Genomic DNA, 461,373 nt, shown 5'->3' on the forward strand with positions numbered 1-461,373 from the left:
TCGTCCATGACGGTTGGTCGCAACGGCGGATCGAACAAACGCAAGATTGCAATTGATGCGCTTGCGGTTTCTGCCGGGTGGACGCCTTCTGTCCATCTCTTCTCACAATCGCGCGGAAAACTGAAATTCGATGTTGAGAACCAGCGGTTCCTGCCAGATATCCACGCTCCACAATCCGTTTCGATTGGTGCCTGTGCCGGGACCGACGAACTGGACGAGTTGATTGCCGAAGCCTCTGCCGCAGGCGGCAGCGCTGCGGAATTTTCCGGCCAGAATGCACGAAGCTGGGCGGGCGGCATGATCGGTGCTGCGGAGGGCGCTGGTGAAGATACGGGCGTCAAGGCATTCATCGATTTCCAACATGACGTTTGCGCCAAGGATATCCGTCTTGCGGTGCGCGAAGGCATGCACTCCATCGAGCACATCAAGCGGTTCACCACAAACGGCATGGCGTCCGATCAGGGCAAGCTTTCCAACATGCACGGCCTTGCCATCGCCTCCGAAGCGCTGGGCAAAGACTTGCCAAAGGTGGGCCTCACCACGTTTCGTCAGCCATACACGCCGGTAACCTTTGGTACTCTCATCAATCATTCACGTGGCGCGCTGTTCGATCCGACCCGCAAGACACCGATGCATGATGAGGAGGCTGCGGCTGGTGCCGTCTTTGAGGACGTTGGCAACTGGAAGCGTGCATGGTTTTTCCCGCGTGCGGGCGAAGACCTCCATGAGGCAATCAATCGCGAGTGCAGGACAGTGCGCGAGACTGTTGGCGTCTTCGATGCTTCAACATTGGGCAAGATCGAGGTGGTTGGGCCTGATGCGGCGAAGTTTCTCAATCTCATCTATACCAACGCCTGGGACACGCTGAAGCCAGGCCGGTGCCGTTATGGCATCATGACCCGTGAGGATGGCTTCGTTTATGATGACGGTGTTGTCGGGCGTCTGGCCGAAGACCGCTTCCATGTGACAACGACAACAGGTGGTGCACCACGTGTGTTGCAACACATGGAAGACTATCTGCAGACGGAATTCCCGGAACTGAATGTGTGGCTGACGTCTGCGACCGAACAGTGGGCGGTGATTGCCGTGCAGGGCCCGAAAGCCCGCGATGTTATTGCGCCCTTCGTTGAGGGGATCGATCTATCGCCGGAGGCCTTCCCACATATGGCGGTGGCAGAAGGCAAATTCTGTGGCGTACCAACGCGGCTTTTCAGGGTTTCCTTCACTGGCGAACTCGGGTTCGAAATCAACGTGCCTGCCGATTATGGTGCGGCAGTGTGGCAAACGATCCGGGAACGTGCGGAAGCGGTGGGTGGTTGCCTCTACGGTACTGAAACCATGCATATCCTGCGTGCCGAGAAGGGCTACATCATTGTCGGTCAGGATACGGATGGCACGGTTACACCTGACGATGCCGGTCTCGGTTGGGCGGTTTCCAAGAAGAAGACTGATTTCGTTGGTATACGCGGCCTGAAACGCCCCGACCTTATGCGTTCCGGACGCAAGCAACTGGTTGGCCTTCTGACAAAGGATCCGCAGATTGTGCCGGAGGAAGGCGGACAGATCGTTGCTGACCCGAACCAGCCCAAGCCGATGACTATGCTCGGACATGTGACCTCCGCCTACTGGTCGGAAAACCTCGGCCGCTCAATTGCCTTTGCGCTTGTGGCAGACGGACGGGCGCGTGTAGGCGAGACCCTCTACATTCCGTTGGTCGATAAAACGATTGCCGCAGAAGTCACCGATATGGTGTTCTTCGACAAGGAAGGAGCCCGCTTCAATGGCTGAGACGCATCACGCAAAACGCAAGCTCGTGCTTGAGGATTTTCACGGTGGTTCGCCTGTCGTTTCGCTGAAGCCGGCTGCTCCCGCGTCCCGCATATCGCTTCGGGCGAAGAGTGAAACGGTTGCGGCTCTGTCGGAGGCGTTGGGACTTGCGTTACCGGAAACGTCCAAGACGTCGTCCACTTCGGGCCTGCGCTCGGCACTCTGGCTTGGGCCAGATGAGTGGCTGGTGATCGATCAGGCTGAAAGTGATCTGACAGCGGTGTTGTCTGGGGTTTCCGGCCTGTTTTCGACGACGGACATTTCTCACCGCAATGTTGCGATTATCGTGTCTGGTCCAGGCGCCGAGGCGGCCCTCAACGCCGGTTGCCCGCAGGATCTTTCGTTGAACGTCTTCCCAGTCGGCGCCTGTTCACGCACCATTTTTGGCAAGGCTGAAATCGTATTGCTGCGTGTTGCGGACGATACGTTCCGGCTTGAGTGCTGGCGTTCCTTCGCAGAATATGTTGGCGGTTTGCTGCAGGAAGCGGCAGGGGACCTGGTGGTTTAAAGCCGCCACGTCAGGCACCCCAACCACGCCAATCGATCCATCGCCCATGAAAATCGGCGCGACCGATTTCACGCTTTTCGCCCGAAGGCCAGAGTTGCAGTGTCAAGGAGGCGCCGCCGCGTCTGGTGTCGGCCTCCATCTGCAAACGGGCCAGCGGAGCATCATCTGTTGCGCGTTCGCCGGCTGCTGCAAACATTGCTTCGCCGATCTGCTTTCGCTTTTCCGGCAGATATTGCCAGGCGATTGAATGAAAAACCACGTGAGCTGCGTCATGAAACGATTTGGAAAGCCGTTGCTCGAGCCAATCCAAAGCGTCGGCTTTTTCGATACCTCCACTGGTTTTAACGGCGATCCGCAAGGCACTTGCGGTGCGTTCAAGCCGATCGGGCTGGTCGGCCCAGATATAGGACATCAGTTGCAACCGATCTTCATCGGAAGAGGGATCAAGCGGACTGATGTCACAGCCCGCACGTTCGAGAATAGTGATCGGGGCAATGCGTGGCGATGAACCTCGCCATTCCGGAGTAAGAACAACCTCCGAGTTTTCACCCCATTCAAGCCCGCCGAGACGGTAACGGTAGCGGTCGAACTGCAGGTTCAGTCCCGCACTGGCACCGACCTCGGAAAGTACCAACGATTTGGCAGTCAATCGCGCAATCTCGAAAAAGCCCGGAAGCAACGCAGCTGACCTGCGCACTTCGTTCGTTTGTGGTGGAGATTTCAGGCGATCGAGAATAAAGGGGGCGTGAAACCGTAGAGCGCTTTCACATGTATCCCAAAGGGCATCCTCGTCATCCATCGCGATAGCGGTGAGAGGTTCGATCTTCTCGAGCAGGACAAGTGCATGCAAAGCACCAGCAAGGCGCAACGGAAGCGAATCCCCTGCTGAGTCAGGGTCGCTCACCCATGACAGAACCGTGGCTCCGACCTCCGTTTGACGATCCAACCGCGCAGCGATCAGATTGCACAGCCTTGCCGTGAAAGGGGAGCCAAGACTGTCGCAGGCCTTGGCCTGGCGAAGGAAAGCTCGTCTCACCGCCTCATCATGCATGCATCCGTCTCCTTTGAGTACACGGGCATCTTCTCTCAAGCGTTGCCGCTGACGATCAGGTCGACCTGCTCGTCTTCGAAACCGAACCTCCGCATCATCCTGCGATGTTCAGGTGATCCGAGATAGTCGGTGAGCGCTGCATCTATCGTGTTGCGAAGCATGGTGTCGGATAACCGGAAACCGAATGCTCCCCGTGCCGCGGTTTTCTCGGCCGACGGAATTGAGATCGTTTCCAATTCGGACCTGAGTTGCGGATGCTGTTCGAGGAAACCGGTATGCGCCATTGCAACACTGGCATAAGCGTCCGCACGGCCATCACGTACGGCCTGCATCGCCTCGTCGTAGGTTTCGCAAACGATGGTTCTATTCGCAGGGACGCACGCTTCGATGGTTGCCCGATGCTGGAGCTGATCACGGATAACGACCATTTTGCGGGACGCGTCCTGCGCGACAGATCTGTAGCCCGTCAGCTTCGCAGGATTGCCCTTTTTGATGAGGAGCCCATCCGGCAAGGCCCATATGGGGCGACTGAAAGTAGCGATCTTTCGCCGTTCTGCCGTGTCGAAGAGGCCAGTTGTGATGTCCCAGCGATGCGCCGCCAACCCTGGCAGGAGTTGAGAAAATTCGGTTTCGATGAACTCGATAGTGTCTATCCCTAGCGTGTTCAGAACTGTGCGGATCAGTTCCACATCACAGCCGGTAACGTCCCCATTTTCAGACAGGTAGTTGAACGGAGGCTCTATCAGATAGGCAAATCGCATTGCGACCTCCGTTGGTTCCTTGTCCCATCTCGCCTGCGTCAGGCGTCCTCCGGCCGGTCTTTTGGATCAAATTGAGTGATCGTCGTCCATCGCGCAGTCAGCGCCGGTTTCTTCTCGTTTTCGATTTCCACAGTAACGTCATAAGTGGTCATCAGCATGGCAGCGCCGCGAAAGCGGGCTTCAGCAAGGGTGAAACGGCCGCGGATGCGTGCCCCGCTTTTGACTGGCGAGACGAAACTGATCTTGTCGAACCCGTAGTTGATGCCCATTGTCTGCTCGCGGATGCGCGGCAATGCATCGTAGTTCATCGCTGAAAGCAGCGAGAGTGTGAGAAAACCGTGCGCAATCGTGCCACCGAAGGGGCTCTCTGCTTTTGCCCGTTCCGGGTCCGTATGGATGAACTGCTCATCGAGTGTCGCTTTTCCGAAGGCATCGATCATCCTCTGATCGACCGTGATCCAGTCGGAAACACCAATTTCGGTGCCGACAAAATTCTTCATCTCCGCAAGCGCTATGTCCTTGGCCATGTTTCCTCTTTTACGCCGGTTCGTTGTCACGGTTATAGAGGTTGGCGGGGTTGCCGATCAACTGCGCAGATAAAACACAACCGAACGAGCGGGCAGGAAGGCAGGACTGCCAAAATCCGTGCCGATGGCGCGCCAACCATCACCTTGCAACGTGAACGGCACGATCTCCCGGCTGCGATTGATCAGCACGGCGAGTTCGCACTCCGCGTCTGTTTCGCGATCGATCGAGGAGAGCACCATGGCAAAGGCCGGGCCCTGCGGATTTTCCCAATCCGCAACGGACATGATCTCCCCAGTTGCGGCCAACCACGAAACATCGCCATAGCCGCTAAAGAAATCCGTGTCGGCGAATACGGAAAACCGTTTGCGAAGAGCTGAAATAAACGCGGTGTGATCGATCAGCTCAGGGTCAAGCGACGCCCAATCGACCCAGGTGACATTGTTGTCCTGACAATAGGCGTTGTTGTTGCCGTGCTGACTGCGTCCACCCTCATCACCGGCGGTGAGCATGATTGCGCCACGGCTGACAAAGAGTGTGGAGAGGAGAGCCTTTACATCTCGGATGCGCGCATCACGAACCTGCGGATCGTTGCTTAGTCCTTCGAAACCATTGTTCCAGGAATAGTTTTCGTTATGGCCATCGCGATTGCCTTCGCCGTTGGCCTCATTGTGCTTGTTTTCGTGGCTGACGAGATCGAACAGCGTGAAACCATCGTGGGCTGCAAGGAAATTGACGCTGCGGGTTTTTGTCCGGTTATGGCGGGAAAAAATGTGGGAAGAGCCAGACAGTGCATCGGCTACTGCGCCGGTCGTGGAAAGATCGCCGCGCCAATAACGGCGCATATCGTCACGCGCCCTGTCGTTCCATTCCAGAAAACTCTCCGGAAAGTTGCCAAGCTGATAGCCACCGGGCCCGATGTCCCAAGGTTCGGCAATCAGCAGCCGGTCGTGAAGCGCCGCGTCCGAATGCATGGCTGCGAGCGTTGCGCTTGCCATATCAAAGCCCTCGGCCGTTCTCCCAAGAACTGGCGCCAGGTCAAACCGGAAACCATCTATGCCGGCATTCAGGACGAAATGCCTCAACGTGTCCACGATGAGTTGACGGATGGAGGGATCGTCGCAGGCGACCGTGTTACCTGTGCCGGTATCGTTCACCAGTGTACCAGGGTCGTCAGGCAGGTGGCGAAAGGCCGTGAGATTGTCTAGGCCGCGCAACGAGAGTGTCGCGCCAAGCCGGTCACTCTCGCCCGTATGATTGAAGACGAGATCGAGGATAACGCCGATCCCTTCGCCATGCAGTGCAGTGACCGTATCGCGCAGCTCCTGCACACCGCCGGGGCAGAGACGAGGGTCGATTGCCATGAACCCGATAGGGTTATAACCCCAGGCGTTTGCAAGGCCGAGTGGGGGCAAATGCCGTTCGTCTATCCAGGCGGTGATCGGCATCAGCTCGATGGCGTCGACACCAATCCTCTTCAAATGGGCAATGATGGCGGGGTGGGCGAGGGCCGCAATCGTGCCGCGTTTTGCCTCGGGCACATCTGGATGGAGCGCTGTAAAGGCTTTGACGGACAGTTCATAGATCACTCCGCCCGGTGAAAAATGCACCTCTTTGCGTTTTACCGGTTCATGGCGGGCAAGAATTGCCTTGGGCATCACCGGCGCCGTGTCTTGTCCAAACGCATAAAGGGCGGGGTCATGACGGAAAGGGCGATCAATCTCCGTGGCGGACGGATCGAGCAGCAGTTTCGACGGATCGAACCACAAACCGTGGTCGGGTGCGTAAACGCCGTGAGCGCGGTAGCCGTAACGCAACCCGGGTTGGACATCGGCCACAAAAAGCTGGTGTAGATCGTTTTCGCCCCGCCTCATCGGCAGCCGGCCCGTCTCCGTGTTGCCGGTCTTATCGAACAGACAAAGCTCGATCTGTGAGGCATGCCGGGAATAGACCGTGAATTCCGCTCCGTCTTCCGTCAGATGAGTGCCTTGATGGAAAACGGCCGATTTCTGCATGGTCATATTCTCCGGGCGATGGATGTCTCCTCCCCCCGAAAGGAGGGAGGAAATTGAGGACGCTCAGGTCGTTTTCAGGTAATCACGCTCGGGGCGTCGCGACCGGTATGCGCCTTGATGCCAGCAATCGTATCGGCGACAGCAATCAGGTCAGCCAATGCCGCCTGCGTTTCGATGCCATGGCGCGCCGCGTCCGGTTCGTAACGTTCGACATAGAGACGCAAGGTTGCACCCGCCGTGCCCGTGCCGGAGAGGCGCAACACGATGCGAGAGCCGCCTTCGAACAGGATGCGGATGCCCTGGTTCTTGCTGACAGACTGATCGACTGGATCATGATAGGCGAAGTCGTCGGCCGCCTTGACCTTCAGATTTCCGTAGCTGGTGCCCGGAAGCGTTGCGAGTTTTTCGCGCAGCGTCGCAACCAGCGTGTTGGCCGCGTCGGAATCGACTTCTTCATAGTCGTGACGGGAATAGTAGTTCCGGCCGTATTCTGCCCAATGCTTCGTGACGATGTCCTTCACGCTTTCTTTGCGCGCGGCAACGATGTTCAGCCAGAAAAGCACAGCCCAGAGACCATCCTTTTCGCGAACATGGTTGGAGCCGGTTCCGAAGCTTTCTTCACCGCAAACCGTCACTTTACCCGCATCGAGAAGGTTGCCGAAGAACTTCCAGCCGGTCGGGGTCTCGTACATGCCCAATCCAAGCTTCTCGGCAACCCGGTCGGCTGCAGCGCTGGTCGGCATTGAACGCGCGATGCCGGAAATGCCCGCTGCATAACCGGGCGCAAGTTTGGCATTGGCCGCGATGATGGCAAGCGAGTCTGATGGCGTGACGAACATGCCTTTGCCGACGACCATGTTGCGGTCGCCGTCACCATCGGAAGCCGCGCCGAAATCAGGGCCTTGCGGGCTCATGACGTCGTCGTAAAGCTCCTTGGCATGCACGAGGTTGGGATCTGGATGATGGCCACCGAAATCCGGCAGCGGGATTTCATTACGCACGGACCCTTTCGGTGCACCGAGGCGCTTCTCGATGATCTCGACGGCATAAGGACCGGTGACCGCGCTCATGGAATCGACGACCACTTTGAAACCGCCCGCTATAAGCTGGCGGATGGCGGCGAAGTCGAACAGCTCTTCCATCAGGAGCGCGTAGTCGGCGACGGAATCCATCACCTCAACGGTCATGCCCTCGACCTTGAAGCTCCCGATCTTGTCGAGGTCGACATCCGCAGCATCTGAAATCTTGTAGCTGTCGATGACTTTCGAACGGGCAAAGATCGCATCGGTGATCTTTTCTGGCGCCGGGCCACCGTTGCCTATGTTGTACTTGATGCCGAAATCTTCGTTTGGTCCGCCCGGATTGTGGCTGGCGGAAAGCACGATACCACCGAAGGCCTTGTATTTACGAATGATGTTGGAGGCCGCAGGCGTCGAGAGAATGCCGCCCTGACCAACCAGAACCTTGCCGAAGCCGGCGGCGGCGGCCATCTTGATCGCCTTCTGGATCACTTCGCGGTTGTAGTAGCGACCGTCGCCGCCGATCACCAGCGACTGGCCTTCAAAGCCTTCGAGTGAATCGAAAATCGACTGGATAAAGTTTTCCGCGTAATTTTCCTGAGCGAAGACCGGCACCTTCTTGCGCAGGCCGGATGTCCCCGGCTTCTGGTCCTGATAAGGTGTCGTCTGGACGGTTTTTAGCATGTTTCAATGGCCTTTCGAGATAAGCTGGTTGTAAAGCGCGGCATAAAGGCCGGCGCTTTTTTCCCAGGAAACATCGGATTTCATTCCCTGCTTCTGCATCTGCATCCACAGTTTCGGATCTTGGTAATAACGGACGGTTCGGCGGATCGCCTGCCGCAGACCGTCCATAGTGATCGGAGAAAATTGCACGCCCGTCGCCGCCTTCTGGGCAATAGCCGCATGGTTGGCATCGATGACGGTGTCGGCGAGTCCACCGGTTCGTGCCACGACCGGAATGCAGCCGTAACGGAGGGCGTAAAGCTGGGTCAGTCCGCATGGCTCGAAGCGTGAGGGAATGATGATCGCATCGCAGCCGGCCTGCATCAGATGGGACAAGGGCTCGTTATAGCCGATCGCAACTCCAACGCGGCCACGATGGCGCGATGCCGCAGCAAGGAGCGCGCCTTCGAGGGCGACATCGCCGGCACCAAGCACGACGAGGCGCCCGCCAAGCGACACGATGTCGTCAACAGCTTCCGCCATCAGGTCCAGACCCTTTTGCCAGGTCAGGCGCGAGATGATGCAGAAGAGAGGGCTGTCATCGTGATCGATCCGGAAATGTTCAGCCACCGCCTGCTTGTTGAGCTGACGGTTTTTAAGGTTGGCGGCAGAGTAATTATCGTGGATCAGATGGTCCGTTGCCGGATTCCATACGTCTGCATCGATGCCGTTGACGATGCCGTGCAGCGCGTGGGAGCGACTGGCGATAACGCCTTCCAGCCCCATTCCGAATTGTGGCGTCAGTATTTCTTCCGCATAGGACGGGCTTACGGTGCTGAGGGCGGTGGCGGCCTGCAAGCCGCCTTTCAGGAAGCTGACGTCGTTATAATATTCGATGCCGTCGACGCCGAAGGCATGCACAGGCAGACCGAGCTGGCTGAAGATGTTGGCGCCGAACTGACCTTGAAATGCGATGTTGTGGATGGTCAGCAGGCTCGGAATTTCAGGCGTTTCGGCGTAGCGCATATAGACCGGCGCCATCGCGGCCTGCCAGTCGTGAGCATGCAGAAGGTCAGGACGCCAGCCGGGAAGCTCTCCGGCGGCGATCCGGGCAGCCGCGAGCGACAATGCAGCAAAGCGCTTCCAGTTGTCCGGGTAGTCCTTGCCGGTCTGATCGAGATAGGGGCCGCCGGAGCGTTCATAATAGGCCGGGGCATCGAGGATCAGCAGGTCGAGGCCTTCGTGATGAACTTCCAGCACACCGGCCCTTTCACCCAGAAGATCGGTGAATTCATAACATTTGACCGGATCTTTAACCGTGCTTTTGACGGCAGGATATCCGGGTATCAGCGTTCGGGTTTTAATGCCGAAGGCGTCGAGAGCAATGGGAAGCGCGCCGGCAACATCGGCGAGCCCCCCGGTTTTGATCAGGGGATAAATTTCGGATGAAACCGAAAGAATATTCATGGGTGCTACAAATCCAGCTTGTCGATCATCGATTGGGTAATAAGGCAAATGCCGTTTTCGGTGCGGCGGAAACGTTTCGCATCGAGTTCGGGGTCTTCTCCAACAATCAATCCTTCCGGAATGACCACGCCATGGTCGATGACAACATTCTTAAGCTGGGCGTGACGCCCGATTTTCACACTCGGCAGTACTACGGCATTCTCAAGGCGGGAGTATGAATTGGCGCGAACACCTGTGAATAACAGGCTGCGCTGAAGCGCTGCGCCAGAGATGATGCAGTCGCCCGATACGACGGAAGATACCGCCGAGCCACGACGATCTTCATCGTCATGCACGAACTTGGCTGGCGGCGTAATTTCCGCATAGGTCCAGATCGGCCAGGATTTATCGTAGATATCGAGATCCGGCACCACGTCTGTCAGGTCGACATTGGCCTGCCAATAGGCATCGATGGTACCGACGTCGCGCCAGTAGGGGCCATGCTCGAAATCGGAGCGAACGCAGGAGGAGGCGAAACGGTGCGCGACGGCTTTGCCGTGGGCAACGATGTAGGGAATGATATCCTTGCCAAAATCGCGGCTCGATGTGGGATCGGCAGCATCGCGGCGAAGCGCGTCCATCAGAAACTTCGTGTGGAAGACATAGATGCCCATCGAGGCCAGCGCGAAGTTTTCATTGCCTGGAATGCCCGGCGGATCAGCAGGTTTTTCGATGAAATTGATGATCTCGTCTTTTTCGTTCACGTGCATGACGCCGAAGCCTGAGGCTTCCTTGCGTGGCACCTCGAGGCAGCCGATCGTCACGTCCGCACCCGAATCGACATGCTGCTGCAGCATGTATTCGTAGTCCATCTTGTATATGTGGTCGCCGGCCAGGATGACCATATATTCGGGGCCATAGGGCTCGATGATATCGATGTTCTGATAGACCGCATCGGCCGTGCCTTCATACCATTGCGTTTCGGAAACGCGTTGGGAGGCGGGCAGAATATCAAAGCTTTCGTTTCGTTCGGGACGGAAGAAGTCCCAGCCGCGCTGCAAATGGCGGATCAGCGAATGTGCCTTGTATTGCGTGGCAACGCCGATACGACGGATACCGGAGTTGAGCGCGTTCGACAGCGCGAAGTCGATGATGCGGGCCTTGCCACCGAAGTAGACCGCGGGTTTTGCTCGCCGGTCCGTCAGTTCTTTCAGGCGGCTTCCTCTTCCGCCTGCGAGGACATAGGCCATTGCATCACGCGCCAAGGGCTGAACTCTCTTTTCTGACATGTCTTGTCCTCCCGTTTGTTGTTCCCGTCAGTTTTCCGGCTCGAGCATGATGGTTGCCAGCGGTGGCAGGACGATCATCGCTCCGATTTGCCCGCCGGCATCCACAGCTTGGACGCGTCCGCCATTTCCTTTGCCGCTGCCGCCGTAGATTTCGGCATCGGTGTTGAGAATTTCCCGCCAACGTCCGGCAGAAGGTAGCGGCACATAATAGCTTTCCCGATAAACCGGCGTCAGGTTGCTGATCACAGCCACGGGCTTCTCGCCTGGTGCCTTGCGCAACCATGCGAAGACGGAGTTGTCGTGGTCCTCGACGACCAGCCACTGGAACCCGTCCGGTTCGCAGTCGCGCGCATGCAACGCCGGTTTGGAGCGATAGCTGAAATTCAGGTCTCGCACGAGGCGGCGCATGCCCTCGTGCATCGGGTATTGGCGCAGGTTCCAGTCAAGCGAACCCTTCTCGCTCCACTCGCTCCACTGTGCAAATTCCTGTCCCATGAACAGCAGCTTCTTGCCGGGGTAACCCCACATGAACGCATAATACGATCTGAGGTTCGCAAATTTTTGCCAGTCGTCGCCGGACATCTTGGCAATCAGCGAGCCCTTGCCATGCACGACCTCGTCATGGCTGAGCGGTAGCACGAAATTTTCACTGAAGGCGTAAAGCAGTCCGAAGGTCAGTTCCTGATGGTGGAATTTGCGGTGCACCGGTTCACGCGAGAAATAGCTCAGCGTGTCGTGCATGAAGCCCATGTTCCACTTGAAGCCGAAGCCCAGGCCACCTTCATGAACGGGTTGCGAGACTTTGGGCCAGGACGTGGATTCTTCCGCAATCGTCATGACACCGGGATGGGTGCCGTACACCAGCGAGTTCATTTTCTGCAGGAAGCGGACGGACTCCAGATTTTCACGGCCGCCATATTCGTTCGGTATCCACTCGCCTTCCTTGCGGGAATAATCGAGGTAGAGCATCGATGCCACGGCATCGACGCGCAGTCCGTCGAGATGGAATTTCTCAGCCCAGAAAAGCGCGTTGTTTATAAGGTAAGACATGACCTCAACGCGGCCGAAATTGTAAATCGCGGTGTTCCAATCCGGATGGAAGCCCTGACGTGGATCGGCGTGTTCATAAAGCGCGGTTCCGTCGAACCAGCGCAGGCCATGCTCATCTGTGGGGAAATGCGCCGGTACCCAGTCGAGAATGACACCAATGCCAACCTTGTGAGCACCGTTTACGAACCTTGCAAACCCTTCCGGATCCCCAAATCGGGCAGAAGGCGCGTAAAGGCCTGTTGTCTGGTAGCCCCACGAGGGATCGAATGGATGTTCGGAAATCGGCAGAAATTCGATGTGGGTAAAGCCCATATCGGTGCAGTAGGGGATCAGTCTTGCTGCAAGTTCGTCCCAGCTCAGGAAGGTACCGTCATCGCGTCGTTGCCATGAACCGGCATGCACCTCGTAAATACTGATCGGCTGGCGTCGCTGGTCGACTGTTGCCCAATGTTCGCGGTGCGCGTGGTCTTCCCATTGCTGAGTAAGTTCCAGGGCTGTCACCGAGGCGTTTTTGGGACGAAGCTCTGCTTTTCTGGCAAAGGGGTCAGCCTTCAGCGGCAACAGCTCGCCATTGGCGCCGACGATCTCGAATTTGTAGGCGCAGCCTGCATAGACATCAGGTGCAAAAATTTCCCAGATGCCGGTGTCCTTGCGAAAACGCATGACGTGCCGGCGGCCATCCCAATTGTTGAAATCGCCGACAACGGAAACGCGCCGGGCATTGGGCGCCCAGACCGCAAAGTGAAAACCTTCAACTCCTTCGAGTTTCAGCGGGTGTGCACCCATCTTGTCGAAGAGGCGCAGATGCGACCCTTCGCGAACGAAATAGTCGTCCATCGGACCAAGAACGGGGCCGAAGCTGTACGGATCGGTTACAGCCCATTCCGCATCATCGCGACAGGCACGGTAACGGATCGGCTGGCGCGACGGCAGGTCGACCAAGCCCTCAAAAAATCCATCGGTATCGATGCGCTTCAGCTCTCCGGCGATATGACCGTCCAGCCGCATCACCGTCACTTCTTCGGCGCCTGGAATAAAACAGCGCGCAACGAAATTTCCCGGCGTTCCGTGAACGCCGAGAATTGCAAAGGGATTGGAGTGCAAACCGCTCTTGATTGCCTCTATTTCAGCCTGTGTTACCTCACCAGTTTTTTTCTCGTCGGCCGAATTGAGCGGTTTTTTCATCAGGCTCTCCAGATTTCTGACGCATATTGCCGGATTGTCCGGTCGGATGAGAACCAGCCCATGCGTGCGGTATTGCGGATGGTTTTGGAATACCAGGCTGTGGGGTCGCCCCAGATCGTGTCGACCTCGCGTTGTGCCCGCGCATAGTCGTCGAAGTCGGCGGTGACCATGAACCAGTCGCTGTTGTAGAGTCCGTCCATCAGTCCGGAGAAACGTGAGCGGTCATCGGGCGAGAAAACACCGGAAGCGATCGATGAAAGCGCCTGAGACAGTTCCGCCGAGCCCTCGATGATGGCGCGTGGATTGTGACCGTCAGCACGTGTTTTCGCGACTTCTTCGGCGGTCATGCCGAAAATGACGATATTATCGGCACCAACGTGATCGCGCATCTCCACGTTCGCCCCGTCAAGCGTGCCGATGGTGAGGGCGCCATTCAGAGCGAATTTCATGTTGCCGGTGCCGGATGCTTCCATGCCGGCAGTGGAAATCTGTTCCGAGAGGTCGGCGGCGGGAACCATGATTTCCGCCAGCGAGACGTTGTAGTTCGGAATGAACACGACTTTCAGCAGCCCGCGCACGGCCGGATCATTGTTGATGACCCGAGCGATATCATTGGCGAGTTTGATGATGAGCTTGGCGTTGTGGTAACTTGGTGCGGCCTTGCCGGCGAAGAACTTCACGCGCGGCACCCAGTCAAGCTCCGGATGAGAGCGGATCTGGTCGTAAAGCGCCACCGTTTCCACGAGATTGAGAAGCTGCCGCTTGTATTCGTGAATACGCTTGATCTGGATGTCGAAGATTGCGGATGGATCGACACGGATGCCCATGCGCTGTGCAACCGTGTTTGCCAGTCGAACCTTGTTCAAACGCTTTACTTCGGCAAACTTGTCGCGGAAGCTCGAATCTTCCGCGAATCTGTCCAGCGCCGTCAGCTTCTCCGCATCGTCGAGGAACTCGTCGCCGATTGCCTCGCGGATGAGCCCAGTCAGGCCGGGATTACATTGCATCAACCAGCGGCGGGGCGTGATGCCGTTCGTCTTGTTGTTGATGCGGTCGGGATAAAGGTTATGGAGGTCTGCGAAGACCGTTTCCTTCATCAGATCGGTGTGCAGTGCCGAAACGCCGTTGATCGAGTGGGAACCGATGAAGGCGAGGTTGCCCATGCGGACCCGTCGCTCGCCAGTCTCATCGATAAGGGAGATGGCGCGGATCTGTTGATCGACCATCTTCTTTTCCTTGCGGGCAAACACCAGTGTATTGGCGTTGATCGCATAAATGATCTGCATGTGGCGTGGCAAAAGACGCTCGAGCAGCGGGACCGGCCAGCTTTCCAGCGCTTCGGGAAGCAGCGTGTGGTTGGTGTAAGAGAAGGTGCCCTGCGTGATTTTCCAGGCCTCCTCGAACTCCAGGCCATGGACGTCGCAGAGCAAACGCATCATTTCGGCGATGGAGATGGCCGGATGAGTGTCGTTGAGCTGAATGGACACCTTGTCAGGCAGCGATGTGAAGTCCGGATACTGCTGTAAATGGCGACGCAGAATGTCCTGCAGGGATGCGGACGAAAAGAAGAACTCTTGTCTCAGACGCAGTTCCTGTCCGGCTGGCGTGGCGTCTGCGGGATAGAGAACGCGCGTCAGGCTCTCGGCCTTGTTGCTTTCGCGCAGTGCGCCGATGTGATCGCCTGCGTTGAATGCAGCGAGCAGGATCGGGTCAATAGGCTGGGCAGACCAGAGACGCAGCGTGTTGACGCGGGTGCCGCGCCAACCGACAACAGGTGTGTCCACTGCCATGGCGATGACGCGCTCTGCAGGCTTCCACACGAAGCGCTGCGGTTCTTCGTATCCGCCAATGGTTTCGACAGAGCCACCGAAGCCGATTTCGTAAGAGCTTTCGCGGCGCTCGAATTCCCAGGGGTTACCGTGAGCAAGCCAGGTTTCCGGCAGCTCAACCTGCCAGCCATCGGCCATCTGCTGACGGAAAAGCCCGTGCACATAGCGGATGCCATAACCATAGGCGGGAATGTCGACCGTTGCCATGGATTCCATGAAACAGGCGGCCAAACGTCCGAGGCCACCATTGCCGAGGGCAGCGTCCGGCTCCAAACCCGCGATGACATCAAGATCAACGCCGAGGGACGACAAGGCATCCTTGATTTCATGCATCAGGCCGAGATTGGAGATTGCGTCGCGCATCAGACGACCGATCAGAAACTCCAGCGACAGGTAATAAACGCGCTTGGAATTGTCCTGGTAGGCCTTGCGGGTGGATTCCATCCACTTGTCGATGATGCGGTCGCGAACGACGAGGATTGTGGCCGTCAGCCAGTCGTGAGGCTTGGCAACCTTGACGTCCTTGCCGATACGATAGGTCAGTCGCTCGATGATTTCGTTGGCCATGATCTCCGGGTTGGAGCTGCGCGGCGCGGGACGAGGGAGGTCGTTGGTGGCGAGTTTGTTGATCATTGGTCGGTCAGCACCTTGGTGGGAGGAGAGGGTCTGATTGTGTCGATCCGGCTTACCTGTAACGGTGCCAGTTTATGCATCGATATGGAGGTGTGGCAACAGCGTTTTTTTTGGAAAGATGAAGAGCTTAATATTGGAAAAGAAAGCTTTTTCTCATAGGCTCGCGAGATTATGCCCTGCCGGTGCGTTGGACGATTTCAGTTCCGCCACCTTGGCGCATCTGTCCGGAAAATCATTGGTGAAGTAAAAAAACGGCTTACGTAACGCTTTGCGGATGCCTGTTGTGCCGGAACTTTATCGTCCCCAGAGCTGTCCGGCATCCCATCATGCCGGTTCGAAGTTTTCGGCAGTCATTCCGCAGGCGCTGATCCTGACGACGGTATTGGGTGGTACGACACACCAGGGTGCGGCATCGAAAGAAAAAGGCTCGGAACTGATGGCGATACCGTCTTCAAGCGCGCGCCAATAGAGCGATGGCGGCGTCGCGTCGCTCGACCAACGGAATGCGTGCAGGCAGTCCCCATCCATGAGCACCGCGCTGAAGCGCAATGCGGAGGTAACGCCGCCGGCAATCATCTTTTCCCGACAGAGTTTAAGGGCTCTGGCGATTGCCGATACCGGATCTTCTTGAAGGTTGTGGCCGGCCGCAATCAGGAAGATTGCTTCGCTGTCGCCGGTGCCGCGTCTGGCAGAATAGATGTGATCGGGAATGAGAGAATCGACATCCCGCCTTATCCGCTCATAACCGCCGATCTGGCCGTTATGCATGAAAAGATGGCGGCCAAGGGAGAAGGGATGGCAATTGGCACGGGACACTTCGCCTGACGTCGCTGAACGGACGTGCGCCATGAACATTCCGGAGCGGATCTGATGGCAGAGGGCTGCAAGATTGGCGTCAGACCAGGCAGGCCGCGTATCACGAAAGACGCCGGGCGCGCCGCGTTCTCCATACCAGCCAATGCCGCAGCCGTCGCCGTTGACGACGGTCTTGGCTTCTCGCGCCGCCATTGATTGGCTGACAAGCGAGGCCTCTGGCTCGATCAGAAGGCTGTCGAGCCAGACAGGTTTGCCCGAATAGGCGAAAAGGCGGCACATTTACGCGGCTTTGTGAAGTGTGCCGCCTTCCAGTGCGAACCTGACGGCCGCCTTTGCGTGAATTTCCGTCGAGTCGTAGCCCGGCAACGGCAATGAGTTCGGATCGATCAGAAGTGAAATTTCAGTGCAGCCCAGGATGATCGAGTCGACACCCAATCCACGCGCCTTCTCAATGATGTCGAGATATGTCTGACGTGACGTTGCTTTGACCTCGCCACGGCATAGTTCGCTGAAGATGATGTCATGGACAGCAACCCTGTCTTCCATCTCCGGCACGAAGACCTCGATGCCATTTTGGCGCATGCGGTCGGTGTAGAAACCATGCTCCATCGTGTAGCGTGTTGCGAGAAGCAGCGGCTTGCTGCGGCCGTCAGCTTTCAGAGCTGCAGCGGTCTCGTCGATGATGTCGATCAGCGTGACGCCTGACATCTTTGCCACGGTGTCTGCGACAAGATGCATGGTGTTGGTGCAGATCAGTACACAGTCCGCACCTGCATCGGCCAGGCGGGCGCCGGCCGCACCGAGGAGCGCGCCAGCCTCATCCCAACGATCTGCCTTTTGCAGCGCAACCACCTGGGAGAAATCAAGCGAATGCATGACGAGATCAGCCGATACCAGGCCGCCGCATCTTTCGCGCACTGCCTCATTGATGAGCCGGTAGTAGGTTGCCGTCGATTCCCAGCTCATGCCGCCGATCAGTCCGATCCGTTTCATCATGTCTTCCCTCGGTATGATTTCGATTGGCCCCATGATGCCATTCATCTTGGGAGATTTTGATGCGTTGTTTACGGCGTAATGTCTGGTCCATGCATTCCATTTGCTCATTAAATTTAAAATGTGCAATTCATTTGCGCCATGAAGAAATTCGACGCATCATCGAAACATGATTGATGACCGTGACCGTCGCATTCTTGCGATTCTCCAGCAAAATGCCGAAACGCCGCTCGCCGATATCGCCGAGCAGGTTTCCCTCTCGCCATCTGCCTGTTCGCGACGACTGACCCGGCTGCGGAGTGAGGGTTACATCACCGGCACAATGGCGCTGCTGGACAGAAAAAAGGCCAATCTGCCGACGACGGTTTTCCTGCTTGTGAGAACAGGACTGCACGGCGAAGAGTGGCTCGAACGCTTTCATTCGGCGGTCAGCACAATTCCCGAAATCGTCGAGGTCCACCGGCTTACCGGCAATTTCGATTATATTCTCAAGCTGGTTCTGCCGAACGTCGAATATTACGACACGGTCTACAAGCAAATCATCCGGCGTGTCGAACTCTACGACATGTCGGCCTACATCTCGATGGAAACGGTCAAGCTGTCGACAGCTTTACCGACGACGCACATTTGAAAGCAACGCTTTTTCAGGGTCGTGGAACGCCTCTAGTGAGGCCTCCTTGAACTCCTATTGTGGAAATTGCCGTTTCGCGCCGCTGAAGAATTCCATCAGGGCGGCCTGATCTTCTCCACCCAGTCCGGCCGCCGTCAACATGCGGTGGACTTCCGCGCAGACGGCGGTCAGCGGCATGGCCGTGTTGGTTCGGCGCGCCAGATCCTGCGCGCCGTTCAGGTCTTTGACCATGTTGTCGATGCGACCGGTGCGGCGGTAATCCTTCTCGACGAAGCGCGGCATGTATTCCTGCAGGATGGCGCTGTCAGCGCGACCACCTTTCAGCGCCTGCGGGATTTTTGCGGCGTCGACGCCGGCGTCGAGGGCGAGTTGTGTAGCTTCAGCTACCGCAAGGAAGTTCAGTCCGCACAAAACCTGGTTGATAAGCTTTGTGGTCTGCCCGGCGCCGCTAGGACCCATATGGGTAAAATTGCTCGCCACGTGGCGCAGAACACGGTGGGCATCAGAGACATCGGTCTCGCTGCCGCCAGCCATCAAGGTAAGCTGGCCGATAAGTGCTTTTGGAGCGCCGCCGGAGAGCGGGCTGTCAACCCAGCGAAGGCCCTTTGCGGCAGAGTCGGCCGCGAGCTCCTTGGTCGCCTCTGGATCGATGGACGACATATCGATGATGAGTGTTCCGGGCTTTGCTCCAGCCGCAACCCCGTTTTCGCCGAAGACAGCGATGCGGACGATTTTGGGGGAGTTGAGGCTGAGAATGACGACATCGGAAGCCGACGCCGCATCGGCCGCTGTTGATGCTGCATGGGCGCCGCGTCCCGTCAGCGCCGCGACCTTTTCTTTGTCGAGATCGAAGACCGTCAGATGATTTCCCGTTTCTAGCAGCCGGGTACCGATGGCGCCTCCCATGGCGCCCGCGCCGATCAAGGCTACTCTGCTGGTTTCGGTCGTCATTGTCATGGGCCTCCTCCCAAAAGCATCATGATGGAAACGTCTCCGCCGAAATGCTGGATCAGCTGGCGCGGCGGAGGCGAGGGGTTTTAGAGCGAAACGCTGATGCCGCCGTCCACGTAGAGAATATGTCCGTTGACAAATGTGGATGCGTCCGACGAGAGGAAAATGCAGGCGCCGACAAGTTCGTCTACCTTGCCCCACCGTCCGGCGGGCGTGCGCTTTTCGAGCCAGCCGGTAAATGCCGGGTCTGCCACCAGTGCAGCGTTAAGTGGCGTGTCGAAATAACCCGGCGCGATGGCATTGCACTGCAGGCCATACTTCGCCCAGTCCGTTGCCATGCCCTTCGTCAGGTTTCCAACGGCGCCTTTCGTGGCGGTGTATGGGGCGATGCCCGGGCGAGCAAGGGCAGTCTGGACGCTGGCGATGTTGATGATCTTGCCGCGTCCACGGCCAATCATGTGGCGGGCAGCCGCCTGTCCTGCGTGAAAAACCGAGGCGATGTTGGTCTGCAGAAGGCGCTCGAAGGCGTCGGCTGGAAAGTCTTCAAGCGGTGTGCGGTGTTGCATCCCGGCATTGTTGACGAGAATATCGATTGCGCCGACTTCGGCCTCGAAGCGATCGATCGCTTCACGAACCGCCGCGTGGTCAGTGGCGTCGAATGCAAGAGTTTTAGCGCCCTTGATGCTTTCAGCCGCAGCTTTGAGTTTTGTTTCGTCTCTGCCGTTCAGGACAACTTCGGCGCCTGCTTCCGCCAGACCCTTCGCCAGCGCAAGGCCAATGCCCTGTGAAGAGCCCGTAATCAGGGCACGACGGCCGGAAAGGTCAAACAACTTAAGGCTCACAATTTCCTCCACGGATTTCTAGTGTGTTATCGGTAACATTCGCTTGTCCGTTACAACTTTGTCAAGGTCAGAACCCTGAAATTCAGTCATGCCGTTCGCGCAAATCCCGCCTTAAAGGCATTTCCTGAATAAGCCCAATACATCTGGCGTGCAAAGTCGTTGAGGGGAAAAAATCTTCTATTGGCATCGTGTCGGCATGGGAAGGCCAGATGATATCGGTATCATGCGAATTCTGGCGGGCTCGTATCGAGATTATCGGCAAGGCCCTGTCACTCAAAGCCTTCAGCGGCCTGCCGTTTGTCTGTGTGACGCTTTTTGACGCAGTTCAAAAAGGAGATTTGATGCCATTTGTTTTTTGTTATATCGAAGTTTCAGAAATTACTGAAAATTAGGAAACAAAGCGTGTCCGCAAATCTCTCGCCTCTCGTCCAGTCATTTGTGCTGCATTTCGGCGAAATGGGCAGCCGATGGGGAATCAATCGCACCGTCGGGCAGGTCTATGCTCTTCTTTACCTATCGCCGGAGCCGCTCTGCGCAGACGATCTCGTCGAGGCGTTGGCGATCTCTCGTTCGAATGTGTCGATGAGCCTGAAAGAGCTTCAGGCCTGGAATCTTGCAATCCTCAAGCATCTGCCCGGAGATAGGCGCGACTTTTTCACGACTCCGGAAGATGTCTGGCACATCCTTCGTATACTTGCGGAAGAGCGCAAGAAACGCGAAATTGATCCGACGCTTAGCGTATTGCGCGAAATTCTCATGACGACGCCTGAAAGCGAGAGCGAGCGCCACGCCCAAAAGCGCATCGAGGACATGAAGGTGCTGATCGAGCAACTGACTGGCTGGTACGACGACGTCAAAAAGCTCGAAACCGAGAGACTGGCATCGCTTTTGGCATTGGGCGCGAAGGTCACCAAGCTACTGGATACCAAGGATAAAATTGTTTCGCTTGCCAAACCACGCGGCAAAAAGAGGTAACGGGATCAATGACCGCTTCCACATCCGCATCGCCTTTCTCTGCTGTCGCTGATCCCGGTCAATTTGCTCGAGAAGCGACGAACAATGCTCATGACACGGCGGGACGACGGGTTTCGGAAGCCGGGATCACGAACGTTGGGCAGGAAAAGAAACGTGCCCCATCGCAAGGCAGGTCCGTCGCGCTTTTGCATGCCGTCGCCGCCCTTATCTGGTTGCCGCAGGCAGCATTGCTGGCTCTTTCCGTCGGTATGATCGCTGATGTGGCACCGATGATATCGATCGTGCCCGCCGCCTCTGCGGTTCTCGTCCTCGGGGTTCTCAAAGCATGGCTGGAGAAAGCGGCATCACGCCGATCGTTTCAGGCTGCCCGTCGCGTACTTTCTCAAGAGAGAGCGGAAGCGCTTGCTATTGTGGCCAGAGCGTCACCCCTCGATTCATCCCGTACGACGTCCGGGGAGGCGGCAAGTGTCATTGCAGAGAGTGCGGAGGCACTCGTCCCCTACTTGTCCCGGTTTCTACCGGCGAGAATGAAGGCGACAGTCGTTCCCATTGTTTTCTTCGTCGCTATCTTCCCATTCTCCTGGGTTGCCGCACTGGTGCTGCTTTTCGCCATGCCGACGATACCGCTGTTCATGGCGCTGATCGGCTGGCAGGCCAAAGTGGCAAGCGAAAAGCAACTGGCCGAGACCGGCAACATGAACGCCTTCTTGCTGGATCGCTTGCGCGGACTGCAAACGATCCGGTCCCTGGAGGCCGTCGATCTAACTGCCCGTAGACTTAGGGGGGATGCCGAAAACCTCAAGAAGCGGACGATGGCAGTTTTGCGGATTGCTTTCCTGTCATCCGCGGTCCTTGAGCTGTTCGCGGCTCTTGGGGTTGCAATGACCGCCGTTTATGTCGGCTTCCATCTGCTCGGTTTTCTGGAATTCGGGGCCTGGGGGCAGCGGTTGACGCTGGCAGAAGGCCTTTTCATTTTGCTTTTGGCACCCGCCTTTTTTGAACCGATGCGCGAACTGTCTGCCGTGTGGCACGATCGCGCTGCGGGCGAGGCGGCAATGGATGCACTGCGCAAGTTCAGGAACAATGCGGTCTCAGTTGTTGGAAACGGTCAGGACGCTACGGAACGTTCTATTGCGAGCGCACCGACCCTGGAGATCAAAGGGCTGTCTTTCGCTTATCCGGGCGGGCCTTACGTCATTTGCGATTTTGACCTGTCCGTTCGGGAAGGTGAATCCGTTGCGCTCCTTGGCCCTTCTGGCTGCGGAAAATCCACCATTCTCTCTTTGATCGCTGGCTTTGCTGCCGCCGATACGGGCTTAATCGAGATCGGTGGCACGCCACTGAATGCCGATACGGCTGACCCATTGCGCCAGACGGTTGGATGGATCAGCCAGAAGCCGTTCTTTACGGCCAGCTCGCTGAAAGCCAATGTTCGCTTTGGTCGTCCTGATATCACCGACACGAGCGTTGACCGTGCGTTGCAGGAAACCGGGCTCGACGCATTGGTATCTGAGCGCCAACACTGTCCCGTCGGTGATGGCGGTCACGGAATCTCCGGCGGTGAGGCTGTGCGGCTGGCCATAGCGCGGGCGGTTGCCGACCCTGCAACAAAGCTGCTGCTGGTCGATGAGCCGACGGCGCATCTCGATCGCGAAACTGCGGAACGGATTGCAGACAGCCTCTGTCGGCTTGCCAAAGACAGGACCCTGATCGTGGCGACGCATGACCCGGTTCTTGCGGGGCGTATGGACAGGGTTGTAGATCTGGCTGCCCTCAGCCAAGGGGAGAAGCGTTCATGATATCGCGTCTTGCCGTATTGAAGCCCATAGCCCAGCTTTTCTGGTCGTCGCGTCGGACAATGTTGTGCGTAGGTGCTGCGCTCGCCGCGACAACGGTCATGGCTGGTATTGGACTTCTGGGCGTCTCAGGCTGGTTCATCACGGCCACGGCAATTGCCGGTCTTGCGCCGGCGACAGCCTATGCATTCGATGTTTTTGCGCCATCAGCGGCAATCCGGCTGCTTGCGCTGTCTCGGACCGCCGCACGATATGGCGAGCGTCTGACAACGCATGAAGCAACGCTTTCTGTTCTCGCAGCACTCCGGGAAAAGCTGTTTCGGGGCTGGGCCTCGCCCATGGCTGCAAAGGCGCTCGAGGCGAGGCCGGTTCGCCTGCTGAACCGTTTGACGGCCGATATCGATGCGCTGGATTCGCTTTATTTGCGTGTTCTCGTGCCGGGAGCCGTTGCAATTCTGGTAGCGATTGCGACGGGGCTAGGGCTTAGCATTCTGCATCCGCTCGCCGGGCTCGGTGCAGCTATCTTCCTGCTGGTCGCGGGCCTTGGAATCCCTGTCAAAACTTCCTTGAAGGCAGAAAAATTCGCTCGCCGCCGTGCGAGTGGTCTTGAGTCTTTGCGGGCGCGCACCGCTGACATGGTTAGCGGTCAGGCGGAGTTCTTGACGACGGGTCGCCTGTCCGCACAGGTGGCGGCTGCTTGTGAAGCGGACGATTATCTGAAAAGATGCGACGATCAATTAAATCGGATTGAAGTTGCAACGGGCTTTTCGTTTGGGATCAGCTCAGCCGTTCTGCTGGCGACTACACTGCTGGGAATGGCCTGGCTGGCCGAACATGGTGTGATCGATGCGCCCGCGGCAGCCTTGGGATTGCTTGTCTGTTTTGCCGCCTTGGAGCCTTTTGCTGCTTTGCGAAGGGGAGCAATGGAACTTGGAAGAACATTGTTCTCCGCCCGACGGATTGCCCCCCGCCTTTCTGCCGCTGATACGGTGTTTTCTCCCTCCGTGCCTGCAACGGGCATGGCCGTCGAATTTGCAGGTGTGAAACTGACGCGTGCTGGCAATTCCCGCCCGGTGCTTGATGACATCGATTTAAACATCAAGGCCGGTGAAACGGTCGCAATCATAGGGGCGAGCGGTGCTGGAAAGACAAGCCTGCTCAATCTGATTGCCGGCGAACTGATGCCGGATACAGGATACGTCAACGCTTTCTCTTCGTCGTTTCTCACACAACGAAACGAACTGTTTCGCGACAGCCTTGGAGACAATCTCCGGCTTGCCAAACCCGATGCGACCGATCGCGAACTCTGGGACGTCCTCGATGCTGCGGGTCTTGGTACCCTGGTCAGGCGCTTACCTGAGGGGCTTGAAACTCGTCTGGGCGAGGGCGGGCAGGGTCTGTCCGGTGGGCAATCCCGCAGATTGGCGCTTGCGCGGTTTCTGTTGAGAGACAGGCCCCTCTGGCTTCTGGATGAGGTGACTGAAGGCCTCGACGGCAAAACAGCGCGCGACGTGCTCGCAAGGCTGTTTCAACACGCGACGGGAAAAACTGTCGTGATGGTGACGCACAATCGGCGTGAGGCTGAATTCGCCGATCGCATTGTGGTTCTGAAAGAGGGGCATCCGTTTGATGAATGTCAAAGCGGTACCTCAGGCTACGGCGTAGTGTTGCAAACATTGCGTCCGGACTGATCGATTTTTTCAGGGTCGGTGCTGTTTTTGAAACAGGAGACTGACCTTTTTTGAAGAAAAAGGTGGGGTAAACACATGGAACTCGACATCGTGGCGCTATCGCGCCTCCAATTCGCAGTTACTGCCTTATATCATTTTTTGTTCGTCCCTCTGACACTTGGTCTGTCGGTGGTGATCGCCATCATGGAAACGGTCTATGTCATGACCGGCCGGACGATCTGGCGGCAGATGACGAAATTCTGGGGAACACTGTTCGGCATCAACTTCGTGCTCGGTGTATCCACCGGCATCGTCATGGAATTCCAGTTCGGTATGAACTGGAGTTATTACAGCCACTATGTTGGTGACATCTTCGGGGCGCCGCTCGCCATCGAAGGCATGATGGCGTTCTTTCTGGAAGCCACCTTCGTTGGTCTCTTCTTTTTCGGCTGGGATAAACTGTCGAAGGTTGGTCACCTGATCTCGACCTGGTGCGTTGCGCTCGGTTCGAATTTCTCTGCACTTTGGATCTTGATTGCCAATGGCTGGATGCAAAATCCTGTCGGTTCGGCTTTCAATCCTCAGACCATGCGCATGGAAGTGACGGATTTTTTCGAAGTTCTGTTCAACCCGGTCGCTCAGGCGAAATTCGTCCATACAGTTTCGGCTGGCTATGTAACGGCCGCAATCTTTGTCCTTGGTGTTTCAGCCTGGTATGTGCTGAAGGGACGCCATGTCGATCTTGCCAAACGCTCGATGACGGTTGCGGCCTCGTTCGGACTTGCTTCGGCTCTCTCCGTCGTCGTGCTGGGCGATGAGAGCGGTTATCTCTCAACTGAACATCAGAAGATGAAACTCGCCTCTATCGAAGCGATGTGGGAAACAGAACCGGCACCTGCTCCCTTCACCGCGATTGGTTTTCCCGATCAGGAAGCACGCGAAACCCATTTCGCCGTTCATATTCCCTGGGTCATGGGCCTGATCGGCACACGCTCGCTCGACACCGAAATTCCTGGTATCAACGATCTCGTCAAGCAGGCTGAAAACCGTATCCGTGACGGCATCAAGGCCTATGATGCACTGATGCAGATTCGTGCCGCCGGCAAGGGTACGCAGTTGCCTGAAGAAGTACGCGGCACCTTTGCGGAACTCGGGCACGAACTTGGATATGCATTGCTGCTCAAGCGCTACGTCGACGATCCGAGACAGGCGACAGACGAGCAGATCGCCAAGGCCGCGACAGATACCATTCCGCACGTCCCGACCTTGTTCTGGTCGTTCCGCATCATGGTCGGGCTCGGCATCTTCTTCATCCTGTTGACGGCAACATTCTTCTACCTGTCAGCCCGCCGCCGGTTGGATCACTATCCTATCCTGCTGAAGGTGGCCGTGTTTGCCATTCCGCTGCCGTGGATCGCTGCGGAAATGGGCTGGATCGTCGCAGAGTTCGGCCGTCAGCCGTGGATCATCGAAGGTGTGCTGCCGACCGCCGCTGCGGTCTCCAGCCTCAGTGCTTCGACGGTTCTGATTACGCTCCTGTGTTTCATCGCCATCTACACGGTTCTTTTCATCATCGAGATGGGGTTGATGCTCAAGGCGATCCGCAAGGGGCCTGATCCGGACAAGGAACCGGAGGCGCCGCTCGTTCCCGAAAAACTCGTCGCTGCGGAGTAAACAACATGATCCTGCACGAACTTATCGACTACGAAATTCTCCGCCTTATCTGGTGGTTGCTGCTCGGCGTCCTGCTGATAGGATTTGCGGTCACCGGTGGTTTTGATCTCGGTGCTGGTGCGTTGCTGCCTTTTGTCGCTAAAACCGACATCGAGCGGCGTGTCGTCATCAATTCCATCGGCCCAACCTGGGAAGGCAACCAGGTGTGGCTGATCCTTGGCGGTGGTGCCATCTTTGCGGCCTGGCCACCCCTTTACGCGGTGTCCTTCTCGGGTTTCTATCTGGCGATGTTCGCCACCCTGTTTGCGCTCATCTTGCGGCCGGTGGGGTTCAAATATCGCTCCAAGCGCGAGAGTGTAGTGTGGCGCACAAGCTGGGACTGGGCCTTGTTCGTCGGGGGCTTTGTACCTGCCCTGATCTTTGGCGTTGCGGTTGGCAACGTACTTCAAGGTGTGCCGTTCCACTTCGATGACGACCTTAGGATCTTCTATGACGGCACGACACTGTTCGAACTTTTGAACCCCTATGCCATTCTCTGCGGTCTTGTGTCCGTTGCCATGCTGCTGATGCATGGTGCGGCATGGCTGATGCTGAAGACGGACGGTGTCATCGCCGAACGTGCCAGAGCATTCGGGACAGTTGCGGCTCTTGCCACGACCGTTGTCTTTGCGCTTGGCGGCATTTTCCTGTGGCTCGGCGTTGATGGTTACCGCTTCACGTCCGAGATTGCCACCGGCGGTCCGTCCAATCCGCTTGGCAAAACGGTTGAAGTGGCAAGTGGTGTCTGGTTCCAGAACTACACGACATATCCGTGGATGATGGTTGCGCCTGCACTTGGCCTTGGTCTGCCGCTGATCGCTTTTGTTTTCATTCGTATGCGCAAGGCAGTGATGGCACTTCTCGCCAGTTCTCTGGCAATCTTCGGCATCATCTCGACTGTCGGGCTTTCGATGTTTCCCTTCATCCTCCCGTCCTCGGTCGATCCGAAGTCGAGCCTGACTGTCTGGGATGCTTCATCGAGCCATCTGACGCTGTTCATCATGCTGGTTGTTGCGGTGATCTTCGTGCCGATGATCGTTGCTTACACGACCTGGGTCTATCGCGTGCTGTGGGGCAAAGTGGATGAGAAGGCGATCCGTGATGAAAGCGGACACGCGTACTGAGATCAAAGAAGGAGATCGAACATGTGGTATTTCGCCTGGCTGCTCGGCCTGCCTCTCGCCGCCATCTTCGCCGTCATGAACGCCATGTGGTATGAATTGATGGAAGAAAATGCCAGGAAGGCAGAGGTTCAATATAACGAGTAAATCTGTTCTCTCGAGACAGTATAAAAGGCGACTTCCGATGTGGAGCCGCCTTTTTTCGTTAGTGCATCGCGTCGACGGTTTCGTCGAATGCATCCCGGATGGCGTCAGCATCGGCGCCACTTGCCAGAAGAGCGGCCAGGAGAATACGTGCCTGGCCCGGCCGCAATGTACGTGAATGGATGGCTCCTGCTTTTGCCAGGTCGTGCCCACCGCCCCCGCCACCATAACTGGGCGAAAGTGCGCCGTCGGGCACACGACTGGAAATGATGACCGGCAGACCCTTGGACGTGCATTCTTGAGCCGCCTCGACAATCACCCGATTGGCGTTGCCCGATCCAAGGGCCTGCAGCACGATGCCGTGTGCACCTGCCTCTACACTTGCCTTGATCTGTGTGGCGTCGCAGCCGGGATAGATGGCGATCATGTCCACCCGGACCGGATCAACCCGACCAGATAGTTCGAGTTTTGCTTTCGTCGTTTCGCCACGGGCATTTCGAAATGCGTCGGCCTTGTCGCTGCTGAATTTGTATGCGCCCCATGCCGATACAGTTCTGCCACCAAAGGCGATCTGAACACCACGCGCAGCATTGACGGCGTCTGACGCGAGCGAAATTGCATGGTGAAGATTAGTTGGACCATCAGAACAGGGATGGTCGGCAGCAAATTGTGCGCCGGTGAAAATCACGGGCTTTTCGATGGCGTTTTGCAAGTGAACGAGAAGCGCGCTCTCTTCCATCGTGTCGGTGCCATGCATCACCACGACACCACGCACCTCTCCGTCAGTGATTTGCTGTTTCACGGCATCGCTGATCGATTGCATGTCGGCGAAGGTAAGGCTGGAGGAATCTTTCGACATCAGATTGACCGTGCGAAGACGCGCATCGACCTCGGGAAGAACGGAAAGAAGGTCATCACCTGTCAACGCGGGCTTAAATGCTCCGTCCTCGCCACGTTTGCTTGCAATTGTTCCGCCGGTTGCGATCACCGTGACGAGTGGTGTTGATTGCGCCTCTTTCACTAAAAACCTCATCCTGTTGAACTGTGGCGCTTATAGCATGTTCACAAGATGGCTCCACTCTTTGTGGTTGAGCACGTTTCAGTGGATGGAGATGCTGCGCTTGTCAGCTTCCTCTTTAATGATGTCTTCGACGACCGCACGTTTCAGATGCGGATTTCCCAGAAGATAATCTTCTGCAATCTCGAAGATTGATTTCGGATTCTCGGTCTTGTGAAGGGTGTCGAGGTCTCTGCCGATCTGTTCGCGCAGGCTGTCGTAGTCGTCCATTTCTTTTCTCCTTGCGGGACATGGCCGGGCCGACTGGTTCGTTGAAAAGGCCAGGGGTGTTACCCCTGGCCTCCGGCATGTCAATCAAGCAACTCGGCTGGCAGCTTGCCGCCATTTTCCGAAAGTTTTTTAATGACCGCTTTGTGAAGCCACATATTCATCGCGGCGGAATCTGATGTGTCGCCGGGATAATGCAGTTCGGCGGCCAGTTCTTTGCGGGCGCTGAGGCTGCTGTCGAGGTCGAGCGCCTTGAGAAGGTCGACGATGGAATGTTTCCAGTCGAGTTTCTGACCGTTTTTCTTGACGGCAGCGTCCAGGATGGCGGCAACATCGACTGCTCCGGCTGGGGCGGGTGCAGCACCTGTTGCGGTTGGCTGCGCAGGTGCCGGTGCCGCAGGCGCAGGGCTGCCCGATGGTGCAGGCGAAGGCGCTGCCGTTTCAGTGGCGGCCTCGGCCTTTCCGAAGATGGCGTTTTTGATTTTGTCAAAGAAGCTCATTTCATTCTCCCTTTAGCGGCGAATCGCTCGCCCTACGGCGATCAGTATGCACGCGCCTATGAAACCTGCGATAAGGTATCCGAGCCATCCCCCAAGGGAAACGCCCACAAGTCCAAGCAGAAAATTCGCGACAATCGCACCGATGATGCCGAGAATAATATTCATGAAAACACCCATGTTGCTTTTCATGAACTGTTCGGCAAGCCACCCTGCAATGCCGCCGATGATAATGGCCGCAATCCAGCCAACCTGTGCATCTTCCATAACACGCCTTTCCTCTCTGATAGCGATCCGCTGATAAAGACAGGTTTTTGCACGCATTCGTCCCCCGCCTAGAAGCACGGACCTCATGGCAAGGCGATAACGGATATGTGAGACGTTTGTTCCGGTATCCGCTCTCAACAGTTGTGGGAAAAATCTAGGCCGATATCGAGCACCGGCGCGCTGTGCGTCAGCCATCCAACGGAAATCAGGTCAACACCGGTTTTCGCGATGGTGGCAGCCGTTTGCGGATTGATACGGCCCGAGGCTTCTGTGATGGCTTTGCCAGCGACGATATCAACGGCTTCACGCAACATCTCAGGGCTCATGTTGTCGAGCAAAACAGCGTCGACGCCTTCTTGCATCGCTTGCCTCAGTTGGTCGAGCGTATCGACTTCCACTTCAATTTTGACGAGGTGGCCGACACTAGCCTTTGCGCGGCGAATTGCTTCGGCCGTGCTGCCTGCAACAGCGATATGATTGTCCTTGATGAGGACTGCATCGTGAAGAGCAAAGCGATGGTTCATGCCGCCACCTGCACGGACGGCATATTTTTCCAGGGCGCGAAGGCCGGGTGTTGTCTTGCGGGTGCACGCCACTGAGGCTCTTGTTCCAGCAATGGCTGCTACGATACCGGCCGTAACCGAGGCTATGCCTGAGAGGTGGCCAAGAAAGTTGAGTGCGGTGCGCTCGCCGGTCAAAAGGCCGCGCGATGGGCCTTCTATTGTCGCGATGATGTCGCCGGGATCGACCGCTGAGCCGTCATTCACCTGCCTTTTCATCGTAATGGCTGGGTCGACAAGCTGGAATGCAAGTTCTGCGGCATCCAGGCCCGCGATGACACCCCTGTCGCGCGCAGCCATGACAACTGTTGAACGATGGTCTGCAGGGATCACGGAATCAGAGGTTATATCGCCTGCAAGCCCCAGATCTTCCATCAGGGCAATGCGAACCGGTGCTTCAATCACAAGACGTGGCAAGGGGGAGAGGGGCATGTCAGGCACTCCGAGCGATGGTGTTGGAAGAAATATCTCGGGCAAACGACAGGATCTCGTCGAGGCAAAGACTGCGTCTTTCCGCAATTCCCTTCAGTGGAAAATCATCGCGAAAATGCGCACCGCGCGATTCCTGGCGCAAGGCGGCAAACACGGCAATCGACAGGCCGACGATTGCCGGGTCGGAGGCTGGGCCGTTCTGCTCGGTCAGTTGCAGAAGGCCGGCGATCGCCGTTTTCAGGCCGGCTGCATTTCTGGTGATGCCGAGATGCCGGGAGACAAGCGGGCGAACAATACGTGGATCGGCTTCCGCAAGGGAACCGATTGCGCTTACACCGGCAGGCAGAGGCGCTGAAAAAGAGCATGCATCTTGTGCGGCGCGCATGCCCATGACGGCTGCCTCGAGCAGCGAGTTACTCGCAAGCCGGTTTGCACCATGCAATCCCGTGCAGGCTGCTTCGCCCGCCACCCAGAGGCCGGGCAGGGAACTGCGGCCATTCCGATCCGTCGCGACGCCGCCCATGTGGTAGTGCACCGCAGGCCGCACCGGGATCAGGTCGCGGGATGGATCAACGCCGGCCTCTTTGCAAAGCCGGTCAATCGAGGGGAACCGTGTTGAAAACCGCGATCCAAGCGCCTTGCGTGCATCGAGGAAAACCCGACCGCCACGGACAATCTCCCGTTCGATGGCGCGTGCGACGATGTCGCGTGCAGCCAGCTCCTGACCGGGAATATTTGCCATGAAACGTTCGTTTTTTTCATTCAGGAGCGTGGCGCCTTCACCGCGTACGGCTTCGCTGACGAGAGCCAGGGGGCGCCGCGCCGAGGCTAGCGCGGTGGGATGAAATTGGACAAATTCCATATCGGCGAGCATGGCACCGGCCCGTGCCGCGAGCATGATGCCCTGCCCGAAATTTGCCGTTGGATTGGTCGTTGCATCGTAAAGCCCGCCAATCCCTCCGGTTGCCAGGATGACCTTGCCGGTCAAAAGGGTGAAAGTGCCTTTTTCACCTGCGCAATGGAGGCCGGCCACGATGCCATCGTCTGCAATTAGCCGGCGCACATCCACGCCAGTTATGACTTCGATGGAGGGCGTCTGCAGCACGGCTGCGGTGAGTGCTCGAATAATGGCTGCGCCTGAGCCATCTCCCTCGGCATGGATAATGCGCCTGCGGCAATGGGCGGCCTCCAGTCCGAACAGCAATTCGCCTTCGGCGTCGCGATCAAAATGCACGCCATTTTTTTCCAGCGCCGCAACGATCGATGGGGCGGCTGCGAGAATATCCGCAGCCATTTCTGGAGCAGACAGGCCATCGCCTGCCGCCAACGTGTCGGCCAGATGAAACGCAACGTCGTCGTCCGGAGCCAGACTGGCAGCGATCCCACCCTGTGCCCAGGCGCTAGATGTTTCACGACCCAGTGCGCTTCGTGTCAGAAGGGCAACGGGTTCAGGCGAGACTGTCAGCGCGGCCATCAGTCCGGCAATACCGCTACCAACGATAACGGTTTTTCCGGTGTGCTGCCTTAGACGTTCCGGCGTCATACTGCCAACATCCTCTCAACCGAGCGGCGGGCAGCGACAGCAACCTCGGCATCCACCGTCACTTCATGCCTGTTTTGCTCGAGTGCGCTTCGGATGTTGGCAAGCGTGATGCGCTTCATGTGTGGGCAAAGATTGCAGGGGCGGATGAATTCTACGTCTGGATGATGGACGGCCACGTTGTCGCTCATCGAGCACTCGGTCAACAACACGACGCGGGCAGGTCGCGCCTGGCCGACATAGTCCGACATGACGGCGGTCGAGCCAGAAAAATCGGCAGCGTCGACGACATCTGGCGGACATTCCGGATGCGCCAGCACCGTGACGCCCGGATAGCTCTCGCGCAGCTCGCGTATATCGTCGGCGGTGAACAGTTCGTGGACTTCGCAGTGGCCGCGCCAGGCAATGAGCTCCACCTTGGTCTCGCGAGCGACATTCTGTGCGAGATATTCGTCCGGCAACATCAGTACGCGTGGGACGCCAAGCGATTCAACCACCTGGCGCGCGTTACCGGATGTGCAGCAAATGTCTGAGGCGGCCTTAACCGCTGCTGATGTGTTGACGTAAGTCACGACAGGAACGCCGGGATAGGCCTTGCGTAAAAGAGCAATGTCTTCGGGCGTGATGGAATCCGCCAGGGAGCAGCCTGCGGCCATATCGGGGATAAGCACTGTTTTGCTGGGGTTCAGCAGTTTGGCCGTTTCGGCCATGAAATGAACGCCGGCCAGAACGATGACATCCGCCTCCACTTCCATTGCCTTGCGCGCAAGCGCGAGACTGTCTCCGACGATGTCGGCAACGCCGTGAAAGATCTCCGGCGTCTGATAATTGTGGGCGAGAATGACGGCGTTGCGCTTGCGCTTCAGCTCCAGAATCGCCTCGACGTCATCTTGAAATCCCATCCATTCGGCTTTGGGGATCACGCGGCTGACGCGGTCATAAAGGGCTGCGGAGGAAATTCGTTCGTTCATAGCGCTCTCCCAATTATACTCATATTGAGTATATATCGGTCAAAGAGATATTCTCAATTAGAGCATATGTCAATTGCGTGAGAGAGGCAGCTTTGTTCCGGAGAGCGCGCGTTCATCAAGGATGGTCTGTCGGAAGCGGAAAAGCTTCGCGGGACGTCCACCCGTTTCGCTGGTCACCTCGCCGGTTTCCTCGACCAATTGCTGTTGTTCGATCAGGCGACGGAAATTTTGCTTGTGCAAAGTCAGTCCGGCGAGCGCCTCGATGGTCCGTTGCAGTTGCAGGAGTGTAAAAGCATCGGGCATCAGTTCGAAAACAACCGGGCGGTATTTGATCTTGGCACGCAGGCGTGCGATCCCGGTTGCAAGAATGCGGCGATGATCGGCAAACATCGGCTTGCCGAAATTGATATGTGGCTCCGTCTGTGCTTCGGTTACGAGCCCGGCCTCGTAGAGAAGTTCATAGCGCTGCAGCGTGAGATCCTCGTTCCAGCCGCCGCCGTCCATTCCGAAGGTGAAATCGGCACGCAAATGGCGCTGGCTTTGGCGTTGAGGGTCGGAATCTGCCCAGGCGCGTAGCTTTTCAACGAGTTGATCCAGCACCGCCGGGCGGCCACGGCGGTGATCTTCCCAAGGGAAATAATCGTACCACCCCCACCACGACGGTCGTTTGCTGTCGCTTGTTTCCTGTTCTCGAACCAGTCCGAGATAACCGATGGAGATTGTTCTTCCGCCGAGAATGTCATTGTTCCGGTCTCGGTCGGCAAAGGTGTAGAGCTGTTCCAGGTAACCAACCGGATAATGGGTCTGTTCATGAATCCATTCGCGAAGCCCGCTTTGCAATGTCCTGTGGCCGAACTCGAACGGCCCGGAAGGCAGAGCCTCTCCCGTCCTGACGGTCATCACTCGCGGTTCTTCTGCAGTAACAGCGGTGACGACGGCAATGAGTTCGGCGTGGGCGAGCCCGATTGTCACGGTTATTCCTTATCGCATCTGATTGATTTACTCACCTTTTGGCACAGGAACGTTGCCGCGCCAACTGCGGCTGCTTGTTGCGCGAAGGCAAAAGTACGGCAACTTTTGTATGCGGCCTTTTAATGTAATCATTGCAATTGCTGTTATGCTTTGTCCGTTAACCTGTTGTCCTTGATCATCACGGAGAGATTGTGCGGCAATTTGCAGTTCTGCTTTTCCAGATTGCGATCGTTATCGGCTTGGGAATTGCAGGCATTCGCACCGCATCGTACTTGAATGGCGAGGTTTCCGAGCCGGCGGCACGTCTTGCCACTCATACGGAGATGGTATGGACGACGGCACCAGTGCGCGTGAATGTCGAGACACAGAATTTCGAGCGTATTTCCACCCCGCCGGATCCCTTTCCCTTGAAAATGCATGCCGACCAAAGTTTTCGCGTCACCTCCAACAACGGGTTCGTCTTCAAGGAACAGGAGTATCGGCTTGATGGCGTCGAGACCGTGGAGCGCAACAAAGTCTGTCTCGATCTTGAAGGACGACGTTTTGCCTGCGGGCTGAACGCGTTTAAGAAGCTGGAAAATCGTATCCGGGGAAAATATCTGGAATGTCGCGTGGTCGGGCAGGTCGAGCAGGTGTCGCTGGTTGAATGCCAGATCAATGGCCAGGACGTGCGGGCAATCCTCTGACGTACAACGCTCCAAAAAAAAGCCCACCAAATGGCGGGCTTCTTCGTTGATATCGGGATGTCGGGATCAGACGCCGCTCTGGCCGTCGGAGCCGATATAGGCAATGCGCACCATGTTGGTTGCGCCTGGCGTGCCGAGCGGAACGCCTGCCGAAATGATGATGCGGTCGCCGGGCTTGCCGAAACCTTCGGAAACAACAATGCGACATGCGCGGTTGACCATGTCATCCAGATCATTCGCATCGCCGGTGACGACGCAATGCAGACCCCATACGACCGATAGGCGGCGCGCGGTCTGAATGATCGGCGACAGCGCAATGATCGGAACCTGAGGACGTTCACGCGAAGCGCGAAGACCCGTCGTGCCCGACGATGTGTAGGTCACGATCGCAGCAAGCTTCAGCGTTTCGGCGATCTGGCGTGCGGCCAGCGAAATCGCGTCCGCACCCGTGGCTTCCGGCTGGGCGCGCTGTGCGTAGATGATGTTCGAATAATGCGGGTCCTGTTCCACGGTGCTGGCAATGGATGCCATGGTGGAAACGGCCTCGACCGGATAATCGCCAGATGCGGATTCGGCAGAAAGCATGATCGCATCTGCGCCTTCGAAAACGGCGGTTGCAACGTCGGAGACTTCGGCGCGGGTCGGAACCGGTGCGGAGATCATCGATTCCAGCATCTGCGTTGCAACGACCACCGGCTTGCCGGCGCGGCGGCAGGCGCGGGTTAGCTGCTTCTGGATGCCCGGAACGGCTTCAAGCGGCATTTCCACACCGAGGTCACCGCGGGCGACCATCAAGGCGTCTGAAAGTTCGATGATTTCCTCGATGCGTTCGATAGCCTGCGGCTTTTCGATCTTGGACATCAGGCCGACGCGACCGCGAGCGATCTTGCGAACTTCTGCCAGATCTTCCGGACGCTGAACGAAGGAAAGTGCGACCCAGTCGACTTCGTTGGTGGCGAGAACAGCGTCAAGGTCAACGCGGTCCTTATCAGTCAGAACGCCGACGCCGAGCAGCGTATCAGGAAGACTGATGCCTTTACGATCGGAAATCTTTGTGCCGGAAACAACTGTGGTCACGATGCTCTTGCCATCGCTCTTTTCGGCGCGCAGGTGCAGCTTGCCGTCATCGATCAGCAGGCGATGGCCAGGCTTGACGGCCTCGAGAATTTCCGGATGTGGCAGGAAAACGCGGGTGTTGTCGCCGGGCGTGTCGTTGTTGTCGAGCGTGAAGGTCTGGCCTGGAACGAGATCGACCTTGCCTTCAGCGAATTTTCCGACGCGCAGCTTGGGACCCTGCAGGTCGGCAAGAATGCCGATAGGACGGCCGTTGCGGCTCTCGACCGAGCGGATGCGCTGAATGAGCGTCCGCATCACGTCGTGGCTGGCATGGCTCATGTTGATGCGAAAAAGATCGGCGCCGGCAAGATGCAGCTTCTCGATCATCGCCTCTTCGGAGGAGGCGGGACCAAGGGTAGCAAGAATTTTGACTTTGCGATTACGCTTCATCAGTTTTGACTTTCCTGTGTGCCTGGCGTGTCGGAAAGCTGGACCATCCAGCTACCCTGTCTGCCCGTGTCGTATTCCTTGAAACCCATTCTCTGGAAGCTGCGCGCGTAGCAATCGTCTACACCGCTGATCTTGAACTCGTTTTCCGCCACGCACATGTTGACGTCACCGGTCCATCGGCCGCCACGGGCGGCATCTTCGGCATAGAGATAATAATAGCGGGACTGCAATTCGCCCTCTATCAGCGTCGCGCAGGTGGAGGCAGGAACCTGCCACCAGCCTTCGCTGACCCAACCCTCCTGCGCCCGGTAGCCGATAGCGACGCCGACGAGGTTTTGCGTGCTGTTGCAGACGCGAAAATCCGCAAGAGCAGGCTGCGCAATGAAGAGCGGGGTTGCAAACAATGCGGCTGCGGAAAAAAGACGAGCAAGATTCCGATACTTGCGGGGAAGAGCGAAGAATGACTGAGTCACGGCTTCCATCCGGATTCCATGGTTATAATGAACACACTTCTTGGCGCGGTCGCCCAAGAAAGTCAACGCGAGTTTAATCGATTATATTGGTTGTCGGATCGTGAGTGCGGTAGGGTAGATAGCGGTTCTTCCGCCTAAACTTGCGCGCGGCCTCAAGCCATGCCATCAAGTTTCTCTCCTCAATCCTGTCCCAGAAAACATCGATGAACGACTTCATACCCTATGAAATCATAGAAGGCGAATATGACAAAGGCATGGTTCTTCTGGCAGACCATGCAATGAACCTTCTTCCGCCACAGTACGGTAAACTTGGCCTACCGCAAGCCGCTTTTGAGCGACATATCGCATTTGACATCGGGATAGAAGGGTTGACGCGATCACTTGCCGCCCGGCTCGGCGTTCCTGCGGTCATGGGCCGGTTTTCGCGACTGCTGATCGATCCGAATCGCGGAGAGGATGATCCGACGCTCATCATGAAGATTTCCGATGGTGCCATCGTGCCCGGCAATCATCCGATCTCAGATGAAGAGTGGCAGCAGCGGATAGAGACCTATCATCGCCCCTATCACAATGCCGTGGGTCAGGTGCTTGGCAAAGTCGAAACCGTCACCGGGAAGGCGCCGCTGGTGCTGTCGCTGCATTCCTATACACCGTTCTGGAAGGAAACGCCGCGTCCCTGGCATGCGGCGGTTTTGTGGGATAGCGACCATCGCGCTGTTCGCCCGCTTCTAGCTGGTCTGCGCGCCGCCAATGATATCCTTGTCGGTGATAACGAGCCCTATGACGGTGCGCTGAAGGGCGACACCATGTACCGCCACTGCATGATCAAGGGCATTCCCCACGCGCTTCTCGAAGTTCGGCAGGATCTGATCGGCAACGAGGCGGGCATAACCACTTGGGCGGAGCGGCTTGCTCCCATTTTTGCGGTAATGAACGACGATCCCGCTCTGCACGAATATCAGGTGTTTGCGTCGCGGACCGGGCCATATTGACGGATTTCGGAGTTTTGCCATGACCAAAGATAAAGACTTGCAACAAATGGAATTCGAGGCGGCGGCTTTCCGTCGCCTTGTGCAGCATCTTCGCGATCGTCACGATGTTCAAAACATCGATCTGATGAACCTCGCAGGCTTCTGCCGCAATTGCCTGTCCAACTGGTACCGGGAGGCTGCCGAGGATGCGGGTGTTGAGATGAGCAAGGATCAATCCCGCGAGATCGTCTACGGCATGCCCTACGACGATTGGAAGAACCGCTATCAAGGTGAGGCAAGTGCTGCTCAAAAGGCTGCATTTGAGGAAAACAAGCCAAAGGAATAATGCTGTATCGCAGGAAACGACTTGACGTAACGCCTGTCAGTGGGCAGTTCACAGGCCGGAATTCCTGCCGCACGATTGATGGCAACAGGCGAAGGTTTCGCCGACTGAACGAACAAGGCTCATGAAAGAGCCGCCACTACAAAGGAAAGAATGATGGACGAAACAGCGACCACCGAAACCGTAGCCGCCGCCGAACTGCGCCAGTTCATCGAGCGCGTCGAGCGTCTCGAAGAAGAAAAGGCCGCTATCCAGGGTGACATCAAGGATGTGATGGGCGAAGCCAAGGGACGCGGTTACGATACCAAGGCGATCCGCACCATCATTCGCCTGCGCAAGAAAGACGCCAACGAGCGTATCGAGGAAGAGACCATCCTCCAGACCTACATGGCTGCGCTCGGAATGGAATGATCTCCGCTTTTGCAGATCCATAAAAAGAAATCGCCGCTTATGCGGCGATTTTTGTTTTTAGCTGCGTGTTCCCGCCAGCTTCTCCGAGAGATCGCTGGCTTCCTTTCGGGCTTCCTTGTCTGCCGGATAGACCGCGAGATATTGCTCCCACGCCTTAAGGGCCAGTTCATCGCGGCCGGACGCTTCGAGAATGTTCGCGAGGCTTGCCAGCGCAGGAAAGTGCCTTGGTTCTTTTTCCAGCGTCAGATTGATGTCGGCCATGGCCTTGCGGGTATCGCCATCAGCAAAGTGTACCATGGCGCGGCGGTAAGGCGCCTGCGCAAAGTCGGGGTCGAGCAGGATGATCTGGTCGAGGAAGTCGTATGCGGCGGCATTTCGCTTTTCGTCCGACGCTTCCGAAGCCCAATGCATCAGCAGATTGATCGTGGCGCTGCCGGAATCATTCCATTCGGCGACAATCTGGTTGGCGAGATTACGTGCCTTCACCGCGTCGCGTTCTTTTTTGAGCGACTCAAACAGCGTATCGACGGTCTGGACAGGGGCCGGGGCGATCTCTTCTATCGCCAGGGGCGTGGGCTGAGACGCCTGTTGCGCTGCTGCGTGGCCGATCGACAGCGCGCCGATCAGCATAAGGCTCTGGGCAAAAACAACAGACGTACAAAAACGATTTGGGCGCATTCGGATAGATTAATCCGCGCGCGCCCAATATCAAATGCAAACTTTGTATCTATCAACAATGTGATCCGCGTAGAAAACGCAAACCGCAGAGCAATCAATCAGCCCTGACGAGCCTTGAAGCGCGGGTTCTGCTTGTTGATGATGTACACGCGGCCCTTACGGCGAACCAGGCGGTTATCGCGATGACGGGCCTTAAGCGCTTTAAGCGAATTCTTGATCTTCATTTTACTGGTCCGCAGTTTTGCACGGCTTCCACCGCGCTTAATCAAAACAATCAAAAGCGCGCAACGGGGCGCGCTCTTTTCGGTTGGCAGGCAGATACCAGTGCGGCCCCTGCCTGTCAACTCGTCACAGTGGTTTTCCCTGAAAAGACTCAGGATTTCCCGCATTCTTGAGTTGCGTGACATGGCCCATCTTGCGGCCGGGCCGTGCCTCTGTCTTGCCGTAAAGGTGCACAAGGCAGTCCTTTTCAGAAAGCCAGCGGGGGACGTCGTTGACGTCGTCCCCAATCAGATTGGTCATCACGCAGTCGGAGTGACGGCCAGTGCTGCCAGGCGCGAGGCCCGCGACGGCACGAATATGCTGTTCGAACTGGGAGATGACGCAGGCTGCTTCCGTCCAGTGACCGGTATTGTGGACACGTGGAGCCATTTCATTTGCCACCAGCGAGCCATCCGGCAGGACAAAGAACTCGATGCCGATGACGCCAACATAGTCCAGAGCGGCAAGAAGCTTTTCAGCTGACTGCACAGCGGTCATCTTTGCCGCGTCGGAAAGATTGGCCGGGATTGTGGACGTGTGTAGGATTCCGTTCAGGTGAACGTTTTCTGCAGGGTCGTAACAGGTCACGGTTCCATCCTTGAACCGCGCCGCGATGATCGAGACCTCCCGCTCGAAAGCGACGAAGCTTTCGAGAATCAGCGGTACGCCTCCCAGTGCATCGAAGGCGCCGGTTAGATCTTCGCCGCCCTTGAACAGGCGCTGGCCCTTTCCGTCGTAACCCATGCGTCGGGTCTTAAGAACGCCTTTGCCGCCAAATTCGGCCAAAGCGGATTCGAGTTCGGTCTGGCTGTCGACAGAGCGAAAACCCGCTGTCGGAATACCGCAATCGTTGAGAAAGCGTTTTTCGGTCAGGCGGTCCTGGGATGCGCTGAGAGCCTTTGCCGGCGGATAAACCGGTACGGAGGCGGCGAGCCTCTCGGCGGCGGAGACCGGCACGTTCTCAAACTCGTAGGTTACGACGTCGCAAAGGCTGCCAAGTTTGGCGAGTGCCTTTTCGTCATCGTAAGCCGCCACGATCTGATCGTTGCAGACCTGTGCGGCGGGACAATCCGCCTGCGGCTCGAGAACGATGGTCCGGAAATTGAGGCGTGCTGCCGCCATCGCCAGCATTCGGCCGAGCTGGCCTCCGCCGATGATGCCGATGGTAAGGTTGTTCATGTTTCCGGTCACTGCGGATTGTCCATGGGGTATTCAGCAACGGCGGCTGACTGGCGCGCACGCCAGGCATCGAGCCGGTCAGCGAGATCCTCGTCGCCAAGGGCCAGAACAGCTGCTGCGAGCAGAGCAGCATTTATGGCGCCTGCCTTGCCGATGGCGAGTGTTCCGACCGGGATACCGGCTGGCATCTGCACGATCGAATAAAGGCTGTCCTGTCCCGACATGGTCTTGGACTGGACCGGGACACCAAACACTGGAAGTGGTGTCATGGCTGCGGTCATGCCGGGAAGATGGGCAGCTCCGCCTGCACCTGCGATGATGACCTTGAAGCCTTCATCCTTTGCGCCGGTTGCGAAGTCGTAAAGACGATCTGGCGTTCGGTGTGCCGAAATGATGCGCGCTTCGTATTCCACGTCGAGGGCATCCAGCGTATCGGCGGCGTTCTTCATGGTTTCCCAGTCGGACTGGCTTCCCATGATGATGGCGACGGGCGGTGTTTCTGCTGTCACTTGGCTTGCTCCGGCTCAGGCAATGATATCGGGTATGACCTGGTCTTCGAGTTGGGACATCTTGTCCTTGACGGCCAGTTTTTTCTTCTTCATGCGCTGTATCCGCAATGCATCGCAGCTGGTCTGGATCATTGCGTTGATCGCTGCATCATAGTCCTCATGCTCCTGGCGCAACCGCGCCAGCGCGAGCCTGATGTCCGCCTGGTCCTGATCGGGCATCCTGTCATCCCCATTTATGCCAGCCGGATCGCCTCCGGCGCTTATGTGATCTGTTCTGGAGCCTCTATCACCAAATCGCGATAACGGGAAGTTTCCCATGCGACCAAATTGCCCAGATATTGTCATGATTTCGCCTTCGACAAGATTGTTAATCCATGTCACAGTGCTGTCGTAAACCTGAAACTCCAGTGATGGAGAGCTGGAGGTAGGTTCAAAAAGGAAGGACGTGCCGCATGACCATTCAGGCTCATATTGCATCGCTCGAAAAGAAACACGGCGCTCTGGAGGAAGAGCTCGAAAGTATTCTTGCTTCCCCGTCTTCGGATGACACGGAGATCGCCGATATCAAACGTCGAAAACTGCGCCTGAAGGACGAATTGCAGAGGCTCAAGGCCTCAACAAGGCATTGATTGACAGACTGCCGCCGCCTTCAATTATGTAAGGACGGGTGGTTAGACAATTCAGGCTCTGGCTGCATCAAGGTGCGGTCGGAGCTTTTTAATTTTCTCCATATCAATTTTTTGCCGTGTCAGATCGGCAATCCATCCCAGAGCAGCTTCAAGGCCGCGAGCAGCGCCATCGTGTACATCAGCGGGTAAAAAACCGCAGGTTTCAGATATTTGACGATTTTTGCCCCTGCTATCGTGGCGAGCATTGCGACCGGAAGCAGCAGAGCTGACGTTTTCATGTTGCTCGAGTCGAGCGCCCCCAGAGCGAAATACGGGATGAGTTTAATCGCGTTCATGATCGCGAAAAAGCGAACGCTCATGCCCGTGTAGGTTTTTGGGTCCAGCTTCAGCGGCAACACATAGATCTGGAAGGGAGGTCCTCCCGCATGGGCAACAAAACTGGCGTAGCCCGACAGGGTCGACCACAGCGTTGCCGGTCCGCGTCGCTGCGGTTTTGCAGGAATTTCCTGGCCTTTTCTGCTGAGGAAACTCTCATAGAAATAACGCAGCACGAAGAGGATTGTCACGGTTGCAACGATGAGACGCATGGCGTCAGCCGAAATCATACTGGAGGTTGCCCAGCCGATTGCAATACCGGCAATGGCTCCCGGCAGCATGATGAGCAATGTTTCGCGATGATTATGATGGCGCCAGGCCCAGAGAGCCACGATATCCATCACGATCAGAATCGGCAGAAAGATTGCCGCCGCCTGCACGGGCGGCACAGCAAGTGCCATAATGGGAACGCCCATAAGGGCAAGTGCACCGCCCAGTCCGCCCTTTGAAAGGCCTACAAGGATGACGGCGGGAATGGCGGCCATAAAAAAATGAAAATCTGTCAGCATGGATGGACGGTTGATCCTTTCGCCGGTCCGGTTTATCGGATTTGTCATATCAAAACGAGTGCAGATTGCGCCGAAAGCGTCTTCTGCCTGAAATGGACGAACCCATGACCACAACCGTAGACCGTTGCCGCCTTGTCCTCATCGTTCCGCAAGCGGACGACATGCAGAATCAGGCCAAGGCCGTTGAAGAGGCGCTGCGTGGCGGCGATGTGGCCTCGGTCATCATTCCGCAATATGGCCTGGATGACGCTGCCTTTCAGAAAGTGGCTGAGTTGATCGTGCCGCTGGTGCAAAAGTCCGGTGCGGCAGCACTGATTGCCGGTGACAGCCGCGTGGCGGGTCGCGCCAAGGCTGATGGTTTGCATGTTACCACCGGGGGCGAGGCGCTGGCCGAGGCGGTCGAGAAATTTACCCCCAAGCTTATTGTTGGCGGTGGCAATGCCGATGACCGCCACAAGGCGCTGGAACAGGGCGAAGCCAATCCGGACTACATCTTCTTTGGCAAGCTGGAAGGTGACATCAAACCAGAGGCGCACCCAAAAAACCTGGCGCTCGGGGAATGGTGGGCATCGATGATCGAAATTCCGGCCATCGTGATGGGCGGTTCGGATATCGCATCCGTTGTGCCTGTTGCCGAGACCGGCGTCGAATTTGTTGCCCTGCGCAGTGCCGTGTTTGACCATGCTGCAGGACCTGCCCAGGCGGTTTCTGAAATCAACGCGCTGCTTGACGAAAAAGCGCCACGGTTTGACGGTTGATACGAGCGATGTTTACACGCGCTGCTCATTTTTGCCTTTCCGTTTCGCTTCTGGCGCTTTCCTTGAGCGCAGCGGCTTTCCCGGCTTTTGCGCAGTCCGGTCCGGCGACGGAGAAAAATCCTCTCGCTCGTCAGTTGGAAGACGAGGCGCAGCCGACCCGCCAGGGGCGTGTGTTGTCGGAAGAGCAGAAAGATTTGCAGCCGTCGCAGGGTGTCAACGTCTATCAGCGCATGGGTGCGGAACTTCCTGCCCTGCCGCCGGAGAAGGAATTTACCGGCAAGGTCGATGAGGCTTACGGGCATTACCAACGTGGTGAATATGTTCAGGCCCTGGACAAGGCGCTCACCCGCGCCCAGAACGGAGATGCGACCGCACAGACGCTGGTTGCGGAAATGATGTCGCGTGGTCTGGGGATTGCGCGCGACGAAAAGACCGCCGCGTTCTGGTATCAACAGGCAGCCGAGGGCAGTGATCCCGTTGCCATGTTCAAGTTCGCCCTCATTCTGATGGAGGGTAAATTCGTCACGCGCGACAAGGCCAAGGCAGACGATTTCATGCGCCGTGCTGCCGAGGCGGGGAATGCATCTGCCCAGTTCAACTGGGGCCAGATACTCGTTTCGGAAAACCCTGGCGCCAAGGGGTTGATGCTGGCATTGCCCTTTTACGAAAAATCCGCCGAACAAGGCATTGCCGATGCGCAGTATGCCGTCTCGCAGATCTATTGGTCGGTCAAGGATGTTCCTGCTGAGAAGAAGGCGAAGGCGCGCGACTGGCTGATGCGTGCTGCTAAGGCAGGTTACGACACAGCGCAGGTCGATCTGGGAATCTGGCTGGTGAATGGTTCTGGTGGTGAGCGGAACCTGGATGAAGGTTTTCGCTGGCTCTACGGTGCGGCGCAACGTGGCAACGTCGTTGCACAGAACAAGGTGGCGCATCTCTACATTCAGGCGCTCGGCACTCGACCTGACCCTGTTGAAGCTGCCAAGTGGTACGTGCTGTCGCGGCGGGCAGGCCTGAAAGACCCTTCGCTGGAGGATTTTTATCTCGGGATCACTGACGAACAGCAGAAAAAGGCAATCGAGGCGGCAAACCGCTTTCGGCCAATGTAACGGCAAGGAGAAGCGCCCTGTCGGCGCGCCTGAGGCTTTTAGCCTTGAATTTCGGCGCGTTTTGTGGTCTTGAACCGCAAACTCTCAATTCAAGAATAATAATAGCCTTTCCTGCCCGGCCAGTTTTCGGGTGGTCCGGCAGCTTTCCAGGAAACGAACTCGATGGCCCGTTCAGCCCTTCTCAATGTCATGGTTCAGGCCGCCCTCAAGGCGGGAAAGTCTTTGGCGCGTGACTTCGGTGAAGTGCAGAACCTGCAGGTCTCGGTCAAAGGTCCAAGCGATTTCGTGTCGCAGGCCGACCTCAAGGCGGAAAAGATTGTCCGCGACGAGCTGATGAAGGCTCGTCCGACCTATGACTTCCTTGGTGAAGAAGGCGGCGAGGAAAAGGGCACCGACGGCGCACATCGCTGGATCGTCGATCCGCTTGATGGCACCACCAACTTTCTGCACGGCATTCCGCACTTTGCTGTATCCATCGCTCTCGAGCGTAACGGTGAAATTGTCGCTGGCGTTATCTTCAATCCGGCCACCGATGAGCTTTACACCGCTGAGCGTGGCGGCGGCGCGTTCCTGAACGACCGTCGTATCCGTGTTGCCGCACGTAAAGTTCTGACCGACTGCGTTATCGGTTGTGGCGTTCCGCATCTTGGCCGTGGCAATCACGGCAAGTTTCTTGTCGAACTTCGTCACGTCATGGGCGAAGCCGCGGGCATTCGCCGCATGGGCGCTGCATCGCTTGATCTTGCTTATGTCGCGGCTGGCCGCCTCGACGGTTTCTGGGAAGCTGAACTGTCGCCGTGGGATATGGCCGCCGGTCTCGTCCTGATTCGCGAAGCTGGTGGCTTTGCGAGCGATGCAAAGGGCGGCTCGGCGATCTTCGACACCGGCAGCGTGGCAGCCGGCAACGAATATATCCACAAGGCACTGGTCGAAGTTGCCAACCGTCCGATTCCTGGTCGGTAATAACGTTTTCCTGAAAATCCTGAGGTTTTCGGAAGGATTTGCAGCGCTCGGCGATCATTCGCCGGGCGCTTTTCTTTTGTCTGGCGGCGTTTCAATCCAAGGACGTGAAACGCCTGTGATTTTACACCGGGTTTTCACTTCAATTCGTCGCAATTTTCAAATAGCTTCCGCTGAACAAGTGACCAAAGGGAACGCAAACGTCATGGCGGATTCGGAGTTGCTCGATCTTGGTGTCGAGAAACCGGTGACCACTCGGCAGTACAGCCACAAGCTGTCCAGCCCCACACCATTCCTCTGGACGATGGTCCTTTTTCTGGTCCTCGTTGGTTTCCTGGCCTCTATCCTCTATCGGCAGGCCCATACCGCTTTCATGACGAACCCGGGGCTGAACGGCTTCATTCTTGGTGTTCTGGTCATTGGCATCATTCTGGTCTTCACGCAGACCATGAGCCTGCGTTCGGAAGTGCGCTGGTTCAACGCCTTCCGGGCCGCAGGCAGTGTCGAGAAAGCTGGTCGTGCTCCGAAGCTTCTGGCACCGATGAGCACGTTGATTGGCAAGCGCGGTGATGTGCGTCTCTCGACTGTCACACAACGCACAATCCTTGATTCGATTGCTACCCGCCTTGATGAATCCCGCGATACGTCGCGTTATCTTGTCGGGCTTCTGGTTTTCCTCGGTCTTCTCGGGACGTTCTGGGGCCTGATCGGCACCATCGGTGCAATCAGCGACGTCATTCAGTCGCTTGACCCGAGTGCTGGCGACAGCACCGATATCCTCGGCTCGCTGAAGGCCGGGTTGACGGCACCACTTTCCGGTATGGGCACGGCGTTCTCGTCGTCGCTGCTTGGTCTTTCTGGTTCGCTCATTCTCGGTTTCCTTGATCTGCAGGCAGGCAGAGCCCAGAACCGCTTCTATACCCAGCTGGAAAACTGGCTGTCTTCCGTTACCGATACGGGAGCTGATATTGTCAGGGATGTGAAGGCCGAGCCGGGTACAGCCGTCAGCACCGAACGTTCACTCGCCGCCATGACCAGCCTTGCAGAAGGCATCCAGGGCCTTGTGAAGAACATGCGCAGTGAACAGCAGATGTTGCGTGACTGGATTGAAGCGCAACAGGAAGAATCGAAGTCGCTTCGCCGTACGCTCGATCGGCTGTCGGCGCGTGTCGATGAGGATGCAAAGTCTTCTTCCGGGCGTATACGCCACGATAACGGGAGCGAGTAGCCATGGCGCTCGCGCGCAATCGCCGTCGCGACAGAGGGGTCGATTATTGGCCGGGCTTCGTCGATGCGCTGTCGACGTTGTTGATGGCCATCATGTTCCTGCTGACGGTTTTCGTGCTGGCACAGTTTGTTCTGTCGCGGGAAATCACCGGCAAGGACGAAGTCCTGACCCGCCTTAACAGTCAGATTGCCGAGTTGACCGAACTCTTGGCGATGGAGAAAGGCAGCAAGCAGGATATCGAGGATACCCTGGCGAACCTGCAATCGACGTTGGCCGCATCCGAGAACGAGCGGTCTAGGCTGCAGTCGCTTCTTGACGCCGGCAGCGGAAACAACGCCGCAGCAAATTCACGTATCGGCAGCCTTACAGGTGAGCTGGATGATCAGAAGCAGGCAAATACCCGCGCTTCTGCACAGATTGAGCTGCTGAACCAGCAGATTGCGGCGCTTCGTGCGCAGATCGCTTCGGTCGAATCGGCTTTGCAGGCATCCGAGGCAAAGGATGCGTCTTCTCAGGTCAGGATCGCCGATCTTGGGCGAAGGCTGAATGTGGCGCTGGCGCAGCGCGTGCAGGAGTTGAACCGCTACCGTTCGGACTTCTTCGGCCGGTTGCGCGAAATTCTCTCTGACCGCGAAAATATCCGTATCGTGGGTGACCGTTTCGTATTCCAATCTGAAGTTCTGTTCCCATCTGGCGGCAATGAACTGAACCCGGAAGGGCAGGTGGAAATGGAAAAGCTGGCTGTAGCCCTTCTTGATCTCGCCAAGGAAATACCTGCTGAGATTAACTGGGTCCTGCGTGTCGACGGGCACACGGACAATGTTCAGCTCTCCGGTTCCGGTCGTTATCGTGACAACTGGGAGCTATCATCGGCGCGTGCGACCTCCGTCGTCAAGTTCCTGATCTCGAAGGGTGTCCCGGCAAATCGTCTGGTCGCCGCAGGTTTTGGTGAGTATCAGCCGATTGCCGAGGGTGAGAGCCAGGAGGCGCGCCAGCAGAACCGACGTATCGAACTCAAGCTGACCGAACGGTAAGTGACACACACCGTGTGATTGTCTTTGCGCTGATATAAATTTACGTTCTCGTAAAAGTAAATCCGTCACATCTGGGAGGAGACTGATGGAGCGGTTCGACGTGATCGTCATCGGGGCGGGGCTGGCCGGACTGGTGGCTGCGACAGAAGCCTCTGAACGTGGGCTTAGCGTATGTGTTTTGGATCAGGAGGGGGAGCAGAACCTTGGTGGGCAGGCATTCTGGTCACTTGGAGGCCTGTTCTTCGTCAATAGCCCCGAGCAGCGTCTCATGCGGGTGCACGACAGCATCGATCTGGCGCGACAGGACTGGTTCGGTTCTGCCGGTTTCGACCGTGCCGAAGATCATTGGCCGCAGCGATGGGCCGAAGCCTATCTCGATTTTGCTGGCGGAGAGAAACGTGCCTGGCTGCATGGCCTGGGTATGCGGTGGTTTCCGGTCGTTGGTTGGGCGGAGCGGGGAGGCGCTTTCGCGCATGGTCACGGAAATTCCGTTCCACGCTTTCACGTTACCTGGGGAACAGGCCCGGGCGTGCTGGCCCCGTTCATTAAGAAGGCGCAGGCGCTCGTCGAAAGTGGCAGGCTTACGTTTCGCTTTCGCCATCAGGTCGACGTGCTGGAAAAGAGCGGAGGCACCGTCACCGGCGTCTCCGGGACCGTGCTTGTGCAAGATCCTGTCCTGCGCGGTCAGACAAGCAGCAGAGAGCCGACAGGCAGCTTCACGATGGCCGCCTCGGCTTTAATCGTTACCGCTGGCGGGATTGGTGGCAACCACGACCTGGTGCGGCGCAATTGGCCGACTGATCGTCTCGGACAACCACCGGCGCAAATGGTCTGTGGTGTACCAGCGCATGTGGATGGCAGAATGATTGCCATCACCGAGGCGGCTGGCGGTGATGTCATCAACCGAGACAGAATGTGGCATTATACCGAAGGGGTGAAAAACCATGACCCGATCTGGCCCAATCACGGCATCCGCATTTTGCCAGGGCCATCGTCCTTCTGGTGTGATGCAGATGGCAATCGGCTGCCCGCACCCGCCATGCCGGGTTTCGATACGCTCGGGACGCTACAGATCCTGAGGCAAAGAAACAGCGACTATAGCTGGTTCATTTTGACCAAGGCGATCATCAAGAAGGAATTTGCTCTTTCGGGATCGGAGCAGAACCCGGATTTAACGGATAAAAACATCCAGCTTCTCCTCAAGAGGCTTGGTAAGGAGCCACCGGCGCCGGTCAAGGCATTCATGGATCACGGAGAGGATTTTGCCGTCTCTGACACACTGGAAGATCTCGTGGCGGCGATGAACAGGATCAGCGGCGAAAACAGGCTTGATCCGGCTTATGTCCGCCAGCAAATCGAGGCCCGTGACAGGGAGATCGAAAACAGCTTCGGCAAGGATATCCAGATAACGGCGATCAACGGAGCAAGGCGCTACCTCGGCGACAAACTCATGCGAACCGCCCGACCGCACCGTTTGCTTGATCCCGGGAAGGGGCCGCTGATTGCCGTGCGTCTGCATATCCTGACCCGTAAGACACTGGGCGGCCTGCATACCGATCTGCAAGCGCGCATTTTGGATCGGGCAGGCAAGCCGGTTGCGGGGCTTTATGCCGCCGGCGAAGTCTCCGGTTTCGGTGGTGGCGGCATGCACGGTTACAACGCGCTGGAGGGCACATTTCTCGGCGGTTGCCTGTTTTCCGGCCGTGTTGCCGGACGCAACGTTTTGTCGTGACACTTACGCGTGGGCGCGCAATTCATCCGGCCCGGTCTGGAATTGCAACTGTGCAAGACGCGCATAAAGGCCGTTTTGGCGGATCAGGCTCTGGTGTGTGCCCTCCTCGACAATGCGGCCTTCATCCATGACAAGGATGCGATCGGCCTTGAGCACGGTAGCGAGGCGGTGTGCGATGACGATGGTGGTGCGGGTTTTCATCAGCTCATCAAGCGCCTTCTGCACCAGCATTTCGCTTTCGGCGTCAAGCGCGGAGGTGGCCTCGTCGAGCAAAAGGATTGGCGCATTGCGAAGAATGGCGCGGGCAATGGCTATCCGCTGTCGCTGGCCACCGGAAAGCGTCACGCCACGCTCGCCAACCTGCGTATCATATCCGCTTTCCAGCCTCTCGATGAAGCCATCCGCCTGTGCCGCTGTGGCCGCAGCGCGAACTTCATCACGCTTCGCTTCCGGATGACCAAACGCGATGTTGTCATGGATCGAGGATGCAAAAATTGCCACGTCCTGCGGCACGCTGGACATACGCGAGCGCACATCGGCAATGCGGGCGCTTTTGATGTCGGTACCGTCAATGGTGATGCGACCTTGCTGTGGATCATAAAATCGCATCAGAAGAGAAAAGACCGTGCTTTTACCCGCGCCGGATGGCCCGACGATCGCCACCGTTTCACCGGCACCAACCTTGAACGACAGGCCGGAGATGATCGGCCTTTCGGTTGCCAGCGGATAAACAAAGCCGACGTCGTGAAATTCGGCCTCCCCGCGTGGTGGTAGCGGCATCGAAACAGGTGCTGCGGGTTCGGCGACGGCGGAGCGCTCGTTCAAGATTTCAGACAGTCTTTCGGCCGCGCCACCTGCTTGCGCCAGTTCACCCCAGACTTCCGAAAGTTGGCCCAGGCCGCTGGCGGCAATAACCGAATAAAGAACGAACTGGCCGAGCGTACCTGCGGACATGCTGCCGCTCAGAACGTTCTGGGCGCCGTACCAGAGAATGCCGACGACGCTTCCAAAGACGAGGGCGATGGCGACGGCTGTCAGGATTGCGCGCGCACCGATGGCTGCCCGGGCGCCTTGATAGGCCGCTTCGACGGATTGACCATAACGGGCGTTCGCAAGAGGTTCGGCATTGAACGATTGCACCGTTCGGGTGGCTCCGATGGTCTCGGAGGCGTAGGCTGCGGAGTGGGCCAGTGTATCCTGTGTTGTTCGCGAGCGAGCGCGCACCGATCGCCCAAATGCAATCAGGGGGAAAACGATGAAGGGGATGGCCAGCAGCGCCAGGCCTGAAAGTCCGGGACTGGTATAGATCATCATGACGACGGCACCGAAACACATGATGATGTTACGCAGCGCCACGGAGGCGGAGGAGCCAAAGGCGGAGCGAATCTGCACCGTGTCGGCAGTAAGGCGCGAGGTCAGTTCACCGGATCGGTTGGCATCGAAAAATTGCTGGGACAGCGATGTCAGGTGCGCGAAGACGTCATGGCGAAGGTCGGCAACAACCCGTTCACCGATGCTCATGACATAATAATAGCGCATGGCACTGGCGAGGGCCAAAACAACGGCAATCGCAAGAAGCATGGCGAAGTAGCTGTTGATCATGCCGCTGTCAGAAACCTGAAAGCCATGATCGATGATGCGGCGGACGGCGAGCGGCAAAGCAAGGGTGGTGGCCGATGAGAGAACAAGCGCGAAAAGGGCAATTGCCATCAGGCCGCGGTAGCGCTTGAGATAAGGGAAGAGACCGAGAAGCGGCTTCAGGCTTTTACGGTTTGCCGCTTTCTGCTCCTGTATGTCTGCCACTTCTTGTCTTCTCCTTTGTCAGCGCTTGCCAATCGGCCTTTGGCAGGGAATTCGGATTATGCGATCCGTTCTTGCCAAATGAGGCTATCTCCGTTCACAAGGAAACAGCAGGCTCTTGTTATCTCGGCGACCTTCATGTATAGGCTCCGCATCAAATTGGGAAGCCATAGCCCATCTGGACTATGGCTTCATTTATTGAATTGGCTCAGTTGACGCAATTGCGGCAAATGGACCGCACGTCACTTAACCAGGAAGATTGTCATGAAGGCTGATATCCATCCCGATTATCACACGATCAAGGTGGTCATGACCGATGGCACCGAATACGAAACCCGCTCGACCTGGGGTTCGGAAGGCGCAGTCATGAACCTCGAAATCGACCCCAAGTCCCATCCAGCATGGACGGGCGGCAACCAGCAGCTTATGGACCGCGGTGGTCGCGTTTCCAAGTTCAACAAGCGTTTCGGTGGCCTCGGCCTCTGATCCCTTGTGGACGGATTATTTAAAAAAGCCCGGCTCTGCCGGGCTTTTTTATTTGCCTGTTTGTGTTCACAGGCGTGTTGCGCAACAAAAAAAGCAGGCTTGAAAGCCTGCTTTTTAAATCGTCTAATTTTTTGTTTTTTCTTAGTTGATTGTGAATGCCGTGCGCAGAAGGTTGAGCTGAGCCTGGACGCTGTTTTCGTTGTCCGGCACCTTGGCAGCTTCTGCGGGGCGATAGATTTCGCGGTCGAGCAGGGCAACGCGATTCTGAAGTCGAAGCGAGCGTTCGATCAGATCACGGAAGGATTCCGGCAGGTCGTTCCAGCCGGGAGCATTGCGATCAACATTAAAGCTGTCGAGGCGAACCTTGTTCTTTTCGCTGATAACCTGATCCTTGGTCATCTCGCCGTTGTTGACGGCGCGCTGCAGAAGCAACCAGGAGGCCATCTGCATCAGGCGGGTGGTGAGGCGCATCGATTCTGCTGCATAAAGCACCGACGCCATACGCGGGAGAACCTTCGAGGCAACGCGGCCAGCACCATCAAGATAGCTTGCCGTTTCCTCAACCAGTGTCATCCCTTCGTTATAGAGGGTCTTGAACTGGTTGGAAGCAGCAGCGCGCCCTGCAAAGCTAATGGTATTCAACACCTGTTCGGACATGTTCTTTAATCCCTGCTCACGCACCACACTGTCAGGCAACGACGATCCGGATATTTTGTTCCGGTCTTTAGTGTTTTCAGGATGATATCATTACCTGAAATGCGCAAGGCAATTATTAAAGAAGGGTTAATACCCACAGTTTTGCGAAAATGCCATCGACCAAAAAAAGAGCCGCAAAAGCGGCTCTCAAGGTAAAACAGGGAGAAAAATCAGACCAAATCGCCAACTGGAGAAGATGCCTGAAGTCCAGAAGAACTGGACATGTATAGTAATCTCTCAGAAAGCTTAATTTTGTGTTAATGGTAAACGAAAGACTGCCTCAGAATTTTAATTCCTTCCGGCGCGACAGCGCTAGCGACGAAGTCTTTCCTTCATTCTGCTTCTAAGCTTCCACGGTTGCCAGACGTCAGGCAGGCTTAAGTCCGGAAGAGATTCTCTGCCGCTTGCCTGCCTGCGGATTTCCTTTTCCGCTCCTCGTCGAGTCGGTTGATCTCTGCTTGAAGCAACCCGATCCGAGTCGTCAGTTCGTCGACCGAGAGAAGGCTGAGGTCGCTGCCGATCTCGTGCGCCTGTGGTTTTTTCGGCCTGTCATCGTCAAAGAGGCTCATATGCCCGCTCCTTTTTCAACATAGTCGCCGTCCTCAGGATATTGCGGCGCGCGCGGGTCGAGCGCAATACTTTCCGGCGTGACAAGCGGCGCTGGAGTGGTCGGGATACTCGTGAAGTTATCCTTCTCCTCTGTCGACAGGGCGGCACGACGGTAGCTTCTCATGATCGCGTAGGCCGTTATGAGTGTGTGGGCGAGGGCGGTTACCAGGAACAGAGCGTAGGGGCCGTAATGGGTCATGACGGCGCCACCCAATGTTGGGCCGATGATCGTGCCAATGCCGTAAAGCAACAGCAGGCCGCCTGATACCTTGACGAAATCCTGGGAGGCCGCGAAGTCGTTGGCATGTGCTACGGCAATCGGATAGAGCGCGTTCGCGGCGGCGCCATAGACCGCAATCATTGGAATGAGCAGATAAACGTTATGGGGCTGGACTGCTGCGACAGCAAGACCGGCCAACGCTCCGAGACCGGCAAGCCCAGCCAGCACGTAACGACGGTCGATGCGGTCTGAGAGACGACCGGCCGGGAACTGCGCCATGGCGCCGACGAAAATCGTGACAGAGACCATGATGGCAATCATGGTTGGATCTAGCCCCGCCCGTGCTCCGAACACCGCACCCAGCGTACCATAGGCGCCGTTGGCTATGCCGATCATCAGGATGCCGACAAATGAGACGGGCGAGTTGCGATACAATGCCGGTAAATCCAGCCTCACCTTTTGTAGAGGCTGGGGGGTCGCTGCTTTCGACAGCGTGGCCGGCAGAATGGCAACGCAGTAGATGATGCCGCAGATCATGAAGAGCGACGTGTCGCTGATATTGCCCATTGGGACGATCATCTGGCCCGCCACGACACCGAGCAGCGTGATCGCGATGTAGAGCGAGAAGATCATGCCACGTGTCTCATTGGTGGCACGCTCGTTCAGCCAGCTCTCGATAATCATCGATGTCCCGGCCGTGCAGAAGCCCGTCAGAGCACGCAGCCCAATCCACCATTCGTCGTCAACGACAAGGCCAGTCATCAGTACAGTGAGGCAAACAACGGCGACGAAGGAGCCGAAAGCTCGTACATGCCCCGCCCGGCGCACGATGGCGGGTGCGACAAAGCAGCCAATGACGAAGCCCGCCGCCCAGGACGTTCCGAGAAAGCCAAGGACTTCGTTCGAGTATCCTTCCGCAGAGCCACGTACGGGTAGGACCAGACCTTGCAGGCCGTTGCCCAGAAAAAGAAACAGAGTGCTGGATAAAAGAGCGAATACGGGTAGAAGGTTTCTGCTCATAGAGACACTCTCATGCGTTCGGTCGTACAGGTCGGGCGTTCACACGGATGCTACCCCAATGGGTTGCACTCTTCTGGTGAACGGTAAAAATGTCCAGCCTGTGACGATCCGGAAATAAAGAAAAGGCTGAACAAATGGCAAAGGCGATCGGCCTTTTTCTACTCTTGGCGATGATCGTGCAGATTATCAGGCCAATTGGCCTGCCAGGACTGCGAAAACGCGGCGATTTCTGGAAGATTGCCATCGTGGCCTTTGTGATCTGGACAGCAACGCTTCTTTTGCGTCCTTGATCAGAATGGTGTGTGCGAACAAAAAAAGCCGCCCCGAAGGGCGGCCTTGATCTTTTCCTGGGATCAGAATGTCTCAGGCGGCTTTTTCGAGTTCCTGTTTCCAGGTGCCCTTGGCTGCCAGTGTGTTCATCATCGCACGGTGCGTGAAGGCGCGTTGGCCTGCTGCAACGTTTTCCTGCTTGCCGCCCCAGACCTTGAGTGCGGTGTCCTGAAGCGCACGACCGTAGGAATAGGTCAGTCCCCACGGCAGGTCGTAACCGGAGTTCATGGCGGACAGGTGGGCTGTCGCTTCTTCGGAGGACTGGCCACCCGAGAGGAACGCGATACCGGGAACGGCCGAAGGCACGGTTGCCTTGAGAACCTTGACCGTCTTCTCAGCCACTTCTTCGACAGATGCCTTGCGAGCGTTTTTGCCGTCGATGATCATGTTCGGCTTTAGGATCATGCCTTCTAGGTTGACACGGGCGTCAAACAGATCGGCGAATACCGTCTGCAGAACCCACTGGGTAACTTCCGCGCAGCGATCGATGTCGTGGGTTCCCGGCTCGCCGTCCATGAGAACTTCAGGTTCGACGATAGGAACGATATCAGCCTGCTGGCAGAGTGCGGCATAGCGAGCGAGAGACTGGGAATTGGCCTTGATGGAGCCCCAGCTCGGACGCTGCTCGCCGATGGTGATAACACCGCGCCACTTGGCGAAACGGGCACCTGCTTCATGGTACTTGCGCAGGCGCTCGTAGAGGCCGTCCAGGCCCTCGGTGATGAATTCATGCGGGTGGAAAGCCATCGGCTTCGCGCCAATATCCACCTTGATGCCAGGAAGGCTGCCTGCAGCCTTGATGATGTCGACGAAAGGCGTACCGTCTGCAGCTTTCTGGTAGAGGGTTTCCTCATAGAGGATGACGCCGGAAATACACTTCTTCATGGCGTCGTCGGAGCGGAACAGCATCTCGCGATAGTCGCGGCGGCTGCTCTCGGTGGATTCCAGATTGATGCTGTCGAAACGCTTTTTGATCGTTCCTGTGGACTCGTCTGCAGCGAGGAGACCCTTGCCGTCAGCGACCATTTTGAGTGCGATGTCTTCGAGACGTTCGGTCATTTGCTATACTCCCAAGGCACAATACAATTCCGGATAACAGAAGTTCCAATGCAGGGAAATGGCGTGCTAACTCATTGAAACGATTGAAATCATTTCAATCGTTTGAAACTTTTCCTCCCATTTTTACCTGCCAAAAAACAAGCCGGACAAGCAGTGCTTGTCCGGCTCTTTCGTCAGGCAAGTTGTAGAAGTTTACTTGTCGCCAGAAAGGATGGCAACGCCCGGCAATTCCTTGCCTTCCATCCATTCGAGGAAGGCGCCACCGGCCGTCGAGACATAGGTAAAATCGTCGGCAACGCCGGCATGGTTGAGGGCTGCGACAGTGTCGCCACCGCCTGCGACCGACACGAGTTTTCCAGCCTTGGTGCATTCGGCGGCGTGCTTGGCCGCAGCGACCGTTGCCGCGTCGAACGGCTCGATTTCGAACGCACCGAGGGGGCCGTTCCACACCAGCGTCTCGGCACGGGAAATCCATGCCTTGATGCTTTCGACGGATTTTGCGCCGACATCCAGCACCATGGCATCGGCAGGGATGGCATTGATTTCGACGGTTTCGTTAGCAGCGCCAGCCTTGAACTCGCGGGCAATCACGCCGTCTTCCGGCAGAACAATTGCACAGCCCGAGGTGGCGGCCTCGATCATGATCTGCTTGGCAGTGTCAGCCAGATCGTGCTCGCAAAGCGACTTGCCAACATTCGTGCCACGCGCAGCAAGGAAGGTGTTGGCCATGCCGCCGCCGATGACGAGTGCATCGACTTTCTTGACGAGGTTCATCAGGAGATCGATCTTGGACGAAACCTTCGCGCCACCGACGATTGCCACGACCGGGCGGGCAGGTGCGCCCAGACCCTTTTCAAGAGCTTCCAGCTCCGCCTGCATGGTACGACCGGCATAAGCGGGAAGGTGGCGTGCCAGGCCTTCCGTAGAGGCGTGCGCGCGATGGGCGGCGGAGAAAGCGTCGTTCACGTAGATATCGCCATTGGCTGCCAGTGCCTCGACGAAGGCCGGGTCGTTCTTTTCTTCCCCCTTGTGAAAACGGGTGTTTTCAAGAAGCAGGATGTCGCCATCGTTCAGCTTGGCGACGGCTTCAGCAGCAGGCTCGCCGATGCAGTCGGACGCGAAGGATACCGCGTGATCGAGGACTTCTTCGACGGCCGGAACGATCAGCGACAGCGACATGTCCGCGACAGGCTCTCCCTTCGGGCGGCCAAAATGCGCCAGCAGGATGACCTTTGCGCCTTTTTCAGAAAGCTCGAGGATGGTCGGAGCAACACGCTCGATACGGGTCTTATCCGTGACTTTCCCATCCGCGACCGGTACGTTGAGATCAACGCGCACGAGAACGCGTTTTCCGGCAATGTCTTTAAGATCGTTGAGGGTTTTGAAGGCGGGCATATATCGATCCTGATTTTGTTAAGACGGGTAAGGTTGGCAGGAACATACAATGCCTGAAAGCCGACGCAAGCCGCTTATGATTCATTTTCTCGCACATCGGTTGAAGCTGTGGAGGAGGGCAGAGCACTTTTCTGGGCCTGCGGATTGCGAGCGTTCCGACGGTGCTCGACGTGGGCGCGGACACGGCGGACGATTTCACCGAAGCTGATGAAGATCGGCAGGCTGGTCGCCGGTTCAACAGGTTCGAGCGAGACGCCGACGCCCGCTATCGCCTCATGTTCGTCCAGCGCGCGAACGATCAGGACGATGGAGCCAAGGCGTACACGATCGGCATAGTCGGCCTTTCCACTGAGACGGGATTCGATCAGTTCGGCGATGGTCATCGACTGTTCGGCGGCGGATAGAAGGCTCGGACCATAGGCGATTTCCAGTTCCTTGGCAGGGCGAGATGGCTGGATCGAGAAAGTGCCGAAAAACTCCGCATCGTCTGCCGCAACTGGCAGCGCGCTGGCAAACAGTCGGTCGATCAGACGCGAATATCCGGGTGCAATAAAGAGATAAACGAGATCGTCTTCGCGCAGGCGCCCGGCATATTGGTATCGCATGGATTTGCCGTCCCGCACGACCAGAGAGGGCATCGCCCAGCGCGGAATGCGCTCGCCCTGTAAAATCGCGCTACCGCTGGCGACGCGGTAGGAAATCAGTTCGTGATTGGCCGTGCCGGGAAGATCGACCTCCAGCTTGTCGACGTCGCCCATGCGAGGCGGCACGATCAGCCCGAGCCGAGTAGCCACCGGCTTGATCGTCCATCCCTGTAACAGAAGCGATACCAGGACGATGATGAAAGCCGCGTTGAAATAGATTTGCGCGTCATCAAGCCCCCCGAGAATGGGCATGATGGCAAGCAGGATAGAGACTGCGCCGCGCAAGCCAACCCAGGCAACGAACGACGTCTCCTGCTGCGTGTAGTTGAAGGGCATGAGGCTGAGCCAGACGGCAAGGGGGCGTGCCACAAAGATCAGAAAGAGTGCCAGCAACACGGCCGGAACGGCGATCGCCGGAAACTGCGAGGGTGTCGCCAGTAGACCAAGCATCAGGAACATGATGATCTGCGAGAGCCAGGTCAGACCCTCATGGAAACGGCGAATGGTTTCCTTGGCAAAGATTTTCCGGTTGCCGGCGACGATGCCTGCCACATAGACGGCGAGAAAGCCGCTGCCGCCGATGGTGCCGGTAAAGGAAAAGACGAGGAGTGCCAGTGCCAGCACAAAGATCGGTGCCAGGCCTCGGTCGGCAGCAAAACGGTTGACTACGGAAACGATCATCAACCCGCCCAACAGGCCGAAGATCAGCCCAAGGCCCATCTGTTCGAGGAAAAGAATAACGAAGCTTCGGTCGAACCCGGCAAGCCCCTGGCCTTTGCTGATCACCTCGACAAGGGCGATGGTCAAGAAGATCGCCATGGGATCGTTGGTGCCGGACTCGACTTCGAGCGTCGAACGCACCTGATCGCGGATATGTATGCCGCCGATGCGGAGCAGGAAGAAGACGGCTGCCGCATCCGTCGAGGCAACGATCGCGCCAAGCAGCAGGCCCTCAAGCCAGGATAGTCCAAGCAGAAGGGCGGCCGCACCGGCAAAAAACACGGAGGTAAGGATCACGCCGACGGTGGCAAGCGTGATGGCGGGGGCCGCTGATATCCGGAAGGATTGTATCGATGTGCCGAACCCGGAATCGAACAGAATGACTGCCAGAACCAGTGAACCTAGCATGTATGCGAGCGGGTTGTTGGTAAACTCGATACCAAGGCCGTCAACGCCGGCGGCAAGGCCGATCATCAGGAACAGCAATAGCAATGGCGCGCCGAAGCGGAATGCAATCAGGCTGGAAAACGCCGCAACCAGAACCAGGATCGTTGCCACCAGGAGCAAAAAGTAAAATGATTCCACGTCCATCGCCTCGCTTGAAACGGCTCCGGAGCTGGCAATGCATACGCTGCACGTTTGCAGTCAATGCGCCACGGTTGCAGACCTTCAGCGCTTTTGCGGGGTGGCGTTGAATGGCAAGGCAAGGCGGGGTGTATCGAACGATACGGCAGGAGGCAGTGCATTGCGCACGACCGAATCTCTGCTTCAATTTTTCAGGGTCAAAGTGGACCGCAACAAGGCAGGAAATAGGAAAGTTGGCGGCATTCGATTAAAAAAGAACCCGACCAGATTGCTCTGGTCGGGTTCCCTGATGACAAGATCCGTTGCGGGATCAGATGGTCTTGGCGAAAGCCACAGCCGTGTCGGACATACGGTTGGAGAAGCCCCACTCGTTGTCGTACCAGGACAAGACGCGAACAAACGTGCCTTCCATGACCTTGGTCTGGTCGTTTGCGAAAATCGAAGAATGGCTGTCGTGGTTGAAGTCGCGGGAAACCAACGGCTCGTCGGTGTAGCCGAGAATACCCTTCAGCTTGCCATCGGCAGCGGACTTGATCGCAGCGTTGATTTCCTCGACCGACGTGTTGCGCTTGGCAAGGAACTTGAAGTCAACAACCGAAACGTTCGGGGTCGGAACACGGATGGAGGTGCCATCCAGCTTGCCCTTCAGGTGCGGCAGAACGAGACCGACTGCCTTGGCGGCACCGGTCGAAGTCGGGATCATCGAGAGTGCTGCGGCACGCGCGCGATACAGATCCTTATGCATCGTGTCGAGCGTCGGCTGGTCACCGGTGTAGGAATGGATCGTGGTCATGAAGCCATGATCGATGCCAACCGCGTCGTCGAGAACCTTGACGACCGGCACGAGGCAGTTCGTCGTGCACGAAGCGTTGGAGATGACGAGGTGATCCTTCGTCAGCTGGTCGTGGTTGACGCCGAAAACGACCGTCAGGTCAGCTCCGTCTGCCGGTGCAGAAACGATGACGCGCTTGGCGCCAGCGGTGAGGTGAGCCGCAGCCTTGTCACGCGCGGTGAAGATGCCGGTGCACTCGAGCGCGATATCAACGCCGAGTTCCTTGTGCGGCAGGGTGGCGGGATCGCGCACCGCCGTCACCTTGATCGGCTTGCCGCCGCCAACGATGATGGTGTCGCCTTCGACCTTTACGTCTGCCGGGAACTTGCCGTGGATCGAGTCGTAGCGCAGCAGGTGTGCGTTGGTTTCAACCGGGCCGAGGTCGTTGATGGCAACAACTTCGATATCGGTGCGGCCAGATTCGACGATGGCACGAAGGACGTTGCGACCGATACGGCCAAAGCCGTTAATGGCAACTTTTACAGTCATTTACAGTCTCCCGATGAAGAATTGTACGTGTCTTGCAGTATTGTGAGGGCTTGGGGCCCTCACGAAAGCTTTTCTTCAACTGCTGCGACAACGGCTTCTGCCGTGATGCCGAAGTGCTTGAAGAGATCCTTCGCCGGGGCGGAGGCGCCGAAAGAGTGCATGCCGACGAAAGCGCCGTCAGAACCGATGAAGTAGTCCCAGCCCTGGCGGACAGCAGCTTCAACAGCGATATTGACCGATGCCTTGCCAATGATGGCGTTGCGGTAGGTTTCGGGCTGTTCCTTGAACAGTTCGAAGCACGGAACGGAAACCACACGGGCGGAAACGCCCTTGTCCTTCAGCGTTGCCGCTGCCTTGAGGGCAACTTCCACTTCAGAACCGGAAGCAAAGATCGAAACCTTTGCGTCGCTTGCCGAGACCAGTTCATAGGCGCCGTAAGCCGACAGGTTCTTCTCTTCATATTCCTTGCGCGACGGCGTCAGGTTCTGACGCGTCAGGGCAAGCGCAGACGGACGATGCTTCTGCTCGAGAGCAATCTGCCAGCACTCGGCCGTTTCGGTTTCGTCGGCCGGACGGAAGACCAGAAGGTTCGGGATGGCGCGCAGCGCGGCAATCTGCTCGACTGGCTGGTGGGTCGGACCGTCTTCGCCGACGCCGATGGAATCGTGTGTCAGGACGTGAACGACGCGAATTCCCATCAGGGCAGCAAGGCGGATCGACGGACGGCAATAGTCCGAGAAGATCAGGAAGCCGCCGGCGTAAGGGATGAGGCCGCCGTGCAGGGCGATGCCGTTCATCGCTGCCGCCATGCCATGCTCACGGATACCGTAGTGCAGGTAACGGCCGGAGAAATCCGTCGGAGTGATGGACTTCATCTGGCTGGTCTTGGTGTTGTTCGACGGTGTCAGGTCGGCAGAGCCACCGACTGTTTCCGGCAGGATGCCGTTGACGATTTCGAGGGTATCCTCGGACGCCTTACGGGTTGCAACCGTCGGGTTGTTCTCGATGATCTTCTTCTTGAAGGCATCGATGCTGCTGTCGAAGTTGCCTGGCAGGTCGCCAGCGAAACGGCGCTTGAACTCGGCCTTCTTGCCGGCTTCAGACGCTTCAAGGCGGGCTTCCCAGTCCTGACGTGTCTTGGTCGAGCGGAGACCGGCCAGACGCCATGCGTCAAGCACATCTTCCGGAACGACAAACGCTTCGGCTTCCCAGTTCAGGTGCTTGCGGGTGGCAGCGATTTCTTCTGCGCCCAGCGGGTTGCCGTGAACCTTATGGGTGCCCTGTTTGTTCGGAGCGCCGAAACCGATAACGGTCTTGCAGGCGATGAAGGTCGGGCGGTCCGACTTCTGGGCAGCTTCGATGGCTGCAGCAATCGCGTCCGGATCATGACCGTCAACTTCGATCGTATTCCAGTGTACGGCCTTGAAGCGCGCAATCTGGTCGGTCGAGTCAGACAGGCCAACTTCACCGTCGATGGTGATGTTGTTGTTGTCCCAGAAGAGAACGAGCTTGTTCAGCTTCAGGTGACCGGCAAGAGCGATCGCCTCGTGGCTGATACCTTCCATGAGGCAGCCGTCGCCGCACAGAACATAGGTAAAGTGGCTCTGAAGGTCAGAGCCGAACTCTTCTTCGAGCTTGCGTTCGGCAATCGCCATACCAACGGCGTTGGCAATGCCCTGGCCGAGCGGACCCGTGGTCGTCTCAATGCCAGTTGCGTGGCCGTACTCAGGATGGCCGGCGGTCTTCGAGCCGAACTGACGGAAGCGCTTGATCTCATCGATCGTCATGTCCTCGTAGCCGGTCAAATAGAGCAGCGAGTAGAGGAGCATCGAGCCGTGGCCCGCAGACAGTACGAAGCGGTCGCGGTCTGCCCAAAGTGGGCTCTTCGGATCGAACTTCAGGTAGCGGGTGAAGAGAACGGTGGCGACATCTGCTGCGCCCATCGGCAGACCGGGGTGGCCGGAATTGGCCTTCTCCACTGCGTCCATGGCAAGAAAGCGGATCGCATTGGCCATCCGGTTGTGTTTGTCGCGAGAAATCATGGCTTTTCCGTCTGTTTCCGGGTGAAAGGAGATAGTTAGATGCAACTATCCAAAAAGCGGGTTGATCCATAGCAGGTGAAGCAGGCAAGTCAATAAATCCACGGCCATTTGCAGTTCGGTGATCGATAAAAATCGTTTTGAAAAACAGCCTGGCTCGCATCTGTTCGATGCGCAGCACTGTTGCGCAGCTTTATTCATCCACAGAGCAAAGTGACCCAATGCACTGGTTTGATTGACGGGATGGTAAATCGGGTAATAACCTCGTGAGCATGAAACAAAGAGCCCAAGGCCGAATGATTCGGCCAGTTGCGTGCGAGTTGGAAAAAAACGATGTCGGCTGAGAAGACCGTACAATCTGCACTGACGGAGCTAAGTGCTGCCATCACAAATCTCGAAAACGCCATCGATATGCGTATCGAGCGGGAGCGGGAGGCAGGTGACATCGATAATGAGGTAAAGCGGGTTCACATCGACCGGGCGCGGCTTGCCAACGAACTGGACCAGGCCGAGTTTCGCGCCAATCGCCTTGAAGAAGTCAATCGCGAGGTTTCTCGCCGCCTGGTGACGGCAATGGAGACTATCCGCGCCGTGCTGGATCGATAGGGGAGCGACCAATGGCTCAGGTTACTGTGATGATCGATGGCAAAGCCTATCGTATGGCATGCGAGGCGGGACAGGAGCAGCACCTGACCGATCTTGCCACGCGTTTCGATCAGTATGTCGGACATCTTAAAAGCCAGTTTGGAGAGATTGGCGATCTTCGGTTGACCGTCATGTCGGGCATAATGGTGATGGATGAGCTTTCGGAGTTGAGCCGCAAGCTGGAGAAGCTCGAGAGCCAGGTCGCATCGCTGACCCAGAACCGTGATGGCATGGCGGAGCAAAAGGCGAAATCCGACGAGATGGTTGCCATTGCCATCAGTGATCTTGCCACGCGTCTCAACGGCGTGACCGAAAAGCTGCTGGCGCGGCCGAAACCTGCCGCTACCCACTGATTATCCTTTGGCCGCCTGTACAAGCGGCTGCATTAGCCGACAAGGCGTCGTTCCGATGCCGCGTTTCACAACGTAAAAATCCGCTGTTCACCCTCTGGCGGAACCTTTCGATCCGTCCTATATCTGGTGAGCGTTCTGCGCTTCCCGACAGGAACCACAATCCCTGGGGCCATACTCGATCCAAAGGGAGCTGTCCCTGACCAGTCCCGTGGGGCTGGACACACGGTGCCCACCTACTTTTGTAGGCACCCAGGATCGTAAATCTCCATCGGTCGCGTGGATCGCACTTCAGTTTTTCTGTGAAGTAGCCTCTTTATATCGTCGACAGTCTCTTTCATCGCTGCCTGACTGAGATTTTTAATCCGCAATCATTGCATTGGCGGAACAATTCCCTATTATCCGGATTGGTATGTCTGTTCTGCCTTTTAAAAAAGGCGCTGCGGTCAAAACCGCGACGTGCCGTTCAACAGCCCAAAGAGCTAAACTTGTTTACTGAAATCTTGATCGTGGTCCTGCTCACCGTCGTGAACGGTGTGCTTGCCATGTCTGAGCTTGCCGTGGTTTCTTCGAGACCGGCAAGGCTCAAAGTGCTCGCCGCACAAGGGAGCAAGGGCGCAATGCTCGCCCTTAATCTTTCTGAAAATCCGGGACGGTTTTTGTCCACCGTGCAGATCGGCATTACGCTGGTCGGCATTCTCTCGGGTGCATTTTCCGGTGCCACGCTCGGCACGCGTTTTACCGCGTGGCTCATCGAGCAGGGCGTACCAGACCGCGCCGCTGACGCGCTTGGTGTCGGCTCGGTTGTTGTTGCCATTACCTATCTTTCGCTGATCGTCGGCGAACTTGTCCCGAAGCAGATTGCGCTTCGCGATCCGGAGAAGGTTGCAGCTCGCGTTGCTCCGTCGATGATGTTGCTGTCCAAGATCGGTGCGCCGCTGGTGTGGCTGCTCGACAAGTCCGGCAAAACCGTTCTTGCGCTGCTTGGACACAGCGGCGAATCCAATGCGTCTGTTACGGATGATGAAATTCGAACCGTTCTTGCTGAAGCGCACAGTGCCGGCGTCATCGAAACCGAAGAATCGGCCATGATTACCGGCGTCATGCGTCTCGCTGACCGGAACGCCCGTGGTCTGATGACGCCGCGTCGCGACGTGGAAGTCGTCGATATTGAAGACAGCGCCGAGGAAATTCGCGAACAGCTTCGTGGCACGCAGCGTTCGCGTCTTCCTGTCCGTAACGGTGCGTCTGACGAAATCCTCGGTGTTCTTTTTGCCAAGGATGCATTTGATGCACTCGCCTCGGGTAACGAGCTGAACATCCGCGAGCTGTTGCGTGAAGTACCGGTCGTGTCGGACCTCACCAGCGCTGTGGATGTCATCCAGTCGCTGCGCCGTTCGACCGTTCATATGGTTCTCGTTTACGATGAATATGGCCATTTCGAAGGTATCATCAGCTCAGGCGATATTCTCGAAGCCATTACTGGCGCATTCCAGGAAGACAATGACGAGGAGCCGGCAATCGTCGAACGTGACGATGGCTCGTTCCTGGTTGCTGGCTGGATGCCGGCGGACGAGTTCGCAGATCGTATGGGCTTCCAGATCGACGAGGATGCAGAATTCGAAACCGTCGCTGGACTGGTGCTGGACGAATTCCGTCGCCTGCCGGAACTCGGCGAACACGTTACCCGCAACGGCTGGCGTTTTGAAGTGATCGACCTGGACGGGCATCGCATCGACAAGGTGCTCGTGAGTCGGGCTGCTTGATGCAGCCTGGTGTCGGGGAGAAGGCACGGCTGCGCGGCGAAAGGCTCGCCGCGCGGGATGCGCTCACAACAGACGAACGGCATGTAAAAAGCCTGGCCATGTGTGTCTGTGGGGCTGCCAGGATCAACTTTGAGCCAGGCACCGTTGTTTCCGGATTTATGCCGATCCGCTCGGAAGCCGATATTCGACCATTGTTGGAATCGCTGCGCCGCAAGGGTGCACGTCTGGCGCTGCCTGTTGTTCTCGACCGTGAGACGATTGTTTTCAGGGCTTTCGAAGAAGACATACCTCTGACAAATACAGGGTTCGGCACGACCGGACCCGGCCAAGATGCTCAGATCCTCGATCCAGACATTCTCCTGGTGCCTCTCTCAGCGTTCGATAGACAGGGGCATCGTATCGGTTACGGTGCCGGTCATTATGACCGTGCGATTGCCCGCCTGCACAAGCAGGGGCGCACGCCGACGCTTATCGGGGTGGCGTTTGATTGCCAGGAAGTGCCGTCCGTTCCGGCAGAGTCACATGATGTCCCGCTCAACGCTATCCTGACTGAGAGCGGTTTGCGGCGGATTTATGCAGCTCCAGACGAGCGATAATGGGCAAAAGACGCTTTAGCCCTTTTTAAACGACGAATTTCCCATTAGACGGAACGAAATTTGACAAACTGGCGCCAGCGGGGCAGGTGAATGAGGCTTCTTTTTCTCGGGGATATGGTCGGCAAGACCGGACGGACGGCGGTTTGGGAAAAACTGCCAGGGTTGATCTCCGACCTGAATCTGGATTTCGTTGTCGTCAACGGCGAGAATGCGGCCGGTGGCTTCGGGATTACGGAAGACATCTACCTTGAGACGATCAACGCAGGTGCCGATGTCGTGACGACTGGCAACCACGTCTGGGATCAGAAGGAAGCCGTATCGTTTTGCGAGCGACACGACCAGTTTTTGCGACCTGCCAACTATCCCAAGGGAACGCCAGGAAAGGGCTCCGGCCTGTTTTATGCGCGCAATGGCGCGCGTGTTCTCGTGGCTAACATCATGGGCCGTGTGTTCATGCACCCAGAACTAGATGATCCTTTCAGCTCCGCCGAAACCATCCTGGCCGCCTGCCCGCTCAAAGAGCAGGCTGATGCGATTATTTTCGACTTCCATGCGGAAGCGACCAGCGAAAAGCAATGTTTCGGCCATTTCGTTGATGGACGTGCTAGCTTCGTGGTTGGAACGCATACCCATGTGCCGACAGCCGATGCGCAGATTTTGAACGGTGGAACCGCATATATGTCGGATGCTGGCATGTGTGGCGATTACGACTCTTCGCTTGGTATGGACAAGGAAGAGCCGATCAACCGCTTCATCTCCAAGATGCCCAAGGGCCGGTTTGAAGCAGCAAGCGGGCCAGCGACGATCTGCGGTGTTGGCGTGGAGATCTCTGACAGAACCGGGCTCGCCGAGAAAATCGCGCCCTTGCGCATTGGACCACGGCTCTCTGAAAGCATTCCTGCTTTCTGGGCGTGAGGAACGTTGCGCCGTCAGTGACCCGTCGATAATGACGACATTGTGAGCGCGGCGTCGGTTCTGCGAACTGGACGCTTGGCCAAGCTTGTCGCATCCTCTGGCATCGCAAGTTTCAGGGGAGTGGCGTCATGCTGCGCATGCTATTGCTTGCAATGTCCGGACTGGTTGCATTTGCTGGAGCGGCGCTCTCGCAAACAGCCACCCGCCCACCTGTCAGTCAATGCCAGGCGATTGCTCAAAAAATTCCTGGCGTGACATTTGCCAGCTTCACCCCAGCCGATATTCAGCTTGCTCAGGCGACTGCCAAGGAAGAGGTGAAGATCAGTTTTATCGGGCACTCGACCTACCTGATCGAGAGCCCTGACGGTGTGACGATCGCTACCGATTATAACGGCGTCTATCGCCCCCCTGTAACGCCCAACGTCGTGACGATGAACAGGGCGCATTCGACTCACTTCACCCTTAATCCCGATCCCGCTATCCAGCACGTTCTGCACGGTTGGAGCGATACGCCGGGCGAAAAGGCCGATCACAAGGTTCTCGTTGGAGACGTCTATATCAGGAATGTTGCAACCGACATCCGCAACCGCTGGGGTGACTACGAGAGCTTTCAGGAAAATGGCAATTCCATTTTCATTTTCGAAGTCGCCGGACTTTGCATCGGCCATCTCGGCCATCTGCACCACGAGCTGACAGACACCCACTATGCGGAGATTGGCAGGCTGGATATCCTGATGGTTCCGGTCGATGGCGGATTGACGATGGGAGCCGACAGCATGAGCCGGGTTGTGAAGCGGCTTCGTTCTGCATTGATCTTGCCAATGCATCGCACTGGCCCGCCACTGGAGCAGTTTCTGACGATGTTTGGGGAAAGCTTCAAGGTGGCCTACGCGAATGAACCCATCATCCGTGTGTCGATGCGCAATCTTCCCCGCCAGCCGCAGATACTCGTGCCACAAGGCATGTAGCGTACAACTGGCGAGGAAGACGGGGGAGCTTGATCAATCAGGCGAAGGCAAGATGCTGGCGGACCCCAACATCAGGCACCTTATCGTCGGACATGTTGGCCTTGGCAATTTCCCAGCCGAATTTCAGCGTGCTGTCCGTCGACGCCCATATATCGGCGTCGTCAACATGCAGGGCAAGCATTGTCAGCTCAGGATCTGACTTGCCGTGTTCGTACCAGGCGGCTGTCACCGAGTTCCAGTATTCATCGACTTTTGTCTTGTCGTCGCGAATCTCGAGCACTCCAGAAAGGCAGGCGTGATAATCGTGATCCTTGCCGACGAGGCAGAAGTGCGCGCGAGAACCTGCTTTGATCGACTGAGCGAGGTCCGTATCCTTCTTCGAGAAAAACCAGATCGTATTGGTTTTAGGATCGGCGTGCGGTGCCATCGGCTGCATATGGCTATGCAGGCCTTCAAGCCCGAGCATGCCGGCATGGACCGAATTGATTTCGTCCCAAAGCTGACGGGCAGGGGCTTCGCGCGCTTCTGTCAGGCTGACCATGGTTATCTCCTTCCGGTTGGTTGTCTGTCGGAGAGGGGACAAGCTGTCCTCTCACCGCGCTCCTGACCAAAACGGCGTGCGGTTCAATCGGTTCCTTATCTTCTTCAGGTCTGAAAACGCATCCGGGCTTGAACGATGGGCGTATCGCACTTATAAGGCCCGCAATCCCAAATTACGACAATCAGGTTTTCCATGGCTGGTCATTCACAGTTCAAAAACATCATGCACCGCAAGGGTAAGCAGGATTCGATCCGTTCGAAGATGTTTTCCAAGCTTGCACGCGAAATCACCGTTGCAGCCAAGTCCGGCCTGCCTGACCCGACCATGAACGCTGCTTTGCGTCTGGCTGTTCAGAACGCCAAGGCGCAGTCGATGCCAAAAGACAACATCGACCGCGCCATCAAGAAGGCGTCGGGCGCCGATGCTGAGAACTACGATGCAGTTCGTTACGAAGGTTATGGCCCGGGCGGCACGGCGGTTATCGTCGAAGCGCTGACCGACAACCGCAATCGCACGGCATCCAACGTCCGCTCGATCTTCAGCAAGGCTGGCGGAGCGCTTGGTGAAACCGGTTCGGTTTCCTTCTCCTTCGATCGCGTTGGCGAAATTGCCTACAAGGCTGAAGTCGGCGACTCTGACAAGGTCATGGAAGCGGCGATCGAGGCCGGTGCTGATGATGTGGAATCCTCCGAGGACGGCCACACGATCATCTGCGGTTTTGAAGATCTGAACGAAGTTGCCAAGGCGCTCGAAGGCGTGCTCGGCGAAGCTGACAGCGTCAAGGCAATCTGGAAGCCACAGAACACGGTTCCGGTTGACGAGGAAAAGGCGCAGTCGCTGATGAAGCTGATCGACAACCTCGAAGACGATGACGACGTTCAGAACGTCTATTCGAACTTCGAAGTATCCGAAGAAATCCTGGCGAAGCTCTCGGCCTGATTTTTTCAAATGTCTGAATTACAAAGCCCCGGCAGCGTCAGCTCCGGGGCTTTTTTCTTGCGTATCCTATGCCGCCTTACGGATCGATGTTCGAACGTCCGCAAAGATCTCCACGGAACGAAGCCGCTTTTCAATGTCATGGATCGGCATGGAAACGATCAGTTCATCAGCCTGCGTCTCGGCAAGGAAGCCGTCGAGGTGGCGACCAATTGTGTCGGGTGATCCAACGGCGGCGAAGCGCAGAGTGTGTTCAACCGAAAACCGCTCCATCTCGTTCCAGTAGTCATCCATGCTCTCCACCGGTCTGGGGAACTGGGTGCGAACGTTGCGGCGCAGGTTCACGAACTGCTGCTGTGAAGACGTAAAGAGATGCTGCGCTTCCTCGTCGGTATCTGCACCCACCCCCATCACGCCGACCATGACGTACGGTTTGTCCAAGACCTCGGACGGTTGGAACCGCTCGCGATAGATATGCAGTGCTTCCATCAGCATGTCTGGTGCGAAGTGCGACGCGAAGGAATAAGGAAGGCCAAGAGCGGCCGCCAGATGCGCACTATAGGTACTTGAGCCCAACAGCCAGATCGGCACATTCGAATTCATGCCAGGAACCGCGAGGATCGTTTGATCTGGCTCCGGCGGACCGAAATAACGCTGGAGCTCCATGATGTCGTGAGGAAAGTTTTCTGCACCGGCATCGAGATTGCGACGAAGCGCGCGGGCTGTGCGCATGTCGGTGCCAGGCGCGCGTCCGAGGCCAAGGTCGACACGTCCGGGCAGCAGCGCTGCCAGGGTACCGAACTGCTCGGCAATCACCAGTGGCGAGTGGTTTGGCAGCATGATGCCACCGGACCCGACCCGGATATGTTTTGTTGCCGCCCCGACATGGGCGATGACAAGTGATGTGGCTGCACTAGCGATACCCGGCATGCCGTGATGCTCAGCAAGCCAGATGCGGTTGTAGCCGTGCTCTTCCGCCTTGATTGCCATGCGGCGGGAGTTTTCAAGCGCTTCACCGACGGTCTCGCCTTCGCCGATCGGGGAGAGGTCGAGAATGGAAAAAGGGATCATCCGTCGCTCCTAGAGAAAGTCCTGTTTCCGACCCGATGTAAGTCGCTGGTGCGCCTTTACCATAGGCGTCGCGTAGAATTGATGAAGCATTCAAAAAAATTGGGGCTCGCGGAGAGCCCCAATCGCAGATGTCAGCTTGCCCGGCGGTAGAGAACCTGTTCGGCCAAAGCAGAGTGGCCGCTGCCATCGGCGAGGAGGAACTGTCCGAGCCTGCCGTCCATTTCTGTGGCCTCCGAAGCGAGATTGTGGATCGCTGCCGTAGTTTCCTCCACCATAGCTGCATTCTGCTGTGTCATCGCGTCGAGACCGCTCACGGTGCTGTTGATCTCTGCCAGCGTGTGCGCCTCCTCTCGAGTCGATTCCATAATCTCCTCGATGCGAGTTCTGATCGCCTGGACGTGCTGGCCGATGCCATTCAGTGATGCGCCGGCCTTTTCGACAAGCGTGACGCCGGTAGACACCTCATCGGTGGAGCGTTTCAGCAGGCTGGTGATTTCTTTCGCTGCAGCCGCCGAGCGTTGTGCCAGTTCGCGCACTTCCTGAGCCACGACGGCGAACCCCTTGCCGGCTTCGCCCGCGCGCGCTGCCTCCACACCCGCATTGAGAGCTAGCAGATTGGTCTGGAACGCGATCTCGTCAATCACGCCGATGATCTGGTTGATCTGCCGCGAGGAGGTCTGAATGGCTTCCATCGCGGCGATTGTCTGTTCCATGACGTTGCCGGAGGCTGCGGCTTCCTTGCTGGCATCGCGGGCGATCCGGGTCGCCTGTTCAGCCCGCTCGATCTGATCGCGGACGGCTTCGGTGATAGCCTTGATGGCACTTGCCGTTTCCGTAATTGATGCAGCCTGGCGCTCTGTGCGTTCGGCGAGTTGGTCGGCACCGACGCGCATCTCTTCGGACCCGCTTCGAACGGCGGCGGAATTGCCTCCGATGGCCTGCATGGTTTCGCTGAGCCGCGCCATGGCGGTGTTGAAGTTGTGGCGCAGACCTTCAAGCTCATGAGGGAAGCGGTTCTCGATCCGGTAGGCGAGATTGCCGTGCGCAAGGCGATCGAGTCCCTCATCCAGGGAATGCACGACCATCTGGAGCGTGCTGGCTTCGGCCTCGCGTTCGGCAAGATGAGCGCGCCGCGCCGTTTCAGCTTCCTCGCGGGTGCGCGATGATGTTGCTTCAAGCTCTCGCTGCCTGATGAGTGTCTCACGGAAGCTGCCGAGTGCGCGTGCCATTTGACCGATCTCGTCTTTCCTGTCCTGATTACCGATCTCGGCATCAAGATTGCCGGCAGCAACATCACCGGTCAGACCTGCAAGCTTCTGAAGCGGTGCAAACAGTCGACGCGCAAAGAACGCGGTTGCCGCGCACATGGCGGCCAGCACACAGAGCCCGATTATGGCAAGCGTACCAGCAATCGAGACAGAGCCTGCGTTCAATTCACTTTGGAGCATGCTTTCGACAGCAAGATATTTTTCGCCGCCAAACGAGAATGGCCGGGCATAAGCGTTAGCGTCGCCGTCGGCGCGCGTTATCTTTGCTTCTGTCATTCCCGACGAAGTGAGAGCAGAGGTATAAAACCCGTAAGGACCGGCATCCAGAGCAGTCAGCGTGTTGCCGTCTACGCCGATGACCTTGCCATCCGCTGCGATGATCGCGGGTTGTTCGGAACTGTCTTTGGCGATGCCTTTGGCGAGGATCTGTGCAAACACCTCTTCCTTGACCTTGAAGAGAACGAGGCCCTTGAACGACTCGAACTTGACCACGGGTATGCCGAAATAGATGCCTGCTTCTTTTGTGGCTGCGTCGATCCGCAGTCCGGAGAAACTGGTCCGCGCTACGTCGTTCACAGCTTTTTTGGCGTTTTCAGCGCCACGCGAAAAGGCTGCCCCCAATCCGCTATCTGCCCATGCACCGCTGGTGACAGTTTCACCGAATGCCGGCCCCTTGAGATAGGAGTAATAGATCGTGCCATTAGGGTCGACAAAGAGAACATCGCTGAACGGCGTTCCCTGTAGGTATCCGGCGATATCTGTCTGGGTCTTCTCATGGGTGGAATAATAAAAGCCGCTTGGGTTTTCCGGCTTGATAAGCTTTTCACGCTGACCGAAGGGGTTTTCCTTGACGAAAACGCGTTGCAGTTCGGCTTTCGCATCGCCTGAGTTTTTCTGAACCGTACCCCAACCGCTCCGCATCGACACGACGGCCATTTGCAACGATTCAATTTTGGCGATGGAATCCGCCTGTGTTTCAAGCTGTTCCAGACGCTCCTGCAACATGTCTCCACGGAAGACGAGAATGCTCTCCATGGATTTCGAAGCTTGTTCCTGAAGAACGCTGCTGCTGCTCTGATAGCCGAGGAGGGTCAGTGCGGCAGTAGACGTTGCCATCAAAGCCAGGAAAATGATCAGAACTTTGGTCGATATGGAATGAAAACGGTTCAGCATGGCTGCTGTAGCCCCCAATGCCAGTTCGGCAGCCCCGCTATCCTTAATGGCGGCACCGGCTGATCGATTGACGAATTGTTTTGCTACGGCGCATCATGTCCGCAGCTCCCCTTTTGTCATTATTGCCGGAAACAATGCGGTACGGGATTTAAACAGAGGTAAATGCTGCACTGCAAATTTAACGGATGTTGTCGTTTTGTTCACTTATCGCTGGCAGGTTTGCTGCCGGAAAGATAGGGTGGCTTATGCAGAACACGATTCGAATCATCGGGATCGATCCCGGTTTACGGCGTACCGGCTGGGGCATCATTGAAAGCCTCGGCAATAGCCTGCGCTTTGTTGCCTCCGGTACGGTTACATCCGATGGCGACATGGACCTAGCATCGCGCCTTTGCCAGTTGCATGACGGACTGGCCGAGATCGTGCACAGCTATCAGCCTGATGAGGCGGCGGTGGAGCAGACCTTCGTGAACAAGGACGCTGTCGCCACGTTGAAGCTGGGCCAGGCGCGCGGTATTGCCATGCTGGTTCCGGCGCGGGCTGGATTGCAGGTTTCCGAATATGCGCCGAATGCGGTCAAGAAAGCAGTGATCGGGGTTGGTCACGGTGAAAAGCAGCAGATTCACATGATGCTGAAAATCCTGATGCCGAAAGCCGAGTTCAAGGGAAACGATGCCGCGGATGCGTTGGCGATTGCTATTTGCCACGCACACAATCGTGGTGGTGATAGAATGCGCCGCCTTCTGGCGGCGGGCTAAATTTTAGTGGTTTTATTTCGGCGGGCGGCGTCATGATTGGAAAACTCAAAGGTACTATCGATGAAATCGGCGCGGATTACGTCCTCGTGGATGTGCATGGCGTCTGTTACGTGGCGCATTGTTCGGCGAGAACGCTGTCGAAAATCGGATCGGCGGGTGAGGCCGTTGTACTCTTCATCGAGACCTATGTACGTGAAGATCAATTGAAGCTTTTCGGCTTTCTTTCTGCTCTGGAGCGCGAGTGGTTCAATCTTTTGCAGAGTGTTCAGGGCGTGGGTTCGAAAGTGGCGCTTGCTGTCCTGTCCACCCTGTCTCCTTCTGAACTGGCAAATGCCATTGCGCTTCAGGACAAGGTCGTTGTTTCGCGTGCGCCGGGCGTTGGTCCAAAGGTCGCCGTTCGCATTGTGACGGAGCTTCGCAACAAGGCACCTGCCTTTGCCGGAGAGGCGTCGGCGTCGATCGGTCTGAAGCAGGAACTTGGAGAAGGGGCCGCCCCCGCTCCAGTGGCAGATGCTGTTTCCGCTCTTACTAATCTAGGCTATTCCCGAGATCAGGCAGCAAATGCGGTTGCTGCCGCGCTCAAGAACGGAGGTGAGGGCGGCGATAGCGCCAAGCTTATCCGTCTCGGGTTGAAGGAGCTTTCGCGATAACGCGATGCCCGTGTTATAGGGAGTGGAACATGCCACTCCATGAATGTGCGATTTAGACGGAATACCCTTGATGAGCGATGCGGCAAGATTGATCTCGGCGGACAAACGTGGCGAGGACATCGACACAACCATGCGTCCGCAGTCGCTGGACGACTTTACCGGCCAGGCGGAAGCGCGCGCCAATCTCAAAATCTTTATCGAAGCCGCCAAGAACCGCGGCGAAGCGCTAGACCATGTCCTTTTCGTCGGCCCTCCAGGCCTGGGCAAAACGACCCTTGCGCAGATCATGGCCAAAGAACTCGGCGTTAATTTCAAGTCTACGTCCGGGCCAGTCATTGCCAAGGCGGGTGACCTTGCAGCACTTCTGACCAATCTCGAAGAACGCGATGTGCTGTTCATCGACGAAATCCACCGCCTCAACCCCGCCGTTGAGGAAATTCTCTATCCGGCAATGGAGGATTTCCAACTCGATCTCATCATCGGTGAGGGCCCGGCCGCACGCTCGGTCAAAATCGATCTGTCGAAGTTCACGCTTGTTGCGGCAACGACGCGTCTCGGACTGCTGACAACGCCGTTGCGCGACCGTTTCGGTATTCCGGTCCGCCTTTCATTTTACACCGTCGATGAACTGGAATCGATCGTTCGTCGTGGTGCGCGCATGATGGGCCTCAACATGACGGACGAGGGTGCGCGCGAAGTGGCCAGACGTGCACGCGGCACGCCGCGAATTGCAGGGCGGCTGTTGCGCCGCGTGCGCGACTTCGCTGAAGTGGCGCGGGCGGAAGCAGTTACGAAGGAAATTGCAGACGAGGCTCTGACGCGCCTTCTCGTCGACAATATGGGTCTAGACCAGCTCGACATGCGCTACCTGACGATGATCGCCGTCAATTTCGGCGGCGGGCCGGTGGGTATCGAGACCATCGCTGCGGGTCTTTCCGAACCGCGCGATGCAATCGAGGACATTATCGAGCCCTACATGATCCAGCAGGGGTTTATCCAGAGGACGCCGCGCGGCCGCATATTAACGGGAACCGCATGGAAGCATCTGGGCATGCAACCGCCAAAGGACCTTGAGGCAGCGCAATTCAGGCTGACGCTGGACGAGGATTAAACCTTCGACCTCCTGGTTTCATGCCGCGATTTGACGATTGGCTGGTCTCAAAACGAAGGGAGGGGAAGATGCCGGACTATGATGCGGCGCGTGTTTTTCGCAAGCTGGCGCGGAACAATCGCCTTGCCAATTTTCGGCTGCATAACGCCTGTTTATTGTTGCCGCAGGACGAATTCGTCGCGCCCCGAACGAGCTTCTTTCCAACCATTCGCGCGACATTGAACCATATCCACATCATTGATGTCTTTTATATCGATGCACTGAAAGGCGGCACCCTCGGTCCTGCAGCATGGGCAAATGAGGAGCCCTACCTGACGATGGAAGCGTTGCGACAGGCCCAGGCGAAACTCGATGACGACCTGATTGTTTTTGTCGAAGAGCTTGATGAAGGCAGTCTTGCCGCAACGGTCAACATTCACCGCGGCAAGCGCATTCAGCAGGATCGCTGCGACGACATTCTCAGTCATCTCTTCCAGCACCAGACGCACCACCGCGGACAGGTGCACGCGATGTTATCAGGCACGAGTGTGAAACCACCGCAACTCGATGAATTCATTGTTGGCGATGACGCAGTGGCAAGAGAAACCGAGATGGATGCGTTAGAATGGCGCGAAGATGATTTGATGTCTCCAGTCCACAGGCCGCTCAATGACGTATGACACCCGCATCCGCATAAAATTCAAACCGAAGCGTATTTTCCAGATGCGTATCGCGGGCCTCGCCTTTCGTGATGGACATGTGCTTGTTCACCGGGCGACGCACGAGAAATTCTGGACTTTTCCCGGTGGGCGCGCGGAAATGGGAGAACGCTCGGAGGAAACGCTCGAACGAGAGATGATGGAGGAACTCGGTACCGAAGCGAAAGTCGGGCGGCTTCTCTGGGTGGTGGAAAACTTCTTCCATTACGAAGACAAGGACTGGCACGAGCTTGGGTTTTACTACCTCATGGATCTGCCGAAGAGCTTTGCGTTCCATCCCTCGGCCATCATCCACCGCGTTCAGGATGGTGATAACGAACTGGAGTTTCGTTGGGTCAAGGCGACGCGCCAGGCATTGACGGAGCTCGATATTCCGCCCTATTTCATCGCCGACGAAATAGAGCATCTGCCGCAGACAACAAGACACCTCGTCTGGTACGACGGCGATCTGGACGATAAATGACTTCTGCCGAACGCCACATGATCCGGCTGGACCGCAAGCCGCAGCTTTTCAGCATGCGTGTGGCGGCGCTGATCTTCCATGACGGGCATATCCTCGTTCAGCGTGCTGTCGGCGACGTCTACTGGGCTTTGCCGGGCGGGCGTGCGGAGATCGGTGAAAGCTCCGAGGAAACCATCGTTCGGGAAATCCACGAGGAGCTGGGCCGGGATTGCTGCGTCGAACGACTGCTGTGGTCCGCCGAGAATTTTTTCTCTTACGAAGAATACGCTGCGCACGAGTTGGCGTTCTACTATCTGGTTTCCCTGCCGGAGCCTATGCCTTTCCACGAAAGCGATATCATCCATCGTGTGATGGATGGCATCGAGATCGAATTCCGTTGGTTGCCAGCCAATTCGTCCGCGCTCACGAAAAACGATCTCAAGCCTGCGTTCGTCGCGCAGCGTATTGAAGCCTTGCCTAGCCGGAGCGAGCACCTGATCGTTCGTGAAGGAAGTTCTGGCGCGACAGGAAGTCCCAAGGAGACCCCATGACCTTTACCGTCCCGCTTTCGGGCGAACTTATCGAGCACGGCCATCGACTGATGCAGCGCGTTTATTACGAGGACACGGATTTTTCCGGTCTCGTCTACCACGCCCGCTATCTGCATTTTTTGGAGCGTGGCCGTACCGACTATCTGCGGTGTCTCGGATGTGAGCAAAGCGCGCTGCTGACAGCGGATGAAGAAGGCCTTGTTTTTGTCGTTCATCGTATGGAAATCGACTTCAAGAGCCCGGCACGTATGGACGATGTGTTGACGATCACCACTGTCACCGAGAAGGCAGGTGGCGCAAAAATGGTGCTCAATCAGGAAATTCGTCGTGGTGAGACGTTGCTTGTCAGCGCCAAGGTCATCATCGCAGTCATCAATGCGAATGGCAGGCCAAGACGTCTTCCGGAAACGGTTGCGGAAAAATTCCTCAAGTAAGACAGGCGCCGTCGCAGTAAATCCCGCAATGGTGTCCGTATAGTAACACTCCCTTAACCATAATGGTGTCTTACTTTAGCATCTGGTATTTGTGCGGTGCACGCCTTCCTTTCACCAAATTTATTGGCAAGGAAGGCATATTGGCAAGTACCGGGGCATGGCTAAAGGGTTGGGCGGCGTTGACCGCATAACTTCGAGCGCCGATGCGCGTTTGAATCGCCCGGTCCCGTGCCGGGCGTTTGGATTCGGGGATTGGATATTTATGGAACAGGCAGGTTTGGCAGCGGCGACGCACGACGTAAGTCTCTGGGCTCTGTTTATGCAGGCGGGCTTTATCGTAAAGCTCGTCATGATCGGACTTCTGGCCGCCTCGGTCTGGACGTGGGCGATCGTCATCGACAAGTATGTGAGCTTCAACAAGGCACGGCGCCAGTTCGATCAGTTCGAACAGGTCTTCTGGTCTGGTCAGTCGCTTGAAGAACTCTACCGTACGCTGGCAGAGCGGCAGAATGGCGGCTTGGCTGCGATTTTTGTGTCGGCCATGCGGGAATGGAAAAAGTCCTTCGAGCGCGGCGCACGTTCTCCGATCGGTTTGCAGATGCGTATCGACCGGGCAATGGATGTGACCATGGCTCGTGAAGGCGAGCAATACGAAGCCCGTCTTGGTTCTTTGGCAACGATCGGTTCAGCCGGTCCGTTCATCGGCCTTTTCGGTACGGTCGTTGGTATCATGACCTCGTTCCAGGCTATCGCCGGTTCGAAGTCCACCAACCTCGCCGTTGTGGCGCCTGGTATTGCTGAAGCACTTCTGGCAACGGCTATCGGCCTGGTTGCCGCTATTCCCGCGGTTATCGCCTACAACAAGTTCACCGCCGATGCGCACAAGCTTTCCGCACGCATGGAAGGTTTCGCCGACGAATTCTCTGCGATCCTGTCTCGCCAGATCGATGAAAAGCTTCAGACGCGCCAGGCTGCGCAGTAAGCGAACCGCGCATTAATTTGCCGCAAGGCAAAATGGAGTAAACGTTATGGGTATGTCAGCAGGTGGCAACGGCGGCGGTTCCGGTGGACGCCGTGGACGCGGCGGCCGTCGCAGAGGCGGAGCGATAAGCGAAATCAACGTGACGCCGCTGGTCGACGTCATGCTGGTGCTGCTTATCATCTTCATGGTGGCTGCACCGATGATGACGGTGGGCGTTCCGATCGATCTGCCGCAGACCTCTGCGAATGCGCTGAATTCGGACACACAGCCGATCACGATTTCCGTCAACGCCAACGGCCAGATCCATCTTCAGGAAACTGAAATCCAGGCTGAAGAAGTGGCTGCCAAGCTGCAGGCCATTGCGACGACAGGTTATAACGAACGCATCTTCGTTCGCGCCGATTCCGTTGCCGCTTACGGCATGGTCGCGGACGTAATGGCTCGTATTCAGGCCGCAGGCTTCAAGAATATCGGCCTCGTGACCCAGCAGAAACAGGATAATTGACGTAAGAGCGATGAAGGGCAGCATCACCACATCCGCGATTGTGCATGCGTCGCTTCTGGCTTTCGCCCTTGTATCCTTGGGCTCGCCGGAGCCTCTTGACGTGTCGCAGGCCGAGGCCCTGCCAGTGGAACTGGTCCCCGTCGAGGAATTGAGCCAGATTCAGCAGGGTGACAAGAACGCACCCAAGGCGGAAAAATCCGCGCCTGTTCCGACAACCCGCCCGGATATCGTCGAGAACGCTCAGAACGCAGGCAACAACACCACAGATATTCAGGCGCCGCCGACCCCGACGGAAAAGCCGAACAACAATGAAAGCGCTGCCGCGCCACCAAAGTCCGAGAATCCTCTGCCTGTTGTCGATACCAAGCCGAACGAGGTGAAGGATATCGTCAAGGAGGAGACCTCCGCGCCGAAACCGCAGGAAATGGCTGCTTTGCCGCAGACCAAGCCGGAAGTTGCGCCGCAGCCAAAACCCACGCCGACACCGCCGCAGGAAACCAAGGCGGAAGAACCGCCGCCGCAAAACCAGGAGCCGGCCGAAATACCCGTGCCGCAGAACGTGCCGCGTCCGAATTCTCGTCCCGAGCCGCCGAAGCCGGAAGAGCCGAAACAGGCCGAGACGAAGCCTGCAGAACAGAAACCGGCCGAAAAGCCTGCCGAGAAAAAGCCGGATCAGGCCAAGTCGACGGAGAAGCCGTCTGACAAGAAGCCCGCCGATAAAAAGCAGGAGACAGCCAAGTCTGCCGCGTCTCAGGCAAGCGAGTTCAATGCCGACGAGATTTCAGCGCTCCTGAACAAACAGGCGCCGTCCGGCGGCGGTGCGAAACGCTCGACCGAAACAGCCTCCCTTGGTGGCAAGAAGACGCTTGGAACGGGTCTGAGTGCCAGCGAAATCGATAACGTCAAGGGCCAGATCCAGAACAATTGGTCTATGGTCTCCGGTCTCACCGGCGTTGCCGAGGTGCGTGTGGTGATCAGGATCGAGCTTGACCAATCCGGCAATATTGTTGGTCAACCCGAGGTCAGTGCTTCCGGTGGTCCGGAAGGTACGCGCCGGGCGGTTGAAAGCAGTGCGCGCCGCGCGATCCTTCGCTCCGCGCCTCTCAAGAACATGCCGATCGAGAAATATGAGGGCGAAAGGGGCTGGAACACGATGGTTCTGAACTTCGATCCGTCCGAATTTGCATTGTGAGCCGACAGGTTTTGGAACTGATGACGACAGAAATCCCAAAACTCCTGTCCAATTTTCGTAAGAAGCTGAAAGGCTTGTCTAAATGACCAAGTGTTCTGTCCTCCGCGCCCTCATGGTTGCCACGGGCATGTTGTTCTCGCTGGTTGCTGTCGCTCCGGCGAATGCCGAGGTTCAAATCAACATCAACAAGGGCAATGTTCAGCCGTTGCCAATTGCCATTACCGACTTCATGTCGGGTGACGGCATCGGTGCGCAGGTTTCTGCTGTCATCGCGGCTGACTTGCAGCGCTCCGGTCTTTTCGCACCGGTCAATAAAAGCGCGTTCATCGAAAAGATCAGCAATCCGGATCAGCAGCCGCGTTTCGAGGATTGGAAGGTCATCAACGCGCAGGCTCTGGTCACTGGTCGCGTGACCCGTGAAAGCGATGGCCGCCTGCGCGCCGAGTTCCGTTTGTGGGACACGTTTGCCGGTCAACAGATGACAGGCCAGCAGTTCTTCACCCAGCCGGAAAACTGGCGCCGTGTGGCTCATATCATCGCGGACGCGATCTACGAGCGTATCACCGGTGAAAAAGGCTACTTCGATACCCGCGTTGTTTTCGTTTCCGAAAGCGGCCCGAAGACAGCCCGTAAGCGTCAGCTTTCCATCATGGACCAGGACGGTTTCAACATCCGTAACCTGACCAACTCGAATGACATCGTTCTGACGCCGCGCTTTTCGCCGAACCGTCAGGAAGTCACCTACATGTCTTTCGAAGGCCAGCAGCCCCGTGTTTATCTCCTGCAGCTCGAGACCGGGCAGCGCGAAGTTGTCGGTAACTTCCCCGGCATGACGTTCTCGCCGCGCTTCTCTCCGGATGGGCAGAAGGTCATCATGAGCCTTCAGCAGGACGGCAACGCCAACATTTACACGATGGATCTGCGTTCGCGGACAACCACGCGTCTGACGAACACGTCTGCGATCGATACCGCACCGTCCTATTCGCCGGACGGACAACGTGTCGCCTTTGAAAGCGATCGCGGGGGCCGCCAACAGATTTACGTCATGAATGCGGACGGCTCCGGTCAGCAGCGCATCTCCTTTGGTGATGGCTCTTATTCGACACCGGTCTGGTCTCCTCGTGGCGATCTGATCGCCTTCACCAAGCAGTCGGGTGGCAAGTTCTCGATCGGCGTGATGAAGACCGACGGTTCCGGCGAGCGTATCCTGACCAGCGGTTTCCACAATGAGGGCCCGACATGGGCACCCAATGGCCGCGTTTTGATGTTCTTCCGTCAGAACGCCGGCGCAGGTGGACCGCAGCTCTATTCTATCGATCTGACCGGTTACAACGAGCAGCTTATCAAGACCCCGACCTTCGCTTCAGACCCGGCATGGTCGCCGCTTCTGGACTGATTTGATTGCCATGGCGGCGCTGGATGATCCATCGCCGCCATATTTTTACGCATGCCCTTCAGGGGGATGCCTCTTTCTTGCCGCAAAGTGTTGTGAGGGAGCAAGAAAGTGGGACATTTCCTTTCTGTTAACCATAAGTGTTTGCCGGCGATTAACCTCAATCGGTTAGCCTCTGGCAACGTTACTGAAATTCTAAGGAGAGACCGGCGATGAGCCGTACACACACTTCGGCACTCAGCCCCATGCAGAAACTGGCCCGTAACCCGGCTGTCATCGCCATGACGCTTGCGCTTGCTCTTGCGGGCTGCGCAAACAAGAAGAACATGCCGAACAGCGCCGGTGAACTCGGCCTCGGTGGCGCGGGCTCCGCAACGCCTGGCTCCCAGCAGGACTTCACCGTCAATGTCGGCGACCGAATCTTCTTCGACACCGACTCGACCTCGATCCGCGCCGATGCGCAGCAGACGCTGCAGCGTCAGGCTCAGTGGCTTGCTCGTTATCCGAACTACTCGATCACCATCGAAGGTCATGCCGACGAGCGCGGTACGCGTGAATACAACCTTGCACTCGGTGCGCGCCGTGCGGCTTCCACCAAGGAATTCCTTGCATCGCAGGGTGTTCCGGCAAACCGCATGAAGACCATCTCCTACGGTAAGGAACGTCCGGTCGCCGTCTGCGACGACATTTCTTGCTGGTCGCAGAACCGCCGTGCTGTGACGGTTCTCGGTGGCGCGGGCATGTAATTGCCTAACGCTTTCGTGATCTTGAATGGAAGGCGGTCTTAGGGCCGCCTTTCGTTTTTTTCATAGTTTGGCCGAAGTTAAGTTGCTTTTTCGGGTGATATGGAAAAAATCCGGCTTTGCGCCATTCCGGTGCAAATCAGTTAAGGCAGGACGAAAGAGATGAAGAAACTTGTCGTGGCGGGAATGCTGGGGCTTGCAGCCTGCACCGGCTTGAGCGGCGTTGCCGTTTCGGGTCCGCTGTTCGGTGCGGGGGGTAGCTTCGGCACGATCAACTCTCAACAGCCCCCGGTCGTCCGGGTTCAAGCGAATGAGGCCTATAAGGTTCAGCAGCTTGAAGAACAGATCAGGCAGCTCAACGGCCGTATCGAGGAAATGAGCTTCCAGCTTCTGCAGATGCAGGAAACCATCCGCAAGGCGCAGGAAGATAATGAATTCCGCTTCCAGGAACTGGAAAGCGGTAAGAGTGCCGCTCCCGCTGCGCCGAAGAAAAAGGCGGAAGCGGACCTTGCAAGTCCTCCGAACGATGACGTTGCAGCAATCATTGAAACGCCACCCGAGGGTGGCGCTTCTGTTTCACCGTCTCAGCCGAGCAATGCTCCAGGTGAGACCACGCTTGGCTCTATTCAGCTCGATTCCGGCGGCATGCCTGTTGGCGGAACGCTCAATCAGGGCGCCAACAATTCCTCCGGCAATTTGCCTGGTGTCACGACGGGCGGTGCTTCGCGCAAGACCGATCCTGTGAATACGGCGGCGCTGACGAGTGAGAACGATATCTATCAGGCCGCGTATAGCCACGTGCTTGGTGGTGATTACAAGCTGGCGGAACAGGGTTTCGAGCAGTATCTGAAAGGCTACCCAAAGGGTGCCAAGGCCGCCGATGCCAGCTTCTGGCTGGGTGAGGCTCAATATTCTCAAGGCAAGTTCAACGAGTCGGCCAAGACTTTTCTGAACGGCCACCAAACTTACGGCAAATCGCCGAAGGCGCCGGAAATGTTGATGAAGCTTGGCATGTCGCTCGCCGCGCTGGATAACACCGAGACTGCCTGTGCGACGCTGCGCGAAGTGCCGAAGCGTTACCCGAGCGCATCCAAGACCGTGCTGAACAAGGTCGCAAGCGAACAGAAGCGTCTTAGCTGCTGATTTCTCTCTACCGTTGAAGTAGCGGTATGCCCATGCCGGTTGTGCCCCGCATTTCAGACGAAACCACAGTAGACCCGCTTGAGGCGGCAAGGTTTTTTCTCAAAAACCTCCGCAAGCCCGCGCATATTCTCGTTGCAATTTCCGGGGGCAGCGATTCCACCGGCCTGTTACTTGCTTTGCACGCGGTTTTGTCGTGTGAGCAAAACCCCGGCACACGTCTGTCGGCGGTAACGATTGATCATGCGCTGCGGCCCGAATCTGCCGACGAAGCGAAAAAAGTCGCGGCTCTCTGTGCTGAACTTGGTGTTCCGCATTTTGTCCGCCGTTGGGACGATCCTAAACCTCCGACTGGTTTGTCTGAAGCGTCGCGTCTTGCTCGTTATCGTCTGATTGCTGATGTCGCCGATAGTATCGGTGCTGATGCAGTCGTCACAGGACATACACTGGGCGATCAGCGGGAAACGATTGCCATGCGTGTGGCCCGCAGTGATCGACATGACAATATCGGTCTTGCCGGTATGGCCGATGCAGTCCTTTTTGATCGGCGTCTGTGGATCTTGCGGCCATTTCTGGCCTGTGAGCGCCAGTCCATTCGCAACTTTATTCTCGCGCAAGGCAAAGACTGGGTGGATGACCCAAGCAATGAGAGCGTTAAATATGAGCGCGTGCGCGTGCGACAATCGCTCGGACCGACATCTCTGGCGGATTATAACAAAAGATCTGAGGCGAGAACGGCGCTTTCTCTAGCTGCCGCGGGGTTTCTGCGTGCCAACGTTCAGGTTTTTCATTCAGTTCTTGCGAAGATAAATATCTCCACGGGTTCAGAGGAATGCCCGGAATTCCGGCACGCGTTAGCGGCGCTGATAGCGACCTTGGGAGGGCGTGCCTATTTTCCTGCTGCCAGTGGCATGGATCGGGCGATCGAGCCTATCGTTGAGGGCAGGCCTGGCCGTCTGACTCTCGGTCGCGTGCTTATCGACAGGACGCGGGATGGGCTCTATCTCTATCGTGAACGGCGCAATCTCCCGGAAATCTGTTTGGAGGCCGGGAAAAGCGCGATCTGGGACGACCGCTTTTTTGTCGACAATCGATCGCCCAATGAGGTTCTTATAACGTCTTCTTTTCCGAATGCTGCCAGGCCGCCATTTTCTCTCAATATCCCGCCCGGGGTCGTTGGACAGGCGATATGGAGCATGCCGACGGCTGTCACCGCATCGAGTGACGAAGCGTTTGATGCCCGGGCCATCAAGTTCGTTCCGCGGGTTGCGCCGTTTGATCTTTTTCTGCCACGGTTCGACCTTGAGTTGGCAAATGCGATTGCTGTTTTGCTCGGTCGTTCAGCCTATCCACAGCCACCGGTTTAATTCAGGCCGCTTTTTCGTGAATTGCATTGGAATACTTTTTACACCAAAACGCATCTGATAATGCCCTTCGCCTTGGCAACGGCAAATGTCGACCTTATGTTAGGGGCACGTAAGAGCGGACAGCAGACATGTCCGTGTGAGTTCGGGGAGTTCGATGAACCCAAATTTCAGAAATTTCGCCTTGTGGGCAGTTATTGCCCTGTTGCTGATCGCATTGTTCAGCATGTTCCAGACGTCGCCAACGCAAACGGGTTCGCGTGAAATTCCGTACTCGCAGTTTCTTCGCGATGTGGATTCCGGGCGAGTTCGCGACGTTACTGTGACCGGCAACCGGGTTCTTGGAACCTACACCGAAAACGGTACGGCATTTCAAACCTATTCCCCCGTTATTGACGATTCCTTGATGGAGCGCTTGCAGAGCAAGAACGTCACCATCGTCGCACGGCCGGAAAGCGACGGTTCCTCCGGGTTCTTGAGCTACCTTGGCACATTGCTGCCAATGTTCCTCATCCTCGGAGTCTGGCTGTTCTTCATGCGGCAGATGCAGGGTGGTTCGCGCGGTGCGATGGGCTTCGGTAAATCCAAAGCCAAGCTTCTGACAGAAGCGCACGGTCGTATCACGTTTGACGATGTCGCCGGTGTCGATGAGGCCAAGCAGGATCTGGAAGAAATCGTTGAATTTCTGCGTGATCCGCAAAAATTCCAGCGTCTCGGTGGCAAGATCCCGCGCGGTGTGCTTTTGGTTGGCCCCCCGGGAACTGGTAAAACGCTTTTGGCACGCTCGGTTGCGGGTGAGGCAAATGTGCCGTTCTTCACCATTTCCGGTTCCGACTTCGTTGAAATGTTCGTCGGTGTCGGTGCGAGCCGCGTTCGTGACATGTTCGAGCAGGCCAAAAAGAACGCACCTTGCATCATCTTCATTGACGAAATCGATGCCGTAGGTCGCCACCGTGGCGCCGGTCTTGGCGGCGGCAACGATGAGCGCGAGCAGACGCTCAACCAGTTGCTCGTCGAGATGGATGGCTTTGAAGCAAATGAGGGTATCATCCTGATTGCTGCGACCAACCGCCCCGACGTTCTTGATCCGGCGCTCCTGCGTCCAGGCCGTTTCGACCGTCAGGTTGTCGTTCCGAACCCGGATATCGTAGGGCGCGAGCGTATTCTGAAGGTGCATGTCCGCAACGTGCCGCTCGCACCGAATGTCGACCTCAAGGTTCTGGCACGCGGTACGCCTGGTTTCTCGGGTGCTGACCTGATGAACCTCGTCAACGAAGCTGCTCTCATGGCCGCTCGTCGCAATAAACGCGTCGTGACCATGCAGGAATTTGAAGACGCCAAGGATAAGATCATGATGGGTGCGGAGCGCCGCACGACCGCCATGACCGAAGCCGAAAAGAAGCTCACCGCCTACCACGAAGCGGGTCACGCCATCACCGCACTCAACGTGCCTGTGGCAGATCCCCTGCATAAGGCAACGATCATTCCTCGTGGCCGTGCGCTCGGCATGGTCATGCAGCTTCCGGAAGGCGATCGCTATTCCATGAGCTACAAGTGGATGGTCTCTCGCCTCGTGATCATGATGGGTGGTCGCGTTGCGGAAGAACTGACCTTCGGCAAGGAAAATATCACCTCCGGCGCATCCTCGGATATCGAACAGGCTACCAAGCTTGCTCGTGCCATGGTGACGCAGTGGGGCTTTTCCGACGAGCTCGGACAGGTTGCTTATGGTGAAAACCAGCAGGAAGTCTTCCTCGGCCACTCCGTTTCGCAGTCCAAGAATGTCTCTGAAGCGACAGCTCAGAAGATCGACAACGAAGTTCGTCGTTTGATTGATGAGGCATACACCGAAGCGCGGCGTATCCTCACGGACAAACATGATGAGTTCGTTACTTTGGCTGAAGGTTTGCTCGAGTATGAAACGCTCTCTGGGGAAGAAATCAAAGCGCTGATCAAGGGTGAAAAGCCTGCCCGCGATCTCGGTGATGATTCTCCCGGCAGCCGCGGATCCGCAGTGCCTAAGGCTGGCGCCAAGAAGGACGGCCCGAACGAAGCCAAGGGCGATGGCGAGGCTGAAGGTGGTCTGGAACCCCAGCCGCACTAATGGCTTAAAATCAGACGTCTTTCTGAAAACGAGGCCACCCGAAACCGGGTGGCCTTTTCAGTTGGTAACAAGATATAAGCCATTTTTGTGCTAATTTACGTGCTGTTTGCCGTAGTTTGTGGCATCTACCCGAAAAACGCATCCGGCTTTTTTACATGCCGCCGGAATGCATGAAGGATTTGGAGTTCAAATGGCACGCCGTTATTTCGGAACCGATGGTATTCGCGGACAATCGAACGTTTTTCCCATGACGCCGGATCTGGCGATGCGGGTTGGTATTGCTGTCGGCACCATTTTTCGTCGTGGGCATCACCGTCATCGCGTCGTTATCGGCAAGGATACCCGTCTTTCCGGTTATATGCTGGAAAACGCACTGGTGGCAGGCTTCACAGCGGCGGGGCTTGATGTCTTCCTGCTCGGGCCGATCCCCACGCCTGCGGTTGCCATGCTGACGCGCTCGTTGCGTGCCGATATCGGTGTGATGATCTCGGCATCCCACAATCCGTTCGCTGATAACGGCATCAAGCTCTTCGGACCGGATGGCTACAAGCTGTCTGACGAACTTGAGCTTGAGATCGAGGATCTGCTCGACAAGGATATCTACGCACAGCTTGCCAAGCCGAGCGAGATCGGCCGCGCCAAGCGCGTTGATGGCGACATTTATCGCTACATCGAGTTTGTGAAGCGCACCTTGCCGCGCGACGTGACGCTGAATGGTTTGCGGATTGCTATCGATTGCGCCAATGGCGCTGCCTACAAAGTCGCTCCTGCGGCGCTGTGGGAGCTTGGTGCGGAAGTCGTGACGATCGGCAATGAGCCGAACGGCGTCAACATCAATCTGGAATGCGGCTCTACCCATCCTGAAGCTCTTCAGAAGAAGGTCCATGAAGTTCGGGCAGACATCGGCATCGCTCTCGATGGCGATGCGGACCGTGTCATCATCGTTGATGAGCGCGGCGAGATTGTCGATGGGGATCAGTTGATGGCAACGATCGCCGATAGCTGGGCCGCCGACAATCTGTTGCGCGGCGGTGGCATCGTGGCGACAGTCATGTCGAACCTGGGACTGGAGCGCTTCCTTGACGACAAGGGCCTGACGCTCGCCCGTACGAAGGTTGGCGACCGCTATGTCGTTGAGCACATGCGCAATCATGATTTCAACGTTGGCGGCGAGCAGTCTGGCCATATCGTACTGTCTGATTACGGTACGACGGGGGACGGCCTTGTCGCAGCACTTCAGGTGCTGGCGCGCGTCAAGCGTTCTGGCCGTACGGTCAGCGAGGTTTGCCGCAAGTTTGACCCCGTACCGCAATTGTTGAAGAACGTCCGTATCTCCGGTGGCAAACCACTGGAAAATCCGGTTGTTCAGCAGGCAATCGCAGATGCGGAAAATGCTCTTGCGAAGAATGGCCGCCTGGTCATTCGCCCATCTGGTACAGAACCGCTGATCCGCGTCATGGCGGAAGGCGATGATAGCGCCCAGGTCGAGCAGATCGTCAACGATCTCGTTGGCGTCATTTCGAGCGCACGCACAGCCGCCTGAGGCGCCCTGTTCAAACGGTCACGAAAGCCGGCGTTCTCGCCGGCTTTTTGTTTGCACATTTGCTAATAAACATGGTGAATGATCGTGGTTAATCGTGACTTAACCAATTTGCGTCACTGTTCATGACTGAAAAGTTCACTGGCATCTGCTGCCCATGCGCAAATGCCGTTTCTGGAGTGGAAGTCATGAAAAACGCCCTGGCTGGATTTCTGGCCGTCCTGATGACCGGCACGAGCGCCATCGCTGCCGATCTTTATCAAGCGGAGCCAGCCCCGGCTTACATCGAGGCTCCGGAAGTGCAGGTGTCGCAGGCGAGCGGCTGGTATCTGCGCGGCGATGTTGGCTATTCTTTCAACAAGCTCCGTGGTGCGCATTACTATCAGGGTGGACCGGGTGGCTACCTCCAGGATTTCGAGACGGCGAAGATCGATGACAGCTACGTCATTGGTGCCGGTGTGGGTTACCAGTTCAACAACTATTTCCGTAGCGATCTGACGTTCGATTACATGGGCAAGTCTGATTTCCGCGGCTCGACTCGTGGATTTTGTGGAAACGGCGCGCCCTGTGTTTCCGCCGACCTCAGCTCGCTTAAGGCCTATACTCTGATGGCGAACGCCTATGTTGATCTCGGCACCTACGGTCGTGTTACGCCGTATGTGGGCGGCGGTGTCGGCGCCTCGTATGTCAAGTGGGACAAGCTGCGCAACACTTCTTGCGCAACTGACGGCTCGGGGTATTGCGACGAAACGACCGAACATGGTGGTCGCGGCAAGTGGCGTTTTGCTTACGCTCTGATGGCGGGTGCTTCCATCGATATCACCTGCAATCTCAAGGCCGATGTGGGCTACCGGTTCCGCCACATCAACAAGGGCGACATGTTCGCTTATGAGAACAATGGCGGCCCAGGTCGCGACAAGGGCTTGTATTCACACGAAGTTCGGGTCGGCGGTCGTTATGTCTTCAATGGCTGCGATACGGCTCAGTACATTCCGCCGGCCGATATTCCCTTGCAGCCGGCCGTATACAAGTAATCGTCACGCTTGACTGTTAAAGATCGAAACCGTCCACATCCCTCAGGATGCGGGCGGTTTTTCTTTGGTCGTATGCTGCGTGTCATGTGGCGCATATGGGCCAAGATTCTTCTGTGCAGCGACATATTCCGCTTGACTGGAACAGGTGAGAAGCATAGCAACAGCGTCAGGACACTCTACCCTAACGTAGAGCGCCTATCTGGAAGGATAGTCAAATGACAGATATCGTGAAGCCGGACCTCCGTCCGGGCAATACGCATTTTTCCTCTGGTCCCTGCTCGAAGCGCCCCGGTTGGTCGCTTGAAGCTCTCGCTGATGCGCCGCTCGGTCGCTCGCATCGCGCCAAAGTTGGCAAAGCCAAGCTGAAGCAGGCCATCGATCTCACCCGCGAAGTTCTGAACGTTCCCGCTGATTACCGCATCGGTATCGTTCCCGCATCTGACACCGGCGCCGTTGAAATGGCTCTGTGGTCTCTGCTTGGCGAACGCGGCGTTGACATGCTTGCATGGGAAAGCTTCGGTGCTGGCTGGGTTACCGATGTCGTCAAGCAACTCAAGCTCAAAGACGTCCGCAAGTTCGAGGCTGATTACGGTCTGCTGCCGAACCTCGGCGAAGTTGATTTCGATCGCGATGTCGTCTTCACCTGGAATGGTACGACGTCTGGCGTTCGCGTTCCTAACGCTGATTTCATTCCGGCTGACCGTAAGGGTCTGACGATTTGCGATGCGACGTCTGCCGCATTCGCACAGGAGATGGATTTCTCCAAACTCGACGTTGTCACCTTCTCCTGGCAGAAAGTTCTGGGCGGTGAGGGCGGTCATGGCGTCATCATTCTGTCGCCACGCGCTGTTGAGCGTCTTCTGAGCTATGCACCTGCATGGCCGCTTCCGAAGATTTTCCGCATGGTCTCCGGCGGCAAGCTGATCGAAGGCATCTTCACCGGCGAAACCATCAATACCCCTTCGATGCTCTGCGTTGAAGATTATATCGATGCCTTGTTGTGGGCGAAGAACCTCGGTGGTCTCAAGGCGCTCGTTGGGCGTGCTGATGCCAATGCCAAGGTTATCTACGACTTCGTTGCTGCAAACGACTGGATTGCAAATCTGGCTGTTGTCGACGAAACCCGTTCCAACACGTCGGTATGCCTGAAGATCGTCGACAAGGATGTCGTTGCTCTTGATGCTGATGCGCAGGCTGCTTTTGCCAAGGGTGTTGTTGCCCTTCTCGAAAAAGAAAATGTAGCGCTGGATATCGGCGCTTACCGTGATGCGCCGTCCGGTCTTCGTATCTGGGCTGGTGCCACGATCGAAACCGCCGATATGGAAGCTGTCATGCCTTGGCTGGCATGGGCGTTTGCAACGCAGAAGGCAATGCTTTCCAAGGCTGCTGCCTGATTTGATACCGGCCCTGCTGATGCAGGGCCGCGCATTTCCCATTCGCACATCTCAATCGTTTCATCCAAGGAGCCCATGCCATGGCACCTCGCGTACTCGTATCCGATGAACTGTCGGAAACCGCCGTCCAGATTTTCCGTGATCGCGGCGTCGAAGTCGATTTCCAGCCGAAGCTCGGCAAGGACAAGGACAAGCTTGCCGAAATCATCGGTAACTACGATGGCCTGGCCATCCGTTCTGCCACAAAGGCAACCGAAAAGCTGATCGAAGCTGCGACCAACCTCAAGGTTATCGGCCGCGCTGGTATCGGCGTCGACAATGTTGACATTCCGGCGGCTTCGCGGCGCGGTATCATCGTCATGAACACCCCTTTCGGCAACTCCATCACCACGGCTGAACACGCCATTGCGTTGATGTTTGCTGTTGCCCGCCAGCTTCCGGCCGCGGATGCCTCCACGCAGGGTGGCAAGTGGGAAAAGTCGAAGTTCATGGGTGTCGAAATCACCGGCAAGACGCTCGGCGTCATCGGTGCCGGCAACATCGGCTCCATTGTTTGCTCGCGTGCACTTGGTCTGAAGATGCATGTTCTCGCCTATGATCCCTTCCTCTCGCCGGAGCGCGCGCAGGAAATGGGCGTTACCAAGGTTGAGCTGGACGAACTTCTGGCGCAGGCTGATTTCATTACGCTGCACGTGCCGATGACGGACAAGACGCGCGGCATTCTCGGCGCCGAAAACCTTGCAAAGACCAAGAAGGGCGTTCGTATCATCAACTGCGCACGCGGTGGTCTGGTTGATGAAGCAGCTCTGGCCGACGCCATCAAGTCTGGGCAGGTTGCTGGTGCTGGCTTCGACGTCTTCGAAGTTGAGCCTGCAACGGAAAGCCCTCTCTTCGGTTTGCCGAACGTGGTCTGCACCCCGCACCTTGGCGCTTCGACGACAGAAGCACAGGAAAATGTTGCCCTTCAGGTTGCTGAACAGATGTCGGACTACCTCGTCAAGGGTGCCGTTTCCAACGCCATCAACATGCCGTCCATCACGGCTGAAGAAGCACCTCGTCTGAAGCCGTTCATCCGGCTGGCTGATGTTCTCGGCTCTTTCGTTGGTCAGGTGCAGGAAAGCGCGACCAAGGAAATCGAAATCGTTTATGATGGTGCAACCGCCAACATGAACACCAAGGCTTTGACGAGCGCGCTTCTGGCGGGCCTCATCCGTAGCCAGGTTTCCGACGTGAACATGGTTTCCGCGCCGATCATGATCAAGGAAAAGGGCATCATCCTTTCCGAAGTCAAGCGCGACAAGACCGGCGTTTACGACGGCTACATCAAGCTGACGGTCAAGACCGAAAACCAGGTCCGCTCTGTTGCCGGCACGGTCTTCTCGGACGGCAAGCCGCGTTTCATCCAGATCAAGAACATCAACATGGATGCCGATGTTGGATCGCACATGATCTACATCACCAACACTGACGTTCCCGGCATGATCGGCTTCATCGGTACGACGCTTGGTGAGGCCGGTGTCAACATCGCCAACTTCCAGCTCGGTCGCGAGAAGGAAGCCGGTGACGCGATCGCCTTGCTCTACGTAGATGGTCTGGTCTCTGAAGAGGTCCTCGACAAGCTGCGTGCCAACCCGGCCATTCGTCAGGCAAAGCCGCTGAGCTTCAACGTCGACTGATCCCGTTATCGTTCCTCCCAAGGGGACAATAAGGCCCGGTGCAGGGGAAACCCTGTGCCGGGTTTTTCCGTTTTGACGGTGCGTCTGACTGGCTGATTATCCCTATGGTTGCATATCACGAAAAATTTTATCGGCTCCGACTAAAAATGATGATCCTGAGTTGCTATATCGCTTTTCATGACATGCCGCTCATGGGAGGGCGGCCAACAGGAGAAGACGATGTTTGCTGCCTTTCGGCGCTTTAAGGGTTTGTTTGCGGTCGCCGCGTTGGGGATTGCGGTTTCTTTCGTAGCGGTCGATATGGCCGAGGCGCGGCGCGCCAGCGGTGGTCTCGGCAGCCGTGGAACACGCACTTATTCCGCGCCGCCATCCACAAGCACGGCTCCGGGACAGGCAGCGCCGATCAACCGCAGCATGACGCCAAACACGCAGTCCGGTCAGCCGGGTGCGACGGCGCCTAACCGCAATGCGACGGCACAGGCGCCGCAGCAGAGCCGCGGTATGTTCGGCGGCATGATGGGTGGCCTCATGGGCGGTCTGTTGATGGGTGGCCTGTTCGGTATGCTGATGGGCGGTGGCTTCGGTGGTATGGCCGGTTTCTTCGGTATGCTGTTGCAGGTGCTGCTGATTGGTGGACTGGTCATGCTGGCCATGCGTTTCTTCGCATCGCGCCGTCAGGGTCAGCCAGCCTTTGGTGGTGCAGGCAATAACTCGGCACGTACTGACTATTCTGCCAATAATCATGCTCCGCAGGGCGGCTCTTCGTTCAAGATTCCGCAGATCGGCTCCAAGACAGGCTCTTTCGGTGGCGCCGCTGCGGCTGCCGCTCCGGCGGCCGCCAAGCCTGTCCCGCACGAAAATGCCATGTCGGAAGGTGATGAAATTGGCGTTACGCAGGGCGACCTCGAAACCTTCCAGAAAATGCTGGAAGACGTTCAGGCAGCCTACGCTGCTGAGGATTACGGCACGCTGCGCAAGCTGACGACGCCTGAAGCCATGTCTTATCTTGCCGAGGAACTGAGCGACAACGCCACCAGCGGCGTCAAGAATGATGTGAGAGACATCACGTTGCTACAGGGCGATGTTGCCGAGGCCTGGCATGAAGAAGGGCAGGATTTCGCCACCGTTGCCATGCGCTATTCCGCAATCGACGTGATGCGTGACCGCTCTACGGGTCAGGTCATCGAGGGCGATGAACAGAACCCTTCCGAATCGGTGGAGATGTGGACCTTCGTTCGCCGCGCCGGCAATGATAACTGGCAGGTTGCCGCTATCCAGGCTGCCGCCTGAGGAAATGGCAGCGTTTGGAATTGACGCCGACCGTCGCCGACCAGTGAAGTTGAAAAAGCCCGGACGCCGAAAGGTGTCCGGGCTTTTTTCTTTCTGCAATCTCTGTTCACAAAATTGTGCAGAAAAATGTCATGGCTCCGATCTGTGTTGGAGGCGATGGACTGGCGCGACCCTTTCGCCTGCTATGCAGGGGATTGCGCCGATATGCGCCTGGGCAGATGGCGCGGAGGCCTTCCTCCTTCTCACGGAAATGCCATCTTTCATTCATCCAGCATTCAGTCCCGGGGTCATAACCAGAGGGTGCACACGCCAACGTGAGCTGCTTCCCGCTTTAAACCGCTTTCAAGAGGGAACCACAGCCTGAAATCAGCGTTGACGATCCAGCCCCGGTTCTCGGGGAGAAGGAGTGGCCGGGCGCTGCACGGCCCGCGAGTATGGAGAGCTATCGACATGAAACGCTTTGACCTGATCGACGGGATGCGCGGTTATTTTCTCGTCTTCATGCTGATAAACCACCTTGTCTTTGCGGGTGGCTTTTGGCTTGTTGAAATCAATCACAGACAGTTTGCGTTTGTCGAGGACGCTCAGGGCTTCGTTTTCCTCTCTGGCCTGCTGATCGGTATGGTATACGCCAGAAAGATGATGAAGTACGGTTATGACGCCGGAAAGCAGGCGATCTGGAACCGGGCGATGGAACTCTATCGCTACGCGATGGGTCTCGTGATCGCCGTTCTGTTCTTTCGAATGGTTATCCCGCACGCACCTTACATCTGGTACAACTGGCTTGGCATGACCTCGTTCGACGATCCGCTGCGTCTTGCTGCGATTGCGAGCTTCCTGTTCCAGCCGACATTCATGGACATTCTGCCGCAATATATCGTCTATATGATTTTTGCGCCTGTCCTTGTGAAGCTTTGCCTGGATGGCAAGTGGGCCTACGTTATTGCCGGTTCGTTGCTGGTCTGGATGGCAGGACAGCTTGGCCTGCAGCAGATCGTTACCGCTCCGCTCAACGAGCTTGTGAAGGGTGCGGATGAGCAGGGCATTCGCGTCAGCTTCAATATGCTGGGCTGGCAGCTTGTGTTCTATTCGGCGCTGGTGCTTGGTGCGATGACTGCACAGGGCCGCATCCAGTGGAAGAAGATCTTCTCGCCCGAGAACTCCTGGATTCCGAAGGCGGCTCTGGTGATCTGCCTGTTCTTCATGCCGCTTCGTATCGCAACGGCGTGGAATCTGATGCCGGAATTCATGCTCGGAAAATTCTCCTCCATGGAAATCCGTGCGGACTTCGGCCCGGTCTATCTCATCAACTTCCTTGCTGTCGGCGTTGGCCTGACATGGTTGATTATTGCCGGCCCGCATCATCACCGTCCGCTGGTGCGGTCGATTGCCAATGGCGTCATCTGGGTGCTGTCGCTCAAGTTCCTGCAGCTTCTCGGCCGTCATTCGCTTCAGGTCTATGTCTGGCATGTCGCCATCGTCTACGGGATCTATTATGTCGATGGCCGTACAGCAGAACTGGGTCAGATCGAAAAGACGATGATCGCCCTTACGGGTATTGCGCTTCTGGCGGTGCCTGCGCTCTGGCGCGAGCGTGACAAGTGGATCGGTGACGGTCAGAAGACTGCTGGTGCCTGATAGCCCTTTATCGTGATCTTCCTTTAGCGCAGGGCGGCTTTGCCGCCCTGTACTTGCGTGTGAAAGCAATTCTTTCTATATGCAGCGCTGAAAATCCGGCGAAATGGGGATGGATGATATCCTCGAAAATCCATATCGTACCGGATGAAACGACAGGCGGCGGGGCCTTGACCCCCGGTATGACTGACGATTGGAAAAAACTTGAACACGCTCGATTTTGACAAGAAGCCGGAAGACACCCGGATTGTCGTCGCCATGTCTGGCGGCGTGGATTCATCCGTTGTTGCCGGTATCCTCAAGCGTGAGGGCTATGATGTCCTCGGGATCACGCTTCAGCTCTATGACCATGGTGCAGCCGTACATCGTGCTGGCTCCTGTTGTGCAGGGCAGGACATCGATGATGCGCGCCGCGTTTGCGAAACGCTGGGCATTCCCCACTATGTGCTGGATTACGAAGCGCGCTTCCGCGAAACGGTTATCAATCCCTTTGCTGAAGCCTATGCGATGGGCGAAACGCCGATCCCCTGCGTCGCCTGCAATCAGACTGTAAAGTTTGCAGATTTGCTGGCCACCGCCAAGGAGCTTGGCGCCGATGCACTGGCAACCGGCCATTACATCCGTTCGCGCCGTAACCCTGTTCCGGGTCATCCAGATCGTCGCGCGCTTTACCGCCCAATCGATAGCGATCGCGACCAGAGCTGGTTCCTGTTTGCGACCACGCAGGAGCAGATCGATTATCTGCGCTTCCCGCTCGGTGGTCTTTCCAAGGCTGAAACACGCGAGCTTGCCGAAGATATGGGGCTGGTGGTCGCCAAGAAGGCCGATAGCCAGGACATCTGTTTTGTGCCGCAAGGCAAATATACTGATATCATCAACAAGCTGAAACCGAATGCGGCGCTGGTAGGCGATATCGTTCATCTCGACGGTCGCGTTCTCGGCCGCCACGACGGCATCGTGCATTATACGATCGGTCAGCGCCGCGGTATCGGCGTCGCAACCGGTGAGCCGCTCTATGTCGTTCATCTCGATGCACGCGGGCGACGGGTGATTGTAGGGCCACGTGAGGCGCTGGAAACGCACCGGGTTTATCTGCGTGATGTCAACTGGCTGGGTGATGGCGCGCTGGAAAGCGACGCGCAGTCTGGCTTCTCCTGCTTCGCCAAGGTCCGCTCGACACGGCCTCCGACAGAAGCCGTGCTGCATGCGGATGAGAAGGGTGTCTACGTCGATCTGATGACCGGCGAAGCCGGTGTCGCGCCTGGACAGGCTTGCGTGCTTTATTCTGCGCCAGGACCGGACGCACGCGTCTTTGGTGGCGGTTTCATTGAGCGCTCTGAACGGTCAGCCGATGCGGAGGCTTCTCTTAAGGCGCTCCTCGAAAATCAGGTTGCAGCCTGAAACCGTTCGCTTTTTTGCTCCTGTGCAGAAAGCGAACTTTTTGCGCATCTTGCGCTTGACACTTTGGGGAGCGGCACCTTATAAGCCGCTCATCCTGACGGAACGGCAGTCACAAGACAGTCATTTCCCTCTGTGGCGGGGTAGCTCAGGTGGTTAGAGCAGCGGAATCATAATCCGCGTGTCGGGGGTTCAAGTCCCTCTCCCGCTACCATACGTCCCCCCAACATTTCTGCCGGGCTCCCAACGAGAGCGGCAATGTGCCCGACGATCTCGGCTTCAACTCCCCCGTCTTCCCTGTCGATAACCGTGACGTGATCCACGAGATCGCGAAACGCAATGTGAACTTCCGAATCGGTGATGCGATCAAGCGATGTCAGGCGCTCTGCCAGAGCGTCGATCGAGTTTTTGTATCGAGTGATCGTGGCCGGGTGTAATTCGACGATCGGAGCGGCCGGGATGGTAGCCAGCTTTTTCTCCAAGGCATCTTTCTCAGCTTTCAGCGGGCCGTATTGAGCCTCCACGGCTTCGATAGGCAGGACGCCTCTTGTCATCGCCTGCATCAGCCGATCAAGCTGCCCGCCTATGTCTGCTACGCGTCGCTCGATCGACGCGCGCTCTCGCATGGCTGTATCTGCATCGAGCCGTCTTTCCTCCCGGTATGCCCTTACGTATTCAACGAGTATCTCAGGCGCGCTCAATTGCTCTTTCAGGCCGTTGATGACTGCCCGCTCGATTTTATCGAGGCGATAACGTTTGTCATTTGCGCATGCGCCGCTCTGCGTAGAGCGCGAGCATCTGATCCGGACCGAATTGCCACTGTGATCATGGATGGACATACCGCCACCGCAGTGGCCGCAACGAAGGATGCCGGAGAGCAGACGCTTTGGGCTCCTCGTGTTTGAGCCGCCTTGTCCACGTCGTGACTTACCTTCCAGCAAGGCAAGCGCTCGGTCGTAGGTTTCCCTGTCGACGATAGCCAGATGTGGCGCCGACGCACGCTTGTATTCACTCTCGGGGTTCGGCCTGCTGATGCGTTTGCCTGTCTCGGGATCCCTGACCATATGAACCCGGTTCCATACGATCTCGCCGGCATAGAGTGGATTTCGCACTATGCCGTAGCCGCGCTGTGCTGAACCGTTGATCGTGCTGGCGTTCCACTGCGCGCCTCGAGGCGGCAAGATTTTGTCGCGGTTCAAGCCAGCCGCAATTTCCCTGGAGGTTTTACCTTCAATCGTCTCCCGATAAATGCGGCGCACCACATCAGCCTCGGGTTCAAAGATCTGCATGACACCAGGTTGCCCGGGTGTTGGCTGATAGCCGTAAGCTTTGCCGCCGGCGTGCCGGCCCTCCCGCACTACGCCCGTCATTCCGCGACGAATCTTGTTTTTCAGATCGGCGAGGAACAACGTCGACACGAGGCCTCGGATGCCGACCTGAATGGCGTCGGTCTTGCCGTCATGGATAGCAAGGATTTCGACACCAGCGAAGGCCAGCCGCTTGTGCAATCCTGCCAAATCTTCCTGGTCGCGTGAAAGGCGGTCGAGCGCTTCAACTATGACGGTTTTGAATTTGCCAGATCTGGCATCTTCCATGAGGCCGAGTAGTCCGTCTCGTCCGAAGATCGACGCGCCCGAGCGCGCCTTGTCGTGGTATTCTCCAGCGATGATGAGACCGTTTCGGGCGGCGAACTCTCGGCAAACAGCGATTTGATCGTCAACGGACCGCTCGTTTTGCAGATCAGTTGAGAACCTCGCATAAATGGCTGCTCTGTTTTCTTGCATGCTTCCTCACTATTTGCCGCCGCCAGCGCTCGATCGCGGCGTGCGTCAGCTTTCGCCAAAGCCCGGACAAAAGCAAGTAACCTCGGATCGGCCGTTGTCATCGCTTTGTCCTCTCAATGTTGTGGTCCTCTGGCTTAGTCATCGAGAGATCCGAAAAGCTGAAGTTGTGTTGAGTTTACCGAAGCCGCCTTTGGCTCCTGTGGCTTAATCCATTTTGGCTCAGGATCTATCGCCGCTGCGGCGGCCGGTTTCCATTCAAAGAAACCGAGGGAACCTACGGCGGGAATGAAGTCAACGGGGCGGGTGTCCTTCAACAGCAGCCCCTTCGGGCCAAAAAACCAATCGCTGTCCAGGTCGGTGACAATATCGGCGATCGTGGTAACGCCGATGATGCCGCCGCGCTGGAGGTCTGCAGGGGCGGGGCAGGCAACACCGAGCGTGGCCATAAAGTCCGCGGCTTCCTCATATTCGGCCCGCGTCATACCTTTGGAGGCATGAACGCAGCATTCGCCACGAAATTTCAGCCCTGGGTTCCTCTTCCTCCAGCTTCGATTTTCGACGGGCTTGCCAGCGTAAATAACGGCCCATGCCCACGGCTGACGGATAGATAAGGCCAGTTTGGGGAGAGTAAATGACATCACATACCACCGCCTTTCTTGACGAAAACGCGGATTGTTGGAGCGGTTCCGTCCGCCAAGCGCGCGAATGCTTCGGCTTTAAACTCGGAGAGATCAAAGCCCTCTTTTACGAAATAGCGGACGGCCCCAATGGGCTGATCTTCTTTTCCGGTTTCGCAGACCACTATACCGGCTGCAACTAGCTCATCTAGCGCTGATTGCATTTCCGGCGACGGGACATTCTCAATCATCCGGTATTGCAGTTTAGATTTGGACATCCCGAGCACCGAACCAAGGACTGTCCTAGCGGATAGAGAAAGGCTGCTCATTACGTCATTCCTTTGAGTAATTTGCTTCTTCGGCCATGATGCCGCGCGCGGTGCGCAACTCTTCGATCTGCTGGATCATCGCTTCAGCGCGCTCAACAACGTCGTGGCGATTGTTGATTTTCCCCCAAGCGATCTTTAGACGGCTGGTATGAACCACCGGTCCGAATTTGTCGGTGAGTATCGCGCCAGCAGCGATCGCGAGCGCTTTTTTTGAAAGCGCGATGTCGAAGTGGACCCAGGAGGCATCTCGATGCTTTCCGAATGACAAGGTCTTGTGACCCTGTATCCATTTCCGCTGGACGCCAATCTTGTCCACCATAGCTAAGAGCTCGTCGTCGGTGTCCGCCCAAAGATGGCACATCACCATGTTGCCGAACCGGTGACGCACGTCATCAACGTATACTGCCATGGGTCACCTTTTAGCTTTTGTGAGATCATCATGATGCTGTTCGCATGGCGCATGTTTGCCGCCGCCGAAGACGTAGTCGCGCCACGGTGTCCAGCACCATTGACCATCCCGGTTTCGCAGGAAGCCCCACGCGCGTCCGGACCGGCCCCGCCACACAAGTGTGATTATGCGGCCTTGGTCGAAGCGCGGGTTGCGCTCCTTGCCACCGTAAAGGGCTATTGGCGTGGAGTATCGACCAAGGACGCGATGACAATGCGTTGCGGGCCGGTAGTGCAGGCGAAACGCGCGAACGACTTGGCGGCGGGGATGGTATTGCGTCGGAAGCGGACCACTCATCCATATCGGTTCCGCTACTTCCTCCACATAGCTGGTTAGCGGAAACGTCCAGAAGTCCCATGGGTGATCATGATGATCCGGATCGTTGTCTCCGCGGTAGAATATGTGAAGGCGCAATCGGCCGATCCAATATCGCCGCATGTAAGGAGTGCGGCTCTTGCCAGCATCATCAAAAATTGTATGCGCACCGATGAAGCGATCAGTCATTCGCCGCCCTCCTGCTTTGCGGGTGCTGCGGCGGCAATGGCGTTGTCGATAGCCTCATCAAGAGTTTTGCCGAACCCGAGAACATCGCCTGTTTCATGCTTCACGCTCGGGAAGTGATTGCCATATGGCTTGAGGTCAATGCGCCCGGATTTTCCGACAAGACGGACAAGGTACTTCGCAGGGCAATTTGGATTGTGCTGCACGGCGTAGGTTACATCGCGCAACCTTTCCAAGCCCGCCACGTCCTGCACCTGTGCAGAGAGAACGGCAATAACGTCTTCATACGCGCGAACGCGGTGCTCTATCTGATCTGCCCCGATGGTTGGGCCGCCCCATTGCCTGCGCTCAAATAGATCGTCTTTCGACTTCTTGATCATCGACGTGACGATCTCTGCGGCTTTCGATGTCACCGGTGACGCGGGCGTCGGTGGGTTGAAATCCTTCAGCGCAAACGAGCGCTCGACGTTCTTTTCCACATCGATGGCAATCAGCAGCCATTGCGGTTCTGGATGCCACTCCGTCGCGCTGAATTCCAAGCGGATAGGTAGAATTTTGCGCGTGGAAATCTCGCCGCGCCAATTTTTGTATGGCAATGCCAAGGGTTCAACAGGCTTAGGCGAAGGGCTTTTCGATCTGGTTCCGCGGAAAAGATAGACAACCTCCGTCGGGCCTTTACTGCCCGCAGCTGCGATTTTTTCGATGTTCTCAACATCGCGGCTCAGATACTCGCAGCCGAGATAATCCACGGTTATGGCGGCGTATGGCTCACCGTCACTGAAAATGATATCAGTCGGCTCGGGTAGAACGGCGATCGTGCCTGGCTGAAGAGAGGCCGCGCGTAAAGCTCCCGTATCAAAATCTTCAACGGGCTCGATCCGGACACTTGTCATCGCGATCACGCCGGCTGCAAGCGCATCAGCCCACCGCTTCTGAACGCCTGCCGGGAGATCGTCCCACTTTTTCCCGTATTCGCCGGTCATGAAGTTTTCGTAGAGCGCCCGGGCTGGGTTTGGATTGATAGGTTTTTCAGCCGTGAGCATTGGCGCGTCCCCTCACTTCCATGAGATCGGAAAAGGTGCAGAGGAAGCTCGCGGCGAACCGCTGGCTTAGCTCATTCTTCTCGTCTCGGCCCATGTGATGATTGGCAATCTCGAGCGCTGATACCGCGCCGAGTGCCACCAGTTTATTTTCGACGGAAAGACCCTCGAGGATCTGCTGGATGACGTTCGTCGCTTGTAGTGTGGTTTGATCCATGTTCATCGCATCACACGCGCATCGGCATGAGAACGATGAGATTTTCCTTATGGTCGCCGTCTGCACGAAAGATCGTGGGGCTAGTGCTCTCCCCAAGGGCGATACGAACGGTGCCTTCTGGCAGGTGCTCAAGCGCCTCGAGGACGTATTTCGCGTTGAAGCCCGTTTCCATTTCAGCCTGACCGTCATAGGCGACTTCGTCTTCCGCGCTGCCGGCATCAGGATTGGTCACGAGAAGCTTCAGCGTGCCTTCCGAGAAGTGGAACTTCATCGCCCGGCCGCGCTCCGTTGAGACCGACGACACGCGGTCGACGGCGGAGGCGATGGCTTTGGCATCCGCCGTCACGTCGGTGGCATTATTAGCGGGGATGACCCGGACATAGTCAGGGAAGGTGCCGTCAATGAGTTTCGACACGAGGCGTGTCCCGCCGACGGTGAAACAAATCCTTGCATCGCTGAGCTCGACGAAAACGTCGCCATCTTTAGGCAGGATCTTCGAGAGCGTCGCGACCGTCTTGCGCGGAATTATCACGCCAGGCGCATCCGCCGGAACCTGGTCGATCATAACGATCCGCTTTGCGAGGCGGTGCCCGTCGGTCGCAACGAACAGCATGCCGTCCGCCGATGGATGCATGTAGATCCCGTTGAGATAGTATCGAGTCTCTTCGGTTGAGATAGCAAAGCCTACCGCTGAAATGGCTGACTGCAAGGCTTTCGCCGGTATCGTGAACTTGTGAGGCAGGTTGCTGACATCCATCGACGATAGATCGCTAGGGGGCAGGGCCTGCAATGAAAACCGTGATCGGCCCGCTTTGAAGGTCACCGAATCGGGAGAGCCTTCCCGCTCTTTCGCCTCGGCCGATATATTCGCTCCGTCCGGAAGCTTGCGGACAATATCGCGAAGCAGGTGGGCTTGGACGCTGAACGGCTGAAAATCCACTGCGACAGTAGCCGAAAATTCGACCATTGCTTCCGTATCAAGATCCGTCGCCCGAGCCCGCAGGCCTCCGTCAGTCCGCTCGATCGCGACGTTCGCGAGGATCGGGATTGTGTTTCGTCGCTCGACGACATCACTGGAAAGTGCGAGGGCTGCGGCAAGGGCTGATTTGCTGGCTGTGAACATGCTTATTCCTCCGCGCTTTCGGCGTCGTTTGCTGGTTGCTGGATGAGCGATTTGCAGTCGTCGGAAATCCGGTAGTGGAATTTGGGCGACCAGTATGAGGTGTCGATAACGACGCTTTGCGGCTCCGCCTCTCGATGGCACTCGGCATAGATGCGGGCGAATTCATCGACGGTCTCAGCACAGATCTCGCTCTCATATTCCCAGAAGGAATTCGCCTCGTGCTTATCGGAGCTTTGATCCTGATGTTCTTGCGGCTGCGAAGTTTCGAACATTTCGATGGTATGGGCGCACCGCGGCGCATTTCCATGGGTGCCGTCGGGATTGACGCTGATCTCGATATTGCCTCGCTGTTCGACATATCTGAAAGAGAGCTCTTCCCCTGGAAGGAAGAGCGGCTTTTGACCTGCTGACGCGGTCGTAAGAAATGGCAGCCATGCCTCAGGCGATGGCCTGCCAGCCGGCAAGACCTCATCGATCATGAACGTCGGGTACCAGGTTTTCATTGAAGTCATGGCTGCTGCTCCTGTCAGGCCTGCATTTCCGGAGTGCCCTGGAAGCTTGGCAAAGCGGTATCGGCGGCGGCGCGCGTCAGGTCATCGCGCACCTGCTTGGTGACGTAGTGGTCGGGGCGGTAGAGGTGGAACGACCAGACGAGACCGGAAGGCGTCTTGCGGTACCGGAGGCGCACGGGAATGCGCGCCGTTTCCCCTTCGAAGAAAGGCGGAACCGAGAGAATGAACATGCCCGGCACGTCGATCCGGTTGCCTTCCTTGTCGTGGGTTTGATGGTCTTCCTCGAACACGATCTGCCCGGCGCCGTTCTGCAGCGATACAACATTCTTGACGCGTGTCTCAGCCGTGACAAGAAGACCGCGGGAAAGGGTAACAAGCTGGTTCGGGAACGCGACCTTGAACGAAAACTTGTTCTGGAATTCGAGTTCTTCAGCATCGTCGGGAGCGGCGAGATCGGCGATGTGATCTTCGATGAACTCAGCAAAGTCGGTTTGGGAAATTGCCTTGCCGTTCATTGCTGTCCAAGCCTTCCACTCCTCAGAGAGGGGAAACTCGTACTGGATGCGGTGTTTACCGTTGTCGGCCGCGCCGCCGTTTTCTTTCTTGTGATAGTCGATCACGGCAGTCAGCGACGGCCTTTGCCAATCCATGTTCGCGAAGATGACAGAGTGCTCAGTCTTGTGACGCTCAACCAGTTCGATGAAGCTCGACAGCGTTGTGACGTGCGCGGTCCCTAACTTCGTTTCGGGGCTGGTGCGCCAGCCGTCGAATAGATTTTTGGTGCCGATGACGCTTCCGTCCTTCGGATCGAAGATCACGGGGACTTTTTTGGGAACGCCAACGGCGTCGTTCGGCGCCTCAATGAAGCGGACATCGAGGCCGCTTTCCTTTGCAAGATTTGCAATCGCCGCGACGGCGGACGCATTGAGCATATCAGTAGCCACTGGGTGTTTCCTTTCCTGGCTGTCTTACTGGTTGAGGTTGGGACGGCTGCGGTCGATTTCGCGCGGGCCGGGGAACATGTCGTGCTGCTGCGGATGCTCGGTGGACAGGCGACCGCCTTCGATCACCCAGTAAACCGATGCCTTCCGGGGCAGCTTTGGCAGCGTCGGGGGCGGAATTTCCGCATTGATCTCGACCATGCCGTTCTTGACGGCGAGGTTGAGCTTGAGCGAAACGCCGCCCTTGTAGGTGACGTTCGGCCGGTCGTTCGAAAGCTCGAGCAGCTTTTCGAGGGTTTCCGTCAGCTTGATGGAAAGCTCAGCGTTCAGATCGCCGCTTTCCAGCATGCCGAGGAGGGATTGCGCATCTCTGATGATCTGCATGGTCTACTCCGGTTGAAAGAGAGGTGAGCCGTTTCTCAGAACGGAATGTCGTCATCCATGTCGTGGCTGAAGTCGCGGCGGTCGCTCGCGTTTGAGCCACTCGAGCCGGATTGCCGGCTAGATTGTCGCCCGTACTGGTCAGGATCGGACGCCGGCGGCGGGCGGTTGCCGCTGCCCTGACTGTCAAGCATGGTCAGCGTCGCATTGAAGCCGTTCAACACCACTTCGGTTGTGTAACGATCGCCACCGTCAGAATGCTGCCATTTGCGGGTTTGCAGTTTGCCTTCGATGTAAACCTTGGCGCCCTTCTTGAGGTACTGCTCGCAGATCTTCACGAGGCCTTCGGTGAAGACCACGACACTGTGCCATTCGGTTCGCTCTTTCCGTTCGCCGCTGTCCTTGTCCCGCCAGCTTTCGGATGTGGCGAGGCGAAGGCTGGCAATTCCGGCACCCGCCTGTGTATGTCGGATTTCCGGGTCGGCGCCGAGGTGTCCGACGAGAATGACTTTGTTGACCGAGCCGGCCATTAGATTGTCCTTTCGGTTTTGGGGAAAGCGTCGTGGAGCACGCCGTCAAGCATGCGGCCGGAGGCCTGTTTGGTGGCTCGCTTCATGACGTGAAATTGCTCACCATGGAAACCGATACCTCCTGCGAGGTTCAGCCATCTGATGTTTGAATGGCGGTCATGAAAACGCCCGCTGTAGTCAGCCCGCCAATCAGGATCATCCCTGTCCCTGTCGAGAACGCTGATCCAATTGCCCCATTGCTTGAAGAAGAACGGTACGCCTGCTTCGAGGCATTGATCTCGGACAGACCTGACCCAGGCAGGGTGCATTGGACGCGCCTGCGGGCCACTTTCACCACCAAGAACAACCCAATCGATGCCCGGCCCGCAGCGCTCATCATGATGATGGTGCGGCAACATCGGATTGGTCGCGTGGAGCCGACCGTGGATAACTTCGCCCTGCTGACCATGGTGCCGGTGAGTTCCGCCGCATCCTCTCTGGCCGCCCATCCACAAGGTTCCACCAGTGGACTTCAGGAGATCAATCCCACCAAGCATCGGTTCGATGCTTACCCATCTAACCGCAGCTGGTGTTTGAAGAAGAAGAGGTATCCGTTCGTCCGCCCGCGACTGATCCTCGGCTGATACTCCTGCCCAGACATTTGGTAAGATGACCGGTGGGCTAACGGTGTGCCGACCGAGTTCCTTGTGGATGATGTTTTCCCACCGCCGACGCGCGAGCGGTTGATTGCCCAGATAGACGCGCATCCTCTCAGGCCGCTTCGTAAGAACCTGAAAGGTGTGACGAGAAGCTACCGCCATCACTGCGAAAACTCTGTCGATCCATTCGTCTGGCACATTTTCGGCAAAAAGATCGCCATGTGCGCAGACGAAGATCATCCGTGGCCGCTTCCATTCTAGCGGCTGGCGAAGCCATCCTTCGTTGAATTTCACGGCTCCGTTCCAAACTGGTCCGGACTTCGACGGTGACGTTAAGCCGTTGCGGCTGGCAGTGTGTTTCAAGCGGGTGCCAGCAAGCTTCATCGCATAGCAGTTGGTGCATCCCGGCGACACGACAGAGCAGCCGGTAATCGGGTTCCATGTCGCATCGGTCCATTCGATATGTGTCCCGTCAGCCATGGTGATCCTCCGCACGTGCCGGCATTTCAAGGCGATAACCAAGGTGGCGACTGGTGATGATGGAAACGCCATGCGGAGCTACTGATCGGCGTAGGCGGTTCAGGAAGGCATAGGTGCACCCACGGGCATCCAGCGGGCCACCGTCCGGATCGTCGCTATAGACGCGATCGGCAAGTTGGTCGGCTGAAAGAAAGCTCCTCGCTTCAGCCAGAGCCAGAAAGATCTGTCGCTGGCGGCGGGGCAACATGATGCGGTCCGCGAGTTCGATAGCTTCCTGTTTCATCGGCCGCTCACGATCTTCCGATGCATAAGGTTGTTGTTGGCTGCGTTCATCCGCTGCTGGATGCCTATCAACCGATCGAAGCACTCCAGAAACGCGAGTTCGGCCTTCGCTGGTGCCCACGGCGTAATTGCGCCGATGGTTAGGGGAGCGGGAAACCTGGATAAGGGATACTTCTTGCGCGCGGCGGCGCCGAAAAGGCTTTCCGCCTCGGCGGCAGCCATGCGGACATCCATGCGCTCGACAGCGTGCGCCTGTTTCTTCGTCCACGCACTCGGCGCGGGCAAACCTGCCGCCGCATAGATGGCACTGTCCCATCCGGCCTTTGCTGAAGCGACAACGGACCGGTAAGCTTCAGCGGACTTAGGCGAAAAGTCGTCGAGCATTGCGGCGACAAGATCCTGTTTAGGGCGGCTATCGTCACCAAGCTTGTATTCGTGCGCATCATGCAGGAGGAACAGCGCCGCGGTGAGCTCGTCTTCCCCTTCACGCAAAAGCGCCTGAGCGCCCATAACGCAATGCTGGGCGTCGCTATATCCGACGCCAGGATATGTTCCGGTGAAGCGATTGATTTTGGCGAGGCCGAACGCAACTTCGTTGAAATCGATCTCACACGCTTCGGGATGCGCAAGGTCCATCAACGAACCGTCCGGCCGAAAGAAGTCGATGCGCTTGCTGCAGAGGCGGGGGGCGGAGATCGATGTCATCACACGATCCCTCCGATAGCGTCGCTGGCAAGCATCGAAACGCCACAGACGAGACCGGTGGCTGAAACCAGTGCGAAGAACACAGCGAGTGCAAAAAGCACGCGGCAAAGCAGGTCTACCCGGGGCGCGAGTTCGTTTTGAACCTGCTCTTTAGGTGAAGCGCACATCGGCAATATTTGGATCATGGGAACGTCTCCATCCGTTTCGGATGCCGCCTCGAATTTGAGGCGGTCACCGAAATCGGACGTGACGTCATGCAGCCCGTTTGCGAATTTGCCGCACAGCCTGATCGTAGGCGCGGGCTCTTGCCCGGGCGCCGTATCGTGCGATTTCAGCTTGTGTGAAATGACGGTTCAGTTCTTCGGAGGTGCAACCGTCGCCGTAGCGGCGCATGGCGTCCGCCATATCCTGAATAAGTTTTTCTTCCTTGCTCTGCATTTTGCTCTCCATCCTCTGAAAGGTTGGACCGGATGGCGGGGCAGGGGATTGGGCGCCATCCGGTCGTCTCCATGCCATGTGGTTCGGCTTGGATGAACAGCGTTATAGTGGGAAACATCCCACTTAGCAATAGGAAAAGTGGGATACGTCCTATCGGCGCATTTGCTTCCCATCCAATGAGAAAAATTCCCTTTTGAATTGAGTGGCTTGGGAAGTTGCGCGAAAAACGAATCAGTTTGGACTCGACTCTTTCAGCAAGTCATGTCTTTTTTGATGAGAACGAAATGAGAACAAACAGGAGAGGAAGATGGCAACGTCGCCGGTCAATCATCCAGACGCCATGCGATTGGTTATCGAGCTAGACTCGCTTTACGTGGCTTGTGATGATTGCGGGCACTCGCGCCTGCTTGGTTACAGAAACCTTCGGGAGGCGGCAGCCTTAGGCGTGCACAACTACATGCAGTTGTGTCGTAAAATACGTTGTTCTGAATGCCCAAAGGTCCCGCCAACGCACAGAAACCTCACTATAAGGCCGAAGTGGATCGAGGGTCTCGCCAGTCAAACAGTGGCGTGAAAAACGATCTTATGTATGGAGAAAACCTTAGATGACGGGAAAGTCACCTCGTTCGGCTCGTCATCCTCAGGATTGTGCTGCCATAGTCGCGTCACCTTGCTCGACTGCGAACGAAACTCCTTGATGTAGCTCTCCCGCTGATTTTCCTCTTCAGTCGCGACCTGGACAATGACGTCATCGCCCGCGCGTACGGGCTCGTTCGGGTTAATCCAGACAGTTTCGCCGGCTTTGAATCGGGGCTCCATAGAAGTCCCGTAAACCCTTACAGCATACGCGCCTTCAACGCCCTCCAGCATCGGGGGAACGAATAGCCGTCCGACTTCAGAACCATTTAGAATAAAGCGACCGTTTGGCCCACCAATCGATTGGCCGAGCAGGGGTATATATCCGTCACCGTCAAACTTCTGGAAGCGTGGGGGGAAGCTTGCGTTCGGTTTGGTAATGGTTTGGACCACCGGCTCTTCATCATCGGCCAGCCGCACAACCTCTCCTCTGATCAGTGCATCGGCGTCCAGTCGCAAAGCCTTAGCCAGATCAGGCATTTTCTTAAGCGTGACTGTGGATTTTTTACCGTCGACGAGATCGCGAAGGAAGGTCCGCTCGATCCCCGCTTTCACGGCGGCTTCTACCGGCCCAAGATCCAGTTCTTTCAGTCGCTCGATCGCAATTTTTTGAAGTGTGCTCATGCTGCGATAATAGGAAATTTCCCCCTCCAAATGCGAATGGGATGTTTCCTATTGCAAAGTGGGAAGCATCCCACTATAAGGGGTGCATGGAAACTCAACTTGCAAATCATCTGTTGGCTCTTTCGGAAGCGTTTTGCTCTGCCCGCGAACTGGGTGAGACGACTGTTGGGAGGCATTGCGCCGCTGATAGCCGTTTCTTTGCCCGCATTCGCTCGGGTAAGACGTTCACGGCGAAGAAGTATGACGAGGTCGTGGCTTGGTTCAGTTCGAACTGGCCCGATGGATCAGACTGGCCACGAGGTGTTCCGCGTCCACAGGAGGCGGCACGATGAAGCTGTTTCCAACCCTTTATGTCGGAGTAGGGAAGAGGTCATCCCGCGTGGCTCATAACCACGAGATCGCGAGTTCGAATCTCGCCTCCGCAACCAGATACCTGCTCCCTTTCCTCCCGGGAGTACGCTGGCGCATGACGGTTGGGGGCTCCCGGCTGTCATGCGCCATTTTCCGTCTGCTGTGCGATCGTCGCGCTCAATCCTCGACGATCCCGCTTGCTGAGACAGCCATACTCCTTCCGGAGCGTTTGCTTGTGCGGTTTCCGTGCCGGCTACCGCCGAGTGCGGCGGCCGACAAGTTGGAAGCGGAATTCGTCCACCGTCATTCGCCCGCCTTCGAGCATGTTGACGATGTACCTCTCCTCGTTGGGGGCAGCCTTCAAAAGCGCGGCCTCCTGTCGATCGAGTCGTGCATCCGTCTCGTTCAGAAAATTTTCGATATCGGGGTGCGTCTCCAGAAGTTGCCGGAGAATGATCTCCAGCGCGAAGATGCGCCCCGTGATCTGGCTGCCGTCGTCGGCGGGAATATCGGTCATGAGTTGCCCCAGGTTGGTAGCGGACTGTCGCATGCTGTTCTGCCCTCCGGCGATGAAAAAAGAAAGTCTCCGTCATGTGATCCCCCGTGATCTGCTGACGCACTGAACCTCACATTTTCAATTCATTCCCACCACGGGAAAACGCAGGGAAATTTCCCGGCGCGGGAAAGGCTTTGTCATGTTCCAAGACGCATGGTTTCACCGCATCAAGTCCGCACAGCGTGACCTGATCAAACTCGTCGGCGGCATCGAGCGTGCGGCCGAGATATCTTCCATCTCCAAAAGCCACATCGGGCGCATGAATAATGCGGCTGATCCAGAGTTGATGCCGCTTTCCGCTGTTCATGCGCTCGAGGACGACTGTGGCGTTCCGGTCGTGACTTCCGCGATGGCGGAGCTTTCGGGTCGCCGGCTATCGGATCCCGATCTTGATCGTCAGGCCGACATTTGCGTCCAGCAGGCAAAGGCAGCGCTGATCGCCAAGGTTGGGGAACTCATGTCGAGCAGCGCTGCTGCTTCTTCAGATGGTTTTTTCAGTGTCGCTGAAAGCCGGCAGATGGACCGAATTTCGAACGAGATCGAGCAGGCGACGGCGAAGTTCCGCCAGGCCTTGGCAGTCGTTGCCGCGCGCGGCGGTGAGATAGTCGGCCTCCGCGTCGTCAAGGGAGGAGAGCAATGAACTTTCTCCTGAAGCCCTGCGAAGACGATACGCTGGCATATGCGCAGAAATGCATGGAGCGCGGGCAGGCGGAAGGCGCCATCCCCGCGAACCGTGGACCTTTGACGGGCCATGAAACCGCACTGGTCGCGCGTCGCGCGACGCAAGACGGGTTCCTGCGCCTCGGCGTCTCTGTCTTTTACGAGCCTGAGCCGGGCCTGCTGTGGCTTGATATGCTTTTTGTTGAGCCCGAGTTCCGGCGCCAGAATGTCGGCTGGCAGTTGTTGTTGGAGACCCGCGCACATGCCGTGAGCCAGCAATTTCGCGAAATGAGTTTCGGCACGCTGCTGACGAATATGCCGATGCGCTCGCTCGTCCGTCGTGAGCCGGGATTTTTCATGTCATCCGAAGTGCACGACGGGCAAGCGCTCGTGTTCTCGGAACGCCTGGCGCGGAGGGCGACGCGATGACGCCCCCCCTCTGTAAATCGAAAGCCGATCGTGATCGTCTTCGCCAGCGTGTCGGTGAAAGCCGAAAGGCCCAGCTGAAAGAAATACGTCGACAGGTGAAGCGCTGGAGCGATGGTGCGTCGGCGGAAGATTGCTTGGCTGCCATCAAGGCTGCCATCGCTCATATAGGGGAGCGAGATTGATGCTCCGCGATTATAATCAATTCCTCGCATCGAAAGTCGCAATCGCCCAGGAAGGTGGTTTCGAAGTCTCGGCTGACGACATCAACCCGATTCTGCAGCCTCACCAGAAGCTGATCATCATCTGGGCATGCCGGGGAGGACGACGGGCAGTCTTCGCAGCATTCGGCCTCGGCAAGAGTGTTATCCAGATTGAAATCCTGCGCATCGTCATCGCTCGGTTTGGCGGGCGAGGGCTGCTGGTGTTGCCGCTCGGCGTGCGCCAAGAGTTCCGGCAGGACTGTGAATTGCTGGTCACCGGCATCCATCCCCGTATCACCGATGCGCAGCGTGCCGCGCTTCGGGCTTGGCAGGAAGGTCATCCGGAGCGCGTGCCATCGCTGACCTTTATCCGGTCGATCCTTGAGGCTGGTGAGGCGGGCCTCTACATGACAAATTACGAGACGGTGCGAGAGGGCAAGATTGATCCCCGATTGTTCACTGTCGCGTCTCTCGATGAGGCTGCCTGCCTTCGCGGGTTCGGAGGGACCAAGACGTTCCGCGAGTTCATGCGACTGTTTGATGGCATCCGGTTCAAGTTTCTTGCCACGGCGACGCCTTCCCCAAACCAGTACGTTGAACTGTTGGCCTATTCCGCTTTCCTCGAAGTGATGGATGTCGGGCAGGCGAAAACGCGGTTTTTCAAACGCAATTCGGAAAAGGCTGACACGCTCACCATCCATCCGCACAAGGAGCATGAGTTCTGGCTGTGGGTCGCAAGTTGGGGGCTGTTTGTCCAGAAGCCCTCCGATCTCGGATGCTCCGACGAAGGTTACGAACTACCGGAAATTGAGGTGCGCTGGCATGAGTTGCCTGCTGACCATGCATCGGCCGGTACCGAAAAGAGCGGGCAGGGCCGCCTTCTGCGCAATGCTGCAGCGTCTCTTTCCGACACGGCGAGGGAGAAGCGGGATAGCCTGGGTATTCGCATTGCCAGGATGATGGAACTGCGCGCCGAAGATCCCGACGCGCACCGCATCATTTGGCACGATCTTGAGGCTGAGCGGCTGGCGATCGAGGTTGCCATTCCCGATGTGGTCAGCGTCTATGGCGCACAGGACCTCGACGATCGTGAACAGTCGATCGTCGGTTTCTCGCATGGCCGCATTCGCGAAATCGCAGCCAAGCCCGTCATGCTCGGCTCGGGCTGCAATTTTCAGCGTCATTGCTGGTGGGCAATCTTCCTCGGCATTGGTCACAAGTTCAATGACTTCATCCAGGCGGTTCACCGTATCCAGCGCTTTCTCCAGACGCACAAAGTTCGGATCGACCTCATCTACACCGAGGCGGAACGGCCGGTGCGCGACAACCTCGAAGCCAAATGGCGTCGCCACGTGGAGCAGATGGCAATCATGACAGATATCATTCGCAAGTATGGCCTATCGTCTGCGGCGATGGCTGAAACCCTCACGCGCGCCATGGGTGTTGAGCGGATCGAAGTTTCCGGCCCGGGCTATCGGCTGGTCAACAATGATTGCGTGGTGGAGTGCCAGAAGATGGGCTCCAACAGCGTTGACCTGATCGTCACATCGATCCCGTTCTCCACCCAGTACGAGTATTCACCGAACTATGCCGACTTCGGCCATACAGAAGACAATGAGCATTTCTGGCAGCAGATGGATTTCCTTATCCCGGAATTGCTGCGGGTTCTGGCACCTGGACGCGTCGCGGCAATACACGTCAAGGATCGCATCGTTCCCGGTGGTATGACGGGTCTGGGTTTTCAAACCGTTTACCCGTTCTCTGACGATTGCATCGCCCGGTTCAAGCGGCACGGGTTCGCGTTCCTGTCTCGGAAGACGATAACCACGGACGTGGTCCGCGAGAACAATCAGACATATCGCCTGGGATGGTCGGAACAATGCAAGGACGGGACCCGAATGGGTAATGGTCTTCCGGAATACCTCCTGATCTTCCGGAAGCCGCCGTCGGACAATTCGAACGGATATGCCGACAACCCGGTAAAAAAACAGAAGCGGGAATGGAAACAGGGTCACTGGGACAATCCCGACGGATACAGCCGCGCGCGTTGGCAACTTGACGCCCACGGCTACATGCCGAGCTCCGGCAATCGTCTGCTCTCGATAGAAGAATTGGCCGGCTTGGAGCATCACCAGATATTCAAGCTGTGGAAGCGTTACTCTCTCGAGACAGTCTATGATTTTGAGCACCATGTGAAAATCGCCGAGCATCTGGAAGAGCGGGGCATGCTGCCCTCAACCTTCATGCTGCTGCCACCACATTCCACGTCTGACGACACCTGGACCGATATCACCCGTATGCTTTCGATGAACACGCTGCAGGCAGCGGCGGGCAAGGAAATGCACCTTTGCCCGCTTCAGTTCGACATCGTCGATCGGGCCCTTGCTCAATATTCAGAACCGGGTGAGACGGTGTTCGATCCGTTCGGCGGTTTGATGACCGTGCCTTACCGAGCGATCAAGCTGGAGCGGAAGGCCGTCGCGACTGAGCTTAACGCTGGCTACTTTCTCGATGGCTGCAAGTACGTGGAAGCGATGGCCCGTGAGAAAGACATGCCCAGCCTCTTCGACACCTTGGAGGCTGCGGAGTGAGCGACCCGGTCTCTCTCTACATCGTCACGGATCGGGCGGAGCAGGCGGCACAGCGGTTTTTTTACTGCCGCGTTGCATCTCTTCCTGACTGGGTGCAGGTCGCCACTTCCATCATCGAGATCGAGGAAATTCCAGACGGGAAGAGCGTCCTCACGCATTTTGCAGCTGGCGGCCGGTCCACGGCTGAACAGGTGTGGTTCGAGCGCCGTCTCCGCGGCGGGCTCTTTTACGACCACGAAGCTCTCAGGGACAAGATCGAGGTCTGGCTCGACAAGAGGCTCGAATACGAGCGGAAGCTGCTTGCCCAACATTCACAAGACCATGAACGACAGGGGAATTACGCATGACGATGGTGACGGTTTTCAGGGATTATGCTGTGCAGGGAAAACATCCGGCCGCACCAAGCGCGTTCGATGTGACCCCTGAAAAGTTCGATGGTTTGCCGCCTCATATGCGTTCGGATCTGTGCCGCATGCTGACCGATGCAGGATATTCTGCCCGCCGCATCCTCCAGCTCTGCGGCATCTCGGCTATGGCACTCGCGGAACATCTGGCGCAGCGCCACCGGTATTGCATGCCGGAACGGATGCAGGCTGCGCGCCATAGCGGCGAACGCATCACGCCTCGCCAGGTCGACGAGATTGTGGAAGGTCTCGACCTTTATGCTTGCCGCGTGCTCGCGAAGATGCCCAAGGTTGGGCGGACGCACTGGCGGCGCGGGCAGATCGAGGATGAAACAGGCCTCCGGCATAACCACGGCGTGCACGCCCTCAAAGACCTTCAGGCGAAGGGTCTCGTCCGTCCCATAGGCGTCGCGGAGCAAGGTTTCATCCAGCCTTATGAGTTGACGAAAATGGGCGCCGTGGTTGCCGAGGCGATTGATCCGCGCGATATCTCGACCGCTTCCAACGGGGATGGCTGATGTTGATCCGTCTTGCCACCCGGCGCCCCCGCATCGTGCTGGTGATAGCGCCCACCCTCTATGAGTGCCGCAAGACGCTTGACGCTTTCGGCATCCCTCTTTCGAACATCGATGAAATCCGCTCGGTCACCAAGGCGCATCACCTGCGCGGCTGGTCGCGCGGCACACCATTCATCGCACTGTCGGAGCGCGACAGCTGGTTTGCGACCCAAAGCGGCCGAGAACTGAGCACGGTCGTGGACGCATTCCTCCTCAGCGGACGCCTGCGGATCGCAAGTGACGCTGAACTTTCAGATCTTCGCCAACCGGAGTTTTCCAATGCTTGCCAAAACGCCGTCCAACGATCTTTTCACGTACCTCAATCATGATCTTCAACCGTTGGCGCTACATGCAGCCAACCATCCGAGCGATGTCGCGGATCTGACAAACATTGAGCGCTCTCCGATGGAGATAGTTTTTCAGTCTCCGCCATGCGTTCTTTTTGCTCGGACTGCATCTGAGCAGTTGGCCGAAAAAGGAGCGCTCAATGTACGCTGAAAGCTTACTTGATCACCTCGCACCGCCTCCGCAATTTTCGATTAAAAACCGTTGGAACCACGGCCTGCCGCTGATCGTCGATAGCTTTGCGGGGGGCGGAGGCGCCTCCACCGGAATCGAGATGGCGCTGGGTCGCTCACCTGACCTTGCCATCAATCATAATCCGCAGGCGCTTGCCCTACATGCAGCCAATCATCCTGACACGCTGCACATCTCGGAAAACATCTACAAGGTCGATCCGCTTGATTACGTGGCTGGGCAGCATATAGGCCTCGCCTGGTTCTCTCCTGATTGCAAGCATTTCAGCAAGGCCAAGGGCGGCAAGCCGGTCGAGCGCAATATCCGTGACCTCGCTCATATCATTCCGTTCTGGGTCGAACGTGTCCAGAAAAGCGGGGGCAAGATCGACGTTATCATCATGGAGAACGTCGAGGAATTTGCGACGTGGGGGCCGCTCGTCCAGACCGACAGGGGATTGATGCCGGATCCGGAGCGGAAAGGCGAAACCTTCCAGCAATGGTGCAAGAAGCTTCGCCGCCTCGGGGGAAAGCTGGAGAAGCGGGAATTGCGTGCCTGCGATTACGGCGCACCGACGATCCGCAAGCGCCTTTTCGTCATCATCCGTTTTGATGGTCAAAAGATCGTCTGGCCGGAACCGACGCACGGCGCTCCCGATGATGCTGACGTGATCGCCGGTCGCAAGCTACCGTGGCGCACCGCGGCGGAATGCATCGACTGGTCGATCCCATGCCCGTCGATCTTCGATAGCTCGGCCGATATCGCCGAGAAGCACGGTCTGAAGGCTATCAGGCCTCTGGCGGACAATACCATGGCTCGTGTTGCGCGCGGCATGAAACGTTATGTGCTCGATGCGGATCGGCCTTTCATCGTTAACCTGACGCACGGCGCGCGCTGCGAAGATATTGCGGAGCCCGTTAAAACGGTGACCGGTGCGAATCGTGGTGAGAAGGCCGTCGTTCTCCCGCACATGGTCAGCTATTACGGCCATGGTGACCTGAGGGCGGAACGGACGCGGGAACTGTCTGAGCCGATATCGACGATACCTTGCGAGAACCGGCATGCCGTGGTCGCGCCTTCGGTGATCCGGTTCAATACCGGTGCGACAGGCAGCGACATGCGCGAGCCCGCGCCGACCGTTACAGCGAACAGTTATATCAAGAAGCCAGGCGGCGCCGCGCCGATCGGTATGATCGCCCCGCACCTGATGACGATGCGCAACGCCGGCAAGCCCTTCAATGGTGCTGATGAGCCGACGCATACGATCACCGCTGGCGGCGCAGGCCTCTCCCTGGTCGCGCCTGTCCTGACTGCCGCGCAGCACGGCGGGTCCAATCGATCCGTCGAAGATCCTCACCATACGATCACGGCCAGCAAAAAGGATCAGAACAGCGTCATCGTCCCGACGCTCATACAGACCGGCTATGGCGAGCGGGACGGGCAGTCACCGCGATGCCTCGACATAGACAAGCCTTTGGGAACGGTTGTTGCTGGCGGCGTCAAACACGCTGCCGCCGTCGCGTTCGTCGCGCAGCATAATAATGACAGCCGCCGCGAGGGTGGCGTCAATCCGGGCAGACCTGCCGATGTCCCGATGTCCACCGCAACGCAAAGCGGATCGCAGCAAGGCGTTGTGTCCGCCTTCGTGGCGCGCCAGTTTGGCACGTCAACCGGGCACGAGATCGACCGTCCGTCTGCGACGGTGATGGCTAATGGTGCTGGCAAATCGCAACTGGTGACACCATTCCTTCAGGCCTATTACGGCACGGGCGATGGTGGCGAAGAAAACCAGCCAGCGCGCACCATCACCACGAAAGACCGGCACGGCCATGTCGAGGCGATGCTTGATGTGCCACCATTTACGGAAGAAAAGGCTGCCCGCGCCCGCGAAGTCGCGGATTTTATGCGATCGCACGGGTTCTGGGATGAGCGTGAGTTCGTAACCCTCGAAATCGACGGGCACACCTTCGTCATCGTCGATATCGGCATGCGGATGCTTACGCCGCGCGAACTGTTTAATGCGCAAGGTTTCCCCGGCGATTATCAGATCGATGGTGTCTGGGTGTCGGAAGACGGCAAGGAAACGTGGATAGCGTTTCCGAAATCCGTGCAGGTCTCCTGTGTCGGGAACAGTGTTAGCCCGCCTGTGGCCGAAGCGCTGATAGGCGCGAATTGCAATCATCTCGTTGCTGTGCAGGTGGCGGCATGATGCAGCCGACTTTGTTCGAAGGGTCTGAACGCCTCGTCTATGACGATGCGGTGGAGCTTACTCTTCAATCCATGCAGGCATATGGCCCTGATCATGACCACTGGGGCATAGCTTGGTCCGGAGGGAAAGATAGCAGTGCGACCCTGACGCTTATCCTCCATCTGTTGGACACTGGACAGCTGGCTCGGCCGAAGTCGCTTTCAGTTTTTTATGCCGACACGCGCCAAGAGTTGCCGCCGCTGGCGATTGCTGCTGAGCGGATCATGTTGCAGATGGCCGCAAGGGGTATCCGGTGCGAGGTTGTCCGGGCGCCGCTCGATAAGAGGTTCCTCGTTTACATCCTCGGTCGCGGGGTTCCTCCGCCAAATAACAACACCCTCCGCTGGTGTACCCGTCAGATAAAGATTGATCCTATGACGGAGGCTTTGGAGCGCCGGATTAACGAGATTGATGGAAATATCCTGATGATCACAGGTGTCCGGCAAGGTGAAAGTGCGATCCGTGACCAACGTATTGTCATGTCGTGTGGCAAGGATGGAGCAGAATGCGGGCAGGGCTGGTATCAGCAGGTATTGCCGCAGGCGAAAGGCATCCGCGGTCGCATAGCAACCCTTGCCCCTCTTCTGCATTGGCGCGTGTGCAACGTCTGGGATTGGCTAAGATTTTACGCGCCGTTGCCTGAATACGGCGGCTGGGCCACGACTGCAATTGCGGATGCATATGGTGGCGATGAGGCGGAGGAGAAGAACGCCAGAACCGGTTGCGCCGGCTGCCCTCTTGCGTCGAAAGATTTGGCATTGATGACGATCGTCTCTATGCCGGAGTGGTCTTATCTTTCTCCCCTGCTGGGCTTGAAGCCGCTGTATCGCGAGTTGCGTTTGCCTCATAACCGGCTCCGTAAACCTGGTGTGGAAAGGCTGAAAAACGGCGCTATCGCCGCTAATCCCCAGCGCATGGGACCGTTGACATTCGATGCCCGACTGATGGGGCTTGCCCGGGTTCTTAGTATTCAGGCTGAAATCAATGTCGAAGCGGAGCGTCTGGGGCGGCCAAAGATAGATATCCTCAATGAAGAGGAAGAGAGCCGCATTCGCGAACTCATATCGGCCGAGACCTGGCCGCAGGGTTGGGATGGTGACGAACCTGTCGCGGACACGCCAATGGCGTCTGTTTTCTCCGACGGCTCCGTGCAGCCACTTCTGGTGTGAGGCTGTCGCATGTCTGATCCCATCATCGAAGAGTTTGTTGAACGGGCTCGTAACGTATCAGTAAGCGAGGCTGCCGAGCGGCTTAACATCAAACTGGGCCAGAAGGAGCATATTGGCGCTTGCCCGCGCTGCGGCGGCAAAGACCGGTTTTCCATAAATGGTGTCAAGAACGTTTTTAATTGCCGCAACTGTGGCGGAGGGCGTGACGGCATCGCCCTTATGGCGCATTTCCACAATCTCGATCTACGTGACAGGGTGGGCTTCCTGGAAGCGTGCGCCGCCGCACTCAACGAGGATATCCCCGAAGGTGGCGAGCGTGAAACCGATGAACAGCGGGCAGAACGGCTTGAACGCATCGCCCAGCTGAAGGCTGACAACGAGCGGAAAAACCGCGAGAAGGAAGCGGGCGAAAACCGGTTCCGCGATATCGAGGTCAGCAAGGCGCGGGGCATTTATGGCAACGCGCGGGATCTTCATTCCTCAGGGTTTTCCTATGCCACGGAGCTATTTCAATATCTTCGGCTGCGTACAGGTTTTGAACCGCATCCGGGCGTTCTCGATCATATCCGCTTTGCGCCGGCGCATTCCTACTGGCATGGCAAGGATGAGATGGGGAGGGCAGCCAGTCCGCATATGGGGCCAGCCATGATCGCGCCTTTCGTCGCTGCAGACGGCAGTGTGACGGGATGCCATGAAACATGGATTGATTTGGGTAATGCCCCGAAATACCGGCCATTAATCCGGGATGAAAGCGGCACAGTCATCCTGGATAAGGACAAAAATCCTGTCACCACCAAGAAGATGCGCGGCACAAAAAAAGGGTCGATGATCCCAGTTTTTGGCGCGTCGCGAGCGGTGCGGTGGGTGCTTGGTGAAGGTATTGAGACGGTATGCGCCTATGCAGGCGCCGAAGGTTGGCGGGCTGACACATTCTATGCTGCGACGGGCGATCTCGGCAATCTTGCTGGCCCGGCCGACCCGCGATCTTCGTTTCCGCACCCGACAATAAAGGTCGGTAACGGGCAATTTCAAAAAATTCAGGGTCCAGTTCCAAAGCCAGACCAGGCCCCCACGGACGCCGTGCAGGTGCCAGATCATGTTGTCGAACTCATCATACTCGTTGACGGCGACAGCGAGCACGTTTTCACGGCGTCGGCCATAGCGCGGACAGTTTCGCGTCTGTCGGCGCCGCATCGCATCATCACACCATTCTGGCCACCAGAAGGCGAGGATTTCGCCAGCTTGTTTGCCAACATGCAGCAAGGGGATTGAAACATGAGAATACCCGAGAAGCGTCTGACGCGCCTGGAGCGTCGCAGATGAAGGAAAAAGAGAAGAAGACAAATGGCGGCGTCCCCGAGGATGTCGCACGCATGATGGCGATGGCTGCGCAACAACGGCGCATCTATTCCGCGAACCCGGACCCTTTGCCGGTGGCAGAGCCTGAGCCGACAGAAGATGTCCTTGTCCTTTCTGACGAGGAGATTCTCGAAGAATGCTCCGAGCAGCCGGAAACGGACATCGGCAATGCGAATCGGCTTCTTATTCGCTTCGGGGAACTGATCCGTCACGTCACCCACGTCGGTTGGCATGGCTACGATGGAAAGCGCTGGCTCGAGGATGCTTCCGGTTCCGTTGTTCGTCGGCTCGCACACCGCACGGCGGAATTCATTGATGACGAGGCTGTGCGGTTGGATTGCAGTGAGGAGGAACAGGCCAAGATCGCGGCCGGTAAGATCGCGCGAGAAGAACTGAAGAAATTAGGTAAAGCGGCAAAGGATTGGGATGCCGCAAAGCTGGCCGAATATGAGAGGCTGCAAAAGGATGTCGAGAAAATGGACAAGGTCGAAAAAGACCGGTCCGGCCGCATTTCATCACGACATGCTCATGCCAAGCAAGCTGCAGGGACTTCGAAGATCAACAATATGCTTCAGGAAGCCGCGCCCTATTGCTCTCTGGAGGTGCTGGACCTCAACAAGGATCTGCTCGCGCTCAACTGTGAAAATGGCACATTAAGGTTCTTCTGCTCGGAGGTTGGGGATACCGGGAAGTGGCAGATAAGGGTTGACGCTCACCGAGCGTCCGATCTTATCTCAAAGCTGTGCGAAGCGCGTTTTTCGCAGGACGCCGACGCGCCAATGTTCCAACAGTTCCTGCAGCGTGTCATGCCGAATGTTGATTATCGGGCATTTTTGCAGCGATATCTTGGATACTGCCTGCTCGGCCTTACAGGCGAACAATGCTTGCTGTTCTTTTATGGAGCCGGCAGAAATGGGAAATCGACCTTCGTAGACATCATGGTCGAGATCCTTGGCGACTATGCCGTATCAATGTCGATCGACAGTTTCGCTGGTGACAGTAAACGTGGCGGTGCGGAGGCGACGCCAGACCTCGCCCGCTTGCCCGGCGCTCGCCTCGTGGCGGCCAGCGAGCCAGAAATGGGCGTGCATCTGAAGGACGCGTTGATCAAGACGCTGACGGGCGGCGAACCTATCGCGGTCCGTCGGTTGCATCAGGATTTTTTTGAACTCATCCCGCAATTCAAGATCATTCTTTCTGGCAACCATAAGCCCATCATCAAGGATGACTCTGACGGGATATGGCGTCGCGTTCACCTGGTACCGTGGGAAATACAAATTCCGGAAGATGAGGTTGATAAGACGCTCAAGGAAAAGCTCTTGGCTACAGAGCGAGATGGCATCTTTGCATGGATGGTGAAAGGGGCACTCGAATACCTCCAATTTGGTTTGCGCGTCCCTGATGGTGTACGAGCGGCGACGGCCGAGTATCGAGAAGAGAGTGATCCTATCGGCGCATTCCTTCGCAATGCCTGCCATGTCACGGGCGCTGATGGTGACCGTGAAAGTCCGGAAAACCTTTACAATGGGTATGTGCGATACGCCAAACGCGAAGGCTTGGCGGACATCAGACAAGCAACATTTACACGGAGACTGCCAGACCAAACCCGGAAGAGTTGGAAAGGTCCCGACGGTTTCATGCATCAGTTTCAGCGAATACGGTCAAATGGCACCGCATATATCGGTATTCGCGTTCGGGACGAGTTTGCCGGAAAGCCGGACATAGGCAGTCCGCCTGAAGGTCGCTTTTCAGATGATGAACCTTTCCCCGAGAGCTTTTGATGCTTGACACCCGGACCCTTCGCCGTACACACAGGACATACAGCCATCTGTTTGCCTTGCCTGTCCATACGAAGGGTCCGGGGCGGACAGCTAGGACAGCAAGCAATGCTGCGCGGACAGTAAGCGCGGCGCGCTCAAAGCCAGAAAGAACATTTCTTTCAATAGCTTGCGCAGGTTGGACAGCTAGGACAGCAATTTTCAGGTTTTCCATGATGCGCATGCGCTCGCGCACGTCAAATTCCCATCGGGATATATGGCGAAAAAATAGAATGTCTCGCATCACATAAACCTCTGAACTATCTGTCCTTGCTGTCCAATCATTGAAATCATTGAGTAACTTTAACTCTACCTGTCCTCCTTGCTGTCCAAACTGAATATATTTCCTGTCCTACATGTCCAAAAACACCCAGAAAGGGTCAAAGGAATGAAAATCGGTATCGAAAAACTGTTGCAGTGGGCTTTTGTGCAGGAGCTTTGCGTGCGGGATATCGCTGAAGCTGGTGGCCCGAGCTCGTCTTCATCGAACTTTACGATGATCATGGAAATGCTGGAGTTGGGAGCCATCATCGACCGGTCGCGCAACGTCATGGCTGCATCATCTGCGGTAACTTTGGAGCCCCACCTTGATGCGTTGGTTGTGGCTGATGCTGTCCGCGATCTGGTCGATGGTCATTTCACTGTCGAAAATGATTGGTCGCCGTTCTCGGACTGGGATGATGATCACGGTCTGGTTTCTGTGGCCGTGCAGGCCGAGATCGAGGCCTTCCGTCTCCGCGGTGATCGTGCGAATGGTCGGCGTGCAGCCAATCTTGTAATTTGCTCGGCTATTCTCGGACGCGGCCCGGATTGGTTTGCGGAAAAGCCTGCGGAGCGTGTCGTGGAGCGCTGGGGAAAACCGGCATGGTTCATCATGAAGAGCGCGAAAGACTGCTTTGGTCGCGTTTATCAGTTCGAGGCCGATGGCTTCGACCGGAAAAAAAGGAGGCCGATGCGTGGCGCCTATCGCAAGATGGAGCTTGCTGAGCCAATTCGGAGCGCAATTATTGCCAGGATGGAGTGGAAACTTTGGCAGGATGCCTTGGTTTCGCTCAGCAAATCGTTGGCAAATCAGCTGAGTTTCTATGAAGTAGAACTCTACAGCCCGGACGATGCACCATGGTCGAGAAATCGGGAAAGTTCCAAAAATATCGTAATTGTTTGATTTTTATTGGGATTTATTTGATGTCTACGTGTTGAAATGCGACAGTTGCTTGACATATCTTGGAGACAGTAAAAAAGTTTGGAAAACCCGCTTCGGATCGCCCGGCGCGGGTTTTTTGTTGCCCAGGATGGAGGCGGCCATGCACCCCGTCGCTGTAATGGCGATGAACGATCGAAAGGCTCTGCTATGTCGCTAGTCATGCGGTGGCAGAACGTCGCTGGCATGCAGCGGATGGAGAATGCCCTTGGTCGCCTGGATGGACATCAGTTGCATCTCGGTTTGCAGCGAGCGCTCAATCATACCGGTGGCAAAGCTAAAACGCAGGTCGTGCGGGCGCTGGTAAAACAAACCGGTCTGACTTACGGGGTGATCAAGAACGCTGTGAGGACCGGGCGGGCATGGGGCGCTAGCGCCGACGCCAGCCGGTTTGTGGAGGGGCGGGGAGCGCTTCAGTATGTCCTGTCTTCGAAAGGCGGCGACATATCTCTGAAGTATTTCAAGGCGAGGGAAACGCGCGCTGGTGTTACCGCCGCGCCGTTTGGCGAGCGCAAGTTGTTCGCCGGAACGTTCATCAAGGGTGGCCAGTTCCCGGCAAGAAAAACGGCGTCCGGGCTAAACGGCCACGTTTACAAGCGCACCAGCAAGAAGCGTGGGCCTTTGGAGTTTCAGGATAGCGGCGTGGTCATCCCTGCAGAGATGCTGAAGGGTGCGGCTGCCGAGGCATTCACCTCAGTGGTGAATGAGGAGCTTCCAAATCGTGTCATGCACGAGATCAGCCGACTTGCCCCGGGCATCTTCGTCTGATCGCCGATGCCAAACCCGAAAGGGGCGGGTGCCCCTCGGACCTCCCCCCCCCCTGGGGTCAGGGACCGTACCCGAGGCGCACCCCCCACGGGCGGAGAACGGCCCGAAATCTCGCCAGTCTGAGGGTAAAACTGAAGCCTAAAGCTTCTAAAACTGGTTAAAGGATTAAAGGTCGAGCTTTAGATGGAAGTTTCGAAGAGCGAATTTGCCGCGCTGATCAATGTTTCTCCCGGCCGCGTTTCGCAATTCATTGCATCCGGTCAGATAAGCAGAGCCGCCATCATAGGGAGCGGCCAGCGCGCCAAGATTGATGTCGAACGCGCCAAAGCTGATTTGAGATTATCGCTCGACGTCTCGCAGCGGTTAGGCAACGGGATCGATACTCGTCTTGATGATGACGACGACGGTGGCAATACACCCGAACTCGGGAAACCCGGCCGAAAGGATCTCGATGATGATCCATTTCAGCGCCGCGGCGGCGTCGATTTTGAAATCAAACAGCAGAAGCTGGAGCAGATCCGACGCGTCAACCGCAATGCCGCGATTGAAGACGCCAAGAGTGCAGGGACCCTGATCGAGACCGATGCATCACGTTCGGCGATGGTGAAAGTCGCATCCAGCATGCTTCTCGTGTTCGAGGGCGGCCTCACGGATTTTGCGACTGCGATTGCAGAGGAATTCAAGGTCCCGCACCGTGATGTTCTTCATCTGCTGCGGCGCGAGTTTCGAAAGGTGCGCGCGAACGGCGCGAAACAGGTGAAAAGCGAGGCTGTAACGCTTCCGGAAACTATGGAAACGACCCTCGAGGTCGAAGAGATTGAGACGCTGAACTGACATGACATCCATGATCGTCAACACGGCCAACGCGGAGCGTCTGGCTCTCGACGTCATGGGAGAGGTCCTGGAGCCTCCGCCTGAGGTAGACTACCTCGCTTGGGCGGAGCAAAATATCAATTTCTCCGAACGCGAGAGCCAGTTTCCCGGCCCGTACAACAGAGACGGGTTTCCGTATTTCGACGAAATCTTGGGCGCTCTGTCGCCGGCAGATCCTTGCCGGACGGTGACAATTATGAAATCCGCCCAGTTGGGCGGTACCGTTCTCGCTAACATCTTCACGCTTGGAACCATCGCGATGGACCCGGGCGATATCCTTTACGTCCATCCGACGGAAAACAATGCGGCCCGCTGGAGCAAGATGAAACTTGCTCCAATGCTGCGCAATACATCCGCGCTGGCAAAGCTTTTCCCGATGAAGAATCGGGATGGGCTCGATAGCCTGCTCTACAAGGAGCGCGTGGACGGGCGTGGCGCCATTCAGATTTCTGGCGCCAACTCTGCCGCTTCGTTGTCGCAGGTTTCGATGCGCCGACAGGTTCAGGATGACCTGTCGAAATGGGAAAACAATTCCGGCGGCGATCCTGAAACTCAGGCGGACAGCCGGTCTCGCGCGTACGAATTCGCGAAGATTTTGAAGATCTCGACGCCTCTGGTAATGCCGGGGTGTCGCATCACCAAAAATTTCGAGGAGGGTTCGCAGGAGCATTTCTATGTTCCGTGCCCCCACTGCAGTCACACGCAGACGCTCGAATGGGAAAACTTGCTGGCCAACCTGGATGACGATCATCCGGAGAAGGCGCATTTCACCTGCATCGAATGCGGATGTGAAATCGAGGAGCATCATCGCGCCAAGATTGTCCGCAAGGGAAAGTGGAAAGCACACAATCCCAAAGCGAAGCGGCACCACCGTTCGTTCTATCTCTGGTCCGTAATTTCTGCTCTCCAGAGTTGGGAGCGCATCGCGCGAGAATGGCTCGGTGCTCGTGGCGACCCGGCCTCGGAGCAAACGTTCCTGAATGACACGGTCGGTCGGGCTTATGTCACGGCCGGTGAAGCGCCGCCATGGGAGACGCTTCGCGATCGTGCGGTGAATTCTACGTATTCTCGTGGACGGATACCGCCTGGTGGGCTTGTGCTAACGATCGGTATCGATTGCCAAGGCGATCGCGTCGAGTGTCAGGTCGTTGCGTTTGGCAGAGATTTTCGCCGCTTTGTCGTCGACTACTTTGTCATTCCGGGTCATATCTCGGATCAGTCCTGTCAGGATCGTCTGGATGCCCTGGTCTACCAGACGTGGCAAAATAGCGTTGGCCGCAGGATCACACCCGACAGGGTGGCGATCGACGGTAACGCCTATACCGAAGAAGTTTGGGAATGGGCGAAGCGGCATCCCGCCAGCAAGGTGGTCATGGTGCGTGGCGCTAACAGCGATCATGCTCCGTTGACGCAGCGGGTTAAAAAGGAACGCAACCACCGTACTGGCAAGTTCATCAAGTATTCTCGACGGTTCTACACCTTCAACGGCTCTGTGCTGAAGATGGCGCTTTACAGGAATGTCGCAAAGACAGACGTCCTTGAGCGAGGATTTGTCGGTTTTCCGACCGGCTTGGAAGATGAATATTTCCGGCAGCTGACAGCGGAGCGTCGCGTTCCAAAGAAAAAGAAAGACGGCTTTACGGAGTATAAATGGGAAAAGGACCCGGCGCAGGCCAACGAGGGTCTTGATACCATGAACCAGGCGGAGGTGGCTGCTATCCTTTACGGGATCCGCAGCTTGCCAGACGCAATCTGGGATCGCCTTGAAGCTGAAAGAGAGACGCCCATTCCTGAAGCTCAACTGGACTTCGAGGATGGTTTATTTGGCTTGTCGCAGGATCAGCAGCCTTCGCAACCCAATCGATCGATCCCGGAAACGAAGTCGGCGATCATTAAAAAATCTTCTGAAAACAGGTGGAAGAAACGCAGATGACGGAAAAGACGAGGGTGAGGGTAAAGGCCGGTAGTGTAGCTGTGCCGGCAGCCCGCCCCACTGGCGCTCCGTCCTCTCCGCGCATGAGGGCAGCGTATCTCCGCGATACCCAATCTGGTGTTATTGCATCGCGTCCGGCCTCGTTGCGCGAACACCGTGACGAAATCCGTCGCGTCTGGGTTCGTGCAGCCGGGCTCGCAATGGACATGCTGCAAAATAGCGGGAAGTTGCGCGGCGCCGCCGACCAGATCATAGCCGATACAGTTGGCGTCGAATTGGTGCTCAATCCGAAACCGGATCTCGTAAGGTTTGGATATTCCGACAAAGAAGCGATCGATTGGATCGCGACTGTCAAGGCGAAATGGAAGTTCTACGCCTGGAACCCTCGGGAATGCGACTTGCGTGCCAAGCTGACCAACCCGCAGCAGACGGATATAGGTCTGCGGAACTGGCTTGCCTTCGGTGAATCTACAGGCATTGTTGTATATCTGCCGAGGTCCCAACGTCTTCCGGGGACAAAGACCGGAACCAAATTTCTTTTGGTTTCACCGTCGAAGCTGGTGCAGGACACAAGCGAGGTCGTGGGGCTTTTTCAGGGTATCATCCATGATGCCTATGGGCGGCCTGTCATGTACCGTTTCGAGGAAAAACGGGATGGCCTGACGGTTAAAACGGATTATCCGGCATGGGACGCAGATGGCAGACCTCTCGTTATGCATGCTTTCGACCCGTTTTCCGCAGAAGATGTTCGGGGAATTTCGCCCCTCGCTCCGACATTCCGCAAATATCTCATGGCGGAAAACATCGACGATGCAACCGCGCAGCTTCGGTTCATGCAAACGATTTATTCGATCGTGCTCAAAAGTGAAAAGCCGAGTGCAGAAGCTTTTGAGGCGCTTGAGGCGATGCAGACAAGCGGTGCTGAAGGTATGGATGAAGTTGCTGGCGATTTCGCCAATTACTTCAAGGCAAAACTCGATGCTGCGGCAGAAGGGGAGATCAAACTGGGACCAGGAGCAGGTGTCTCTCATCTAGCCCCTGGCGAAGATCTTGAATTCAAAAGCATATCCGGCGTTGGCCCGGATCTGAAGGACTTCCGCGCTTCGCTTGATCGTGAAACGGCGAGGGCGCTGGGAACCTCCTATGGTGGTTATACCCTCGATCACACTGATGCGACATACGCCAGCACCAACATGGAGAATTCTTCTCTCTGGCCGTTGGCGCAGCGACGCACAGACCGTATCGCTTCGCCGCATCTTCTCATGCCTTATGGAAGCTGGCTCGATGAAATGATCGAGGAAGACGAAATTCCATTCAAAGGGGGGAAGGAAGCGTATCGCGCCAATCGCGATGCCATCCAGTACGCGATCTGCCACGGGCCATCCAAACCCACGGCCGATGACGAAAAGCGGGCGCGCGCAGCGAGTGAACGGCTCACGAATGGGACAAGCACCCTTGAAGCTGAGTGCGCTGAATTAGGGCAAGATCCCGAGGAAGTGTTTGAAAGCCGTGCACGCTGGCACAAGCGGTACAAGGATCAGGGCCTCCCCTCGCCTTTCGAGCGCGGGATGGGTAGCAGACCGGCTGCAGCAGAGCAGAACGAGAACCAGCGTCAGAAGCAAAAGGCCTGAGGTGGATTATGGCGAACATGCAAAAGATCGGCGGCGCCACCGTCGACGCCGATGATCCGTGCCAGGTTTTGGCCGCACTGCAACTTGTCCGGACCAAACTGGCTGCCGGAGAGAGTGTTGAAGAGTTCTCCATTCAGTCCCCGACGACGCGGGAAACGGTGCGCTTCAGTCCGGCCAAGCCTGCCTTCCTCGAGCAGGAAATCCAGCGCTATTCGCGATTGTGTTCGGAAAAACAAGGTCAGCGCAGATGCGGACGACGCTGGCGCTTCCGGTTCTAAAAGGAAAGACACCATGACCATTCTCGTGAACGGTGAACTCATTTTGTATGGGTTCGTCGGCGACAATTTCTGGGGTGAAGGTTTTACTGATCGTGAGGTTATCGACGCACTTGTCGAGCATGGTCGTGATGAGCCGATCACGGTTCGCCTCAATTCTGGTGGCGGTTACGTGGACGCTGGCATTGCCATCTTCAATGCTCTGAAGAGCCATGCCGGAAAGGTGACCGTCATTGTCGACGCCATGGCCGCTTCCAGCGCATCGGTCATAGCAATGGCCGGGGACGAACGTCTGATGCGGACCGGAGCCATGATGATGATCCACGATCCGTCCGGCGGGGTCTGGGGTACAGCTTCCGACATGGAGGCTTTTGCCAAGGTCATGGAAAAGCATGCGGAGAACCTCGCGTCAATTTACGCAGAGGTGACCGGCGGCGATAAGGATGACATCCGCGAGAGCATGAAATCCGAGCTTTGGATGAACGCGGATGAGGCCGTCGAGCAAGGTTTCGCGACAGGGCTCGACAAGCAAAAGGTCAAACAGACAGCCGCGCACGATTATTCGATTTACGCCAACGCGCCGAAACGTTTGGTCGCATTAGCCAAAAGCAAGGATTGGACCCGCGCCAAGGCGAAAATTTCTGCAGCGGCGTCCGCCCCTGCGCAACCCAGCATCGATAAGGAGAACCTTCAGATGCCCCCATTGTCACAGGCGGAACAGACAGCCGCCGATACCAATAAACTTGTTGCGGATGCGGTTGCGAAAGCACTCGCCGACAGCAAGACCCGGATCAAAGCAATCACCGCGTGTGAAGACGCCAAGGGACGCGAAGCCCTCGCCGAACATCTGGCACATGAGACGGACATGAGTGCCGAACATGCGATCGCCGTCTTGAAGGCTGCACCACTTGCGGCCGATACCACGGTCATTCTGCCCCAAGGGTCAACCCAGTATGAGCAGCAGCGAGTTCAAGCCGCAAACCTTGCGGCGCCGGCCGCTCCCTCCTCACAGGCCTCTCAGCCAAAGATCAACGCGAATGCGATCTATGCGTCGCGCCGCCAGCAGCAGGGGAAATAAGCCATGACTGGCATTGTTACCGAAACACCTCGGGATCTCGGCTTCGTGCTTTCCGAAGCAAACGGACTTCTTTCCCGTGAATCTATCACGGTGGCAGCCGGCGCCGGAAAGGTGCTGGCCGGCACGGTTCTCGGGAAAGTCGCCGCGACGGGCAAATACTTTCCGTCCCCCGTCGCCCAGGTGGCGGGAAAGGAAGGCGCTGAAACAGCCGTGGCAATCCTCGGTTACGAGGTAGATGCGACCAATGCTGATGTCGCGACAGTTGCCGTGACGAACGACGCTGAAGTCAAAAACCCGATGCTGGTCTTCGATCCCAGCGTCAATGATGCAACCAAGCGAGCGGCCAAACTGACCCAGTTGCGCGCCGTCACGATCAAGGCTCGATAAGGAGACCGCCGCGATGACCACTTCCAATGCCCATACTGGCGATCCCTTCAGCCTCGAAAGCCTGACGGCCGCTGTCAACTCGGTTCCGTATCGCCCGGGCCAGATTTCTGCATCCGGTCTTTTCGATGAAGACGGCGTCTCCACGACGATGATTTCCATCGAGCTGCGTGACGGAAAGCTTTCGCTGGTTGAGCCGAGCGCGCGCGGCGGTCCTGGCGAAACGACCGACGACGAAAATCGCCAGAAAGTCCCGTTCAACATCCCGCACTACCAGCGTGATGATGCCATCGCCGCAGATGAAGTGCAGAATGTTCGTGAGTTCGGCACGGAAAGCCAACTCGAAACGGTCGAGGGGCGTGTCAACCGGAAGGCGCAGCGGCACGCGGCTGACCTTACCATGACGCTCGAGCACCAGCGCGTCGGCGCCGTTAAAGGGATTATCACCTCAAAGTCTGGTGCTGTGCAGGTTGATCTCTACAGTGCGTTCGGTATCGCCGTGCCTGCGCCGATCTCGCTTGAGCTCGATGTCGACTCGACCTTGGTGAGCGCGCTTTTTCAGGATGTCGTCTACAGCATCGAAGACTCTCTGGATGAGCCTTATGACGGGTTGCACGTTTTCACCGGGCGTTCGTTTCATAAGGCGATGTGGCAGCACAAGTCGGTGCGGGAAACCTTCCTGTACGGAAGCGGCGCGGTCGTTCTTCGCCAGGACGTTCCGGATGTGTTCGAGTTCGGCGGAGCGACGTTCGAGCGTTATCGCACGGGTGCCCGTGCGACGGCCAACCTCGGCGCTCCCTACATCGCTCATGATCGCGCTCGCGTCGTTCCGAAAGGTGTGCCGGACTTGTTCATTACCAGGTTCGCGCCGGCGGATTACAACGAGACCGTCAATACCGTCGGTCTCCCGTTCTACAGTCGCGCCACACCCAAGAGAAACAACAAGGGTTACGACCTCGAAGTCCAGATGAATGCGGTTTCGATCTGCACCAAACCTCAGGTGCTGCGTGAACTGACGCTTACCTGACCGCCTTTCGTACACAGCTTTTGATGACTTGGAGCCGGGCCCGTCGCCCGGCTTTCTAATTCAGGTCGCTGGTGTTCCAGCAATGAGACAAACGGAAGGAACCGTCATGTCCAAAAAGAAAATCACTATTGCCTCTCCGCGAGGCATCATCATTCCCGCTGCGATCATCGGGCTGGAAAGTGATTACAGTGCAGGTCCTCACGAACCCGTTTCGGTACCGGAAGACTATGGAAACTCACTCATCGAAAACCGGTTCGCTGCGAAAGTCGACGACGCTGCGGTGAAGCCCAAGGTCGATGAAAAGCCGAAGACTGCCAGCAAGACCAGGGGCATCGGGAAGCAGGATGTCAACCTCACTCCTGCTACCGGTTCCGGTCAGCTGAGTTTGGGCGATGAAACACTGCTCGGCTCGAATGTTCAGCCATCTATCATCGAGATTTCGGACGGCAAGACGATCCAGCTCGGCGACGCGGTCTCCGCTGCTCACAAAAATTCCGGACTGTCCGTCGCTGATTGGAACTCCCAGCCGGAAGATATCCGGGAAGCGGCCATTCTGGCTGCGATCGAGCAGATCAAGGTCGATGCTTCCAACGATCAGTCTCAAGGCTGATCGTCATGGATCTGGACGGCATCCGCTCGCGTCTTCCGTCGATGACGAGAGAAGTTTTCGGCGATGCGACGACGGTTATTCCAATGGCCGAAGGAAAGATGAGCGCTGCCGTTGCGGACCTGACCCGAGATGTTCAAGTCAGGGTAAAGGGTCGGTTCGACTTTTCTCCTGATATCGAGCAGATGGGCGGAGGAAGGGAGCGACCGGAAGCCGCACACGTCATGTCGTCGCACGCATCGGTTAGTTTCGCTGTAGATGACCTGGTTTTCCTGCCCAAGCAGGGCGATCATATTGTGCGCGTCGATCCGCAAACCGCAACAACCGAACGCTATCGCGTTGACCGGGCATACCAGCCTGTGGCTGGCGTTCTACTCTGTTTTCTGTCGAGGTTATCGTGAGCGTTGTCCGGCAATTGATGCAGATCTGCATGGTTGAAGCTTTTCGGAGCCGCACCATTGCCGGTACGTATGTGTACGACAGCAAGATCGACACGCTTGATGGTTTTCTTAAAGGGCAAGTCCGCCCCATCATCATCGTGTCGATCGAGGAGGCGGAGCAGGATGAAGACGGGCCGGCCACAGGTGGGCTTTTGGGCCGTCCATCAAGGTTCACCGTGATGGTTCAAACCGCAGTCGCGTCTGGTCAGGAAATTCGCGACGACGATGGTTTTGTTGTTCGTGGTGCGATTGGTGAAAGTGATGCGTCGTTTGAGGCGACGCTGAACGTGCTCGATCGTCAATGGCGGCAGGTGTTGACGGCCTCTGATAATGAATGGGCGATTATCTTCCGAGACCTGGTGCATTCCATCGGGGTAATCAAGGACACCCGCGCGACCGATCCCGAAACCGGGACCAAACACGCGGCACGGTTCGTTCAGTTCAAGGCTGAAACTTTGCCAGATCCTTTGCCTGGTGACGAAATCCCGCCGCCGATCGCTGCTGGACTTGCTGCTATGGAAGCCGACGGTGATGACGGATACCGCAAGATTGCCGAAACATGGCGCGCATTGTTGGCGACGGGCGGTGATTGGCCGGACTGGAAAATTCTGCAAGCTGCTCTCTTTACGTCGAAGGCCGGAATTACAGCGCTGGGTCCTGGTCCTCTTTCGGAGACGGATGTCCCGTTCATATCAGCTAAGATAAAAATATCCGGCGTTGAAGGTTTGGTGGTGAGCGATGATCCGTGAGTTCATGGCACTGGCATCCGACGTGGAGGTTCTCAAAAGTGCCTTCGGTCGAATGGTGAAGGTCGGACCCGTCGAAATCATTGATGCCGAAAAAGGTTACCGGCTGAAGCTTGGCGAGAATGCCGATGGCTCGGCATACCTATCGCCATGGATGCCGCACCCGGAAACCGGCAAGAGCTCAGTTCCTCTCAAAAAGGGGCAGATTGTCGGAGTTATCAACCCTGGTGGAGATCTTCGGCAGGGCATCCTCGTGAGGGGTGGATATTCCGACGAAAACGCAAGCCCGAACGATGACATGTCGGCAAATGTTTTTGCTGACGCCGGAGTGCGCCTCTCCATCAAGGGCGGCGTGCTGCATGTCGAGGCAGAGACGCACGTCATCGTGTCCGCCCCCAAAGTTTCGCTTGGCGGCGAGGGCGGCAAGAAAGTCGCACGGATTGGCGACAAGGTTCATGTTGCCAGTGGATCATCAGCCGGCCTCTGGCCGATTGTTGAGGGTTCCGGGGTCGTTTCGGCCGTAGATTGATCAGGAGAAAATCGATGCGAAAAAGCAAACTGCCGAACGATATAGCGGCGGACAATGACGGGCGCAAACAATTTGCCGTCGCCGATGGGGTCTCTATCGTGAATGGCAAAAATGTCACGGGGGCCACGGTCAGGTTGACCGAGACCGAGGCGCTCTACGATCTGTCACTCGGACGGGTTAGCGCCATCGACAGCGGGGCTTCAAGCGATGGTGGGGCTTGATCGGCGCACGGGCGCGAGAATTTCCAACATCGAAAGCGCCTATCAGGCCGTTATTTTCATACTCGCGACCCGCATCGCCAGCGTCCTGCTTCTTCGGGAGTTTGGTGGAGGTGTTGTCGAACTCCTCGGCCGCGCTACTACCCCGCCGCTTTTTGCTGCGTGGCAGCAGTTGATTGCCACGGCGATTGATTTGTGGGAGCCGCGTTTCAAGGTTCGTCGAGTGACGTTGAACGGTACCGTTGATGAAATTCGCAGCGGCATCGCGGGTATATCGATCGAAGCTGATTTTCGACCCAAAGGTCATCTCGGCGATGAAACTGTGGAGCGGGTTGTTCGCTTCGGGTTGGCCTTTAACGGCGGAGTTACGCTCATATGACTTACGCACCGACGGCGATTGATTTTTCACGGCTGCCCGCGCCGGAAGCGATCGAGATTATATCCCTCGAGCAACTCGACGCGGCATATCGCGAACGATTTCTCGCGGAATGGGCAATTCAGCAAGCTTTGGACGCGTCACTCCCTGATTTCACAGAACAGGATCTTGCAACGCATCCGGCTATCGTGGTTGGGCGCGCGTGGAGATATCTTCGAAACCTTGATCGAAACCGGGTCAATGACGGGCTTAAAGCGCTGTTGGCTCCTTTGTCCAAGGGTTCCAACCTGGACAGTCTTGTTGCTGCTCGCAATGTGGCCCGCCTGACGATTACGCCAGCCACTGTGAACTCGGCAGCAGTGATGGAAGGTGACGAGGCTCTCCTGCGGCGTTTTTTACTGTCATTCGATGTGCCGTCGTCTGCGTCTGCAGGACGGTACCTTTTCGATGCATGGACAGCGTGGCCTCAGTCGAATGACAGGACGCTTGGTCTTTGGGATGCTCGCGTCAATGGACGGTCGGTGCACGGGCGCAGGGGTGACACAGATGTTGTCCTTATTGGCCCATATGGCCGTTTGCCCACTGCCGAGGAGCTTGCGGCGGTTCGAACCGTAGTCACCCATCCTGATCGAGCTCCGGAAGCTGTCGGGCTATCGGTTTTGGGCGGGGTCCGCACGGAGTATCAGGCATCATTTGTGATCGAGGTGCCAGCGTCTGGCCCATCGCCAGATCTTTTGAAGGCCGAAGCGATAAAGCGGATAAATGATGTTGCGACGGACCGAATAAAAATAGGGGGTGAGGTGCCGGCTGGGCTGTTGCTTGGTGCGGCCTATGGATCGGGGATCATAAAGGTTCGTGATTTATCGCCTGTCGCCATCGGTGGCGACCCCTACAAGGTCCCGGTAATGACCGCGTTAACAGTGGACATTGAGGTGCGGCTATGAGTGATGTGAGGCCTCTTCTTTCTTCGGAAGTTGGTTCCTTCGAAAAAGCCCTCGCTGCCGGCATGTCCGATGACATCGATGTGCCTTACGCCATCATTATGGATCCGTATCGGACGCCCGCTAGGTTCATCCCTTGGTTGGCTGCACATCATTCGGTCGATCTATGGTTTGATGACTGGGCCGAAGAGCGGAAACGGGAAATGATTGCGCAAAGCGCAGGGGTTTCGGTACTCTACCCCGCGTCTCCCTTGGCGGCGCTAAAAGGCACGCTTGCCGGGCTGAAACGCTACCTTGCCTTCGTTGATGCGGAAATCGTGGATCGCATCGCACATCCGAACCGCTTCACCTTCGGGCGGGCGGTGATCGGACGAACCCCGATAGCGCATCAGCCATTCGTTGCGCATTACCTTGTCCGCGTTTCGTTGACAGCGCCGAAAAACCGTTTCCAGATTGGCCGCAGCGCCTTCGGGCGGGCGGCGATGACGGCCATCGACCTTGAACCCATCCGCCGCGCCAAGCGCGCCATGACGACCGCCAAGACGCCGGAGACGCTCTATTCGGTGTCCTTCGCATGGCGGCGCGGCATCACCTTTAACGACAATATTTTCATCGACGGAAGCCATGCCTTCGGCGGTTACATGGATCGCAAGCGGCTGGATTGAGGGTAACGACACATGCAGCGCACTTCTTTTGCAGAAGCTGAAATCGCCGATCACGCTGATTTCGAAGCCATCGGCTTGCAGGCGCAGGCGGCGACGGACGGCCTCTGGCTGGACGCTATCGGCTATCCGGCCCATTGGGCCGCATTCACGGTTGCCCGCAAATCGGCGCAGGAAATCACGGTTTCGGCTGGCCGCTATGTCGCCGGGGAAATCGTCTTTGCGCAGGAAGCGCCGACCGATATGAACCTTCAGCTTCATATCCCGGCGGCAGCTTCCGACCAGCGTTGGGTTGCCGTGCTGTTGCGTGGCAAGGAAGTGACCGACACGGTAACGCGTCCGTTTGAAACGTCCGACGATCCCGAGACCAGCATCATTGTCAACCGCACCACGCCGAAGACAATCCGCCGGGTTGTCGAACTGATTGTGCAGCCGGGCGAAGCAAACCCGGTTCCGGTCAAGCCGGTGGTGGCATCGACGGATGCATGCATTGCCTTCGTGCTGTTGACCTCTTCCGGGGTCGATACCATCGAACCCGGCAACGGCGACCGCGTGAAAACCCTGTACGAAGTCGAAGGCCGCGTCACGGCGCTCGAAGTCGATCTGGATGGCCTCTTCATGAGGACCGAGACGATTGAAACGCAGATCGTCAATATTCAGGGCAAGCTTACCGAAATCCCGCGTCCGGTCATCATTCGCCAGATGCAACGCGACATCGGCGCGGCCCGGCTGAAAGTCGATCTGCCAGACGAGGCGCGTGCCTATGTGTTCGATGACGGTCTTATTCCCGACCGTTGGGACACGGCGCATGTGGACTGGCTCGCGCGGATTGAAGAGGGCATCCGGTTCGGCTTCGCTGCTGAAGGACAGGCCCGCCTTGAAGTGCAGGCGGAAGACGATCCGAAGATTGCATTTCGCGGTCGCCGCATGGTGCCAGCCTTTGACGAGGTGACGCGCATTGCAAACACGTCGCTGGACGGCACGCTGAATATTTCGCAGTTGGTACATACGGAAACCACGCTTGTCCGCAAGGAGGCGTCCCGCATCCGCATCACCTACGGGCCGACGATGCACGCTTGCGAGAACGCGGCGGGCTGGTCCGGCCTCGGCGGTGATTCCAGGGTGGGGCAGATGCTCAATGTCGGCGGCGAGACCTTTGAGGTGGTCTATCTCGGGGCGAACTATGGTCCCGGTCATCAGACCTACGGCGTCCGGCAGGTTCGATATGAAATCTATAGCGAACCCTATTGGCAGTATGTGACCGAAGAAGTGGGCATTAACGGCTCCATTTACGGCCAATCCTTCCTCGTGGCGCAGCCCATGCAGGTCACAAGTCTTGACCTGTCTTTTGCCCGTGTTGGTGCTGATGGTGACGTTCACGTTTTCATCGTGGAAACCACGACCGGTGGCATGCCCCGTTTCGATGCGGTGCTTGCGCAAGGGATATTGAACCACGCTGATCTTGTGGTTGGTTGGAACAAGATTGTTCTGCCGATTACTTTGCTGGAAAGCGGAAAGCGTTATGCTTTTGTGACCGTGACGACCGGCGCGCATGCGCTGCATATATCCGGGTCGAACAAGTATACGGGCGGCACACAGTTTTTGACGACGGACGGCGCTTTCGCCCAAGGATCGACGGAAACCGATATTTGCTTCCGGCTGAATGCCGCCCGCTACCGCAGCCCGCGCACGGTCATACCGATGCAGGCGCTCAACCTCGCGGACGGCATGACGCAAATCGACATGCTGTTTGCGGGTTGGGTTCCGGGCGGCTGTACGCTCGGCTGGGAAATTCGGCCATCCGGTTCCACCGTCTGGACGGAACTTGATGACGGCGACCCGGCGACAAACCCGCTTGTTGGGCTTCCGGCGTCTGTGGAATTGCGCATGGTCATGATGGGTACGGCTGATTTGCAGCCAATGATCCAGCTTGACCAGAAGGCAGTTTCACGCGTTGCCCGGAACCGCAACAGCATGCGGGCGGTCAGTGACAGCTTTGCGTTTGGGTTTGCGACCACAAGCATCCAGACCCAATACACGCTGGATTCGTTCGACGCTGACCGGCACACCTTCACGCCCGCCATTATGGTCGGCAACACGGTCATCAACCCGGACACCACCGAAATCACGGTTGACCCGCAGATGCCTGCGCGCCGGACCTATCTTTCCACCTATACGCTCGGCGCGTCGGCGACTGCCGCCCGCATGCGCCCGGCGGCCACTACCAACAATGTCGTGTCCGTGCCGTTCGTGCAGGACGCGTTCATTGCTGCACTTTAAGGGGTTCCCATGGCTTTCCAGATCGATCCGGAAAAATCCTACAAGGTGAAGCTGTCACGCCCGGTCAAGCGTGGGGCCTTCACCTTCAAGCCGCTGAACGAAATCGAGATGCGCGGTACGGTCGTCACGGCGATCATCGAGCAGGAAGGTGACGAGGTGCTTGACTATGCCAGAGAGGTCTGACGCCTATCAGGTTCCATCGTGGCCGAAGACGCTGATTGATCGGGCATTGTGGAATGCGACAATGGCCGATCTTCATGCTCGGCTTGTTGCCCGCGAGGAACTGGAAGCATCCTTCGAAAGCCTTGAGGCTCAGGGCATTCAGGCATCGCTTGATTATATTCAGGTCAACGTCGCGCCGCAGATTGCCAATCTGCAACAGTCCATTACGCTCGCGCAGGACCAGATTGACCAGATCATCATTGGCGGCAAGGCTCCTGACACCTTGAAGTTTGGCGGGCAACTGCCAGCGTACTATGCGACAGCGCAAGCGTTGTCGGGTGGGCTTGCTGCAAAAGTGCCGAATACCCGCAGGGTGAACAACAAAGAATTGTCCGCCGATATCACGCTTGGCAAAGGGGATATTGGTCTTGGAAACGTTGACAACACCGCTGATGCGGACAAGCCCGTCAGTACGGATCAAGCGGCGGCGCTCGCGAAACGCATCCGTGTTGATGCCCCTCAAAACTTCTCGGAGTTGGAGAAGGGGAAAGCTCGGGCAAACCTCGGTGGCGGTGTCCTTGCTGGTTTCCGCAACAAGATCATAAATGGCAATTTCGATGTGTGGCAGAGAGCGCCAAGTCAGACTTCTTCCGGCTACGGAAGCGACGACATGTGGTTTAACCAAAACATCGGAACCACCAAAACTCATTCCCGGCAAGCCTTCGCATTAGGCCAAACGGACGTGCCGGGTGATCCGGTTTATTTCTCTCGTACCGTCGTTGCCAGTGTCGCTGGCGCTGGCAATCTCTGCCGAAAAATCTATCGGTGCGAAAGCGTTCGAACGTTGGCGGGAAAACGTGCAACGTTGACTTTCTACGCGAAAGCGGACGCGGCAAAAAACATTGCCGTAGAACTGGCCCAAGACTTCGGGGCAGGTGGTTCTCCCTCCCCGTTTACAACGTTCAGCGTAACAACGGTTGCTCTCACTGCGCAGTTGGCGCGATATGATGTTGTGGTGGACATTCCGCCTACTGCCGGAAAAACACTCGGAACGAACAACCTTGACAACTTGGCTGTGAGTTTCTGGTTCGAAGCCGGATCATCATTCAATGCACGCACAAACAACCTCGGGCAACAATCGGGAACGTTCGATATTGCGCGTGTGTCGCTGGTTGAGGGGGACGCTTCTGCGGAAGCAGACCCGGCAGGATATAGGCATATCCAGCAGGAACTTGCCTTGTGTCAGCGATATTTCTGCGTGATCCACAATGGTTTGCAGTCCGGCGGTGTCGGCACGAATATGGCTTACTACCGGTTCCCTGTTCCTATGCGGGCCACGCCAACTTTAACGGTCGTGAACAATGGTACCGCCTCATCCGCCAATATCGTTAGCACTTTCGGAGCGCCTTCTTATTTAGGGGGGTTCTTCCAGATCAATGTAACGGTGGCATCTGGTTACATTGACGGGTGGATCGGTTACTTCGATGCGGGGATTTGACATGAACGTTATCGGATACACCGAAACCGGCATGATCCGCGCCGAGTTTGACGACACGGAGATACTTGTCCCGGACGATATGGGAAACCGTCATCGCCAGTTGATTGCGGAGTGGGAGTTTGACGAAGAGGGTGAGCGCGTCAACACGATCCCACCATATGTTGCTCCCCCTGCGCCGGTCCCGCCAATTCCTCGCCTTGGCTTCTGGCTGGCGGCGGCAGAAGTTGGCGTCACCAAAGCGCGCGTGAAGGCCCATATCGACGCCATGCCTGAAGGCGTCGAAAAACAGCAGGCGATTGTTTATTTCGAGGACGCGCAGCTTTACCGCCGCACCGACCCGCTGTTGAACCAGATGGCGGAACTCGAAAACATCACGCAATCGCAGCTTGACGACCTCTGGGTATGGGCGCTCGCAAACTACGCCTGATGCCATTTTGCACTCAGACCCAGCCCGCCAATACTGGCGGGTTTTTTATTGCCCGTTTTCAGCGCTTCGGGCAGGCGCCACCTTGTATATAGAGAGATCCCACCATGACCGCACCTGCCTTTGGCATGCAGTTTTTCCGCCCCACGACTGAGACAGTTCCTGCTCTTGGCGCGGACTTTTCCAAGATGCTCGTCATTGAAACATCTGCTGACGCTTCGAATGCGGAGTTTCCGATCGATACGCCTAAACGCATCTCCTCCTCCAATTCGGAGGCGGTCGCCGCTCTTGGCACTGGTCTGCTGGCGGATGCGGTTAAAGGTATTAATGATCAGCTGACGAGCCTCAACGCCGGCGCCGACGTCACGATCGTACGTGTCGCCGAGGGCGCCAATGCGGCTGCCACCGCAGCAGCAATCGCTGAGGTCATCAATTCCATCACGGATATTCCAAGCCAGGTTAACGCCACACCGAGGATCGTGGTGGCTGGTCGAACGGCTTGGCGGCCCGATCTGGACACTGCAAATCCGGTAATCGTTGCGCTTCAGGCAAACCTGGGAAAGATCCTCGCCATTGCGCCGGTCGACGTTGATGACACCTCATCGGCCAACGCGATTGATGCGCGTGAAACCATGTCTTCCGAGCGATTGATGCCTATCGGTGTAGCTGCCCGCGTATACGCTGGTGCTGACGTTGTCACGCGGCCGATGGCACCGCGCGTTGCTGGTTTGATTGCGCGGGTCGACAATGAAGGTGACGGCTTGCCATTCAACCCGTTCGCAAATCAGCCTCTCTATGGGCTTGCAGGCCTGTCGAGAAAGATTCCTTTTTCTCTTCTCGATGGTTCTACCGAAGGGCAGCAAATGCTGGCCGCTAACGTCGCTATCGTGACGGAGGGCGAGACCGGCGTCGACGGTGCAGTCGCCGATGGCGGTTTCGTGTTCATCGGCACGGACAATGCGCAGACAGGCGAGCTCTGGGAGCAGATGCACCAGGTGCGTGGCACGGATTACATCGTGACCCAGATCATGGGAATTACGAGGCAGTTTCTCGGCAAGAACAAGATCACTGCCAACATGGCCGAAGCGTGGATCAACTCGATCGCCTACGCGCTGAAGGATCACAAGGTTGCGGATCGCATCCTCGGTTACACGCCCCGAACGGAAATGTTCAAAGCCGATCTGAACAGCCCGGAAAATATTCGTCTTGGCACACTCGCACTCGAGATTGGCATCGAGCCGGCACCAGTCTTCAAGCGTGCTGATCACACGATCCGTCGGTATCGCCCTGCCGTCGAAGGCCTTGTTGCCGAAATCATTGCACGTCTGGCGCAGACCGCCTGACCCCTCCGATCTGAAAGGACAATATTATGGCACAGCCTTTTCTCACCCTGGTGGATATCGACGCTCGCAAGTCCCTCGAGTCCGGATCGACGCGCGCAACGATCATCGCCAAAATGGTGATCCCGCCGCTTCGGTTCAAAACAACCACGCGAACGGCGGGCGGCGGCGTTCTCGATGTCGATTACAGTCAGGATCGTCTCCAGCCGATTGAGCCGGCAGTATCCGTTCATGGCTTTGACAGCGATCTCATGCCTGGGGTGAAGGAGCGTTGGACGCTTGCCGCTGCACTGCGCAATCGCAAAACGAGCGCGATGGTACCGGTCCGCGTCGAAATCGAAGGCGTTATCGTTGAATGGTCCCCGGACGAGGCCGACCCCGGCCAGTTCAACGGATGCAATTCCATATTCAAGGAAGTCACACATTTCGAACTGTCGATCGATGGCAAGGAATGGTGGTACGTCGACGAAGATGAGCGTGTAATTCGTCGAATGGGTGTCGATATCACTGCCGCCCGCCGCGCCGCACTCGGAGCGTAAAATGGGTGACCTCGACTATTCTGAATTCGAGCCGGCGGTGACCGAGACATTGGAAGCGGGCGCCGCAGAAGAGTTTGTCGTCGAGCACGTTGAGCCTCTTGCGGGCTCTTACAGCTACCGCCTCTTGTCCCCGATGACGGTCAACGGTGCGCGGCTCAATGTCGTCACGATCAAGCAGCCGGAGCAGACTGATCTCGATGACTATGCGACGGGAAGCATTGTTTCCCGTCGTCTTTTGCTCGCGCGCCTGACGGGTGTCGACCCGAGGGTGATCAAGAGAATGATCTGGCCGGACAGCAAGGCTATTCACCAGATCCTCGCGGATCTGATCCCCGATTTCATGATGGAGTGATACCAGTATGGGCAAACTGACCGCCACGATGGTCGTCGATATCAGCGATCGCACAGGCAATAAAACACAGGCGATCATTGGTAACCTCGACCGCCTGAAGCGGGCAGAGCGTGACCGTATGCTTGCCGAACGGGGTATGTCTCTTAACCGCGTGCAGCGTCTTCAGGAACGGGAGATGATTGAGCGCGCACGCTCTGCCCAGGCGGAGCAGACGGCGCGGGAGGCCGCTCTTGCGGCGGCGACGCAAAAACGGAGTGCTGCAGTGGCTGCATTTGCAGTGCGGGGAGCGGCGGCTGTTGGGGTGGCCGCCTATGCCGCTGGTCGAGCATACTCCAATTACGCGGACATCGAGGATCGCGTCGCAGGCATCGCGATCAATGCGGACAAGGGTGTTGCTGCCATACAGCCGACGATGCAGAGCCTCAGAACTGTGGCCCAAGACACGAAGCAAAGCTTCGATACGGTGATGACTGGTCTCGACACGCTCGTCGCCTCCGGCCGATCGCTCGATGAATCTATGTCGTTCCTGCCATCAGTGGCCCTGACCGCTAAAGCGTCTCGCGCAGAGATTGCCGATATCGCACTCACGGCAGATGCTGTCGGAGGGTCTTTCAATATCGCTGGCGACAAGATGCAACAAGCGTTCGACATGCTCGTGACAGGCGGTAAACTCGGCAAGTTCGAGTTGAAGGATATGGCTCAATATCTGCCAAGCTTGGCGCCGTCGTTTGCGGCTCTGGGATATAAAGGTACCGAAGGTCTCGGCAAACTTGTGGCGATGTTGCAGACTGTACGGATGCAAGCGGGATCTTCGGCTGAGGCGGCGACGTATCTCAGTAACGTGCTCAATAAGATGTATTCTGAGGATGTTGCCAAGCGCTTCGACAAGTTTGGTGTGGATCTTCCCAAGGCGCTCGATAAGGCCCGCCGGGAAGGCAAGGATGTGCTCGAGGTTTTCCTCGATATGACACAGCTGGCGCTGAAGGGTGATCTGACCAAGATTACCACGCTTTTCGGCGATGCCGAAATGCAGAAGGGTGTCCGAGCTCTCGTTATGCTTAGGGATGCGCAGGCAAACTTCAATGCGGAAATCAATAAAGCGAAGGGTTCGGCGCTGGCGGACTTCAATGCTCAGGCTGATCTGTCGAAGAACAAAATTCAGCAGCTTTCAAACAATTGGGACACCTTTATGGCCCATGTCGGGAGCGGTGTCGCAACGGTCGTTAATCCCGCTCTAGATAAGGTCAATCAGGCGATTTCGGACGATGCCGCCGTTGAAAGTGTTATGAGCGGCATGGACGCTGAACAGAGAGGTTGGTTGCGTGATGACTTCTACGGGCGGTTCTCTAAGGCAAATCCGCAGGCGAGTTACGAGGAGATGGTGGCCGCTTTCAGGGCCGCGCTCATAAAGGTTGGGCGCGGTGGAGCGAAAACGATCTTCGACGATATCGATACCGCAGAAGGCCGCAGGCGAGGCGGGGAGACGATGTCGAAGTATCCGTCGAGAGGCTCTTACGACCCGGCTGCACATGCCGCCGGTATCGATAAACAGCCTCTTGGGCAAACGACTGGTGTAATCCCGGTACCAACCGGCCGCCCTGGAAGCGAACCAGCAGAGGTGCGTTTAGACCGAGTGCTTCAGAATGCAGAGGATGTGCAGCGGAGATATCCGTCACGAGGCGCCTATGATCCGGAACAGGTGCGTCGTGAGCGTCTAGCTGTTGCTGTCCAAGAGCAGAGGTCGTTCAATGTCTTCGGCGCATTTGAAGACAGGTTGGCGGGCAGGACTCCGCAAAATGCCACCGCCCCTACGTCAGGGCGTCAACCTGTTGTCATCGAGGGGACCCCTTCGGTGACCCTTTCCGGTACGCCTTCTGTCACCATCACAAACCCGCCGCCTCGGCCGAACATCACCGTCCATATGCCTGTGACCATCCATGAGGCTCCGAACGCTGAGGCGGTCGCAAGGCAATTGGGGCAGGCGATCAGATCGGAAATGGATGGGCTCCAAACGTCGACGAATGACAGCGGGCTTTAGTTAGCCCGCGTCTCGGCGATCCGCCGCAGGTGGCGTTCAATTTGCAGCAGCGTTGCAAGGAGACCGCAAATGACAGCGGCGGTCACCAGTCCAGCGATCAATCCAAGAACGGCGTAGATTGCACCGCTTCCATTCGGCTGACCGAATATCCACCCCATAGCGGTAGCAGCGACAACGATAAAGAGTGCCAGGATCTGATTGATGCTGTCGAGCAGGCTGATGAGCGTTGTGTTCATGAAGTCCCCCATTCCGTGAATGCGGAAAAGAAATCAAACTATCGGTTGAAAGTCCAGACATGATGTATTTTCTCGGCGCAGTGATGATCGATGCAAAACCGTTCTCTGCAGATGCGGTCCGACGGGATAGTTCCGGATCTCTGGTCGTGAAGCCGGTGATGGGCGGGCGACAGCGGAAGGAAAATGTTGGTGAGGGAGAGGACGATCTGACGCTTTCGGGCTCCCTGCTGCCGAACAGGATTGGCGGCCTTACCCAACTTGAGGTGCTTCACTCAATGCGTCGTAACGGCGCGCGTTTTCCCGTGATGCGCGGAGACGGAACGCGCCTTGGTTGGTATGGCATCAAAGCTATGACGGAAGAGCATCGCGACCTGATGTCCGACGGGGTGGGGTTTGAGCTTCTCTACACCATCGTTCTGGAACAAGCGGATGAAAGGCCGGGCGACGGTCAATCCGTGATTGGTGGGCTGCTTTCGCTATTCTCTCTGAACGGGGTGTTGTGATGCCAGACAAGTTCACGGTGCGAGGTGAGGGGCTAACCGTCGAGTTGGTTCTGCACCGTAAATACGGGGTGCGCGGCCGAGCCCTCGTGGAGGAGACGATGCGAATCAATCCCGGGCTGGCAGGTCTCGGGGCATTCCTGCCGTTGGGCACCACTTTCAGCATTCCCGAACTGCCGGCGCAAACGGGTCTCGTCCGCGCCCGAAAAAGTCTGTTCAAGGATTAGAGCGCATGAGCTGGGTCAACGGTGTTTATTACGATCTGACCGTCGCTCCGCAATGGTCTGTCGACTGGTCGGTGTGGATCGATGGAAAAGACAAAACGGGCGCGATGAGTCCCTATCTGATCGATGTCGCGATTACCGACAAAGAAGGCACAGCCTCGGATACCTGTAGTCTGACTTTCGATGATACGGACGGGGAAATCGAACTGGACATGGAGGGAGCGGCGATCGTCGTCTACCTCAATGGCGTCGCGACATTTGATGGCACGGTCGAAACTGCAAGAAGTACCGGCTCGCGCGGCGGTGGACGGTTGGTGCCAGTGACCGCAAAAGGTTTCGACACTCGCGGAAAAGCCAAAGAATTGCAGGCCTTTCATAAAGACGAGGCCACATTGCAGGAGTTTCTCTCGGAGGCCGCCTCCAGAGCGGGGTATTCCATACAGGTCGATCAATCTTTGGCGGACATGCAACGGGACTATTGGTCGGCGGACTATGAGAGCTTCCTCGATCTCGGCGAAAAAATAGCGAGAGAGGTAAACGGAACTTTCAAACTTCGCGGCAAGCGGGCCGTCTTGGTTCCGCGCGGCGCAGCCGATCTTTCCCCGATTTATGGCATCGTTGGGCCAGGGGGAAACGTTATCAGTTGGGACATCGCGCCGTTTACTGGAAGACCGTCATTCACCAAAGCAAAGTCGCGCTACTTCGACAGGAAATCGGCGAAATTCGTTGAAGAAGAAGTGGAGATAGATCTCGGCCGTGATCTTCCTGACGTGACGAACATGACGCGCATGCCAGTTGCCGATGAAGGGCAAGCCAAGCGCCGTGCTGAAGGTCGGAAAAGTGAAGCGAAGCGCGACGCAGGCGGCGGTACCGTCCTTCTTGATCTTGAGCCGATGGCTCAAGCCGAGGCAGTCTTTCATCTGTCAGGTGCCCGGAAGGCTATCGACGGTAGCTGGCGCGTTGCAAGTGTAGCTCACAAGGCAAACAGATCTGGTGGCGCTACCACGTCACTCGAAATCAAGGAGCCTGGCGCCCAATAGGGCAGGCTCACCAATCCTAAAATCAGGAGAACAAAATGGCGACTGTACGCGAGGTACAGCAGCGCTTGATTTCGCTCGGCTATGATGTCGGGCCGTCTGGCGCTGATGGCATTCCCGGTCGTAGCACGACGAAGGCCGTGACGCGGTTCCAGGAGGATAAGAAGCTCTCAATCCTCTATCCCGGCACGATCGGTCCGAAGACGCTCGTTGCGCTCGGGTTGAACGATAACAGGCCGATGGTGCCGCCTTGGGTGACGGAAGCGCGCCGCTTCCTCGGCCTGCATGAGGCGAAGAACGCCAAAGTGCTGGACAAGGCCCTGCGGCTCGATGCGAGCGAAATCGCGTGGTGCGGTGCTTTCGTCGGCATGGTCATTGCCACAGCCCTGCCGAAAGAGCCGATGCCAGCGAACCCGCTCGGCTCTCGCAACTGGTTGAAGTTCGGCAAGGCGCTGAACGAACCGCAGATCGGCGCCATCGCCGTCTTCTGGCGTGGCTCTAAGGATGGCTGGCAAGGTCATGTTGGCATCGTCGTCGGCCACGACAAGACGCACCTGCATGTTCTAGGCGGTAATCAGTCCGATTCCGTCACCATCGCCCGCATCGCAAAAACTCGTCTGCTCGGCTATCGCTGGCCGGTCACGTATCAGGATGCGCCCTATACCGCTCTGCCGATGACCACAATATCGGCCAGCGTCACGACCAACGAAGCTTAACCCCTCCATAAAAGGAAACACTCCATGACCAAGTCTCTGCTTTTCGCGGCAGTGGCGGCCTTTGCGCTGTCTTCATGCTCGGCCACAACCGGATCGATCGACAATGCGATCCAGAAAAATCTCCCGCAGATATGCACCACGGCGGCGACTGCCCATAGCGCGTTCGTGATTGTCGCTAGCACAGGCAACCTGAAACAGTCGACGGTCAGCAAAGAAGCTGCAGCCTGGTCTGCTTTGGACGTGATCTGCAAAGATCCCTCGTCCGTCACGGCGGCTACTGCATTGGTAAAAGCGGCCGAGGCATACGCGGTGATCACAACAGCCTTACGTGATGCAAAACGGGTGGAGGGTTGAGCCGATGCGAAGCATCTATATCTGTGCCCTTGCCGTCGCCGTTCTCTTCGTTGGTGCATTTATTTTTTGGCCAGCTTTGTCGCAGGAAGCCGGGCCTGTGATTGCGCCATCATCGATCTGGTATGATCTCTGGACGATCGTGCAGCCGATCGTTGTCCTTCTGATTTCTACCGTTGGCCCTGCCTTGGTGACCTGGTTGAGCGTTCGTCTCATAACTCTGCTCAAAATCTCCGATGAAAAGCAGCGCATCGAGATCGAGGCTCGATTGCGGAGTGCCCTCCATGAATCGGCGCTCAATGCCCTGAAGTATGCCGTCACGAAAACCGGCCTCCCCCTCAGGGGGGACAGTATCCCTGGTCCTGTCCTCGACGTAGCCATCGAATACGTGGCTGAGAAAAATCCTCAGGCGCTTTCAAATCTTGGAGTGGATGTGAAAGCCCTTCAGGACATCATCATGTCGAAGGTTCCGGAGGTGGCTAAGGCGGTCAACTGACCGCCTGTGGCGACCACAGATTATAAGGGGCGGGGAAATGGAACTGTCGAACGAGATTGGCGGCTGGTTTCTGCAGCACGGGCCTTTTGGCGGGTTCGCCCTGCTCATGGTGATGTTCTACATCTATGAGCGGATCGGCCGCGCCAAAGACCGCGAGGCGCATGATGCCCGCATAAAGGAGCTTCAGGACGATCATATCGAGACGCTGAAGACTCTCGCGCCGCTCGTCCAGAAATTCACCGACACCATGGATACGGTCCTGCCGGTCATGGTTTCGAACGGAAACAGGAGGGGCGAATGAGGCTGCTATCCTGGTGGCGCTTGCCGAAAGTCCAGACCTTGCCAGATCCGGAAATAGAAAAAGAGAAACGCGACCGAAAAGCCGATTTAGCCCAAGCGGTCGTGACATTCGAGCGCCGGCGCGACCGCGTCCAGCGCATCGCGGAGGAAGTAGTAGTCAGCATGCAGAAAGGCAGCCGGCGATGAGACGATTTAAAACGAGTGTGGCGGCCTGGTCTGCCCTGATTGCCGTAATGCTGTTCTGGATCGCTAACGCCTTCATTCCAGCCGACTATATGACCGAGGTCTCGTCTAGCCTCGTTCTGGGGGTTGCGTTTGCCGTTTTGGTCCGCTGGTTCCGCGACGCAACGCAGGCGATGCGCAATGGTCGCGCCGGCGCTGATTTCCTGATTGTCGCCGTCTTTTCGATCGTCGGCATTATCTTCTTCCAGCGGGTGTGGGTGATGTTGCTTCGATACCACGAGCGACCGGACTGGATGGTCAACTCTCCCATCAGCGCTTTCGTGGCATGGATGATGGCATGGTCCTGCACTCTGGCGCTGGTCGCTCCAGACATTGAAAACGGACACATTCCACCGCGGAGCCGTATTCTAATTGGTTTCGCTCTTTTTGTGGCTGGTATGGTCTCCGGCGGTAGCATCATGCTGGCGCTGAAGCCCTGACTTCAACGCTTCTCCCCCTGTCTATGGCCGGGGGAGATTTGCAAGGCGTTTGGTGGCTTCCCAATACTCCTCGCACTTTTGCATAGCCAGACGGCATGAGGCGGAATAGCCGAGGTTTGGCGTCGGCGGCGAACCCTTGTATTTCTTCGAATACCAACCGGCCCATTGCTATTTGCCCTTTATCGGCCCGTGTATTTCCTTCCGAACTCTACCGATCGCCTCGGCGCCATCGTACCCGGTCCAATCGAAATCCGTTGGGGGGTCGCGTGCATCGATCTGAGTTCTTTTCCAGAGATACTTAGGCTCATATTTTTCGGTCATCGCTGGCAACCTGACGCGAGAGCTTGTCGATAGCAAGCGGCCGAGTTATGCCGGCTCATGAAATATTTTTATGTACTTTTATTCTCATTGATGGTGACGACAGGCGCTCGCGCAGCAACCGAAAGCGAGTTCCGGTCCCGGTTCTGCGCCGGCATGCAGCAAGAGCGCGTATTGCCCAACGGCACGCGGGTTGACTGCATCACTGATCGTCTCGCGATTGAGGTCGATTGGACGCACAAATGGGCCGAGGCGATCGGGCAATCCCTCTTGTATGCGGCAGCTACCGAGAAGCTGCCGGCCATCATCCTAGTTTGCAAGGTCGGTCCGGTCGGATGTCTGAAACACGAATACCTTATCAACGAGGCAGTCGCTTATTGGAAACTGCCAATCACCGTCTGGATGTGTATGCCTTCCGATCTGGTTTTATCGGAATGCAGTAGACGGGATTATTAGTCGTTTCATAAGTCATTGAAATTATGCGTTATGATTGGTTGTGGCGTCTTTCTGAAAGAAATCTATGCTACGAAACGGCCCAAAATAATCTGGGGGGATTGCTCAAAACGCTCTCCCGCTACCATTTCTCATTTATTTCAAATCGACGATCAGCATTGCCTGGTGTCCCGCGTGCAGCCTACTGCCCAAAAAAAGGGAAACCCGCCTTCCGCAATGTTGCAGCCGACGGGTCTCAACCTCTGCCCCTCCCACAAGGGCGCGCGCACGTAAACACACTAAAGCAATTATGGCAAGATCATGGTGACCATGTTGTCGCCGATGATGGCTCCAAATTCCATGTCAGCGGCGGGTGGCAAAGCGTTACCAGCTCCGTGTGTCGTTCGTACGGGGCGCGGTAGGAGACGATATTGTTGCTGCAGAGGTCTCGCGCTGCGCGACATAAGACGAGCGGTAGTAGGTCTTCTGCGCGCGATCTTGGCCGTATTGGATCATGTCGGCGGCAGAAGACATTGTCGGTATTGATATGGCGAGGAATGCGGCTGCCAGAAATATGGATTTGCTGTTTGCGAACATTGCGACCCCCAGGGTGGTGAAACAACCACATTAAACGGCATTGGGCCATGTTTGTTCCAGCTATGCGAGGGTATAGGCGGTATTCTCTTGGGGAAGAGGTGGCTGGACCCGGTGCGGCCGCCCCGAACTCCAGGCCGGTACGTGTAAGACTTTAAGGTGCTACTGTAAGCTTTGCAGCGGTCAACGGAAGGCGAATGATATATTCCCAGTCGCCAAGGCGACCAAAGTTCTCAATGTCAACAACGATCTAGGAGAATTTGGAGCGGGCGAAGGGATTTGAACCCTCGACCCCAACCTTGGCAAGGTTGTGCTCTACCCCTGAGCTACACCCGCTCATAAGCCAACGGTTCGGGGTAGTAAGCTGAACCGTGGGTCACCAGTGTTGCGGCGACGGGCGCTATATCGCTCAATCGATTTTGGAATGCAACAGGGAAATGACAAAAATACGAACAAAACCCGCGAAAATTCGACAAGTAGCGGAAATAGCTGGATATTTTCATTGCGGTAGGATTTCTGCCCGTTGCCAACGGTAGCCAGCGTGCTTATTCAGAAGACAATGGTCCGAGAATCGAGAGCGACAGGTGCGGGATATGACGGAAATTTCTCCCAAGACGGCGGATGAACTCTTCGAGCTTCTGGACAAGCTTGGCATCTCACACAGCACGAAACAGCATGAGCCGGTCTTTACTGTCGCTGAATCCCAGTCGCTGCGTGATCTCATCCCCGGTGGTCATACCAAGAACCTGTTCGTAAAGGACAAGAAGGACAAGTATTTCGTCCTGACGGTGGAAGAAAACGCTTCCGTCGACCTCAAGAGCGTTCACAAAGTGATCGGTGCGGCAAGCCGCGTTTCCTTTGGCAGGCCGGAAAAGATGCTGGAGTATCTTGGCGTCGTTCCCGGATCGGTCACCGTCTTTGGCGCGATCAATGACGTCAACAACGACGTGACTTTTGTGCTCGACAGCGCTCTTATGGAGAACGACCTGATCAACGGTCACCCGCTGTCCAACGATGCGACGACGACGGTTGGCAAGCAGGACCTTATTCGCTTTCTGGAGGCGACCGGCCATGCGCCGCTTGTCTTGAAAGTGAGCGAGTGAGATACGATCTTTGCGTTAATAGAGACGAAAACGACAGGTACCATTGGAGACCGGCATGAGCGGCACGAACAACCCTTACGGCAGTTCCTACGGCGGGCAGATGTCTGCAACCGCACAATTCGGCGGGGAGCATAATGGCGCTGCCTCCGGCCACATCAAAGATACGACGACCGCCGCCTTCTCCAAAGATGTTCTTGAGGAATCGCGTAATCAGCCGGTGCTGGTCGATTTCTGGGCGCCGTGGTGCGGCCCATGCAAACAGCTGACGCCGGTTCTGGAAAAGGTCATCAACGAAGCCAATGGCCGCGTGAAGCTGGTAAAGCTGAATATCGACGATCATCCCTCAATTCCCGGCCAGCTTGGCATCCAGTCAATCCCGGCCATCGTGGCCTTCGCTGATGGTCGCCCGGTTGATGGTTTCATGGGCGCTGTTCCGGAAAGCCAGATCCGTCAGTTTATCGACAAGATTGCCGGTCCCGATGCAGGTGATCCGAAAGCCCAGATCGAAGCTGTGCTGGCCGAAGCAAAACAGCTTGTGGCGGATGGCGATCACGAAGGTGCTGCGCAGCTGTTCGGTGCAGTCATGCAGGCTGACCCGGACAATGCAGCCGCGATTGCAGGTATCGCCGAGTGCATGATTGCCGTTGGCGAATACGAACGGGCGGGCGAGCTTGTGTCTTCGCTGCCGCCGGAATTGTCTGAAGATGCGGGCATCCAGCTCGTTGCCAAGAAGATCGCTCAATATGAGGAAGCCCGTAAACTCGGCGATGCGACGGCCCTCGAGCGAGATCTCACAACAAATCCGGATCATCACGAATCCCGAATGAAACTTGCCAAGGTTCTGAACGTTCAAGGCAAGCGTGATGAAGCAGCCGACCATCTGCTCTACATCATGCGCAAGGATCGCGAGTTCGATGAAGACGGCGCGCGTCGGCAACTGCTGGAGTTTTTCGAGGCCTGGGGCTTCAAAGACCCTGCGACGGTGGCCGGACGCAGGAAGCTTTCGGCTATCCTGTTTTCGTAATGTGGAGATGACCGGTCGATACCATCGGGATCGACCGGTACTCCGGAAAATAGAGGGTTCATTCCCATGCATATCGGAAATGCGAGATATGTGAAGAGCGACGATCTGCCGGAAACAGTCCCGGTCTTCCCCCTGCCGGGAGCGCTTCTCCTGCCGGAAGGGCATCTTCCGCTGAATATCTTCGAACCTCGATATCTGGCGATGATCGACCGGGCACTGGCGAGTGATCGCCTCATTGGCATGGTTCAGCCCGCACTTCACGCAATCGATACAGGCACCGAGGGTGGAGCGCTGAGTTCCGTGGGTTGTCTTGGTCGTATCACTTCATTTTCCGAAACCGGCGACGGCCGTTATCTGATTTCGCTTACCGGTGTTTGCCGTTTCCGTCTGCTCAAGGAAGTGGATGCGGCGGGAAAGCCATACCGCAGCTTTGTGCATGCACCGTTCATCGCCGATCTTTCCGGCGACTACGACGAAGACGCTGTGGATCGTAACAACCTGTTGCGCGTTTTCCGAGCCTTTCTTGATGCCAATCAGCTTGAAGCAGACTGGGAAAGCGTGGAGCGCGCGGGCAATCGCGTGCTCGTCAACTCCCTTTCGATGATGTCACCTTTCGGCCCCGCGGAAAAACAGGCGCTTCTGGAAGCTCCTGATTTGAAGACACGGGCTGAAACACTCATTGCAATCACAGAGATTCTTCTCGCTCAAGGTGGCGGCGAGAACGGCAATGTTTTGCAATAGGGCAGGAGCGGGCCGATGGACGACAGGATGAGCAATGTCGACCCGAAGCTGTTGGAGCTTCTGGTTTGTCCTTTGACCAAGGGCGGCTTGTCCTATGACCGCTCCCGCAACGAACTTGTCTCGGAAAGTGCCAGACTGGCCTATCCCATTCGCGATGGTGTGCCGATCATGCTGATTTCGGAAGCCCGCAAAATAGAAGACTGATTTTCCGTTTACCCCGTTTGGCGCGGTCATGTCGCAAATTGGCGATGACGCGTTGACAACTGTGCGTGGATTTGGCCAGAGTCCGGCCAGCATCTGTACGGGGGAGAAAACTGATGTCGCTGCTTGCTATCGTTCGGGCTTCTGTCGTTGTTCTGGCAACGGTTTCCACCATTCTTCCGGGCTTGGCGGCAGAGCCATCGCGAAAGATCGTCACAACCAAGAATGGCGATTATTTCGGTTTCGATTTGCGAACCGAGCAGAATGTCTCGCTGGAGCAATGCGGTGAGATTTGCGTGGGCGATGCGGCCTGCAAGGCATTTACCTACAATCCGAAGGTGAAATGGTGCTTCCTGAAATCGGATTTCAATCAGCTTAACGCATTTCCGGGCGCTGTGGCGGGCAAGGTGGTAGAAACCGTTGCCGAACCGGATATTGGCGCACCGCAGCGTCTGTCGTTCATTTCAGAAAGCCTCCAGCAGGAAGCGCTCAAGCTGAAAGCGGGTCTGGAAGCAAGCGGCGATCAGGGGCTCGAAGGCCTTCTGGAAACGGCGAGGCAGCAGGTGGCCGCCGGCACTATTCCGGAGGCGGTCGAAACCTATAAATCGGCGCTTGCGCTCGCCCCCGATGATGGAGCGCTCTGGGCTGAGCTTGCCGGGGCTGCCGCGCAGGTGACAGATAATTATTCGATTGCCGGTCAGGCTGCCTCGGCCGCGCTCAATGCTTACCAATTGAGCCGCACCGTCAGCGCCCGAACGGAGGCGCTCAATCGTCTAGCGCAGGCTTTCGAGAGAACGCAAAGTTACAGGGCCGCCCTGAACGCCTACAAGGCAAGCCTTGCGCTCGTCGATATGGCTGAAACAGAAGCTGCTTATGCCGATCTGCGCAGCCGGCAGGGCTTCCGCATCATCGGCAACACGGTGGATACAGACAGTGTCAGCCCACGCGCCTGCGCGCAGTTTTCCGAACCGCTCGTCAAGAACGGTGTTGATTACTCGTCCTTTGTGACACTGGACGGCGCCGCCCCCAAGGCAATAGACGCGAAAAACAACGAGATTTGTGTCGAGGGTCTGACACATGGCCAACGCTATAAAATCGCGTTTCGCGCTGGTCTGCCGTCATCGGTCGATGAGCCGCTCGAAAAGCAGGTTGATCTGGATGTTTATGTCAGAGATCGCACTGCAAGCGTACGTTTTACCGGTGAGAATTTCGTGCTGCCCGGCTCGGCACGGCGCGGCATCCCGATCGTTTCCGTCAATGCAGACACGGCGGACTTGAAACTTTACCGCATTGGCGATCGCAACATCACGGCGCTTCTGGCGAACTCTCAGTTCCTGACGCAGATGGATGGCTATAATGCCGGTCGTATCGAAAACGAAATCGGTGAACTGGTCTGGCAAGGTGCAATCGAAATTCAGCCAGACCTCAACAAGGACGTCATTACCAGCTTTCCGGTGGATGAGGCGCTTCCCGAGCGCAAGGCCGGAATCTACGTGCTGACGGCGACGCCGCCCGGAACACAGCCAGAAGATTGGGATTCGCGCGCCACCCAATGGTTCCTGGTGTCCGACACCGGCATCACGACCTATGCCGGGACGGATGGTCTTAACGTTTTCGTCCGCTCACTCGGTACCGCAAAACCATTGGCAGATGTCGACCTGCAATTGCTGGCAAAGAACAACGAAGTTCTTGGAACTGCAAAAACCGATGGCGATGGTAGAGCTACCTTTTCTGCCGGTCTGATGCGCGGTTCGGCGGCTCAAGCGCCGGCAATTGTGACCGCGCGCAATGGCGATAAGGATTATGTCTTCCTGGATATGACACGGGCCGGCTTTGATCTTTCCGACAGAGGTGTCACCGGTCGGGCTGCTCCCGGTGCGATCGACGTGTTTTCCTGGACGGAACGCGGCATCTACCGGGCCGGAGAAACGGTGCATTCCGCTGCACTGGCGCGGGACGTAGATGGGAAGGCAATCGAGAACCTGCCGCTCACCTTCATCTTCTCTCGCCCTGACGGCGTGGAAGACCGGCGCTTCGTGAGCGATGGAAAGACACTTGGCGGTTATGCGTTGGATTTGCCTCTGCAGGAAAACGCCATGCGCGGCACCTGGACGCTGCGTATTCATACCGATCCGAAAACGGCTGCAATCAGTGAAAAGAGTTTCCTCGTCGACGACTTTGTGCCGGATCGTACGGAGTTCGATCTTTCAAGCAAGGTCAAGGAGATCGTTCCGGCACAAGATGCCGCAATCGATGTGGATGGCCGTTATCTTTACGGAGCGCCGGCGGCCGGCCTGACGCTTGAAGGCGAAGTCGGCATCAAACCAACACGGAGCAATTCCGCGTTCGAAGGGTATGCCTTTGGTCTTGCTGACGAAGAAACCGAAGAGGAAAACCGGACAACTCTCGCGGATCTGCCGGTTTTGGACGAGGAGGGCAAGGCAAGTTTCAACGTCAATCTGACGGACCTGCCGTCGACTACGCAAATGCTGTCCGCCAACATCACGGTGCGCATGCAGGAAGCAGGTGGGCGTGCTGTGGAACGCTCGTTGTCGCTGCCGATCAAGGCTGAGGGCGCGATGATCGGCATCAAGCCGCAGTTTTCCGGTGATCTGGCACAGAATTCCATTGGTCGCTTCCATGTCATTGGGGTCTCTGCAGACGGCGTAAAGCAGGCCATGAGTGGACTGAACTGGAAGCTCATCAAGGTTGAGCGGAACTACCAGTGGTATCGTCAGGGCAACTCCTGGCGTTATGAGCCGGTGGAGTTTACCAAACAGATGGAAACCGGAAACCTTTCCCTCTCGGCTGACGGGGGTGAAATTTCCGTGCCGGTGACCTGGGGCCGCTACAGGCTGGAAGTCGAGGGTAGTGGTGCCGCCGCGCCAGTCTCCAGCGTTGAATTTGATGCCGGTTTCTATGTTGAGGCAAGCTCTACGGAAACGCCGGACGCTCTTGAAATTGCGCTCGACAAGAAGAGCTATAAGATTGGCGACACCGCCAAGCTCAGGGTGTCTCCCCGTTTTGCGGGCGAGGTCATGGTAACGGCAGGTTCAGAGAAGCTGATCGCCGTACAGAATGTCGAGATCGGTGAAGGTGGCGGTGAGATCGAACTTCCGGTTACCGAGGCGTGGGGTGCAGGCGCCTATGTGACGGCGACGTTGTTCCGTCCAGGAGATGCGCAGGAAAGCCGTATGCCGATGCGTGCCATCGGTATCAAATGGCTTGGCGTTGATCCCGCCGAACGCAAGCTGAATGTGTCGCTTGGTGCTGCCAAACAAACGCTGCCGCGCCAGCCGCTTGAAATACCTGTAACGGTAACGGGGGCTGGTATCGGCGATCAGGCCTACATCACCGTAGCTGCAGTTGATGTCGGTATTTTGAATCTTACGCGTTACGAGCCACCAAAGCCGGATGACTGGTACTTTGGCCAGCGGCGTCTCGGTTTGGAAATACGCGATCTCTATGGGCGTCTGATCGACGGTTCACTCGGCGCAACAGGCCGGCTTCGCACAGGTGGTGACGGCGGGCAGGTGGCGTTGCAGGGTAGCCCACCCACTGAAAAGCTGGTCGCCTTTTTTTCAGGTCCCGTCGCACTCGATGCGGATGGCAAGGCAACTATCAGCTTCGATATACCCCAGTTCAACGGAACAGCTCGCATAATGGCGGTTGCCTGGACGAAGGACGGGGTGGGCCATGCGGTCTCCGATGCGGTGATCCGTGATCCTGTGGTGGTCACTGCCAGCGCGCCGAAGTTTCTTGCCCCGGGTGATCAGTCGCAATTAAGGCTCGATATCGCTAACACCGATGGCGAGGCTGGCGACTACCGGCTCGATGTTACCAGCAATACGGCGCTCACCGTTGATCAAGGCGAGGTTTCGCAGGTGCTGTCACTCGAGAAGGGCGGTAAGACCTCGTTGACCGTTCCGCTGACGGGTGAATTGCCGGGGAACGGCGCGATCACCATCAAGGTCTCGAACAACAGCGGTGTCGCATTGGAGCAGGCGTTGACCATTCCGGTGCGTCCAGCGGTTCTGCCTGTCACGACGCGCCGTGAAATACGGATTGCCCCCAATAGCAGCTTGACGATCAACGGTGACCTGTTGGCTGACAGCATGCTGCTTGGTGCGTCCGTTGCGGTCAATGTGACGCGTTCACCCGCTTTCGATATTCCGGCTCTGGTGATGATGCTGGACAAATATCCCTATGGCTGCGCCGAACAGACCACCAGCCGTGCCCTGCCGCTGCTTTATCTCTCCGAGTTGACGAAAGACAGTGGGATTGCCGAAGATCCGGAGATGCGCAAGCGCGTCCAGGAGGCGATCTACCGCGTTCTGTCGTTCCAGTCGAGTTCCGGCAGCTTCGGCCTTTGGTCACCCGGATACGGCGACCTGTGGCTTGACTCTTATGTCAGCGATTTCCTGACGCGTGCCCGCGAACAAGGCTATGACGTTCCGGAACAGGCCATGGTCCAGGCGCTCAGCAATCTGCAGAATGGCCTTTCCTATGACAGCAATGTCAAGGATCGCGGCAACGAGATTGCCTATTCGCTCTACGTGCTGGCACGTAACCGCAAGGCCGCTATCAACGATCTCAGATATTATGCCGATACGGCGCTTGCAGATTTCCCGACGCCGCTCTCAAAAGCCCAGATCGCGGCAGCGCTGTCGCTCTATGGCGATGCGGCCCGGTCCAAGAGCATCTTCGGAGCATCGCTGGATATGGCGAGCCGTGCCACCAATGTCAGCTTTGCCCGTGCTGACTATGGCTCACCGTTGCGTGACGGTGCCGCGTCGTTGGCGCTGGCTGCCGAAAGCCGCCCCGTTCCCGCTGTCGTGCCGCAACTTGCCGGTGCCGTATCGAAAGAATGGGAAAAGAAACCCTATACCAGCACGCAGGAACAGGCCTGGATGCTGCTTGCTGCTCGTGCCGTGAAGGGTGAGGACAAGGACATCCGCATCGATGTGAATGGGGATTTGCAGACGGGCGGTTTCGGTAAACGCATGAGCGGCGATGAGCTTCTCGGCACACCACTGAAAATCTCCAACGCTTCGCCTGATCCTGTAACAGCGGTCGTGACCACGGTAGCGCCGCCTGCTCAGCCTCTGGCTGCTGGGGGCGACGGTTTCACGATCAACCGCACCTATTATTCGATGGACGGCGAAGAGGTGAACCCGAGCGAGGTCGTGCAGAACGAACGTTATGTCGTGGTTTTGAATGTCGCGCCGCAAAACGACTGGCAGTCCCGTCTCCTTGTGACTGACCTGTTGCCATCAGGCTTCGAGATCGACAATCCGAGCCTCGTCAATTCGGCGGCGCTTTCGAATTTCGACTGGCTGCCTGAAACCGAGGCTGCCCATACGGAGTTCCGCTACGATCGCTTCGTGGCGGCCTTCGACCGAACCGCTGGCGACAGTTCGGAGATCACACTGGCCTATGTCGTGCGCGCCGTAACTCCGGGCACCTACGATCACCCTGCCGCGACGGTAGAGGACATGTATCGTCCGCAATTTGCCGCTCGCACGGCAACAGGTCGCATGGAGGTGCGTTCGGCGACACCATGAGGCGCGCGAGGGCTGTTATTGTCGGTATTTCCTCGGCCGCGCTGCTTCTCGGCGGCGCGGTCTTTGGCATAGATACGCTTGACAAGGCCTATCCGCCTCCGCTGGATGCTGCTGCGCAACGCTCCTTCGAAGTCCTGGACCGGGACGGGCGGTTGTTGCGAGCCTTTGCAACGACGGAAGGGCGATGGCGGCTCAAGACGACGGCGAGGGAGGTCGACCCGCAGTTTCTCCGAATGCTGGTGGCTTATGAGGATCAGCGCTTTTACGAGCATCATGGTATCGATCCCTGGGCGCTGCTGCGCGCGGCGTCCCAACTTGCTACCAATGGGCGTATCGTCTCCGGCGCGTCGACGCTGTCGATGCAGGTCGCGCGGCTAATTGAACCGCGCGCCGATCGATCGTTCTCGGCAAAGTTTCGACAGGTCCTGCGCGCGCTGCAGATCGAAAGACGCCTGAGCAAGGCGGACATTCTCGATCTCTATCTCAATATTGCGCCCTATGGCGGTAATCTGGAAGGTGTGCGTGCGGCAAGCCTTGCCTGGTTCGGAAAGGAGCCAAAGCGGCTGGATAGCGCCGAGGCGGCATTGTTGGTGGCGCTGCCGCAATTGCCGGAAAAACGCAGACCGGACCGCTTTCCGGCTGCTGCTAAGGAGGCGAGAGAGCGGGTCTTGCAGCGCGTTGCTGTTGCGAACGTCGTCGGCGAGGGAGAGGCGGACCGTGCCGCGCTGTCCTCGGTGCCGTCCAGAAGGCAGGAGTTGCCGGCCTATGCCCCCCACATGGCGGCTTATGCCAAGGCGAAGTTCGCCGGGAAGGGCGAGGCGCATTCCACGTTATCGCTTTCCATCCAGCGGGAATTTGAAACCATTGCGCGCCACGCCGCGGAAAAACTTGGGAGCCATGTGTCAGTCGCCATCGTCATGGCCGATAGCCTTAGTGGCGAGATCATTGCAGAGGTCGGTTCATCGGATTACCTCGACACCGCGCGACGCGGTTTTGTGGAGATGAGCCGCGCGGTGCGCTCTCCCGGTTCGACCCTCAAACCCTTCATCTATGGGCTTGCCTTCGAAAATGGGCTGGTTGCGCAGGAGACCATCATCGAGGATCGCCCCTCGGATTTCTCCGGCTACCGTCCGCGAAACTTCGATATGCAATATCAGGGCGATGTCAGCATTCGGCAGGCGCTGCAACTCTCGCTCAACGTTCCCGCTGTGAAGCTGCTGGATGCAACCAGCCCCTCGGCGCTGATGGTGCGGTTCCGTCGTGCCGACGTGAAGCTAGTTCTGCCGTCCAATGAGGCGCCGGGCCTCGCCATTGCTCTGGGCGGAGCGGGGATTTCGCTCGTCGATCTCACCCAGCTTTATGCTGCGCTTGCCAATCGTGGAAATCCGGTCCGGCTGGGTGACGCCATTCGTGGCATGCCAGAGATTATGGAAAGTGATCCGCTGTTCTCAAGCACGGCACTCTGGAACGTTTCGGATATTCTCTCGGGCGTTTTGCCCCCGCTTGGCATGAAACAGCGTGGCATCGCCTACAAGACTGGGACGAGTTACGGTTATCGGGATGCTTGGTCGGTTGGTTATGACGGTCGCCACGCCATCGGCGTTTGGATCGGGCGCGCAGATAACGGTGCCGTCCCCGGCATTGCCGGTTACGCCACGGCAGCACCGATCCTCTTTGACGCATTTGAAAAGTCGGGGTTGCCGGTGACACCCATGCCTGCGGCCCCGGCAGGTGTTGCGCGTATCGCACAAGGTGAACTTCCCGCCAATCAACGCCGCTTTGCGGTTACGGCAAGTGGCCTGCTATCGGCTTCTCGACGCGAAACGGCTCCTCGCATCGTCTATCCGCCAGAAGGCGCGCGGGTGGAACTCTCAGGTCAGTCGGGCATTTCACCGCTGGTTCTGAAACTACAGGGTGGACGAGCGCCGTTCCGCTGGCTTGCCAATGGCAGGCCTCTGCCGGATGCGTCCCATCGCCGTAGTAGTGAATGGCAGCCGGAAGGCCAGGGTTTTTCAACGCTGACGGTAATCGACGCCGATGGCCGCGCATCAAGCGTGCGTATCTTTGTCGAATAGCGGCTTTAATGCCTAGTAGTCGACGAGCAGCTGCGGCTGATCGTCAAGTCCGAAACTCGGCTTTACTCCCAGCAGGCCCGCCGTACGGGTTATGATTTCTTTCGTCATCGGCGCGGCCGTGGATGCCGCCGTTCGGCCACCATTTACACCAGTCTTGGGCGCATCGATAATCGTCAGCACGACATATTTCGGTTTCTCCATTGGAAACCCCGCTACGAAGGCGTTGAAGTTGATGTCCTTGGCATAACGCCCGTTGATAACCTTATCGGCCGTACCGGTTTTTCCGCCGACGTGGAATCCTTCTACCTGCGCTGCGCGGCCAGACCCTTTCACGCCATTCCAATTATAGAGGAAGCGCATATCGGCACTGGTTTTCTCCTTGATGACAGCGCGCGATATGAGTGCAGCATCGTCTCTGGAGCGTGGCAGGAATGTCGGGTTGATGAGATTGCCGCCGTTGATTAGGGCAGCCGCCGCGACTGCGGTTTGTAGCGGCGTTGTCGCAACACCATGGCCGAAGGAAATCGTAACTGAATTGATCTTTTTCCACGTACGCGGCTGGGTAGGGGTCGCCACACCCGGCATTTCGGTCTCCATTCTGGAGAGAAGTCCGAGGCGGGTTAAAAACTCCTGATGCCCTTCGATTCCGACTTTATCGGCGACGGCTGCGGTTCCGATGTTGGATGAATACTGAAAGACCTCTGGGATCGAGAGTGGCCTGTTCCTCCCCTTGAAATCCCGAATGGTGAAGCCGCCCATGCGGATGGGGCGCGAGGCGTCGACGACAGAGTTCAGGGTGATATGTCCGGCGTCGAGCCCCATGGCCAGCGTAAAGCTCTTGAAGGTAGAGCCCATCTCGAAGGTTGCGTTGCTCATCCGGTTGAACCAGCCCTTTTCGTACTCTTTGTCGACGCTTCCGTCGGCGAGCGTTCGTGAGGGCTCGTTCGGATCGTAGTCTGGTACCGATGCCATGGCGATGACCTCGCCCGTCTCGGCGTCAAGGATGACAGCGCCGGCCGCTTCCGCCTCATATTCCTTCATCGAACGGGCCACCACTTCACGCAGGATATGCTGGGCGCGGATGTCGATCGAAAGCTGGACGGGTTCCAGGCGGGTGTCATTCGTAAGGCCAGCGGCTCGAAGGTCAGCATAGCCTTGCTGGTCAATATATCGTTCCATCCCTGCAAGGCCGAGATTGTCGATATTGACGTGGCCAACAATATGCGATGCGGTTGTTCCGCCGGGATAGAAGCGGCGTTTCTCAGGACGAAAGCCGATGCCGGGAATGCCAAGGGAAAGAATATCGGACTGCTGTCGTGGTGTAAGTTGCCGCCGAAGCCACTGAAAACCGGTTCCGGATTGAAGTTTCCGGTGCGTATCGCGCCAATCCAGATTGGAAAGGACGGTTGCAAGTTTCTCGACAACTTCATCCGCGTCGACAATTCTGCGGGGCTCGGCATAGAGCGATACAGTGTTGATATCGGTTGCCAGGAGTTCGCCGTTTCGATCCAGAATATCCGGACGAGAGGCGACAGAGTTGGCGTTGAAATTGATGGAGCCCATGATCGCGGGCTCGGTCATACCGTATTGGACAAGCCGCGCACCAACAACGATGTACATGACGGCAAAGCCGGCGATCATGATCGCCAGTCTCTGCCTGGCGTTTCGTTTGCGGCGCTCTGCCGTTCCCACGAAGGTCCCGGTTCGCAGGTTACTTTTGCCCTGCATACGGAAATGAGCGCTGCTGCGAAGCTTTACGATAAAAGCAAGCATTCCGAACCAAGCCCACGCATTGCGAGTGAATCATATCCCAGACGCCATTCATGCCGCCGAAATGAAATCTGCAATTGTATGGGAATAAAGCCAACACGACGGACGACAGAAGACTGCAGGTCCTTCAATTGGCATTAATATACATTTAAAACTCTATGGACCGGCTTAACGTTTTGTTGGTCCAGACTGTCATCAGCCCGTCAAACGGGGAGAGGTGATGACACGTCGAAACAGCGCGGACATCGCCTCACTGATGCCCTCGGTCGGGCTGACTTCAAAAAACAGGCCTGGCGAAGCACAGTCCTGCATTCGTGTGCTGATTTCGCTCTGAAAAGGCTTGATCCAGGAATTGTACCAGGAGTTCGTCGGCAGGGGCAGATACGTGGTGTAAAGCACGGCAATCCGGAAGCCCTTTTCCTTCAGTTTGGTACAGAGTTTTATATCGATGGGCTCCTGACAGCGGCCTCCCGTGGTCTTCTTTGTGCAGGTCGATGGCTTGTAGCTGTCGCCGACGCCGTCAGAAACGAAGAACACAACCTTGTCAGGACTCGCTGAACTTGCGCCGTTTCCAGGTTTGCCAATCTTGTCGGAAATTTGGGTCAGAGCGCGGTCGAAGTCGGTCTGCTGGTCGTTATTGTATCCCTGGTATGGGATAGACATCAGATCAATCTCGCCTGCCTTCTTCTTTGCCGAGGTCAGGTCTGAGGTCAGCGGAACGACTTCGAGCAATTTCGTATCCTCTGCCTTTTCACCGAAGGTGTAGACGGACATGCGGTACTGGTTGCTGTTCTTCCGCGTTGACATCGCGGTATCCATCAGACTGGCGGTCGCTTTTGCCACGACATTGATGCGCGTTGTCACGCCAAGCGATTTTGCTTTGTAGTAATAGCTGTTTTGATCGGCCACGCCGTCTTTGACGATGTGGCAAGCGAATGCGCATTTGTCGCTGGTATTGGCAACGAGTTTTGATACATCGGCGGGTGTCGCCCCGACACCCATTGAAGGTGTGTTGTCGAGAAGAAGATAAAAGTCACTGAACGTCTCGGTCTCATATCTGGCCGAGGCATAGCCGCCGACTGTCAAAATGTCTTTGCCGAGAACTTTCGAGAGTGTCGTATTGATCGTCGCCTTGAAGCTCAGCGTCGATTCGACGACGTTCCCTTTTTTTGTCACGGAAATATCGACGGCATTTATCTTGTACGCCATCGACTGAGCGGCATTGGCATCGAAGAACGCGCGCGCTTCCGTCTCTCCCACACTGATTGCACCGTCGGACTGCATGGTTTTTGCCGCCTGGACGCTCGCCGATAGGTCGGCTACAGCCGCGAGCACCGCCGAATCGGCTGCTCGCTGGATTTCCTCCTTCACAGACATTGCGTCCGCAACGTCGAGAGCAACGCCGGCTGCACCAAAAAGCGGCACGATCAATAATGCAGAAAGAATTCCGAAGTTGCCGGATTTGTCGCGCCAGAAATTTCGCACACGTGCCCCCAAATCTTTACCCGGATCGGAAATTACGGGTGAAGATTTGATTTTTTGTTTTCTGGCATAATTAATTTTGGATAAAACCAGTCAGGCGCGACAGAACTCAAAAGTCGCCATCTTCTGGCTCATCCCGAAGCGGCTCGCCTAACGGCTGACTGGATAGCGATCGATTCGTTCCTGAAGCGCGACGACGACGGCGTCGAGAAACTCTCGGCGCCTTGGGCTGATCGTCGAGGCCAGCGTTTGTTTCAGTCGGTCGCGGATATTGTTCATGAAACCGACGTGGTCGAAACTGTCAGCGGCAACATTGACCGCGACCTCATCCATGTAATGCGACAGGTGTGAGTCCAATACGAGGTTGGCGTCCATCTGGTATCTGCCGGCCATCTGCTCTGCAAGCGTACCCATCTGTACGTAAGGGCCACACTGGTTGCTCATCTAATCTCCTTCATTCGCATTGGAATCGTAAAACAGGTCTGCAGGGAACAGTTACACGCAGGTGAATGTTGGGCTGCCTGGAGGATAATCCAATGCCAATATGCGTGTTTTCACGGGTTTGTGAATGGGGGCTTCCAACGGGTGAGATCAGGTAGGCTTGTTGGTAATTTCTTGGTTTTACATCGTATTTTGCAGGAAAATGGCGTCCACGAGAGGATTCGAACCTCCGACCCCAGGATTCATACCACTTCGACTTTCGCCGCCGCCCCGTCGTTCATAGACGGTTTCGTTCGTGGTCTGGACTGTCCCTTCACCATGGGCCGAGGCCTTTAGGTGCTGCCCATCCAGTCTCTACACCTTCAACGGATTTCTCCGAAGCTTGGCTCGGGATTGGCATGTTGCAAGTGCAACGAAGCGTTCCCCGACTTTGAGCAGATCGATTGCGTCGTTTCCAAACGCAACCCCCAATTTAACTTAGGAATCCTGTGCTCTATCCTGCTGAGCTACGTGGACACTTGAATGCTCTTTAACCCGGCTCCATCGGCGGATCAACCGCGTTCTTTGCCGCGGTTGATCTGTTCCTCGCCTTTCTTCAGGCGGCTTCATCCGCAAGACGTTGTTCGGCGAGCTTCACCCAGTAGGAAACCCCGTAGGCGATGGCTTCGTCGTTGAAGTCGTAGCTTGGATTGTGAAGGCCAGCCGAATCGCCGTTGCCGATGAAGATGAAAGCGCCCGGACGTTCTTTCAGCATGAAGGAAAAGTCCTCGCCTGCCATCGACGGGTCGACATCGGGATCGACGTTCTTTTCCCCGGCCACGTCGCGGGCGACACGGATCGCATGTTCGGTTTCGGCGGCGTGGTTGAACGTTACAGGGCAATATCGCTCGTAGACGACCTCTGCTTGCGCGCCATTGGCAAGTGCGATGCCTTCTGCCATCTGCTTGATCCGGTTCTGCGCCAGGTCACGCACGGTTTCATCCAGGCTTCGTACGGTGCCGGCGATCAGCGCTTCGTTCGGAATGATATTGTGGCTGGAGCCGGCCTGAAAACGGGTGACGGAGACAACGACCGAGCGGATCGGATCGGCATTGCGCGAGGCGATCATCTGCAGGTTGCCAACGATCTGCGCACCGATGGTGATCGGATCGATCGTGCGGTGCGGCTGGGCGGCATGGCCGCCTCGACCCTTCACCGTGATCGAGAATTTGTCGGGTGCGGCCATGATGCCGCCCTTGCGGATGGCAAAAGCGCCGAGCGGAATCCCCGGCATGTTGTGCATGCCGTAAACCTCGTTGATGCCGAAGCGCTCCATCAAGCCGTCTTCCACCATGGCAAGCGCACCGGCGCCACCTTCTTCGGCGGGTTGGAATATCACAGCGATAGAGCCTGAAAAATTACGCGTTTCGGCGAGATATTTCGAGGCGCCGAGCAACATGGCCGTGTGACCGTCGTGGCCACAGGCGTGCATGGCTCCATCGGTCTTGGAAGCCCATGGCTTGCCTGTTTCCTCGACGATTGGAAGCGCGTCCATATCCGCTCTGAAGCCGATGGTACGTTTGCCGGGTGTCTTGCCGTGAATGATGCCGACGACGCCAGTGCGGCCAAGGCCGGTCACGATTTCGTCAACGCCAAAGGCCTTCAGCTTTTCGGCAACGAAGCTCGCGGTGTTTTCGACGTCATAGAGGATTTCGGGATTTTCATGCAGATAGTGCCGCCATTGGCTAACTTCGGGTTGAAGTTCGGCGGCTCTGTTCAAAATCGGCATTCGCTCATTCCTGTTTTATCGGTACGGCTCGTCGCAAAACGTCTTCCTCCACGGTGGATAGTGCGCCGCATAATTGACGTAATCAATGTACTTGCAAGTTGCTTATTTTGCACACGTACAGGGCGGTCTCTAACACTTTGTTATCAAAGACAGTTTTCCATATAGGTGACCATGCGGAATATTCAACTTTTCTAAACTCTGTACTCGCCCTTTGAATCTGCTGGCAATAACTCTGGGTTGTAGGAACAACTTATAGGAGTTAAGCAAATGGGATTTCGGGTCTGGGGTGAGATCGACGGTGTGAACTTTGATCAGACTTTCGGTAGTGTCGCGGAATGGCGCGAAGAACGCAAGATGATCGGTCGTTCGTCGGTGATCACGGTAAAGGGAATGGCAAGCGTTGAGGTTGCAGCGTGAATATTCTGCTTACCCCTGAACTTCGTCAAAAACTGCTCCACAACAATGCGACTGCGCGCGACACTGACCTTGTGCCGGTCGTCAAATGGTTCGCACCATGGGGTGCTGCAACATGGCTACTCACAGAAATGGAGCAAGACGGAGATATCTGCTTTGGGCTTTGCGATCTCGGATTTGGAGAACCTGAACTCGGCTATGTCAGTCTGCGCGAGGTGATGTCCATCGAGGGGCCATACGGCTTGAAGATAGAACGTGACGCGCATTTCCACACGGATAAGCCGTTGAGCATTTGGTTCAAAGCAGCGAGCGCAGACCGGCGAATTGTGGAAGTCTGATATGGAAAGGCCCGGCTTCTTGACCGGGCTTTTCTGTGAGTTGATTTAAGCGGCCTTGGAGTTTGCTGCTTCTCGCTCGGCGCGTATCTCGGCCAAGATGCGATAAGGCTTTTCACAAGCGGCTTTGTAACGGGCTTCACCCTGCGCTTTCATCTCCGCGATATTATCCTCGCGTTGCTGCCGATACTTCTCCATCGTTTGCTTGTGCCGGAAATCAATGAACATGAAGCCCAATATAATGATGCCGACGAATGGCATTGCGAATGGGAAGAAGAAGCAGCCCATGAGGAAAAGTGCGAGGCCCGATATGTGGCCGACTTTGAGTTCGGATAGTTTCATGTTGTCCATTTGGTTCTCCCTTCGATTATCTTCGGCAAGCATGTTGCCGTTAGTCTCAAAGGGCAACCTATGGAAAACCCTGCTAGCGGGTTGCACTAGCAGGGCTCCCATCGGGAGGAGTTTTGCTATGTCACTGCCTTCTATTTATCGCCTGATGCTTCCTGCACTGCTCTTAACTCGGCTATCCATTGTTTCTTTGTGATGGTCGTGGTCTCTTTGGCCGTGGGTACGGCGAATTGACCGTAAATAGGACGCCGCTCAACAATAGTCAGATTGCCAATCGCCCACGGTTCATTCGTATCCGTGCGTAAAACGTACTTCGCATTCGGGGCGATGATGTTCTTTGGGGTTCCCCACCGGATGAAGTCATCAACGGTCATTTCCCAGTCTTCGTCATCGCGGATTGCGCGCCGTTTCAGTGCATAGAACTTCTGTTTTAAACGCTGTTCGTCTTGCATTCGTATCCCTTGAAAAATACCCCGAAGGCTTCACTTTGAGTGAAGGCCTTGGGGCTGAGCAGCAGACGCGCACTTGCAGCGTCCGTGGATATTTACGCCACGGGGCGCGATGTAGATCGTGAAATCAGCAGGATCAGAAAGCAGTCATAGAGGCTAATAGAGCGCCAGGACGATGCTGCGCGTATGGCTGCGTGGCTTGCTGCGAACGCAGCCAGTAATGCTCTTTGATGTGTTTGTGTGTGGTTTGGCGGCAGTCGCTTCACTTCGAGCGAGGGCAGATGTCGCGCCCATTTTTCTCGATTCCCCAACGGCTATGCCAATGATCTCAAGAACCCAAATTGGGAAGCGCGGAGCGTAGCGACCAAACCCAATGGCTATGCCGTCTATCCGATTGGGATTTCCCAAATCGGAAGGAGCGCAAGCGATTGCGCTAGCAGGAGTGAGCGGGTTTGAGTGCCAACGAAAAACGCGAAGCGATGTGCAACCGCGTGTTTAGTAAGTTGTATCAAGTGGAGTGCTTTGGTTGTCTATATAGAATATAGATAAGTTAAGTATTCTACTTCATATAATTTGCTAGTACACGATATACTATTATGAGTTAGGTATTCTACTTCAAGGCTGTTGATGTGAACGGCGATGCGGATAGCGCAATTCCGCTAAATACAAACGCAGGCGTTCCAGTCTGCGCTTTATGTCTGGCGACATCGACCTCGGATTACTCCAATGATCCGAGGTCTTTTTATGAGTAAAAATAATGACTTATGAGCCTCTAAGATAGTAGATTACATAAATAGATACAGCAGAACATAGAAATTGGAGTTTCCCTGCTGTAACGCCAAACATAAAGGTCAAAAATGAAAGCCAAAGAATTTCTGATACTCACACGAGTGCAATCCAAACTCGTTGATTTCCCCGAAACGCAGGTCGAAGACTTCGTAGAGAAGATGTTCAAATTCTACTCACGAAGCGCGAAATACCAATCAGAGCGCGGCGTCCAGTTCACGCTAACTTTCGATGAATACCTGTCGCTGTTCGATAGCAGCGTTCTCAACAGTATGGCGCGTTCGTTCCAGAAGGGAACCATCGAGAAGCGCCAGTCTTCCGATTATGCACTCGTTCTTAGTTGGAAGTCCCGGCAGGACAAATTGTCGGGTGTAATGAACGCGGACACGGCTCAGATCTGCCCTCGCGGTGTTTCCATACACAACTGCAAATACCTTCCCGGTGAAGAACGGGATGAGAAGGCACGCAAGAAAATGTCCGACAAGAAAAAGGGCAAGGCGCGTCCAGAGAGCGTGAAACAGAAAATCTCTGAAACCAAGACCGGCCAGAAATACGAGGACGCGCACTGCAAGGCTATTTCCAATGGCTTAAAGGGCAAAGCAAAAACTGCGGAATCCAATGCGAAGCGCGCTGCGACAGCAAGAGCAAATTGGGCAGCAAAGAAACTACAAAAGGAGAACTCAGCAAATGAGCAACAATTCTGAATTGATCAAAGCCATTAACGACGCAGAGAACGCCATTACGAAGGCGATAAATGCGTTGAAAGACATTGCTTCGGGAATGAGGCCGAAGAAATAACGGTGGCTATCCCCCACATAGGGATGCAAGCCAAAAATAATAAAAAGACTATCAGGAGTTATTACAATGACGATTTCACAAAACACATTTTCAGATATTTTCGCAGTCGTAGAGAAGGTAATTGAACAAGCGCCGGATTACCTTGCACTGGACCCAATTGCAGACCTCAAGGCAAAGCCAACGGTTCGCATTCGCTACACTCGTAAGCCGAAGTTGAACGCGACCAGCGCGTTCATGACCCTGCGTAAGACGGACAAGAACTGGATCGGACTACTGCTGGGCGACCTATGCCATTTCGTGACAGGCGCACAGGCGGATATCGCAGTCATGCATAGCAGCGCCAGTGCAAAGAGCACCGTCAAGAAGCGCGCTCAGACATGGGGCGAGTTCGTTGACGAACTGTACCGGGACAAGATCAGCGACCGCAATGACATCAGCGAAGCACAGGCAAAGCAGTTGGTGAAACTCGTCGAACTGCTGTCGTCCAAGGGCATGAAACTCAAGGGCTGCGGAACTCTCGAATTTGTCGATGAGGCAGGGCAGGTGCTGGCATGACAACCGCATCTGGAGAGGTAGCGGTCATCGTCATGCGTTGTCCTTGGGAACAGACTTGCGAATGTTGAAGGAAATTTCGGCAACCGTTCCAAGCGCAAATGAGAAAAGCAAGCCGTAGAAACCGCGATCAAAATGTTTCGCGCTGCTGATACCGGCTGCGGCCTGCTGTTGAAGATCGAGTTGTGCGTACTGAAAGCCCATCGCTATTTGTGCTGCCGAACCAACTAGGCCTAACACGGCGACGACAAACGCGCATCTTGTGAAGAACATTCGAACACTCCCGTAATCGATCTAATGTTGTCGCCGTAACATGCTTTACGGGAACTTCAAATGAGGCTCTGATCGATGACTTCTGGTTTAACCATTTGGGAAAACCGCCGTAGCCAGACGCAGGATCGATGATAGGCCGGGTACGACTTCGGGGCCTTTCCACGCGAGGAGAAGCATCGCAAGTGTCCCGAGCCACCAGCGCGTGGGAATTTCCAGTCTGTGCCCTCGATTTTTCACGTACAGCCACTTCATAACGGACCTCAAGCAAACGATCAGTCACAACAGTATCCGGGCCAACAGTTGTTGCGGGAACCGGATTGACAGACGTTAGCCGACATCAATTAATATTTTCGCAAGTTTTATGAAAATTCTCTTAAAGTAGACCTTGAAGCGTTAACCTTTGCTCCCCAAATCAATTTTAACGGGCTGAAATGCCCTCCGTAAAAGGCCACGACGTTTCCTCGCAAGGGTTCCATCAACGGCCTTTCTCTTGAGGAAACTCTTGCGAGCGTCGGCTTCACGAGCATGAGATGGTCAGCCTTGGAGGCTCTCATGCAGCAATACGAAGGAACATACGAGTGTACTCACTCTTTGCTCTGGAATATCGCAATGCCAAGGGCGAGACATACAAAATGGTCCACTCTTTCGGTATTACCGATATTCGGATCATTAGTTTGATCTCGCTACTGAATAGGATCTTCCCTTAGTGGATGATTATCAAGATCAAGCCTCTCGGAGTAATCCGGGGGGCTTTTTCTATCCGAGTACACCAAGCCAAATCAACGCATGTATCAGCACGAAGGCAAACGCTGCCATCGCGGCAAACGCTACGGCCCATCCACCGATGACACGCAGGGTCTCGTTACGGCTGGTATGATCGCCAAGCAATCCAATGCCTAGGACAACGCCTACAATCGCGAAGACCACGAACGCTTCCACCTTCTGCTGGCCTTCGCCAAGCAGCGTAGCAGCAGACCCTAAGAGCAGGGCAAACCCGATTATGCCGATGTGTCGTAGATAGCGCGTCATGTCGCTAAATTAGCCTCAACACGAATACCGTGTAAACACTGTGGCGATGCTACTGCACGGGTTTCCCCTATTTCTCAGGCGAAACTTCGAACTGGCATAAAATTAGCAGACGGAAGTTTGCTCATTTTGAGTCCTTTTGGAATGCCTCGGTCTTCACGCCGGGGCATTTCCATTTGAGCGTCCAAATGGGCGAAAGGCCGTAAATACGGATATGAATCCGCAGTTTCCAGATGGGTTCCAGAACAAGGCAGAACCCATCATGATCGAAACAATCATCACTTTCCTCAAGGCATTCGCAGCGTTTCTCACAAGCATCGGCGTCAATCCGGCACACCTGTTCGCAGGGCTTGCCGGTGCATTCGTCCGCATGTTCATTCAGGGAAAAAAACTCACGACAGAGGTCATCAGCGGCTCATTCGGTGGCGCGCTCTGTGCCGTGTACTTGGCTCCGCTTCTCGCGCAGTGGCTCAACATTACAGACGCAGCCGCTAACGGCGGTCTTGCGTTTGCAATCGGAATGATCGGGCTGTCACTGGCAGAGGGCTTTGTAAGGATCGCACAGCGATGGGCAAACAATCCGCGTATCGGAGATATCAAGAAGATCGCGGATATCGTCAACGACAGCCGGAATGATCGCAAAGACGAGCCGGATTGATCAAGACCCATAAATACCCGGAAGATTATTTCCAAGGTGTTCAATGAGCCAAACAATCAACAAACACATGAAGACCATCCGGGAGCAGCGCAGAATCCTACATGACTGGGCTGCGTATGAGGCGTTACTGGATCGCTATTGGGACACACCCGGACATGCGGTGATCTACGACTACGATACCATCGTCGCCGGCTACCATCACAACTTAGATATCGCGGAGCAGCGGTTGAAGATTGCGGCCAGCGAAGGGAACGCCGTCGATATCTCCGATGCACAGGTCGGACATAACCTGCGGCTGGTGATCGATCCTAGAAAGGTCGGCAAAGGCAATATCGGAAGCAAGCAGAATGCCCGCGCTGATATCCTTGCGATGGATTTCTACAGATGCTTTGACCGCATACCGCAAGCACAAGCACATGTGCTGACTATCCCGCATATCACAGCGCCAAAGCCAGATGCTCCGATTGCAGACCTCGCCCTGGCATTCTTAGTCGCACGTTATGAGCCGGTAGTGCTGGCTAGTTTCGAAGACCCAGCGGACGCGATGCTTTACAGACTCAGCGTATGATTTATCGGGATAACCTTGCGCAAGTGTAGCAAGCAAAATCAACTCGCCCTAAAGTGTCTCTGCAATGGAGATGAACATGGGCTTGCTTGCGGAAATTCAGAATGACGCTTTGAACGACTCAATTCCTGTTGCGACGATGTTGCGTAAAGTCCTCGTTCTGGCCTCTTATCTGGATAGCAACGTTTTGGAGGAATGGGTTACGCATGAATTGAACGGGTATCCCACGAAGGTGGATTTACCTTCATATCGACTGCTGAAAATGGATTTTAAAGTTTCGGGTAGCAACGGGTTCCAGTCCGTCGAAGGTGCCCCACTACCATCGCACGCGGTAGCAAGCGCGACAGGCAAATCGGACATAGACGTTCTTAAGTTTCGAGAGGCAATAGGCACCATTGACGCTGAAACTCTCAAAGCAAGCGATTATCTTTCCGTCAATATGATGAACTATGCGCATTTTCTTTTACGCAAGAAGGTGATTGAACCGAGTTACTCAGTGCACAATTTTTGGGGAACGCTGGCACCATACCAAGTTATAGGCGTCATCGAGGCTGTGCGTAATAGAGTTCTCGAGTTCATCCTGACACTCCGCAAGTCATATCCTCATGCCGATGAGATTGACGGGTTGACGACGCTAACTCCAGAGATGAGTAAAACGGTGACAACAATATACAACAACACAATACACGGTAACGTGGGCATTGCAGGCGAGGCTAATAATTCGACAGTAAACATAGTCGTGAATCAGGGAAGCATGACTGATTTACGGAAGCAACTGGTCGGGCACAGCGTTGATGACGCCGACATTCTAGAATTGGAAGCCGCACTCGCTGCAGAGCCAAAAATTGGATCTGACAAGCGTTTTGGCCCAAAAGTAGCGGCTTGGATTGGCAGCATGGTGGGAAAGGCGGCATCTGGCGCGTGGGACGTAAGTGTTAATGCTGGAGGTGCTTTGCTTTCTACCGCTCTCTTGAAATATTACGGAATGACCGACTAACGGGAAGTAGGAAATGAGGCTGGTCTTCACGTCAATTGTATTCCTCTGCGCGGGTGCCGCAATCGCTCAAGAACCGGCTACAAATTTCGCAGGAACCTACTATTGCAAGATTTCTGCGGCGGCGGGATTGAAGCAGAACCCAAGCACAAAAACCTGGGAGGGGACGAGATTTAACGTCCAAGATGAAGCCTACAAAGTGGTCGTGACGGACATCAATGAAACGCACCAGACGCAACATTATGGGAATTGGCGCGTATACAAAATCAAAATAAACGAGTTTGGCGCTGCGCCCAATAAATTAGGATGCGCAGGGCGCGTGCAGGTCGATCCGAACGACCGCGAGAAAATCGCGATTTCCGATTACGGCGCTACTGAGTGTTATTTCTTCGGTACTGTCTACAGCCTCGACTTTAAAACGAACCTCTTCCAAGTGATGTTTGAAGGCGGCTACATGGATCCAGACAAGCAAAACACGGACACCCCCTACATCGCTGTCGGAAAATGCGACAAGATTGGCTAATCGACAACCAGCCCGACAAGCCGACGAGATACAGCGCAGGTATCAATGAGCGTTTCGGGTTTGTTTAGAACCGCAACCAGTTCCTCTGCCGTCATCGGACGCAAGCGGTACTCATAAAGCGCCATTGCAGCCAAATCCGAGTAGTCGGGATCAAGCCGCTTTAACTCCTCACGTTGCTCCAGTGCCGCAGCCCGACACGCATCCTCCGAGACAGCAAAGAACAGAGTTTCATCCGATCCCGGCGTGATCTGGTAAGCCCAAACTGTGATTTCCATGTGCAGCCTCTTTTGTGAATCACCGCCCTACGTATAGTTGTGCGGATAGAGATCGCAATCTGGTGAATTCTACAAATCGGGCAACTGACAAAAGTGTCAGTGAGGGGCAAGCATGGCAGATAAGAAAACCAAAAAGAATAAGACGAACTGGATTGCTTGGGGCATCACGTTAGTTGTGATTTACGTAGTGGCATTCCTATTGGTGGTTGGGCCAAACGACATTGCGAACTTCTTCCGCAGCAAGACATCCGAACTCAACAACATTGGTGATTTTCTCGCTGGAGTGTTCGCGTTTCCAGCCTTCGTGCTGCTCGCTACAGCAGTGCTCACACAGCGACAGGAACTTAGCGAAACACGTGATCAATTCGATCAAAGCCAAGATGTGATTGACGCCCAACTGGCGCTGATTAAGACGCAAAACAAGTTTTCACACAGAGCAGCACAGGCGAACTACAAGTTGGCGATCCACGACAAGCGGCTCTCTGTCTATCTGAAACTCAAGGAATGCGCCAACAAGATGCTCAGTTCGGGTACGATTGAGGAGCCAACACATACTCTAATCTATGAGGCATTAGAGGGCGCAACTTTCGTCTTTGGTGATGATGTGACGAAGTATGTTGCTGGCCTACGGGACAAAAGCAACGAGTTCTATCGGGCCGATTTCAAACTGAAATTTTTAGGTACTAAGCAGAGGAACGCGACGATAACAGAAGCGCAGAAGAAGGAGGTCGATAAACTCATTGATGACATGACGGACATCGAAAGGTGGTTCCTCGAAAATATGACCTTCCAGATCCTTGAAGAGAAGTTCGCAAGTTCCCTCAGGTTGCCAGAAGATATTGCCCTTGAGGACTCTGGAACGACTAAGACCCCTTGACCCTTACGGGCTTCCACACGATGCGTTCGGCCACTCGCTCGAAATCAACGGGTTCAGAGGTAATGTCACAGGTGCCGGGGTCGCATTGTTTGCCGCGGAAGCGGATGGTCCGATAGTCGCGGTGCTTTCCGTATTGTGAGGCCAAATCCCAAGCATAAGCCTTGGCCTCGCGCCCGCATTGTTTACAGCGGGCCACGATCAGCATTCGACGTTCACTAGCGTATCCAAGAGTGCGGTTAGGCATTACCTGAGAGTAGAACGAAGCGGGAACGCCGACAAGACTTCACTCAAAGTGAAGATACAAAAAAGCCCCGGCGAACCGGGGCTTTTCTGTACTAAGGACCAAATGAGCAAACGGGGTACCATCCCATGTCGTCCTGGCCTGTCCTATCGGGCAAGCCTAGATGGGACTCAACCTGCCAAAGAAACAGATACTTGAGTGCCATCCTCTCATTCGGCAAACCATTCACTTCGAATTTGTCGCGCCATATGTAGTACCAAGGATACCGGCGGCTTAGTTCGTACTTGGTGAATAAACCAGTATACGCGCCGCGCTGATCCGGTGGTAGTTCGATAGGGCGACGGATAAAGCAGTGGTCGCGTTTGGTGAGGGCTGAAACATCATGTTCCAGATTGGTCGCCTCAATTAGAAGTTCGCTGTGCTTTTCTGATAATTGAGAATAGCGCAGGCGCTTTTCGCTGTCGTCCATTCGGAGGTTGGACTTAATTGCACGCCATTTCCCATGGACTTCGTTCAGTTCGCTTGCCGTCCTCTGTGAGGCTGACACAAAGGCTTGCAGTTGAGGATCGGCCAGTTCATGTGCTTTGCGCAGAGACTGCGACTTGTACTTGAAGTCGTCCCACATCCTTTCGATCATGATGAAATCAAAATCAGTGAATACCGATTTGAAGTCCTCTGGATAGATTAGATCAGGACCACCCCGCATAAGCCGGTCGCGAAGTCCAGTGAGCCGCTGCTTACGCAGTTGATCACGCACTCGATCATTAAACGCGCTCATGCAGCCCTCCAGACGAAAAAGGGGCGGAATGACCGCCCCTTTTGTTTTCTCCTCTATCGATATCAAACATCGGTGCTGACCTTCGATGCGGCCATTGCCTTGTTGTAGGCAGTGGACATTTCGATGGTCCGACGCTTCACGAGACCCAAAAGTTCATTGTGGGCCAACCCGGTGTCACCGAGAATTTCCAAACCGTTGGGACCTAAGCGAAAGATACCTGATCCGTAGTTGTCTTCACTCAAAGTGAAGGCGGCTTTCATCGCTTCCGTATAGGGGATAGTGACGATAGGCTTGAGAGCCGCCGCTTTAGTTTTCGCCTCAGTGGTCCAAACAGTGCGTTCGCGACCGTGAGGGTTTTGCTGCGCAGTGTCAGCCTTCACGATTTCGGAGACCGTTGGCTTGATGGTTTTTCCATCAAGAAGAACAAGTTCAGCCTCACCTAGCAACAGGTCTGCCACATGTTCATGGCTGTACCCGTTGTGAAGGAAAAAGCGGATCACACTCGCGTACTTTTCATACGAGCGGTTGGGATACCACTTCCTCTTGTTTTCACCGTCATCTAGGACGACAGGCTTTCCATTTTTTAGAACAAGTTCCCAATGGCCGTCGATCATCCGAACCAGCGGAAGGAAGATGTTTGGTGCCGGTTTGTTGGCATCTTCCTCACCGGTGAGTTTTACTGGCTCAAGTCCATGTCGCTTGCACATGATATCGAGCGCAGCAGTTGTTTTGGCATCACCAATATAAGCAGCCCCCATTTCGACAAGAGCAGCGACCATTTTGGCCATTGCTTTGCGTCCACGAGCCTCTGCTCCTTGCAGGTTTGCTACGGCATCCTTCACTTTCGAGACAATTTTCTTTGCTTCGAATAGGTGAGTAATGCCACCAGCGTCGACACCTTCAACTGCGGAATTGATAGAGGTTTCATTTACGTTGATAGTCATAGCGTGCTTCCTTTCAGTTACGCTGATTTTCCCGTGATCGGGTCAATAGTCTTGACCACGGGTTAGACCGCAACGTTGGACCCCACTGACTGCTCAGTGTGCCAGATCACCAACAACGCCGGAAAAACGCGCCCTTTCGACGGGCTGTGCTTGGTGACTAAAAGAAAGGCTTGCGAAGGCCACCACAAAGAGAATCCCTTTAATGGCTTCTTCCGAAAAGACTGGCTATCCGCACGCAAATGACAATTTCAAAGAACAGTCCGGTTGAGCAATCAACAGGACAGGGGCGTTCTATCATGGTTCATTTCGATTGCAAGTATAAAAATGAATTAACCATAGAATAGATGGAGTGTAGCGTTAATAAGCACTTCACTTGCTAGTGAAGATGCTGAATATACGGAGTATTTGTTAATTTAATTTCTAAAATTTGATCTAAATTGCTTCACTTTGAGTGAAGCATATTGGAATGTTCGTTCGCCCTAACGTCAAAACTAGGTTGTGGAGTTATCAAGTAGTTGGTTGCAGTTGGTATCGTTCCTCGCAACTATGCGTTCAATTGGTCCGGGGTGTGTCGCAATGGCTTTCAGAGAAAAAACGACCTTCGTAATAGGTGCGGGGGCGAGTGCCGAGTTTGGATTGCCTGTAGGGTCCGGTCTCGCAGCGGAGATTAAGAAAGCCGCCCTGTTGGACAGATATGATCCTGAGAATCCAACTCAGCGGATAATTCGCAGACTGTTGGAGGAAACGCCTACGGCGGCGGCTCGCTCTCGCGAAGTAAAAGCACTCCACGACATTCACGAGGGTATTCACACGGCAGTAAGCATCGATGCCTTCATCCATCGCCACCGCGAGGACGAAGATATCGCCTACTGGGGCAAGATATTAATTGCTCTGGAGATTTTGAACGCGGAACGTAAATCTTCGCTGTCGTCGGATCATTGGAACAACTTCGCCGCTGATCCTAATGTCGTTTTGTTTCCAGATGACAGGAAACTAAAAAACCCGGATTACACATGGATCGGTCACTTCTTCCGCATCCTGTCAGATGGTGTGCAGAACTACCAAGACCTCGGCAAAGACATAACGATAATCTGCTTCAACTATGATCGGTGCATTGAGGTGTACCTCACTGAAACGATCGCTGACGCTTATCGTATTCCGGTGGAGACGGCGCTGCGATTTGTCGAGTCGAATTTCAGAATTATTCACCCCTACGGATATCTAGGTCCGATGACTGTCGTTCCCGGTGGTAGTGGGAAAGACAGACTTTCCTACGGCTACATCGTGGACGATCTAGAGACGGTAAAGGGAGTAGCCCAAAATATTCAGACCTACACTGAGCAGGCACACGACGCGGGTAAGGTTTGGAGTATACATGAGGCAATCAGCGAATGTAAAAATCTGATATTTCTTGGATTCGGTTTCAATAACCAGAACCTCGATTTGCTGAGGGTGAAGACCAATTTTAACCGTAACGCTAAACCTAAAAACGTCTACGCGACCTGTTTTGGTCTTTACCCGCAGATCAAAGAGACACTCACGCGCCGTATCCTCGACCTTTTTTTGGATGAGCCGCAACACGGTGACTGGCTTAGCCGGGTCAATTTGGAATTTGACGTGGGCTGTGCAGAGTTGTTACGAATACACGACATGAATTTTAGTTCTTTCATTCAACGGTATATCCGTTTGGAACAGGAAATGCGCGGAATGGTGTCGAAGGTCGAGCGTTACTCCCCGTATAACAAGTAGTTAATTCCACACCAATTTTACGGGGCAGGGTTTGAGCGATAACGCCAATTCATTTGGGCCGAGCGTTGGTCGAAAAGCCACGATAATCGGAATAGTTATACTAGTTGCACTGGTTCTGATCGTGCTTAAGGTTGTCCAGTTAGACGCCGTGCAGGAAATCTGCGGCGAAGATAGTTCAGAAATCTTGTTGAAGCGGCTCACCGACTGCGCAGGTCTGAGCACATTCGGTGACTTCCTAGCAGGGGTTTTCGCCCCACTTGCATTTATTGGCTTGGCGGCAACTTACTTTCTCCAGCGCGAACAACTTCGATTAGCAATCGAAGACAGTAGGAGGAACCAAAAGGCCAGACTGAAAGAGGCGGCTCTGAATTATGCGAGTATACAGGCAAACCACAAAATGGCGCTCTATGATAAGCGCAAGTTTGTTTTTGACAGACTAGTCGCGGCTAGTGAGGGATATATGACCTCGGTCACGGACGACATGCTAGCAAACCTAAAGTTGGCCCTTTACGACGCCCAATTTGTATATCCTGACGAAGTTCACCAGTGGATTTTGTCAATGCTTGAAACGTCATTTCGTCTTCGGATGCAGACAGGGTTTATTGCTGAAAATGACCCGAAGAAAAACAGACAGTCGTGGTCGACACAGGACCAGGACGCTTTAGATGAAGCCTACGATAAGGAATCTGAATACAAACGGGTTTTGCACGACAACCTCCGCGAAACTCCGCTTTACGACCGCTTCAAGCCATATCTGAAACTACCAGACACAGTAACGGTTGACGCTGCGACTGATGCGAGAGGTACGTGAACAGCGACAAAACAGCAGTAATTGGAACTGTGCGGACCTATGTAATCGCTTTGCAGACCTATGTAATTCAACACACGATCCGCCATAACCTGCTGCAAAACTGCCAAAAACTTTTCAAACCGGCGAATTCTTAGCCTTTTGCATCAAAGGGCAACCTATCTTTGCGCTCGCATTCAATTCTTTTTGGCAACAGACATACGACGCACATCGAATGTCAGAGGTTGTCATGCAGTACGTTGCTTATTACCGAGTTTCCACGCAGAAGCAGGGTGCGAGTGGTTTGGGCTTGGAGGCTCAACGCGAGGCTTGCAAGCGTTTCAATCCGCTTGCCGAGTACATAGAAGTCGAGTCCGGTAAGGACAACGACCGCCAGCAACTGCGTGAGGCAATGGAGTTCGCAAAGGCCAACAAGGCAATGCTGATCGTTGCCAAGTTAGACCGGCTCTCACGTAAGGCCTCGTTCATCTTGAACCTGATGGATGATGGCTTTCGGTTCCGTTGTGCGGACATGGAGAACGCCGACGAGTTTCAACTGCACTTGTATGCGATCCTCGCACAGAAGGAACGCACGATGATCTCCGAGCGAACAAAGGCTGCGCTGGCCAAGGCTAAAGAGCGTGGCGTGTTGTTGGGTGGCTCACACAGTTCGAAACAAGAGCGTGCGGACACCTTCGCACAAAGCATTCACAAAGACGTACAGATGCTCTTGGACAGCGGCATCACAACGCCAGCAGCAATTGCTAAAGCCCTTAACGAACGCGCTATACGGACATCTAGAGGATCACTATGGGGTGCTGGACAGGTAATTCGTCTGCTTCGAAGGGTAGGGCAAGAATGAAGCGCATCCCCCCCTTTGAGCAAAATAATCTCTATATCTGCGTTCCAACCGTCTGAGTAAATTCTGCAAAAAGTTCCTTCAGGCAATGCAACTTTAAGGTTTACTCATGCATGACTTGAACTTGATAACGACGGGAGTTGTTCAGTGGGCCGTATGAAAGAGTGGATGATGGAACGGATGGAAGCGCAAGCAGAATTCGTTGAGTTCGTCCAAAAAATCCTAAGCAAACAACGATACGAGTTCAGACATGGGAATGATCCGTGGGAGTCTTACCCTGACGATCCCTATCCGTACGATTTCGGTGTTCGCGGTCCAGACGGAGTATTATCGCTTGTGGACGTCAACGTATATGGTTCAAGCCAAATTGACCCCGCACTGATTGCTAACGCATTATTGAAACTCTCTGCTGAAGCAAAGAAATTTCCGGAGACGGTACGCACGATTTTGGTCGTTAATGTGGAATTGCCGCGCCAGAGTTCCATGTTGGAAGGCAGATTAGACGGAGTAGACTATCAGGTTATAGATTTGCGGAAAATAAGAGGGTTCATTGGTGAAAATGAAGACGAAATGGACAGACTCTACGAATTACTGGATTTTCTTCGCGACGATCACCCAGATACTTTAGGGCCTGCACTAACTCCGCAAATATTCGATAGGCTGATACGAGCCGCCCAGCGCAATCAGAAAGCGTTTTCCCCGCTTGTGGAGGATATTAGGAACTGCCCTGAAGGAGATGGGCACGCGTTTGAAACAGTATGTTCCAAAGCAATAGAGGCCGTTTTCGCAAACGAGTTCAATCGATGGGTTAGACAAAATTATGTAGAGGGAGGATTTCATAAACTCGATCTTCTTGGTCACCTACATCCCAAAAACGACTTTTGGCTTGGGCTAAGGAGCGACTTTCGAACACGATACATTGTTTTTGAATTTAAAAATTACAAAGAGGCAATTTCTCAGAACGAAATCTACACCACGGAAAAGTATCTTTTTCCGGGGGCGCTACGAACCGTTGCAATAGTTGTTGCCCGTAACGGTGAAGACGCAGGCGCTTCTCGCGCGAGAAATGGAGCGTTACGTGAGTCTGGCAAATTGATACTCATGCTGACGCAGGCCGACCTGATAACCATCATCGAGAAGTTCGAGGCGGGAGAAGATCACCATGAACCACTGGTCGATGCCCTGCATAACATGTTGCGTTCCCTTGGACGCTGATATTGGTGAACAAGCATATAAAGATTGACTGAGTAGGTCTCAGCAGCGGAAGGGACACCCACGACATGAACACTAGAAAACCCTCTCCACCAAAGGGAATGAAAGATAGTTTTGGAGAGTTCTTCCAAGAACCAAGTCGTGAAAGCCTCAATCGCTATCTGCAAAGCCATGTTGGTGAAGGCCGGGACGTCGACTTTAAGAGAGAGTGGCTACCGAAGCATGAGGTCGCTCGCATGATACTCGGATTTGCGAACACATGCGATGCAACACTGATTTTCGGAGTGTCAGAAAATGACGACGGATCGTTCGAGGCGATCGGCTTAGAAAGCCTAAAAGACAAAGCAGACTTCTCAAAAGAACTGAAAGATCTTCTGCCTACTACGCTTCTGGAGAAGGTAGAATTATGGGACCTTTCTTACAAGAATTCGGGTTTTGAAAAACTCGAAGGGAAACTTTTTCAGGTCGTTAGAATAGAGTACAATCCAGAGCGTATTCCATTTCTACCCAAAAAAGGGACCACTGATCTTAAGCCGACCGCGATATACATACGTCGAGACGGAGAGACTGTTGAAGCGAATCACGACGAGTTAGAGTCTGTTATCAATCGCCGCATCGAAACGAAGAGTTCATCCAGCAAAGAACTCGATCTCAAAAATCATCTTGAGCAACTTAAAGTCCTCTACGGTGAACAGCCTAGGCGCTCGGCTTTGCTTCGAGCCTTAGATTTTTCAAAGATTTTGGGCTTGGAAGACGATGAAGAAGGTGAAACCTACACGGCTTTTGTGAAGCGAATGATCAGGCTGAAGCAGCGAACAATAGTTGGCGAACTCGCTATACCTCGGGAAATAATAGAGTCAGATAATAAGATTCAGCAGGTCCAAAAACAAATCGAGGGAATCGGGAAAGCCCGGGTAGTAAAGTCTTAGAATTCTACAGGTTGCAATCTAAGCATACATTGCGAACCCATAATATTGCTCGCACTGAGCAATCTTCGCTCGCCCTTTGAATCTACTGGAAACAGGAAGAAAGCACAGCAGCAATTGTGCTGCTGGTGCAAAGGTAGATCGAAGATGACGAACGCACTGGAACTTCTCAAGGCAAGCGCAACGACCGGAAACGTTGGTGGACGTAACCCGCTGGATATCATCTACGATAAGATCAAAACGCAGATCGAATACGCTGGTCAGGTGAAGGCAGGCAAAGACATTAGCACGCGCAGTCTGTGGTTCAGAAAAGACGGAGCCGGTTACATCGTGCGTATCGGTCGCAACGCTTTCGAAATCGCTGGCAGCAAACTGTTCCGTGCTGCTGATCTCGATAAGGTCGTTGAAATCCTCAACGCTGCAAAGATGGCAATCGAGCAGGACAAAAAACTGCAAGACACCATCGCATTGCATTCGCTGGAACGCAGCGAACGGCTCAAGAAGGGTCGTGCGAAGAAGAAATAATCAATATTCCGCTTGCGCAATCGGACTTCGCCCGCTGGGAACGGCGGGCTTTTCTGTACTTAAAAGGTTTGACCTGGCAGGTTTACAGCACCAAAATCGCAGTGCCGAATCTGGAGCCTTATTGATGGCGAAACTACCGAGCAATGCTGACATAAAGTTTCTGGTCAACAATGGTTTGCTTTACAAGCCATCAGACTGGTTGCCCTCCATGTATGGCAACCTCTTAAAATCACAAAAACTGATTGGTCCGTGTTCTCTGCGTATTGGCCTGTCAGGTACCGGGCATTCTCCGAATTATCGAATCGAGCCTCTAAGCGAACCACCAGCAGCCACTCAGGATGAGTTCGACAATGCAATGTTCCGTGGCGGTTCTCACCCGAGCGTTGATCATTTGCACGCCCGCACCACCGCATTCAGTGGACGAAGCCACAAGAAGGCTGAAAACCTCCACAGTCTACACAGTGAGAACTGGAGTTCGGCGGTCAGCACCGAAGACGATATAAAGGCGTTAATCAAGCAAGTTCGAACAGCGCCGGTCGCTATGTGAAAGAAGCACAGAGGCTCACACAGCGCGGCCACGCGCTAAAACGCATTGTGCCGCTGCGGAAGGTCATACCTCGCTGTATGAACGTCATTCAAACGCTTTGTCTTCCGGCTTTTTCGGCGTCACGTCGATAAGCGAGGGGTCAGTTTCGAAATCCTCCGTGATGGACATCAAGAACTTGCTGACGCTGCGCGTTGTTACGTTCACGTCAATATCGATCTCTTTCTTACTCGCTGCGGGTGCAACAAACGGCGTGATGAATGCCATGGCCGCTTTAACTCGTGCACCTTCATTTTGACCGTTCAGATAGATGTCGCGCAGGGTTTCAATCGCCTCGTCGTTGTACTGGTACATTTTCATCTTCGTCTCAACGGGATCAGGCGGACGGCCAGCAGCGTTGCCGCTTTCGCCTTCTTTCCATGCATTCTTCTGCATCGCTGCAATCCGAGCATCGCTCATTGGGACGACTTCGCCGTTCTTCAATTTGTAGGTCGGACGGTTTTCTTCGTCTGTGAAAGTCAGGCTGTTTTCGTTTTTCTTCTTCGCCATATCGTCCTCACAGATAGTTCCCGCCAAGGAGTTTTCGGAATTCCTCTGCGTCGTCTTTGTAGGTGAAATCGATATCGAAATAGTCCACGCAGACATTCTCGATCAGATATTCATGCGTTGCATTGTCCATGTTCTCGCTAATCCACGCTCCGTATTTCTCTTCAACGAAGTGCTTGGTTGCATCGAGTTCGTTGTATGAGGGGTTTGCTGCACGGATCGCCGGGATCTCGTATTTGCGGTATCGGCCCGCAATGTAGACACGTAGTTTCATACGTAGTCCTCCATAGTAGAGTTGGTTCTTCTCCTATTTACGGGAAACCCCTGATTTTCAGCGACATTTGGAGGTCTTGGACCTCATATCCAGTCGGTTTGGTGCGATCCAAATAAATATTCGATCCCAATAAAAAGGTATTGAATGGAAGTCGCACTAGAGGATGAGGAAGCCCTCAAAAAACTAATCGTAGCATGGCGTAAAGACCCTGTTCTGTTTGCGAAACAGGTCTTCAAAGCGGAACTCACCCCGAAGCAGATTGAGTTTATCCGGGCGTTTCAAAACAACAAACGCATTACGTTCCGTGGCGGAACCGGCCTCGGCAAAACCTTCTCAATGTCCATCCTTACGTGGTGGTCGCTCGTCACGCACAATCAGGTCCAAGTTACGATTTTCGGCCCAAATGAGGGCAACCTGAAATCGGTGTTCTGGAAGGAAGTGCAGTCCATGTACGGGCGCATGCCCGAGTGGATTCAGAGCGCGTACGATGTCACCGCGTCCGGCTCCTTCCGCAAGGATGCACCCAAAGACTGCTTTGCCGAATACAAACTGGTTTCGAAAGAAAACGTCGAAGGCGCACGCGGTATTCACAAGACCAACAACTTCGTTTTCGTGGACGAAGCCACGGGTGTAGACCGTGAGATTTTCACAGGCGCGCTGTTGAACATCCTCGTGGATCGCAACTCGAAACTGTGTCTGGTATCCAACCCGAACCGCATCAACTCGTTCTTCTACGACACGTTCTACAACAACACGATGAACCAGTGGACCAAAGTTCACGGAACAATGCGTGATGGCAGGGACTTCATTGATGATCCTGCAAAGCACGACGAGCAGGCAATCTCATACGGTGCTGTGACCTCTGCGAACTATCGAGCGATGGTGCTTGGGGAGTTTCCGCTATCGGATGCCGATACGCTCATCCCTCGCGAGTTCATCGACGTTGCTATCGAAAACGCGGATGTTCCGCCGTCCGAAGATATGCCGCGCATCTGGGGGCTTGATCCATCGGGGCAAGGCCGAGATAAATCCGTGCTCTGTATTCGCCACGATACCACCAGCCGTTTCCGATGGTGGGACAAAACCGACACTGTGCAGTTGTTCAATCTCATTATGGACGAATGGAACAAGACGCCAAAAGCACTTCGTCCAGCGAAGATTTGCGTTGACGCGAACGGCATCGGTCACGGCGTTGCATCAATGCTACGTGCAGCGGGTCTGCCAGTTCTAGCGGTCATGCCGCAGGCTCGACCCTCGCGCAAACCGGACCTGTATCTGAACATGCGTGCGATGATGTGGGTCGAACTCCGAGACTGGATTTGCAGCGATGAGTTTCAGGTCAGCATTCCGAATATCAACGAACTTATCGAGGATTTGACGGCTCCCAACTATTGGGAAGTTCCCAAATACAAGATCGAGGGGAAAGCGGAGATCAAGAAGCGCACAGGCCGTTCAACGGACTTCGCAGACGCGCTTGCCCTGACATTCGCACCGTCAAAAATGGCGCTCATGCAGGCTTCCAGCAACGGCGGCAAGATCGAATACGACGCGGGTTTCTACGGCCATTACGAATGAGCCTCCAAAAACGCATTGCCAAATAAATAGTCACAACAGCGGGTTTATCGAATGCCTTATTGAAGGAAATCAATGGACAAGAAGAATAATAAGAACGCCTTCGATAAAATGGGCGCAAAGATTTTCACAGCGAACGAACTGGAAGACGCAAAAGACCTAGCCCACAAAGTTTCCGGCTTGGTCAACAACAGCATCAGTTTTCAAACGTCCACGCTGCTGAACCAGTACGAGAAGAACCTCAAAGGCTATTATCGTCAGCCTCTACCAAACGATGACAAACTCCGGTTCAAGTCCAAGCACGTCACCAGCGATATTCAGGAACGCGTAGACATTGCGCGGGGTAAGATTGTCCGCACGTTCGATAGCCAGAAGGAAGTTGTGTCCTTCGCTCCGCTGACTGCGGACCCCATCAAGAAGGTAATCGCCAAGCAGCAGAACAGCGTCATCAAGCATGTGCTGCGCGAGAAGAACAGTCACGTTGCCATCTTGTCGCCATGGGTGATGAGCGGCTGTCTGTTCGGTCTAGGCGTGCTGCATGTTTCCTTCGATAGCATTCCCGAAGAAGGAAAGTTGCAGGTTCTCAAGGGCGTCAACGACGAGAAACTTGTCGAACTGACAACTCGAAAGAAGAACTGCGAAATCATCATCGAAGCCCATTCCGACGAATACAAAGCCAGTATACCAGATGAAATGCGCGACCAATTGCTAGCCGTTGCGGAGCAGCAGGGTTTCGCCCCGGAGCAGATCGAAGAGCAGATGGCGCTCATGTTGCCCGACGTTCGCGATATCTCCTACCGTGAAATCAAGCGTCGTCCGACATTCTGCTTCAAGTCAGTTGCAGTTGAGGATTTCGTTGTCTCGAAGGAAGCGACCTTCAATCCGCATACCGGCGGTGTCGATGCTCGTTTGCAGGGTCATCGCTCCTACGTCTCCAAAGCCGAGTTGATCGAGCAGGGTTATGACGCGGATATTTTGGATGAGATCGAGATTGCATCGGATCGAGGCGATGGCGTTGCAACAGTGCGCGGCCTCAAGATCAACGACACAACTGCGCTCTCCGATTTTGGCGATGAGATCGAGGTTTTCGAGATCTACACGAAGATCGCCATCGAGGACAAAAAGCGCCGTCACTACCGCATTACGCTAGCCGGCAATATTGCCAGCGCGCCAGTCGTCCTGGCCTATGAGGAAGTCAGTAAATTTTACCCTTACGCGGTCTTCGTCCCGTTCCAGACCGATGGCACGATTTTTGGTCAGGGCTTCGCAGATCGCGTTGCACCGGAACAGGTTCTAAGCACGAAGGTTACACGCGCCTACATCGACAATCTGCATTTCCAGAGCGACCCGATCAAAGCGGTCAATCCCGATGTTACGACGCTCGATGACGCGCTCAATATCTTTCCGGGCAAGAACATTCGCACGTCCGATCCGACAGGCGGCATTTCGTTCATCACGCCACCGTCGAACGGCGCTGTCATTCTCCCGTTCTTGGACATGAACAATAAGCGCATGAACGCTGTTTCGGGCGTCGGCGCTGACATGATCTCAACCGACATCGCAGACAAGCAAGACGTGACCGCGACCGCCGTGTTGGAGCAGAAGCAAGCGCAGGAATTGCTCATCGAGCAAGTCTGCCGTTCGTTCGCTGATACCGGCTATCGCTTCGCTGCCAAGGCCATCATCGATCTGTGCGTGCAGAACCCGGAAATGGCGGCAGAGTACCTTTCTCACCTCCAAGACCCCAACACGCCGCTGACGATCGATAAGTGGGACGCTGATATGGACGTGTCCACGAACATCACGTTTGGCATGATGGATCGAACCTACAAGAACCAAGTCCTCATGCAGTTCCTGCAAATCCAGCAGGGGGCAATGGAGACCGGCGCTGTTAGCCCGCAGAACATCTACAGCACGATTGTCGATATCGCCGAAAACTTCGGCATCATGGACGTGACCGCGAAAGTCACTGACCCATCGACGTTGCCGCCTCCACCTCCACCGGCTGATCCGAATGCGGGCCTCGTCGAAATCGAGAAGGTCAAAGCCGAACTCAAGAACCAGCAGGAAGCGCAGAAGCGTGAGTTCGAGGCATACAGACTGCGCGTTGAAAACGACCTTGAGCGTGATCGCATGATCCAAGACCTGCAAATCAAGATGGCCGAACTGTTCGGCAAATATAAGTCGGAAATCGACGTTGCGGCTCTTGAGGCCGAACAGAACAAGCAGCGCACAGACGTTGATTGGGCCATCGCACAGCAGGAGGCCGATGCGCAGCGCAAGCAGCAGGAAGTGCAGCAACAGCAACTCGCACAGCAGGCAATGCAGCAGATGGCCGCTCAACAGCAGCCGCCAGTGCCACCGCAGATTTAATCAGAGGGAATAATGGAAAATGAAATCAATCAGGCCGTTGTCGATCTCGGCCTAAAGGCAAAGCGTCTCAAAGAAAATCAGGATTTCAGAGACGTGCTAGATCACATGTATGCGGACCTGTTCAAGCAGTTTCGCAAGACCAATCTCAAGAGCGTTGAGGATCGCGAAGACATTCACGGACTGTCTTACGCCGTCGAGTTCCTAGAGCACAAAATCGGCAAGTACATCGAAGCCGGTGAGATCGAAATCAAGACCAAGACAGCCGTTGATGACGAGGACTGAGCGCATATCCGCGTTCATTTCGCAATATTCAAATAAATAAAAACAAAAGTCATAAGGGGAATTACATGGAATCCGAAACCAACAATCCGGGTAATGCTGGAACTGGTTATACAGCCGAAGAGGCAATGACTGCGCTTTCTTCTATTTTTATCGATGACGCATCTGATGATGCGATCACCGAAGACGTAGTGGAAACTGTCGAAAATGACGTTCAGGAAACCGAACAGGTTGATGAATCCGACGATGAACAATCCGAATGGAACTCGGAAGCGGACGACGAAACCGATGGCGATGGCTCTGAAAGTGTCGAACCATCCGAAGATGAAACAGCCGACGTTCCGGCGATTGCAGATGATGTAAATGTCACTCTCGCGAACGGCGAAACGGTCAACTTTAAGGAACTTAAAGACGGCTATCTCCGAATGCAGGATTACACTGTTGGAAAACAGCAGTTGGCTCGTGAGATCGAGGAAACGAAGGTTTCCCGATACGAACTAGGCCAGAGTAATCAAAAACTTGTTCGCGAACTCAAGGAAGTTGCAGCGTATGAGTTTCAGTTGATGAACCCGGCAAAACTCGAAGAACTCCGTCAGAGTGACCCTTACGAGTATGCCGAGCAGATGGACAAACACCAGAAGCGTGAAGAGTTCCTACGTCAGTTTCATGCGTGGGAAAGCAAAAATGCTGAGGAAATGATTGCCCGCGAACAGGAAGTGTTCAAGCAGAACCAACTCAAAGCGCGTGATGAGTTGATCGCAATCTATCCTGAGTTCGGCAAGCAGGAGACTGCAAAGCCGTTGCTCCAAGGCATGACCAATATGATGGTCAACGACTACGGTTTTTCACTCAAGGAACTTGAAGAGGTAGCGCAATCCAATGTGTTGCGATTGATCTACGATGTCTTCAAGGCAAAGCAGGTTCAGGCGGCCACCACGGAAGCCAAGAAGGTACTTGCTGAAACCCCTAAAGTAACCAGTCCAAAAGCGACGAATTCAACTGTCCGCAAATCAAAGGCTCAGCAGGCGCGTGAAGAACTGCGTCGTACTGGATCGGCGGAAGCGGCAAGCAAATTTTTCGAAAGTTATTTCTAACTACTCACTTCACTCAAAGTGAAGCCTAAAACAATAAGGAGAAGCCAAAAATGGCCACACTAAAGACTACAGACGTAAAGCACGTTCGCGAAGACCTCTCTGACGTAATCAGCGATATCTCGCCAGAAGATACCCCATTCCTGTCTATGATCGGCAAGACAACGGCAACTGGTCGTTACCACGAAGGTTTGTCGGACACGCTCGAAGCACCGAATGCAGACAATGCAGCAGCAGAAGGTGCCGACGCAGCCGCAGCCGTACAGAAAGGCCCAGAGCGTTTCGGTAACTACTGCCAGATTTTCACGAAAACAATCGACGTTGCCGGAACGCTTGATGCGTCGAACACAGCCGGTACAAAGTCGGAACTAGGCCGTCAGGCAACTAAGAAGACAAAAGAAATCAAGCGCGACCAAGAGGCTGCTTTCGTTTCCGAGAACGCTTCAGTTGCTACAGGAATTCGTAAACTTGCCGGTGCCTCTAACCTGATCTCCACAAACGCAATGCACGGTGCGGGTGGTTCTACTCCGGGCTTCAATCCAGCATCTTCCGTAACCGGCGCTGTCGTTGCTGGTACTCAGGAAGTGCTGACCGAAGCAGACTTCAAGGAAGCAATCTCAAAAGTTTGGCAGCACAGCGACGGCGCTCTTACAGCGTTCGCAAACGGCTCGCTCAAGCAGAAGATTTCGACATTCTCTGGCAACGCGCAGATGATGCAGGATGCTTCCAAGAACACAGTCGTTTCGAACGTCAAACTCTACGAATCCGACTTCGGTATCGTGAAGGTTCTCACTTCGCGTTACGTGTCTCCAACGACTGTTCTTCTCATCGATCCGACACTTTGGGCAGTGGCTAGTCTGCGCAAGTACGAGAAGAAGGAACTTGCTCGTACAGGCGACGCGACACGCTATCAGTTGCTTACAGAAGTAACTCTGGAGTGCAAGAACGAAGCCGGTAATGGCAAGTTGGCTGATCGCCTCGCTGCTTAATCCAGTGCTGTAAATATGTTGATGGGGCGCAAAGCCCCATCAATCAAAGCCATAAAAAATAATAAGAAAATCAGGCGTGAAGCATGGAAGATAACGACATCGTAATGATGCATTTGGGTGAATTGGTCGAACGCGGAAAAGTCGAATATTGGCCTTCCCCATATCACAAGGTCGTAATGGAGCGGGACGGCGAAAGCGTCCAAATCCACCATGAATTTTTCGATGAACCACTTTTCGAAGAAAACCAGAAACTAAAGAACGACTTCAACAAAACTGGTAGCCACGGTGACTTCGTGCACATGGCAACAATGTCCGAAGGCATGTTCTTCGCGCTGCAAAAGCAGGGCCGAATGGACTACGACGAAGACATTCGAAAAGTCCTCAACGATCCAACCTACGCCGGAATCAAGGTCAATGACTGGAAGGCGTAAACATGGATATCGAAACACGAGATGAACTGATCTCGGCGGTCAAAGATTACTCGCTCCGTAGCGATGCGCCGGTTGACCTTTTCATCAAACTTTTTGAAACAGACCTCAAAACCCTCGTCACTCATTACCTTTCTGAGACTGTCGTTGATCTAACCATTTCGAGCGGCAAGGTCACTCTACCCGCAGACTTTCTTAAAGCCCGCGATGTCAAGGTTGATGGCTGCGCGACCCGACAACTCGGTATTCGTGATACGCTCGTTTACGCTGATGAGGTCGGATATCGACAAGTCGGTAAGCAGTATGTGTTCGTTGGTCGCGCTGATATCAAAAAAGCGCAGATCGTCTACACGGCAAAGGTTCCTGCGCTCACAGAAACCAATCCGACGAACTGGCTTCTCACGAATTTCCCTAATGTCTATCTGCATGGTGTTCTCGCCAAACTGTATCGCTGGGCAAAAGATGATGTAGCCGAAGGACTTGAGAAACAGTCCCTCGGCGAAGCACTGGCAGTAGTTGCAGAGGATGACCGTCAAGGTCGCAATCCAGCAGCACCCAACTCGTTTGGAGGCGGTGCTGCATGGTAATTGATATCCCTCTGACTTCATGGAGACCCGATAATCCCGATCTCAGCAATCCCGGTCTAACGGTTGCTAAGAACGTGCTTCCTAGCCTTGGGGCAGTACAAGGCCAGGTCACGTATCAGCCGATCAATCGCGGTCAGGTATTCGCTAACTCGACAATGGAAAGCCGTCCTCGCGGTGTTGTCATCGGTTCGGATTCGATTGGTGTGAACAAGGTTTTTGCGGGATCAGCAGAAGCGCTCTACCGATTCAGTGAGGGCGAAAACAAGTGGGTTGATGCCACTCGTACATTTGGCGCGTACACGACCACAACGGACGAGCGTTGGAACTTTGTGCGCTTTGGGACTGCGATCATCGGAACCAATTTCAGCGATTATCCGCAGTTCATCAATCTGGATAGCGGCACGCATTTCGACAATCTGACAACGCTAGTTAAGGGCCGTCACATCGCACAGCATCGCGGTTTCGTAATGCTCGGCAATACATGGGACCCGCTTGATGGCTTTGTCCCGAACCGAGTTCGTTGGTCTGCGCTGGAAAATCCCACCGACTGGAATTTCAACCCGAACACAACACAGGCTGACTTTCAGGATGTGCAGGACGTTGGAGCGATCAACGGTATCGTGGTCGATGAGGACGTTTGGCTTCTATGCAAGAAGGCCATCGTACGAATGCACTACGTTGGTACGCCGTGGATCTACGAGTTCACAACGGCCATCAACGGCAAGGGCTGTGCGTTCTCCGAAAGCATCGTTGAAGTTGATGGTGCGTCCTACTTCTTGGATGATGCCGGTTTCTACAAGTTTACTCCGGGTCAGGGTCTTGAGCCAATCGGCGCTGGTAAGGTCGACAAGTTCTTCTACAGCATCTTCAATTCCGACTATGCGGAGCAGATGACGGCGGTTGCCGATCCAAAGAAGACACTCATCTATTGGACCTTCGCATCGAACGCCGCTTCGAATGGCCGTCCCGACACGCAGTTGATCTACAATTACGTTTCAGGGGATTGGTCTATTGCAGTGGCGACGGTCCCTTACCTGTATTCGGCTGCAACGCTGGCGTGGACGATTGATCGTCTCACTATCGTCTACGGCACAATCAGCAACATGCCTGCTCCTTTTGACTCCCCGCTGTGGGCTGGTGGTAACGCCATCCTTTGGGGCTTGGACGCGAATGGCACTGTCTACACGCTGACTGGTGAACCGCTCACTGCGACACTTGAAACAGCCGAACTCCAATTGGCTAAAACACAGAACGCCCGACAGGACAAAGCAACAGTCGTTGCAACACGCCCGATCTTTGAAAGTTACGGAAACGCCAGCATGTACGTGGGCTTCCGCAACCTCTCAAATAGCCCAGTGCAGTGGACGTCTCCGGTTCCCGTCAGCGGCGAAACTGGCTTTGCCTACCATCGCAATCAGGCCCGCTATCACCGCTTCCGAATTGAACTGTCTGGTCAGTGGGACAAGGTGTCGATGTTGCAGGTCGATTTCGTACCCGCAGGAGGTCGATGATGCGTATCAACTCGATCAGTAACATCGATGACAAATCGAACCTGCGCACAACGCTCAACCTCGTCATCCGCCAGGTCTCCGACACGACCGGCGAAGTCACGCTTGGAACCGGCACAACAACGGTCGTGACCAATCCGAAGGTGAGTTCTCAGAGTTTCGTACTCGTGCAGGGCAAGAATGCATCCGGCAACAACGCGGGTGCATACGTGAGTTCGACCGGGACCGGCACTTTCACAATTGCCCACACTGCCGGTGCTGCCGGTCGTGTTGTCGGCTTCGTAATCATGGGGGCCGTCTGATGATTAGCGTCTTTGATGATTTCGATGAGTGCTTGAAGGAATATGAACGCGTCCGTCCGTGGGTGTTGAACACTCTCTGGTACGAGAACAGCGGAATGACTGAACGCGAGGTTATGGCGGCAATCGGCTCTCGCAAGTTGATCCTCATCAGCAGCACCAATGCTTATGCGCTGGTCTCATTTTGTCACTCGGAGCAACACGCGGGGTTTGCCAGCATTTTCGACCTCGAAGACGACGGCAAGTTTGCACTCATGCATATGGTCGGCGGTCGAATGAATGGCTCACTCGAAGAGATCATCGATCTTATCCCAGAGGTGGAAAACTACGTTCGCACCCACGGTTACAGCAGGCTTGTTGCCATCGGTCGCAAGGGCTGGAAGCGTGTTCTGGAAGCGAACGGTTTTAAAACGGAACCCCACAATGAATTAGAAAATACCTATACCAAAGAGGTGCTTTGATGGCTTCAAGTCCAAAAACAACAACAACAGAAGCGAAGCCTTGGGCCGGTGCTGATCCATATCTCAGAGACGTTTATGCTCAATATAATGCGGCGTTGAAGGCAGGTCAGCCGCAAGCATATCAGGGCGACACAGTTGCAGGTCTGTCGCAGAACACATTGACGGCTCAGCAGATGGCTCTGCAGGCCGCGCAGACAGGGCAGGGTGCTCTCAACAACGCGCAGGCCGTGAACAACAACATTGCGACGACTGGTGGCGTTAACACTCAGGCGATGAACACGCTCGGCCAGTTGCAGGGCGGTGTGAACTTGGGCACCAACCCATCTACACAGGGCTTGCAGAACCTAATCGGCAACGTCGCATCTGGCAATGCTCCCGGTACAAGCACCTATAATAGTTTGATGTCGACAACTAGCCCCGGCGTCGGTGCTGCATCGAGCGTCTACAATACGGCTGCGAATTCCAGCAATCCGACAACTGCCAACCTCAATGCGATGGCTTCCGGGCAGATGATCGGAAACAACCCGTATTTGCAGCAGAATATTGCAAATGCGCAGGGCAACATTGCTGACCAGTTGAAACAGAATACAGCGGCCCTCAACAGCGGTGCTGCTGCTTTCGGTCGATCCGGTTCCGGTGCACAGGCTGTGCAGCAGAATAACTTGGACAGCACAGCGGCCACGGCAATGTCGAAGGTCGCGACCGACATGTATGCGAACCAGTACAACACTGACACGCAGAACATGCTTGCCGCGAACAACCAAGTTTCGAACAACTACAACAGCGACTTCAACAACCTGCTCAGTGGTGCGCAGCAGTTGGGTAATTCCTATGCGCAAAACGCAAACACACAGATGAGTGCAGCGGGTGCGGCAGATGGCAATTACCAGAACAACATTAGCAACCTATCTAGTCTGCTCGGCCAGTTAAACTCCAACTACAACAGCGGTGTTCAGAACCAGTTGGCGAATGCAGGTCTACAGCAGTCGGCAGCACAGGCCGCTAACTCTGCAAGCAACGCAAGCGCGAACACATCGTTGGCTGCTGCTGGTCAGGCCGGTAACGTCTACCAGAACACAGTTGCCCCGGCTGAAACCGTGGGTGCTGTTGGTGCTGCACAGGACACTCGTGCACAGCAGGAATTGGACGCGAAAATCCAGCAGTGGGATTATAACCAGCAGATGCCGTTGCAGCAGTTGGCTAACTTCGCGAACATTCTCAATGGCGGCAACTACCAGTCAACGACCTCGACAACGAGCGGCAATAGCGCCTTCACCAATATTCTTGGTGGCCTAACAGGTGCGCTTGGTCTGGGAACCAAACTGTTTGCCCTTTCTGACGCTCGTTTCAAAGAAAACGTTAAATACCTGTACACGCGAGAAGATGGCGTTGAGTGGTACTCCTACAACTACATTGGTGAGAACGACAATCACCAAGGCCCATTGGCGCAGCAGTTGCAGGAAGTGCACCCGGAACTTGTCACTCAGTACAATGACAAACTGTTCATCTCGACCAGCGTATTTGAACAGGAGGCAGCGTAATGGCTTTGACACCGGAAGAAATCAAACGTTTGAGAGAAATCGAAGAGCAGCGACGCAACCGCGTCGTTGCACTGCTTGGCGATACCGGAGAGGTGAAAGTCGATCCGAGTTCGCCGTTTAGTTCGGTGCTGTTGGGTTCGCCTGAGCCGGCTCCGGTTCCGACACCTCATCCAGAACCAGTTGCCCCACAACTCGATCCCGTCACGACGAGTTCAGTCAGTGCTCCGGCCCCTACACCAGAAGAAGCCAAGCGCGGCGGTATAGGCGGCTGGTGGGATGGACTTGGCCAGGACGGTCAAGGTCGTCTTGGTTCGGCCCTTATGGCAATGAGCGGCGGCATCTTGGGATCGAACAACGGTCAGGATGTTTGGTCAGCACTCGGCGGCGGTATGACCGCTGCTGCAAATTCGCTTGATGGCTCCGAAAAGGACGCAACGCAGATCGAACTCAACAAGCAGCATCTTCGCGCTAATCAGATGTCGTTCGATGCTTCCGCTAAGAAAGATCGCGTTCAGGCTGAGATTGCGAAGATCATCAATGAGGCCGGTCCAAACTGGATGGCAGATGCTTCCGTGAAAAACCGAGTTGCTGCTCTCTACAATGAGATCGGTGAATACGACGCCGCAACCAAGTTGGTAGGCGGGCAGGGCAATCTAGCCGACACAGCCGACATGAAGGAATATCGCTTCTACGTCGAACAGGAAAACGCAGGCGGTCGCACGCCTATGTCGTTCGGTGATTGGCAGGTCAAGAAGGCCGATGGATCAACTCGCACCACAGATGTCCAAGTCAATCTGGATCGCATCAATCGCGAACGTGAGGGCAAAGGTCTTCCGGTGTTGTCGATGGAAGATTACCAGAAGCAGCAGAACCAAGCCGCGAGCGACACCAAGTTTGCTGAAAAGGCCGGTGAGAAAACCGCCGACATGTTCAAGTCTCTTTCCGAAGACGGCTTCAATGCTCGTGGCGATATCGACAACATTGAAACGCTGGCTGGCGCTCTTGAACAAACGCCGGGTGGCTTCTCTAACCTCGTGATCGGCGCTGCTAATCAGTGGGGTATTGGCGATATGGTCAGCAACAACGCAAGCAGCGTTCAGTTGGCAGCAGCCATGATCAACAAACTGGTTCCGCAACAGCGTCCAGCCGGTTCCGGTGCTATGTCGGATGCTGACCTTGAACTGTTCAAGCAGTCGCTCCCGCAGTTGCAGGGTACGCCTGAAGGTAACGCGATGATTATCGACGCGATGCGCGGACTTGCCGGTTACAAGCGTGACATGGGTACGATTGCGCAACGCGCTATGGCCGGTGAAATCACTCAGTCCGAAGCAATGGAGCAGATGCGCAATCTGCCTGATCCGCTTGCAAGTTTCAAAGCCAAGCAGAAAGATCTAGTACAGCGCGACAACAATGCAAACACTTCACTCAAAGTGAAGGAAACCCCGGCAGCAGTGCCGCAGGGGGCTATTAGACTTCCAGATGGCCGTGTAGTGCGTCCGCGTCAGGGAGGTCGCTAATGTCCGGTCCTGCACTGAACAATAACGCTTGGTACGCATACAACTACTACCGCAAGAAGCACGGTTTCTCGGATGAGCAATCCGCTGGCATCGTCGGTAACTTGATGGCCGAATCCTCGTTCAACACAAACGCTCGTAACAAGGGCGATGGTCGCGACGGCTCGGATAGCATCGGTATCGGCCAGTGGAATGGTGATCGTGCGAAGGGTCTACACTCGTTCGCATCGCGTCGTGGAACCGATGTCAGCGACCTCGATACGCAACTTGACTACTACGTGCACGAGTTGAACGGACCAGAACAACGCGCCGGAAGCATGATCCGCAATGCGAAGGACGTGAACGCGGCAACGACAGGAGCGATTGCCTACGAGCGTCCAGCGGGCTTCTCATGGGACAATCCTACGAACGGTCATAACTACGCGTTGCGTCTTTCCTACGCGAACCAGTTGCTCGGTAATCCCGAAGCCGCCGCCGCAACAGCACCCACTCAGGTTGCAGCCGCGAACACCGAAGAGGTCAAATATCCGGGTTTGAAGAAGGCCGGGGAGCAGATCGGTGAGGCGATGGGCGGTCTTGGTTTTAGCGGGACCGGAAAAGAAGGCGACCCCCGCAAACTCTGGGGTATGGAACTTGATGGCGATGATGGTCTGCTTGCCGATATAGGCGGCTTCTCCAAAGCGTTCGCCCGAGCAGATCAAGCCCCACAAGTTGTTGCTGCACCTCGCGGCAACAGCAATCCGATTGAGGTCAGATTCGATGTCGCATCGAGCGCGAAGCCTACGACAATTGAAGAAGAGGAAATGAAAAAGCGCCGTGGCGGCCTTGCTGGCTTCGGTGGATTTACAAGGCGAGCATAATGGGTCCGAGTGCAAAAAATAAGAAAAACAAGAAGCCCGAAGAACTAGAAAACAAGGTTGAGCCGTCTAATCCCGAGTCGGGATTGTCAGAGGCAGATCGTCAATATCTCCGCGATCAGGGGCTAAACCCGGATGATTACGAGATTGCACCTGTTGAGGTTGGTCTTAGCGAGGCAGATCGACAGTATTTGATCGAGCAGGGTTTGAATCCCGACGATTACGAGATTGCTGGACCGGAAGCGCCATTCACCCGTCAGGAAGGCAATACGGTTTTCTACGACGACGAAACCCCCATCAACATTGAGAAGATCGAGCAGGAAGCACCCGCATCGCTCCGCGCTCGTGTTGCTGGTCTGCCTTCGCCCGAAGATCGTTTGCGTGCCATTCGGTCATTTGCTCCCGACGCGCAACCGTTGGAAAACGGCAATTACATCATGACCGACCCGGAAACAGGCAAGCCCATGCTGTTCAATCGTGAGGGCTGGTTGCCTTCATGGGGCGATGTTGCCGAGTTCATTCCAGAAGCAGTTGGCGGCGTTTCAGGTGCGCTGACTGGTGCAGCCGGTGGCGCTGTTGGTACTGCTGCTGGCCCTGTCGGAACGGGTGCCGGTGCGATTGCTGGCGGTGCTACCGGATATGCGGCGGGTAAACGCGCAACGCAGAAGGGACTTAACTGGTGGTTCGGTGACGAGGACACACGCGATCTAGGTGATCGTCTGTCCAGCGGTGCGACCGATCTGCTTGTCGGCGCAACTGGTGAAGTTGCAGGCCCACTCGCAACAAAGGCTGTCGGCAGTGCCGTTCGCGGCGTTGGTTCGCTTGCTGGCCGCGCTGTGCCGAATGTTACAGAAGGCAGGGCCGCTCGTGAACTCGGTGGCCTTGTCGATGATACCGCAGGTGCTGCGCAACGCTTGAAGACATTCAGCGATGCTGACATCAAGCCTACTCCTGGCATGATCGGTGGTGCGCGTGTTGCGCAGGCAGAAGCACAGGCCGCTCGAAATCTACCGGACGTGCGCGAAGGTCTTGATGCCGTCAACGATCAGTTCGCTAACCGCTGGGGTAAAATCCGCAATGACATGACCGGCGGCTCCGACCTGTCAGCAGCAGAGGCCGGTGCGGTCATTCGCGATAGCGTTGGCGATCTTAGCCAGAACGTCAAAACGAAGACCTCTCGCATGTTTGATGAAGTCGGTGAATTGACCGGCGATCTTCCGGCTGTTGGTAAATCGACAGGCGAATTCGTTGAAAGCGTCACTGCTGAATTCAACAAGGCCGGAGAGTCCGCGAAACTCAATTTGGGCAGCACCTACAAGGGTGTGCTTGAACAGGCCGATGCTTTGCGTGCGGATATCCGAAAGGGGACAGGCTTTGACGCACTGAAAGAAGCCCGCACCCGTATTGGTGAGATCGCGTTTGATCGCAATGCGCCTGCTGCAACTCGCAACATGTATGGTCGCCTCTATGGTGCGATCACAAAGGACATGGAAGCGACAGCAGCACAGGGCGGTGATGAAGCACTAGCAGCGTGGAAGCGTGCGACGAACTTCTCCAAGCGCACAAAACAAGACACAGGCGTTGTGTCCACACCAGCGATGCAGAAATTGCTCAAGAAGGACACCCCAGAAAGCCTCTATCGTCTGATTTCGTCCGGTGTGAAAAACAACGGCACGAAGGTCAACGACATCATGAAACAGGTCCGCTTGGGTGGTGGACAGGAAGCCGTGCAGGACGTGTTCTCAACGACCGTCAACAAACTCGGTGTCAACAGACAGGGTGAGTTTTCACCGACGCGTTGGCTCACTGACTACGATGCATGGGCTGACGAGGCCAAAGATGCGTTCTTCCGACACGTCAAAAACGGTTCTACGCTTCGCAAGGAAGCCGACAATTTCCGTGCCGCTGTGAAGGAACTCGCTGAGTATCAGAACAGCATTAAAGCCGGAAACAAGGATCGCACGCTGGCGAAAGCCGGGATGGAGTGGGCCAACAATATGCTTGGTGACAAGCAGGTTGGCGCGCTTGCTGGTGTTGCATCTGGTGGTTCGACACTGCCGGTGACTGCTGCTGTGATGGGCAAAAACTTCTTAGTGTCTCGTGCTTCGAACAAGATGTTCACGAACCCCGAAACACTCAAGTTCCTGACACGCTCAGTCAAAGGCGAACCCGATAAGCAGGTTGTCGGAGCGATGAAGAAGTTCATTCGAACTGCTCGTGACGAAGCGACTAAGGCAATCCTGAGACAGTATTTGCAGAGCATTGGCGAGGCCGATTGAGCCTCAAAAAGTGCTGCCTCAGATAAATATTCAAAGCCTCGATAACAAAAATAATAAGCAGGTGAACAGTTTATGTCCGATATTATGAATAGCATGTGGGAGCCGTTGGATGACGCAAACGTTCATCCATCTCCTGATGGCGTAGCGAAAGAAGACGCCCCGAACACCGTTCCAGAAGTCATCCGTGCAATCAAGGGTGGGGTGAAGCGTGACGTATTGCTTCGCAACCCCACGTATACAAGTTCGGGAGGCGGTAATGCCTACGTACTGACTTACCCGAAGGCACCCGAAACCTACTATCCGGGCCAGTATTGGTTCGTCGCGGACAAAACAAATACCGGCCCTGTAACCATCAACATCAACGGGCTTGGAAACCGAGATATTCTAAGTGCAGGTGGCGCTCCACTCGAAGCGGGTCAGATTGTTGCAGGACAGGCAGTGTGTCTCGCTTACTTGGGAACGGCATTCCGTATGCAGTTCGCACATTCGAACCCGACATTCACAGGCAATCTCACTGCGGCTACGTTCACAGGCAATGGCGCAGCACTTACAGCGTTGAACGCAACAGCACTGGCAACCGGCACAGTCAACAATGCGCGTCTGCCAGCGACGATGACCGGCAAGACATTCTCATCCACGGTGACAATTAGCGCGGGTGGCATCGATGTTACCGGTGACACTGCCATTGCTGGAACAACAGCAATCACAGGCAATGCCACTGTAAGCGGATCGCTCACACAGGGCGGCAATCGTGTTCTCACTGTTGCAGATGTCGGTGCAGGGAAATCGCTTGATGCCGACCTGTTAGACGGTCAGCACGGCACATATTACCTAGCGCGTGCCAACGGAACTGGAACACAGGCCATTTCCACTGTATCGGGTTTGCAGGCCGCAATCGATGCTATCCACAACGCCCTTGCGATCAACACGCCTGCCGGCTCTATAACCATTTGGGCGACGGAAACCGCACCTGCTGGATGGCTAATCTGCAATGGTGCTGCTGTTTCTCGTACAACGTATGCAGGGTTATTTGCGGTGTTGGGAGGATATTACGGGACTGGCGATGGAAGCACCACTTTCAACATTCCAGACCTTCGAGGCTTGTTTGTACGCGGTAAGGACAATGGACGCGGCCTTGATCCAAATCGTACTCTCGGCTCCTATCAGGACTCAGACAACAAGTGGCACGGTCACGGGGTTAACGATCCCGGCCATAGCCACGGCGGGGTACAGAACGGACAAGCCAGCACCGGACGTTCTACCGCCATCGACCAGCCACCAGCCGTTTACTCTTTCGGCTCTACGTGGGGCGCAACGACTGGTATTTCGATTCAAGGATCAGGCGGCAATGAATCTAGACCAAGAAACATCGCAATGAACTACATCATCAAAACGTAATCCACATCGTCTCGAATTGGTGTTTTAGGTGTTGATCGAAAACCACATCTCGTCGTGGGGGGCACGTCAAATTGAGAAGGGGGCTGGCCTTCGATCAACGACACTTTCTATCACTTGATTTATGTCAATTCGCTGTCGATTGCGACGCAATTGTCCCCTTTTTATTCATTTTGGCTGAGACATGGAGCGGATGATCTTCAAACGATCTTCTCTTAAATCGAAATCATTGGCTGAAATGTCAGTCGTGAAATGTTCAGGTTTCAAGGCCCCACCCGTTATCAGTCTGGTCGATCCATCCCCATCGTTATACATGACTGGCGTTATTGGCCTATTCAGCAATGGCGCGATGTCGTATCGATCAACAATTTCACCATCGTAGTTGAACTTGTAGGCGCGAAGTCCACCAGCGAGCGCGACCATCAAAATTTTATCATCGAAATTGATCGTCATCGTCGTCAGAAAGCGTTTGATCATCTTCGCCACTCTAGCGCGACTATCGAAGACTTCTTCGGCTGATCCAGTTGACCATCCCAACCGTTCTAGGTTCATACGCTCGGCAATCGACGCGATTTCTTTCCGCTTTGTATCGATGTTGGCGAGTTCTTCCTTTTGCTCCGACACCAACGCCTTGGTCTGTTCAATTTTCGTGCGCGCAACCTTCATTTCCGCCGTGATTTCTCGGCGCATCGCATCATCATCATCCACGAGCGCAAGAGAAGCCATGTAGTTTTTATATGCGCGTTCGTGCTTCAGTATCTCATCTTCGTTGGATTTGATGTTTTGCAGGAGCAGTTCGCGAGTTTGAGCGTCGGCTTTGCCACCGGCCTCTTGATCCGGGTCTAATTCGGAAATTTTTCTGAAAACAATATCTTCAAGCCGATCATAGCGATACAGGCCACCACCGCTCGCGCAATTCCCCGCCCGGTAGAGGTTATCGCAATACAGATACTTGTGAGGCGTTCCGGTTCGTAGCCGAAGTATGCTTCCGCAATGAGCGCACGTAATAAGGCCAGAGAACAGATTGGCGATGCGGTTGCCTTTATGCCGGCCCTTGGCAAATCCTACCTTTATGCCGCGTTGAACTCTCCAAAACAGTTCTTCGCTTACGACTGCTGGATAGTAGTCTTTTATGGGCTGGCCGAACGGCTGTCTCACCTCTTCGACAACATGCGTGGGCTGATAAGTCCCAACTACGGTTTCGTCCCGCATAATTCGTCCAACGTTCGCCGGAAACCAAAGGCCCTTTCCTCGAAAGGTAGGCACTCCCTCGTCGTTGAGCCGTTTGGTGATCGTAACTTGGCCTAATCCGCTATCCGCAAGAGCAAAAATTCGGCGAACGGCGTTTGCATGGTCGTTCAGTTTAAAAGTCCACCGGTCGTTTCCGACCCGCTCACTGTCTACCCAACCAACATGCATAGGGCTGAAACGGCCCACACCTTTAGCGGCATTTTCTAGGCGGTTCTTCGCTACAGCCCGCAAGCGTTTACTCTTCGTCTCGCTTTCCTCATGGGCGCGGGCCATGATCGTCAGAGAGATGATCAATTGCGTAAAGTTCGCGTCTACGGTCGCCTTCGAGTACACCTGATTGTCGGCAAGCGTGACGATAGTGATATCCGCGTTTATAAGTTCCATAAACGGGAGCAGGGCTGTTCGAACCTGTTGGCGGCTAAGTCGGTCGAGGCTTTCAACGAGCAGGTAACTTCCCGGCTTGATATGCCCTGCCTTTGCTGCCGCCAGAAATTGCCCAAACGCGCCTTCGGTGAGGTTCGCACCTGTCCATGCGCTCACGCCTTTGTCAGCGACCATTGAACTTTCATCGAGGTGAAGGTTATGGTCCTCTGCGTACTTTTTTGATAATTCAAGTTGGCGTCTAAGGCTGTCGCCCTTGATCTGGCGTTTCGAACTCATACGGATGTATGAATAGGCCATCGGGCGTTGGTCGAAATCGTGCATTCAATCACCTTAACACTTGCAGTTTTTGCTGCGCTGGGCCTTATGTTCCCAAAGGGATTGAGTGACGATTAAAGCCTAAGCGTTTAGGAATTGTGCAAAATAAGTAATGCGTTTTGCCATTGCTAGGACATATATGGTGAATATTGCCAGTTCCCGACCGACCATGGGAATTCGAGGACACGCCTTGCCACAGAACAGCAGAATGCCAAACGCCGCCTGGCGGCTTTCAAAGATCGTCGCCGTCCTGACGGCCGGACTTGTTGCCACGGCGCCAATGGCGAACGCCAATCCAAAGATCGTGGTTGACGTCAAGACCGGCAAGGTCATCTCCCATCAGGAGGCGTTTCGCAAATGGTATCCGGCATCGCTGACGAAGCTGATGACCGCATATATCGCGTTCTCGGCCATGAAGTCGGGTCGGATCAGTCCTCAGACGGAAGTTGTCTTCAGCAAGAAGGCAGCCGATCAGCCTGCGTCGAAAATGTATTTCAAGCCTGGCCAGAAGCTCACGCTCGACAGCGCGCTGAAGCTGCTGCTGATCAAATCTGCGAATGATGTCGCCGTTGCGATTGCTGAAACGATCGGTGGGACGAACGACAATTTCGTGGCGCAGATGAATGCGCAGGCGGCGCGCCTCGGCATGAGTTCGACCCATTATGTCAATGCCAACGGTCTGCCCGGCAAGGGGCAATATACGACGGCACGCGACCTTGCGCTTCTGGCGCTCATCATCAAGCGCGAATTCCCTGAATATGCCGGCTACTTCTCGCTTGAAGGCGTCACAACCGGCAAGAAGAACTATGCCAACTACAACATGCTTGTCGGCCGTTTCGAAGGTGCCGACGGCATGAAGACCGGCTTCATCTGTGCCTCCGGCTTCAATCAGGTTTCTTCGGCGACCCGCAATGGCCGTTCGGTGATTACCGTGGTGCTGGGTGCCGATAGTCTCGGTGGACGTACAGATCAATCCGCAGATCTGTTGCAGTTGGGATTGACCTCGCCATCCGGTCAGGGCGTTTCGCTGGCGTCGCTTTCTCCCTACGGCGATACCGATATCGTGAATGATGTGAGCGCCGAAATCTGCAATCCCAAGGCCGCCAAGATCCGCAGTGAAAGCCGCGATGAGGCGGGACGCATGAAGATCCATTCTCCGTATGTCAGGGAAATGACGCGTCCGCCGGAATATTCCTTCGCAGGCCTTATTCCTGGCAGCGAAACCGTTGCAGTCAACGCAACAAAGGGCGAGGTGGCCAATGTTCCAATCCCGATCCCGCGTCCGACATTCTGATTTTCTGCCGCTGTCGGTGAGCGTCAGGGCGTGACACGATCTGAGGATTTCCCGTTCGCATCGCGGCCGTGTTATGATATTACGATGTCGCTCGTTGCTTCCTGCGACGGGCGATATTTTGTTTCTCACGCGGTTCCAGCCATACGATGAGTTCTCGTTATTGGAACAGCCCCAAAATTGACAGGCACGACATGTCTCGCGATCGCATCCCGGTTTCCATCATCACTGGATTTCTCGGTGCTGGAAAATCGACGCTGCTCAACCGTCTGCTGAAAGATCCCGCAATGAGCGATGCGGCGATCATCATCAATGAGTTCGGCGACGTCAGCATCGACCACATGCTGGTAGAAAGCTCTGGCGATGGCATCATTGAGCTTGCCGAAGGTTGTCTTTGCTGCACAGTGCGTGGTGAGTTGGTGGACACGCTGGCGGAATTGATGGACGGCATGCAGACCGGCAGGTTGAAACGCGTCAACCGCGTGGTGATCGAAACCACCGGACTTGCCGATCCTGCGCCTGTCATGCAGTCTGTCATGGGCAATCCGGTCATTGCCCACGGCTTCTCGTTGAACGGCGTTGTTACCGTCGTGGACGCCGTCAACGGCTTGTCGACGCTCGACAATCATGTCGAAGCGGTAAAGCAGGTCGCGGTTGCCGATCGGCTTGTGCTGACGAAGCGGACGCTTGCCGATGATGCAAGCCTTTCCAGGCTGATGACACGCCTTCAATCTCTTAACCCGCGTGCTGTGATCGAGGACGGCGACCGAAACGAATGGAGCGCTGCGGAGCTGCTCGACAACGGTCTCTACAACACTGAAGGCAAAACAGCCGACGTTAGCCGCTGGCTGGGTGAGGAAGATGCCCACGCACATCATCATGACCATCATCACGGGCATGGCGATCACGACCATCACCATCACCATCACCATCACCATCACCATGACGTCAATCGTCACGATGATCGGATCCGTTCTTTCTCGATCGTGCACGACGCCCCCATCGACCCGATGGCGATCGACATGTTTGTCGATCTTCTGCGATCGGCGCATGGCGAAAAGCTGTTGCGTATGAAGGCGATCGTTAAGGTCTCTGACAATCCGCAGCGGCCTCTGGTGCTGCACGGCGTGCAGAACATTTTCCATGCGCCGGAACGCCTTGCCGCATGGCCTGATCCGAAAGATCAGCGCACGCGCATGGTTCTGATTACCAGAGATTTGCCAGAGGCATTTGTGCAGGATCTCTTCGCCGCTTTTACAGGGGCGCCACGCATTGATCGCCCAGACCGACAGGCGATAACCGACAATCCTCTGGCGATTTCCGGTCTACGGTTTTAACCGGCAGCAAGGCTACCGTCAGCCTTTAACGATCCTGAACCGATGCCCCGTGTCAGTCGCGACAGTTTCCAGCAATGTGTGACCATCTTCGTTACACATATGCGGAATATCGATGACTGCCAGAGGGTCGGTCGTCTCGACAGTGAGCGTATCTCCAGCTTGGAGGGCTGTGAGTTTTTTGCGGCTCCTCAAAACCGGAAGGGGGCATTTAAGCCCCCTCAAGTCGAATAGGATCTCGGTCGTCCGGGTCATTCCTTGGCCCAGAACTTCCAGAATGGCTTCTTTTCCGGCGCTTCAGGCTGAGGTGCCGCGGAATAGGCCAAGGGGTTCATGGCGGGAACGGGAACGCTCTGTGCTGCTCCGCCTGGAGCGCCAGACGATGGTGCTGCTGCAGACGCGACCATCGTCGGTGCAGCCGGTGCCGGGTTAGATTGCGGCGCTGCTGGTTGTGCTGCCGTCGGGCGGGGCCCACGCAATGAAGAGGCGGTCGCCGTCGTCGCTGGCGACGTCGTGGTCACTTGCTGCGCTTTCTTTTCCATAAGCGCTGCGTATTCGGTTTCCTTCATCAGCTTGCCAGCCTTGAGGGCAGAACCGGTCGGGGCGTAAGCCGGCTCGCGACCTTTGCGCTTTTCAGCGACGAGTGCTTTGCGTTCGGCTTCGCTCGGGTCGTACCAGGCCATGCCATCGAACTTCTTCATCGCCTTGTCATAGGCGAGGTCGTAGGTCTTTTCGTAGCTCGACAGTGCACTGGCCAATGCCGGTGGGGTGCTCATTGCAGGGCACTGCGCGGAGGCGTTTACAGCGCCGCCTTCCACCTGCTGGTTGAAGACATATTTCTTTTCGCAAACATTCACCTCAGGTGGACGTTTGGTGACTTCGAAATTATCGTAGCCGACCTTCAGCATTTTCCAGAACTCTATGTGCTCGCTCTGGCGATGGCGAGCCATGTTTTCCGCCGTCATACGGAAGGGGAAGGCCTGCAACTGTACGGTTTTCTGGCCGCCCTTGAAGGCGTCTCTGGCAAAACCGTAGATTTCAAGAATCTGCGCGTCCGTCATCGAATAGCAGCCGGAAGACGAGCAGGCGCCGTGAATCATCAGGTTCGTACCGTTGCGGCCATTCGCCTGATCGTAGCGGTTCGGGAACCCGGTATTGATGGCGAGGTAATATTTCGAGTTAGGATTGAGATGCGCAGGCGTAAGGTTGTAGAAACCCTCGGGCGCCTGGCGGTCGCCTTCCTTGACCTTGGGGCCAAGTTTTCCGGACCAGGCACAGATCTGATATTCGGCAATCTTGTCGAAACGATTGTCTCGCTTGGCCTTCCAGATTTCCAGAACGCCTTCTTCCTTGAAGATACGGATCGCAATCGGCGACGTCCGCTCCATGTTCTTCTTGTCCATCTCAGCCAGAATGGATGGCGCGAGTGGATAGTCGACCTTGTTCTTGACGTGAGATACGTCGCGCTCGACGGTTTCCAACGTGTCGTTGCAGCCGGTAAGAACGAGCGCCGTGCAGGCAAGCAGTGCAAAATGTGTCAAACGCATGAGTCGATCCGAAAGACGATGTCGCGGCGCAGTTCTACACCTGCGCGTCTGCAATTTAAATACGATATTAACCGTTTACATCTTCTTAACTGAATCGGAATCCGCCCCTGGCTACCGACCCATCACTTTGATGTGACGCGACTGTGGCCGAGTTGGGGCGGACTGTCTGGAAAATAAGGCGCAGAGATCTGGTGGGTGCGACTTAGAGGCTTCTGCCGATATCCAGGAATTTCTGGCGGCGTTCGGCGCGCAACTGCGTACCGGACTGCTGCGAGAGGTCTTCCAGCGCCTTGCCGATAACGTCACCGGTCGCCTTGATAACCTTTGATGGATCGCGATGGGCGCCGCCCATCGGCTCTGGAATGATGCCGTCGATAACGCCAAGAGACTTCAGATCGTCGGATGTGATCTTCATGTTGGTCGCGGCTTCCTTGGCACGGGTCGAATCGCGCCAGAGAATGGAGGCGGCACCTTCCGGGGAAATAACCGAGTAGATCGCGTGCTCGAGCATATAGACGCGATTGCCGGTCGCAATTGCGATTGCGCCACCCGAACCACCTTCACCGATGACGACAGAGACGATCGGAACCTTGACGTTCAGGCACATTTCTGTCGAGCGGGCGATGGCTTCCGCCTGGCCGCGCTCTTCTGCGCCAACGCCTGGGTATGCGCCAGCGGTGTCGATCAGGGTGACAACCGGTAGCGAGAAGCGGTCAGCCAGTTCCAGCACGCGGATAGCCTTGCGATATCCTTCCGGGCGCGGGCTGCCGAAGTTGTGCTTGAGACGCGACTTGGTGTCGTTACCCTTTTCCTGGCCGATAATGGCAACCGGTTGGCCGTTAAAGCGGGCAAGGCCAGCCTGGATGGCGGCGTCTTCAGAAAATTTACGGTCGCCGGCGAGCGGCGTGAAATCGGTGAACAGCGCATTGGCATAGTCGATGAAGTGCGGACGCTGCGGATGGCGCGCGACCTGCGTTTTCTGCCAGGCATTCAGTTTCGAATAGATGTCCTGCATCGCGTCGTTGACGCGCGTTTCAAGACGTCCGATCTCCTCCGAGGTGTCTATGCTCTCGTCTTCGGCGGCAAGCTTCTTCAGCTCGATGATCTTGCCCTCAAGGTCGGAGATAGGTTTTTCGAAGTCGAGGTAGTTGTGCATGAGATCCGTTTCCGATCGTTTTGCGCAAGGTTTGACCGGGTTATCCGGCGGTTCCGGTCGCTCTAATCAAGGTTTTTAGCCTGTTTGGCAAGAGGGTGATGCGTTTGTACCAGCTCTTGCAGGCGTTCTTCCAGCACATGTGTATAGATTTGTGTCGTTGAAATGTCTGAATGGCCGAGCAGTTCCTGCACGGCACGAAGGTCTGCGCCATTTTGCAGCAGATGACTGGCAAAGGCATGACGCATGACGTGCGGTGAGATTGCGGAAGGGCTCAGGCCGGCACGGATTGCGATATCTTTCAGGTCTCGGGCAAAAACCTGCCGCGTCAGGTGACCTTCCTTCCCGTTCGAGGGAAAAAGCCATGGACTGTCTTCGGCGGCCTTGGCTTTTTCGGGAGAAAGCGCCTTGCGCGCGTCGTCATATGCGGTCATTGCCGTGATGGCCGTGCGCGACAATAACACCATACGGTCCTTGTTGCCTTTGCCACGGATCATCAGGAAACGGCCTTCGTGGCGCAACACCTTGGAAGGTAGCGAAACAAGTTCGCTGACACGCATGCCGGTGGCGTAAAGCAATTCCAGCAACAAATGCATTCTGATCCGGCCAAGCTGACCGGGGCCTTGGCTTTGCGCTTCGTCCGCTGCCAACGCCAACAATCGCGTCACATCCGCTACGCTCATTGTCTTGGGCAGGGCGCGGCCCTTCTTGGGCGCGTCGAGAATGCCGGTTGGATCGTCCCCGCGTAATCCTTCAGCATAGAGAAAGCGGTAGAATTGGCGCATCGATGACAGGCGCCGTGCCTGCGAGGTCGATGCAAAACCCTGCGCGGAAAGATGTGCCAGATAGGCGGAAAGATCGTTGCTCTCCGCCTCTGTCAGAGATTGGCCCTGTCCGGCCAGAAATTCGCGAAGATCGGAGAGGTCGTGCTCGTACGAGGAGAGCGTGTTTGTGGCTGCGCCCCGCTCGGCGCTCATCATTTCCAGAAAACTCTCAAGCCGGGCGCCATCCCGGCCGCTCATCCCACGCACATTGGTCATGGTGCGCGCCTTGCGGGTTCAGTCGTGGATGGGTTTAGCCGCTCTGAAGGAATGCGCACGGTGACCTCACGTTCGCGCGGCTGTACGAACATTACGAGGAGCACCATGCTGCCATAGATCAGCCCTGCAATGGTCGCCAGTACGATCGTGAAGCGGAAGAGGGTCGGCATAGTGGCTCCATTCGGCGGTATTGTGCACGGCATGGCCGTGGGTATCCAAGTGATTCAACGCAATTCAGTCAGCAATTTGGCTTGACGCTTCGTAAACATTTGCAGATATCCATGCCAAACGGGCTTTCAAATTTATGAATGAAACGAATTTAACAGTCCCATCCACACTTGGGGAACAGGCGCGGGCGAAGCTCGGACGGCGCAATATTGTCTTTGTCGGGCTTATGGGAGCGGGAAAATCCGCCATCGGCCGTTTGGTGGCACAGCAACTCAAGCTTTCTTTCATCGATACGGATGTCGAAATCGAACGCGTGTCGCGGATGACGATTTCGGAGCTTTTTGCTACCTACGGAGAAGATGAGTTCCGGGCGCTCGAGACCCGCGTCATCAAACGGTTGATGCGCGGCGGGCCAAAGGTCATTTCGACAGGCGGCGGCGCTTTTATCAACGAGAATACCCGCCGTCATATCAAGCGGGGCAGTGTTTCGTTGTGGCTGAAGGCGGATATCGAAGTTTTGTGGGAGCGCGTGAACAAGCGTGACCATCGACCGCTTCTCAAAACCGAAAACCCGAAAGCGACACTCTCGGCTTTGATGGAGAAGCGCTATCCGATTTATGCGGAAGCCGACATGACCATCGAATCGCGGGACGTGCGCAAGGAAATCATTGTGAATGAAGTGCTGGCCGCGATTGCCGGCATTGAACAGAAAGATGAGATGCCATGACGCCCGCCGAAAACCAGAGTGAAGAACGTCTCGTCCATGTGCCGCTCGGTGAACGCGCCTACGACATTCTGATCGGGCCGGGGCTGATCGGCAGGGCAGGCGGGGAGATTTCTGCCCGTTTGAAGGGAAAGCGCGCCGCAATCATCACCGATGAGCATGTGGCACCGCTTTATCTCGAAAATCTGATGGATGGGCTTCAGACGGATGGTATCGAGGCCGTCTCTCTGACGTTGCCCGCCGGCGAGAAGACGAAGAGCTTCGAGCATCTCATGACGGTTTGCGACGCTGTTCTGGCAGCGCGTGTTGAACGCAACGATGCGGTGATCGCACTCGGCGGCGGCGTCATCGGTGATCTCGCCGGATTTGCTGCTGGCATCGTGCGCCGCGGTGTGCGGTTTGTTCAGATCCCGACCTCGCTTCTGGCGCAGGTCGATTCGTCGGTCGGCGGGAAGACGGGCATCAACACGCGGCATGGCAAGAACCTTGTTGGTGTCTTCCATCAGCCTGATCTGGTTCTGGCAGATACGGCCGTTCTCGATACGCTGAGCCCGCGCGAATTTCGCGCCGGTTATGCTGAGGTCGTGAAGTACGGCCTGATCGACAAGCCTGAATTTTTCTTCTGGCTGGAAAAAAACTGGGACGAGATCAAAAGCGGCGGTCCAGCCCGGATTCAGGCGATTGCGACGAGCTGCCAGGCAAAGGCCGATGTCGTTGTTGCCGACGAGAAGGAAAACGGTGTTCGTGCGCTGCTCAATCTCGGTCATACTTTCGGCCATGCGCTGGAGGCCGCGACAGATTACGACAGCAAGCGACTTGTGCATGGTGAAGGTGTTGCGATCGGCATGGTGCTGGCCCACCAGTTCTCGTCACGCCTCAACCTTGCAAGCCCGGATGATGCGGCGCGCGTGGAAGCGCATCTGAAGGCTGTCGGCCTGCCGACGACGATGAAGGATATTCCAGGCAAATTGCCGCCTGTTGAAACATTGATGGCGGCGATCGCTCAGGACAAGAAGGTAAAGGGTGGCAAGCTCACCTTCATCCTGACCCACGGCATCGGCCAATCTTTCGTGGCCGATGATGTTGCGGCGTCCGAGGTACAGTCTTTCCTGTCGGAAAAGCATCCCGGCTGAGCTTAGAAACGGGTGGGTTCGCCCGGCGCTGCGGCCTCTATCGCAAGCGCATGCAGGCCGGCATCGAGCTCCGGCTTCAAAAGTGCGTTGATCGCCCTGTGGCGGTCGACGCGTGACTTGCCGAGAAAGCCTTCCGCCACTATCTGTACACGCATATGCGTCTCGCCCGTGCCGGTAATATCCGGCTGGTGGCCGGCATGCATATGGCTTTCATCGATCACCCGAAGCCGCTCCGGCGAAAAGCTCTCTTTGAGCTTGGTTTCTATGCGTTCGCGCAGGGACATGCTGGCTGCTCCAATCCTGTTGGCTTTCTAAAAAGGGGCTACCTAGAAGCCAGCAACATTCCAATTTGTCAATTCTTGTTGTGCGTGCTTTCGCGCACCATAATCAGGACATCATGAAACTGGATTCGAAATATTTTGACCGCATCCGCACGCGTCGGAAAAGGGAAAAGGAGCCTGAGGTTCAGGCGCCAACCTGCCAGTGGGATGGATGCGACAAGCCGGGCGTTCACCGGGCACCTGTCGGCCGCAATGCCGAGGGGCAATTCTTCCTGTTCTGTTTCGAGCATGTGAAGGACTATAACAAGGGCTACAACTACTTCTCCGGCCTGTCCGATGGCGAGATTGCCCGATACCAGAAAGAAGCTGTGACCGGTCACCGCCCGACATGGACGGTTGGCGTCAACAAGACCGCGCGCGACAGTCCGCTGCATTCTACCCTACGGTCCGGCGCAGCAGGTGCCAACGCCCGTATCCGCGATCCTTTCGGCTTCACCAATGGTTTTGCGCAAGGGGGAAGGGCGGGTAGCCAACGTATTCAGCAAGCCCGCAAGCTCAAGACGCTGGAAGCCAAAGCCTTCGATACGCTCGATCTTTCTGCAGGTGCAACACAGGAAGAGATAAAAAGGCGCTACAAGGAGCTTGTCAAAAAGCACCATCCAGATGCTAATGGTGGCGATCGTGGTTCGGAAGAACGTTTTCGGGCTGTTGTTCAAGCATATCAATTGTTAAAGCAGTCAGGTTTCTGCTAAGCCTTTTTCGTGTTTACCGCCTGATTATGATGTGGCCGGGTGGCTGCCGCCCGCCTTGGAGACGTGATGAGCAAAATCGACCTTGATATTTCTAACCTGCCCGACACAACCGTGTCCGTGCGGGAGGTTTTCGGCATTGATACGGATCTGCGGGTTCCTGCCTATTCGCAGGGCGACGCCTATGTTCCCGACCTCGATCCAGACTATCTTTTCGACCGCGATACAACGCTTGCTATTCTTGCCGGTTTTGCTCACAACCGACGTGTCATGGTGTCCGGCTTCCACGGAACCGGTAAATCTACCCATATCGAACAGGTCGCAGCGCGCCTCAACTGGCCTTGCGTTCGCGTCAACCTCGACAGCCATGTCAGCCGTATCGATCTCGTCGGCAAGGACGCTATCGTCCTGAAAGACGGCAAGCAGGTCACCGAATTCAAGGATGGCATTCTGCCATGGGCGTACCAGCACAATGTCGCGCTGGTCTTCGACGAATACGATGCCGGCCGCCCGGACGTGATGTTCGTTATTCAGCGCGTACTGGAATCCTCCGGTCGTCTGACGCTGCTTGACCAGAGCCGAGTTATCCGTCCTCATCCAGCCTTCCGCCTGTTTGCGACCGCAAACACCGTCGGCCTCGGAGATACCACCGGCCTCTACCACGGCACGCAGCAGATCAACCAGGCGCAGATGGACCGTTGGTCCATCGTGACGACGCTCAACTACCTGCCGCATGAGCAGGAAGTGAACATCATCGCTGCCAAGGTGAAGAGCTTCAACAACCCGAAGGGGCGTGAAACCGTTTCCAAAATGGTGCGGGTGGCTGACCTGACCCGTTCGGCCTTCATCAACGGCGACCTTTCGACCGTCATGAGCCCTCGTACGGTCATCACCTGGGCAGAAAACGCGGAAATCTTCGGCGATATCGCCTTCGCTTTCCGCGTGACCTTCCTCAACAAGTGCGACGAACTCGAGCGCACGCTGGTTGCGGAACAGTATCAGCGCGCATTCGGCGTTGAACTGAAGGAAAGCGCTGCGAACATCGTTTTGAGCGCCTGATTTTTCCGGTTTTCCGGGAAACATCACCGATGACGTGAAGGCGCCGAAGGGCCGCGCATCTCCGATGGGCGGCTCTGGGGCGTCGAGAATCGACAGGAAAGACAATGGCAGGGCGCGGCGACAATTCCAGAGCGAAACCGGGTACGGCGATCGATACGGAGCCGCTACGCCAGGCGATTGCCGGCTGCGTAAGATCGGTTGCAGGAGATTCCGAGGTCGAGGTTGTATTTGCAAACGAGCGACCCGGTCTTGCTGGCGAGCGTATGCGTTTGCCGGAAATTTCCAAGAAGCCGACCGCGCAGGAAATCGCCATCACGCGTGGACTTGGCGATTCCATGGCGCTACGCCTTGCCTGCCATGACAGCGATGTGCATGCGACCATGTCTCCGCAGGGAACCGATGCCCGGCTGATCTTCGATGCAGTGGAGCAGGCGCGCGTTGAATCAATCGGTGCTTTGCGCATGCCCGGCATGGCTTCCAACATTCGCGCCATGAACACCGAGAAATATGCCAAGGCGAATTTTTCGGACATCAGCACACAGAACGATGCGCCAATTGCCGAGGCGGTGGCGATGCTCGTGCGCGAAAAGCTGACCGGCGAAAAGCCGCCTGCAAGCGCGGGCAAGGTTCTCGACCTTTGGCGGGACTTCATTGAGGACAAGGCCGCCGGCGATCTCGACGATCTGTCCAATGTCATCAGCGACCAGAAGGCGTTCTCGAAGCTGGTTCGCAAAATGCTGACGTCCATGCAGATGGCAGAGGATTTCGGCGACGACGACAACGAGCCGGAAAGCCAGGAGGCCGATTCAGACGAGGATCAGCCGCGGACCAACGAGACCGAAGAAGAACAGGTCGAGGAGGAAGCCGGTTCCGACGCGACGCCCGCTGATGAGAACGAAGCCTCGCAAGAGGAAATGGAAGAAGGCGAGATGGACGGTGCCGAGATGTCGGACGAGGAAATGTCCGACGATCTCGACGAGGATTCCGAGACACCAGGTGAAACACGCCGACCCAACAGCCCGTTTGACGATTTCAACGAGAAGGTCGACTACCGCATCTTCACGCAGGAGTTTGACGAGGAAATTCATGCCGAGGAACTTTGCGATGAGGCGGAACTCGACCGTCTGCGCGCCTTCCTCGACAAGCAGCTTGCCCATCTTCAGGGCGCTGTCGGACGTCTCGCGAACCGTCTCCAGCGCCGCCTGATGGCGCAGCAGAATCGCTCTTGGGATTTCGATCTGGAAGAGGGCTATCTCGATCCGGCGCGTCTCGTGCGTCTCATCATCGATCCGATGCAGCCGCTGTCCTTCAAGAAGGAACGCGACACCAAGTTCCGCGACACGGTCGTGTCGCTCGTCATCGACAATTCCGGTTCGATGCGTGGCCGTCCGATCACCGTTGCCGCGACGTGCGCCGATATTCTGGCGCGTACACTGGAGCGCTCGGGCGTCAAGGTGGAAATTCTCGGCTTCACCACCAAGGCATGGAAGGGTGGCCAATCGCGCGAGCAGTGGCTGGCCAACAGCAAGCCTGCTTCGCCGGGGCGCCTCAACGATTTGCGCCACATCATCTACAAGTCCGCAGATGCGCCATGGCGCCGCGCTCGTCGCAATCTTGGCCTGATGATGCGCGAGGGCCTGCTGAAAGAAAACATCGATGGTGAAGCGCTGATGTGGGCGCACAACCGCCTGATTGGCCGTCCTGAGCAGCGCAAGATCATGATGATGATTTCGGACGGTGCGCCAGTCGACGACTCCACGCTCTCGGTCAATCCGGGCAACTACCTTGAACGGCACCTGCGGGCTGTGATCGAGCAGATCGAAACACGGTCGCCTGTCGAACTGCTCGCTATTGGTATCGGCCATGACGTGACCCGTTATTATCGCCGCGCTGTTACCATCGTGGATGCGGATGAACTGGCCGGTGCGATGACCGAACAGCTTGCCGCGCTCTTTGAGGACACCAATTCGTCCGCCGCGCCGCGCCGGGTTCGCCGTGCAGGATAAGCGGGGCGGGGGTTTCTCGGCTCGCAATTGTCTGGCAGCGGTGGTTTTTTTTACTGCGACGTCATTGGTTCCAGCACCCATCGGTGCATCTACAATCGATGTGCCGGTCGCATCGCGCTTGCTTGCCAATTTCGAAGTCGGGACCAGTGCCAGCCGGTTTGGCAAGCTGGAGTTCGTCGGCGGACTGGTGATGAGCTCTCCCGAAAAGCTTTTCGGTGCTATATCAAGCATTCGTTTTCGCCCGGACGGTGAAAATTTCGTGGCAGTGCTGGATACCGGGCACTGGTTGACCGGCAAGATCACGCGCGGTGATAGTGGTGCGCTTTCCGGCGTTTCCGACGTTCGCATAGCACCAATGCTGGACATAAGCGGACGCGAACCTACCCGGAAAATGGATGTCGACGCGGAGGGCCTGGCGCTTCGTGGCGACAAGGTTTTCGTCAGCTATGAGCAGCGACATCGGATTGATATCTTCCCAGATCCAGGTTTTGAGAGCTCCAAACCCATAGGGCGGTTGCCGCATCTCATTCCCAACAACGAACTGCGCTCGAATGGTGGCATGGAAGCTCTGGCGGTTTCGCCGGTCGATTCTCTGCTGAAGGGCGCGATGGTGGTTGTTGCCGAGAAGAGTATAGACGCCGATGGAAACCTGCTTGCGGCCGTCCTGGAAGGCCCTCTGAAGGGTTCCTTTGCTGTCGCCCATCATCCGTCCTTCGACGTGACCGACGGCGCCTTCCTGCTCAATGGTGACCTTTTACTTCTGGAGCGGCGGTTCAATTTTGCCGAGGGCGTCGGTATGCGCATCCGCCGTATCCGAGCAGAGGATATCAAGCCAGGAGCTGTCGTCGATGGAGAGATCCTGCTCGAAGCTGGCATGGTTTACCAGATCGACAATATGGAAGGCATGGACGTGGTAAAAGGGCCTGATGGCTCGACACGTCTCATCATCGTCTCCGACGACAATCATTCCTTCCTCCAGCGCAATCTGATGCTGGAGTTCAAACTGGTTGAATGAAAAAAAAGCCCGCTTTCGCGGGCTTTTATCAAATCCACAATCAGAGTGCTTTTGCCGGTGGCATTGGCTTCAATGTGTTCATCAGCGCGCCATAGGGCAGCAGCATCACGAGACCAACAAGAACCTTCACAGAAAGATCGCCAAGCGCCCAGGAGATCCAGCGTGGTGCTTCCTGTGCGAAAATGCCGAGGATGGGAGCGCTCTCGATCGCGAAGGCATCGTTCGGGCCAACGAAGGAGAAACTCGCCGCAAAGGCGATGGAGAAGAACAATGCGGTGTCCAGCACCGAACCGAGCATCGAACCGGCCAGCGGTGCATGCCACCAGCGCTGACGGCGCAGGCGATTGAAGACAGAGATATCGAGCAGCTGGCCGATCAGATAGGCCGTGCCTGAGGCGACAGCGATACGCGGAATCGAGGTCCAGAAGGAAAGCGTCACACCGACGACGAAGCCGGCAAGTACCACGCGTCGTGCAATCGACGGGCCGAACTGCCTGTTCGTCAGATCGGTCACAAGAAAAGCGATTGGGTAGGTGAAGGCACCCCAGGTCAGCAGGTCTCCGAGGTTGACCCCAAAGAGCGATCCGGACAACGGGTACTGTACGAGAATATTGGATGCGACGACGACAAGCGTCATCAGAAGTACGTAAACAACCGTGTAGCGTAGGTAAGGCATTTTTTTATCCTGGGTGATGCCACCAGTTCGGGCTGCGGACTGAAAAAAGAAGAACGGTGTTCTGTTCGTCCGATGCCAAAACAAAAAGCGTGTTACTGAAACACACAAAAGGCCTGAGTGGCAAAAGCCATTCAAGCCTTCTGAATGTCGTTAAGAATGAAGCCGCTTATTAAGCAGCTTCAGCCGTCTTCTTTGCGATCTGGCGACGCAGCAGACGAGCGCGCATCGACAGTTCGTTTTCGTCGGACTTCAGAAGGAAGGCATCGAGGCCGCCACGGTGTTCGACCGAGCGGAGAGCCGCTGCGGAAACACGCAGGCGGAAACGCTGGCTAAGAACATCGGAGATCAACGTGACTTGGCAGAGGTTCGGAAGGAACCGGCGCTTGGTCTTGTTGTTGGCGTGGCTGACGTTGTTGCCCGTCTGGACGCCCTTGCCGGTCAATTCGCATACACGGGACATGGGTACACCTATTTCGTTTCGTCTGTTTCACCACTCGGTCGCCACCGGCAAAACCCGGGTGGCAATCCAACTGGCCATGATTGGAAAGTTGCGGTTCTATAGTCAGGCACGCTTTAACAGTCAAGTCGCTCGCGAGCAAATGAACGGAAATTACGGCGTTTTCAACCGGCATCCGCTTTTTTCTTGCCACAACTCGGCGTATATCATCGCCCGACAAGGCCTTTTAAGGGGCCGCTTTTAGGGTGATATCCGATGTTTGCCAGAGGACAAAGGTTTTTCTTGGCTGCCGCGATGGCTTTTGCGGGTGTAGGCCCGTCTTTCGCTGCTGAAGCACGCCATACGAGTGAATACAGCATCAATCTGGGTATCCTGCCCATAGCGCGAGCCAGTTTTTCGACTCGCATGGACGGCCCCAATTATTCGATTTCCGGCTCCTTCAGTGCTGCCGGGCTGGCAAGCGTCCTCAAGGACATTTCCGGCAAGACGACTGTCTCGGGTGCCAAACGTGGAAACCGGCTGCAGGCTAACGCCTATTCGCTGGTCTACAAGGATGGCAAGCGCGTCCGAACCTATGATGTTGTCTATCGCAACGGCAATGTGACCTCGACGACCGTCAAGCCGGAGCCAAAAGCCAGGCCAGACAACTGGGTCGAGGTGAAGGATCGCGACCTGCGATCTGTACTCGACCCTATCTCGGGTCTCATCATCCCCGCGGGTGGAAGAATTTGCCCGACTCGCCTGCCGATCTATGACGGTGAGTCGCGCCTGGATCTGGTCCTGAGTTCGAGTGGCACCAAGCCCTTCAAGACGCAGGGCTTCAGCGGCGACGCAGTCGTCTGCAAGGCGCGCTACGTGCCGCGTTCCGGATACCGGCAGGGGCGGAAGGACATCGAGTATCTGAAATCGATCTCGATGGAGATCTGGTTTGCCAAATCCGACGCAATGGATGTGTACGCACCGGTCTATGCGGTCATCCCGACTCGCGTTGGCCAGGTCTACATCACTGCGACGAAATACGGCGGCTGACGGGTCTAGAGCGCATCGCCCGGCGTCCAGCCGGGCTCTGCCATAACGAAACTCGAAAAAGCAAAGCCTGGCGATACGGTGCAGCCGACGAGAGTGAAAACTCCAAGGCTTTCGGCGGATTGCCAGCAATTCGCCGGAACTATCACCTGCGGTCGCTCTCCCGCCAATATTGCCGGGCCAAGTGTGAAGGTCTGTACTTCCCTGCCCTCTTGCGAGAGGTGCAGGGAAATCGGTGCACCGGCGTAATAGTGCCAGACTTCCGCAGCATCAGTCACGCGGTGCCAGTGCGACCGTTGCCCCTTCTCAAGAAGATAATAGATCGCTGTCGAATGGCCGCGCTCTCCACCCGCCTTGTCGCGGAAGGTCTGGTGGTAGAACCCTCCCTCGGGGTGTGGTTCCAGTCCAAGCTCGCGGATAATCGCTTCGGCCGAAAGCTCTGCCGTGCTCATTGGAAATTATCCTTGCGGGTACGAATTTCTGCGAAGACCTCTGCGTCCGTTGCATCCGCAAGGCCAAGATGCGCACGAATCTTTCCGTCTGCTACCCGCATGTAGGGGTTGGTCTGTTTTTCCAGGCCAATGGTGGTCGGGATGGTGAACTCGTTTTCCCTGCGCAGGACGTCAACATGCGCAGCACGCGTCTGCAATTCCACATTGTCCGGATCAATTGTCAGCGCGAACCGGGCATTCGACAGAGTGTATTCGTGGCCGAAATAAACCCTGGTGTCGTCAGGCAGGGCCATGAGCTTCTGGAAGGAGTGCCACATATCGGTAGCCGGACGTTCGAACAGGCGGCCGCAGCCCATGGCAAACAGCGTGTCTGCAGCAAACAGTAGCCCGTCGTCAGGCAGGTGATAACAGATATGACCCGCGGTATGACCGGGCGTGGCAATGACCTGAACGCGGCGGCCTGCAAATTCGAACTCGTCGCCATCCGCCTGCGAACGATCGAGGCCGGGAATCGCCACAGCTTCATCGTAGGGGCCGTGAATTTCGCAATGGTAGCGCTCCTTCAGCGCCAGATTGGCTTCGACATGGTCCTGGTGATGATGCGTGGTAAAGATGTGGGTCAGTTTCCAGCCGTGTCCTTCAAGCGCCCGGAGGATAGGGCCTTCTTCCGGGGCATCGATGGCGGCAGTTGCGCCGGTCTCGGGATCGTGCAGCAGAACCCCAAAATTGTCGCTGCGGCAAAGAAAGACGTCTATTTCCAAAGGTTTCATCGTGTCCTCTCCATTTGCCGGGGCCAACCCGGCGCAATCGTCCGCCTGACGTTCAATGTAAGGATAGCCGCCTTGAAGTCCAACCGTCTGATGCTACATTCTCGCGCATGAATACCGATATTGTCGATCTGCGCGAATTCTATCACTCTCCGCTTGGCCGGTCGGCGGAGCAGGCGATCACCATGGCGCTATCGACGCTCTGGCCACCCTTGCCGGATGAGCGACTGGTAGGGCTCGGCTACGCGGTGCCATTTCTCGACCGTTTTCGCCGTGACACGGAGCGTACCTTTGCCTTCATGCCCGCAGGGCAGGGGGCGGTGAATTGGCCGGCCGGAGAGCTTTCTTCAACGGCGCTGATTTTCGACGAGGAGCTTCCGCTGCCCGATTCGTCGATCGATCGCGTGTTGATGGTCCATTCGCTTGAGTTTGCCGAAAACCCGCGCGAAAGCCTCAAGGAGCTCTGGCGCGTGCTGGCGCCTGGTGGGCGTCTGGTTATCGTTGTGCCGAATCGGCGAGGTGTCTGGGCGCGGATGGAGCACACGCCTTTCGGGTCTGGCCGCCCTTATTCACGCAGCCAGTTGACCGCGCTCTTGCGTGAAACCAATTTTACGCCGGGTGCGACAGCGGAGGCGTTGTTCTTTCCGCCAACGACAAGCCGACCTGTTCTGAAATTCAGGCGTTATCTAGAGCACACGGGGCGCAGGCTCTGGCCGTTGTTTTCTGGTGTCATCATAGTCGAAGCCCAGAAGCGGCTTTATCAGGGGCTGCCTGTTACACAGCGGGCATCACGTCGGGTTTTTGTGCCCGTTCTCGCGCCGCAAGGGGTTCCGACCACGAGATCCGGTCTCGATACGCGAAACCGGCGCTGACCCTCGACAAAACGACCATTCCGGTCTAATGCCTGCGGCATTGTTTTTGCCGGATTTCCCGGCGTTATTCCGAAGGTCGATCAAATGAGTGCAGAGCTTAGCCAACCTGTTCCGCGTCCAGGTATCCTGGATATCGCCGCGTATGTTCCGGGCAAGGAGCATGTCGACGGCGTCGCAAAGGTTTACAAGCTCTCCTCCAACGAAACACCGCTTGGTCCAAGCCCGAAGGCCATAGAGGCATTCGGCACTGCCGCCAGCCATCTGGAAATTTATCCCGACGGCCAGGCCATTGCGCTGCGCCAGGCGATTGCCGACGTTCATGGCCTTAACATTGCGAACATCCTGTGCGGCAATGGTTCGGACGAGTTGCTTGGCCTGCTCTGCCATGTCTATCTCGGCGCGGGTGACGAGGCGATCATCACAGAGCACGGTTTTCTCGTCTACAAGATCCAGATCATGGGCGCTGGTGCGACACCCGTCACCGTGAAGGAGAAGGATTGCACCGTTGATGTGGATGCGATCCTCGCCGCTGTGACCGCGAAGACGAAGATGGTGTTCATTGCCAATCCCGGCAATCCGACGGGCACCTATGTTCCAGTTGCGGAAATCCGCCGTCTGCAGTCTTCGTTGCCGAAGAACGTTCTTCTGGTGCTGGATGCGGCCTATGCGGAATACGTGCGCAAGAACGATTACGAGGCTGGTCTTGAACTTGTGTCGGGTAACCGCAACGTCGTGATGACCCGGACCTTCTCCAAGGTCTATGGCCTTGCAGCACTGCGCGTCGGCTGGATGTATGGCCCGGCCGATATCATCGATGCGCTGAATCGCGTTCGTGGCCCCTTCAACATGAGCGCACCTGCCATAGCTGCCGGTGCCGCAGCGATCCGCGATCAGGCTTTCGTTGAAAAGGCTGTGTCCCACAACGCCGTCTGGCAGGAAAAGCTTACGACGACATTTGCCGGCCTCGGTCTGACGGTCACGCCATCGGTGACGAATTTCATCCTCATCCACTTCCCGGAACAGGATGGTAAACGTGCATCCGACGCCGACGAGTTCCTCAGCCGGCGCGGTTACATCCTGCGTGCGGTCCGGGGCTACGGCTTCCCGAATGCGCTGCGCATGACAATCGGCTCGGAAGAGGCCAACCTCGGCGTTATCGCCGCCCTGACCGAGTTCATGGGACGGTCGTGATGGGCGAGGTGTTGTTTGAACGCATTGCGCTGATCGGCATTGGCCTTATCGGCTCGTCTATCGCGCGCGACGTCAAGGAGCTTGGGCTCGCACGGCATGTGGTCATTTCGACCCGCAGCGAAGACACGTTAAAACGGGCGGAAGAACTCGAACTCGGTACCGAATACACCGTGTCGGCAGCGAAGGCCGTGGAAGACGCTGATCTCATCATCGTTTCCGTCCCGGTCGGTGCGTCGGAGAGCGTCGCAAAACAGATCGCTCCGCATCTCAAACCCGGCGCCATTGTGACTGATGTTGGTTCAACCAAGGCATCGGTCATCGCACAGATGGCGCCGCATATGCCCGACAATGTCCACTTCATTCCGGGTCACCCGCTGGCGGGTACGGAAAAGTCAGGCCCCGATGCAGGCTTCGCGGGTCTTTTCCGTGAGCGCTGGTGCATTTTCACGCCTCTGCCTGGTACAGACGAGCATGCACTGGAGAAGCTGAAGGGCTTCTGGCAGGCGCTGGGTTCTCGTGTGGACGAAATGGATGCGGAACACCACGACAAGGTGCTGGCGATAGTTTCGCACCTGCCGCACATCATCGCGTACAACATTGTCGGTACCGCAGATGATCTGGAGACGGTAACGGAATCGGAAGTCATCAAGTATTCCGCGTCAGGTTTTCGTGATTTCACCCGTCTGGCAGCTTCCGATCCGACCATGTGGCGCGACGTATGCCTGCACAACAAGGATGCCATCCTAGAAATGCTGGCGCGGTTTTCTGAAGATCTTGCCTATTTGCAGCGAGCGATCCGTTGGGGTGAGGGCGACAAGCTGTTCGAACTCTTCACGCGCACCCGCACCATCCGCCGCTCGATCATTCAGGCAGGTCAGGATGTAGATGCGCCGGACTTCGGCCGTCACGCGCTCGATCAGAAAAAATAAGATCGTGTTGTCACTTTAGAAAAATGGCCGGGTTGACCGGCCATTTTCATTTCCATCAGATTGGCGGAATTTTCCCGAGCGGAATGAAGCCGCTGATCGTGGCACGGCCGCGATCCACCACGACATCAACGGACGCCCTGTCTCCGCCACCTGCCAGCGCACCGAGCAGTTTGCGGGCGGTGTCGATGGTTGACTGCAGTTGCGGAAACGCCTGCTTGGCATTGTCCGACCATGCGCCAAGCTTTTCGATTTCCACCTTGAATTGGCCGGAGAGATAACCTTCATTGTCGAAGGAGAAGGGACCGCTGATGCGCATGGTTCGGCCTTCACCGATGTCTGCCAACACGCGACGCAATTCACCGCTCGCACCGTAGAGCCCTGTCTCGTCGCTACCGTCGATCATGCCCGCCTTGCCGGCAAGCGTTACATCGGCGATTGCTGACAGACGTGGCAGAATTTGGGGCCAATCCTTGATGACCGTCGCTGCGTCGGTGACGGTGATGGCGCCATCGAGATCGGCGCCATTCTGGCGCAGATGCATCTCGGTTTTTGCAGCATCGAAATCGATTGTCTGACCGGTCACTGAGGACACGGCATTGGCCTTGAGGCCTTCGATCACCAGCGATGTGCGGTCGATACCCTTCAGTTTGGTTGTCAGGCTCGACTGCAGGTTCTGCCATTCTGCGGAAACCGTCAGACCATGGCCGGTGCGAATCTCTGCGGGCGAATCGAGTTCCCAGACAATATGGCCAGGATCGTAGACCTGGGCCGCCGAGCGAAGCTGGCCAAACGATGCCGAAACGCCGTTCTCCTTGTCGTCCACGTTGACCTTGGAGCAGAAGAGCCCGATCCGGAAGGGATAACCGCGGAAAGCAATGTCGCCGCATTCGCCACTTACGCTGGCGGCTTCTGTGGGCGCGATCGCGTTCAGGACGGTCTCTTTCAGCTTGTTCGCGGCGTAAAACCACCCAGCCGTATAGAGCCCGATCGCCACTACGATCGCGAGACCAAGCCAAAGGATTTTTCTGGCTGTGCCGGATTGGCTTGACGCTGCCATATTGATCTCCGATGAATCGACTTCAGATAATTTCGATTTGGCGTGGGATATGGACGATTTTTGGGTCTTTGGCTACGGTTCGTTGATGTGGAACCCGGGCTTTGCCTTTGAGGAGAGGCAGCAGGCGCGTCTGCACGGTTACCGTCGCTCTTTGTGCATATGGTCGAGCGTCTATCGCGGTACGGAGGAAAAGCCCGGTCTCGTGCTTGGCCTGGAGCGGGGCGGCTCCTGTCTAGGAGTGGCTTTCCGCGTAAAAGGTGCCGAACACGAGCCTGTCATGGCGTACCTGCGTGAGCGGGAACTTGTCACAAATGTCTACAAGGAGCGGGTGGTCAATATTGCCATGGTCGACGGGCGGCGCAGCAGCGCCGTAACCTATGTGGCAGATCCTGCGCATGACCAATATGTCGGTGGGCTCGCCGCGCCCGATGCGGCAGCGATTGTCGCCACTGCCGCCGGCCGTTCAGGCCCCAATACCGATTATGTTTTCAACACCATCCAGCATTTGCAGGATATGGGTATTCGCGACACCACGCTGGAAAACATCGCTGCCCGGGTTAGCGGATTGGCTGTTCAACCGGCTTAGGCGTTTCTGTGCCCTGAAGCTCAGCGATGCGCTGGACTGCAGTGGGTGGCAATGGCAGGCTCGGGTTGTTTCGCGCCGTCTCCAGAAGCAGTTCGTCGCTTGCTCTCTCCGTGACCTCTATCAGGTGCTTGAAGAACACATCCGGATCAAGGCCAGGCTGGATGGGCGGCAGGATCTTTACCTTGAAATGGCCGGGGTAACGCATGGTCGAACGGCGCGGCCAGAAAAGGCCCGGATGCATGGCGACCGGGATGACTGGAACGTTGAGATCGCGATAGAGGCGGGCAATGCCGTAGCGATATTCAGGTGGTGCGCCCGGCGGTCGGCGGGTGCCTTCCGGGTAAATGATCAACTCACGTCCTGCGGCCATCTCTTCCTTGGCGCGCTCCATGACTTTCATCATGACCTTGCCGCGTGCAGCGCGGTTCACCGGGATCATGCGCTGCTTCATCGCGTACCAGCCAAATAGCGGTATCCAGAGCAGTTCACGCTTGAGGATATAGACCGGATCAGGAAGGTTGGGCAGAAGCGCGTAGGTGTCCCAAAAGGACTGATGTTTTGGCGCGAAGATACAGCCGGTTTCCGGAATGTGTTCCAGCCCTTCGATTTCGAAGGTCGTGCCCACGATGGTTTTCATCAGCCAGTGGTTGGAGCGTGCCCAGTTCTTGGGGATTTCAAAAGCAATCTTGCGCGGCAACAGAAAATAGATCGGCGTCAGCACGATCATGCGCACGATAAGATTGAGATAGAACAGCGTATTGAAAAGAAACGAGCGCAGCTTGAGCATCAACAGACTTCCCTGGGCGCAACCGCTCCAGGAAATGTCTGGCCTGGATACCGGGTGCCTATGTGCGAACGCCTACACGAAAAAGAGGCCTTGCAGCAAGGCGTTTGTCCGATCCGTCAGGGCGTGACGCTGCCTGTGTGGATAGGGGCATGATCGCCAGCGAGCTTGCGCAGCCCATCGCCCTTGCCGATGCCTGTCAGATCGCGACCTGCAGCGGCGACGAATTTCATATATTCATAGAGCATGGTTCTCACCACGTCTGGCTCCACGAACCAGTTGGTGCGGGCAAGATCAGAGCTGATGACCGGGTAGGAGATGAATTCCGTTTGCGGGCTTGCACTACGCAACTCATGCAGGCTGCGGTGCATATGGTAGTTGTTGGTGACGACAACGACCGAGGCGTAACCGTGGTCGCGTATCCAGCTTGACGCCTCGTTGGCGTTGCCGATTGTGTCGATCGCCTTGTAACCCATATCCACGCAGCAAGTGAAAAGATCGGGAGACCCTTGCGTCATCCTGCGGATTTGCGCACGTGTCGTCGCCGGATTGACCCCGGAGATCAGCAACCGCTTGCCAACGCCGTCACGCAGCAGGCCGACGGCCTGTTCGATACGCTGGTAGCCCCCGGTCAACACGATGATTGCATCCGCTTTGGCGGACGCTGGCGGGCGCATCGACGCCACGGAATCGGCAAACCAGAGAAAACCGCCGAAAAGCGCGCCAAAGGCAATCACGCACAGCAATATGATGACCCGGACAAAACGGCGCAAAGGTCCACGCCGCGACAGCAGGTTGTTTCCTGCCCGATGCATGGTCGATGGGTCCTGGTCTGTCCGACTCACAAACATTCCTCATGAATACTCGCCGATTAAGGCAAGGAACAGGCATTTCTAGCCTTGGACGTATAAACGGCTTTGGGCGATATTCGTTCGTCCGAAGCGCTCTTCAGGAGGTCAATCCGTCGCTTTTCGACGGGTCGGAACGGACCCGGTCGATATCGTCTATGGTGCGAATGACGGTGATGCGTGCGGTGAGAGTCGTCAGAAGCGCAATGACCATCATGGTGGCGGCAATACCGAGGTATCCCCCCATGCCAACCGAGAACGATCCGAAAAGGGCGCTCGCCTGGTCGCTCTGTGGCGTTGCGACCGTGCTGGACTGCCAAAAGCCTGCGGCCAGAAAGACGAGTGCTGCAAGTGCGCTGCCTGCTGCCGATCCCTTCAGGCTGATCTTGAGGAAGTGCTTCTGGAATTCTCGCGCCACGAAGCTGCTCTCGGCGCCAACGAAATGGAGCACCTCGACGATATGCCTGTTGCCGGAGAGCGCACCGCGCGTGGCGAACACCACGGTCAGAACCATGGCGGTGAACACCAGTATCAATACGCCAAGGCCAATGCCGACGGTCGTGCGCGCCATAGAGACCAGCCGGTCGACCCAGGTTCGGTGGTCGTCCAGAAAGGCCTGCGGAATTTCCGTTTTCAGCATGTCGCGCATGGCCTGGAAATCGGGCGGGTTGTTCTCATCGATTGTGATGACGACGAGACGTGGAACTGGAAGCTCCGACAGGTTCAGACCCGAACCAAGCCAGGGTTCCAGAAGGCGCGATGTTGCGGCGTCATCGAGGATTGTTCCTTCGCGTGTGCCAACGAAGGTCAGCGCCAGATTGCGAGCCTTGTTCAGCGCCGCATTCATATCCAGGCCGTCCTCCGGCTTGAGCTGAATCGTGATCTCACGGGAAATCTGGCTCTGCCACGTCGCAGCCGTGGCCCGCACCATGGACACTGCACCAAGCGTAAGACAGGCAAGAAAAGCCATGATGGCGATGACGACCATCAATGCGTTGCCCTGGATGTTGGAGGGCGGCAGAATCGGCGCCATGGGGCGAATCCGCATCGGCGGTCGCTTCGGTGCGCCGGCTTCGGGTTTCAGCGGGGTGGGGTTCATCTCATTCATAGATGTCGAGCCGCCCTTCTGTAAGAATCATCCGGCGTGCGTTGATCTGGTCCATCAGGCCGAAATCATGGGTGGCGATGACAACTGCTGTCCCCAGTCGGTTGAGTTCAAGGAACAGGTTGAGCAGGCGTTTGGCCATCGGTGGGTCGACGTTGCCCGTCGGTTCGTCCGCAAGCAGGATCTCCGGCTGGTCCATCAGGGCACGGGCGATCGCGGCACGCTGTTTCTCGCCGCCGGACAGGATGGCGGGCAGCACATTGATGCGCTCACCGAGACCCACCCATTTCAGAAGTTCGATAACGTCATTGCGATAGGCGCTTTCTTCCTTGCCACGCACCCGCAATGGCAATGCCACGTTCTCGTAGGTCGTCAGATGGTCGAGGAGACGGAAATCCTGAAAGACAATGCCGACGCGGCGGCGAAGCATTGGCAATTCGTTGCGGGGGATGCGTGAAACATCGCGATTGAACATGCGGATGTTGCCGCGTGTCGGCTGGAGCGAAAGAAGAAGCAGGCGCAGAAGCGTGGTTTTGCCAGCACCGGACGGACCGGTCAGAAACTGGAACGACCCCTTGGGAATGTCGAACGTCATGTCTCTCAGGATCTCGGGACCCATTCCATAGCGTAACCCGACATTTTCGAAATGGATCAACGGACTTCCAGTCTCTTTGTTTCGTGATCTTTCGCCAGCATTGAATCACCCCTCCGGCTGCAGCCGTTTAACCGTATCGGCGAGCCCGGGCGAAGCATTTTTGCGAAGCATTAACCATTTAAATTTAAAACTTGGCAGGATTCGTTTCAATGCCCGTTTTTCAGGGCGGAAAACCTGACCAGGGGATTCCATGGGTATGTTCCGTTCATCGCGCCGCCAAGCGGCATTCGACTTCGACCTCCTGATGCCTGAAACGCCGGCACGGTCTGCATCGCGCCAGACCAGAGCCAAGCCTGAGGTGGTAGATGCGGAATTTGTCACCATCAAGGACACACGCGGCCGTACGCATGGAAATGACAATCGTGGTACAAAGGCTCGTCAGGACGTGGCTGGGCAGGTAACGGCTGCCGCTGTCATATTTGCCTTTGTCGGCTGGATTGATCGGAAATTGTCGCGTCTGTCTGTAGATGCCTACTCGGCGCTCGTGGCAACCCTCGCGATCCTCGTCTTCATCGGTGCCGGTGGCCTTTCCATGATTGCGCCAGAGCAGTCCGCCGTTGCCGCACCCGTCAGCCCCCTAGCGATATCTCATGTCTCCGTGACACCGCAGGATGCCGGCGGTATGGAAATCCTACTGATCAACGGTATAGTTGAAAACAACGGCCGGAACCTCGAAGCTGTGCCAGCGATCCGCGCTGATCTCTTCTCCGCCAAGGGGCAGCTTGTCGCCAGCATGGTCATTTCGCCCCCTGTTGAGGCGATCCAGGCGGCCAATAGTCATGGTTTTTCAGCAAAATTGCGCCATCCCGGTGGAAAAACGCCGCAGATCAAGCTTTCCTTCGTCGGGGCGGGTGCGTCCGACCGCTGACTGTGCTAACGGGTCTTGTCTTTTGACTGAACGGTAAAAGAGCAAGACGCAGCACAGGAGAAAGAATGCCCGTCGTCCGTGGAAAAAATATCGAGCCGCTTTACACCGCCGAGCAGATTGCCGAGCGCAATCGGGATATGGCGCAACGCATCGCAAACGGCCCGACCAAGGACTTGCTGGTCATTGCTGTCCTGAAAGGCTCGTTCATCTTTGCAGCCGACCTTATCCGTTCTTTGCATGACAGCGGTCTTGCGCCGGAAGTCGAGTTCATCACGCTTTCGAGCTATGGCGCCGGTACGGTTTCCCAAGGCGTCAGGATCGTTAAGGATATCGACAGCGACGTGAAGGATCGTGATGTTCTGCTGATCGACGATATTCTCGAATCCGGCCGCACGCTGCGTTTCGCCAAGGAACTGCTTTACGAGCGTGGCGCACGCAATGTCACCATCGCTGTCCTGCTCGATAAGAAGGTCAAGCGCAAGGAAGACCTGGAGGCCGATTATGTCGGCTTCGAATGTCCTGATTACTTCGTTGTCGGTTACGGTATGGACGTGGCCTATGCCTTCCGGGAATTGCCGTTTGTCGGCGTCGTAACGGGCGATGCCTGACGGGCTCACGCCTGTCCTGTTGCGACACAGTTCGGAGACGCCTCGTTAACCATCCGCAGAGCGGAGGTCGAGGTGTTTACCTCTTGAAAAGATGAGCCTGCGATGTTGCTCCCGGCTGGAAATGACGCCCAGGAGCAATGGTTGATGGCAAAGATTCTGATTACCGAAGACGAGGATGCGCTGCGCTCGTTTGTTGCGCGCGCTCTACGTCTCGACGGTCACGAGACGTATGAAGCTGCCGATGGCGAGCAGGGGCTGGAAAAGCTCCAGGAGACGAATTTCGATCTTCTTCTTTCCGACATCCGCATGCCCGTCATGGATGGCATCGAACTGGCACACCGCGCCGCCGAACGCTTTCCAGGCATGCGTATCCTGCTGATGACGGGTTATGCCGAGCAGCGTGAACGCGCCGACGATCTGGCCGAGAAGATCGTTGACGTGGTTTCCAAACCTTTCGCCTTGCCGGATATCCGCAAGGCGGTTGCCAGAGCGCTGGCTGCCTGAACGGTCAGGTTCAAATATTCGCAAAGGGCGGCCGTCGGGCCGCCTTTTTTGTTGGGAGAGATTCCAAGACGGCGAACTCGGGCGTACGATGATGTTCGCGCCGTGGTGATACGACGGGGGTACTACGATACACACCCACAATCTGGCTGAGCCGGAAGGCTACATCCACTACTGGATATCCAGCAGTCGCTCCAGATAGCGGCGCTCGATTTCGCCGGGCGGGTTGTTGCCGAGCTTTTCGCGAATGGCTTCAAGAATTTCGCGGGCACGCTGAACGTCGATTTCATCAGGTACCTTTACCTGATCGCCAAAATCAGGGCCGTTGGTGGAGCGCGGGCGTCCAAGTGGATCGCGGCCATTCTGGCCACCTTGACCTGCCATGCCTTCCTGTCCCTGGCCGGGTTGCTGACCCTGCTGACGCATGGTCTGCATGATCTGGCCCATCATGTCCTGCGCGCCTTGGCGCAGGGCGTTGAGCGCGTTGCCCTGTCCTTCGACAGCCTGTTCACCCTGGCTTTGCCCCAGGGCTTCACCGGCGCCCTGCATCTCCTGCTCTGCCTTGCCGAAATTATCACCGGGCTCCATACCGAGGTCTCGCAATCCCTGCTGCAGTTCGCCAAGCTGTTTGCCAAGTGCATCCTGCTGCTGGCGAAGATTTTTCAATGCCTCGCGCAACTGTTCTGCTGTCATCTGGTCGCTTGGCTGCTGGCCACCCTGTTGCCCCTGCTGTCCTTGCTGGCCCTGTTGTGGCTGCTGCCCATTTTCGCCCATCTGCTGGTCGTCGCCTTCGCCGTTCTGCTGGGGGTCGCCCCGCTGCATGCGGTCGCGCAGCGCCTGGTCCAGCTTGAACGTCTCATCCATCAGCTTTTGCTGCTGCTGCATGATTTCTCCGAGCTTGTCGATCTGCTGGCGCATCTTGCTGGTTTGCTGCTGGCCCTGTTGGCCGGGGCGCTGTGGCCTGCCAGCCTGAAGGTTGTTCATCATGCGCTGCAACTGCGACAGCATTTCCTGCGCGGCATCGCGATTGCCTGAACGAGCGAGGTTTTCGATCTGGTTCATCATATTTTCCAGATCGCGCTGACGAATCGTGTTTTGCGCCTGCTGATTCATGTTGGACTGCGGTGCATTCTGCATGCGCTGAGCAAGCTCACTCATGAACTCTTGCATTGCCTCGCGCAGCTCCTGCATCAACTTGGCGATTTCCTCGTCCGGGGCGTTGCGCTGCAGCGCTTCGGAAAGTGCATTCTGCGCATCGCGTAGGCGTCTTTCAGCTTGCGAGAGGTCGCCGTCTTCGATGCCTAGAGCAATTTCCCAGAGATAATCGGCCGTGTCTTTCAGCATCTCCTCGTTATAGGCAAGCCGCATGCGGGTCTGCGCCGACTGCAGCAACAGATAGTGTGTCGTATTGGGGATCGTTTCTTCCGGACGAAGGCCAACGGCCTCGTTAAAGGCGATTGCTTTCGACATCTGGCGTGTGTCGAGCGAAAAGATCTGGCGTTGCTCAACAATGGATGCCGCCAAGGGTTCGGAGAAATTGCGCCCAGGCAGGATCATCTCATGCGCCGGGCTGCGGCCGGTTTGTCCCGCGCCATCGGTCGCAACGAGCGTGATGCGCACACGCTTGCCGGCCATCGGGTGTTCGGTCAGGTTACGGCTTGTGAGCCCTTTGAGGTCGCGATTATTCTGCCTCGGCAGGTCGAGCTTGAACTCTGGCGGTGGATAAAGTGGGGTTGCCCCTTCAGCCACGCCAATCGGTTCTATGAGGGCGTGAGCTTCTTTGAGGCCATAATCGTCCTTCGCCGTAAAACCCACTTCGAGCGCGCCATTAACGGCACGGCGCGGCATATTGTCGAAAGCAATGGTTGGCGGCTGGTCGGGGATAACGTTGAAGACCCATTGCTCGCCATTGGCCGTAATCATGCCGCTTTCAGCGATGTCCATCGTGAAGGTGCGGGGCGCTAATGGTTGACCGGGATTACGCACTGCCTGCGGCTGGGTCTCGGCGCCATTTGCCGCGCCCTGTGAGGTTTCGGGTACAATTTTTTGCAACGCGCCTGCCGTGTCCGGTTCGAACGTGACTTCCTCACCGCCGTCGCCGCCCGTCATGCGGATCGTCAGCCTGGAGGATTGCGGCACGGCAATGGACTCCCGATTGCCCGCATCGCGACCGGTCAGAAAGATTGGTGCACGGCTGGTATAAGATGGTGGCGTTACCCAGGCATCAAGGCGAATATCGGGGTCGATCGGCCCAGCGGCAGGCTGGCTGCGGAATGCGTCGGCGACGCTTCCCGCGCCATTTGAAAAGGAAAATCCGAAAGCAGCGGCAAGCAGCAATGCCGGAACCGCGCGCAAGGCCATGCGGTCATGGCGGGCAATATCTGGCTTGGGCAAACCAGCATCGAGCGCTGCGATGCGCTCCGCCATGCGAAGCTGGTGTTCCTTCCACAGCGCTCGCGCCAGTGGCGTATCGAAGGCAGGTTCGTCATCCTGCACACCAACTGGCTGGTGAGCCAGGCCATTGCGCTCTTCCAGAAGACGGGAGGCTTCGGTGTCTGTTGGCCATCGCAGCCGAATGATCGGCAAGAGCGTTGCCAGAAAGGCGAAGACAAGTACGAAGACGACGCCGAGACGCAGGATGTCTGGCATGTGCCGGAAAATGCCGAACCAGGCGAGCGCGAGAAAAGCAGCAGCAAGGGTAAGCGGCCAAAGGCTTCTGGGCGCTAAGCGCTCCGCGAACATCACCAGTTTGGCGAAAAACCGTTTTGTTGTGACCCGGCGCGCAAGATCGGGCCGGTTTTCGAAGGCGCCAGTGAGGCGCTTCCTGCCTTTGTTGTCTTGCCCGGCTGTGGTCATCAATCCGTTCTCCCGGTTCTGGCCACGTCACACGCCATTCCCGGAATGGCGAAATTGTTGCTACCCGAAAGCAAAGATAACATTCTTTATGGCGAAGACGAGGGCAAGCGGACGCTCGCCCCCATTTTTTAGGCAGTTTCGCTCAATTGTGATCGCAAGCTGAGATCAGTCCAGCCAATCGGGCACGGAGTCGAGTGCGATCAGCTCGTCATAGGTGCCGCGGGGGCGGATGACATGGAACTTGTCACCCTTCACCAGCACTTCCGGGATCAGCAGACGGGAATTGTAGGTTCCTGCCTGAACTGCGCCATAAGCGCCGGCCGAGCTGACAGCGATCAGATCGCCAGGCTGCGGTGCCGCCATCTCGCGGTCGAGCGCAAGATAGTCACCGGTTTCGCACACGGGCCCGACAATGTCAGCCTTGATCCGTGCTGTGTCGGCTGCCGGCTGCACCACAGGGCGGATGCCGTGATAAGCCTCGTAGAGTGTCGGGCGTATCAGATCGTTCATCGCGCCATCAACGATCACGAAGGTCTTTTCGCCACCGTCCTTCACATAGATCACTTCGGTTACCAGGATGCCGGCATTGCCGACGATCAGGCGTCCTGGCTCAGTCACGATCTTGCAGTTGAGGCTTTTCAGTTCGTTCTTGACGATGTTGGCATAAGCGTCCGGCAGCGGCGGAGGATTGTTGTCCTCACGATAGGGAATGCCGAGACCGCCACCGATATCGACATGGCTGATCGTGTGGCCATCGCTACGCAATGTCTCAACCAGTTCGCGCAGAAGCCGGAAAGCATCTTCAAAGGGCTGAAGTTCGGTGATCTGGCTGCCGATATGCATATCGATGCCGGTGACATCGATGCCGGGCAGAGTTGCGGCGTGAGCGTAGACGGCACGGGCCCGCTCGTAGGAAATGCCGAACTTGTTTTCCTTTTTGCCGGTAGAAATCTTGGCGTGGGTGCGTGCGTCGACGTCCGGATTGATGCGGAAGGAAACATGCGCTTTCTGACCGGCTTTGATGGCACGCAGGTTCAGCACTTCCAGTTCCGGTTCGGACTCGATGTTGAAGCAGTAAATGCCTGCGGAAAGCGCATAGTCCATTTCGGCGACCGTCTTGCCGACGCCCGAGAACATGATGCGGTTTGCCGGAACGCCAGCCGCCAGTGCGCGGCGTAGTTCACCGCCGGACACTACGTCAATGCCGGCTCCAAGCTTCGCCAGCGTCTTCAGAACGGCCTGGTTGGAGTTGGCCTTCATGGCATAACAGACCATGGCGTCGACATCGGCGAAAGCCCCGGAAAACACCTTGTAGTGGCGTTCGAGCGTCGCTGTCGAATAGACGTAGAATGGTGTGCCGACCGCCTTGGCGATTTCCGGCACGGGCACGTTTTCGGCGTGCAACACGCCGTCGATGTAACCAAAATGATTCACGGTTATCTGTCCGTCAGAGAAGCTTGTCGAGAATGAATGGCCGTTCGGTTGCTGCCGGTTTCGTCTCTGTTCCGTCAGCGGCGCGCTTGTTACGCATTTCCACCGGTGTGCTCGGCGGATCGATTTCGCCTTTTCGGCCGCAAGCGGAAAGGGCGAGGCTGACGGCCAGCGTCATGCCAATGGGAACGATGAGATTACGCGCGTTTTTTGAAAGCATGGCCCGGTCCAAAGAAATATGTGCGTCTCTGATAACGAAAAACAGGGCGCTTGTGCACCCTGTTTCTTTTGATGGCAGCGTAACGTGAATTTATCAGTTGCGGCCGCGCCAGAAGGTGATCTGTTTCTTCACTTCCGAAGGTGCCGTGCCGCCGAAGCTGGTGCGGCTTGCGACAGAGGCCTCAACGGAGAGAACGTCAAAGACGCCCTTGTTGATGGCCGGGTTGATAGCCTGCAGGTCTTCCAGCGACAGATCAGCCAGATCACAGCCCTTCTGTTCCGCCAGTGCGACGGCATGACCAGTGACATGATGGGCATCGCGGAAGGGCAAGCCCGCTTCACGAACCAGCCAGTCGGCGAGGTCAGTTGCCGTGGAGTAACCGGAACCGGCTGCGGCGCGCATGCGATCCTTGCGAACTTCCAGATCACGGATCATGCCGGTCATGGCCGCAATCGCCAGTTCCAGACTCTCTGCGGCGTCGAAAACCTGTTCCTTGTCTTCCTGCATGTCCTTGGAATAGGCCAGTGGCAGGCCTTTCATGACGGTCAGGAGCGCGATCAGCGACCCGTTGATACGACCAGTCTTGGCACGCACCAGTTCTGCCGCATCCGGATTTTTCTTCTGTGGCATGATGGATGAACCGGTGGAGAACGCGTCCGACAGGCGGATGAAACCGAACTGCGGTGTGGACCAGATGACAATCTCTTCGGCAAGACGCGACAGATGCGTGGCGCAGATCGAAGCGATCGACAGGAATTCGAGCGCGAAGTCACGATCGGATACGGTGTCGATGGAGTTGCGGGTTGGTTCCCGGAAGCCGAGCGCCTTCGCCGTCATGTGGCGATCGATCGGATAGCCGGTGCCAGCCAGAGCCGCAGCGCCGATCGGGCTCTCATCCAGATGTTCGATCGCATGGCGGACACGGGCGCGGTCGCGACCGAACATTTCCACGTAAGCCATGCAATGGTGGCCGAACGTGACGGGCTGCGCGGTCTGCAGGTGCGTGAAACCCGGCATCACCGTGTCGGCATGTTCTTCGGCACGATCGAGGAAAGCCGCGATAAGCGCAGTCAGCATGCCCTCGGTCTTCTGAAGCTCTTCCTTTACCCAAAGGCGGAAATCGAGTGCGACCTGGTCGTTACGCGAACGCGCCGTGTGCAGGCGTCCGGCGGCCGTACCGATCAGCGTCGCCAACCGCGCCTCAATGTTCATGTGGATGTCTTCGAGCTTGCGGGAGAACTCGAAGGTACCGGCTTCGATCTCTGACAGAATTGTGTTCAGTCCGTCGACGATCTTGTCTTTATCTTCACGCGAAATAATGCCTTTTTCCGCCAGCATGGTGGCGTGCGCTATAGAGCCGCGGATGTCCTGGGCGTAAAGCTTCTTGTCGAAGCCGATGGAGGCATTTATCTCTTCCATGATGGCTGATGGGCCGGAGGCGAAGCGTCCGCCCCACATCTGGTTGGAGGATTTCGTGTCGTTACCATCAGCCATATCGTGCGTGCCCTGGAGTATTTGATGACAGACAAAAAGCCGCTGAGGCTTCCTTCCGCCAGATTGGTTGCAATTGCTGCCGTTGCCGGTGTTTTGAGTGGCGCAGGCGTGGTCGCGTTCAGGCATATTGGGTCTGAGAGCGAGGTTCAAGTGGCAGCGGTGGCAGACGCCGGTTTATGTGAAGGTGCCTCAACCCGGATAGCCTCGTTGAAACCCTTCCTGAAAGGGCAGGTTGCGGCGATGTCGGCAACCGACAAGCCTCGCGTTATTCCCTTGTCGTTCAAGGGCCCCGAAGCCAAGGACATGACACTTGCCGATCTCGGCGGCAAAACAGTGCTCCTCAACCTCTGGGCGACGTGGTGCGTCCCATGCCGTGAGGAGATGCCGGCGCTCAATGCGCTTGAGAAAGAAAAGGGTGGCCCGGATTTCGAGGTCGTCGCCGTCAACATCGACACGGGCAGCGATGACAAGCCGAACGCTTTCATGAGCGAATACAACATCGATGCGCTCAAGCTTTATCGCGACAGCTCGATGGGTGTGTTCAATGTACTGAAGAAGGAAGGACTGGCTTTCGGTTTGCCAGCGACCCTTATACTCGACGGAAACGGCTGCCTGCTTGCTGCGATGAATGGCCCTGCCGCCTGGGACAGCGAGGATGCCAAGGCGCTGGTATCTGCCGCAAAATAATCGTCAACATCGACCCGAATACCAAGGCAGTGGGGTGGCGCCCCACTGTTGACATTGCCAGAACTGGTTAGCGGGTGGGAACCGGTGTTTCGCCGCGATAATCGTAGAAACCGCGGCCGGATTTGCGGCCGAGCCATCCAGCTTCGACATACTTCACCAGCAGTGGGCAGGGGCGGTATTTGCTATCGGCCAGACCGTCATGCAGCACCTGCATGATAGACAGACAGGTATCGAGACCGATGAAGTCAGCAAGCTGCAACGGACCCATCGGGTGGTTTGCACCAAGTTTCATGGCGGTATCAATGGCTTCAACGGAGCCGACACCTTCATAAAGCGTATAAATCGCTTCGTTGATCATCGGCAGCAGAATGCGGTTGACGATGAAGGCAGGGAAGTCTTCTGCAACGGTGATCGCCTTGTCGAGCGAGCGCACATAATCTTTTGCGACGTTGAAGGTTTTCTCGTCCGTCGCGATACCGCGTACCAGTTCGACAAGCTTCATGACCGGAACCGGGTTCATGAAGTGGATACCCATGAACTGTTCCGGACGATCTGTTGCGGATGCAAGACGTGTAATCGAAAGCGAAGATGTGTTGGTGGCAAGTAGGGCTTCCGGCTTGAGGACGGGGCAGACCTTCGCGTAGATCTTGCGCTTGATTTCCTCATTCTCGGTGGCAGCCTCGATCACCAGATCCATTGCCGCAAGGTCGTTGATGTCGTCCGATCCCGAGATCAGCGAAAGTGCGTCCTTGCGGGCATCATCACTGATCTTGTTGTGGGAGACCTGGCGCGCCAGATTGCCGTTGATTGTGGCAAGACCCGCCTCGATCCGGTCCTTGGCAAGGTCGTAGATATGAACCTTGTAGCCGGCGATGGCAGAAACATGAGCAATGCCGCAACCCATCTGACCGGCTCCGATGACACCGATATTCTTAAATGGGGCGGACATTGGCGTTTCTCCTCGCAAGAATTTGTCTGTTGTTATCGTGGCGATGTTACGCACATCGCCGGAAAAGCGAAAGCGGCGCGTTTCAAAAACGCGCCGCTTTGCGAATGGCAATTATCAGAGAGCTTTTTCGAGTTCCGGCAGGGCGTCGAACAGGTCTGCAACGAGGCCGTAGTCAGCAACCTGGAAAATCGGCGCTTCTTCATCCTTGTTGATGGCAACGATGACCTTGCTGTCCTTCATGCCGGCCAGATGCTGGATTGCACCGGAGATACCTGCGGCGATGTAAAGCTGCGGCGCAACCACCTTGCCGGTCTGGCCGACCTGCCAGTCGTTCGGCGCGTAGCCGGCATCGACTGCAGCGCGTGATGCGCCAACCGCCGCACCCAGCTTGTCAGCAACCGGAAGAATGACTTCCTTGAACTTTTCCGCCGAACCCAGTGCGCGACCGCCGGAGATGATGATCTTGGCAGAGGTCAGTTCCGGACGATCGGAAGAGGCAAGCGCATCCGATACAAACGACGAAACGCCAGGGTTGGCAGCCGTTGCAACGGTTTCGACGGCAGCCGAGCCGCCGTCTGCGGCAGCGGCGAATGCTGTCGGGCGGACCGTGATGACCTTCTTGGCGTCGGTTGCCTGAACGGTCTGGATGGCGTTGCCGGCATAGATCGGACGCTTGAAGGTGTCAGCCGACACGACTTCGATGATTTCAGAGACCTGTGCAACATCGAGAAGGGCTGCAACACGCGGCAGAACGTTCTTGGCGGATGCGGTGGCCGGAGCGACGATGACGTCATAGGCCGGAGCAATCGACAGGATCAGCGCGGCCAGCGGTTCTGCGAGCTGGTTGGCATAGGACGCGTCGTCAGCCAGCAAGACCTTGGAGACGCCGGAAAGCTTGGCTGCCGCATCGGCAACGGCCTTGGCACCGGAACCGGCAACCAGAACGGTGACATCGCCGCCTATCTGCGTTGCAGCCGTCAGCGTCTTTGCCGTCTGGTCGGAAAGGGTGGTGTTGTCGTGTTCTGCCAGAAGAAGAATGGCCATAATGTAATCTCCCTTTTCCGAAACCTTAGAGGATGCCGTCGGCCTTGAGCTTCGATACAAGCTCAGCAACCGAACCAACCTTGACGCCAGCCTTGCGGCCAGCCGGCTCTTCTGTCTTCAGAACCTTGAGGCGCGGCGAAACGTCGACGCCGAAATCAGCCGGAGCCTTCTTGTCGAGCGGCTTTTTCTTGGCCTTCATGATGTTCGGCAGCGATGCGTAACGCGGTTCATTGAGGCGAAGGTCCGTGGTGACAACAGCGGGAAGCGTCAGTTCGACCGTCTGCAGACCGCCATCGACTTCACGGGTCACGGCAACCTTGCCATCGGACGGCGCAACCTTTGAGGCGAAGGTGCCCTGGCCCCAGCCGAGCAGGGCTGCCAGCATCTGGCCGGTCTGGTTGCTGTCGTCGTCGATTGCCTGCTTGCCGAGGATCACCAGGCCTGGTGCTTCGGCTTCGGCAACGCCCTTCAAAAGCTTGGCAACGGCCAGAGGCTCGACCGTTTCGTCGGTTTCGATCAGGATGGCGCGGTCAGCACCCATGGCGAGCGCCGTGCGCAGCGTCTCTTCGGCCTTGGCAGGGCCGATCGAAACAACCACAACCTCTTCCGCCTTGCCGGCTTCCTTCAGGCGCAGAGCCTCCTCGACCGAGATTTCGTCGAACGGGTTCATCGACATCTTGACGTTCGCAAGCTCTACACCGGAACCGTCCGCCTTGACGCGGATCTTAACGTTGTAGTCGACTACGCGCTTAACAGGTACGAGGATTTTCATTGCGTCCTTCCTTAAACTCCTGTCCGCAAGACATCAGCCATGCAGGACCTCCAAAAACAGGTTGGCGTCATGGATAAGCATTTTTCCCGCAAATACAACGGAACAATGATCATTATCACATGCGTATCAGGCATATCTTACGTTGACGTTCACGTAAATACTTTATCCGTTCGGCTTGTTTTCAACGTGTTCCGTCATACTGGCCTTTTGACCATGGCGACTCTGTCGTTTGCGACGTATTTTTGAATTGCGCCGCCCTCGGTGGAACAATGGTACGATCAAAAAGTGGAACGCCACGTCTTCGTAGAAAAACCACCAGAATCGCGCCAGCAATTATGCCGCCGACATGGGCACCCCACGACACGTTTTCTTCCAGTCCAAGTACCAGCATCAGGAATTGCTGACCGATCCAGAGTGCCAGCGGAACGAACGCGGGCAGGGGCAGGGGAATGCGCATGAATACCAGCACCCAAACGCGTACTTTGGGGTGCAGAAGGAAATAGGCAGCGACAATGCCCGAGACCGCACCGGATGCGCCGATCAGCGGTCCCTGAGACATCGGTGATACCATGCCGTGAAACAGCGCGCCGGCGATGGCGCAGGCAAGGTAGAAAATCAGAAAACGAAGATGGCCGAGCGCATCTTCGACATTGTCGCCGAACACCCAGAGAAACAACATGTTGCCAGCCAGATGCCAGAAATCCAGATGGACGAATGCATAGGTAACTGCCGTCAGGTCATCAGGCACGATTTGCAGGGCAGGTTCCAGGTAAGCGTAGTCAAAGACAACGGCCGGGATGAAGCCAAGGCCGAGGGTTGCGGCATTTGCTTCCGTTTCGCTTGCCAATACGCCGGTGAACAGCCAGACGAGGACATTGACGATAATCAAGCCAATCGTCACGTATTGCAGGCGGATGTGCTTGAGCGCATTCGCATCGTGCAGCGGTATGAACATCGAAGGCCCTTCGTATTTGCACCCGTTCGATTTTATCTGTTCTGGCCGGGGACCCAGAGGATATCGGCTTTACCGGTATCGTTTGCATAGCGCGCGGCGACGAACAGGAAATCCGAGAGACGGTTGGCATATTTGATGGCTGCCGCGCTAACAGTTTCGTTTTCGCTAACGGACAGTTCAACCATCAGCCTTTCTGCTCTCCGGCAGATGGTGCGTGCCAGATGCAGATGTGCGGCTGCCGCACTGCCGCCCGGCAATACGAAGGAGGTCAACGGTTCAAGCTTGTCATTGAGCTGATCGATCTCGTTTTCCAGGCGTGTCACCTGGCTTTCGACGATGCGTAACGGTTCCCAGGCGGGTGGCTCATTCGTTTCCGGCGTTGCAAGATCGGCGCCAAGGTCGAAGAGGTCGTTCTGAATGCGAAACAGCATCGCATCGACATCCGCCATGTCCTTCGTATAGAGGCGCGCGACACCAATGGAGGAGTTCGTTTCGTCGACCGTACCGTAGGCTTCAACGCGCAAGTCATACTTGAGACGGCGCGGTCCCGATACCAGTGCTGTTGTGCCCTTGTCACCGGTACGGGTATAGATCTTGTTGAGTTTCACCATGTCAACGGCCACCGCCTGTCAGCCAAAGCGTCAGCATGATGAGGACGATGGCAACAGCCTGAAGCAGAAGACGAAGCTGCATCAGCTTGTTTGAGCGGTTGGCATCCTGACCTTTCAGCATGTTGAAGAGCCCCTTTATCAGCACGATGACAACGAGGCCCATGACAATCAGGGCGAGAACGGTGGTGAAACCGGACATACGGGGTGTTCCTCCTCAATCGAACCTGCGCAGCAGACGGTAGAACAATCCGGCAGGCAAAAGCCGTTTCAGCAGCAGACCCTGCTTGGCTGGAACGGTGACGGGATAATGGGGTTTGGGATTGGCGGCGGTCAAGGCGTGTTTCAACACATGGTAGACGGCGTCCGGGCCGAGCTTGTGGCGATTGACTGGTCCCGATCCGTCCATCCGCGCAAGCTGGCGTTTGTATTCCGTCGCGTGAGCGGAATTTTCGAGATCGATATTATCCTTGATGTGAGCAAGCGCCGTTGCCGTAAATTTCGAGGCAATTGGGCCCGGCTCGATCAGGCTGACATGAATGCCGCTGCCTTGAAGCTCCATACGCAACGTGACCCCGAGGCCTTCGATGGCGAATTTGGAGGCGGTATATGCTCCGCGATATCGGTAGGGAACCAATCCCAGGATGGACGAGCAATGCACGATGCGGCCCTGGCCTTGCTTGCGCATGAAGGGAAGAACCTGGCGGGTCAGGTCATGCCAGCCAAAGACGTTGGTTTCAAACTGCCGCCTTAACGCTTCAACCGGCAAATCCTCGACCGCGCCCGGCTGGCCGTAGGCGCCATTGTTGAAAAGCGCGTCAATGCGCCCTCCGGTTCTTTCGGCAACTGTCTTGACCAAAGCTGCGATCGTCTCCGGCTTGGTATAGTCCATGATGAGGGTTTCAATGCCCTGATTTTCCAGCGCGGCCATGTCGACGATGTGGCGGACTGTTGCGAAAACCCGCCAACCATCGCGGTGCAATGCGCCTGCACAAAAAGCACCGATACCTGAGGAGCATCCGGTAATGATGATGACGGGCTTTTCGGACATCGGATGCTCCGGATTTCGAATGAAACTTGCCCTCGATGTTCGGGCACGGCTATTTGCTTTGCGTGAAAGCCTGTGCATTTCGGGAACCGAATGGTGGGCTTGTGCGCTGTACAAAACGAAGCTGATTTCCCATATTCGGGAAAGAGTTACAATTGAATTGCGGATGAGTGGAGGTGACATGGTTGCCGCAGTACGCCTGGCAGGCAAGGTTGCCTTCGACGCCTATTCCCATTTTACCGAGGATGACGGCTGGGCTATGGCGAGCCATATGGCACTCTCCATTCTGCTGGCACTGTTCCCTTTCCTGATTTTCGGCACGGCGCTTGCCGGCTTTCTCGGTGCCGACCAGTTTTCGGAAACGGCAGTGCATCTGATCTTTGATATATGGCCGGAGACGATCGCTGCGCCGCTCGCTGCGCAGGTCCAGCAGGTCTTGACCATACCGCGTGGTGGCCTGCTGACTGTGTCTGTTCTGGCAGCGGCCTACTTTGCCTCGAACGGCGTCGAGGCTCTGCGAATTTCGTTGAACCGCGCCTACCGGGTTTCGGAGACGCGTTGGTGGTATGTGACGCGTCTGCTCAGTCTGTTTTACGTTCTGATTGCCGTCGTCGTGTTTGCCGGTATCAGCATTGTCCTGGTCGCGGTCCCGGTGGCTACATCACTTGCCGAACAGCGCTTTCCGTGGCTGACGGATATTCTCAACACTGTCTCGAGCCTCGGCTTATACGGCACGGTCTTCATGCTGATCGTAGGACTTATCGCGGCGCATCTGTGGCTCCCTGCGGGCAAACGCCGCATCTGGGATGTCTGGCCGGGCATTCTTCTGACGGTGCTGTTCTGGGCAATAGGCGCAGCGATCTTTGCCTATTATCTTTCCACCTTCGCCAATTACGCCGCCACTTATGCGGGCCTCGCCTCGGTTATGGTAGTTCTGGTGTTCCTCTATATGGTGGGGGTTATATTCATGCTGGGGGCAGAGGTGAATGCGGCACTCATGAAGTATAAGGTTCGTCAGATCATTCGCCGCAACATCAACGGATCAAGCCGCAATTCCCACACGGATGGCGATGACCGCTTGACGGCTGCGCCAGCGCGAGAGAGCCTCGCCGCTCAACAGGAAGAATGATCTCGGGTCATTTCCGCAGGCTCTTCCAGACGCGGTAGAAAACAATGACCACTGCTCCGACAGCAATGCCGAGCAAAGCTTGGAAGAGTGCCGAAACGAGCCAGTTTACTGCTCCATGACCTGCGGGAAGGGCATTTGCGGCGGCTTCTGCGGCATGTTCGATAAAGTGCTCCGGTTGGTGCAGTCCGAACGCTGCCAGGCCGTGAATGATAATGCTGCCGCCGACCCACAACATTGCAGCGGTTCCTATGGCAGCAAGCCAGGTCAGGAACACGGGGACCCCTTTCACGAGACCTCGACCGAACGACTTCATGAAGCCTGGGCCGTTTTCAGCCAAGTGTAGCCCAATATCGTCGGCTTTGACGATGAATGCGACGACGCCGTAAACTGCAACGGTTATCAATATGCCGACGGCTGCCAGAACGGCTGCCTGCGTATAAAGATCGGATGTGGAGACGCCTGCCAAGGTCAGAGCCATGATTTCGGCCGAGAGGATGAAGTCGGTGCGAATGGCACCGTTTACCTTTTGCGTTTCCAGTTCTGCGGCATCAATGGTTGCAGCTGCGACCTCGTCACCGGAGTGGTCGTGGCCGGCAAAATATTCATGCAGTTTTTCTGCGCCCTCAAAGCAAAGATAGGCGCCGCCAACCATCAGGAGCGGTGTGATGAGCGCAGGTGCAAAGTATCCCAGCAACAAGCAGATCGGCAGCAGAAATATGAGTTTGTTGCGAAGCGAGCCGAGCGTGATCCGCCAGATAATCGGCAGCTCCCTTTTGGGCGAAAGTCCGATGACATAGGCAGGTGTAACCGCTGTGTCGTCGATGACGACGCCCGCAGCCTTTGCACTTGCCTTTGCCGTTTGTGCGGCAACGTCATCAAGAGAAGCGGCGGCAAGCTTTGCAATAGCAGCTATGTCATCGAGCAGCGCAATCAAACCTGTAGCCAATTTTCTCTCCTTTGAGTCCCCTGAAACAGCGCGTGAACTTAGCGTGCTCGCCTTTGGTAATCCAACTGGTTTCTTCTGCCGTGCGTGAAGAAATACCGCTTACACTTCTGTCGTGATGCACCCGATTTCGGGAGTGTTCGCAATATAGTGAAAACGGATGAGGCTTCGGTGTCGCCATCAGAACAGCCTGCGGCGTTGATCCATGCCAGTCTGTTGTCCGGTGTGAGGTTTAAAGCAACGTGCGACATCGCAATGGCTGCTTGTTTCGGCAAATGCTTGTCGCGCAGCTTAGATTTTCATCAGGTTATTACATTGCGCAATTACGCGTCATTTCTTGGAAATTTCAGTTATCATAATGATAATCAATATGAAATTGTAGTTTCATACAAACTGGCATGAAATCTGCATCCTCTTTTTCGACTGGGCAGGGGCCCAGGGGCAAACAAAAAGAGGGAACAGCATGATGCAGATATCCGGGAAGACGCCTCCTATGCTCAAAGGTCTGCGGATGGCAGCGCTGGCGGGCGCCGCCATGGTCTCGCTGATGGCCGGACATGTGTCTGAAGCCCTGGCGGCCGGGACGCTTCGTATCGGCATGACCGCCTCCGACATACCGCTCACCACCGGCCAGACCGACCAGGGTGGCGAAGGCCAGCGCTTCATGGGATACACGCTTTATAACGCCTTGATCGAATGGGACCTTTCGAGCGCAGACAAGCCGTCTGCTCTGATCCCGGCGCTTGCGACCTCGTGGGACGTCGATCAGTCTGACAAGACCAAGTGGACGTTCAAACTGCGTGATGGCGTCAAATTCCATGACGGCAGCACATTCGATGCCGCAGCAGTGGTCTGGAACCTCGACAAGCTGTTGGTGACGGACGCGCCTCAGTTCGACAAGCGTCAGTCGGCACAGGGCAAGTCCCGCATTCCAGCGGTTGCCTCCTACAAGGTCATTGATCCGCTGACGGTTGAAATCGTCACCAAGACCCCGGATGCGACGCTTCCCTACCAGTTGAGCTGGGTTCTCATGTCCTCGCCTGCAAACTGGGAAGCTCAGGGCAAGAACTGGGATGCCGTTGCCCAGAAGCCTTCCGGGACAGGTCCATGGAAAATGGAAAGCGGCTTCACGCCGCGTGAGCGGGCTGAATTGACCCCCAACAAGGAATATTGGGACAAGGCGCGCGTTCCGAAGCTCGACAAGCTTGTCCTTGTACCCCTTCCCGAGCCAAACACCCGCGTGGCTGCTCTGCGCTCTGGTCAGGTGGACTGGATCGAGGCGCCTGCGCCGGATTCGGTCAAGTCGCTGAAAGATGCCGGTTTCAGCATCGTCACCAATTCCTACCCACATAACTGGACGTGGCATCTCTCGCGCGTTGAGGGATCGCCGTGGAACGATATCCGCGTTCGCAAGGCTGCCAACCTTGCCGTTGATCGCGAAGGCCTCAATGAACTGCTCGGCGGTCTTTCCGTCCCGGCCCAGGGGTATTTGCCACCTGGCCATCAGTGGTTCGGCAAGCCGACGTTCAAGCTCGAATACAATGTCGAGGAAGCCAAAAAACTGATGGCCGAAGCTGGCTACGGGCCGGACAAACCCATCACCACGAAGGTTGTTATCTCTTCCTCAGGTTCTGGCCAGATGCTGCCGCTCGCCATGAACGAATACATCCAGCAGACACTATCGGAAATCGGCATAAACGTCGAATATGAGGTTGCCGACTGGAATACTGTGATCAACATCTGGCGCGCCGGTGCCAAGGACCCGAGCGCAAAGGGCGCCACGGCCGTAAACTACAGCTACTTCATCCAGGACCCTTTCACGGCATTGATCCGTCAGTCGCAGTGCAATCTGGCGCCACCAAATGGCACCAACTGGGGTTATTACTGTGACCAGGACATGGACGCCCTGTTCAACCAGGTACGCACCACCTTCGATGCGGCTGAGCAGGACAAGGTGCTCCAGAAGATCCACGAGAAATATGTCGACGACGCGCTTTTCTTGATGGTGACACATGACGTCAACCCGCGCGCCATGTCCACCAAGGTCAAGGGCTTCGTTCAGGCACAGAACTGGTTCCAGGACTTTTCGACGATCTCTATCGATCCCTGATTTTTGCGCAGCGACAGGGCGGGTCATGGACCCGCCCTGTCATTTCCGATGCCCGATCTGACCCTCACGAGGACATCATGCTGCTCTACGCGCTAAAACGACTGTTGCATGTCATTCCCGTCACGATCGGCGTGAGCATTGTCTGCTTCATGCTGATCCATATTGCCCCCGGCGATCCGCTTGCCGCGATCTTGCCTTCGGATGCCTCAGCGGAAATGCAGGCACAGATGCGTGCGTTTTACGGTCTCGACCGCCCCTTGCCGGTGCAATATGCACTTTGGGTATGGCATGCGGTGCAGGGCGATCTCGGGACGTCGATTGCAACCGGCCGTCCTGTTCTCGCCGATATCATCGATGCGTCGATCAATTCGATCATTCTTGCCTTGTCCGCGGCAGTGATCGGCTTCGTTGGCGGGGCAACGCTCGGGTTTCTCGCCGGTGTCTTTCGCGGTGGATGGGTTGATCGCCTGTCGTCGGGCGTATCGATGCTTGGCGTCAGCGTGCCGCATTACTGGCTTGGCATGGTGCTGGTTATCACCTTTTCCGTTACGCTTGGCTGGTTGCCGGCAATGGGGGGCGGTCCGGGTGGGTCATCCGGTCGAAGCTTCAGTTGGGAATATCTCCAGTATCTCGTCCTGCCGGCAGTCACCATGTCGGTCATTCCGATGGGGATCATCGCCCGGACGATCCGTTCTCTGGTGGCAGATATTCTTGCCCAGGATTTCACCCAGGCGCTTGCGGCCAAGGGACTGATGCGAGGTCATATTCTGCGCCATGTGGTGCGCAACGCCGCGCCAACAGCGCTGTCCGTGATGGGGCTGCAACTGGGGTATCTTCTTGGTGGGTCAATCCTGATCGAGACGGTATTTTCCTGGCCCGGCACCGGTTTTCTTCTGAATGGTGCAATCTTCACCCGTGATTTGCCGATCCTGCAAGGCACCATCCTGGTGCTTGCGATGTTTTTCGTTGTCCTCAACCTTCTGGTCGACGTGTTGCAGAGCGCCATCGATCCCCGTATCCAGAGGAGCTGACCATGGTCGCCATCACCACAGCATCCGAAATTCCCGTCGAGAAAATTGCCAAGTCCCCCGGTTTCTGGAGCGGCGTTTTAAGACGTCTCTGTCGCGATCCGGTCGCGATGGCGGCGCTGGCACTTCTCGTTCTCCTGGTGCTGATCGCTATCTTCGCACCGTATCTTGCGCCGTACGACCCGGCGAAGGGCAGTGTGATCCGTCGTCTGAAACCGATTGGAACCGCGGGATACATTCTTGGAACCGACGAACTCGGGCGCGATATGCTGTCGCGTTTGATCCATGGTGCACGGCTGTCCCTGATCATGGGGGTGGTGCCGGTGCCGATCGCATTTGTGATCGGCTCGGCAATCGGCATCATTGCTGGCTACGCCGGTGGCCTGACCAACACACTCATCATGCGCACGGTCGATGTGTTCTATGCCTTTCCATCAGTGCTTCTTGCCGTTGCCCTGTCGGGAGCACTCGGGTCCGGCCTCACAAACGCGCTGGTCTCTTTGACCGTTGTGTTCATTCCGCAGATCGCGCGCGTCGCAGAAAGCGTGACAACGCAGGTACGCAAGCTGGATTACGTCGATGCGGCGCGTGCGTCGGGTGCTCCAGCCTTCACCATCATTCGCGTGCACATCCTTGGAAACGTCCTAGGCCCGATTTTTGTCTTCGCCACGAGCCTGATTTCGGTGTCGATGATCCTCGCGTCCGGCCTGTCATTTCTGGGGCTGGGTGTGCGCCCGCCTGATGCAGAATGGGGGCTTATGCTCAATACGTTGCGCACGGCGATTTATACCAATCCCTTCGTCGCGGCTCTTCCCGGCGTGATGATTTTCATCACTTCGATCTGCTTCAACCTTTTCTCAGACGGGCTGCGCACAGCCATGGACGTGAAGTCATGATCAGCATCGTAGGAAAACCGGCTTTCGAACTGCCTGTGGGTGAACGGGGCGGCCCTGCCCAGCCGTTGATCTCCGCTCGCGGGCTCCTCAAACACTTCCCGGTGAAGGGCAGTGGCTTTCTCAAACCAAAAAAAGTGGTGCGCGCGGTAGATGGGGTCGATTTCGATATCCTGAAAGGAGAGACACTCGGCGTCGTCGGTGAGAGCGGTTGCGGAAAGTCGACGACGGCACGCCTTCTCATGCAACTGATCGAGCCTGACGCAGGCGAAATTCTCTTCGACGGTGAAACGGTCGGGGGTGCCTTGCCGCTTTCTGCCTATCGCCGTCAGGTGCAGATGGTTTTTCAGGATAGTTACGCCTCCCTCAATCCAAGGCTGACGATCGAGGAATCCATTGCCTTTGCTCCACAGGTGCACGGAACGCCGGCTGCAAAGGCAATCGTGACGGCTCATGACCTGCTTCACCGGGTTGGTCTCGAGCCGTCACGGTTCGCAGGGCGCTATCCCCATGAGCTTTCCGGCGGTCAGCGCCAACGCGTCAATATCGCCCGCGCTCTTGCGCTGGAGCCCCGGCTTGTCATTCTGGATGAGGCGGTCTCTGCCCTCGACAAATCGGTGGAGGCGCAGGTGCTCAACTTGCTTCTCGATCTTAAACGCGACTTCGGTCTCACCTATCTGTTCATCTCGCACGACCTCAACGTCGTCCGCTTCATGTGCGATCGGGTCATGGTCATGTATCTCGGGAAGGTGGCGGAAGTCGGCAGTCGCGACGCGATTTACGGAAATACAACACATCCCTATTCGGCGGCACTTTTGGCCTCTATGCCGAAGATGGACCCGGCCGAGCGAACCGAAGCGCCGCCGTTGACGGGCGATCCGCCGAACCCGATCGATCCACCGTCCGGTTGCCGTTTCCACACCCGCTGCAGTCTTGCGGAGGATGTCTGCCAGCGGACTTTGCCACCGTTGACCGATATTTCCGGTGATCAGGCCGCAGCCTGTCTCATGGCGGTCCCTGGCTCCGGTCATAGCCGCGCGCCTGTAATGATGGAGGCATGACCCATGCAGAATGATGCGATGATCGATATCAACAACCTTTCGGTGACATTTCGGCGTGGCGGAAAGGCGGTGAAGGCCGTCAACGGTGTCAGCCTGTCCGTCAAACCAGGAGAAGTGGTCGCATTGCTCGGTGAATCCGGTTCGGGCAAGAGCGTGACGATGCGCTCGTTGTTGCGGCTTCATCCCAAGGGAACCTTGATTGAAGGCGGCATGACAGTCGATGGGCGTGATGTCTTGGGGCTCTCCAACCGTGCGCTTGCCGATTTGCGAGGGGCTGTGGTCTCGATGGTTTTTCAGGAGCCTCGTCTTGCACTTGATCCCGTCTACACGGTGGGTCGGCAGATAGAGGAGACCATCATGCGGCATGAAAAGGTGTCCCGCAGTGTGGCTGCAGAACGGGCGCTCGCGCTGTTCCAGAAGGTCCGTATCCCCTCGCCAGAGCGGCGTCTTGCCAATTATCCTCACGAAATGTCAGGAGGTATGCTTCAGCGTGCCATGATCGCGATGGCGCTTGCGTGCAATCCGAAAGTCCTGTTGGCCGACGAGCCGACGACAGCACTGGACGCGACAGTGCAGATCCAGATCCTGCTGCTTATTCGTGAACTCCAACGCGAATATGGCCTGTCCGTCATCTTCGTGACCCACGATATTGGCGTGGCGGCTGAAGTGGCAGATCGTATTGCTGTCATGTATGCGGGCCGTATAGTGGAGGAGGGGGTGGTTGGCGATATCATCCGTAACCCGCGCCATCCCTATACAAAAGGTCTGCTTGGCGCGCGTGTCGAACTCGCCGATGGACGTGATCGACTGATCACCATTCCTGGGGCACCACCCGATCTGGCCGCTATGCCGCCGGGGTGTGCTTTCGCACCGCGCTGTACGCAGGTCACGGATCTCTGCCGCACGCAGGTTCCGCCACTCGCGCCACTTTCCGGCGGGGCGGGTGTCGCATGTCTTTTCCCGAATTGATAAAAACCAGATAGGGCGGGTGGCCCCTCGTGGTCTCGCAGGAATGATGAAACGCATAGGACTGATCAACCCGAATACGTCACATGTCACCACAACAATGATGACCAACATCGCCCGTAGCTACCTGCCGGCGAGGCTTGAAATCGAGGGGGTGACGGCAGGGCGTGGCGTGCCGATGATCCTCAATGATGCGCAATTGGCTGCCGCCGCCGATGGCGTCGTGGAGATGGGGATTGAACTAGCAGCCCGTAGCGACGGCTTGATCGTCTGCGCGTTCGGCGATCCGGGGTTGGAGCGTCTCGCGGCCGTAACCGGTCTGCCGTCGGTCGGGATCTGCCAGGCCAGCATGATGGAGGCTTCAGCCGGTGGGCGACGGTTCGGGATCGCCACCGTGACGCCCGACCTTGTCGAGAGTTTTGCCGCCAAGGCGCAGACATTCGGCTTTGCGTCGCTCTTTACCGGCACCCGATTGACGAAGGGAGATCCGCAGCGGCTCGCATCAGATCCTCAGGCTTTACACGCGGCGCTTGAAATCGCGGCTCGGGAATGTTTCGAAAAGGACGGTGCCGATGTGGTTATCATCGGTGGCGGGCCGCTCGGCCAGGCGGCCGATGATCTGCAACGCGCTCTCTCTGCGCCCATTATCGCACCGATCCGTTCGGCGGTGGAACGGCTTGTTAAGGCGTTGGAAATGGAAAGCCACGCATCGACCTTGCAACTGTGACGGATATCCGGCGTTGTCGACCTTGCACCCCGCTGCTTTTTCTGTTGCAAGCCGTGTGATGGCGGCTGAAGCTTGCCGCGTTGAGAATTTGCCGGAGTATCCCGTGCCAAAGGAAAGATCGTTTCTGTTTCGCGTCAGGCAAGCTCTGCCAGAGCTTCATCCCGCCGAAAAGCGGATTGGAGAGTTCGTCTGCGATTTTCCTGGTGAACTCGCCAGCTACTCGGCGCAGGAGCTTGCGGCCCTTGCACATGTTTCCAAGGCAACGGTGACCCGTTTCATCAAGCGGCTTGGATATGAGAACTACGAAGAGGCAAGGCGCCACGCCCGAGCGGAAAAGCAGACGGGCTCCCGGCTCTTTCTGGCGAGCGCTGCCGATGTCGGGGCAGAGCAATCGATAAAGGCGCACGTCGCACAGGCTGTAGCCAATCTCGAAGCCACGTTTCTTGCTGTTACGGAAAGCCAGATCGACGCTGCCGTCAACGCAATGCTGCATGCACGCAAGGTGTGGGTCGTCGGTTTCCGGAGCAGCCACCCCTTTGCAGCCTATCTCCAATGGCAACTCACACAGGTTATCGAAAGCATTGCCGTTATTCCCGGCGCCGGACAAACCATGGGCGAGCATCTGGTCAGCATCGCTGAAAATGATGTCGTGGTTTTCTTCGGCCTGCGCCGCAGAACCACTCAGTCACATGCGATCATTGAACAGGTTCGGCGATCAAAAGCACAGCTTCTGTATATCACCGACGAAGGCGCTCCGTTCGAAACCAATGCTGCCTGGCATTTCCAGTGCCAGACACTGGCACCGGGACCTTTATTCAATCACACGGCGGTGATGGCGCTCTGCCATCTCCTCATCACGCGCTGCCTCGAAAGGGCGGGCACAGAGGGGCGGACCCGCCTTCGCAGCATAGAGGCACTGAACGAAACGCTGGACGAGTTGTAGAGCGAACATTGCACGCGATCTTCTTTCGCGTGCAGCGGTATCGATTTTTCTCTTTTGACTACGACGCTTGGAAACCGGCCTTGATCAGGCGGTGGCTCCATCAAGCCGCTCGCCGACAAGTGACAGCCAGTACCGGATGCCATGGGCGATTGCGTCGTCGTTGAAGTCGTAGGCAGGATTGTGCAGATCGGCGCTGTCGCCATTGCCAAGCCATATGAATGCGCCCGGCCGCTTTTCCAGCATGTAGGAAAAATCTTCAGAGCCCATGGTTGCCGGCCAGTTTGTATCGACTTTGTCGACGCCCGCGACGGCGCTTGCTGCCGCAGCGGCAATTTTCGTTTTTTCGGGATCGTTGACCGTTACCGGATAACCCGGCCGCCAGTCGATAACTGCTTCCGCACCAAAAGATTTTGCAGTGCTCACGACAACCTCGCGGAAACGCTCCTCCACCATTTTTCGGGTTTCCGAATTCATGGTCCTGATGGTGCCGCCGATTCTGATCGACGCGGGGATGACGTTGAGCGCTCCCGCATTGCCACCTTCCATGAAGGTGATCGAGACAACGACGGGATCGAAAGGATTGGTGAAGCGCGATGCGATTGCCTGCAGCGCAACGATCATCTGCGCGCCAGCCAAAACCGGATCATGTGACAGGTGCGGATAAGCCGCATGGCCACCCTTGCCAATGATCGTGATGACAAAACGATCGCCGCCGGCCATCATCGGGCCGCTTCGGATGGCAAATGAACCGACATCGAGACCCGGCTCATTATGCATGCCGTAGACTTCCTCGATGCCGAAGCGTTCCAGGATGCCTTCTTCGATCATGACCCTTGCTCCAGCGCCGCCTTCTTCAGCAGGCTGGAAGATCAGCACGGCCTTGCCGGCAAAGTCGCGGCTCTCGGCCAGTCGCTTGGCTGTGGCCAGCAGCATGGCCGTGTGGCCGTCATGGCCGCAGGCGTGCATTATGTTTTCGACTTTGGATGCGTATGGCAGGTTTGTCTGTTCCGACATGGGCAGGGCATCCATGTCCGAGCGCAGTGCGATCGTGCGGCCTGGCCCCCTGTTACCATTGATAACAGCTACCACGCCTGTTCTGGCGATGCCGCCCACCACCTCGTCGCAACCGAATTCCTTCAGCTTTTCAGTGACCAGTGCTGCTGTCTTCGGCAGATCGAAAAGCAGTTCCGGATGCTGGTGGATGGTCCGACGCCAGGTCTTGGCTTCATCGGCAAGTGCGGCGAGTGACAGGGCGTCGATGGTCATGCTTGCTCCAGGGTTTTATGCGGACACAGCTTTGCGGAAGGGAGAGCGATCCGGATCAGGGTCTGGCATCGCGTCGATCAGCAGGCGTGTATAGTCGTTCTTCGGTCTGTCGAAGATATCCTCAACCGGGCCGCTTTCAACCAGCTTTCCACGATAGATGACAGCAACGTCATCACAGATGTATCTGATGACGCCGAGATCGTGACTGATGAAGAAGTATGTGAGCCCGAGTTCGTCCTGCAACCTGTGCAGAAGGTTCAAAACATCAGCCTGGACCGAGACGTCGAGTGCCGAGGTCGGTTCGTCAAGAATCAGGAATTCCGGTTTGACGGCAAGTGCGCGGGCAATACCGATACGCTGGCGCTGGCCGCCCGAAAATTCATGCGGATATCGGAAAAGATGTTCCTCGCGCAGTCCCACCTGCAGCAACAGTTCCAGTACGCGTTCGGTTTGCTGGCGCGATGACATAGGGACGATGTCACGATGGATAACCAGCGGCTCGGCGACGATGTCATGGACCGTCATACGTGGGTTCAGCGAGGCGTAGGGGTCCTGGAAGACAATCTGTAGCCGGGCCCGCAGGCGCCGCATCTCGGTTGGATTGAGTTTGCTGATGTTTGCACCGTCATAGAGGATATTGCCGGATGTCAGCATTTCGAGCCGCAGGATGCAACGCGTCAAAGTCGTCTTGCCGGAGCCGGACTCGCCAACGAGCCCGAAGCTCTTGCCTTTCTCTACCCGCAGATTGATATCATCGAGGGCACAAAAACCTTCTGTGCGCCCGAACAGGCCCTTGCGCTGGCCGGGGAAAATTTTTGAGACGTTTTTGATCTCAAGCATTACTGAACCTCCGGCATGACGCCGCCAAGGCCGCGAAGTTCACCGCGTTTGGTCTGGGCTGTTGGGATCGCGTTGAGTAGGGCCTTTGTATAGGCATGGGCTGGTTTTTTCAAAACTTCCATCACGGTGCCGCGTTCGAGAATGCGACCGCGATACATCACGGCGACATGCGAACAGACTTGCGCCACCACACCGAGATTGTGGGTAATCATCAGCACGCCGATGTTCCGTTCGGCTACCAGGTCGTGGATAAGTTTCAGGATCTGGGCTTGTACCGACACGTCGAGCGCGGTGGTTGGCTCGTCGGCAATCAGTAGGTCCGGCTTTCCGATCATGGCCATGGCGATCAGGACGCGCTGACGCATGCCGCCGGAAAACTGATGGGGGTAATCATGGATGCGTTCGGCTGCCTTGGGAATGCCGACCTTGTCCAGCATTTCCACGGCCACACGTCTGGCGGCCTTCTTGCGATCGCCTGACGAGGCGCCGGGCTCGAGGCCGAGGACCGTCGGGTCGGCGTGGCCGGCATGAATGGCGACATCGACCAATTGCGTTCCGATGCGGAAGACGGGATTAAGGTTTGTCGTCGGATCCTGAAATATCATGCCGATTTTGCGCCCGCGCAACGAGCGCATTTCTTTCTCGTTGGCCTTGAGCATGTCGCGGCCTTCAAATTCGATCGATCCGGCGAGATAGCGGCCGGTCGCGGGCGGAATGAGACGCGAAACGGAAAGGCCCGTCAGCGATTTGCCGGAGCCGGTTTCCCCGACCATCCCCCATATTTCTCCGCGCTCGACCTTGAGATCGATGCCATGCAGGATTTGTGTTTCACCTTCGAAGCTGCGCATCGCCAGATTAAGGTTTTTGATATTGAGCAAAGTCATGTCGTCACCTTACCGTCGCGCCTTGGGGTCCATGACGTCGCGTAGACCGTCGCCAAGCAGGTTGAAGGCAAGCACCGCCAGGAAAATGGCGCAGCCAGGAAAAACGGCCGTCCACCAGTAGTCCGGCATGTCCGCGCGGGCGACGGAGAGGAGCGTGCCCCATTCCGGCGTCGGCGCTCTGACGCCGATGCCGACGAAACCGAGCGAGGCAACAGTCAGCACCGCGAAGCCCATGTCGAGTGAGGCTTTCACAATGATCGGTGACATGATGTTGGGCAGGATATGACGGCCGAGAATGCGCGGCCATCCGGCACCCAGTGCCTTTGCTGCTGTGATGAACTGCTCTTCCTTTTTGCCGATGACTTCGCCTCGGACGAGGCGCGCATAGGCCGGCCACCAGGTAATTGCGATGGCAATGATCATATTGGTCACCCCGGTGCCCAGCGCTGCAGCAACGGCCATGGCCAGGATGAGGCTCGGGATAGTCAGCAAGAGATCGGTGAAACGCATCAGGATTTCATCGATCCATCCACCGAAGTATCCGGCGACTGCACCGATGACGCCCCCCACGACGATAGCGATGACGACCACCGCAAGGCCGGAGAAGAGAGAGACCTGGGAGCCGACAAGGACGAGCGAGAACACATCCTGTCCGAGTGCGTTGGTGCCGAACCAGTGTTCTGCACCTGGCGCCATGAAACGTGCGGAGGTGTTTGTCCCACCCGCCACATGCTCAGGATGGGGAACGATGAAGGGTGCAAACAGCGCAATGAAAATCAGCGCCACGACGATGGCGAGGCCAATGACGGAAAGCCAGCTTTGCCGAAAGCGATAAAATGCTCTGGACCAGTTTTCCAGCCGTGCTGAGTGGTCGCGCTTGGGAAGGGTTGAGGACGTTATGGTCATGTGTAGCGGACCCTCGGATTGAATACGCCGTAGAGCAGGTCGACGATGAGCATTGAGACGAGATAGATCATGGCGATCACCAGAGTTACGCCGATTACCGGCATGAAGTCCTGAGACAGGATCGCCTGTGTTGCGTAGAGGCCAAGCCCTGGCCAGTCGAAGACTGTCTCGACAAGGACGGTGCCACCGAGCAGCCAGGAGACGTAAAGGCCAATCACCGTCAACGTCGACGTCATCGCGTTCTTCAGCACGTATTTGAACAGGATCTTGCGGTTGGAAATGCCTAGCGCCCGTTCTGTCATCACGAAATCCTGCTGCAGCACCTCGATCGTTGAGGCACGCATCATGCGCATGATGGTCGCAAGCGGGGAAAGCGACATCGCAAAGGCGGGTAGGGCGAGGTGATGAAGAGCAATCGACAGCGAGTACCAGTCGCCGGCCAGAATGGAATCGATGGTATAAAAACCGGTTGGTCCTTCAGGTGGAATTTCAATTAGCGGAAAGCGACCGGAAAGCGGCAGAATGTCCAGCCAGGAGACAAACATTAACTGCAGAAGAAGGCCGAGGAAGAAGCGCGGCATGGCAATGCCGCCCAGAGCGATCGTGCGGGTCAGGTAGTCGACGACGCCATTGCGATAGACGGCGGCTGCAAGACCAAGCGGAATGCCGAGTATGATGGCAATCAGCATGGCGCTTGCAACGAGTTCCAACGTCGCCGGCAGAAACGTCATGATATCTTCAAAGACCGGACGACGAGTGAAGATGGATACGCCCCAGTCACCGTGAACCAGGCCTGTCGCGTAGTCCCAGTATTGCAGGAGCAGAGACTTATCCAGCCCGAACTCCTGACGAACGCTTTCGATCACGTCAGGCGTGGCGTTCGGGCCAGCCGCAAGAGCAACAGGGTCGCCAGGTAACAGACGGGCGATAGCGAAAACGATCACAGTCAACCCGATCAGCATCGGGATCAGCAAAACGAGACGTCTCAGGGTATAAAGGATCATGGGCGCTTCCGGTGGTCAGAAGAGGGACGCCGCAACAGGCGCCCCTTTAAATCATCAGTCGAGCGACAGTGGCAGAAGCTCAATGGCGTTGGCGGCAACCGGCGTGAAGACGAAGTTTTTCACATTGGCGCCGAAGCCGAGCTTGCGCTTTTCCAGGACACCGAAGATGTCGGGGGCGTCTTCAACGACAAGCTGCTGGAACTGCCTGTAGAGATCGGCGCGCTTGGTCTCATCGGTCTCGACGCGGGCTGCTTCGATCAGCTTGTCGACCTGCTCGTTCTTGTAGACGGGGTTTTGCCATTGGCCGTTGCGCGAGGAGTGATAGGCGGCAAAGGCAACGTTATCAGGATCGGCATAGTTGGCTGTCTGGAACAGGCACATGAAGCTCGGCATGGTATCGGGCGACTGGGCGGCTGCAACCGTGTCCGGCCAGGTCGCCGGGCGGATGTCCAGTTCGATGTTCAGCGCCTTCAGTGCTTCCAGCAAAAGCAGTGACCAGCGGCGCTGGTTTTCGTAGCCGGTTGCATGCATAACGGAGAGCTTGAAACCACCGTCCTTATATTCCGATTTGGCGAGGTATTCCTTCGCCTTGTCCATGTCGTGACGATAGACCTCAAGATTTACGTCGTGGCCGAAAATGCCTGTCGGAAGTGGGCCGACCATCAGTTCGGCGGGGCCTGCGGCATCCAGCATGCTCTGGTAGTTGAAGGCGCAGGAGATTGCCTTGCGCAGGTTCTTGTCTGCGAGCGGCCCTTTGGCGGTGTTCATCTTGATAGAGAACGTGCGATATTCCGGCTCGATAACGCTGACTACGGCTGGGTTATCTTTCAGGGCTTCCATGTCTTCAGAGTAAAGCTCCAGCGCGATGTGGGCTTCCCTGCGCTGCAGCATCATGCGTTCGGTGGAGGCTTCGCGGACGATCTTCCAGATCGCGCCTTCGAGATTGCCACCACCCTTGTGCCAGTCGTCCTTGACGCGAACGAATTCGTAGAGATTACCGGGAGCAACACGGCCCATCTTGAACGGACCCGAGCCTGCGGTGTTCTGCATCAGGTAGGCCTGACCGTCATCGTTACCGATATTGGCATCGACGATTGCCGGATTGACGACGAACATCCACGGCAGAACCTGGAGGAAGGGGGCAAATGGGGCCTTCAGATCGAAGGCAACGGTGTTGACATCGACTGCCTTGACACTGTCCGCATCGACGATACCTGCGATCATCCATGACGGGCCGCGCTTCAGCTTGACGATACGCTTGAAGGAATAGACGACAGCTTCGGCGGTCACGGGCGTGCCATCCTGGAATCTGGCATCGGTATCGAGCTTGAATTCGTAGCGCTTCTGATCGTCCGAAACCGTCCAACTCGTGGCGAGGCCAGGCTCGATTTTCGGCGGGGTGCCGACGACGCGCACAAGGGCATCGTAGGTGTTGCGGAAAAGCATGGCCGGGGCATAGCCGGTGGCGACGTGCGGGTCGAAGTTCGGAATGTCAACACTGCTCGCCATGATCAGGATTTTGCGGCCGGCGGCGAAGCTTTCAAGCGGCATCGAGGCGAGTGCTGCAGCTGAGACGGCAGTGCTCAGGAAGTTGCGTCGGGTCATTTTCATGCGAATGATCTCCTGGATTTTTTTTGAGTGCCGGCCATCTCCCCTTAAGATGACCGGTTGGTTCGTTTTCAGGCTGCAGTGCCGGGTTTCTTGCGTTCTCCCTGACGAGCGGCGCGGCCGTAAATACGATCGGCCGTATCTGCACTGACATAGCCCTGCTTGACGTCGTCATCGAGCTTGTCGAGGTCGCGGTTCATCGGGTCGCCGTAACCGGAGCCTCCCGCAAGCGTCAGTTCGACCACGGTATTCGTATCGATCAGATCGACGATTGCACCGGTGCCGCAGTCCCGCAGCAATTCGCCGCTGGATTTCGCGAGAATCTTGCCGGTTGCAGTCTTGCCCGGCTTGCCGCCAAACAGCCCTTCGACCGGCAGGTCGACACCCTCGGGTGAAACGATTGCTTTGATCGGATGACCCTCGCTGTTGCGACGCGAGATGCGAACCCGCACACCAAGTCCGCCACGGTTCTCACCCGCGCCGCCGCTGTCCGTCATCAGGCTCTTTTCCCAGATGACGATGGGCGAACGTGTCTCGAACATTTCAAGCGATGAGGTCGCTGCGGATGTAGGCCACAGAAGCGAAGACTTGCCATCCTTTGTCTGTGATGCTCCCTGACCACCGCCAAGTAGCAATAGTTCGTAGAAGAGAGCGCCCGTTTCCACCGACTTGCCATAGAAGCTCATCAGGCTAGGCAGGCCAGAGAAGGATTGCGCCGTTTCAGGTGCGGCGTCAGACAGGGCCCGGAACACGTTCGGAGCGAGATACCAGCCCGTGCGTGTTCTCAGCGACACCGGGGCGGGCTTTTCGCAGTTCAGGATCGATCCCTTCGGCGCCTTTACCGTGAATGGACGATAGCAGCCGGCATTGCCACGGATGCCTGGCGTCAACATGCACTTTATCGGATAGGTCGCATGCGCGGTCGTGTAGGACAGGGTACAATTGATACCGCCCTTGACCGTCTGTGGCGGTGCTCCCTCGAAATCGAGTTCGATTTCGTCGCCCTTTACCGTAACCTTGATCGGGAAGGTCATCGTCGAGCCCATCGGATTGTTGGAAATCTCCGAATGGTAGACGCCGTCCTTCAATTTGCTGACCGCGTCGCGCATCGCCTTTTCCGAAAGTGACTGAACGACGTGCGACAGTGCCTTGAGGTCATGCATGCCGTATTCCTCCATGAAGGAACGCATGCGTGCTGAGCCGGTCTCATTGGCGGAGATGAAAGAGCGCACGTCGCCAAGAACCTGATCGCTGTCGCGAATATTGTCCGCCATCAAACGGAACAGGTCCTCGTTTTCAGCGCCCTCACGGACCAGTTTCATGGCCGGGATTTGGATGCCTTCTTCATAAAGCTCGGTCACGTTGAGGCCATCGCGGCTGCCTCCGATATCGCCTACGTGGCCAACAGTTCCCATCAAGGCTACAACGCGACCGCGATGGAAGACTGGCGTAACGATGGCGAGATCAAAGAGATGACCCGCGCAAAGCCATGGGTCGTTGGTGATGTAGACATCACCCGGTTTCATAGTGTCTACAGGATAACGTTCAATGATCGCCTTCACGGCCATCGGCAGGGTGAGATTGAAGACCGGCATGACGCGTGCCGAATGCGCTAGCGTTTCGCCATGTGGGTCGAGAATGGCGCAACCGAAATCCTGACTTTCGGAGATGATCAGCGAGAAAGCCGTGCGGCAAACCGTCGACCACATTTCTTCGGCGACGTTGACGAGACGGCTCCACATCACCTCCAGCGCGATTGGATCGGCCTGGATGCGCTTGCTCGCTTCTTCGAGTGACATCGTCTCGTCGACGATGGTTGCACCCTTGGCGGTTTCCGCGATCTGAATTCGCAGATTGCCGGTCTCGTCCACCGTCACCTTGTCGCCCGGAGGAATGATGGTGGTGGATTCACGCTCTTCGATGATGGCCGGACCCTCGACCAGAATGCCAGTGCGCATGGAGTAGCGATCATAGATGCCTGCGTCGACAAAACCGTTTCCAAAATAGGTCTTGCGTGTGCCCTTCCTGGCGTCGGTACTGCTACCGTCGATACCGGCCTGACGGACGGTCAGATGCGGCACCGCGCCACTTGCGCGAATGCGGAAGGAGAGGATTTCAAGCTTTGCCTCCGATGGCACACGCGTGTAGCGAGCGCTGTAGACGGCTTCAAAAGCCTTGCGGATTTCGGCATAGGCGCCGGCGTCCAGTGTGCCTGCCGGGAGCGGTACGTTGATTTCGTGCAACTGGCCGACGAGGCGCATGTCTGCAGAACGCTCAACCAGAATGTCTGTGTTCGCAACCCCGGCGCTGCGCAATTGCACGCGACCATCTTCCGAAATTTCATCGAGGATGTCGTTGAGCTTGTCCGCTTCGAGATTCTTCGACAACGCGATCGGATGCGAACGGACGATGTCGAAGGAAAGTGGTGCTGTGAGGAAGCCAAAGGCGGAAGCAGCACCACTTGCCGGTGGGATGATGACTTCGGAAACACCGAGAATGCGCGCCACCTTGGCCGCAAAGGCCGGTCCGGCGCCACCAAAGCCGATCATCGAATAGCCACGTGGGTCCTTGCCTTTTTCGACAAGGTGGATGCGGGCGGCGCTCGCCATGCTTTCGCTGACGACCTGGTGGATACCCCATGCAGCTTCAACGGCAGAGATGTTGAGAGGCTTGGCGATCGTCCCGAGTGCCTTTTCCGCGGCAGCAAGATCGAGCGTCATGCGACCACCGAGAAAGAAGGACGGATCGTAATATCCGAGCGCCACGGAAGCATCTGTTACAGTCGGTTTCAGGCCGCCGCGACCGTAGCAGGCCGGGCCGGGCTCGGAGCTTGCGGAATGAGGGCCAACCTGCAGCAATCCGACGCCATCGATCGATGCAATCGAGCCGCCGCCTGCGCCGATCTCGATCATGTCGACGACAGGCGATTTAATCGGCAGTCCGGAACCATTCTTAAAACGATGCTCGCGACCGGCTTCCAGATATGAGGCGATATCGATCTTGCCATCTTCGATCAGGCAGGCTTTTGCAGTCGTGCCACCCATGTCGAAGGCTATGACGTTGTCATGGCCGGCATTCTTGCCGAACCAGGCCGTTGCTAGCGCGCCGCCCGCCGGGCCGGATTCCAGTAGGCGGATCGGGAAGGCGCGGGCAGTTTCGAGTGAAACCAGGCCTCCCGCGGAATGCATCAGGCGGAAGTCGCCTGCAAAACCCATCGTTGCCAACTCGCCTTCAAAGCGACGAAGATAACGATCCATTAGCGGCTGCACATAGGCGTTGGCGCAGGTGGTGACGAAACGCTGATATTCGGAGATTTCTGCCACGACTTCGCAGGAGATCGAGATCGAAAGTTCCGGCAGCGCCTTGGCGATGATGTCACGGGCGCGGCGCTCATGGGCAGGATTACGATAGGAATGCATGAAGCAGATGGCGATTGCTTCAACGCCATCCTTTTTCAAGGTCTCGGCGGCGCGAAGGATGGCGACTTCGTCGAGATCAAGGATCACATTGCCATCGGCGTCGATACGTTCGGACACTTCCAGACGGCGTGAACGCTCGACCAGAGGTGTTGGGAAGGCCAGCGTCAGGTCGTAGATATCGTAACGCTGTTCGGTTCCGATCTCGAGAATATCGCGGAAACCTTCGGTCGTGATCAGGCCGACCGCGGCGCCCTTGCGTTCAATGACGGCATTGGTGACCAACGTTGTACCGTGGACGATCTCGGAAAGATCTGAGATGCCGATGCCGGCAGCCTTGACCAGTTCACCAAGGCCGCCGAGGGCGCCTTGGGAAGGATCGCGGGGGGTGGTGAGGCATTTGTGCAGACGGATCGCGGTCGCGCTCTCGTCGAAAAGGATGAAGTCGGTGAAGGTTCCGCCGATATCCACGCCCGCACGCAGGCGCTTACCGGTCGTCTGGCCAGTAGCTTGCATATGTCTATCCTAGATCACGCGAGTAAGCCGGCCCATTGAGGGCAAGCCTTTTGTTCCCGAGCTGAGACACTGGGCAAAATTCGCCTCTGCGAGCGCATGCCTCAAAATTCAGCTTCTCTTGTTGTTGGGGAATTTGTAGGCGGTGAATTTTAGGGAGTCTAGTGCTTGTTTCAAAATTGACACCGAATTCCAATAGTGAAACAAATAGGTGTCCTGATTCGACGAGAGGTAGGTCTATGGGTGTTCTTGACGATACGATTGCAATCTTTGAGTGCTTCTCTTTCGAGGAGCCAGCGATCGGCCAAGCCGATCTTGCACGTCGCCTCGATCGTCCAAAGGCGACTGTGCACCGCGCTCTAAAGAGCCTCGTGGCGTCGGGTTTGCTGGAATATGATCATTCGACGCGGCTCTACTCGCCCGGAATGCGCCTGTTCGAACTTGGCCAGATCTTCCGCTCTCGCCACCATTTTCTGGATATGATCTACAAGCGGGTGAAGCAGATTTGCGATATTGGCGGGCACACCGGCTATATTACCGTATTCGATGGTGCCGACCTCATGGTACTTCGCGTCGTGCGCGGCTCCAACCCTTTGGCGATTGCCTCTACACCCGGCTACAAGTCGTCTGCTTATGCGACTTCAAACGGACGCGCCATGTTGGCGCTTCTGGATGATGCAGGCCTGAAAAACCGGGTGCCGGAACCGCTCCCATTCGTCTCGCCGAATTCCCCGCGGGACCATGCTGAGCTGCTGGAGCGGATTGGTAAAATCCGAGCGACCGGCAGATCCTACGCATCCAACGAGATTGTCGAGGGCGTGTCATCGCAGGGGGTTGCGATGCGCGACCCGGATACGATGGAGATTTTCGGGGTAGCGATTTCTTACCCGGCAAGCCTTGGCAATCCGGAATTGAAGGAGAAGATCGCGGTTCTCCTGGACCAGATGCGGACGGATCTCAGCATCAGGTCGGATTGACTAGAGAGCATTCTGAACTGGCATCGGGTCTCTGATATCGTCGAGGGGGCCTTTGAGTGCGGTTCTTGGCGGAATCAGCTGAGGCTCGACAATGGTGACGACCGGATGTGCCGGTGCAGCTTCCAGTAACTCGAATCCTCTTTCGAGCATTTCGGAAATGTTTGGCTTAGCCATATAGACCGGGAAGGGTAGGAAGGAGGCGAAGGGATCGTAGTCGAAACAGCCGACGACGATATCGCTGAAGGTCTCGCCATCATGCCGGCCGAGGAAGCGAAGCAGTCCCTCGAAGTTGATCGACGAATTTATGAAGAGACAGCGGGGCAAGCGGCCCTCGCGCGCGAAGAACCGCTCGAACGCAAGTTCGGTCATGCGTGGCGAATAACCTGTGATCTCGATGTCGCCGCCGCTTTCCATTCCAAAGAAGGCAGTTTTTGCTTCATGGAAGCCAGCAATACGGTCTCGACTGGCATGGTCGTCGTGGCCGCCGAACAGCACGACATCGGCCGGATCGAGGGCGCCGTTCTTTGCCGCATGCTGCAGGATTGCCGACGTCAGTACTTCCGCTCCATTGCGGTTGTCGGAAATGACCGATGACGCAAATTTGCCGGGTAGATCGATGTTTACATGCGGAAGGCCGGCGCGGGCGCAGACCTGGTGGACGCCATCCGGATCTGTGACACCAGCGATGAACAGCGCATCAATCGAGTAAGCGATCAACGTCTCGACGGTTCGTCGCTCTTCTTCAGGGTCACGTCGGCCCGAAACGACCATCGGAGACAGACCGCGCAAGCGCGCCTGGGCCTCAAATGTTTGCGCCATCGAGGAGAAAAATCTGTTGTCATAGACGGGGACGAGCAGGCCAATCAGGCCGGACTTTGAACTTCTCAGTCCACGTGCCTGGAGGTTGGCAGTGTAGCGATGCGCCTTGGCGAGTGACAAGATCTTGTCCGCTGTTTCCTTGGAAATCCGACGTTTGCGCCATGAGCCATTCAAAACAGCGCTCACCGTGGATGCCGACGCGCCGGACAAAACTGACAGGTCGTAAATGGTGGCTTTCTTGGCGCTGTGGTCCGTCATCATGCTCTCCCGAATGATTCCGATTGTTAGAATATTCGTCCACTTGACGAAAGGTATCTTCGTGTTATGGTTATTGCACCATCGATTGTGCACAAAAGCAATATCGATTGTGCAGATGGTTGCTATGGGAGTGGCGAGGAGCGTCTCGAATGGGCGGGACGGGAAATTTGCGCGTGGCACCACCGAGTCGCTGCGGGCAGATCAAGCTTGCCGGAGTGTTTTTGGAGGAGGAACATCCATGAAGAAACTAATCGCGGCCACTGTGGGCCTGTCGCTTGCGCTGCTCGCATCCGCGGCATTCGCCGATGGACCGAAGGTCGGCGTTGTCGTCAAGATCGGCGGCATTCCCTGGTTCAACGCCATGGAGGCCGGCATTAAGGAGCAGAGCGCCAAGCTTGGTGTTGATGGTTTCATGGTCGGGCCGACGAGCGCCGACCCCGCGCTTCAGGTGCGCGCCATCGAAGACCTGATCGCTCAGAAAGTGGATTTCATTGGTGTCGTGCCGAACGATGCCAAGGTGCTGGAACCGGTATTGAAAAAGGCGCAGGATGCCGGCATCAGGGTTATAACGCATGAATCGCCGAAGCAGGTCGGCGCGACATGGGATTTCGAACTAGCCTCCGCCAAGGGTTTTGGTGAAGCGCACGGCAAGTTGCTGGCCGAAAAGATGGGCGGCAAGGGCTCCTATGCAGTGTTCGTCGGTTCGCTGACCGTGCCACTTCACAACGCCTGGGCCGATGGCGCGATCGCGTACATCAAGGCCAATTATCCGGACATGAAACTTATCGGCGACCGTTATGGCGTGGCCGAAGACGTCGACAAAAGCCGTTCGACTGCACTCGACCTGATGGCCGCAAATGCAGATCTCAAGGGCTTCCTTGCTTTCGGATCGCAAGGTCCGATCGGTGCGGGTCGTGCAGTTGAAGAGCGCCGCAAGGACGGCAAGGTCTTCGTCATTGGCCCGTTCTCGCCGGGACAGGGCGCAAAACTCATCAAATCAGGCGCGCTGACCGGCGGCTTCATGTGGAACCCGAAGCAGGCTGGCGAAGTATTCATCACGCTTGCGGACCGTATTGCCAAGGGCCAGGACCCCAAGGCGGGTGACGACATTCCCGGCCTCGGCAAGATCACACCAGACGGCAACACGATTGTGGTCGATCAACTGCTGAAGATCGACAAGGAAAGCATCGACAAGCTGGTTTCGATGGGCCTCTGATCCTCCCCAAGGCCTGGGGTCGCGCCGAGCAGGCTCGGTGCGACCCACCCTTAATCCATCATCCACAGCATCCGCCTCAGAGGCGGCTGAGCGAAGAGATTTGCCATGATGAGCGCTGAACCGCTCCTTTCCCTCAAAAACATCAAGATTACATTCGGCGGCGTCCGTGCGCTGAAAGGCGTGTCGTTCGAGGTCAATCCCGGGGAAGTGCATTGCCTTGCCGGCGAAAATGGTTGCGGCAAGAGCACCCTGATCAAGATCATCACCGGTGTCTATAAGCCTGAGGAAGGGGCAGAGTTTTTCTTTGACGGACAGCCCATCACGGCCATGACCCCGAGCCTGGCGCAATCGCTTGGAATCCAGGTGATCTGGCAGGATTTGGCGCTTTTCGGTGAAATGACCGTGGCCGAGAATATCGGGTTTCAATACGCCGTCAGCGGCAAGTACGGTCTCGTCGACAAGCGCGCCATGGAGGCGGCGGCCGAAAAGGCCCTTGCTCGTCTCGGTGTCTCGCTTGATCTTCATCTGCCACTCAAGGAGTTGCCAATTGCCCAGCGCCAGATCGTCGCCATTGCCCGCGCATTGGTGGGTGAAGCGCGGCTGGTCTTCATGGACGAACCCACCGCATCATTGACACAGTCGGAAACTGATTATCTGATCGAAATTGTCCTCAACCTCTCCGCTTCCGGTGTGGCTGTCGTTTTTGTCTCGCATCGTCTAGCTGAAGTGCTGGAAATCTCCGACCGCATGACGGTATTGCGCGATGGCGCTCTGGTCGGTGTGTTTCCGGTCGAAGGCATGACCCAGTCACGTGTGACAGAACTAATGACTGGCCGCAATTTCGACAGCGCCGTCATTGCAGCCGACCATGATGACCAACCGGTTGTGCTGTCTGTCCGCAATCTATCCCGTGCCAACGAGTTCGAAGACATCTCCTTTGATCTGCGCCGTGGGGAAACGCTCGGTGTGACAGGGCTTCTCGGTGCCGGCCGGACCGAATTGGCGCTCACCCTGTTCGGGATGCGCCAGCCGCATGCCGGTGAGATTGTGCTTGAGGGTGATAAGGTCCGTTTTGGCTCGAACCGGGACGCCATCCGCGCCGGTGTCGCCTATCTCTCGGAAGATCGCCTTTCGCTCGGACTCAACCAGCCGCAGTCGATTGCTGACAATCTTGTCATGGCCTCGCTCGATCGAATTCTGTCAGGTGGTCTCATCTCGCCGGCAAAAAAGGAAAATGTTGTCGATCACTGGATTTCAGCGCTCGGGGTGAAGATCGGGAAACCCGAAGATCCGATCCGCACGCTTTCCGGCGGCAACCAGCAGCGTGTCGCGATCGCCAAATGGCTGGCGATTGGACCGAAGATCCTCATTCTCGATGCTCCAACGGTCGGTGTCGATGTCGGAGCCCGGGCTGGCATTTTCGACATTGTGCGCAAGCTTGCCGCCGAAGGGCTGTCGATCATCCTGATCTCCGACGAACCGCCGGAAGTCTATTTCAACGCTGATCGCATCATCCACATGGCCGAAGGCCGGATCAAGGCGACCTATGACCCGCGACAGATGTCGTTGACCGATCTGGAAGGAGCTGTCTATGCGTAGGTTGATGCTTGGCCATACGACCGAGTTCACGCTTCTGGCGGTGATGATTGTCTTATGCACCGCGTTGTCATTTGCGACTGACCGGTTTTTCACCATCTCCAATGCCTTTGATGTTTTGAACGTCTCGGCCGTCAACATTATATTCGCGGTTGGCTTGCTTGTTGTGCTGATCTCCGGCGGGATCGACATATCCTTCGCCGTTGCAGCCTCGGTGGTGCAATATGTTACGGTGCTGGCGCTTGGTGCGCTTGGCGGCGGTAACTGGGCCGAAGGTTTCATTATTGCAGGTGCGGTTGGTATCGGCCTTGGCATGATCAACGCGGCGCTTGTGTACCGCTTTCAGATCATCTCGATCGTCGCGACCATTTCCACCTTCAACATATTCTTCGGGCTGTTGATGTTCTTCACCAAGGGGGTGTCGATCTACGATCTGCCGGAATGGCTGACCACGCGTGTCGTCTTCTACGAACGCGAGATGGCGGATGGTTCCTGGCTGGAACTGACCTTGCCGGTCGTCGTGATGATTGTCTGCTGCGTCGCGACCTGGTTCATGATTTCCCGTACGACAATCGGCCGCCAGCTTTATGCATTTGGCGACAATCCCGAAGGTGCGCGCCGGTTCGGCATCAATATCGGCGCCATGCACTTCATTTCTTTCGGATGGCTTGGTCTCATGGCCGGGATCGGTGGGCTTATGCAGGCTCATTACGCTGAAGAAGTTGTCCCCAACGCGCTTTATGGTCGTGAACTCGACGTTCTCGCCGCAACTGTGCTTGGTGGCGCGCGCCTTGGTGGTGGCAAAGGGTCGGTCATCGGCTGTGTCCTCGGCGTGTTGATGGTCTCTGTCACGCAAAATGGCCTCAACCTGATGGGTGTCTCGCCTTTCGCCTTCAAGATGATTGTCGGCGCAATCATTCTCATTGCCATCACGCTCTCCTCTGCGCGGATCGACAAGCTTCTGCCGTTCTTCGCAAAGGGGCATGCTCATAAGAGGAGCGCACGTTGATGACGTCGCTTATCCGCAGGCTCAACACTCTCTTCGGCGCGGACATGACCGGCCCGGTCATCGCTTTCTTCGCTGTAATGGTGATTTTCGGTTTCGGTGCCGATAACTTCCTGTCGCTTGGCACTTTTGGCTCCGTGGCATTCCAGCTTCCCGAACTCGGGCTGCTGACACTGGCGATGCTCCTGCCGCTTTTGACGGGGGGCATCAACCTGTCTGTGACCTTCACCGCCAATCTTTCGGGCCTTGCCGCCGCTGGCGTGCTGCAGGCCTATGGTGGCGTTGACGCACCGGCCAGTGCCTTCGCACTTGCCGTGGCGGCGGCGCTTTTGACTGGTGGCGCTGCTGGCCTGATGACCGGAGCAGCAATCGCCTATACCCGTGCCCATCCGATCCTTGTGACGTTGTCGATGATGATATTTCTGCGTGGTCTAGGAGAGTTCCTGACACGTGGTGGCGACGTCTCCGGTTTCCCGAGCTACATGGCGCCGATTGGGCACGAATCGATCTTTGGACTGCCGATCCCGCTTCTGATCTTCATTGCGTGCGTCGGGCTTTGGCAGGTGCTGCTGACCCGTACCAAGCTTGGCTTCGGTTTGCTCATGATCGGCTCTAACATCGAAGCTGGCCAGTATTCGGGGCTCAATACCCGCCGTATCATCATCCTGGTCTACACGCTGTCGGGCATCATGTGCGCGGTGGCCGGCATTATCATGCTCGCGCGCTTCAATTCCGTTCGCATCGGCCACGGTGAATCATATCTGCTCATTACCGTGCTCGCGGCATTTCTCGGCGGGATCAATCCGTTCGGTGGATTTGGACGCGTGCTGCCCGTTTTCGTCGCTCTCGTGGTCCTGCAACTTCTGTCTTCAGGTCTCAATTTGATGGGCGCCAACCAGCATCTCGCGACAGCGCTCTGGGGTGTTTTGATGATCGTCGTGATGGCGGCCCGCAGTGTGGCTTCCAGCTATTTCCTATCCCGTAGAAAGAAGGTCTGACGTGCAAGGTTTCGGTATTCACGCAATGATGTGGTCCACCGTGTGGGACCATGCCGGTGCCGAGCGCGCCATTGCCGGCGCTGCCCGTTACGGGCAGGACTACATTGAGATCCCGCTGATCGACATTCCAGCAGTCGATGCACCCCATAGTCGTGCGTTGCTCGAGAAACATTCCCTTCGTGCAGCCTGCTCCCTTGTCCTGCCTGAAACTGCCTGGGCTTCCGCTCGTCCCGATGCGGCGGTCGAACACCTCAAGGCCGCACTCGACAAAGCGGCCGAGATAGGTGCTGAGGCTCTGACAGGCGTGACCTACGGTGGCACCAATGAGCGAACGGGTTTTCCACCTACGCAGGGTGAATACGACAATCTCACGCGCGCACTCGGCGCTGCCGCAAGGCATGCGAAATCGCTTGGGCTTCAGTTTGGCGTCGAGGCGGTCAATCGTTACGAAAACCATCTCGTTAATTCCGCAGAACAGGCGGTGGCTTTGGTCGAGCGGATCGGGCTCGACAACGTCTTTGTCCATCTCGACACCTTTCACATGAATATGGAGGAGAAGGGCATTGCCAACGGCATTGTCGCCGCCCGCAATCACCTGAAATATATGCACATGTCCGAAAGCGACCGCGGCACACCGGGTTTGGGCAATATTGCGTGGGACGAAATCTTCGCAGCACTTGCGGCGATCGGTTTTAAGGGCCTGCTCACTCTGGAAAGTTTTGTCACCATGCAGGCCGAAATGGCCGGTGCGATCTCGACCTGGCGGCCTGTGGCGCGAGACGCAGATGAGGTTCTGGACAAGGGCGTGGCCTTCCTTCGCGACAAGGCGGACCAGTACCGCATTTTCTGAATGGGCTATTCGCCTTGGCAAGCTGCCTATTTTTTCTTTAACGACCGTGGCGAGGACCACTTTGAAGACAATAGACGACAATGCGCGTGAGATTGCCACGCACACCCTGGCACACGCCGCCGAGAAAAAAGGGCGGCGGGTTATGATTGCGATTGCGGGTGCGCCGGGATCGGGGAAATCCACAATTGCCGAGCATGTTGTAGAGCAGTTGAACCGTGAGGACGGTATCTCGGCAGCGCTATTTCCGATGGACGGATACCATTATGACGATGCGGTGCTTGAAGATATGGGCCGCCGTGCGTTCAAAGGTGCGATCGATACCTTCGATGCACACGGACTGCGCCATATGCTTGTGCGCCTCAAGGCCAACGAAGACGACGTGATCGCTGTGCCGGTCTTCGACCGTTCGATCGAGATTTCTCGTGCAGGCGGAAGATTGATACCGCAATCCGTCGATATCATTGTTTGCGAAGGCAACTACCTGCTTTCGCACCAGACGCCGTGGGATCGTCTGAAGCCAATTTTCGATCTGACGGTCTTCGTTGACGTCGATGAGAATGATCTGCGTCGACGCCTTCAAGATCGTTGGCGCGGCTTCGGACTGGATGATGCCGAAATCACCAGAAAGGTTGAGGAAAACGACCTTCCCAATGGCATGTCGATCATCTCAACGAGCGCCGAACCGGACTTGCGCGTGAAAAATCCGGGCAGCGGCCAGAACGAGTTCTGAGACCGATACGATTTCCCGCACCGATCAACGAGGTGCTGCGGTCGTGAAACTGACACCGATAGCTGAAAATTGAGAGAGGCTCTTATGAAACACGGAATCTATTACTCCTACTGGGAACATGAGTGGAGCGCCAAGTTCGGTCCGTATATCGAGAAGGTTGCCAAACTTGGCTTCGATGTTATCGAGGTCGCCGCCCATCATATCAACGAATATAGCGATGCAGAACTTGCCGAGATCAGGCAGAGCGCGAAGGATAACGGTATCATTCTGACTGCGGGCATCGGGCCGTCCAAGACGAAGAATCTATCCTCGCCGGATCTGGCGGTGCGCCAGGCCGGCAAGTTGTTCTTTGAACAGACACTGACGAATGTTGCCAAGCTCGATATCAAGACAATCGGTGGCGCTCTGCATTCCTATTGGCCGGTGGATTATTCGAAGCCGGTTGACAAGGACGGCGATCGTGCCCGTGGCGTTGAGGGTATCCATGATATCGCGGACTTTGCCGGCAATCTCGGTATCAATCTTTGCATCGAGGTTCTAAATCGCTTCGAAAACCACGTTCTCAACACTGCTGCGGAAGGTGTTGCTTTCGTGAAGGACGTCGGCAAATCGAACGTCAAGGTCATGCTCGACACGTTCCACATGAACATCGAAGAAGATAGCTTCGGTGAGGCCATCCGTACCGCCGGGCCACTGCTTGGGCATTTCCACACTGGAGAAAGCAATCGTCGCGTACCGGGCAAAGGCCGCATACCGTGGCATGAAATCGGCCTCGCACTTCGCGATATCAACTATACCGGTGCCGTCGTGATGGAACCCTTCGTCAAAACCGGTGGCACCATCGGCTCCGACATCAAGGTTTGGCGCGATCTGACCGACGGCGCCAATGAAGCAAAAATGGACGAAGATGCTCGCAATTCCCTGGCCTTCTCACGCTTCGTGCTGGGGGGCTGATACAAGGTGCAGACAATGGGACGGTTTGGCGGCGGTGTTCGCACCATCCTGATCCACTGTGCTTAGAATGGAAGAGGCCGCGAATGCGGCCCCTTTCTAAATGGAATTGTCGAAAGCGAATGATGGCACGCGTTCAAAGCGTGCCCATGCCACCGTCCATCATCAACTCCGCGCCGACTGTAAAGCTTGCTTCATCAGAGGCCAGAAACACCACGGCTTTGGCGACTTCTGATGGGGTGCCAAAACGGCCGGCAGGAACTTGCGCCAAAACGCCTGCGGCCATTGCCTTTGTGCCTTCTTCAGAAAGACCGAGCTTGCCGTAAAGCGGGGTGGTGATGGGGCCTGGGCTGACAGCATTGATGCGGATGCCGCGTCCGATCAGCTCCCCTGACAATGTCCGCGCCATGGACAGAAGTGCGGCTTTGCTGGCGCCATAGACGCTCGATGTTGGCATGCCGACATGCGCGTTGACCGAAGTGTTGAGCACAATCGAAGCCGGGTTGCTCAAAAGCGGCAAGAGCGCCTGGATAAGGAAGAACGGCCCCTTTACGTTGATGTCGAAGGTGCGTTCAAACCCGGCTTCGTCCCAGTTTTCGATAGGCCGGAGATCGGCGACACCGGCATTGACGAAGACAATGTCGAGCTTGCCGAATGCCTTCTCGATTTCGGTGGCGACGGTTTTTTGTGCAGAAACGTCGCTGGCATCGGCACGAATGATCAGCACGTCGTCACCAAGTTCGCTACGTGCAGCTTCCATGGTTTTCGGGTTCGTACCGGTAATGGCGACACGGGCGCCTTCGGCGATGAATTGTTTAGCGGTTTCGAGGCCGATGCCGCTGGTGCCGCCGGTGATCAGGGCAGTCTTGTTTGCGAGACGGTTCATGGTGGTGGTCCTTTTCAAATCAATGAGTTGGTCGGTTGAGCAAGACCGGTCGGCGCATCTGTTGTCTTCGTCAGGCCGTTTGCTTGAGGTGAATATGGCTTTTTTTCTTCGTTCGGATTAGTCTGCAAAAGACGGTTCTATTTTCCGGATTTTCCGAACGATGATGAAGCTTGAAGGCATTGCCGTTTTTGTTGCGATCAGCGAAGCGGGTTCGATCAGCGAGGCAGCGAGACGCCTGCGACAATCGAAATCCGTTGTCAGCGAACGGCTGGCAGAACTGGAGCGAGCCCTGGGTGCCAAACTCGTGCATCGGACGACGCGCCGGCTGACCTTAACGGAGGACGGTGCTGCCTTCCTCAACCGCGCCCGGCGAATTGTCGGAGATGTCGAAAGTGCCGCAGCAGATATGGCAGAGCGGCGCGGCGCCATGGTCGGACCGCTGCGTATTTCTGCGCCCGTGACCTTTGGGCGCATGCACCTCGGGCCAGCGCTTTATCCGTTTCTTAGAGCTCATCCGCAGATCGAGTTGACGCTGGATCTCGACGACCGCAGGGTGGACGCGAGCTCTGGCGGGTTCGATGCCGTTATCCGTCACGGCCCCATTCTCGATTCACGATTGATGGCGTGGAAACTCGCTCCAAGCAGACGCGTGCTTTGTGCCTCGCCCGAATATATCGCCGAACATGGAGCGCCGGGTTCGATTGATGAACTGTCAGGTCACAGAGGTATTTTCTACACCAATCGCGGCGTTGCCGACTGGCGCTTTCCACGCGGTTCTGCTGGAGGTGTCGATGCCGACGCGATCGTTGTGCATGGGCGATTGGGATTAGGACTGAACAACGGAGACATGATCCGAGATGCCGCAATAGCGGGGTTGGGTATCGCGTTGCTGCCGATGTTCATTGCCGGTCCGGCGATGAAGTCAGGCGCGCTTCTTCCCATCGATGTCGGTATGCGGCCCGAGGGCGAGTTTATCTATATGGCGCACCCTGAGGGACGCAACCCTTCGGCCAAACTGCGTGCTATGGCAGATCATCTGAGCGCGACGTTCGGAAGTCCACCTTATTGGGATCATCCGACGGTGTGAAGCTTGTAAATAAAAGCGAGATTTTCTTGCCATTGTTCCCGTTTTTCCAATGCGAAAATAAGCGAAATTTGTTTTCTCAAACCATCGGTTTTCCTCGTTCGGTCAGCGCAAAGGCTTCGGCCTTGTAAACGAGGGGATTGGGCTTGGAATGGCGGGTCCATTTCTCACCTTGACAGACCGGGTTTTCCACAGGCGATGGCCTCGATCGTTAAAAATTTAACAATTCATTTAATATTCCGCTCATTCACGGGTCTTTACCTTTCGCCCGGCTGGGGATGGTCCGAAAGGTTACAGATGTTTGCAAAGATCCGATCATCACTGACACTCAAACTGTTTTTCGCATCCTTCGTAAGTACCCACCTTCCGCTCGTAGCAGCACTTATCTATTACATTAAAAATCAACACCTTGAACCGATGACGACGATTGCTCTTCTGCTTGCGGCAACTGTCGCCGGAACCGCACTTTGCCTTGGTTCGCTTTGGTTGTCGCTGCATCCTCTGAGGCAGTTGCGAGCCGCAATCCTGCAGTTCCGCAAGTCACGGACCGCGTGCGACATGCGTTCGGAGCGCAGAGACGAGATCGGGCTGATCACGAATGCCTTTTCCAACCTCACCACGGATCTGGCGAGAACGCTCGAAACCCTCGAGCGCCAGGCAACGTTTGATGTTTTGACGGGGCTGCGCAACAGACGTTGGCTGATTGACAACGCTCCGGCCCCGATGTCGCGCGCCAAGCGGGAGGGCACCAACCTCGCCGTAATCGCGATGGATATCGACCATTTCAAATCGATCAATGACCACTATGGACATGATGTGGGCGACAGGGCGCTGACCGCTGTTGGTGCTGTAATTCTTGCCGGTGTACGTCCCTATGACCTGGCAGCTCGCATTGGTGGAGAGGAGTTCGCCATTCTTCTGCCAGGCTGTGACCAGGCTGCGGCAAGTGAAATTGCCAATCGCATGAGAATGCAGTTGGCCCGCACGTCCATCTTGCCGGATGGTGGCGCCGTCACCGCAAGCTTCGGTGTTTACCAGGCGTCGCCAGAAACAGAGACCCTGGCCACCATGCTAAAACAGGCTGATACAAACCTCTATACGGCCAAGCGTGCCGGACGAAACCGTGTGATCGGATCTCGCGCCAATGCTCTTGAGCACAGTTTCTCACCTCGAGACGAAAAACGCAGATCGACAAGAGACGCTTGAGCCTGGATCGATAAAGGTGGTTTACGTTCGACGGCGACAATGATGTGGCCGTCGAACTCTGTTTTCAGTCAAAGGAACTGCTTATCCGGGGGGCGACAGAGGTGGTTTGCGAACAGCTTTGGAAGCGTAAGGCCGTGTAAGAATTTGAGACCATTCGAAGCCGCGATCATCCCTCAATGCCATTATTGAAAAGGCGCATGCTGCAGCCGAGGCGGAGCTTCTTGTGGTCTACGAGGGGGCGACGCTTGCGCAAATCGTCCAGTTGGTGCTCGCCGAAAATGAATAGGGTTCGGCAAACGTCTCGTTTGAAAGCGGGCGAGAAGTGGAAGCGTCCCCTCTATCAATGAAAAAGGCCGCTAGCTTTCAGGGCGCCAGACCAGACCGCATAACCGGCAGCGTTCATGTGTACCAGATCGGGAAGGTAGTATCGAAACATCGGTAAACCATTCTCACCGATGAGCCCCGCACTCGGATCCAGCCATTTGGTTTTGCCTGCGCCATCGCACCAGTCGCGAACGAGGTGGTTGAACTGCTCGAATTCGTCGCGGTAGATCCAGCGTGCGGGGCTGTGTTTGATCAACAGAACATAGACTTCCGCCTCAGGCAATTTTTCTGAAATTCGCGCGCGCAAGTCCTGCAAGTGTTTGAAGGTCGTGCGGGCTGTCAGGCCATCGCTTGCGATATCGTTTTCACCGAAATAGAGCGCGATCCGGCGTGATTTGAGCGGTGTCAAAAGCTGATCGAGATAATGAATGCCGGAGAGGCAGGTGCCGCCACCGAAGCCAAGATTGACGACGTCAAATGACCCAAGATCTTCCGCAATGGAATTCCAGATCCGGAAGGAAGACGATCCATAGAACGCGATTGGGTCAGCCGGCAGGCCAATACGCTCCAGTCGCGCCAGCACGGTGATGATATCGTTTTCGTGACGGCTCGTGCCGATATTATTGGGAAAATCGTACATCTCGATCCTCAAGCTTGCTGGCAGTTGTTGAACAGGCGAACACATCGTTGTTTGGATGCCATGTTCGCCTGCCAGACTTACGATAGCGTTTCGTTCAGGATCGTGAGGGCGCCGCGGGTCAGTGCGTCGTCAGACCCCATGGATATGTTGAGACCAAACAGGTTCGCGGCGATCAGATAAAGATCGTTGAGACCATCATTGCCCACGATGACGGCAGGCTGCCCTTCGGAAAACCATCCTGCTTCGCGGGCCTGCAAGAATTCCTGCCCGATCACCAGCCCATGGACGTAGGAGCGCAACTGGTCTGCTGAAAGTTTTCCGGCGAGCCCGCCAGTTCTCGCGGAGAAGAGGAGCGATAGCATGCTGCCAGACTTTTTCGCTTCTTCAAGGCCCCAGCGATACGCTGCCGGATCATTGACAGGGGGCTGTGTCGCACCGCGTGCAATAAAGGAATGGTTCAGCAGCAAGGCAAAGATCTCACCAGTCACGAAAGTCTGGAAACCGTCGATCCTGCCAGCCTTGATGCGCGCCCATTTGCTGTGGGTTCCAGGCAGAATAACGGTTGCGTCTTCCGACAGGCCGTAGCCGACGACCTGGGTTTCCTCGCCGCGCATCACGTCCGGAAACGGCTGTCGAGCAGGGTCGGTCAAACCTGGCAGGAACACCAGTTCGGAACCATTCGGCAATGATCGTCTCACGGTGCCGGCAGCAAGCTCTGCCGGTCCAGCGGGGATGGGAACATAGGCGACTTCAACCCAGCCGTTGCGGCTCGTGATCATGCCCAGTGCTGCAACCGGTAGAGCGCCGTGTGCGGTAAACCAGCCATCAAGCGCCGTCATGAGTGCGGCTTCGTGTTCCCCCTTGGCGAGCGTCGAAATACCTTGCGCCGTTTCAAGGCTGTCCAACTCTTCTCCACTGCTGGCGACCAGTGCCGCCCTCAAGGATGTGGTCCCCCAGTCGACAATGATCGATGTCGCTTGCTGGTCCATTGCGTAAGCCTCCTCCGCTTCATGTGCTCTGGGGGCTTGTCATAAGGCTCCATCCTATGTAGTGTCAATTAGTGAATTCAAGGTATCAATATATGATACTATTTTGGGAGGTGAGGAAATGGTGGGAGGCCTGAAGGGCATTTTGCCTGTTTTGCCGACGCCCTTTTTGGCGAACGGCGAGGTTGATGAAGCGGGAATGCAGCGCCTGGTCCAGTTTGCGCTCAAGCAGAACGTGGACGGCGTGGTCTTTCCTGGCTTTGCCAGCGAGGTCGAAAGCCTGACTGCAGACGAGCGGGCAACGCTGCTGAAGATCGTTGTCGCAACCGCGGCGGGCCGAGTCCCTGTCGTAGCAGGGGCAAGTGCCGCTGATTGGCGCGAAGTTGTCCAGCATGGCCGGGTTGCTGCCAACCTCGGTGTTCGCCACCTGATGGTTCAGCCGCCGAAATCGGTCGGCACCGATGCGCCGGCATTGATCGAATTCCTTGGCAAGATCGTCGCGGAACTGCCTGAGGTCGAGATCATTCTTCAGAATGCTCCAGCACCTCGCGGGTCTGATCTGTCGCCGCAAGCCATTATCGAAATCGTCCGCGCACTTCCGCGCGTCGCTTATGTGAAAGAAGAAACTCTGCCGGCAGGTCCGGCAATCAGTCACATCATTGCGCATGCTCCCGCAACGCTGAAAGGCGTGATCGGTGGTGGTGGCGCGCGTTACATTCTCGACGAATATGCGCGTGGAGCAACGGCTGCCATGCCAGCGCTGGAAATCGTTGAGGAGCATGTTGCCATCGACCGGGCACTAAACGCCGGCAAACATGATGAAGCCCGCAAGATCTACGTTCGGACCTTGCCCCTTTTGGTGTTGCAGGCTGTCTATCGCATGCGCCTGACCAAGCATGTGCTGGCACGCCGCGGTGTGATCGATGGGGTTGGTGTTCGCGCCGCGACGCCCGAGCTTGATGCCGCTGCCATTGCCGATATTGATGCCAATCTTGTCGAGCTTGGTTTGTTGTCTGCGGAGGCCGCATGAACAGCCCCATTTCGACCGTTGAGGTTTTTACGCTGACCCAAGCGCGTAAGGTGCCCTATCTTGGTGCACTTAGGCCGGGTGAGGTCGTCAATCCGAATGGTTATGTCGTGCGCAAGGGAAACCGGACCGTCTATCCGACGTTTGATCGCAGCGTGCTTGTTCGCATGACCACAAAGTCAGGAACCGTGGGGTGGGGCGAAACATATGGCATTGTTGCACCCGGTGCTGTTGCAGCCCTGATCAATGATCTGCTCGCCGGTTTTGTGGTCGGGCGCAATGCCTCGGACCCCTCGGCGATCTATGATGATCTCTATGACATGATGCGGGTTCGCGGTTATACCGGCGGTTTTTATGTCGATGCGCTGGCAGCCCTCGATATCGCGCTGTGGGACATTGCCGGACAGGAAGCTGGCAAATCGGTGCGTGACATGCTCGGTGGCGGCGTGGACGTGTTTCCAGGCTATGTTTCGGGCCTGCCCGAAAAAACGCTCGAGGCGCGCGGAGACCTGGCGAAATACTGGCAGGACCGTGGTTTCAACGCCTTCAAGTTCGCAACGCCGGTCGCCGACGATGGTCCGGCGGCAGAGATGGAAAACCTGCGGAGGGTGCTTGGACCAGATGCAAGGATTGCCGCGGACATGCACTGGAACCAGACGCCGGAACGGGCGCTGGAACTGATCGCGGAGATGGCGCCCTTTGATCCCTGGTTTGCAGAGGCGCCTGTCTGGACAGAAGACATTGCCGGATTGGAAAAAGTCTCCAAGGGAACGGACATCCCGATTGCTGTGGGCGAAGAGTGGCGGACCCATTGGGATATGCGAGCCCGCGTCGAGCGGTGCCGCATTTCCATCGTGCAGCCGGAGATGGGCCACAAGGGTATCACCAACTTCATCCGTATCGGCGCTCTTGCGGCCGAACACGGTATTGACGTGATACCGCATGCCACCGTCGGTGCCGGCATATTCCTGGCAGCCAGCCTGCAGGCATCGTCAACATTGCCGACCCTGAAAGGGCATGAATTCCAGCATTCGATCTTCGAACCAAACCGTGCCCTCCTCGAAGGGGACATGGATTGCCGCGAAGGCCGTTACCATTTGCCGTCCGGGCCAGGGCTCGGCGTGAGACCGTCGTCGACAGCGATCGGTCTGCTTGAACGTATCTAAATTGGTTCTTTGGAGGAGGAAGCCATGAACAAGACAATGAGGAAGATGGTGCTCTGCGCCACAACGGCCGGCTTGATGACGGTGGGCGGCATCGCCCCGGCGATGGCCGATACCGTTTTGAAATTCATCTCCTGGCAGACGGATGATGCCGGCACCGGCGAGTGGTGGCATTCGGCGATCGCGGCCTTCGAAAAGCAGCATCCGGGCGTTAAGATCGAATTCACCAAGGCGGAACGCAGTTCGTATGCTGACACGATGACAACGCTGTTTGCGGCCAACCAACCGCCTCAGATCGTCCATCTTGCCTCGTTCGAATTCCAGATGTTCGCCGACAGCGGCTGGCTGGAGCCGCTCGACCCGTGGCTCAAGAAAGACGGTATCGACATGACCGGCTGGGCAGGGCAGCAGAAATGCGAATGGAATGGCCAGACCGTCTGCATCATGACGAACTATTTTGGCTTCGTCATGGCCTACAACAAGAAGCTTCTCGATGCCGCTGGCGTTGCGGTTCCCAAAACCTACGACGAGTTCCTCGCCGCGGCAAAGGCGACCACCAAGGATCTGAACGGCGATGGCATCATCGACCAGTTCGGCACTGGTCACGAAACCAAGGGCGGGCCGGGCCAGTATCTCACCGAGATGTTGAACTACATCATCGATGCGGGAGCCTATTGGACCGACAAGGATGGTAACATCACCATCGATACGCCACAGATGGTCGAGGGGCTGACACGCTGGAAAACCGTCATGAAAAGCGGTGTTAGCCCGGTCGATATGAGCGCAAGCGATGTGCGCAAACTGTTTGCCGATGGCAAGATGGCGATGCGTCTCGATGGTCCATGGCTTTATGGCACCACGGAAAAAGGTGCAGCCAAGAGTGACATTGTTTACGCGGCTCCACCGCTCAACCCGCCGCTTGGCGGTTCGTCTAACGTCCTGGCGATGCCAGCCGACATTCCTGACGACCAGAAAGAGCTCGTGTGGGATTTCATCAAGCTGACGATGACGCCGGAGTTCCAGCGCAGCTACGCGACGATGGGTGGCAACACGCCGCCCAGTCCCAAGGCTGATGTTTCCGGTGTCGAAAAAACCATTCCGCATTTCCCGGTTCTGATCGAGACGATGAAGAAAGCCTCCGAGGCCGGCATCGATCGGATTCCGACCGGGCTTGAGCTCTTCTACAACGAGTTCAGCAAGATGGTGATGGAAGAAAGCCAGCGGATGATCATTCAGGATCTTGATCCGGCCGACGTCGCCAAAACCATGCAGTCCAAGGCCGAGTCTATCAAAGGCTGACCCGAGCAAGGGCATGGCCCGCGTCAGCGGGCCATGGGCATCATAAGAATCCGGCAGGAGGACCATCCATGACCGACACCGTCCAGGCGGGGCGTCGCAAGTTTTTCGATCTTGCGCGCCCGAGCCGGCAACATCTACTCGGCTATATCCTGATCGCTCCGGCGGTTCTGATGGTTGCCGCCATCATCGTCTGGCCGCTGATCCTGGCGATCGACCTGTCGTTTCAGCAGGTCAAGATTCCCCGGTTGGGAGGGGCGAGCCGGCCGTTTTCTCTGGTTAACTACACCTGGCTTTTCACCTCTCAGGAGTTCTGGCTTGCCTGTTGGGTCACCCTCAAGCTGGTGGCCGTCGTGACCTTCGGCAGTGTTGCTGTCGGCTTGAGCACGGCACTCCTGGCCAACAATCGTTTCAAAGGTCGCGCCGCGGCGCGTCTCGGTATGGCGCTGCCTTGGGCGGTGCCTGAAATCATCGCTGTCGTTATCTTCGCCTGGATGTTCGATACGTCGTTCGGTCTGTTCGGCTGGCTGGCAATCCAGCTCGGTTTCACTGACCAGATGATTCCCTGGGTCAGCAGTTCGACGGCAGCTTTCTGGGCTGTTGCAATTACCATGGTTTGGAAGGGCTTCCCCTTCGTGTCGATCATGTGTCTTGCAGGTCTGCAGTCAATTCCGGCCGATTATTACGCGGCTGCCAAGGTCGATGGCGCCAGTGTCTGGCAGCGGTTTCGATGGATCACCATGCCGTTGCTGATGCCGGTGCTCGGCGTCACGCTTGTCCTCACCCTGCTTTGGGTTTTCCGGGACTTTTCCATCATCAAGGTGCTGACGGGCGGCGGGCCACTGCGTTCGACGCAGACACTGTCGATCATGACCTACGATCAGGCATTCCAGTATCACAACTTCGGCCGCGCAGCCGCAGTCGGCGTGCTGACGCTGGTGATCTGCATCATCGCCAGCCTGCTGATGCTCGGCCGGCGTTCCAAGTCCATTTATTGAGGAGGCTTTGATGAAGCGCACATTCGCACAGAGCCTCGCTCTTTATGTCACCGTGATCTTCACTTTGGTGATGATCCTGTTTCCCGTCTACTGGTTGCTGGTCACAGCGCTTTCCACCACGGATGAGCTTTACCGTCTGCCACCGACTTTCTGGCCGGACGACGCGCAGTGGGACATCTTTGCCCGCGTGTGGGCGGCAAAGCCAATTCTTCTCTGGCTGTGGAACTCCATGCTTGCCGCTGTTGGTTCGGTGGCACTTTCGATGCTGGTTTCGGTCAGTGCCGGCTACGCCTTGTCACGTTATTCCATGCGTGGCGGTGCCACGATGGGGCTTTTCGTTCTGACGGCAAAGATGCTGCCTGCGACACTTCTGGTCATCCCGCTGTTTTCGATCTTTTCCAGCTTCGGATTGATCGGCAGCCTGTGGACGCTGGTACTCGCCCATTCCACCATGATCATTCCTTTCGCCACTTGGATGCTGAAGGGATATTTTGATACGATCCCGAAGGAGCTTGAACAGGCGGCAATGGTGGACGGGTGCTCTCCGATCGGAGCCATGATCCGTGTTGTCCTGCCGATTGCAACGCCCGGGCTCGCCGCCACCGCACTCTACGCCTTCGTGTTAAGCTGGGCTGACTACGCCTATGCGCGAACCTTTCTGGTCAATTCGCCCGATAACTGGACGGCGAACCTCGGCATCACCACCATGCAGGGCGAATATGTTACCTACTGGAACGACATCTCCGCTGCATCGGTGTTCATCGCCCTTCCGATCATCGCAATCTACCTATTCCTTGAACGTTATTTGGTCGGCGGCCTGACCGCTGGCGCGGAGAAGTAAGCATGGCCAATATTTCCATTCGCAATGTCAGCAAATCCTATGGTGCGCTCAACGTGCTCCAGCCGTTTTCTCTGGAGATCGAGAACGGCGAGTTCGTTGTCCTTGTTGGTCCCTCCGGTTGCGGCAAATCGACGATGCTGAAAATCCTGGCAGGTCTGGAACCTGCCAGTGAAGGCCAGATTTTTATCGGTGATCGCGAGGTGACGGATCTCGCACCGGGAGACCGGGACATCGCCATGGTCTTCCAGAACTACGCGCTTTATCCGCACCTGACGGTCCGCCAGAACATCGGCTTCGGGCTGAAAATGCGCGGCACTGATCGGGGGGAGATCGATCGGCGGGTGGATGAAGCGGCGCGCATTCTCGAGGTCACACCTTATCTCGACCGCAAGCCGAAGGACCTGTCGGGCGGTCAGCGTCAGCGCGTGGCACTCGGACGTGCGATTGTTCGCCAGCCGCAAGCCTTTTTGATGGACGAGCCGCTATCGAACCTTGATGCCAAGCTGCGTGTCCACATGCGCGCCGAAATCGGTGCTCTGCACAAGCGCATCGGTGTGACCACCGTTTATGTCACGCATGATCAGGTTGAGGCCATGACAATGGCAGATCGCGTTGTCATCATGCAGGGCGGCGTTATCCAGCAGATTGCTGCACCCGACGAGCTGTTCAATAACCCCGCGAACCTGTTCGTTGCCGGTTTCATCGGTTCTCCCGGCATGAATTTTCTCAACGCGGATTTGCGCGATGGCAAGTTGACTGCATTCGGGCAGCAGATTTCCCTGTCACGCGCGGTGGATCGGCAGGGACCAGTTGTTGTGGGGTTACGTCCCGAACATCTCGTTCTCGGTGAGGCTCCGGTCACGTTTGGGGTGCGTCCGACATTGATTGAAAGCCTTGGTTCGGAAAAATACGTTTATTTCGATGCTGAAGGCGCCAGGATTGCGCAAGGTGAAGAGGACAAGTCGAAAGGGCTGATTGCACGCGTTTCGCACACCGGCAGCCTTCCGAAAGACGAAGAAATCCGGCTCGGTTTCGATCCAGCCCAACTTTATCTCTTCGATGCAACTACGGGTGAACGGCTATGATCCTTGTAACTGGATCGGCAGGGCGCGTTGGACGCGCTGTAGTGGCGGCATTGCGCGCTCAGGCTCGGTCGGTTCGTGGCTTTGATCTGCGACCCTCTGATACAGGCGGCGAAGAGGTCGTCGGTTCGCTGGAAGATGCCGGTGCGCTAACAAAGGCCTTGGCGGGCGTAACGGATGTCCTGCATCTCGGCGCCTTCATGTCCTGGGTACCAGCAGACCGCGACCGTATGTTTTCGGTCAATGTCGATGGTACACGCCGCCTGCTGGATGCTGCCTCAGCAGCCGGGGTCAAGCGGTTTGTGTTTGCATCCTCGGGTGAGGTCTACCCGGAAAACCGGCCGGAATATCTGCCCGTTACCGAGGAACATCCACTCAATCCAAGTTCGCCTTATGGACTGACCAAGCTGCTCGGCGAAGAACTCGTACGCTTTCACCAAAGAACCGGATCGATGGAAACGGTGATCTTGCGCTTCTCGCATACGCAGGATGCAGCGGAATTGCTGGATGAGAACAGTTTCTTCTCCGGTCCGCGCTTTTTCCTCGCTCCCCGAATTCGCCAGCAACAGACCTTTGGTAATCTTGCGGCTGTCGAGGCCATGCGAACGAAAGACATTGGTGCACCTGCCCATGTGCTTGCACGCAATGAAAACGGTCGGCCGTTCCAGATGCACATCACCGATACCCGTGACATGGTGGCGGGCATTCTTCTGGCACTCGATCACCCTGATGCGGCGGGCGGCATTTTCAATCTCGGGGCCGACAACCCTGTGGATTTTTCGGAATTGTTGCCCCGCATGGCGGCATTGACTGGCTTACCCATCGTGACAGTCGATTTTCCCGGCGCTGGCGTCTATTACCACACATCGAACGAGCGGATCAGAAACACCCTGGGGTTTGAAGCGGAATGGACGATGGACCGGATGCTGGACGAGGCGGCGGCCGCAAGGCAAAAACGCCTGGCGATGGAGCAGACGCGATGAAACCCGAGACACCCGGCGGCACTGCGGCGCTGGCCAAGGGGTTGACGCTTCTCGATATGGTGGCGGATGCTCCGGAGCCGCCCCGTTTTGCGGAGCTTCTGCGTGCCTCCGGTCTGCCGAAGCCGACCTTCGCCCGTATACTTCGAACATTGATTGCCTATGGTCTCGTGCGGCAGGACGAGGCGCGCGGCACGTATGTTCTTGGACAGCGATTCCTTGAGATGTCGCACAAGGTCTGGGAAAGTTTTGATCTGGTGTCTGCGGCAACGCCTGAGCTCGAGCGGCTGGCCGCAGAGCTCGGCGAAACCGTGGCTTTGTGTCGGCTTGACGGCGTCATGGCCCTTTATCTGGCGGAACGCTCGCCAAATGGACTGTCCGTGCGCGTCGAGGTTGGCCGTCGTGTTCCATTGCACTGCACGGCACCCGGCAAGGCGCTGCTCGCCTTTCAGGACCCCGCAGTCGGCCGTTCCCTGGTGGACCGCCTGACACTTGACCTGCAGACAGCCCAGACAATTACGACCATCGAAGCGTTGCAGGCCGATCTGACGCTGACCCGGGCGCGTGGCTATTCGATTTCTTATGAGGAGCATCTGCCCGGCGTGAATTCGGTCGCTGCACCCGTGATGGGACGCGACAACACGCCAATAGGTGTTCTCGTGGCGCTCGGGCCGTCCTCCCGTCTGGAGGCGTCCAATATTCACCCGGCCGGACGAGAATTGATCGCTGCCGCAAGGCGCATCACCGGTGCTGCGGGTGCTGTTGCCATCAGTTCTCGCCCGCGTCCGCGCTCTGCCGTCAGCCGCCCGACCGCCGATTTGAGCTGCATCTTGCCATGGGGCGCGCAATTGGGTGAAAGCCCGGTCTGGCATGAGGCGGAAAATGCCCTTTATTGGGTGGATATCCTGCATCCGGCCGTCCATCGTTTCGATCCATCGACCGGCCGCAACGAGACGTGCGAAACCGGTAAGCTGGTCAGCGCCGTGATTCCCGTGACGGGTGAACGTCTGCTTGTCGCGTCTCAGGATGGATTGGAGTGGCTCGATTTTGCCTCGGGCCGACTGTCACCGTTCGTCAGTCCGGAGGCTTCCATTGCCGATAACCGCCTGAATGACGCCAAATGTGGTCCGGATGGTGCGATCTGGGTTGGCTCCATGCGTATTGACGCATCCAAGCCGACCGGTGCGCTCTATCGCATCAATGCCGCAGGTGAATTCGAACGTAAGGAGGGGGGCATCGTCGTCTCCAACGGTCTCGGCTGGAGCCCGGATGGTCGCACCTTCTATTTTGTTGACACCGTTCCGGGGCTGATCCACGCCTATGATTGCGATCCACAGACCGGTGCGCTGTCTTCGCATCGTGAATTTGCCCGTATTTCCGTTGCCGATGGACGACCCGACGGTCTCGCCGTCGACGCCGAAGGTGGCGTATGGTGTGCAATCTGGGACGGCTGGTGCGTGCGTCGTTATCTGCCGAACGGCAAGCTGGATCAGGTCATAGAGTTGCCGGTGCCGCGACCGACCAGTGTCGCCTTTGGTGGTCCGGATCTCTCTACACTGTTCATCACCAGCGCCCGGACACGCCTGCCGGCATCAACGCTTGCGGATGCGCCACTTTCCGGTGGTCTGTTTTCCTGTCGTCCCGGTGTGTCCGGAGCACGTATTTCACTGTTTGAAGGATAAGCGATGCGCCTCGAAACTGTTTTCGGCCTCAAGGGCCGTACGGCGCTGGTTACCGGTTCCAGTCGCGGTATTGGTGCTGCAATCGCCGAGGGGCTGGCTGGGGCTGGCGCCCATGTCATCCTGCATGGCATGAAAACCGGCGGTGCGGCGACGGTCCGGCAGCGTATCATCGACAATGGCGGTACTGCGGACGAACTGGTGAGTGACCTGTCGGAGCCGGGAGCCGGCCGCAATCTGATTGAAAGTGCAGAGGCGATCGCGCCTGTCGATATTCTCGTCATCAACGCCAGCGCCCAGATCAATGCAGTGCTTGAGGATCTCACACCGGAAGATCTCTCATGCCAGCTTGCCGTCAATCTGGGTTCCACTGTGGACATGTTGCAATCTGCCCTGCCACGCATGGCGGCGCGAAAGTGGGGCAGGGTGGTGTCGATCGGCTCCATCAACCAGCTTCGGCCTAAGGGCATTGTCACCGCCTATGCTGCTACCAAGGCGGCCCAGCATAACATCATCCAGAGCCAGGCCCGTGACTACGCCAAGGACAATGTTCTCCTCAACACGCTTGCGCCCGGCCTGATCGATACTGACCGCAATGCCGGTCGGCGTGATGCCGATCCGGAAGCCTGGGCAGACTATGTGCGAACGCTCAATTGGATGGGACGTGCAGGCCAGCCGGAAGAGATGGTCGGAGCCGCCATCTTTCTCTCGTCGCAAGCCTGCAGTTTCATGACCGGTGAAAGCATCTTTCTGACCGGTGGATACTGAGCACGCCAGAGATAGCCTCTTCGAGGCATGAACCGCCCGTGCGGCCAGTCCGATCAGGTGTCGGTGCGTACCCAGACGCTCACGCTACCCCCCTTGACCGGGAAAGCTGCTTTGCCGTCGTCACCCACTGTTATCTCGTCATCGCAATGTCCCAGGAAATCACGGAAAGTCTTTCCGGCAAAGTCTGCTCCGAGGTCGGCCGATTTTTCACCTGCGGCACCATTCGAAAGAACAACGACGCAGCCCGGTTGCTCGGCCGTGCCGTGGCGGATGAAGCCAATGCAGGTTGGATCATCGAAGACATCGGTCTGGGCGCCATGTGCAAAGCGGCTGCGTGCCTCGATCAGTTTCGGCAAACTATCGATCACCGGCATTTCGATGTCGTGCTCGTTGCCGTCATCTCCGAAATCCCGATAGGATGCGCCGTAAAGGTCGGGGTAAAAGACACACGGCACACCCTGCTCGCGCAGCAAAATCAGTGCGTAGGCGAGAGGTTTGAACCAGGGCTCGACAGACGCCTCCAGTGATTGCAACGGTTGAGTATCATGATTGTCCACGAGTGTGACGGCATGGCCGGGCATTGAGTCAACGAGTGAACCATCAAAGATCGTGCGCATGTCAAAGTCTGCCCCCTGCTTTGAGGCGTCGTGGAAATTGTAGTGAAGGGCCACGTCGAAGAGCATCAACTGCTTGTCGACCAGTTCCAGATAGGAACCGAGTGCTGCCATATCGGGGTGCCAGTATTCGGCGACGACGAAGAGTTCAGGGTCGACGTTCTCCCGCATGTGTCCGACCCAGTCGCGAAAGAACCAGGCGGGGATGTGCTTCGCCGCATCGAGACGAAATCCGCCCACGGGAACCTGTTCACTCAGCCACCGGCCCCAATATTTGAGTTCCTCGTAAACGGCGTTGTTACGAAACTCGACATCGGCACCCATCAGATAGTCGAAGTTGCCGAGTTCTTCGTCCACTTCCTCGTTCCATTGCCCGTCGCCATACTCATTGACAAGCTTGAAAACGCCGCTCTCGTCAGGCTGTTCGATGACATCCACACCACTGAAACATTGCTTGTCCCAGATGAATTTCGAGTGTTGCCCCTTCCGTCCGGGAAACGTGAAACGCGTATAGGCAAGCGCCTTGAATTCTTCATCGTCGATCTCAGTCCGGTCTTCGGCATTGACGCGTCGAACCTTGACGCTTTCCTTTTCGTCAGCGCCCATCTTGTGATTGAAAACGACATCGTGGAGGACGCGAAGGCCGCTCGTCTGAAGCGAACGGCAGGCTTTTTCAAAGGATGACCGATCGCCGTATTTTGTTGCGACGGCGCCCTTTTGATCGAATTCACCGAGATCGAAGAGATCGTAGGTATCATAACCGACAGAGGAGACGCCGCTTGCACCCTTGTAGGCGGGCGGCAACCAGACATCGGTTATTCCAAGGTTCGCCAGATCATCCGCTCGCTCTGCAACCTCCTTCCAAAGTTTTCCGTCTGCTGGCGTGTACCAATGGAAGAATTGCAGAAGAGTGCGTGGCGACATCGGCTACCCCTGTTGATGATGGCGCCTATTAACGGTCGCACGCGCAATTGGTTTCGTGCCGGCGTCGTGTGCCCTCGAGATAGTTTGCGCAATACGGCGGCCATGTGTCTGTCCGGTTTCGCGGTGGCGTCGGAACGAACACGCAGACGTGTTCGTTTATCAACGCCAACAACAAGGGAACACGGTTATGGAAACACTCGCAGAATTATTCGAACACACCCTCAAGGACGTTTATTACGCCGAAAACGCTATCGTTAAAGCGCTACCCAAGGTTTCGAAAGCAGTTAAGAACGCGGAATTCAGGAAAGCGATTGACCACCATCTTGACGAGACCAAAGGCCAGATCAAGACACTCGACAAGGTCTTCAAGACAATTGGCGTGAAACCCGAAGCCGTCAAATGCGACGCCACCGACGGCTTGATAAAAGAAACCGAAGGTCTGATCGATGAGGGTAAAGGCGTTGCGCTTGACGCGGGTCTCCTGGCTGCCTGTCAGGCGGTCGAGCATTACGAGATCGCGCGCTATGGCTCACTTCGGGAGTGGGCAAAAGTCCTTGGTAATGAAGAGGCGCACGTCTTCTTGAGCGAAATTCTCGATCAGGAAAAGGCTGCCAACAGCAAGATGACCAATCTCGCCGTAACTGCGATTAACAAGTGAGTTGCAGATTGATCCTGGAGTCCGGGGTGCCACCGTATGCGCCCCGGCATCTCATTTCGCAATCGGTGGATCGAAGGTCCGTTTGCGTATTTTATGCGCAGCACGCGTTTACATCTGTGCAGGAATGACTAGGCTGGTGACATCATTTTGAGCAGATCGGTCGATCTTTCGCAGACAAGTGGCTGGAGAGAGTTATGAGTTCAGCTACGCCGAAACTGGATAGTTGCGTCGCCGAGCCCATCCACATACCCGGTGCGATCCAACAGCATGGTGCACTCCTGGTACTTTCTGCACGCAGTCTCAGCATTGTGCAGGCAAGCGATAATCTGACGGATTATGTGGACGTTCGAGCAATCGTCGGCAGCGTAGCCAAAGCTTCGGTTTTTCCCTTCCTCGATGCCTTATCCGATTGGTATTCGAGTGACGAGAGCAATTTTCGATATGTCTGGACCGAAAAAAACCTTGATGTTGCAGCCCATCGATCTGCCGGTTTTATCGTTGTTGAGTTTGAAAAAACGAGGCAGAGCGAACCGACTGAAACCTTGATGGCTGAGCTGACAAGGTTCGCTCAATATCTGAATGGCGTACCGGCGTTGAACGATGCATTGTCACGTACAGCCGAGCTGGTATCTGCAATAAGCGGATATGACCGCACTCTGATTTATGAGTTTGGAGGGGACTGGAGCGGTCACGTTGTGGCCGAAGCGGGAAATGGCGCTCTACCGTCTTATTTCGGGCTGCGTTTTCCGGCCGGCGATATCCCGCCACAAGCCAGGCAGCTTTACACGATCAATCGCCTTCGCATGATCCCGGATGTCGACTACGCGCCTGTCCCGATCAGCCCGGCCATCAATTCTGAAACAGGAACTGTCCTCGATATGAGCTTTGCGCAATTGCGCAGCGTATCGCCCATCCATCTGGAATATATGCGCAATATGGGCACGGCAGCATCGATGTCCGTTTCCATTATCATCAACGGTCGATTGTGGGGACTGATCGCCTGCCACAATGCAGCATCTCATTATGTCTCCCTGGCGGTTCGCGAAGCGTGCGATTTCGTGGCGCAGCTTCTGTCAATGCGGATCGCTATGGAGCGCAGTGCCAAGGAGGCCTCGCGGCGGGTAGAGCTTAGTATTGTTCAAGGCCGTCTTTTAAGTCGGATGGCGGCAGCACAAAGATGGGCGGATGGGCTCCTTCCAGATGATGGCAACAATGATGATCTGTTGAAACAGGTGGGAGCCGAGGGAGCGGCATTGATCGTTGGTGATGAGTGTCATCTTGTCGGCCAAACCCCTTTGAGACAGGATGTCGAGGCGCTTGCCGAATGGCTTGGGGCGCAGGACATTACCGATGTGTTTACGACGGAAAGCCTCGTCGGAGTTTATGCGAATGCTGAAGCCTATTCTTCTGTTGCGAGTGGAGCAATTGCCACCCGTCTCTCAGAACTACACGATAGTTGGCTGATCTGGTTTCGTCCGGAAGTCATCAAAACTGTTCAATGGGGGGGTAATCCCCATAAGACCGTGCAGGAGAGTGGCCGCATCCATCCCCGGAAATCCTTTGAAATCTGGAAGGAACAGGTTCGCAACACCGCCCTCCCGTGGTCTGAAGCCGAAATCGCAGCCGCGCGGGACCTCCGCAGCGCGATCATTGGGATCGTTTTGCGTAAAGCCGAAGAAATGGCTGATCTGACAAGGGAATTGCAGCGAACCAACAAAGAGCTCGAAGCTTTTTCCTATTCTGTTTCACACGATTTGCGGGCGCCTTTCCGGCACATCGTCGGCTTTGCGCAGTTGTTACGTGAGCGCAGCAACGCCTTGGACGAGAAGTCTCTGCATTATTTGCAGATGATTTCCGAGGCAGCCCTCAGTGCGGGGCGACTGGTGGATGACCTGCTGAACTTTTCGCAGCTTGGCCGCACTCAGATCAGTATGAAGCCGGTCGACATGCAGAAACTGGTAAGCGAAGTGCGCCGCACGATTGCGCCAAGCGTGGCCGACCGTGATATTGAGTGGCAGATCGGTGAATTGCCGGTCACGCTTGGCGATCCGACACTCCTACGGCAGGTCTGGTACAATCTCATCGAAAACGCCATCAAATATTCACGTCGCGAGCCAGTTTCGGTTGTCCGCATTTCGGCGGTTGAAACCGAAAGCACTGTGACCTATTCGGTGAAAGACAATGGCGTCGGCTTTGATATGGCCTATTCCGGAAAGCTCTTCGGTGTCTTTCAAAGGCTCCAGCGCGTTGAGGATTTTGAGGGCACGGGCATCGGGCTTGCGCTGGTGCGGCGGATCGTGGAACGTCATCGCGGCTCGGTCGACGCGGAGGGAACTCTCGGGGAAGGAGCGACGTTCTCCTTCACATTGCCGATTACGAAAATTGAAGAGGAAGACATTGCCTGAACTCAGACCTATTTTGCTTGTCGAGGATAATCCGCGCGATCTCGAACTGACGCTGACCGCGCTTGAAAAATGCCAATTGGCAAACGAGGTTGTGGTCGCCCGTGACGGGGCAGAAGCGCTTGATTATCTCAATCTCACAGGTGCCCATCACAATCGGCCTGCAGGTGACCCTGCTGTCGTGCTTCTCGATCTCAAATTACCGAAAGTGGACGGTCTTGAAGTTCTGCAGTCGGTCAAAGGGAGCGATCAGCTACGGCACATTCCTGTCGTGATGTTGACTTCTTCTCGCGAAGAGCAGGATCTCGTGAAAAGCTACGAGTTGGGCGTCAATGCGTTTGTCGTCAAACCGGTTGAGTTCAATCAATTCTTCAAGGCTATTCAGGATCTTGGTGTCTTCTGGGCTCTCTTGAACGAACCGCCGCCGGGTGCTCGCCGTCATGATGGATGAACGGATGTTGCCGAACGGCGTTTGTGAGCTTCTTATGCTTGAAGACAGTTCCGTCGATGCAGAACTGATTGAAGAGCAGCTTTCACGCATTTCTCCGCGGCCTGTGATTACCCGCGCCGTGGGAAAAGCGTCTTTCATCGAGGCGCTGGAAACAAGGCGCTTAGATATTATCCTGGCCGATTTTTCCTTGCCGGATTTCGATGGCATGGCAGCACTCGATCTTGCGTCGCAAATGATGCCTGACGTGCCGTTTATTTTCGTATCGGGCGTTTTGGGGGAAGATGCCGCGATCGAGGCGTTTCGCAGAGGTGCCACCGATTACGTGCTCAAACAGAGACTGGTCCGACTGTCATCTGCTGTCGAGCGTGCCCTGGCGGAAGCCCGCGAGCGGCAGGAGAGGAAACGGGCCGAGTTGCACAAGGAGCTGCTCGTTCGCGAGCTTAGCCACCGCGTCAAAAATACCATGGCGATGGTGATTTCCATTATCCGTAGGACTGCAAAGGGCAGCACCTCAGTTGAGGACTACCAAGCAAGGCTAGTCTCTAGGGTCAGTGCGCTTGCGGGAAGCCATGCGCTGCTGTTTCAAAGCAATTGGGGGGAGACGGATCTCGGCGACGTGGTGCGCCGGGCGATCGAACCTCATAATACCTTTGCCAGCAGGGTTCATCTGGATGGTCCCGGTGGGGTCTATGTCCCCCCAAAATCGGCTTTGTCACTCGGCATGATCCTGCATGAACTGGTAACAAACGCTCAGAAATACGGCTCGCTCTCCGGCGCCCAGGGAAAGGTCGATGTGACCTGGGAAAAAGTCGGCACGGCCGACGACGCACGCGTTGCGCTTCGGTGGTGCGAGAGCGGCGGACCGCCCGTCAGTGCGCCGCAAGATGCTGGTTTCGGGACCACGTTGATAACACAGGGCGCAGAATACGAGCTCCATGCGGAAAGTGAAATTCTCTATGAAAACACCGGTCTAAAGTACCGTGTGGTTTTTCCGTTGAACTGATGGGCGCATAAAGCGCCCGTTGTTCAGATGCGCATAGAGGTTTTGGGGTTAACTGGCCAAAGCAAACTCGCGTGCCAGAACACCGGAAAGATTTGTGAAGTCGCATGGCTTGGATACAATTGTCAGGCCACCCAGCTGGGAGCGTACGCCGGGAATTTCTGCGTAACCGCTGCAGACAACAAAGGGAATGTTTGCGGCTTTCAATTCGTCGATCACCGGAAAAGACATTTCACCTCGCAGATTGAGGTCAATGACGGCGCCGTCCAGATCCATTTTGTTGATTTGCTCGATCGCAGCCGCAATGTGCGAGACAGGACCGACGACGGTCACACCCAGATCCGAGAGAAAATCCTCCATGTCCATTGCCAGAAGGGCATCGTCCTCCAGAACAAGGATTTGTTTTCCTTGAAAGTCATACGTCATTAGTCACCACGTCGCGTATCAATCAAATCATTTTTAAGCTGGCAATGTATCCGCTTTACCAATTGTGCTGAACGCACGTTGGCCCAACTGGTTCCAACCTAAAGCAGAAAGAAATCATTCGCTTCGGCGCACGCCATACTCTAGTTTGCGCACTCATTAGCTGCCTACCGGGAATATTGTTACTGTGATTAGTTTTTCGCCGTTTGCTCAGCGAAGCCTGCTGATGCTGGCTGTGGGTGTCGCAATCTTGACTGGCATGGTGGCCATGTCCTTATGGCTGGTTCAGGTCAATAACCAGTATTCCCAGGACACTGCCGAGCTAAGGCGCGTGCGCGCGGCAATTCTCGACACTCTGACCGCGATGCAGGACATCGAAACCGGGCAGAGAGGATATTTGCTGACAAACAACGTCGATTATCTCGGACCTTATGAAGAAGCGTTGAGCCGTTTGCCTCAGCGCCAGTCGCGCTTGCTGGATCTTTTGAAAGATCGCACAGAGTATCAGCAGGATCTTTCGAACCTCGATGCTGCCATCAAGGACAAGCTTGGGGAAACACGCGAAACCATCGATCTGCAAAAAACCGGCCGTATGACGGAAGCCGTTGATGTCGTCCGTAACAATGACGGCAAGCGTTTCATGAACGAGATCAGAACGATACTGTCGGAGCTACAAACAAATACGGATGACCGACTGCGTGTCATCGTCGGCGATCAGCTCAGCGCAGCCAATACGCTTCGTTGGGTTACAGTGGGTGGGGCGCTTGCGATCCTGGCTGTTGTTGGCGGCTCGATCTTTCTTGTGCTGACTTACATCCGCGCGCTGAACAGGTCGCGCGAGGACGTTGATGAACTCAATCGTCATCTGGAGGAGCGGGTCGAGGAGAGGACACGCGATCTTCGGCGCGCAAACCAGGAAATCCAGCGTTTCGCCTATATCGTTACCCACGATTTGCGTGCTCCGCTCGTCAACATCATGGGGTTCCTCTCCGAGTTTGACACGTCGCTGAAACCGGTGAGCGCATATGTTCTTGCCGACGGTAAACCGCCGACGGCCGAGGTCATCCGTGAAGCCCGGCTCGCGATTGAAGAAGAACTGCCCGAAGCCATTGGCTTTATCCGGTCTTCAACCCGCAAGATGGATCAATTGATCAACGCTATCTTGAAGATCTCCCGCGATGGTCAGAGAAAATTGCAACCGGAAAAGGTCGACATAGAGACGTTGCTCACCTCCTTGTCGGAGACGGTACGTCACCAGATCACGGCCAATGGCGGTGAGATCAGTGTTGAGACGCCGAAGCTCACGGTCTTCACAGATCGGATTTCGCTCGATCAGATACTTGGCAACCTTCTGGACAATGCCGTTAAATATCAGGCGCCGGAACGCCCCCTCAGACTGGTCACGCGCGCCTATCCCGCCGGTCGTGGTGCGATCTGCATCGAGGTAAGTGACAACGGTCGTGGCATTGGCGAGCAGGATCTGGAACGGGTCTTCGAGCTTTTCCGGCGTGCCGGCAGCCAGGATCAGCCTGGGGAAGGGATCGGGCTTGCACATGTTCGCTCGCTAATCAGAAATTTAGGAGGTGACATTAGGGTGGCTTCTGAGCTCGGCAAGGGGAGTACGTTCACCCTGCTGCTGCCGAGCGACCTCAGAAGAGTCACGAAAGAAGGCGAACAATGAAGGCTACCGGTCAAGAAGTCACGATTGTGATGATCGAAGACGACGAAGGACATGCGCGTCTGATCGAAAAGAACGTGCGTCGCGCAGGCGTCAATAACGAGATCGTGCCGTTTACGCTGGGCGCAATGGCACTCGATTACATCCTGGGCGAAAATCGGGATGGCCTTGTCAGCAAGGACCGCTATCTGCTCGTGCTGCTCGACCTCAATCTCCCTGATATGTCCGGCATTCGCATTCTGGAGCAGATCAAGAGCAACGAACACACGCGGCGGCTGCCGGTCGTCGTGCTGACCACAACGGATGACGAAACCGAGATTCAGAAGTGTTATGACCTCGGTGCGAATGTATATATCACGAAGCCCGTTGATTATGAGGGCTTTGCCAGTGCAATTAAGAATCTTGGGCTGTTTTTCTCCGTGATTCAGATACCGTGAAGGCATGACAATTTTGCGCGTTTTGTATGTAGATGACGACCCAGCTCTTGTGCGGCTTTCGAGCCGTGTTCTGGGACGTCATGGGATGGACGTCATACATGCCGCTTCCGTGGCTTCGGGGCTCGAATTCTTTGAACGCGAGCCTTTCGATGTCGTCGTTCTCGATCACTATTTCCAGACGACGACAGGTATGGAGTTTCTCGCCGCAATCCGCTCGCACACGGCGCGCGCACCCGTTCTTTATGTCACGGGATCGAACGAGGCGCAGATTGCCATCGATGCCCTCAAGGCCGGGGCCGCCGACTATGTTATCAAAAATGTCGGTGACGATTTTTTCCCGCTTCTGGTTACAGCAATCAATCAGGCGCTGGAAAACCATCGTCTGCGACAGACGAAAGATGAAGCGGATCGCCTGCTCGTGAAGGCAAAAGAGCATGCGGAAATGATGGTCAAGGAGATGAACCATCGCGTCGCAAACAGCCTCTCGCTGGTATCGGCTATGATCCGCCTCCAGATCAACACGCTCAAGTCTCAGGAAGCTGAGACTGCGTTATTGGAAACGCAGAGCAGAATAGCGGCGATTGCCGGAGTGCACCGCAGCCTCTACAGCACCGCAAATATCGGCCTCGTTTCCCTGAATGCTTATCTGACGTCGATCATCAGCGATCTTTTCCAGGCAGTACCGGGCTCTTCCGCAGTGACGGTCGAAACGTCGCTCTGTGACGTCAGCCTCAAGGCGGACCATGCCGTCGCACTCGGCGTCATCATAACCGAGTTGCTGACGAATGCGCTGAAATACGCCTATCCCGACCAGGCGGGAATGGTTCGCGTGCAGCTTTCCGAGGAAAACCGGCAGTTCGTTCTTGTCGTTGAGGACGACGGAATCGGTTCAAAACCCGGCGCGTCTCCACGTGGCACGGGTCTTGGAACAAAGCTGATCATGGCCATGGCGCAAAATATCAATGCGCGGGTCGAGCAGACACATACGCACCCTGAACTCGGCAAGGGGACACGCTACACGATGACGTGGAGCGAAGAGCAGTCGTGAAAAGGTGAATTCGCGACGGCTTTAGTTTCTGTTTCAAGAAATTCGATCGCATATCGACGGACGCATTTCTTTTATCAGCAAAAAATCTCGGTAGTACGGTCGACCAACCTTGGTTGGGCGTTTTGAGTTTGCCCGGCCAGAGCGGCTGACCTTAAAGCATTGGCTAGTCATGTTAGAATGGGGGGAACTTTGGCGCTGATGGAGGAAGATTCACAGAATGAAACACGAAGTCATTGAAATACCTGTTATTTCCAAAGCGATCAGAAAGCTTGGTGCGCCGACGTCGGCTTTGACGAGAGTTGATAATCTGCTTTACACCTGCGGTATGCCGCCGATCGATCTGAAGACAGGTGAGATCGTCAAGGGTGACATAACGGCCCAGACGCGTGCATGTATGGAGGCATTGGCCTTTACTCTGAAACATGCCGGCTCGTCGTTCGATAACGTCTTCAAATCGTTGGTTTTCATCACAAATAATGACTTTGCCGCGGACATGAATGCTGTGTATCGCGAGTATTTCCCTGGAGTATTTCCGGCAAGAAGCTGCGTGACAATCAAGCCCTGGACGCATTTCGATATCGAAATCGAGTGCATCGCGACATTGGGATAACTCACAGGAAATCGTAGCCCTTGCCATAAGCCTGCGTAATGCTTGTCATTGGGTGGGGCTATTTGCTTAAAACCCGCTCCACCTGCCAGATATGCCCAGAATAAGTTCAACAATTGAGGGTGATATGAAACTGGGCATTTCGAGGTTTTCCCGTGGTTTGGCCGCGACGGTTCTAGCAGGCATGGTAGGCCTTTCGGCACATTCGGTTGCGCTGGCCGAGACAACGATCCGTCTTGGCCATGTGCTTGCCGATACACATAGCTGGCACAAAGCATCGACTGACTTTGCCAAGGAAGTTGCTGAAAAGACCGAAGGTCGCGTCAAGATCGACATCTTCCCATCTGGCCAGCTTGGCACGGAAAAGGAAGTCATCGAGGGTATGCAGATCGGCACGATTCAGGGTGGTCTGATTGGTAGCGGCTCTTTCCAGTTCGTCGAGCCGAAGTTTGGCATTATTGAAATGCCCTATGCTTGGACCAGCCGCGAACAGGCCTTTGCTGCTCTGGACGGCAAGCTCGGCAGCAAACTTTCCGATCTTCTCCGACCCAAGGGCATCGAGGTTCTGGCCTGGTGGGAAAATGGTTTCCGCAACATCACCAACAATAAACATCCAATCGTCAAGCCGGCCGATCTTGCCGGCCTTAAGATACGCGTGACCCCGGACAAGGTTCGTCTAGCAACCTTCGAAACACTCGGTGCGCAGCCCGCACCGTTGGCCTTTGGCGAGCTCTATTCTGCTTTGCAGCAGGGGGTATTCGATGCGCAGGAAAACCCGCTTTCCATCATCGACGCGTCCTCGTTTTTTGAAGTGCAGAAATATGTTTCAATGACGGGGCACATCTGGGGCGCTGCGTGCCTGACGGTTTCCAGCATGACCTGGGCACAAATTTCTCCGGAGGACCAGATCATCGTCAAGGAAGCGGCCGTCAAGTGGGGTAATGCCCAGCGGCAAATGGTTGCTGATAACGAAATTGCCCTGATCGAAAAGCTGAAGTCCAAGGGCATGGCTTTCAATGACGTCGACAAGGCCGCGTTTGTCGAAGCTCTGAAGCCCATCTGGGAGAGCGAAAAGGACGTTTTCGGTCCGGAATTGCTCGACATCATGGATAGCTATCGCAAGTGATGCTCGGCACCCTGTCCGCCGAATGGCGGGCAGGGTTCTTGACGTCTTGTTCGTTTCATCAATGCGAGAGATTTCCATGCAGGATTCGTCTTTGCCGCAATCACGTATTGCCAGCGCCATCGACCGGTTGGCGGGTATGGTGGGCGGCTTGGCCATTGCCACGTTTACCACCATTATCGTGTATGTCGTCGTGTGCCGTTACGCCTTCTCTTTCACCCCACGGTGGTCGGAGGAAATTCCGCGCCTACTATTGGTTTGGGTGACATTCATTGGCGCCATCTCCGCCTTCATTCGCAACACGCATCTTTGTGCCGGCCTGACGGATCTGCTTGTTTCGCCGGGGCGCGTTCGGTCGCTGCTTGCGTCCTTGGCTCGTGTCGCGTCTTTTCTGTTTTTGATCGTGGTGATCTGGTCTGGCTGGAAGATGACCGTGCTGACCTGGTCACATGAGACGACCGTGCTCAGTTTGCCCGCCGGCTTGGTCTATCTCGCGCTGCCGGTAACGGCAGTTCTTGCCTTGATTGCTGTCTTCGCCCAGGGGCTACGCAAATGAGCCTTGCTCTTCTCGTTCTTTTCGCTGCTTTTGTTCTTTTGCTGTTGATCGACGCGCCGATTGTTGTCGCGCTGTCGTTGTCTTCCGTTGCATACCTTCTCGTGGGTGATGCTCTGCCGGTGATGGTTGTGGCGCAGCGCATGGTCGCAGGCGTCGATTCATTCACATTGCTGGCAATCCCGCTCTTCCTCCTGGCGGGTCTGCTTATGGTGCATGGTGGTCTGGCACCAAGGATCGTCAATCTTTGTGCCGCAGTTGTAGGTCAGCGAACGGGCGGCCTTGCCATCGTCATGATCGCCGCCTGCATGATGTTCGGTTCGTTGTCGGGTTCTGGTGTTGCAGACGTTGTCGCTATCGGCTCCATGCTTCTGCCAGCCATGAAGGAACGTGGATATCATCCTGGATTTTCGGCTGCCGGTCTCGGTTGTGCCGGTTCACTTGGTACCGTGATCCCGCCCTCCATCGTTCTGATTGTGTATGGAACCGCTACAGGAACGTCCATCGGCCAATTGTTCATTCATTCGATCGGTCCCGGCATCTTGCTTGGCCTCGGGCTGATGGTTGTCGCCTGGTGGATTTCCCGCAAGAATGGCTGGAAGGGCGGAGAGCCATTTAGTTGGTCAAGGCTCGGTTCGGCGTTTCGCGAGTCGCTGTTGGCGCTTCTGGCTCCGGTCATTATTGTCGGAGGTATTCGTTTCGGCATCTTCACGCCAACGGAAGCAGCCGGTATCGGTGTAGCCTATGCGCTGATTGTCGGCACTATGATCTACCGCAATCTCTCGTTTTCCAAGGTGTTCGGGTTGCTGCGCGACACGACCGAAATGACAGGCTCGATACTCATTGTCATCGCTGCCGCATCCGTGTTCGGCTGGATTCTGACCGTCGAGCAGGTGCCGCAACTCGTGGTCAACGCGATTACCGGAGCTACCGAGAGCCCAACTGTCGCATTGATGCTGATGATGCTCGCCGTGCTGGTGCTCGGTACGTTCATGGAATCGATTGCCATCATTCTGATCCTCGCACCGGTGTTCCTGCCTGTTCTGCGCGTCTATGAAATCGACCCCGTCTATTTCGGTGTTCTGCTCACCATCAATCTGGCGATCGGTGCCAATACGCCACCTCTTGGGATCGACCTGATGGCCGCATGCCGGACAGGCGGCATACCAATGTCGGCATCGTTCCGCTATCTCCTGCCGTTTATCGGCGTCATGACGCTCATCATGTTCCTGCTTGTTCTGTTCCCAGACCTGATGACGGTGATGTCTTTCGGCATGTGAACCCTATCTCTAGAATTGCATTTGAAAGGTGAACCATGTCGTTCTCACCGAACATTCGTGCCGATATCGATCGTTTCTGGTCGACGATAGAAAGCTCTGCCGAGATTGGACAGGGTCGGCCTGGTGGCCTCGCCCGCCTGACTTTGACGGATGATGATCGCCGTATGCGGGACCTGTTTGTCAGTTGGTGCCGGGATGCCGGCTTGAGTGTCGAAATTGACGAACTCGGTAACATCTTCGGTCGCCGCGAGGGTACTGATCCCTCACTGGCGCCGGTGCTGATCGGAAGTCATCTGGATACGCAGATCAACGGCGGTCGCTTCGACGGTATTGCCGGTGTACTTGCCGGACTTGAGGTCGTACGGACATTGAATGATGCCGGCCATGTCACGCGCCGTCCAATCGTCATCGTCGATTGGACGAATGAAGAGGGCGCGCGTTTTTCGCCGCCGATGGTGGCGTCCGGCTGTTTCGTGGGTGCATATGATGTCGATTGGGTAAAAGCGCTGGTGTCGGACGATGGCGCTGGTTTCGGCGCAGAGCTTGAGCGTATTGGCTATAACGGCAACAAGCCTTGTCGAGCAGGTGATATCGACGCCTACTATGAACTGCACATTGAACAGGGACCAATTCTGGATCTCGAAAAACGCGATGTCGGCGTGGTCACGGGTGGCTATCCGAGCTACGGTATGCGTGTTCGCTTCGATGGCAAGACCGCCCATACCGGTCCGACGCCAATGGATCTGCGCCGAAACGCCCTGATTGCCGGGGCACGTTGGTTAACCGCGGTGGACGATATCGGTTGGGATTTCGCCATTGGTGACGGCAAGGCAACGGGCGCACGGCTTGCCGCCTGGCCAAACAAGCCCGGCATTCTCTCTGATACGGCTCAGGCGATTTGTGATGTCCGTCATCCCGATCCGGCAACCGCGCGTGTCATGGGAGAAAAAATGCGACGTGCCGTGTTCGAAAGTGCGGCACGCGCTGGCTGCGATGCCGTGATCGAAGACGAATGGTTCTGGGGCGGTGACATTTTTGATCGCGACATGGTCGATGGTGTTCGTGCTGAAGCGGTGCGCATGGAATATGATTGGCGCGATATCCAGTCACAGGCTGGCCATGATGCATACTTTCTTGCCCGTTATTGCCCTACAGCGATGATTTTCACGCCCTGTAAAGGCGGCATTACGCACAACAATGACGAAGATTGCGACCGTGATGACATTGAGCCTGGTCTCAATGTGCTCCTGCACGCGGTTGTTGCACGCGCTGATCGCTAACTCAAAAAAGGCGCTGCGACATCGTGGCGGCGTCCCTAACCTGCGGGATTATCAGTGCATATCGGGGAACAGCGTGCGCAGTTCCAGTATGATATCAATGAAATGTTGTTCGGCGCGTGAATAGGTGCATTCGGGGTGCGTGACCAGAAATACGTCGGCACCGAGTGGGTAGCCTTTTATTTCCAGGGGCCACAACAGGCCGTTGTTTACTTCATCATGCACGGCGGTCAATGGCAGTATGCCGATACCCAGACCCGCCACGATCATGCGCCGCACTTCTTCCAGGTTAGGGCTTTGCCCGCTGATCCGCTCACCGAGGCCAAGGCTTTCGCTGAGGACCGACATTGGTTCAAGCCCCGACCCTTCAGTCGCACAGGTGAACGAAACGAAAGATTCTTGCCGCAACTCCCGTCTCTCCACCTCTTTGCGCCCAAAGAAGGGATGCTCCGCGCCACAATAGACGCTGAATTCTTCTCGAAACAGAAGCTGGCAATTCAGGCTGAACACGGGGCGGGACAGCAAACACAGGCCGATACCACACTTTTCAGTCTGGACGCGCCTGATGGTATCCTGACTGTTCTGAACCTCGATAACCCAGGTTACAGACGGATATCGCTGATGATAAAGCCGCAAAGCTTCATTGACGAGTGGCGATTCCAGATTGGAGATGATCTGGAGGCGGACTTCACCAAATTCTTCAATGGTCTTTTCCTGCGTCAGCTGGCCGATCCGCTCAACTGATCTGAAAATCTCGTTACATTCCTCATAGATTCTCTGGCCGCGTGCGGTCAGCTCAAATCGACGGCTTCCCCGCAAAACAAGCTGACAGGACAACTGCTCTTCCAATCGCTGAAGGGCCTGGCTGACCGATGGTTGGCTCATATTGAGACGAGTTGCAGCTCGCGTAATACTTCGTTCTTCGGCAATCATGAAGAAGGACCGAAGGAGATTGAGATTCAGATCTGTCGACATTGATAAAGTTTAGCGGCGAACATTGCTGCCAGCAATCCAGAACTCGTGACGGCGGTGACTGTTTTCTGATCCGAAGACCCTCGCGAGAGGTAAGCCTTCGTTCACAAACTTAAGCGAACCATCCATCAGGAGTTGATTAAGCGGAATTCTGGACTAGTATTACGGGAGTTTTTTGAAGGCAATGCAGCATACGCAGTAGGTTCCACTCTCATTCGAGCGCAGGAATTTCATGAGTTATTTGCAAAGTATCTTTCAGCAATCCCCTGAAATCGCTTTATTTTTGGCTCTTGCCGGCGGTTACTGGATCGGGAAATTCCAATTCGGAAAATTCTCCCTTGGCGGTGTCGCCGGTTCTCTCCTCGTTGCAGTCGCAATCAGTCAGATCGGCATCACGATCGACAACGGCATCAAGGCTGTGCTGTTTGCACTCTTCATCTATGCCGTTGGTTTTGAAAGCGGTCCGCAGTTCTTCCGTTCGCTCGGACGGAAATCCATTCGCGAGATCATCATGGCGGCGGTCATGGCTGTCAGCGGGCTTGTCACGGTCGTCGTGCTGGCCAAGATGTTCTCTCTCGACAAAGGCTTGGCTGCGGGTATCGCGTCCGGCAGCCTCACCCAATCGGCCATCATCGGCACGGCAAGTTCGGCGATAGGAAAGCTGGGTTTGCCGGCTGATCAGACACAAGCCCTGCAAGCCAACGTTGCCGTCGGTTATGCCGTGACCTACATTTTCGGCTCTTTTGGCGCGATCCTGGTGTGTGTCAATATTCTTCCCTGGTTCATGCGCCGCGGCATCCGCGACGATGCCGTGAAGGCACAGGCCGAAATGCTGGCTGGTGCGCAAGTCTATGGCCCCGGAGAGAGCGCTGCTTTGCCCGAACTCGTCGGTCGTTTGTTCGAGGTGCAGGCGGCTGCCGGGCGTACGGTTGCGGATATTGAGGCGCAGGCTTCAGCAGGTCCTGTCGCCATCGAAAAAATCAAACGCAACGGCAAGATCCTCGGTTTCAATCCGGAGTTTGCCTTGGAGCAAGGCGACATCTTACTCGTTGTCGGACGCCGCTCCGGGATCATCGGTCTTGACGAGGCGATTGGTCCCGAACTGGAAACTTCCGACGGTATGGAAATGGTGGTCGCGACACGCGACGTCGTCGTCACCGCTTCTGAATTCGCTGGACAAACGGTTGCCCAGATTGTTGAGGCAACGCGCGACTTGCGGCACGGCGTCTTCGTCCTTTCGCTGAAGCGTGGCGGCAACGCTGTGACACTTGGCGCCGACACGCGCATTGAAGCTGGCGACGTCGTCACGGTCTACGGTTTGCAGGAAGACCTCCAGCGTATTGCCAAACGTGTCGGCCCGGTTCTTGTGCCAAGCGACAAGACCGATTTCGTTTTCCACGGTTTCGGCATTGTCGTGGGTTTGCTGGTCGGCCTTCTGGTTCTGCGCATTGGTTCCATTCCCTTGACGCTTGGCAGTGGCGGCGGTGCGCTTCTCGCAGGCCTTGCTTTTGGTTGGTATCGCAGCCGCAACATGACGCTTGGTAACATGCCAACAGGGGCATCGACGCTTTTGCGCGATCTCGGTCTGGCCGGTTTTGTTGCGGTGGTGGGATTGCAGTCTGGACAGCAGGCTGTCCACACCATCATGGACAGCGGTCTCTCAATCTTCCTTGTCGGTGTCGCCGTTACCATCATTCCTATGTTGATAACCATGGCAGTCGGCCGATACCTGTTGCACTACGACAATGTTGCAATCTTTGCCGGAGCGCTTTCCGGGTCGCGCAGCGCCAATCCGGCTTTCGGTGAGGTGCTTGATAAGGCCGGAAACTCTGTTCCAACGACGCCTTTTGCCATCACTTACGCTCTTGCCAACGTGTTCCTCACCCTGTTGGGGCCGCTTGTCGTCGCCCTCGTCTGACCCAAAGCCATAAGCTTTCGAAGGATACATCATGACTGATTATAGCCAGTACGCGAAGTTGAGCCCGTTTGAGCTAAAGGATGAACTGATCAAGCTGGCGTCCGGTCGAAAAAACGGAACAATGCTGAATGCCGGACGTGGTAACCCGAATTTTATGGCGACGCTGCCCCGTCGCGCCTTCTTTCGGCTTGGCCTGTTTGCCGCTGCAGAGTCGGAACTTTCCTTTTCCTACATGCAGGAGGGCATTGGCGGGTTGCCCCAGATCGAAGGGATCGAGGCGCACTTCGAGCGGTTCACCAGTGATCATCGTGATCAGGAGGGCGTCGCCTTTTTGCGCAGAGCGCTTTCCTATGTACGAGATCAGTTAGGTCTTTCCGCTTCCCAGTTTCTGCATGAAATGGTCGAAGGCATCCTCGGGTGCAACTATCCTGTTCCGCCACGGATGCTCAGGGTCAGCGAAGAGATCGTTCGGCAATATCTTGTCAAGGAGATGATCGGCGGCTTCATGCCTGCCGGTGATGTCGATGTCTTTGCCGTGGAAGGCGGCACAGCCGCCATGACCTATATCTTCAATACGATGAAACAGAATGGTCTGGTGGCACGTGGCGACAAGGTCGCCATCGGTCTGCCTGTCTTCACGCCTTACATCGAGATCCCCCAACTCGATGAGTACGGTTTGACGCAAGTGGCGATCAACGCGGACTCGGCATCCGGTTGGCAGTACCCGGACTCCGAGCTGGAGAAGTTGAAAGATCCTGCGATCAAGGTGTTCTTCTGCATCAATCCAAGCAATCCACCTTCCGTAAAACTGGATGATCGGAGCTTGAAGAAGATCGCCGATATCGTCACCAACGACCGCCCCGATCTCATAATCCTCACGGATGATGTTTACGGCACTTTTGCCGACGAGTTTCAGTCGCTGTTCGCCCGGTGCCCCAACAACACCATCCTTGTCTATTCCTTCTCGAAATACTTTGGAGCAACCGGCTGGCGTCTCGGTACGATTGCGACCCACCGGGATAACGTCCTGGATCGCAAGATTGCAGACCTGCCGGAAAAGGCAAAGGAGGCACTGGATCGTCGTTACAGCTCAATCGTGACAGATGTCAGCACGCTCAAATTTATCGATCGGCTTGTCGCCGACAGCCGCACTGTTGCGCTTAACCACACGGCCGGCTTGTCGACCCCGCAGCAGGTGCAGATGGTGCTGTTTTCCCTGTTCGCTTTGATGGACGAGCACGACATGTACAAGGCGTCGCTCAAGAAGATCATTCGCCGCCGCGAAGCTGCGCTTTATCGTGAGTTGGGCATCGAGCTCGTGAAGGACCCGAACGAGGTCGATTATTATACCCTGCTTGATCTGGAGGAGATTTCGCAAAAACTCTACGGCGCGGAATTTGCCGCCTGGGTTAAAAGCGCCTTCACCGCCAACGAGCTATTGTTCCGCATCGCTGACGAAACGGGTATCGTGCTGTTGCCCGGCCGCGGTTTTGGTGCACAGCACCCCTCAGGCCGTGCCTCTCTCGCCAACCTCAATGAATATGAATACGCCGCCATCGGTCGGGCGTTACGCGGTTTGGCTGACGAATATTATCGGCAGTTTAGCAACGGGAATTGACGATCGACAACGATTTTCCCGTTCAGGTCTGTCACTTTAGTCCAACGAAGCGGGTGTAGAAAATGATGTCGGCTGAGATCGGTCGGCATGTTCATTCCTATACATCGCTCAAGCTGCCAGGAGGTTGCATGGAAGCCAAGGACATCATGTCGACGGATATTGCGACAATTTCGGTCGACGGCAGTATCCGTCACGCGATCGATATCATGGCAACCAAGAAAATATCCGGCTTGCCGGTGGTCACCGGGGAGGGCGAGGTTGTCGGAATGCTAACAGAAGGCGATCTGATGCGGCGAGCCGAATTGGGCGGTGGTCGCGGAACCGACCCTTCTTTACCTGTCGATTTTCAGCTCTATGTTCAAGGAAATAGCTGGCGTGTTCGCGACCTGATGTCCGACAGCCTGATCACTGTAAATGAAGAGACCCCTCTGGCGAGGGTTGCCGAAATCATGGCGACGATGGGCGTAAAACGCCTGCCCGTGATGAACGAACGCCGTATGGTTGGAATTGTCAGCCGCTCCGACGTCCTAAAAGCAATGCTGCATGCACCGTTGGACAAGATTGCCCCTGGTGATGACGCGATCGCGATAGCGGCGGCGGCTCGTCTTTCGGCCGATCTTGGTATTCCCAGGCAGCAGGTTGCAGTTTCGGTGTCATCGGGAATCGTCACCGCAACCGGGACTGTGAAAAGCGACGTCGAGCGACGGGCGATCCGCGTCGTCGTCGAAAGCCTCGGTGGCGTGGAGGGATATCACGACCAGCTCTCTTTGGAAGGTGAAGCAAAATCGGCGTAGCCCGATTTCGGGTCGACGGAAAATAGTGTTGTAAGGAGTGATGGATGAACATGCAGGAGAAGACGATATCCGCTGCTTCCTCCATCAAATGGCATTCTATAACCCCGGCTGCCGCACTATCAAGCGTTGCGTCGACCGATGAGGGGCTGGCAAACGAGGACGTTGTCAAGCGGCGCAATGCCCTTGGTCGCAACGAATTGCGGTCGGCTCCCCCAACATCCGCCATCACACGCTTTCTAAGGCAGCTCAACAACACCCTGATCTACTTCCTGATTGCCGCAGCCATTGCTGCGGTCTTCCTAAGCCATGTTGTCGACGCGATCGTGATAATCGCCGTTGTTGTCGTGAATTCCATCGTCGGATTTTTTGGGCTGGTCATTCTGCAACTGGCGATGACGTATCTGCCCGCTCTGCAAGCTGGCCTTGGCACGGAGGCCCTTTCTTTCAGCAATCTCATTGTGGTGGTGCTGGTCGGCGTCTTCCTGATGACCGTTCTAGAGTTCGAGAAGGCAATCATGCGGAGGCTTGGGCTGCTGCGTCAGGAGATTTGATCGGATTTGTCCACGCCAAGGCATTGGCTGCCGTGTTTAAACTGGAGATGTATCGGAATGCTGGATCATAACGAACTGTCGCTCATCGACCGTTATTGGAGCGCTGCAAATTATCTTTCCGTCGGCCAGATCTATTTGATGGACAACCCGTTGCTGCGCGAACCGCTCAAACCGGAGCACATCAAGCCGCGCCTTCTCGGCCATTGGGGTACAACACCCGGTCTGAATTTCATCTATGTCCATCTCAATCGTATCATTCGTGAGAGAAATTCCGACGTCATCTATGTCTGCGGCCCCGGCCACGGTGGCCCAGGAATGGTTGCCAATACCTATCTCGAGGGCACCTATTCGGAGGTCTATCCTGATATAAGCGAGGATCAGGCGGGTCTCGCCAAGCTCTTCAAGCAGTTTTCCTTTCCGGGCGGAATTCCAAGCCACGTCGCACCAGAAACCCCGGGCTCCATTCACGAAGGTGGTGAACTTGGTTATGCGTTGGTGCACGCTTACGGTGCAGCACTTGATAATCCCGATCTCGTTGTCGCCTGCGTTGTGGGTGATGGCGAGGCCGAAACCGGCCCACTCGCGGCAAGCTGGTTGTCTAGCAAGTTCATCAACCCGGTCCGTGATGGCACCGTTCTGCCAATTCTCCATCTGAATGGATACAAGATTGCCAACCCGACCGTGCTTGGGCGTATGGATGATGGGGACGTGCGGTCGCTTTTCCTCGGTTACGGTTACGAGCCGATTTTCGTCGAAGGGTCTGACCCCGCTCTTATGCATCAGGCGATGGCGGCCGCATTTGACCGTTGCTTCGACATGATTGCCGAGATCAAACAGGCGGCAGCTGCCGGAACCTTGGTCGGCAGCCCGCGTTGGCCGATGATCATTCTGCGCAGCCCAAAAGGATGGACAGGGCCTGCGGAAGTCGACGGTAAAAAGGTTGAAGGTTTCTGGCGGGCACATCAGGTTCCGGTGTCGAATTGCCGGTCTGACGACGCTCACCGTGAAATTCTGCTCGACTGGCTGAAGCGCTATCGCCCTGATGATCTGTTCGACGAAAGCGGAAGGCTGAAGCCGGAACTGCGCGCCATCGCGCCCACTGGGCAGAAGCGTATGAGTGCCAACCCGCATGCAAACGGCGGTATTCTGCGGAAGGAACTCGTGCTTCCCGCCATCGCCGATCATGCTATTGCCGTTGATGTGGGCGAGCGGGGCGCCCTGATGGTGCAGACGACCGAGATTCTCGGCCGTTATCTTCGCGATGTCCTGGCCCTCAACGACAAGGATGCGAACTTCCGGATTTTTGGTCCGGATGAAACGGAATCGAACAGACTGGGTGCCGTATTCGATAACACCGATCGTGTATGGATGGAAAAGATCGAACCCTACGACGTTCATCTGGCTCGTGATGGCCGGGTTATGGAGGTTCTCAGCGAGCATCTATGCCAGGGTTGGCTGGAAGGTTACCTGCTCACCGGGCGTCATGGCTTCTTCTCCTGCTATGAGGCTTTCATCCACATCGTCGATTCCATGTTCAACCAGCATGCCAAATGGTTGAAGGTGACCCGCGAGCTGGAATGGCGAAAACCGATCTCGTCACTCAACTACCTGTTGACCTCCCACGTCTGGCGCCAGGATCACAATGGGTTCAGCCACCAGGACCCCGGGTTTGTCGACCTTGTCGCCAACAAGAAAGCGGATATCGTCCGTATTTATCTGCCCCCGGATGCCAACACGCTCCTTTGGGTGGGGCACCATATTCTCGGAACCTATGACCGGATCAATGTTGTCGTCGCCGGGAAACAGCCTGAACCACAATGGTTGACGATGAACGAGGCTGTCGCGCATTGCGAAGCAGGCATGGGGACGTGGGATTGGGCGGGCACCCATACGGACATGCAGCCAGACGTCGTTATGGCCTGCGCTGGAGACGTTCCAACCATGGAGACAATGGCGGCGGTTATGTTGCTTCGTGAGGCGATCCCTGATTTGCGTGTCCGCGTGGTCAATGTCGTCGATCTCATGTGCCTGCAATCCAAGGAGCATCATCCGCATGGATTTTCTGATGCGGATTTCGATGCATTGTTCACAACGGATCGGCCGGTAATCTTTGCTTATCACGGCTACCCATATCTCATTCACAGGCTCACCTATAAACGGACGAACCACCGCAACATCCATGTCCGTGGCTTCATCGAGGAGGGGACGACAACGACACCGTTCGACATGACTGTGCTGAACCAGCTCGACCGTTTCCATCTCGCTCTCGAGGCAATTGCAAGGGTGCCAGGCCTGAAGGATACGGCTGCCCCGACGGTCGCCGTACTGGAAGCCAAAATCGCCCAGCACCATGCCTATGTCAGGGAGTATGGCGAGGACATGCCGGAGATCGTCAGCTGGAAATGGCAGTCACAATAGACCGAAACATCAGGCGAGAAGAGTTGCGAGGTGCCGTCGTCCGGTCGGCAATCCCTCGTGTGGCTCTTCTCTCACTCGCCCCTGATCGGTTACCGCGGCAAGTGTCGAGTGGCGCATCATTGCCTGGCTGAAAGACGTAAAAAGGGGTTATCGGATGATCGATATTCTGCTCGTTTTGAACACCGGTTCCTCCAGCCTGAAATTCGAGGTTTTCGGCTATGAAAACCTCGACAAACTGGCAAAAGGCAAGGTTGCCGGCATCGGAACAGATGCGAGGCTGATAGCGACAATCGAAACGACGGGCACGCATATCGATCGTTCTCTTGATGCCCATGACCATGTTGCCGCGATGGGCGCTTTGATGGATCTGATCGACCGTTTCGACGATGGTTGGCATATGGTCGCAGCAGTGCACCGTATCGTGCATGGTGGTCCAGACCTTGTCGATCCGGTCATCGTGACACCGCAGGTCAGAAAGCAGCTGGAAGCGCTGGTGCCCTTGGCGCCTCTTCATCAGCCCTACAATTTGGCGGGCATCGATGCGTCCGACCGCCTGGCAGATGCACCAGATATTGCGTGTTTCGACACCGCGTTTCACACCGGCCAGAACGCACTCTTCCGAACATTTGCAGTGGAGGAGGATCTGCGGAGCAAAGGTATTCGCCGGTATGGTTTCCATGGCATTTCCTATGACTGGATCTCCCGGGTGCTGGCGAAGGAGCATCCGGACCTCGCAAGCGGAAAGGTCGTCGTTGGTCATCTCGGTAATGGAGCAAGTCTTTGCGCGCTCTCGAACGGTAGGAGCATCGACACGACGATGGGGATGACGGCTCTCGATGGTTTGCCGATGGGCAGCCGCCCCGGCGCCATTGATGCCGGAGCGGTGACTTATATGCTGCGCGCACTTGGAATGCCGGTCGAGAAGGTCGAGGAGGCACTTTACGAACGCTCCGGTTTGAAGGGATTGTCGGGCGTCAGCAGCGACGTGAAAACGCTGATGGAAAGCGATGATCCGCAAGCGCAGTTCACACTCGACTATCTCGCACTCAAGGTCGCGCAATACACGGCGATGATGGCCGTTTCGATGGGCGGCATCGATGCGCTGGTCTTTACAGGTGGGGTCGGGGAAAATGCCACTTCTGTTCGCGATGCGGTTCTGGCCCGGCTTGCTTTTCTGCAGCCTTTCAAAACGCTCATCATCCCCGCAAACGAGGAAAGAATGATGGCGATTTATGCCAAGGAGCTGTTGGAGAAACGCCAGTCTTAATCGCTAACCCCTGTATCCTCCCCCTAGGTCTCACAGGCGGATTTTAGGTCGCCTGACCAGACGTCTCAGCATGTTGCGCTTTTTGTGGGACCGAAGAAGATCGATATCGCTGACCAGTTTGGCGCCGCCCTCGCGGCGCTCAAGGGTGATCTTTCGGCTGTGAAAAGCCTCGAGTTCGGCTCTGTGGGCGACACTGAGGATGGTGGAATCGGGCAGCTCGTCGATCAGACGCTCCATGATCTTGTCCTGGCTCTTGTCATCGAGTGCCGAGGTTGCTTCGTCGAGTACGACGATATCGGGTCTGTGAAGCAGGAGACGTGCAAACGCCAGCCTCTGTTTCTCTCCGCCTGACAGCGTCTGGTCCCAGGGGGCATCTTCTTCGATCTTCTCCGCCAGGTGGCCAAGTCCGACCTTTTCGAGCGCTGTCTTGACCTCGTCGGGCGACCAGTCGTCCGATGCACCCGGGTAGGTGACGGCGCGCCCCAAAGTACCGAGCGGGATGTAGGGCCGTTGCGGCAACATGAAAAGGCGCTTGTCTGGATGCAGGTCGACACTACCGCCGCCCCACGGCCAGAGGCCTGCGATTGTCCGCACAAGCGTGCTCTTGCCTGATCCGGACTCCCCGGAAACCAGCACGCGCTCGCCTTGTTTAATTTCCACCTCCGTTTCCGTCAGCACAGCAGTGCCATCGTTTAGCGAGACCGAAAGATCGTTCAGGCTGAGGATTGCTTCGCCCTCAATCTTGCCGTGCTTGACGCGGCCGACCGCATCACTTTTCTCAGTCTGCTCAAGGCCGTCGAGTGAAACCATGAGAGATGCGACGCGTCGTGCGCAGGCATTCCAGTCGGCGAGCCGCGGGTAATTGTCGACCAGCCACCCAAATGCGCCCTGGACGATCGCGAAGGCAGATGCGGCCTGCATCACCTGGCCCAGCGACATGCTGCCATCCAGAAATTTCGGTGCACAAAGCAGGACGGGAACGACAGGGGCAAAGAGGCTCGATACCTGTGACACCAGCGTCGTGCGCATATATTGCCGCGCCAAACGAGCCCATTGGTGCAAAGCTGCTGAAAACGTCTTGTTGAGGTCGTTGCGTTCTTCTTCCTCTCCGCCGAGCAAGGCAATGCTCTCGCCGTTTTCACGTACACGCGTTAGCGTGTAGCGAAACTCCGCCTCAGCCTGGTTCTTGAGCTCCGAAATACGGACAAAATTTCGCCCGATGACAACCATCGATGTGGACGTGATCGTTGCGTACAGCAGGGCCGTGATAACAAGGAAACCGGGGACGGTGAAACTCGTTCCTGCAATGGTGAATGTCAGAGATCCGCCAATTGTCCAGAGAACGACGATGAATGTGGAGGCCGACAGAAAGGCGGAGGTAACACCGGCAACAAAGTCGACCGGTGCTTCCGTTGCGATGCGCAAATCCTCAGAGATGCGTGCCTCCGGATTTTTGTGGTCGCCACCGATCAGGTTCAATTGGTAATAGCGACCGTTGGCAAGCCAGCGGGCGATGATGTCCGTCGTCAGCCATTTGCGCCAGCGACGTTGTATGATCATGCGGAAAAACACCTGGATCACCACAAGCGACATGCTGCCGATCACCAATGGAATAAAGATCGCGCTGAGGAAATAAACCGTGCTGGCGTCGCGTTGTTCTATCGCGTCGAAAAGATTGCGGTTCCAGACGTTGATACCGTACTGGAAAACGACATTGGTGCAGAGGAGTGCAACCAAGCCAATTGAGCAGGGCCACGCGAGCTTTGGTCCACGGCGGCTCCAGAAGCCACGGGCACTACGCCAGAAGCGCGACAACAGGTATTTTCTACGCGCCCGCTCAGCTTCTTCGGGCGTCAACTCTCGTTCTGTAACTGCATCGTTCGGCGTCTGTGCGGCCTCGGTGTTCATTCTTTCGGTCAGCCTTTGGTATGAGCCTTGATGTCTGCCTGATCAGATCGTGACCTTTCGATTGTTCTCAACATCGGCCTTGCTCAGCCTCGCCCTGCAAAACGATGAAACTGGTCATGCGATGCCCTTGCCACCTGTTACACCGTAGACTTCGCCGTTGATGAAGCTGGCGTCCTGCGAAGCAAGCAGAACATAAATCGGTGCCAGTTCGACAGGCTGACCAGGACGGCCAAAGTCGCTGTTTTCACCGAAGTGTTGAACCTTCTCATCCGGCTGTCCGCCGCTGGGCTGAAGGACAGTCCAGAACGGACCTGGAGCGACGACGTTGGCACGCACGCCCTTTTCAATGAGCTGCTTCGACAGCGCCTTGGTGTAAGCGACAATGCCAGCTTTGGTCGTTGCATAATCCAACAGGATCGGGGAGGGCTCGTAGGCCTGGATGGAAGCAGTGGTAATCACGGAAGAGCCGGGCTTTAAGTAGGGCGTCGCCGCCTGCGCAATCCAGTGAAGCGCGTAAAGATTGGTCTTCATCGTCTGGTCGAAATCATCGGTCGACAGCGCACTGATATCGTCACGATACTGCTGCCTTGCTGCGTTGATAACGAGGATATCGAGGCCATCCAAATCGCTAACGGCCTTTTCGACCATCTCGCGACACCATGTTTCCTGCTTGATATCGCCTGGAAGAGCCACGCCAATTCGGCCTTCTGCCTCGATGAGTTCGATTACCCTTTCGGCGTCAGTCTCTTCTTCTTCAAGATAGGAGATGGCAACGTCCGCACCCTCGCGTGCAAAAGCAATGGCAACGGCACGGCCAATACCGGAATCGCCGCCGGTAATCAGTGCCTTTCGCCCTGTCAGTTTTCCCGACCCTTTGTAACTTGCTTCACCGTGATCAGGTAACGGCACCATGTTTTGTGCAAGTCCCGGCATCGTTTGAGGCTGGGACTGAAATGGCGGCGAGGGGTAAAGTTTGCGCGGGTCCTGGAGTGTCTGCCGGTCGGTCATCGTTGTTCTCCATAACAATTTGAATGGGAGCCGCGACCGAAACGTAGCTCACGGCGCGCAGGGGTGTTCGGTTTGAGATTCAACGTTCGCCTCGGCGCGTCGTTCCATGAACGGTTGTTTGCCGTGAATTTTAGCAGGGTGAAATCCTGACGGACCATACTGGCTATTTGGGACTGAGGGGCTTCCGCCAGTCCGCCAGACATTGGAAATCTGAATACGCCTCGTAACAAATTTGGCTGTCGCGCGTTTGTACCGTGACAGGGGCAACCTCAGCACGGGAGAGAGATGAATGACGGGCGCCGAATACCGGGAGAAATCTCGAGACGTGATATCTTCCGCCAACGGGAATTCTCTCAAGACGCTGATCTCGCCGCCCGCCACACCCTTCGCTTTATGGAGCACCGAGCGTGGACTGTCGCCAATTGTCGCGACAGCGATCCATGAAGGACACAATATCCGTGATGATATTCTCAGCTTCTACGCGATCGACCACGATGAGCGTCTTCGTGAAGAAGACCCGTACACGGAATATACGATCCGCGACGTGCCAAACCGTATCGTGTTCCATCGGTCCCGTTTCGAAGTGGATATCAATCGCAGCCGCGATGGTGCCGTCTATCTAACGCCGGAGCAGGCATGGGGTCTGAATGTCTGGACGGACGCCCTCTCACAGGATCAGATCGATACGTCCTTGCAAGTGCACGATGCCTATTATGAGATGTTGCTCAACTTTCTCCGTGGCGTCGAACACCAGTTCGGTCACTTTGTCGTACTTGATATCCATAGTTACAATCACCGTAGAGACGGTCCAGGCGCCGCGCCGACACTGCAGTCAAAGGCGCCCGATATAAACATCGGAACCTTTTCCATGGATAGGGCGCGCTGGGCGCCAGTCGTCGATGCTCTCATCGACCACTTCCGATCCTTCGAAATCAACGGCAGGCCTGTTGATGTGCAGGAAAACGTGGCGTTCCAGGGAAAAGGCGAACAGACGCGATTTGTCCACGAACATTTTCCCCTGACCGGCTGTGCGATCGCCGTTGAGTTCAAGAAGTTCTTCATGGACGAATGGACCGGTGAACCGGACACAAGCGTGCTCTCACAGCTTCGCAACATCGTTGCAACGGCTGTTCCCGTGCTCGAGAAATCACTGGCGGGGCCCTCATGAAGCAGGTTTCATTAGAGAAACAGCGCGATGATGAGTGGCTGGAGGATATTGTTTCATGTCTTTCCGCTGGCAAGTCTATTCGTCGGGATCTGCCTGGAGGTGGTCGTCTGCATATTGACCGCCCGCTACCATTCCTTTGCGTGCATATTGCCGAAGACGATGCAGAGCCAGTTGCCCGAGATATCGCCCGTGCCAACGCATCCTATCTGATTGCGCCGCATGCCGCGCCCGCAATGGTGGTTATCGAGGCAATCGCTGTCGTTCTTCGCAAACGTTTCGGCGCCTTCGTTCTCTTCGATATCGGAGAGCTGACGCAGGACAGATTCCTGACCGAGGATGCACCCTTTCTTCCGCCGTTTGAAATTGCCTTGTGGGCAAGTGCTGATATGGCGGACGCTGCGGAAATTTTCACCACTGTCGTCAGCGATAGCGAAGCGAAATTTCGGACGCCACGTGTGAAGAGAGCTGAGACCCCGCCCTTAAGAGAGGACAAGGTGTTGGGGCGTGATTTGCATTGTTCGACGCTGGCTGTCCGGTTTGCCCCAGTCTACCGACAGCCGGGCAGCAATGAAATTTATCCCGAACTGCGTGAACAGCTCGTCTCGCTGCTGTTTGATGCGGGCTTGAGGGCGATCTCACGTTTCATTGAAAGCCAGAAGGTTCTGACGCCCAAAACCCATAGGGCATTGGGGCGCAAGACATTCGTTGACACAGTGACGCGCGTTGATCGCAGCATAGATGAAGTGGCGTCGACGTTTGATTTTCTGTTGGCTGTGACGCCTATCAATGCCGAAGCGGCCTTTAACGCGTTCAAGTCCGATGGGCGGCATCCGAAATTCCTTTATCGCCCATTGGCGTTTCAGGTCGAAGCGACCAAACGGAAGCTCTTTTCAATTTCCTTCGATCACCTTGAAGACCCGGTTCTCTACCAGCTTTACAGAGAGAAACAGCACGAACTCGATATTCAGCTTTCGCTGTTATCTTCTCGCGAGAAGCCGCAATTTATCGAATTTGGGCGTGCGCTTTACGGTCCCGTCGAGCCATCGCTGCTGGAAGAGGCAAAGACAATTCTCGCGCATTCGAGTGATCCTGCGTCGAATAACGACGACGATGGCGGGTCGGAAGACAGGATTGCCGACTGTTTTCATGTCGAGCGGCGCGCCAGAACGATGATCGCCGTATACCATCGTCAATTGACAGAGTTCGAAGTCGCGGTTGAACTGCGAGACGACCTGCCATCCGGCCTGATGGTATCAGGTCACCGCCTGCTGATCGCGCGTTCGACATTGATGGATAAACGCCGTGTCGAGCCTTTGCTGGCACATGAGATCGGTGTCCATCTTCTCACCTACTTCAACGGATCGGTGCAGGGCCTGCGGCTGTTTCGCTCCGGGCTTGCTGGTTATGAAGGCATGCAGGAGGGGCTGGCGGTCTTTGCCGAGTACCTGGCCGGCGGCATGACGACGGCACGTCTCAGACTGATTGCGGGTCGGGTTGTCGGGTGTGCCGCGATGCTTGAAGGCGCAACATTTTCCGAGACATACTCCATTCTGGTTGACGACCATGATTTTACGCCGCGTGCGGCATTCAACCTGGTTCTTCGCCTTTATCGTGGCGGCGGCCTTGCCAAGGACGCGATATATCTCCGGGGGCTGCTTGCGTTGCTCCGGCACCTTCGGTCCGGAGGGGCGCTTGAACCATTCTGGATGGGCAAGATCGCGGCCTCGCATTTTGAGGTGATGCAAGAACTCGCGGATCGAGGGCTGCTGCGGATGCCAGCGGTCCGACCGCTTTACCTGGAAACGGACGAAGGGCGAGGCCGCTTGGCACATGCCAAACAAGGCTTGCGCCCGTTAGAAATGATTCAAAGGCAGGAGACGTGAATGCGGATTGCTTTTTTTGTGAACTCTATCGCGGACGAGACGGAATTTTACACGACCACGGCGCTTGCATTGGCTGCAATAGCGCGCGGCCACGACGTCTGTTATCTGACGCCGGGCGATTTCGTGCTGCGGCCTGACGATAGCCTTATGGTGCGTGCGACCGTTGCCAAGGGCGGAAAATCGAAAAAGGCTGATGCGTTCGTTTCGGCCCTGCAGCATAAGGAGGCCGAGATACAGACGATCCCGGTCGAAGATATCGATGTTCTGTTCCTGCGCAACGATCCATCGCTTGATGCTGACGAGCGGCCTTGGGCTGCGCAAGCCGGCATTATTTTCGGCCGTCTTGCGGCGGAGCGGGGTGTGCTGACGGTGAATGATCCGGATGGTCTGGCTAGCGCCCAGAACAAACTTTATTTTCAGGGCTTTCCGGAGGCCGTTCGTCCGACCACGCTCATCTCGAAAAGCATCGAAGAAATCCGCGCCTTTATCGACAAACAGAAGCAGGGCGCTATTTTGAAGCCACTCCAGGGGTCGGGCGGCAAGAATGTATTCAAGATCAATTCGAGCAAGGAAGCTAATCTCAACCAGATTTTTGAGGCCGTAAGCGGTGAAGGTTACCTGATCGCTCAGGGGTACCTTCCCGATGCGACGGCCGGTGATATCCGCCTTTTCCTGATGAATGGTCGCCCGCTTCAACGGGATGGTGCTTATGCTGCCTTCCGCCGGGTTCCCGCCAAGGGAGAGGTGCGTTCGAATATGCACGTAGCTGGCACAGCGGCCGCCGTGGAGATCACGCCCAAGATACTTGCAGTTGCCGAGATGGTGCGGCCAAAGCTCATTCAGGACGGCATGTTTCTGGTCGGCCTGGACATCGTTGGCGATAAAATTCTTGAGATCAATGTTTTTACTCCCGGTGGCTTGCCGAACATTGCGGAACTGCACGGTGTCGATCTGTCGGTCGATGTGATCACCGCTCTCGAGCAAAAGGTCGAGATGCGGAAAAACTATGGAGGACAGATCTCCAACCGGGCTTTGGCGACACTTTAGGCTGCAGAAACCTCCGGCAAGACGCGGAACTGAACGCGACTGGTGGAGTTACGTTAGTGTAGCCAACACGAGGAGAATTGAAAATGGATCATACCAATCATGTCCGTCTCACCGCACGCGAACTGACACCTTCTGTGTTACAGGGTGCCACCGTTTACGGTGCCGACGATCACAAGGTCGGTAAGGTTGACCACGTTCACGGTGCTGGCACTGCGAGTACCGCAATCATCGACGTGGGCGGTTTTTTAGGTATTGGTGCCAAGCCTGTAGCGGTCCCATTGGCGGATCTCGATTTCATGCGCGATGAGTCAGGAGATGTACACGCTCTGACAACGTGGACCAAGGATCAGCTCAAGCAGATGCCCGAGCATCGGCACTGATGGTTTCAAGAGCCCGACCTCAGGTCGGGCTCTTTTCTTAAGCGTGGTACGGAGGGGACATGTCCAGATCGCAACTGACGAAAGAGCGCGACCTGAGAGAATTTCGTCCCGTCTGGATGGATAGCCCACGCATCTCGGTTCGAACGAGAAACACGGCATCCCTTCAAAAATACGATGTCATCATAGTTGGAGCCGGCATCAGTGGGGCGTTGGTTGCGCACGCTGTTGCGCAATCGGGCAAGTCAGTGCTGATCATCGACAAGGGTGATCCTGTCCGAGGTAGCAGTATCGCTTCGACCGCAATGATACAGCACGAGATAGACGTGCCGCTCCATCAATTACAAAAGATGATCGGAAAAGCCGACGCCAGACGGGTATGGCAAAGATCGGCCCAGGCGGTTTTGCGCCTCGAGGAGATTGTCAAATCGCTGGATATTTCCTGCAGCATGCGCCGCAAGAAAGCGCTTTATCTGGCAGGTAATGATTATGGCTCGCGTGCCCTCAAGATGGAGGCAGAGGCCAGAGCAGAGGCGGGTATCGACGCGAAATATCTTGGCCCCCGAGAGTTGCGCGAATGCTTCGACATCGAGCGGACAGGTGCAATTCTCAGCAATATCTCTGCGTCCGCCAATCCGGGGCAACTCACTGCCGGTTTGCTGCGGCACCTTGCCAGACGCAAGGTAGAAATCGTCTCTGGCGTCGAAGTCACCGATATGAAGGACTTTTCAGACGGGGTTGTTCTGGCCACCGGCAGCGGCAAACTTCTCATCGCCAACCACGCCGTCTTTTGTACGGGTTACGAGTTTCTCAAAGTGCTTGAGAGCAAGCGGCACGAAATCATTTCAACATGGGCACTGGCAAGTGACGTTGGGGTTCGTATCCCCGACTGGCTACACGACCACATCGTATGGGAGGCGTCCGACCCATATCTCTATTTACGAACGGATCAACCCGGTCGGCTGATCGCCGGCGGTGAGGACGAGCATGATCCTCTGGCATTCCAGGATGGCAAACGGCTTCAGGCAAAGACATATTCTATTCGTATCAAACTCGCCGAGCTCCTTAATGTTGATATTGGGCAGCCGGCTTATCGTTGGGCAGCGGCCTTTGGATCGACGACAACGGGCCTTCCGCTGATCGGTAACGTGCCGGGGCACGCAAATGTTTATTCCGTCATGGGATTTGGCGGAAACGGGATCACCTTTAGCCAGATTGCTGCCGACATAGTTGCGGCAGCGATCAATGGGGTTAAGGACCCTGATAGCCACCTCTTCGATATCGCCTGAGAAGGTTTTCTCCCTCTATAGATTTGTCGAACCTCGATAAAACTAGTGGCTTTCCAGCCAGCGCATGACGCGAATTTCGTCGGTCTCCAGCCACCGGTTCAGTCGCTGGCTTCGGCTCGGCCGGATTTTCAGGAGAGATTGGAGATCGCCGTCGGGGAATGCGTCGATGATTTTCGGATGAATATAAGAATTTCGGCATACGGCGCGGGTGTTCACGAGGCGGCTCGCGACGTCATCAATAACGGCGTTGATGATGCGGGCGCATTCCGCATGACTTTGGCCGGGCTCGAGTTGTGCGAGTTGAACGGCCGCCATCTTGGAGGCGCCCCAGGTACGAAACTGTCGGGAACTGAAGTTGCCGCCGCATGCAGACCGGATGTAGTCGTTGACGTCCTGAGACCTGACCTGATGTCGTTGTCCATCTTCGTCGAGGTATTGGAAAAGCTGCTGGCCCGGAAGCTCCTGGAGCGCCCTGATCGCATGTGTAATGCGCCTGTCATGGTGGCTGAGGCGCCATTCCTTGCCCGATTTTCCCTTGAAGTTGAAATGGACTGTCGATCCTTCAATCTTCACATGACGATTTCTCAATGTAGTCAGACCGAACGACCCGTTTTCCTTCGCATATGTCGCGTTACCAACCCGGATGAAAAGCTTGTCGAGCAGCCAGACGACCGTGGCCAGAGCCTTGTCGAGACCGGGCTTGCGCAGTCGCAGATCGGTATCCACCTTCTCGCGAATGTCCGGTAATGACGCTGCAAATTCCACCAGTTGGGAGAACTTGGCATTGCCGCGTTCCTCCGACCAATCTGGATGATATCGATATTGTTTGCGTCCCCTCGCGTCGCGTCCGGTTGCCTGAAGATGGGATCTGGGATCTGACGATATAATCACGTCCACATAAGCAGGTGGGATAGCGAGGCTTGCAACTCTCTCAAGTATGGCCTTGTCCGTTATCCTGTGACCGTCTTCATCATAATAGAGAAAACCGTTCTTACCCTGTTTGCGTGTTATGCCGTTCTCAAGACTGGAAACATACACGAGACTGGCAAAGGCTCCGTCTTCGCTGGCGGCGCGGTCTCCCGGGGATTTGATCTTGTTGATATGGGTGACGATATGATCCATTTGCCGCAGAACTCAGGATCGTGATTTTTGTTCCAGAAGAGCCGGTAAGCCCGCCCGGAACGGCGGGCTTTTGATTGAAGATTTTTAGCCAGCAACCTCAATGAAAATGCTGGTTCCGGTACCAGTGATCAATATCTTTTTTGGCTTGATCCTTTGCGTAACCGTAACGTTCTTGGATTTTGCCTTCGAGCTGCTCGCGTTTGCCGTTGATGACGTCAAGGTCGTCATCGGTGAGCTTTCCCCACTGTTCCTTGACCTTGCCCTTCATCTGCTTCCAGTTTCCTTCAACCCGATTCCAGTCCATGGTGTGCTCCTCCAGATCTTATTGGTATGAGCGTTATTAACGAGGCAGGCGCCACGCGTGTTCCGCGAGGTATCAGAGTTGTGAAGGTGTTTGGGTCATTCGTCAGATCTGAGGTGCTCGTTTTTTTGTGACTTGAAGGTCGTCATAACCCGCAAAGTTGCGAAGGTGGCGATGGAGAGAATGATGGCCGTTTCGTAAGAACCAAGACCAACGGCAACGCCGATCGCGCCGGTGACCCATATGCTGGCTGCTGTAGCGGTGCCACGGGTTCCAAGTTTGCCAACGAGTATTGCCCCGCCTCCAATGAAACCCACGCCATTGATCAAGCCTTCTACGACACGTGCGGTCGCCTCTGCGTTGCCGGCAGTGACGCTTTCAGTCGCCTGTATGAAGCCGCATGAAGCGATTGCAACGAGGGGAAAGGTGCGCAGGCCGGCGCTGCGTTCGTGCTTCTCGCGGTCCCAGCCGATCGGAAGAGCGAGAACATAGGCAATCAGCATCGCGACAAAATGTGAAACGATATCGAACTCAAAACCCATTGACGCAAGCCAGTCGGTCACGTTTTCCTCCAAACGTTCACAATCAGAACCGAACGCTGGCAACCTGTTCAGAAAATCTCAGTCTCCCGTCAGATCGGGCTATCAGGTTTCCATGAGGCGTGGCGTACGGCTTGCGTCTCAACTCGACCTTAATCATTTGGTTCCGATGTTCCCGAAGCGTGTGACAATTCCTCGTCATCAAAGCACTGTTGCCGCCGCACTCTCCCTTTTTGTCAGCGCTGGTGCGGCCGACGCTGCCACCACGGTGAAATTCTGACACGGCTTCAACAAGTTCAGTTGTCAGGCGCTGGGCAAGATCATCGTCAATCTAGAGGCTGCCAATCCCGGCATCGATATTGAAGACGCTGTCTCCGATTGATTGGCGGCCAATCGAATGATTTCCGGAAACTGATCTGATCAGTGTTCGGATCATCTCATGCCAAATGGCGCGTGGCCAAAACGAATTGCTCCGCTTACGATACCTCCAGGTTCTGCACAAAGTCTGCGGCCTGATGGGCATGGACGCGCGTGGAACGGATCAGTTCGTCGAAATGGTACTGCATTTTGCGGATTGATTCAGCGTTGTTGAGGACGAGATACATGCCACCCACGAATATCGCGGCTCGTTGCGATCCGAAAACCGTGTAAGGCACGGAAAACCGTTCCTTTTCGTTGAACAGGAACAGTCGGAACGAGGGGTAGAGTTCACGGATCAGGGCAGCCATATACTGGAGTTGCTCGGCACGAATGTCGCGATTTAATCCGCGCCACATGCCTTGCCCCTTTGCGAAGGCTTCCAGCGTTTCACGCGGCATACAAACTTCCATGTCAGTGCCGGGTTGGCGGTTGTAATCCAGACGGAACGCCGTCTCGCTGGCCTGCGCCATGACACTCTGATGTGCGCCTTTCGCCTCAAAGGCGATGATCTTCGGTGTTCTGAGCAAATCCGGAAGACGGGCAGGAACATAGCGAATTTTAGATCCCGCCGCCTCGGCATGCCAGTTCATCAGCAATGTGTCAGTATAGTCGTCGCCGCCTTCCTCGATCTCGAAGCTTGGACGCAGTTCTCCCATCAAGCCCTGGTCGTGCGAGAGGCCGAGCAGCCAGTCCAGCGACACGGAATGGCGTTCGGCGATGTTCAAGAGTGTCTCGACGCGCGGCAAGCGTGCCGAATCCCCCGAGAGCAGCTGCGACAGGGCGGAGCGATCGATGCCGACCTTCGAAGCGAATGCGGAATGGCTCTCTCCGGCCCGATCAACCAGGCTCGCCAGACGCGTACGGAACAGGATGGCGAGTGCGCGCTTGTCCATATTTCACCTCATTGTTTATAATTATCACCATATTCTATAATTTGTGACCAATATCAACGATCGGTCACCATAAACTCGTTGTGCGGCGCATGCGCCGATGAAAGCCTGTGTTTGCAATGGCATAGGGGAATCACATGAGCGAAACGTCCATCCAGAAGTCAGCAGAGAATACGAACAGGCCCCGATCGCGTGCGCCGCGCATCGAGTGGCCGACGATTGGCCTGCTTGTCGTCTGTTACGGTCTGTGGGGCGCAGCAGGTTATGCGCTTTACCCGTTGTATCCGATGCTTTCGTTGGTGCTGATGGGGATCGCGGTCGCTCTGCATTCCTCTCTTCAGCATGAAGTCCTGCATGGTCATCCCACGCGTAACTCACGCCTCAATGAAGCATTGGTGTTTACGCCGTTGGGAATCTTTTATCCCTATCGCAGCTACAAGCGCACACATCTGCAGCACCATGCTGACGAGCGTCTGACGGACCCCTTCGACGATCCCGAGAGCTATTATCGGGCGATGGGCGACTGGGAAAAAATGCCGTCGCTTCTGAAAACTCTGCTTGCCTGGAACAACACGCTTATTGGCCGCATGGTGATCGGCCCTCCGCTGATGGTAATCGGTTTCACGCTGTCCGAATGGCGGAAAATCGGCAAGGGTGATCGCCGGGTCATCTACGCTTGGACCCTGCACCTGGCTGGGCTGATCCCAACACTCTTCGTCATTCAGGCGGTGTTCGGCATTCCGATCTGGCTTTATATCAGCGTTGCCGGCTATCTCGGCGTATCCATCATCGCCATTCGTTCCTATTGCGAACACCAATGGGCAGAACAGCCGGACGGACGAACGATTATCGTCGAGAACTCTATTTTGGCGCCACTTTTTCTCTACAACAATTTGCATTTCGTGCACCACAAGCTGCCAAGCGCGGCGTGGTACACGTTGCCATCCCTCTACAGGGCAAAGCGCGCCGAGTGGCAAAGGATGAACAACGGATATGTCTTCGCCAACTATTTCGACGTTTTCCGCGCTTTCGCTTTCAAGGTAAAAGAGCCTGTTGCTCATCCTGTGCTAAGACGCGGTGAGACAGCTTTCTCGCCGCAGACCGCCACGCATGTTTCCATTGACACCCCCGCCTATTCGGCGACCGACGTCCCATTGAGACAGGATACAGCAGTATGACGTGGATTGCGGCGCTGCCGATGTATGACTGGACGGAATTGCGCCCCGATACCGATGCCTTGTGGGCCAGCATACGCAAGAGATTTCTCGATCACGGCATCGACGCACCGGAAAATCTCGTTCGGCGCAACGGTGATATGCCACCTGTTCCCGGTGGCATTCGTGCTGAGGATGGATCTGTTATCGCGCCAGATCCTGCAACCCTGGATCCCGACGCCTTTGACCTGGCGGTGCTGTGGCGTCACCCGGACCTGCTGATTTCCGGCACTTGTTGGGGGCCGATGGAGCTTGGCTTGAAAGATCACGTGCAGGTCATCGGCCAGAGTGACTACGACGGCATAGCCGGCGGTGCAGGGGAATTTTATTCCAGTGCGATAATCGCCCGTGCCGGTGAGGTCGGAGAGGATGTTGGACCGTCAGAGGCAGGCGAGGCAAGATTGCCGCTTGAATTTTTCTCCACGAAAAGACTGGCCTTCAACGAACACCGCTCCATGTCGGGGTATCTCAGCCTCAAGCGCGATCTGGAGGCAGCGGGCGGCAGCCTTGCGATGTTTGCTGAACTCGTCGAAACCGGAGCTCATCGAGCCTCCGTAATCGCCGTTGCACGCGGTGGCGCCGACGTGGCCGCCATCGACTGTAAATCCTGGATGCTGGCGCAAAAGCACGAGCCTGCCGCGGCAGAACTGCATGTCATCGGCTGGACGGCGCGACGCAAGGGACTGCCCTTCATTCGCTCAAAGGCGATCGATATTCCGTTTCTCATGTAAGGGACCGGTAAGCGGCTGCGTGCTGGGCATTAATTGGGGAGCGCACTCCGGGCCAGGAGCGCGCGGACCGTTTCCATATCGGCCGAAAGCGGACGATCATCCGCGTAAGGCGCGACGTGCGTGCGCAGCAGGCTATGGAGCGCGTTTGTTCCCGCTGCTCGTTGGGCGCTGCCCCCGAGAAAATCATGAGCCTGTACGGCTGCCATCCATTCGATCGCAAGGATGTACTCGGCGTTGTCGAGAACCGCGAGCAACTTGTTGGCGGCTGCCGTTGGATGCGCGAGGAAATCTTCCTGCAGACCTGACGTGAGCCCGCCATCTGTAGAAGCGGGTGCCGCAAGCCGGCGGTTGTCGTTGGCGAGAGCGGCGGCTGTGTATTGTGCGATCATGAATCCGGAATGGCTTCCAGCATCGCGGGCGAGAAAGGGCGGCAACCCATTAACCAGCGGATTGACGAGCCTGTCGATCCGCCGTTCACTCATCGCCGCGATCTGCGCAATCGCAATCGCAAGTCCGTCTGCCGCCTGACCAAGCGCTGGGGCGACAGCGTGAGCCTCGGACCATACGAGAGGCTCCTCAGTTGTGCCGGAAATTGCGGGATTGTCTGTCGTCGAAGCCAGTTCGCGGTCAACGATGGCAGAGCAGTTCTCGAAAACGTCGCGTGCCGCACCATGCGCATGCGGAATGGCGCGCAGGCTCAACGCGTCCTGTGTCCGCTTGCCCCGTGCGGCTGCGATCAGGCCACTGCCGAAAAGACGTCTCCTCAGAGTAGCCCCGACGGTCGCGATGCCCGGCGATTTGTGCAAGGCCAAAACCGCCTCGTCGAAAGCTGCCATCTGGCCGCCAACCGCCTCCAGCGTCAACGCGGATATTGCGTCCGCCCATTCAAGCAGATGCTCGGCACGCGCCAGGGCAACGCTCGAAAGGCCCGTTGCACATGACGTTCCATTCACAAGGCTCAAGCCTTCCTTGGCGCCAAGAACCAGCGGCTGGAGGCCAATCTCTTTCAGAGCATCTCTTCCAGAGACTTGCTTGCCACCAATCCGCGCAGAGCTTTCCCCGATCAGCACCAGAGCGACATGCGCATTGTGCGTCAGGTATCCGGCCGATCCACGCGACGGGATATCTGGAATACAGTCGCGCGCCAGAAACGTCGCCAGATGGGTGACGATGTCCTTTCGTACACCGGAGTGGCCATGCGCGAAGTTGGCGATTTGAGCTGCGATGATCGCGCGGACTTCGCGGCGATCAAGGAGCGGGCCGATGCCGCAGGCGTGGCTAAGAACGATGCTGCGCGAAAGCCGGCCCTGCGCGGTTCGATCGACCACGGTATCCGACAGTGCGCCGACGCCAGTGTTGATGCCATAAGCTCGAATGCCGCTTTTGACGATGCTGTCGACGATACGATGAGCCGTCTCGATCCTTTGATAGGCAGCATCAGACAGGCTGAGATTATCTCCCTGGCTGACCTGTGCCACGCCCCGCCAGTCGAGGCCTTCATCCAGAAACACGGTCATGGGATCTTCCTGGCAGACGAGAGCGATACGGCGCAAGTTGACATCATATTTTCCGTTTAAAGGGACGCAGGCGGTAACCAGACCGGGCGGACATCAGGTGCTGTAAAGACGATAGCGGCTTCCAGGGTAGAGCAAACGTACCGAAGAGATGACGCCGTCCTGAGACCACGTCCGGCGTCGAACCAGCAGGCAAGGCTCGGTCTTTGAGATCGCAAGGAGCTTGCATTCCCAGGCCTGGGCGGTCACGGCCTCGATATGCTGTTCAGCCCTGACGATTGGTGCAACGGCGGTAAGATAGCCGTTTGGCGTGGTCGTACCGAAATCCTGGCTCAGGTAATCGGGTACGATCTGATGGTTGACGAAACGATCCTCAATCTGCATCGGCACACTGTCTTCGGCGTGGACGATGATCGAATGAGCAACCGTGCTTCCGATGTCCACGGCGAGCGCTTCCGACAGCTCCAGATTGCAGTCCTCTGTACGAAGCAGGATAACCTGGGCGGTGTGAACTCCGCCATTCTGGGTAATCTCGTCGGCAATGTTGGGGACGCTCTGAAACTGTGACGTCCGCTTCTTGCTGGCGACGAACGAACCTTTGCCCTGCACACGCACGACGAAGCCTTCATCGGCAAGCTCACGCAAGGCGCGGTTTGCCGTCATGCGGCTGACGCCCAGCATATCGACCAGCTCGTTCTCCGAGGGGACGCGCTGACCGACTGGCCACTCGCCGGTTTCGACGCGGCTGCGCACATAGTCCTTGAGCTTGACGTAGAGTGGCGGGGCGGGAGCCTTCTCGTCTTGGCTGATTTCGACCTTGTCTGGTGCCGTCTGCATCGGGTTCCAACGAGGGTTAGTGCGTCAGGCCGAAGGCCCGGCATCTGACGATGGTGAATTTGCGGATACCGCGGATGCCGTACCCGCAAATAACGGTCAGTTCAACTTGTGTTTGGTCAACCATTCCTCGGCCACGACATCGAAGCTGTCATGATTGGCCAGACGGCCGTTCATGACGATGAGGTCTGCAGTCGTCAACGCGGCGGAGACGGCATCGAGCGTCGCCGTCACGACGTCGCTAACCTTTGGGGTTGCGATAACCGGAACGATGTTCTGGGCAGGAAAGAGGTTCTTCGTATCCTCCAGCACGATGAGGTCGTTGGCGGCGATCGCGGGGTCGGTCGAGAACAGGTTTGCAACCTGAACCTGATCATTGACGAGCGCCGACAGCGTCAGTGGTCCGCCGACATCCAGCGACTTGAATGAGCTGAACTCCAGGCCGTAAAGGTCCTTGAGGCCAATGATACCCTCTTTTCTGGTCTTCCATTCTGGTGGGCCACCGAGAACCAGTTGCGAAGCGACCGGAGAAAGATCGGCAATTGTCTTCAGCTTGTATTTCTCGGCCGTTGCGCGTGTGACCGCAACGCTGTCGGAATCCTGCGCCGCAGAGGGTGTCAACATCGAAACGCCCTTCGGCAGAACGGCCTTGAGCGCTGCCGCCACATCTGCCGGAGAATGGGCGGTTGCATTCTTGTCGAGGTAACTCAGTGTTGCGCCTGCATATTCGGGCAGCAGGTCGATCGAACCATCGAGCAGAGCCGGTATGTAGACCTCGCGGCTGCCGATGCTCAGTTTTGTTTCAGCCTTGATGCCCTTTGCTGCAAGCGCCTTGGCGTAAATCGTCGCCAATAGCTGGCTTTCCGGGAAGTCGGCGGAGCCGACGATAATGGTTGTGTTGTCCGTCCTGGCGGCCGGAGCAGCCCCGAGCGGATCGGTCTGGCCAAGCGCCGTGGTAGCTGAAAGAGCCATGAGCGCAAATGCGCCGACGGCTTTGATGATGCTGAATGCCATGCAAGCTACTCCTCTGGATTATATAGTCGTCAGGGTGAAAATGAATTTTGTTTGATGCACGCCGCCCTTAATGGCGGCGCGTTAGTCCAGGTGACACCGTAAGCCTCGATATGATGCCGATTGCGAGGTCAACCGCCAGAGCGAGACCTCCGACGAGGACCGCACCTGCGGCCATCTGGTAATAATCGTTTTGGGCACGACCATCGATGATCAGGCGGCCGAGCCCCCCCAGAGACACGTAGGCGGCGATCGTTGCGGTTGATATGATCTGCAGTGTTGCACTGCGCAGTCCCGAAAAGATCAGCGGCAGTGCACAGGGCAGCTCGACATCGAAGAGAATGTCGAGTGGACGTTTGCCCATGCCTCGCGCTGCATCCACCGCCGCAGGATCGACGGCCGCAATCCCGGCATAGGTTCCGCTCATGATAGGCGGCACGGCCAGGAGCACGAGAACGATAATGCTCGGGACGATGAAGGCCATATCGGACGCAAAAACGGGACCGAAAAGGATGACCAGAAGAACGATGAGACCGAGGCTCGGAAGCGCCCGCAACGCATTGGCAAGGCCAGCGATGAAGACGATGCCCCGCCTTGTGTGGCCAACGTAGAGCCCGACAGGCATGCCGATCAGACATGCGAAGAAAAGTGCAATGGCGCTATAGGCCAGGTGTTGTACGATGAGCGCAAAGACACCGTCAGTGCCAGTCCAGTGTGCCGGGTTTGAGAACCAGTCGATCATCGCTCAGCGCCTCCCGCCTGCCAGGGTGTCAGGCGACGTGCAATGAACAGGACGATCCCGTCCAGCAGTGCTGCCAGCATGATACATAGTAGAATGCCCGCGATGATCGGTGTCAGGAAGCGCAACTGCAGCCCCTGTGTGAAAAGCAGGCCGAGTTGCGGCGTGCCGACGAGAGCGGCCACGGAAACAATGCTGACATTTGATACCACTGCGACGCGCAGTCCTGCTGCGATGACCGGGACGGCCAGGGGCAGTTCGACGACGAGCAGCCGGGTGAGGCGACGATAACCCATGGCATTCGCCGCCTGAACGACGTCCGGAGACACGGAATCGAGACCGTCACTGACCGTGCGAACCAGAAGCGCCAGTGCGTAAATTGTCAATGCGACGACGACGTTCAGCGGATCAAGGATTCGCGTGCCAAGGACAAGCGGCAGAAGCACGAACAGGGCCAGCGACGGAATGGTGTAGAGGAGGCCGGCTGCGCCAAGCATGGTGGAGCGGAAAAAGCCGGCACGTTGCGCGATCCAGCCCAGCGGCAGCGCGAGGACAAGCCCGATCAGGACAGGGACGACGGAAAGCCCCAGGTGCCAGACAAAGAGTTCGGCGATCCGTCCGGATTCGCGGTACAGCCAGTCGAACCTCATGGTTGCACCGCCAGGCGACCGGTACGTGAAGCCTCGATTGCGGCAACGACATTCGGCAACGTCACCGTGCCGACCAGTTCGCCCACCGGGCTGACAATCACGCCACGGCCGGACGGCGAGCTGAGCGCAGCGTCCAGTACATGCCGCAGACTGCTGCCTTCAGCGGCAAGCGTTCCGCTGAGGTTGATATCGCCTTCGCGCAATGGATTTTTGATGCTTTGGACATCTGCCCAGCCAATCGGTCTGTTTTCAGCATCGGCCACAAGAACCCACCGATCCGTGGCAATCTCGCGCAGGGCCTCCGGGCTGGTGCCGAGGACTGCCGTCGGTTCCTTTCCAAGGGCGACGCCGTTGTCGAACTCCGAAAAGCCGAGAATGCGGTAGCCACGGTCGCGCCCAATGAAGTCTGCGACGAAGTCGTCGGCTGGCCGTGCGAGCAGCTCCTGTGGCGTTGCAATCTGTGCAAGCGTGCCGCCGGTTCGGAGAACGGCGACCTGATCGCCGAGCTTGAGCGCTTCATCGATATCGTGCGTTACCATGATGATCGTTTTGCCGATCTCGCGCTGCAGGCGCAGGAACTCATCCTGCAACTGGTTACGCACGACCGGATCGACCGCGCTGAACGGCTCATCCATCAGCATGAATTTCGGATCGGATGCAAGTGCGCGGGCAACGCCTACACGCTGTTGCTGGCCGCCCGAAAGCTGCCACGGATAGCGATCCGCAAATGCCGCGGAAAGCCCGACGCGATCGAGCAGGTCATGGGCGGTGCGAAGAGCCTGTTGCTTGGGCGTCCCGTTCAGGCGGGCCGTTGTGGCAATGTTCTGAACGACCGTTCTGTGGGGAAAAAGACCGGCGTTCTGGATGACGTAGCCGATCCTGCGGCGCAGCAGGGCGACATCCATTGTGTCCGTGCGCTCACCATCAAGGAGAATAGACCCAGATGTGGGTGCTATCAGTCTGTTGATCATCCGCAGCGACGTCGTCTTGCCACAGCCCGAGGGACCGACGAACACAGTCAGTTTTCCGGTTGGGGCCGTGAGCGACAGTTTGTCGACTGCGATGGTATCGCCGCGGTAGTGCTTACTGACTTGGTCGAAGGTTATCATAAGCATAATCCTTTTTGGCCAGGTGCGGTCGTGTCGACATGCGATGCCGTCGCGCTTCTGGTTGTCTATACAAGCATGAAGATTGACGTTGCGCAAGCCGCCTTGCCTAAAGAATTTGCGCGAGGCAACTGTGATAAAAAATTATGCGAAAACGATCGCTTTTCGACATATATTTTGTTGAGAAATCGGATATTTAGGTTCGGAATTCTACGCCTCGTTTGACTGCAATCAGGAGGCATGCTGTCTGGGGCGAGTTGATCGTCCGACCGTTTCAAATTCCTCAAGGGTTCGCTTGTGAGGCGACGGCGGTTCCTCGATTCAGTCGCGCCTGATGAATGCTGTGGCTTTGGCAACTTGAGTTTGGGGAAAGTCTCGCGCCGCGTCGCTTTCCACGCTTTAAACTATGCAAAGACACCGCGCCGACGGGCAGCCAATTCTATTGATTCCTGACTTGCGCTCTTGAGCTCAGCACTGTCGTGCAGGCGCTTTAACGCGCAGGTGGAAACTCAAGCTTTTGGACATCATAACCGAGTTCGCTCGCCTTGCGGACCATCTGTTTCAGCTGTGCCTTGGTGGGAACCGTCCTGGAGTAAATCCACAGATCCGACATTGATGGGGTGGCGCTGATGAACCAAGCCTTGTCCGGCGACTTGTAGAGGACCCAGTAGTTGAAGGTAATCAGAAGCGGATAGCGAACACGCATTTTTGCGTTAGTCGTACCAAAGTCCTCAATCTTCCCGGTTCCACGGACTGTCTTTAACCTGCCTGTCGGCGTATCAACGTAGCAGCCGTCCTCCACAATGACCTCATCCGCTTTAGCACCTTTACGGTAGGTCGAATATCCGGCGACGCACCCATCTGTCAGGAACATCGGCGGTCGTCCAATCTCCAGCCAGGTTCCCCGATAATGATCAGGCCCGACCTTGACAACCTTGGGCGCCGCGCCGGCATCGGTCGTGAAGCTGGAAACAAGACCAAGTGCGATCAAGAGAAATGTTGGAACGCAAGAACGTGGTCCCATCGCGATTTCCTCCAACTGATAAATTCTTTTAACGACAAATTTCCGGATTGGGTTCAATGGAAAAGTAGCATTCGCGATGACGTGAACCGCGAGAGTCACCAAGTGCCAATCGAGGAACGTGCAGGAAAAGCCATTTACTTGACAGTATTAGACGGCGATTTGTGTCTGGGCACGCGGCATTTCTGGCTACGTGATGACTTGCAATTGACGATCCTTGCCGTGGCGTGACCGGATCGCAAAACGCCAGCTTCTCAACTCAGTTCTGATCGTTTGGTTCCGGTTTGCCCGCGTGTGTGACAATTCCTCGTCATCAAAGCTTCACAGACGCTTCAACAAACTGTCGCTTGCAATTGCTAATTCTCCGTCATTGCAATTTCGTTTGCAGAGGAGATGCAGATGTCACGGAAATTTAAAAGCACGGTTGCTGCCGCACTCGCCCTTCTTGTCAGCGTTGGTGCGGCCGACGCTGCCACCACGGTGAAATTCTGGCACAGCTTCAACAAGTCCAGCGGTCAGGCGCTGGACAAGATCATCGCCAATTTCGAGGCTGCCAATCCCGGCATCGACGTCCAAGCCGAGTTCGTCGGCAACTACAATGACATCATTGCCAAGCTACAGGCCGCCATTCCCGCCCGCCGCGCGCCGGATGCCGTCATTCTCGAAGTGACCCGCTATGGTCTGTTCGCCAACAACAATATCCTCACAGATCTGACGCCCTATTTTGACGCAGATCCGCTGAAGGCCGATCTCTACGACTACGCGCAGGAAGTTGGTGTCATCAACGGCAAGAACTACATCGTGCCGTTCAACTCATCCACGCCGGTCCTTTATTTCAATAAGGATATCTTCCAGCGGGCAGGTCTTTCTGCCGATACGCCTTTGAAGACTTTTGACGAAATCCTTTCAGCCGCGAAAACGATTAGCGACAAGCTTGGCGCGGACGGTGTGTCTGGTATTGCGGCTCCCGGGCAATTTGCTCGCTGGGGTCTGGTCATGGCGAACGACAGCGAACTGGTTGACCCTAAGACAGGTGAAATCCTGCTCGACAAACCAAACACCATCGAAGCCTATCAATGGATGGCCTCTCTGGTTCACGAGAACAAGGTCGCCTCGCCAGATGGCGTGACGGAAGAAGACAATGGTCGCGATGCCTTCCTGGCCAAAAAGGTCGGTATCATGTTCAACTCGACCGGCAATTACGGCGAAGCCAAGAAGGCGATTGGCGACAACCTTGTCGTGCGTCCGATGCCTTGCAACAAAACCTGCTCGGTTCCGATCGGTGGCGCCGGCATCGGCATCATGGCGACCTCTCTCAAAGAGGTTCAGGACGCCGCTTACAAGTTCGTCAGCTATGCGGCGTCTCCGGAAGCGAATGCAGTCTGGTTCGCGGCGACCGGATATCTGCCAATCAACAAGAAAAGCGCAGATTTGCCTATCGCCAAAGAAGCTCTGACCACCCAGCCCGGTATCGATGTGGCAATCGAGTCCCTGCCAAATGCCCATGGTCGTGCGCGCACGACTGTCGTCACCTGGATGCGTACCACCGAATACAAGATGTGGCAGGCGATGGCGCTCGGTCAGCGTAAGGTCGAGGAGACGATGAAGGATTTCGCCGAGCAGACGCGCGCAGAAGAAAAGCGCGTCGGTAACTGATCTCACGCAAGGCTACCGGCGGGCGGGTTGATCCCCGTGCCGCCGGTACGATTATGGTCATGCTTCGCAAACTCACTCCCTACTTGTTTGTGGCACCGTTGATGATTTCCATCGCGGTTTTCACCTATATCCCGATCCTGACGAGCCTCAATCTCAGTGTTCGCGAGTGGAACTTCCTGTCGCCGGATATGCCTTTTGTCGGTCTGCGCAACTATGAGCAATTGCTGTCCTCACGTGAGGTCTGGAATTCGCTCTGGGTCACGACGGTCTTTGCTGTCTTGTCCGTGCCGCTGCGGCTTGGCCTGGCGCTGCTCATTGCCGGCTATCTTGTCAGGGAAACTGTGCATTCGCGTCTTCTGCGAGGCGCGCTCTTCCTGCCGTCCGTCACATCGACAGTATCGATTGCTGTGGTGTTTTCCTGGGTCTTCTCCACCGATTACGGCATGGTGAATGCTATTCTCGGCACACTTGGTCTCGGCAAGGTGCAATGGCTGCAAGACCCCTATCTGGCGCTCTGGGTGCTGATCTTCGTCAACACCTGGAAACAGCTCGGCTATGACATCGTGATCTATATTGCCGGATTGCAGGCTATCCCGCGGGAGCTGTACGATGCCGCTGCTGTAGATGGCGGTCGCCGCATGCACGTTTTCCGGCGTGTGACACTGCCACTCGTCATGCCAACAACCTACTTTCTGCTCGTCATTTCGGTCATTGAAGCATTTCAGGTTTTCACCATCGTCAATGTGATGACGCGCGGTGGTCCGGCAGGTGCAACGGATATGTTGGTCAACCGGCTCTACGAGATCGGTTTCGTCCTTTTCGATATCGGACGCGGCTCAGCGCTGGCAGTTCTGTTGTTCATCCTGCTCGTCGCGCTTGCCATTCTCAAATCTCGTATCATCGGCAGGAAGGTACATTATGAAGCCTGAAAACCCGCTTCTAGTCGGTCTCGCGCTGGCTGCGGGTATCCTGTTCCTGTCGCCGGTCCTTTACTCCATCTGGATTTCGTTCCAGACGGCGGATGCCTATTATGCCGGTGATATCGGCTTTACACTGGATAATTACGCCCGGGCGGTCGGGCAGTACAATTTCGCGCGCTATCTGCTGAACAGCCTCATCGTCTCTGGTCTCGTCACGCTGCTCGGCATCACCTTTGCGACGATGGCCGCATATGCCTTTGCACGCTACACGTTCCGGGGTGGCAATCTCCTGTTCGGCGCAACAGTCGCAACGCTGATGATCCCGAGCCACATCAGTCTCATCCCGAACTATCTGTCGTTGGCGAAGGTTGGATTGCTAGATACTTATGCTGGTCTCATTCTGCCCGCCATTTCCAATGGTTTCGCGGCCTTCTTTCTGCGCCAGTACATTCGCGGAATTCCGAAGGCACTGGATGAAGCCGCCTATATGGATGGCGCAAAACCGCTGAAAGTGCTGTGGCGTATCATCGTGCCATTGTCGCGGCCCGCCATAGCGTCCATGGCGCTTTATATCTTCATGACCGAGTGGAACAGCTACATCTGGCCGCTGGTGGCCGTCGGCAATCAGGATCTCTACACGCTGCAGGTTGGTTTGGCGCGTCTCTATCGTATCAATCCCGGCGAAGGGTTGGTTGACTGGCCGCTTGTGATGGCCGCATCGACGATCACCATTCTGCCTGTTCTTCTCGGCTTTCTTCTGGTGGAGCGACATCTCGTGCGCGGCATCACCATGGGCGCTGTCAAATGAATCAAGGACATTTAAACATGACACGTATCGCATCCCATCGTGGTGGCACGCTTGAGTTTGGCGACAGTACGCCACACGGTTTTACGGCCACCTCGAAAATGGCTCTCGAGGAGGTCGAGTTCGACGTCCACCCGACAAAGGATGGCGCAATCGTCGTTCACCATGACGCCACTCTTGACGCCACGACAGATATGAGTGGCGTGATTGCGGAAATGGAACTTGCCGACATCAAGGCCGCAACCATCCGCTACGGCGCCAACAGTCATCCCATGACGCTGGAAGAACTTTGTGCGCTTTACCTCCATAGCCATGTTTCTTTTCGCTGTGAGATCAAGCCCGGCGCCGATGGCACTCCCTATGGCGAATTCGTGCCGCGCGTCGTGTCGGTTCTGCAGGAGCATGGCATGTTGGAGCGCACTGTTTTTTCGTCATTCCTCGTTCGTTCCATGGATGAGATTGCGGCCGCCACAGGTCGCCCGAGGCTATGGCTGGTCAGCCCGTCAGTTCTTCGGCAGCTTGGCCCGGAAACGGTGATCGAGGTGGCCAAAGCGCACAATATTCCCGAGATTGGCGTTCACATCGATACGGCCGATGCCGAACTGAAAGCGCTGTTTGCCTCCGCTGGCATTGAATTCGGTTGCTGGGCGGCACATACGCGGCAGCAGATTGGCCGCGCCCTGGACCTCGGCGTCAAAGTCTTCACTACGGACCGTCCAACATTGGCGATTGCGATCCGCGAAAGCCGTTGCGGGGGGATCGCCGCATGAGCGGAATTTCTCTGAAGAACATCCGTAAATCCTATCCGAACGGACCACAGGTGTTGCATGGCGTGTCGTTCGATATAGAGCCGGGTGAATTTGTGGTGATTGTTGGCCCGTCCGGGTGTGGCAAGTCCACGCTGTTGCGGCTGATTGCCGGACTTGATCGCTGCGAAGAGGGCAGGATTGAAATCGATGGGCGCCTGGCCAATGATCTCGCTCCACAGGATCGCGATATCGCCATGATTTTCCAGAACTACGCGCTCTACCCCCATATGACGGTTCGGGAAAATATTGCCTTCGGGCTTGAGTTGCGTGGCATGAAAAAGGCCGAGCGCAACGAGCAGGCAGAGAGCGTAGCGAAAATGCTGCAACTCACGACTTACCTCGACCGCAAACCGGCGGCTTTGTCCGGTGGTCAACGCCAGCGCGTCGCCATGGGCCGGGCCATGGCACGCAACGCCTCGATTTTCCTGATGGACGAGCCGCTTTCCAATCTCGACAATGCGTTGCGAATTACGATGCGCACGGAAATCAAGGAACTGCATCGGCAACTCGGTGCAACGATGATTTATGTTACCCATGACCAGACAGAAGCGATGTCGCTGGCGGACCGCGTCGCCGTCATGAAGGACGGATATCTCCAGCAGTTCGATCGCCCGGAGGTCATCTACGACAAGCCCTGCAATCGGTTCGTTGCAAGTTTTCTCGGCATGCCGCCGATCAATTTCCTCGATACGAATGCGCTCCCGGGTTGGCAGGGACCCAAAGGTTTGACGGCGGGCCTTCGTCCCGATGTGCTGACCGTTCACAGTGACAATCCGGGTGGTACGGCTTTGCCTGCACTGCTGGCAATGTCTGAAATGACGGGGTCGGAGATGCTGTTGCACTGCGAGACGCCGGCCGGCCGCGTGACTGTAGCAGTGCATCGACGTGATCTTCCAGCCAGCACCGATAGCTTCTGGATATCGTGCGATCTTGACCGCACACTGTTTTTCGATAACGAGAGCGGAAACCGTGTGGACATTGTCCATGATGGGCGAGCGATCGCCGCGCACTGAGATTGAGGACGATATGGACAGGCAAGATGCGCCGCTCGCGTTAAGCGATCTGATCAGCCGCAATTCGGCGCGGCTGACAGATGCGGATACACGTCTTCTGGATGTCCTGATCCAGGATCCAATCCGCGCGGCTATGGAAAACGGTAAGGACGTCTCGTTTCGCGCCGGGGTGCACCCGGCATCTGCTGTCAGGCTCGCAAGGCGGTTGGGCTTCAAGGGCTATCCCGAATTTCGGACCTTTTTGCAGTCCAGTCTGACGGAAGGTGGCAATGATTTTGAAAGTCCTGCCGCGCGTATGGCTGCACGACTTGTCAAAGCGGAAGACAACGGTCTTCTGGCCTCCGTGCTTGACAGCGAAATCGCTGCGCTCCAGCAGGCAAAGAACAGCGTTTCCGACGCCGACATCAGGGCTTTTTCAGAAAGCTTGCGCGACAGCAGGAAGATATTCATCTTCGGACGCGGCCATTTTTCTGCACTGTCTGCGCTGATTGCCCTGCGCCTCAACCGCTCTGGCTACGAGGCGGTGGATATTGCCAGCCAGATGCACCAGCTTCCCGAAGCGCTGTCGACGCTTGCGCCTGGTGATGTTGTCTGGCTCCTTTCCTTCCGCAAGGCGCCGCCATTGCTCCAGGAGGTCCGAGACATTGCAGCAAGTCGCGGCGTAAAGACCCTGGCTGTTACTGACGTGGGTGGCACGCGCATTGACCCGGCGCCCGATCATCAGATCCTTGTTTCGCGAGGCGAGCCTGGTGAGTCGCAGTCGCTCGTTGTTCCCATGACGATCGCCAACGCCGTAATTCTTGATCTCGCTGCCATCGACAATGGCCGATCCATCAAGGCGCTCTCAGAATTTCGCTCCTTCCGGGCATCCTCGCGTCTTTCGACCCGCGTCTAGAGACGCGGATCGGAGCCATCAACGTTGGGGCAGTTCGACCCAGCTTGACAGTGCCTGGCTCAGCACGGAGACATCTTCTCCATGAAGATCCGCTGCGGCGAACAGATTGTCGGTAAACATACCGGGGCCCAGGTCTGTTCGTCGGTCACTGACATGATCGAGGATCGTGCCGGTGTGCAGATCAATGCGCATGGTGTCTGAGATGACCCCATCAGACGAATTGCCATGGATGCGCAAGTCGATGGATTGCAACCCGGCTGGCGGGCGTCCGATGACGAGCCCCTGACGTGTCAGCTTCAGCCAGTCGGGCAATGGCTTTCCGTCTGCCATAGTAACGCCGAACGTTGCATTTTCGACGTTCCCGGCCGACGACGGCATGATGTAGAGATAGTCTTTGTAGACCATCGTATCGACCTGGAACCAGGTGCTCTCGGCGCCTTCTCCCGAAAGATGTATGTTGGAGCCACCCTTGAAGAAGCTGGTGGCAATTTTATCAATGATCCGGTCGCTTGTCTGCCAGTCGCCGATCTGGCGAGCGACATGGATCACGGCCCCTTCTTCCGGCAATGAACCGATACCATTGAGTGAGCGGATGGAATTGACCACGTTGACGATCGGACCTTGCGCAGTGATGTCTGCGATCCCGTTCAGATCTTTCATGATAGAGGCAGTTAGCGGCGAACCTGCCAGGATTGTTTCCGAGCCTTGCGATGATGGTTGCCACGGGTCGGTTGGTTCTGCAGAAATCGGCGCCGGCTGGTCGACCTCAAGCGGCGGCCTCGGTTCTTCCGGCTGTTCGACCGGAATGACGCTGATCGTCACGGTATAGGCGACAATATTTCTGCCGTCGCTGATTGTGAAGGTAAAGCTGTCGACGCCATTGTAACCGTCCGCGGGTCTGTAGCTGTAAGTACCGTCAGCATTGATGATGACTGTGCCGTATTGTGGTCCTGACCCAAGACCATAGACGATGGGCTGTCCTTCCGGATCGGTGGCTGGCGGCAGAGTGCCCGTAATCGTGCCCCCCTCGTTCACCGAGATGGAGGTGTCGGACGAAACGGGTGGTTCATTTGGCGTATTGACGAGGATAGTGACAGTGTATGTCGTTTCCAGAATGCCATCACTGACACTGTAGGTGAAACGGTCTGTGCCATTGAAATCCGCATTCGGCACGTAGATGTAGCTGCCGTCGGAATTGACCGTAACGACGCCATTGGACGCCTGGTTGCCGAGGCTGTAGAAGATCTCGTCGCCATCCGGATCGGTGGCCGCCGGCAATTGACCGTTATACGGTGTATTTTCGTCGATAGACACCAGGTCGTCACGCCCAACCGGGGCATCGTTCACCGGGCTTACCGTGACGGTTACAGTGTAGGTGTTGGTCGCATCACCGTCAGATACGATGTAGGTGAACGTATCTGTGCCGTTGAAATTCTCATTCGGCGTGTAGGTGTAGCTGCCATCCGCATTGATGATCACAGTACCATGCGAGGGGAGGCTTGTGCCGATCTCGTAGACAACGGTCTGGCCTTCGGGGTCGATTGCCCGAGGCAACATTCCGCTCGCAGGAACGTCTTCTGTAACCGCAATGCTTGTATTGGAGCCCACAGGAGCGTCATTGATTGCGGCAACATTCACCGTGATCGTATAGACAGACGATGCCGTGCCATCGCTGACACTATAGTTGAAGCTATCCGTGCCGCTGAAATTCGCATTCGGTGTATAGGTATATGTGCCATCTGGGTTGACGACGACCGAACCGTTGATGGCATTGCGGCCAAGCGAGTAGGTGATGTCCTGCCCTTCTTCGTCGGTTGCTTCAGGCAGCATTCCCGAAAGCGGCTCGTCTTCATTTGTCCCGACGGTCGCATCGGAGGCAACCGGCGGCTGGTTGGCGGGGCCTACGGTCACTGTGACTGTGACTGTGTAGATCGTTTCCGCCGAACCATCACTCACCGTGTAGGTGAAGGTATCTGTCCCGCTGAAACCTGACGGAGGCGTGTAACTGTAGCTGCCGTCGAGACCGATGATAACAGTGGCACCAGGCGTTACGGTGTCGACTTCGTAAAATACGGAGGATCCTTCCGGGTCGATCGCCGGAGGCAGGTTGCCACTGGCCGTTCCACCATTCTCTACCGAGATCTGAAGGTCGGAGCCCAGTGGCGCATCGTTTACCGCAGTGACTGTTATGGAAATCGTATAGGTGCTTGTCGCAACGCCGTCGCTGACTGCGTAGGTGAAGCTGTCGGCGCCGTTGTAATTCGCGGCCGGTTGATAGCTGTAGGTGCCATCCGGATTGATGGTCAGTGACCCATGTGACGGGGGGCTTCCGACCGTGTAGACGACAGCTACGCCTTCCGGATCAACTGCTCTTGGCAGTTGCCCGCTGAAGATCGTATCTTCCGCTACCGTAAGAGTTCCATCGGAGCCAACCGGGGGATCATTCACTGGCGAAACGTCGACTGTAATCGTGGCAGTCGTCGTTCCACCGTGCCCGTCACTGACCGTAACGACAAAGACGTCCGTGCCGTAGAAGTTCGTGCCGGGTGTATAGAGATACTGCCCGCTTGCATCGAGCGTGACACGGCCATTGGCCGGCTGGGCCGAAACAGTGTAGGTCAGCGCATCGCCGTCGACATCCGAGGCCATGATGGCGCCAGCGACAGGCGTATCTTCCGGCGTTGATATCCGCTGATCGGTCGCAACCGGTGCGTCATTGACCGGATCGATGATGAGTGTCGAGGAACTGATCGCCGTCAGCGCTCCACCTGCACCGCTGTTGCCGCCGTCATTTGTCGTCATGGTCAGCGTCACCAACGCGCTGCTGTTTTCAACAGGCCGATAGATTGGCGCCGTTGTTCCTGACAGCCATGCGTTGATGTTGCCGACAGTGCCGGTCAGCGTCAGAGAACTCGATCCATTGCCCGTAACGGTCACGCCGTTACCGGAAGCGGCGATCAGGGATCCAGCATTCACGTCGAGTGTGACCGTGATTGAGGCATCACCGGCATCAACATCTATTATCGCAATCCCTGTCAAAGGCAGATCGGTATCTTCAGATCCGTTAAAGCTACCGGGCAGGGTGTTGACTGGTGCATCGTTGATGGGTTGTACGGTTCCTGAGACGGTTGCGTTGCGGCTTACGATGCCGTCAGAGACGGTATAGGTGAATGAGAGTGGGCCGTTGAAGTCTGGCGCGCCAGTGAATGTGAGGGTCCCGTCGGCATTGAGTGTGATGGTGCCGCCGGTGACATTGATTGAACTTCCAGCGGCGATGGCCTGATCGTTGATGGCGGTTATGGTGAGTGTATCGCCATCCGGGTCTGTGTCGTTTGCCAGCACATCGAGGTTGATGGATCCGTCCTCGTCGATGACGAATGTGTCGTTTGTTGCGACGGGCGGATCGTTGATGGCGCCGATGATGATGGTGACGGTTGCGGTATCGAAGCCGCCGTTACCATCGGCGACCTGGTATGTGAAGCTGTCTGAACCGTTGAAGAAGGCATTTGGCTGATAGGTGAATGTGCCGTCGGCGTTGAGGGTGAGGGTGCCGTTTGCCGGGGCGTTGACCAGGGATACGGTGAGGGGATCGTCGTCGGCATCGACGCCGTTGCCATTGTTGGCGAGGACATTGCCGTTGAGGGTCTGCCCTTCATTGATTGCGAATGCATCGTTCTGTGCCTGTGGCACGGGGTTGGTGACGGTCCATGTGAAGCTGCGCTCGACCGATCCGCCATTGCCGTCGACTGCGGTCATGGTGACGGTGAAGGCGTTGGTGCCGGTTGGTCCGGATGCGGATGGATCGATTGTTCCGGTGATCTGGCCTGTTGCGGGATCGTAGGAGAGGCCTGTCGGCAGACCGGTGATGGTGTAGGAGAGGGTATCGCCATCGACATCGGTAAACAGGTTGCCGAGGTTGATGTTGATGGCTGCTCCATCGAGATTGGCGCGTGGCGGCAGGGTTGGTGCGACGGGTGCGTCGTTGAGGCCTGTGACTGTGACGGTCAGCGTTGCGGTTGCGGTTGCGCCATTGCCGTCGGAGATGGTGTAGGTGATCGCGGTTTTGCGGCTTTCTCCGAGCTGGAGGTCCTGGAAGGCCGATCCGGGATCGAAGCTGTAGGAGCCATCGGCACGGATGACGAAGCTGCCGCCATTGCTGCCTGCAAGTGTTGCGCCGACACCATTTGTGCCATTGCCGACGCGGATGACGGTGAGGGTATCGCCATCGACATCGCTGTCGCTGCCAATGATGACATTGCCTTCGATGGGTGTGTTCTCATCGGTCTGTGCGACATCATCGACGGCGACGGGCAGATCGTTGACGGGATTGATCTGGCCTGCGACCGTTGCGGTCGAGGTGGTTGTGCCATCAAAGACGGTGTAGGTGAAGGAGAGCGGCCCGTTGAAGTTTGCCGCGCCTGTGAAGGTGAGTGTGCCATTGGCATTGAGGGTGACGGAGCCGCCGGTGACCGCCACGGAGGTGCCAACGGAGATGGCCTGTCCGTCGATTGCGGTGATGGTCAGTGGGTCGCCATCGGCATCACTGTCATTGGCGAGCACATCGAGAACCGTATTGCCGTCCTCGTTGAGGGTGAAGCTGTCATTGCCAAGAGCCGGTGCATCGTTGACCGCGCCAACATTGACGATAACGGTATATTCCACCGTGGCTGTTCCGTCGCTCACCGTGTAGGTGAAACTGTCATCGCCTTCGAAGTCGGGATCGGGCGTGTAGGTGTAGGTGCCATCGGTGTTGACGACGACACGGCCATTGGACGGCTGGCTTGCAGCCGCATAAGTCAGCGGCTCGCCTTCCGCATCGGTGGCGGCAGGCAATATCCCGCTATAGGGCGTATCTTCGGTCACATTGATCGTGTCATCGCTGCCAACCGGGGCGTCATTGGTGCCCGTGACCGTGACGGTGAAGGTTGCCGTCGATGTGCCGCCCTGACCGTCCGTGATCGTATACGTGATGCTGGTCGCGCGGGTTTCCCCGGCGGCAAGATTGTCAAAGTCGGTCCCTGGATTGAACGTATAGCTTCCATCTTCGGCAATGATGAAGCTGCCACCAGCGGTTCCCGTTACGCTTGTTCCGACGCCGGTCGCGTTGCCGTTTACGGCAGCAACAGTGATGACATCGCCGTCCGGATCACTATCCGCGCCCGAGCCATTATCAACAAAGACAGAGCCGGTCGCAGGTGTGTTTTCTTCGGTTGTGATTGCGTCGTTCTGAGCAAGCGGGGCTGGGTTGAAAACGCTAATAGTGAAGCTACGTGTGATAGCGCCACCCGGCTGACCGTCATTGATGGTAACGGTGATCTGATAGATGCCGCCATTCACTTGTGAGGCATCATTTTCGAGCGTGCCAGAAATAATGCCGTCAGCACTCATTACCAGCCCGACGGGCAAACCAGTCTGGCTGAAAGTCAGCGTATCGTTGTCCGGGTCCGTGAAGAACTGCGAGATGTCGAGGGTTACATCGTCGGCATCGTCGAACGCCTGATTGGGGATCTCTCCCGTCGGCGGATCTTCGACATTGGCGACATTGACGGCGACAGTGAAGGTGGCGGTCGTACGACCATCATTCACGGTGTAGGTGAATGAGTCCGGACCCGAGAAATTGGCGGCTGGAACATAGGTATAGCTGCCATCTGCGCCAATTGTCACCGTGCCGTTTGTGGGCTGACCGAGTACGGCGTAGGTCAGTGCATCGCCATCGACATCGGTCACAGGCAGGAAGCCTGTCGATGTTTGATCCTCTGTGGCGTTCAGGGTGAAACTGCCACCGACCGGAGCATCGTTTTCGCCCGTTACGGTGATTGTCAGCGTTGCTGTCGCAGTTCCATTGTCGCCATCGGAAATCGTGTAAATAACGCTTGTCGTACGCGTTTCACCAACCTGAAGGTCGTCAAACTCGGTGCCGGGGTTGAAAGAGTAGGTGCCATCCGCGTTGATGACGAAGGTGCCGCCATCCGAGCCGGCAATGGCGTCGCCGGGGTTGCCTGATCCCACCGCAATAACGGTTAGCGTTGCGCCTTCAGCATCCGTGTCGTTCCCAAGGACGGTTGGGCCGTTGATAATCGGTGTGTTTTCGCCCGTGGTGGCCGTGTCATCAACGGCGATTGGAGGGTTGTTGACCGCCCCAACGCTGACCGTGACGACGGCCGCATTTGTGGCGTTTCCACTATCGATCACGGAAATGGTGAGTGTGCGATCACCCGCGGTCAGATTGTCGTTGCGGTTTTCATATTGCAGGGCGCGCAACAAAGCACTCGCTGCTTCGTTTGGCATGGGAACGGCGGCACCTGCGGCGTTCTCGAAATGCACCGATGTGGCGCCATCGTACTGGTAGACGAATGTCGTACCACCGAACGCAATGGTGCCACTCGATGCGGTGCCGAAAATGATGTCGGCAGTGCCGTTCAGATGAATGATTTCACTGGCGGAATTGATGAAGCCGGCAAGGCTTATATCGAGTGAGACGATGCTCCCTTCTACGTCGGAGACAAAGGCATCCGGGGTAACAATTCTGACTGGTCCGTCACCCTCGGTGAAGGTTACGGAATTATCGGTGCCGCTGGTGGTGCCGTTCAGATCGATCACAGGCACATCGTTGACGGCATTGATATTGAGCGTCACCGACGCGTCGGAAAATCCGCCGTTGCCGTCACTGATGCGGTAGGTAAAGGCGACTGTGCCGTTGAAATCCGCGGTCGGCGTGAAGGTAAGATTGCCCAGGGCATCGTTCAGCGTCACACTGCCGCCCGCGACGGCTATTGTTTCACCAACGCCAATAGGCTGGCCGTCGATCTGGGTGATCGACAGCGGGTCGCCATCCGGGTCTGTGTCGGCGCCAGCGTTACCGCTGACAGTGCCTGCTCCGGTTAGCGGATTGAAGCTGACGGGCGTGTCTTCCGCCAGGTCGACGACATCGTTTGCCGCATTGGGTGCAGGGTTGGTGACAGTAAGAGTAAAGCTGCTGGAGGCAGAGGCAATGCCGTCACTCGCCCTGACAATGATTGTGTACGGGCTGTCTTTCGACGCATCTGGATCGAGGGTACCGGAAATGATGCCGGTCGCCGGATCGAAAGTCAGTTCTGGCGGAAGCCCTTCGACTGCAATGGTCAGCGTCTGACCATCGACATCACTGAAATAGGGGCGGACATCAAGACTGAATGCGGAGCTATCCACTTGTGCGCTGTCTGGGATAGGTGACGCCACGGGTGCATCGTTGACCGGGTTGACTGTTACCGTCACCGTCGCCGTGTCGCTACCGCCATTCCTGTCACCGATCGTATAGGTGAAGGATTCCGTGCCGTTGAAGTTCGGGTTTGGGGTAAAGCGCAGAACTTCGCGTCCGTTCCCGTTGAGAACAAGTTGCACGGAGCCATTGCTGGTCATGACCGCAGGGCCGCCAACCGTAAGATTCACGCCTTCAACGAGAATGACCGTATCTGTGTCGCCATCGGGGTCCTCATCATTGGCAAGGATGTCTATGTCGACAGGCGTGTCCTCATTCGTGGTGGCCTGGTCATTTTCGGCATTCGGGGCCACATTCTTGATCGTATACGTGAAGTCCTGGAAGGTACTCCCACCATCGGGGTCGGTGGCTGTGATCCTGACTGCAAAATCGCGAAGACCCGTGGGGCCGGATGCGTCGGCGTCGATAACGCCGGATATAATGCCCGTGAGCGGGTCCAGCGTAAGTCCAGGCGGCAGTCCAGTTGCCGTATATGTCAGCGTTTCTCCCTCGGGATCGACAAAATTACCCGAAATGTCGAAACTGATCGTCTCCCCGTCATTGCGCGAAATATCCGCGATCGGGGACGAAATTGGTGGATCGTTTACTGCATCGACGGAAACGGTGATGATACCGGTGCTGTAGCCGCCTTGGCCGTCGGTTACGCGATAAACAATGGTGTCGGTGCCGTTGTAGTTGTCGTTCGGCGTGTAAGTGATGGTGCCGTCCGCACTGACGGTCACCGTACCGTTTCCTGCTACAGGCGGAAAATCGGGGTCAAGGAAAAGCGTGTCGCCATCGGGGTCGATATCGATGCCATTGTTGCCGCTGGTTGTGCCCTCACCGGTGATCGGGTTGAAGGTCACGGGTTGATCCTCGCCGGTCTCAACCGTGTCATTTACGGCAATTGGCGCTGGATTGGTCACGGTGAACGTGAAGGTCTCCGCTACCGTGCCGCCGCGGCCATCGTTGGCCGTCACTGTTACAACATAGACGCCATCGTTGTTTGGACCGCCCTGGCTGGCGTTGTTGGCGATGATGCCCGAAATCGTCCCGTCTGCCGCCATTTCAAGGCCTTGTGGCAATCCGGTCTGGCTGAAAGTCAGTGTGTCATTGGCATCGATGTCCTGGAAAAATGCGTCAAGATGCAACGGATGGTCGGTGAGCGATTGGCCGTCCGCGCGGGTGTAATTTGGGATCTCGTCTGCTGTCGGGTCATCGTTGACGCCGGTGACGGTGACGGTAATCGTTGCTGTGTCGACATTTGTACCGTCGGTGACACGATAGGTTATGGTTGTCGTGCGGGGCGTATCACCTGCGGACATGTCGTCAAAGTCTGTGCCAGGATCAAACGTGTAGGTGCCATTGGCATTGATGGTGAAGGTGCCGCCATTCGAGCCGGCAACCACCACGCCGACATTGGCTCCTGATCCCTCCACCTGATCGACGGTAAGTGGATCTCCATCCGGGTCCTGGTCATTGGTAAGCACATTGCCGCCACCCGCCGTGTTTTCATCGACGGTTAGTGTGTCGTGGAAGGCCTTCGGTGGAAGGTTGGTAACAATCCATGTGACAATCCGTGTCGTCGTTCCGCCGTTGCCATCGGAGGCCGTGACTTCAACCGTATATGGATCTGTATTGGATGCGTCTGCGGCCAATGTGCCGGTGATCCGGCCGGCTGCGTCGATGGAGAGGCCTGGCGGAAGGCCGGTTGCGGTGAATGTCAGCGTGTCTCCGTCGACATCGCTGAAATACGGGCTGACATTATAATCGACAGCTTGGCTGTCGCTATCATATTGGTCGGGGATAGGGGTGGAGGTCGGATTGTCGTTGACGGGTGTAATGGTCACGCGCACCGTTGCGGTGGAAACCCCTCCATTGTTGTCAGTGATGGTGTAGGAAATCGTGTCGACGCCATTGAAATTGAGGGCGGGCACATAGGTCAGAGTGCCATTGGCATTGATGGTTACACTCCCGTTGCCTGCGCTGGCGGATACGATCGTCAACGGGTCGCCGTCGGGGTCTGTGTCGTTGGCGAGTGGAGTGATGACAGTCGGAGTGTCCTCGGCAATGGTAATGATGTCGTTGTTTGCCGTTGGCGCGGGATTGGTGACGGTTAGTTCGAAAGTCTGCGACGGGGTGGACGAGGTACCATCGCTTGCAACAATCGAAATCACATAGACGCCATCACCATTCGGACCGCCCTGGCTGGCGCTCTTGTCGATATTGCCAAAGATAAGCCCGGTGGCGGCATCATATTGCAGTCCAGCGGGAAGGCCCGTGATGGTGAAGGTCAGATTGTCGCCATCGGAATCTGTAAAGAAGTCCGCCACATCATAGGTGAAAGACTGGCCGTCGGCGCGAACCCGGTCTGGGATCGGCTGGGTCGGCACGGGGTCATCGTTGACCGGCAATACGGTGACCGTCACCGTCGCCGTTGAAACGCCTCCGTTCCCGTCGGAGATGGAATAGCTGAAGCTTTCCTGTCCGTTATAATCCGCATTCGGCGTGAAGCGCAGGAACTGGGTTCCGTCCGGGTTTTCGATCAATCGGACCGATCCGTTGGTGGTTACGACTGGAGCGCCATTCGGCTGCAGAACGACGTTGTTGACGCGGATGACCTCGGCGGCATCGCCATCGGGATCGCTGTCATTTGCGAGAATGTCGATATCGACAGGCGTGTCTTCGTCTGTTGTGACGGCATCATCATTGGCGAGTGGTGGAATATTGAGGACGGTGTAGTTGAAATCGACAAAAGTCGTTCCACCGTTCGGGTCGGTTGCGATGACGCGAATACGATAGTTCTTCTCGCCCGTGGGACCTGAGGCATCCGGGGCGATCTGGCCGCTGATTGTCGACCCGGAAAGCACCAGCCCGGGCGGAAGGGGGAAGTCCGCATCGATTGTATAGGTGAGGGCGCCGCCTTCCGGATCAGAGAAAAAGGCAGAGAGATCAAGGCTGTCGGTATCGCCGTCGTTGCGGGTGCGATCGGCGATCGGACTACCCGCGGGATCATCGTTGACGGGGGTGATTGTCACGGTGACGGTTGCCGTTGCGGTGCCGCCATTCCCGTCGGAGATCGTGTAGGTGATCGTGTCGGTGCCATTGTAGTCGGCGGCCGGCAGATAGGATATCTCGCCGTCCGCGAGAATAGTCACCGTTCCATGGGCGGCCGTTGCCGAGACAACGGAGAGCGGATCGCCGTCTGGGTCACTGTCATTGGCAAGCACATTGATCGTGACTGCGGTATCTTCCGCCGTCGTTACAGTATCGTTGACGGCGACGGGCGCCGGATTCGACACGGTCAACGCGAATGTCTGCTGGGCCGTACCACCATTGCCATCCGATACTGTGACCGTCACCGTATAGACGCCGTTGGTTCCACCCTGGCTGGCATTTCGATCGATGGTGCCGGTGATGACGCCTGCGGCACTGAGGCTGAGACCGTTCGGAAGGCCTGTCTGCGTGTAGGTCAGCCTATCGCCATCGGCATCGGAGAAGAAGCTCGAGACGTCAAAATTGACGACGGCGCCGTCATTGGCGGAACGGTCAGGTATCGTTGAGCCGACTGGGTTATCATTGACGTCGCTGATAGTGACAGTGACCGTATACTCATTGCGGGCACCACCTGGATCAGTAACAACGAAGCTGAAGCTGTCTGTGCCGTCAAAATCGGAGTTTGGCGTGTAGGTGTAGGTGCCGTCCGCGTTGATGACAACGGTGCCGTTGGCGGGGGTCGTCATCCCTGCGGAGAATGTAATTGTGTCGCCATCGACATCTGTTGCAACGAGTGTGCCGGTAAATGGCGTATCTTCGGGCGTGGAGATGCTGATGTCGGACGACGTTGGAGCGTCGTTGACTGGTGTCACCGTACCGGTCACAGTTGCGTTTGCCGAGGCCGTTCCGTCCGACAGGGTGTAGGTGAAGCTGATTGGACCATTATAGTTGGCGTTCGGCGTGAAGCTCAGACGACCATCAGCATCAAGCCTTACAGCCCCCCCGGTGATGGTGATTGATTGGCCTGCCGTGATCGCCGTTCCATTGATGGCCGTTACCGTCAGTGCGTCACCATCAGCGTCGGTATCGTTACTGCGGACATCGAAGGTGATCGTGGTATCTTCAGGCGTCGTGAACGTATCGTTGACGGCGACCGGAACGTCGTTGACAGGGCTTACCGTGCCGTTCACCGTGGCGGTCGCTGTGCCGCCGTTGCCGTCAGAGACGGTGTAGGTAAAGCTTGGGCTGCCATTGTAATTGGCAGCGGGAGTGAAGGTCAGCGTTCCGTTGGCATTCAATGTCACGGTGCCGCCGGTGACGGAAACCGTTGCTCCTGTGACGATCCCGGTTCCGTTGATCTGGGTGATGGTCAGCGTATCGCCATCGACGTCACTGTCATTTCCCCGAACATCCAGCGTGATCGGCGTGTCTTCAAGAGTGGTGAAGCTGTCGTTTACGGCTACGGGGGCATCGTTGACTGCCGTCACAGTTCCATTGACGGTTGCCGTTGCGCTGCCGCCGCTGCCATCAGAGATCGTGTAGGTAAAGCTTGTGCTGCCGTTATAGTTGGCGGCCGGGCTGAACGTGAGCGTACCGTTGGCGTTCAGAGTGACTGTGCCGCCTGTAACGGAAACCGTCGCGCCGGTGACAATCGCGGTTCCGTCGATCTGGGTGATGGTCAGCGCTTCCCCATCCGGATCGCTGTCATTGGCGAGAACGGAAATCGTTGTTGCCGTGTCCTCCGCAGTAATGAAGGTGTCTCCAGTCGCGATCGGGGCGTCCTGTTCCGGCGTGACGGTGCCGCTGACGGTCGCCGTTGCAGTGCCGCCTTTACCGTCTGAGATCGTGTAGGTGAAGCTCGGGTTGCCATTGTAATTGGCACCGGGTGCAAAGGTGAGGGTGCCGTCGGCGTTAAGTGTCACCGTGCCGCCTGTGACCCCGACCGAGCCACCAGACGAAATCGCCAGGCCATTGATCTGGGTCACTGTCAGCGTGTCACCATCAACATCGAAGTCGTTGCCTCGAACGTCAAACGTAATCGCAGTGTCTTCTGGTGTGGTGAAGGTGTCGTCGATGGCGACGGGTGGGTCCTGAACTGCGTTGACCGTGCCGTTGACGGTAGCGGTTGTTGCTCCACCCTGGCCGTCGGCGACGGTATAGGTGAAGCTCAGGGCGCCGTTATAGTTTGCGTTCGGTGTAAAGGTCAGCGAGCCGTTCGCATTCAGCGAGACAAGGCCACCCGTTACGGCAACCGGATTGCCAATCGAGATTTCGGTGCCGTTTATGGCTGTAACGGTCAGCGTGCCGCCATCAACATCCGTGTCATTGGCGAGCACGTTAAAGGTGACGGCCGTGTCCTCATTCGTGGTGAAGCTGTCATTCACCGCGATCGGCGCATCGTTTTGGCCGGTGACGGTGACGGTCACGGTAGCCGTGGATGTTCCGCCCTGGCCGTCGGATATCGTGTAGGTCACTGCCGTCGTGCGCGTTTGACCTGCCGCCAGATTGTCGAAACTTGTACCGGGATTAAAGGCGTAGGTGCCATCGGCATTGATGGTGAACGTGCCACCGTTCGAACCGGCCACTGCAGAGCCGACCCCGGCACTGCTGCCGCCGACGGCGGAGACGGAAATCGGGTCACCGTCCGGATCGCTGTCATTGGTTAGCACAGAACCGTTGATCGCGGCGTTTTCCGTTGTCGTGAATTCGTCGTTGCTCGCGACCGGAGCCGGATTGGCGACCGCCCAGGTGAAGCTGCGACTTGCCTGCGCTCCTGCGAGGTCTGTGGCCGTCACTGTGACAGAATAGGGACCAGAGACACTGGCGCTGCGGTCGATTGTGCCTGTGATGATACCGGCTGCACTGATCGACAGACCAGGGGGGAGACCGGTTGCGGTGAAGGTCAGGCTGTCGCCCGCGTCCGGGTCGCTGAAGTTGCCAGCTACATTGAGCGAGACGTTTTGCGCGTCGCTTGAACTCTGGTTGGCGATCGGGGTCGAAATCGGGGCATCGTTGACGCCGGTTACGGTGATCGTGAAGGTAGCTGTTGCCGTGCCACCGTTACCATCAGCAACTTGATAGGTCACGGATGTCGTGCGTGTCTGACCAGCAGCGAGATCGGCGAACGCATTGCCGGGATTGAAGATGGCAGCGCCATTGGCGCCGATCGTGAATGCACCGCCGTTTGAGCCCGCGACGGCCACGCCGACATTGCCGGCGACGCCATTGACCTGTGAGACAGTCAGCGTATCGCCGTCGACGTCACTGTCATTGGTGATGACGTTCGTGGAGACATTGCTGTTGGCTGTGGTCTGGGCGCTGTCGTTTACGGCGATCGGTGCGTCGTTGACCGCGTTAACGGTCACCGTAACAGTGTATTCGACCGTCGCCGTTCCGTCGTTCACGCGGTATCTGAATGTATCCGTGCCATTGAAATTGGCTGTAGGTGTATAGGTGTATGTGCCATTGGCATTGATGGTAACGACGCCGTGGGACGGTCCCAGTGAGCCAGCCGAATAGGTGAGTGTGTCACCGTCTACATCGGTTGCGACAGGCAAGGTGCCGGAGAAGACGGTATCTTCGTTGATGGTGATTGCTGCATTGGAGCCAACCGGCGCGTCGTTGACCGGGGTGATCGAAATCGTCGCCGTATCTGTGTCCGAAAGAGCGCCGCCGCTGCCGGTGTTGCCGTTGTCGTTGGTGACCATGGTCAAGGTCACAGAGCCGTTTGCGTTGGCAAGCGGCGTGTAGATCGGACTTGCGGCTCCTGCAAGAAACGCATTGATATTGGCGACCGTACCGGTGAGCGTGATGGTGCCTGTGCCGGAACCGGTAACTGTAACGCTGCCGCCATTTGTTGCCGAAAGCGTGCCGGATCCGACCGTAAGCGTAAGGGTCATATTGCCGTTTCCGGCGTCGACGTCAGAAATTGCGAGGCCCGTCAGGGCCAGCGCGGTATCCTCGTTGGTGACAAAGCTACCCGGTAGAGTGTTGATGGGCGCGTCGTTGACCGCGGTTACGTTGAAGGTAATTGTGTTCGGGCTGAGGTCAGTATCAACGCCTCCGTTTGCAGTGCCGCCATTGTCACGGACCTGGAATGTGAAGGAGGCGAGTGCGGTCCCATTGGTGTTGGCTGAAGGCGTAAAGGTGAGGCTGCCAATATTGGCCGCATTGATAACCTGACCGGCCGTAACAGGAACGCCGCTGATCGAGAGGGTGCCGTTGGTCGGTAGCGTGTTGATGATGATCGCCGAAAGGGTATTGGCGGGAGAATCGTTTGGATCGGTGAAGCCGAAATCTGCGGCCGTAAATGTGTAGCTGCCGTCTTCCGTAAGAGTGATCGTCTTGTCAGCGCCCGCCGGTGCGTCGTTAACAGGGGTGATCGATATCGTTGCGGTGTCGACATCCGTCAACGCAGGCCCGCCAGTGTTGCCATTGTCATTGGTCGTCATAGTCAGCGTGACGTTGGCGACGGAATTCGCAGCCGGTGTGAAGGTGGGACGCGAAGTTCCCGACAGGTATGCATTGATGGCGGAAATCGTCCCGGAGAGAACAATCTGGCCGGAGCCGCTGTTGCTTACGGTCACGCCGCCGGAGGTCGATGCCGTTAGAACGCCGCTATCGACGGAAAGTGTGACCGAGACTGTGCCGGTACCAGCATCCGCATCTGCAATCGACAGTCCAGTCAGGCCAAGGCCTGTGTCCTCAAGCGTCGTATAGCTGGTCGGCAGGGTGTTGACTGGTGGTGTATTGATGGATGCAACCGCGACGGTGACGGTCGCCGTTTCAGTGACGCCGCCTGACGTGACCGTATAGGTGAAGGTTGTCACGCCGTTGTAATCGAGCGTCGGGGTGAAAACGAGTTGTCCACCGGCGGTCAACTGCACGGTGCCGTTATTGACGGCGACCGTGCCGCCAACGGCAATCGCGGTGCCGTTGATCGCAGTGATCGCACGGCCAGGATTGTCAAAAGTATCGTTGGCGAGAACCGGGATGGTGACTGCGATATCCTCGTCGGTCGAGACGGAATCGTTGGCAATGTCGGTAACCGCAGTGATCGTCACACCGATTGTGTCTGTGTCGGTAAGGGCTCCATCGGAGGTGGAAAGCGTGATCTGGGCCGGGCCATTGTAATCGCGGGTCGGCACATAGGTCGCTCCGGCCAATGCTGCATTGATCGCAGCTGTCGTTCCGGAGAATGTCATCGTGGCATCGGATGTGCCGTCACCTGCCGTAAACGTGAGGCCGGTTATACTGGACAACGAGAATGCGCCATTGGTCACCGTAACGGTTACCGTCAGTGTTCCATTGTCGATATCTGCCACCGTAATCGCATTACCTGCGGCCGCGGAGAAGGTGATAGTCCCGTCTTCAGAAATCGTTTGTGTGCCCGGAACGGTGTTCACGGGCGCGTCGTTGACTGCTGTCACATTGACCGTGACGGTCGCGGTTTCAGTCACGCCGCCTGATGTTACCGTGTAGGTGAAGTTCGTTTGCCCGTTGTAGTTTGCAGCGGGTGTAAAGGTGATTGTTCCGTCGGCATTCAGACGCGCGGTGCCATTCGCCACCGTGACCGTTCCATTGACGGCGACTGCGGTGCCGTTGATCGCGGTGATGGTGTGTGCCGAATTTTCGAATGTATCGTTGGCGTTGACGTTGATTGTAACGGCATTGTCTTCATTGGTTGTCACGGTGTCATTGGCGATGTCGGCAACCGCCGTGACCGTGATTGCAATGCCGTCTGTATCGGAGAGCGATCCATCGGACGTGACGAGCGTCAGTTGGGCCGAGCCATTGTAATCGGCAGTCGGCGTATAGGAGAGCCCGGCGAGTGCTGCGTTGATCTGCGCTGCAGTGCCAGCGATCGTTACTGTAGCCGTGCCATTATTGCTGATCGTTGCACCGCCGCCTGTGGTCACCGAAAGCGACCCATTCGTGACGCTTACGGTGGTCGTCAACGTGCCGCCATCGATGTCGGTGACGCTGACGCCACCAATAGAAAGCTGTGAATCTTCTGCGGTTGTTTGTGCACCCGGCACGGTATTGACCGGTGCATCGTTGACCGGGGTGACATTCACCGTGACGGTTGCCGTTTCAGTGACGCCGCCTGAGGTGACAGTGTAGGTGAACGTGGTCTGGCCATTGTAGTCGGCCGACGGCGTGAAAGTGAGTGTGCCGTTTGCATTGAGGCGCACCGTGCCATTTACCACGGCTACCACGCCATTGGCCACGATTGAACTGCCATTGATGGCGGTAATCTGATGGGCGGAATTCTCGAAGCTGTCGTTGGCGTTAACGTCTATCGTTGTCGCCGTGTCCTCGTTGGTGGTGGCCGTGTCGTTGGCAATGTCGGCGACTGCGCTGACGGTGATCGTGCGGCTATCGGTATCAGTCAGCGAACCGTCGCTGCTCGTCATGGTGAGCGTCACGGCGCCATTGAAGTCGGCGACCGGCGTATAAACCGGTTGTGTCGCACTCGCTGCAAGATAGGCATTGATGTTGGCGAGCGTGCCGCTCAGCGTGATCGTGCCCGTACCGGACCCCGAAATGGTGACGCCGCCAGCGCTGGTGGCCGCGATGCTACCGGAGTTGACACTGAGCGAGACAGTCATCGTCGCAGTGCCGGCATCTGGATCGGCGACGGAGAGGCCGCTCAAGGTGAGCGTTGTATCCTCTGCGGTCGTGTAGCTGGCTGGAAGCGTATTGACGGGCGCATCGTTGACGGAGGTCACTGAGACAGTTGTCACTGCCGTATTCGACACAGCCGAGCCATCGTTGACCGAAATGCTGATCGTACGGGCGGTTGAACCTGGATCGTCTGACGTTGATGTGTAGCGGATCTGCTGCAGCGCCGTCTGATAATCGGCCTTGGTGGCGGAACCGGACAGAGTGAGCGTGTAGGTGCCTGCGTTGTAACTAAAACTGATGCCGGTCGGCAGTGTACCAGCGACCGACAGTGTGTCACCCGCAACCGGGTTGGTGATGACGATCGTCGCCGAAGACATGTTGGCATTGTCGACGTCGGTGATCAGGACGTCCGTATCGACGATCGCGACACCGGTGCCATTCTCGGTATAGCTGGTTGTGAAACCTGTGCCTGCACCAGACGCGTCGAGATCGAGGATCGGGGCGTCGTTGACAGGGGTAACGGTGATCGTTGCCGTATCGACATCGGTCAACGTGCCTCCCGAACCCGTATTGCCGCCGTCACTCGTGGTCATGGTCAGCGTCACGCTGCCGTTGAAATCCGCGACCGGCGTGAATGTTGGGCGAGAAGCCCCGGCGAGGAACGTGTTGATATTGGCAAGGGTGCCGGTGATCGTGATCGTACCTGTTCCTGAACCCGATACCGTCACGCCGTTTGCGGCGCTCGCGGTCAGGGTCCCGGAGTTGACCCCCAGGGTTACCGTCATCGTACCAGTTGCCGCATCGACATCGCTGATCTGCATTCCGGTCAAACCAACCGATGTATCTTCGACCGTGGAGTAACCGGCCGGCAACGTGTTGACCGGTGCATCGTTCACGGCATTGATGGTGATCGGTCTGGTATCGACATCGGTCAGTGTCCCGCCGGAGCCAGTGTTGCCGCCATCGCTGGTGGTCATGGTCAGCGTCACACTGCCATTGGCATTGGCGACCGGAACATAAACCGGGGCTGAAGCGGATGCGAGGTAGGCGTTGATGTTGGCAAGCGTGCCGGTGAGGGTGATCGTGCTGCCCGAACCGGAAATCGTGACGCCTCCACCGGACGTTGCCGTCAGTGTACCTGCGGTGACGGAGAGTTGGACCGTCATGGTACCGGTTGCGGCATCGACGTCGGCAATCGACAAGCCGGTCAACGCGACGTTTGTGTCTTCATTGGTTGCCCAGCCGGAAGCCGGAAGGGTGTTAACCGGCGCGTCGTTGACGGCGGTAACGTTGACGGTGACGGTTGCGGTTTCAGTGACGCCGCCAGAGGTAACGGTGTACGTGAAACTTGTCTGGCCGTTGAAATTGGCGGTTGGGGTGTAGGTGATCGTGCCGTCGGCATTGAAGGTGACAACGCCTTGTCCGGACGGCGGTTGGGTAACGGAGGTCAGCGTACGGTTGGCGTTTTCGAAATTGTCAGCGGAAGCGCCATTGGTACCCGTGATGACATTGAAGCTGAGTGCCGTATCTTCATTCGTGATAACCGTGTCCGGGACGATATCGGCGACGGGCGTTATGGTGATCGCAACTGTGTCCGTATCGGAGAGCGATCCGTCCGAGGTCACCATCGTCAGGGTGTCAGAACCGTTATAGTCGGGGTTGCCCTGGTAGCGCACGGAGGCAAGTACGCTGTTTACCTGCGCCTGCGTGCCGGAGATTGTTACGGTGCCTGTACCCGAACCTGTTACCGTACCCGCTATCGTTGACGGCGATAGGGTGCCGTTTGCAACAGTCAGAGTGACCGTTACGTTCGTCGTGTCTACATCGGTGACGGAAAGGCCGGTAATTGCCGTCAGCACGTCTTCCTGTACGGTCACAGGACCGGGCACAGTGTTGACAGGTGCATCATTGACCGCAATCACATTGACGGTTGCAACTGCCGTGTTGGAATTCGCGGCACCGTCATTGGTAACGACATTGATCGTGCGGGCGATTGTCGAAGGGTTTTCCGACGTCGAGGAGTATCTGATCGCCTGCAGTGCGGTCTGATAGTCGGCCTTCGTCGCCGATCCGGTCAGCGTGAGGGTAAATGTAGCGGCATTGTAGCTAGCGGAGATGCCGGGAACGGTGGTGCTCAAGGCCAAGACGTCGCCCGCCTGGCCGTTAGAGATCACGACCGTCAGCGTACTCATATTGGCATCATCGACATCGGCAATGAGCGCGGCAGTCCCGGTGATCGCCACACCAGTTCCGTTTTCCGTATAGCTGGTCGAATACCCTGTGCCGGTGCTTCCGGTGTCGAGATCGAGAATTGGAGGATCATTGACGGCCGCGATGCTGATTGTGCGGGTATCGACATCAGTCAACGTGCCACCGGTGCCGGTATTGCCTCCGTCACTGGTGGTCATAGTCAAGGTGACCGACCCGTTTGCGTCTGCAACCGGTACATAGATTGGTGCGGAAGCTGACGCGAGGTAGGCATTGATGTTTGCGAGCGTGCCCGTCAGCGTCAGGGTTGCCGTTCCCGATCCTGTGACCGTGACGCTGCCGCCGGATGTCGCGGTGATCGTGCCTGAGGAGACGCCGAGCGTCACCGTCATGGTGCCGCCGGCGGCATCGAGATCGGCGACCGAAAGGCCTGTCAGGGAGACGCTTGTATCTTCGTTGGTCGCCCAGCCCGATGCCGGGAGCGTGTTAACAGGCGCGTCGTTGACCGCTGTAACCGCAACCGTCGTTACGGCAGTGTTGGAGGCAAGCGCGCCATCGTTGACGGTTACGCTGATCGTGCGACCCGTAACGGTGTTGCCAATTGTCGGATTGTCGGATGTCGAGGAATAAAGGATCTGCGCCAGTGCAGTCTGGTATGCGGCCTTGGTGGCTGAGCCGGTCAAGGTGAGCGTGTAGGTGGTCGAATTGTAGCTTGCGGTGATACCGGCTGGCAGTGTGCCTGTTGCGGCAAGAACGTCGCCCGCCTGGCCATTGGTGATTATGATCGTGGCGGACGCAATATTGGCGTTGTCGACATCAACGACGGAATTGTTGCTGGCTGCGATCGCGACGCCAGTGCCATTTTCCGTGTAACCGACGGAATAACCGGAACCGGCAGATGAGCCGTCGAGATCGAGCACCGGCGCATCGTTGACCGGATTGATGGTGATGTTGCGAGTATCGATATCGGTGAGCGCGCCACCCGTTCCCGTGTTGCCATTGTCGCTGGTGGTCATCGTCAGGACGACCGCGCCGTTGGCGTCAGCGACCGGGACGTAGATCGGGGCGGCCGCAGAAGCGAGGTAGGTATTGATATTGGCGATCGTGCCGGTCAGGGTAATCGTGCTCGTGCCGGAACCTGCAATGGTCACGTTGCCGCCGGATGTCGCTGTGATCGCGCCAGTTGCGACATTCAGCGTGACGGTCATGGTGCCGCTGCCGGCATCGATATCCGCAATCGACAGGCCCGCAAGGGCAACACTGGTGTCTTCGTTGGTCGCCCAGCCGCTCGCGGGCAGCGTATTGACCGGTGCGTCATTGACGGCCACGACGTTGATTGTCGAGGTCGCAACCGCGGATGTGAGGCCGCCATCGTTGACCGTGACATTGATGACACGCGGCGTCGTACCGGGACTGTCGCCACTGTTCGAGAAGGTTATGGCGCGGATTGCGGCTGCGTAGTTTGCCTTCGTCGCAGATCCACTGAGCGTAACGGTGATCTGGCCAGAAACAGAAGTGTCGACCGTTCCGGTAATTCCGGTCGGGAGGGTGCCAAGATTAAGGACATCTCCGGCCTGTGCATTGGTCAGCACGATAGTTGCGGAGCGCATATTCGTGCTGTCACGGTCGCGGACGTCCGCGAGGCTACCCGCTGTTGTCGATGCTATCGAAACCCCGGCGCCATTTTCGGTATAGGTCGTTGTGTAGTTAACGCCGGCAACGCTATCGACATTCCTGAGTGCGCTGACATTGTCGATGAATATGTCGTCCGTACTGGGCGTCAGCAAGCCGCCCGCCGCCGAGTAGGTGAAGACAAGATCGCCGGTTGCAGCCACGGTAGCAGGCAGATTGAGCGTAACGGCAGTCCGGATCCATGCCGTGGTGCCTGCCGTTGAGGCGGCTACCGTGGTTGGAGAGCCGCTTGCGCCATTGAAATAGGTGATGGTCGCCGTGTTCGGCGTTCCGTTCAACGTGCCGGTAGTGATACGTGCGTAGAGAACGCCGCCTATGGTGATGTCGAGCGTCGCCGGTGTGTTGTTGTCATTGGAGACACCGAGCAGAAGGTTATTGCTCCAGCCCAAATCGAAGGTCAATTGCGCTGCACCGGAAGGCGCAAGTCCATCGTTCCAGCCGGTTACGTTTGCCTGCGTCAGGGTGCCGCTACCGCCATTGACGGTCCATGCGAAGCCGTCATTGGCAATCGCTCCGCCACTGCCGCCAACCGTCCAGCCTGTCGAACCGGGTGTCCCGCCATTGGTGATGATCTGTGTCGGGGTCGTGCCGGAGTTCAGGTCGACCACGGGCGCGATGGCGTTGTAGCCGAAATCCGCGGCAAGACTGCTTGCGCCGATCAGGGTCAATGTCGCGGACTGTGTAGTCGCCGTTGTTGCGGTTGCACCGCCAAGAACGCCATTCGTATCGGTGACGCGAACAACATACTGGCCTGGCAAGACACCGGTGAACAGGTATTTTCCGTCAGCGCCGGTCGTGTCTGTCGCAAGAACACGTTCACCCGTATCGGCGACACCGTTGCCGTTCACGTCATCGATCAGTTGCACAGTGACATTGGCGATCCCGACGTCACCGCTATCGAAGGTTCCATTGGTATTGTTGTCGTCGTAAATCTGGTCACCAATCGATCCTATCGGAGGTACCCAGCGGGCACCATCGGAAACGGTTCCGATTGCCGTCGTACCGTTGGTGGTGATCGCGATCGCCGAGCCGATCGCAGCGCCGGTCGTGACGTTGATCTGCTGGATCGACGAACCTACGAGGTAGGTATTTCCATTGATGTCGCCACCACCCTGCACCAGCGTCGTGCCGGTGGGGTTGGTGAATGAGCTGACGATTGCACCGGTCGAGAGGTTGTAGCGCGTGATGGTGGAGGCGGCGCCATTGAGGCTGAGCAGATAGTTGTTCGTCGTATCGATTGCGAAGTCGCCCCAGTCATTCGTACCGGTGACTGCTGCTCCAAACGTCGAGGCTGAGGCGATGGTGCGGCCGTTACCGCTGAAGGTGATGCGCCATATTTGGTCATCGCCGCTGGCGTTGATGTTTTCAATGCCGAGATATAGCGAGCCGTTGTAAAAGGTCGCGGCACCGCTGCCGACACCTCTGTCACCCACCGTGATGCTAAGACCCGTGCCGTTATTGGTCAGATCGCTGTCGATCAGAATGTGGGTGTTGTTGATGAAGTCATACGCAAAAAGCGCGCGGTTGGCATTCGCGGCATTGCTGTCGGTGTAATAGATAAGCCCGTTTGCCTGGTCGACGGCGAGCGAGTTCAGCGTATCGCTCAAGCTGACCCCACCTATGGTGGCGGGGGCCGTCGTGATGGCGGTTGCCTTGCCGGTGACGACATCGACGCTGTAAAGTGTTCGTCCTGAGACAACGAGAAGGGCACCGTTGCCGACGCTGGCCTGAACGTTCAGCAATTCGGCATATTCGCGCTGGGCATCCATGGTGGGAAGGACGCTGGCAGTGATCTCGCCGGTGCGATATTCAAGATCCCAATCGCCGCCGAGATCGGCGCTGCCCGTGGCGTCGGTCGAAGCCGCAATATCTGCACCGGTCATGTACCCCATCATGCGGGCCGCATTCTGACCGAGCTCACCACGAGCGAAGTCGCAGCCGTAGATCAGGATATCGGCGTCATCGCTCAGATAGGATTTGAGGCTTTGCAGCTCGTCGGCATAGTCGCCGGCCATCGATTCAATCGTCAGTTCGGCAGAGCCGAGATAAAGTCGGCCTTCATCCCCATGCGAGATGATGTGGACTGTCTCCACATCCTTCATGTTCGAAAGCGCTTCGGCCAGTTGCTCGACACCGTCGCGCCCCTGTTCCAGTACCACCACCTCAAAGTCGCCCTCAATTCCCTGGAGCAGCGTTTCGTAGTCCGGGACGGAACTGTCGACAATCACCACCTGCTTTGACGATATCTCATCAGATGGAACGTCGTCAGGGGGCGAATCCGTTGCCGCCGTCAATGCTGCGGCGAGAGCGTGTTGGTCCCCATCACCGGTATCGTCCGTTTGATGATGGTCACCACCCTCGCCGCCCTGTGATGCATGTTCGTCCTGAGTCTGGTCGACGGTCGCAGCGCCAGCGGCATCGAATGCGATGCGCTGCTCGAGCTCCATCAGCATCGAACTCAGTCTGTCCTGTTTGCCTTTTTTCGACTCAGTCTTTTTTTTCTTACCTGCCGCGGACGACTGATGCCGACGAGGAAAATGCTCGTTCATTCACATGTCTCCCGCTTCCAGACCCCAGACAGACCGCGCGGATGGGTGCCCGAGAAGACTCAGGCAACGGCTGTCGGATTAACGAGTTCCAAACTTGACGGTGCGTTCGTTAACAAAAAACTAATTTCGGCCGGCAAGCTTTAGCAAGTGAGAATGTATACATAAAACCCTGTGGGGTCGATGTCTTCCTGACTTTTGTCAAGAAAATCTGCATCCTCAACGGGAGGGCAATTTTTGCCTGCAAGTATGAAGACCGACGATTTAAGGTCCTGTTAACCATATCCGTCAATCATTTAACGGCCCTTAGGTTTCCGACACAACGTTTCTTCTGGTTGAAACGTTGGAGCCGTGCGTTCCCTGGTATTGCTTCTCGCAAGGGTTTCGTAGTGATGACATACGAGGTGACGCGGTGAAGTTTCCATTTATCTGGACTGTGCCTGTTGTCCTGCTTGCTGCCGGCTGTACGGTGCGGACAGAACCCCTTACGCCAGAGGCAAACGCTGTTTTCGGGCATGAGAAGCTTGTTAGGGCAACGGCAAATCAGGAACCCATTACCGGTTCGATCGATCTTTATGATGCGATGGCGAGGGCGTTGAAATACAACCTCGACACCAAGGTGGAGATCATGCAGGCCGCGCTGAAAACGCGCGAGGCTGATCTTGTCAGCTACAGTGCGCTGCCTAAAGTGGTGGCGGGTGCAGGTTATGCAGGACGTGACCAAGCGGATCCGTCGACACCCTCGACGCGTGACGACAGTATCAGAACAGCAGATCTGACATTCTCATGGAATATCCTTGATTTCGGATTGTCTTATGTTCGAGCCAAGCAGGCCGCTGATCAGGCTCTCATACAGGAGGAGATGAAACGACGTATCGTCAACAAGGTCATCGAAGATGTGCGTACCGCCTACTGGCGGGCGGTAAGCTATCAACGTCTGGTTGGTCGAATGCGGGCGCTTGAAGGCCGCGTGGCGCGGGCGTTGCGCGACACCCGTGGTCTGTCATCAAGTGGCGAGAGTTCACCGCTGGTGGCGCTGACCTACGAGCGCGAGCTGATCGAAGTGAAACGCGAAGTCGAGATGCTGGAGGGCGAATTGAAGGTTGCCAAGAGCCAGCTTGCAGCGCTGATGAACGTGACGCCCGGAACGGAATTCACACTTACGGTGCCAAAACGCGCTTCGACCCGTCTGACGGTGCCGGACAATATGCCGGAAATGTTCCGTATCGCGGTGGAGAACCGACCGGAGATGCGTGAAGTTGCGTACCGCACGAGGATCAACGAGAAGGAAGTCAATGCTGCCCTTCTGGAAATCCTGCCAGGCTTCAACGTCTATGCTGGAGCAAACTACGATTCCAACGAATTCATTGCCACGAATGACTGGCTGTCATGGGGCGCCAAGGTCAGCTTCAATGCGATGAAGCTTGCCAGCATGCCGGCGGTCAACAAGAAGATCGAGGCGGAGAAAGAGGTTCTGGACGCGCGCGCATTGTCGGTTGCTATGGCGATCATGACGCAGGTTCACATCAGCCGCACGCGCTATGCCCACCTCAACAAATCTTATGGCACGGCGGTAGCGCTCTCCAACGTCTCTCACCGCATCCTCAAGCAGGTACGCGATGAAACCAACGCCCAGAAGACCAGCGAGCAGATCCTCATCCGTGAGGAAATGAACGCACTTCTTGCCGATGCCAAGCTCGATATGGCCTATGCCGATCTGCAGAATGCCTACGCCAACATCTATGCCTCCCTTGGCGTAGACCCGTTCCCGGCCGGGCTGTCTACAAGTTCGAGCATAAACCAGATGGCATTGCAACTCAGGACAATGTGGACCGATACCGGTGGTCCCGCAAAGATAGAGGTGGCCACCGCCAAATAGCGGGCACCGCTGACGGCGTGAGGGAGGTACGACGTGCAGACATGGAATGTATTGGGTCTTGTTCTTGCAATCGCGACTGTAACGCCAGGTGGTCATCCTGCTTATGCGCAGGATGACGGCACGGCGTCGCGAGGTATCGTCAAAGCCGTCAATCAGGCAATGATTGGCACGGACCTCAGCCTTCCGATCGTTTCTCTGCCGTTTCGCGAGGGCCAGGATTTCTCCAAAGGTGATGTTCTGGCCGCCTTCGATTGCCGCGACCTCGAAGCGCAGGTGAAATCGGCGGAAGCCGTGCTTCGGGCCGAAACAATCACGCATGAAAACAATATGCGTCTCGCACGTTCAAAGGCCGTCGGCTCCTACGAGGTCGATTTGTCCAAGGCAAAGACAGACCAGGCGGCGGCGGAACTGGAAGCCTTTCGAAGCAAGATGGCACGCTGTGTCATCAGGGCCCCCTACGATGGTCGCGTGGCTTTCATGCGCGCAAATGAGCACGAAATACCGGAGCAAAATCAACCGCTTATGCAGGTCGTCAGCACTGGAGATCTCGAGATTGAAACGCTTCTGCCCTCTCCCTGGCTACGATGGCTGAAACCTGGAGCGCCGTTCACCATCGCGATCGATGAGACCGGCGAACAGAAAAAGGCGGAAGTTGCCCGGATCGCTGCAACCGTTGACCCTGTCAGTCAGACGGTCAAGGTAACGGGGCGGTTTTCCGGCGATACAAAAGGAATTTTGCCGGGAATGAGCGGGGCGACAAAATTCAACCCCGTGCCCGGGGAGTAACGGATGGAACGAGAGATCAAGGCGACGGCTGCTTCATCCCAACGCATCACGACAGATGCGGGACAGGCCGCGTCCAGGGCATACGAACTGCTTTTGCGTATTGAAGCGGAAGCACGGCATGTGGAAACCGTTGGCGAGTTGGCGTTTCTGATTGCCAACGAAACAATCCACATTGCCAAGTGCCGCCAGGTTTTTGTTCTGGCCGGATCTGAAAAGAACCTTGCGGTCAAGGCAGCGACGTCAGTGAGCGGCATTGATCGCAACTCGCCTCGTATCCGCTGGATTGAGGCCATCGTGAGCAATCTTCGCAACGACAGAGGTCTCAAGGACGTTTGTGATTTTGCGCTTCCGGCGTTCTGCCCGTTGAATGATGAGGAGCATAAAACCTATCCCAGCCGTTTCATGGCCTGGTTGCCGTTTCAGCTTCGCGACGGCACGGTGTTCGGCGGCATGCTGATCGCCCGCGAAGTCCCCTGGAACGAGCCGGAGCTGACCATTCCACGACGGCTGGCTGCAACCTATTCGCACGCCTGGGCAGCGCTTTCCGGCAAACGTCGCCTGAAACGTCGGGTCAGGATGAAACCGTTACTCGGTGCGGCGCTGATTGCTGCTATCGCTCTCGGTTTCTACCCCGTTCCGCTCACCGTTTTAGCGCCGGTTGAAGTGGCGCCTATTTCCCCTCGCATCATTGCGGCGCCAATGGATGGTGTGATTGAGAGCATCATCGTCAATCCCAATCAGATGGTTCGGCAAGGCGAACCGCTTCTGAAAATGTCTGACGTCATGCTGCGCAACGAACTCGCTGTGGCAGAGCAGGACGTGCGTGTCGCCGAGGCGAAGCTGATGCAGGTCACACAAGGCGCGGTTTCCGATCCGAAACTGCGGGCAGATCTTGCTATTACCCGAAGCGAGCTAACGGTTGCCGCCGCAAAACGAAACTATGCCGGCGATATGCTGGAGCGTTCGGACGTGCGGGCGCCATCGGATGGGATTGCAATCTACACCGACCGGCGCGACTGGATCGGGCGTCCGGTCACAACGGGCGAACGCATCATGGAAGTGGCAGACCCGACGCGCATGCAGCTACGGATTGATGTGCCGGTTGCAGACGCGATTGCGGTTTCGAAAGGAGCGAAGGTCCGTGCCTTTCTCGATTCAGATCCGTTGAAACCGGCCAAGGCTACAGTTGAGGCCGTCTCTTTTGAGGCTCGCATGGTGGAAGGTGACGTGCTGGCCTATCGCATCTATGCCGCCCTGGATGGTGACAAGCCCGGTATGCGGCTTGGTATTCGTGGAACCGCGCAGATCAGTGGCGATAAGGTGGCGCTGGCCTACTACCTGTTCCGGAAACCAATCTCCGTTATTCGCCAACGGTTCGGCTTATGATTACCGCTCAGCCCACCGATGCGCCGCTGCCGATCCTGCGTGAGGATCTACAGATCGTCAGGGTGGGGGCAAGTTATTCCGGGGCACCCGCCTGGGTGATCTTCGATCCAATCCGGAACCGCTTTTTCCGGATCACGTATGAGATGTTCGAGGTGCTGCGGTTCTGGAATATGAGCCGTACAGTCGGAACTCTGCTCAAGACCGTGAATGCCCGCTTTATCGAGCGGATGTCGGAAGACGATATCGGGACGATCGTGCGTATGCTGGAGCACAATCTGCTGCTGGTTCAGCCGACCCGGGGCGGGTGGAGGGCTTTGCACCAGAAGGCGCAGCCACGACATTCGATATTCATGCGCCTCATTCACAACTATCTGTTTTTCAAGATACCGCTCGTCAGGCCTGAGCGGTTTATCCGCGCGACATGGCCGTATATCGGGTTCCTCTTCAGTCGTGCATTCTGGTGTGTGTCTGCTTTCGCGGGATTGATTGGTCTTTATCTCGTATCTCGCCAATGGGATGCTTTCGTCGGCACGTTCCCCTTCGTGTTTTCGCTTGAAGGTGCCGTAATCTCCATCCTTTCGGTGATCTTCATCAAATGCCTGCATGAACTGGGGCATGCCTATGTGGCACATCGTTTCGGTTGCCGCATTCCGACCATGGGCGTTGCATTCATGGTGATGGTGCCACTGCTTTACACGGATGTCAGCGATGCGTGGAAACTGAAGTCACGGTGGCAGAGGTTGAGAATCGATTCCGCCGGTATGCTGGTAGAATTGACGGTGGCGGCCTACGCACTGCTTGGATGGGTGTTCGTACCGGATGGGCCTTTGCGCAGCGCACTTTTCGTGTTGGCAGCGACGGGTGTCGTTTTGAGCCTGCTGGTCAATCTCAACCCGTTCATGCGCTTCGATGGCTATTACATTCTGGCGGATTTGCTTGGCGTGGAAAACCTGCAGCCGCGGAGCTTCCGGCATATGCGGTGGCGCCTGCGGGACTTCCTGTTCAAGCCTGGCCACCCGGCACCTGAAGTCTTTCCGCCCGCGCTTGATGTCACGCTGACCCTTTATGCGATCGCGACGGCGATCTACCGGCTGGCCCTTTATCTCGGCATTGCGGTTCTGGTCTATCACTTCACCATCAAGCTTGTCGGCATTTTGCTTTTCGTCGTCGAGATCGGTTTCTTCATCATTCGCCCCGTTTTCATGGAAATGAAGGAGTGGTGGGCCATGCGCAGTGACATTTTTCGTAGCCGTCGAACTTACGTGACGGTTACAATCCTCGGATTATTGGTGGCGCTGGCCTTTTTACCGCTTTCCACCCGTGTCACCGCACCTTCCGTCATCTATCCGCAGGAGTTCCTGCGGCTCTATCCTCAGGAACCGGGACGGATTGAAAGGCTTGATGTTTCTATTGGACAGGCGGTGAAAGCAGGAGATGTCCTGTTTGTCATCGATGCGCCGCAGATCAGTGAAGAATTGAAGATTGCCGAGGTCGAAATTGAGCTTGCGCGTTCCCGTTTGGCGCGAGTTGCCGCCAACGCTGACGATCTTGCGCAGCGCAGCGTTATTGAGAGCGAACTTGGCAGCTCGCTGGCCCGAAAGCGCGGACTTGAAGAACGCCGAACGGCTCTCGTCGTCAGGGCACCGTTCGACGGGATGATTACAGACGTCAATCCGGAAATTTTGCCCGAACAATGGGTTGGCCGTGCGGAGCAGATCGCCTTTCTTTCCTCCGGCCAAGGCTCAGTGGCTCGCGGATATGTCGCCGGAAACGACAGTGCGCGACTGTCGCCCAATGCGGCTGGCTGGTTTGTGCCGGATGACGTATCTCAGCCGAAACTGCCCGTAACACTGGCGACCATTGCTGAAGCCGGGGCAAGGGAAATCGAGGTTCCGCAACTCTCTTCACAGCACCACGGCGCTATCGCTGTCCATGTTGCGTCAGAAGGAAAGAGACAACGCCTGGTGCCAGTCTCAGCGCAATATGCCGTTGTTGCCACAATTGATGGTGACATCTTCGTACCGCCACGCTCGGTTCAGGGCGTCATGCTGCTTCATGGCGAAGGTGTCAGTTTTGCAGAGCGCATGTGGCGGCGTGTCTTGATGGTTCTTTTCCGTGAAGCAGGCTTCTGATAGTCTTTCTATCCTGACAGGTGTTTCATCACGCCAACGCGTCTTTCGGGAAATTTGCGGCCAAAGCATCGATGAATTTGCGCACAGCGGGTGGAAGGCCACGTCGGGTCGTAAAGACGAGGTGAACAAGTCCCGTCATCCCGCGCCATGCGGGCAGCACCCGAACGAGCTTGCCCTCGTCGAGGGCCTGTCGGCATGTGTGATCAGGTAGCAGAGCTACACCCAGCCCCGCTATCGCCGCTGCCCTGACCGCATTGAAGTCCGTACAGCCGATACGTGGTTCATGGCGAAGTGTATCTGTGCGGCCATCGTCAGTCTCCAGAAACCAGTTAACTTCGGCCTGATCATCGGTCGTTGAGAGTGTCGCCTGACCTGCAAGCTGCTTTATATCGCCAATGCGGCTCGCCATCTGCGGACTTGCGACAAGAATGCGGATCGAGTTTCCGAGCGATCGCATCGTCAGGGATGCGTCGCTGTCGAGCGAGGTACGGACACGCAGTGCCACATCGATCCGTTCTTCGATCAAATCGACAGGGCGGTCGATGGCGACCAGTTGTAGGCGTACTTTTGGGTACTGCACCAGAAACTGGTTCACAAGATCGGAAATAGGCTCGACCAAGCCGGTCGGACAACTCATGCGAATCAGGCCATGCGGCTCTGATTTCGCTTCTGCAGCCAATATTTCCGCACGTTCTGCCTCCGCCAGCATCGCTTTGCATCGCGCATAAACGGACTGCCCGACGTCGGTTACGCGAAAACGACGACTGGATCGTTCAATCAGACGGACCCCGAGACGCGCTTCCAACCCCGCGACCCGCCGGCTCAACTTCGACTTTGGTTCGTTGAGGGCTCTGCCTGCAGCCGCGAAGCCGCCATGGTTCACCACTTCGGCGAAATAAACGAGGTCGTTCAGATCAGTCCGCATTATCGTTCTACATATGGAACGCTGAGTCGTAAAAATGCCGTCTATTTGAGCCAGCGTTCTGCTGCCATGTTCTCTCCAACGGCAACGGGGCCGTCAAGAAGGAACAAGACAATGAGCAAGAAATTTGAAAACAAGGTCGTGGTCGTGACAGGCGGCACGAGCGGTATCGGTCTCTCAACCGCAAAAGCCTTCGTAGAGGAAGGGGCGTCAGTTTTTATCACGGGTCGTCGCAAGGATGCGCTTGATGCCGCTGTAAAGGCAATTGGCGGTCGCGTGATCGGTGTGCAGGCTGACATGAGCAAGTTGGCAGATATCGATCGGCTTTATGATGCAATCCAGCAGAAGCACTCGCACATCGATGTTGTGTTCGCCAACGCCGGCGGTGGCGAGATGGCAGCGCTTGGTGCAATCACCGAAGAGCATTACCAGAAGACATTCGATACCAACGTCAAGGGGACGTTGTTCACGGTTCAAAAGGCGCTACCGCTGTTGCGGGATGGTGCCTCGATCATTCTGACGTCTTCCACGACGAGCATCTCCGGCACACCGGCCTTCAGCGTCTATTCTGCAACAAAGGCTGCCGTCCGTAATTTCGCCCGCAACTGGATACTCGATCTGAAAGATCGCCACATTCGCGTCAACGCCGTCAGCCCGGGAGTAACGGACACGGCTGGTCTCAACGAATTGTTCGGTAACGGTGAAAGCGCCGAGAACACAAAGAATTACCTCGCAAGCCTCATTCCTGCAGGTCGGGTCGGCCAACCGGACGAAATCGCCAAGGCAGTCCTCTTCCTGGCATCGGATGATGCGTCCTTCGTCAACGGTGTGGAGCTGTTTGTCGACGGTGGCCAAGTCCAGATTTGACGCTCTGTCTCCAAGGAGAACCACAATGGCAGACATCGCTGCACTGCTGGAACGGAATCTTCAGGAGCTTTTTGGGGAGGGCGATGACGCCCTCCGCCAGAAAGTTGCCGACGAGATCCTTCACGAGGATGCGGTCTTTATCGAGCCGCATGGGATTTATCACGGTCGCAATGAGATCGTACGAATCGCCGGTGTCATTCGCGCCGCGCATCCGACATTCCGATATCAGACACTATCCGCCGCAGAGGTTCTGCATGAACAGGCGGGTCGGGTGAGATGGGTTGCGGGAGAACCGGGTGAAAAGCCCTCTTATGCCGGCACGGATTTCATCGTCGCTCGTAACGGAAGAATCGCCGCGATTTATCTCTTCTTCGACGGCCCTCCTGATCCAACCGGCGCACCAATCCCGGGCTGATCCCGTCAGACAGCAGGAATGACGTCGGCGTGTTGGCGTGATAGAGGTCTCCTACGATGCGACAGGAAATGCTAGGCGTGCCAACACAGTTCGATATGTTTTCAGATGACCAGATACCGGTGCGGGGAAAGCCTGCCGCCGAGGGCAGGGTAAAAAAAACAACCGCCGCCGCAGTCATGGACGAGGGTGATATGGTTGCGCACCTGGCCGCAACCGGCCGGTACCGCATCCTGAAGAAACTCGAACCCCGGCAGACTGCTGCCAATGCCCGTTCCGAGTTTCCTCTGAAGGGCGTGATCCTGGACACGGAGACGACCGGCCTCAGCCACCGTAAAAACGAGATTATCGAGATCGGGCTGATCGCTTTCACTTTCGACGAACACGGTGCAGTCGGCGATGTCACGGGTATCTACGGCGGATTGCAGCAGCCGAGCATCTCCATTCCCGCCGAAATCACGAAGTTGACTGGTATCACCGATGAAATGGTTGCGGGCGAAGTTATAGACTTGCAGGCGGTGCAGTCATTGATTGATCCCGCAGATTTGATCATTGCTCACAACGCCGGTTTCGACCGTCCGTTCTGCGAGGCGTTCTCGCCGATCTTCGCCAACAAGGCCTGGGCTTGCTCGAATGCAGAGATCGATTGGTCGGCAAGGGGTTTCGAAGGCACCAAGCTTGGCTATCTGATTGGGCAGGCTGGTTTCTTCCACGATGGTCACCGCGCCGTGGATGACTGCTTTGCTTTGCTCGAAGTGTTGGATCGGAAAGTCGATGCGGTGAGTTCGACACCTTTTGGCGAGCTTTATCGGGCGAGCCAGCGCTCCCGAGTTCGGATTTTTGCGGAAAACAGTCCCTTCGAGATGAAGGACCATCTGAAGGCGCGTGGTTATCGCTGGTCCGATGGCAGCGAAGGCCGCCCCAAATCCTGGTGGATCGAAGTCGACGAGACGGATCTGGAACCTGAGCTTCATTACCTGCGGACCGAAATATACCGATATTCGGAAGCTGACCCGTTAACGAAGCGGTTGACTGCCTTCGACCGTTTCAGGGCGTGATTGCCTTAAATCATGCACGGTTTTCTGGAGCTTTGCATTTTACGCATGGCTGCGCTGCGGTCTGACCCCTAACGCGATTTCCGGGATGCTGTATATATCAACTCAACGAAGCGATGTACCTCCTCCCACAGAGCTTCGGGTTTCAGGCGACCCACTCCTCCTCCCAGGGAAGCCTGAGGGAACAGCGACACTCCTCCTCCCAGTCGCTGTTCGGTTTTTTTCGAAAGCCTGCCGCACCTCCTCCCGCGGCAGGCTTTTTCGTTTCTGGCTACAGATTGAAATCAAATTGCGGTTGATACTGGGTATCGTGCTGGTCTGTTTCCGTTGAGAGTGATGACAGTGTTACCCCGAGCAAGCGTATAGAGCGTCTGAACGGATGGACGCTGGTCAACAGCGCAGACGCAGCCTCGAATACACCCACGGTATTTGCGAAGGGAAGGGTGCCGGTCCGGCTGCGAGTGGCTTGGGTAAAGTCAGAATATTTGATCTTCACCGTCACGGTTTTTCCGCTGATCTCTCTCTCCACGCAGTAATTCCATACCTTGTCGACAAGCGGCCGCAACTCAGCAATTGCGAGTTCGAGATCGTCGATGTCTTTTACGAACGTATCTTCGGCGCCAACGGATTTGCGAACTCGATCTGGTTGAACCTGGCGGTCATCGATGCCACGGGCAATGCCGTAAAAATACGCGCCTGACTTTCCGAAGTGCTCAGTCAGAAACACCAGCGACTTTGCCTTGAGATCGGAGCCGGTCTCAATGCCAAGCCGGTGCATTTTTTCGGCTGTCGCCGGTCCTACGCCGTGAAATTTCTTCACCGCAAGATGCTCGACGAATGCGGGCCCATATTTTGGCGTGATCACCGCCTGTCCATTCGGCTTGTTGAGATCAGATGCCATCTTGGCGAGGAACTTGTTGTAGGAAATGCCTGCCGATGCATTGAGTCCGGTAACGGATTTGATCTTTGCGCGGATTTCCAATGCGATCTCACTTGCGATCGGCATTGCCTTCAAGTTCTCGGTCACGTCAAGGTAGGCTTCATCGAGAGACAAGGGCTCAATCAGAGGCGTGTATTCTGCAAAAATCGCGCGAATTTGCTGTGAGACAGCGCGATATACCTCAAATCGCGGTTTCACGAATATGAGTTCAGGGCATTTGCGCGCGGCGGTGACAGAGGGCATGGCGGAGCGCACGCCAAATTCCCGGGCTTCATAACTTGCTGCTGCAACAACGCCGCGTGCGGCAGCACCTCCGACCGCGACCGGTTTGCCCCGCAATTCAGGATTATCCCGTTGTTCCACGGAGGCGTAAAACGCATCCATGTCGACATGGATGATCTTTCGGATCTCGGTAACGTCATTCATTGCGGTCTTGGCAGCTTAGCCGTCTCAGGCGGTATGATATGGAAACAAAGAGGGAACATACTCTCGGTTACCGGAGATCGCAACGCTTAACCGCGAAATCGAATGCCCAATATGTCAGGGCAGGTTTATTGAGTGGATTTAAAAAGCTGAAGCAGATGCGGAATATGTTTCCGCATCTGCAGGTGCAACACCAGTGTCGCGAGATCAGGATGTCTTGACGAATTCGCCGCCCTTGATGATGAACGGCATGTGGCGGCCCTGACCGGTCAGCAGAGAGAGATCTTCCAGCGGGTTGCCATCGACCACGATCAAATCGGCGAACGCGCCAGCGGCAACGGTCCCGAGCTTGCCCTCATAACCAAGCGCCTTTGCCGCATCGAGCGTGGCTGAGCGGATGACGTCCGCAGCCGGCAGATGTTCGCCTCTGAGGACAAATTCTTCGGACTGATGTTCGTGCATCTCGCCCAACAGGTCGGTGCCGTAGATCATCGTCACGCCCGCTTCATGCAGAACCTTGAGTGCGTTGAAACCGGCACTGCGAACATCTTCAATCTTGGCAACCGACACAGGTGGCAGACCGAGTGAAGCGCCATCCTGGGCCAGGCGATCATAGACAATGTTGGTGGGAACCACGAACGCACCACGTTCTTTTGCCAGTTTCGCTGTCTCAGGCGTGATCAGGTTGCCGTGCTCGATCGATTTTACGCCGCATTCGACAGCGCGGCGGATGGCCGCGTCCGTATAAAGATGCGCGGCAACATAGGTTTGAGCGTTTTCGGCCTCCTCGACGGCAGCGAGCAATTCTTCGCGAGAAAAGCCGAGGTTGGCGATCGGGTCAGTTGGCGATGATACGCCGCCATTTGCCATCAACTTGATGAACTGTGCGCCAGCCTTGATTTCTTCGCGGGAGGCGCGACGAACTTCGTCAACACCGTCGCAGATGCGGCCCAGCGCACCGAGTTGATCGGGGTAATGCTCAACGGATCTACGGTTGAAGCGGCCGCGATAATCGGTGTGACCACCCGTCTGAGACAGCGCCTTGCCACAGATAATCAATCGCGGGCCAATAATCGTTCCTTCCTCCAGGGCCTCAACGAGACCGTGGTCAGCACCACCGAGATCGCGGACCGTGGTAAAACCGCGCATCAACATCGCTCTCATGATGTTGGCGGAACGCAGTGCCACCAGTGAATTTGGCAGATCCGCATTGGCGCCTAGATCGAGCTTGGTGGCAATGACGTGCACATGTCCGTCGATCAGGCCGGGCATAACGATCTTGCCAGCGAGATCGATGATCGTATCGGCCTGTTCGCTCACGCCGCTGCGGACCTCGACGATCAGCTCATCATGGATCAGGATGTCGACCAAATCCGTTGGCTTATCCTGCGATCCGTCGACCACGCGTGCATTTTTCAAGAGAACAGTTGTCATTGGTATAAGCTTTCGATCGAATGTGTGGGAATGCGGGATAGGCGCCAGCGGCTAGGATTGGCGCGCGGCCTGAAGAAAATAGGGGGCAAGCCAGGGGGCGAGAGCCTCGACGCGGGCGACGTGGGTTTCGTCATAACTTCCGGCGCGGTGCGTCAGGTTGATAGTACCGATGCACGTCCCATCAAAGATGACCGGAACGTTGATCTGCGTACCGCCGCCAAGGCTGGCGATCAGTTCGTGATCGAAAAACGCCCATTTCAGGCCTTCCATGTCCTTGGCCAGAAAGTTTTTCTGTTCACCGATCACATGTCGGCCCCAAGGCGTGTCCGTCATCGGTTTGCGACCGGAAACGGGATAATGCACGGTGTCGGAGGAGTAGATGCGCACAACCTCGCCGCCATCAACAGCAAGCAGGGTGAACAGGATATGGCCGACCTCTTGCTGCAGCAACGAATCGAGAGCCTGGAAGAAGGGCTCCGGCTGATTTGTCTTTTTCATCGCCTCGTAGAGGTGCATGTCAGTTTGCATCACAGATATCCTTTTGTAATCGTGGGAGCGGCCAACGCCGCCCCCGTAATCGAGATCAGGAACGTCCTGCTCAGTTCGAACTCGCGGCAAACTCTTCCGCTTCGATTTCTTCCAGTGAACGGTTCTTCGTCGGAATGCCGAGCACGAGAACCGACAATGCGCCAATAAAGAGGATCACCGTGGTCATGCCGAACACGCCGGCGAATCCGCCGATCGGGTAGACCGCGCCGACGAGGATCGGGGCGGCGATGCCACCGATGCGGCCGATTGCAGATGCGGTGCCGACGCCGGTTGCACGGATGCGGGTTGGGAACACTTCCGGCGTATAGGCATATTCGCCAGCGGCCACGCCGTTGATGAAGAACGAGAGCGTCATGGCAAGCGCGATGACCTGCGTGTCGCCGGTGGCAAACGCCAAGGAAAGAGCCGAGATCGCGGCGAGCGCCATGTAAAGGACGATCGTGTATGGGCGACCGATCTTTTCGCAGAGCCATGCGGCGGTAAAGTAGCCGGGGATCTGCGCGGCATAGATCAGGATCGAGAACGAGAAGCTTTTGGTCATCGTCATGCCACGCTCAACGAGCAGGCTCGGAATCCATGTCATGAATGCATAGATGCTGAACGTAACCGATACCCAGAGCAGCCAGGTCATGATGGTAATGCGCAGGAAACGCGGCGATAGCAACGCCTTGAAGTTTGCCATCAATGATGTGTTGGGGGTGGAGGCGACCTGCGGAGTGGAGGTGACCGGCGGTAGGGACACGCCACGTGCAGTATAATCCTTTTCGATCGCCGTGACGATTTTATGTGCTTCTTCGTGACGGCCCTGGCTTTCCAGCCAACGCGGCGATTCTGTCAGACCACGGCGCCACCACAAAACGATCACGACCGGCATGGCCGTAACGATAAGGGCATAACGCCATCCGTCATCCGAGGCCGGTACCAGGAGATAACCCAGCACTGCGGAGATCACGAAACCGAACGAGAAGAATGCTGCAAGTGATGCGGTAAACCGGCCGCGATACTTGGCGCCAACGAATTCCGAGAGGAACGGCGCAATGATTGCAGCTTCGGCGCCCATTCCGATGCCACCGATGACACGGAGCGCAAAGAACTGGTGCCAATCGTTGACCGCAGCGCCTGCAAGGCTTGCAAGGCAAAAGAGGACTAGCGCCCAGAGCATGACGTTCTTGCGGCCGTAACGATCACCGATCGCCCCGGCAATCAGCGCGCCAATCAGAAAGCCGACGTAAGTACTGCTTGCCAGATAGCCGACCTGAAGGCTGGTCAACTGCCACTGCGCACGCAGGGCCGGAAGCAGGAAGGCAATAATGCCCGCGTCCCAGGCTTCAAACATGTAGCCCAGGCCGCCCATCATCAGCAGCTTATATTGGAAGCGTCCGACTGGCAGCCTCTCAAGTCTTGCAGCAGTATTATACATTTTCGGTCCCCGATATATGGTATGACCGCGTCCCGCACATGTGGCGGATCGCAGGCGCGCTGTTTTGTCGCGCAACATTTTTTGCACGGGATGATTTGATAATGCAATACGCAAAAAACGCTGCAGACACTTTTGCAGAGTCCCTGGAGGACTGGTTGCGCAACCTTGACGAGAGATATTCTCTTACTCCGGCAGCCCATGAAGTGGTGCAAGCCGTCATCAATGATCCTCGTCATGCCTCGTTTGCATCTGCTGCTGACCTTGCGCAGAAAGCCGAAGTCAATGTCGCCACCATCACTCGAACAGCGCAAAGCCTTGGTTTTTCGGGGTGGCCGGACTTGCGTCAGGAAATCCGAACCCGTTTCATGAGCAAGCTGTCGGCACCCGAAGTCAGCGTTGTTCATCAACAGGAAAGCGGAGCCGACCGGCCATTCGACGCGGCACTCAACCGACAGATTGAACAGTTGACCGCGTTGCGCAGACGCACGGACAGGCAATCTGTCCGGGACGTTGCAAAAGTTATTGCAGGCGGAAAGCGTCGCATCGTGCTTGGCTCAGGCAGTTTTGCATCAATCGCCAATATTCTCGCGCACCACGCGACTCTGTGCGGTTATCGTATGGAACTTGCGACAGACGGCGTGATGATCGCAAATGCGTTGGGCGACGTCAAAGAGGGCGACGTCGTCATCATTGTGACCTTCTGGAGGCTCTACAATTCTGCCATCCGGGCGGCTCGCCAGGCGAAGGCGAGGGGAGCAACCACCTGCATCATCACCGATGCAGCCGTCGATGCGCTGACTGAAAACGGCGACTATGTTCTCCTGGCACCGGCGGAAAGTACATCCTTCTACACAACGATCATTCCCGGCATCAGCCTGGTTGAAGCAATCTCGGCGGAACTGGGAGCGCTCGATCCTGAGATGAGCGCGCGCTCCATCGCAAGTTTCGAAGAGCAATGGCAGGATCAGGATCTGCTGTTCACGAAAACGGCTCCGATGGCAGGAAAGCCGTTTGATACGCTTTGAGAGCTGTCAGGATTTCAGGTCGCCTCATTCCGCATCAGGAGATTGCCTTGCGTCACCACGCCGGTTGCATTGAGGTGTTCGTCAAAAAGGCTGAGGTTTGCCGAATATCCTGAGGCAATACGGCCGAACCTCTCCTCGACGCCAAGCGCTCGCGCCGGATTGACCGTCGCCATCTGCAAGGCCGTCACCGCATCAACACCTGTGAGCTTTATCAAGGTCTGGAGCGATGTATCCATGGCAATATGGGCACCCGCCAGGGTGCCGTCTGCGCTTGTAAGACGACCATCAGCGAGGGAGATATATCGACCGTCCAGATCAAAACCGGACGATGTGCCTGCCAAAGTCATCATCGCATCCGTCACAAGGCAAAGCCGGTCAGCGGCGGAACGCACGGACATTGTCAGGGCTTGCTCGCCGACGTGGAAGCCGTCCGCTATGATGCCGGCGAACAGCCGATTGCCACCCAGGACCTCTGATACTATGCCGGACACGCGACTGGCTGGCGCAGGCATTGCATTCCAGAGATGAGTAGCGCCGCGGATTTTTGTCAGATCGGCCTGCGTTGCTTCCGAATGCCCCGCAAAAAGGATAATGCCGCTCGCAGCGAGACGCTCGAGATGACTTGCGTTTTGGCACTCCGGCGCAAGTGTCAAAAGAATAACACCCGGAAAATCTCGGGCCTGCTGTTCCAGGGTGAGGACATCCTCTTCCTCGAGCGGCCGTATCGCCGAGGGGTCGTGAATGCCCGGTCTTGCTGGCGAAAGAAAAGGCCCTTCAAGATGGATGCCGATCAGGCCCGGAACGTCTGAGGAAATCGCCTTCCTCACAGCGTCGATCGCATCAAGGTAGGATTGGCCATGCGCGGTGATGAATGTGGGAAGAATGGAAGCGGTTCCGCCCTGACGAGCGCCCCAGGCAATTGTTGCCAATGCTTCCGGCGATGGCGAGAAATTGAACTGTGTATCCGCTGCGCCGTTTATCTGGATGTCGATCATGCCGGGGCTTGCAACAGCGACCCTGACGGCGTTGCCTGTCAAGCGGTCGTCGTCTGAGGTTGCTTTGACCGATTTGATTTGGCCATCACGAACAACAATCGTCTGGTTACCAAGAAATGACGGCGAAACACCGTCATAAAGGCGGTCGCAGAGGATGAGCATGTCAGTCAAAGCGTGTTGCCTCCCCGTTGGGATGCACGTGATGATAATAATCTGTCAGGCGCAGTTTTGAAGACGCCGCGACATCCAGAATGACTGTCGTGTGAGAATGAAGCTGAAGGGCCGATGCCGGGCAGATCGCCGAAAGTGGACCCTCGACCATATCCGCGACAGCTTGCGCCTTCTCAACGCCAGTGGCGAGCAAAAGGCATTTCTGGGCATCGAGAATGGTACCGATTCCCATCGTGATCGCGTAACGGGGCGTCTCTTCGTCCGCTGAAAAATACTGCCTGTTTGCGTTTCTGGTGTTTTCAGTCAGCGTTTTAACGCGCGTGCGCGAACCCAAAGACGACGTGGGTTCGTTGAAGCCGATATGCCCGTTCTGACCGATGCCCAGGAGTTGCAGGGTAATGCCACCGACTGCGCTGATGCGTTCCTCGTATTCCTTGGCTTCGGTGTTTACGCACTCCGGTTTACCGTGCGGCAGATGAGTGCGAGTTTCATCAATGTCGATATGGCTGAAAAGCGCCTCGCTCATATAGCTATGGTAGGAGCAGGGGTGTTCAGGGGCTATTCCAACATATTCATCGAGGTTGAATGTCGTGACCTCGGCAAAGGACAGGCGTCCGTCGCGATGGAGGTCAACGAGACGCTGGTAAAGCGGGAGCATGGTGCCACCGGTTGCAAGCCCGAGAACGGCTTCTGGGTGCGCGGCAACATGTGCCGAAATCACGTCGGCTGCGCGGTTTATCGCCGCATCGCGGTTCGGACAAATGAGAACTTTCACTCTTTTTCTCCTTTGGTCAAAAGGACGCCGAGAAGCGCGCTGTCATGGCCAAGTGCGGCTGGCACGACCGCGACGCGGAATAGCTCCGGCTCCGTTTCCAGATTTGACAGGACACGTTGCAAATATCCCGGAGCAAGCCCGACACTTCCGCCCAGTGCAACGCGATCGAGCCCGAAAATCGCGTTCAGGTCGGCACAAAGTCTTGCGATGGCTGCCGCGGAGCGATCAATGGCTGCACGCGCGAGAGGGGTGTCGGCTTCAAATGCGGTCTTCGCATCCGCCGTTTCGGCAGCACGCGCAATGGCCCGCCCTGACGCAGTCGATTCCACGGTTCCCGTACGGCCCGAGCCGCAAAGGTCTCTTCCAAGCGGGCTCGAAACAAAGCCAAGATGTCCAGCCAATCCATTCGTGCTTTGAACCGGACGACCATTGAGAACGATACCGCCGCCGACGCCGGTGGATACGGTGATATAGGCAAAATGATCGACACCCTTGCCGGCCCCCAGGTTTGCCTCCGCCAAGGCCGCCGCCGCCGCATCATTCATGACGCTGACATTGTTTCCGAACCTGTGACGCAAGCTTTCAAGCAGGTTTTCGCCGCCAATTTGCGACAGGGTTAGAGCATTGACGGCCTGCCAGCGTCCCGCAGCATCGACACGTCCAGCGACTGCAACGCCAAGCTTGTCTCCAGTTTGGAAACCCAGTTTGCCTAGCAGTTCAGCCATCACATCGATCTGTTGGCTGATGGTTGCATCACCATTCGTCGGTGCCTGCAAACGTGCGTCGACCCGGCCGGCGGTGACACGTGCAACGGCGGTTTTGGTGCCGCCGAGGTCAATGGCGTATCCTTCGATCATGGCGTTACCCGCACAGCATCGGCGAACCAGCCGGTGACGACTTCAAGCCTTGTCAGAGCGCTTCCGACCGTCACTGCATCGGCACCGGCCTGCATTGCGAGAGCGGCAAGACCGGGAGAGTTGATGCGGCCCTCGGCCATGACGAAACCGGATCCAAGGGTCTTGAAGGCGCCAATCAGGTCGAGATCGGGGCCTTCGTTGAGGTTTTGAGTTTCAGCCGTGTAGCCTGACAGTGTGGTCCCGAGGATGGAAGCGCCTGCAGCAAGAGCTCTCTGTCCATCCTCGAGCGTAGCGCAATCTGCCATGGCGAGGCGTCCCGCTGAAAGGATCGTCGCGAGAACCTGTTCGCGGCTGTCGGTACGCTGTCGCGGCGTGGCGTCATAGGCAATGATATCGGCTCCCGCTTCGACAAGTGCGAGCGCGTCGGCTTTCGTCACGGTGATGCGTACAGGGCTGTCGGGCAGGTCAGTTTTGACAATGGCGATGATAGGTACATCGACAACCGGACGCACGGCACGGAGATTGTCGACACCCTCGATCCGCAATGCGACGGCACCTCCGGCAACTGCAGCCCTGGCCATGGCTGCGACGATTTCTGGCCGGTCCATTGGGCCGTCGTCCACGGGCTGGCAGGATGCGACCAGTCCACCGCGCATTCGTTCCAAGATGTTCATGTTCATTTCGAGGTACCTGTCGATCTCAAGTCAGCGGACGGGCGCGAACCATGTCGCGCCCGTATGGTCTTGCTGCTTATTTCAGCAGGCCGACGTCTTTCAGAATTGTGTTGATACGGGCAAGAACAGGCGCGTCGAGTGGCTTGATCGGCGCAGTCATCGTTGGTGTCGAAAGTAGCCCGATAGCCGCCATCGCTGCCTTGAAGGCGCCTACGCCTGCTGCGTCACCGGAGCGTCCTGTCGGGCAAAAGACAATTTCAAACAGCCGGTTGAGGTATTCCTGTTCGGCGATTGCAGCCTTGACGTCACCGGACTTGGCCGCGTTCCACAGGCGGACATAGGCGGCAGCGTCAACATTGGCGAGACCCGGAACAGCGCCGTCAGCCCCAACCAGTGCCATTGCATCAACGACGACCTCATGACCGGTGAAGAGTGCAAGCGGGTGTCCTGCGGCTTCGTTCATGGCAATCAGGCGACGGAAACCGACGTCGTCGCCGGAGGAATCCTTCACGCCGGCCAGAACGCCTTCGGTGCCGAGATCGACCAGAAGCTTCTGGGAAAGCTTGCGGTGGACGCGCACAGGAATGTCGTAGGCGAAAAGAGGGGCGTCGATGGCGGCACGGATGGCTCTGAAATGATCCGCGATCTCGCCCTCGTCACTGATGGCATAGATTGGCGCCGTCGCGACGATTGCATCCGCACCGGCATCCAGCAATTTGCGGGCGCTTTCGGCCACACGCGCGGCGGTCAGATCTATGGCGCCAGCGATCACTGGAACGCGACCGGCCGTCGTGCGGCAGACGGCTTCGACGATAGCGATGCGATCGGCATCCGTCAGATAGGCAACCTGACCGGTCGAACCGAGCGGGAAGAGGCCGTTTACGCCAGCGGCGATCAGGTGCTCGACCAATTTCTCCAGATCGGCATAGTTCACGCTGCCGTCGGTATTCAGAGGGGTGACAATCGGAGGAATGATTCCGTGGAAGGATGTATGGGTCATGGTGATCCAGATTTTGCGTGGTTAAAGAGGAGTGGGAGCACTGAGGGGCGCATGCAGCAGGCTGGGTGCGGCCTCCAGAAGCGTTTTCGTGTAGGCTTGGCTTGGGGTGTCCAGGACCTGATTGCTGGGACCGAATTCCACGATCTTGCCATTGCGCATCACGGCGATTTCATCCGATATGTGGCGCACTGTTTGAATGTCGTGCGATATGAAAACCATACCCAGTCCGAGCTCTCGCTTCAGATCCTGTAGAAGGTTCAGGATCTGCGCACGTACCGAGACGTCGAGAGCCGAGGTCGGTTCGTCGGCAACAATGATCTGCGGCTCAAGCGAAAGTGCCCTGGCGATGGCGACACGCTGGCGTTGCCCGCCCGAAAGCTGAGCGGGGATGGCATCCAGCACCGACTGGGGCAGGCCAACCAGCGACACAAGCTCGGATACTCGGGAGCGACGGCTCGCTGCATTGCCGATACCATGGACCTCAAGTGGGTCTGTCAGCGCGTCGCGCACCAGCATTCGTGCGTTGAGGGCGGTCGCTGGGTCCTGAAACACGACAGAAACAAGACGTCCCATACGTCGACGGGTGGCAGCATCGAAGCGACGGACCGGTTGGCCGTCAAATAGAACCTCACCCGAACTCGGCTGTTGAAGGCCGATCAGCACTTTGGACGCGGTCGATTTGCCAGAACCGGATTCGCCGACGATGCCGAGGGTCCGCCCCTTGTATACGGCGAATGACACATGATCGACCGCACGAACAAAAACGGGCTTGGAGAATGTTGTGGCCCGGACTCCGAAGTCGACACAGACATCGCGCAATTCGATGACCGGTTTTACCGCATCTTGTGAGAGGGACTGGATACTCATGCGACGTCCTCCTTCGGTGCGATCGGGTCATCATCTGGATGGGCGGCATAAAAGTGTCCGGTTTGGCCAACCTGTTTCATGACAGTGATCACACCGGCGTTGCGCAACGGATTTGACGAACGCGGAGCAAACCGGTTGCCGGGCGGAAATTCACTGGGAGAAGGGACAGTGCCGCGTATCTGGTGAAGTCTCTCAGCACCGGCTTCGATGCTCAACACAGCGCCCAGCAGACCACGGGTATATTCATGAACCGGCTGCGCGAGCACGTCGCGGCTTGGGCCTTGCTCAACCATCTGGCCGGCATACATTACGGCGATACGGTGGGAAATCTCCGCAACCAGAGCCAGATCGTGCGACACGAATACCATGGCAAAACCCAACTCTCGGCGTAGCTTGTCGAGAAGCTCGATAACCTGCTTTTGCACGGTTACGTCGAGTGCGGTCGTCGGCTCGTCGGCAATGACCAGTTTTGGATCTCGGGTCAGTGCCATGGCGATCAACACGCGCTGCCGTTGCCCGCCGGAAAGTTCGTGCGGGTAGGAGTTCAGCGTGCGTTCCGGATCGAGGCCGACGAGTTCGAGCAGGTCCTTGGCACTGCGGGTACCGCCTCGCGCTGTGAGCTGCTTCATCTGCGAGCGGATCAGCATCGCCGGATTGAGCGAAGACAGCGCATCCTGGTAGATCATTGCAATACCTTTGCCACGCAGGGCATTGCGTTCACGCTCCGTCATTGTCAGGAGATTGCGACCTTCAAAGAGGATTTCGCCTCGGATGCGTGCTTTGGGGTCGAGCAAGCCCATGATGGCGAGCGACGTGATGGACTTGCCACAGCCCGATTCACCGACGAGAGCGAGCGTTTCGCCAGGTCGAACGGAGAAGGAAACGTTGTCCACCACATCGACATTGCCATGCCGTGGGAAGGCGATGCTGAGATTTTTCACCTCGAGCAATGGCTGTTGTTCGCCTTCAAAATGCGGTCGATCGCTACGGGTACGTTCGACTGTGCGTAAAGCGTCAAGACGTTGCTGTAGAGAGGCAGGCTCGTTGAACGAGGATGAAGAAACGGTGCGGTCGGGTTGCTGTGCCTGAAAGTTGTCTGTCGCAGCAGCAACTGTTGCTGCATTCACTTTCGAGCGGGCGCGCGGTGCCGCCATTGCATCGGTCATGCCTTCTGCCAGAATATTGAGGGCCAGAACAGTCACGGTAATAAGTGCGCCGGCGAAGAAGGTCGGCCACCAGGCTCCCGACATCACCAGTTGGCGGCCTGCCGCCATAACGTTGCCCCAGGAGGGCTCCGGGTCTGGGACCCCGGCCTGGATGAAGGAGAGCGAAGCTTCGAACACGATTGCGTCGGCGACAAGTACGGTAGCAAAGACCAGGATGGGGGCCAGACAATTGCGGGCGACGTGCTTGATGAGAATACGTGGCGTTGATGCTCCCATGACCCGCACTGCGGCCACATAGTCCTCACCGTATTGGCCGATAATATTGGCGCGGATGACGCGCGTTAGCTGCGGGGTGTAGAGGAATGCGATCGTCAGGATCAGAACCGGAAGAGATTGCCCAAAGACGGTGACGAAAACGACGGCCAATGCAATTCCGGGGAACGACATGATCATGTCCAGGACGCGCATCAGCGCCTCCTTAACCCACCAGCTTGCGGTGGCCGCGATTGCGCCGAGAACAGATGCCACTAGCAGCGCGACCACTGTCGCTCCGATGCCGATGATCAGAGAATAGCTTGCGCCATAAAGCAGTCGGGAGAATACGTCTCGGCCCTGCCGGTCGGTGCCAAACCAGTAGGTTGCGTCCGGGGCGGAAGGGCCACGTGTCAGTCCGGTTGCCAGCGGATCGTGTGTGGCGACCAGGGGGGCCAGAGCCGCCATCAGAAAGATGAACAGCAGGATGGCCAAAGCGATTTTTGACGCAGCCGGGAGCTGGCGCAGGCCTGACAGGCGCGAGCCGGGTGTCGAAAGCCTTTCTGTGAGTTGAATTCTAAGCACTTCAAACCGTCCTGATACGCGGGTTGACCAACACATAAAGCAGGTCGACAGCGACATTGATCACCACAAAGGCGAGCGCTACGGTTAACGTTACGCCTTGCACGAGATTGGGTTCGTTATTGGTCACGCCATTCATGATGAGCATGCCCATGCCATTGATGTTGAATATGATTTCGATGACGACGGCACCTCCTAGAAGGTAGCCGATGCGCAGGCCAAGCACGGTAATCGGTGTGATCAGGGCGTTGCGTAGGACATTGCGTGCCACCACGACGCGCCGGGGTATCCCGGCGCCAAGAGCAGTGCGAACATAGTCACGGTCGAGTTCTTCGACCATCGATGTGCGCACGACACGCGAGAGTTGGCCGATGACCGGCATGGCCAAGGCAAAGGCTGGCAAAAACATGCGTAATAACCAGCCACCAAAATTGTCCGTCATAGCTGGTAGCTTTCCGGCGACCGGGAAGATCGAGAACAATCCAACCTTGTGGCCGAGCACCTGGATCAGGAGGATCGCCAGCCAGAAAGATGGGGTAGACAGCGACGCGATCGACAGCAGGCGAATGGCCTGATCGGGCCAGCGATCGCGATAGACCGCCGCAACGATGCCGAGCGTCAGTGCGAAGCCGACGGCGATGATGAGGCCAAGAAACGTCAATTGCAGCGTGACGGGGAAAGCACGGGCGATCTCGTCGATGACAGGCAGTTGGCGGGCCGAATATGTCCCCAGATCCAGTTTCGCCAGTCCGGTCAGAAACGTCACGTAGCGGGTGGGCAGGGGATCATCAAGACCATGGGCGGCACGATACTCAAGCCGCGCTTCCAGTGAGGCGCCTTCACCTAATGCGGTGATGGCTGGGTCCACCTTCGAAAACGACATGATGAAAAACACGAGAAATGTGATCCCGAGGATCATGATCGGCAATTGCACGAGACGGCGACCGATAAGGCTCAGCACTTTTGACATGCCAAACTAGCTCCTTCGCAAAAGACAATAGAGATCACGGCAGCAGCACTGCCGATGCCGGGCCAAGTGCCCGTCCTATGTCGAAGAGTTGGCAATTCAGGCGCCGGGTTTTCCAGCGCCTGAACGTGCCGGATTATTGCTTGACGCCAACGCCAAGGAAGGAAAGGCCGGTCGTCGGCACCGGTGCAAAGCCTTCCAATTGCTCGGCGTCCCATGCGGTTGGCAACTGGCGATGGAAGAGTGGGTAAAGCGGGACCTCTTCAGAAAGAAGGTCGAACGCCTTGTTCCATTTTTCTTGCTGATCGGTCCCGGTCAGCCGCTGTGCTTCATTCAGGACACCAGTCAGTTCGCCGTATTTGGCGCTTGCGGACCACTGGAAGCGCTTGGTCGGCCAGATATTGTCGCCATACCACCATTGCATCAGAATATCAGGATCGTTGCCAAAGACCGAGGGGTCACCAGGCGCGATCATGACCTGCATCTTGCCGGCATCGACTTTGGTGTATTGGCCACCGGACTGGCCGATATCGAGCGTGGTGTTGAACCCGACCGCGTCAAGCGACTCCTTGATGATCGGCGCCACGTCCTTGACCCAGCCATGGTCCGTGCTCATCAGCGTGATGTCTAGCTTCGGCGTGCCGGCTTCAGCCAGCAAAGACTTGGCCTTATCAGGATCATAGGTGTAGACGGTCGAAGCCTGGTGATAGTTCGGATGCGTTTTCGGCAGGAACGATGTTGCTGCGGTCGCATTGTCAAGCATACCCGTGCCGATGATCTTGTCCATGTTGAGCGCATAGAAGAATGCCTGGCGGACACGTACATCGTCGAAGGGTTTGGCGGCCGTGTTGAACATGGCAAACAGCAGTCCGAAAGACTGGGTCTTTTCGAGCGTTGCCGCTGCGGCCACGGCATCGGCGTCGACATAGGGCACATCTTCCATGGCCATAACGGTGCCGGAGGTCAGGGCGTTAACGCGTGCGGTCGGATCAGCGATCAGGTTCCAGACCATCTCCTTGGCAAGAGCCGGGCGAGGGCCGGTATAGGCATCATTGCGGGTGAACACGATCTGCGCTTCAGGGACGGCTGAGACCAGCTTGTAAGGGCCGGACCCAATGGGCAGCTTGCCAAACCCGTCCGCGTCCGCTTCCACAGCAGCCTTCGGTACGATCTTCACGGAACCCAGCCGCTCGCTGAACAGCGAGAACGGGAATTTGGTCGTGATCTTCACCGTATCCGCAGAGACGACTTCGACCTTGTCGATGAAGGATACGAAAGAGCGGAACAGCGATTTCGACGCGGGGTCCAGAACACGGGTGAACGAAAAAACCACGTCATCTGCCGTGACAGGGGCGCCGTTATGGAAAACAGCGTCTTTGCGCAGCTTGATGGTGTAGGTCAATCCATCCTGGCTGGTTGGCATTTCAGCAGCCAGAGCCGCGTAGGGTTTGCGTGTTACAGGATCAAGATCGACCAGACCTTCAAAGACATGCCAGTTTGCTGCCTGCGTGACGGCACCCGATGCATTCAAGGGATCGAACGTTCCAGACAAACCGTAAGCAATTGCAACCTGGATCGTTGCATCCGGATTTGTCGTGGCCGATTGCGCCAGCGCACCCGTGCTGCCAATCATGTAGGTTGAGGCAAGTGCTCCTGCCACAAGGCAAAGGGCGCGGCGTGAAATTGCAAACGTTGTCATTGGTTCCCCTTTTTTTGGTATTGAAGTCCGGATGTCATTTTCCAGTCGGCGGCGTCTTGTTGTGTCGGATGACGCGTTCGATACCGTCGTAGTGTTTATCGAGCTGCTCCTTGGCCGCCTTGATGTCGCCAGCCTCTATGGCGTCGACGATTGCCGCGTGCTCGCGCCAAGTTTGCATTGGGTCGGCGTTGCTCAGGTTCACGAAGTCGGATGCCTTGTAGAAAGCGAGCCAGAAGACTTCGAGCAGCCGCAACAGGATTTCATTTTCCTGGCAACGAAAAAGCAGTTGGTGGAAGAGCCTATCCTCATCGGGGAAGCTTTCGCCCTTTTCTGCCCGCTCACGCATCCTGTCGAGCGCATCGCGCAGTTCCTGGATGTCACGGGGTGTGATGCTGGCTAAAGTCTTCTCGATCAGTCCGACCTCAAGGGTTCTGCGAATGATGATGACTTCTTCAATCTGCTGCAGGGCGCTACCGAGGCCGTAGGCAAGATTGTCGAGCAATGGCTCGAATGAAAACGCCTTCACGAAGACGCCAATACCCCGGCGCGATTCAAGGACGCCAACAGATTCAAGCGCCTTGATGCCTTCTCGGACGGAGTTGCGGCTGACTCCCAGTTGTTGTGCAAGTTCGCCTTCAGGAGGCAGTGGAGAGCCGGCTTTCAGATTGTTGTCGTCGATATAGCTCCGAAGGCTCTCCTGCACCGATACGTGCAACAGAGGCGCTTTTTGCAGGGGCTTTATCGTTTTCAGGCTCATCGTCCGTCTCCAGGGTTGGTTGGCTTCGGCTGAAACCTACCCGTTGCTCGTTAATTATCCACTTGTAGGATATCTGTCAACAGGATATTGGGTCTCTATCGTCGATGGGGAGGAACCTCAAGCCTGAGGGACGCCATCGAGTGCGGTTGGGATCTGAGTGATTTCCACCTTGGCAAAGCGATATTTGAAGCAAGCAGCAGCAAGAGGACGCGATGAGAGCAGTGTTACCGGATACGAAATCCGCGCCGAAAGAAGCCCCACAACTGACCGCGTCGCACACTTCAGGGAAATGGCCGGATCTACCCGTGGCGATCAAAGGTGGAATTGGTGTTCAGTTTGACGACGTCGCCTATGTCGGTCTTGGTTCAGCAGGTCGGGATCTCTATTCACTTGATCTGAAAAATCCTGAAGCAGGTTGGAAAGGGCGAACCGCCTTTCCCGGTGCGCCGACAAACGGTGCGGCTGCCGCAGCAAGTGGCGGCAGGATTTTCGTATTCAGCGGTAATGGAAAGCAGAGGCCGGACGCCAAGTCCGCAATCATCTTCGACTGCGTTCATATCTACGACCCTGCAGACGATAGCTGGAGCAGAGTGGAAACGCGCACACCAGTCGGTCTATCTGGTGCAAAAGCGCTATCATTGTCTAACGGCCGCATTGCCATTGTCGGCGGATACAACAAGCAGCTTTTCGACCGATATCTCGCTGACCTCTCGGTTCTGGACAAGGACGCAAACCCGTTGGAATTTGACCGACTTGTACGCAGCTACATGAGCATGGCGCCGGACGAGTATCGCTGGAACGGTGACGTGCTTTCCTATGATCCCAAGACGAATTGCTGGGGTTTGCTTGGGCAAAATCCGTTTCCGCCGAACTGCGACAGCGCAGCGGTGACGATCGGGCAGGATGATTTTGTCCTCGTCAGCGGCGAGGTGAAACCGGGTTTGCGAACGGCAGCGGTCAAGAGCGTGTGTTTCAAAGAAAACCTGTGCGATTGGCGACAACTGACAGATCTGCCGAAGCCAGCCTCGGATGAGGTGCAGGAGGGATTGGGCGGCGCTTTCGCTGGTTACGTCGGAAAGCAGATTCTGGTTGCCGGTGGCGTCAACTTCAAGGGCGCTCGCGCAAACGCCGATGCCGGCAACTGGTATGCGCATGAAGGCCTCACCAAAATCTGGCGTGACGAAATCTACGCATTTGACGGCAAGGACTGGCGTGAGGTTGGAAAACTCCCGCGCGGCCTCGCTTACGGCATTTCGTTTTCCGTGCCCGACGGACTGCTGATCGTCGGCGGCGAGGATTGTACAGGCAATGCACGCGCAGAAGTCTTTGTTGTCAACGTCTGAAACGGTCGTGGCAGACGATAACAATCAACCTGAACGACATATCTCAACAGCAAATTGGATGGAACGATGAAGCTGGCCTTCTTTGGGGTAGGACATTGGCATGCAGCGATGCACGCGGAATCTGCGCGGGCATCCGGTGCGCAGATTTTAACGGCATGGGATGCGGACGTCGCGAAAGCGGAGAGATTTGCAGAGACCTACGGTGCTAAGGTCGTCAGCAGCATTGAAGAGGCGCTGCAACAGGAACCCGATCTGGCTGTCGTCATGGGCAAACCTTTCGAAATGGCAGATCTTGCCCGGCAACTGATTGCCATCAAAATGCCGATCCTGATTGAAAAACCTGTTGGCGTTTCGGGACAGGTTTTGAAACCGATTGTCGATCTGGCGGAGGAGACTGGCGCTTTTGTCGCTGTCGCGCTGGCGCACAGCTACAGCCCGCTTCTTGAAGAGTTCCGAAAGCTGAAGGGAGACGGGCGACTTGGACCGGTTTCCCATTCCCATTTCCGTCTGATCAATGGTCCTCCTCAGCGATATGTCGACGACGGTTGTGAATGGGTGCTGGACGGAGCGATCAGTGGCGGCGGGGCATTGCGGAATCTCGGTATCCACGGTGTCAATGCGTTCATCGATGTGGTGGGCGATCAGAAAATCGACGTCGTGAGTGCGTCTTTCGGACCCAAAATGCACGGGACGTCGGTCGAAGACTATGCCGTGGTGATCCTGCGTGCCGAAGATGGCAGCATCGGCATGGTCGAAGCCGGATACATCTTTGCGTCAATGATCAGGGGGATTTTCGAATGGCGTGTTTCAACACGCAATGCGAGCCTTTGTGATCGCGGTGATGTGCTGGAGATCGTCACGCTGGATGACGGTTGTGTCCGTGAAGTTCAAGCAACGCCGGTTGCCAGACGTTACGACGCCATGATGGCGAAAACGATCGATCGGTTACGCGATGGCGGCGAGCCGGCTGTAACGCTCGCGCGCCACTGGCGCGCGATGGACATTATCGACAGATGCTACGCGTATGCAGGCGGGGAAAAGTAAGATGCTGCAGGTTGGAATTATCGGTGCCGGTCACTTCGGCGCAGAACATGCGCGTGCCTTGAAACACCTGTCCGGTGTCCGGCTGGTCGCGTCTTGCCGTAATGATCCTGAGGGACTTGCTGCATTTACGGCAGAGTTTGGCGGCACGGCCTATCTCGACTGGCGCGATCTGCTGGCCGATCCGGATGTCGATGCGGTTGTCATTTCGTTGCCGCATCATCTTCATGCCGAGGTCGCGATTGCGGCAGCAGATGCGGGCAAGCATCTCATGGTGGAAAAGCCGTTGGCCCCGAATGTGGTCGATTGTGTCAGGATCATCGAGGCGGCCGACAGGGCCGGGGTTATATTGATGCCCGGTCACACGATGCGGTTCACCTTGCCGTTCTTGACTGCGAAACGCGCAATGGAAGAAAATGGCCTGGGTGCAATGCGATTTGGCCACAGCCGCATGATCAAGTTCTGGATGGAGGAAAACCGCCGGCAATGGCATCTTTCACCAGAAATGGGTGGTGGTATGCTGTTTACGGCGGGAATTCATGCGCTCGACAGATTGTTGGCTTTTGCGCCAACCCCTGCCACTCAAGTCAACGCGATCTCGACCACCGCCTTTCACAAGCAAGGGGCTGATGATGCGGCACTCCTACTGCTCAATTTCGGCGGAGCGGCTGCCGGACAGTTGACGAGCATCGGCTTCAGCAATGGTGCCTTCATTTCCGGGGACGAACTGATCTGTGAAAACGGCGTGATTGTCGTCGACTTCTTCAAGGGTGTTTCGGTTGGACAAGGCAATAAATGGCGCATGCTGGAAAACGCTCTGGAAGAAAATGGCGGCGCCAGAGCTCTGGTTCGTCAATGGGAAGATTTTTTGGGCGCTGTGAAAGATAGAAAGATGCTGTCAGTTACCGGACAGGATGGCCTGCATGTTGTTGCCTGCATAGAGGCCGCTTTCGTCGCGTCGAGAGAACGAAGGGAAGTCGTGATTTAGTTCAGGCTTTCTGTCGGTGCCGTGTCGATAAATGAGAAGGGTCGATCCCTTGCGAGGACCGGCCCTTCTCATTCTATCCGGCAGACGTGCTCTCAGACAGCGCCGCGGGTCTCGACGTAGAGTGCATAGACCGAGTGGCTGCTCGCCATGTAAAGACGGTTCTTCTTTGCACCGCCAAAGACGAGGTTCGGGCAACGTTCCGGCAGCTTGATGAAGCCGATCGCCTTACCTTCAGGGTTGAATACCTTGACGCCATCAAGGTCTTCCGGCTTTGCATCGGGCGCACCATTGGTTCCCCAGCCGCACCAGATGTTGCCATCGATATCGACCTTGATGCCATCAAGGCCGCCATTGTCATCAGCCGTAACCAGAGCCGTCTTGTTTGACAGTTCCACGCCATCCTTGCTCACGTCATAAGACCATATGATGCGATGCGGAGCTGCACGGCCTTCGACGATGTAGAGCTTCTTTTCGTCGGGCGAAAACGCCAGGCCGTTGGGGCCTTTCAACTGATCGGTGACGAGATCCAGTTTGCCTTCCGGCGAAATGCGATAAACGGAATGTGGCAGCTCCGGCGTCGCCTTTTCGCCTTCCCATTCGCCACCGATGCCAAAGGGTGGATCGGTGAACCAAAGCGAACCGTCCGATTTGCAAATGATGTCATTCGGTGAATTCAGCTTCTTGCCGTTGAAGTTGTCGGCCAGCACAGTGATGGAACCATCGTATTCCGTGCGCGTCACGCGACGTGTCAGATGCTCGCAGGACACGAGGCGACCCTGCTTGTCGCGGGTATGACCATTGGTGTAGTTGGCGTTATCGCGGAACACGCTCCAGGTCTCGTTGGCCTCATCATATTTCATGATGCGGTTGTTGGGGATGTCGCTGACGAGCAGATAGCGACCATCGCCGAACCAGACCGGTCCTTCCAGCCAGCGTGCGCCTGTTGCAACTTGCTCCAGGGTGCTGGAGCTGATGCGGTATTTTGCAAAGCTCGGATCAAGGATCTGGACCGCAGGGTCCGGGTAACGTGCGTTCGGTTGGAACGGCATCGCCTGTGCAGAGGCAAGCTTTGTTGTAACGCCTGTTGCCACGGCGGCAGCAGACAGCGCGAAAATATTGCGGCGTGTAAAATCCACGGAAAAGTGCCCTTCAAGATGATTTTGATGTCATATCAATCTGCCCGCATAGGGGGAGCCTAGAGCATGGCCCGGGCGGGAATTAACGGCAGTCCATTGTGCGCCGCAACATGACGTGGGCGTTGACCTCTAGCCATAGTTAAGCAGTTCGGAACGTTGCATTACAAGATTTTGTAAGAGGTTGATATTTTTCGAAAAGGCCATGTTGCATCGCAATAAAAGTAAGATTTTCTTATCACAATTCTCCTAGCGTTCGAGCCAGGACATATCGATCGATCCCGGTCCCTCGCGCGCATGATGTGCGCCGCCTGCTGCGGCGGTTCCTGCATTCCTTTCCCGCCTGACGTGTTGCAAAGCGTGCCGTCTCTTCAGCGCCGCTCTGAGGTTTTTCGATGCTGCAAAATTTAAAGATCAAGACCAAGTTTCTGATGACAATCGCCATTCTCGGCGTGATTTCGCTTGCTGGGCTGCTGTATGTTACGCACAGTTTCAGTGCTGCAAATCAGGCATATGGCAACTTCCTGCAAAATGAGAGCAATGCCGCGACCTTCGGTCCGCGTGGTGCCGCAGGCATGTGGACAGCGACGACGTGGCTTAGCCGTGCGTTGGCGCAGGACCCGGCATCACCCGCATTCAAGGATCTTTCCGCCCGTTTCACCAAGGAAATTGCCGGAGCCCGCGACCGGCTCGCGCAAATTCCCGGGATCGTTCCAAGCCGCAAGGCGGCAATCGATGAACTGATCGCCGGTGCCGATGGTCTGAAGGCCATTGGGGAAAGCCTTCTTGCAGCGCACACGGCAGGCGATGAAGTCAAGGTTGCGGATCTCTCAAGCAAGCTTGACCAGGCAATCGTCGATCTCTCCCCGAAATTTGGCGCCAACAACGGCGCCATGGCAGAAATCCTTAATAGCGGTGCAAAGCGGCTTTCTGACGAGGTGTCCACCACGATCCTCTATGCGATCGTTGGCATGCTCCTCGGCATTGGTCTTGCGGTCGTTCTGGCAATGGCGATTGCCCACAAGGGTATTACGGCGCCGATGGCGCGCCTGCGTGAACGCATGGTGTCTCTTGCCGCCGGCGAAACGGATGCTGAGGTAGTCGGCCTTGATCGCAAGGATGAAATCGGTCAGATGGCCGAAGCTGTCGCGATCTTCCGCACCAACGCCCTTGAGCGCAGCCGCCTCGAGCGCGAAGCCGAAGACAACCGCAGCCTTTCCGAGCGCGAGCGCATCGAGCGCGAACAGCAGCGCGCCCGTGAAGCATCGGAAGTGAAATTCGCTGTCGAAAGCCTTGCGGAAGGCCTGAGCAATCTGTCTGACGGCAATGTCGTCTACCGTATCGAGAAGCCGTTTACCGCCGTTCTCGATGGCGTCCGCAACGACTTCAACGCGTCGGCCAGCAAACTTCAGCGGGCGCTGGAGCAGGTTGCCGAAAATGCACGCAGCATCGAGGCCGGTTCGTCTGAAATCCGATCCGCTGCCGATGATCTTGCCAAACGGACCGAACAGCAGGCCGCGTCTGTCGAAGAGACTGCCGCTGCACTCGAAGAAATCACAACGACAGTCAAGGACGCGGCTCGCCGCGCCCATGAGGCAGGCGTGCTCGTCACGCGCACCCGCGCCGGTGCCGAGAAATCCGGCGAGGTCGTCCAGAATGCCGTCAAGGCAATGGAGCAGATCGAGAAGTCGTCGGGTGAGATCAGCAACATCATCGGTGTCATCGACGATATCGCCTTCCAGACCAACCTTCTTGCTCTCAATGCCGGCGTTGAAGCCGCTCGCGCCGGTGATGCTGGAAAGGGCTTTGCCGTGGTTGCTCAGGAGGTTCGTGAGCTTGCCCAGCGTTCCGCCAATGCTGCGAAGGAAATCAAGGCACTGATCAACAATTCGAACCAGCAGGTCCAGAGTGGGGTGGAACTGGTCGGAGCAACCGGTGTGGCGCTAGAAAGCATTGTTGCCGAGGTGCAGGAGATCAACCGTCACGTGAACGCAATCGTAGAATCGGCTCAGGAACAGTCGTCTGGCCTGCAGCAGATTAACACGGCCGTCAATGCGATGGATCAGGACACGCAGAAGAACGCTGCCATGGTGGAGGAATCCACGGCCGCAAGCCACGGCCTGGCACGCGATGCCGCTGCGCTGAACGCTCTGCTGTCGCAGTTCAAGCTCTCGACCCGTCCTCAATATGCGGTACGTCCGGCAGGTCAGCAGGATGCACCGGCAACCTCTCCAGCCCGTAGTCTCGCGCGCAAGGTTGCATCTGCCTTCTCGGGCAACGCCGCGCTCGACACGTCAAACGATTGGCAGGAATTCTAAGCGGACCAATCGGGCGAATAAGCTACTGCAGATCAAAAAATGCACGCCGCGACCAGCAGGTCGCGGCGTTTTTCGATTGCGGAACTGAAGCCTATGGATGCCGGCCGGGGTCAATCTGAGATGCGATGATGTCACGTATTTCCGGTAGCAAGGGATTGCGATTGTCTGGGCTCCAGATGGCGTGAAGCTCTGCCGTGCATTCCTCCCGCATGTCCATCGCGCGAAAGACAACATTGTCAAAGCAGGCGTTCTGAGTGCCTGCGGGCACCACCGCCAGGCCGATCCCGGCACTGACAAGTGAGAGAATGGCCTGTGAGTGGGTCATGCTTTGAACGATGCGGGGTGTGACAGCATTTTCCGTCATCACCTTGTTCAGCTTCTCATGCAGATATCGCGCGGCCGGCGAAAACATGATGAAAGCTTCTCCACTCAGGGATGTCAGTGAAGGCCGCCGTTTGCTTGCAAGCGGATGCGAGCGCGGGATGGCCAGCATCATGGGCTCTCGCTCGACACACAGGCTCTGGAGATGATGGTTGCCGCTGAGTGGGCGCGAAAGCCCAAGATCGACCTCACCAGAATTGATGGATTGAAGCTGCTCGGCCGTTTCCATTTGCACCAGTTCAAGATCGATATGGGGGGCTGCGGCACGGGCGTGAGCAATGAAGCGTGGGAGAAAGCTGTAAGTGGTAGCGCCCACAAAGGCGATTTTTACCGTACCGACGTTGCCGCGCGCGATCCTTCTTGTTGCCGTTATCGCCGAGTTGCCGAGCTCAAGAAGTTTCTGTGCCTCAATCAGAAATGCCATGCCGGCAGGCGTCAGGACCACGCGTCTGCTGCTTCTTTCAAAAAGAGTGACGTCAAGCTGCTGCTCAAGCAGCTTGATTTGCCGGCTGAGTGGCGGCTGTGTGATGTTCAAGCGTTTTGCCGCACGGCTGAAATTCAGTTCCGTTGCAACGACGACAAATGAGCGAACCTGTGTCAAATCCAGCATCTATTCAAATCCGGTATAGATATCAAACAATAAACAACTTGGACTTAAATTGATCGCGGCGCTATCAGTCAAGGCAAGAGATCCCCGAGTGGGTAGCGAAGCGAGGTGATGACATGGATACGCAGTCGGCAAAGACAAACCATCTGCAGCAAAGCGTCGGCAGCGACAGTATTGCCTGGATCAGGCTGTCATCGATCTTCCTGCCTTTGAAAACACCGATCAGTGATGCCAAGGTTCTGACCGGCAGGCAAAAACCTCTGACCGAGGTGGCTTTTCTCTTTGCGGAGATTGAAACGAAGCAGGGGCATAGCGGGATCGGTTTCAGCTATTCCAAACGTGCCGGCGGGCCCGGACAATATGAACATGCAAAGGAAATCGCCAACGTCCTGATTGGTGAAGATCCTAACGATATTGGCAAGCTCTGGAACAAGCTATGTTGGGCAGGCGCTTCGGTTGGGCGTAGCGGCCTGGCCGTGCAGGCGATTGCGGCATTCGACGTGGCACTGTGGGATTTGAAGGCGAAGCGTGCCGGTCTGCCATTGGCAAAATTGCTGGGCGCGCATCGCGACTCCGTCCGATGCTACAACACCTCCGGCGGTTTTCTATCGTCGCCGATCGAGGAAGTGCTGGAGAATGTCGAGCACTCCATTGCCGCCGGCATCGGCGGCATAAAGATCAAGGTTGGTCAGCCGGATATGAGCGTTGACCTGAAGCGCGTCGCGGCGGTTCATGAGCGCATTGGCGGGCGGGCAGCGATGATGGTCGATGCCAACCAGCAATGGGATCGTCCCAGCGCCATGCGTTTCGGACGGCTCATGGAGCCTTATAACCTCACATGGATCGAGGAGCCGCTCGATGCCTATGACGTCGAAGGTCATGCGGCACTTGCAGCGCAGCTCGATACGCCGATTGCCACCGGCGAAATGCTGGCGAGTGTGCTGGAGCACATCTCGCTGATCCAGAACAATGCCGTGGACTTCATTCAGCCGGACGCACCGCGCGTCGGCGGTATTACGCAGTTCCTCAAGATATGTGCATTGGCGGAGGCTAAAAAACTGCAGCTCGCCCCCCATTTTGCGATGGAAATTCATCTCCATCTGGCAGCGGCTTACGAGCTCGAGCCGTGGGTGGAGCACTTTGACTGGCTCGATCCGCTGTTCAATGAGCGGCTGGAGATCCAAGGGGGGCGAATGCTGGTCCCAAATCGTCCAGGTCTGGGCATTACTTTGTCGGAGCAGGCTGCACATTGGACACGGGCGACGGCCGAATTTGGCGTCCGGCCGTAAAGTCGTTCCTGTCAGGCCGTTCCGCGCGCAACGATGTGGAAGTCGATGTTGATCATCGCTTCCACGGTCTCGTCACCGTCAATCTTGCGCAGGATGGATCTCGCGGCTTTCGTGCCAATATCGCGGCGATCGATCCGTACAGTCGTGAGCGGTGGATGGGTGTAAGGCGCAAAGTCGAAATCGCCGAAACCGATGATAGCCAAGTCATCCGGCATTCGGCAGCCGCGTGCATGAGCTTCAGCCAGCGCACCATGGGCCACGACGTCGGACGAGCAGAACACGCCGAGTGAGCCTTCACCACGATCAAGAAGCTGCGCCATTGCGATGCGCCCGTCCCGGAACGTGGAGGGCGAGTTCATCTCCAGAGCCGGCAACTCGACATCTGCAATCCCCTTCAGACGATTAACAAAACCATCCCGACGTTGCACAGCGCGTGGATCGTTCGCGCCAACCTGCGCATAGCGATCGTAACCCCTGATCAAAAGATGTTCGGCGACCAGCGCCCCAACGGCGGAATGCGAGAAACCAACGGCTGTGTCGAGCGGTGAGGGTGTGGAATCCCATATCTCGACGATTGGCAGCCCCGCACCGGTCAACATGGCACGGGTTTCTTTCATGTGGGTGATGCCTGTCAGGATGATGCCGTCCGGGCGCCGCGCGAGAATTGCACGTGTCAGTTCCAGTTCGCGGCCTGGATCGTAACCGGAGAGCCCGAGCAAAAGCTGGTAACCGGCAGATACCAGCTCGGCATTGAGGCCTTCGATGGTCTCGGCAAATATGGTGCTTGCGACAGAAGGAACGACGGCCGCGATCAGGCGCGTTCTTCTGGAGGCGAGGCCGCCAGCCAGCAGATTGGGCACATAGCCTGTTTTGGCGATCACGCGTTCGATTGCTTCCAACGTGCGAGGTTTGACCAAGGCAGGGGTGTTGATGGCGCGAGATACTGTGACCGGAGAGACGCCCGCCAGCTTGGCGATATCGGCAAGCGTCACCGGGCCGGTTGCCGAGGCATATTTGTTCCTGTCGTGTTCGGACATTGTCATTACTCCTGTCATAAATGATTTACGCTTTCATTTTTGTATCAATCAAGAGGCGGTCGGAAAAAAATCGTCTATTACATCTCAAGATATTGAATCTTATGAATTTAAAAAATTGAGCGAATGCTTGCAGACCCGTTTTTTGACGATACAATGAAAGCGCTTCCATTTCTTCGTTAGGAGGGTTTCGGAGAATGGATCGTTATCACTGGCAGGAGGCCAGAAAAGTGGAGGAAATAACATGAACCTCAAGCGTTTCATGACGCTCGCTGCGGCGACGGCCGCACTATGTACCGTCGCTCTGCAGGCAAGCCATGCTGACGAATACCCGACCAAGACGGTAACGGTGATCGTTCCTTTCGCCGCAGGTGGCAACACAGACACGTTCGGTCGCCTCGTTGCGGAGGAGCTGGACAAGAGGCTGGGGCAGCGCTTCATCGTTGAAAACAAACCGGGCGCAGGTGGCAACATCGGTCTCGGTGACCTCGCGCGCTCCAAGCCGGATGGTTACACGATTGGTATGGGAACGGTCAGTTCCAACGCCATCAACCAGACGCTCTACAAGACGCTGCCTTACGACAAGGAAAAAGGCTTTGCGCCGATCTCCCTGATTGCCAGCCTGCCAAACGTTCTTGTGGTCAACCCGGACAAGATCAAAGCCAATTCGGTAGAAGAGCTGGTTGCATTCCTGAAGACGGAGCCAGGCAAACACACCTACGCGTCTTCAGGGGTCGGTACATCCATTCATCTTGCCGGCGAGCTTCTTGCGACCAAGGCCGACATCAAGATCACCCACGTGCCCTATAAGGGCAGTAGCCAGGCTATACTCGATGTTGTTGGCGGGCATGTCGATATGATGTTCGACAATATCCCGACAGCGGCGCAGCAGGTGAAGGCAGGAAAGGTCAAGGCGCTTGCCGTGACAAGCCTCGAAAAAGCAGACCTTCTGCCGGACGTGCCTACGATGGCAAGTGTCATCCCTGGCTTCGAGGCGACCTCGTGGCATGGACTGTTTGCACCTCCAGGCACGCCCCCTGAAATCGTCGAAAAGCTTAGCAAGGAAGTGCAGGCCATCATTGCCGATCCCGCGATGAAGTCGAAACTGGAAGCGATGGGTGTAACGCCGGTCGGCAATAGCTCCGCTGAGTTCCAGGCGTTCATCGACAAGGAAACGGCCAAGTGGGCCGAGGTCATCAAAGCCGCCAACGTGCCGCTGCAGTGAGACCATCTGCCGGCCGGATTTTCCGGCCGGCACATTTTTCACACGCGAGTATCATGCCATGCTTAAAATAAGGAACGGCCGCGACTTTCTCGGCGGCGTTACGATGATCTGTGTCGGCCTGCTGTTCATCTGGTTCGGCAGAGAACTGCAAGTCGGCAATTCCTTTCAGATGGGACCGGGTTATTTCCCGATCATGCTGAGCCTGCTTTTGATCGTGATCGGCAGCCTGATCGTCTGTCAGTCGATCATGGTCGATGCGGGAGACGATGAACCGGAAGCGTGGAACTGGAAAGCCTATTTCTGCGTGATCCTGGCACCTGTCGGATTTGGTCTGGTGCTCTCCGGGCTTGGTCTGGCGCCCACCATGTTTCTCCTGATTGCAGGCGTCGCCACCGCTAGCCGTTATGCAAAATGGCGTCACTCCATCCTGCTCGGTCTGTTCATGGCTGCTGCCTCGGTCATTCTGTTTACCAAGCTCCTGTCGCTCCCTGTCAGTGCATTCGGACCTTGGGTGCCCTTCGTCGGCGACTTCTTCTAACGCTCGCCTGCCAGCCGCGAAACCGGATTGGACAATTTATGGATATCTTCTCTAACCTCTGGCTCGGTGCATCGACTGCCTTCATGCCGATGAACCTGCTTTATGGCTTTATTGGCTGTCTGCTGGGTACTGCAATCGGCGTGTTGCCAGGACTTGGTCCGACAGCGACCATTGCCATGCTTCTGCCCATCACGTTCGGCCTTCCACCGGAATCCGCCCTCATCATGCTGGCCGGTATCTTTTATGGCGCGCAATATGGTGGATCGACGACGGCGATCCTGATCAATCTTCCAGGCGAAAGCTCGTCCGTCGTGACAGCAATCGACGGCTATCAAATGGCCCGCAACGGTCGTGCAGGCGCCGCACTCGCGACAGCAGCCCTTGGTTCCTTTTTTGCGGGCACGGTGGCGACCGTTCTCCTTGCTGTCGCGGCACCACCGCTCGCAGCCGTCGCGCTCAATTTCGGGCCTGCGGAATATTTCTCGCTCATGGTGCTCGGCCTAGTGGCTTCGGTCGCACTTGCGAGCGGTTCCCTGCTCAAAGCGTTCGCGATGATCGTCTTCGGTCTGGTCCTTGGCACAGTCGGAACTGACGTAGAAAGCGGTGCACCCCGCTACGTCTTCAATATTCCCGAACTCTATGACGGGTTGAATTTCGTTGCCGTCAGCATGGGCATCTTCGGGATCTGCGAAATCCTGCGCAATCTTGAGAACGAGCAGGAACGTTCGGTTGGCGTCAAGCGTGTGACGGGTTTGATGCTGACCAGGGAAGATTTCCGCCGCATCAAGGGGCCTGTCCTACGCGGTACTGCACTCGGCTCGTTCCTTGGCATATTGCCTGGCGGCGGTGCGATGCTGGCATCCTTCGCATCGTATGCAATGGAAAAGCGCCTGTCTCCCAATAGTTCCGAATTTGGCAAGGGTGCGATCGAAGGTGTCGCCGCACCTGAATCGGCAAATAATGCCGGTGCTCAGACGTCCTTCATTCCCATGCTGACGCTCGGCATTCCCGGCAACCCGGTTATGGCGCTGATGGTCGGTGCGATGATCATCCAGGGCATCACCCCTGGTCCGAATGTCATCTCGGACGAACCGGATCTGTTCTGGGGCATGATCGTGTCGATGTGGTCGGGTAATCTCATGCTCGTCATCCTGAACCTGCCATTGATCGGGCTTTGGGTGCGTATGCTGACCGTTCCCTATCACCTGCTTTTTCCGGCGATTATCGGCTTCTGCTGCATCGGCGCCTACAGCATCAACAACAGCGTTTTCGATGTGTTCGTCATGGCGGCTTTCAGCGTTATCGGATTTGCACTGAGCAAGTTGCGATTTGAGCCTGCACCGCTGCTCCTCGGTTTCATCCTCGGCCCGATGCTGGAGGAAAACCTGCGGCGCGCCATGCTGATCAGTCAGGGTGATCCGTCGATCTTCGTGCGCAGTCTGCTCAGCCTGTCGCTGTTGATCTTTGCCGTCATCGTACTGGTTCTCGTGCTTTCGCCGAGCATCAGCCGCAAACGCGAAGAAGCTTTCACGGAATAGTGGATCGTCGCGATCCAGAGAAGTGCCGGTCGGCACAGGAGTTTGGAATGGCAGTTAAAAAAAACTACGAGGAATTGCGCTCAGCGCGCTGGATGCTGCCGGATGATCAGCGTTCTTTCGGCCACAGGTCGCGAACCATGCAGATGGGCTATGCGCCGGAAGACTGGGAAGGACGGCCGATCATTGCCATCATCAATACCTGGTCGGATGCGCAGCCCTGCCACATGCATTTTCGCGAGCGGGTGGAATGGGTGAAACGAGGCGTGCTGCAGGCCGGTGGCTTTCCGATGGAGCTGCCTGCGCTCTCCTTGTCTGAGAATTTCGTCAAGCCAACGACCATGCTTTATCGCAATATGCTGGCGATGGAGACTGAGGAACTGCTGCGTTCGCATCCCGTCGACGGTGCCGTTCTGATGGGTGGTTGTGACAAGACGACGCCCGGGCTTGTCATGGGGGCAGTCTCCATGGGGTTGCCCTTTGTCTATCTGCCAGCCGGCCCCATGTTGCGCGGCAATTATGCAGGCAAGGCGCTCGGCTCGGGAACCGATGGCTTCAAATATTGGGACGAACGACGAGCTGGCACCATTTCCAAGGAGGAGTGGCAAGGCATCGAGGGGGGAATTGCCCGCAGTTACGGCCATTGCATGACAATGGGAACAGCCTCGACCATGACGGCGATTGCAGAGGCCATGGGACTGACGCTTCCGGGGGCCTCCTCCATTCCCGCCGCCGATGCCAACCACCAGCGCATGTCGGCGACTTGCGGGCGGCGGATTGTGGAGATGGTTTGGGAGGACCTGACACCGGAAAAAATCATCACCCCGGCGGCCGTCACCAATGCTGTGACGGTGGCGATGGCCACCGGTTGCTCGACCAACGCTATCATCCACCTTATCGCCATGGCGCGCAGGGCCGGTGTGCCGCTGGAACTTGACGATCTCGATCGTATCGGCCGCACCACCCCGGTTATTGCCAATATTCGTCCATCCGGTACGACCTATCTGATGGAGGATTTTTTCTATGCAGGCGGGTTGCGCGCTCTGATGAAGCAGCTCGGAGACAAGCTGGACCCGACCGCGATCAGTGTCACTGGCAAGCCGTTGGTTGAAGGCCTGGAGGACGTAAAAATCTGGAACGAGGACGTTATCCGTCCGCTCTCCAACCCCGTTTATCACGAGGGTTCGCTTGCCGTGCTGAAGGGCAATCTTTGCCCTGATGGCGCCGTCATAAAGCCTGCGGCCTGTGATGTGAAATTCCACCGGCACAAAGGCCCGGCTTTGGTGGCAAACAGTTACTCTGAACTGAAAACGATCATCGACGATCCGGATTATCCGCTGACGCCGGAGACCGTTCTCGTGTTGCGCAATGCTGGCCCTCAGGGCGGTCCCGGCATGCCGGAATGGGGGATGATCCCGATGCCAAAGGCGCTGCTGAAACTCGGTCTGCGCGACATGGTACGTATCTCTGATGCTCGGATGTCGGGGACGAGTTTCGGTGCCTGCGTGCTGCATGTTTCGCCCGAAGCTTTTGTTGGCGGTCCCCTGGCGCTCTTGAAAACCGGCGATTTGGTCGAACTGGATATTCCGGCGCGCAGCCTCAACATGCTCGTTTCTGCCGATGAGCTTGAAGCGCGGCGCGCCGCGTGGGTGGCGCCCGAGCCTCGTTATGAACGGGGCTATGGCTTCATGTTCACCAAGCATATCGAGCAAGCCGACAAAGGCTGTGATTTCGATTTTCTGAAGACTGAGTTTGGCGCCAAGGTGCCGGAGCCGGCGATCAACTGACAAAATCTATTGCCCTATCAAGGAGGAACGATGAAATCCGAAACCCGTGACAAGCTGATGGGTGTATCCGTCGCCACGCTCTGCTCGGCGCTCTACAAGCGCGGACTGAAAAATCAGACGATCCAGGACGTTCGGCCGGTGCGGCCGAAGGGCCGCAACATGGTCGGCCCCGCCTTTACCTTGCGCTATATGCCGGCGCGGGAGGATCGCAATCCGATGACGGTGTTTCGTGATCCGAAACACCCGCAACGCCATGCGATCGAAACCTGCCCGGAAGGCCATGTGCTGGTCATGGATAGCCGCAAGGATGCCCGTGCGGCTTCGGCCGGCGATATTCTCATTACCCGACTGATGGTGCGCGGCGGGGCAGGGGTGGTTACCGATGGTGGTTTTCGTGATGCCATGACGATCGGCGAACTGGATATACCCGCCTATCATCACCGGCCATCCAGCCCGACCAATCTGACGCTGCATGAAGCGATCGATATCAATGTGCCGATCGGCTGCGGTGATGTTGCGGTGTTTCCGGGCGATATCATGGTGGGCGACGACGACAGCGTGATCGTCATTCCGGCGGAAATCGCCGACGAGATTGCCGATGAAGCGGTCGAAATGACAGCCTATGAGGATTTCGTCGTAGAAAGGGTCAAGGAAGGGCACACCATCATCGGGCTCTATCCGGCGACGGAGGAGAACAATCTCGCGCTCTTTGCCAAGTGGCGTGAAGCAAACGGGCGGTGAGCAGTCCGCACAATGAAATTCTTGATGCGATGATGCCCGCTGGTTTGTCACCTGCGGGCATCTTTCGTCAAAGCTCCTCGAGCTTTTTAATGAACAGATTCCGAAGCAAGACCTAAGGGTAGGATCGCGACCCATCCGTATAGTAGAAGCGACGCCTGCTCGGTGGCACCTTTCACACCAGAGCAGTCGACGGGTTTGCTCGTAACGACGTTCACCAGAGCACTGAGAAGATGGATCGTTTGTCCTGGCTTTTCGGTGCGGAAATCAGATTGAAAGGAAAAGACCATGGAAGTTCTCACCGACAAGCTGCTGTCCAAGTCGGCTTATTCGCACGATATCGATGTTCCTCTCGATCAGATTGATATCGCCGACTGGCTGTTCAATCTTCCGGAGGCCGAATACCTGCGTTGCTGCGAGCCCGACCACATTGCGTGTGGCGCAACATTCACGGACGATGGACGCAAGATGTCCATCAATGTCGAGAAAATTGGCACGGGCCTGGTGATCCAGCACTATGTCGCTGACGAGGCAACGCCGTCCTATTGCCGCATGAACTCGATTTCCGATGTTTTCACGCCAACGGGTGAGCGTACACAGGTCAATGTTATCTGGGAACTCATTGCAGAAGCAATCGATGGAAATCGCACTCGTTATACCAATCAGGTAACCTGCCATCCGACCGATGCCTTCATGGCCTTCATCGAACAGCACGGTCAGTCCTTTGAACAGGCAGCAGCGGCCCGCCAGGCAGCCGGTGGCGACCACAACCATCGTGAAACGCCAAAGTTTGCCGAAAGCATTGCGCGCAAAGCGCGCGCAAGGGCTGCACTCAAAATCGCCGCAGAATAAGCGGTCTTCCGCGATCAGGTGCCAGGGCAGCAGTGTTCTGCCTTGGCACTCGCGGGTTGGCTTATCTGAGAAGTGCTGCTTTCGGCCGAACGAAAGTCTTCTTGCCGGCCTTCCAGCCAGCGAGTGCAGGTGCGGAACAGCGGATAACGTCGCAGGCATCTGTTGCGTCGAGGACGACGATGTCCGCTGAGGTGCCGACTGCCAGATCATGCGCCACACCAAGAATTTCCGCTGCCTGTGAGGTCACCATATCGAAAGCAAGCTTGATGTCGGCGTCACGGGAAAGCTGCATCACATTGGCATAGAGATTGGCCATACGCGCCAGCGAGGCGTCGCCGAACGGCGTGAATGGATTGAGAACATTGTTGGTCGCGATTGCTGTCTGGACACCAAGTGCGGACAAGGCATGCGCTGGCGCAATTCCTCGCGGGACATTGCGGGTAAATTGTCGGCCCATGAGGAAGAGATCGGTCGCGGGCAGGACCGTCACTGCAATACCGGCTGCCGCGATCCTTGTGCCGATCATTGCGAGCGTGTCGGTGTCGAGTGCCGAAAGATTGGTGACGTGGCCGATCGTCACTCTACCTGAATAGCCATTGGCCTCTGTCGCTTCGATCACCGAAGGCAGATGCGTTTTTTCCGGGTCGAGGCTGAAGTCGAGGTGGAAATCAACGTCCACGTCATGTTTTCGCGCGAGTGCAAAGATGCGCCTTACATGTTCTTCCGGATCGATATCGGTATAGGGGCAGCCACCGATCAGATCTGCGCCATCAGCCAAAGCGGCATCGAGCATTGCCTCGGTTTCGGGCTCCTGCGTCAGTCCTTCCTGTACGAAGGCGCAAATCTGAATGTCGATGGCGAAGGCGTATTCGTCGCGGACCCGCTTGATTGCTTCAAAAGACCGGATTCCGGCGCGAGGATCGATTTCAACGAAGGTTCGCATGCGATTTGTGCCGTGCGTGATTGCTTTGGCAACAAGTGCCGACGCTCTTTCGTAAACGTCTGCCTCAGAAAAATCGGCCTTGGCTTTAGCCGTCTCCCGCACTGCCTCCTCGAGCGTTCCCGCGCAGATGGTGCAGCGTCCAAGAATGCAGGCTTTGTCGAGATGGATATGGCTGTCGACAAAGCCGGGAAAAGCGAAGGCACCGTCAAAATCCTCTTCCTGCACCGCTTCGCAACGGATCGCGGTTCCAATCTCAACGATCTTGCCGTCTCTGATCGCGATGTCCGACAGTCCCGGCTGTCGCGCGGTTCTGATGTTGCGAAGGATGAGATCGACTTGCATCTGAGACCTTATACGCCGATAGCGCAGCCATCGCTGCGAGGATCATGTGCGCCGTCCATCCAACCATCATCGTTCAGCCTGATAACACCGGCTTGGCCAGAAAGTGGACTCAGGGCTGGAATGGCAATGACTTCATGGCCACGTTCAGAAAGCGTTGTCAGCACATCCTGCCCCGCCGCCTCTTCGATTTTGAGATTGTCGCGGGTGTCTGAGAATGTTCTGCCCAACAGAAAACGTGGAGCAGAAAGCGCCGCAAGTGGATCGAGGCCGTGGTCGATCAGCCTGCTGAGAAGTACGGCCAGGGTTTGTGGCTGGCCGTCGGCCCCCTGTGTCCCGTACAGAAGATGAGGAAGCCCATTCTTCAGGCCAAGCCCCGGATTGAGCGTGTAGAACGGTCGCTTGCCGGGTGCCAGGACATTGGGGCTTGCCGGGTCCGTGCTGAACGCGGCCCCGCGGTTTTGCCAGAGAATACCGCTATCTGGCAGGAGAACGCCACTTCCCCAGTCGAAATAGGTGCTTTGCAGCACGCTTGCCGAGCGGCCCTCGGAATCGACCGCTGCGAGATAGACGGTGTCGCCAGTCTTGAAACCATGTGGCCAGGGCATTGCCGACAAGGGATCAATCGCCGCAGCTTTGTTGGCCAGCTTGGGAGGGCTCAGCCAATCGGCGCATTGTTGGGCGACAAAGTTTGGATCGGCGATCATGCCCCGATCAAGAAAAGCCTGCTTCACCGCCTCGACGCATAGGTGAAAAAAGTCTGCAGACGTTGGATCTAGATCGCCCATGCGGAAATTGGACAGGATTCCCATGATCGCCAGGGTCGCTGTGCCCTGCGAAGGCGGTGGCGGTGCCAGCAGTTCAAGTCCCCGATATGTGATGGAAACCGGATCTTCGATCGTCGCGGCCGTTTTTTGCAAATCACTTCGTCGAATTGGGCTTCCTGCCGCCTCCAGTTCCTTGGCAATGCGATCCCCGAGCGCTCCGTCGTAGAACTCGCGGTGTCCGTGAATGGCAATCTGTTCGAGAACTGTCGCAAGCTCCGGCTGGCGCTGCAGCCCCTCAGTGACGAACGAAGTCGCGACACTAGTCCAGTTCTCGATCTCGCCGCTGCGATAGGTATGCCAATGCTGTTGAGAGCGGCTGACCGGGAAACCCGACGCTGCCAGTTCGATCGCGTCATCAAGAAGAGAGGTGAGGGTTTCGGTGCCTTGCCAATTCTCGCGAGAATAGCCGAGCGCAAGCCCCCAGCTATCGACGACGGCTGCCGTCGTTAGCGCCGAAAGCGGACCGCGTGTTGGAATGACGTCGAATTCGGGCAATTGGGCTGCGGCCTGACCGATGCCCATGATCGCCTTGCGCCGGCCTTCCGGGTCAGCCACGATCCAGATGGCGTCGCCGCCAAGTCCGCAGAAATGCGGATAGAGAACCGTCAGCGCCGCGCCTGCCGCAATCACGGCCTCAATTGCTGTGCCGCCACGGCGCAAAACCTTTGCGCCAGCTTCACTTGCAAGGTGGTGCGGGCTGGTAACAATGCCACGCCTGGAGCGAGCGCCCTTTTCCTTCGTTTGGTGCATGCTATTCGGTAGCCGTCATGTAGTGGCTGAGGATTTCTGCGATATCAGGGCCGTCGTCTTTGTCGTCAGACTTCGCGCGGTCTTCAACGGCGTGCAGGTGATGATCCATGATACGAATTGCCGTTTCGGCATCCTGATTTTTCAAGGCCTCAATCAGTTGTATATGTTCATCAATGCCGCATTCCGCCGAATGTGGGCGCCCAAAACGGGCGAGGATCAACGATGAACGCGAAACGACCTGGCTGATGAAGTCGATCAACAGTTTAGAGCCGGTCAGCTCGCCAAGCAGAATATGAAATTCGCCTGCAAGCCGAATGGAGCGTGGTGAGGACGCCTGCAAGGCACGTTCTTCCTCACGGACATGGCTGATCAGCGCATCAATGCCGTCTCTCGGCATGCGTTTGCACAGCCGTTCGATGACCTCGCGTTCGAGGCAACGGCGTAATGCGAAGACTTCTTCTGCCTCTTCCAGCGTTGGCATGGCGACGGCAGCACCCCGGTTTTGCTTGATCTCAACAAGACCATCAGATGCAAGTCGCAAAAGCGCGTTGCGTGCACTCGTTCGGCTGACACCGAATGTATCGCCGATCGAGTCTTCCGGAAGCTTTGTACCCGGTTTCAACGCCTGCTCAAGAATGGCACGTCGAAGTGACGCGTAGATCGCATCGCTTCTGCTCATGTTCGTGGACATCGCTGTCACTCTCTTTTGAATGCACTTTTGCAAGTCTATTGCACAAAAATTGTACGACATCCAATAAAATAAATTGCATGCAATTTCGTATTGATTTTGTATTCTTGTTGATCTAGCCTTTTGAACAATCCGCATAGAATGGCGCAAAAAGCCACCCGATGGGTTCATTTCGTTGGATGACCGTCCAATATTTTTGCCTTGTCACAAATATTGCATGCAATCGTAGGGGAACAAATAATGCAATTATCGAAAATTCTGGCGACAGGTGCGGCCCTGCTTGCTTTCACGGCGCCGGTGATGGCTGGGACGCTCAAATGGGGGGCGTCACGCGATATCAGCTCGCTTGATCCGTATTCTTACGGTGACAGTTTCGCCCTGGGCGTTCTGAATCATGCCTATGAGGGGCTGGTGCGCTACAATCGCGATCTCAAACTCGAGCCAGCGCTTGCAACGTCCTGGGAAATCGTTTCCCCGACGACATGGCGTTTCAAGCTCCGCGAAGGCGTCAAATTCCACAATGGTGCTGACTTTACCGCCGAAGACGTACAGGCGTCGCTTCTGCGGGCGTCCAACCCCAAGTCGCCACTGCGCGGCAATATTCCGGCCTACAAAGGTTCGCGCGTCATCGATGATCATACGATCGAGATTGACGTCTCTGCCAACTATCCGCTTCTGCCGAATGACCTGACGACGATCTACATCTTCGATGCAGGTTGGTTGAAGGATAACAACGCCGAAGCGCCAACGGATGTCGGTTCGGGAACGGAAGGTTACGCCACCTACAATGAAAACGGTACAGGGCCGTTCAAGGTCGAGAGCCGCCAGCCAGATGCCAAGACGGTTTTCGTCAAGTTTGATGGCTGGTGGGACAAGCCTCAGCACAATATCGACCGCATTGAGCTGACGCCGATTGCCTCACCTGCGACGCGGGTTGCTGCTCTTCTTGCTGGCGACATCGACTTTACCGATCAGGCGCCAGTTCAGGATTTGCCGAGGCTCGCAGCGTCTCCCGAAGTCAAGATCCTGGAAGGCACTGATCTGCGTACCGTGATGATTGGTTTCAGTCAGCGCGACCAACTGCTGTCGGGTGCGGCAAACCCGATGAAGGATCTCCGTGTCCGTCAGGCCATGCAGCTCGCTATCGACCTCGATCTTATCCAGAAACGGGTGATGCGTGGGAAGTCCCGAAATGCCGGCGCATTGGTCGCGCCGCAAATTCCCGGCTATGACGCAGCACTCGATACGCCTGTCAAGGCTGACCCCGAAAAGGCGAAGGCGCTGTTGAAGGAAGCCGGCGCGGAAGGTTTCGAATTCGAATTCAACTGTGCTGACAGCCTCGTCAATGAAGAACAGATCTGCCAGGCTGTCGCTTCCATGTGGTCGCGCGTTGGCCTGAAACCGAAGCTGGATCAGGGAACGCGTGCGGTCCAGACACCGAAGCGCTCTGCCGGCAAGGTCGATGTTTACACGTTGGGTTGGGCAACATTGCCGATGCTCGACACCTACAGCCTCACATCGCAGGTTCTGCATACGAAAGAAGGCTCTTTCGGCATCTTCAACTGGGGCGGATGGTCCGACAAGGAGTTCGACAAGGTGACGGAAGCCTCTGCCGTTGAAATGGATCAGACCAAGCGCCTGGCAATGGAGGCGGAGTCACTGAAGATCGCCAAGGATCATGCTCTCATGATCCCGTTGCATCAGCAGCCGCTTGCATGGGCGACAAGCGCGAAGGTCAAGGATTTCCCCTTGTTCTCCGACAATCTGCCACGTTTGTGGCTTGTGCAGATGTAAGTCGCTGCGTCGTCCCCATCGCCTGAACAAGTCAGGCGATGGGGCATTCCTCCTCATTTTTCATTCGGGGACGCTGCGCGCATGATCGCCTTTCTCGTCAAACGTATCGGCAACGCAATTCTCGTGATGCTGACCGTTGCATTCTTTGCCTTCCTCATCTTCCGTTTCCTTGGTGACCCCGTCGAGTTGATGGTCAACGAAAGTGCCACCCAGGTCGAACGCGACGAGTTGCGCGCGCGGCTCGGGTTGAACGAGAGTTTTCTCGTTCAATATGCCCGATTTGTCGGCAATGCAGCGCAAGGGGAGTTCGGACTTTCCTGGCGCAACCAGCAGAACGTTATCACGCTGATTGCGGAAAGGTTTCCGGCGACCTTCGAACTGGTCATCATCGCAACCATTCTGTCGCTGGTTATCGGTATACCGCTTGGCGTCTTCACGGCCATTGGGCGCGGACGCTGGTGGGCTGAAAGCCTGCAGTTCTCGTCTATTGTCGGTGTGTCGCTGCCAAGTTTCTTTGTTGGCATCATTCTCATCCTGGTTTTCTCCGTCAGCCTCGGTTGGTTGCCGGGTTATGGGCGAGGAGATGTGGTGAGGCTTGGCTGGTGGTCTACCGGGCTTTTGACGGCGTCCGGCCGTTCCGCCCTTGTGTTGCCCGCGCTGTCACTGTCGCTCTTCCAGATCACGCTCGTCATGCGACTTGTCCGTGCAGAAATGCTTGAGACACTGCGTGCCGACTTTATAAAATTTGCCCGTGCCCGGGGCGTCAGACGGCGGGCGTTGTGGTTCCGTCATGCACTGAAAAACTGTCTGATGCCGGTTGTGACGCTGACCGCTATGCAGATCGGCAACCTGATTGCCTTTGCGCTGGTGACGGAAACCGTCTTCCAGTGGCCGGGAATGGGAATGTTGTTCATGCAGGCCGTGACATTCGTCGATATCCCCGTCATGGCCGCGTATCTCTGCATCGTATCTTTCATTTTCGTGACGCTGAACACGGTCGTTGATATCGCCTATGCGGTGATCGATCCGCGTCTGCGCGCCGTGTGACCGGAGTTCCCATGAGCTTGACCGACACAGCCCCAAAAGTGGCAACCAGCCAAAGCAAACCGCTCTTCTCGCGTCTGCGCAATTCCGATCTGTGGTGGAGCTTTTGGCATCATCCATCGGCCGTTGTGGCTGCCATTCTCCTCATTCTTCTGATCTGTTCTGCCTTCTTTGCACCGTGGATCACTGTGCAGAACCCCTATGATCTTGCCTCGCTCGATCTGCTCAATGCGGAAATCCCGCCGATCTGGAGCGCAGATGGGCAATGGCCTTTCCTACTCGGTACGGACACGCAAGGTCGCGACCTTCTGTCTGCCATCCTTTACGGATCTCGTGCGTCGATCGTCATTGGTGCGGCATCGGTGGCGGTTTCTCTCATCGTCGGAGCGGCCTTCGGTCTGGTGGCCGGGTATTACGGCAAATGGGTCGATGGCCTTCTCATGCGCGCCGGCGACGTGCTGTTATCGATGCCAACAATGCTGATCGCCATTCTCGTCTCTGCTTTGGCAAGGCAGGCGTTGCCTGCGTCCTTGCGTGAGATCGGCGCTTCGGCGGTTATCGTTCTTGCCATATCACTGTCGGCGTGGGTGCAGTATGCCCGTACTGTGCGTGCTCTCACCATGGTTGAGCGCAACAAGGAATATGTGCAGGCCGCACGGCTGATACGTGTGTCCACCTGGCGTATTCTCCTCAAGCACATCCTGCCAAACACCACCACGCCGCTTCTGGTGACCGCGACTTTGAATTTCGGCCTCGGTATCCTGATCGAGGCGACGCTTTCCTTCCTCGGTGTCGGCATGCCGCCCGAGCAACCTTCGCTTGGCACGTTGATCCGCATTGGCAACCAGTATCTCTTTTCAGGCCAGTGGTGGATCGTGCTTTTCCCTGGTCTGCAGCTCTGCCTGCTGGTCGTTTCCATCAATGTCCTGGGCGACTGGCTTCGTGACGCCCTTAATCCCAAACTGCGCTGAGGCATATCCATGAGTGATCTTCTCATCCAAAACACCAGACCGATGGGCGGCGCTGCCGCCGACATCCTCATCAGGAACGGTCGCGTCGTTGCGATCGAATCCGGTTTGGTCGCAGATAACGTTACAGTCGAGGATGCCGGTGGCCGCGTCGCCATTCCCGGTCTCGTGGATGCTCACACCCATCTCGACAAGTCGCTGCTGGGATATCCCTGGTACAAAAACGAGGTCGGCCCGCGTCTGATCGACAAAATCGACAATGAACGCGCAGTGAAAAAGGAATATGGCCTTGATGCGCATGTCCAGTCCATGCGGCAATCGCTGCAATCGGTCGGCTATGGCACCACGCTCATTCGCACCCATGTCGATATCGACACCGATCAGGGGCTGGTTGCGCTGGAAGGTGTGATGGAAACACGCCGCCAACTGGCCGGCGTGGTTGAAATCGAAATCGTTGCCTTCCCGCAGTCAGGACTGATGCGTCGGCCCGGCACGGTAGAGCTTCTCGACAAGGCAATGGCCATGGGCGCCGATCTCGTCGGCGGACTTGACCCGTGTGGAATGGATCGTGATCCGAAGGCCCATCTCGATGTGATCTTCGGGCTTGCGGAAAAATACGGCAAGGGCATCGATATTCATCTGCACGAAGGCGGCGAACTTGGTGCGTTTTCGATGGAAATGACCTTCGAGCGTATCAGGGCACTTGGCATGCAGGGCAAGGTGGCCGTCAGCCATGCCTTCTGCCTTGGTCACTCTGACTGGAACATGACGCAGGGATTGATCGATACCTGCGCGGAGTTGGATGTTCCAATCCTCACGACGGCTCCGCCCTCGCGTGAAGTACCGTCACTGAAGCGTCTGCGTGCGGCGGGGGTTCGTTTCGGCGCCGGCGTTGACGGGTTCCGCGATACCTGGGGGCCCTATGGGAACGGCGACATGCTTGAACGCTCCATGTTGCTCGGAATGAAGAACAATCTGCGCCGCGATGACGAATTGGCGATGGCACTTGACGTCTGCACCACTGGCGGTGCGATGGCGATGGATCGCGCAGATCATTCACTTACGATCGGTGGCCGGGGCGATGTCGTAATTGTTGAAGGGGAAACGGTCGGTGAGGCGATTGTAACCCATCAGCCCCGTAAGCTCGTCGTGGCTGCTGGCAACGTGGTCGCACGGGACGGCAAAAGCCTGAAAGTGTGCCCATGAGCAATCTTCAAAGCTGGTCTAGGCTTCCACTTGGCGCACGACCTCCCGGTCGTTGGGCTCTCAAGGCGCGTTTTGTCATTGCGGATTTGCCGCAGGGCCGCCGCCTGATCGAAAACGGCGAGGTCGTTATCGAGGACGATCGGATCATCTGGGTCGGCAGTCAGTTCGATGGTGAACTCTCCGCCCGTTATGACATGGGCGATATGCTGGTCGGCCCCGGTTTCGTCGATCTCGATGCGTTGTCCGATCTCGATACGACCGTGCTGGGCATGGACAACCAGCCGAGCTGGAAGAAGGGCCGGGTTTGGCCAGCCGATTATGCCGCTCAGGCTTACGAAATGTACTCGGCGGAGGAACTCGCGTTTCAGAAGCGTTACGCCTTTGCGCAACTCCTTTTGAACGGCATTACCTCGGCTTTGCCAATTGCCTCCCTCTTTTATCGTGCCTGGGGCGAAACCGTTGCGGAGTTTGAGGCCGCCGCGATTGCGGCGGAAGAGCTGGGGCTGCGCGTCTGGCTCGGTCCTGCTTATCGAAGTGGTGGGGTGATCCTTGATAAAACAGGTGCGATGCAGCCCGTTTTCGACGAGGAGCGGGGGCTTGCCGAGCTCGCTGAGGCCGCATCATTCGCCGGGAGAATCCATGGTGCGGCCGGCGGGTTGATTTCCGGGATGTTTGCGCCGGACCGCGTTGAGACCTGCACGGAGGCGCTGCTGCGACAGACCTTCCTGCATGCCAATGACATGGATCTGCCGGTTCGCCTGCATATGGCGCAGGGCGAAATGGAACTGCAGACCGTGCGCCGCCTGCACGGCAAGACGGCTCCGGAATGGCTTGATGGGCTTGGCCTTCTTTCCCCAAGATTGATCGCGCCACACGCGACGGTCGCGACTGATGATGATCTCGCCCGCTATGCTTCCAACGGCGTGACGATAGCGCATTGTCCGCTGGTGTCGGCCCGACATGGCTCATCGCTGAAGTCCTTTTCCCGGGTGAAGGCTTTGGGTATCAATATCGGCATGGGGACCGATACAGCGCCGCCCGACATGGTGTTGAACATGGCAATCGGGCTGATGGCAAATCGCATCACTGAGAGCCGTGGAAACGCCGCGTCTGCTGCGGAATTCTACGATGCCGCGACAATTGCGGGTGCAAAAGCCCTGGGACGCAACGACCTTGGACGCCTTGCACCCGGAACCAAGGCCGACATCGCTGTTTTTGATATGGCAGACGGGATGGTCGCGCCGCGCATAGATCCGGTTCAGACGCTGGTTTATGGCGCAACAGGTCGCGTGACCCGTGCGACGATCGTCGATGGTCGTCTGTCGATGCGAGACGGACAGGTTGCGGGCATCGATCTCGCGGCCGCGCGTGGCCAGGCTCAGGTGCAATTTGACGCGCTTGTTGAACGTTACCCAGAAAGAACCTTTGAGCATCCGCCCGTCTCGGACATCTTCCCCCCGAGTTATCCGCTGCATGGTTCGAAGAGTGAGGTCACCAGATGACTATAACCGAGCATTCCGCCGCCTCCGATATTCTTGCGCTTGATGTCAGGGGGCTTTCGGTCGAATTCCCAACCCGAAGAGGCAATCTCCAAGCCTTGACAGATGTCTCACTCACCATCCGTCGCGGAGAAATTCTGGGTGTTGTCGGCGAATCCGGAGCCGGGAAATCCATGACGGGAATGGCTGTACTTGGCCTTCTGGAGCCGCCTGGACGGATCTGTGCAGGAGAGATCCGGATTGCCGGGCGACGCACCGACAATCTCAGCGATCTGGAGATGGAGGAAGTTCGCGGCCGCATGGTTGGTGCCGTGTTTCAGGACCCGCTTACCTCCCTCAACCCGTTGTTTTCTGTGGGGCAACAGCTGGTCGAGACGATCCGCCTGCATTCGGATCGTAACCGAAGTGAAGCCCGTAGCCACGCTGTCGATCTGCTCAAACAGGTGGGCATCCCCGGTGCGGAAGAGCGCATCGACCATTTTCCGCATCAGTTTTCCGGCGGCATGCGTCAGCGTGTGGTGATTGCACTGGCGCTTGCTAGCAACCCAAAGCTGATCATAGCCGATGAGCCGACCACTGCGCTTGATGTCTCCATTCAGGCGCAGATTACCTCGCTCTTGCGCCGGCTTTGCCGTGACCATGGCACCGGTGTGATGCTCGTAACGCACGACATGGGTGTCATCGCCGAAACGGCAGATCGCGTTGCGGTCATGTATGCCGGGCGGGTGATTGAGATCGGTCCGGTGGATGAAGTTCTGAGCCGTCCCAAGCATCCTTATACCCGTGGCCTGATGGGATCGATCCCGGCACTTGGAGCGCGCGTCGAACGCCTTGCCCAGATCGACGGGGCGATGCCTCGATTGAATGCCATTCCAACCGGCTGCGCTTTCAATCCACGCTGCCATGAGGCGGGATCGCGTTGTCGACAGGTGCGACCGGCAATGGTCACGGAAGGGCAGGGCGGTGTTGCCTGTCTGGTTCACGATGGAGGTGTGCAATGAGAAGCGCAAGCAATGCATTGGAAGTCGATCAGCTCACGCGTGTTTTCGACGTTTCCGCACCCTGGCTCAATCGCGTCCTCGACCGGAAGCCTAAACGTTACCTCAGGGCCGTACAGGACGTCACGTTCGTCGTAGAAAAGGGGAAATGTCTGGCGCTTGTCGGCGAGTCCGGCTGCGGAAAATCGACCGTTGCCCGGCTTGTGACCGGCCTTTATCCGCCAAGTGAAGGCGCGATCCTCTTTGCGCCAGCGGAGAAGGGCCGCAGCCGAGGCAGGCCGATGGAAGCCCAGATGATTTTTCAAGACCCACATGCGAGTCTTAATCCGCGCTGGCGTGTGGGAGACATTATCGCCGAGCCAATCCGTGAATTCGGCCTAAGGGAAGGCGTCGATGCTATCTCGGCGCGGGTTGCCGAACTTCTGCGCACGGTCGGTCTGTCTCCGGACGATGCAAACCGTTACCCGCACGAGTTCTCGGGTGGTCAGAGACAGCGCATTTCGATTGCCAGGGCGCTTGCCAGTGAACCGGAGTTCCTCGTCTGCGATGAACCAACCTCTGCACTCGACGTTTCCGTTCAGGCGCAGATCCTCAATCTGATGCGGCGCCTGCAGGATGAATTCGGTCTGACCTACCTGTTTATCAGCCACAATCTGGCGGTCGTGCGGCACATGGCAGACCGTATCGCGGTGATGTATCTTGGAAGGATTGTCGAGGAAGCAGAAACGGAAGCACTTTTCGCCAATCCGCAGCATCCCTACACGAAGCTGCTACTGCAGACCATTCCCGATGTCACCGCACCCAACCGCGACCGCGAACTGATGGGTGGGGAGCCGCCAAGCCCACTCAATCCGCCCAAGGGTTGTGCATTTCATCCACGCTGTCCAATGGCCACTGACCTGTGCAGCCAAACGGCGCCGGAGGTTCGAGCAAGGGACGGCGGCGGAAACGTGGCCTGTCACTTCGCCTCGGCAATCTGACCGCTGCTCGAATGATAAAAATCAGAGGAAACACTCGATCATGACAACAACGATTTTCACCAACGCAAGACTTGCGAACAGAGAACTGCACGATATCCATGTCGACAATGGCCGGATCGTTGCAGTTCAACCGGCGCAGCCACAATCGAACGGCCAAGCTGTCGTCGACATCGCTGGTGATCTCCTGGTTCCAGGTTTTGTTGAAGGGCACATTCACCTCGACACGAGCTTTTATGGTGGGAAATGGGTACCACATCGCCCCTGCACCAACGGGTTCGACGTACATGAGCGGGTCGCCTTTCAGGCCGAAAACATGGCAAAGGCTGAACCGATGGCAACACGGGCCATCAATCAGCTCGAATTGTGCATTTCCCACGGTACGCTTCAGATGCGCAGCCATGTGATGGTCGACGGTTCAGTCGGTCTGAAATCGCTTGAGACAATCCTTGCTGTCAAAGAGCAATACAGGGATCTGATCGATATCCAGTTGGTGGCCTTTCCCCAGAGCGGCATTCTGAAAAGCCCTGGAACGCCGGAGCTTCTCGACGAAGCAATCGGCATGGGTGCGGATCTGATTGGCGGTCTTGACCCTGCCAGTTTCGACAGAGATGTCACAGCTCACCTTGATGTTGTCTTCGCCATCGCTGAAAAGCGTGGCGTTGATGCCGACATTCACCTCCATGAAGGTGGAAGCATGGGCGCTTTTACGATCGAGGAGATTTGTGCTCGCACTGAAGCACTCGGTATGCAGGGGCATGTGGCAATCAGCCATGCCTACGGTCTGGGGGATCTGCCTCCCGATGCAGCGCGAAAGATTGCCGCGAAGATTGCCAGAAGTGGTATTTCCATCATGACAAATGCACCTGGCCACCACAGCTTCCCGCCGGTGGCGCTGCTGCGTAGCGAAGGTGTCAACGTCTTTAGCGGCAGTGACAATATTCGCGATTCCTGGTGGCCTTACGGCGACGGCGATATGCTGCGTCGGGCAGAAATCATCGGTTATCGCTCCGGTTTCTTTACGGATGCGGATTTGGAGGCCGCATTTGACATCGTCACGACTGCAGGGGCCAAGGCTTTGAGGCTCGAAGGCTATGGTATCGAAGCCGGCGCAAAGGCCGATTTCGTGGCGATCAAAGCAGAGCATGTGCCCGAAGCGGTCGTCGGTTTCCCCGGAAATCGTCGCGTGTTCAAAGAGGGACGTCTCGTCGCGGACGGTGGGAAGGTCCACAAACAGTAAGCTACTCAATCTTCCAGACTGCTCAACAGGGCAGTCTGGCAATGGTTCAGGCGCGGAATTTGCCCGTTACAGGCTTATTCGTCATGAATTCAGCCACTTGCGCCTTCGATCAAGGTCATTGGCCAGACCTTGTGCTGCGTGGACGGGTAAATCCCTTGATAGGCCGGCATAACGGACAAAAGATTTTCAGCAAGGCTAATTCCGAGATCATGCAGGGAAAGGCCGAATCCCGTCAGAGCGGGCGACAGGAACTGGGTATGCGGACTGTGACGTCCGACGATGGCGATATCCTTGCCTGGTCGCACTCCCGATTCTTCCAGACCTTTATATAGCCCCGTCACGAGGGTTTCATTGACCAGCGTGATGGCCGATGGCCGCTGAGCGCAGGCGGCAATTTCTTGCGCGACGGCATAGCCTCCAGCCTCGTTGGGTTTGGCTCGAAAGATGTGGTCATCACTCAGCCGCAAGCCATGACGTGCTAGGACAGCACGGCATCGCTCGACAAAAATGTATCCGAGGTTCAGGTCGCCGTGCGGCCAAACGATTCCTATGTCCGTATGCCCCGCGCGGATAAGGCGCTCCATCGCAGTTTCCGCCATTCCCTCGAAATCGAGATCGATCCAGGGTTGCCCGACATCGGTGAGGCTTCGTCCAAGGGCAATGAAAGGGATCTTGTGACGATCAAGCAGCTCAAAACGGGCATCGTTGCGACGCGTTGCAGACAGGATGATCGCGTCGGCAAAGCCACGCGCGACAGTGCGTTGCAAATAGGCGTCCGGATCTTCTGACGACGAGCAGAGCAGCGCGACAAGATCAAGATTATGGCGGGCAAGGACCGTCTGGACACCATCGAAGACGCTCATGAAGAACGTATCGCCCTGACCGGTGATCTCCGGCCCGGTCTGCATCATGAAACCAATCACTCCGGTCGAGCCTTTGCGAAGTGATCGGCCTGATTGATTTGCGACATATCCCAGCTTTTCCGCCGCTTCCAGCACACGCTGACGCGTCTGTGGATTGACATCCGCCTTGCCGTTCAAGGCGCGTGAAACCGTCCCTATCGATATGTCCAAATGTTCGGCCAGTTGGCGAATGCCCTTCATGCTCTCATCCATCGTCATCATCGTTTCTGGAAACAGTATTGACAAAATGTCGGACATGTCCATAGTTACCGTAAACGTTTACGGAGATCGCTGGAGGGCGAAGACCGGGCGTCACATGGGAGGATAATCTTGACATACAACGTCGTATTGTGTGGCTGCGGAGCCATGGCAAAAGGCTGGCTTCGTGCGGTTCAATCCACTCCGGATCTGAAGGCCACACTCAAGGTGGTCGGTCTCGTTGACCTCAATCCGGATACCGCCAAGGCACTCGCCAGCGAGTTTGACTTGGGACAGGCCGTGATCGGAACGGACCTGCGTGCTGTGCTGGAGGAGACGAAGGCCGACATCGTTTTTGATGTGGTCATACCCGTTGCGCGACACGCGGTCGTCAAGACAGCACTTGGCCATGGTTGCCATGTGCTGAGTGAAAAACCCATGTCCAACTCAATGGAGGAAGCTGCCGATCTGATCCGCGCTGCCCGTGAGGCTGGAAAGGTTCATTCCGTCGTCCAGAACCGCCGTTTCATTTCGGGCGTGCGCCGTATGCGCCGCTTCGTTGAAAGTGGTGCCATCGGGGATGTAACCGCTATTCACTGCGACTTCTTCATCGGCCCGCATTTCGGTGGCTTCCGTGAACAAATGGACAATGTTCTGCTTCTCGACATGGCCATCCATACCTTCGACGCCGCCCGTTATGTGTCTGGAAAGACGCCGCTTTCAGTCTATTGCCTGGAAACCAATCCGCGTGGCTCATGGTATGCGCACGGCGCATCGGCCAATGCCGTGTTCCGGCTTTCGGATGATGTCGTTTTTACTTATCGCGGCTCCTGGTGCGCCGAAGGTGAACGCACAAGTTGGGAGAGCGCGTGGCGCATTGTCGGTACCAAGGGAATGTTGACCTGGGACGGAGAAGACAGCTTCAAGGCTTCCGTCGCCGGTTCCGAGGGTGGCTTGTTGCGCGGGTTTACGTCGGTCGAGGTTCCGCCGCCGCTGCGTGAGGAAGAAACCCATGGCCACGCCAGTGTTATTTCGGATTTCCTGACGGCGATCCGCACTGGCCAAACGCCTGAGACAGCCGGGCAGGACAACATCAAGAGCCTCGCCATGGTGTTCGGCGCCATTGAAAGCGCCCGGTCGGGCCGGTCCGTCGATCTTGCAGCATAGGAAGACAGAGTGATGAGTGAAAAGAACAGCAATTCCATCCGCGTCGGTACCATGGTCAGTGCGACCAAGGGGCAGGCCGCACAGCGCATATCGCAAATTGCCGACATGGGTTTCGAGAGTTTCGAGCCGTTTTTCTGGCAGACCACAAACGGTCAGGACATTGCCGAACTAGGCAAGCGTTGCGTTGAGGCGATCGGCGACAGGGATATCACGATCTCGACGATAGGCATGTTCGGCAATCCGCTTGAACAGACTGACATCGATCTGCAGACCCTGCAGGGCTGGAAGGATTGTATCGACAATGCCCATCACTTCGGCGCGACCTGCGTTGCAGGTTTCACCGGCCGCATTCGTAACAGACCACTGCCGGAAAGCTTACCGCGCTACCGTGAAATCTGGAGCGAACTTGCCAAGCGTGCGGCCGATAAGGGGATCAAGATCGCCTTTGAAAATTGCGCCATGGATGGCAATTGGGCGACCGGTGACTGGAACATTGCTCATAATCCGGATGCCTGGGAACTGATTTTCAACGAGACGCCCGACGACAACATCGGTCTCGAGTGGGAACCCTGCCATCAGATGGTTTACCTGATCGATCCGCTGCCGCAGATCCGCAAATGGGCGCACAAGATTTTCCACGTTCACGGCAAAGACGCGACAATTCGCTGGGACGTCATTCGCGAGCACGGTGTTTTCGGAAAACATCCGTTTGTTTTCATGCGTACGCCGGGCTTTGGCGACAGCAACTGGACCGACATTATTTCCGAACTGCGCCTCGCCGGCTGGTCCGGTTCCATCGATATCGAAGGCTGGCATGACCCGGTTTACCGCGATGCACTGGAAATGACCGGTCAGGTTCATGCGCTCAATCATCTGAAGCAGGCGCGCGGCGGCAACTTCGTTGTCGACCCGACCTGATATCTGCAGACCATAGCAGCAATATGCCGATTGCCGGGGGGAGGCTGGCAATCGGCGAGGTGACGTGAAGATGACCCTGAAGGAGGAGAAACAATGGGTATCAGAAAGCATTCAATCGCCTTTGCACTGGCCATGACATGTGCCTCACTTGTCGGTTTCCAGGTGAAAGCGGAAGACGTGACGTTGACGTTGTGGTCGCTCGACCGAGACATCCAGCCGGCGCCGAACCTGATCAAGGAGTTCAACGCCCAGAACAACGGCATCAAGATCGAATATCGTCAGATCCAGTTCGATGATGTGGTCAGTGAGGCAATGCGTGCCTATTCGACCGGCAAGGCGCCGGATATCATCGCCATCGATAATCCCAACCATGCGATGTTCGCTTCGCGCGGCGCGTTCCTCGACTTGACTGACAAGATCAAGGGATCGTCTGTCATCAAGCCGGAGAACTATTTTCCTGGACCTTTGAAGTCAGCGACATGGGATGACAAATATTACGGCGTGCCGAAGGCAACCAATACGATTGCACTTTACTACAACAAGGACCTGTTCAAGGCTGCAGGGCTCGATCCTGAAAAAGCGCCGCAGACATGGGACGAGCTTGTCGACGCTGCACGGAAGCTGAATGATCCCTCGAAGAATGTCTACGGCATCACATTCTCTGCAAAGGCCAACGAGGAGGGAACGTTCCAGTTTCTGCCATGGGCGCAGATGGGTGGCGCGACTTACAAGGCAATCAACAGCGAAGGTGCTGTCCGCGCTTTGACGATCTGGAAGCAGATCCTCGATGAGAAGCTGACGTCACCCGATACACTGACGCGCAGTCAGTGGGATTCGACGGCAACCTTCAATGCCGGCAACGCCGCCATGGCCATTTCCGGTCCATGGGAAATCGACCGTATGCTGAGCGATGCGAAGTTCCAGTGGGGAACTGCCCTGCTTCCGGTTCCTCAGGAAGGCGCACAACGCTCGTCTGCGATGGGTGATTACAACTGGGCGATCTTCTCGAAGACCAAGCATCCTGACGAAGCCTTCAAGGCACTGGAGTTCTTCGCATCGAAGGATGCGACAATGTACAAGGACTTCGGCCAGCTTCCGGCACGTGCCGATCTCCCCGTGCCCCCGACAGGCAATGCCCTGAAAGATGCGGCCCTCGCGACCTTTATCGAGCAGCTCAAATACGCCCAGCCGCGCGGTCCGTCTCCGGAGTGGCCGAAGATTTCCAAGGCCATTCAGGATGCCATTCAGGCAGCGCTGACCGGTCAGATGGAGCCCAAGGCTGCACTTGATCAGGCCGCCGAGAAGATCAAGTCGATCGAAGGCTGATCTGGTTGATGGCACGCGCTTATCTGCGCGAGCCAGCAATATCGTTTCCTCCCGGCCGGAACTGCCCGGCACTAAGGTGCCGGGTGGTTTCGAACGATGAAAAGAGGTTTTGATGAGACGACTACTCTCCAGTATCAGCGACGGCCGCGGCTTCGACATGATGCTTGTCGGGGTGCCCTTCGCCTTCCTGTTCGCGCTGGCTGGACTGCCCTTGATCTATAATATCCTGATGAGCTTTCAGGAGGTTGATATGTTCAGCCTCGGCAGCTTCATCCGGCCATTTGTCGGTTTTGACAACTATATTGCGCTCTTCCAGCAACCTGAAACGCTGCCAATCCTCACCAATACGCTGATCTTCGTGGTTGGGTCGATTGCGGGGCAGTTCATTATCGGTTTCGGTCTCGCACTGTTCTTCTGGACGAGCTTTCCCGGCTCCAGCTGGCTGCGTGGACTGTTTCTCGTATCCTGGGTGATGCCTGGCCTCGTTGTCGGGGCTATCTGGAACTGGATATTGTCCGGTGACTTTGGCGTCCTGAATTTCTTCCTGCGTGAAAGCGGCTTGATCGACGGCAATATCTTCTGGCGTTCTGATCCCAACTTCTCGCTTTGGGCTGTCGTTATCGCCAACATCTGGCTTGGAACATCCTTCAATATGATCTTGCTGTCAGTCGGTCTTTCCGCCATTCCCGGCGACCTCTATGAGGCAGCCGAAATGGATGGCGCCAATGCATGGCAGAGATTCTGGACAATAACATTGCCCATGATGCGTTCGACCATTGGCGCGATCGTCTCGCTCGGCTTGATCTTCACCCTTCAGCAATTCGATCTGTTCGCCGCAATCACGGACGGTGGACCGAACAATTCTTCCAACGTTGCGCAATATTGGGCCTGGGATCTGTCTTTCCGCCAGTATGACTTCGGCAGGGGGGCGACGATTTCGGTCATCATGACAGTGTTCGTGATGTTTGCTGCTGCGGTCTATGTGCGCTCGACACGACATGAGGTGCGCGGATGAGTGAAACTTCCCGTAACCGTCTGATGCTGGCGATCGCCCTTGTCATGGCGGCGATCTACCTGTTCCCCCTCTACTGGATGTACATCACGGCCATCAAGAGCGGCTCCGAGATGTTTGCCAATCCTCCCAGCTTCTGGCCGTCTTCGGCACAGTGGGGAACGTTCGGCTATGTCTGGGAAAGTCGCAACATGGGGCGTTACCTGTGGAATTCCACCGTTATCGCCTTTGGCTCGGTCGCGCTGATCACCCTTCTTGGGACTGGCTGTGCCTATGTGCTGGCGCGTTATCGGAACGTCTGGATCGATGCCGGCCTTTTTCTGATCCTTATGTTGCAGGTTCTGCCAGCCTCTCTGATGGTGACACCAATCTTCGTTGGTTTTACGCAGGTTGGCCTGCTCGATTATCCGCGTCTTGCCGTCATCCTGGCGATTGCCGCGAAAAGCATGCCGTTCTTTGTGGTCCTTGTCAGGGCGACATTCATGGCCGTACCGATGGAGCTGGAGGAAGCGGCGCTGGTTGACGGCAACTCTCGCATCGGCGCGTTTTTCAATATCGTTTTGCCGCTTGCCCGCAACGGCATTCTGGTCAGTGCGATCCTCATCTTCATGCAGGCCTTTGGTGAGTTCGTCTATTCCAAGTCGATGATCCAGGACGTCAGCCTGCAGCCTGCCAGTGTCGGTCTCAACTCCTTCATGGGACCGAACACCAGCGAATGGAACAACATCATGGCCTACGCCACAATGTATGTGACGCCTATCCTTGCGATCTTCGTGCTCTTGCAGCGGCGCATCGTCTCCGGCCTTACATCGGGAGCTCTTAAATGACCCATCAAATTGAACTTAGCGGCGTCAACAAATATTACGGAGCCTATCACGCCCTCAGGGATATCGACCTTTCGATCAAGAAAGGCGCCTTCGTTGCGCTTGTCGGGCCATCGGGATGTGGAAAGTCAACGCTTTTGCGTTCTCTGGCCGGGCTTGAAACCATCTCAAGCGGCGATCTGGTCATCGCCGGCGAGCGTATGAACGGTGTCCCTCCGCGAAAACGCGACCTTGCGATGGTTTTTCAGTCTTACGCGCTCTACCCGCATATGACGGTGGAGCAGAACCTGACCTACAGCCTGAAGATCAAGGGTGTCAAAAAGGCGGAAGCCAAGAAGGCGGCGGAGGAGGTGGCTGCAATCACCGGCCTCACAAACCTTCTTCATCGCTATCCACGAGAACTTTCGGGCGGTCAGCGTCAGCGTGTAGCAATGAGCCGGGCGATCATTCGCCATCCCAAGGCTTTCCTTTTCGATGAGCCGCTTTCCAATCTGGATGCCGCCTTGCGTGTTCACATGCGAAAGGAAATCAGGGCTCTTCACGACAGACTCGGCGCGACATCCGTCTACGTTACGCATGATCAGGTTGAGGCGATGACGATGGCCGACCATGTGGTTGTCATGCGCAGTGGTATCATCGAACAGCAGGGCCGACCGCTTGATCTTTACGACCGGCCGGCCAATCGCTTCGTTGCGGGCTTTATTGGTTCTCCAGCCATGAATTTTATTCAGGGTCGCTCTTCGTCGGACGGAAAATCCCTGACCCTCGATCTAGCCGGCCCCCAGGTCATAGAAGTTGGTCAGCCCCTGCCGCCGGATCGGGAATTGCTTGTCGGCATCCGGCCGGAGCATCTTGTCGTGGTTGCGGCGGATAAACCTGGAATTGATGTTCCCGTTGCCGCAATCGAGTCCACGGGTGCGATGACATATGTGACGACGGCAACAACGCCAGAGATCGTCGTGGTCATGAATGGCAGATCATCACTCGGTTCCGACAAGACCGTTAGGCTCACCTTCGAGCAACAGAACATCCACCTCTTCGACGCAAAAACAGAACAGCGAATTGACGTCGGCTAAACGCACTGTGCGATTTCTCGTGAAATGCAAAATGGCCGACGCGGAGAATATACGTGTCGGCCATTGGTTATGAGCGTTCAAAGTTGTTCGCGAGGGGGGTGCGGTCACGCCCCGGTCTCGTGGGGCGCAAACGTTCGTGCCTGCGCTAGGCTCTCTGATTTGCAGTGACGTAACCGCGGCTGCCATCCATGAGGACCCGGGTGTATGGATGTGTGACCGTCCCCTCAAGCAACTGACGTTTGGTTGCGACCTCAACAAAGCCGCCATCCTGCATGACTGCGACCCGGTCGCAAAGATGGGCAACGACGGCAAGGTCGTGGCTGACGAGGATATAGGTCAGGGCTTCACGTTCGCGCAGATCCTTGAGCAGATTGAGGATTTCTGCCTGAATGGAGACGTCGAGTGCCGAGGTCGGCTCATCGAGGAGCAGGATTCGAGGCTCTAGGATCAAGGCACGGGCGATGGCCACGCGCTGGCGCTGACCACCGGAAAGCTGATGCGGGTATCGGTAACGGAAATTCAGAGGAAGGCCTACATCACGAAGCGCCTTTTCAATTCGCTGCTGCCGCTGATCTTTGCCATGAATTTCGAGTGGTTCGAGCAACGTCCGACCGATGGTATGGCGGGGATGGATCGATCCGAAGGGATCCTGAAACACCATCTGCTGTTTGGCGAGCTGGTCACGCGAGCGCTGTTGGCCGATCGCTTCGCCGTCGATTTCAATGCGTCCGGTCCATTGTTTGTTGCGGCCGGCAAGAGCACCAAGAATGGTTGACTTGCCGCAGCCGCTTTCGCCGACAAGCCCAAAGGCCTCCCCCTTGGCGACGGAAAACGACACGTCGTTGACTACGCGGACTTGTTGGTGGCCCTTGCCGTAGGATACGGCCAGATGTTCGATGTTGATCATGGACATCAGTTGTTCTCCAGCCACGCCGGATCACGACGCAGCACTTCCAGTCGGTCGTGGGGATGATCAAGGCTCGGCAATGCATTGAGCAGTCCGCGTGTATAGGGGTGCTGAGCGTTATGCAGATCTTTTGCCGCAATGGTTTCGACGATACGCCCAGCATACATGATGAGGACCCGATCACAGAAACTGCGAACGAGATTGAGATCATGAGAGATGAAGATCAGGCCGATATTTCGCTCGATGACCAGTTCGTCGAGGATCGACAGAACCTGCTGACGCACCGTGACGTCGAGCGCGGATGTGGGTTCGTCGGCAATAATCAGTGACGGGGAGGCGATCAACATCATCGAGATCATGATGCGTTGGCCCATGCCGCCGGAAACCTCGTGCGGATAGAGATTATAGACCCGCTGCGGATCTCGGATACGAACACGTTCCAGCATGGCCAGGGTGCGTTCGCGGGCTTCCTTGCGGGACTTGCGTTCGTGGAGGATGACGGTTTCGGCAATCTGGTCGCCAATGGTCATGACCGGATTGAGCGAATATTTCGGGTCCTGCAGGATCATAGAGATACGCTTGCCGCGAATGGCCAGCATCTCTTTTTCCGTCGTCTTCAGAAGATCGACATCCTCGAACATCATGTGATCTGCAAGCACTCGCGCCTTGGGAGGCTGAAGACCCATTATGGCGCGGCCGGTGGTGCTCTTGCCCGAGCCGGACTCGCCGATAATGCCGACTTTTTCCCGCCCGACGTCGAATGAGACGTTGCGGACGGCGGTCACCGAGCCGGACAGGGTTGGGAATTCCACCGACATATTCTTCACGGACAGGATAAGATCAGAAGCGTTAGCCATTTCGGGGATCCAGAATGTCGCGCAGGCCATCGCCCAACAGGTTGAAAGCAAGGCTGACGGTCAAGATTGCGAGGCCCGGGATCGTCGTCAGCCACCAGGCATCGAGAAGATACTGACGGCCGGATGCTGCCATCGCCCCCCATTCGGCCATGGGCGGCTGTGCGCCGAGCCCGAGGAAGCCCAGACCTGCCGCTGTCAGAATGATGCTCGACATGTTGAGCGTCAGGCGAACGATGATCGACGGAGCGCAGAGCGGAACGATATGGCGAAACAGAATGCGCCACATGCCCGCTCCCTGCAGTTCTGCCGCGACAACGAAGTCAGCATTGCGGAACGTCAAGGTTTCGGCGCGCGCGAGACGCGCAATCGGTGGCCAGACGGTCAGGGCGATAGCAATAACTGCGTTCTCAATTCCCGGACCAAGACTGGCGGAGAAGGCCAGCGCCAAGACGAGACTGGGGAAGGAAAGGAAAATGTCGGTCACTCGCATCAGGACGACATCGACCCAACCACCGAGATAGCCGGCCGTGGCGCCAATGATGAAACCGATCGGTGCAACGACGACGGTGACGAGGATACTGATGTAGAGCGTCGTGCGTGAGCCATAGACCAAGCGCGAGAACACATCGCGACCGAACTCATCCGTTCCGAACCAGTGCTGGGCGGATATCGGTTTCAACGCAATTGCCAGATCCTGTGCATAGGGATCGTGTGTGGCAATAAGCGGTGCGAAGGCGGCCACGATCACGAGGCCGAGTACGACAAGAAAACCGCAGAATGCCAAAGGGTTGGCCAGAAGGTTCAGCCAGGCGACATAGACGCCGTGCAGTCTGGCCTGACGTGTTGAGGTGAAATCCTCATTTATGAGCCAGTTATGGAGGGTGGCAAGGGAGCCAGATTTTGTCATGGCGTTCACCGTGTTCTCGGATCGATGAAGCGATAAACAATGTCCGAAAGGAGATTGATCGCGATGGAAATGATGCCGATCAGCAGCACACTGCCGAGTACGGCATTCATGTCGGCAAAGAACAGCGCGGAAGTCAGATATTGACCGAGACCCGGCCAGGCGAACACCGTTTCGATCAACACCGTGCCATCAAGTAGGCCGCAATAGGCAAGCGCTACAACTGTCAGCAGTTGGACACGAATATTCCGAAAGGCGTGACGCCAGACGACCGAACGCTGACTGAGACCCTTTGCGCGCGCCGTAAGGACATACTCCTGGCGCAGCTGCTCAAGCATGAAGCTACGGCTCATGCGGCTGAGATAGGCCATGGCCGCATAGCCAAGGATCAGGGCAGGGGCGATGACGTGATGAAGCGCGCTCCAGAACACCTGCCATTCACCGGCGAGAATGGAGTCCAGCAGGATCGATCCGGTCGGCCCCTCGACCAACCCTTCATTGTAGATGTCGATACGCCCACCTCCCGGGATGAGGCCGAATTTCGCATAAAATACAAGGATGACGATGGTTCCGAGCCAGAAAATTGGTGTCGAATAGCCGAGCAGACCGACGAAACGGCCAAGATGGTCGACCCACGTTCCCTTACGAACTGCGGAAATGACCCCGAGCGGGACACCGAAACCTGCGCCAATCAAGGTTGCCAGAGTCGCGAGCTCGATGGTCGCCGGAAAGACACGGGCTAGATCGCTTGCAACCGGGTTTTTGGTGATGTGAGACTGTCCGAATTCCAGATGTACGACGTCGTTCAGATAGGCGCCGAACTGGACGTAGAGTGGCCGGTCCAGGCCCATTTCCTTGTAGACACGTTCGTATGTGGCCTGATCGGCCTGATCGCCAATGGCAGCGATAACAGGGTCCGCTGGAACAAGGCGGCCAATCGCGAAGGTGATAACCAGAAGGCCGAGCAGGGTTGTCAGGATGACGGCGATGGAAGTCGCAATCTTTCGCAACCCGGACAGCAATTTGCTGCTGTCCGGGCTGCTAACGGTAGTCGCTTGGGAGGAGGTCAAGTTACTTGTCCTTGGCTTGCGGCGATCATTCGCCCTTGGTCACGGTGTCCCAACGGGTCAGCCAGGTGGAGTGACCGACATAACCTTTGACTTCTTTTCGAACGGCCTTGGCATCGGTTCGCTGGAACGAGGTGATCAGGGCGGGAGAAGCTGCGAGATATGCCTTGTTGATCAGCGTATAGAGATCGGCGCGCTTTGCCTTGTCTGTCTCGTGGGCTGCTGCCGTCACCATGTCCTGGATCTCTTTCGGAACATCCCATGCTGAACGCCAGGCAAGCAGACCGGTCAACTTGGCCTCATCAGCGTTGTTCTTGTTGGTCGCATAGGATGCGAGCACTGCATGCGGGTCAGGAAGACGTTCACCAGAGCGGGCCGAGAAGATTTCAAAAGCGCGATCCCGGAACTTGCCGATGTGGTCGCCACCTTGCAGATCAAGCTTGACGCCGGCCTTTGCCGCATTGGCCTGCAGCGACTGTGCGACCTCGAATTCAGGCGTCACCGGTGTTGCATAATAGACCTTTGAGAAACCGTCCGGATAACCGGCCTCGGCCAGCAACTGCTTGGCCTTGTCGATATCCAGCTTGTACGGATTTTCACTGAGTGCGCCAGGCAGACCTGCAGGAATGATGCTCTGCTGTTTGATGCCGTAGTACTTCATGACGGTGCTGCTCAGGCCGTCATAGTCGATCAGATAGCGGAAGGCTTCGCGAACCTTGGGATTGGAAAGAATTTCGTCCTTCTGGTTGAGCGCCAGATAATAGAAGCCGAAGCCGGGTGTTTTCTGGATTTCGACCTTTCCACCCGCTTCCAGTGCGGCAAGATCTGTGGAAGACAGTCGCGTCGCGATGTCCATATCTCCGGCGTCGACCTGCAGGCGCTGTGCCGAGGATTCCGGAAGATGGCGCAGGATCACACGGCGCATGGCCGGCGCTCCCTGCCAATAGTCGGCAAAGGCTTCGGCGATCAGCATTTCGTTGGAGCGCCATGTTCTCAGCGAATATGGGCCCGAACCCGCATCGGCAGTCTGCAGGTACTCGCGACCCATGTCGCCATTCTTTTCCTTGCCGGCGAGGAACGTGCTGTCGAGGATGGAGGTTGAAAAGCTTGCCAGCGACAGAAGGATAAGGTCGGAATTCCAGACTTCTGGCGTTTCGATCACCACGGTCTGGTCGTCAGTTGCGCGGATAAGCTGATCAACGTTGTCAGCCGAAAAGCCCCATTGGCGCAGATCGGTTGATGGGGCAAGGCCGAGCTTCACCAGACGACGTAGAGACCACTCGACATCCTTGGCCGTCAGCGCGTTGCCTGAATGAAACTTGACGCCCGAGCGGACTTTGAATGTGAACGTCTTACCGTCGTCGGAGACAGACCAGCTTTCGGCAAGTCCGGGTTGCGGCTCAGTAATCTTGTCCGCCGGCAGAACGATCAGCCGCTCATAGAGGTTGGCAACGACTTCTGCAGCCTCAAGCTGGTTTAACTCCTGCGGATCAAGGCCACGCATCGAGGACATGTTGGTCGCGATGACAAGCTGGTCGCGCGGTGTTGCCGCAGTGGCTGCGAATGGAGCACCGGCTGCGATAGCAGCACTGGCAAGCATGATGAAGTGACGTCTGAGCATTTTCATTCCTCCCTTGAGGCTCCTCAACCTCGAATGCCAATTTTCATATCGACATCGATCTGAAATCTGGTATATCAGATCTCACAAGTCGATTTGAACGTCAACAGGATTTTGCAGCAATGGCTCATCAACCAAGTCTGTCCGGTGGGGTGGGAACCATCGAAAGGCTCGATCCCCAGCTCCAGCTGACCATGCGCGACCATGTGCATCGCATCCTGCGTGGCGCGATCATTGCCGGTCGTTTTGCGCCTGATGAAAAAGTCAATGAACGCCAGCTCGCCGAGCAGTTCGGAGTGAGTACGACACCGATCAAGGAAGCCCTGCGTCAACTGGAGGCGGAGGGGCTTGTCGAGGCGTTGCCGCGTCGGGGGGTGATCATCCGCTTCAACATGAGCTGGGCCGAGGAGATGATCCTTGCGCGTGCGGCTCTCGAATCCATGATCGGTCATCTGGCGGCCAAGCGTATTTCGGCTGAGGCTGCGGACGCGTTGAGGGCCACTGTCATGCTGATGGATGCTGCCACATCGTCCGGTAACGCGGATGAATTGATCGTGCTCAACGAAACCTTTCATGATCAGATCCACAAGGCGTCGCGCTGTCAGTATCTCGCGCGCCTGATCGAGCGGCAGCAGTTTTATGATGCCAGCATCCGTCGCATCATCCATTCAGATCCCGCCGAACGCGAAAAGGCGTTGCGGGAACATGCCGCTATCGCTGCCGCCATCGTTGAGGGCGATGTCGATGGCGCGGAAAAGCAGATGCGTGACCACGTTGTCCGCTCCGGCGAAACATATCTTTCAATCGTTTTCGGAAACAAAGAGGGTAAATAAGTGAGTGAAAAGCTCGAGATCGTCAGAAAAGCACTCGGTGGCATTTCGGGTGTTCCCGTCACCCCGTATCGCGCTGACGGCGCGGTGGATGTCGAAAAGCTCGATGCGCTGATCAAGGGTCTTGCTGCAGCGCGAGTTCATAACCTCATGGCTGCGGGCAATACCGGGGAATTCTTCACCCTGACATTGGATGAAATCAGGCTTGTGCACGCGACGACCATCAAGGCTGCGGCGGGCAAGTCTCTTGTCAGTGCGGCGGTGGGGCGCTCGCTGGCTGATGCGAAGTCGCTTGCAAACGATGCGATTGCCGCTGGTGCCGACGCGATCATGGGCCACCATCCTATGGACCCATTTGCAGGGCCTTCCTATCAGGCGCGCTATTTCCTTGAGCTTGCCGATTTCTGCACGGTCCCGGTCATTGCCTACGTGCGTAGCGACGGTTTCTCGGTCGCCGATTTCCGTTCACTTGCACTTCACCCCAATATCGCCGGCATCAAGTTCGCATCGCCGAACCTCATGCTGCTTGCTGAGGTTATCCGCTCCACAAAGGACGCACCAGCAATCTGGGTTTGCGGTTTGGCCGAAGGCTGGGCGCCTGCCTTCTATGCCCTTGGAGCTCGGGGTTTCACCTCAGGCCTCGTCAACGTCTTCCCGGAGCGGTCGCACGCCATTCTCCGTGCGCTTGATAACGGCGATTATGCCGGCGCACGCAACCTGATCGATGGCATTGCAGAATTCGAATCTCTCCGAACGAAGTACAACAACGGAGCCAACGTCACCGTCGTCAAGGAAGCGCTTGGCATGCTCGGCAACAATGTCGGTCCGGTGCGTGTCCCTGGTGTCACGGCCTTGAACGAAGGTGAGCGCACGATCCTGCGTGGCGTTGTTGATCGCATCAGCGCCGAAACGCGTGCTGCGTGACGGAGTTCTGACCATGCGTATTACCGGTATCAAGACATACATGCAGCGCGTGGATGACCGTCCACGTCTCTTGCTCAAGATCGAAACCAGCGAAGGCATCAGTGGTTGGGGCGAATGCTACAATCACGGACCAGACTGGGCCCTGCCGCCGCTGCTCGACTATCTTTTCCACCAGATCGAGGGTGAAGATCCGCGCCGGGTCGAGTTTCTCGTTCTCAAGTTGAATCAGCAGTGCCGGTTCCCTCCGGGTGCGCTTGGCCTTGCGGCCATTTCCGCGATTGACCATGCTCTGTGGGATATCGCCGGTAAGGCCGCTGGTCTGCCGGTCTACATGCTCCTCGGTGGAAATGTCCGCGATCGTGTGCGTGTCTACTGCGGTGTCTACACAGCGCCTGACGCCGAACACGCCCGTGATCAGACGCTTCAGCTCCACGAAGAATATGGTTATACGGCCTTCAAGCTAAGCCCCTATCGACGCGACCTGCACGCCAGCCGGTGGGGCGAACTCGTCAAGGAAACCGGTGACTGGTTCGGGCGTATTCGCGAGTTGACGCCATCGAACTTTGAATTTGCGTTCGATGCGCATGCAAAGATCTTCGAACCCTATCAGGCCGTGCAGCTTGCTGCGGCGATCGCGTCCTACGACCCGTACTTCTACGAAGAGCCGATCCGGCCGGAACATATTCCGGCTTGGGCCGAACTGAAATCGAAGGTGACGGTGCCGCTTGCCACGGGAGAATCCCTCTACAATCGCTTCGAGTTCCTGTCGCTCCTGTCGGCACGGGGGGCGGATATTATCCAGCCGGACATCTGCGTGGTGGGCGGCGTCAGTGAGATGCGTCGCATCGCCGCGATTGCGGAAGCGCACTATGTGACCGTCGCACCTCACAACCCGATGGGGCCGCTAGCGACGGCAGTCAACGTGCATTTTTGTGCCGCGCAGCCGAATTTTAAGGTGCTCGAATTCAAGCCGCACGTTCACGCGCCTTGGGCGCTCGACCCATACATGCCGGTAGATGGCCACATGGAACTGCGGCCGGACCGGCCAGGCTGGGGTATCGAAATTGACGAGAAGGTTCTCGAAAAGGACGATTACATCCATTGGGAACGCAAGGTTACCCGCAAGCCGGATGGTGCTACAGCTTACCCCTGAGCCCCGATTGATGACACTACAAAACTCTAGCCGACACATGTCGGCTGTAGTTTCTCGTCGTGTCGCCCTTGTTCTGTCTGGATGGCCTCAGGAGGCCAATCGGCTTGGCGTTTGATCTTCCGTTGGATCGAGCACGGTTTTGATTGTGGTCGCCAAGGTTTGAGCCTGGGCTCGTAATTCTGTCAGAGAACTGGACTCCCAGGCCACACCCCGCAATGGATGTCCGATCGCGAAAAGATCTCCGTGTTTGATACCATCGAGGCCAATCACGAGACCATCTGGCGTGGCATCGATGCCGAAGCCGGTGTCGTGTCGGCGGACAAGGCCGTTTTGCTGAAGGTGTTTCACGAGAGGTATCGTTATACGAGCCCAGTCGTGTTCCTGATGTCCCCGTGCATCAACTATGCCATCGACCACGATCACTTCAGGCTGCGTTTTTCTGCGTGGTCGCAGAATCACTTGAAGCCGCCCGTCGAGAGGGTTGGCTGAGAGCAGTCGGGCGGCCCGGGCCGAAAATCTTCCAGAGCGTCTTGCCGCGTCGACCGCAGCGTAAGACGGCGGCGCGGCGCGATGCGCGGTGACATCCCACAATGCGCGCAGATGGCGCACGAAACGCAGCCGTTCCGTGGTCGTCGCTTTCAGCCACATGGGCAATATGAATGGCCGAAGACTGAAGGGAATAACCTGCCAGTCTCGACCCTCTGCCAGAAGCCTGCGTCTTGCTTTGATCGCCAGCGTCAGAAGCGCTCGCGTGGTTTGCGGCAGAGCGTTAGGATCGACGATATCAATTGTCTCACCCGCTGTGCGGACCGGTTCGATGAGGTGGCCACGCCGTGAAATGACATGGTATCGCCCGCGAAAACCACGGGCTTCAAGACTGGCGACCGTATCCACCATGCTGAGGCTTGCGCCGACGATCAGAATGTCCTGCGCTTTGCTCAGGCGATCAAGATTTTTTGACTGCCAGGGTGTGGTCAGTCGCCAGTCATTGGAGAGCGCACCAAGAACGGAATCGGGGCGAAGTGGAAAAACGCCGGTTGCCAGGACGGCGATATCTGCATCGAGTGTTCGACCGTCTGCAAATTGCGCCTTCAAACCGCCGGAGGCGAGGCGATCCAACTTGATGACGTCGGATTGCCAATGCTCGACCTCAATTCCCGAGGCAGCTTGCTCGATTGACTGTCGCAGTTCCTCTTCAACATAACGCCCGAACTCGCCGCGTGGAATGAACAACGTTTCCGCCTCACCATCGGCAAGTGCTGTGCCGTCATCGCGTGCGCTGTTTGCAACCCAGCGTGCCAGATGTCCGAGATCCTGCGGATGGATCGAGAAGTTCCCGGCAGGACCGTTCATCAGTTGGGCGGTTTCTTCGGTGCTATAGGCTTGACCCCGGCCGATTGATGATCGCGGTTCGGCTATCACCACTCGCAGCGGTCTTTGCCATTGTTCTAGCAAACGGATTGTCAGCGCCGCACCCGAGTACCCACCGCCGATGATCAAAATCACCGGTGGTTGGCTACTTGTGGTGTCGCCGCCGAACGATGGATAATTTGCCAGGGACCGATGGATTTCTGCGGTCATGCGGATTCACGCAGCAGGGGCAGGAGTTGATTGCCCTGTCTGGAAATTTCTCGAAGATACGGGGTATCCGACAACACAAAATGCGTGATGCCCAGATCGCGATAGCGCTTCAAAGACCGCGCAACGTCGGTCGGGGAACCAACCAGCCACGTTGTGCCGGCCCCACCACCACCGAATTTTCCTGGTGCTGTATAGAGATTTTCGTCGAGCACATCGCCCTTGCTCTGCAGGTCGAAAAGACGTTGCTGGCCAACTGCCTGGGGGCGACGATCATCCACCCAGTCATTCTTGCCGACCCTAGCCATCTCGGCGACCTTCGCTTCCGCTTCGGTCCAGGCCTGCTCCGTTGTATCGCGCACGAAGGTTGTAATCCGCAGTCCGAATTCAAGTGGTGGCAGATTGCGATCCTGCGTTTTGCTCAGCTCTTTCAGCCGGTCGATCCGGGCCGCAATACCTTCAAGTGGTTCACCCCAGAAAAGCTGGATATCCGCCTCGCTGGCCGACACGCGTTCTGCTGCAGCCGATGCGCCGCCGAAATAAAGTTTCGGGGTCAACCGTCCCGGTTTCTGGGTCACCCGAGGAGTGACGGTGGAGTTGTCGACCCAGTAGTGTTCCCCCTTGAACGAGACATTTTCCTCCGTCCAGAGCCGCCGGACGAGCCGCATGAATTCCTGCGTCCTGCCATAACGTTCAGCCTGATCACCCTCCTGGTCGCCATAGGCAGAGATGCTGTCTTGACCCGATACGATGTTGATCCGCACCCGACCATTGGTGAGGTGATCGAGCGTGGCGATGGATGAGGCGAGATTGGCCGGTCGCCAATAACCTGGACGAATGGCGATCAACGGCTCGAAGGTGCTCGTTCGTGCCGCCAGTGCGGCCGCCACGGTAAATGTGTCGGGTCTGCCCCAACCCGCGCCAAGCAAGGCGCCTTTCCAGCCGTGATCTTCAAGTGCCTTTGCATGGCTGGTCAGGGTTTCGAGACTGTTGTGGTCGTGTTTCACAGGCTCACCGCGATGCCCGGCAACGACCTGATTGGGAATATACCAGAGAAATTCCGACTGTTGTGTCATCTGCTAAATCAATCTGCTGAATGAAGGGAAATTGGCGGGCAAATTCCGCCCGCTCAAATGACGTGGGCTGCCTGAAGTGCTGTCAGAACGTCGCTTTTGAGTTCGGCCAGCCGGGCTGCGCGCCGGTCACGGGGGCGAGCGACGTCAACTGCCAGATCATGCTGGATGCCACCGTCACGCGCACCCATCATGTAGATCCGGTCGCCGAGATAGAGCGCCTCGTCGATGTCATGCGTCACCAGCAGGAAGGAAATACCCCGCTTTTCCACGAGCTTCAGCACGAGGTCCTGCAGTTTCATGCGGGTGAAGGCGTCGACGGCGCTGAAAGGTTCGTCGAGAAGCAGGATACGCGGTTCGGTATAGAGCGCCCGGGCGATTGCCACACGCTGCGCCATGCCGCCGGACAGTGCCTTTGGCAAGGTTTCACTATGGCCGGTCAAACCGACATCATCGATCAAGCGAGTGACACGGGCGCGATCGTAACGCGATCCGTCTGCATAACCAATGTTTTGTGCCACGGTGAGCCACGGCATCAGTCGCGGCTCCTGAAACACGAAGGCAACAGGTGGTCCTGAAGAGCTATCGCCAGCCTGACCAGTCCTGACTGAAACATGACCTGAAAAGCGTTTGTCGAGACCGGCAGCAATGCGCAGAAGGGTGCTTTTTCCGCAGCCACTCGGACCCAGCAGCACCGCAGCCTCGCCGTTGTCGAGGCTCAATTTAATGTCGTGCAGCACGACGGTCTTGCCGAATGCTTTTTCCCGGACATCGATATCGAGAAGGCTCATGCCGGGCGCCCTCCGATCGACGTCGAATAGCTGTCGCGCCAGGAAAGGCAGCGATCCTCGATCAGCTTGAAGAGGCTGTCAGAAATTTTGCCAAGCACGGCCAGACAGATGATGGCGATCAATACGAGATCCGGGCGCGAAAGCTCGCGCCCATCCGAGAGCATGTAACCGATGCCTTCGGAGGCGGCGAGCAGTTCCGCAGCCACGACACTCAGCCAGGCAAGGGACAGACCGTAACGCAGACCGGTGAAGAGATGTGGAAGCGATGCGGGAATGAGAATGCGCCAAACAAGAACCGGCAGAGGCTGCCGATACATTTCCCCGACCTCCACGAGCTTGCGGTCTACATTGCGGATGCCGGAGAACAGGCTGAGATAAACAGGAAAGAAAGCGCTTTTGGCGATCAGGACGATCTTCGAGGTTTCGCCAATACCGAACCAGATCATCAGCAGCGGCACCCAGGCGAGGCTGGGGACGGCGCGCAGAGCCTGGAAGCTGGGCTCGAGATACCGTTCCGCCGAATACCACAGTCCCACCACCGATCCCACGACGATTGCGAGAAGTGAGCCCACAGTAAAACCGATCAAAACACGCAAGGCGCTGGCGGCAATGTTGGTCCAAAGCGGCCCCTCCGCGAGATACAGGAAGGTCGTATAGAGATCTGACGGGGGCGGCAGCACATAGGGGCTTACCCAACCCATTCTTACAAAGAGCTCGAGCAGAACGAGCGCGCCAACAGGCACGATCGCTCCACGCAGGTCGAGAGACAGCAGCTTTTTGCCAAAGCGGGAAAGAGGACCCGACGATTGCGCTTTTGTCGCCTCGTTTCTTGCCTCGCCCCTGAATTCCTGGGTCGAGAATGTCATGCTCCGAGAACTTTCTTGGCCGGTGCCGGATCAAGAAGCTGTCCAAGGACGTCATCGACATTGGTGCCTGGGCGAAGAACCTCGGAACCGAGCAATGGTGTCGCTGTTTTGATAGAGGCCAGCAGCTCATCACCGGGGACCGGATCAGACCAGTCGCGGCGGTCTACCGTCAGTTTCGTGACCTGTGGATCACTGCCGGTCTGCTGCGTGACGAAGGAAATGAATTCCTCCTTGTTCTCGCGTATCCATTTCTGCGTCTCGACCCAAACGCCAAGTACGCGTTCGACAGCTTTCGGATATTTACCGAGGAATTCTTCCGAGACGCTGAAGACGCTGCCTTCACGCCAGCTTTTATCGCTGAAGATTGCGCGATCGCCTGCAATTTCAGCCTGCGCCGTCTGCGGATCAATACCAACCCAGGCATCGACCTGTCCCTGCTGGAGTGCCGCAAAGCCTTCAGGATGTTGCAGGTTGACGACCTTGAGATCGTTGATCGTCAGGTTGGATTTTGCCAATGCGCGCACCAGTGTGAAATAGGGTGCGGTTCCCTTTGTTACCGCGATTGTCTTGCCCTTGAGATCGGCAACCGACTGCAACGGGGAATCCGGCTTCACCTGGATGATCGAAGAGCCACCCCAGCTTGCGACATAAATGACCTTCAGCGGCACGCCGTTGGCGCGTGACAGAAAGGCGGAAAGGGCGGCGGACCCGGCAAAATCTGTCGAGCCGACTTTCAGGAACTCCAGCGAGTTATTGCTGCCACGCGATTGCACCCATGTAATCTTGGTGCCGACGTCCTTGAAAGCCTCTTCCAGCCAACCCTTGTTCTTGATGAGAAGCGTGTGGGACGAATAAAAACCCCAATCCAGCCGCAGTTCGGCGGGGAAGTCCTGAGACGATTGTGCCGAAGCAAAACTGACGCCGAAGGGTGATGCGAGAGCGGCACCAGCGCCGATTTTAAGGGCGGTGCGACGAGAGAGTTTGAGAGCCATGTACCCATCCAATATACTAAATCTATAGATTAATAGTTATCGCGCATGTGCGCTGAAGGTCGTGGCAAGCTTTGCTATAAACCAAGAGGTTTGAGGAAAATCCATCCTGTGAATCTGCTTTGCGCTTTACGCAAAAACCACCGGTGAAAATACCTCGTGTTGCCAATGGCGAGAAAGTCGACTAGGACGCGAAACATGACTTTAAAAGTCAATAAATGCTGTCCGGATCGTCAAGGCTGCCGCGTTGAATGACATCGACCAAAATTTGCAGCTCTTCCTCCAGCACCGGTCGGAGCTTGTCGACTATGCAGCCAAAATCGTAGGAGACCGGGCGCGCGGGGAGGATGTGGTGCAGGAGGCATTCATTCGCCTGCGTTCTGCTGCAAAAGAGCAAAAACTCGATGAGCCGATCGGCTTTCTTCGCCGCATCATCCGAAATCTTGCAATCGATATTGTTCGTCACTCATCGGTCGAGAAGGTGCGCTTCGTTGACGGCGCGGACTATGAAGCCGTTGCTGAAGACCGCCCCCGTCAAGACAAGATCGTCGAAGACCGAGACGACTTGCGCATCGTTATCGAAGCAATGGCGGAGCTTCCCGAACGGACGCGGAAGGCCCTGGAGATGCATCGGTTTGAGGGTATGAAGCTGAAGGAGATCGCATCTGAACTCGGGATTTCCGTCGCGCTCGCCCATGCGCTTGTCTACGAGGGGCTTGATCATTGCCGCAAACGTCTGTTTCGAAAGCATTGAGCGCTGACATGATATCTGAAAAAAACGCGGGCTCATTCGTCTTGTTAATAAGGGTATACAGGAGGGGCTGGTCGGCACCTCTCAGACAGAGGCGGTTCCACTAGGATGCAGCAGGAAAAAGACCGCGCCGCGGATGAGGCACTGCACTGGCTTATCGCCCTGCAAGAGGATGAAGATGACGCCGCATTGAAAGCGCGTTTTGAATCCTGGCTGTCCGCAAGCGCCGACAATCGCCACGCCTGGGATGAATGCCGGCATGTTTGGGACACCTTGGGTGCTGTCGGCCCAAACAGGGAAAAACCTTTAACGGCCTCGACAGTGCGGAAAAATCGCTCAACTGGCCGACATCTTCTGGCAGGGCTTGCCGGCGCCATGGCTATCTGTCTCGCTGTCGTGTTGCAGCCGGCTGTCAGTCTCTGGCTCGCAGCAGATTATGCTACCGGTGTAGCCCAGACACGCGAAATCCGGCTTGAGGATGGTAGCACGGTCTATCTCGGGGCAGACAGCGCCATATCGGTTTCGTTCGACGCGACATCCCGAAACATCGCACTCCTCACTGGAGAAGCTTATTTTGATGTGACGCCTAACCCTGCGAGACCGTTCAAGGTCGAGACCGGGAGTATCGAAACGAAAGTTCTCGGGACTGCCTTCAATGTCCGACGTTCGGGGACCGGCGTCAATGTTTCCGTCAATCATGGGCGCGTTGCCGTTTCGAACGAAGAGGTGGCAGAGAACCTGAACACACCTCTCGCCGCCGGTGACTGGGTCAACGTGACATGGGATGGCAAGGTCGAGAGGGGTAACGACGCTCCCGAATTGGCTGGCGGATGGCGGACGGGTATGCTTGTCGTCAAAGACCGCCCCGTCACCGAGGTCATTGACGAAATTCGGCGCCACTACAAAGGAACAATCCTGTCTACCGACCGGCAATTGGCCGCATTGAGGGTCACCGGCGTCTACAATCTCAGGCAGCCGGTCGAGGCGCTGAATGCGCTCGTTCAGGCGCATGGCGCACGCGTTCATGAAGTCACGCCCTGGGTTGCTGTCGTGTCGCGCTGGTAGGTGTTTCGACTTTTTTCAAAATATGAGTATTTTTCTCTGAAATTTGTCATGGCTGCTTCGTCCTTGGAATCGAGAGGGCAAAACTGGCTGATGGCCGAACCCTCAAAGTCTAATTCGAGAGGGTTCGGGGTAATGCAGAGAATGAAGGTCGCATCGGCAGGGGTCGCTGGTGCATTGATCGTTGGCACGGCACTCGGCACGCTTTTCATGGCGTCGGCTTCGATGGCACAGGAGGTGCCTGCAGGCACATCGGCAAGAACGGTCGAAAAGCAGTTCAACATCCCGCCGCAATCGCTGCAAAACGCGTTGACCCTTTTCGGTCAACAGGCCGGAATTCAGGTTTCCGTCAATGCGGCGACCATTCGTTCAATCTCTTCGTCAGGTGTGTCAGGGCGGTTGTCTCCGCAGGTGGCGATAGAAAGGCTACTGGCTGGTTCTGGTCTGCCTCACCGATTTACGAGTGCGACCACGGTCGTCGTTGGTTCGTCCGATCAAGGTGCGAATGCGGGTGGTGCGGATACCACGATGCTCGAAGCAATCACGGTCGTCGGTGCTGGAAACTCTGTTACGGAGGGGACGGGATCCTATACCACTGGTGCCATGAGTGCAGCTACGAAAATACCCCTCGCAGTTCACGAAACGCCACAAGCGGTTACGGTTATCACACGCCAGAAAATGAATGACCAGGCGATGACGACGGTGGAAGACGTCGTTCGCAATTCGACGGGTTTGAGTTTGCGCAAATGGGGCGGTGAGCGCCAACGATATTACGCTCGCGGCTTCATGATCGACAATTTCATGATGGATGGACTCCCGGTCAACTATGAGCCGGATACATTCACCGATGGTACTTTGTCGATGTACGACCATGTTGAGGTTGTGCGCGGAGCAACCGGATTGGTAACCGGCACAGGCGATCCATCGGGGACGCTCAATTTTGTTCGTAAACGTCCAACCGACACTGCCCAGACCTCCGTGACGACCAGCATCGGAAGTTGGGCAAACTATCGAGGCGAGCTGGACGTCGGCGGTCCGATCAACGAAGACGGCACCATTCGTGGTCGCTTTGTCACCGGTCTTCAGGACAAGAATAACTTCATTCGCGACTACGAAAGCAAGCGTCAGCTATATTACGGAACGGTTGAAGTTGATGTCGGCGACAGCACCACACTGAGTGTTGGCGGGTACTATAATCGTGAAGACAATCCTGGCGCGGATTGGAATGGGTTGGGCACCAATCCAGATGGCACGTTTCTGGACATATCTCGCTCAAACCGCCTTTCGCCCACCTGGAGTTACTGGGACAAAGAGAGCGTAAGCGGTTTCGTCGAACTGGACCACGAGTTCGACAACGGATGGTCAGCGAAGTTAGCCGCTCGTGCTTTGAATACAACGATGGACATGAGGGGCTCGTTCCTTCAAGAGCCAACATATGATGCAGACGGGAACACGACATACGCATTACGCGGTGGCGTTTATAATTATGAACGAAATCAACGCAGCATCGATGCCTACGCTTCGGGACCTGTCGAAATGTTCGGTCGCGAACATGAGTTCGTTTTCGGCGCGAGTCATCGAACGAGCGATTGGTATGATGTCGGTTCTGCCTACAACACCGCGACCGGCGGCTTTGATCTGACCACAATCAATCCCTATACGTGGGATCCCACTTCATTCGCCATCCCGGACATTCTGGGTTACTGGGGCCAGTGGTCCAGAGCTCAGGAAGTCAGGCAAACCTCGCTCTACGGTACCGGCCGCTTTTCGCTGACAGATGACCTGAAGCTCATCACCGGGGGGCGTTACGACTGGTATGACTTCAGTACGCAAACCGACGACGCGGGTTGGATAACCTCGCAAAACTACAAGGAAAATGCCCACTTTACTCCGTATGCTGGCCTGATTTATCAGCTAAACGACACCTATTCGGTGTACGCGAGTTACACGAGCATCTTCAAACCGCAATCGACTTACGTCAGCGCGTCCGGCGGTGGGCTGGATCCTGTCACTGGTACCAATTACGAAATTGGCGGCAAAGGAACCTATTTTGACGAGCGGCTGAATGTAGGCGTATCCCTGTTCTACACGCTGCAGGAGAATCTCCCCGAATCTCTTACAAGTTCATCGTGCTCCGTCGGATGGGAATGCTATCGCGCTGTCGGTGAGGTTGAAAGCAAGGGTATCGATGTGGAGGTATCTGGGGAGATCCTGCCGCGATTGAACCTCATGGCCGGTTATACTTATACCCACGCAGAAGTCACAAAGGATTCGAACACCGGCGTTGCCGGGGATCTTTACAATACATTCCTTCCGCAACATCAGTTCAAGCTCTCAACGATGTACCACCTGCCTGGTGAGTGGGAAAAATGGCGCGTCGGCGGAGCGGTGCGCTGGCAGAGCGAAATGACATCTGTCTCCTTGAAGGACACTTCGCCAATGCTGGGCGTAACGCCGGTGGTGCAAAAGCCATTTGCAGTTGTCGATTTTGTCATCGGTTACAAGGTCAGCGACAATTTTGACCTTCAGCTGAATGTCAACAACGTGTTCGACAACAAGTACTATGAATCCATCGGTGGGTTCGAAGGATCTAACTCGTTTGGTGCGCCACGCAACTTCCTGTTGACTGCCAAAGCAACGTTCTAACCCCAATGCGGGTGGAGCTACATTTGCTGCGCCCGCTCATAGCCAAACAACAAATGGGACGTTGAGAAATGACCTTATCTCTCCAGCCGCTTCGGGCACTTTGCCTCCTGATAATCTGCTGTGCATATCTGGCGGTAGCGCCGTTATCGTCCGAGGCCGCTGAACCTCAGACGTTTCCGGTAGTGGTTGATCACAGATTGGCCAAAACGCTAATTCCCGTTGAAGCGAAGCGTATTATAACCCTTGGGTGGAGTGGCGAGGATGTCGTTCTAGCGCTCGGCAAGACGCCGATTGCGATGACGAGATATGGCGCTTTCCCGAATGGCGTGTTCCCCTGGGTAGAGGAAAAGCTTACCGGAGAGGCACCCGCCCTGCTGAGCGGAGATTTCGACTACGAAAAGATCGCGGCTTTGAAGCCAGACCTGATTGTGGGCGTGTATTCGGGGATCGATGAGGTGGCGTACAAGCGTTTATCCTCAATAGCGCCCACGGTGGTCTATCGCAGTGGCCCCTGGAGTGCAGACTGGCGGGAGCAGACGACCATCATTGGTGAAGCGCTCGGTAAAAGCGAGGAGGCTGCATCGCTTATCGAGGGCACAAACGAACACCTGCGTGACCTTGGCAATGCGCATCCCGAACTCCGAGACAAGACCTTCACGTTCGGTACCTTCTTTCCCGGCGGCAATGGGATCGTGGTGTACCTACCAAGAGACCCACGCATCGCGGCCTTGATGGAACTCGGTATGCAAACATCCAAAGGCGTCACAGGACTTTCCAAGAGCAAACCTGAGGAAACGTCAGTCACAGTGCCGATAGAAGACATTGCTTCCATCGACGCAGACATTCTCATCATGTGGTATGGCCCTGGTGCACGTGCAGCGGCCGAGGCTCAACCGATGTTCAATACGCTCGATGCCGTCAAACGCGGCTCCTACGTGGCGCTCGAGGACCCTGTTGATGTCTGGTCGACATCGGCGCTCAGCGTTCTTTCCATCCCCTACGGTTTCCCCCGATTTGTGCCACGCCTTGCAGAGGCGGCGGCACGTGCAGACGGACAATGACATGACGATCAACGCAAAAGCACTTTCCGGCGCCGCCGACCACGACCATGACCACCACGATCCCTACGTCGAGGACTATTTTTTTGCCGAGACAGTATCGGTCGTCCGCCTGTCGCCATCAATGATGCGCGTTGTCGTCAGGGTCGCTGGCGGTGAGCGGCTGATCACCAGTGGTCACCCTGACGAATGGGTTCGCCTCGCTTTGCAGCCGAACTCCGAGACACCGGTCACGCTGCCGGTACTGATGGACAACGGCAAATGGGGACGGCCTGACGGTTCAAAGCATTGCCCGAACCGTCCTTATACGATCCGCCGCTGGGATGCGGGGCGTTGCGAGATGACGATTGACCTCGTGGTCCATGAGGGCGGTGTCGCAGCCACCTGGGCAATCAATGCCAAGGTTGGCGACGTGGTCGGCATCTGCAATCCCGAGGGGCGCTTCTGGATGCCGAAGGGCAGTGAATGGCTGTTGATGCTGACGGACATTACCGGGCTTCCCGCCGTCGGCCGCGTGCTGGAAGAGCTACCGGCCGGGTTGCGAACAATCGTGCATGTCGAAGTGCCATCCGAGGCCGATCGCCAGCAGATCGAAACGGCCGCAGAGGTTTCCTTCCATTGGCACGCCTGCCACGGACCGAAGCCGGAGCGAACCGGTTACACTGAGCTTTCCCGCATTGCTGGCGAGATCAGGGAACTGCCGGAAGGTCCGGGCTATATCTATATCGCCGGTGAGGCCAAGACCGTCTCCGATTGCCGCAAACATTTCCGCGATGCGCTCGGTTTCGACAAGAACCGCATCGATGCGATCGGCTACTGGATCGAAGGGCAGGCGCGGGTGTGAGGAATGCCGTCGCGGCCACGGATCAGGGGATGTCGAGGGCAGGCGGTCTTGCCACGGCAAGAGCAATCCGCTGGAGTACGCTGGTCATCGGTCTTGCCGTGCTGGCTGCGGTCTCTGTTGCCAGCCTGCTGGTCGGCGCACGCCCGATCCCGATTGCGACAGCGATCGATGTGCTGTGGTCCTATGATAGCGGTCTGGCAGAACACATTATCATTCATGATTATCGTCTGCCGCGCACGCTGCTTGGCCTGCTGTGCGGTGCCGCCTTCGGTGTCTCGGGTGCGCTGATCCAGGCCGCTACCCGCAACCCGCTCGCTGATCCCGGCATCCTCGGCGTCAATGCCGGTGCCGCCTTCTTCGTGACGATTGCGGTAGGGGTATTCGGATGGCAGTCGATCGACGCCTATATCTTTGCCGCCTTTGCCGGTGCAATTGTGGTGACGCTGCTGGTCTATGGGCTGGGGGCAACCGGCCGTGATGGTGCGACACCGGTGCGGCTGGTGCTGTCGGGTGTTGCCATTGCCGCCGTGCTCGGCGGTATCGGCTCATCGATCACCCTGTTGAACCCACAGGCCTTCGATGCATTGCGGATGTGGTCGATCGGCTCGGTCGCCGGGCGTGACATCAGCGTGGTCAACGCCGTCGCCCCGTTCATTCTGAGCGGACTTGCGATTGGACTTCTGGCCGCGCGGCCGCTCAATGCCGTGGCGCTTGGCGATGATCTGGCTCGCACGCTGGGTGCCGATATCGTCAGGGCCCGCATTCTGGTGGTGATCGCCGTCACACTGCTGGCCGGGGCAGCCACGGCTGCGGCAGGGCCGATTGCCTTTGTCGGACTGATGGTGCCGCATGTGGTGCGCTGGCTGAGCGGACCCGATCAGCGCTGGATCATTGGACTGACGATGATCGGTGCGCCCATCCTGCTCCTTTGCGCCGACATTGCCGGCCGTCTTGTGCTTTACCCCGGTGAACTGGAGGCAGGCATTGTCACCGCCTTTGTCGGGGCGCCGGTGCTGATTGCGCTCGCCCGCCGCAGCAAGGCAAGCGGTCTATGACAGGGTTTCCAGCAAATCCTGCCGATGGAAACCGCAGCCATGACCGTCAAGATCACGGTTATCGGCCGGTGATCCGTCTGCTCGGCGAACGCCTTTCGCTCCGCATCGATCCCCGCCTGGCGACCGTATCCATTGTTCTGGTGTTGCTCACCCTGACGATCGCTCTGATCTCGCTGGTCAGCGGAACCTATGAGATCGGCGTCTTCGATGCGCTGCAGGCAATGCTCGGCCATGGTGATCCAAACACCAACGTCACCGCCACCACCGATGCCGATCGGGAGATGATCCGGATGATCGTGGTCGAATGGCGGTTGCCACGGGTGGCGATGGCCATTCTGCTTGGGGCAGCACTCGGCATGAGCGGGGCGATCTTCCAGTCGCTGACCCGCAATCCGCTCGGCTCGCCCGACATCATCGGTTTTGCGGCCGGTTCCTATAGCGGTGCACTGGTGGTGATCCTGCTATTGGCAGGCGGTTATTATGCCATTGCCGCCGGTGCCCTGATCGGCGGCATTGTCACGGCATCGGCAGTCTATCTGCTCGCCTGGCGTCGTGGCGTTCAGGGCTTTCGGCTGATCATTGTCGGGATCGGTGTTGCCGCCATGCTCTCAGCCTTCAATGCCTGGATGATCCGTGAGGCGGATCTGCAGGTAGCGATGTCGGCTGCGGTCTGGGGGGCAGGGTCTCTCAACGGTCTTGGCATCGAGCAATTGCTTCCGGCCACCGTCGTCCTTGCCGTGATCATCCCGATGGTCAGCCTGCTCTCCCGCGCTCTCAGGCAGATGGAGATGGGTGATGACATGGCGCGTGCCTCGGGGATCAATGTCAACCGGACCCGGTTGTTGATGATGGTGCTGGGGGTGGCGTTGACGGCAACCGTCACGGCTGCGGCCGGACCGATCTCCTTCATCGCACTTGCCGCACCGCAGATCGCCCGCCGGCTGACACGCTCGGCCGGGACGGCACTTGCGCCATCGGCGCTGATGGGAGCACTGCTTCTGCTTTCGGCCGACTGGGCTGCCCAGCACGCCTTCGGGGTTCAGCTGCCGGTCGGCGTCATGACCGTCAGCATCGGCGGCATCTATTTCCTCTGGCTGCTCGTGCGCGAGGGACGCAGGTGAGGACCGACCGGTTGCAGAGCCTGCCATTCGGTAGAAAGAAATGATTCCGACACAACGCATTCAGGGTCAGAGAGAAAAGACCACATGCATTTGAAGCGTGAGACAGTGGTGGCGATTTTTATCCTGATCGCCTGTGCACGGTCGAATGGCGGTCGCGTTAAAACAGCTGAAGCAGCAGACGCTGCAAACACCTCGAAAGAGTTTGCCGCGCAAGTTGCTTTGAAACTCGTTACAGAGGGTTTTCTGGAAACGAAGCGTGGCCGCAACGGCGGACTGGACCTTTCCCGACCGGCGGGAAACATACTGCTCGGGGATATTTTATCACGTTTTCAGTTACAGACTGCAGCGTCGCGGCAACCCGATGAAGACAGCTTGCCTCAGGACGGCGTGCTGGATTTCCACAAGATCATCGCAGGCGCCGATCGCGCTGCTTGGACCTATCTCGACCGGTTCTCGATTGCCGATCTTGCGGAGCTTGACTGAATTTGAAGCTGCTGCCGCGATGCTTGAGGTCCGCGATGTCGGACTGATCAGTCCGGATCGCGTAGGCCCATCCGCACACGGTTGACGACTGTCCAGATCAACAGGACGCATGCCATAGGCTGCAGATGCCACGTCCAGTCGGGCAGGGTATCGAACATTGCAACGAGAGCACCAAGGGCGCCGAAAAGGGCGGCGCGGTCGCTTTTGCCCATCGGTCCTTCGTAGTTGCGGCCCTTGCCATGTGCAATGCCAAGGACGCCGGCAAATTCCGTCAGCGTCGCCAGGAAGATAATGATGGCAATCCATGGCAGTGAAAACGGGGCAACCAAGGCGAAGGGTATGTAGAGTGCAGCATCCGAGACCACATCGGTTATTTCGTTCAGATAACCGCCAAGTGCAGATTGCTGGCCATGCTCACGCGCGAGCATTCCATCGACGGCGTTGAACGCCATGCGCAAAAACATCCAGAGTGGTACAAGTGCAAATAGCCCCGGTTCGGGCTGGACGATCAGCAAGGCTCCAATCGCGATCGAAATGAATGCCGCAGCCAGCGTCACCTGATTGGCGGTCACTCCGATTGCGGCCAGTCGTCCAACCATCGGGCGCAAGAGGGCCTGGAAAGACGATTTCAGTTTGTAGATCGACATGTCAGTTCGAATCCGGTTGATTGCTTTCACAAATGCAGACGCAAGTTGAGGAAATCAACTGCAAAGGTGGGAACTCGTCTGTATAGAGTACAACGCAAGTCAATGGGAGTGACAATGGCATGATCGAATCCGTGTTTGCGAGCCATGACGGTGTGGAACTTTTCTACCGTACCTGGCCGGCCCGATCCGGCACAGCGAAGGGTGCGATCGTGCTTCTGCATCGTGGTCACGAGCACGGCGGCAGGGTCGCGCATATCGCGGAAGAACTCGGCCTCGATGATTTCGCCTTCTACGCCTGGGATGCACGCGGAAACGGTCGTTCTCCCGGCGAACGCGGCTACTCACCGTCATTTGCACATTCGGTGCGCGATCTCGATTGCTTCGTCCGCCATATTCGCGAGACCGGTGGTTTCGCCATGGACCAGGTTGCAGTGGTGGCTCAGAGTGTCGGTGCCGTGCTTGCCGCAACCTGGGTGCATGATTACGCTCCGGACATCCGCGCTTTGGTGCTGGCCTCTCCGGCTTTTGACGTCAAGCTTTATGTGCCCTTCGCCAAGGAGGGCATTGCCCTCTGGCAAAAGCTCAAGGGCACTTTTTTCGTCAATTCTTACGTCAAGGCGCGTTTCCTGACACATGATCCCGAGCGCATTGCGTCGTTCGAGAGTGATCCGCTCATCACCCGGCCCATTGCGTCCAACATCCTTCTGGAACTCTACGAGGCCGCCGACAGGGTTGTCGCGGATGCCCGGGCGATCACCGTGCCGACACAGTTGCTGATTTCCGGCAGCGATTTCGTCGTGCGACATCAGCCTCAACATCGTTTCTTCGAAAACCTCGGAAGTACGATCAAGGAACGCCACGTGCTGCCTGGTTTTTATCACGATACGCTGGGCGAGCGGGATCGGGCAAAGGCATTGGACAAAGTCCGTGCATTCATCGCAGCACGTTTCGACGAGTCTCCAGTTGTCGCCGATCTCAGGCAAGCGCATGTTGCCGGTTATAGCCGTGACGAAGCCGACCGCTTGGCAACGCCGTTGTCGATCACCTCGCCACGTGGGGTCTATTGGGCTCTGACGCGGGCCTCTATCCGGTTTGGCGGTCTCTTTTCCAACGGCATCCGGACGGGCGTGCGAACGGGCTTCGATTCCGGCTCGACACTTGATTATGTTTATGAAGACGACGCCCGCGGGCTTGGTCCTGGCGGTCGGCTGATCGACCGCCAGTTTCTCGATGCGATCGGCTGGCGCGGTATTCGGCAGCGAAAAATACATCTGGAGGACCTGATCGGCGTGGCATTTGGCCGTCTCCGCGCTGCAGGCAAGCCATTGCGTGTTCTCGACATTGCCGCCGGTCATGGGCGCTATATTCTTGATGCCGTAGCAAAATCGGATGTGAGGCCGGAGAACATCCGATTGCAGGATTATTCGCCGATCAATGTCGACAAAGGTAACGCACTGATCGCTGAGCGCGGCCTGAAGGATATCGCGACGTTTCAACGCGCCGATGCTTTCGATACAGCCGGATTGGCGTCGGTCGAGCCAAGGCCGACGCTCGCCGTCGTCTCTGGGCTCTATGAGCTTTTTCCCGATAACGCCATGATCGAGGCGTCCCTTCGCGGGCTTGCCCAAGGATTGGAGCCAGGCTCACTGCTAATCTACACCGGCCAGCCCTGGCATCCGCAACTCGAGATGATCGCCCGGGCGCTGACTTCTCACCGTGGCGGCGAAGCCTGGATCATGCGTCGGCGCACTCAGCAGGAAATGGACCAGCTTGTCGCCGCTGCGGGCTTCCGTAAGATCGAACAGCGCATCGACAAGTGGGGCATCTTCACCGTGTCGCTGGCGGAACGCATCTGAGGTAAACATGGGGGAGGGAATGACATCCGTTCCGGCGGGCACGCGAGGCGCTGTCGTTCGAGCGGCCGTGCTCTGGCTCCTGTTTCTCGCACCTTTCTTCTATCTCACCTATGGCGTGGCAAACTGGCTGGCATCGCTGAGAGAGCATGTTCCTAACCTTGCTTTCGCCTGGGAAAAGAACATTCCATTCTTTGCCTGGACGATCATTCCCTATTGGTCGATCAACGCCTTTTATGCGCTGTCTCTCTTTGTCAACGAGACGTCGGACGATGTGACCCGCCTGGTGCGCCGTTATCTGACGGCGCAGATCATCGCCATCGCTTGCTTCCTCGCATTTCCCCTGCAGGCCATTTCCGTTCGACCGGAAACTCATGGTCTTCCGGGTTTCATGTTCGATGTCCTTGGTGGTTTCGACAAGCCGTTCAACCAGGCGCCTTCGCTGCACATCGCCCTGCTGGTGATCATCTGGGATCATTGGCGCAGGCGGCTGACGGGCGTTTGGCGGGCGACCTGGCATGCGTGGAGCCTGCTGATCGGGATATCGGTGCTTACCACCTGGCAACATCACATTATCGACATTCCCACCGGTGCGCTGCTTGGACTGTTTGCGCTTTGGCTTTTCCCTGTCGCTAACGCGTCGCCGCTTTCGGGCTTTACCCTCACGACCGACCGAAAGGCACGGCGGCTGGCGTTCGCCTATGGTGTTGTCGCCGGGGCTTTCCTGCTGTTTGCTGTCATCTCGGTGACTAGCAACGGTGCAGGGCTTTTGTGGCTCTGGCCGAGCCTGGCTTTTCTGCTCGTTGCGATCGGTTACGCTGGCGCAGGGCCGCAGATATTCCAGAAGCAGCAGGACGGGACTGCGAGCCTTGCAAGCCTTTGGTTGCTCTGGCCCTATCGATTTGGTGCACGGGTAAACCGCTGGTGGTGGACACGGAGCCTTCCGGCCGCGATCGACATCGGTGGTGGCGTTTTTCTCGGACGTGTTCCGAACCGGGGTGAGCTCGCCCCCTATACCGCAGTGGTCGACATGACTGCGGAATTTCTGGCGCCTGGCGAAGAGCGCATTGATTGGCGCGCGATCCCGTCGCTGGACCTGATGCCACTTACTGGAGCAAGTATTCGCGAGGGAGCGCTCGCGATCGATGACGGTCGTGTGCGCGGGCGGGTTCTGATTTGCTGCGCACTCGGCTTTCAGCGGAGTGCCGCTGTCGCCGCTTGCTGGCTTGTGCGTTCCGGGCGTGCGGCCGACGCGGCTGCGGCGGCCGTACAGCTCAAGGCGCTTGGCCGACCGGTTCACCTGAAGTCGACGATCTTTGCGGCGATTGATGAGGCGGCGCGATGAAGGATTGGACAACAGAAGCGGCAGGAGTGGCCCGGAACCTGCGGCGAAACGGCATAGGCGGGGGGCTTCTGGCGCTTTTTCTTCTGGCTGTCGCCCCAGTAACAGCCGGCGCATACGGGTTTACGGCCGCACTGGGATGGTGGTTGCTGCTTGCGTTCTGCCTTGTTCCTCTCGCGCTCGCTGCTCACCTCCTGTTTGACGCATTGCTGTTTCGAATGGCTGCATCATACGACAGTGAAGAGGTTGGTCTGATGGCGATTGACGATGTGCTGGCACGCATGGGACTTCGACCAAAACCAACGGTTCCGGCGCCCCTGTCTCAACGTGTGTCCGGATGCCGTCGGCTTGTTCTCCTGCAATGGTCGGCCCTTTCCATTGGCATCCTGCTCTACGCAGTTCTTCTGCTTGATGCGATGGATGGAGGACGACCTTGATGGGCCACGCCTCTCTGCTTCAGATCGTTTCCGGTTCCGTACTCGCCGTCCTTGCTCGGGGGGTGACGGGTGTGCGGCCTATTTGGGCCGGATCGCCACCGAATGGACGCCAGCGGATCTACTACGCCAATCACGCAAGCCACGGCGATTTCATTCTTGTCTCGACGTGCCTGATCCCGGCTGAGCGCAGCCGGACGGCGGCCGTCGCCGGGGCGGATTATTGGGGATCTGGCCGTGTCCGCCAATTCATTTCCCGCAGGCTGCTGCAAACGGTTCTTGTCGAGCGCAATTGGGTAGAGCGTACGGCCGATCCGATGCAGGTCATGCTTGGCGCGCTCGATTCCGGTCAATCGCTGATCTTCTTTCCCGAAGGCACGCGCAACATGACGGAGGAACCGTTGCTCCGGTTTCGTTCCGGCCTCTATAACCTCGCCGCGGCCCGACCGGATGTCGAACTCGTTCCCTGCTGGATCGAGAATATGTCCCGCGTTTTACCCAAGGGCTCTCTATTGCCGATACCACTCCTGTGCCGGGTGGTTTTTGGTGCGCCTGTGACGCTTCAAGAGGGCGAGGACCGCAAGGATTTTCTTGATCGCGCCCGGCAGTCGCTTCTTGCGCTTGCACCCCGAAAGGATGGAAACAGCCGATGACCGAAGACACTACGCGCCTCTTTTTCGGGCTTGTCGGTATCTTGTTGACGGCGAGTGTCATTGCCGGTGTGCTGTCATGGCGAAGCCCCAAACCCTTGCCGTCGACACTGGTCAATCTCAATGCACGCATCAAGGCATGGTGGATCATGGTGGCGGGCATCAGCTTCGCCTTCCTGATGGGCACAGGCGGTGTTTTGCTACTTTTTGCCTTTGTTTCCTTCGCTGCCTTGCGGGAATATGTAACGCTGACCAATACCCGCCATGCCGACCGCTGGACACTGCTCGGCATGTTCCTGATCATCATTCCGGTTCAATATTATCTGATCTGGATCGACTGGTACGGGCTCTATTCGATCTTCATTCCGGTTTACTGTTTCCTTGCCATGCCTGCGCTCACGGCTATGCGCGGCGATACCTCCCGGTTTCTCGAGCGTGTCAGCGAGCAGCAATGGGGTATCGTGCTTGCGGTCTACTGCATCAGCCATGTGCCGGCCCTGGTGACCCTGCCCATTCCCGGCAATGAGGGACGCGGCCTGCTGTTGATCGCCTTCCTGATTGCGACAGTGCAGGGTAGCGACGTACTGCAATACATCTTCGGCAAACTTTTTGGCCGTCACAAAGTCGCTCCGGGTGTCTCACCGTCCAAGACCTGGGAAGGTCTGATCGGTGGTATCGCCAGTGCGTCGCTGATGGGTGCGGGCCTCTATTGGTTGACACCTTTTTCGCCCGTCGAAGCCGGCGTTTTGGCCGCGCTCTCTTGCGTCATGGGCTTTTTCGGAGGGCTCGTCGCCTCTGCCATCAAACGTGACCGGGGTGTCAAGGACTGGGGCCACATGATTGAAGGCCATGGCGGCATGCTGGACAGGGCGGACAGCCTGGTTTTTGCCGCGCCCGTATTTTTCCATATCGTCCGTTACGCGTGGACATAGTTGTCTGCAACGCTTGTCCGTGGACCATCAACATAAGTGAATTAAAGGACCGATTATGAAACGTCGATTGCTCGCTGTTGCCCTGGCTCTTTTCCCGTTTGCTGCCAAGGCCAACTGCCTGCCGCCGTGGCAGACATTGTTTGCCTGCGACATAGCGGGATCGAGTGCGCGTGCGGAGTTCTGCGAAATCGCCGATCCTGAAAGCCATAAGAGCCTCAAAAGCCATTATTATACTTACGTGGTCGGAACGAAGCCGGCCGAGCTCTATTTTGAAGCGGATGGCTACTATTTTTCGACGAAAGACACTGTATCAGGTCATCCGACCGACCTCGCAATGGGCGTCGGCTTGGCAAACAAGAACTACGTTTATTCGTTCTTCGTGACAGAAGATAAGAAGCTTGACGGAAAGATCCGTGAAGCCGAAATCCGCGTCTACAAGTCTCTGGATGCCTTCAGCAATGACACGAAGAATAACGAGCAGCTTCGCCTCCAATGCAAAACCAGCTCCATCGTTGCAAATCAGGACAACATTCGTCCCTGAGAATCGAAAGTCGAAGGCATTCATCTCTCGGACGGCTTGCGGCTGGTAATCAGCGTTTGTCTTCGAAACGGCGCGGGGTGGCGTGACCGGTTACCTGATCCCAGTGTTGGTCCGCTCTCCGTTCGAAAGTTGCGGCATCGCGTGCATCGCTTTGATAGAAGGCGCCGCGCGGCACGTCCGGGGCATAGTCCTGATCACTCCAGCCGCGCAGATCGTCGTGCGGGAAGGCATATCCGACATGGCCGAGTGCGGCAGCACCCTTATAGTGCGCGTCTCGCAGATGCATAGGCACTGCTGACGGTGCTTCATTGGCCACATGGGCGAGTGCCAGCGAAATACCCCGGCAAGCCGAATTCGATTTCGGTGCGCGCGCCACGTGGAGTGCGGCATGCGCCAACACGATCTGTGCTTCGGGATAGCCGATTTTCTCGACGGCATGGAGAGCTGCAACAGCGGTTTGAAGTGCCGTATTGTCGGCGAGGCCCACATCTTCCGAGGCATGGATCATGATACGGCGCGCGATGTAACGTGGGTCTTCTCCGCCATGAACCAGTCGTGCCAGCCAGTAAAGTGTCGCATCCGGATCGGAGCCACGCATGGACTTCACGAAGGCCGAGACGACATCGTAGTGCGCATCACCGGAACGGTCGTGGTTGACAGGCGCTGCCGCGTAAGCCTCGTCGACCATTGTTTCCGTGATGAGAACCGCTTTACCCGAAGGATGGCCAACGACAAGTCCTTCCAGGACGGTGAGAGCGCGTCGCGCATCACCTCCTGAGCGCCCGGCGATCCGCCGAAGGAGTGCTGGTGCGAGCTGCACCGTGATGCCCTGACCTTCGAGATGATCAAGGCCACGGCGCAAGACTTCCTCCATCTCCTCGATCGCCAAGGGCTCCAGCTTCAGGATGGTGGAACGGGAGATGAGAGCGGGCGTCAGCGTATGATAGGGGTTGCCGGTTGTCGCTCCGATGAAATCAGCGACCCCTTCCTCGCACAGTGCCAGGAGATGATCCTGCTGCGTTGCGCTGAAGCGATGCACCTCGTCGGCAAACAGCAATGTCGGGCGCATCCGAGCCTCGTCCGCTATTTTGCGGATGTCGGCAACGTTGTTGTGTGCCGCATGCAATGGCCTGAAATTCTTTCCGAGCATGTTGCCGATGGCGCGGGCAATGGAGGTCTTTCCGAGGCCGGGCGGCCCGTAGAGAATGATGCTGCCAAGCCGGCCTGCCGCAATGCGGCGACGAAGCATCGTCCCTTCACCGAGAACCTTTTCCTGACCTATGACATCGTCAAGCGTCGCGGGGCGCAATTCAGCGGCGAGCGGCATGGAACCGGGACGGGGTGCTGCATCGAAAAGATCGGTCATGCTGGCCTCGCATAAAGGTTTTCCGTCCGGCCGCTATATCGCTGCTGCCGGTGAACGGGATAATCCTCGTCTATCGGCTCGTAGAAGCAGGGTCAAACGACAGAACATGCCAGGTGGGCAAAACTCTGCCCAATGTCAGCCAGTGTTCAAATCGACCTCCTGTCGATGACCGTTATGGCCTCTATGAAAAAGGCCCCGGAAAAATCCGGGGCCTTCTCGAGGTTCTGTTAGTTCTTTTCAGGAAGTGCGTAACCAATCACGTAGTCGCCACGCTCCGGAGAGTTGCGACCTCCTCCGGCGGAAATGACGACATATTGCTTGCCATCACGCGCCACGTAGCTAATCGGCGTTCCCTGACTGCCGACAGGAAGGCGTGCCTTCCAGGCCTCCGCACCCGTCGCGCTGTCGATCGCGCGGAGGTAGAAATCCTGCGTCGCGGCAAAGAACACCAGACCACCCTTTGTCGCCAATGACCCACCGATCGTCGGCATGCCGATTGGTATCGGTGCATGCATCTTGATACCGAGGGGGCCAGTGTCCTGAACAGTACCCATTGGTATCTGCCAGGCAATCTTCTGGGTTTTCATGTCCACGGCAGTCATCGTTCCAAAAGGTGGCTTTTGGCAAGGAATACCGAGCGGCGACATGAAGCGGTTCTTGGCAGTGATTGCGTAAGGTGTGCCGACGAGTGGCTGGGCGCTCGACGCCGTGATTTGCGCGTTTTCATCGCCGTTGCTGGCCTTCGCATCTCCGTCATAGGGGACGAGCTGCACTTCGAGACCGAGGCGCATATCGTTGAAGAAGGCATAGTTGCTGGTCGGGTCGTAGGACACACCACCCCAGTTGAGGCCGCCGAGCGAGCCCGGCAAGTTCAACGATGCATCAGTGCCAGGTGGTGTGAACAGGCCCGTGTAGCGCATCGACTTGAACTTGACGCGGCATACGAGCTGATCGAAAGGCGTCGCACCCCACATGTCCGATTCGGTCAGAGTATCCGCGCCGATCTGCGGCATGCCGACGGAAATCGGCTGTGTCGGAGAATAGGTCTCGCCTGGCATATCACCGGCTGGCACCGCACGTTCCTCGACCTTTGTCAGAGGCTTGCCCGTGAGGCGATCCAGAACGAAGATTTGCCCTGCCTTTGTCCCAAACACCATCGCCGGACGGCCATCGAACTCGATGAGGGTCGGCTGCATCGGGACGTCGAAGTCCCAGAGGTCGTCGTGCACCGTCTGGTAACGCCACTTTTCCAGACCTGTTGTTGCATCTACCGCCAACATGGTCGCGCCATATTGGCGATCAAGTGGGCGACGCTTTACACCCCAGAGGTCGATGGCTGCGGAGCCAACCGGCATGTATACCGTGTTCGACACCGCATCCCACGACATTGGCGCCCAGACGTTCGGCGTCGATCGCGTCCAGATCTGTCCTTCAGGCAATTGCTTCATTCCCGGATCGCCCGGATCGAAGGCCCAGCGCAATGCGCCTGTCATCACGTCGAAGCCGCGCACGACGCCACCTGGCATATCAATCGAAACGTTGTCACCGACGCGGCCACCCACAACGATTGTCGTGCCGGCAAGTGTTGGTGCTGACGTTGGATAGTAATCGCCGGTCGCAGCGCCGGGACCCATGCCGACGTTCAGGTCAACAATGCCGTTGGCTCCAAAATCGGCGCAGGCAAGTCCGGTGTCTGCATCGATCGCGACAAGCTGCCCCTTGGTCGAGTTCATCAGCACCCGGCGTGTGCAAACCCCGTTTGCGGGCGCGGATGCCTGGATGATGGGACTGGACCCTGCTGCTGTTGGTTCGGCAACGGGCTTCGATGCGTCGAAGTAAGCGAGACCGCGGCAACGCTGCCAGTCATCGTTCGTTACGCCGGACTTGAATTCCCACTTCTTCTCGCCTGTTACGGGGTCGAGAGAAACGACATTGTTATGGGGTGTGCAGACGTAAAGAGAGTCATTAACCATCAGTGGCGTGGTTTGGTCTTCCGCGCCGCCGCCATCGCTGACAGGAAGATCGCCAGTTTTTGCCGTCCAAGCGACCGTCAGGTTGCCCACTGTCTCACGATTGATCTGGTCAGCCGGAGCAAAACGGTCGTGATTGTCATTTCCACCGTAGCTCGTCCAATCCGCCGGGCGGGAGACATCCGCCAGCTGAGGCAACGTTTCGTTTCGGATGACACCATGCGGCTGGAACATTCCCCAGACACCAACAGCGCAACCAAGAGCGATGACAACCGCCGTCGCGACGTAGCCGACACTCGAGGCGGCTTTCCCTCTCGCCTTGTTCAGCAGAGGCAGGCTCAGCAGCACCACGATCGCACCGATGGAAAGCGCGAAGTTGCGAGAAACAAGCGGCCAGAACTCTAGTCCAGCATCAAAAACGGACCAGGGAAGGGTGGCAAGCCAAACCAGGAGGAAGAGCGTGGCGCCGAATGGTCGCGCTATTATGATCGCAAGACCCGAAATAACCAGCGCCGCACCGGCGAGGACAAAATACCAGCTTCCACCAAGCAGTGCGAGCTTGCCGCCGAGTGTGACAAAAAATAGTCCTGCTGCACTGATCACCAGCCCCAGCAAAACCAGATAAAGTCGTCCGATCATGTTGATCGGCCGAGGGTTCGAGTTGTTCATGAATGAATCCTTATTTCAGTCGCGCTGGGTGGGAGGAAACCCTGCGCCGACTTGTCGCAGGACTTACGGCGCTCGTATCTATAAGACAAATCGAAATTTCGAAGATATCGATAAGGAAAACCAAACAATGAGTTTGCCGCCTATCCGGCATCTTGAAGCGTTCATGGCAGTCGCCCAAGCGCGCTCGTTCAGGGTCGCATCGGAACGGATGGGGTTGTCGCAACCTGCGCTCAGTCAGAATATTGCACTGCTGGAAAACTCGCTTGGAGTGACCTTGTTCACGCGCAGCACCCGAAGTGTTCGTCTGACTGCCGATGGTGCCGGATTGCAGGAACGTCTTGCGCCGCTTCTCCCGGCGTTGCGTGATGCCATAGAGGTCACACGCCGTCGCGCCGATTCAAACAAAACGCTCCAAGTCGGCATTCTTGCCTCTGCTGCGGTCAAATACCTTCCTGAAGCGCTCGTGCGATTTAGAGCGAACCATCCCGATGTGGTCGTCTCGGTGCGAGATGGAAGCGCTGACCAGTTGTTCGAAATGGTGCATCAAGGCAAACTCGATCTCGCCGTCGCAAGCTTTCTCCCGCACGACGACAAGGACGTCCATTTCAGCAAGATCATAGCAGACCCGTTCAGGGCAGTTTTTCGCCGTGACCATCCACTTGCGGGTAAGGGGGCTGTCTGCTGGTCAGAGCTTCTCGACTACGATTTCATCGGAGCCAACGCCGGCAGCGGCACCCGATATGCAGTCGATGAAGCGATGAAGAGCCGGAATATCGCGGTGCGGACGGTCATGGAGTTCGGTCACTACTCTGCGGTTGCCGGCATGGTTGAGGCTGAGATGGGTGTCAGTGCGCTTCCCCGCATGAACTGCCCGCCACCAGGTGATCCTCTTTTGTGCTCGGTCGAGCTGATAGACCCACCGGTTTTCCGCGACCTTGGAATTCTGACGAATAGCCGGGACGGAGGCATCACGCACTATGCGAGATTATTCCATGATGAGGTGGTTCATGCGGCGAGTGTACTGACAGCCGGTCTGGAAAAATCGTGATCAAGAGCCAAAGATCACCGTCGTCCAACGACGCCGAAGTGGCACTCTGCAGCCACTCGCGGCTTAAAGCCAGCCTGTCTTACGGAAACGATAATAGAGGGTTGCGCAAAGGGTGATGATGACCCCGATGACGGCTGGATACCCATATTCGCTCTTGAGTTCCGGCATATGCTCGAAGTTCATGCCGTAGATCCCGGCGATCGCCGTCGGCACGGCGAGGATTGCTGCCCAGGCCGCGAGCTGTCTCGTTATCGCTCCCTGGCGCTGCTGCTCCAGAAGGTTCGAAGCCTCGAAAACGGATGTCATGATGTCACGCAGGCCGCCAACGAGGTTTTCGACGCGACGAACATGGTCATAGACATCCTTGAAGAACGGTCTGGCATTGTCGTCGACACAGGGTAGTTCCAGATGTGACAGCTTGCCCACCACTTCGGCCATAGGGCCAAGGATGCGCTGGAACTTGATCACCTGTCTGCGCATGCGGAAAATTCGCCTGATCTGCTCAGGTTGCAGGAAGGAGACAAGGACGTGCCTTTCCATGTCGAGCACCTTGTCCTCCAGCGTCTCGACCATCGGAAGATAGCCGTCGACAATGAAGTCGAGGATGCCGTGCAGCACGTAGTCGGGTCCATGGACCAAGAGCTTCGGCGACTGCTCAAGCTGATGGCGCAGTTCCTTGTGGGATCGCGCCGAACCGTGTCTGACCGAGATCAGATGGTTCCTGCCGACAAACATGCAGGTCTCTCCATAAGCGATCTTGTCACCTTCCAGGTGGGCAGTCTTGGCGACAACGAACAGTTGCTCTCCATAGACATCCACTTTAGGCACCTGCTTGCCATTGATCGCATCTTCAACCGCCAGCGAATGCAGGCCGAACATCGTCTGCAGACAGGCCATTTCCTCACTGGTTGGATCGGTCAGTCCTATCCACACGAATTCTCCGTCTGTTGTGGCAAAGGGTTCGTTGGCAAGTGGGACTTCCTCGGCGCGTTTGCCGTTTCGGTAGAGGTAGGAGGCAACGATGGTCATAAAAATCCGATCCGATCAGGCACGACAAGAGCAGAGAGACTAAGACACGGCGTCCCTTGTTCCAAGCTTGTCTCTGAATGTACGATGGCAGTAGGGCTACGGTATAAATACCTTGAGCGCTTTCTCGATGATCGCAAACTGGACCGGGGTTTGCGTCTTGAGTTCGCCGTCCAGATTTACCGGGCGCGGTTTGCTTGTCTCTATCGTCAGAGCTTTGGTCGAAAAGGCGCGAACATCATCCCAATCTCCGTGCGTTCCGCGGCGGATTGCCGGTAACAATCCAAGCAGACGCCACCAATGATCGACTTCTAAACTGTAGAAATCGAGCATTCCGTCCGTTGCCGTGGCATCCGCATGAACGGCCATCCCGCCACCGTAGAAGCGACCATTTCCTACAGAAACCTGTAGGGTCCTGAGCTTCTCTGTATTCCCGTCGTGGTCGAGATGGGCAGTAAAAAGCCGTGAATTTGCAAGCAGTCGCGCTGCGACGAGGCCATATCCCAGTTTACCCCATCGCTTTTTCGCCTGTTGGGTCAGCGAGGCTGCGAGATCGGCGCTGAAACCGATGCTGGCGACGTTGAAGAACGCGTGCCCATTGGCGGTGCCAAGGTCGACCGCGGTCGTCTGACCTGCTGCAATAACGGCTGCGGCCATTCGAAGATCCTGCGGGATGCCCATGGTTCGAGCAAAATCGTTGGCCGTACCAAGTGGCAAGACGCCCAAGGGAAGCCCGGCCTCCAGCAATCCGGGAGCAGCATTGTTCAGGCTGCCATCACCACCGCCAACGATGACGAGGTCTACAGTGTCGCGATGGCGGACGATGAGGTCTGACGCTGATGACAAATCTTGCGAGGGCTCAACGATGCCGATACCCGCCTCTACAAGGTGATGTCGTGCCTGGGCAAGCCCCTCCCGTCCACGTCTGGAGTGGGGATTGACGAGTAGAAGCGCTTTTTTGGTCAGCCTTGCGTCGGCGATGGTCTCTGAGGTCATGCTGCTTCATATGTGCAGTGCAACACCAGAGTGCAATGAGGCTCTTTTGTCTCAAGCAGTCTTTATCAAAGCCAGGCTGGTCGCCTTCGAAGACACTAGATCGCCACCTGTTCGCCCAACTCAATAACGCGGTTTGGTGGAAGGTTGAAGTAGGCGGACGGATCAATCCCGATACCGGCCAGCGCAATATAGAGGTCTTCCTGCCACCACGGCAGACCCGTATTCGGTGTCGCGATGAGATTGCGGCGGCCGAGATAGAACGAGGTCTGCATGATCTCGAACTTGAAACCTTTTTTCTTGCAAAGCGGCAGCGCCTTGACGACGTTCGGATCGTCCATGAAGCCGAAATTCATGTCGAGGCGCATGAAATGCTTTGAAATTCGGGTGATTTCTACGCGTTCTGAGTTTGAGATGTAAGGCTTGTCATGCGTCCAGATCGTCAGGATCACATTCTGTTCATGAAGGACGTGGTTGTGCTTGAGGTTGTGGAGAAGAACACCCGGCGCTTTGTCCGGGACACTTGTCAGGAACACGGCAGTGCCGGGTACCAAGACAGGCGCATTGCGCGAACCACGATTGATGGAGCCTTCAAGCGACGTGATAAAGGTGTCGAGCGGGATGTCGTTTCGTGCAATCTTTTCTCTGAGATAACGAGACCCTTTTGTCCATGTCCACATGACAAGGATGATGACACCTGCCAGAGCCAGGGGCACCCAGCCGCCATCGTGAACCTTGAGGAGGTTTGCGGCAAGGAA

Annotated in this window: 423 protein-coding genes, 3 tRNA genes, 1 other RNA gene and 4 pseudogenes (2 of these 431 cut by a window edge); 261 read left to right on the forward strand and 170 right to left on the reverse strand. The window is 56.6% G+C overall.

The genetic code is table 11. The features are described from left to right. Together FY156_23000 and soxG are read left to right on the forward strand one after the other, a co-directional pair. Window positions 1-1,788, forward strand: partial view of a sarcosine oxidase subunit alpha gene (locus tag FY156_23000; protein UXS04343.1) — the 3' portion only. It extends 1,173 nt beyond the left edge of the window; 1,788 of the gene's 2,961 nt are visible here — the last part of the coding sequence; the start codon falls outside the window, past its left edge; the stop codon is at window positions 1,786-1,788. Beyond that, entirely contained in the window at window positions 1,781-2,335 is a 555-nt protein-coding gene (gene soxG, locus FY156_23005; protein ID UXS04344.1) for a sarcosine oxidase subunit gamma family protein, read from the forward strand. Before FY156_23000 ends, soxG begins: the two co-directional genes overlap by 8 nt. 10 nt (window positions 2,336-2,345) lie before the next feature. On the opposite strand, the gene FY156_23010 is transcribed toward soxG, so the two are convergent. The 11 genes from FY156_23010 to FY156_23060 form a co-directional block, all read right to left on the reverse strand. Next, window positions 2,346-3,386, reverse strand: coding sequence for a DUF2332 family protein (locus FY156_23010; GenBank protein ID UXS04345.1), 1,041 nt, complete (start codon window positions 3,384-3,386; stop codon window positions 2,346-2,348). Window positions 3,387-3,421: 35 nt separating this feature from the next. Continuing rightward, entirely contained in the window at window positions 3,422-4,147 is a 726-nt protein-coding gene (locus tag FY156_23015) for a transporter substrate-binding domain-containing protein (protein ID UXS04346.1), read from the reverse strand. A 38-nt stretch (window positions 4,148-4,185) separates the two neighbouring features. Continuing rightward, on the reverse strand, window positions 4,186-4,674 hold the full coding sequence (locus FY156_23020; protein UXS04347.1) for a MaoC family dehydratase: 489 nt from the start codon (window positions 4,672-4,674) through the stop codon (window positions 4,186-4,188). Window positions 4,675-4,731: 57 nt separating this feature from the next. Further along, a complete protein-coding gene (glgX, locus tag FY156_23025) occupies window positions 4,732-6,687 on the reverse strand; it encodes a glycogen debranching protein GlgX (protein UXS04348.1) in 1,956 nt (651 codons plus the stop codon). 74 nt (window positions 6,688-6,761) lie between these two features. Continuing rightward, entirely contained in the window at window positions 6,762-8,390 is a 1,629-nt protein-coding gene (locus FY156_23030; GenBank protein ID UXS04349.1) for an alpha-D-glucose phosphate-specific phosphoglucomutase, read from the reverse strand. A 3-nt stretch (window positions 8,391-8,393) separates the two neighbouring features. Beyond that, entirely contained in the window at window positions 8,394-9,836 is a 1,443-nt protein-coding gene (glgA, locus tag FY156_23035) for a glycogen synthase GlgA (GenBank protein UXS04350.1), read from the reverse strand. Window positions 9,837-9,841: 5 nt separating this feature from the next. Beyond that, window positions 9,842-11,104, reverse strand: coding sequence for a glucose-1-phosphate adenylyltransferase (glgC, locus tag FY156_23040; protein ID UXS04351.1), 1,263 nt, complete (start codon window positions 11,102-11,104; stop codon window positions 9,842-9,844). A gap of 27 nt (window positions 11,105-11,131) precedes the next feature. Next, complete coding sequence (glgB, locus tag FY156_23045) at window positions 11,132-13,339, reverse strand: 1,4-alpha-glucan branching protein GlgB (GenBank protein ID UXS04352.1); 2,208 nt, start codon at window positions 13,337-13,339, stop codon at window positions 11,132-11,134. Next, window positions 13,339-15,801, reverse strand: a complete 2,463-nt coding sequence (locus FY156_23050) for a glycogen/starch/alpha-glucan phosphorylase (GenBank protein UXS04353.1) — start codon at window positions 15,799-15,801, stop codon at window positions 13,339-13,341. The genes glgB and FY156_23050 overlap by 1 nt, the downstream gene beginning before the upstream one ends. Before the next feature lie 324 nt (window positions 15,802-16,125). Then, a complete protein-coding gene (locus FY156_23055; GenBank protein ID UXS04354.1) occupies window positions 16,126-16,896 on the reverse strand; it encodes a class II glutamine amidotransferase in 771 nt (256 codons plus the stop codon). Next, window positions 16,897-17,610 (reverse strand): aspartate/glutamate racemase family protein, encoded by a 714-nt coding sequence (locus tag FY156_23060; GenBank protein ID UXS04355.1) that lies wholly within the window; start codon window positions 17,608-17,610, stop codon window positions 16,897-16,899. A gap of 169 nt (window positions 17,611-17,779) precedes the next feature. On the opposite strand from FY156_23060, the gene FY156_23065 reads away from it, so the two are divergent. Beyond that, on the forward strand, window positions 17,780-18,241 hold the full coding sequence (locus FY156_23065; GenBank protein ID UXS04356.1) for an Lrp/AsnC family transcriptional regulator: 462 nt from the start codon (window positions 17,780-17,782) through the stop codon (window positions 18,239-18,241). Window positions 18,242-18,295: 54 nt separating this feature from the next. On the opposite strand, the gene FY156_23070 is transcribed toward FY156_23065, so the two are convergent. After that, on the reverse strand, window positions 18,296-19,198 hold the full coding sequence (locus tag FY156_23070; protein UXS04357.1) for an NAD(P)-dependent oxidoreductase: 903 nt from the start codon (window positions 19,196-19,198) through the stop codon (window positions 18,296-18,298). Between the two features lie 80 nt (window positions 19,199-19,278). After that, complete coding sequence (locus FY156_23075; protein UXS04358.1) at window positions 19,279-20,034, reverse strand: SDR family oxidoreductase; 756 nt, start codon at window positions 20,032-20,034, stop codon at window positions 19,279-19,281. A 209-nt stretch (window positions 20,035-20,243) separates the two neighbouring features. Between FY156_23075 and FY156_23080 the strand changes: the two genes are divergently transcribed. From FY156_23080 to cydX, 7 genes are all read left to right on the forward strand, one after another. Continuing rightward, window positions 20,244-20,426: a hypothetical protein gene (locus FY156_23080; protein ID UXS04359.1), complete on the forward strand. Its 183-nt coding sequence runs from the start codon at window positions 20,244-20,246 to the stop codon at window positions 20,424-20,426. A 10-nt stretch (window positions 20,427-20,436) separates the two neighbouring features. Then, window positions 20,437-21,009, forward strand: coding sequence for a GbsR/MarR family transcriptional regulator (locus FY156_23085; protein ID UXS04360.1), 573 nt, complete (start codon window positions 20,437-20,439; stop codon window positions 21,007-21,009). Window positions 21,010-21,017: 8 nt separating this feature from the next. After that, entirely contained in the window at window positions 21,018-22,808 is a 1,791-nt protein-coding gene (cydD, locus tag FY156_23090; protein UXS04361.1) for a thiol reductant ABC exporter subunit CydD, read from the forward strand. Then, complete coding sequence (gene cydC, locus FY156_23095) at window positions 22,805-24,496, forward strand: thiol reductant ABC exporter subunit CydC (GenBank protein ID UXS04362.1); 1,692 nt, start codon at window positions 22,805-22,807, stop codon at window positions 24,494-24,496. The genes cydD and cydC overlap by 4 nt, the downstream gene beginning before the upstream one ends. 75 nt (window positions 24,497-24,571) lie before the next feature. Then, window positions 24,572-26,149 (forward strand): cytochrome bd-I ubiquinol oxidase subunit CydA, encoded by a 1,578-nt coding sequence (locus FY156_23100; GenBank protein ID UXS04363.1) that lies wholly within the window; start codon window positions 24,572-24,574, stop codon window positions 26,147-26,149. 5 nt (window positions 26,150-26,154) lie between these two features. Next, window positions 26,155-27,312 carry a cytochrome d ubiquinol oxidase subunit II gene (gene cydB / locus FY156_23105; protein UXS04364.1) on the forward strand — a complete coding sequence of 386 codons (1,158 nt, stop codon included), beginning with the start codon at window positions 26,155-26,157 and terminating at the stop codon, window positions 27,310-27,312. A gap of 21 nt (window positions 27,313-27,333) precedes the next feature. Next, on the forward strand, window positions 27,334-27,456 hold the full coding sequence (gene cydX / locus FY156_23110) for a cytochrome bd-I oxidase subunit CydX (GenBank protein ID UXS04365.1): 123 nt from the start codon (window positions 27,334-27,336) through the stop codon (window positions 27,454-27,456). 58 nt (window positions 27,457-27,514) lie between these two features. On the opposite strand, the gene FY156_23115 is transcribed toward cydX, so the two are convergent. The 8 genes from FY156_23115 to FY156_23150 all read right to left on the reverse strand — a co-directional run bounded on the left by FY156_23115 (window position 27,515) and on the right by FY156_23150 (window position 33,977). After that, entirely contained in the window at window positions 27,515-28,486 is a 972-nt protein-coding gene (locus FY156_23115) for an asparaginase (protein ID UXS04366.1), read from the reverse strand. 66 nt (window positions 28,487-28,552) lie between these two features. Further along, window positions 28,553-28,741 carry a hypothetical protein gene (locus FY156_23120; protein UXS04367.1) on the reverse strand — a complete coding sequence of 63 codons (189 nt, stop codon included), beginning with the start codon at window positions 28,739-28,741 and terminating at the stop codon, window positions 28,553-28,555. Between the two features lie 80 nt (window positions 28,742-28,821). Continuing rightward, on the reverse strand, window positions 28,822-29,238 hold the full coding sequence (locus FY156_23125; protein UXS04368.1) for a DUF3597 domain-containing protein: 417 nt from the start codon (window positions 29,236-29,238) through the stop codon (window positions 28,822-28,824). 12 nt (window positions 29,239-29,250) lie between these two features. Continuing rightward, window positions 29,251-29,502 carry a GlsB/YeaQ/YmgE family stress response membrane protein gene (locus FY156_23130; protein ID UXS04369.1) on the reverse strand — a complete coding sequence of 84 codons (252 nt, stop codon included), beginning with the start codon at window positions 29,500-29,502 and terminating at the stop codon, window positions 29,251-29,253. Between the two features lie 134 nt (window positions 29,503-29,636). Then, window positions 29,637-30,494, reverse strand: a complete 858-nt coding sequence (locus FY156_23135; GenBank protein ID UXS04370.1) for a carboxylating nicotinate-nucleotide diphosphorylase — start codon at window positions 30,492-30,494, stop codon at window positions 29,637-29,639. Between the two features lies 1 nt (window position 30,495). Then, complete coding sequence (locus FY156_23140; GenBank protein ID UXS04371.1) at window positions 30,496-32,037, reverse strand: L-aspartate oxidase; 1,542 nt, start codon at window positions 32,035-32,037, stop codon at window positions 30,496-30,498. Then, window positions 32,034-33,005: a quinolinate synthase NadA gene (nadA, locus tag FY156_23145; GenBank protein UXS04372.1), complete on the reverse strand. Its 972-nt coding sequence runs from the start codon at window positions 33,003-33,005 to the stop codon at window positions 32,034-32,036. The genes FY156_23140 and nadA overlap by 4 nt, the downstream gene beginning before the upstream one ends. Before the next feature lie 69 nt (window positions 33,006-33,074). After that, entirely contained in the window at window positions 33,075-33,977 is a 903-nt protein-coding gene (locus FY156_23150) for a hypothetical protein (GenBank protein UXS04373.1), read from the reverse strand. Window positions 33,978-34,165: 188 nt separating this feature from the next. On the opposite strand from FY156_23150, the gene FY156_23155 reads away from it, so the two are divergent. After that, entirely contained in the window at window positions 34,166-34,663 is a 498-nt protein-coding gene (locus FY156_23155) for a thermonuclease family protein (protein ID UXS05220.1), read from the forward strand. Window positions 34,664-34,729: 66 nt separating this feature from the next. Here FY156_23155 and pyk read toward each other — a convergent pair whose 3' ends face one another. After that, window positions 34,730-36,169, reverse strand: coding sequence for a pyruvate kinase (gene pyk, locus FY156_23160; GenBank protein ID UXS04374.1), 1,440 nt, complete (start codon window positions 36,167-36,169; stop codon window positions 34,730-34,732). After that, window positions 36,169-36,651 carry a DUF1036 domain-containing protein gene (locus FY156_23165; protein ID UXS04375.1) on the reverse strand — a complete coding sequence of 161 codons (483 nt, stop codon included), beginning with the start codon at window positions 36,649-36,651 and terminating at the stop codon, window positions 36,169-36,171. The genes pyk and FY156_23165 overlap by 1 nt, the downstream gene beginning before the upstream one ends. Window positions 36,652-36,845: 194 nt before the next feature. On the opposite strand from FY156_23165, the gene FY156_23170 reads away from it, so the two are divergent. The 3 genes from FY156_23170 (at window position 36,846) to FY156_23180 (ending at window position 38,367) form a co-directional block, all read left to right on the forward strand. Next, a complete protein-coding gene (locus FY156_23170) occupies window positions 36,846-37,634 on the forward strand; it encodes an amidohydrolase (GenBank protein UXS04376.1) in 789 nt (262 codons plus the stop codon). 19 nt (window positions 37,635-37,653) lie between these two features. Continuing rightward, complete coding sequence (locus tag FY156_23175) at window positions 37,654-37,959, forward strand: DUF1244 domain-containing protein (protein ID UXS04377.1); 306 nt, start codon at window positions 37,654-37,656, stop codon at window positions 37,957-37,959. 153 nt (window positions 37,960-38,112) lie between these two features. Then, window positions 38,113-38,367, forward strand: a complete 255-nt coding sequence (locus tag FY156_23180; protein ID UXS04378.1) for a DUF2312 domain-containing protein — start codon at window positions 38,113-38,115, stop codon at window positions 38,365-38,367. A 57-nt stretch (window positions 38,368-38,424) separates the two neighbouring features. Here FY156_23180 and FY156_23185 read toward each other — a convergent pair whose 3' ends face one another. From FY156_23185 to FY156_23205, 5 genes are all read right to left on the reverse strand, one after another. Next, window positions 38,425-39,045 (reverse strand): hypothetical protein, encoded by a 621-nt coding sequence (locus FY156_23185; protein ID UXS04379.1) that lies wholly within the window; start codon window positions 39,043-39,045, stop codon window positions 38,425-38,427. Between the two features lie 98 nt (window positions 39,046-39,143). Beyond that, window positions 39,144-39,269 (reverse strand): 50S ribosomal protein L36, encoded by a 126-nt coding sequence (gene rpmJ / locus FY156_23190; GenBank protein UXS04380.1) that lies wholly within the window; start codon window positions 39,267-39,269, stop codon window positions 39,144-39,146. Between the two features lie 124 nt (window positions 39,270-39,393). Further along, the gene (locus tag FY156_23195; GenBank protein UXS04381.1) at window positions 39,394-40,485 is read right to left on the reverse strand and encodes a 5-(carboxyamino)imidazole ribonucleotide synthase; all 1,092 of its coding nucleotides are present in this window, start codon (window positions 40,483-40,485) and stop codon (window positions 39,394-39,396) included. Window positions 40,486-40,493: 8 nt separating this feature from the next. Further along, a complete protein-coding gene (gene purE, locus FY156_23200) occupies window positions 40,494-40,961 on the reverse strand; it encodes a 5-(carboxyamino)imidazole ribonucleotide mutase (GenBank protein ID UXS05221.1) in 468 nt (155 codons plus the stop codon). 48 nt (window positions 40,962-41,009) lie between these two features. After that, window positions 41,010-41,213: a DUF465 domain-containing protein gene (locus FY156_23205; protein ID UXS04382.1), complete on the reverse strand. Its 204-nt coding sequence runs from the start codon at window positions 41,211-41,213 to the stop codon at window positions 41,010-41,012. Between the two features lie 233 nt (window positions 41,214-41,446). Here FY156_23205 and FY156_23210 point away from each other — a divergent pair, with 233 nt between their 5' ends. Next, window positions 41,447-41,623, forward strand: a complete 177-nt coding sequence (locus FY156_23210) for a DUF465 domain-containing protein (protein UXS04383.1) — start codon at window positions 41,447-41,449, stop codon at window positions 41,621-41,623. Between the two features lie 119 nt (window positions 41,624-41,742). Here the strand turns inward: FY156_23210 and FY156_23215 are convergent, their stop codons facing one another. Further along, window positions 41,743-42,507 (reverse strand): sulfite exporter TauE/SafE family protein, encoded by a 765-nt coding sequence (locus tag FY156_23215; protein ID UXS04384.1) that lies wholly within the window; start codon window positions 42,505-42,507, stop codon window positions 41,743-41,745. Between the two features lie 104 nt (window positions 42,508-42,611). Between FY156_23215 and FY156_23220 the strand changes: the two genes are divergently transcribed. The 6 genes from FY156_23220 (at window position 42,612) to FY156_23245 (ending at window position 49,328) form a co-directional block, all read left to right on the forward strand. Continuing rightward, the gene (locus FY156_23220) at window positions 42,612-43,265 is read left to right on the forward strand and encodes a thiamine phosphate synthase (GenBank protein UXS04385.1); all 654 of its coding nucleotides are present in this window, start codon (window positions 42,612-42,614) and stop codon (window positions 43,263-43,265) included. A gap of 8 nt (window positions 43,266-43,273) precedes the next feature. After that, window positions 43,274-44,374, forward strand: coding sequence for a sel1 repeat family protein (locus tag FY156_23225; GenBank protein UXS04386.1), 1,101 nt, complete (start codon window positions 43,274-43,276; stop codon window positions 44,372-44,374). A 162-nt stretch (window positions 44,375-44,536) separates the two neighbouring features. Further along, window positions 44,537-45,337 (forward strand): inositol monophosphatase, encoded by an 801-nt coding sequence (locus FY156_23230; GenBank protein UXS04387.1) that lies wholly within the window; start codon window positions 44,537-44,539, stop codon window positions 45,335-45,337. A 202-nt stretch (window positions 45,338-45,539) separates the two neighbouring features. Then, window positions 45,540-46,562: a flagellar motor protein MotA gene (locus FY156_23235; protein UXS04388.1), complete on the forward strand. Its 1,023-nt coding sequence runs from the start codon at window positions 45,540-45,542 to the stop codon at window positions 46,560-46,562. A gap of 2 nt (window positions 46,563-46,564) precedes the next feature. Beyond that, a complete protein-coding gene (locus FY156_23240; protein ID UXS04389.1) occupies window positions 46,565-47,596 on the forward strand; it encodes a peptidoglycan -binding protein in 1,032 nt (343 codons plus the stop codon). Window positions 47,597-47,681: 85 nt separating this feature from the next. After that, window positions 47,682-49,328: an FAD-binding dehydrogenase gene (locus FY156_23245; GenBank protein ID UXS04390.1), complete on the forward strand. Its 1,647-nt coding sequence runs from the start codon at window positions 47,682-47,684 to the stop codon at window positions 49,326-49,328. A gap of 3 nt (window positions 49,329-49,331) precedes the next feature. On the opposite strand, the gene FY156_23250 is transcribed toward FY156_23245, so the two are convergent. Next, complete coding sequence (locus tag FY156_23250) at window positions 49,332-51,131, reverse strand: ATP-binding cassette domain-containing protein (protein UXS04391.1); 1,800 nt, start codon at window positions 51,129-51,131, stop codon at window positions 49,332-49,334. Window positions 51,132-51,392: 261 nt separating this feature from the next. Here FY156_23250 and rpmE point away from each other — a divergent pair, with 261 nt between their 5' ends. After that, window positions 51,393-51,614 carry a 50S ribosomal protein L31 gene (rpmE, locus tag FY156_23255; GenBank protein ID UXS04392.1) on the forward strand — a complete coding sequence of 74 codons (222 nt, stop codon included), beginning with the start codon at window positions 51,393-51,395 and terminating at the stop codon, window positions 51,612-51,614. Window positions 51,615-51,755: 141 nt separating this feature from the next. Here rpmE and FY156_23260 read toward each other — a convergent pair whose 3' ends face one another. From FY156_23260 to tkt, 8 genes are all read right to left on the reverse strand, one after another. Continuing rightward, window positions 51,756-52,271: a DUF1465 family protein gene (locus FY156_23260; protein ID UXS04393.1), complete on the reverse strand. Its 516-nt coding sequence runs from the start codon at window positions 52,269-52,271 to the stop codon at window positions 51,756-51,758. Window positions 52,272-52,687: 416 nt separating this feature from the next. Then, entirely contained in the window at window positions 52,688-52,879 is a 192-nt protein-coding gene (locus tag FY156_23265) for a DUF1192 family protein (GenBank protein UXS04394.1), read from the reverse strand. Next, window positions 52,876-54,159, reverse strand: coding sequence for an MFS transporter (locus FY156_23270; GenBank protein ID UXS04395.1), 1,284 nt, complete (start codon window positions 54,157-54,159; stop codon window positions 52,876-52,878). Before FY156_23270 ends, FY156_23265 begins: the two co-directional genes overlap by 4 nt. A gap of 363 nt (window positions 54,160-54,522) precedes the next feature. Further along, a complete protein-coding gene (locus FY156_23275) occupies window positions 54,523-55,548 on the reverse strand; it encodes a fructose-bisphosphate aldolase class I (protein ID UXS04396.1) in 1,026 nt (341 codons plus the stop codon). Between the two features lie 192 nt (window positions 55,549-55,740). Further along, window positions 55,741-56,943: a phosphoglycerate kinase gene (locus FY156_23280; protein UXS04397.1), complete on the reverse strand. Its 1,203-nt coding sequence runs from the start codon at window positions 56,941-56,943 to the stop codon at window positions 55,741-55,743. 74 nt (window positions 56,944-57,017) lie between these two features. Continuing rightward, the gene (locus FY156_23285) at window positions 57,018-58,892 is read right to left on the reverse strand and encodes a potassium/proton antiporter (GenBank protein ID UXS04398.1); all 1,875 of its coding nucleotides are present in this window, start codon (window positions 58,890-58,892) and stop codon (window positions 57,018-57,020) included. Window positions 58,893-59,202: 310 nt separating this feature from the next. Next, window positions 59,203-60,213, reverse strand: a complete 1,011-nt coding sequence (gene gap, locus FY156_23290; GenBank protein ID UXS04399.1) for a type I glyceraldehyde-3-phosphate dehydrogenase — start codon at window positions 60,211-60,213, stop codon at window positions 59,203-59,205. 59 nt (window positions 60,214-60,272) lie between these two features. Beyond that, window positions 60,273-62,255 (reverse strand): transketolase, encoded by a 1,983-nt coding sequence (tkt, locus tag FY156_23295; protein ID UXS04400.1) that lies wholly within the window; start codon window positions 62,253-62,255, stop codon window positions 60,273-60,275. Between the two features lie 330 nt (window positions 62,256-62,585). Between tkt and FY156_23300 the strand changes: the two genes are divergently transcribed. From FY156_23300 to FY156_23330, 7 genes are all read left to right on the forward strand, one after another. After that, window positions 62,586-62,858, forward strand: a complete 273-nt coding sequence (locus FY156_23300) for a DUF4164 domain-containing protein (GenBank protein UXS04401.1) — start codon at window positions 62,586-62,588, stop codon at window positions 62,856-62,858. A gap of 11 nt (window positions 62,859-62,869) precedes the next feature. Continuing rightward, window positions 62,870-63,250 (forward strand): cell division protein ZapA, encoded by a 381-nt coding sequence (gene zapA / locus FY156_23305; protein UXS04402.1) that lies wholly within the window; start codon window positions 62,870-62,872, stop codon window positions 63,248-63,250. A gap of 129 nt (window positions 63,251-63,379) precedes the next feature. Then, window positions 63,380-63,537, forward strand: a non-coding RNA gene (gene ssrS, locus FY156_23310) — 6S RNA. Between the two features lie 213 nt (window positions 63,538-63,750). Next, window positions 63,751-65,013 carry an HlyC/CorC family transporter gene (locus FY156_23315; GenBank protein ID UXS05222.1) on the forward strand — a complete coding sequence of 421 codons (1,263 nt, stop codon included), beginning with the start codon at window positions 63,751-63,753 and terminating at the stop codon, window positions 65,011-65,013. Next, window positions 65,013-65,609: a 5-formyltetrahydrofolate cyclo-ligase gene (locus tag FY156_23320; protein ID UXS04403.1), complete on the forward strand. Its 597-nt coding sequence runs from the start codon at window positions 65,013-65,015 to the stop codon at window positions 65,607-65,609. The genes FY156_23315 and FY156_23320 overlap by 1 nt, the downstream gene beginning before the upstream one ends. A gap of 90 nt (window positions 65,610-65,699) precedes the next feature. Then, window positions 65,700-66,524 carry a TIGR00282 family metallophosphoesterase gene (locus FY156_23325; protein ID UXS04404.1) on the forward strand — a complete coding sequence of 275 codons (825 nt, stop codon included), beginning with the start codon at window positions 65,700-65,702 and terminating at the stop codon, window positions 66,522-66,524. 128 nt (window positions 66,525-66,652) lie between these two features. Further along, entirely contained in the window at window positions 66,653-67,492 is an 840-nt protein-coding gene (locus tag FY156_23330) for an MBL fold metallo-hydrolase (protein UXS04405.1), read from the forward strand. Between the two features lie 37 nt (window positions 67,493-67,529). Here the strand turns inward: FY156_23330 and FY156_23335 are convergent, their stop codons facing one another. Next, entirely contained in the window at window positions 67,530-68,033 is a 504-nt protein-coding gene (locus FY156_23335; GenBank protein ID UXS04406.1) for a pyridoxamine 5'-phosphate oxidase family protein, read from the reverse strand. 192 nt (window positions 68,034-68,225) lie between these two features. Between FY156_23335 and FY156_23340 the strand changes: the two genes are divergently transcribed. Next, a complete protein-coding gene (locus tag FY156_23340; protein ID UXS04407.1) occupies window positions 68,226-68,972 on the forward strand; it encodes a YebC/PmpR family DNA-binding transcriptional regulator in 747 nt (248 codons plus the stop codon). Window positions 68,973-69,038: 66 nt separating this feature from the next. Here FY156_23340 and FY156_23345 read toward each other — a convergent pair whose 3' ends face one another. Further along, window positions 69,039-70,040, reverse strand: a complete 1,002-nt coding sequence (locus FY156_23345) for an LLM class flavin-dependent oxidoreductase (GenBank protein ID UXS04408.1) — start codon at window positions 70,038-70,040, stop codon at window positions 69,039-69,041. 131 nt (window positions 70,041-70,171) lie between these two features. Further along, window positions 70,172-72,481 carry a methyl-accepting chemotaxis protein gene (locus FY156_23350; protein UXS04409.1) on the reverse strand — a complete coding sequence of 770 codons (2,310 nt, stop codon included), beginning with the start codon at window positions 72,479-72,481 and terminating at the stop codon, window positions 70,172-70,174. 245 nt (window positions 72,482-72,726) lie between these two features. On the opposite strand from FY156_23350, the gene ruvC reads away from it, so the two are divergent. The 23 genes from ruvC (at window position 72,727) to FY156_23465 (ending at window position 96,729) form a co-directional block, all read left to right on the forward strand. After that, complete coding sequence (gene ruvC, locus FY156_23355) at window positions 72,727-73,239, forward strand: crossover junction endodeoxyribonuclease RuvC (protein ID UXS04410.1); 513 nt, start codon at window positions 72,727-72,729, stop codon at window positions 73,237-73,239. Between the two features lie 32 nt (window positions 73,240-73,271). Continuing rightward, window positions 73,272-73,889, forward strand: coding sequence for a Holliday junction branch migration protein RuvA (gene ruvA, locus FY156_23360; GenBank protein ID UXS04411.1), 618 nt, complete (start codon window positions 73,272-73,274; stop codon window positions 73,887-73,889). Between the two features lie 70 nt (window positions 73,890-73,959). After that, entirely contained in the window at window positions 73,960-75,000 is a 1,041-nt protein-coding gene (ruvB, locus tag FY156_23365; GenBank protein ID UXS04412.1) for a Holliday junction branch migration DNA helicase RuvB, read from the forward strand. A gap of 68 nt (window positions 75,001-75,068) precedes the next feature. Further along, window positions 75,069-75,659 carry a damage-inducible protein DinB gene (locus FY156_23370; GenBank protein ID UXS04413.1) on the forward strand — a complete coding sequence of 197 codons (591 nt, stop codon included), beginning with the start codon at window positions 75,069-75,071 and terminating at the stop codon, window positions 75,657-75,659. Further along, complete coding sequence (locus FY156_23375) at window positions 75,649-76,161, forward strand: NUDIX hydrolase (GenBank protein UXS04414.1); 513 nt, start codon at window positions 75,649-75,651, stop codon at window positions 76,159-76,161. Before FY156_23370 ends, FY156_23375 begins: the two co-directional genes overlap by 11 nt. Further along, entirely contained in the window at window positions 76,158-76,691 is a 534-nt protein-coding gene (locus FY156_23380; GenBank protein UXS04415.1) for an NUDIX hydrolase, read from the forward strand. Before FY156_23375 ends, FY156_23380 begins: the two co-directional genes overlap by 4 nt. Continuing rightward, entirely contained in the window at window positions 76,688-77,125 is a 438-nt protein-coding gene (ybgC, locus tag FY156_23385; protein UXS04416.1) for a tol-pal system-associated acyl-CoA thioesterase, read from the forward strand. Before FY156_23380 ends, ybgC begins: the two co-directional genes overlap by 4 nt. Window positions 77,126-77,387: 262 nt before the next feature. Beyond that, window positions 77,388-78,107 (forward strand): protein TolQ, encoded by a 720-nt coding sequence (gene tolQ / locus FY156_23390; GenBank protein ID UXS04417.1) that lies wholly within the window; start codon window positions 77,388-77,390, stop codon window positions 78,105-78,107. 46 nt (window positions 78,108-78,153) lie between these two features. Continuing rightward, entirely contained in the window at window positions 78,154-78,612 is a 459-nt protein-coding gene (gene tolR / locus FY156_23395) for a protein TolR (protein UXS04418.1), read from the forward strand. A 10-nt stretch (window positions 78,613-78,622) separates the two neighbouring features. Then, on the forward strand, window positions 78,623-79,804 hold the full coding sequence (locus tag FY156_23400) for a hypothetical protein (GenBank protein UXS04419.1): 1,182 nt from the start codon (window positions 78,623-78,625) through the stop codon (window positions 79,802-79,804). An 82-nt stretch (window positions 79,805-79,886) separates the two neighbouring features. Then, a complete protein-coding gene (tolB, locus tag FY156_23405; GenBank protein ID UXS04420.1) occupies window positions 79,887-81,200 on the forward strand; it encodes a Tol-Pal system protein TolB in 1,314 nt (437 codons plus the stop codon). 209 nt (window positions 81,201-81,409) lie between these two features. After that, a complete protein-coding gene (gene pal, locus FY156_23410; GenBank protein ID UXS04421.1) occupies window positions 81,410-81,943 on the forward strand; it encodes a peptidoglycan-associated lipoprotein Pal in 534 nt (177 codons plus the stop codon). A 159-nt stretch (window positions 81,944-82,102) separates the two neighbouring features. Then, on the forward strand, window positions 82,103-83,083 hold the full coding sequence (ybgF, locus tag FY156_23415; GenBank protein UXS04422.1) for a tol-pal system protein YbgF: 981 nt from the start codon (window positions 82,103-82,105) through the stop codon (window positions 83,081-83,083). A gap of 32 nt (window positions 83,084-83,115) precedes the next feature. Continuing rightward, window positions 83,116-84,447 (forward strand): tRNA lysidine(34) synthetase TilS, encoded by a 1,332-nt coding sequence (gene tilS, locus FY156_23420; GenBank protein ID UXS04423.1) that lies wholly within the window; start codon window positions 83,116-83,118, stop codon window positions 84,445-84,447. Window positions 84,448-84,601: 154 nt separating this feature from the next. Further along, a complete protein-coding gene (locus tag FY156_23425; GenBank protein ID UXS04424.1) occupies window positions 84,602-86,548 on the forward strand; it encodes an ATP-dependent metallopeptidase FtsH/Yme1/Tma family protein in 1,947 nt (648 codons plus the stop codon). A gap of 190 nt (window positions 86,549-86,738) precedes the next feature. Beyond that, a complete protein-coding gene (locus FY156_23430) occupies window positions 86,739-88,091 on the forward strand; it encodes a phosphoglucosamine mutase (GenBank protein UXS04425.1) in 1,353 nt (450 codons plus the stop codon). Between the two features lie 185 nt (window positions 88,092-88,276). Then, window positions 88,277-89,122: a porin family protein gene (locus FY156_23435; protein ID UXS04426.1), complete on the forward strand. Its 846-nt coding sequence runs from the start codon at window positions 88,277-88,279 to the stop codon at window positions 89,120-89,122. Between the two features lie 215 nt (window positions 89,123-89,337). Next, window positions 89,338-90,516: a phosphoserine transaminase gene (locus tag FY156_23440; GenBank protein UXS04427.1), complete on the forward strand. Its 1,179-nt coding sequence runs from the start codon at window positions 89,338-89,340 to the stop codon at window positions 90,514-90,516. An 80-nt stretch (window positions 90,517-90,596) separates the two neighbouring features. Continuing rightward, a complete protein-coding gene (locus FY156_23445) occupies window positions 90,597-92,192 on the forward strand; it encodes a phosphoglycerate dehydrogenase (GenBank protein UXS04428.1) in 1,596 nt (531 codons plus the stop codon). Between the two features lie 219 nt (window positions 92,193-92,411). After that, window positions 92,412-93,482: a Tim44 domain-containing protein gene (locus tag FY156_23450; protein UXS04429.1), complete on the forward strand. Its 1,071-nt coding sequence runs from the start codon at window positions 92,412-92,414 to the stop codon at window positions 93,480-93,482. A 450-nt stretch (window positions 93,483-93,932) separates the two neighbouring features. Beyond that, complete coding sequence (gene OpgC, locus FY156_23455) at window positions 93,933-95,120, forward strand: succinyl transferase OpgC (GenBank protein UXS04430.1); 1,188 nt, start codon at window positions 93,933-93,935, stop codon at window positions 95,118-95,120. Window positions 95,121-95,321: 201 nt separating this feature from the next. Next, on the forward strand, window positions 95,322-96,518 hold the full coding sequence (gene mnmA, locus FY156_23460; GenBank protein ID UXS04431.1) for a tRNA 2-thiouridine(34) synthase MnmA: 1,197 nt from the start codon (window positions 95,322-95,324) through the stop codon (window positions 96,516-96,518). A 134-nt stretch (window positions 96,519-96,652) separates the two neighbouring features. Beyond that, window positions 96,653-96,729 (forward strand) — tRNA-Met (locus FY156_23465). On the opposite strand, the gene FY156_23470 is transcribed toward FY156_23465, so the two are convergent. The 18 genes and pseudogenes from FY156_23470 to FY156_23555 all read right to left on the reverse strand — a co-directional run bounded on the left by FY156_23470 (window position 96,686) and on the right by FY156_23555 (window position 108,741). Further along, entirely contained in the window at window positions 96,686-98,299 is a 1,614-nt protein-coding gene (locus tag FY156_23470) for a recombinase family protein (GenBank protein ID UXS05223.1), read from the reverse strand. The genes FY156_23465 and FY156_23470 overlap by 44 nt on opposite strands. A gap of 248 nt (window positions 98,300-98,547) precedes the next feature. Next, window positions 98,548-98,937, reverse strand: a pseudogene (locus FY156_23475) (hypothetical protein). After that, window positions 98,937-99,245: a hypothetical protein gene (locus FY156_23480; GenBank protein UXS04432.1), complete on the reverse strand. Its 309-nt coding sequence runs from the start codon at window positions 99,243-99,245 to the stop codon at window positions 98,937-98,939. Before FY156_23480 ends, FY156_23475 begins: the two are co-directional and overlap by 1 nt. Window positions 99,246-99,249: 4 nt before the next feature. Then, window positions 99,250-99,654, reverse strand: coding sequence for a DUF4031 domain-containing protein (locus FY156_23485; protein ID UXS04433.1), 405 nt, complete (start codon window positions 99,652-99,654; stop codon window positions 99,250-99,252). Between the two features lie 3 nt (window positions 99,655-99,657). Continuing rightward, window positions 99,658-100,197: a hypothetical protein gene (locus tag FY156_23490; protein UXS04434.1), complete on the reverse strand. Its 540-nt coding sequence runs from the start codon at window positions 100,195-100,197 to the stop codon at window positions 99,658-99,660. A gap of 437 nt (window positions 100,198-100,634) precedes the next feature. Beyond that, window positions 100,635-100,796 (reverse strand): annotated as a pseudogene (locus FY156_23495) (WYL domain-containing protein). 427 nt (window positions 100,797-101,223) lie between these two features. Next, window positions 101,224-101,451 (reverse strand): hypothetical protein, encoded by a 228-nt coding sequence (locus FY156_23500; protein ID UXS04435.1) that lies wholly within the window; start codon window positions 101,449-101,451, stop codon window positions 101,224-101,226. A 10-nt stretch (window positions 101,452-101,461) separates the two neighbouring features. After that, on the reverse strand, window positions 101,462-102,574 hold the full coding sequence (gene dnaN / locus FY156_23505; GenBank protein ID UXS04436.1) for a DNA polymerase III subunit beta: 1,113 nt from the start codon (window positions 102,572-102,574) through the stop codon (window positions 101,462-101,464). Window positions 102,575-102,576: 2 nt separating this feature from the next. Next, window positions 102,577-103,086, reverse strand: a complete 510-nt coding sequence (locus FY156_23510) for a hypothetical protein (protein ID UXS04437.1) — start codon at window positions 103,084-103,086, stop codon at window positions 102,577-102,579. 14 nt (window positions 103,087-103,100) lie between these two features. After that, complete coding sequence (locus FY156_23515) at window positions 103,101-104,018, reverse strand: DUF2303 family protein (GenBank protein UXS05224.1); 918 nt, start codon at window positions 104,016-104,018, stop codon at window positions 103,101-103,103. A gap of 36 nt (window positions 104,019-104,054) precedes the next feature. Then, entirely contained in the window at window positions 104,055-104,411 is a 357-nt protein-coding gene (locus FY156_23520) for a hypothetical protein (GenBank protein UXS04438.1), read from the reverse strand. Window positions 104,412-104,446: 35 nt separating this feature from the next. Continuing rightward, window positions 104,447-104,938, reverse strand: a complete 492-nt coding sequence (gene ssb, locus FY156_23525) for a single-stranded DNA-binding protein (protein ID UXS04439.1) — start codon at window positions 104,936-104,938, stop codon at window positions 104,447-104,449. Further along, entirely contained in the window at window positions 104,938-106,056 is a 1,119-nt protein-coding gene (locus FY156_23530; protein ID UXS04440.1) for a phage Gp37/Gp68 family protein, read from the reverse strand. The genes ssb and FY156_23530 overlap by 1 nt, the downstream gene beginning before the upstream one ends. Further along, a complete protein-coding gene (locus FY156_23535; protein ID UXS04441.1) occupies window positions 106,049-106,339 on the reverse strand; it encodes a helix-turn-helix domain-containing protein in 291 nt (96 codons plus the stop codon). Before FY156_23535 ends, FY156_23530 begins: the two co-directional genes overlap by 8 nt. A 62-nt stretch (window positions 106,340-106,401) precedes the next feature. Next, window positions 106,402-107,043: pseudogene (locus tag FY156_23540) on the reverse strand (hypothetical protein). Continuing rightward, complete coding sequence (locus FY156_23545) at window positions 107,043-107,228, reverse strand: hypothetical protein (GenBank protein UXS04442.1); 186 nt, start codon at window positions 107,226-107,228, stop codon at window positions 107,043-107,045. The pseudogene FY156_23540 and the gene FY156_23545 overlap by 1 nt, the downstream one beginning before the upstream one ends. Before the next feature lie 67 nt (window positions 107,229-107,295). Further along, window positions 107,296-107,481 carry a hypothetical protein gene (locus FY156_23550; GenBank protein UXS04443.1) on the reverse strand — a complete coding sequence of 62 codons (186 nt, stop codon included), beginning with the start codon at window positions 107,479-107,481 and terminating at the stop codon, window positions 107,296-107,298. Window positions 107,482-108,039: 558 nt separating this feature from the next. Continuing rightward, on the reverse strand, window positions 108,040-108,741 hold the full coding sequence (locus tag FY156_23555) for a helix-turn-helix transcriptional regulator (GenBank protein UXS04444.1): 702 nt from the start codon (window positions 108,739-108,741) through the stop codon (window positions 108,040-108,042). A gap of 351 nt (window positions 108,742-109,092) precedes the next feature. Here FY156_23555 and FY156_23560 point away from each other — a divergent pair. Next, window positions 109,093-109,169 (forward strand) — tRNA-Met (locus tag FY156_23560). 176 nt (window positions 109,170-109,345) lie between these two features. Here FY156_23560 and FY156_23565 read toward each other — a convergent pair. Continuing rightward, the gene (locus FY156_23565) at window positions 109,346-109,642 is read right to left on the reverse strand and encodes a hypothetical protein (GenBank protein UXS04445.1); all 297 of its coding nucleotides are present in this window, start codon (window positions 109,640-109,642) and stop codon (window positions 109,346-109,348) included. A gap of 145 nt (window positions 109,643-109,787) precedes the next feature. On the opposite strand from FY156_23565, the gene FY156_23570 reads away from it, so the two are divergent. From FY156_23570 to FY156_23740, 35 genes are all read left to right on the forward strand, one after another. Further along, window positions 109,788-110,288, forward strand: coding sequence for a hypothetical protein (locus FY156_23570; GenBank protein UXS04446.1), 501 nt, complete (start codon window positions 109,788-109,790; stop codon window positions 110,286-110,288). Further along, window positions 110,285-110,737 carry a GNAT family N-acetyltransferase gene (locus FY156_23575; GenBank protein ID UXS04447.1) on the forward strand — a complete coding sequence of 151 codons (453 nt, stop codon included), beginning with the start codon at window positions 110,285-110,287 and terminating at the stop codon, window positions 110,735-110,737. The genes FY156_23570 and FY156_23575 overlap by 4 nt, the downstream gene beginning before the upstream one ends. After that, the gene (locus tag FY156_23580; protein ID UXS04448.1) at window positions 110,734-110,919 is read left to right on the forward strand and encodes a hypothetical protein; all 186 of its coding nucleotides are present in this window, start codon (window positions 110,734-110,736) and stop codon (window positions 110,917-110,919) included. The genes FY156_23575 and FY156_23580 overlap by 4 nt, the downstream gene beginning before the upstream one ends. Further along, window positions 110,919-113,528 (forward strand): DNA methylase N-4, encoded by a 2,610-nt coding sequence (locus FY156_23585; GenBank protein ID UXS04449.1) that lies wholly within the window; start codon window positions 110,919-110,921, stop codon window positions 113,526-113,528. Before FY156_23580 ends, FY156_23585 begins: the two co-directional genes overlap by 1 nt. Beyond that, window positions 113,525-113,875 (forward strand): hypothetical protein, encoded by a 351-nt coding sequence (locus tag FY156_23590; GenBank protein ID UXS04450.1) that lies wholly within the window; start codon window positions 113,525-113,527, stop codon window positions 113,873-113,875. The genes FY156_23585 and FY156_23590 overlap by 4 nt, the downstream gene beginning before the upstream one ends. Next, window positions 113,872-114,450: a hypothetical protein gene (locus tag FY156_23595; GenBank protein UXS04451.1), complete on the forward strand. Its 579-nt coding sequence runs from the start codon at window positions 113,872-113,874 to the stop codon at window positions 114,448-114,450. Before FY156_23590 ends, FY156_23595 begins: the two co-directional genes overlap by 4 nt. Then, complete coding sequence (locus FY156_23600) at window positions 114,450-114,818, forward strand: hypothetical protein (GenBank protein UXS04452.1); 369 nt, start codon at window positions 114,450-114,452, stop codon at window positions 114,816-114,818. Before FY156_23595 ends, FY156_23600 begins: the two co-directional genes overlap by 1 nt. Before the next feature lie 158 nt (window positions 114,819-114,976). Then, the gene (locus FY156_23605) at window positions 114,977-117,214 is read left to right on the forward strand and encodes a C-5 cytosine-specific DNA methylase (protein UXS04453.1); all 2,238 of its coding nucleotides are present in this window, start codon (window positions 114,977-114,979) and stop codon (window positions 117,212-117,214) included. After that, the gene (locus FY156_23610; GenBank protein UXS04454.1) at window positions 117,211-118,422 is read left to right on the forward strand and encodes a phosphoadenosine phosphosulfate reductase family protein; all 1,212 of its coding nucleotides are present in this window, start codon (window positions 117,211-117,213) and stop codon (window positions 118,420-118,422) included. The genes FY156_23605 and FY156_23610 overlap by 4 nt, the downstream gene beginning before the upstream one ends. A 9-nt stretch (window positions 118,423-118,431) precedes the next feature. Then, window positions 118,432-119,694, forward strand: coding sequence for a hypothetical protein (locus FY156_23615; protein UXS04455.1), 1,263 nt, complete (start codon window positions 118,432-118,434; stop codon window positions 119,692-119,694). Between the two features lie 47 nt (window positions 119,695-119,741). Then, window positions 119,742-121,562, forward strand: a complete 1,821-nt coding sequence (locus FY156_23620; protein UXS04456.1) for a hypothetical protein — start codon at window positions 119,742-119,744, stop codon at window positions 121,560-121,562. Between the two features lie 424 nt (window positions 121,563-121,986). Next, the gene (locus FY156_23625; protein ID UXS04457.1) at window positions 121,987-122,763 is read left to right on the forward strand and encodes a hypothetical protein; all 777 of its coding nucleotides are present in this window, start codon (window positions 121,987-121,989) and stop codon (window positions 122,761-122,763) included. 198 nt (window positions 122,764-122,961) lie between these two features. Next, window positions 122,962-123,567 (forward strand): hypothetical protein, encoded by a 606-nt coding sequence (locus FY156_23630; GenBank protein UXS04458.1) that lies wholly within the window; start codon window positions 122,962-122,964, stop codon window positions 123,565-123,567. Window positions 123,568-123,750: 183 nt separating this feature from the next. Then, window positions 123,751-124,401: a hypothetical protein gene (locus FY156_23635; GenBank protein UXS04459.1), complete on the forward strand. Its 651-nt coding sequence runs from the start codon at window positions 123,751-123,753 to the stop codon at window positions 124,399-124,401. A gap of 1 nt (window position 124,402) precedes the next feature. Continuing rightward, window positions 124,403-126,373, forward strand: a complete 1,971-nt coding sequence (locus FY156_23640; GenBank protein UXS04460.1) for a terminase — start codon at window positions 124,403-124,405, stop codon at window positions 126,371-126,373. Further along, entirely contained in the window at window positions 126,370-128,004 is a 1,635-nt protein-coding gene (locus FY156_23645; protein ID UXS04461.1) for a phage portal protein, read from the forward strand. The genes FY156_23640 and FY156_23645 overlap by 4 nt, the downstream gene beginning before the upstream one ends. A 17-nt stretch (window positions 128,005-128,021) precedes the next feature. After that, window positions 128,022-128,282, forward strand: a complete 261-nt coding sequence (locus FY156_23650; protein ID UXS04462.1) for a hypothetical protein — start codon at window positions 128,022-128,024, stop codon at window positions 128,280-128,282. A gap of 13 nt (window positions 128,283-128,295) precedes the next feature. Next, window positions 128,296-129,357 (forward strand): Clp protease ClpP, encoded by a 1,062-nt coding sequence (locus FY156_23655; GenBank protein UXS04463.1) that lies wholly within the window; start codon window positions 128,296-128,298, stop codon window positions 129,355-129,357. A 3-nt stretch (window positions 129,358-129,360) separates the two neighbouring features. Continuing rightward, window positions 129,361-129,744, forward strand: coding sequence for a head decoration protein (locus FY156_23660; GenBank protein UXS04464.1), 384 nt, complete (start codon window positions 129,361-129,363; stop codon window positions 129,742-129,744). Between the two features lie 13 nt (window positions 129,745-129,757). Then, window positions 129,758-130,768: a major capsid protein gene (locus FY156_23665; protein UXS04465.1), complete on the forward strand. Its 1,011-nt coding sequence runs from the start codon at window positions 129,758-129,760 to the stop codon at window positions 130,766-130,768. Window positions 130,769-130,874: 106 nt separating this feature from the next. After that, window positions 130,875-131,378 (forward strand): hypothetical protein, encoded by a 504-nt coding sequence (locus tag FY156_23670; protein ID UXS04466.1) that lies wholly within the window; start codon window positions 130,875-130,877, stop codon window positions 131,376-131,378. Between the two features lie 5 nt (window positions 131,379-131,383). Continuing rightward, window positions 131,384-131,776: a hypothetical protein gene (locus FY156_23675; protein ID UXS04467.1), complete on the forward strand. Its 393-nt coding sequence runs from the start codon at window positions 131,384-131,386 to the stop codon at window positions 131,774-131,776. 29 nt (window positions 131,777-131,805) lie between these two features. After that, the gene (locus FY156_23680) at window positions 131,806-132,564 is read left to right on the forward strand and encodes a hypothetical protein (protein UXS04468.1); all 759 of its coding nucleotides are present in this window, start codon (window positions 131,806-131,808) and stop codon (window positions 132,562-132,564) included. Next, window positions 132,554-133,090, forward strand: coding sequence for a baseplate assembly protein (locus tag FY156_23685; protein ID UXS03189.1), 537 nt, complete (start codon window positions 132,554-132,556; stop codon window positions 133,088-133,090). The genes FY156_23680 and FY156_23685 overlap by 11 nt, the downstream gene beginning before the upstream one ends. Before the next feature lie 14 nt (window positions 133,091-133,104). Beyond that, on the forward strand, window positions 133,105-133,311 hold the full coding sequence (locus tag FY156_23690; protein ID UXS04469.1) for a hypothetical protein: 207 nt from the start codon (window positions 133,105-133,107) through the stop codon (window positions 133,309-133,311). Beyond that, entirely contained in the window at window positions 133,298-133,687 is a 390-nt protein-coding gene (locus FY156_23695; GenBank protein ID UXS04470.1) for a hypothetical protein, read from the forward strand. The genes FY156_23690 and FY156_23695 overlap by 14 nt, the downstream gene beginning before the upstream one ends. Beyond that, entirely contained in the window at window positions 133,684-134,628 is a 945-nt protein-coding gene (locus tag FY156_23700; GenBank protein ID UXS04471.1) for a baseplate assembly protein, read from the forward strand. Before FY156_23695 ends, FY156_23700 begins: the two co-directional genes overlap by 4 nt. Next, window positions 134,625-135,290, forward strand: a complete 666-nt coding sequence (locus FY156_23705; protein ID UXS04472.1) for a phage tail protein I — start codon at window positions 134,625-134,627, stop codon at window positions 135,288-135,290. Before FY156_23700 ends, FY156_23705 begins: the two co-directional genes overlap by 4 nt. Before the next feature lie 12 nt (window positions 135,291-135,302). Then, on the forward strand, window positions 135,303-137,567 hold the full coding sequence (locus FY156_23710; protein ID UXS04473.1) for a hypothetical protein: 2,265 nt from the start codon (window positions 135,303-135,305) through the stop codon (window positions 137,565-137,567). Between the two features lie 244 nt (window positions 137,568-137,811). After that, window positions 137,812-139,227 carry a hypothetical protein gene (locus FY156_23715; protein UXS03190.1) on the forward strand — a complete coding sequence of 472 codons (1,416 nt, stop codon included), beginning with the start codon at window positions 137,812-137,814 and terminating at the stop codon, window positions 139,225-139,227. 1 nt (window position 139,228) lies between these two features. After that, complete coding sequence (locus FY156_23720) at window positions 139,229-139,654, forward strand: hypothetical protein (GenBank protein ID UXS04474.1); 426 nt, start codon at window positions 139,229-139,231, stop codon at window positions 139,652-139,654. A gap of 104 nt (window positions 139,655-139,758) precedes the next feature. Further along, the gene (locus FY156_23725; protein ID UXS04475.1) at window positions 139,759-140,994 is read left to right on the forward strand and encodes a phage tail protein; all 1,236 of its coding nucleotides are present in this window, start codon (window positions 139,759-139,761) and stop codon (window positions 140,992-140,994) included. 26 nt (window positions 140,995-141,020) lie between these two features. Beyond that, complete coding sequence (locus FY156_23730; protein UXS04476.1) at window positions 141,021-141,530, forward strand: hypothetical protein; 510 nt, start codon at window positions 141,021-141,023, stop codon at window positions 141,528-141,530. A gap of 1 nt (window position 141,531) precedes the next feature. Continuing rightward, entirely contained in the window at window positions 141,532-141,882 is a 351-nt protein-coding gene (locus tag FY156_23735; protein UXS04477.1) for a phage tail assembly protein, read from the forward strand. Between the two features lie 7 nt (window positions 141,883-141,889). Continuing rightward, window positions 141,890-143,920: a phage tail tape measure protein gene (locus FY156_23740; GenBank protein UXS04478.1), complete on the forward strand. Its 2,031-nt coding sequence runs from the start codon at window positions 141,890-141,892 to the stop codon at window positions 143,918-143,920. Here the strand turns inward: FY156_23740 and FY156_23745 are convergent. After that, the gene (locus tag FY156_23745) at window positions 143,917-144,156 is read right to left on the reverse strand and encodes a hypothetical protein (GenBank protein ID UXS04479.1); all 240 of its coding nucleotides are present in this window, start codon (window positions 144,154-144,156) and stop codon (window positions 143,917-143,919) included. The two genes, FY156_23740 and FY156_23745, sit on opposite strands and share 4 nt — an antisense overlap. 59 nt (window positions 144,157-144,215) lie before the next feature. Here FY156_23745 and FY156_23750 point away from each other — a divergent pair, with 59 nt between their 5' ends. Genes FY156_23750 through FY156_23790 form a run of 9 tightly spaced genes read left to right on the forward strand, consistent with a single transcriptional unit; the run spans window position 144,216 to window position 148,442 of the window. Beyond that, on the forward strand, window positions 144,216-144,659 hold the full coding sequence (locus FY156_23750; GenBank protein UXS04480.1) for a phage tail protein: 444 nt from the start codon (window positions 144,216-144,218) through the stop codon (window positions 144,657-144,659). After that, window positions 144,659-144,883 (forward strand): phage tail protein, encoded by a 225-nt coding sequence (locus tag FY156_23755; protein ID UXS04481.1) that lies wholly within the window; start codon window positions 144,659-144,661, stop codon window positions 144,881-144,883. Before FY156_23750 ends, FY156_23755 begins: the two co-directional genes overlap by 1 nt. 5 nt (window positions 144,884-144,888) lie before the next feature. After that, a complete protein-coding gene (locus FY156_23760) occupies window positions 144,889-145,920 on the forward strand; it encodes a late control D family protein (GenBank protein UXS04482.1) in 1,032 nt (343 codons plus the stop codon). 35 nt (window positions 145,921-145,955) lie between these two features. Further along, a complete protein-coding gene (locus tag FY156_23765) occupies window positions 145,956-146,633 on the forward strand; it encodes a TIGR02594 family protein (GenBank protein UXS04483.1) in 678 nt (225 codons plus the stop codon). Between the two features lie 24 nt (window positions 146,634-146,657). Continuing rightward, entirely contained in the window at window positions 146,658-146,987 is a 330-nt protein-coding gene (locus FY156_23770; protein ID UXS04484.1) for a cell wall anchor protein, read from the forward strand. A gap of 4 nt (window positions 146,988-146,991) precedes the next feature. Further along, a complete protein-coding gene (locus FY156_23775; protein UXS04485.1) occupies window positions 146,992-147,480 on the forward strand; it encodes a hypothetical protein in 489 nt (162 codons plus the stop codon). A 37-nt stretch (window positions 147,481-147,517) separates the two neighbouring features. Next, window positions 147,518-147,781 (forward strand): hypothetical protein, encoded by a 264-nt coding sequence (locus FY156_23780; protein UXS04486.1) that lies wholly within the window; start codon window positions 147,518-147,520, stop codon window positions 147,779-147,781. Next, window positions 147,778-147,966 (forward strand): hypothetical protein, encoded by a 189-nt coding sequence (locus FY156_23785; GenBank protein UXS04487.1) that lies wholly within the window; start codon window positions 147,778-147,780, stop codon window positions 147,964-147,966. Before FY156_23780 ends, FY156_23785 begins: the two co-directional genes overlap by 4 nt. Further along, entirely contained in the window at window positions 147,963-148,442 is a 480-nt protein-coding gene (locus tag FY156_23790) for a hypothetical protein (protein ID UXS04488.1), read from the forward strand. The genes FY156_23785 and FY156_23790 overlap by 4 nt, the downstream gene beginning before the upstream one ends. Window positions 148,443-150,047: 1,605 nt before the next feature. Here FY156_23790 and FY156_23795 read toward each other — a convergent pair. Next, a tRNA-Gly gene (locus tag FY156_23795) sits at window positions 150,048-150,122 on the reverse strand. A gap of 257 nt (window positions 150,123-150,379) precedes the next feature. On the opposite strand from FY156_23795, the gene FY156_23800 reads away from it, so the two are divergent. The 6 genes from FY156_23800 to pbpC all read left to right on the forward strand — a co-directional run bounded on the left by FY156_23800 (window position 150,380) and on the right by pbpC (window position 160,494). Beyond that, on the forward strand, window positions 150,380-150,889 hold the full coding sequence (locus FY156_23800) for a prolyl-tRNA synthetase associated domain-containing protein (protein ID UXS04489.1): 510 nt from the start codon (window positions 150,380-150,382) through the stop codon (window positions 150,887-150,889). Between the two features lie 55 nt (window positions 150,890-150,944). Further along, window positions 150,945-151,913: a thioredoxin gene (gene trxA, locus FY156_23805; protein ID UXS04490.1), complete on the forward strand. Its 969-nt coding sequence runs from the start codon at window positions 150,945-150,947 to the stop codon at window positions 151,911-151,913. A 66-nt stretch (window positions 151,914-151,979) separates the two neighbouring features. Beyond that, window positions 151,980-152,654, forward strand: coding sequence for an LON peptidase substrate-binding domain-containing protein (locus FY156_23810; protein ID UXS04491.1), 675 nt, complete (start codon window positions 151,980-151,982; stop codon window positions 152,652-152,654). Window positions 152,655-152,669: 15 nt separating this feature from the next. Beyond that, window positions 152,670-152,858, forward strand: coding sequence for a Trm112 family protein (locus FY156_23815; protein UXS04492.1), 189 nt, complete (start codon window positions 152,670-152,672; stop codon window positions 152,856-152,858). A 113-nt stretch (window positions 152,859-152,971) separates the two neighbouring features. Next, window positions 152,972-158,419, forward strand: a complete 5,448-nt coding sequence (locus FY156_23820; GenBank protein UXS04493.1) for a hypothetical protein — start codon at window positions 152,972-152,974, stop codon at window positions 158,417-158,419. After that, window positions 158,416-160,494, forward strand: coding sequence for a penicillin-binding protein 1C (gene pbpC, locus FY156_23825; GenBank protein ID UXS04494.1), 2,079 nt, complete (start codon window positions 158,416-158,418; stop codon window positions 160,492-160,494). Before FY156_23820 ends, pbpC begins: the two co-directional genes overlap by 4 nt. 12 nt (window positions 160,495-160,506) lie before the next feature. Here the strand turns inward: pbpC and FY156_23830 are convergent, their stop codons facing one another. The 4 genes from FY156_23830 to FY156_23845 form a co-directional block, all read right to left on the reverse strand. Further along, on the reverse strand, window positions 160,507-162,267 hold the full coding sequence (locus FY156_23830; GenBank protein ID UXS04495.1) for a penicillin-binding protein 2: 1,761 nt from the start codon (window positions 162,265-162,267) through the stop codon (window positions 160,507-160,509). Between the two features lie 192 nt (window positions 162,268-162,459). Continuing rightward, window positions 162,460-163,749 (reverse strand): pilus assembly protein, encoded by a 1,290-nt coding sequence (locus FY156_23835; GenBank protein ID UXS04496.1) that lies wholly within the window; start codon window positions 163,747-163,749, stop codon window positions 162,460-162,462. A 147-nt stretch (window positions 163,750-163,896) separates the two neighbouring features. Next, complete coding sequence (locus tag FY156_23840; protein ID UXS04497.1) at window positions 163,897-164,190, reverse strand: hypothetical protein; 294 nt, start codon at window positions 164,188-164,190, stop codon at window positions 163,897-163,899. Between the two features lie 592 nt (window positions 164,191-164,782). Beyond that, on the reverse strand, window positions 164,783-165,955 hold the full coding sequence (locus FY156_23845) for an amidohydrolase (protein ID UXS04498.1): 1,173 nt from the start codon (window positions 165,953-165,955) through the stop codon (window positions 164,783-164,785). 419 nt (window positions 165,956-166,374) lie between these two features. Here FY156_23845 and FY156_23850 point away from each other — a divergent pair, with 419 nt between their 5' ends. After that, window positions 166,375-166,707 (forward strand): DUF2958 domain-containing protein, encoded by a 333-nt coding sequence (locus tag FY156_23850; GenBank protein UXS05225.1) that lies wholly within the window; start codon window positions 166,375-166,377, stop codon window positions 166,705-166,707. Window positions 166,708-166,752: 45 nt separating this feature from the next. On the opposite strand, the gene FY156_23855 is transcribed toward FY156_23850, so the two are convergent. Next, window positions 166,753-167,088, reverse strand: a complete 336-nt coding sequence (locus FY156_23855; protein ID UXS04499.1) for a hypothetical protein — start codon at window positions 167,086-167,088, stop codon at window positions 166,753-166,755. Window positions 167,089-167,186: 98 nt separating this feature from the next. Beyond that, window positions 167,187-167,504: a hypothetical protein gene (locus FY156_23860; protein ID UXS04500.1), complete on the reverse strand. Its 318-nt coding sequence runs from the start codon at window positions 167,502-167,504 to the stop codon at window positions 167,187-167,189. 854 nt (window positions 167,505-168,358) lie between these two features. On the opposite strand from FY156_23860, the gene FY156_23865 reads away from it, so the two are divergent. Continuing rightward, the gene (locus FY156_23865) at window positions 168,359-168,991 is read left to right on the forward strand and encodes a hypothetical protein (GenBank protein ID UXS04501.1); all 633 of its coding nucleotides are present in this window, start codon (window positions 168,359-168,361) and stop codon (window positions 168,989-168,991) included. Between the two features lie 160 nt (window positions 168,992-169,151). Further along, window positions 169,152-169,640: a hypothetical protein gene (locus FY156_23870; GenBank protein UXS04502.1), complete on the forward strand. Its 489-nt coding sequence runs from the start codon at window positions 169,152-169,154 to the stop codon at window positions 169,638-169,640. Window positions 169,641-169,670: 30 nt separating this feature from the next. On the opposite strand, the gene FY156_23875 is transcribed toward FY156_23870, so the two are convergent. Both FY156_23875 and FY156_23880 read right to left on the reverse strand, forming a co-directional pair. Then, window positions 169,671-169,910 (reverse strand): hypothetical protein, encoded by a 240-nt coding sequence (locus tag FY156_23875; GenBank protein ID UXS04503.1) that lies wholly within the window; start codon window positions 169,908-169,910, stop codon window positions 169,671-169,673. A 756-nt stretch (window positions 169,911-170,666) separates the two neighbouring features. Then, window positions 170,667-170,939: a hypothetical protein gene (locus FY156_23880; protein UXS04504.1), complete on the reverse strand. Its 273-nt coding sequence runs from the start codon at window positions 170,937-170,939 to the stop codon at window positions 170,667-170,669. Between the two features lie 259 nt (window positions 170,940-171,198). Here FY156_23880 and FY156_23885 point away from each other — a divergent pair, with 259 nt between their 5' ends. The 4 genes from FY156_23885 (at window position 171,199) to FY156_23900 (ending at window position 173,676) form a co-directional block, all read left to right on the forward strand. Further along, complete coding sequence (locus FY156_23885) at window positions 171,199-171,594, forward strand: hypothetical protein (protein ID UXS04505.1); 396 nt, start codon at window positions 171,199-171,201, stop codon at window positions 171,592-171,594. Window positions 171,595-171,637: 43 nt separating this feature from the next. After that, the gene (locus FY156_23890; protein UXS04506.1) at window positions 171,638-172,162 is read left to right on the forward strand and encodes a hypothetical protein; all 525 of its coding nucleotides are present in this window, start codon (window positions 171,638-171,640) and stop codon (window positions 172,160-172,162) included. A gap of 76 nt (window positions 172,163-172,238) precedes the next feature. Beyond that, entirely contained in the window at window positions 172,239-173,156 is a 918-nt protein-coding gene (locus tag FY156_23895; GenBank protein UXS04507.1) for a hypothetical protein, read from the forward strand. Window positions 173,157-173,169: 13 nt separating this feature from the next. Next, window positions 173,170-173,676 carry a hypothetical protein gene (locus FY156_23900; GenBank protein ID UXS04508.1) on the forward strand — a complete coding sequence of 169 codons (507 nt, stop codon included), beginning with the start codon at window positions 173,170-173,172 and terminating at the stop codon, window positions 173,674-173,676. Here the strand turns inward: FY156_23900 and FY156_23905 are convergent. Then, entirely contained in the window at window positions 173,673-173,951 is a 279-nt protein-coding gene (locus tag FY156_23905) for a hypothetical protein (GenBank protein ID UXS04509.1), read from the reverse strand. The two genes, FY156_23900 and FY156_23905, sit on opposite strands and share 4 nt — an antisense overlap. 112 nt (window positions 173,952-174,063) lie before the next feature. Between FY156_23905 and FY156_23910 the strand changes: the two genes are divergently transcribed. Next, window positions 174,064-174,828: a hypothetical protein gene (locus FY156_23910; protein UXS04510.1), complete on the forward strand. Its 765-nt coding sequence runs from the start codon at window positions 174,064-174,066 to the stop codon at window positions 174,826-174,828. A gap of 335 nt (window positions 174,829-175,163) precedes the next feature. Here FY156_23910 and FY156_23915 read toward each other — a convergent pair whose 3' ends face one another. Beyond that, window positions 175,164-175,847: a hypothetical protein gene (locus FY156_23915; protein UXS04511.1), complete on the reverse strand. Its 684-nt coding sequence runs from the start codon at window positions 175,845-175,847 to the stop codon at window positions 175,164-175,166. Between the two features lie 62 nt (window positions 175,848-175,909). Next, window positions 175,910-176,791, reverse strand: coding sequence for a hypothetical protein (locus tag FY156_23920; protein ID UXS04512.1), 882 nt, complete (start codon window positions 176,789-176,791; stop codon window positions 175,910-175,912). A gap of 681 nt (window positions 176,792-177,472) precedes the next feature. On the opposite strand from FY156_23920, the gene FY156_23925 reads away from it, so the two are divergent. The 7 genes from FY156_23925 to FY156_23955 all read left to right on the forward strand — a co-directional run bounded on the left by FY156_23925 (window position 177,473) and on the right by FY156_23955 (window position 183,396). Beyond that, window positions 177,473-178,540, forward strand: a complete 1,068-nt coding sequence (locus FY156_23925; protein ID UXS05226.1) for a hypothetical protein — start codon at window positions 177,473-177,475, stop codon at window positions 178,538-178,540. Window positions 178,541-178,571: 31 nt separating this feature from the next. After that, window positions 178,572-179,351, forward strand: coding sequence for a hypothetical protein (locus tag FY156_23930; GenBank protein UXS04513.1), 780 nt, complete (start codon window positions 178,572-178,574; stop codon window positions 179,349-179,351). Between the two features lie 226 nt (window positions 179,352-179,577). Beyond that, complete coding sequence (locus tag FY156_23935) at window positions 179,578-180,189, forward strand: recombinase family protein (protein UXS04514.1); 612 nt, start codon at window positions 179,578-179,580, stop codon at window positions 180,187-180,189. Window positions 180,190-180,333: 144 nt separating this feature from the next. Beyond that, complete coding sequence (locus tag FY156_23940; protein ID UXS04515.1) at window positions 180,334-181,401, forward strand: hypothetical protein; 1,068 nt, start codon at window positions 180,334-180,336, stop codon at window positions 181,399-181,401. Window positions 181,402-181,466: 65 nt separating this feature from the next. After that, window positions 181,467-182,327: an ATP-binding protein gene (locus tag FY156_23945; GenBank protein ID UXS04516.1), complete on the forward strand. Its 861-nt coding sequence runs from the start codon at window positions 181,467-181,469 to the stop codon at window positions 182,325-182,327. A gap of 144 nt (window positions 182,328-182,471) precedes the next feature. Further along, the gene (locus FY156_23950) at window positions 182,472-182,849 is read left to right on the forward strand and encodes a hypothetical protein (protein UXS04517.1); all 378 of its coding nucleotides are present in this window, start codon (window positions 182,472-182,474) and stop codon (window positions 182,847-182,849) included. Further along, on the forward strand, window positions 182,833-183,396 hold the full coding sequence (locus FY156_23955; protein UXS04518.1) for a hypothetical protein: 564 nt from the start codon (window positions 182,833-182,835) through the stop codon (window positions 183,394-183,396). Before FY156_23950 ends, FY156_23955 begins: the two co-directional genes overlap by 17 nt. Before the next feature lie 84 nt (window positions 183,397-183,480). Here the strand turns inward: FY156_23955 and FY156_23960 are convergent, their stop codons facing one another. Together FY156_23960 and FY156_23965 are read right to left on the reverse strand one after the other, a co-directional pair. Continuing rightward, window positions 183,481-183,942 carry a hypothetical protein gene (locus FY156_23960; protein UXS04519.1) on the reverse strand — a complete coding sequence of 154 codons (462 nt, stop codon included), beginning with the start codon at window positions 183,940-183,942 and terminating at the stop codon, window positions 183,481-183,483. A gap of 7 nt (window positions 183,943-183,949) precedes the next feature. Next, window positions 183,950-184,213, reverse strand: coding sequence for a hypothetical protein (locus tag FY156_23965; GenBank protein ID UXS04520.1), 264 nt, complete (start codon window positions 184,211-184,213; stop codon window positions 183,950-183,952). 144 nt (window positions 184,214-184,357) lie between these two features. Between FY156_23965 and FY156_23970 the strand changes: the two genes are divergently transcribed. The 15 genes from FY156_23970 to FY156_24040 all read left to right on the forward strand — a co-directional run bounded on the left by FY156_23970 (window position 184,358) and on the right by FY156_24040 (window position 201,389). After that, complete coding sequence (locus FY156_23970) at window positions 184,358-185,788, forward strand: hypothetical protein (GenBank protein UXS04521.1); 1,431 nt, start codon at window positions 184,358-184,360, stop codon at window positions 185,786-185,788. Between the two features lie 72 nt (window positions 185,789-185,860). Continuing rightward, window positions 185,861-188,158 carry a hypothetical protein gene (locus FY156_23975; protein UXS04522.1) on the forward strand — a complete coding sequence of 766 codons (2,298 nt, stop codon included), beginning with the start codon at window positions 185,861-185,863 and terminating at the stop codon, window positions 188,156-188,158. A 12-nt stretch (window positions 188,159-188,170) separates the two neighbouring features. Then, window positions 188,171-188,440: a hypothetical protein gene (locus FY156_23980; protein ID UXS04523.1), complete on the forward strand. Its 270-nt coding sequence runs from the start codon at window positions 188,171-188,173 to the stop codon at window positions 188,438-188,440. A gap of 65 nt (window positions 188,441-188,505) precedes the next feature. After that, window positions 188,506-189,531, forward strand: coding sequence for a hypothetical protein (locus FY156_23985; protein ID UXS04524.1), 1,026 nt, complete (start codon window positions 188,506-188,508; stop codon window positions 189,529-189,531). 50 nt (window positions 189,532-189,581) lie between these two features. Continuing rightward, the gene (locus tag FY156_23990; GenBank protein UXS04525.1) at window positions 189,582-190,517 is read left to right on the forward strand and encodes a DUF5309 domain-containing protein; all 936 of its coding nucleotides are present in this window, start codon (window positions 189,582-189,584) and stop codon (window positions 190,515-190,517) included. An 83-nt stretch (window positions 190,518-190,600) separates the two neighbouring features. Beyond that, window positions 190,601-190,948: a hypothetical protein gene (locus FY156_23995; GenBank protein ID UXS04526.1), complete on the forward strand. Its 348-nt coding sequence runs from the start codon at window positions 190,601-190,603 to the stop codon at window positions 190,946-190,948. Window positions 190,949-190,950: 2 nt separating this feature from the next. Next, entirely contained in the window at window positions 190,951-191,532 is a 582-nt protein-coding gene (locus tag FY156_24000; GenBank protein ID UXS04527.1) for a hypothetical protein, read from the forward strand. Further along, window positions 191,526-193,043 carry a hypothetical protein gene (locus FY156_24005; GenBank protein ID UXS04528.1) on the forward strand — a complete coding sequence of 506 codons (1,518 nt, stop codon included), beginning with the start codon at window positions 191,526-191,528 and terminating at the stop codon, window positions 193,041-193,043. Before FY156_24000 ends, FY156_24005 begins: the two co-directional genes overlap by 7 nt. Beyond that, entirely contained in the window at window positions 193,043-193,342 is a 300-nt protein-coding gene (locus FY156_24010) for a hypothetical protein (protein UXS04529.1), read from the forward strand. Before FY156_24005 ends, FY156_24010 begins: the two co-directional genes overlap by 1 nt. Beyond that, on the forward strand, window positions 193,342-193,800 hold the full coding sequence (locus FY156_24015; GenBank protein ID UXS04530.1) for a hypothetical protein: 459 nt from the start codon (window positions 193,342-193,344) through the stop codon (window positions 193,798-193,800). Before FY156_24010 ends, FY156_24015 begins: the two co-directional genes overlap by 1 nt. Further along, the gene (locus FY156_24020; protein ID UXS04531.1) at window positions 193,800-195,341 is read left to right on the forward strand and encodes a tail fiber domain-containing protein; all 1,542 of its coding nucleotides are present in this window, start codon (window positions 193,800-193,802) and stop codon (window positions 195,339-195,341) included. The genes FY156_24015 and FY156_24020 overlap by 1 nt, the downstream gene beginning before the upstream one ends. Beyond that, complete coding sequence (locus FY156_24025) at window positions 195,341-196,858, forward strand: hypothetical protein (protein ID UXS04532.1); 1,518 nt, start codon at window positions 195,341-195,343, stop codon at window positions 196,856-196,858. Before FY156_24020 ends, FY156_24025 begins: the two co-directional genes overlap by 1 nt. Further along, window positions 196,858-197,715: a hypothetical protein gene (locus FY156_24030; GenBank protein ID UXS04533.1), complete on the forward strand. Its 858-nt coding sequence runs from the start codon at window positions 196,858-196,860 to the stop codon at window positions 197,713-197,715. Before FY156_24025 ends, FY156_24030 begins: the two co-directional genes overlap by 1 nt. 83 nt (window positions 197,716-197,798) lie before the next feature. Next, window positions 197,799-199,991, forward strand: a complete 2,193-nt coding sequence (locus FY156_24035; protein ID UXS04534.1) for a hypothetical protein — start codon at window positions 197,799-197,801, stop codon at window positions 199,989-199,991. Window positions 199,992-200,603: 612 nt separating this feature from the next. Beyond that, window positions 200,604-201,389, forward strand: coding sequence for a tail fiber protein (locus tag FY156_24040; protein UXS05227.1), 786 nt, complete (start codon window positions 200,604-200,606; stop codon window positions 201,387-201,389). A gap of 165 nt (window positions 201,390-201,554) precedes the next feature. Here the strand turns inward: FY156_24040 and FY156_24045 are convergent, their stop codons facing one another. Beyond that, on the reverse strand, window positions 201,555-203,342 hold the full coding sequence (locus FY156_24045; protein ID UXS04535.1) for a recombinase family protein: 1,788 nt from the start codon (window positions 203,340-203,342) through the stop codon (window positions 201,555-201,557). A gap of 184 nt (window positions 203,343-203,526) precedes the next feature. On the opposite strand from FY156_24045, the gene FY156_24050 reads away from it, so the two are divergent. After that, window positions 203,527-204,630, forward strand: a complete 1,104-nt coding sequence (locus tag FY156_24050; GenBank protein UXS04536.1) for a D-alanyl-D-alanine carboxypeptidase — start codon at window positions 203,527-203,529, stop codon at window positions 204,628-204,630. Between the two features lie 191 nt (window positions 204,631-204,821). Continuing rightward, window positions 204,822-205,964: a GTP-binding protein gene (locus FY156_24055; protein ID UXS04537.1), complete on the forward strand. Its 1,143-nt coding sequence runs from the start codon at window positions 204,822-204,824 to the stop codon at window positions 205,962-205,964. An 18-nt stretch (window positions 205,965-205,982) separates the two neighbouring features. On the opposite strand, the gene FY156_24060 is transcribed toward FY156_24055, so the two are convergent. The 5 genes from FY156_24060 to FY156_24080 all read right to left on the reverse strand — a co-directional run bounded on the left by FY156_24060 (window position 205,983) and on the right by FY156_24080 (window position 209,871). Then, window positions 205,983-206,216: a sulfurtransferase TusA family protein gene (locus FY156_24060; GenBank protein ID UXS04538.1), complete on the reverse strand. Its 234-nt coding sequence runs from the start codon at window positions 206,214-206,216 to the stop codon at window positions 205,983-205,985. Next, window positions 206,213-207,508, reverse strand: coding sequence for a murein L,D-transpeptidase (locus FY156_24065; protein ID UXS04539.1), 1,296 nt, complete (start codon window positions 207,506-207,508; stop codon window positions 206,213-206,215). The genes FY156_24060 and FY156_24065 overlap by 4 nt, the downstream gene beginning before the upstream one ends. 202 nt (window positions 207,509-207,710) lie before the next feature. Then, window positions 207,711-208,664 (reverse strand): acetyl-CoA carboxylase carboxyltransferase subunit alpha, encoded by a 954-nt coding sequence (locus tag FY156_24070; protein UXS04540.1) that lies wholly within the window; start codon window positions 208,662-208,664, stop codon window positions 207,711-207,713. Window positions 208,665-208,726: 62 nt separating this feature from the next. Beyond that, a complete protein-coding gene (gene xerD, locus FY156_24075) occupies window positions 208,727-209,683 on the reverse strand; it encodes a site-specific tyrosine recombinase XerD (protein UXS05228.1) in 957 nt (318 codons plus the stop codon). 14 nt (window positions 209,684-209,697) lie between these two features. Beyond that, window positions 209,698-209,871 (reverse strand): histidine kinase, encoded by a 174-nt coding sequence (locus FY156_24080; protein UXS04541.1) that lies wholly within the window; start codon window positions 209,869-209,871, stop codon window positions 209,698-209,700. A gap of 134 nt (window positions 209,872-210,005) precedes the next feature. On the opposite strand from FY156_24080, the gene FY156_24085 reads away from it, so the two are divergent. Together FY156_24085 and FY156_24090 are read left to right on the forward strand one after the other, a co-directional pair. Further along, window positions 210,006-210,596, forward strand: coding sequence for a shikimate kinase (locus FY156_24085; GenBank protein ID UXS04542.1), 591 nt, complete (start codon window positions 210,006-210,008; stop codon window positions 210,594-210,596). Beyond that, window positions 210,593-211,726 carry a 3-dehydroquinate synthase gene (locus FY156_24090; GenBank protein UXS04543.1) on the forward strand — a complete coding sequence of 378 codons (1,134 nt, stop codon included), beginning with the start codon at window positions 210,593-210,595 and terminating at the stop codon, window positions 211,724-211,726. The genes FY156_24085 and FY156_24090 overlap by 4 nt, the downstream gene beginning before the upstream one ends. Before the next feature lie 2 nt (window positions 211,727-211,728). Here FY156_24090 and FY156_24095 read toward each other — a convergent pair whose 3' ends face one another. Beyond that, window positions 211,729-212,010, reverse strand: coding sequence for a BolA family transcriptional regulator (locus tag FY156_24095; protein UXS04544.1), 282 nt, complete (start codon window positions 212,008-212,010; stop codon window positions 211,729-211,731). 113 nt (window positions 212,011-212,123) lie between these two features. On the opposite strand from FY156_24095, the gene FY156_24100 reads away from it, so the two are divergent. From FY156_24100 to FY156_24115, 4 genes are all read left to right on the forward strand, one after another. Next, on the forward strand, window positions 212,124-212,759 hold the full coding sequence (locus FY156_24100; protein ID UXS04545.1) for a DnaJ domain-containing protein: 636 nt from the start codon (window positions 212,124-212,126) through the stop codon (window positions 212,757-212,759). A gap of 66 nt (window positions 212,760-212,825) precedes the next feature. Next, window positions 212,826-213,815: a cobaltochelatase subunit CobS gene (gene cobS, locus FY156_24105; GenBank protein ID UXS04546.1), complete on the forward strand. Its 990-nt coding sequence runs from the start codon at window positions 212,826-212,828 to the stop codon at window positions 213,813-213,815. A 104-nt stretch (window positions 213,816-213,919) separates the two neighbouring features. Beyond that, entirely contained in the window at window positions 213,920-215,821 is a 1,902-nt protein-coding gene (gene cobT, locus FY156_24110) for a cobaltochelatase subunit CobT (protein UXS04547.1), read from the forward strand. 31 nt (window positions 215,822-215,852) lie between these two features. Continuing rightward, entirely contained in the window at window positions 215,853-216,836 is a 984-nt protein-coding gene (locus FY156_24115; GenBank protein UXS05229.1) for a hypothetical protein, read from the forward strand. 40 nt (window positions 216,837-216,876) lie between these two features. Here FY156_24115 and FY156_24120 read toward each other — a convergent pair whose 3' ends face one another. Together FY156_24120 and rpmB are read right to left on the reverse strand one after the other, a co-directional pair. Then, entirely contained in the window at window positions 216,877-217,512 is a 636-nt protein-coding gene (locus FY156_24120) for a queuosine precursor transporter (protein ID UXS04548.1), read from the reverse strand. Between the two features lie 169 nt (window positions 217,513-217,681). Further along, window positions 217,682-217,972 carry a 50S ribosomal protein L28 gene (rpmB, locus tag FY156_24125; GenBank protein ID UXS04549.1) on the reverse strand — a complete coding sequence of 97 codons (291 nt, stop codon included), beginning with the start codon at window positions 217,970-217,972 and terminating at the stop codon, window positions 217,682-217,684. A gap of 252 nt (window positions 217,973-218,224) precedes the next feature. Here rpmB and FY156_24130 point away from each other — a divergent pair, with 252 nt between their 5' ends. Beyond that, window positions 218,225-218,998, forward strand: coding sequence for a DUF3108 domain-containing protein (locus FY156_24130; protein ID UXS04550.1), 774 nt, complete (start codon window positions 218,225-218,227; stop codon window positions 218,996-218,998). A 5-nt stretch (window positions 218,999-219,003) separates the two neighbouring features. Here the strand turns inward: FY156_24130 and FY156_24135 are convergent, their stop codons facing one another. Both FY156_24135 and gloB read right to left on the reverse strand, forming a co-directional pair. Continuing rightward, window positions 219,004-219,447: a cupin gene (locus tag FY156_24135; protein UXS04551.1), complete on the reverse strand. Its 444-nt coding sequence runs from the start codon at window positions 219,445-219,447 to the stop codon at window positions 219,004-219,006. Further along, window positions 219,444-220,217, reverse strand: a complete 774-nt coding sequence (gloB, locus tag FY156_24140) for a hydroxyacylglutathione hydrolase (GenBank protein ID UXS04552.1) — start codon at window positions 220,215-220,217, stop codon at window positions 219,444-219,446. The genes FY156_24135 and gloB overlap by 4 nt, the downstream gene beginning before the upstream one ends. 107 nt (window positions 220,218-220,324) lie before the next feature. On the opposite strand from gloB, the gene FY156_24145 reads away from it, so the two are divergent. From FY156_24145 to FY156_24155, 3 genes are all read left to right on the forward strand, one after another. After that, entirely contained in the window at window positions 220,325-221,086 is a 762-nt protein-coding gene (locus FY156_24145) for a methyltransferase domain-containing protein (GenBank protein UXS04553.1), read from the forward strand. 84 nt (window positions 221,087-221,170) lie between these two features. After that, window positions 221,171-222,277, forward strand: coding sequence for a histidinol-phosphate transaminase (locus FY156_24150; GenBank protein UXS04554.1), 1,107 nt, complete (start codon window positions 221,171-221,173; stop codon window positions 222,275-222,277). Further along, complete coding sequence (locus FY156_24155; GenBank protein ID UXS04555.1) at window positions 222,277-223,206, forward strand: prephenate/arogenate dehydrogenase family protein; 930 nt, start codon at window positions 222,277-222,279, stop codon at window positions 223,204-223,206. Before FY156_24150 ends, FY156_24155 begins: the two co-directional genes overlap by 1 nt. Before the next feature lie 55 nt (window positions 223,207-223,261). On the opposite strand, the gene FY156_24160 is transcribed toward FY156_24155, so the two are convergent. Then, on the reverse strand, window positions 223,262-224,263 hold the full coding sequence (locus tag FY156_24160; GenBank protein ID UXS04556.1) for a DUF2125 domain-containing protein: 1,002 nt from the start codon (window positions 224,261-224,263) through the stop codon (window positions 223,262-223,264). Between the two features lie 49 nt (window positions 224,264-224,312). Here FY156_24160 and FY156_24165 point away from each other — a divergent pair, with 49 nt between their 5' ends. After that, window positions 224,313-224,849 carry a gamma-glutamylcyclotransferase gene (locus FY156_24165; protein ID UXS04557.1) on the forward strand — a complete coding sequence of 179 codons (537 nt, stop codon included), beginning with the start codon at window positions 224,313-224,315 and terminating at the stop codon, window positions 224,847-224,849. On the opposite strand, the gene FY156_24170 is transcribed toward FY156_24165, so the two are convergent. The 5 genes from FY156_24170 to FY156_24190 all read right to left on the reverse strand — a co-directional run bounded on the left by FY156_24170 (window position 224,821) and on the right by FY156_24190 (window position 228,433). Continuing rightward, window positions 224,821-225,636 carry a 1-acyl-sn-glycerol-3-phosphate acyltransferase gene (locus tag FY156_24170; GenBank protein ID UXS04558.1) on the reverse strand — a complete coding sequence of 272 codons (816 nt, stop codon included), beginning with the start codon at window positions 225,634-225,636 and terminating at the stop codon, window positions 224,821-224,823. The two genes, FY156_24165 and FY156_24170, sit on opposite strands and share 29 nt — an antisense overlap. Before the next feature lie 116 nt (window positions 225,637-225,752). After that, complete coding sequence (locus FY156_24175) at window positions 225,753-226,484, reverse strand: YdcF family protein (protein ID UXS04559.1); 732 nt, start codon at window positions 226,482-226,484, stop codon at window positions 225,753-225,755. 97 nt (window positions 226,485-226,581) lie between these two features. Next, window positions 226,582-227,589: an ABC transporter permease gene (locus FY156_24180; GenBank protein UXS04560.1), complete on the reverse strand. Its 1,008-nt coding sequence runs from the start codon at window positions 227,587-227,589 to the stop codon at window positions 226,582-226,584. Beyond that, window positions 227,582-228,241: a cell division ATP-binding protein FtsE gene (gene ftsE / locus FY156_24185; protein UXS04561.1), complete on the reverse strand. Its 660-nt coding sequence runs from the start codon at window positions 228,239-228,241 to the stop codon at window positions 227,582-227,584. Before ftsE ends, FY156_24180 begins: the two co-directional genes overlap by 8 nt. Before the next feature lie 45 nt (window positions 228,242-228,286). Beyond that, window positions 228,287-228,433 (reverse strand): hypothetical protein, encoded by a 147-nt coding sequence (locus tag FY156_24190; GenBank protein ID UXS04562.1) that lies wholly within the window; start codon window positions 228,431-228,433, stop codon window positions 228,287-228,289. A 4-nt stretch (window positions 228,434-228,437) separates the two neighbouring features. Between FY156_24190 and FY156_24195 the strand changes: the two genes are divergently transcribed. From FY156_24195 to FY156_24205, 3 genes are all read left to right on the forward strand, one after another. Further along, window positions 228,438-229,109, forward strand: a complete 672-nt coding sequence (locus FY156_24195) for a DUF3426 domain-containing protein (GenBank protein ID UXS05230.1) — start codon at window positions 228,438-228,440, stop codon at window positions 229,107-229,109. A gap of 65 nt (window positions 229,110-229,174) precedes the next feature. Next, window positions 229,175-229,717, forward strand: a complete 543-nt coding sequence (gene hpt / locus FY156_24200; GenBank protein ID UXS04563.1) for a hypoxanthine phosphoribosyltransferase — start codon at window positions 229,175-229,177, stop codon at window positions 229,715-229,717. Window positions 229,718-229,861: 144 nt separating this feature from the next. After that, window positions 229,862-230,221 carry a response regulator gene (locus tag FY156_24205; protein ID UXS04564.1) on the forward strand — a complete coding sequence of 120 codons (360 nt, stop codon included), beginning with the start codon at window positions 229,862-229,864 and terminating at the stop codon, window positions 230,219-230,221. Between the two features lie 168 nt (window positions 230,222-230,389). Here FY156_24205 and FY156_24210 read toward each other — a convergent pair whose 3' ends face one another. From FY156_24210 to argH, 4 genes are all read right to left on the reverse strand, one after another. Then, a complete protein-coding gene (locus FY156_24210) occupies window positions 230,390-233,074 on the reverse strand; it encodes a TIGR02302 family protein (GenBank protein ID UXS04565.1) in 2,685 nt (894 codons plus the stop codon). A gap of 165 nt (window positions 233,075-233,239) precedes the next feature. Continuing rightward, window positions 233,240-234,508: a diaminopimelate decarboxylase gene (gene lysA / locus FY156_24215; protein ID UXS04566.1), complete on the reverse strand. Its 1,269-nt coding sequence runs from the start codon at window positions 234,506-234,508 to the stop codon at window positions 233,240-233,242. 13 nt (window positions 234,509-234,521) lie between these two features. Continuing rightward, window positions 234,522-234,725, reverse strand: coding sequence for a hypothetical protein (locus FY156_24220; protein ID UXS04567.1), 204 nt, complete (start codon window positions 234,723-234,725; stop codon window positions 234,522-234,524). Between the two features lie 93 nt (window positions 234,726-234,818). Further along, window positions 234,819-236,219, reverse strand: a complete 1,401-nt coding sequence (gene argH, locus FY156_24225) for an argininosuccinate lyase (GenBank protein ID UXS04568.1) — start codon at window positions 236,217-236,219, stop codon at window positions 234,819-234,821. Between the two features lie 24 nt (window positions 236,220-236,243). Between argH and FY156_24230 the strand changes: the two genes are divergently transcribed. Next, on the forward strand, window positions 236,244-236,906 hold the full coding sequence (locus tag FY156_24230; GenBank protein UXS04569.1) for a TlpA family protein disulfide reductase: 663 nt from the start codon (window positions 236,244-236,246) through the stop codon (window positions 236,904-236,906). Window positions 236,907-236,973: 67 nt separating this feature from the next. On the opposite strand, the gene FY156_24235 is transcribed toward FY156_24230, so the two are convergent. From FY156_24235 to FY156_24265, 7 genes are all read right to left on the reverse strand, one after another. Next, window positions 236,974-237,855 carry a 3-hydroxybutyryl-CoA dehydrogenase gene (locus FY156_24235; GenBank protein ID UXS04570.1) on the reverse strand — a complete coding sequence of 294 codons (882 nt, stop codon included), beginning with the start codon at window positions 237,853-237,855 and terminating at the stop codon, window positions 236,974-236,976. A 114-nt stretch (window positions 237,856-237,969) separates the two neighbouring features. Further along, window positions 237,970-238,899 carry an electron transfer flavoprotein subunit alpha/FixB family protein gene (locus FY156_24240; protein ID UXS04571.1) on the reverse strand — a complete coding sequence of 310 codons (930 nt, stop codon included), beginning with the start codon at window positions 238,897-238,899 and terminating at the stop codon, window positions 237,970-237,972. Window positions 238,900-238,924: 25 nt separating this feature from the next. Continuing rightward, complete coding sequence (locus FY156_24245; protein UXS04572.1) at window positions 238,925-239,671, reverse strand: electron transfer flavoprotein subunit beta/FixA family protein; 747 nt, start codon at window positions 239,669-239,671, stop codon at window positions 238,925-238,927. A gap of 181 nt (window positions 239,672-239,852) precedes the next feature. Further along, complete coding sequence (locus tag FY156_24250; protein ID UXS04573.1) at window positions 239,853-240,626, reverse strand: rhomboid family intramembrane serine protease; 774 nt, start codon at window positions 240,624-240,626, stop codon at window positions 239,853-239,855. 32 nt (window positions 240,627-240,658) lie between these two features. Continuing rightward, the gene (locus tag FY156_24255) at window positions 240,659-241,237 is read right to left on the reverse strand and encodes a cob(I)yrinic acid a,c-diamide adenosyltransferase (GenBank protein ID UXS04574.1); all 579 of its coding nucleotides are present in this window, start codon (window positions 241,235-241,237) and stop codon (window positions 240,659-240,661) included. Window position 241,238: 1 nt separating this feature from the next. Further along, entirely contained in the window at window positions 241,239-241,436 is a 198-nt protein-coding gene (locus FY156_24260) for a twin transmembrane helix small protein (protein UXS04575.1), read from the reverse strand. A gap of 15 nt (window positions 241,437-241,451) precedes the next feature. Continuing rightward, on the reverse strand, window positions 241,452-242,285 hold the full coding sequence (locus FY156_24265) for an SDR family oxidoreductase (GenBank protein ID UXS04576.1): 834 nt from the start codon (window positions 242,283-242,285) through the stop codon (window positions 241,452-241,454). Window positions 242,286-242,463: 178 nt separating this feature from the next. On the opposite strand from FY156_24265, the pseudogene FY156_24270 reads away from it, so the two are divergent. Continuing rightward, window positions 242,464-243,327: pseudogene (locus tag FY156_24270) on the forward strand (YihY/virulence factor BrkB family protein). Window positions 243,328-243,418: 91 nt separating this feature from the next. On the opposite strand, the gene FY156_24275 reads toward FY156_24270, so the two are convergent. After that, window positions 243,419-244,357 carry a DUF808 domain-containing protein gene (locus FY156_24275; protein ID UXS04577.1) on the reverse strand — a complete coding sequence of 313 codons (939 nt, stop codon included), beginning with the start codon at window positions 244,355-244,357 and terminating at the stop codon, window positions 243,419-243,421. 147 nt (window positions 244,358-244,504) lie between these two features. On the opposite strand from FY156_24275, the gene FY156_24280 reads away from it, so the two are divergent. The 8 genes from FY156_24280 (at window position 244,505) to FY156_24315 (ending at window position 252,082) form a co-directional block, all read left to right on the forward strand. Next, entirely contained in the window at window positions 244,505-244,756 is a 252-nt protein-coding gene (locus tag FY156_24280; GenBank protein UXS04578.1) for a hypothetical protein, read from the forward strand. Window positions 244,757-244,847: 91 nt separating this feature from the next. Then, window positions 244,848-246,464 carry an ABC transporter substrate-binding protein gene (locus FY156_24285; protein ID UXS05231.1) on the forward strand — a complete coding sequence of 539 codons (1,617 nt, stop codon included), beginning with the start codon at window positions 244,848-244,850 and terminating at the stop codon, window positions 246,462-246,464. A gap of 77 nt (window positions 246,465-246,541) precedes the next feature. Continuing rightward, entirely contained in the window at window positions 246,542-247,495 is a 954-nt protein-coding gene (locus FY156_24290) for an ABC transporter permease (GenBank protein UXS04579.1), read from the forward strand. Window positions 247,496-247,497: 2 nt separating this feature from the next. Further along, the gene (locus FY156_24295) at window positions 247,498-248,388 is read left to right on the forward strand and encodes an ABC transporter permease (protein UXS04580.1); all 891 of its coding nucleotides are present in this window, start codon (window positions 247,498-247,500) and stop codon (window positions 248,386-248,388) included. Beyond that, window positions 248,385-249,446, forward strand: coding sequence for an ABC transporter ATP-binding protein (locus tag FY156_24300; GenBank protein ID UXS04581.1), 1,062 nt, complete (start codon window positions 248,385-248,387; stop codon window positions 249,444-249,446). Before FY156_24295 ends, FY156_24300 begins: the two co-directional genes overlap by 4 nt. A 3-nt stretch (window positions 249,447-249,449) precedes the next feature. Continuing rightward, window positions 249,450-250,415 carry an ABC transporter ATP-binding protein gene (locus tag FY156_24305; GenBank protein ID UXS04582.1) on the forward strand — a complete coding sequence of 322 codons (966 nt, stop codon included), beginning with the start codon at window positions 249,450-249,452 and terminating at the stop codon, window positions 250,413-250,415. A gap of 46 nt (window positions 250,416-250,461) precedes the next feature. After that, window positions 250,462-251,139, forward strand: a complete 678-nt coding sequence (locus FY156_24310; protein UXS04583.1) for an aspartate/glutamate racemase family protein — start codon at window positions 250,462-250,464, stop codon at window positions 251,137-251,139. 58 nt (window positions 251,140-251,197) lie between these two features. After that, entirely contained in the window at window positions 251,198-252,082 is an 885-nt protein-coding gene (locus FY156_24315) for a MurR/RpiR family transcriptional regulator (GenBank protein ID UXS05232.1), read from the forward strand. An 84-nt stretch (window positions 252,083-252,166) separates the two neighbouring features. Here FY156_24315 and FY156_24320 read toward each other — a convergent pair whose 3' ends face one another. The 7 genes from FY156_24320 to FY156_24350 form a co-directional block, all read right to left on the reverse strand. Further along, the gene (locus FY156_24320) at window positions 252,167-253,348 is read right to left on the reverse strand and encodes an amidohydrolase (protein UXS04584.1); all 1,182 of its coding nucleotides are present in this window, start codon (window positions 253,346-253,348) and stop codon (window positions 252,167-252,169) included. A gap of 15 nt (window positions 253,349-253,363) precedes the next feature. Then, complete coding sequence (locus FY156_24325) at window positions 253,364-254,188, reverse strand: ABC transporter ATP-binding protein (protein ID UXS04585.1); 825 nt, start codon at window positions 254,186-254,188, stop codon at window positions 253,364-253,366. Continuing rightward, window positions 254,188-255,072: an ABC transporter ATP-binding protein gene (locus FY156_24330; protein ID UXS04586.1), complete on the reverse strand. Its 885-nt coding sequence runs from the start codon at window positions 255,070-255,072 to the stop codon at window positions 254,188-254,190. Before FY156_24330 ends, FY156_24325 begins: the two co-directional genes overlap by 1 nt. Before the next feature lie 9 nt (window positions 255,073-255,081). Beyond that, window positions 255,082-255,978, reverse strand: a complete 897-nt coding sequence (locus FY156_24335) for an ABC transporter permease (GenBank protein UXS04587.1) — start codon at window positions 255,976-255,978, stop codon at window positions 255,082-255,084. Next, window positions 255,975-256,982, reverse strand: coding sequence for an ABC transporter permease (locus FY156_24340; GenBank protein UXS04588.1), 1,008 nt, complete (start codon window positions 256,980-256,982; stop codon window positions 255,975-255,977). Before FY156_24340 ends, FY156_24335 begins: the two co-directional genes overlap by 4 nt. A gap of 54 nt (window positions 256,983-257,036) precedes the next feature. Beyond that, window positions 257,037-258,593 (reverse strand): ABC transporter substrate-binding protein, encoded by a 1,557-nt coding sequence (locus FY156_24345; protein UXS04589.1) that lies wholly within the window; start codon window positions 258,591-258,593, stop codon window positions 257,037-257,039. A gap of 68 nt (window positions 258,594-258,661) precedes the next feature. Further along, window positions 258,662-262,522 carry a methylhydantoinase gene (locus tag FY156_24350; GenBank protein UXS04590.1) on the reverse strand — a complete coding sequence of 1,287 codons (3,861 nt, stop codon included), beginning with the start codon at window positions 262,520-262,522 and terminating at the stop codon, window positions 258,662-258,664. A gap of 236 nt (window positions 262,523-262,758) precedes the next feature. Between FY156_24350 and FY156_24355 the strand changes: the two genes are divergently transcribed. After that, window positions 262,759-263,496 carry an IclR family transcriptional regulator gene (locus FY156_24355; protein ID UXS04591.1) on the forward strand — a complete coding sequence of 246 codons (738 nt, stop codon included), beginning with the start codon at window positions 262,759-262,761 and terminating at the stop codon, window positions 263,494-263,496. Here the strand turns inward: FY156_24355 and FY156_24360 are convergent, their stop codons facing one another. Beyond that, the gene (locus tag FY156_24360) at window positions 263,497-264,573 is read right to left on the reverse strand and encodes a LacI family transcriptional regulator (GenBank protein UXS04592.1); all 1,077 of its coding nucleotides are present in this window, start codon (window positions 264,571-264,573) and stop codon (window positions 263,497-263,499) included. Between the two features lie 238 nt (window positions 264,574-264,811). Between FY156_24360 and FY156_24365 the strand changes: the two genes are divergently transcribed. The 7 genes from FY156_24365 to FY156_24395 all read left to right on the forward strand — a co-directional run bounded on the left by FY156_24365 (window position 264,812) and on the right by FY156_24395 (window position 271,923). Continuing rightward, window positions 264,812-265,789, forward strand: coding sequence for an autoinducer 2 ABC transporter substrate-binding protein (locus FY156_24365; GenBank protein ID UXS04593.1), 978 nt, complete (start codon window positions 264,812-264,814; stop codon window positions 265,787-265,789). 108 nt (window positions 265,790-265,897) lie between these two features. Next, complete coding sequence (locus FY156_24370) at window positions 265,898-267,388, forward strand: sugar ABC transporter ATP-binding protein (protein ID UXS05233.1); 1,491 nt, start codon at window positions 265,898-265,900, stop codon at window positions 267,386-267,388. Further along, a complete protein-coding gene (locus tag FY156_24375; protein ID UXS04594.1) occupies window positions 267,381-268,394 on the forward strand; it encodes an ABC transporter permease in 1,014 nt (337 codons plus the stop codon). The genes FY156_24370 and FY156_24375 overlap by 8 nt, the downstream gene beginning before the upstream one ends. After that, window positions 268,394-269,389, forward strand: a complete 996-nt coding sequence (locus FY156_24380) for an ABC transporter permease (GenBank protein ID UXS04595.1) — start codon at window positions 268,394-268,396, stop codon at window positions 269,387-269,389. Before FY156_24375 ends, FY156_24380 begins: the two co-directional genes overlap by 1 nt. 1 nt (window position 269,390) lies before the next feature. Beyond that, a complete protein-coding gene (locus FY156_24385) occupies window positions 269,391-270,239 on the forward strand; it encodes a sugar phosphate isomerase/epimerase (GenBank protein UXS04596.1) in 849 nt (282 codons plus the stop codon). Window positions 270,240-270,300: 61 nt separating this feature from the next. After that, window positions 270,301-270,969, forward strand: coding sequence for a nucleoside triphosphate hydrolase (locus tag FY156_24390; protein ID UXS04597.1), 669 nt, complete (start codon window positions 270,301-270,303; stop codon window positions 270,967-270,969). A gap of 84 nt (window positions 270,970-271,053) precedes the next feature. After that, a complete protein-coding gene (locus tag FY156_24395) occupies window positions 271,054-271,923 on the forward strand; it encodes a sugar phosphate isomerase/epimerase (protein ID UXS04598.1) in 870 nt (289 codons plus the stop codon). 133 nt (window positions 271,924-272,056) lie between these two features. On the opposite strand, the gene FY156_24400 is transcribed toward FY156_24395, so the two are convergent. Beyond that, entirely contained in the window at window positions 272,057-272,806 is a 750-nt protein-coding gene (locus FY156_24400; GenBank protein ID UXS04599.1) for an SDR family oxidoreductase, read from the reverse strand. Window positions 272,807-272,966: 160 nt separating this feature from the next. On the opposite strand from FY156_24400, the gene FY156_24405 reads away from it, so the two are divergent. Next, window positions 272,967-273,893, forward strand: a complete 927-nt coding sequence (locus FY156_24405; protein UXS04600.1) for a LysR family transcriptional regulator — start codon at window positions 272,967-272,969, stop codon at window positions 273,891-273,893. A gap of 294 nt (window positions 273,894-274,187) precedes the next feature. Continuing rightward, window positions 274,188-275,096: a GGDEF domain-containing protein gene (locus FY156_24410; protein ID UXS04601.1), complete on the forward strand. Its 909-nt coding sequence runs from the start codon at window positions 274,188-274,190 to the stop codon at window positions 275,094-275,096. A gap of 340 nt (window positions 275,097-275,436) precedes the next feature. On the opposite strand, the gene FY156_24415 is transcribed toward FY156_24410, so the two are convergent. Both FY156_24415 and FY156_24420 read right to left on the reverse strand, forming a co-directional pair. After that, the gene (locus FY156_24415) at window positions 275,437-276,060 is read right to left on the reverse strand and encodes a lysophospholipase (GenBank protein UXS04602.1); all 624 of its coding nucleotides are present in this window, start codon (window positions 276,058-276,060) and stop codon (window positions 275,437-275,439) included. A gap of 77 nt (window positions 276,061-276,137) precedes the next feature. Continuing rightward, window positions 276,138-277,049: a 2-dehydro-3-deoxygalactonokinase gene (locus FY156_24420; protein UXS04603.1), complete on the reverse strand. Its 912-nt coding sequence runs from the start codon at window positions 277,047-277,049 to the stop codon at window positions 276,138-276,140. 118 nt (window positions 277,050-277,167) lie between these two features. On the opposite strand from FY156_24420, the gene FY156_24425 reads away from it, so the two are divergent. The 9 genes from FY156_24425 (at window position 277,168) to FY156_24465 (ending at window position 286,880) form a co-directional block, all read left to right on the forward strand. Next, a complete protein-coding gene (locus FY156_24425; protein UXS04604.1) occupies window positions 277,168-278,076 on the forward strand; it encodes a dihydrodipicolinate synthase family protein in 909 nt (302 codons plus the stop codon). Beyond that, entirely contained in the window at window positions 278,073-279,239 is a 1,167-nt protein-coding gene (locus FY156_24430; protein UXS04605.1) for a mandelate racemase/muconate lactonizing enzyme family protein, read from the forward strand. The genes FY156_24425 and FY156_24430 overlap by 4 nt, the downstream gene beginning before the upstream one ends. Window positions 279,240-279,263: 24 nt before the next feature. Next, a complete protein-coding gene (locus FY156_24435) occupies window positions 279,264-280,535 on the forward strand; it encodes a sugar ABC transporter substrate-binding protein (protein UXS04606.1) in 1,272 nt (423 codons plus the stop codon). Between the two features lie 68 nt (window positions 280,536-280,603). Then, window positions 280,604-281,530 carry a sugar ABC transporter permease gene (locus FY156_24440; protein ID UXS04607.1) on the forward strand — a complete coding sequence of 309 codons (927 nt, stop codon included), beginning with the start codon at window positions 280,604-280,606 and terminating at the stop codon, window positions 281,528-281,530. A 10-nt stretch (window positions 281,531-281,540) separates the two neighbouring features. Next, the gene (locus FY156_24445; protein UXS04608.1) at window positions 281,541-282,371 is read left to right on the forward strand and encodes a carbohydrate ABC transporter permease; all 831 of its coding nucleotides are present in this window, start codon (window positions 281,541-281,543) and stop codon (window positions 282,369-282,371) included. A gap of 2 nt (window positions 282,372-282,373) precedes the next feature. Next, complete coding sequence (gene ugpC / locus FY156_24450) at window positions 282,374-283,456, forward strand: sn-glycerol-3-phosphate ABC transporter ATP-binding protein UgpC (GenBank protein UXS04609.1); 1,083 nt, start codon at window positions 282,374-282,376, stop codon at window positions 283,454-283,456. Beyond that, a complete protein-coding gene (locus FY156_24455; GenBank protein UXS04610.1) occupies window positions 283,453-284,436 on the forward strand; it encodes an NAD(P)-dependent oxidoreductase in 984 nt (327 codons plus the stop codon). Before ugpC (FY156_24450) ends, FY156_24455 begins: the two co-directional genes overlap by 4 nt. Further along, window positions 284,433-286,115 carry a helix-turn-helix domain-containing protein gene (locus FY156_24460; GenBank protein ID UXS04611.1) on the forward strand — a complete coding sequence of 561 codons (1,683 nt, stop codon included), beginning with the start codon at window positions 284,433-284,435 and terminating at the stop codon, window positions 286,113-286,115. The genes FY156_24455 and FY156_24460 overlap by 4 nt, the downstream gene beginning before the upstream one ends. Before the next feature lie 3 nt (window positions 286,116-286,118). After that, window positions 286,119-286,880 (forward strand): SDR family oxidoreductase, encoded by a 762-nt coding sequence (locus FY156_24465; GenBank protein ID UXS04612.1) that lies wholly within the window; start codon window positions 286,119-286,121, stop codon window positions 286,878-286,880. A 53-nt stretch (window positions 286,881-286,933) separates the two neighbouring features. Here the strand turns inward: FY156_24465 and amyA are convergent, their stop codons facing one another. Next, window positions 286,934-288,418, reverse strand: coding sequence for an alpha-amylase (amyA, locus tag FY156_24470; GenBank protein ID UXS04613.1), 1,485 nt, complete (start codon window positions 288,416-288,418; stop codon window positions 286,934-286,936). 187 nt (window positions 288,419-288,605) lie between these two features. Between amyA and FY156_24475 the strand changes: the two genes are divergently transcribed. From FY156_24475 to FY156_24490, 4 genes are all read left to right on the forward strand, one after another. After that, entirely contained in the window at window positions 288,606-289,076 is a 471-nt protein-coding gene (locus FY156_24475) for a ferritin-like domain-containing protein (GenBank protein UXS04614.1), read from the forward strand. A 194-nt stretch (window positions 289,077-289,270) separates the two neighbouring features. Beyond that, window positions 289,271-291,481: a GAF domain-containing protein gene (locus tag FY156_24480; GenBank protein UXS04615.1), complete on the forward strand. Its 2,211-nt coding sequence runs from the start codon at window positions 289,271-289,273 to the stop codon at window positions 291,479-291,481. Next, window positions 291,474-291,929 (forward strand): response regulator, encoded by a 456-nt coding sequence (locus FY156_24485; GenBank protein ID UXS04616.1) that lies wholly within the window; start codon window positions 291,474-291,476, stop codon window positions 291,927-291,929. The genes FY156_24480 and FY156_24485 overlap by 8 nt, the downstream gene beginning before the upstream one ends. Then, complete coding sequence (locus tag FY156_24490; GenBank protein UXS04617.1) at window positions 291,919-292,932, forward strand: response regulator; 1,014 nt, start codon at window positions 291,919-291,921, stop codon at window positions 292,930-292,932. The genes FY156_24485 and FY156_24490 overlap by 11 nt, the downstream gene beginning before the upstream one ends. A gap of 48 nt (window positions 292,933-292,980) precedes the next feature. Here FY156_24490 and FY156_24495 read toward each other — a convergent pair whose 3' ends face one another. Beyond that, on the reverse strand, window positions 292,981-293,355 hold the full coding sequence (locus tag FY156_24495; GenBank protein ID UXS04618.1) for a response regulator: 375 nt from the start codon (window positions 293,353-293,355) through the stop codon (window positions 292,981-292,983). Between the two features lie 223 nt (window positions 293,356-293,578). On the opposite strand from FY156_24495, the gene FY156_24500 reads away from it, so the two are divergent. The 8 genes from FY156_24500 to FY156_24535 all read left to right on the forward strand — a co-directional run bounded on the left by FY156_24500 (window position 293,579) and on the right by FY156_24535 (window position 301,358). After that, on the forward strand, window positions 293,579-295,033 hold the full coding sequence (locus tag FY156_24500; GenBank protein ID UXS05234.1) for a histidine kinase: 1,455 nt from the start codon (window positions 293,579-293,581) through the stop codon (window positions 295,031-295,033). Further along, window positions 295,030-295,467: a response regulator gene (locus tag FY156_24505; GenBank protein ID UXS04619.1), complete on the forward strand. Its 438-nt coding sequence runs from the start codon at window positions 295,030-295,032 to the stop codon at window positions 295,465-295,467. The genes FY156_24500 and FY156_24505 overlap by 4 nt, the downstream gene beginning before the upstream one ends. 4 nt (window positions 295,468-295,471) lie before the next feature. Beyond that, window positions 295,472-296,515: a response regulator gene (locus tag FY156_24510; protein ID UXS04620.1), complete on the forward strand. Its 1,044-nt coding sequence runs from the start codon at window positions 295,472-295,474 to the stop codon at window positions 296,513-296,515. Between the two features lie 217 nt (window positions 296,516-296,732). Continuing rightward, complete coding sequence (locus FY156_24515; GenBank protein UXS04621.1) at window positions 296,733-297,125, forward strand: RidA family protein; 393 nt, start codon at window positions 296,733-296,735, stop codon at window positions 297,123-297,125. 124 nt (window positions 297,126-297,249) lie between these two features. Then, entirely contained in the window at window positions 297,250-298,248 is a 999-nt protein-coding gene (locus FY156_24520; GenBank protein ID UXS04622.1) for a DctP family TRAP transporter solute-binding subunit, read from the forward strand. A 76-nt stretch (window positions 298,249-298,324) separates the two neighbouring features. After that, entirely contained in the window at window positions 298,325-298,801 is a 477-nt protein-coding gene (locus FY156_24525) for a TRAP transporter small permease (GenBank protein ID UXS04623.1), read from the forward strand. Next, the gene (locus tag FY156_24530; protein ID UXS04624.1) at window positions 298,798-300,078 is read left to right on the forward strand and encodes a TRAP transporter large permease; all 1,281 of its coding nucleotides are present in this window, start codon (window positions 298,798-298,800) and stop codon (window positions 300,076-300,078) included. Before FY156_24525 ends, FY156_24530 begins: the two co-directional genes overlap by 4 nt. A gap of 35 nt (window positions 300,079-300,113) precedes the next feature. Beyond that, window positions 300,114-301,358 (forward strand): Zn-dependent hydrolase, encoded by a 1,245-nt coding sequence (locus tag FY156_24535; protein ID UXS04625.1) that lies wholly within the window; start codon window positions 300,114-300,116, stop codon window positions 301,356-301,358. A gap of 51 nt (window positions 301,359-301,409) precedes the next feature. Here FY156_24535 and FY156_24540 read toward each other — a convergent pair whose 3' ends face one another. Beyond that, window positions 301,410-302,330 (reverse strand): LysR family transcriptional regulator, encoded by a 921-nt coding sequence (locus FY156_24540; protein UXS04626.1) that lies wholly within the window; start codon window positions 302,328-302,330, stop codon window positions 301,410-301,412. Window positions 302,331-302,559: 229 nt separating this feature from the next. Here FY156_24540 and aspT point away from each other — a divergent pair, with 229 nt between their 5' ends. From aspT to FY156_24570, 6 genes are all read left to right on the forward strand, one after another. Then, complete coding sequence (gene aspT, locus FY156_24545) at window positions 302,560-304,245, forward strand: aspartate-alanine antiporter (GenBank protein ID UXS04627.1); 1,686 nt, start codon at window positions 302,560-302,562, stop codon at window positions 304,243-304,245. Window positions 304,246-304,276: 31 nt separating this feature from the next. Continuing rightward, window positions 304,277-305,863 carry a bifunctional aspartate transaminase/aspartate 4-decarboxylase gene (locus FY156_24550; protein UXS04628.1) on the forward strand — a complete coding sequence of 529 codons (1,587 nt, stop codon included), beginning with the start codon at window positions 304,277-304,279 and terminating at the stop codon, window positions 305,861-305,863. 128 nt (window positions 305,864-305,991) lie between these two features. After that, window positions 305,992-306,657, forward strand: coding sequence for a CBS domain-containing protein (locus FY156_24555; protein UXS04629.1), 666 nt, complete (start codon window positions 305,992-305,994; stop codon window positions 306,655-306,657). A gap of 44 nt (window positions 306,658-306,701) precedes the next feature. Continuing rightward, a complete protein-coding gene (locus tag FY156_24560) occupies window positions 306,702-307,208 on the forward strand; it encodes a hypothetical protein (protein UXS04630.1) in 507 nt (168 codons plus the stop codon). Window positions 307,209-307,265: 57 nt separating this feature from the next. Beyond that, on the forward strand, window positions 307,266-309,626 hold the full coding sequence (locus FY156_24565; GenBank protein UXS04631.1) for a phosphoketolase family protein: 2,361 nt from the start codon (window positions 307,266-307,268) through the stop codon (window positions 309,624-309,626). Between the two features lie 154 nt (window positions 309,627-309,780). Continuing rightward, a complete protein-coding gene (locus FY156_24570) occupies window positions 309,781-310,893 on the forward strand; it encodes an acetate/propionate family kinase (protein UXS04632.1) in 1,113 nt (370 codons plus the stop codon). Window positions 310,894-310,923: 30 nt separating this feature from the next. On the opposite strand, the gene FY156_24575 is transcribed toward FY156_24570, so the two are convergent. Together FY156_24575 and FY156_24580 are read right to left on the reverse strand one after the other, a co-directional pair. After that, window positions 310,924-312,801 carry an ABC transporter ATP-binding protein/permease gene (locus FY156_24575; GenBank protein UXS04633.1) on the reverse strand — a complete coding sequence of 626 codons (1,878 nt, stop codon included), beginning with the start codon at window positions 312,799-312,801 and terminating at the stop codon, window positions 310,924-310,926. Between the two features lie 114 nt (window positions 312,802-312,915). Beyond that, window positions 312,916-313,809, reverse strand: a complete 894-nt coding sequence (locus FY156_24580; GenBank protein ID UXS04634.1) for an SDR family oxidoreductase — start codon at window positions 313,807-313,809, stop codon at window positions 312,916-312,918. 289 nt (window positions 313,810-314,098) lie between these two features. Between FY156_24580 and FY156_24585 the strand changes: the two genes are divergently transcribed. From FY156_24585 to FY156_24605, 5 genes are all read left to right on the forward strand, one after another. Continuing rightward, window positions 314,099-314,977, forward strand: a complete 879-nt coding sequence (locus tag FY156_24585) for an N-formylglutamate amidohydrolase (GenBank protein ID UXS04635.1) — start codon at window positions 314,099-314,101, stop codon at window positions 314,975-314,977. Further along, window positions 314,974-316,860, forward strand: coding sequence for a flavohemoglobin expression-modulating QEGLA motif protein (locus tag FY156_24590; protein ID UXS04636.1), 1,887 nt, complete (start codon window positions 314,974-314,976; stop codon window positions 316,858-316,860). The genes FY156_24585 and FY156_24590 overlap by 4 nt, the downstream gene beginning before the upstream one ends. Continuing rightward, window positions 316,861-317,907, forward strand: a complete 1,047-nt coding sequence (locus FY156_24595) for a glutathione synthase (protein UXS04637.1) — start codon at window positions 316,861-316,863, stop codon at window positions 317,905-317,907. An 83-nt stretch (window positions 317,908-317,990) separates the two neighbouring features. After that, window positions 317,991-318,287, forward strand: a complete 297-nt coding sequence (locus FY156_24600) for a PRC-barrel domain containing protein (GenBank protein ID UXS04638.1) — start codon at window positions 317,991-317,993, stop codon at window positions 318,285-318,287. A gap of 59 nt (window positions 318,288-318,346) precedes the next feature. Then, window positions 318,347-319,573: an FAD-binding oxidoreductase gene (locus FY156_24605; protein UXS04639.1), complete on the forward strand. Its 1,227-nt coding sequence runs from the start codon at window positions 318,347-318,349 to the stop codon at window positions 319,571-319,573. Between the two features lie 42 nt (window positions 319,574-319,615). On the opposite strand, the gene FY156_24610 is transcribed toward FY156_24605, so the two are convergent. The 4 genes from FY156_24610 to FY156_24625 all read right to left on the reverse strand — a co-directional run bounded on the left by FY156_24610 (window position 319,616) and on the right by FY156_24625 (window position 322,848). Further along, window positions 319,616-320,695, reverse strand: a complete 1,080-nt coding sequence (locus tag FY156_24610; protein ID UXS04640.1) for a DNA topoisomerase IB — start codon at window positions 320,693-320,695, stop codon at window positions 319,616-319,618. A gap of 97 nt (window positions 320,696-320,792) precedes the next feature. Next, window positions 320,793-320,999 (reverse strand): CsbD family protein, encoded by a 207-nt coding sequence (locus FY156_24615; protein ID UXS04641.1) that lies wholly within the window; start codon window positions 320,997-320,999, stop codon window positions 320,793-320,795. Window positions 321,000-321,094: 95 nt separating this feature from the next. Further along, window positions 321,095-321,538 carry an MgtC/SapB family protein gene (locus FY156_24620; protein UXS05235.1) on the reverse strand — a complete coding sequence of 148 codons (444 nt, stop codon included), beginning with the start codon at window positions 321,536-321,538 and terminating at the stop codon, window positions 321,095-321,097. A 473-nt stretch (window positions 321,539-322,011) separates the two neighbouring features. Next, window positions 322,012-322,848 (reverse strand): helix-turn-helix transcriptional regulator, encoded by an 837-nt coding sequence (locus FY156_24625; GenBank protein ID UXS04642.1) that lies wholly within the window; start codon window positions 322,846-322,848, stop codon window positions 322,012-322,014. Window positions 322,849-322,982: 134 nt separating this feature from the next. Between FY156_24625 and FY156_24630 the strand changes: the two genes are divergently transcribed. Continuing rightward, a complete protein-coding gene (locus FY156_24630) occupies window positions 322,983-324,023 on the forward strand; it encodes a fatty acid desaturase (protein ID UXS04643.1) in 1,041 nt (346 codons plus the stop codon). A 20-nt stretch (window positions 324,024-324,043) separates the two neighbouring features. Beyond that, entirely contained in the window at window positions 324,044-324,790 is a 747-nt protein-coding gene (locus FY156_24635; protein UXS05236.1) for a PhnD/SsuA/transferrin family substrate-binding protein, read from the forward strand. A gap of 29 nt (window positions 324,791-324,819) precedes the next feature. Here the strand turns inward: FY156_24635 and FY156_24640 are convergent, their stop codons facing one another. The 7 genes from FY156_24640 to FY156_24670 all read right to left on the reverse strand — a co-directional run bounded on the left by FY156_24640 (window position 324,820) and on the right by FY156_24670 (window position 331,668). Beyond that, the gene (locus tag FY156_24640; protein UXS04644.1) at window positions 324,820-326,307 is read right to left on the reverse strand and encodes a histidine ammonia-lyase; all 1,488 of its coding nucleotides are present in this window, start codon (window positions 326,305-326,307) and stop codon (window positions 324,820-324,822) included. A gap of 93 nt (window positions 326,308-326,400) precedes the next feature. Then, window positions 326,401-327,141 carry a histidine utilization repressor gene (gene hutC, locus FY156_24645; protein UXS04645.1) on the reverse strand — a complete coding sequence of 247 codons (741 nt, stop codon included), beginning with the start codon at window positions 327,139-327,141 and terminating at the stop codon, window positions 326,401-326,403. Window positions 327,142-327,237: 96 nt separating this feature from the next. Continuing rightward, window positions 327,238-328,152 (reverse strand): ABC transporter substrate-binding protein, encoded by a 915-nt coding sequence (locus FY156_24650; protein UXS04646.1) that lies wholly within the window; start codon window positions 328,150-328,152, stop codon window positions 327,238-327,240. A gap of 67 nt (window positions 328,153-328,219) precedes the next feature. Then, complete coding sequence (locus FY156_24655; protein ID UXS04647.1) at window positions 328,220-328,891, reverse strand: ABC transporter permease; 672 nt, start codon at window positions 328,889-328,891, stop codon at window positions 328,220-328,222. Beyond that, window positions 328,888-329,538 carry an ABC transporter permease subunit gene (locus FY156_24660; protein UXS04648.1) on the reverse strand — a complete coding sequence of 217 codons (651 nt, stop codon included), beginning with the start codon at window positions 329,536-329,538 and terminating at the stop codon, window positions 328,888-328,890. The genes FY156_24655 and FY156_24660 overlap by 4 nt, the downstream gene beginning before the upstream one ends. Next, window positions 329,535-330,647, reverse strand: a complete 1,113-nt coding sequence (locus FY156_24665; GenBank protein UXS04649.1) for an ABC transporter ATP-binding protein — start codon at window positions 330,645-330,647, stop codon at window positions 329,535-329,537. Before FY156_24665 ends, FY156_24660 begins: the two co-directional genes overlap by 4 nt. A gap of 487 nt (window positions 330,648-331,134) precedes the next feature. Beyond that, window positions 331,135-331,668: a hypothetical protein gene (locus FY156_24670; GenBank protein ID UXS04650.1), complete on the reverse strand. Its 534-nt coding sequence runs from the start codon at window positions 331,666-331,668 to the stop codon at window positions 331,135-331,137. A 396-nt stretch (window positions 331,669-332,064) separates the two neighbouring features. Between FY156_24670 and FY156_24675 the strand changes: the two genes are divergently transcribed. From FY156_24675 to FY156_24700, 6 genes are read left to right on the forward strand one after another with little or no spacing between them, the layout of a single operon-like run. After that, on the forward strand, window positions 332,065-333,321 hold the full coding sequence (locus FY156_24675) for an ABC transporter substrate-binding protein (GenBank protein UXS04651.1): 1,257 nt from the start codon (window positions 332,065-332,067) through the stop codon (window positions 333,319-333,321). Between the two features lie 59 nt (window positions 333,322-333,380). Beyond that, the gene (locus FY156_24680) at window positions 333,381-334,250 is read left to right on the forward strand and encodes a sugar ABC transporter permease (protein ID UXS04652.1); all 870 of its coding nucleotides are present in this window, start codon (window positions 333,381-333,383) and stop codon (window positions 334,248-334,250) included. Next, entirely contained in the window at window positions 334,240-335,049 is an 810-nt protein-coding gene (locus FY156_24685; GenBank protein UXS04653.1) for a carbohydrate ABC transporter permease, read from the forward strand. Before FY156_24680 ends, FY156_24685 begins: the two co-directional genes overlap by 11 nt. Before the next feature lie 17 nt (window positions 335,050-335,066). Beyond that, on the forward strand, window positions 335,067-335,816 hold the full coding sequence (locus tag FY156_24690; protein ID UXS04654.1) for a glycerophosphodiester phosphodiesterase: 750 nt from the start codon (window positions 335,067-335,069) through the stop codon (window positions 335,814-335,816). Further along, window positions 335,813-336,868 carry an ABC transporter ATP-binding protein gene (locus FY156_24695; protein ID UXS04655.1) on the forward strand — a complete coding sequence of 352 codons (1,056 nt, stop codon included), beginning with the start codon at window positions 335,813-335,815 and terminating at the stop codon, window positions 336,866-336,868. The genes FY156_24690 and FY156_24695 overlap by 4 nt, the downstream gene beginning before the upstream one ends. Window positions 336,869-336,881: 13 nt before the next feature. Continuing rightward, window positions 336,882-337,763, forward strand: a complete 882-nt coding sequence (locus FY156_24700; protein ID UXS04656.1) for a MurR/RpiR family transcriptional regulator — start codon at window positions 336,882-336,884, stop codon at window positions 337,761-337,763. A gap of 18 nt (window positions 337,764-337,781) precedes the next feature. Here the strand turns inward: FY156_24700 and FY156_24705 are convergent, their stop codons facing one another. Next, window positions 337,782-361,073, reverse strand: coding sequence for a tandem-95 repeat protein (locus FY156_24705; protein UXS04657.1), 23,292 nt, complete (start codon window positions 361,071-361,073; stop codon window positions 337,782-337,784). Between the two features lie 409 nt (window positions 361,074-361,482). Between FY156_24705 and FY156_24710 the strand changes: the two genes are divergently transcribed. From FY156_24710 to FY156_24725, 4 genes are all read left to right on the forward strand, one after another. Continuing rightward, window positions 361,483-362,949, forward strand: a complete 1,467-nt coding sequence (locus FY156_24710) for a TolC family protein (GenBank protein UXS04658.1) — start codon at window positions 361,483-361,485, stop codon at window positions 362,947-362,949. A 33-nt stretch (window positions 362,950-362,982) separates the two neighbouring features. Beyond that, window positions 362,983-363,735: an efflux RND transporter periplasmic adaptor subunit gene (locus FY156_24715; GenBank protein ID UXS04659.1), complete on the forward strand. Its 753-nt coding sequence runs from the start codon at window positions 362,983-362,985 to the stop codon at window positions 363,733-363,735. Window positions 363,736-363,855: 120 nt separating this feature from the next. Next, window positions 363,856-365,121: an HlyD family efflux transporter periplasmic adaptor subunit gene (locus FY156_24720; protein UXS05237.1), complete on the forward strand. Its 1,266-nt coding sequence runs from the start codon at window positions 363,856-363,858 to the stop codon at window positions 365,119-365,121. Further along, window positions 365,118-367,253: a biotin/lipoyl-binding protein gene (locus tag FY156_24725; GenBank protein UXS04660.1), complete on the forward strand. Its 2,136-nt coding sequence runs from the start codon at window positions 365,118-365,120 to the stop codon at window positions 367,251-367,253. The genes FY156_24720 and FY156_24725 overlap by 4 nt, the downstream gene beginning before the upstream one ends. A gap of 28 nt (window positions 367,254-367,281) precedes the next feature. Here FY156_24725 and FY156_24730 read toward each other — a convergent pair whose 3' ends face one another. Continuing rightward, window positions 367,282-368,178 (reverse strand): LysR family transcriptional regulator, encoded by an 897-nt coding sequence (locus FY156_24730; GenBank protein ID UXS04661.1) that lies wholly within the window; start codon window positions 368,176-368,178, stop codon window positions 367,282-367,284. A gap of 111 nt (window positions 368,179-368,289) precedes the next feature. Between FY156_24730 and FY156_24735 the strand changes: the two genes are divergently transcribed. From FY156_24735 to FY156_24745, 3 genes are all read left to right on the forward strand, one after another. Next, window positions 368,290-369,042 (forward strand): glucose 1-dehydrogenase, encoded by a 753-nt coding sequence (locus FY156_24735; GenBank protein ID UXS04662.1) that lies wholly within the window; start codon window positions 368,290-368,292, stop codon window positions 369,040-369,042. A gap of 25 nt (window positions 369,043-369,067) precedes the next feature. Further along, window positions 369,068-369,457, forward strand: a complete 390-nt coding sequence (locus FY156_24740) for a nuclear transport factor 2 family protein (protein UXS04663.1) — start codon at window positions 369,068-369,070, stop codon at window positions 369,455-369,457. Between the two features lie 95 nt (window positions 369,458-369,552). Beyond that, window positions 369,553-370,512 carry a 3'-5' exonuclease gene (locus FY156_24745; GenBank protein ID UXS05238.1) on the forward strand — a complete coding sequence of 320 codons (960 nt, stop codon included), beginning with the start codon at window positions 369,553-369,555 and terminating at the stop codon, window positions 370,510-370,512. A 268-nt stretch (window positions 370,513-370,780) separates the two neighbouring features. On the opposite strand, the gene dinB is transcribed toward FY156_24745, so the two are convergent. The 4 genes from dinB to FY156_24765 form a co-directional block, all read right to left on the reverse strand. Continuing rightward, window positions 370,781-371,875, reverse strand: coding sequence for a DNA polymerase IV (dinB, locus tag FY156_24750; protein ID UXS04664.1), 1,095 nt, complete (start codon window positions 371,873-371,875; stop codon window positions 370,781-370,783). A 204-nt stretch (window positions 371,876-372,079) separates the two neighbouring features. Beyond that, window positions 372,080-373,306 (reverse strand): amidohydrolase family protein, encoded by a 1,227-nt coding sequence (locus FY156_24755; GenBank protein ID UXS04665.1) that lies wholly within the window; start codon window positions 373,304-373,306, stop codon window positions 372,080-372,082. Between the two features lie 51 nt (window positions 373,307-373,357). Then, on the reverse strand, window positions 373,358-373,834 hold the full coding sequence (locus FY156_24760; GenBank protein UXS04666.1) for a GAF domain-containing protein: 477 nt from the start codon (window positions 373,832-373,834) through the stop codon (window positions 373,358-373,360). Window positions 373,835-373,904: 70 nt separating this feature from the next. Further along, window positions 373,905-375,275: an MFS transporter gene (locus FY156_24765; GenBank protein ID UXS04667.1), complete on the reverse strand. Its 1,371-nt coding sequence runs from the start codon at window positions 375,273-375,275 to the stop codon at window positions 373,905-373,907. Between the two features lie 101 nt (window positions 375,276-375,376). On the opposite strand from FY156_24765, the gene FY156_24770 reads away from it, so the two are divergent. After that, window positions 375,377-376,300 carry a MurR/RpiR family transcriptional regulator gene (locus FY156_24770; GenBank protein UXS04668.1) on the forward strand — a complete coding sequence of 308 codons (924 nt, stop codon included), beginning with the start codon at window positions 375,377-375,379 and terminating at the stop codon, window positions 376,298-376,300. A 14-nt stretch (window positions 376,301-376,314) separates the two neighbouring features. Here the strand turns inward: FY156_24770 and nagA are convergent, their stop codons facing one another. From nagA to FY156_24820, 10 genes are all read right to left on the reverse strand, one after another. Then, window positions 376,315-377,466: an N-acetylglucosamine-6-phosphate deacetylase gene (gene nagA / locus FY156_24775; GenBank protein ID UXS04669.1), complete on the reverse strand. Its 1,152-nt coding sequence runs from the start codon at window positions 377,464-377,466 to the stop codon at window positions 376,315-376,317. After that, entirely contained in the window at window positions 377,459-378,241 is a 783-nt protein-coding gene (nagB, locus tag FY156_24780; GenBank protein ID UXS04670.1) for a glucosamine-6-phosphate deaminase, read from the reverse strand. Before nagB ends, nagA begins: the two co-directional genes overlap by 8 nt. Next, complete coding sequence (locus FY156_24785) at window positions 378,238-379,098, reverse strand: ROK family protein (GenBank protein UXS04671.1); 861 nt, start codon at window positions 379,096-379,098, stop codon at window positions 378,238-378,240. Before FY156_24785 ends, nagB begins: the two co-directional genes overlap by 4 nt. Then, the gene (locus FY156_24790; protein UXS05239.1) at window positions 379,095-379,772 is read right to left on the reverse strand and encodes an N-acetylmannosamine-6-phosphate 2-epimerase; all 678 of its coding nucleotides are present in this window, start codon (window positions 379,770-379,772) and stop codon (window positions 379,095-379,097) included. The genes FY156_24785 and FY156_24790 overlap by 4 nt, the downstream gene beginning before the upstream one ends. A gap of 76 nt (window positions 379,773-379,848) precedes the next feature. Next, on the reverse strand, window positions 379,849-380,772 hold the full coding sequence (locus FY156_24795; GenBank protein ID UXS04672.1) for a dihydrodipicolinate synthase family protein: 924 nt from the start codon (window positions 380,770-380,772) through the stop codon (window positions 379,849-379,851). 21 nt (window positions 380,773-380,793) lie between these two features. After that, the gene (locus FY156_24800) at window positions 380,794-381,639 is read right to left on the reverse strand and encodes an ABC transporter ATP-binding protein (protein UXS04673.1); all 846 of its coding nucleotides are present in this window, start codon (window positions 381,637-381,639) and stop codon (window positions 380,794-380,796) included. Next, window positions 381,636-383,678, reverse strand: coding sequence for a dipeptide/oligopeptide/nickel ABC transporter permease/ATP-binding protein (locus FY156_24805; protein ID UXS04674.1), 2,043 nt, complete (start codon window positions 383,676-383,678; stop codon window positions 381,636-381,638). The genes FY156_24800 and FY156_24805 overlap by 4 nt, the downstream gene beginning before the upstream one ends. Then, window positions 383,644-384,609, reverse strand: a complete 966-nt coding sequence (locus FY156_24810; protein UXS04675.1) for an ABC transporter permease — start codon at window positions 384,607-384,609, stop codon at window positions 383,644-383,646. The genes FY156_24805 and FY156_24810 overlap by 35 nt, the downstream gene beginning before the upstream one ends. A 133-nt stretch (window positions 384,610-384,742) precedes the next feature. After that, window positions 384,743-386,305, reverse strand: a complete 1,563-nt coding sequence (locus tag FY156_24815) for an ABC transporter substrate-binding protein (GenBank protein ID UXS04676.1) — start codon at window positions 386,303-386,305, stop codon at window positions 384,743-384,745. 34 nt (window positions 386,306-386,339) lie between these two features. After that, the gene (locus FY156_24820) at window positions 386,340-387,062 is read right to left on the reverse strand and encodes a FadR family transcriptional regulator (GenBank protein ID UXS04677.1); all 723 of its coding nucleotides are present in this window, start codon (window positions 387,060-387,062) and stop codon (window positions 386,340-386,342) included. A gap of 212 nt (window positions 387,063-387,274) precedes the next feature. Here FY156_24820 and FY156_24825 point away from each other — a divergent pair, with 212 nt between their 5' ends. The 3 genes from FY156_24825 to FY156_24835 all read left to right on the forward strand — a co-directional run bounded on the left by FY156_24825 (window position 387,275) and on the right by FY156_24835 (window position 390,434). Beyond that, window positions 387,275-388,405, forward strand: coding sequence for a YjhT family mutarotase (locus FY156_24825; GenBank protein ID UXS04678.1), 1,131 nt, complete (start codon window positions 387,275-387,277; stop codon window positions 388,403-388,405). A 66-nt stretch (window positions 388,406-388,471) separates the two neighbouring features. Beyond that, a complete protein-coding gene (locus FY156_24830) occupies window positions 388,472-389,449 on the forward strand; it encodes a Gfo/Idh/MocA family oxidoreductase (protein ID UXS04679.1) in 978 nt (325 codons plus the stop codon). A gap of 1 nt (window position 389,450) precedes the next feature. Further along, complete coding sequence (locus tag FY156_24835; protein ID UXS04680.1) at window positions 389,451-390,434, forward strand: Gfo/Idh/MocA family oxidoreductase; 984 nt, start codon at window positions 389,451-389,453, stop codon at window positions 390,432-390,434. 92 nt (window positions 390,435-390,526) lie between these two features. Here FY156_24835 and FY156_24840 read toward each other — a convergent pair whose 3' ends face one another. Continuing rightward, window positions 390,527-391,570 (reverse strand): SMP-30/gluconolactonase/LRE family protein, encoded by a 1,044-nt coding sequence (locus FY156_24840; protein UXS04681.1) that lies wholly within the window; start codon window positions 391,568-391,570, stop codon window positions 390,527-390,529. A gap of 392 nt (window positions 391,571-391,962) precedes the next feature. On the opposite strand from FY156_24840, the gene FY156_24845 reads away from it, so the two are divergent. Then, window positions 391,963-393,885 carry a HAMP domain-containing protein gene (locus FY156_24845; protein ID UXS04682.1) on the forward strand — a complete coding sequence of 641 codons (1,923 nt, stop codon included), beginning with the start codon at window positions 391,963-391,965 and terminating at the stop codon, window positions 393,883-393,885. A 91-nt stretch (window positions 393,886-393,976) separates the two neighbouring features. Here FY156_24845 and FY156_24850 read toward each other — a convergent pair whose 3' ends face one another. Beyond that, a complete protein-coding gene (locus FY156_24850) occupies window positions 393,977-394,876 on the reverse strand; it encodes a LysR family transcriptional regulator (protein ID UXS04683.1) in 900 nt (299 codons plus the stop codon). 113 nt (window positions 394,877-394,989) lie between these two features. Here FY156_24850 and FY156_24855 point away from each other — a divergent pair, with 113 nt between their 5' ends. Continuing rightward, window positions 394,990-396,162, forward strand: a complete 1,173-nt coding sequence (locus FY156_24855) for a mandelate racemase/muconate lactonizing enzyme family protein (protein ID UXS04684.1) — start codon at window positions 394,990-394,992, stop codon at window positions 396,160-396,162. Window positions 396,163-396,173: 11 nt separating this feature from the next. Here the strand turns inward: FY156_24855 and FY156_24860 are convergent, their stop codons facing one another. Further along, complete coding sequence (locus FY156_24860) at window positions 396,174-397,199, reverse strand: LacI family DNA-binding transcriptional regulator (protein UXS04685.1); 1,026 nt, start codon at window positions 397,197-397,199, stop codon at window positions 396,174-396,176. A 241-nt stretch (window positions 397,200-397,440) separates the two neighbouring features. Between FY156_24860 and FY156_24865 the strand changes: the two genes are divergently transcribed. The 6 genes from FY156_24865 to FY156_24890 all read left to right on the forward strand — a co-directional run bounded on the left by FY156_24865 (window position 397,441) and on the right by FY156_24890 (window position 403,871). Further along, on the forward strand, window positions 397,441-398,421 hold the full coding sequence (locus FY156_24865; protein ID UXS04686.1) for a tripartite tricarboxylate transporter substrate binding protein: 981 nt from the start codon (window positions 397,441-397,443) through the stop codon (window positions 398,419-398,421). Window positions 398,422-398,479: 58 nt separating this feature from the next. Beyond that, complete coding sequence (locus tag FY156_24870) at window positions 398,480-398,959, forward strand: tripartite tricarboxylate transporter TctB family protein (GenBank protein ID UXS04687.1); 480 nt, start codon at window positions 398,480-398,482, stop codon at window positions 398,957-398,959. A gap of 38 nt (window positions 398,960-398,997) precedes the next feature. Further along, window positions 398,998-400,497, forward strand: a complete 1,500-nt coding sequence (locus FY156_24875) for a tripartite tricarboxylate transporter permease (protein ID UXS04688.1) — start codon at window positions 398,998-399,000, stop codon at window positions 400,495-400,497. Between the two features lie 47 nt (window positions 400,498-400,544). Then, entirely contained in the window at window positions 400,545-402,281 is a 1,737-nt protein-coding gene (locus tag FY156_24880) for a dihydroxy-acid dehydratase (protein ID UXS04689.1), read from the forward strand. A gap of 30 nt (window positions 402,282-402,311) precedes the next feature. Next, window positions 402,312-403,022 carry a ribonuclease activity regulator RraA gene (locus FY156_24885; GenBank protein UXS04690.1) on the forward strand — a complete coding sequence of 237 codons (711 nt, stop codon included), beginning with the start codon at window positions 402,312-402,314 and terminating at the stop codon, window positions 403,020-403,022. A gap of 285 nt (window positions 403,023-403,307) precedes the next feature. Beyond that, window positions 403,308-403,871 carry a hypothetical protein gene (locus FY156_24890; protein ID UXS04691.1) on the forward strand — a complete coding sequence of 188 codons (564 nt, stop codon included), beginning with the start codon at window positions 403,308-403,310 and terminating at the stop codon, window positions 403,869-403,871. Window positions 403,872-403,932: 61 nt separating this feature from the next. Here FY156_24890 and FY156_24895 read toward each other — a convergent pair whose 3' ends face one another. Genes FY156_24895 through FY156_24905 form a run of 3 tightly spaced genes read right to left on the reverse strand, consistent with a single transcriptional unit; the run spans window position 403,933 to window position 407,421 of the window. Then, window positions 403,933-405,156 carry an amidohydrolase family protein gene (locus FY156_24895; GenBank protein UXS04692.1) on the reverse strand — a complete coding sequence of 408 codons (1,224 nt, stop codon included), beginning with the start codon at window positions 405,154-405,156 and terminating at the stop codon, window positions 403,933-403,935. Between the two features lie 8 nt (window positions 405,157-405,164). Next, on the reverse strand, window positions 405,165-406,688 hold the full coding sequence (locus FY156_24900; GenBank protein UXS05240.1) for a gamma-glutamyltransferase: 1,524 nt from the start codon (window positions 406,686-406,688) through the stop codon (window positions 405,165-405,167). Window positions 406,689-406,731: 43 nt separating this feature from the next. After that, window positions 406,732-407,421 (reverse strand): GntR family transcriptional regulator, encoded by a 690-nt coding sequence (locus FY156_24905; GenBank protein UXS04693.1) that lies wholly within the window; start codon window positions 407,419-407,421, stop codon window positions 406,732-406,734. A gap of 234 nt (window positions 407,422-407,655) precedes the next feature. On the opposite strand from FY156_24905, the gene FY156_24910 reads away from it, so the two are divergent. The 8 genes from FY156_24910 to FY156_24945 all read left to right on the forward strand — a co-directional run bounded on the left by FY156_24910 (window position 407,656) and on the right by FY156_24945 (window position 417,144). Further along, on the forward strand, window positions 407,656-409,212 hold the full coding sequence (locus FY156_24910; protein ID UXS05241.1) for an ABC transporter substrate-binding protein: 1,557 nt from the start codon (window positions 407,656-407,658) through the stop codon (window positions 409,210-409,212). Between the two features lie 81 nt (window positions 409,213-409,293). Then, on the forward strand, window positions 409,294-410,259 hold the full coding sequence (locus tag FY156_24915) for an ABC transporter permease (protein ID UXS04694.1): 966 nt from the start codon (window positions 409,294-409,296) through the stop codon (window positions 410,257-410,259). A gap of 11 nt (window positions 410,260-410,270) precedes the next feature. Further along, complete coding sequence (locus FY156_24920) at window positions 410,271-411,227, forward strand: ABC transporter permease (protein ID UXS04695.1); 957 nt, start codon at window positions 410,271-410,273, stop codon at window positions 411,225-411,227. 9 nt (window positions 411,228-411,236) lie between these two features. Further along, on the forward strand, window positions 411,237-412,430 hold the full coding sequence (locus FY156_24925; protein ID UXS04696.1) for an amidohydrolase family protein: 1,194 nt from the start codon (window positions 411,237-411,239) through the stop codon (window positions 412,428-412,430). Continuing rightward, complete coding sequence (locus tag FY156_24930) at window positions 412,427-413,932, forward strand: amidohydrolase family protein (GenBank protein ID UXS04697.1); 1,506 nt, start codon at window positions 412,427-412,429, stop codon at window positions 413,930-413,932. The genes FY156_24925 and FY156_24930 overlap by 4 nt, the downstream gene beginning before the upstream one ends. Next, window positions 413,929-414,930 carry an ABC transporter ATP-binding protein gene (locus FY156_24935; GenBank protein UXS04698.1) on the forward strand — a complete coding sequence of 334 codons (1,002 nt, stop codon included), beginning with the start codon at window positions 413,929-413,931 and terminating at the stop codon, window positions 414,928-414,930. Before FY156_24930 ends, FY156_24935 begins: the two co-directional genes overlap by 4 nt. Further along, window positions 414,927-415,907 carry an ABC transporter ATP-binding protein gene (locus tag FY156_24940; GenBank protein ID UXS04699.1) on the forward strand — a complete coding sequence of 327 codons (981 nt, stop codon included), beginning with the start codon at window positions 414,927-414,929 and terminating at the stop codon, window positions 415,905-415,907. The genes FY156_24935 and FY156_24940 overlap by 4 nt, the downstream gene beginning before the upstream one ends. 40 nt (window positions 415,908-415,947) lie before the next feature. Beyond that, window positions 415,948-417,144 (forward strand): amidohydrolase family protein, encoded by a 1,197-nt coding sequence (locus FY156_24945; protein UXS04700.1) that lies wholly within the window; start codon window positions 415,948-415,950, stop codon window positions 417,142-417,144. 89 nt (window positions 417,145-417,233) lie between these two features. Here FY156_24945 and FY156_24950 read toward each other — a convergent pair whose 3' ends face one another. Then, a complete protein-coding gene (locus tag FY156_24950; GenBank protein UXS05242.1) occupies window positions 417,234-418,247 on the reverse strand; it encodes a LacI family transcriptional regulator in 1,014 nt (337 codons plus the stop codon). Window positions 418,248-418,376: 129 nt separating this feature from the next. Between FY156_24950 and FY156_24955 the strand changes: the two genes are divergently transcribed. The 6 genes from FY156_24955 (at window position 418,377) to ugpC (FY156_24980) (ending at window position 424,567) form a co-directional block, all read left to right on the forward strand. Beyond that, complete coding sequence (locus FY156_24955) at window positions 418,377-419,411, forward strand: Gfo/Idh/MocA family oxidoreductase (protein UXS04701.1); 1,035 nt, start codon at window positions 418,377-418,379, stop codon at window positions 419,409-419,411. Between the two features lie 12 nt (window positions 419,412-419,423). Then, window positions 419,424-420,329 (forward strand): sugar phosphate isomerase/epimerase, encoded by a 906-nt coding sequence (locus FY156_24960; protein ID UXS04702.1) that lies wholly within the window; start codon window positions 419,424-419,426, stop codon window positions 420,327-420,329. A gap of 93 nt (window positions 420,330-420,422) precedes the next feature. Further along, window positions 420,423-421,655 carry a sugar ABC transporter substrate-binding protein gene (locus FY156_24965; protein UXS04703.1) on the forward strand — a complete coding sequence of 411 codons (1,233 nt, stop codon included), beginning with the start codon at window positions 420,423-420,425 and terminating at the stop codon, window positions 421,653-421,655. Between the two features lie 112 nt (window positions 421,656-421,767). Further along, a complete protein-coding gene (locus FY156_24970; protein ID UXS04704.1) occupies window positions 421,768-422,670 on the forward strand; it encodes a sugar ABC transporter permease in 903 nt (300 codons plus the stop codon). After that, entirely contained in the window at window positions 422,667-423,494 is an 828-nt protein-coding gene (locus FY156_24975) for a carbohydrate ABC transporter permease (protein UXS04705.1), read from the forward strand. The genes FY156_24970 and FY156_24975 overlap by 4 nt, the downstream gene beginning before the upstream one ends. Further along, window positions 423,491-424,567 carry a sn-glycerol-3-phosphate ABC transporter ATP-binding protein UgpC gene (gene ugpC, locus FY156_24980; GenBank protein UXS04706.1) on the forward strand — a complete coding sequence of 359 codons (1,077 nt, stop codon included), beginning with the start codon at window positions 423,491-423,493 and terminating at the stop codon, window positions 424,565-424,567. Before FY156_24975 ends, ugpC (FY156_24980) begins: the two co-directional genes overlap by 4 nt. 145 nt (window positions 424,568-424,712) lie before the next feature. Here the strand turns inward: ugpC (FY156_24980) and FY156_24985 are convergent, their stop codons facing one another. From FY156_24985 to FY156_25005, 5 genes are read right to left on the reverse strand one after another with little or no spacing between them, the layout of a single operon-like run. Beyond that, complete coding sequence (locus tag FY156_24985; protein UXS04707.1) at window positions 424,713-425,480, reverse strand: ABC transporter ATP-binding protein; 768 nt, start codon at window positions 425,478-425,480, stop codon at window positions 424,713-424,715. Then, window positions 425,480-426,331, reverse strand: coding sequence for an ABC transporter ATP-binding protein (locus FY156_24990; protein UXS04708.1), 852 nt, complete (start codon window positions 426,329-426,331; stop codon window positions 425,480-425,482). The genes FY156_24985 and FY156_24990 overlap by 1 nt, the downstream gene beginning before the upstream one ends. After that, window positions 426,324-427,238: an ABC transporter permease gene (locus FY156_24995; GenBank protein ID UXS04709.1), complete on the reverse strand. Its 915-nt coding sequence runs from the start codon at window positions 427,236-427,238 to the stop codon at window positions 426,324-426,326. The genes FY156_24990 and FY156_24995 overlap by 8 nt, the downstream gene beginning before the upstream one ends. Before the next feature lie 5 nt (window positions 427,239-427,243). Continuing rightward, the gene (locus FY156_25000; GenBank protein UXS04710.1) at window positions 427,244-428,305 is read right to left on the reverse strand and encodes an ABC transporter permease; all 1,062 of its coding nucleotides are present in this window, start codon (window positions 428,303-428,305) and stop codon (window positions 427,244-427,246) included. A gap of 25 nt (window positions 428,306-428,330) precedes the next feature. Further along, the gene (locus FY156_25005; GenBank protein UXS04711.1) at window positions 428,331-429,923 is read right to left on the reverse strand and encodes an ABC transporter substrate-binding protein; all 1,593 of its coding nucleotides are present in this window, start codon (window positions 429,921-429,923) and stop codon (window positions 428,331-428,333) included. Between the two features lie 119 nt (window positions 429,924-430,042). On the opposite strand from FY156_25005, the gene FY156_25010 reads away from it, so the two are divergent. The 3 genes from FY156_25010 to FY156_25020 are packed head-to-tail and all read left to right on the forward strand — an operon-like array spanning window position 430,043 to window position 432,827. Next, window positions 430,043-430,753, forward strand: a complete 711-nt coding sequence (locus FY156_25010) for a GntR family transcriptional regulator (protein ID UXS04712.1) — start codon at window positions 430,043-430,045, stop codon at window positions 430,751-430,753. Then, window positions 430,754-431,674, forward strand: coding sequence for a dihydrodipicolinate synthase family protein (locus FY156_25015; protein ID UXS04713.1), 921 nt, complete (start codon window positions 430,754-430,756; stop codon window positions 431,672-431,674). Between the two features lie 13 nt (window positions 431,675-431,687). Beyond that, entirely contained in the window at window positions 431,688-432,827 is a 1,140-nt protein-coding gene (locus FY156_25020; protein ID UXS04714.1) for a mandelate racemase/muconate lactonizing enzyme family protein, read from the forward strand. Between the two features lie 87 nt (window positions 432,828-432,914). Here FY156_25020 and FY156_25025 read toward each other — a convergent pair whose 3' ends face one another. Genes FY156_25025 through FY156_25045 form a run of 5 tightly spaced genes read right to left on the reverse strand, consistent with a single transcriptional unit; the run spans window position 432,915 to window position 438,127 of the window. Beyond that, window positions 432,915-434,408, reverse strand: coding sequence for an FAD-dependent oxidoreductase (locus FY156_25025; protein UXS04715.1), 1,494 nt, complete (start codon window positions 434,406-434,408; stop codon window positions 432,915-432,917). Next, window positions 434,405-435,481: an LLM class flavin-dependent oxidoreductase gene (locus FY156_25030; protein ID UXS04716.1), complete on the reverse strand. Its 1,077-nt coding sequence runs from the start codon at window positions 435,479-435,481 to the stop codon at window positions 434,405-434,407. Before FY156_25030 ends, FY156_25025 begins: the two co-directional genes overlap by 4 nt. 53 nt (window positions 435,482-435,534) lie before the next feature. Further along, window positions 435,535-436,269: an ABC transporter ATP-binding protein gene (locus tag FY156_25035; protein UXS04717.1), complete on the reverse strand. Its 735-nt coding sequence runs from the start codon at window positions 436,267-436,269 to the stop codon at window positions 435,535-435,537. Further along, window positions 436,266-437,135: an ABC transporter permease gene (locus FY156_25040; protein ID UXS04718.1), complete on the reverse strand. Its 870-nt coding sequence runs from the start codon at window positions 437,133-437,135 to the stop codon at window positions 436,266-436,268. The genes FY156_25035 and FY156_25040 overlap by 4 nt, the downstream gene beginning before the upstream one ends. Beyond that, on the reverse strand, window positions 437,132-438,127 hold the full coding sequence (locus FY156_25045) for an aliphatic sulfonate ABC transporter substrate-binding protein (protein UXS04719.1): 996 nt from the start codon (window positions 438,125-438,127) through the stop codon (window positions 437,132-437,134). The genes FY156_25040 and FY156_25045 overlap by 4 nt, the downstream gene beginning before the upstream one ends. A gap of 253 nt (window positions 438,128-438,380) precedes the next feature. On the opposite strand from FY156_25045, the gene FY156_25050 reads away from it, so the two are divergent. The 8 genes from FY156_25050 (at window position 438,381) to FY156_25085 (ending at window position 447,144) form a co-directional block, all read left to right on the forward strand. Next, window positions 438,381-438,878, forward strand: coding sequence for a sigma-70 family RNA polymerase sigma factor (locus FY156_25050; GenBank protein ID UXS05243.1), 498 nt, complete (start codon window positions 438,381-438,383; stop codon window positions 438,876-438,878). A gap of 105 nt (window positions 438,879-438,983) precedes the next feature. Further along, a complete protein-coding gene (locus FY156_25055) occupies window positions 438,984-439,940 on the forward strand; it encodes a FecR family protein (GenBank protein ID UXS04720.1) in 957 nt (318 codons plus the stop codon). A gap of 141 nt (window positions 439,941-440,081) precedes the next feature. Further along, the gene (locus FY156_25060) at window positions 440,082-442,583 is read left to right on the forward strand and encodes a TonB-dependent siderophore receptor (protein ID UXS04721.1); all 2,502 of its coding nucleotides are present in this window, start codon (window positions 440,082-440,084) and stop codon (window positions 442,581-442,583) included. Window positions 442,584-442,651: 68 nt separating this feature from the next. Next, a complete protein-coding gene (locus FY156_25065) occupies window positions 442,652-443,644 on the forward strand; it encodes an iron-siderophore ABC transporter substrate-binding protein (protein ID UXS04722.1) in 993 nt (330 codons plus the stop codon). Window position 443,645: 1 nt separating this feature from the next. After that, on the forward strand, window positions 443,646-444,485 hold the full coding sequence (locus FY156_25070; protein ID UXS04723.1) for a siderophore-interacting protein: 840 nt from the start codon (window positions 443,646-443,648) through the stop codon (window positions 444,483-444,485). A gap of 29 nt (window positions 444,486-444,514) precedes the next feature. Continuing rightward, window positions 444,515-445,540, forward strand: coding sequence for an iron chelate uptake ABC transporter family permease subunit (locus FY156_25075; protein UXS04724.1), 1,026 nt, complete (start codon window positions 444,515-444,517; stop codon window positions 445,538-445,540). Continuing rightward, on the forward strand, window positions 445,537-446,661 hold the full coding sequence (locus FY156_25080) for an iron chelate uptake ABC transporter family permease subunit (GenBank protein ID UXS04725.1): 1,125 nt from the start codon (window positions 445,537-445,539) through the stop codon (window positions 446,659-446,661). The genes FY156_25075 and FY156_25080 overlap by 4 nt, the downstream gene beginning before the upstream one ends. 84 nt (window positions 446,662-446,745) lie before the next feature. Further along, on the forward strand, window positions 446,746-447,144 hold the full coding sequence (locus FY156_25085; GenBank protein UXS04726.1) for an Rrf2 family transcriptional regulator: 399 nt from the start codon (window positions 446,746-446,748) through the stop codon (window positions 447,142-447,144). Between the two features lie 47 nt (window positions 447,145-447,191). Here the strand turns inward: FY156_25085 and FY156_25090 are convergent, their stop codons facing one another. Next, window positions 447,192-447,791, reverse strand: a complete 600-nt coding sequence (locus tag FY156_25090) for a CDP-alcohol phosphatidyltransferase family protein (protein UXS04727.1) — start codon at window positions 447,789-447,791, stop codon at window positions 447,192-447,194. Between the two features lie 119 nt (window positions 447,792-447,910). On the opposite strand from FY156_25090, the gene FY156_25095 reads away from it, so the two are divergent. From FY156_25095 to FY156_25120, 6 genes are read left to right on the forward strand one after another with little or no spacing between them, the layout of a single operon-like run. Continuing rightward, window positions 447,911-449,647, forward strand: coding sequence for a bifunctional alpha/beta hydrolase/class I SAM-dependent methyltransferase (locus tag FY156_25095; protein ID UXS04728.1), 1,737 nt, complete (start codon window positions 447,911-447,913; stop codon window positions 449,645-449,647). A gap of 19 nt (window positions 449,648-449,666) precedes the next feature. Then, window positions 449,667-450,989, forward strand: coding sequence for a phosphatase PAP2/dual specificity phosphatase family protein (locus FY156_25100; protein UXS04729.1), 1,323 nt, complete (start codon window positions 449,667-449,669; stop codon window positions 450,987-450,989). Continuing rightward, window positions 450,986-451,423: a hypothetical protein gene (locus FY156_25105; GenBank protein UXS04730.1), complete on the forward strand. Its 438-nt coding sequence runs from the start codon at window positions 450,986-450,988 to the stop codon at window positions 451,421-451,423. Before FY156_25100 ends, FY156_25105 begins: the two co-directional genes overlap by 4 nt. Next, complete coding sequence (locus tag FY156_25110; GenBank protein ID UXS04731.1) at window positions 451,423-452,073, forward strand: 1-acyl-sn-glycerol-3-phosphate acyltransferase; 651 nt, start codon at window positions 451,423-451,425, stop codon at window positions 452,071-452,073. The genes FY156_25105 and FY156_25110 overlap by 1 nt, the downstream gene beginning before the upstream one ends. Next, window positions 452,070-453,002: a phosphatidate cytidylyltransferase gene (locus FY156_25115; GenBank protein UXS04732.1), complete on the forward strand. Its 933-nt coding sequence runs from the start codon at window positions 452,070-452,072 to the stop codon at window positions 453,000-453,002. The genes FY156_25110 and FY156_25115 overlap by 4 nt, the downstream gene beginning before the upstream one ends. Window positions 453,003-453,057: 55 nt before the next feature. Then, a complete protein-coding gene (locus FY156_25120) occupies window positions 453,058-453,543 on the forward strand; it encodes a hypothetical protein (GenBank protein UXS04733.1) in 486 nt (161 codons plus the stop codon). 49 nt (window positions 453,544-453,592) lie between these two features. On the opposite strand, the gene FY156_25125 is transcribed toward FY156_25120, so the two are convergent. Together FY156_25125 and FY156_25130 are read right to left on the reverse strand one after the other, a co-directional pair. Then, window positions 453,593-454,909, reverse strand: a complete 1,317-nt coding sequence (locus tag FY156_25125) for a replication-associated recombination protein A (protein UXS04734.1) — start codon at window positions 454,907-454,909, stop codon at window positions 453,593-453,595. 227 nt (window positions 454,910-455,136) lie between these two features. Further along, the gene (locus FY156_25130; protein UXS04735.1) at window positions 455,137-457,548 is read right to left on the reverse strand and encodes a membrane-bound PQQ-dependent dehydrogenase, glucose/quinate/shikimate family; all 2,412 of its coding nucleotides are present in this window, start codon (window positions 457,546-457,548) and stop codon (window positions 455,137-455,139) included. A gap of 127 nt (window positions 457,549-457,675) precedes the next feature. Here FY156_25130 and FY156_25135 point away from each other — a divergent pair, with 127 nt between their 5' ends. Further along, window positions 457,676-458,596: a LysR family transcriptional regulator gene (locus tag FY156_25135; protein ID UXS04736.1), complete on the forward strand. Its 921-nt coding sequence runs from the start codon at window positions 457,676-457,678 to the stop codon at window positions 458,594-458,596. Window positions 458,597-458,659: 63 nt separating this feature from the next. Here the strand turns inward: FY156_25135 and FY156_25140 are convergent, their stop codons facing one another. The 3 genes from FY156_25140 to FY156_25150 all read right to left on the reverse strand — a co-directional run. Next, window positions 458,660-459,625: a magnesium and cobalt transport protein CorA gene (locus FY156_25140; protein ID UXS04737.1), complete on the reverse strand. Its 966-nt coding sequence runs from the start codon at window positions 459,623-459,625 to the stop codon at window positions 458,660-458,662. A 96-nt stretch (window positions 459,626-459,721) separates the two neighbouring features. Beyond that, complete coding sequence (locus tag FY156_25145) at window positions 459,722-460,618, reverse strand: lipid kinase (protein UXS04738.1); 897 nt, start codon at window positions 460,616-460,618, stop codon at window positions 459,722-459,724. A gap of 95 nt (window positions 460,619-460,713) precedes the next feature. After that, a protein-coding gene (locus FY156_25150) for a potassium transporter Kup (protein ID UXS04739.1) crosses the window boundary here: on the reverse strand, window positions 460,714-461,373 show its final stretch. The gene runs 1,254 nt beyond the window's last position; the window shows 660 of its 1,914 coding nt (coding positions 1,255-1,914); the start codon falls outside the window, past its right edge — the gene reads right to left on this strand; it ends in the stop codon at window positions 460,714-460,716.

It is taken from the genome of Agrobacterium tumefaciens, from assembly GCA_025559845.1.
Taxonomy (GTDB): domain Bacteria; phylum Pseudomonadota; class Alphaproteobacteria; order Rhizobiales; family Rhizobiaceae; genus Agrobacterium.

Excerpts from the sequence above, each read along its gene's own strand:
- FY156_23060 (UXS04355.1), bottom strand. The coding sequence starts at position 17,610 with ATGAAACGGATCGGACTGATCGGCGGCATGAGCTGGGAATCGACGGCA.
- FY156_23755 (UXS04481.1), top strand. The coding sequence starts at position 144,659 with ATGCCAGACAAGTTCACGGTGCGAGGTGAGGGGCTAACCGTCGAGTTG.
- FY156_24165 (UXS04557.1), top strand. The coding sequence starts at position 224,313 with ATGGACGATTTTTGGGTCTTTGGCTACGGTTCGTTGATGTGGAACCCG.
- FY156_23565 (UXS04445.1), bottom strand. The coding sequence starts at position 109,642 with ATGCGACAGTCCGCTACCAACCTGGGGCAACTCATGACCGATATTCCC.
- FY156_23705 (UXS04472.1), top strand. The coding sequence starts at position 134,625 with ATGAGTGATGTGAGGCCTCTTCTTTCTTCGGAAGTTGGTTCCTTCGAA.
- FY156_24850 (UXS04683.1), bottom strand. The coding sequence starts at position 394,876 with ATGCTGGATTTGACACAGGTTCGCTCATTTGTCGTCGTTGCAACGGAA.
- FY156_23920 (UXS04512.1), bottom strand. The coding sequence starts at position 176,791 with ATGACTATCAACGTAAATGAAACCTCTATCAATTCCGCAGTTGAAGGT.
- FY156_24875 (UXS04688.1), top strand. The coding sequence starts at position 398,998 with ATGGATATCTTCTCTAACCTCTGGCTCGGTGCATCGACTGCCTTCATG.
- FY156_23875 (UXS04503.1), bottom strand. The coding sequence starts at position 169,910 with ATGTTCTTCACAAGATGCGCGTTTGTCGTCGCCGTGTTAGGCCTAGTT.
- FY156_24815 (UXS04676.1), bottom strand. The coding sequence starts at position 386,305 with ATGACAACGTTTGCAATTTCACGCCGCGCCCTTTGCCTTGTGGCAGGA.
- FY156_23610 (UXS04454.1), top strand. The coding sequence starts at position 117,211 with ATGATGCAGCCGACTTTGTTCGAAGGGTCTGAACGCCTCGTCTATGAC.
- FY156_24435 (UXS04606.1), top strand. The coding sequence starts at position 279,264 with ATGAACAAGACAATGAGGAAGATGGTGCTCTGCGCCACAACGGCCGGC.
- FY156_23650 (UXS04462.1), top strand. The coding sequence starts at position 128,022 with ATGCAAAAGATCGGCGGCGCCACCGTCGACGCCGATGATCCGTGCCAG.
- FY156_23515 (UXS05224.1), bottom strand. The coding sequence starts at position 104,018 with ATGCTCAATGCGTCCGCCGTCGCGGCGATTGCAAATCTTGCAAAGGAA.
- FY156_24090 (UXS04543.1), top strand. The coding sequence starts at position 210,593 with ATGACGCCCGCCGAAAACCAGAGTGAAGAACGTCTCGTCCATGTGCCG.
- FY156_24210 (UXS04565.1), bottom strand. The coding sequence starts at position 233,074 with ATGACCACAGCCGGGCAAGACAACAAAGGCAGGAAGCGCCTCACTGGC.
- FY156_23980 (UXS04523.1), top strand. The coding sequence starts at position 188,171 with ATGGAAAATGAAATCAATCAGGCCGTTGTCGATCTCGGCCTAAAGGCA.
- FY156_23975 (UXS04522.1), top strand. The coding sequence starts at position 185,861 with ATGGACAAGAAGAATAATAAGAACGCCTTCGATAAAATGGGCGCAAAG.
- FY156_24230 (UXS04569.1), top strand. The coding sequence starts at position 236,244 with ATGACAGACAAAAAGCCGCTGAGGCTTCCTTCCGCCAGATTGGTTGCA.
- FY156_25075 (UXS04724.1), top strand. The coding sequence starts at position 444,515 with ATGTCGAGGGCAGGCGGTCTTGCCACGGCAAGAGCAATCCGCTGGAGT.
- FY156_24820 (UXS04677.1), bottom strand. The coding sequence starts at position 387,062 with ATGAGCCTGAAAACGATAAAGCCCCTGCAAAAAGCGCCTCTGTTGCAC.
- FY156_24915 (UXS04694.1), top strand. The coding sequence starts at position 409,294 with ATGATCGCCTTTCTCGTCAAACGTATCGGCAACGCAATTCTCGTGATG.
- FY156_23970 (UXS04521.1), top strand. The coding sequence starts at position 184,358 with ATGGAAGTCGCACTAGAGGATGAGGAAGCCCTCAAAAAACTAATCGTA.
- FY156_23165 (UXS04375.1), bottom strand. The coding sequence starts at position 36,651 with ATGGAAGCCGTGACTCAGTCATTCTTCGCTCTTCCCCGCAAGTATCGG.
- FY156_23135 (UXS04370.1), bottom strand. The coding sequence starts at position 30,494 with ATGCCCCTCTCCCCCTTGCCACGTCTTGTGATTGAAGCACCGGTTCGC.
- FY156_24170 (UXS04558.1), bottom strand. The coding sequence starts at position 225,636 with ATGCTCAAGCTGCGCTCGTTTCTTTTCAATACGCTGTTCTATCTCAAT.
- FY156_24730 (UXS04661.1), bottom strand. The coding sequence starts at position 368,178 with ATGCGGACTGATCTGAACGACCTCGTTTATTTCGCCGAAGTGGTGAAC.
- FY156_24290 (UXS04579.1), top strand. The coding sequence starts at position 246,542 with ATGCTGCTCTACGCGCTAAAACGACTGTTGCATGTCATTCCCGTCACG.
- FY156_24420 (UXS04603.1), bottom strand. The coding sequence starts at position 277,049 with ATGGACCAGCAAGCGACATCGATCATTGTCGACTGGGGGACCACATCC.
- FY156_24960 (UXS04702.1), top strand. The coding sequence starts at position 419,424 with ATGAGTGAAAAGAACAGCAATTCCATCCGCGTCGGTACCATGGTCAGT.
- FY156_24370 (UXS05233.1), top strand. The coding sequence starts at position 265,898 with ATGAGCGCTGAACCGCTCCTTTCCCTCAAAAACATCAAGATTACATTC.
- FY156_24130 (UXS04550.1), top strand. The coding sequence starts at position 218,225 with ATGTTTGCCAGAGGACAAAGGTTTTTCTTGGCTGCCGCGATGGCTTTT.
- FY156_23125 (UXS04368.1), bottom strand. The coding sequence starts at position 29,238 with ATGAGCTTCTTTGACAAAATCAAAAACGCCATCTTCGGAAAGGCCGAG.
- zapA (UXS04402.1), top strand. The coding sequence starts at position 62,870 with ATGGCTCAGGTTACTGTGATGATCGATGGCAAAGCCTATCGTATGGCA.
- FY156_24160 (UXS04556.1), bottom strand. The coding sequence starts at position 224,263 with ATGGCAGCGTCAAGCCAATCCGGCACAGCCAGAAAAATCCTTTGGCTT.
- FY156_24080 (UXS04541.1), bottom strand. The coding sequence starts at position 209,871 with ATGCCGACCCTCTTCCGCTTCACGATCGTACTGGCGACCATTGCAGGG.
- soxG (UXS04344.1), top strand. The coding sequence starts at position 1,781 with ATGGCTGAGACGCATCACGCAAAACGCAAGCTCGTGCTTGAGGATTTT.
- FY156_24970 (UXS04704.1), top strand. The coding sequence starts at position 421,768 with ATGAGACGACTACTCTCCAGTATCAGCGACGGCCGCGGCTTCGACATG.
- FY156_24155 (UXS04555.1), top strand. The coding sequence starts at position 222,277 with ATGGGCGAGGTGTTGTTTGAACGCATTGCGCTGATCGGCATTGGCCTT.
- FY156_25110 (UXS04731.1), top strand. The coding sequence starts at position 451,423 with ATGGGCCACGCCTCTCTGCTTCAGATCGTTTCCGGTTCCGTACTCGCC.
- FY156_24940 (UXS04699.1), top strand. The coding sequence starts at position 414,927 with ATGAGAAGCGCAAGCAATGCATTGGAAGTCGATCAGCTCACGCGTGTT.
- FY156_24675 (UXS04651.1), top strand. The coding sequence starts at position 332,065 with ATGTCACGGAAATTTAAAAGCACGGTTGCTGCCGCACTCGCCCTTCTT.
- FY156_25040 (UXS04718.1), bottom strand. The coding sequence starts at position 437,135 with ATGACATTCTCGACCCAGGAATTCAGGGGCGAGGCAAGAAACGAGGCG.
- FY156_23470 (UXS05223.1), bottom strand. The coding sequence starts at position 98,299 with ATGCAAGAAAACAGAGCAGCCATTTATGCGAGGTTCTCAACTGATCTG.
- FY156_24000 (UXS04527.1), top strand. The coding sequence starts at position 190,951 with ATGGATATCGAAACACGAGATGAACTGATCTCGGCGGTCAAAGATTAC.
- rpmJ (UXS04380.1), bottom strand. The coding sequence starts at position 39,269 with ATGAAGATCAAGAATTCGCTTAAAGCGCTTAAGGCCCGTCATCGCGAT.
- FY156_23490 (UXS04434.1), bottom strand. The coding sequence starts at position 100,197 with ATGACTGATCGCTTCATCGGTGCGCATACAATTTTTGATGATGCTGGC.
- FY156_24620 (UXS05235.1), bottom strand. The coding sequence starts at position 321,538 with ATGGGTTTTGAGTTCGATATCGTTTCACATTTTGTCGCGATGCTGATT.
- FY156_25125 (UXS04734.1), bottom strand. The coding sequence starts at position 454,909 with ATGACCGATCTTTTCGATGCAGCACCCCGTCCCGGTTCCATGCCGCTC.
- FY156_24005 (UXS04528.1), top strand. The coding sequence starts at position 191,526 with ATGGTAATTGATATCCCTCTGACTTCATGGAGACCCGATAATCCCGAT.
- FY156_24935 (UXS04698.1), top strand. The coding sequence starts at position 413,929 with ATGACTATAACCGAGCATTCCGCCGCCTCCGATATTCTTGCGCTTGAT.
- dinB (UXS04664.1), bottom strand. The coding sequence starts at position 371,875 with ATGAATGACGTTACCGAGATCCGAAAGATCATCCATGTCGACATGGAT.
- FY156_24905 (UXS04693.1), bottom strand. The coding sequence starts at position 407,421 with ATGTCCACGAACATGAGCAGAAGCGATGCGATCTACGCGTCACTTCGA.
- FY156_23730 (UXS04476.1), top strand. The coding sequence starts at position 141,021 with ATGGCACAGCCTTTTCTCACCCTGGTGGATATCGACGCTCGCAAGTCC.
- FY156_23215 (UXS04384.1), bottom strand. The coding sequence starts at position 42,507 with ATGCTGACAGATTTTCATTTTTTTATGGCCGCCATTCCCGCCGTCATC.
- FY156_23870 (UXS04502.1), top strand. The coding sequence starts at position 169,152 with ATGACGATTTCACAAAACACATTTTCAGATATTTTCGCAGTCGTAGAG.
- FY156_24985 (UXS04707.1), bottom strand. The coding sequence starts at position 425,480 with ATGTCCATGATCAACATCGAACATCTGGCCGTATCCTACGGCAAGGGC.
- FY156_25080 (UXS04725.1), top strand. The coding sequence starts at position 445,537 with ATGACAGGGTTTCCAGCAAATCCTGCCGATGGAAACCGCAGCCATGAC.
- FY156_24810 (UXS04675.1), bottom strand. The coding sequence starts at position 384,609 with ATGTCAAAAGTGCTGAGCCTTATCGGTCGCCGTCTCGTGCAATTGCCG.
- FY156_24740 (UXS04663.1), top strand. The coding sequence starts at position 369,068 with ATGGCAGACATCGCTGCACTGCTGGAACGGAATCTTCAGGAGCTTTTT.
- FY156_24445 (UXS04608.1), top strand. The coding sequence starts at position 281,541 with ATGAAGCGCACATTCGCACAGAGCCTCGCTCTTTATGTCACCGTGATC.
- FY156_24685 (UXS04653.1), top strand. The coding sequence starts at position 334,240 with ATGAAGCCTGAAAACCCGCTTCTAGTCGGTCTCGCGCTGGCTGCGGGT.
- ssb (UXS04439.1), bottom strand. The coding sequence starts at position 104,938 with ATGGCCGGCTCGGTCAACAAAGTCATTCTCGTCGGACACCTCGGCGCC.
- FY156_23195 (UXS04381.1), bottom strand. The coding sequence starts at position 40,485 with ATGAACAACCTTACCATCGGCATCATCGGCGGAGGCCAGCTCGGCCGA.
- FY156_23665 (UXS04465.1), top strand. The coding sequence starts at position 129,758 with ATGACCACTTCCAATGCCCATACTGGCGATCCCTTCAGCCTCGAAAGC.
- FY156_23860 (UXS04500.1), bottom strand. The coding sequence starts at position 167,504 with ATGCAAGACGAACAGCGTTTAAAACAGAAGTTCTATGCACTGAAACGG.
- FY156_23690 (UXS04469.1), top strand. The coding sequence starts at position 133,105 with ATGCGAAAAAGCAAACTGCCGAACGATATAGCGGCGGACAATGACGGG.
- FY156_24085 (UXS04542.1), top strand. The coding sequence starts at position 210,006 with ATGAATGAAACGAATTTAACAGTCCCATCCACACTTGGGGAACAGGCG.
- gap (UXS04399.1), bottom strand. The coding sequence starts at position 60,213 with ATGACTGTAAAAGTTGCCATTAACGGCTTTGGCCGTATCGGTCGCAAC.
- FY156_23270 (UXS04395.1), bottom strand. The coding sequence starts at position 54,159 with ATGAGCAGAAACCTTCTACCCGTATTCGCTCTTTTATCCAGCACTCTG.
- FY156_24765 (UXS04667.1), bottom strand. The coding sequence starts at position 375,275 with ATGTATAATACTGCTGCAAGACTTGAGAGGCTGCCAGTCGGACGCTTC.
- tilS (UXS04423.1), top strand. The coding sequence starts at position 83,116 with ATGCCGGTTGTGCCCCGCATTTCAGACGAAACCACAGTAGACCCGCTT.
- FY156_23320 (UXS04403.1), top strand. The coding sequence starts at position 65,013 with ATGCAGCCTGGTGTCGGGGAGAAGGCACGGCTGCGCGGCGAAAGGCTC.
- FY156_24480 (UXS04615.1), top strand. The coding sequence starts at position 289,271 with ATGAGTTCAGCTACGCCGAAACTGGATAGTTGCGTCGCCGAGCCCATC.
- FY156_24455 (UXS04610.1), top strand. The coding sequence starts at position 283,453 with ATGATCCTTGTAACTGGATCGGCAGGGCGCGTTGGACGCGCTGTAGTG.
- trxA (UXS04490.1), top strand. The coding sequence starts at position 150,945 with ATGAGCGGCACGAACAACCCTTACGGCAGTTCCTACGGCGGGCAGATG.
- FY156_24340 (UXS04588.1), bottom strand. The coding sequence starts at position 256,982 with ATGATCCTTTATACCCTGAGACGTCTCGTTTTGCTGATCCCGATGCTG.
- FY156_23685 (UXS03189.1), top strand. The coding sequence starts at position 132,554 with ATGATCCGTGAGTTCATGGCACTGGCATCCGACGTGGAGGTTCTCAAA.
- FY156_24395 (UXS04598.1), top strand. The coding sequence starts at position 271,054 with ATGAAACACGGAATCTATTACTCCTACTGGGAACATGAGTGGAGCGCC.
- FY156_23240 (UXS04389.1), top strand. The coding sequence starts at position 46,565 with ATGGCGCTCGCGCGCAATCGCCGTCGCGACAGAGGGGTCGATTATTGG.
- FY156_24700 (UXS04656.1), top strand. The coding sequence starts at position 336,882 with ATGGACAGGCAAGATGCGCCGCTCGCGTTAAGCGATCTGATCAGCCGC.
- pyk (UXS04374.1), bottom strand. The coding sequence starts at position 36,169 with ATGAAGCGTAATCGCAAAGTCAAAATTCTTGCTACCCTTGGTCCCGCC.
- FY156_25115 (UXS04732.1), top strand. The coding sequence starts at position 452,070 with ATGACCGAAGACACTACGCGCCTCTTTTTCGGGCTTGTCGGTATCTTG.
- FY156_23865 (UXS04501.1), top strand. The coding sequence starts at position 168,359 with ATGAAAGCCAAAGAATTTCTGATACTCACACGAGTGCAATCCAAACTC.
- FY156_25020 (UXS04714.1), top strand. The coding sequence starts at position 431,688 with ATGCGTATTACCGGTATCAAGACATACATGCAGCGCGTGGATGACCGT.
- FY156_24845 (UXS04682.1), top strand. The coding sequence starts at position 391,963 with ATGCTGCAAAATTTAAAGATCAAGACCAAGTTTCTGATGACAATCGCC.
- FY156_23625 (UXS04457.1), top strand. The coding sequence starts at position 121,987 with ATGAAAATCGGTATCGAAAAACTGTTGCAGTGGGCTTTTGTGCAGGAG.
- FY156_24860 (UXS04685.1), bottom strand. The coding sequence starts at position 397,199 with ATGTCCGAACACGACAGGAACAAATATGCCTCGGCAACCGGCCCGGTG.
- FY156_25140 (UXS04737.1), bottom strand. The coding sequence starts at position 459,625 with ATGACCATCGTTGCCTCCTACCTCTACCGAAACGGCAAACGCGCCGAG.
- FY156_24100 (UXS04545.1), top strand. The coding sequence starts at position 212,124 with ATGAAACTGGATTCGAAATATTTTGACCGCATCCGCACGCGTCGGAAA.
- FY156_24220 (UXS04567.1), bottom strand. The coding sequence starts at position 234,725 with ATGCTTTCAAAAAACGCGCGTAATCTCATCGTTCCCATTGGCATGACG.
- FY156_24460 (UXS04611.1), top strand. The coding sequence starts at position 284,433 with ATGAAACCCGAGACACCCGGCGGCACTGCGGCGCTGGCCAAGGGGTTG.
- FY156_25135 (UXS04736.1), top strand. The coding sequence starts at position 457,676 with ATGAGTTTGCCGCCTATCCGGCATCTTGAAGCGTTCATGGCAGTCGCC.
- FY156_24195 (UXS05230.1), top strand. The coding sequence starts at position 228,438 with ATGTTCCGTTCATCGCGCCGCCAAGCGGCATTCGACTTCGACCTCCTG.
- FY156_24315 (UXS05232.1), top strand. The coding sequence starts at position 251,198 with ATGGCGGCTGAAGCTTGCCGCGTTGAGAATTTGCCGGAGTATCCCGTG.
- ybgF (UXS04422.1), top strand. The coding sequence starts at position 82,103 with ATGAAGAAACTTGTCGTGGCGGGAATGCTGGGGCTTGCAGCCTGCACC.
- tolR (UXS04418.1), top strand. The coding sequence starts at position 78,154 with ATGGGTATGTCAGCAGGTGGCAACGGCGGCGGTTCCGGTGGACGCCGT.
- FY156_24135 (UXS04551.1), bottom strand. The coding sequence starts at position 219,447 with ATGAGCACGGCAGAGCTTTCGGCCGAAGCGATTATCCGCGAGCTTGGA.
- FY156_24890 (UXS04691.1), top strand. The coding sequence starts at position 403,308 with ATGGAAGTTCTCACCGACAAGCTGCTGTCCAAGTCGGCTTATTCGCAC.
- FY156_24755 (UXS04665.1), bottom strand. The coding sequence starts at position 373,306 with ATGACAACTGTTCTCTTGAAAAATGCACGCGTGGTCGACGGATCGCAG.
- FY156_23810 (UXS04491.1), top strand. The coding sequence starts at position 151,980 with ATGCATATCGGAAATGCGAGATATGTGAAGAGCGACGATCTGCCGGAA.
- FY156_23645 (UXS04461.1), top strand. The coding sequence starts at position 126,370 with ATGACGGAAAAGACGAGGGTGAGGGTAAAGGCCGGTAGTGTAGCTGTG.
- FY156_24655 (UXS04647.1), bottom strand. The coding sequence starts at position 328,891 with ATGATCGACTGGTTCTCAAACCCGGCACACTGGACTGGCACTGACGGT.
- FY156_23845 (UXS04498.1), bottom strand. The coding sequence starts at position 165,955 with ATGCCGATTTTGAACAGAGCCGCCGAACTTCAACCCGAAGTTAGCCAA.
- ybgC (UXS04416.1), top strand. The coding sequence starts at position 76,688 with ATGACCTTTACCGTCCCGCTTTCGGGCGAACTTATCGAGCACGGCCAT.
- FY156_23775 (UXS04485.1), top strand. The coding sequence starts at position 146,992 with ATGCGAAGCATCTATATCTGTGCCCTTGCCGTCGCCGTTCTCTTCGTT.
- FY156_23100 (UXS04363.1), top strand. The coding sequence starts at position 24,572 with ATGGAACTCGACATCGTGGCGCTATCGCGCCTCCAATTCGCAGTTACT.
- FY156_25045 (UXS04719.1), bottom strand. The coding sequence starts at position 438,127 with ATGGCTCTCAAACTCTCTCGTCGCACCGCCCTTAAAATCGGCGCTGGT.
- FY156_25100 (UXS04729.1), top strand. The coding sequence starts at position 449,667 with ATGACATCCGTTCCGGCGGGCACGCGAGGCGCTGTCGTTCGAGCGGCC.
- FY156_23670 (UXS04466.1), top strand. The coding sequence starts at position 130,875 with ATGTCCAAAAAGAAAATCACTATTGCCTCTCCGCGAGGCATCATCATT.
- FY156_23535 (UXS04441.1), bottom strand. The coding sequence starts at position 106,339 with ATGAAACAGGAAGCTATCGAACTCGCGGACCGCATCATGTTGCCCCGC.
- FY156_23585 (UXS04449.1), top strand. The coding sequence starts at position 110,919 with ATGCTCCGCGATTATAATCAATTCCTCGCATCGAAAGTCGCAATCGCC.
- FY156_24580 (UXS04634.1), bottom strand. The coding sequence starts at position 313,809 with ATGACCGACCGGCAGACACTCCAGGACCCGCGCAAACTTTACCCCTCG.
- rpmE (UXS04392.1), top strand. The coding sequence starts at position 51,393 with ATGAAGGCTGATATCCATCCCGATTATCACACGATCAAGGTGGTCATG.
- FY156_23640 (UXS04460.1), top strand. The coding sequence starts at position 124,403 with ATGACATCCATGATCGTCAACACGGCCAACGCGGAGCGTCTGGCTCTC.
- FY156_24065 (UXS04539.1), bottom strand. The coding sequence starts at position 207,508 with ATGCGTTTGACACATTTTGCACTGCTTGCCTGCACGGCGCTCGTTCTT.
- FY156_24870 (UXS04687.1), top strand. The coding sequence starts at position 398,480 with ATGCTTAAAATAAGGAACGGCCGCGACTTTCTCGGCGGCGTTACGATG.
- FY156_24510 (UXS04620.1), top strand. The coding sequence starts at position 295,472 with ATGACAATTTTGCGCGTTTTGTATGTAGATGACGACCCAGCTCTTGTG.
- FY156_23790 (UXS04488.1), top strand. The coding sequence starts at position 147,963 with ATGAGACGATTTAAAACGAGTGTGGCGGCCTGGTCTGCCCTGATTGCC.
- FY156_24705 (UXS04657.1), bottom strand. The coding sequence starts at position 361,073 with ATGAACGAGCATTTTCCTCGTCGGCATCAGTCGTCCGCGGCAGGTAAG.
- FY156_23130 (UXS04369.1), bottom strand. The coding sequence starts at position 29,502 with ATGGAAGATGCACAGGTTGGCTGGATTGCGGCCATTATCATCGGCGGC.
- FY156_23735 (UXS04477.1), top strand. The coding sequence starts at position 141,532 with ATGGGTGACCTCGACTATTCTGAATTCGAGCCGGCGGTGACCGAGACA.
- FY156_24830 (UXS04679.1), top strand. The coding sequence starts at position 388,472 with ATGAAGCTGGCCTTCTTTGGGGTAGGACATTGGCATGCAGCGATGCAC.
- FY156_23435 (UXS04426.1), top strand. The coding sequence starts at position 88,277 with ATGAAAAACGCCCTGGCTGGATTTCTGGCCGTCCTGATGACCGGCACG.
- FY156_24380 (UXS04595.1), top strand. The coding sequence starts at position 268,394 with ATGACGTCGCTTATCCGCAGGCTCAACACTCTCTTCGGCGCGGACATG.
- FY156_24410 (UXS04601.1), top strand. The coding sequence starts at position 274,188 with ATGTTTGCAAAGATCCGATCATCACTGACACTCAAACTGTTTTTCGCA.
- FY156_24635 (UXS05236.1), top strand. The coding sequence starts at position 324,044 with ATGTATGACTGGACGGAATTGCGCCCCGATACCGATGCCTTGTGGGCC.
- FY156_23175 (UXS04377.1), top strand. The coding sequence starts at position 37,654 with ATGACCAAAGATAAAGACTTGCAACAAATGGAATTCGAGGCGGCGGCT.
- FY156_24175 (UXS04559.1), bottom strand. The coding sequence starts at position 226,484 with ATGTTTGTGAGTCGGACAGACCAGGACCCATCGACCATGCATCGGGCA.
- FY156_25005 (UXS04711.1), bottom strand. The coding sequence starts at position 429,923 with ATGCTCAGACGTCACTTCATCATGCTTGCCAGTGCTGCTATCGCAGCC.
- FY156_24525 (UXS04623.1), top strand. The coding sequence starts at position 298,325 with ATGCAGGATTCGTCTTTGCCGCAATCACGTATTGCCAGCGCCATCGAC.
- FY156_23265 (UXS04394.1), bottom strand. The coding sequence starts at position 52,879 with ATGAGCCTCTTTGACGATGACAGGCCGAAAAAACCACAGGCGCACGAG.
- FY156_23020 (UXS04347.1), bottom strand. The coding sequence starts at position 4,674 with ATGGCCAAGGACATAGCGCTTGCGGAGATGAAGAATTTTGTCGGCACC.
- aspT (UXS04627.1), top strand. The coding sequence starts at position 302,560 with ATGAGTTATTTGCAAAGTATCTTTCAGCAATCCCCTGAAATCGCTTTA.
- FY156_24585 (UXS04635.1), top strand. The coding sequence starts at position 314,099 with ATGACGGGCGCCGAATACCGGGAGAAATCTCGAGACGTGATATCTTCC.
- FY156_25065 (UXS04722.1), top strand. The coding sequence starts at position 442,652 with ATGACCTTATCTCTCCAGCCGCTTCGGGCACTTTGCCTCCTGATAATC.
- FY156_23840 (UXS04497.1), bottom strand. The coding sequence starts at position 164,190 with ATGAGCAACCAGTGTGGCCCTTACGTACAGATGGGTACGCTTGCAGAG.
- FY156_25130 (UXS04735.1), bottom strand. The coding sequence starts at position 457,548 with ATGAACAACTCGAACCCTCGGCCGATCAACATGATCGGACGACTTTAT.
- FY156_24425 (UXS04604.1), top strand. The coding sequence starts at position 277,168 with ATGGTGGGAGGCCTGAAGGGCATTTTGCCTGTTTTGCCGACGCCCTTT.
- FY156_23440 (UXS04427.1), top strand. The coding sequence starts at position 89,338 with ATGACAGATATCGTGAAGCCGGACCTCCGTCCGGGCAATACGCATTTT.
- FY156_23765 (UXS04483.1), top strand. The coding sequence starts at position 145,956 with ATGGCGACTGTACGCGAGGTACAGCAGCGCTTGATTTCGCTCGGCTAT.
- FY156_24560 (UXS04630.1), top strand. The coding sequence starts at position 306,702 with ATGAACATGCAGGAGAAGACGATATCCGCTGCTTCCTCCATCAAATGG.
- pal (UXS04421.1), top strand. The coding sequence starts at position 81,410 with ATGAGCCGTACACACACTTCGGCACTCAGCCCCATGCAGAAACTGGCC.
- FY156_24610 (UXS04640.1), bottom strand. The coding sequence starts at position 320,695 with ATGGATCATATCGTCACCCATATCAACAAGATCAAATCCCCGGGAGAC.
- FY156_23680 (UXS04468.1), top strand. The coding sequence starts at position 131,806 with ATGGTTGAAGCTTTTCGGAGCCGCACCATTGCCGGTACGTATGTGTAC.
- FY156_23985 (UXS04524.1), top strand. The coding sequence starts at position 188,506 with ATGGAATCCGAAACCAACAATCCGGGTAATGCTGGAACTGGTTATACA.
- FY156_23120 (UXS04367.1), bottom strand. The coding sequence starts at position 28,741 with ATGGACGACTACGACAGCCTGCGCGAACAGATCGGCAGAGACCTCGAC.
- FY156_23530 (UXS04440.1), bottom strand. The coding sequence starts at position 106,056 with ATGGCTGACGGGACACATATCGAATGGACCGATGCGACATGGAACCCG.
- FY156_24835 (UXS04680.1), top strand. The coding sequence starts at position 389,451 with ATGCTGCAGGTTGGAATTATCGGTGCCGGTCACTTCGGCGCAGAACAT.
- FY156_23785 (UXS04487.1), top strand. The coding sequence starts at position 147,778 with ATGAGGCTGCTATCCTGGTGGCGCTTGCCGAAAGTCCAGACCTTGCCA.
- FY156_23050 (UXS04353.1), bottom strand. The coding sequence starts at position 15,801 with ATGATCAACAAACTCGCCACCAACGACCTCCCTCGTCCCGCGCCGCGC.
- FY156_25030 (UXS04716.1), bottom strand. The coding sequence starts at position 435,481 with ATGACACAACAGTCGGAATTTCTCTGGTATATTCCCAATCAGGTCGTT.
- FY156_23750 (UXS04480.1), top strand. The coding sequence starts at position 144,216 with ATGATGTATTTTCTCGGCGCAGTGATGATCGATGCAAAACCGTTCTCT.
- FY156_24600 (UXS04638.1), top strand. The coding sequence starts at position 317,991 with ATGGATCATACCAATCATGTCCGTCTCACCGCACGCGAACTGACACCT.
- FY156_24930 (UXS04697.1), top strand. The coding sequence starts at position 412,427 with ATGAGCAATCTTCAAAGCTGGTCTAGGCTTCCACTTGGCGCACGACCT.
- FY156_23800 (UXS04489.1), top strand. The coding sequence starts at position 150,380 with ATGACGGAAATTTCTCCCAAGACGGCGGATGAACTCTTCGAGCTTCTG.
- FY156_23660 (UXS04464.1), top strand. The coding sequence starts at position 129,361 with ATGACTGGCATTGTTACCGAAACACCTCGGGATCTCGGCTTCGTGCTT.
- FY156_24350 (UXS04590.1), bottom strand. The coding sequence starts at position 262,522 with ATGCAAGCTACTGGCCAGACGACCGGTAAGCGCCTGCGTGCGGGCGTG.
- FY156_24925 (UXS04696.1), top strand. The coding sequence starts at position 411,237 with ATGAGTGATCTTCTCATCCAAAACACCAGACCGATGGGCGGCGCTGCC.
- FY156_25085 (UXS04726.1), top strand. The coding sequence starts at position 446,746 with ATGCATTTGAAGCGTGAGACAGTGGTGGCGATTTTTATCCTGATCGCC.
- FY156_24320 (UXS04584.1), bottom strand. The coding sequence starts at position 253,348 with ATGACCATCGACGCCCTGTCACTCGCCGCACTTGCCGATGAAGCCAAG.
- FY156_23340 (UXS04407.1), top strand. The coding sequence starts at position 68,226 with ATGGCTGGTCATTCACAGTTCAAAAACATCATGCACCGCAAGGGTAAG.
- FY156_24015 (UXS04530.1), top strand. The coding sequence starts at position 193,342 with ATGATTAGCGTCTTTGATGATTTCGATGAGTGCTTGAAGGAATATGAA.
- FY156_23570 (UXS04446.1), top strand. The coding sequence starts at position 109,788 with ATGTTCCAAGACGCATGGTTTCACCGCATCAAGTCCGCACAGCGTGAC.
- FY156_25105 (UXS04730.1), top strand. The coding sequence starts at position 450,986 with ATGAAGGATTGGACAACAGAAGCGGCAGGAGTGGCCCGGAACCTGCGG.
- dnaN (UXS04436.1), bottom strand. The coding sequence starts at position 102,574 with ATGTTCACAGCCAGCAAATCAGCCCTTGCCGCAGCCCTCGCACTTTCC.
- FY156_24565 (UXS04631.1), top strand. The coding sequence starts at position 307,266 with ATGCTGGATCATAACGAACTGTCGCTCATCGACCGTTATTGGAGCGCT.
- ugpC (UXS04706.1), top strand. The coding sequence starts at position 423,491 with ATGACCCATCAAATTGAACTTAGCGGCGTCAACAAATATTACGGAGCC.
- cydC (UXS04362.1), top strand. The coding sequence starts at position 22,805 with ATGATATCGCGTCTTGCCGTATTGAAGCCCATAGCCCAGCTTTTCTGG.
- FY156_24795 (UXS04672.1), bottom strand. The coding sequence starts at position 380,772 with ATGACCCATACATCCTTCCACGGAATCATTCCTCCGATTGTCACCCCT.
- FY156_23375 (UXS04414.1), top strand. The coding sequence starts at position 75,649 with ATGACGTATGACACCCGCATCCGCATAAAATTCAAACCGAAGCGTATT.
- FY156_24880 (UXS04689.1), top strand. The coding sequence starts at position 400,545 with ATGGCAGTTAAAAAAAACTACGAGGAATTGCGCTCAGCGCGCTGGATG.
- FY156_23655 (UXS04463.1), top strand. The coding sequence starts at position 128,296 with ATGACCATTCTCGTGAACGGTGAACTCATTTTGTATGGGTTCGTCGGC.
- FY156_24365 (UXS04593.1), top strand. The coding sequence starts at position 264,812 with ATGAAGAAACTAATCGCGGCCACTGTGGGCCTGTCGCTTGCGCTGCTC.
- FY156_24540 (UXS04626.1), bottom strand. The coding sequence starts at position 302,330 with ATGTCGACAGATCTGAATCTCAATCTCCTTCGGTCCTTCTTCATGATT.
- FY156_24550 (UXS04628.1), top strand. The coding sequence starts at position 304,277 with ATGACTGATTATAGCCAGTACGCGAAGTTGAGCCCGTTTGAGCTAAAG.
- FY156_24555 (UXS04629.1), top strand. The coding sequence starts at position 305,992 with ATGGAAGCCAAGGACATCATGTCGACGGATATTGCGACAATTTCGGTC.
- FY156_23935 (UXS04514.1), top strand. The coding sequence starts at position 179,578 with ATGCAGTACGTTGCTTATTACCGAGTTTCCACGCAGAAGCAGGGTGCG.
- xerD (UXS05228.1), bottom strand. The coding sequence starts at position 209,683 with ATGAGCGGCCGGGATGGCGCCCGGCTTGAGAGTTTTCTGGAAATGATG.
- hutC (UXS04645.1), bottom strand. The coding sequence starts at position 327,141 with ATGCAGACGGCACCAGACAAGGTCGAAATCAGCCAAGACGAGAAGGCT.
- FY156_23780 (UXS04486.1), top strand. The coding sequence starts at position 147,518 with ATGGAACTGTCGAACGAGATTGGCGGCTGGTTTCTGCAGCACGGGCCT.
- FY156_23555 (UXS04444.1), bottom strand. The coding sequence starts at position 108,741 with ATGAGCACACTTCAAAAAATTGCGATCGAGCGACTGAAAGAACTGGAT.
- ruvA (UXS04411.1), top strand. The coding sequence starts at position 73,272 with ATGATTGGAAAACTCAAAGGTACTATCGATGAAATCGGCGCGGATTAC.
- purE (UXS05221.1), bottom strand. The coding sequence starts at position 40,961 with ATGGGAAGCCAGTCCGACTGGGAAACCATGAAGAACGCCGCCGATACG.
- FY156_23615 (UXS04455.1), top strand. The coding sequence starts at position 118,432 with ATGTCTGATCCCATCATCGAAGAGTTTGTTGAACGGGCTCGTAACGTA.
- FY156_24630 (UXS04643.1), top strand. The coding sequence starts at position 322,983 with ATGAGCGAAACGTCCATCCAGAAGTCAGCAGAGAATACGAACAGGCCC.
- FY156_24805 (UXS04674.1), bottom strand. The coding sequence starts at position 383,678 with ATGTGTTGGTCAACCCGCGTATCAGGACGGTTTGAAGTGCTTAGAATT.
- FY156_25060 (UXS04721.1), top strand. The coding sequence starts at position 440,082 with ATGAAGGTCGCATCGGCAGGGGTCGCTGGTGCATTGATCGTTGGCACG.
- FY156_24670 (UXS04650.1), bottom strand. The coding sequence starts at position 331,668 with ATGGGACCACGTTCTTGCGTTCCAACATTTCTCTTGATCGCACTTGGT.
- FY156_23580 (UXS04448.1), top strand. The coding sequence starts at position 110,734 with ATGACGCCCCCCCTCTGTAAATCGAAAGCCGATCGTGATCGTCTTCGC.
- FY156_23855 (UXS04499.1), bottom strand. The coding sequence starts at position 167,088 with ATGCTTGCCGAAGATAATCGAAGGGAGAACCAAATGGACAACATGAAA.
- FY156_24665 (UXS04649.1), bottom strand. The coding sequence starts at position 330,647 with ATGATAACCTTCGACCAAGTCAGTAAGCACTACCGCGGCGATACCATC.
- glgC (UXS04351.1), bottom strand. The coding sequence starts at position 11,104 with ATGTCAGAAAAGAGAGTTCAGCCCTTGGCGCGTGATGCAATGGCCTAT.
- FY156_24865 (UXS04686.1), top strand. The coding sequence starts at position 397,441 with ATGAACCTCAAGCGTTTCATGACGCTCGCTGCGGCGACGGCCGCACTA.
- FY156_24725 (UXS04660.1), top strand. The coding sequence starts at position 365,118 with ATGATTACCGCTCAGCCCACCGATGCGCCGCTGCCGATCCTGCGTGAG.
- FY156_25145 (UXS04738.1), bottom strand. The coding sequence starts at position 460,618 with ATGACCTCAGAGACCATCGCCGACGCAAGGCTGACCAAAAAAGCGCTT.
- FY156_24430 (UXS04605.1), top strand. The coding sequence starts at position 278,073 with ATGAACAGCCCCATTTCGACCGTTGAGGTTTTTACGCTGACCCAAGCG.
- FY156_23030 (UXS04349.1), bottom strand. The coding sequence starts at position 8,390 with ATGCTAAAAACCGTCCAGACGACACCTTATCAGGACCAGAAGCCGGGG.
- FY156_24520 (UXS04622.1), top strand. The coding sequence starts at position 297,250 with ATGAAACTGGGCATTTCGAGGTTTTCCCGTGGTTTGGCCGCGACGGTT.
- FY156_23180 (UXS04378.1), top strand. The coding sequence starts at position 38,113 with ATGGACGAAACAGCGACCACCGAAACCGTAGCCGCCGCCGAACTGCGC.
- FY156_23065 (UXS04356.1), top strand. The coding sequence starts at position 17,780 with ATGATTGATGACCGTGACCGTCGCATTCTTGCGATTCTCCAGCAAAAT.
- FY156_24190 (UXS04562.1), bottom strand. The coding sequence starts at position 228,433 with ATGGAATCCCCTGGTCAGGTTTTCCGCCCTGAAAAACGGGCATTGAAA.
- FY156_23575 (UXS04447.1), top strand. The coding sequence starts at position 110,285 with ATGAACTTTCTCCTGAAGCCCTGCGAAGACGATACGCTGGCATATGCG.
- FY156_25095 (UXS04728.1), top strand. The coding sequence starts at position 447,911 with ATGATCGAATCCGTGTTTGCGAGCCATGACGGTGTGGAACTTTTCTAC.
- FY156_24305 (UXS04582.1), top strand. The coding sequence starts at position 249,450 with ATGCAGAATGATGCGATGATCGATATCAACAACCTTTCGGTGACATTT.
- FY156_23710 (UXS04473.1), top strand. The coding sequence starts at position 135,303 with ATGCAGCGCACTTCTTTTGCAGAAGCTGAAATCGCCGATCACGCTGAT.
- FY156_23715 (UXS03190.1), top strand. The coding sequence starts at position 137,812 with ATGGCCGATCTTCATGCTCGGCTTGTTGCCCGCGAGGAACTGGAAGCA.
- cydX (UXS04365.1), top strand. The coding sequence starts at position 27,334 with ATGTGGTATTTCGCCTGGCTGCTCGGCCTGCCTCTCGCCGCCATCTTC.
- FY156_24255 (UXS04574.1), bottom strand. The coding sequence starts at position 241,237 with ATGGTGAAACTCAACAAGATCTATACCCGTACCGGTGACAAGGGCACA.
- FY156_23170 (UXS04376.1), top strand. The coding sequence starts at position 36,846 with ATGAACGACTTCATACCCTATGAAATCATAGAAGGCGAATATGACAAA.
- FY156_24745 (UXS05238.1), top strand. The coding sequence starts at position 369,553 with ATGTTTTCAGATGACCAGATACCGGTGCGGGGAAAGCCTGCCGCCGAG.
- FY156_23965 (UXS04520.1), bottom strand. The coding sequence starts at position 184,213 with ATGAAACTACGTGTCTACATTGCGGGCCGATACCGCAAATACGAGATC.
- FY156_25070 (UXS04723.1), top strand. The coding sequence starts at position 443,646 with ATGACGATCAACGCAAAAGCACTTTCCGGCGCCGCCGACCACGACCAT.
- FY156_24825 (UXS04678.1), top strand. The coding sequence starts at position 387,275 with ATGAGAGCAGTGTTACCGGATACGAAATCCGCGCCGAAAGAAGCCCCA.
- FY156_23220 (UXS04385.1), top strand. The coding sequence starts at position 42,612 with ATGACCACAACCGTAGACCGTTGCCGCCTTGTCCTCATCGTTCCGCAA.
- FY156_24990 (UXS04708.1), bottom strand. The coding sequence starts at position 426,331 with ATGGCTAACGCTTCTGATCTTATCCTGTCCGTGAAGAATATGTCGGTG.
- FY156_24145 (UXS04553.1), top strand. The coding sequence starts at position 220,325 with ATGAATACCGATATTGTCGATCTGCGCGAATTCTATCACTCTCCGCTT.
- FY156_23830 (UXS04495.1), bottom strand. The coding sequence starts at position 162,267 with ATGCTTGCTTTTATCGTAAAGCTTCGCAGCAGCGCTCATTTCCGTATG.
- FY156_23605 (UXS04453.1), top strand. The coding sequence starts at position 114,977 with ATGTACGCTGAAAGCTTACTTGATCACCTCGCACCGCCTCCGCAATTT.
- FY156_24205 (UXS04564.1), top strand. The coding sequence starts at position 229,862 with ATGGCAAAGATTCTGATTACCGAAGACGAGGATGCGCTGCGCTCGTTT.
- glgX (UXS04348.1), bottom strand. The coding sequence starts at position 6,687 with ATGCAGAAATCGGCCGTTTTCCATCAAGGCACTCATCTGACGGAAGAC.
- FY156_23695 (UXS04470.1), top strand. The coding sequence starts at position 133,298 with ATGGTGGGGCTTGATCGGCGCACGGGCGCGAGAATTTCCAACATCGAA.
- FY156_24295 (UXS04580.1), top strand. The coding sequence starts at position 247,498 with ATGGTCGCCATCACCACAGCATCCGAAATTCCCGTCGAGAAAATTGCC.
- FY156_23140 (UXS04371.1), bottom strand. The coding sequence starts at position 32,037 with ATGACGCCGGAACGTCTAAGGCAGCACACCGGAAAAACCGTTATCGTT.
- FY156_23010 (UXS04345.1), bottom strand. The coding sequence starts at position 3,386 with ATGCATGATGAGGCGGTGAGACGAGCTTTCCTTCGCCAGGCCAAGGCC.
- FY156_24415 (UXS04602.1), bottom strand. The coding sequence starts at position 276,060 with ATGTACGATTTTCCCAATAATATCGGCACGAGCCGTCACGAAAACGAT.
- ugpC (UXS04609.1), top strand. The coding sequence starts at position 282,374 with ATGGCCAATATTTCCATTCGCAATGTCAGCAAATCCTATGGTGCGCTC.
- FY156_24790 (UXS05239.1), bottom strand. The coding sequence starts at position 379,772 with ATGAACATCTTGGAACGAATGCGCGGTGGACTGGTCGCATCCTGCCAG.
- FY156_24570 (UXS04632.1), top strand. The coding sequence starts at position 309,781 with ATGATCGATATTCTGCTCGTTTTGAACACCGGTTCCTCCAGCCTGAAA.
- FY156_25090 (UXS04727.1), bottom strand. The coding sequence starts at position 447,791 with ATGTCGATCTACAAACTGAAATCGTCTTTCCAGGCCCTCTTGCGCCCG.
- glgA (UXS04350.1), bottom strand. The coding sequence starts at position 9,836 with ATGAATATTCTTTCGGTTTCATCCGAAATTTATCCCCTGATCAAAACC.
- FY156_24995 (UXS04709.1), bottom strand. The coding sequence starts at position 427,238 with ATGACAAAATCTGGCTCCCTTGCCACCCTCCATAACTGGCTCATAAAT.
- rpmB (UXS04549.1), bottom strand. The coding sequence starts at position 217,972 with ATGTCCCGTGTATGCGAATTGACCGGCAAGGGCGTCCAGACGGGCAAC.
- FY156_23235 (UXS04388.1), top strand. The coding sequence starts at position 45,540 with ATGGCGGATTCGGAGTTGCTCGATCTTGGTGTCGAGAAACCGGTGACC.
- tolB (UXS04420.1), top strand. The coding sequence starts at position 79,887 with ATGACCAAGTGTTCTGTCCTCCGCGCCCTCATGGTTGCCACGGGCATG.
- FY156_24020 (UXS04531.1), top strand. The coding sequence starts at position 193,800 with ATGGCTTCAAGTCCAAAAACAACAACAACAGAAGCGAAGCCTTGGGCC.
- FY156_25055 (UXS04720.1), top strand. The coding sequence starts at position 438,984 with ATGCAGCAGGAAAAAGACCGCGCCGCGGATGAGGCACTGCACTGGCTT.
- FY156_23990 (UXS04525.1), top strand. The coding sequence starts at position 189,582 with ATGGCCACACTAAAGACTACAGACGTAAAGCACGTTCGCGAAGACCTC.
- FY156_23260 (UXS04393.1), bottom strand. The coding sequence starts at position 52,271 with ATGTCCGAACAGGTGTTGAATACCATTAGCTTTGCAGGGCGCGCTGCT.
- FY156_24060 (UXS04538.1), bottom strand. The coding sequence starts at position 206,216 with ATGACCCGGACGACCGAGATCCTATTCGACTTGAGGGGGCTTAAATGC.
- FY156_24030 (UXS04533.1), top strand. The coding sequence starts at position 196,858 with ATGTCCGGTCCTGCACTGAACAATAACGCTTGGTACGCATACAACTAC.
- FY156_23445 (UXS04428.1), top strand. The coding sequence starts at position 90,597 with ATGGCACCTCGCGTACTCGTATCCGATGAACTGTCGGAAACCGCCGTC.
- FY156_23900 (UXS04508.1), top strand. The coding sequence starts at position 173,170 with ATGAGGCTGGTCTTCACGTCAATTGTATTCCTCTGCGCGGGTGCCGCA.
- FY156_23675 (UXS04467.1), top strand. The coding sequence starts at position 131,384 with ATGGATCTGGACGGCATCCGCTCGCGTCTTCCGTCGATGACGAGAGAA.
- FY156_24500 (UXS05234.1), top strand. The coding sequence starts at position 293,579 with ATGCTGGCTGTGGGTGTCGCAATCTTGACTGGCATGGTGGCCATGTCC.
- FY156_24465 (UXS04612.1), top strand. The coding sequence starts at position 286,119 with ATGCGCCTCGAAACTGTTTTCGGCCTCAAGGGCCGTACGGCGCTGGTT.
- glgB (UXS04352.1), bottom strand. The coding sequence starts at position 13,339 with ATGAAAAAACCGCTCAATTCGGCCGACGAGAAAAAAACTGGTGAGGTA.
- FY156_23485 (UXS04433.1), bottom strand. The coding sequence starts at position 99,654 with ATGGCAGTATACGTTGATGACGTGCGTCACCGGTTCGGCAACATGGTG.
- FY156_24265 (UXS04576.1), bottom strand. The coding sequence starts at position 242,285 with ATGTCCGAAAAGCCCGTCATCATCATTACCGGATGCTCCTCAGGTATC.
- FY156_24945 (UXS04700.1), top strand. The coding sequence starts at position 415,948 with ATGACAACAACGATTTTCACCAACGCAAGACTTGCGAACAGAGAACTG.
- cydB (UXS04364.1), top strand. The coding sequence starts at position 26,155 with ATGATCCTGCACGAACTTATCGACTACGAAATTCTCCGCCTTATCTGG.
- FY156_23070 (UXS04357.1), bottom strand. The coding sequence starts at position 19,198 with ATGACAATGACGACCGAAACCAGCAGAGTAGCCTTGATCGGCGCGGGC.
- FY156_23280 (UXS04397.1), bottom strand. The coding sequence starts at position 56,943 with ATGCCCGCCTTCAAAACCCTCAACGATCTTAAAGACATTGCCGGAAAA.
- FY156_24150 (UXS04554.1), top strand. The coding sequence starts at position 221,171 with ATGAGTGCAGAGCTTAGCCAACCTGTTCCGCGTCCAGGTATCCTGGAT.
- FY156_23700 (UXS04471.1), top strand. The coding sequence starts at position 133,684 with ATGACTTACGCACCGACGGCGATTGATTTTTCACGGCTGCCCGCGCCG.
- FY156_23910 (UXS04510.1), top strand. The coding sequence starts at position 174,064 with ATGGCAGATAAGAAAACCAAAAAGAATAAGACGAACTGGATTGCTTGG.
- FY156_24760 (UXS04666.1), bottom strand. The coding sequence starts at position 373,834 with ATGCAAACTGACATGCACCTCTACGAGGCGATGAAAAAGACAAATCAG.
- FY156_23450 (UXS04429.1), top strand. The coding sequence starts at position 92,412 with ATGTTTGCTGCCTTTCGGCGCTTTAAGGGTTTGTTTGCGGTCGCCGCG.
- FY156_23115 (UXS04366.1), bottom strand. The coding sequence starts at position 28,486 with ATGAGGTTTTTAGTGAAAGAGGCGCAATCAACACCACTCGTCACGGTG.
- FY156_23960 (UXS04519.1), bottom strand. The coding sequence starts at position 183,942 with ATGGCGAAGAAGAAAAACGAAAACAGCCTGACTTTCACAGACGAAGAA.
- FY156_24965 (UXS04703.1), top strand. The coding sequence starts at position 420,423 with ATGGGTATCAGAAAGCATTCAATCGCCTTTGCACTGGCCATGACATGT.
- FY156_24680 (UXS04652.1), top strand. The coding sequence starts at position 333,381 with ATGCTTCGCAAACTCACTCCCTACTTGTTTGTGGCACCGTTGATGATT.
- FY156_23740 (UXS04478.1), top strand. The coding sequence starts at position 141,890 with ATGGGCAAACTGACCGCCACGATGGTCGTCGATATCAGCGATCGCACA.
- FY156_23915 (UXS04511.1), bottom strand. The coding sequence starts at position 175,847 with ATGAGCGCGTTTAATGATCGAGTGCGTGATCAACTGCGTAAGCAGCGG.
- FY156_23335 (UXS04406.1), bottom strand. The coding sequence starts at position 68,033 with ATGGTCAGCCTGACAGAAGCGCGCGAAGCCCCTGCCCGTCAGCTTTGG.
- FY156_24010 (UXS04529.1), top strand. The coding sequence starts at position 193,043 with ATGCGTATCAACTCGATCAGTAACATCGATGACAAATCGAACCTGCGC.
- FY156_24245 (UXS04572.1), bottom strand. The coding sequence starts at position 239,671 with ATGAAAATCCTCGTACCTGTTAAGCGCGTAGTCGACTACAACGTTAAG.
- cydD (UXS04361.1), top strand. The coding sequence starts at position 21,018 with ATGACCGCTTCCACATCCGCATCGCCTTTCTCTGCTGTCGCTGATCCC.
- FY156_23995 (UXS04526.1), top strand. The coding sequence starts at position 190,601 with ATGGAAGATAACGACATCGTAATGATGCATTTGGGTGAATTGGTCGAA.
- FY156_23210 (UXS04383.1), top strand. The coding sequence starts at position 41,447 with ATGACCATTCAGGCTCATATTGCATCGCTCGAAAAGAAACACGGCGCT.
- FY156_23400 (UXS04419.1), top strand. The coding sequence starts at position 78,623 with ATGAAGGGCAGCATCACCACATCCGCGATTGTGCATGCGTCGCTTCTG.
- FY156_23205 (UXS04382.1), bottom strand. The coding sequence starts at position 41,213 with ATGCCCGATCAGGACCAGGCGGACATCAGGCTCGCGCTGGCGCGGTTG.
- FY156_24375 (UXS04594.1), top strand. The coding sequence starts at position 267,381 with ATGCGTAGGTTGATGCTTGGCCATACGACCGAGTTCACGCTTCTGGCG.
- FY156_24785 (UXS04671.1), bottom strand. The coding sequence starts at position 379,098 with ATGATCGAAGGATACGCCATTGACCTCGGCGGCACCAAAACCGCCGTT.
- FY156_24735 (UXS04662.1), top strand. The coding sequence starts at position 368,290 with ATGAGCAAGAAATTTGAAAACAAGGTCGTGGTCGTGACAGGCGGCACG.
- tkt (UXS04400.1), bottom strand. The coding sequence starts at position 62,255 with ATGATTTCTCGCGACAAACACAACCGGATGGCCAATGCGATCCGCTTT.
- FY156_23480 (UXS04432.1), bottom strand. The coding sequence starts at position 99,245 with ATGAGCAGCCTTTCTCTATCCGCTAGGACAGTCCTTGGTTCGGTGCTC.
- FY156_24345 (UXS04589.1), bottom strand. The coding sequence starts at position 258,593 with ATGAAAATGACCCGACGCAACTTCCTGAGCACTGCCGTCTCAGCTGCA.
- FY156_23325 (UXS04404.1), top strand. The coding sequence starts at position 65,700 with ATGAGGCTTCTTTTTCTCGGGGATATGGTCGGCAAGACCGGACGGACG.
- FY156_24530 (UXS04624.1), top strand. The coding sequence starts at position 298,798 with ATGAGCCTTGCTCTTCTCGTTCTTTTCGCTGCTTTTGTTCTTTTGCTG.
- FY156_25035 (UXS04717.1), bottom strand. The coding sequence starts at position 436,269 with ATGAGCCTTCTCGATATCGATGTCCGGGAAAAAGCATTCGGCAAGACC.
- FY156_24575 (UXS04633.1), bottom strand. The coding sequence starts at position 312,801 with ATGAACACCGAGGCCGCACAGACGCCGAACGATGCAGTTACAGAACGA.
- FY156_23500 (UXS04435.1), bottom strand. The coding sequence starts at position 101,451 with ATGGATCAAACCACACTACAAGCGACGAACGTCATCCAGCAGATCCTC.
- FY156_24070 (UXS04540.1), bottom strand. The coding sequence starts at position 208,664 with ATGCACAACTACCTCGACTTCGAAAAACCTATCTCCGACCTTGAGGGC.
- gloB (UXS04552.1), bottom strand. The coding sequence starts at position 220,217 with ATGAAACCTTTGGAAATAGACGTCTTTCTTTGCCGCAGCGACAATTTT.
- FY156_23275 (UXS04396.1), bottom strand. The coding sequence starts at position 55,548 with ATGACCGAACGTCTCGAAGACATCGCACTCAAAATGGTCGCTGACGGC.
- FY156_24045 (UXS04535.1), bottom strand. The coding sequence starts at position 203,342 with ATGCACGATTTCGACCAACGCCCGATGGCCTATTCATACATCCGTATG.
- FY156_23760 (UXS04482.1), top strand. The coding sequence starts at position 144,889 with ATGAGCTGGGTCAACGGTGTTTATTACGATCTGACCGTCGCTCCGCAA.
- FY156_24950 (UXS05242.1), bottom strand. The coding sequence starts at position 418,247 with ATGAAGGGCATTCGCCAACTGGCCGAACATTTGGACATATCGATAGGG.
- FY156_24885 (UXS04690.1), top strand. The coding sequence starts at position 402,312 with ATGAAATCCGAAACCCGTGACAAGCTGATGGGTGTATCCGTCGCCACG.
- FY156_23620 (UXS04456.1), top strand. The coding sequence starts at position 119,742 with ATGAAGGAAAAAGAGAAGAAGACAAATGGCGGCGTCCCCGAGGATGTC.
- FY156_23885 (UXS04505.1), top strand. The coding sequence starts at position 171,199 with ATGATCGAAACAATCATCACTTTCCTCAAGGCATTCGCAGCGTTTCTC.
- amyA (UXS04613.1), bottom strand. The coding sequence starts at position 288,418 with ATGTCGCCACGCACTCTTCTGCAATTCTTCCATTGGTACACGCCAGCA.
- FY156_23185 (UXS04379.1), bottom strand. The coding sequence starts at position 39,045 with ATGCGCCCAAATCGTTTTTGTACGTCTGTTGTTTTTGCCCAGAGCCTT.
- FY156_24590 (UXS04636.1), top strand. The coding sequence starts at position 314,974 with ATGAAGCAGGTTTCATTAGAGAAACAGCGCGATGATGAGTGGCTGGAG.
- FY156_23430 (UXS04425.1), top strand. The coding sequence starts at position 86,739 with ATGGCACGCCGTTATTTCGGAACCGATGGTATTCGCGGACAATCGAAC.
- FY156_23300 (UXS04401.1), top strand. The coding sequence starts at position 62,586 with ATGTCGGCTGAGAAGACCGTACAATCTGCACTGACGGAGCTAAGTGCT.
- FY156_24490 (UXS04617.1), top strand. The coding sequence starts at position 291,919 with ATGATGGATGAACGGATGTTGCCGAACGGCGTTTGTGAGCTTCTTATG.
- FY156_24180 (UXS04560.1), bottom strand. The coding sequence starts at position 227,589 with ATGAATGAGATGAACCCCACCCCGCTGAAACCCGAAGCCGGCGCACCG.
- FY156_23015 (UXS04346.1), bottom strand. The coding sequence starts at position 4,147 with ATGCGATTTGCCTATCTGATAGAGCCTCCGTTCAACTACCTGTCTGAA.
- cobS (UXS04546.1), top strand. The coding sequence starts at position 212,826 with ATGAGCAAAATCGACCTTGATATTTCTAACCTGCCCGACACAACCGTG.
- FY156_24615 (UXS04641.1), bottom strand. The coding sequence starts at position 320,999 with ATGGACTGGAATCGGGTTGAAGGAAACTGGAAGCAGATGAAGGGCAAG.
- FY156_23945 (UXS04516.1), top strand. The coding sequence starts at position 181,467 with ATGAACACTAGAAAACCCTCTCCACCAAAGGGAATGAAAGATAGTTTT.
- FY156_25010 (UXS04712.1), top strand. The coding sequence starts at position 430,043 with ATGGCTCATCAACCAAGTCTGTCCGGTGGGGTGGGAACCATCGAAAGG.
- FY156_24855 (UXS04684.1), top strand. The coding sequence starts at position 394,990 with ATGGATACGCAGTCGGCAAAGACAAACCATCTGCAGCAAAGCGTCGGC.
- FY156_24235 (UXS04570.1), bottom strand. The coding sequence starts at position 237,855 with ATGTCCGCCCCATTTAAGAATATCGGTGTCATCGGAGCCGGTCAGATG.
- tolQ (UXS04417.1), top strand. The coding sequence starts at position 77,388 with ATGGAACAGGCAGGTTTGGCAGCGGCGACGCACGACGTAAGTCTCTGG.
- FY156_24240 (UXS04571.1), bottom strand. The coding sequence starts at position 238,899 with ATGGCCATTCTTCTTCTGGCAGAACACGACAACACCACCCTTTCCGAC.
- FY156_23880 (UXS04504.1), bottom strand. The coding sequence starts at position 170,939 with ATGACGCGCTATCTACGACACATCGGCATAATCGGGTTTGCCCTGCTC.
- FY156_24800 (UXS04673.1), bottom strand. The coding sequence starts at position 381,639 with ATGAGTATCCAGTCCCTCTCACAAGATGCGGTAAAACCGGTCATCGAA.
- FY156_24285 (UXS05231.1), top strand. The coding sequence starts at position 244,848 with ATGCTCAAAGGTCTGCGGATGGCAGCGCTGGCGGGCGCCGCCATGGTC.
- FY156_24335 (UXS04587.1), bottom strand. The coding sequence starts at position 255,978 with ATGACCATAACGTCCTCAACCCTTCCCAAGCGCGACCACTCAGCACGG.
- FY156_23425 (UXS04424.1), top strand. The coding sequence starts at position 84,602 with ATGAACCCAAATTTCAGAAATTTCGCCTTGTGGGCAGTTATTGCCCTG.
- FY156_23345 (UXS04408.1), bottom strand. The coding sequence starts at position 70,040 with ATGATCCCTTTTTCCATTCTCGACCTCTCCCCGATCGGCGAAGGCGAG.
- FY156_24360 (UXS04592.1), bottom strand. The coding sequence starts at position 264,573 with ATGACGGACCACAGCGCCAAGAAAGCCACCATTTACGACCTGTCAGTT.
- FY156_24650 (UXS04646.1), bottom strand. The coding sequence starts at position 328,152 with ATGGCATTCAGCATCATCAAAGCCGTCGGCGCATTTGCGCTCATGGCT.
- FY156_24625 (UXS04642.1), bottom strand. The coding sequence starts at position 322,848 with ATGGACAAGCGCGCACTCGCCATCCTGTTCCGTACGCGTCTGGCGAGC.
- FY156_24695 (UXS04655.1), top strand. The coding sequence starts at position 335,813 with ATGAGCGGAATTTCTCTGAAGAACATCCGTAAATCCTATCCGAACGGA.
- FY156_23245 (UXS04390.1), top strand. The coding sequence starts at position 47,682 with ATGGAGCGGTTCGACGTGATCGTCATCGGGGCGGGGCTGGCCGGACTG.
- argH (UXS04568.1), bottom strand. The coding sequence starts at position 236,219 with ATGGCTGATGGTAACGACACGAAATCCTCCAACCAGATGTGGGGCGGA.
- hpt (UXS04563.1), top strand. The coding sequence starts at position 229,175 with ATGCCCGTCGTCCGTGGAAAAAATATCGAGCCGCTTTACACCGCCGAG.
- FY156_23725 (UXS04475.1), top strand. The coding sequence starts at position 139,759 with ATGACCGCACCTGCCTTTGGCATGCAGTTTTTCCGCCCCACGACTGAG.
- FY156_24355 (UXS04591.1), top strand. The coding sequence starts at position 262,759 with ATGGGTGTTCTTGACGATACGATTGCAATCTTTGAGTGCTTCTCTTTC.
- FY156_23595 (UXS04451.1), top strand. The coding sequence starts at position 113,872 with ATGACGATGGTGACGGTTTTCAGGGATTATGCTGTGCAGGGAAAACAT.
- FY156_23630 (UXS04458.1), top strand. The coding sequence starts at position 122,962 with ATGCGGTGGCAGAACGTCGCTGGCATGCAGCGGATGGAGAATGCCCTT.
- FY156_23550 (UXS04443.1), bottom strand. The coding sequence starts at position 107,481 with ATGCAGAGCAAGGAAGAAAAACTTATTCAGGATATGGCGGACGCCATG.
- FY156_25025 (UXS04715.1), bottom strand. The coding sequence starts at position 434,408 with ATGACCGCAGAAATCCATCGGTCCCTGGCAAATTATCCATCGTTCGGC.
- FY156_24495 (UXS04618.1), bottom strand. The coding sequence starts at position 293,355 with ATGACGTATGACTTTCAAGGAAAACAAATCCTTGTTCTGGAGGACGAT.
- FY156_23225 (UXS04386.1), top strand. The coding sequence starts at position 43,274 with ATGTTTACACGCGCTGCTCATTTTTGCCTTTCCGTTTCGCTTCTGGCG.
- FY156_23080 (UXS04359.1), top strand. The coding sequence starts at position 20,244 with ATGATATCGGTATCATGCGAATTCTGGCGGGCTCGTATCGAGATTATC.
- FY156_23890 (UXS04506.1), top strand. The coding sequence starts at position 171,638 with ATGAGCCAAACAATCAACAAACACATGAAGACCATCCGGGAGCAGCGC.
- FY156_24325 (UXS04585.1), bottom strand. The coding sequence starts at position 254,188 with ATGCTTGAGATCAAAAACGTCTCAAAAATTTTCCCCGGCCAGCGCAAG.
- FY156_24095 (UXS04544.1), bottom strand. The coding sequence starts at position 212,010 with ATGTCCCTGCGCGAACGCATAGAAACCAAGCTCAAAGAGAGCTTTTCG.
- FY156_24770 (UXS04668.1), top strand. The coding sequence starts at position 375,377 with ATGCAATACGCAAAAAACGCTGCAGACACTTTTGCAGAGTCCCTGGAG.
- FY156_23380 (UXS04415.1), top strand. The coding sequence starts at position 76,158 with ATGACTTCTGCCGAACGCCACATGATCCGGCTGGACCGCAAGCCGCAG.
- FY156_23635 (UXS04459.1), top strand. The coding sequence starts at position 123,751 with ATGGAAGTTTCGAAGAGCGAATTTGCCGCGCTGATCAATGTTTCTCCC.
- ruvC (UXS04410.1), top strand. The coding sequence starts at position 72,727 with ATGCAGAACACGATTCGAATCATCGGGATCGATCCCGGTTTACGGCGT.
- FY156_24605 (UXS04639.1), top strand. The coding sequence starts at position 318,347 with ATGTCCAGATCGCAACTGACGAAAGAGCGCGACCTGAGAGAATTTCGT.
- OpgC (UXS04430.1), top strand. The coding sequence starts at position 93,933 with ATGAAACGCTTTGACCTGATCGACGGGATGCGCGGTTATTTTCTCGTC.
- FY156_24975 (UXS04705.1), top strand. The coding sequence starts at position 422,667 with ATGAGTGAAACTTCCCGTAACCGTCTGATGCTGGCGATCGCCCTTGTC.
- FY156_23895 (UXS04507.1), top strand. The coding sequence starts at position 172,239 with ATGGGCTTGCTTGCGGAAATTCAGAATGACGCTTTGAACGACTCAATT.
- nadA (UXS04372.1), bottom strand. The coding sequence starts at position 33,005 with ATGAACGAACGAATTTCCTCCGCAGCCCTTTATGACCGCGTCAGCCGC.
- FY156_23905 (UXS04509.1), bottom strand. The coding sequence starts at position 173,951 with ATGGAAATCACAGTTTGGGCTTACCAGATCACGCCGGGATCGGATGAA.
- ruvB (UXS04412.1), top strand. The coding sequence starts at position 73,960 with ATGAGCGATGCGGCAAGATTGATCTCGGCGGACAAACGTGGCGAGGAC.
- FY156_24040 (UXS05227.1), top strand. The coding sequence starts at position 200,604 with ATGACCGGCAAGACATTCTCATCCACGGTGACAATTAGCGCGGGTGGC.
- FY156_25120 (UXS04733.1), top strand. The coding sequence starts at position 453,058 with ATGAAACGTCGATTGCTCGCTGTTGCCCTGGCTCTTTTCCCGTTTGCT.
- FY156_23330 (UXS04405.1), top strand. The coding sequence starts at position 66,653 with ATGCTGCGCATGCTATTGCTTGCAATGTCCGGACTGGTTGCATTTGCT.
- FY156_24330 (UXS04586.1), bottom strand. The coding sequence starts at position 255,072 with ATGACTTTGCTCAATATCAAAAACCTTAATCTGGCGATGCGCAGCTTC.
- FY156_23520 (UXS04438.1), bottom strand. The coding sequence starts at position 104,411 with ATGCAGATCATCAGAGATGCGCAATCCCTCCTCGGCATGCTGGAAAGC.
- FY156_24515 (UXS04621.1), top strand. The coding sequence starts at position 296,733 with ATGAAACACGAAGTCATTGAAATACCTGTTATTTCCAAAGCGATCAGA.
- FY156_24055 (UXS04537.1), top strand. The coding sequence starts at position 204,822 with ATGTCTCGCGATCGCATCCCGGTTTCCATCATCACTGGATTTCTCGGT.
- FY156_24300 (UXS04581.1), top strand. The coding sequence starts at position 248,385 with ATGATCAGCATCGTAGGAAAACCGGCTTTCGAACTGCCTGTGGGTGAA.
- FY156_23820 (UXS04493.1), top strand. The coding sequence starts at position 152,972 with ATGTCGCTGCTTGCTATCGTTCGGGCTTCTGTCGTTGTTCTGGCAACG.
- FY156_24640 (UXS04644.1), bottom strand. The coding sequence starts at position 326,307 with ATGACCGTGTTTCTGGATGAAGGCCTCGACTGGCGGGGCGTGGCACAG.
- FY156_24660 (UXS04648.1), bottom strand. The coding sequence starts at position 329,538 with ATGAGGTTCGACTGGCTGTACCGCGAATCCGGACGGATCGCCGAACTC.
- FY156_23600 (UXS04452.1), top strand. The coding sequence starts at position 114,450 with ATGTTGATCCGTCTTGCCACCCGGCGCCCCCGCATCGTGCTGGTGATA.
- FY156_23545 (UXS04442.1), bottom strand. The coding sequence starts at position 107,228 with ATGATCCAAATATTGCCGATGTGCGCTTCACCTAAAGAGCAGGTTCAA.
- cobT (UXS04547.1), top strand. The coding sequence starts at position 213,920 with ATGGCAGGGCGCGGCGACAATTCCAGAGCGAAACCGGGTACGGCGATC.
- FY156_23720 (UXS04474.1), top strand. The coding sequence starts at position 139,229 with ATGAACGTTATCGGATACACCGAAACCGGCATGATCCGCGCCGAGTTT.
- FY156_24440 (UXS04607.1), top strand. The coding sequence starts at position 280,604 with ATGACCGACACCGTCCAGGCGGGGCGTCGCAAGTTTTTCGATCTTGCG.
- FY156_24025 (UXS04532.1), top strand. The coding sequence starts at position 195,341 with ATGGCTTTGACACCGGAAGAAATCAAACGTTTGAGAGAAATCGAAGAG.
- FY156_24400 (UXS04599.1), bottom strand. The coding sequence starts at position 272,806 with ATGAACCGTCTCGCAAACAAGACTGCCCTGATCACCGGCGGCACCAGC.
- FY156_23815 (UXS04492.1), top strand. The coding sequence starts at position 152,670 with ATGGACGACAGGATGAGCAATGTCGACCCGAAGCTGTTGGAGCTTCTG.
- FY156_23745 (UXS04479.1), bottom strand. The coding sequence starts at position 144,156 with ATGAACACAACGCTCATCAGCCTGCTCGACAGCATCAATCAGATCCTG.
- FY156_23370 (UXS04413.1), top strand. The coding sequence starts at position 75,069 with ATGCCGGACTATGATGCGGCGCGTGTTTTTCGCAAGCTGGCGCGGAAC.
- FY156_24895 (UXS04692.1), bottom strand. The coding sequence starts at position 405,156 with ATGCAAGTCGATCTCATCCTTCGCAACATCAGAACCGCGCGACAGCCG.
- FY156_24535 (UXS04625.1), top strand. The coding sequence starts at position 300,114 with ATGTCGTTCTCACCGAACATTCGTGCCGATATCGATCGTTTCTGGTCG.
- FY156_24690 (UXS04654.1), top strand. The coding sequence starts at position 335,067 with ATGACACGTATCGCATCCCATCGTGGTGGCACGCTTGAGTTTGGCGAC.
- FY156_24595 (UXS04637.1), top strand. The coding sequence starts at position 316,861 with ATGCGGATTGCTTTTTTTGTGAACTCTATCGCGGACGAGACGGAATTT.
- FY156_23230 (UXS04387.1), top strand. The coding sequence starts at position 44,537 with ATGGCCCGTTCAGCCCTTCTCAATGTCATGGTTCAGGCCGCCCTCAAG.
- FY156_24920 (UXS04695.1), top strand. The coding sequence starts at position 410,271 with ATGAGCTTGACCGACACAGCCCCAAAAGTGGCAACCAGCCAAAGCAAA.
- FY156_23950 (UXS04517.1), top strand. The coding sequence starts at position 182,472 with ATGACGAACGCACTGGAACTTCTCAAGGCAAGCGCAACGACCGGAAAC.
- FY156_23055 (UXS04354.1), bottom strand. The coding sequence starts at position 16,896 with ATGTGCCGCCTTTTCGCCTATTCGGGCAAACCTGTCTGGCTCGACAGC.
- FY156_24250 (UXS04573.1), bottom strand. The coding sequence starts at position 240,626 with ATGTTCATACCGCTGCACGATGCGAATGCGCTCAAGCACATCCGCCTG.
- FY156_24120 (UXS04548.1), bottom strand. The coding sequence starts at position 217,512 with ATGCCTTACCTACGCTACACGGTTGTTTACGTACTTCTGATGACGCTT.
- FY156_23350 (UXS04409.1), bottom strand. The coding sequence starts at position 72,481 with ATGCTGAACCGTTTTCATTCCATATCGACCAAAGTTCTGATCATTTTC.
- FY156_24505 (UXS04619.1), top strand. The coding sequence starts at position 295,030 with ATGAAGGCTACCGGTCAAGAAGTCACGATTGTGATGATCGAAGACGAC.
- FY156_24405 (UXS04600.1), top strand. The coding sequence starts at position 272,967 with ATGATGAAGCTTGAAGGCATTGCCGTTTTTGTTGCGATCAGCGAAGCG.
- FY156_24260 (UXS04575.1), bottom strand. The coding sequence starts at position 241,436 with ATGTCCGGTTTCACCACCGTTCTCGCCCTGATTGTCATGGGCCTCGTT.
- FY156_24310 (UXS04583.1), top strand. The coding sequence starts at position 250,462 with ATGAAACGCATAGGACTGATCAACCCGAATACGTCACATGTCACCACA.
- FY156_23510 (UXS04437.1), bottom strand. The coding sequence starts at position 103,086 with ATGACTTCAATGAAAACCTGGTACCCGACGTTCATGATCGATGAGGTC.
- pbpC (UXS04494.1), top strand. The coding sequence starts at position 158,416 with ATGAGGCGCGCGAGGGCTGTTATTGTCGGTATTTCCTCGGCCGCGCTG.
- FY156_23770 (UXS04484.1), top strand. The coding sequence starts at position 146,658 with ATGACCAAGTCTCTGCTTTTCGCGGCAGTGGCGGCCTTTGCGCTGTCT.
- FY156_24475 (UXS04614.1), top strand. The coding sequence starts at position 288,606 with ATGGAAACACTCGCAGAATTATTCGAACACACCCTCAAGGACGTTTAT.